At 72.4% G+C, this 461,373-nt stretch carries 366 protein-coding genes, 6 tRNA genes, 3 rRNA genes, 1 other RNA gene, 7 pseudogenes and 1 riboswitch (1 of these 384 only partly in view); of the genes and pseudogenes, 221 read left to right on the top strand and 162 right to left on the bottom strand.

All coding sequences use genetic code 11. From position 1 onward, the window contains the following. Positions 1–52: 52 nt before the first annotated feature. From AAC944_RS15485 to AAC944_RS15465, 5 genes are all read right to left on the bottom strand, one after another. Positions 53–1,405: a type III PLP-dependent enzyme domain-containing protein gene (locus AAC944_RS15485; RefSeq protein ID WP_030617537.1), complete on the bottom strand. Its 1,353-nt coding sequence runs from the start codon at positions 1,403–1,405 to the stop codon at positions 53–55. Between the two features lie 12 nt (positions 1,406–1,417). Then, positions 1,418–2,122 (bottom strand): 4'-phosphopantetheinyl transferase family protein, encoded by a 705-nt coding sequence (locus AAC944_RS15480; protein WP_051871922.1) that lies wholly within the window; start codon positions 2,120–2,122, stop codon positions 1,418–1,420. A gap of 14 nt (positions 2,123–2,136) precedes the next feature. After that, positions 2,137–2,910, bottom strand: coding sequence for an SDR family oxidoreductase (locus AAC944_RS15475; RefSeq protein WP_030617541.1), 774 nt, complete (start codon positions 2,908–2,910; stop codon positions 2,137–2,139). Next, positions 2,910–3,902 carry a DMT family transporter gene (locus AAC944_RS15470; protein ID WP_051871923.1) on the bottom strand — a complete coding sequence of 331 codons (993 nt, stop codon included), beginning with the start codon at positions 3,900–3,902 and terminating at the stop codon, positions 2,910–2,912. The genes AAC944_RS15475 and AAC944_RS15470 overlap by 1 nt, the downstream gene beginning before the upstream one ends. Before the next feature lie 78 nt (positions 3,903–3,980). Continuing rightward, the gene (locus tag AAC944_RS15465; RefSeq protein WP_051871924.1) at positions 3,981–5,453 is read right to left on the bottom strand and encodes a hypothetical protein; all 1,473 of its coding nucleotides are present in this window, start codon (positions 5,451–5,453) and stop codon (positions 3,981–3,983) included. 449 nt (positions 5,454–5,902) lie between these two features. On the opposite strand from AAC944_RS15465, the gene AAC944_RS15460 reads away from it, so the two are divergent. From AAC944_RS15460 to AAC944_RS15435, 6 genes are all read left to right on the top strand, one after another. Continuing rightward, positions 5,903–6,916, top strand: a complete 1,014-nt coding sequence (locus AAC944_RS15460; protein ID WP_030617550.1) for a hydroxymethylglutaryl-CoA lyase-like TIM-barrel protein — start codon at positions 5,903–5,905, stop codon at positions 6,914–6,916. A gap of 51 nt (positions 6,917–6,967) precedes the next feature. Next, positions 6,968–7,804 carry a fumarylacetoacetate hydrolase family protein gene (locus AAC944_RS15455; protein WP_030617553.1) on the top strand — a complete coding sequence of 279 codons (837 nt, stop codon included), beginning with the start codon at positions 6,968–6,970 and terminating at the stop codon, positions 7,802–7,804. 31 nt (positions 7,805–7,835) lie between these two features. Next, complete coding sequence (locus AAC944_RS15450; protein WP_030617557.1) at positions 7,836–9,566, top strand: non-ribosomal peptide synthetase; 1,731 nt, start codon at positions 7,836–7,838, stop codon at positions 9,564–9,566. Between the two features lie 3 nt (positions 9,567–9,569). Next, on the top strand, positions 9,570–11,348 hold the full coding sequence (gene asnB / locus AAC944_RS15445; RefSeq protein ID WP_030617561.1) for an asparagine synthase (glutamine-hydrolyzing): 1,779 nt from the start codon (positions 9,570–9,572) through the stop codon (positions 11,346–11,348). Further along, the gene (locus AAC944_RS15440; protein WP_030617564.1) at positions 11,345–12,043 is read left to right on the top strand and encodes a thioesterase II family protein; all 699 of its coding nucleotides are present in this window, start codon (positions 11,345–11,347) and stop codon (positions 12,041–12,043) included. The genes asnB and AAC944_RS15440 overlap by 4 nt, the downstream gene beginning before the upstream one ends. 198 nt (positions 12,044–12,241) lie before the next feature. Then, complete coding sequence (locus tag AAC944_RS15435; RefSeq protein WP_051871925.1) at positions 12,242–13,435, top strand: IS701 family transposase; 1,194 nt, start codon at positions 12,242–12,244, stop codon at positions 13,433–13,435. An 11-nt stretch (positions 13,436–13,446) separates the two neighbouring features. Here the strand turns inward: AAC944_RS15435 and AAC944_RS15430 are convergent, their stop codons facing one another. Next, positions 13,447–15,414 (bottom strand): helix-turn-helix domain-containing protein, encoded by a 1,968-nt coding sequence (locus AAC944_RS15430; RefSeq protein WP_196943075.1) that lies wholly within the window; start codon positions 15,412–15,414, stop codon positions 13,447–13,449. A 273-nt stretch (positions 15,415–15,687) separates the two neighbouring features. Between AAC944_RS15430 and AAC944_RS15425 the strand changes: the two genes are divergently transcribed. Beyond that, on the top strand, positions 15,688–16,479 hold the full coding sequence (locus tag AAC944_RS15425; protein ID WP_368397200.1) for a methyltransferase domain-containing protein: 792 nt from the start codon (positions 15,688–15,690) through the stop codon (positions 16,477–16,479). Positions 16,480–16,614: 135 nt separating this feature from the next. Beyond that, on the top strand, positions 16,615–18,216 hold the full coding sequence (locus AAC944_RS15420; RefSeq protein ID WP_051871927.1) for an aminodeoxychorismate/anthranilate synthase component II: 1,602 nt from the start codon (positions 16,615–16,617) through the stop codon (positions 18,214–18,216). Here the strand turns inward: AAC944_RS15420 and AAC944_RS15415 are convergent. The 4 genes from AAC944_RS15415 to AAC944_RS15400 form a co-directional block, all read right to left on the bottom strand. After that, on the bottom strand, positions 18,140–19,429 hold the full coding sequence (locus AAC944_RS15415) for an aminotransferase class I/II-fold pyridoxal phosphate-dependent enzyme (protein WP_196943077.1): 1,290 nt from the start codon (positions 19,427–19,429) through the stop codon (positions 18,140–18,142). The genes AAC944_RS15420 and AAC944_RS15415 overlap by 77 nt on opposite strands. A gap of 74 nt (positions 19,430–19,503) precedes the next feature. Beyond that, positions 19,504–21,318, bottom strand: a complete 1,815-nt coding sequence (locus AAC944_RS15410; RefSeq protein WP_078888671.1) for a 2-isopropylmalate synthase — start codon at positions 21,316–21,318, stop codon at positions 19,504–19,506. A 42-nt stretch (positions 21,319–21,360) separates the two neighbouring features. Beyond that, a complete protein-coding gene (locus tag AAC944_RS15405) occupies positions 21,361–22,152 on the bottom strand; it encodes a thioesterase II family protein (protein WP_030617586.1) in 792 nt (263 codons plus the stop codon). Continuing rightward, a complete protein-coding gene (locus tag AAC944_RS15400) occupies positions 22,136–22,477 on the bottom strand; it encodes a helix-turn-helix domain-containing protein (protein ID WP_051871929.1) in 342 nt (113 codons plus the stop codon). Before AAC944_RS15400 ends, AAC944_RS15405 begins: the two co-directional genes overlap by 17 nt. A 280-nt stretch (positions 22,478–22,757) precedes the next feature. On the opposite strand from AAC944_RS15400, the gene AAC944_RS15395 reads away from it, so the two are divergent. From AAC944_RS15395 to AAC944_RS15365, 7 genes are read left to right on the top strand one after another with little or no spacing between them, the layout of a single operon-like run. Beyond that, the gene (locus AAC944_RS15395) at positions 22,758–23,126 is read left to right on the top strand and encodes a cupin domain-containing protein (protein WP_030617592.1); all 369 of its coding nucleotides are present in this window, start codon (positions 22,758–22,760) and stop codon (positions 23,124–23,126) included. 32 nt (positions 23,127–23,158) lie between these two features. After that, on the top strand, positions 23,159–24,697 hold the full coding sequence (locus AAC944_RS15390) for an amino acid adenylation domain-containing protein (RefSeq protein WP_051871930.1): 1,539 nt from the start codon (positions 23,159–23,161) through the stop codon (positions 24,695–24,697). Further along, on the top strand, positions 24,681–25,091 hold the full coding sequence (locus AAC944_RS15385) for a hypothetical protein (RefSeq protein ID WP_196943079.1): 411 nt from the start codon (positions 24,681–24,683) through the stop codon (positions 25,089–25,091). The genes AAC944_RS15390 and AAC944_RS15385 overlap by 17 nt, the downstream gene beginning before the upstream one ends. Then, positions 25,082–26,239 (top strand): cytochrome P450, encoded by a 1,158-nt coding sequence (locus tag AAC944_RS15380; RefSeq protein ID WP_030617599.1) that lies wholly within the window; start codon positions 25,082–25,084, stop codon positions 26,237–26,239. Before AAC944_RS15385 ends, AAC944_RS15380 begins: the two co-directional genes overlap by 10 nt. 19 nt (positions 26,240–26,258) lie before the next feature. Beyond that, entirely contained in the window at positions 26,259–26,522 is a 264-nt protein-coding gene (locus tag AAC944_RS15375; RefSeq protein ID WP_051871931.1) for a hypothetical protein, read from the top strand. Continuing rightward, entirely contained in the window at positions 26,515–27,273 is a 759-nt protein-coding gene (locus AAC944_RS15370; protein WP_051871932.1) for an SDR family NAD(P)-dependent oxidoreductase, read from the top strand. The genes AAC944_RS15375 and AAC944_RS15370 overlap by 8 nt, the downstream gene beginning before the upstream one ends. Before the next feature lie 47 nt (positions 27,274–27,320). Beyond that, positions 27,321–28,151: a PAS domain-containing protein gene (locus tag AAC944_RS15365; protein ID WP_030617607.1), complete on the top strand. Its 831-nt coding sequence runs from the start codon at positions 27,321–27,323 to the stop codon at positions 28,149–28,151. Between the two features lie 549 nt (positions 28,152–28,700). Here AAC944_RS15365 and AAC944_RS15360 read toward each other — a convergent pair. Continuing rightward, positions 28,701–29,939 carry an MFS transporter gene (locus AAC944_RS15360; protein WP_030617610.1) on the bottom strand — a complete coding sequence of 413 codons (1,239 nt, stop codon included), beginning with the start codon at positions 29,937–29,939 and terminating at the stop codon, positions 28,701–28,703. Between the two features lie 426 nt (positions 29,940–30,365). On the opposite strand from AAC944_RS15360, the gene leuA reads away from it, so the two are divergent. The 5 genes from leuA to hutI all read left to right on the top strand — a co-directional run bounded on the left by leuA (position 30,366) and on the right by hutI (position 37,798). Further along, the gene (leuA, locus tag AAC944_RS15355) at positions 30,366–32,144 is read left to right on the top strand and encodes a 2-isopropylmalate synthase (RefSeq protein WP_030617613.1); all 1,779 of its coding nucleotides are present in this window, start codon (positions 30,366–30,368) and stop codon (positions 32,142–32,144) included. A gap of 167 nt (positions 32,145–32,311) precedes the next feature. Continuing rightward, complete coding sequence (hutU, locus tag AAC944_RS15350) at positions 32,312–33,982, top strand: urocanate hydratase (RefSeq protein WP_368397199.1); 1,671 nt, start codon at positions 32,312–32,314, stop codon at positions 33,980–33,982. Between the two features lie 17 nt (positions 33,983–33,999). Then, the gene (locus AAC944_RS15345) at positions 34,000–35,187 is read left to right on the top strand and encodes an allantoate amidohydrolase (protein ID WP_030624005.1); all 1,188 of its coding nucleotides are present in this window, start codon (positions 34,000–34,002) and stop codon (positions 35,185–35,187) included. Continuing rightward, entirely contained in the window at positions 35,184–36,524 is a 1,341-nt protein-coding gene (locus AAC944_RS15340; protein ID WP_196943350.1) for a formimidoylglutamate deiminase, read from the top strand. The genes AAC944_RS15345 and AAC944_RS15340 overlap by 4 nt, the downstream gene beginning before the upstream one ends. A 104-nt stretch (positions 36,525–36,628) precedes the next feature. Continuing rightward, entirely contained in the window at positions 36,629–37,798 is a 1,170-nt protein-coding gene (gene hutI / locus AAC944_RS15335; protein ID WP_030624000.1) for an imidazolonepropionase, read from the top strand. 145 nt (positions 37,799–37,943) lie between these two features. Here hutI and AAC944_RS15330 read toward each other — a convergent pair whose 3' ends face one another. Continuing rightward, positions 37,944–38,876 (bottom strand): RNA polymerase sigma factor SigF, encoded by a 933-nt coding sequence (locus AAC944_RS15330; RefSeq protein WP_030623998.1) that lies wholly within the window; start codon positions 38,874–38,876, stop codon positions 37,944–37,946. 263 nt (positions 38,877–39,139) lie between these two features. Between AAC944_RS15330 and AAC944_RS15325 the strand changes: the two genes are divergently transcribed. The 3 genes and pseudogenes from AAC944_RS15325 to AAC944_RS15315 form a co-directional block, all read left to right on the top strand. After that, positions 39,140–39,511, top strand: a complete 372-nt coding sequence (locus AAC944_RS15325; protein WP_030623996.1) for an STAS domain-containing protein — start codon at positions 39,140–39,142, stop codon at positions 39,509–39,511. Positions 39,512–39,706: 195 nt separating this feature from the next. Further along, the gene (locus AAC944_RS15320; protein ID WP_030623994.1) at positions 39,707–40,207 is read left to right on the top strand and encodes an ATP-binding protein; all 501 of its coding nucleotides are present in this window, start codon (positions 39,707–39,709) and stop codon (positions 40,205–40,207) included. Between the two features lie 312 nt (positions 40,208–40,519). Then, positions 40,520–40,966: pseudogene (locus tag AAC944_RS15315) on the top strand (peptidase); the annotation flags it as partial. 9 nt (positions 40,967–40,975) lie between these two features. Here AAC944_RS15315 and AAC944_RS15310 read toward each other — a convergent pair. Beyond that, on the bottom strand, positions 40,976–41,944 hold the full coding sequence (locus AAC944_RS15310; protein WP_078888965.1) for an alpha/beta fold hydrolase: 969 nt from the start codon (positions 41,942–41,944) through the stop codon (positions 40,976–40,978). A gap of 137 nt (positions 41,945–42,081) precedes the next feature. Further along, complete coding sequence (locus AAC944_RS15305; protein ID WP_030623989.1) at positions 42,082–43,608, bottom strand: peptide MFS transporter; 1,527 nt, start codon at positions 43,606–43,608, stop codon at positions 42,082–42,084. A gap of 438 nt (positions 43,609–44,046) precedes the next feature. Between AAC944_RS15305 and AAC944_RS15300 the strand changes: the two genes are divergently transcribed. Then, positions 44,047–44,727, top strand: coding sequence for a response regulator transcription factor (locus AAC944_RS15300; RefSeq protein ID WP_030265943.1), 681 nt, complete (start codon positions 44,047–44,049; stop codon positions 44,725–44,727). Between the two features lie 40 nt (positions 44,728–44,767). After that, positions 44,768–46,066: an ATP-binding protein gene (locus AAC944_RS15295; protein WP_037773497.1), complete on the top strand. Its 1,299-nt coding sequence runs from the start codon at positions 44,768–44,770 to the stop codon at positions 46,064–46,066. Positions 46,067–46,079: 13 nt separating this feature from the next. Here AAC944_RS15295 and AAC944_RS15290 read toward each other — a convergent pair whose 3' ends face one another. Together AAC944_RS15290 and AAC944_RS15285 are read right to left on the bottom strand one after the other, a co-directional pair. After that, complete coding sequence (locus AAC944_RS15290; protein WP_030623985.1) at positions 46,080–46,604, bottom strand: GtrA family protein; 525 nt, start codon at positions 46,602–46,604, stop codon at positions 46,080–46,082. 144 nt (positions 46,605–46,748) lie between these two features. Next, positions 46,749–47,192 carry a protease inhibitor I42 family protein gene (locus AAC944_RS15285; protein ID WP_051872394.1) on the bottom strand — a complete coding sequence of 148 codons (444 nt, stop codon included), beginning with the start codon at positions 47,190–47,192 and terminating at the stop codon, positions 46,749–46,751. Between the two features lie 137 nt (positions 47,193–47,329). Here AAC944_RS15285 and AAC944_RS15280 point away from each other — a divergent pair, with 137 nt between their 5' ends. From AAC944_RS15280 to AAC944_RS15265, 4 genes are all read left to right on the top strand, one after another. After that, positions 47,330–48,469, top strand: coding sequence for a 5-(carboxyamino)imidazole ribonucleotide synthase (locus AAC944_RS15280; protein ID WP_078888964.1), 1,140 nt, complete (start codon positions 47,330–47,332; stop codon positions 48,467–48,469). Then, a complete protein-coding gene (gene purE / locus AAC944_RS15275) occupies positions 48,466–49,011 on the top strand; it encodes a 5-(carboxyamino)imidazole ribonucleotide mutase (RefSeq protein ID WP_030623979.1) in 546 nt (181 codons plus the stop codon). Before AAC944_RS15280 ends, purE begins: the two co-directional genes overlap by 4 nt. Then, positions 49,008–50,186, top strand: coding sequence for a dipeptidase (locus AAC944_RS15270; RefSeq protein WP_030623978.1), 1,179 nt, complete (start codon positions 49,008–49,010; stop codon positions 50,184–50,186). The genes purE and AAC944_RS15270 overlap by 4 nt, the downstream gene beginning before the upstream one ends. Positions 50,187–50,377: 191 nt before the next feature. After that, entirely contained in the window at positions 50,378–51,631 is a 1,254-nt protein-coding gene (locus AAC944_RS15265) for a dipeptidase (RefSeq protein WP_051872393.1), read from the top strand. Positions 51,632–51,692: 61 nt separating this feature from the next. On the opposite strand, the gene AAC944_RS15260 is transcribed toward AAC944_RS15265, so the two are convergent. Further along, positions 51,693–52,067 (bottom strand): VOC family protein, encoded by a 375-nt coding sequence (locus AAC944_RS15260; RefSeq protein ID WP_030623972.1) that lies wholly within the window; start codon positions 52,065–52,067, stop codon positions 51,693–51,695. A gap of 74 nt (positions 52,068–52,141) precedes the next feature. On the opposite strand from AAC944_RS15260, the gene AAC944_RS15255 reads away from it, so the two are divergent. Continuing rightward, on the top strand, positions 52,142–52,690 hold the full coding sequence (locus AAC944_RS15255) for a CGNR zinc finger domain-containing protein (RefSeq protein WP_030623969.1): 549 nt from the start codon (positions 52,142–52,144) through the stop codon (positions 52,688–52,690). Positions 52,691–52,701: 11 nt separating this feature from the next. On the opposite strand, the gene AAC944_RS15250 is transcribed toward AAC944_RS15255, so the two are convergent. Beyond that, entirely contained in the window at positions 52,702–54,042 is a 1,341-nt protein-coding gene (locus AAC944_RS15250) for a UDP-glucose dehydrogenase family protein (protein WP_030623966.1), read from the bottom strand. Positions 54,043–54,221: 179 nt separating this feature from the next. On the opposite strand from AAC944_RS15250, the gene AAC944_RS15245 reads away from it, so the two are divergent. Continuing rightward, positions 54,222–55,394, top strand: a complete 1,173-nt coding sequence (locus AAC944_RS15245; protein ID WP_030623963.1) for an acyl-CoA dehydrogenase family protein — start codon at positions 54,222–54,224, stop codon at positions 55,392–55,394. Between the two features lie 73 nt (positions 55,395–55,467). Here the strand turns inward: AAC944_RS15245 and AAC944_RS15240 are convergent, their stop codons facing one another. After that, entirely contained in the window at positions 55,468–56,760 is a 1,293-nt protein-coding gene (locus AAC944_RS15240; protein ID WP_030623960.1) for an LCP family protein, read from the bottom strand. A 256-nt stretch (positions 56,761–57,016) separates the two neighbouring features. Here AAC944_RS15240 and AAC944_RS15235 point away from each other — a divergent pair, with 256 nt between their 5' ends. Further along, entirely contained in the window at positions 57,017–57,571 is a 555-nt protein-coding gene (locus AAC944_RS15235; RefSeq protein WP_030623957.1) for an acyl-CoA thioesterase, read from the top strand. A gap of 44 nt (positions 57,572–57,615) precedes the next feature. Here the strand turns inward: AAC944_RS15235 and AAC944_RS15230 are convergent, their stop codons facing one another. Beyond that, positions 57,616–59,058, bottom strand: a complete 1,443-nt coding sequence (locus AAC944_RS15230; protein ID WP_030623954.1) for an LCP family protein — start codon at positions 59,056–59,058, stop codon at positions 57,616–57,618. A 145-nt stretch (positions 59,059–59,203) separates the two neighbouring features. Here AAC944_RS15230 and AAC944_RS15225 point away from each other — a divergent pair, with 145 nt between their 5' ends. Next, positions 59,204–60,247 (top strand): glycosyltransferase family 2 protein, encoded by a 1,044-nt coding sequence (locus AAC944_RS15225; protein WP_368397198.1) that lies wholly within the window; start codon positions 59,204–59,206, stop codon positions 60,245–60,247. 75 nt (positions 60,248–60,322) lie between these two features. Here AAC944_RS15225 and AAC944_RS15220 read toward each other — a convergent pair whose 3' ends face one another. The 4 genes from AAC944_RS15220 to AAC944_RS15205 form a co-directional block, all read right to left on the bottom strand. Next, entirely contained in the window at positions 60,323–61,972 is a 1,650-nt protein-coding gene (locus tag AAC944_RS15220; RefSeq protein WP_030623948.1) for an LCP family protein, read from the bottom strand. A gap of 118 nt (positions 61,973–62,090) precedes the next feature. Next, complete coding sequence (locus tag AAC944_RS15215; RefSeq protein WP_030623945.1) at positions 62,091–63,854, bottom strand: LCP family protein; 1,764 nt, start codon at positions 63,852–63,854, stop codon at positions 62,091–62,093. A 218-nt stretch (positions 63,855–64,072) separates the two neighbouring features. Further along, positions 64,073–65,338, bottom strand: a complete 1,266-nt coding sequence (locus AAC944_RS15210; protein WP_196943348.1) for an LCP family protein — start codon at positions 65,336–65,338, stop codon at positions 64,073–64,075. Between the two features lie 219 nt (positions 65,339–65,557). Next, positions 65,558–66,310, bottom strand: coding sequence for a TIGR03089 family protein (locus tag AAC944_RS15205; RefSeq protein ID WP_030623940.1), 753 nt, complete (start codon positions 66,308–66,310; stop codon positions 65,558–65,560). Between the two features lie 128 nt (positions 66,311–66,438). Here AAC944_RS15205 and AAC944_RS15200 point away from each other — a divergent pair, with 128 nt between their 5' ends. The 3 genes from AAC944_RS15200 (at position 66,439) to AAC944_RS15190 (ending at position 70,074) form a co-directional block, all read left to right on the top strand. Continuing rightward, positions 66,439–67,791, top strand: coding sequence for a peptidoglycan recognition protein family protein (locus tag AAC944_RS15200; protein ID WP_030623938.1), 1,353 nt, complete (start codon positions 66,439–66,441; stop codon positions 67,789–67,791). Between the two features lie 160 nt (positions 67,792–67,951). Next, positions 67,952–69,034 (top strand): mannose-1-phosphate guanylyltransferase, encoded by a 1,083-nt coding sequence (gene manB, locus AAC944_RS15195; protein WP_030623935.1) that lies wholly within the window; start codon positions 67,952–67,954, stop codon positions 69,032–69,034. A 131-nt stretch (positions 69,035–69,165) separates the two neighbouring features. After that, positions 69,166–70,074, top strand: a complete 909-nt coding sequence (locus tag AAC944_RS15190) for a DNA-3-methyladenine glycosylase family protein (protein WP_030623932.1) — start codon at positions 69,166–69,168, stop codon at positions 70,072–70,074. Between the two features lie 38 nt (positions 70,075–70,112). Here AAC944_RS15190 and AAC944_RS15185 read toward each other — a convergent pair whose 3' ends face one another. The 3 genes from AAC944_RS15185 to AAC944_RS15175 are packed head-to-tail and all read right to left on the bottom strand — an operon-like array spanning position 70,113 to position 73,029. Beyond that, on the bottom strand, positions 70,113–71,534 hold the full coding sequence (locus tag AAC944_RS15185) for a coenzyme F420-0:L-glutamate ligase (protein WP_078888962.1): 1,422 nt from the start codon (positions 71,532–71,534) through the stop codon (positions 70,113–70,115). Continuing rightward, positions 71,531–72,487, bottom strand: coding sequence for a 2-phospho-L-lactate transferase (gene cofD / locus AAC944_RS15180; protein ID WP_030623927.1), 957 nt, complete (start codon positions 72,485–72,487; stop codon positions 71,531–71,533). The genes AAC944_RS15185 and cofD overlap by 4 nt, the downstream gene beginning before the upstream one ends. 41 nt (positions 72,488–72,528) lie before the next feature. Further along, positions 72,529–73,029 (bottom strand): cysteine dioxygenase, encoded by a 501-nt coding sequence (locus AAC944_RS15175; RefSeq protein WP_030623924.1) that lies wholly within the window; start codon positions 73,027–73,029, stop codon positions 72,529–72,531. A gap of 699 nt (positions 73,030–73,728) precedes the next feature. On the opposite strand from AAC944_RS15175, the gene AAC944_RS15170 reads away from it, so the two are divergent. From AAC944_RS15170 to AAC944_RS15160, 3 genes are all read left to right on the top strand, one after another. After that, on the top strand, positions 73,729–73,992 hold the full coding sequence (locus AAC944_RS15170) for a WhiB family transcriptional regulator (RefSeq protein WP_030266018.1): 264 nt from the start codon (positions 73,729–73,731) through the stop codon (positions 73,990–73,992). Between the two features lie 352 nt (positions 73,993–74,344). After that, entirely contained in the window at positions 74,345–78,145 is a 3,801-nt protein-coding gene (locus tag AAC944_RS15165) for a glycosyltransferase (RefSeq protein ID WP_030623921.1), read from the top strand. Next, positions 78,142–79,668: a DUF5719 family protein gene (locus AAC944_RS15160; protein WP_030623918.1), complete on the top strand. Its 1,527-nt coding sequence runs from the start codon at positions 78,142–78,144 to the stop codon at positions 79,666–79,668. Before AAC944_RS15165 ends, AAC944_RS15160 begins: the two co-directional genes overlap by 4 nt. A gap of 100 nt (positions 79,669–79,768) precedes the next feature. Here AAC944_RS15160 and AAC944_RS15155 read toward each other — a convergent pair whose 3' ends face one another. Then, positions 79,769–80,251 (bottom strand): metallopeptidase family protein, encoded by a 483-nt coding sequence (locus AAC944_RS15155; protein WP_078888961.1) that lies wholly within the window; start codon positions 80,249–80,251, stop codon positions 79,769–79,771. 282 nt (positions 80,252–80,533) lie between these two features. On the opposite strand from AAC944_RS15155, the gene AAC944_RS15150 reads away from it, so the two are divergent. The 7 genes from AAC944_RS15150 (at position 80,534) to AAC944_RS15120 (ending at position 88,423) form a co-directional block, all read left to right on the top strand. After that, entirely contained in the window at positions 80,534–80,962 is a 429-nt protein-coding gene (locus AAC944_RS15150; RefSeq protein ID WP_078888960.1) for a DUF3499 domain-containing protein, read from the top strand. Positions 80,963–81,355: 393 nt separating this feature from the next. After that, positions 81,356–82,972 carry an L-lactate permease gene (locus tag AAC944_RS15145; RefSeq protein WP_030623911.1) on the top strand — a complete coding sequence of 539 codons (1,617 nt, stop codon included), beginning with the start codon at positions 81,356–81,358 and terminating at the stop codon, positions 82,970–82,972. A 165-nt stretch (positions 82,973–83,137) separates the two neighbouring features. Beyond that, positions 83,138–84,496 (top strand): phosphomannomutase/phosphoglucomutase, encoded by a 1,359-nt coding sequence (locus AAC944_RS15140; protein WP_030623908.1) that lies wholly within the window; start codon positions 83,138–83,140, stop codon positions 84,494–84,496. Positions 84,497–84,677: 181 nt separating this feature from the next. Beyond that, positions 84,678–84,860, top strand: coding sequence for a Trm112 family protein (locus tag AAC944_RS15135; protein ID WP_030623905.1), 183 nt, complete (start codon positions 84,678–84,680; stop codon positions 84,858–84,860). 59 nt (positions 84,861–84,919) lie between these two features. After that, positions 84,920–86,065: an SIS domain-containing protein gene (locus AAC944_RS15130; RefSeq protein WP_030623902.1), complete on the top strand. Its 1,146-nt coding sequence runs from the start codon at positions 84,920–84,922 to the stop codon at positions 86,063–86,065. A 105-nt stretch (positions 86,066–86,170) separates the two neighbouring features. After that, positions 86,171–87,385, top strand: coding sequence for a mannose-6-phosphate isomerase, class I (gene manA / locus AAC944_RS15125; protein ID WP_030623899.1), 1,215 nt, complete (start codon positions 86,171–86,173; stop codon positions 87,383–87,385). 90 nt (positions 87,386–87,475) lie between these two features. After that, entirely contained in the window at positions 87,476–88,423 is a 948-nt protein-coding gene (locus AAC944_RS15120) for a cation diffusion facilitator family transporter (protein ID WP_030623896.1), read from the top strand. Between the two features lie 119 nt (positions 88,424–88,542). Here AAC944_RS15120 and AAC944_RS15115 read toward each other — a convergent pair whose 3' ends face one another. Continuing rightward, positions 88,543–90,690: a fructose-specific PTS transporter subunit EIIC gene (locus tag AAC944_RS15115; RefSeq protein ID WP_030623893.1), complete on the bottom strand. Its 2,148-nt coding sequence runs from the start codon at positions 90,688–90,690 to the stop codon at positions 88,543–88,545. A 955-nt stretch (positions 90,691–91,645) separates the two neighbouring features. On the opposite strand from AAC944_RS15115, the gene ahcY reads away from it, so the two are divergent. Both ahcY and AAC944_RS15105 read left to right on the top strand, forming a co-directional pair. After that, positions 91,646–93,103 carry an adenosylhomocysteinase gene (ahcY, locus tag AAC944_RS15110; protein WP_368397197.1) on the top strand — a complete coding sequence of 486 codons (1,458 nt, stop codon included), beginning with the start codon at positions 91,646–91,648 and terminating at the stop codon, positions 93,101–93,103. Between the two features lie 177 nt (positions 93,104–93,280). Further along, a complete protein-coding gene (locus AAC944_RS15105) occupies positions 93,281–93,916 on the top strand; it encodes a hypothetical protein (protein WP_030625490.1) in 636 nt (211 codons plus the stop codon). 37 nt (positions 93,917–93,953) lie between these two features. Here AAC944_RS15105 and AAC944_RS15100 read toward each other — a convergent pair whose 3' ends face one another. Beyond that, on the bottom strand, positions 93,954–94,943 hold the full coding sequence (locus AAC944_RS15100) for an RDD family protein (protein WP_030625493.1): 990 nt from the start codon (positions 94,941–94,943) through the stop codon (positions 93,954–93,956). Between the two features lie 138 nt (positions 94,944–95,081). Here AAC944_RS15100 and AAC944_RS15095 point away from each other — a divergent pair, with 138 nt between their 5' ends. From AAC944_RS15095 to rrf, 4 genes are all read left to right on the top strand, one after another. Continuing rightward, positions 95,082–96,089 (top strand): stage II sporulation protein M, encoded by a 1,008-nt coding sequence (locus AAC944_RS15095; RefSeq protein WP_030625496.1) that lies wholly within the window; start codon positions 95,082–95,084, stop codon positions 96,087–96,089. 706 nt (positions 96,090–96,795) lie between these two features. After that, positions 96,796–98,324: ribosomal RNA gene (locus tag AAC944_RS15090) — 16S ribosomal RNA — on the top strand. A 311-nt stretch (positions 98,325–98,635) separates the two neighbouring features. After that, positions 98,636–101,757 (top strand): 23S ribosomal RNA (locus AAC944_RS15085). Between the two features lie 76 nt (positions 101,758–101,833). After that, positions 101,834–101,950 (top strand): 5S ribosomal RNA (gene rrf / locus AAC944_RS15080). Together the 16S, 23S and 5S rRNA genes form the textbook arrangement of a ribosomal RNA operon. 247 nt (positions 101,951–102,197) lie before the next feature. Here rrf and AAC944_RS15075 read toward each other — a convergent pair. From AAC944_RS15075 to AAC944_RS15055, 5 genes are read right to left on the bottom strand one after another with little or no spacing between them, the layout of a single operon-like run. Further along, the gene (locus tag AAC944_RS15075) at positions 102,198–103,508 is read right to left on the bottom strand and encodes a DUF58 domain-containing protein (protein WP_030625206.1); all 1,311 of its coding nucleotides are present in this window, start codon (positions 103,506–103,508) and stop codon (positions 102,198–102,200) included. Between the two features lie 8 nt (positions 103,509–103,516). Then, positions 103,517–104,482 carry an AAA family ATPase gene (locus tag AAC944_RS15070; protein ID WP_030625204.1) on the bottom strand — a complete coding sequence of 322 codons (966 nt, stop codon included), beginning with the start codon at positions 104,480–104,482 and terminating at the stop codon, positions 103,517–103,519. After that, complete coding sequence (locus tag AAC944_RS15065) at positions 104,463–105,728, bottom strand: DUF4350 domain-containing protein (protein ID WP_030625201.1); 1,266 nt, start codon at positions 105,726–105,728, stop codon at positions 104,463–104,465. Before AAC944_RS15065 ends, AAC944_RS15070 begins: the two co-directional genes overlap by 20 nt. Then, positions 105,725–106,393: a DUF4129 domain-containing protein gene (locus AAC944_RS15060; protein WP_368397196.1), complete on the bottom strand. Its 669-nt coding sequence runs from the start codon at positions 106,391–106,393 to the stop codon at positions 105,725–105,727. Before AAC944_RS15060 ends, AAC944_RS15065 begins: the two co-directional genes overlap by 4 nt. Before the next feature lie 28 nt (positions 106,394–106,421). Next, a complete protein-coding gene (locus tag AAC944_RS15055; RefSeq protein WP_030625195.1) occupies positions 106,422–107,969 on the bottom strand; it encodes a DUF7847 domain-containing protein in 1,548 nt (515 codons plus the stop codon). 215 nt (positions 107,970–108,184) lie between these two features. On the opposite strand from AAC944_RS15055, the gene mtnA reads away from it, so the two are divergent. The 7 genes from mtnA to AAC944_RS15020 all read left to right on the top strand — a co-directional run bounded on the left by mtnA (position 108,185) and on the right by AAC944_RS15020 (position 117,349). Further along, positions 108,185–109,360 (top strand): S-methyl-5-thioribose-1-phosphate isomerase, encoded by a 1,176-nt coding sequence (mtnA, locus tag AAC944_RS15050; protein ID WP_030625191.1) that lies wholly within the window; start codon positions 108,185–108,187, stop codon positions 109,358–109,360. Beyond that, positions 109,357–110,034 (top strand): two-component system response regulator MtrA, encoded by a 678-nt coding sequence (gene mtrA / locus AAC944_RS15045; RefSeq protein ID WP_030250475.1) that lies wholly within the window; start codon positions 109,357–109,359, stop codon positions 110,032–110,034. The genes mtnA and mtrA overlap by 4 nt, the downstream gene beginning before the upstream one ends. A gap of 64 nt (positions 110,035–110,098) precedes the next feature. Next, complete coding sequence (gene mtrB / locus AAC944_RS15040; protein ID WP_368397195.1) at positions 110,099–112,369, top strand: MtrAB system histidine kinase MtrB; 2,271 nt, start codon at positions 110,099–110,101, stop codon at positions 112,367–112,369. Then, positions 112,356–114,224: an LpqB family beta-propeller domain-containing protein gene (locus tag AAC944_RS15035; protein ID WP_030625176.1), complete on the top strand. Its 1,869-nt coding sequence runs from the start codon at positions 112,356–112,358 to the stop codon at positions 114,222–114,224. The genes mtrB and AAC944_RS15035 overlap by 14 nt, the downstream gene beginning before the upstream one ends. A 405-nt stretch (positions 114,225–114,629) precedes the next feature. After that, positions 114,630–115,349: a ComF family protein gene (locus AAC944_RS15030; protein ID WP_030625174.1), complete on the top strand. Its 720-nt coding sequence runs from the start codon at positions 114,630–114,632 to the stop codon at positions 115,347–115,349. 318 nt (positions 115,350–115,667) lie between these two features. After that, positions 115,668–116,363: a ribosome hibernation-promoting factor, HPF/YfiA family gene (gene hpf / locus AAC944_RS15025; protein WP_030625171.1), complete on the top strand. Its 696-nt coding sequence runs from the start codon at positions 115,668–115,670 to the stop codon at positions 116,361–116,363. Positions 116,364–116,593: 230 nt separating this feature from the next. Beyond that, positions 116,594–117,349, top strand: a complete 756-nt coding sequence (locus AAC944_RS15020; protein ID WP_030625168.1) for a response regulator — start codon at positions 116,594–116,596, stop codon at positions 117,347–117,349. Positions 117,350–117,387: 38 nt separating this feature from the next. On the opposite strand, the gene AAC944_RS15015 is transcribed toward AAC944_RS15020, so the two are convergent. Both AAC944_RS15015 and AAC944_RS15010 read right to left on the bottom strand, forming a co-directional pair. After that, complete coding sequence (locus tag AAC944_RS15015; RefSeq protein ID WP_030625166.1) at positions 117,388–118,611, bottom strand: winged helix-turn-helix domain-containing protein; 1,224 nt, start codon at positions 118,609–118,611, stop codon at positions 117,388–117,390. Between the two features lie 46 nt (positions 118,612–118,657). Beyond that, entirely contained in the window at positions 118,658–119,305 is a 648-nt protein-coding gene (locus AAC944_RS15010; RefSeq protein ID WP_037773665.1) for a GNAT family N-acetyltransferase, read from the bottom strand. A gap of 398 nt (positions 119,306–119,703) precedes the next feature. Here AAC944_RS15010 and secA point away from each other — a divergent pair, with 398 nt between their 5' ends. Further along, positions 119,704–122,538 (top strand): preprotein translocase subunit SecA, encoded by a 2,835-nt coding sequence (gene secA, locus AAC944_RS15005; RefSeq protein ID WP_030625160.1) that lies wholly within the window; start codon positions 119,704–119,706, stop codon positions 122,536–122,538. Between the two features lie 89 nt (positions 122,539–122,627). Here the strand turns inward: secA and AAC944_RS15000 are convergent, their stop codons facing one another. After that, the gene (locus tag AAC944_RS15000; protein ID WP_030625156.1) at positions 122,628–123,287 is read right to left on the bottom strand and encodes an Rv3235 family protein; all 660 of its coding nucleotides are present in this window, start codon (positions 123,285–123,287) and stop codon (positions 122,628–122,630) included. Between the two features lie 310 nt (positions 123,288–123,597). Between AAC944_RS15000 and AAC944_RS14995 the strand changes: the two genes are divergently transcribed. Together AAC944_RS14995 and AAC944_RS14990 are read left to right on the top strand one after the other, a co-directional pair. Further along, a complete protein-coding gene (locus AAC944_RS14995) occupies positions 123,598–124,104 on the top strand; it encodes a DUF6912 family protein (protein WP_030625153.1) in 507 nt (168 codons plus the stop codon). A 111-nt stretch (positions 124,105–124,215) separates the two neighbouring features. After that, entirely contained in the window at positions 124,216–124,884 is a 669-nt protein-coding gene (locus AAC944_RS14990; protein WP_030625150.1) for an HAD family hydrolase, read from the top strand. Between the two features lie 72 nt (positions 124,885–124,956). On the opposite strand, the gene AAC944_RS14985 is transcribed toward AAC944_RS14990, so the two are convergent. Further along, positions 124,957–125,523 carry a DJ-1/PfpI family protein gene (locus tag AAC944_RS14985; RefSeq protein WP_030625147.1) on the bottom strand — a complete coding sequence of 189 codons (567 nt, stop codon included), beginning with the start codon at positions 125,521–125,523 and terminating at the stop codon, positions 124,957–124,959. Between the two features lie 482 nt (positions 125,524–126,005). Between AAC944_RS14985 and AAC944_RS14980 the strand changes: the two genes are divergently transcribed. Further along, positions 126,006–130,970, top strand: a complete 4,965-nt coding sequence (locus AAC944_RS14980; protein ID WP_030625144.1) for an NAD-glutamate dehydrogenase — start codon at positions 126,006–126,008, stop codon at positions 130,968–130,970. 59 nt (positions 130,971–131,029) lie between these two features. Here AAC944_RS14980 and AAC944_RS14975 read toward each other — a convergent pair whose 3' ends face one another. Continuing rightward, positions 131,030–131,827: an ABC transporter ATP-binding protein gene (locus AAC944_RS14975; RefSeq protein WP_438272828.1), complete on the bottom strand. Its 798-nt coding sequence runs from the start codon at positions 131,825–131,827 to the stop codon at positions 131,030–131,032. Positions 131,828–131,843: 16 nt separating this feature from the next. Then, positions 131,844–132,755 carry an ABC transporter permease gene (locus tag AAC944_RS14970; protein WP_368397194.1) on the bottom strand — a complete coding sequence of 304 codons (912 nt, stop codon included), beginning with the start codon at positions 132,753–132,755 and terminating at the stop codon, positions 131,844–131,846. A 156-nt stretch (positions 132,756–132,911) separates the two neighbouring features. Here AAC944_RS14970 and AAC944_RS14965 point away from each other — a divergent pair, with 156 nt between their 5' ends. Next, on the top strand, positions 132,912–133,589 hold the full coding sequence (locus AAC944_RS14965; protein WP_078888557.1) for a TetR/AcrR family transcriptional regulator: 678 nt from the start codon (positions 132,912–132,914) through the stop codon (positions 133,587–133,589). Between the two features lie 93 nt (positions 133,590–133,682). Here AAC944_RS14965 and AAC944_RS14960 read toward each other — a convergent pair whose 3' ends face one another. The 4 genes from AAC944_RS14960 to AAC944_RS14945 form a co-directional block, all read right to left on the bottom strand. Further along, complete coding sequence (locus tag AAC944_RS14960) at positions 133,683–136,037, bottom strand: bifunctional glycosyltransferase/CDP-glycerol:glycerophosphate glycerophosphotransferase (protein WP_051871735.1); 2,355 nt, start codon at positions 136,035–136,037, stop codon at positions 133,683–133,685. Between the two features lie 135 nt (positions 136,038–136,172). Continuing rightward, complete coding sequence (gene galE / locus AAC944_RS14955; protein WP_030614560.1) at positions 136,173–137,159, bottom strand: UDP-glucose 4-epimerase GalE; 987 nt, start codon at positions 137,157–137,159, stop codon at positions 136,173–136,175. 22 nt (positions 137,160–137,181) lie between these two features. Next, entirely contained in the window at positions 137,182–140,001 is a 2,820-nt protein-coding gene (locus AAC944_RS14950) for a stealth conserved region 3 domain-containing protein (protein WP_030614557.1), read from the bottom strand. After that, positions 139,998–141,035 (bottom strand): hypothetical protein, encoded by a 1,038-nt coding sequence (locus AAC944_RS14945; protein WP_051871733.1) that lies wholly within the window; start codon positions 141,033–141,035, stop codon positions 139,998–140,000. Before AAC944_RS14945 ends, AAC944_RS14950 begins: the two co-directional genes overlap by 4 nt. 200 nt (positions 141,036–141,235) lie before the next feature. Here AAC944_RS14945 and AAC944_RS14940 point away from each other — a divergent pair, with 200 nt between their 5' ends. The 3 genes from AAC944_RS14940 to AAC944_RS14930 all read left to right on the top strand — a co-directional run bounded on the left by AAC944_RS14940 (position 141,236) and on the right by AAC944_RS14930 (position 145,804). Then, positions 141,236–143,059 (top strand): stealth family protein, encoded by a 1,824-nt coding sequence (locus AAC944_RS14940; protein ID WP_078888556.1) that lies wholly within the window; start codon positions 141,236–141,238, stop codon positions 143,057–143,059. Positions 143,060–143,126: 67 nt separating this feature from the next. Next, positions 143,127–144,773: a glycosyltransferase family 39 protein gene (locus AAC944_RS14935; protein ID WP_051871731.1), complete on the top strand. Its 1,647-nt coding sequence runs from the start codon at positions 143,127–143,129 to the stop codon at positions 144,771–144,773. Positions 144,774–144,808: 35 nt separating this feature from the next. After that, complete coding sequence (locus tag AAC944_RS14930; RefSeq protein WP_030614544.1) at positions 144,809–145,804, top strand: class I SAM-dependent methyltransferase; 996 nt, start codon at positions 144,809–144,811, stop codon at positions 145,802–145,804. Positions 145,805–145,826: 22 nt separating this feature from the next. Here the strand turns inward: AAC944_RS14930 and AAC944_RS14925 are convergent, their stop codons facing one another. After that, positions 145,827–149,372 carry a bifunctional glycosyltransferase/CDP-glycerol:glycerophosphate glycerophosphotransferase gene (locus AAC944_RS14925; protein ID WP_030614540.1) on the bottom strand — a complete coding sequence of 1,182 codons (3,546 nt, stop codon included), beginning with the start codon at positions 149,370–149,372 and terminating at the stop codon, positions 145,827–145,829. Between the two features lie 152 nt (positions 149,373–149,524). Here AAC944_RS14925 and AAC944_RS14920 point away from each other — a divergent pair, with 152 nt between their 5' ends. Next, positions 149,525–151,783 carry a bifunctional glycosyltransferase/CDP-glycerol:glycerophosphate glycerophosphotransferase gene (locus AAC944_RS14920; RefSeq protein WP_368397192.1) on the top strand — a complete coding sequence of 753 codons (2,259 nt, stop codon included), beginning with the start codon at positions 149,525–149,527 and terminating at the stop codon, positions 151,781–151,783. Between the two features lie 96 nt (positions 151,784–151,879). Here AAC944_RS14920 and AAC944_RS14915 read toward each other — a convergent pair whose 3' ends face one another. The 7 genes from AAC944_RS14915 to AAC944_RS36515 form a co-directional block, all read right to left on the bottom strand. After that, the gene (locus AAC944_RS14915; RefSeq protein ID WP_030614536.1) at positions 151,880–152,800 is read right to left on the bottom strand and encodes a class I SAM-dependent methyltransferase; all 921 of its coding nucleotides are present in this window, start codon (positions 152,798–152,800) and stop codon (positions 151,880–151,882) included. Next, positions 152,797–155,133: a bifunctional glycosyltransferase/CDP-glycerol:glycerophosphate glycerophosphotransferase gene (locus AAC944_RS14910; RefSeq protein WP_051871729.1), complete on the bottom strand. Its 2,337-nt coding sequence runs from the start codon at positions 155,131–155,133 to the stop codon at positions 152,797–152,799. The genes AAC944_RS14915 and AAC944_RS14910 overlap by 4 nt, the downstream gene beginning before the upstream one ends. 153 nt (positions 155,134–155,286) lie before the next feature. Continuing rightward, complete coding sequence (locus AAC944_RS14905) at positions 155,287–156,171, bottom strand: carbohydrate ABC transporter permease (RefSeq protein WP_030614530.1); 885 nt, start codon at positions 156,169–156,171, stop codon at positions 155,287–155,289. Next, on the bottom strand, positions 156,168–157,517 hold the full coding sequence (locus AAC944_RS14900; protein ID WP_037772155.1) for a carbohydrate ABC transporter permease: 1,350 nt from the start codon (positions 157,515–157,517) through the stop codon (positions 156,168–156,170). The genes AAC944_RS14905 and AAC944_RS14900 overlap by 4 nt, the downstream gene beginning before the upstream one ends. Before the next feature lie 4 nt (positions 157,518–157,521). Next, positions 157,522–158,862: an ABC transporter substrate-binding protein gene (locus AAC944_RS14895; RefSeq protein ID WP_030614525.1), complete on the bottom strand. Its 1,341-nt coding sequence runs from the start codon at positions 158,860–158,862 to the stop codon at positions 157,522–157,524. A gap of 31 nt (positions 158,863–158,893) precedes the next feature. Then, entirely contained in the window at positions 158,894–160,513 is a 1,620-nt protein-coding gene (locus AAC944_RS36520) for an FtsK/SpoIIIE domain-containing protein (RefSeq protein WP_438272804.1), read from the bottom strand. A gap of 16 nt (positions 160,514–160,529) precedes the next feature. After that, positions 160,530–163,157 carry an FHA domain-containing protein gene (locus tag AAC944_RS36515; protein WP_438272803.1) on the bottom strand — a complete coding sequence of 876 codons (2,628 nt, stop codon included), beginning with the start codon at positions 163,155–163,157 and terminating at the stop codon, positions 160,530–160,532. Positions 163,158–163,697: 540 nt separating this feature from the next. On the opposite strand from AAC944_RS36515, the gene AAC944_RS14885 reads away from it, so the two are divergent. The 4 genes from AAC944_RS14885 to AAC944_RS14870 all read left to right on the top strand — a co-directional run bounded on the left by AAC944_RS14885 (position 163,698) and on the right by AAC944_RS14870 (position 169,310). Beyond that, positions 163,698–165,416, top strand: coding sequence for a serine/threonine-protein kinase (locus AAC944_RS14885; protein WP_030614520.1), 1,719 nt, complete (start codon positions 163,698–163,700; stop codon positions 165,414–165,416). A gap of 252 nt (positions 165,417–165,668) precedes the next feature. Continuing rightward, positions 165,669–166,925 (top strand): serine/threonine-protein kinase, encoded by a 1,257-nt coding sequence (locus AAC944_RS14880; protein ID WP_030614518.1) that lies wholly within the window; start codon positions 165,669–165,671, stop codon positions 166,923–166,925. A 136-nt stretch (positions 166,926–167,061) separates the two neighbouring features. Continuing rightward, positions 167,062–168,174 (top strand): peptide chain release factor 2, encoded by a 1,113-nt coding sequence (gene prfB / locus AAC944_RS14875; RefSeq protein ID WP_030614515.1) that lies wholly within the window; start codon positions 167,062–167,064, stop codon positions 168,172–168,174. Positions 168,175–168,497: 323 nt separating this feature from the next. Then, positions 168,498–169,310, top strand: a complete 813-nt coding sequence (locus AAC944_RS14870) for a hypothetical protein (protein ID WP_030614512.1) — start codon at positions 168,498–168,500, stop codon at positions 169,308–169,310. Positions 169,311–169,451: 141 nt separating this feature from the next. On the opposite strand, the gene AAC944_RS14865 is transcribed toward AAC944_RS14870, so the two are convergent. After that, a complete protein-coding gene (locus AAC944_RS14865; RefSeq protein WP_030614509.1) occupies positions 169,452–169,652 on the bottom strand; it encodes a hypothetical protein in 201 nt (66 codons plus the stop codon). A 306-nt stretch (positions 169,653–169,958) separates the two neighbouring features. Here AAC944_RS14865 and ftsE point away from each other — a divergent pair, with 306 nt between their 5' ends. From ftsE to AAC944_RS14830, 7 genes are all read left to right on the top strand, one after another. Beyond that, positions 169,959–170,648: a cell division ATP-binding protein FtsE gene (gene ftsE / locus AAC944_RS14860; RefSeq protein WP_030614506.1), complete on the top strand. Its 690-nt coding sequence runs from the start codon at positions 169,959–169,961 to the stop codon at positions 170,646–170,648. 32 nt (positions 170,649–170,680) lie between these two features. Then, positions 170,681–171,592: a permease-like cell division protein FtsX gene (gene ftsX, locus AAC944_RS14855; protein ID WP_030614503.1), complete on the top strand. Its 912-nt coding sequence runs from the start codon at positions 170,681–170,683 to the stop codon at positions 171,590–171,592. Positions 171,593–171,798: 206 nt separating this feature from the next. Further along, a complete protein-coding gene (locus tag AAC944_RS14850; protein WP_030614500.1) occupies positions 171,799–172,419 on the top strand; it encodes a hypothetical protein in 621 nt (206 codons plus the stop codon). Positions 172,420–172,510: 91 nt separating this feature from the next. Then, positions 172,511–173,734 (top strand): S41 family peptidase, encoded by a 1,224-nt coding sequence (locus AAC944_RS14845; protein WP_030614498.1) that lies wholly within the window; start codon positions 172,511–172,513, stop codon positions 173,732–173,734. An 18-nt stretch (positions 173,735–173,752) separates the two neighbouring features. Then, complete coding sequence (gene smpB, locus AAC944_RS14840) at positions 173,753–174,268, top strand: SsrA-binding protein SmpB (protein ID WP_030614495.1); 516 nt, start codon at positions 173,753–173,755, stop codon at positions 174,266–174,268. 140 nt (positions 174,269–174,408) lie between these two features. Then, positions 174,409–174,779, top strand: a transfer-messenger RNA (tmRNA) gene (ssrA, locus tag AAC944_RS14835). 154 nt (positions 174,780–174,933) lie between these two features. Next, complete coding sequence (locus AAC944_RS14830) at positions 174,934–175,905, top strand: extracellular catalytic domain type 1 short-chain-length polyhydroxyalkanoate depolymerase (RefSeq protein ID WP_030614492.1); 972 nt, start codon at positions 174,934–174,936, stop codon at positions 175,903–175,905. A gap of 2 nt (positions 175,906–175,907) precedes the next feature. On the opposite strand, the gene AAC944_RS14825 is transcribed toward AAC944_RS14830, so the two are convergent. Beyond that, a complete protein-coding gene (locus AAC944_RS14825; RefSeq protein ID WP_037772152.1) occupies positions 175,908–177,212 on the bottom strand; it encodes an MFS transporter in 1,305 nt (434 codons plus the stop codon). A 129-nt stretch (positions 177,213–177,341) separates the two neighbouring features. Here AAC944_RS14825 and AAC944_RS14820 point away from each other — a divergent pair, with 129 nt between their 5' ends. The 7 genes from AAC944_RS14820 to AAC944_RS14790 all read left to right on the top strand — a co-directional run bounded on the left by AAC944_RS14820 (position 177,342) and on the right by AAC944_RS14790 (position 185,848). Then, a complete protein-coding gene (locus AAC944_RS14820; RefSeq protein WP_030614486.1) occupies positions 177,342–178,310 on the top strand; it encodes a LysR family transcriptional regulator in 969 nt (322 codons plus the stop codon). A 147-nt stretch (positions 178,311–178,457) separates the two neighbouring features. Further along, complete coding sequence (locus AAC944_RS14815) at positions 178,458–179,819, top strand: nitrate/nitrite transporter (RefSeq protein WP_030614484.1); 1,362 nt, start codon at positions 178,458–178,460, stop codon at positions 179,817–179,819. 213 nt (positions 179,820–180,032) lie between these two features. Beyond that, positions 180,033–181,229, top strand: a complete 1,197-nt coding sequence (locus tag AAC944_RS14810; RefSeq protein WP_078888555.1) for a uroporphyrinogen-III synthase — start codon at positions 180,033–180,035, stop codon at positions 181,227–181,229. 122 nt (positions 181,230–181,351) lie between these two features. Continuing rightward, positions 181,352–181,945 (top strand): CGNR zinc finger domain-containing protein, encoded by a 594-nt coding sequence (locus AAC944_RS14805; RefSeq protein ID WP_030614478.1) that lies wholly within the window; start codon positions 181,352–181,354, stop codon positions 181,943–181,945. Positions 181,946–182,037: 92 nt separating this feature from the next. Then, the gene (locus tag AAC944_RS14800; protein ID WP_078888554.1) at positions 182,038–182,577 is read left to right on the top strand and encodes a sigma-70 family RNA polymerase sigma factor; all 540 of its coding nucleotides are present in this window, start codon (positions 182,038–182,040) and stop codon (positions 182,575–182,577) included. Beyond that, positions 182,574–183,335, top strand: a complete 762-nt coding sequence (locus AAC944_RS14795) for a zf-HC2 domain-containing protein (RefSeq protein WP_030614472.1) — start codon at positions 182,574–182,576, stop codon at positions 183,333–183,335. The genes AAC944_RS14800 and AAC944_RS14795 overlap by 4 nt, the downstream gene beginning before the upstream one ends. An 89-nt stretch (positions 183,336–183,424) precedes the next feature. Then, positions 183,425–185,848: a HelD family protein gene (locus AAC944_RS14790; protein WP_030614470.1), complete on the top strand. Its 2,424-nt coding sequence runs from the start codon at positions 183,425–183,427 to the stop codon at positions 185,846–185,848. Between the two features lie 255 nt (positions 185,849–186,103). Here the strand turns inward: AAC944_RS14790 and AAC944_RS14785 are convergent, their stop codons facing one another. After that, complete coding sequence (locus AAC944_RS14785; RefSeq protein WP_030250355.1) at positions 186,104–186,310, bottom strand: cold-shock protein; 207 nt, start codon at positions 186,308–186,310, stop codon at positions 186,104–186,106. Between the two features lie 269 nt (positions 186,311–186,579). On the opposite strand from AAC944_RS14785, the gene AAC944_RS14780 reads away from it, so the two are divergent. Together AAC944_RS14780 and AAC944_RS14775 are read left to right on the top strand one after the other, a co-directional pair. Continuing rightward, positions 186,580–188,013 (top strand): NAD-dependent malic enzyme, encoded by a 1,434-nt coding sequence (locus AAC944_RS14780; protein WP_030614467.1) that lies wholly within the window; start codon positions 186,580–186,582, stop codon positions 188,011–188,013. 342 nt (positions 188,014–188,355) lie between these two features. Then, positions 188,356–188,637 (top strand): HU family DNA-binding protein, encoded by a 282-nt coding sequence (locus AAC944_RS14775; RefSeq protein ID WP_007382399.1) that lies wholly within the window; start codon positions 188,356–188,358, stop codon positions 188,635–188,637. 309 nt (positions 188,638–188,946) lie between these two features. Here the strand turns inward: AAC944_RS14775 and murA are convergent, their stop codons facing one another. Continuing rightward, a complete protein-coding gene (gene murA, locus AAC944_RS14770) occupies positions 188,947–190,284 on the bottom strand; it encodes a UDP-N-acetylglucosamine 1-carboxyvinyltransferase (protein WP_030614462.1) in 1,338 nt (445 codons plus the stop codon). 260 nt (positions 190,285–190,544) lie between these two features. Between murA and AAC944_RS14765 the strand changes: the two genes are divergently transcribed. Together AAC944_RS14765 and AAC944_RS14760 are read left to right on the top strand one after the other, a co-directional pair. After that, positions 190,545–191,195, top strand: a complete 651-nt coding sequence (locus AAC944_RS14765) for a YqgE/AlgH family protein (RefSeq protein ID WP_030614460.1) — start codon at positions 190,545–190,547, stop codon at positions 191,193–191,195. Positions 191,196–191,337: 142 nt separating this feature from the next. Further along, positions 191,338–191,634: a DUF3039 domain-containing protein gene (locus AAC944_RS14760; protein ID WP_078888553.1), complete on the top strand. Its 297-nt coding sequence runs from the start codon at positions 191,338–191,340 to the stop codon at positions 191,632–191,634. 140 nt (positions 191,635–191,774) lie between these two features. Here the strand turns inward: AAC944_RS14760 and AAC944_RS14755 are convergent, their stop codons facing one another. Further along, entirely contained in the window at positions 191,775–192,227 is a 453-nt protein-coding gene (locus AAC944_RS14755) for an SSI family serine proteinase inhibitor (protein ID WP_051871728.1), read from the bottom strand. Between the two features lie 754 nt (positions 192,228–192,981). On the opposite strand from AAC944_RS14755, the gene AAC944_RS14750 reads away from it, so the two are divergent. From AAC944_RS14750 to AAC944_RS14740, 3 genes and pseudogenes are all read left to right on the top strand, one after another. After that, a complete protein-coding gene (locus AAC944_RS14750) occupies positions 192,982–193,878 on the top strand; it encodes an FAD binding domain-containing protein (RefSeq protein ID WP_030614451.1) in 897 nt (298 codons plus the stop codon). A 1,870-nt stretch (positions 193,879–195,748) separates the two neighbouring features. After that, positions 195,749–196,819, top strand: a pseudogene (locus AAC944_RS36510) ((2Fe-2S)-binding protein); the annotation flags it as partial. A 710-nt stretch (positions 196,820–197,529) separates the two neighbouring features. Further along, positions 197,530–199,863 (top strand): xanthine dehydrogenase family protein molybdopterin-binding subunit, encoded by a 2,334-nt coding sequence (locus tag AAC944_RS14740; protein ID WP_030614446.1) that lies wholly within the window; start codon positions 197,530–197,532, stop codon positions 199,861–199,863. Positions 199,864–199,903: 40 nt separating this feature from the next. Here the strand turns inward: AAC944_RS14740 and AAC944_RS14735 are convergent, their stop codons facing one another. The 3 genes and pseudogenes from AAC944_RS14735 to AAC944_RS14725 all read right to left on the bottom strand — a co-directional run bounded on the left by AAC944_RS14735 (position 199,904) and on the right by AAC944_RS14725 (position 201,298). Beyond that, positions 199,904–200,086 (bottom strand): hypothetical protein, encoded by a 183-nt coding sequence (locus AAC944_RS14735; protein WP_196942987.1) that lies wholly within the window; start codon positions 200,084–200,086, stop codon positions 199,904–199,906. Between the two features lie 82 nt (positions 200,087–200,168). Further along, positions 200,169–200,577, bottom strand: a pseudogene (locus AAC944_RS14730) (NUDIX hydrolase). A 7-nt stretch (positions 200,578–200,584) separates the two neighbouring features. After that, complete coding sequence (locus AAC944_RS14725; RefSeq protein WP_030614443.1) at positions 200,585–201,298, bottom strand: phospholipase D-like domain-containing protein; 714 nt, start codon at positions 201,296–201,298, stop codon at positions 200,585–200,587. Positions 201,299–201,446: 148 nt separating this feature from the next. On the opposite strand from AAC944_RS14725, the gene AAC944_RS14720 reads away from it, so the two are divergent. Continuing rightward, a complete protein-coding gene (locus AAC944_RS14720) occupies positions 201,447–201,650 on the top strand; it encodes a hypothetical protein (RefSeq protein WP_030614440.1) in 204 nt (67 codons plus the stop codon). Positions 201,651–201,696: 46 nt separating this feature from the next. On the opposite strand, the gene AAC944_RS14715 is transcribed toward AAC944_RS14720, so the two are convergent. The 3 genes from AAC944_RS14715 to AAC944_RS14705 all read right to left on the bottom strand — a co-directional run bounded on the left by AAC944_RS14715 (position 201,697) and on the right by AAC944_RS14705 (position 203,692). Then, a tRNA-Cys gene (locus AAC944_RS14715) sits at positions 201,697–201,768 on the bottom strand. A gap of 273 nt (positions 201,769–202,041) precedes the next feature. Further along, positions 202,042–202,335 carry a hypothetical protein gene (locus AAC944_RS14710; RefSeq protein ID WP_051871726.1) on the bottom strand — a complete coding sequence of 98 codons (294 nt, stop codon included), beginning with the start codon at positions 202,333–202,335 and terminating at the stop codon, positions 202,042–202,044. A gap of 490 nt (positions 202,336–202,825) precedes the next feature. Further along, the gene (locus AAC944_RS14705) at positions 202,826–203,692 is read right to left on the bottom strand and encodes an alpha/beta fold hydrolase (protein WP_030614434.1); all 867 of its coding nucleotides are present in this window, start codon (positions 203,690–203,692) and stop codon (positions 202,826–202,828) included. A gap of 126 nt (positions 203,693–203,818) precedes the next feature. Between AAC944_RS14705 and AAC944_RS14700 the strand changes: the two genes are divergently transcribed. From AAC944_RS14700 to AAC944_RS14685, 4 genes are all read left to right on the top strand, one after another. Beyond that, a complete protein-coding gene (locus AAC944_RS14700) occupies positions 203,819–205,402 on the top strand; it encodes an MFS transporter (protein WP_051871725.1) in 1,584 nt (527 codons plus the stop codon). Positions 205,403–205,527: 125 nt separating this feature from the next. Then, positions 205,528–207,303, top strand: coding sequence for a DEAD/DEAH box helicase (locus AAC944_RS14695; RefSeq protein WP_030614428.1), 1,776 nt, complete (start codon positions 205,528–205,530; stop codon positions 207,301–207,303). 319 nt (positions 207,304–207,622) lie between these two features. Further along, positions 207,623–208,264, top strand: coding sequence for an IclR family transcriptional regulator (locus AAC944_RS14690; protein ID WP_030614424.1), 642 nt, complete (start codon positions 207,623–207,625; stop codon positions 208,262–208,264). 78 nt (positions 208,265–208,342) lie between these two features. Continuing rightward, positions 208,343–209,122 carry a YlbL family protein gene (locus AAC944_RS14685; RefSeq protein ID WP_030614421.1) on the top strand — a complete coding sequence of 260 codons (780 nt, stop codon included), beginning with the start codon at positions 208,343–208,345 and terminating at the stop codon, positions 209,120–209,122. A gap of 33 nt (positions 209,123–209,155) precedes the next feature. Here AAC944_RS14685 and AAC944_RS14680 read toward each other — a convergent pair whose 3' ends face one another. Genes AAC944_RS14680 through AAC944_RS14660 form a run of 5 tightly spaced genes read right to left on the bottom strand, consistent with a single transcriptional unit; the run spans position 209,156 to position 213,396 of the window. After that, a complete protein-coding gene (locus AAC944_RS14680) occupies positions 209,156–210,157 on the bottom strand; it encodes a glycine betaine ABC transporter substrate-binding protein (protein WP_030614418.1) in 1,002 nt (333 codons plus the stop codon). Next, complete coding sequence (locus AAC944_RS14675) at positions 210,157–211,032, bottom strand: ABC transporter permease (protein ID WP_030614415.1); 876 nt, start codon at positions 211,030–211,032, stop codon at positions 210,157–210,159. Before AAC944_RS14675 ends, AAC944_RS14680 begins: the two co-directional genes overlap by 1 nt. Continuing rightward, a complete protein-coding gene (locus tag AAC944_RS14670) occupies positions 211,029–212,273 on the bottom strand; it encodes an ABC transporter ATP-binding protein (protein WP_030614412.1) in 1,245 nt (414 codons plus the stop codon). The genes AAC944_RS14675 and AAC944_RS14670 overlap by 4 nt, the downstream gene beginning before the upstream one ends. Beyond that, the gene (locus AAC944_RS14665; RefSeq protein ID WP_030614410.1) at positions 212,266–212,913 is read right to left on the bottom strand and encodes an ABC transporter permease; all 648 of its coding nucleotides are present in this window, start codon (positions 212,911–212,913) and stop codon (positions 212,266–212,268) included. The genes AAC944_RS14670 and AAC944_RS14665 overlap by 8 nt, the downstream gene beginning before the upstream one ends. Positions 212,914–212,928: 15 nt before the next feature. Next, on the bottom strand, positions 212,929–213,396 hold the full coding sequence (locus AAC944_RS14660) for an Lrp/AsnC family transcriptional regulator (RefSeq protein WP_030614406.1): 468 nt from the start codon (positions 213,394–213,396) through the stop codon (positions 212,929–212,931). A 134-nt stretch (positions 213,397–213,530) separates the two neighbouring features. Between AAC944_RS14660 and hppD the strand changes: the two genes are divergently transcribed. The 4 genes from hppD (at position 213,531) to AAC944_RS14640 (ending at position 218,061) form a co-directional block, all read left to right on the top strand. Further along, positions 213,531–214,676 (top strand): 4-hydroxyphenylpyruvate dioxygenase, encoded by a 1,146-nt coding sequence (gene hppD / locus AAC944_RS14655; protein WP_030614405.1) that lies wholly within the window; start codon positions 213,531–213,533, stop codon positions 214,674–214,676. 110 nt (positions 214,677–214,786) lie between these two features. Then, positions 214,787–216,151: an FAD-binding oxidoreductase gene (locus AAC944_RS14650; RefSeq protein ID WP_030614403.1), complete on the top strand. Its 1,365-nt coding sequence runs from the start codon at positions 214,787–214,789 to the stop codon at positions 216,149–216,151. Between the two features lie 74 nt (positions 216,152–216,225). Then, complete coding sequence (locus AAC944_RS14645) at positions 216,226–216,513, top strand: ribosomal protein L7/L12 (protein ID WP_030614401.1); 288 nt, start codon at positions 216,226–216,228, stop codon at positions 216,511–216,513. A gap of 102 nt (positions 216,514–216,615) precedes the next feature. Continuing rightward, positions 216,616–218,061, top strand: a complete 1,446-nt coding sequence (locus tag AAC944_RS14640; RefSeq protein WP_030614399.1) for a dihydrolipoyl dehydrogenase family protein — start codon at positions 216,616–216,618, stop codon at positions 218,059–218,061. 51 nt (positions 218,062–218,112) lie between these two features. Here the strand turns inward: AAC944_RS14640 and AAC944_RS14635 are convergent, their stop codons facing one another. Both AAC944_RS14635 and AAC944_RS14630 read right to left on the bottom strand, forming a co-directional pair. Next, on the bottom strand, positions 218,113–218,460 hold the full coding sequence (locus AAC944_RS14635) for a tetratricopeptide repeat protein (protein ID WP_030614397.1): 348 nt from the start codon (positions 218,458–218,460) through the stop codon (positions 218,113–218,115). A 63-nt stretch (positions 218,461–218,523) separates the two neighbouring features. Next, positions 218,524–219,000, bottom strand: a complete 477-nt coding sequence (locus AAC944_RS14630; RefSeq protein WP_030614394.1) for an SsgA family sporulation/cell division regulator — start codon at positions 218,998–219,000, stop codon at positions 218,524–218,526. A 248-nt stretch (positions 219,001–219,248) separates the two neighbouring features. On the opposite strand from AAC944_RS14630, the gene AAC944_RS14625 reads away from it, so the two are divergent. Next, positions 219,249–220,892, top strand: a complete 1,644-nt coding sequence (locus tag AAC944_RS14625) for an RDD family protein (RefSeq protein WP_030614391.1) — start codon at positions 219,249–219,251, stop codon at positions 220,890–220,892. 135 nt (positions 220,893–221,027) lie between these two features. Continuing rightward, entirely contained in the window at positions 221,028–221,741 is a 714-nt protein-coding gene (locus AAC944_RS14620) for an RDD family protein (RefSeq protein ID WP_030614386.1), read from the top strand. A gap of 13 nt (positions 221,742–221,754) precedes the next feature. Here AAC944_RS14620 and AAC944_RS14615 read toward each other — a convergent pair whose 3' ends face one another. After that, the gene (locus AAC944_RS14615; protein ID WP_030614384.1) at positions 221,755–222,045 is read right to left on the bottom strand and encodes a hypothetical protein; all 291 of its coding nucleotides are present in this window, start codon (positions 222,043–222,045) and stop codon (positions 221,755–221,757) included. Positions 222,046–222,379: 334 nt separating this feature from the next. Between AAC944_RS14615 and AAC944_RS14610 the strand changes: the two genes are divergently transcribed. Then, positions 222,380–224,773: an immune inhibitor A domain-containing protein gene (locus tag AAC944_RS14610; protein WP_030614381.1), complete on the top strand. Its 2,394-nt coding sequence runs from the start codon at positions 222,380–222,382 to the stop codon at positions 224,771–224,773. Positions 224,774–224,965: 192 nt separating this feature from the next. Next, entirely contained in the window at positions 224,966–225,301 is a 336-nt protein-coding gene (locus AAC944_RS14605) for a hypothetical protein (protein WP_030614379.1), read from the top strand. 21 nt (positions 225,302–225,322) lie between these two features. Here the strand turns inward: AAC944_RS14605 and AAC944_RS14600 are convergent, their stop codons facing one another. Then, positions 225,323–225,919 carry an isochorismatase family protein gene (locus AAC944_RS14600; protein WP_030614376.1) on the bottom strand — a complete coding sequence of 199 codons (597 nt, stop codon included), beginning with the start codon at positions 225,917–225,919 and terminating at the stop codon, positions 225,323–225,325. A gap of 267 nt (positions 225,920–226,186) precedes the next feature. Further along, positions 226,187–227,515 carry a nicotinate phosphoribosyltransferase gene (locus AAC944_RS14595; RefSeq protein ID WP_030614371.1) on the bottom strand — a complete coding sequence of 443 codons (1,329 nt, stop codon included), beginning with the start codon at positions 227,513–227,515 and terminating at the stop codon, positions 226,187–226,189. An 81-nt stretch (positions 227,516–227,596) separates the two neighbouring features. Between AAC944_RS14595 and clpS the strand changes: the two genes are divergently transcribed. The 7 genes from clpS to AAC944_RS14560 all read left to right on the top strand — a co-directional run bounded on the left by clpS (position 227,597) and on the right by AAC944_RS14560 (position 232,495). Beyond that, entirely contained in the window at positions 227,597–227,908 is a 312-nt protein-coding gene (gene clpS / locus AAC944_RS14590) for an ATP-dependent Clp protease adapter ClpS (RefSeq protein ID WP_030614367.1), read from the top strand. Then, positions 227,908–228,507 (top strand): DUF2017 domain-containing protein, encoded by a 600-nt coding sequence (locus tag AAC944_RS14585; RefSeq protein ID WP_030614364.1) that lies wholly within the window; start codon positions 227,908–227,910, stop codon positions 228,505–228,507. The genes clpS and AAC944_RS14585 overlap by 1 nt, the downstream gene beginning before the upstream one ends. A 334-nt stretch (positions 228,508–228,841) precedes the next feature. Next, positions 228,842–230,293, top strand: coding sequence for an amino acid permease (locus AAC944_RS14580; RefSeq protein ID WP_030614361.1), 1,452 nt, complete (start codon positions 228,842–228,844; stop codon positions 230,291–230,293). Between the two features lie 92 nt (positions 230,294–230,385). Then, complete coding sequence (locus AAC944_RS14575; protein WP_030614358.1) at positions 230,386–230,820, top strand: M67 family metallopeptidase; 435 nt, start codon at positions 230,386–230,388, stop codon at positions 230,818–230,820. A gap of 156 nt (positions 230,821–230,976) precedes the next feature. Next, positions 230,977–231,090 (top strand): putative leader peptide, encoded by a 114-nt coding sequence (locus AAC944_RS14570; protein WP_368397191.1) that lies wholly within the window; start codon positions 230,977–230,979, stop codon positions 231,088–231,090. A gap of 176 nt (positions 231,091–231,266) precedes the next feature. Then, positions 231,267–231,545, top strand: a complete 279-nt coding sequence (locus AAC944_RS14565; protein ID WP_030614354.1) for a MoaD/ThiS family protein — start codon at positions 231,267–231,269, stop codon at positions 231,543–231,545. After that, positions 231,545–232,495 (top strand): PLP-dependent cysteine synthase family protein, encoded by a 951-nt coding sequence (locus tag AAC944_RS14560; protein ID WP_030614352.1) that lies wholly within the window; start codon positions 231,545–231,547, stop codon positions 232,493–232,495. The genes AAC944_RS14565 and AAC944_RS14560 overlap by 1 nt, the downstream gene beginning before the upstream one ends. Before the next feature lie 90 nt (positions 232,496–232,585). On the opposite strand, the gene AAC944_RS14555 is transcribed toward AAC944_RS14560, so the two are convergent. Next, the gene (locus tag AAC944_RS14555) at positions 232,586–233,107 is read right to left on the bottom strand and encodes a type II toxin-antitoxin system PemK/MazF family toxin (protein WP_030614348.1); all 522 of its coding nucleotides are present in this window, start codon (positions 233,105–233,107) and stop codon (positions 232,586–232,588) included. 252 nt (positions 233,108–233,359) lie between these two features. Between AAC944_RS14555 and AAC944_RS14550 the strand changes: the two genes are divergently transcribed. Then, complete coding sequence (locus tag AAC944_RS14550; protein ID WP_030614345.1) at positions 233,360–234,112, top strand: MBL fold metallo-hydrolase; 753 nt, start codon at positions 233,360–233,362, stop codon at positions 234,110–234,112. Between the two features lie 100 nt (positions 234,113–234,212). Here AAC944_RS14550 and AAC944_RS14545 read toward each other — a convergent pair whose 3' ends face one another. Together AAC944_RS14545 and AAC944_RS14540 are read right to left on the bottom strand one after the other, a co-directional pair. Beyond that, positions 234,213–235,466 (bottom strand): PTS transporter subunit EIIC, encoded by a 1,254-nt coding sequence (locus AAC944_RS14545; RefSeq protein ID WP_030614342.1) that lies wholly within the window; start codon positions 235,464–235,466, stop codon positions 234,213–234,215. A 198-nt stretch (positions 235,467–235,664) separates the two neighbouring features. Next, positions 235,665–236,975, bottom strand: coding sequence for a PTS transporter subunit EIIC (locus AAC944_RS14540; RefSeq protein WP_030614338.1), 1,311 nt, complete (start codon positions 236,973–236,975; stop codon positions 235,665–235,667). Positions 236,976–237,202: 227 nt separating this feature from the next. On the opposite strand from AAC944_RS14540, the gene AAC944_RS14535 reads away from it, so the two are divergent. The 5 genes from AAC944_RS14535 (at position 237,203) to AAC944_RS14515 (ending at position 240,005) form a co-directional block, all read left to right on the top strand. Further along, positions 237,203–237,436: a PTS sugar transporter subunit IIB gene (locus tag AAC944_RS14535; protein ID WP_030250235.1), complete on the top strand. Its 234-nt coding sequence runs from the start codon at positions 237,203–237,205 to the stop codon at positions 237,434–237,436. 121 nt (positions 237,437–237,557) lie between these two features. After that, positions 237,558–238,289: a ribonuclease PH gene (gene rph, locus AAC944_RS14530; protein WP_030614335.1), complete on the top strand. Its 732-nt coding sequence runs from the start codon at positions 237,558–237,560 to the stop codon at positions 238,287–238,289. A 251-nt stretch (positions 238,290–238,540) separates the two neighbouring features. Further along, positions 238,541–238,702 (top strand): SCO1431 family membrane protein, encoded by a 162-nt coding sequence (locus tag AAC944_RS14525; protein WP_107054140.1) that lies wholly within the window; start codon positions 238,541–238,543, stop codon positions 238,700–238,702. A gap of 92 nt (positions 238,703–238,794) precedes the next feature. After that, positions 238,795–239,244, top strand: coding sequence for a hypothetical protein (locus AAC944_RS14520; protein WP_368397190.1), 450 nt, complete (start codon positions 238,795–238,797; stop codon positions 239,242–239,244). A 152-nt stretch (positions 239,245–239,396) separates the two neighbouring features. Beyond that, positions 239,397–240,005 carry an XTP/dITP diphosphatase gene (locus AAC944_RS14515; RefSeq protein ID WP_030614329.1) on the top strand — a complete coding sequence of 203 codons (609 nt, stop codon included), beginning with the start codon at positions 239,397–239,399 and terminating at the stop codon, positions 240,003–240,005. A gap of 81 nt (positions 240,006–240,086) precedes the next feature. Here AAC944_RS14515 and AAC944_RS14510 read toward each other — a convergent pair. The 3 genes from AAC944_RS14510 to bcp form a co-directional block, all read right to left on the bottom strand. Beyond that, positions 240,087–240,169, bottom strand: a tRNA-Leu gene (locus tag AAC944_RS14510). A 465-nt stretch (positions 240,170–240,634) separates the two neighbouring features. Next, positions 240,635–242,173, bottom strand: a complete 1,539-nt coding sequence (locus AAC944_RS14500) for an MFS transporter (RefSeq protein ID WP_030614325.1) — start codon at positions 242,171–242,173, stop codon at positions 240,635–240,637. Between the two features lie 303 nt (positions 242,174–242,476). Then, a complete protein-coding gene (bcp, locus tag AAC944_RS14495) occupies positions 242,477–242,944 on the bottom strand; it encodes a thioredoxin-dependent thiol peroxidase (RefSeq protein ID WP_030614323.1) in 468 nt (155 codons plus the stop codon). Between the two features lie 261 nt (positions 242,945–243,205). Here bcp and AAC944_RS14490 point away from each other — a divergent pair, with 261 nt between their 5' ends. The 3 genes from AAC944_RS14490 to AAC944_RS14480 all read left to right on the top strand — a co-directional run bounded on the left by AAC944_RS14490 (position 243,206) and on the right by AAC944_RS14480 (position 244,458). Continuing rightward, positions 243,206–243,526, top strand: a complete 321-nt coding sequence (locus AAC944_RS14490; protein WP_030614320.1) for a DUF3618 domain-containing protein — start codon at positions 243,206–243,208, stop codon at positions 243,524–243,526. Positions 243,527–243,642: 116 nt separating this feature from the next. Next, entirely contained in the window at positions 243,643–243,945 is a 303-nt protein-coding gene (locus AAC944_RS14485) for a GroES family chaperonin (protein ID WP_051871743.1), read from the top strand. A gap of 74 nt (positions 243,946–244,019) precedes the next feature. Beyond that, positions 244,020–244,085: riboswitch (guanidine-III (ykkC-III) riboswitch) on the top strand. Positions 244,086–244,137: 52 nt separating this feature from the next. Beyond that, positions 244,138–244,458, top strand: coding sequence for a DMT family transporter (locus AAC944_RS14480; RefSeq protein ID WP_030614313.1), 321 nt, complete (start codon positions 244,138–244,140; stop codon positions 244,456–244,458). A 34-nt stretch (positions 244,459–244,492) separates the two neighbouring features. Here the strand turns inward: AAC944_RS14480 and AAC944_RS14475 are convergent, their stop codons facing one another. After that, positions 244,493–246,790, bottom strand: a complete 2,298-nt coding sequence (locus AAC944_RS14475; RefSeq protein ID WP_030614311.1) for a transglycosylase domain-containing protein — start codon at positions 246,788–246,790, stop codon at positions 244,493–244,495. A gap of 294 nt (positions 246,791–247,084) precedes the next feature. Here AAC944_RS14475 and AAC944_RS14470 point away from each other — a divergent pair, with 294 nt between their 5' ends. The 4 genes from AAC944_RS14470 to AAC944_RS14455 all read left to right on the top strand — a co-directional run bounded on the left by AAC944_RS14470 (position 247,085) and on the right by AAC944_RS14455 (position 250,511). Next, entirely contained in the window at positions 247,085–247,918 is an 834-nt protein-coding gene (locus AAC944_RS14470; RefSeq protein ID WP_368397189.1) for an ABC transporter permease, read from the top strand. A 61-nt stretch (positions 247,919–247,979) separates the two neighbouring features. Then, entirely contained in the window at positions 247,980–248,744 is a 765-nt protein-coding gene (locus AAC944_RS14465) for an ABC transporter permease (RefSeq protein WP_051871742.1), read from the top strand. Position 248,745: 1 nt separating this feature from the next. Then, positions 248,746–249,744: an ABC transporter ATP-binding protein gene (locus AAC944_RS14460; protein WP_030614301.1), complete on the top strand. Its 999-nt coding sequence runs from the start codon at positions 248,746–248,748 to the stop codon at positions 249,742–249,744. Between the two features lie 62 nt (positions 249,745–249,806). Next, positions 249,807–250,511: a DUF1707 SHOCT-like domain-containing protein gene (locus AAC944_RS14455; protein WP_030614299.1), complete on the top strand. Its 705-nt coding sequence runs from the start codon at positions 249,807–249,809 to the stop codon at positions 250,509–250,511. A 16-nt stretch (positions 250,512–250,527) separates the two neighbouring features. Here the strand turns inward: AAC944_RS14455 and AAC944_RS14450 are convergent, their stop codons facing one another. Beyond that, positions 250,528–251,838: an SGNH/GDSL hydrolase family protein gene (locus tag AAC944_RS14450; protein WP_030614297.1), complete on the bottom strand. Its 1,311-nt coding sequence runs from the start codon at positions 251,836–251,838 to the stop codon at positions 250,528–250,530. Positions 251,839–252,098: 260 nt separating this feature from the next. Here AAC944_RS14450 and AAC944_RS14445 point away from each other — a divergent pair, with 260 nt between their 5' ends. Genes AAC944_RS14445 through AAC944_RS14440 form a run of 3 tightly spaced genes read left to right on the top strand, consistent with a single transcriptional unit; the run spans position 252,099 to position 254,127 of the window. Further along, positions 252,099–253,448: a DUF445 domain-containing protein gene (locus AAC944_RS14445; RefSeq protein ID WP_030614295.1), complete on the top strand. Its 1,350-nt coding sequence runs from the start codon at positions 252,099–252,101 to the stop codon at positions 253,446–253,448. Positions 253,449–253,500: 52 nt separating this feature from the next. Beyond that, positions 253,501–253,773, top strand: a complete 273-nt coding sequence (locus AAC944_RS36505; RefSeq protein WP_438272802.1) for a hypothetical protein — start codon at positions 253,501–253,503, stop codon at positions 253,771–253,773. Continuing rightward, positions 253,774–254,127 (top strand): sortase domain-containing protein, encoded by a 354-nt coding sequence (locus AAC944_RS14440; protein ID WP_438272801.1) that lies wholly within the window; start codon positions 253,774–253,776, stop codon positions 254,125–254,127. Here AAC944_RS14440 and AAC944_RS14435 read toward each other — a convergent pair. The 3 genes from AAC944_RS14435 to AAC944_RS14425 all read right to left on the bottom strand — a co-directional run bounded on the left by AAC944_RS14435 (position 254,124) and on the right by AAC944_RS14425 (position 257,610). Further along, positions 254,124–255,173: an SCO0930 family lipoprotein gene (locus AAC944_RS14435; RefSeq protein ID WP_030614293.1), complete on the bottom strand. Its 1,050-nt coding sequence runs from the start codon at positions 255,171–255,173 to the stop codon at positions 254,124–254,126. The genes AAC944_RS14440 and AAC944_RS14435 overlap by 4 nt on opposite strands. Before the next feature lie 176 nt (positions 255,174–255,349). Beyond that, entirely contained in the window at positions 255,350–256,900 is a 1,551-nt protein-coding gene (locus AAC944_RS14430; RefSeq protein ID WP_078888548.1) for an NADH-ubiquinone oxidoreductase-F iron-sulfur binding region domain-containing protein, read from the bottom strand. A gap of 20 nt (positions 256,901–256,920) precedes the next feature. Next, positions 256,921–257,610, bottom strand: coding sequence for a hypothetical protein (locus AAC944_RS14425; RefSeq protein WP_368397187.1), 690 nt, complete (start codon positions 257,608–257,610; stop codon positions 256,921–256,923). Positions 257,611–258,055: 445 nt separating this feature from the next. On the opposite strand from AAC944_RS14425, the gene AAC944_RS14420 reads away from it, so the two are divergent. Further along, the gene (locus AAC944_RS14420) at positions 258,056–258,934 is read left to right on the top strand and encodes a PucR family transcriptional regulator (protein ID WP_368397186.1); all 879 of its coding nucleotides are present in this window, start codon (positions 258,056–258,058) and stop codon (positions 258,932–258,934) included. A gap of 84 nt (positions 258,935–259,018) precedes the next feature. Here AAC944_RS14420 and AAC944_RS14415 read toward each other — a convergent pair whose 3' ends face one another. From AAC944_RS14415 to AAC944_RS14405, 3 genes are all read right to left on the bottom strand, one after another. After that, entirely contained in the window at positions 259,019–260,476 is a 1,458-nt protein-coding gene (locus AAC944_RS14415; RefSeq protein ID WP_030614281.1) for a DUF1996 domain-containing protein, read from the bottom strand. Further along, a complete protein-coding gene (locus AAC944_RS14410; protein ID WP_078888547.1) occupies positions 260,473–261,231 on the bottom strand; it encodes a DUF4142 domain-containing protein in 759 nt (252 codons plus the stop codon). Before AAC944_RS14410 ends, AAC944_RS14415 begins: the two co-directional genes overlap by 4 nt. 172 nt (positions 261,232–261,403) lie before the next feature. Beyond that, positions 261,404–263,224: an AMP-dependent synthetase/ligase gene (locus AAC944_RS14405; RefSeq protein ID WP_030614278.1), complete on the bottom strand. Its 1,821-nt coding sequence runs from the start codon at positions 263,222–263,224 to the stop codon at positions 261,404–261,406. A 133-nt stretch (positions 263,225–263,357) separates the two neighbouring features. Between AAC944_RS14405 and AAC944_RS14400 the strand changes: the two genes are divergently transcribed. The 3 genes from AAC944_RS14400 (at position 263,358) to AAC944_RS14390 (ending at position 265,613) form a co-directional block, all read left to right on the top strand. After that, positions 263,358–263,675, top strand: coding sequence for a DUF6412 domain-containing protein (locus AAC944_RS14400; protein WP_030614274.1), 318 nt, complete (start codon positions 263,358–263,360; stop codon positions 263,673–263,675). Positions 263,676–263,808: 133 nt separating this feature from the next. Beyond that, complete coding sequence (locus AAC944_RS14395; protein ID WP_030614271.1) at positions 263,809–264,612, top strand: YidC/Oxa1 family membrane protein insertase; 804 nt, start codon at positions 263,809–263,811, stop codon at positions 264,610–264,612. Positions 264,613–264,755: 143 nt separating this feature from the next. Next, positions 264,756–265,613 (top strand): fumarylacetoacetate hydrolase family protein, encoded by an 858-nt coding sequence (locus tag AAC944_RS14390; protein ID WP_030614256.1) that lies wholly within the window; start codon positions 264,756–264,758, stop codon positions 265,611–265,613. Positions 265,614–265,646: 33 nt separating this feature from the next. Here AAC944_RS14390 and AAC944_RS14385 read toward each other — a convergent pair whose 3' ends face one another. The 3 genes from AAC944_RS14385 to AAC944_RS14375 form a co-directional block, all read right to left on the bottom strand. Next, positions 265,647–266,612, bottom strand: a complete 966-nt coding sequence (locus AAC944_RS14385) for a DUF3048 domain-containing protein (protein ID WP_030614252.1) — start codon at positions 266,610–266,612, stop codon at positions 265,647–265,649. 71 nt (positions 266,613–266,683) lie between these two features. After that, positions 266,684–267,154 (bottom strand): heme-degrading domain-containing protein, encoded by a 471-nt coding sequence (locus tag AAC944_RS14380; protein ID WP_030614249.1) that lies wholly within the window; start codon positions 267,152–267,154, stop codon positions 266,684–266,686. Next, entirely contained in the window at positions 267,151–268,269 is a 1,119-nt protein-coding gene (locus tag AAC944_RS14375; RefSeq protein ID WP_030614247.1) for a Gfo/Idh/MocA family oxidoreductase, read from the bottom strand. The genes AAC944_RS14380 and AAC944_RS14375 overlap by 4 nt, the downstream gene beginning before the upstream one ends. A gap of 86 nt (positions 268,270–268,355) precedes the next feature. Between AAC944_RS14375 and AAC944_RS14370 the strand changes: the two genes are divergently transcribed. From AAC944_RS14370 to AAC944_RS14310, 13 genes are all read left to right on the top strand, one after another. Continuing rightward, positions 268,356–269,495 carry an ROK family transcriptional regulator gene (locus AAC944_RS14370; protein ID WP_051871740.1) on the top strand — a complete coding sequence of 380 codons (1,140 nt, stop codon included), beginning with the start codon at positions 268,356–268,358 and terminating at the stop codon, positions 269,493–269,495. A 38-nt stretch (positions 269,496–269,533) separates the two neighbouring features. Next, positions 269,534–270,298: a GntR family transcriptional regulator gene (locus AAC944_RS14365; RefSeq protein ID WP_030614241.1), complete on the top strand. Its 765-nt coding sequence runs from the start codon at positions 269,534–269,536 to the stop codon at positions 270,296–270,298. Between the two features lie 186 nt (positions 270,299–270,484). Continuing rightward, positions 270,485–271,606, top strand: coding sequence for a TIGR03364 family FAD-dependent oxidoreductase (locus tag AAC944_RS14360; protein ID WP_030614237.1), 1,122 nt, complete (start codon positions 270,485–270,487; stop codon positions 271,604–271,606). Then, positions 271,600–272,334, top strand: a complete 735-nt coding sequence (locus AAC944_RS14355) for a phosphonatase-like hydrolase (protein WP_030614234.1) — start codon at positions 271,600–271,602, stop codon at positions 272,332–272,334. The genes AAC944_RS14360 and AAC944_RS14355 overlap by 7 nt, the downstream gene beginning before the upstream one ends. Next, positions 272,318–273,436, top strand: coding sequence for an ABC transporter ATP-binding protein (locus AAC944_RS14350; RefSeq protein ID WP_051871724.1), 1,119 nt, complete (start codon positions 272,318–272,320; stop codon positions 273,434–273,436). Before AAC944_RS14355 ends, AAC944_RS14350 begins: the two co-directional genes overlap by 17 nt. Beyond that, positions 273,429–274,331 (top strand): 2-aminoethylphosphonate ABC transporter permease subunit, encoded by a 903-nt coding sequence (locus AAC944_RS14345; RefSeq protein ID WP_030614228.1) that lies wholly within the window; start codon positions 273,429–273,431, stop codon positions 274,329–274,331. The genes AAC944_RS14350 and AAC944_RS14345 overlap by 8 nt, the downstream gene beginning before the upstream one ends. Next, complete coding sequence (locus tag AAC944_RS14340) at positions 274,318–275,115, top strand: ABC transporter permease (RefSeq protein ID WP_030614225.1); 798 nt, start codon at positions 274,318–274,320, stop codon at positions 275,113–275,115. The genes AAC944_RS14345 and AAC944_RS14340 overlap by 14 nt, the downstream gene beginning before the upstream one ends. Before the next feature lie 33 nt (positions 275,116–275,148). Continuing rightward, positions 275,149–276,216 (top strand): 2-aminoethylphosphonate ABC transporter substrate-binding protein, encoded by a 1,068-nt coding sequence (locus AAC944_RS14335; protein ID WP_030614223.1) that lies wholly within the window; start codon positions 275,149–275,151, stop codon positions 276,214–276,216. A 150-nt stretch (positions 276,217–276,366) separates the two neighbouring features. Then, positions 276,367–277,872: an alkaline phosphatase family protein gene (locus AAC944_RS14330; protein WP_030614219.1), complete on the top strand. Its 1,506-nt coding sequence runs from the start codon at positions 276,367–276,369 to the stop codon at positions 277,870–277,872. 107 nt (positions 277,873–277,979) lie between these two features. Then, positions 277,980–278,759, top strand: coding sequence for an HAD-IIA family hydrolase (locus tag AAC944_RS14325; RefSeq protein WP_030614215.1), 780 nt, complete (start codon positions 277,980–277,982; stop codon positions 278,757–278,759). A 122-nt stretch (positions 278,760–278,881) separates the two neighbouring features. Continuing rightward, positions 278,882–279,202, top strand: a complete 321-nt coding sequence (locus AAC944_RS14320; RefSeq protein WP_030614213.1) for a hypothetical protein — start codon at positions 278,882–278,884, stop codon at positions 279,200–279,202. Next, on the top strand, positions 279,192–279,827 hold the full coding sequence (locus AAC944_RS14315; RefSeq protein WP_030614210.1) for a class F sortase: 636 nt from the start codon (positions 279,192–279,194) through the stop codon (positions 279,825–279,827). The genes AAC944_RS14320 and AAC944_RS14315 overlap by 11 nt, the downstream gene beginning before the upstream one ends. Before the next feature lie 345 nt (positions 279,828–280,172). Beyond that, positions 280,173–281,237: a glycoside hydrolase family 6 protein gene (locus tag AAC944_RS14310; protein WP_030614207.1), complete on the top strand. Its 1,065-nt coding sequence runs from the start codon at positions 280,173–280,175 to the stop codon at positions 281,235–281,237. 66 nt (positions 281,238–281,303) lie between these two features. On the opposite strand, the gene glxA is transcribed toward AAC944_RS14310, so the two are convergent. The 4 genes from glxA to AAC944_RS14290 all read right to left on the bottom strand — a co-directional run bounded on the left by glxA (position 281,304) and on the right by AAC944_RS14290 (position 286,456). Next, positions 281,304–283,256: a radical copper oxidase GlxA gene (gene glxA, locus AAC944_RS14305; RefSeq protein WP_030614204.1), complete on the bottom strand. Its 1,953-nt coding sequence runs from the start codon at positions 283,254–283,256 to the stop codon at positions 281,304–281,306. Next, positions 283,253–285,193: a glycosyltransferase family 2 protein gene (locus AAC944_RS14300; protein WP_030614201.1), complete on the bottom strand. Its 1,941-nt coding sequence runs from the start codon at positions 285,191–285,193 to the stop codon at positions 283,253–283,255. Before AAC944_RS14300 ends, glxA begins: the two co-directional genes overlap by 4 nt. A 398-nt stretch (positions 285,194–285,591) precedes the next feature. Continuing rightward, positions 285,592–286,272, bottom strand: coding sequence for a FadR/GntR family transcriptional regulator (locus AAC944_RS14295; protein WP_030614198.1), 681 nt, complete (start codon positions 286,270–286,272; stop codon positions 285,592–285,594). Between the two features lie 110 nt (positions 286,273–286,382). Then, positions 286,383–286,456 (bottom strand) — tRNA-Lys (locus AAC944_RS14290). Positions 286,457–286,773: 317 nt separating this feature from the next. On the opposite strand from AAC944_RS14290, the gene AAC944_RS14285 reads away from it, so the two are divergent. The 4 genes from AAC944_RS14285 to AAC944_RS14270 all read left to right on the top strand — a co-directional run bounded on the left by AAC944_RS14285 (position 286,774) and on the right by AAC944_RS14270 (position 290,861). Further along, entirely contained in the window at positions 286,774–288,105 is a 1,332-nt protein-coding gene (locus tag AAC944_RS14285) for a peptidoglycan-binding protein (RefSeq protein WP_030614195.1), read from the top strand. A gap of 11 nt (positions 288,106–288,116) precedes the next feature. Then, positions 288,117–289,670 carry an SPFH domain-containing protein gene (locus AAC944_RS14280; RefSeq protein WP_063759933.1) on the top strand — a complete coding sequence of 518 codons (1,554 nt, stop codon included), beginning with the start codon at positions 288,117–288,119 and terminating at the stop codon, positions 289,668–289,670. 9 nt (positions 289,671–289,679) lie between these two features. Further along, positions 289,680–290,096: an SsgA family sporulation/cell division regulator gene (locus tag AAC944_RS14275; protein WP_490368265.1), complete on the top strand. Its 417-nt coding sequence runs from the start codon at positions 289,680–289,682 to the stop codon at positions 290,094–290,096. A gap of 171 nt (positions 290,097–290,267) precedes the next feature. Then, on the top strand, positions 290,268–290,861 hold the full coding sequence (locus tag AAC944_RS14270) for a lytic polysaccharide monooxygenase auxiliary activity family 9 protein (RefSeq protein WP_030614186.1): 594 nt from the start codon (positions 290,268–290,270) through the stop codon (positions 290,859–290,861). Between the two features lie 73 nt (positions 290,862–290,934). Here AAC944_RS14270 and AAC944_RS14265 read toward each other — a convergent pair. The 7 genes from AAC944_RS14265 to AAC944_RS14235 all read right to left on the bottom strand — a co-directional run bounded on the left by AAC944_RS14265 (position 290,935) and on the right by AAC944_RS14235 (position 297,450). Then, a tRNA-Lys gene (locus AAC944_RS14265) sits at positions 290,935–291,008 on the bottom strand. A gap of 77 nt (positions 291,009–291,085) precedes the next feature. Then, positions 291,086–291,682, bottom strand: coding sequence for a bifunctional DNA primase/polymerase (locus tag AAC944_RS14260; RefSeq protein ID WP_030614150.1), 597 nt, complete (start codon positions 291,680–291,682; stop codon positions 291,086–291,088). Positions 291,683–291,859: 177 nt separating this feature from the next. After that, a complete protein-coding gene (locus tag AAC944_RS14255; RefSeq protein WP_030614147.1) occupies positions 291,860–292,243 on the bottom strand; it encodes a DUF8844 domain-containing protein in 384 nt (127 codons plus the stop codon). A 90-nt stretch (positions 292,244–292,333) separates the two neighbouring features. Then, positions 292,334–293,692, bottom strand: coding sequence for an AAA domain-containing protein (locus AAC944_RS14250; RefSeq protein WP_196942985.1), 1,359 nt, complete (start codon positions 293,690–293,692; stop codon positions 292,334–292,336). After that, a complete protein-coding gene (locus tag AAC944_RS14245; protein WP_030614143.1) occupies positions 293,689–295,275 on the bottom strand; it encodes a hypothetical protein in 1,587 nt (528 codons plus the stop codon). The genes AAC944_RS14250 and AAC944_RS14245 overlap by 4 nt, the downstream gene beginning before the upstream one ends. Then, a complete protein-coding gene (locus AAC944_RS14240) occupies positions 295,266–296,603 on the bottom strand; it encodes a hypothetical protein (protein ID WP_078888539.1) in 1,338 nt (445 codons plus the stop codon). The genes AAC944_RS14245 and AAC944_RS14240 overlap by 10 nt, the downstream gene beginning before the upstream one ends. Beyond that, positions 296,512–297,450, bottom strand: coding sequence for a phosphatase PAP2 family protein (locus AAC944_RS14235; protein ID WP_037772140.1), 939 nt, complete (start codon positions 297,448–297,450; stop codon positions 296,512–296,514). Before AAC944_RS14235 ends, AAC944_RS14240 begins: the two co-directional genes overlap by 92 nt. Positions 297,451–297,655: 205 nt before the next feature. Between AAC944_RS14235 and AAC944_RS14230 the strand changes: the two genes are divergently transcribed. After that, the gene (locus AAC944_RS14230; protein WP_030614136.1) at positions 297,656–298,249 is read left to right on the top strand and encodes a histidine phosphatase family protein; all 594 of its coding nucleotides are present in this window, start codon (positions 297,656–297,658) and stop codon (positions 298,247–298,249) included. Between the two features lie 40 nt (positions 298,250–298,289). Here the strand turns inward: AAC944_RS14230 and AAC944_RS14225 are convergent, their stop codons facing one another. Next, the gene (locus AAC944_RS14225; RefSeq protein WP_037772139.1) at positions 298,290–299,714 is read right to left on the bottom strand and encodes an NsdA family TPR-like regulatory protein; all 1,425 of its coding nucleotides are present in this window, start codon (positions 299,712–299,714) and stop codon (positions 298,290–298,292) included. A 234-nt stretch (positions 299,715–299,948) separates the two neighbouring features. Here AAC944_RS14225 and AAC944_RS14220 point away from each other — a divergent pair, with 234 nt between their 5' ends. Both AAC944_RS14220 and AAC944_RS14215 read left to right on the top strand, forming a co-directional pair. Further along, positions 299,949–300,383 (top strand): hypothetical protein, encoded by a 435-nt coding sequence (locus tag AAC944_RS14220; RefSeq protein ID WP_438272800.1) that lies wholly within the window; start codon positions 299,949–299,951, stop codon positions 300,381–300,383. A 55-nt stretch (positions 300,384–300,438) separates the two neighbouring features. After that, on the top strand, positions 300,439–301,299 hold the full coding sequence (locus AAC944_RS14215; RefSeq protein ID WP_030614127.1) for a spermidine synthase: 861 nt from the start codon (positions 300,439–300,441) through the stop codon (positions 301,297–301,299). 251 nt (positions 301,300–301,550) lie between these two features. On the opposite strand, the gene AAC944_RS14210 is transcribed toward AAC944_RS14215, so the two are convergent. Further along, positions 301,551–302,126, bottom strand: coding sequence for a hypothetical protein (locus AAC944_RS14210; protein WP_196942983.1), 576 nt, complete (start codon positions 302,124–302,126; stop codon positions 301,551–301,553). A 155-nt stretch (positions 302,127–302,281) separates the two neighbouring features. Here AAC944_RS14210 and AAC944_RS14205 point away from each other — a divergent pair, with 155 nt between their 5' ends. The 4 genes and pseudogenes from AAC944_RS14205 (at position 302,282) to AAC944_RS14190 (ending at position 306,828) form a co-directional block, all read left to right on the top strand. Continuing rightward, positions 302,282–302,971, top strand: coding sequence for a response regulator transcription factor (locus AAC944_RS14205; protein WP_030614122.1), 690 nt, complete (start codon positions 302,282–302,284; stop codon positions 302,969–302,971). Positions 302,972–302,999: 28 nt separating this feature from the next. Beyond that, on the top strand, positions 303,000–304,400 hold the full coding sequence (locus tag AAC944_RS14200; protein ID WP_030614119.1) for an ATP-binding protein: 1,401 nt from the start codon (positions 303,000–303,002) through the stop codon (positions 304,398–304,400). Positions 304,401–304,711: 311 nt separating this feature from the next. Next, positions 304,712–305,605, top strand: a pseudogene (locus AAC944_RS14195) (chitinase); the annotation flags it as partial. A gap of 185 nt (positions 305,606–305,790) precedes the next feature. Continuing rightward, positions 305,791–306,828, top strand: a complete 1,038-nt coding sequence (locus tag AAC944_RS14190) for a LacI family DNA-binding transcriptional regulator (protein ID WP_030614111.1) — start codon at positions 305,791–305,793, stop codon at positions 306,826–306,828. Between the two features lie 16 nt (positions 306,829–306,844). On the opposite strand, the gene AAC944_RS14185 is transcribed toward AAC944_RS14190, so the two are convergent. Then, positions 306,845–307,738: a helix-turn-helix domain-containing protein gene (locus AAC944_RS14185; RefSeq protein WP_030614108.1), complete on the bottom strand. Its 894-nt coding sequence runs from the start codon at positions 307,736–307,738 to the stop codon at positions 306,845–306,847. A 154-nt stretch (positions 307,739–307,892) separates the two neighbouring features. Between AAC944_RS14185 and AAC944_RS14180 the strand changes: the two genes are divergently transcribed. Then, on the top strand, positions 307,893–308,543 hold the full coding sequence (locus AAC944_RS14180; protein WP_030614105.1) for an NAD(P)-dependent oxidoreductase: 651 nt from the start codon (positions 307,893–307,895) through the stop codon (positions 308,541–308,543). 67 nt (positions 308,544–308,610) lie between these two features. Here the strand turns inward: AAC944_RS14180 and AAC944_RS14175 are convergent. From AAC944_RS14175 to AAC944_RS14160, 4 genes are all read right to left on the bottom strand, one after another. Then, positions 308,611–308,686, bottom strand: a tRNA-His gene (locus AAC944_RS14175). Positions 308,687–308,794: 108 nt separating this feature from the next. Beyond that, positions 308,795–309,427, bottom strand: a complete 633-nt coding sequence (gene orn, locus AAC944_RS14170) for an oligoribonuclease (RefSeq protein ID WP_030614102.1) — start codon at positions 309,425–309,427, stop codon at positions 308,795–308,797. A gap of 5 nt (positions 309,428–309,432) precedes the next feature. Continuing rightward, positions 309,433–310,713, bottom strand: coding sequence for a GlxA family transcriptional regulator (locus tag AAC944_RS14165; RefSeq protein ID WP_030614099.1), 1,281 nt, complete (start codon positions 310,711–310,713; stop codon positions 309,433–309,435). A gap of 369 nt (positions 310,714–311,082) precedes the next feature. Continuing rightward, the gene (locus AAC944_RS14160) at positions 311,083–311,355 is read right to left on the bottom strand and encodes a hypothetical protein (protein ID WP_368397275.1); all 273 of its coding nucleotides are present in this window, start codon (positions 311,353–311,355) and stop codon (positions 311,083–311,085) included. 455 nt (positions 311,356–311,810) lie between these two features. Here AAC944_RS14160 and AAC944_RS14155 point away from each other — a divergent pair, with 455 nt between their 5' ends. Continuing rightward, positions 311,811–312,332, top strand: a complete 522-nt coding sequence (locus AAC944_RS14155) for a universal stress protein (RefSeq protein WP_030614096.1) — start codon at positions 311,811–311,813, stop codon at positions 312,330–312,332. A gap of 297 nt (positions 312,333–312,629) precedes the next feature. On the opposite strand, the gene glmS is transcribed toward AAC944_RS14155, so the two are convergent. Further along, positions 312,630–314,450: a glutamine--fructose-6-phosphate transaminase (isomerizing) gene (gene glmS / locus AAC944_RS14150; protein ID WP_030614093.1), complete on the bottom strand. Its 1,821-nt coding sequence runs from the start codon at positions 314,448–314,450 to the stop codon at positions 312,630–312,632. A 45-nt stretch (positions 314,451–314,495) separates the two neighbouring features. Further along, positions 314,496–314,771, bottom strand: coding sequence for a hypothetical protein (locus AAC944_RS14145; RefSeq protein ID WP_030614090.1), 276 nt, complete (start codon positions 314,769–314,771; stop codon positions 314,496–314,498). Positions 314,772–314,974: 203 nt separating this feature from the next. On the opposite strand from AAC944_RS14145, the gene AAC944_RS14140 reads away from it, so the two are divergent. Next, positions 314,975–316,561 (top strand): beta-N-acetylhexosaminidase, encoded by a 1,587-nt coding sequence (locus tag AAC944_RS14140; RefSeq protein ID WP_030614088.1) that lies wholly within the window; start codon positions 314,975–314,977, stop codon positions 316,559–316,561. Between the two features lie 3 nt (positions 316,562–316,564). Here AAC944_RS14140 and AAC944_RS14135 read toward each other — a convergent pair whose 3' ends face one another. From AAC944_RS14135 to AAC944_RS14120, 4 genes are read right to left on the bottom strand one after another with little or no spacing between them, the layout of a single operon-like run. Then, entirely contained in the window at positions 316,565–317,719 is a 1,155-nt protein-coding gene (locus AAC944_RS14135; RefSeq protein ID WP_037772161.1) for an acyl-CoA dehydrogenase family protein, read from the bottom strand. A 10-nt stretch (positions 317,720–317,729) separates the two neighbouring features. After that, positions 317,730–318,680 (bottom strand): hydroxymethylglutaryl-CoA lyase, encoded by a 951-nt coding sequence (locus AAC944_RS14130; protein ID WP_030614082.1) that lies wholly within the window; start codon positions 318,678–318,680, stop codon positions 317,730–317,732. Continuing rightward, the gene (locus AAC944_RS14125) at positions 318,677–320,632 is read right to left on the bottom strand and encodes an ATP-binding protein (RefSeq protein WP_030614079.1); all 1,956 of its coding nucleotides are present in this window, start codon (positions 320,630–320,632) and stop codon (positions 318,677–318,679) included. The genes AAC944_RS14130 and AAC944_RS14125 overlap by 4 nt, the downstream gene beginning before the upstream one ends. Before the next feature lie 11 nt (positions 320,633–320,643). Then, positions 320,644–322,260: a carboxyl transferase domain-containing protein gene (locus AAC944_RS14120; RefSeq protein ID WP_030614076.1), complete on the bottom strand. Its 1,617-nt coding sequence runs from the start codon at positions 322,258–322,260 to the stop codon at positions 320,644–320,646. 85 nt (positions 322,261–322,345) lie between these two features. On the opposite strand from AAC944_RS14120, the gene AAC944_RS14115 reads away from it, so the two are divergent. From AAC944_RS14115 to AAC944_RS14105, 3 genes are all read left to right on the top strand, one after another. Beyond that, on the top strand, positions 322,346–322,963 hold the full coding sequence (locus AAC944_RS14115; protein ID WP_030614074.1) for an SACE_7040 family transcriptional regulator: 618 nt from the start codon (positions 322,346–322,348) through the stop codon (positions 322,961–322,963). 107 nt (positions 322,964–323,070) lie between these two features. Next, positions 323,071–324,228 carry an acyl-CoA dehydrogenase family protein gene (locus AAC944_RS14110; protein ID WP_030614069.1) on the top strand — a complete coding sequence of 386 codons (1,158 nt, stop codon included), beginning with the start codon at positions 323,071–323,073 and terminating at the stop codon, positions 324,226–324,228. A gap of 19 nt (positions 324,229–324,247) precedes the next feature. Next, the gene (locus AAC944_RS14105) at positions 324,248–325,135 is read left to right on the top strand and encodes an acyl-CoA thioesterase (protein WP_030614066.1); all 888 of its coding nucleotides are present in this window, start codon (positions 324,248–324,250) and stop codon (positions 325,133–325,135) included. Positions 325,136–325,156: 21 nt separating this feature from the next. Here the strand turns inward: AAC944_RS14105 and AAC944_RS14100 are convergent, their stop codons facing one another. Continuing rightward, entirely contained in the window at positions 325,157–325,948 is a 792-nt protein-coding gene (locus AAC944_RS14100; protein ID WP_030614063.1) for a phosphatase, read from the bottom strand. A 193-nt stretch (positions 325,949–326,141) separates the two neighbouring features. On the opposite strand from AAC944_RS14100, the gene speB reads away from it, so the two are divergent. Beyond that, complete coding sequence (speB, locus tag AAC944_RS14095) at positions 326,142–327,122, top strand: agmatinase (RefSeq protein ID WP_030614061.1); 981 nt, start codon at positions 326,142–326,144, stop codon at positions 327,120–327,122. Between the two features lie 79 nt (positions 327,123–327,201). Here the strand turns inward: speB and AAC944_RS14090 are convergent, their stop codons facing one another. Continuing rightward, positions 327,202–327,408: a hypothetical protein gene (locus AAC944_RS14090; protein ID WP_030614058.1), complete on the bottom strand. Its 207-nt coding sequence runs from the start codon at positions 327,406–327,408 to the stop codon at positions 327,202–327,204. Positions 327,409–327,891: 483 nt separating this feature from the next. Between AAC944_RS14090 and AAC944_RS14085 the strand changes: the two genes are divergently transcribed. The 4 genes from AAC944_RS14085 to AAC944_RS14070 all read left to right on the top strand — a co-directional run bounded on the left by AAC944_RS14085 (position 327,892) and on the right by AAC944_RS14070 (position 337,325). Beyond that, positions 327,892–330,654, top strand: coding sequence for a discoidin domain-containing protein (locus AAC944_RS14085; RefSeq protein WP_030614055.1), 2,763 nt, complete (start codon positions 327,892–327,894; stop codon positions 330,652–330,654). Between the two features lie 119 nt (positions 330,655–330,773). Beyond that, positions 330,774–331,835, top strand: coding sequence for an esterase-like activity of phytase family protein (locus AAC944_RS14080; RefSeq protein ID WP_030614052.1), 1,062 nt, complete (start codon positions 330,774–330,776; stop codon positions 331,833–331,835). Positions 331,836–331,904: 69 nt separating this feature from the next. Further along, entirely contained in the window at positions 331,905–335,798 is a 3,894-nt protein-coding gene (locus AAC944_RS14075) for an ABC transporter ATP-binding protein (RefSeq protein WP_078888536.1), read from the top strand. A gap of 84 nt (positions 335,799–335,882) precedes the next feature. Next, complete coding sequence (locus AAC944_RS14070; protein ID WP_030614035.1) at positions 335,883–337,325, top strand: S28 family serine protease; 1,443 nt, start codon at positions 335,883–335,885, stop codon at positions 337,323–337,325. Between the two features lie 103 nt (positions 337,326–337,428). On the opposite strand, the gene AAC944_RS14065 is transcribed toward AAC944_RS14070, so the two are convergent. From AAC944_RS14065 to AAC944_RS14045, 5 genes are all read right to left on the bottom strand, one after another. Continuing rightward, positions 337,429–339,075, bottom strand: a complete 1,647-nt coding sequence (locus AAC944_RS14065; protein ID WP_368397185.1) for a phosphodiester glycosidase family protein — start codon at positions 339,073–339,075, stop codon at positions 337,429–337,431. Between the two features lie 52 nt (positions 339,076–339,127). Beyond that, a complete protein-coding gene (locus AAC944_RS14060; protein WP_368397273.1) occupies positions 339,128–339,796 on the bottom strand; it encodes a hypothetical protein in 669 nt (222 codons plus the stop codon). A gap of 208 nt (positions 339,797–340,004) precedes the next feature. Next, complete coding sequence (locus tag AAC944_RS14055) at positions 340,005–341,864, bottom strand: glycoside hydrolase family 3 protein (protein WP_051871774.1); 1,860 nt, start codon at positions 341,862–341,864, stop codon at positions 340,005–340,007. Positions 341,865–342,347: 483 nt separating this feature from the next. Next, on the bottom strand, positions 342,348–343,157 hold the full coding sequence (locus AAC944_RS14050; RefSeq protein ID WP_030615124.1) for a sugar phosphate isomerase/epimerase family protein: 810 nt from the start codon (positions 343,155–343,157) through the stop codon (positions 342,348–342,350). Positions 343,158–343,331: 174 nt separating this feature from the next. Next, positions 343,332–344,420, bottom strand: a complete 1,089-nt coding sequence (locus AAC944_RS14045) for a LacI family DNA-binding transcriptional regulator (RefSeq protein WP_030615120.1) — start codon at positions 344,418–344,420, stop codon at positions 343,332–343,334. Between the two features lie 303 nt (positions 344,421–344,723). On the opposite strand from AAC944_RS14045, the gene AAC944_RS14040 reads away from it, so the two are divergent. The 5 genes from AAC944_RS14040 to AAC944_RS14020 all read left to right on the top strand — a co-directional run bounded on the left by AAC944_RS14040 (position 344,724) and on the right by AAC944_RS14020 (position 352,009). Continuing rightward, complete coding sequence (locus AAC944_RS14040) at positions 344,724–345,875, top strand: Gfo/Idh/MocA family protein (RefSeq protein ID WP_030615116.1); 1,152 nt, start codon at positions 344,724–344,726, stop codon at positions 345,873–345,875. Then, positions 345,872–346,987 carry a dihydrodipicolinate synthase family protein gene (locus tag AAC944_RS14035; RefSeq protein WP_051871772.1) on the top strand — a complete coding sequence of 372 codons (1,116 nt, stop codon included), beginning with the start codon at positions 345,872–345,874 and terminating at the stop codon, positions 346,985–346,987. The genes AAC944_RS14040 and AAC944_RS14035 overlap by 4 nt, the downstream gene beginning before the upstream one ends. Beyond that, positions 346,984–347,841 (top strand): sugar phosphate isomerase/epimerase family protein, encoded by an 858-nt coding sequence (locus AAC944_RS14030; protein WP_030615111.1) that lies wholly within the window; start codon positions 346,984–346,986, stop codon positions 347,839–347,841. Before AAC944_RS14035 ends, AAC944_RS14030 begins: the two co-directional genes overlap by 4 nt. A gap of 500 nt (positions 347,842–348,341) precedes the next feature. Then, entirely contained in the window at positions 348,342–350,543 is a 2,202-nt protein-coding gene (gene recD2 / locus AAC944_RS14025; protein ID WP_196943011.1) for an SF1B family DNA helicase RecD2, read from the top strand. 176 nt (positions 350,544–350,719) lie between these two features. Then, positions 350,720–352,009, top strand: coding sequence for a citrate synthase (locus AAC944_RS14020; protein ID WP_030615105.1), 1,290 nt, complete (start codon positions 350,720–350,722; stop codon positions 352,007–352,009). 574 nt (positions 352,010–352,583) lie between these two features. Here the strand turns inward: AAC944_RS14020 and AAC944_RS14015 are convergent. The 3 genes from AAC944_RS14015 to AAC944_RS14005 all read right to left on the bottom strand — a co-directional run bounded on the left by AAC944_RS14015 (position 352,584) and on the right by AAC944_RS14005 (position 356,461). Next, the gene (locus AAC944_RS14015; protein ID WP_030615102.1) at positions 352,584–354,890 is read right to left on the bottom strand and encodes a heavy metal translocating P-type ATPase; all 2,307 of its coding nucleotides are present in this window, start codon (positions 354,888–354,890) and stop codon (positions 352,584–352,586) included. Between the two features lie 4 nt (positions 354,891–354,894). After that, a complete protein-coding gene (locus AAC944_RS14010; RefSeq protein ID WP_030615100.1) occupies positions 354,895–355,128 on the bottom strand; it encodes a heavy-metal-associated domain-containing protein in 234 nt (77 codons plus the stop codon). A gap of 331 nt (positions 355,129–355,459) precedes the next feature. Beyond that, complete coding sequence (locus AAC944_RS14005; protein WP_030615097.1) at positions 355,460–356,461, bottom strand: Gfo/Idh/MocA family protein; 1,002 nt, start codon at positions 356,459–356,461, stop codon at positions 355,460–355,462. Positions 356,462–356,689: 228 nt separating this feature from the next. On the opposite strand from AAC944_RS14005, the gene AAC944_RS14000 reads away from it, so the two are divergent. Continuing rightward, positions 356,690–357,799, top strand: coding sequence for a LacI family DNA-binding transcriptional regulator (locus AAC944_RS14000; protein WP_078888572.1), 1,110 nt, complete (start codon positions 356,690–356,692; stop codon positions 357,797–357,799). 136 nt (positions 357,800–357,935) lie between these two features. Here the strand turns inward: AAC944_RS14000 and AAC944_RS13995 are convergent, their stop codons facing one another. The 5 genes from AAC944_RS13995 to AAC944_RS13975 form a co-directional block, all read right to left on the bottom strand. Further along, positions 357,936–358,142 (bottom strand): helix-turn-helix transcriptional regulator, encoded by a 207-nt coding sequence (locus AAC944_RS13995; protein ID WP_030615094.1) that lies wholly within the window; start codon positions 358,140–358,142, stop codon positions 357,936–357,938. 284 nt (positions 358,143–358,426) lie between these two features. Continuing rightward, a complete protein-coding gene (locus tag AAC944_RS13990; RefSeq protein ID WP_037772223.1) occupies positions 358,427–359,842 on the bottom strand; it encodes a sugar porter family MFS transporter in 1,416 nt (471 codons plus the stop codon). 4 nt (positions 359,843–359,846) lie between these two features. Continuing rightward, positions 359,847–360,707 carry a sugar phosphate isomerase/epimerase family protein gene (locus AAC944_RS13985; RefSeq protein WP_030615090.1) on the bottom strand — a complete coding sequence of 287 codons (861 nt, stop codon included), beginning with the start codon at positions 360,705–360,707 and terminating at the stop codon, positions 359,847–359,849. 50 nt (positions 360,708–360,757) lie between these two features. After that, on the bottom strand, positions 360,758–361,777 hold the full coding sequence (locus AAC944_RS13980) for a Gfo/Idh/MocA family protein (protein WP_030615089.1): 1,020 nt from the start codon (positions 361,775–361,777) through the stop codon (positions 360,758–360,760). A gap of 39 nt (positions 361,778–361,816) precedes the next feature. Next, complete coding sequence (locus tag AAC944_RS13975) at positions 361,817–362,737, bottom strand: sugar phosphate isomerase/epimerase family protein (RefSeq protein WP_030615086.1); 921 nt, start codon at positions 362,735–362,737, stop codon at positions 361,817–361,819. 277 nt (positions 362,738–363,014) lie between these two features. Between AAC944_RS13975 and iolC the strand changes: the two genes are divergently transcribed. The 5 genes from iolC to AAC944_RS13950 all read left to right on the top strand — a co-directional run bounded on the left by iolC (position 363,015) and on the right by AAC944_RS13950 (position 369,358). Then, the gene (gene iolC, locus AAC944_RS13970; protein ID WP_030615083.1) at positions 363,015–364,022 is read left to right on the top strand and encodes a 5-dehydro-2-deoxygluconokinase; all 1,008 of its coding nucleotides are present in this window, start codon (positions 363,015–363,017) and stop codon (positions 364,020–364,022) included. 60 nt (positions 364,023–364,082) lie between these two features. Next, the gene (locus tag AAC944_RS13965; RefSeq protein ID WP_030615079.1) at positions 364,083–364,964 is read left to right on the top strand and encodes a Cgl0159 family (beta/alpha)8-fold protein; all 882 of its coding nucleotides are present in this window, start codon (positions 364,083–364,085) and stop codon (positions 364,962–364,964) included. A 68-nt stretch (positions 364,965–365,032) separates the two neighbouring features. Then, positions 365,033–365,947, top strand: a complete 915-nt coding sequence (gene iolB, locus AAC944_RS13960) for a 5-deoxy-glucuronate isomerase (protein ID WP_030615077.1) — start codon at positions 365,033–365,035, stop codon at positions 365,945–365,947. Beyond that, positions 365,944–367,827, top strand: a complete 1,884-nt coding sequence (iolD, locus tag AAC944_RS13955) for a 3D-(3,5/4)-trihydroxycyclohexane-1,2-dione acylhydrolase (decyclizing) (RefSeq protein ID WP_030615074.1) — start codon at positions 365,944–365,946, stop codon at positions 367,825–367,827. The genes iolB and iolD overlap by 4 nt, the downstream gene beginning before the upstream one ends. 37 nt (positions 367,828–367,864) lie before the next feature. Then, positions 367,865–369,358: a CoA-acylating methylmalonate-semialdehyde dehydrogenase gene (locus tag AAC944_RS13950; RefSeq protein WP_030615071.1), complete on the top strand. Its 1,494-nt coding sequence runs from the start codon at positions 367,865–367,867 to the stop codon at positions 369,356–369,358. An 82-nt stretch (positions 369,359–369,440) separates the two neighbouring features. On the opposite strand, the gene AAC944_RS13945 is transcribed toward AAC944_RS13950, so the two are convergent. Then, positions 369,441–370,673, bottom strand: a complete 1,233-nt coding sequence (locus AAC944_RS13945; RefSeq protein WP_030615068.1) for a styrene monooxygenase/indole monooxygenase family protein — start codon at positions 370,671–370,673, stop codon at positions 369,441–369,443. Positions 370,674–370,830: 157 nt separating this feature from the next. Here AAC944_RS13945 and AAC944_RS13940 point away from each other — a divergent pair, with 157 nt between their 5' ends. Genes AAC944_RS13940 through AAC944_RS13930 form a run of 3 tightly spaced genes read left to right on the top strand, consistent with a single transcriptional unit; the run spans position 370,831 to position 375,701 of the window. After that, on the top strand, positions 370,831–372,099 hold the full coding sequence (locus AAC944_RS13940) for a hypothetical protein (RefSeq protein WP_030615064.1): 1,269 nt from the start codon (positions 370,831–370,833) through the stop codon (positions 372,097–372,099). Between the two features lie 36 nt (positions 372,100–372,135). Further along, entirely contained in the window at positions 372,136–374,841 is a 2,706-nt protein-coding gene (locus AAC944_RS13935) for a CocE/NonD family hydrolase (RefSeq protein ID WP_030615061.1), read from the top strand. Next, a complete protein-coding gene (locus AAC944_RS13930) occupies positions 374,838–375,701 on the top strand; it encodes an ABC transporter permease (protein ID WP_030615059.1) in 864 nt (287 codons plus the stop codon). The genes AAC944_RS13935 and AAC944_RS13930 overlap by 4 nt, the downstream gene beginning before the upstream one ends. 13 nt (positions 375,702–375,714) lie before the next feature. Here AAC944_RS13930 and AAC944_RS13925 read toward each other — a convergent pair whose 3' ends face one another. Further along, positions 375,715–376,059, bottom strand: coding sequence for a CysS/YqeB C-terminal domain-containing protein (locus AAC944_RS13925; protein WP_030615057.1), 345 nt, complete (start codon positions 376,057–376,059; stop codon positions 375,715–375,717). A gap of 34 nt (positions 376,060–376,093) precedes the next feature. Between AAC944_RS13925 and AAC944_RS13920 the strand changes: the two genes are divergently transcribed. From AAC944_RS13920 to AAC944_RS13885, 8 genes are all read left to right on the top strand, one after another. Continuing rightward, on the top strand, positions 376,094–376,558 hold the full coding sequence (locus tag AAC944_RS13920; RefSeq protein WP_030615043.1) for a hypothetical protein: 465 nt from the start codon (positions 376,094–376,096) through the stop codon (positions 376,556–376,558). Positions 376,559–376,666: 108 nt separating this feature from the next. Beyond that, positions 376,667–378,736, top strand: coding sequence for an FUSC family protein (locus AAC944_RS13915; protein WP_030615040.1), 2,070 nt, complete (start codon positions 376,667–376,669; stop codon positions 378,734–378,736). 191 nt (positions 378,737–378,927) lie between these two features. Further along, positions 378,928–380,082: a rod shape-determining protein gene (locus AAC944_RS13910; RefSeq protein WP_030615037.1), complete on the top strand. Its 1,155-nt coding sequence runs from the start codon at positions 378,928–378,930 to the stop codon at positions 380,080–380,082. 313 nt (positions 380,083–380,395) lie between these two features. After that, positions 380,396–381,952 (top strand): sensor histidine kinase, encoded by a 1,557-nt coding sequence (locus AAC944_RS13905; protein WP_030615034.1) that lies wholly within the window; start codon positions 380,396–380,398, stop codon positions 381,950–381,952. Continuing rightward, positions 381,949–382,356, top strand: coding sequence for a roadblock/LC7 domain-containing protein (locus AAC944_RS13900; RefSeq protein ID WP_030615031.1), 408 nt, complete (start codon positions 381,949–381,951; stop codon positions 382,354–382,356). The genes AAC944_RS13905 and AAC944_RS13900 overlap by 4 nt, the downstream gene beginning before the upstream one ends. Next, entirely contained in the window at positions 382,353–382,712 is a 360-nt protein-coding gene (locus AAC944_RS13895; RefSeq protein ID WP_030615028.1) for a DUF742 domain-containing protein, read from the top strand. Before AAC944_RS13900 ends, AAC944_RS13895 begins: the two co-directional genes overlap by 4 nt. After that, positions 382,693–383,373: a GTP-binding protein gene (locus AAC944_RS13890; RefSeq protein ID WP_368397184.1), complete on the top strand. Its 681-nt coding sequence runs from the start codon at positions 382,693–382,695 to the stop codon at positions 383,371–383,373. The genes AAC944_RS13895 and AAC944_RS13890 overlap by 20 nt, the downstream gene beginning before the upstream one ends. Next, a complete protein-coding gene (locus AAC944_RS13885; protein WP_030615024.1) occupies positions 383,370–384,773 on the top strand; it encodes a cytochrome P450 in 1,404 nt (467 codons plus the stop codon). Before AAC944_RS13890 ends, AAC944_RS13885 begins: the two co-directional genes overlap by 4 nt. A gap of 99 nt (positions 384,774–384,872) precedes the next feature. Here AAC944_RS13885 and AAC944_RS13880 read toward each other — a convergent pair whose 3' ends face one another. Together AAC944_RS13880 and AAC944_RS13875 are read right to left on the bottom strand one after the other, a co-directional pair. Continuing rightward, complete coding sequence (locus tag AAC944_RS13880) at positions 384,873–385,982, bottom strand: terpene synthase family protein (protein ID WP_030615021.1); 1,110 nt, start codon at positions 385,980–385,982, stop codon at positions 384,873–384,875. A 1-nt stretch (position 385,983) separates the two neighbouring features. Continuing rightward, on the bottom strand, positions 385,984–386,889 hold the full coding sequence (locus AAC944_RS13875) for an SAM-dependent methyltransferase (protein ID WP_030615018.1): 906 nt from the start codon (positions 386,887–386,889) through the stop codon (positions 385,984–385,986). Between the two features lie 528 nt (positions 386,890–387,417). Here AAC944_RS13875 and AAC944_RS13870 point away from each other — a divergent pair. Continuing rightward, positions 387,418–387,933, top strand: a complete 516-nt coding sequence (locus AAC944_RS13870; protein ID WP_030615015.1) for a hypothetical protein — start codon at positions 387,418–387,420, stop codon at positions 387,931–387,933. 27 nt (positions 387,934–387,960) lie between these two features. Here AAC944_RS13870 and AAC944_RS13865 read toward each other — a convergent pair whose 3' ends face one another. Continuing rightward, positions 387,961–388,998, bottom strand: a complete 1,038-nt coding sequence (locus AAC944_RS13865; protein WP_063759944.1) for a hypothetical protein — start codon at positions 388,996–388,998, stop codon at positions 387,961–387,963. 228 nt (positions 388,999–389,226) lie between these two features. Next, positions 389,227–390,279 (bottom strand): glucose 1-dehydrogenase, encoded by a 1,053-nt coding sequence (locus AAC944_RS13860; RefSeq protein WP_030615009.1) that lies wholly within the window; start codon positions 390,277–390,279, stop codon positions 389,227–389,229. Between the two features lie 623 nt (positions 390,280–390,902). Here AAC944_RS13860 and AAC944_RS13855 point away from each other — a divergent pair. Both AAC944_RS13855 and AAC944_RS13850 read left to right on the top strand, forming a co-directional pair. Further along, positions 390,903–391,496 (top strand): hypothetical protein, encoded by a 594-nt coding sequence (locus tag AAC944_RS13855; protein ID WP_051871788.1) that lies wholly within the window; start codon positions 390,903–390,905, stop codon positions 391,494–391,496. A gap of 633 nt (positions 391,497–392,129) precedes the next feature. Beyond that, entirely contained in the window at positions 392,130–392,363 is a 234-nt protein-coding gene (locus AAC944_RS13850; RefSeq protein ID WP_030615003.1) for a hypothetical protein, read from the top strand. A 182-nt stretch (positions 392,364–392,545) separates the two neighbouring features. On the opposite strand, the gene AAC944_RS13845 is transcribed toward AAC944_RS13850, so the two are convergent. Next, positions 392,546–392,618 (bottom strand) — tRNA-Arg (locus AAC944_RS13845). A 311-nt stretch (positions 392,619–392,929) separates the two neighbouring features. On the opposite strand from AAC944_RS13845, the gene AAC944_RS13840 reads away from it, so the two are divergent. The 7 genes from AAC944_RS13840 (at position 392,930) to AAC944_RS13810 (ending at position 403,894) form a co-directional block, all read left to right on the top strand. Beyond that, on the top strand, positions 392,930–394,798 hold the full coding sequence (locus tag AAC944_RS13840; RefSeq protein WP_051871770.1) for a dynamin family protein: 1,869 nt from the start codon (positions 392,930–392,932) through the stop codon (positions 394,796–394,798). A gap of 610 nt (positions 394,799–395,408) precedes the next feature. Further along, positions 395,409–397,535: a GTPase gene (locus AAC944_RS13835; RefSeq protein WP_438272827.1), complete on the top strand. Its 2,127-nt coding sequence runs from the start codon at positions 395,409–395,411 to the stop codon at positions 397,533–397,535. Positions 397,536–397,837: 302 nt separating this feature from the next. After that, positions 397,838–398,596 (top strand): single-stranded DNA-binding protein, encoded by a 759-nt coding sequence (locus AAC944_RS13830; RefSeq protein ID WP_368397182.1) that lies wholly within the window; start codon positions 397,838–397,840, stop codon positions 398,594–398,596. 252 nt (positions 398,597–398,848) lie between these two features. Next, a complete protein-coding gene (locus tag AAC944_RS13825; RefSeq protein ID WP_030614990.1) occupies positions 398,849–400,258 on the top strand; it encodes a Cys-Gln thioester bond-forming surface protein in 1,410 nt (469 codons plus the stop codon). A gap of 801 nt (positions 400,259–401,059) precedes the next feature. Then, positions 401,060–402,724 (top strand): energy-dependent translational throttle protein EttA, encoded by a 1,665-nt coding sequence (ettA, locus tag AAC944_RS13820; RefSeq protein ID WP_078888570.1) that lies wholly within the window; start codon positions 401,060–401,062, stop codon positions 402,722–402,724. Between the two features lie 10 nt (positions 402,725–402,734). Beyond that, positions 402,735–403,187: an acyl-CoA thioesterase gene (locus AAC944_RS13815; protein ID WP_030614984.1), complete on the top strand. Its 453-nt coding sequence runs from the start codon at positions 402,735–402,737 to the stop codon at positions 403,185–403,187. After that, a complete protein-coding gene (locus AAC944_RS13810) occupies positions 403,184–403,894 on the top strand; it encodes a DUF8010 domain-containing protein (RefSeq protein ID WP_030614981.1) in 711 nt (236 codons plus the stop codon). The genes AAC944_RS13815 and AAC944_RS13810 overlap by 4 nt, the downstream gene beginning before the upstream one ends. A 128-nt stretch (positions 403,895–404,022) precedes the next feature. Here the strand turns inward: AAC944_RS13810 and AAC944_RS13805 are convergent, their stop codons facing one another. Then, entirely contained in the window at positions 404,023–404,427 is a 405-nt protein-coding gene (locus tag AAC944_RS13805; RefSeq protein WP_030614978.1) for a globin, read from the bottom strand. 65 nt (positions 404,428–404,492) lie between these two features. On the opposite strand from AAC944_RS13805, the gene AAC944_RS13800 reads away from it, so the two are divergent. Further along, positions 404,493–405,524, top strand: a complete 1,032-nt coding sequence (locus AAC944_RS13800; protein WP_030614975.1) for a methyltransferase domain-containing protein — start codon at positions 404,493–404,495, stop codon at positions 405,522–405,524. Positions 405,525–405,551: 27 nt separating this feature from the next. Here the strand turns inward: AAC944_RS13800 and AAC944_RS13795 are convergent. From AAC944_RS13795 to AAC944_RS13765, 7 genes and pseudogenes are all read right to left on the bottom strand, one after another. Continuing rightward, positions 405,552–406,936: pseudogene (locus tag AAC944_RS13795) on the bottom strand (FHA domain-containing protein). Positions 406,937–406,998: 62 nt separating this feature from the next. Then, the gene (locus tag AAC944_RS13790) at positions 406,999–408,360 is read right to left on the bottom strand and encodes a vWA domain-containing protein (protein WP_030614968.1); all 1,362 of its coding nucleotides are present in this window, start codon (positions 408,358–408,360) and stop codon (positions 406,999–407,001) included. Positions 408,361–408,500: 140 nt separating this feature from the next. Continuing rightward, a complete protein-coding gene (locus AAC944_RS13785) occupies positions 408,501–409,739 on the bottom strand; it encodes a PP2C family protein-serine/threonine phosphatase (RefSeq protein WP_030614965.1) in 1,239 nt (412 codons plus the stop codon). A 1-nt stretch (position 409,740) separates the two neighbouring features. Next, entirely contained in the window at positions 409,741–412,386 is a 2,646-nt protein-coding gene (locus tag AAC944_RS13780; RefSeq protein ID WP_030614962.1) for a serine/threonine-protein kinase, read from the bottom strand. Continuing rightward, positions 412,383–413,666 carry a hypothetical protein gene (locus AAC944_RS13775; protein ID WP_078888569.1) on the bottom strand — a complete coding sequence of 428 codons (1,284 nt, stop codon included), beginning with the start codon at positions 413,664–413,666 and terminating at the stop codon, positions 412,383–412,385. The genes AAC944_RS13780 and AAC944_RS13775 overlap by 4 nt, the downstream gene beginning before the upstream one ends. 67 nt (positions 413,667–413,733) lie before the next feature. Further along, on the bottom strand, positions 413,734–414,711 hold the full coding sequence (locus AAC944_RS13770) for a glutamate ABC transporter substrate-binding protein (protein WP_368397181.1): 978 nt from the start codon (positions 414,709–414,711) through the stop codon (positions 413,734–413,736). A gap of 29 nt (positions 414,712–414,740) precedes the next feature. Next, entirely contained in the window at positions 414,741–416,183 is a 1,443-nt protein-coding gene (locus AAC944_RS13765; protein ID WP_030614951.1) for a GlnX family signal transduction membrane protein, read from the bottom strand. Positions 416,184–416,527: 344 nt separating this feature from the next. On the opposite strand from AAC944_RS13765, the gene AAC944_RS13760 reads away from it, so the two are divergent. After that, entirely contained in the window at positions 416,528–417,214 is a 687-nt protein-coding gene (locus tag AAC944_RS13760; RefSeq protein WP_030614948.1) for a FadR/GntR family transcriptional regulator, read from the top strand. A 156-nt stretch (positions 417,215–417,370) separates the two neighbouring features. Here the strand turns inward: AAC944_RS13760 and AAC944_RS13755 are convergent, their stop codons facing one another. The 6 genes and pseudogenes from AAC944_RS13755 to AAC944_RS13730 form a co-directional block, all read right to left on the bottom strand. After that, positions 417,371–418,378 carry an N-acetylglucosamine kinase gene (locus AAC944_RS13755; protein WP_368397180.1) on the bottom strand — a complete coding sequence of 336 codons (1,008 nt, stop codon included), beginning with the start codon at positions 418,376–418,378 and terminating at the stop codon, positions 417,371–417,373. Further along, the gene (locus tag AAC944_RS13750; protein ID WP_037772243.1) at positions 418,369–419,622 is read right to left on the bottom strand and encodes a 6-phospho-beta-glucosidase; all 1,254 of its coding nucleotides are present in this window, start codon (positions 419,620–419,622) and stop codon (positions 418,369–418,371) included. The genes AAC944_RS13755 and AAC944_RS13750 overlap by 10 nt, the downstream gene beginning before the upstream one ends. Before the next feature lie 16 nt (positions 419,623–419,638). Beyond that, a complete protein-coding gene (locus AAC944_RS13745; RefSeq protein WP_030614942.1) occupies positions 419,639–420,541 on the bottom strand; it encodes a carbohydrate ABC transporter permease in 903 nt (300 codons plus the stop codon). A 3-nt stretch (positions 420,542–420,544) separates the two neighbouring features. Beyond that, complete coding sequence (locus tag AAC944_RS13740) at positions 420,545–421,498, bottom strand: carbohydrate ABC transporter permease (protein WP_030614940.1); 954 nt, start codon at positions 421,496–421,498, stop codon at positions 420,545–420,547. 11 nt (positions 421,499–421,509) lie between these two features. Further along, on the bottom strand, positions 421,510–422,847 hold the full coding sequence (locus tag AAC944_RS13735) for an ABC transporter substrate-binding protein (RefSeq protein WP_051871764.1): 1,338 nt from the start codon (positions 422,845–422,847) through the stop codon (positions 421,510–421,512). 76 nt (positions 422,848–422,923) lie between these two features. Further along, a pseudogene (locus AAC944_RS13730) lies at positions 422,924–424,122 on the bottom strand (ROK family transcriptional regulator). A 559-nt stretch (positions 424,123–424,681) separates the two neighbouring features. Between AAC944_RS13730 and AAC944_RS13725 the strand changes: the two are divergent. Beyond that, positions 424,682–424,921 carry a DUF397 domain-containing protein gene (locus tag AAC944_RS13725; protein WP_051871763.1) on the top strand — a complete coding sequence of 80 codons (240 nt, stop codon included), beginning with the start codon at positions 424,682–424,684 and terminating at the stop codon, positions 424,919–424,921. A 26-nt stretch (positions 424,922–424,947) separates the two neighbouring features. Here the strand turns inward: AAC944_RS13725 and AAC944_RS13720 are convergent, their stop codons facing one another. Continuing rightward, positions 424,948–426,012 carry a mechanosensitive ion channel family protein gene (locus AAC944_RS13720; protein WP_030614929.1) on the bottom strand — a complete coding sequence of 355 codons (1,065 nt, stop codon included), beginning with the start codon at positions 426,010–426,012 and terminating at the stop codon, positions 424,948–424,950. 265 nt (positions 426,013–426,277) lie between these two features. Here AAC944_RS13720 and AAC944_RS13715 point away from each other — a divergent pair, with 265 nt between their 5' ends. Next, on the top strand, positions 426,278–426,814 hold the full coding sequence (locus AAC944_RS13715; protein WP_030614925.1) for an HNH endonuclease: 537 nt from the start codon (positions 426,278–426,280) through the stop codon (positions 426,812–426,814). A 171-nt stretch (positions 426,815–426,985) separates the two neighbouring features. Here the strand turns inward: AAC944_RS13715 and AAC944_RS13710 are convergent, their stop codons facing one another. Further along, positions 426,986–430,159 carry a glycoside hydrolase family 84 protein gene (locus tag AAC944_RS13710; RefSeq protein ID WP_078888568.1) on the bottom strand — a complete coding sequence of 1,058 codons (3,174 nt, stop codon included), beginning with the start codon at positions 430,157–430,159 and terminating at the stop codon, positions 426,986–426,988. A gap of 431 nt (positions 430,160–430,590) precedes the next feature. Here AAC944_RS13710 and AAC944_RS13705 point away from each other — a divergent pair, with 431 nt between their 5' ends. From AAC944_RS13705 to alc, 7 genes are all read left to right on the top strand, one after another. Beyond that, positions 430,591–430,845: a hypothetical protein gene (locus tag AAC944_RS13705; protein WP_030614919.1), complete on the top strand. Its 255-nt coding sequence runs from the start codon at positions 430,591–430,593 to the stop codon at positions 430,843–430,845. Continuing rightward, positions 430,845–432,941, top strand: a complete 2,097-nt coding sequence (gene malQ / locus AAC944_RS13700) for a 4-alpha-glucanotransferase (protein WP_030614915.1) — start codon at positions 430,845–430,847, stop codon at positions 432,939–432,941. The genes AAC944_RS13705 and malQ overlap by 1 nt, the downstream gene beginning before the upstream one ends. A gap of 48 nt (positions 432,942–432,989) precedes the next feature. Next, positions 432,990–433,232: a hypothetical protein gene (locus AAC944_RS13695; RefSeq protein WP_030614913.1), complete on the top strand. Its 243-nt coding sequence runs from the start codon at positions 432,990–432,992 to the stop codon at positions 433,230–433,232. Between the two features lie 208 nt (positions 433,233–433,440). Continuing rightward, positions 433,441–434,418, top strand: a complete 978-nt coding sequence (locus AAC944_RS13690) for an acyl-ACP desaturase (protein ID WP_030614910.1) — start codon at positions 433,441–433,443, stop codon at positions 434,416–434,418. A gap of 121 nt (positions 434,419–434,539) precedes the next feature. Continuing rightward, positions 434,540–435,514 (top strand): DMT family transporter, encoded by a 975-nt coding sequence (locus AAC944_RS13685; RefSeq protein ID WP_030614907.1) that lies wholly within the window; start codon positions 434,540–434,542, stop codon positions 435,512–435,514. A 17-nt stretch (positions 435,515–435,531) separates the two neighbouring features. Further along, complete coding sequence (locus AAC944_RS13680) at positions 435,532–436,449, top strand: LysR family transcriptional regulator (RefSeq protein ID WP_030614904.1); 918 nt, start codon at positions 435,532–435,534, stop codon at positions 436,447–436,449. A 155-nt stretch (positions 436,450–436,604) separates the two neighbouring features. Continuing rightward, a complete protein-coding gene (gene alc, locus AAC944_RS13675) occupies positions 436,605–437,759 on the top strand; it encodes an allantoicase (RefSeq protein ID WP_030614900.1) in 1,155 nt (384 codons plus the stop codon). Positions 437,760–437,995: 236 nt separating this feature from the next. On the opposite strand, the pseudogene pepN (AAC944_RS13670) reads toward alc, so the two are convergent. Continuing rightward, positions 437,996–440,567 (bottom strand): annotated as a pseudogene (gene pepN, locus AAC944_RS13670) (aminopeptidase N). 113 nt (positions 440,568–440,680) lie between these two features. On the opposite strand from pepN (AAC944_RS13670), the gene AAC944_RS13665 reads away from it, so the two are divergent. The 3 genes from AAC944_RS13665 (at position 440,681) to AAC944_RS13655 (ending at position 441,834) form a co-directional block, all read left to right on the top strand. Then, positions 440,681–440,911 (top strand): ribbon-helix-helix domain-containing protein, encoded by a 231-nt coding sequence (locus tag AAC944_RS13665; protein WP_030614895.1) that lies wholly within the window; start codon positions 440,681–440,683, stop codon positions 440,909–440,911. Beyond that, positions 440,898–441,245 (top strand): type II toxin-antitoxin system PemK/MazF family toxin, encoded by a 348-nt coding sequence (locus AAC944_RS13660; protein ID WP_030614892.1) that lies wholly within the window; start codon positions 440,898–440,900, stop codon positions 441,243–441,245. Before AAC944_RS13665 ends, AAC944_RS13660 begins: the two co-directional genes overlap by 14 nt. A gap of 67 nt (positions 441,246–441,312) precedes the next feature. After that, positions 441,313–441,834 carry a DUF1203 domain-containing protein gene (locus tag AAC944_RS13655; RefSeq protein ID WP_030614889.1) on the top strand — a complete coding sequence of 174 codons (522 nt, stop codon included), beginning with the start codon at positions 441,313–441,315 and terminating at the stop codon, positions 441,832–441,834. 87 nt (positions 441,835–441,921) lie between these two features. On the opposite strand, the gene AAC944_RS13650 is transcribed toward AAC944_RS13655, so the two are convergent. Beyond that, positions 441,922–442,953, bottom strand: a complete 1,032-nt coding sequence (locus AAC944_RS13650; protein ID WP_030614886.1) for an aspartate-semialdehyde dehydrogenase — start codon at positions 442,951–442,953, stop codon at positions 441,922–441,924. Between the two features lie 276 nt (positions 442,954–443,229). On the opposite strand from AAC944_RS13650, the gene AAC944_RS13645 reads away from it, so the two are divergent. From AAC944_RS13645 to AAC944_RS13635, 3 genes are all read left to right on the top strand, one after another. Next, complete coding sequence (locus tag AAC944_RS13645; protein WP_368397179.1) at positions 443,230–443,790, top strand: HPP family protein; 561 nt, start codon at positions 443,230–443,232, stop codon at positions 443,788–443,790. Between the two features lie 291 nt (positions 443,791–444,081). After that, entirely contained in the window at positions 444,082–445,818 is a 1,737-nt protein-coding gene (locus tag AAC944_RS13640) for a TIGR03767 family metallophosphoesterase (RefSeq protein ID WP_030614881.1), read from the top strand. 111 nt (positions 445,819–445,929) lie between these two features. Beyond that, positions 445,930–447,078, top strand: a complete 1,149-nt coding sequence (locus AAC944_RS13635; RefSeq protein WP_051871760.1) for a serine hydrolase domain-containing protein — start codon at positions 445,930–445,932, stop codon at positions 447,076–447,078. A 67-nt stretch (positions 447,079–447,145) separates the two neighbouring features. Here AAC944_RS13635 and AAC944_RS13630 read toward each other — a convergent pair whose 3' ends face one another. Both AAC944_RS13630 and pepN (AAC944_RS13625) read right to left on the bottom strand, forming a co-directional pair. Further along, positions 447,146–448,261: a hypothetical protein gene (locus tag AAC944_RS13630; RefSeq protein ID WP_030614871.1), complete on the bottom strand. Its 1,116-nt coding sequence runs from the start codon at positions 448,259–448,261 to the stop codon at positions 447,146–447,148. A gap of 124 nt (positions 448,262–448,385) precedes the next feature. Then, positions 448,386–450,974: an aminopeptidase N gene (gene pepN, locus AAC944_RS13625; RefSeq protein WP_030614869.1), complete on the bottom strand. Its 2,589-nt coding sequence runs from the start codon at positions 450,972–450,974 to the stop codon at positions 448,386–448,388. A gap of 125 nt (positions 450,975–451,099) precedes the next feature. Here pepN (AAC944_RS13625) and AAC944_RS13620 point away from each other — a divergent pair, with 125 nt between their 5' ends. Then, complete coding sequence (locus AAC944_RS13620; protein ID WP_438272826.1) at positions 451,100–451,798, top strand: mycothiol-dependent nitroreductase Rv2466c family protein; 699 nt, start codon at positions 451,100–451,102, stop codon at positions 451,796–451,798. 186 nt (positions 451,799–451,984) lie between these two features. Here the strand turns inward: AAC944_RS13620 and AAC944_RS13615 are convergent, their stop codons facing one another. From AAC944_RS13615 to AAC944_RS13605, 3 genes are all read right to left on the bottom strand, one after another. Further along, a complete protein-coding gene (locus tag AAC944_RS13615; RefSeq protein ID WP_030614855.1) occupies positions 451,985–452,632 on the bottom strand; it encodes a superoxide dismutase in 648 nt (215 codons plus the stop codon). Positions 452,633–452,811: 179 nt separating this feature from the next. Beyond that, complete coding sequence (locus AAC944_RS13610; RefSeq protein ID WP_030614852.1) at positions 452,812–454,236, bottom strand: amino acid permease; 1,425 nt, start codon at positions 454,234–454,236, stop codon at positions 452,812–452,814. A gap of 195 nt (positions 454,237–454,431) precedes the next feature. After that, positions 454,432–455,859, bottom strand: a complete 1,428-nt coding sequence (locus tag AAC944_RS13605) for an amino acid permease (RefSeq protein ID WP_030614849.1) — start codon at positions 455,857–455,859, stop codon at positions 454,432–454,434. Between the two features lie 278 nt (positions 455,860–456,137). Between AAC944_RS13605 and AAC944_RS13600 the strand changes: the two genes are divergently transcribed. Continuing rightward, the gene (locus AAC944_RS13600) at positions 456,138–456,737 is read left to right on the top strand and encodes a biotin transporter BioY (protein WP_030614846.1); all 600 of its coding nucleotides are present in this window, start codon (positions 456,138–456,140) and stop codon (positions 456,735–456,737) included. 147 nt (positions 456,738–456,884) lie between these two features. Here AAC944_RS13600 and AAC944_RS13595 read toward each other — a convergent pair whose 3' ends face one another. Continuing rightward, the gene (locus tag AAC944_RS13595) at positions 456,885–457,670 is read right to left on the bottom strand and encodes a hypothetical protein (protein WP_030614843.1); all 786 of its coding nucleotides are present in this window, start codon (positions 457,668–457,670) and stop codon (positions 456,885–456,887) included. An 82-nt stretch (positions 457,671–457,752) separates the two neighbouring features. Here AAC944_RS13595 and AAC944_RS13590 point away from each other — a divergent pair, with 82 nt between their 5' ends. Together AAC944_RS13590 and AAC944_RS13585 are read left to right on the top strand one after the other, a co-directional pair. Further along, positions 457,753–459,717, top strand: coding sequence for a serine/threonine-protein kinase (locus AAC944_RS13590; RefSeq protein ID WP_368397178.1), 1,965 nt, complete (start codon positions 457,753–457,755; stop codon positions 459,715–459,717). 70 nt (positions 459,718–459,787) lie between these two features. Beyond that, positions 459,788–460,345 carry a serine/threonine kinase C-terminal domain-containing protein gene (locus AAC944_RS13585; protein WP_368397177.1) on the top strand — a complete coding sequence of 186 codons (558 nt, stop codon included), beginning with the start codon at positions 459,788–459,790 and terminating at the stop codon, positions 460,343–460,345. Here the strand turns inward: AAC944_RS13585 and AAC944_RS13580 are convergent. Continuing rightward, positions 460,309–461,373 carry the 3' portion of an amino acid permease gene (locus AAC944_RS13580; RefSeq protein ID WP_030614837.1) on the bottom strand. The gene runs 471 nt beyond the window's last position, so 1,065 of the gene's 1,536 nt are visible here — the last part of the coding sequence; the start codon falls outside the window, past its right edge; its stop codon occupies positions 460,309–460,311. The genes AAC944_RS13585 and AAC944_RS13580 overlap by 37 nt on opposite strands.

Genomic DNA, 461,373 nt, shown 5'->3' with positions numbered 1-461,373 from the left:
TGGGGGTGGTACTGCCCGCACCCGGGCGCGTGGATGCGCGCCTTGAGGAAGTTCAGAGCTGCGACAGCGCGTCCCGCTCCGGGCCGCCGGCCTCCCGCACGATGTCCTCCAGGGACTGGGCCTTCCGTACGGTGGCGAAGGCGACCGTGCCGTCCGGTCCGTCGCGGAAGCCGTACACGGCGGGCCTGGCCAGGCTGTTGTACCCGTAGTGGTGGGCGAAATAGTACGCACCGGTGTCCAGCACCGCCACGTGGTCGCCCTGCGCCAGCGGCGGCAGCGTGCGGTTCTCGGCCAGCAGGTCGCCCGCGAAGCAGGCCGGGCCCGCCACGTCCTGCGCGAGCTCCGCGCCGCTCTTGGGGAGCCCGTCGCCGTCGAACGCGGCGATCCGCAGCGGCCAGGCCTCGGGCGCGTAGACCGTACGCGTGGCGACCTGCACCCCCGCATGGGTGACGGCGATCGGCCGGCCGCCGGAGGTCTTGGCGTACTCCACCCGCGCCAGCACCGTGCCGTGCTTGGCCAGCAGCGACCGGCCGAACTCGGTGACCAGGCCGTACCGGCCGTCCAGCAGCCCCGGCACCCGCTCCTTCAGAACCCGCGCGTACTCCTCGTACGTGGGGTCGTCGGCCTCCGAGGCGAAGTTCACCGGGAGCCCGCCCCCGATGTCCACGGTGTCGACCTGCTGCTGGCCCACCGCGGCGTTGATCTCCTCGGCCAGCTCGTACGCCGCCCGCACCCCCTGCGCCATCAGCTCCAGCGGCACGCCCTGGGAGCCGGAGTGGGTGTGCAGCCGGGTCAGCCAGGGCCGCGCGCGGTAGGCGTCGACCACCCACCGCCGGGCGCCCTCGTCACGGAGCGCGACACCGAACTTCGAGGTCTCGGTGGCCGTGGACAGCGCCTCGATGCTGCCCGCGCCGACCTGCGCGTTCACCCGGAGGCCGAGCGGGGACCGGGTGGTGGCCGAGGAGACGAGCGCGTCGATGCGGGCCAGCTCCTGCGGGTTGTCGGCGTTGACCGCGATACCCAGTGCGAGCGCCTCGCGCAGCTCGGCCGGGGTCTTGGCGGGGGAGTCCAGCACCGTGTGCGTGGGATGCACCCCGGCCGCCCTGGCCAGCGCCAGCTCACCCGGGCTCGCGACCTCGGCGCCGATGCCCGCCTCGTGCAGCAGCCGCAGCACGGGGACCAGCGGGGCCGCCTTGACGGCGAAGGCGTGCAGCACCGGCGCGTCGGTGACCGCGGCGAACGCGGCCCGCAGCGCCGCGGCACCCGCCCGGATGCCGGCCACGTCCAGCAGCCCGATGATCGGCTCGTCGGGCCCGACGAGCCCCCGCGCCACCGCCGCCGCGACGGCCCGCTCCCGCCGCGCGGCCCGTTCCGGCCCACCGCCGGTCACGCCCGTGAAGGTCATGACGCCACTCCATCACGGGGCATGCGGACGTGCGACGGCAAGAGCGGCGCGGTGGCCGGCGGGCGCCGCCAGGTCCACGATCCGCCAGCCGTCCGGGTGACGGGCGCCGTCGCTGAGGTCGTCCAGGTGCAGCGGGCGGTGCAGCCCGGCGCCGGTGGCCTTGAGGTAGGCCTCCTTACGGGTCCACAGGCGGGCGAAGGCGCCCGGCCGTTCCTCGGCGCTCGTGCCCGCGAGGTGGTCCCGTTCGGCGGGGTGCAGCACCTGGGCGACGTCGTGCACCCGCTCCGGGGGCGGCACCCCCTCGATGTCGGCGCCCACGGGGCGCGGCGCGAGCGCGATCAGCACGTGCGGGCCGCTGTGGGAGAGCGAGAAGTGCACCGCCGGCCGGCCGGCGAGCACCGGCTTGCCGTGCGGCCCGCCGCACCCGGCGCAGGGCAGCCGGGCCAGCGGTACCGCGTCGGGAGGGCCGCCGAGCAATTGCGCGAGCAGGAGGCGGAGGGCGACGTGCGCGGTGAGGTAGGTGTCGCGGTCCCGGTCGAGGCGGAAGGCCGCGGCGCGCCGCCGCTCCTCCTCGTCGAGGAGCAGCGGCGCGTGGCGGGCGGCGTGCCGGTGTTCGTGCCGGGCGTCGGCGTGCCAGGTCTCCCAGGGCAGGGCGAGCGCGCGCGGCGGGCGTGGCAGGGCAAGCACGCCCGGGACCCGGAAGAGCCGCGTCGCCACCGCTCCGTCCCCGGTCACAGCCCGCGCACGAGACCGCCGTCGCAGCGCAGCGCGGTCCCGGTGATGTACGAGGCGGGGGCGCTGCACAGGAACGCGGCGGCCGCGGCGAACTCGTCGGGGCGGCCGTAGCGCCGGGCCGGGATCGACGCGGCCGATGCCCGTTCCACCTCGGTGACCGAACGGCCCGAGCGTTCGGCGTTCGCGGCGTCGACCGCCGCGGTGCGGTCGGTCCTGATCCGGCCGGGCAGCAGCAGGTTGACGGTCACGCCGTCCGCCGCGACCTCGGCGGCCAGCGTCTTGAGGTAGCCGGCCAGGGCCGCGCGGCCGAGGTTGGAGAGCGCGAGGTTCGGCAGCGGCGCGGTGATCCCGCTGGAGCCGACCGCCAGGATGCGGCCCCAGCCCCGCTCGCGCATGGCCGGCAGGGCCCGCGAGACCAGCCGGATGTGCTGGTGGAGCAGGGCGTTCAGCGCGTCCTCGGCGTCAGGGACGCCGAGCGCCGAGGCCGGCGCGGGCCGGGGGCCCGGCCCGTTCAGTACGAGGACGTCGGGTGCGCCGAACGCCTCGACCGTCGCGTCGTACAGCCGTGCCGGGCCGCCCTCGGCGAGCAGGTCGGCCGCCACGCCGACGGCGCTCGGCAGCTCCGCGGCGATCTCCGCCGCGCGTTCGCCCCGGCGGCCGCAGACCACCGTGTCGGCGCCCTCGGCGGCCAGCGCTCGGGCGATCGCCTCGCCGATCCCGCCCGTCGACGAACAGACCAGCGCGGTACGGCCGGTGAGTCCGAGATCCATCAGCCGACCTCCGCCTCGGTGCGGCCGCGCGCTGCGCTGCCGGAGGTCCGTTCCGGGACGGTACGCCGGCGGAGCAGCGTGTGCCCGGCGACCGCGAACAGCGCCCCGCCCAGCATGACCAGGGTGCCGACGAGCTGGATGCCGCTGAACGACTCGCCCAGGAACACGGTCGAGAAGAACGAGCCGAACACCGGGACCGAGAACATCATGACGGTCGCCGACGACGGGCTCACGCTGCGCAGCCCGCGGTAGTAGAAGAGGTAGGCGACGGCGGTCGGCCCGACGGCGAGGAAGACGACGTTGGCCCACGCGGTGCCGGGGACCGCCTGCCACGGCATGGAGGCCGCCCCCGGTATCGCGAGCACGATCAGGGCGAGGCCGCCGACGCCCGTGCCCCACGCGGTGGCGCGCAGCGGGTCGATGCCGGCGACGAACTGCTTGGAGACGATGCTGTAGGCCGCCCAGCAGCCCGCTCCCGCCACGAAGACGAGGTCGCCGGCCAGCCGCGTCGCCCCGGCCGCCTGCCCGCCGAGGCCCAGGAAGAAGAGCACGGCGCCCGCCGCGCCCACCGCGAGTCCGGTGACCCGCGTCCAGGACGCCGTCTCCCGGCGCAGCAGGATCAGGGCGGCCGTGGTCAGGACCGGGCTCAGGACGGGGACGATGACGCTGCCGTCGAGCGAGGGCGCGAGCGAGAGACCCCAGAAGAAGAAGAGGTTGTAGCCGGTCACGCCGAGCAGCCCGGCCAGGCCGGCGCGTACGGCGGCGGCGCGGCCGATCGGCCGCGAGCGGCGGCGGAGCAGTACGGCCAGGAGGATCAGCAGCAGTCCGCCGCCGCCGAAGCGGAGCGCGGCGGCGACCTCGTGCGGCATCTCCGCCACGACCACCTTGGAACTGGCGAAGGCGCTGCCGAACATCACCATGGTGACGAGCAGGTTCAGATACGGCACGACGGGGGGCCGCGCCGGACGGGCTTGTGACGATTCAACTTCCATGACGACGCACCTACTTGAGATCACGGGCGGGACTTGTGCCTGCCGGCCCCCTGGGCGGGCGGGGGCCGACAGCACGGCTCAGCGTCCGGCGACGCGGTCCAGGACCTCCTCGCCCTCGGGGTTGCGCTTCGCGCGGATGATCTTCTTGTGCGGGTCGCTGTCCATGACGAGCGGCAGGACGCCGGCCTGGGTGCCCAGTTCCGCGGAGGGGGACCACAGCGGGCCGTTGTAGAGGGCCTGCAGGTCGGTGACGCTCAGACCGCTGATGCGCTCCAGGCGCGCGGCGAGGCCCTCGTCCCGCCCGCCGGCGAGCAGGGCCCTGATCCGGTCCTCGTCCAGCAGCAGCTCGGGGTGCTCGTGGGTGAGGTAGTCGTGCAGGTTGGCGGCGCGGCCCGCGAAGGGCGAGTACACCATGCATACCAACTGCTCGGTGTTGAGGCCGAATCCGACCTCGGCGTACTCGGTCGCGGCCGCGCGCATCGCCTCGACGCCCTCGCCGGTGCGGTAGCGGCGCTCCATCTCCTCGACGAGGTGGTCGGGGAAGTGCTTCTTGCGCATCAGCTCGATCGCGAACTCGACGTACTGGCCGATGCCTTCGGCGTACGTGCGCCGGTACGCGTACTCGGTACGCAGGCCGCGCAGATGGGCCATGAGCGCGGGGTTGGCGCAGTCGGACTCGGTGAAGTTGAAGGCGATCTCGTCGAACTCGAACTTCAGGAAGTCCGTCAGGAGACGCCAGTGGGCGCCCGAGGCGTAGCTGGTGTAGTCGTAGATCGAGAAGAACTCCAGGGCGGTGGGGACCTCGGAGGTCACCCCGCGTTCCTTGACCCGCTCCACGTTCTGCGTGCCGTGGATGTCCTGGAAGTACGCCTGCGCCAGGCCGTCCAGGGTCTCCAGGGTGCCCTGGAAGCCCTTCCTGGCGTCGGCGGGCTTCTGGCCGGCGCCGCGGGCCAGGCGGCGGATCCACAGGGCGTAGTCCCGCTGTTCCTGCGGGGAGTCGCCGGTGATGATCAGGTCGACGCCGCCGTCGTGCCGGGCGGCCACGCCGAAGGAGTCGGCGACGTTCAGGTTGCAGGCGTTGCAGAAGGTGGCCCGGCCGTCGCCGTACGAGCGGTGTCCGCCCATCAGCATGTCGACCCGGTTGAAGGCGATGAGCTGGTGCGGCATGGCGCGGTCCCGGTCGAAGGGCACGACCTTGTCCCGCTCGATGAGGAACAGCTCGACGTCCGGGTCGTCGTAGAGCCCGAGCGCGGCGTAGCTGCGGTCGATGTTCTGCATGACCTGGTAGGGCATACCGCCGTGGCGCATGGACACCACGCGCATCCGGAAGGTCTCGCCGTGCCGCTCGTCGAGCGCCAGGTGGACCGCGCGTACGAAGGCGAGGGCGTAGGCGCTGTCCTTGCCCCCGCCGTACGCGACCATCACCGTGTTCTTGCGGAGGTCCTGCTTGTCCGGCAGGGCGTCGTAGAGCTCGGTGGCGCACTCCTGGACCGCCGGTACGTCCCGCTCGGGGAGCGCTTTTCGCAGGTCGTTCAGTATTGCCGTACGCATCGATATCCTTCCTGGCCCCTCGGTCCGGGGCGTGTGCGGTGAGAGACATCTGCTGACGAGCGACTCAAACAGCTGGCTTTCCCGTGCCCAAGCGGCCTCCGGGAAATCCGTCAGGTATGCCCAAAAGTAGGTCCCGAGCCGTCCCGGAGGCCGCTTTCCGGAAATCTGTCAGGTGTGTTTCCGGTGTCTGCGAGGACGGTCCTGAGCTGGGAATTCAGGCTCTCGGCGACCCCGATCCGGTGCCGGCCGGAAGGGGCGAACCGGACGTGCGGCGCGGGGACTGTTGACCGTGCGAGTGGCCGCATGCTTTGTTTCTGACCGCCGCAACGGCTACCGACAACTCCGGTTCATTCAGGAATTCCTGGACCGTTTCCCGTTGAGCAGCGCCATGCAGTTCCCGCGCATGTCGGATGAACTCTCCCTGACCCGCTGAGCTTCATAGGACGGATATGTCTGCCGCACACTCTTCGCTGCCCCGATCGCCGCAGGCCGAAATTCTCGACGCCACGCTGCGCGACGGTTCCTACGCCGTCGACTTCCAGCTCGACGAGAAGTTCGTGACCGAACTCCTCAGCCGCCTGGACGACACCCCGATCCAGAAGATCGAGATAGGCCACGGCATCGGCTTCGAGGCGGAACGCGCCGGTATCACGGCATGCAACATCGACCTGTCACGGTGGTGCGAGATCGCCCGCTCGGAGCTGACGAAGTCCAGCTGGGGCATGTTCGCACAGCCCGAGTTCAGCCGGCTGTCGACCCTGGAGGACCTGGTCGGACAGGGCATGTCGTTCGTCCGGATCGGCATGGAGGCCGAGCGCGTCCAGGAGCAGCTCGACTACATCAGGCGCGCCACCGAGATCTGCGGACAGGTGTACCTGAACCTGATGAAGACGAGCGCCACGCCGGTCGAGGAACTGCTGCCGCTGCTCGACGGAGTGACGCCGGACATCGCGGGCCTCTACGTGGTCGATTCCTACGGATCGATGCTGCCCGACGACGTACGCCGTTACGTGACCGCCGTCCGGGACCATTTCCCCGCCATCGGATTCCACGGTCATGACAACCTCGGCCTGGCGAACGTGAACAGCATCGCCGCCATCGAGGCGGGCGCCACGATCGTGGACGGCTGCCTCAACGGAATCGGCCGTGGCTCCGGCAACGCGGAGACCGAGTCGCTGGCCGGAATCCTCAGCCGGAGCGAGGGGGACCGGTTCGACTACCAGGAGCTCGCCCGGCTCGCCGAGTTCTGCCGCAGCAGCATGCAGGTCATTCCCGAGGACCGGAACATGCATGTGCTCGGCGGTGTGATCGGAATCCACTCCGGCTATTTCCCGCTCATCGAGGAACTGTCCGCCGGAATCGGCGTCGACCCGGCCCGGCTGATGCAGACGGCCTCGGACATCGCGGCGCAGAGCGTGGGCAAGGACGACATCCGCGCCGCGGCACAGCTGCTGGCGAGCTGAGCGCTCCCGTACGGAATTCACCGCATTCGACACGACACTTGGAGGAGAACGGTGCGACTGGCACGGTTCGAGCAGGACGGCGGCCACCGGATATTCGCGGCCGACAGCGACGGATGGGTACCGCTGAGCGGCATCGAGGGATTCGAGGACGTCCGGCGCGTCACCGATCTGCTCGACGGGGCCCGCAGGCGGGAGCTGGCCGAGCGGCTCGCCGCCCGGCCGGCCGGGGAGCGTACGGAGGTCCGGCTCACGGAGGCGGCGACCGTCGCCGACGGCGGTGACATCTGGGGGGCCGGACTGAACTACCGCGGACACGCGGGCGACCTGGAGACCCAGCAGCCCGCCTCCGGCCCCGGCTCGTACCTGCGTCCCGGCAACTGCCTCATCGGCAACGGCGGAACGATCGAGCTGCCGTCCCAGAGCAAACGGGTCACGGCGGAGGCGGAGCTGGGCCTCGTCATCGGCAAGGAGTGCAAGAACGTCCGGCGCGAGGACTGGCGGGACGTCGTCGCGGGCGTCACGGCCGTCCTCGACATGACCGCGGAGGATGTCATCCGCGAGAACCCCCGCTACATCCCGTGGGCCAAGGGCTTCGACACGTTCTGCAGCGTGGGCCCGCAGCTGGTCACGCTCGACGAGTTCGACGACGAACAACTCGCCGCGCTGCGCGTGTCGACCGTGCGCAACGGCGAGGTCGTCGCCTCCGCGCAGGTCTCCGCCATGAAGTACGACCTCGGCTACCTCGTCGAGTACTTCACGGCGGGCCGGACCTTCGCACCGGGCACCGTCATCTGCACGGGCACCCCGGGTGCCGCCGTGATCAGCCCGGGGGACGCCATCACCTCGGTGGTCGAGGGTGTGGGCGTGCTCGCCCACACCGTGAAGTGAACAGCGACGTGACGGGCGAGGCAGGGAACACATGACCGCGCAGCAGCAGACATCAGTCACCGAGGCCATCGGGAACGTCGTCCGGGACCACCCCGAGCGCCCGGCCCTGGAATCCGCGAACGGGGTGATCAGCTACCGGGAGTTCGGTGAACGGATCGACAAGTTCACCGCACAGCTCGACGTGCTCACCGCACCGGACGAGTTCATCGGCATCGAGGCCGTACGGACCGCCGGCTCGATCATCGCCATGGCCGGCGCCCTGAAGGCCGGCCGCCCCTTCGTCTTCCTCGACCCGCGGGACAGCGTCGCGTCGAACCGGACCAAGGTCTCCTCGCTCGGCGTCCGCATGGTCGCCACCACGCCCGCCGGCACCGACGCGCCCCAGCTGGAGGTGGCACGCGACGAGTGGCGTGCGGCGGACGTACCGAACCGTCTCGCGGCCGCCGGGGAGATCACCGGCGGCCGGGACCGGATCGGCTACGCCATCCACACCTCCGGCTCCACGGGCGAGCCGAAGTGCGTGCTGGTCCGCGTCGGTCCGCTGGCCCCGATGATCCGTGACCACGTGCGGGTGCTGGAGGTCGACACCCGTACCCGCACCCTGCAGTTCGCCCGCCTGACCTTCGACGGCTGCATCACCGAGATCCTGTGGACCCTGACCGGGGGCGGGTGCCTGGTGGTGCTCGACGAGGCACGGCTCGGCCCGGGCCCGGTTCTCCAGGGCACCCTGGAGCAGTACGGCATCACGCACCTGAAGACGACGCCGTTCGCGCTGACCGCCACGGAGCCGACCGACGCCATGCGCCTGCGGCACGTGATCAACGGCGGCGGCGCGTGCCGGCAGGCCGTGGTGCAGAAGTGGTCGTCCAGGACGGCGTTCCACAACGCGTACGGGACCACCGAGACCACCGTCTGCAACTTCCTCACCGGTGTCCTGGACCCCGCCGACTGCGCCGATTCGGTGCCGCTGGGCGATGTGGTGGGCGACTGCGGGTACGAGGTCGTCCCGCTGCCCGCCGAGGACGGTGCCGGGACCACCGTCCCGGCCGGGGCCCGTGGTGAGCTCGTCATCACCGGCGAGAGCGTCGCGATCGGCTACCTGACCGCCGAGGGGCTGCGGCGCTTCGCGGACGGTGACGGGAACCGCGTCTACCGCACCGGGGACATCGTCGAGCTCCGCGACGGACAGGTCCACTTCGTCGAGCGCCTCGACCGGCAGCTGAAGGTGCGGGGCTACCGCATCGACCCCGGTGAGGTCGAGATCGCGGCCTGCCGCGTGCCGTCCGTCGTCGAGGCGGTGGTGACCGCCGAGGCGCACGAGAGCACGGAGGGCGGCGCCGACGCGCTGGTCTGCTACTACCAGGGCGCCGCCTCCTCGCGAGAGGTGCGCGCGCATCTGGAGAAGACCCTCGACGCCTACAAGGTGCCGTCGGTGATCAAGCAGATCGACACGGTGCCCTACACGCGGAACGGGAAGGTCGACCGGGACGCCCTGCGGGCGAGCCGCGCCGCCACGTCCGCCGCGACGGCCGCCGCCGCGGGCCCCGACGAGCAGGTCCTGGCCCTGGTACGGCAGCTGACCGGCGTGGACGACGTGGCCCTCGACGACAACTTCTTCGAGGTCGGCGGCGATTCGGCCTCCGCGGTGATCCTGGTCAACAAGCTGAAGGAACTCGGCTGGATGGACGCCGGCGTCCGCGACATCCTGCGTGCGGACAGTCTGCGTACCCTCACCGACGAACTGCGCGATCGGAGCGTGTGACCGATGTGTGGAGTGTGCGGGACCTACGCACCGGACGGCCGGCTCGACCGCGGCGTCGCCGCCGCGATGCACGACCGGCTCGTCCACCGCGGACCCGACGAGACCTATTCGCTCAACACCGACGTACTGTCCGCCAAGCTCGGCCGGCTCGGCATGAACGGGCTCACGGACGGCTGGCAGCCGGCCGAGGACCGCGCCGGACGCTACGTCGCCATGACCAACGGCGAGGTCTACAACGCCCGTGAGCTGCACGAGGAGCTCGGTACGGCGGGCGGCGCCAACCGCGTCGACGTGGCCGTCATCCCCGAACTCGTCGCGCGGTACGGGATCCAGGGCCTGAGCCGGATCGACGGCCAGTTCGCCACCGTCGTCCTCGACCGCACGGACAACAGCCTGTTCCTGGCCAGGGACCGGTTCGGGGTCTGCCCCCTGCACTACACCGTGGCCGGCTCCCAGCTGCACTTCTGCTCGGAGCTCAAGCCGCTGGTGCAGTCGGTCACCGAGGCGTGGAAGGTGGACCTCGGGGCGGTGGACCAGTACTTCTCCCTGGGGAACATCGTCGCGCCGCGCACCCTGGTACGGGGCGTCGCGGCGGTGCCGCCGGGGTGCGCCGTACGGTTCGGGTCGGGCCTGGAGCCCCGGACGGAGCGGTACTGGCGTTACGGCGACTTCTCGGCCGCCGACGACACGGTGTCGGGGGAGGAGATCCGGGACACCCTGCGGCAGGCGGTCCGCGACCGGCTGCACGCCGACGTGGAGATCGGCGCCTACCTCAGCGGCGGTTTCGACTCCACGGCCATCGTCGCGGAGGTGTCCGGCCTCCTCTCCTCGCCCCTGCGCACCTTCTCCGCGGTCTTCGACGACCCGGCGCTCGACGAGGGCCGCTTCCAGCGCGAGGTGGCGGCGGCCGTCGGCAGCAAGCACGAGCAGGTGCTGTGCAGCCGGTCCGACATCGCCACGAAGTTCGAGCAGATGATCCGGCACTGCTGCTATCCGCAGCGGGAGACGTACAACGTGGCCGCCATGATGCTGGCGGACACCGTACGGGCCACCGGGATCAAGGGCGTCGTCTCGGGCGAGGGCGCCGACGAGCTGTTCTTCGGGTACGACTCGTACGCCTTCGACGGCGTCGCCCGGGCAGGGCGCGGCGCCCGCGCGGAGAACGAACAGGCCTGGGGACGGGCCGACTTCGGCTGGGAGGTCGACTGGCGCAAGCTGGCGGGGCGGCGGACGGACTATCTGACGCCGGAGGTACGCCAGGAGCTGGCCGGCCAGGAGTTCTGGCGGACCCGGCTGATCCCGTTCTCCGACGAGGAGGTCGCGTCGCTGTCGAGGATGCAGCTGCGCTCGGTGGCCGACGTGTACGTCCAGCTGTCCGGCCACCTCCTCGGCGACCACGGCGACCTGATGCTCATGGGCAGCTCGGTCGAGGGCCGCTACCCCTTCCTCGGCAACGGGGTCGTCGCCCTCGCGCAGCGCACCGGCGACGCGCGGAAGATGGTCGACTTCGAGGGCAAGGCGTGCCTCAAGACGGCGTACGAGGGCATCGTTCCCGAGTCCGTGCTGCGCCGGGGCAAGCACGGGTTCACCGCGTACGACCTGCGCGAGGTCACCGACCGGCGCACCTGGGACCGCTGGCGCGACCTCGTCGGGGCCGCCGGCCTCTTCCCCGCCGGCTGCCTGGACACCGACCCGCGCTCCCGGGGCGCCGACAAGTGGGACTTCCGGCTCAGCGCCATCAGCATCGCCGTGGTGATGGACGAACTGGGGCTGGGACTGTGACGGCCGGACCCGGCGGGGTGGCCGTCTTCCCGGGCGCGGGGTCGTTCGGCGGCGAGTTCAAGGAGCTGCTCGCCACGGTGGCGCAGCCGGCCTGGCTGGTGCGCTACCCGGGCCGGTTCGGCCGGGACTTCGGCACGCCGGCCGGCTCCTTCGACGAGGTGGTGACCGCCTGCGCCGCCCAGGTACGGCGCAGGGCGGTGACCGCACCCCTGCTCGTCGGCCACAGCTACGGCGCGTACCTGGCGTACGCCACCGCCGCGCGCCTCGTGGAGGAGGGGACGGCGGTGGCCGGGCTGGTGGTCATCGGCGCCGACGCCCCCCAGCTGGTCACGGTGGCCGAGGCGGCCGTCCGCGGTCTGCCGGAGACCGCCGCCTACCTGGAGGGTATCGACCCCGGCCTGCTGCCGGCCGACGGCTCCGACGGGTGGCGGGAGATCGTGGTGGAGACGGCACGGGCGGACCTCCTGCTGCTGCGGGAGTTCACCGCGTCGCCGTACCGGGAGCTGCACTGCCCGGTGGCCGTGGCACACGGCGCGTCGGACCCGCTGGTCACGCCCGCCGGTGTCGCGGGGTGGGCGGACGCCACCAGCGGTGGCTGCACCCGCAGGGTCTTCCCGGGAGGCCACTCCGACCTGCTGCGTTCGCCCGGACTCGGCGCCTGGCTGGAGGAGGTGACGCAGCGGACGGCGGTCTGAGCGCCAGCGGGGTGGTGTCCGTGGCACCTGTCCGGAATGTCCCGGCGGCCCGGGGCCCCGGGGCGTCCCGGCAGGCCGGGCGGTGCCACCAGCAGGGGCGCGCGCGATGTGGGCGGATCCCCTTGTCCGGGAATCGCGGTCACCGGGAATGTCGGATCACCGCATCCGACCGACCGCACGGCAGAGGACGACGTACCGATGATTCCGACCGTCACCCAAGACAACGAGGTTGTGATCGCCGAACTGGGCTCGGAGGTGTTCGCCTCGCTCCGCCGGGCCGATCAGCGCAGAACGGCCATGGAGTACCTGCGCGGCATGCTGAGCGTGAGCGGCCGCAAGAACGCCCGCAACCTCGCCACCTGCGCCGCCGACCCGGCGGCGGAACAGCGGTTCCACCACTTCGTCGCCGGCTCCTGCTGGGACTGGCAGCCCGTGCGGGAGGCGCTGACCGGCTTCCTCGGACGCGTCGCGCCGCCCAGAGCCTGGGTGGCGCGGCCGCTGGTCCTCACCAAGACCGGGGACTGCTCGGTCGGCGTCGAGCGCAGGTACGTGCCGGAGGCGGGGCAGAGCGTGAACGCCCAGTTCGGGTGGGGGCTCTGGCAGGTGTCCAACGGCTTCGAAGTACCCGTGAACTGGTACCTGCATCTGCCCGAGAGCTGGCTGAGCGATCCGGTCCGGCGGAAACGCGCCCGGATACCGACCGGCTACCTGCCCCCGGCGTCGGCCGAGGACGGAGCGGTGCGCACGGTCCTGGAGACGGTGGCGCGGCAGCCGGCCCGGCTGCGGCCGGTGATCTCCGACGCGCGGCACGCGGCCCTCCCCACCCTGCTCCGCGGACTCGGCGCGGCACGCGTCCCGGCGCTCCTGCGCATCAACGGCTCGGTCCCGGTGGTGCTCGCCGACCGCAAGCTGCAGGGCTTCAACTGCCGCCCGCTCCCGGCCCACCAGCTGCTCTCCACGGCGGGCAGCCGCGTCAGGACCGCGCTCCGGCCCGGCGGGCGCGGCTCGGTGGCCGCGCTGCGGGTGCTGCTGCCCGGCCTCACCGACTCCGCCGTCCCGGCCGCGACGCGGCAGGACGGCCGTGGCGCGCTGACCCTGGTCGGCGAGTGGTCCGGAGCCGGGCCCTGGCCGGACCAGGTGTGGCTGACCGACGTCACCGCCCCGGCCCACGTGCTGCACGAGGCGAGCGAGCTGCCCGAACCGCACGCCGACGCGCTGGCGCGGGCCGCCGGGGCGGGGCTCCGCGACTACGGCGGCCGCTCCTTCCAGGGGTGGCACCGGCACATGACGATGGTGTCGGTGGCCCTGGCCGCCCGGGCACTGACCGCCGGCACCGGTGACACGGCCCCCATGACCGCCGTCCCCGGGCCGAGCGGCTCCCTGGCCGCCTGATCCGCCGTGCGTCACACGGCGTCCAGGGCGTCCGGCGCTGCCGGGCCCTCCGGCCGCGCCGGCTCGTCCTTGGACTCCAGTGACTGGCGGATCCGGTGGATGCGCAGGGCCAGCTGTATCTCCAGGGACTTGGCCTGCTCCTGCCAGCCGGCACCGAGCAGTTCGCTCACCCGCTCAAGGCGCCGGGACACGGTGTTGGGGTGGATGAAGAGCTGCTCGGCGGCCCGGGTCGGGCTGCCGCCGGACAGGAAGTACGCGTCCAGCGTGACGACGAGGTCCGCCGAGCGCTGGGCGTCGAAGTCCAGGACCGGACCGATCGTGTGGCGGACAAAGGCGTCCACGTCCCGCTCCTCGGTGAGCAGCATGGTCAGCGAGCCCAGGTCCCCGGCGGACGCCACACAGCAGGTGGCGCCGAGGGTGGCGAGCGCGCCCAGGGCCCGTACCGCACGCCGGTACGCCGGGGCCACCGGCTCCGGCCCGGTCAGCGGGCCGTCGACGCCCACGGTCACCGGGCAGCCGGCGGTCGCGGCGCGGCCGGTGGTGGCGTGCCCCTCCGCCACGGCGTCCTCGCCGGGCAGCAGCAGGGCCACGTGGTCGTCGCGGCAGACCTGGAGACCGTGCCGGTCACGGGCGTACGCGCGGGCCCAGGCCCGCACCCGGTCGGTCATGCCGTCCGTGGGCCGGGCCGCGAGCACGACGTACGGTTCGCTGAGGTCGAGCCCCACGGCCCGGGCCTGGGTCCGCAGCCGGTTCGCCGAGCCGGGGCCGGGCGTGAGGAGCGCCTCCAGGAGCTCCTCACGGGCCGCCGGGTCCTCCGGCCCGCCGCGCCGCCGCATCACCAGCGCCACGACGCGCGCACAGGCATACACCAGCCGGGTCGTGTCCTCGTCCAGGGGCGTGGTCCGGTGCAGCACCAGCTGTCCCAGCTGGGTACGGTCCGAGAAGACCGGGGCCACCCAGTGGTCCGCACCGCACGGGACCACCCGCCGGTCGGCGTGCGCCTCCAGCGCCACCGCGCGCAGCGCCGCCGGGTCGGGCGGGGTCAGCGGCGGCACGCCGGCGCTGCCGCGGGCCTGCCCGTCGGCGTCCTCCAGCAGTACCCAGCCGTCGAGCAGCTCCGCGACCGTGGTCAGCAGCTGCCGCGGCCCCGCGCCGTCGGCCACCTCGTCGAGCAGCGCCGACTGGGCGCGGGCCAGGCGCTGGGCCATCCGCAGTTCCCGTTCCACCGCGAGCGCCTCGTCCGCGCTCTCCCGGGCGCCGGCCCGGACGCTCTCCACCCATTTCATGGTGTCGAGCGCGGCCGCCGCCATCTCCCCGAGCGTGCCCATCTGGGCCACCTCCTCGGGCGTGAAGTGCCGTACGGCGCGGTGACCCGCGTAGAGAGCGCCGAGATAGGTGCCGTTGCTGCGCAGCGGGACGGCGATCACGGCCCGCAGCCCTTCGGCCCGCACGGTGCTGTCGATCTCGGGGGAGTGGGTGATGGTCGTGTCGTTCAGGTAGTCCGAGGTCCAGTAAGGAGCGTTGGTCGCGGTCGCGGCGTTACCGAGGCCGGCCCCACGCGGCACGGTGAAACCGGGGGTGAGCGCCGAGCAGTGGCCGTCCATGGCCTGCACCGTGCCGACGCCGGTGACCGGGTCGTGCAGGCTGATGTAGGCCATGTCCAGGCTGAACAGCGTGCGGGCCCGGCGGCAGGTCAGCCGGAGCAGTTCGCCGAAGTCGTGCGGGTGGATGAATTCGCGTGCGGCGTCCAGCAGCGTGGCGTGCCGGGTGTCCCGCTCCTGCCGCCGCTGGAAGTTGGTCTGTATGTCCCGGGCCAGCCGGCGGACCCGGTCCAGTGCGGCCAGGGTGTCGTGGTCGGCGCCGGCCCGGCGGGCGGCGTCCACCGGTTCGTCGAAGCGGGCGGGATGGGCTTCGGCCGCCAGCAGTTCCAGATATTCGAGAGCGCCGTCGAACAGCTCTTGGACCTGTACCTCACCCACGGTCTCCCCCACCATCCGTACCATCGGTCGCTGGTCAAACGATCATCGTGAGGCAGATGCTAGTGCCGGAGCGGTGACCTCAACACGGTGTCTTAACTGGCGGAACGGAGACGGGAGACGACCCCGGCGCGGGTGTGCTCCGGCCACCGCCGGAGCGCTCGAAGAGGTGGTGCGACCGCCTCGACCGGGACCGCCGCACTCCACCAGTGTGTGGCAACGGCGCCACGGTGCCGATGTTCCGTTCTCCCGTTCCTTCTTCCCGCCGAGGTTCTTGTGCTTCAGGTTCAGCAGGCAGAGCAGATCAAGCAGGCAGACCAGATCCAGCAGACCGAGCAGGTACGAAGCTACGAGCGTTCCCTCGCCCGGTGTGCCGAGTCGCGCACCCGCGCCGACCGCCCCCGCGTCTTCCGGATGGAGGGGCGCGAATGGGACCTGGCCGACGGGGTGTTCGCGCCCGTCCACTCGCCCTCCACCCGCGTCGGCCTGGACTTCCTGGGCCTCTCGGCCGGGTCGGCGCCGGCCCCCGCCGGGCGGCGCGGCAGCTTCCTGGAGGTGGGCTGCGGCACCGGCCTCATCGCCGTGTGCGCCGCCCTGCACGGCCACGACCGGGTGGTGGCCACCGACATCAACGCCGACGCGGTCCGGAACACCGAGCTCAACATCGCCCGGCACGGCGTCGCGGACCGGGTGCGCGCCGTGCACAGCGACCTCTTCACCGCCCTCCCGGCCGGCGAGCGGTTCGACACCATCTTCTGGAGCTCCAACTACGTCCTCGCTCCGGCCGGTTACCACTACCGCCACGACCACGAGCGCGCCTACGTGGACCCCGGCTACACCACCCACCGCAGGTTCCTCCAGGAGGCACCGGGCTGGACCACCCCCGGCGGCCGGGCACTGCTGCACTTCAGCAGCCGTGGCGACCTGGACCGGTTGCGGTGCATCGCGGCGGAGACCGGCACGGACCTGGTGGAGCTCGGCGTGACGATCGTCATGGAGGGTGACGAGCCCGTCTCGCACCTCCTGTTCCAGATCACGCGACAGCCCCTCGCGCGTGGGGCTCGCTGACCGCGAACTTGACGCATGCAGCAGGGACTTGACGGTCTGTCGTGTCGTGCTTCGCCGTCCCCGCACCGCATGGGCATACTCGGTCCGATCACCTGGACATCCCGCCCAGGAGGAGCGGACCGAGAGGAGACGGGCGTGGCGGAGGACAGACTCCTGGAGCGGGTGCTCGGGCCGAGTCCCCCGCCGTTCGCCCTGCTGCACCGGCCCGGAGCCGGGGCCGCCGACGTGGTCGACGCGCTCGTGGGCGACGTCACCACGGCACCGTCCCTGGCCGCCCTCCCCCTGCCCCTGCCGGACGCCACGGACGACGGCGGCGAGGACACCGCCCGGCACGAGACGCTGGTCCTGGCGCCGTGCCGGGAGGCCGGCGGGGACGGCCGCGAGGGCGCCGGGCCGCTCGCGCTCACCGTCACCGCCCAGGCCGCGCTGCCGCCGGACGAGGTCGTCGCCGGCATCCGCGCCGCGGGTGACCGCTCCCTCCGCCCGTACCTGGACGCCTTCCGGCAGCTCCTGGAGGGCGGGCACGGCGCCTACTGGGCGTACCTCGTGCACACCGGCGACCGCACCGTGGTCGGCACCGGCCCGGCCGGGCACGTCACCCTGCGCGCCGGTACCGCTGTGCTGCACCCGGCCGGCGGCACCCACCACGCTCCCGCCGGCCGGCCGGTCCTTGCCGGGGTCCTCGACCTGCTCACCGACGACGCGGACGCCGACCGGGCGCGCCGGGCTCTCGACGAGGGGCTCATGGCGATGACCCGGATCTGCGCCGGCGAGGTGCGGATACGCGGCCCCTGGCTCAGGGAGACGGCGACGGCCGTCGGCACCGCGTACACCGTCGAGGGGCGCTGCCACCTCGACGCCCGTGCCGTGCTCCGCGAGACGGGGCCCGACGGGGGCTTCGCCGCGCTGATCGGACGTGACCGGTACGGCGCCGTGTGCCTGGACTCCGCCGTCCTCGACCCCCAGGACGGGCTGGGCGCGGCCACCGCCCAGGAGGCGGCGCCGACGGCGGGGCTCGCCACGCACCCCCAGGTCAGAGCGCTGCTGGAGGCCCGTAACGCCGGGCTCGCCGGATTCTGGTTCGGACACCGGAGCGGCCTGCCCGGCCGCGGTCTGACCGGCCGCCGGACACTGGTCATCGACGCCGGGGACGGCTTCAACCCGATGCTCGTCCACCAGCTCACCGCGCTCGGCCTCGACCCCACCGTGCGGCGCCTGGACGAGCCGTACCTCGCGAGCGGTTACGAGCTGGTGGTGCTGGCGGCCGGGCCCGGCGACCCGCGGCTCGTCCGCCGCCCCGAGATCGCCCGGCTGCGCGACACGGCCGGCCGGCGCCTCGCCGACCGCCGTCCCTTCCTCGCCGTCTGCCTGGGCCATCAGGTGACCGGCAGCCTGCTCGGCCTCGGCCTGGTCCGCCGGGACACCCCCCGCCGCGGGGTCCGGCGCACCATCGACCTCTTCGGGGACCGCGAGCAGGTCGGCTTCTACGACACCTACGCCGTACGCGGCAGCAGCGACCGGATCGCCGTACCCGGTCTCGACCGGCCGGTGGAGGCCAGCCGGGACCCGCTCACGGGTGAGGTGTACGCGCTGCGGGGGCAGTCCTTCGCCTCCGTCCAGTTCCGCCCCGAGTCCGTCCTCACCCGGCACGGCACCCGCTTCATCGGCTCGCTGGTACGCGATCTGCTCGACGGGACCGGTCCCGGAGCCGGCTCAGGAGCGCGCCGATCCGCGTGAAACCGCGCTCCAGCTCGGGCAGTTCGCCGCTGAGGCTGAGCCGGAAGCAGCGGGTGGCGTGGCCCGGCAGCCCGGGGGTCTCCGCGGTGCCGAAGAAGTGGCGCCCGGGGACGATGAAGACGCCCTCCTGCTTGAGCAGACGGTAGAACTCCAGGTCGTCGAACCACTCGTGGTCGATCCACAGCCAGCAGAACATCCCGCCGTCGCCCTCGTGCAGCCGCCAGCGCACGTCGTCCGGAAGCAGGCCGTGCAGCAGGGCCTCGGCGTCCCGGCGCTTGTTCCGGTAGTACGGGCTGATCACCTTCTGCGTGAGCACGTCGAGTTCACCGCCGGTCAGCGCCCGTTCCACGACCGCCTGCACGGTCTGCGGGGCGTGCAGCACCGTGTTGGCCATGAAGGACACCATGGCCGAGACCGCGTCGGCGGGACCGATCGCGAAGGCGATGCGCTCGCCCGGTATGCCGGCCTTGGAGAGCGTGAAGCAGTTGATCACCCGCGGGTGGTGGACCGGCTCCAGCGCGTCGCCCGTCACCATGGGGAAGGGCCGCCCGTAGGCGTGGTCCACGACGAGCAGGGCGTCGTGCCGCTCGGCCGTGCCGATGAGGGTGTCCAGCTCGGCCGCGGTCAGGCTGCGGCCCGTGGGGTTGCCCGGGCTCGACACCAGCATCATGCCCATGTCCGGGACCCGCTGGAGGGCGTCGGCGGCCAGGGCGTACCGGAAGGCCCGGTCACCCGTCGGCACGACGCGGGAGCCGACGCCGACGGTGGCCGAGCCGACCAGGTTCAGGCCCTGGTAGCCGGTGTAGTCGGGAACGCAGGGCAGCACCAGGGGCCGGTGGCCGTCGGCCGACGGGCCGGTGAACAGGGTCGTGGCGACGAAGCACAGCATCTGGCTGCCGGGGCCCACCACGACGTTCTCCGGCCCGATGGACCAGCCGTACGCGGCGTTGAAGTAGTCCACGACGGCGGCCACCAGGGAGTGCGTACCGCGCGAAGGACCGTAGTGCCCGCCGGACGCGGGGAAGTCCGTGGTGAGCGCGGCCGCCGACAGCCGCTGCCAGGTCTCCAGCACCTCGGGGAGGGGCGAGGGATTGCCCACGCTGAGGTTGGCGCCGGTGGAGCCGGAGGAGCCCGCCGTGGCGGCGATGTCCTCCATGAGACTGCGGATGCCGGAGGGGCGGGACATCTGTCGTCCCCAGGTGGACAGCTGCACGGGTGGCTACCTCTTTCTCGGATGGCTCGGGTGGCTCGGGTGGCTCGGGTCGCTCGGTGGCTCGTGCGGGCCGCTCAGGCGGAACGGCCGAAGGCCGTGAGGACGGCGCGCAGCGCGGCGGTGCCGGGGTCCGGGGCGAGGCCGGCGCCGTGGCACGCGCGCCCCGCCACGGCCAGTTCGGCGAAGGCCACGTACGCGCTGTCGCCGGCGCGGAGGACCGGCTGGGTGGTCACGGCACGGAGCTCCCCGCGGTGGCCGGTCCGGCCGAGCGCGTCCACCAGGGCGGCAGCGGGTCCGTCACCGGCGCCCTCCAGCTGGAGCAGGCTGCCGTCCGCCCGTTCCAGGTCCAGCACGGCACGGACTTCAGGACCGTGTTCGGACGGGGCGGTCTTCAGCCGGTGGTCGCGCAGCGTGAACAGCGGCCGCGCGGGCCGCAGGTACGCGGCGTCGAAGATCTCCCACACCCGGTCGGCCGTGAGCTCGGTGCCGTCCCGGTCGGCGGCCTCCTGCACCAGGCGGGCGAGCTCCGGGCGCAGGGCGACGGGCACCGTGATCCCGTGCAGCTGTTCCAGCACGTGGGCCACGCCGCCCTTGCCGGACTGGCTGTTGATGCGGACCACGGACTCGTAGGTACGGCCGATGTCCCGCGGGTCGACCGGCAGGTACGGCACGTCCCAGGGCAGGCTGCCGGGCTCCCGGCCGGTGTCGGCGGCGCGCCGGGCCAGGGCCGCGAAGCCCTTGGCGATGGCGTCCTGGTGGGTGCCGGAGAAGGCGGTGTGGACCAGGTCGCCGGCGTACGGGTGGCGCGGGTGCACCGGAAGCCGGTTGCAGTACTCCACCGTGGCGCGGATCTCGTCCAGCCGGGAGAGGTCGAGCTGCGGATCGGTCCCCTCCCGCAGCAGGTTCAGGCCGAGCGTGGCCAGGCACACGTTGCCGCAGCGCTCCCCGTTGCCGAACAGGGTGCCCTCCACCCGGTCGGCGCCGGCGCGCAGCGCGAGTTCGGCGGAGGCGACGGCGGTGCCGCGGTCGTTGTGCGGGTGGACGGACAGGATGACCGCGTCGCGCAGCCCCGCCGCCCGCAGCCGCCGGTCGAACCACTCGACCTGGTCGGCGAAGACGTTGGGGGAGGCGGCCTCGACGGTGGTGGGGAGGTTCAGGGTGACCGGGAGTCCGGGGCTCGCCTGCCAGACCCCGGCCACGCCTAGGGCGAGCCGCAGCGCGAAGTCCGGCTCGGTCACGTTGAAGGTCTCCAGGGTGTACTCGAACCGCACCCGGGACCCGGTCAGGCCGGCGGCCCGGCGGGCGATGTGCGCGGCCGAGTCGAGGGCGAGACGCTCCACCTCGTCCGCCGTCATCCCGAAGACGGTCTCCCGCCACCGGCAGGCGGTGGCGTGGCAGAGGTTCACCATCACCCGCGACGCGCCCTCGATCGCCTCGAAGGTGCGGTCGATCAGCTCGGGCTTGGCGGGCGTGAAGACGGAGATCGTCACGTCGTCCGGTACGCGCCGCTGCGTGATCAGGTCGCGTACGAAGTCGAACTCCACCGCGCTCGCCGAGGGATAGCCGACCTCGATCTCCTTGAAGCCCATCCGGACCAGGAGGTCGAACATGGTGCGCTTGCGGTGCAGGTCCATCGGCTCGGGCAGGGACTGGTTGCCGTCGCGCAGATCGACCGGGCACCACAGCGGAGCGCGCTCCACGGTGCGGGACGGCCAGTCGCGGTGCTCCGGCTCGGGCGGTGGCGGAGTGTCGCCGATGTAGCGGTGCACCGGCAGCGCGGAGCCGGCCTGCGGGTTCCACCAGGGCTGGCCGCAGGCGGGCGGCCCGGCGGGAGTACGGAGGAGGGAGTGTTCGGGCGGCGCGGGGAAGGTGTCGGCCAGGCGGTTCACAGCGGGTTTCTCCAGCTTCCGGCGGTTGAGGGGACGGTCGGGTCAGCGCGTGGCGCGGGCCGCCGCGGCGGCGATGCGGCCGAGCTCGGCCGCGGGTTCCTGACCCGAGAAGAGGAAGAAGTGCCCGCCGGGGAAGGCACGGACCTCGGCGCCGGCGCCCACGGAGGCGGCGGAGTCGGCGCTGCGGCTCAGTACGCCGGGTACGTGGGTGGGGTCCTCCAGGCCGTGCCAGAGGTGGTGCGGTACGGGGACGGCGGGCCCGCCGGGATAGGTGTCGGTGAGGTGCATGTCGAGCCCGAGCAGCCGTACGGCGTCGGCGAGCCGGGCCGGGTCGGCGAAGAGCGCGTCCGGGGAGCCGCCGAAGAGCCGCAGGTCCTCGGTGAGCTGTGCCTCGGTGCGGTGCGCGAAGGGGGCCGGGGGGCGCCGGTGCGGCGGGATGCCGTCCTGCGGGGCGAACGGGGAGGCGGAGAGGATCAGGGCGTGCACGAGCCGCTGCCGGTGTGCGGGCAGCGAGGCCGTGACGGAGTGCGCGAACAGCGCGCCCAGACTGTGGCCGAGCACCACGGTCGGCCGGTCCACCAGCGGATGGGCCTGAGCCGCCAGGCCGCGCAGGGCGTCCTCGAAGTCGTCGGGTGACAGTCCCGGCCTGGCCGCGCGGTTGGGCAGTTCGAGCAGGACGAGCTCGCACTCGGCGGGCAGGTGGGGCAGCAGCGGCAGGAACGCCGCGGCCGATCCGCCCGCGTGGTGCAGGGCGAGGACGCGTACGGCGGGGTCGGACGGTCCGATGCGCAGCGGGGCCGGGGCGCCGGCGCGGTGCTCAGGCGGCGCGGACACCGGCCGGCCTCCTCTCCGGGTGACGGGCCGCCGGACAGGTCTGCGCCCAGGCGCACGCGACCAGTCCCGCCTGCAGCCGGGATTCCACTCCGAGTTTCGCGAGTATCTGGCTCATATGTGATTTCACCGTGCGCTCGGAAATGTCGAGGCGACGCGAGATCGAGCGATTCGAATCACCGTTTCCGAGCAGTACGAGAATGGTCCTCTCGCGCGCCGACAGGGAGTCGACACGGTCGACCGCCGTACTCCAGCGGTACGGATCGGGGAGGTTCGGGAGGCTGTCGGTCCCCGGGTCCCGGGGGGCCTCCGCAAGGCGGACGATCATCTGTCTCTCCGGTACGTGCGGGCGTAGTGGCGGGGAGTCAGGGCCGGTCGGAGCGGTGCGTACCGCCGCGGTGCGACCCGGGCGGGATCGTGCCGGGTGCACGGCCCGGGCGCCAGCGGCGACCCGGCGGTCTGTCAGGTGTCCCGGTTCTCCATCAGGTCCGCACGGCCGCGCGGAACACCCGTACTTAGGTCCCATTGCCGGTCCGCCGAATTCACCACAGCCTGTTCCATGTCCGAGCCGGACAGAAATTCACGAGACGAAAGACGGTGACTTCGAGTTGAAGATCGAGTGGGAGAAGAGCGAGGTTCTTCCCGGTGAGGGAATCGCGCTGGAGCGCCGGCTGGCCTTCGGACAGGAGATGTCCTGCCTCCAGGTGATCGCCCCCGAGTCGGGCGAGCTGAACATGCAGCCGCACTGGCACGACAACGAGCAGTGGGTCGTGGTCACCGAGGGCACCCTGGTCTTCGAGGTCGAGGGCGTCGAGTACGAGCTCAACGCCGGTGACGTCGCCTTCATCCCGGCCCGCAAGCGCCACACGGCCACCCGGGTCGGCGAGGGCGGCGCGGTCCTCCTGGAGTTCTCCGCCCCCGCACGGCTGGACCTGGTCCCCGGGTCGATCGTGCCGTCGTCCATGCGGTTCGACTGACCGGCGGACCGGAGGTCCAGGAGGAACCGCAGATGAACTCCATCGCCCACGGCCCGGCCGTGCCCGACCGTACGATCCACGAGGAGGTGATCCGCACCGCCGGGCGGTACCCGGACCGGATCGCGGTGCGCGACCGGACGGAAGCGCTGACCTACGCGGAACTGGTCCGCGAGGCGCGCCACGTCGCGGCCGAGCTGTCGCGCCGCGGAGTGGGGCCCGGCAGGATCGTGCCGGTCCTCGCCCGGCGCAGCGCCCGGCTGCCGGCCCACCTGATCGGCGTGCTGCTGACCGGTGCCGCGTACGCCATGCTCGACGTGCGCTGGCCGCAGGCCCGGACGGCCGCCCTGGTCGAGGCCATGGGCGCGGACCTCGTCCTCACCGACGACGAGGGCGCGCAGCGGTCGGCCGGCCTGCCGGCGGAGAGCCGTACGTTCGCCGAACTGCGCGCGGCGCGGCAGGACGGCCCGGCCCCGGACCTCCCCCGGGTCCCCCCGCAGGACGCCGCCACCGTCTTCTGGACCTCGGGCAGCACCGGAGCGCCCAAGGGCGTGCTCTCCCCGCACCGGGCCACCACCCGCCTGTTCACCACCGATTCCGACCTGCCGTGGGGCCCGGCGCCCGTCCTGGTCAACGCCGCCGCGGTGGCCTGGGACGTGTACACGCTGGAGGTCTGGTCGATGCTGATCCGGGGCGGCACGCTCCTGGTCCACGACGACGACCTGCTGCTGCCGGCGGCCGTCCGCAGCTACATCGAGGACGGCGGCGCGACCCACCTCTTCCTCACCCCCGCGCTGTTCGACGCGCTCGTGGACCTCGACCCGGGCTCGCTGTCCGGCCTGGAGGTCCTCATGCTGGGCGGCGAGCGCCTCTCGCCGGACAGCTGCGGCAAGCTGATGGCGGCCGAACCCGGCATCGAGATCCACAACATCTACGGTCCGGTGGAGAGCTGCGCGTACGTCAGCACCCACCGGGTCACCGAGAAGGACCTCACCGCCGAGGGCGGCATCCCCGTCGGCAGGCCGGTGCCCGGCTCCGGCCTGATGGTGCTGCGCGACGGGGTCCCCGTGCCGTACGGGGAGGAGGGCGAGATCGCCCTCACGGGGTCCGGGCTCGCGCTCGGCTACCTCAACTCCCCCGAGCGCACGGCCGAGTCGTTCCGCGACCTCGACATCGCGGGGGAGCGGCGCCGGGTCTACCTCACCGGCGACCACGGGTGGCTGGACGAGACGGGCACGCTGCACTTCTCCGGGCGCAAGGACGGCCAGTTCAAGCTGGCCGGCCACCGCATCGAGCCCGGTGAGGTCGAGGCGGCGGCCCGCGCGGCCGGCTGCGGGCAGTCGGTCGCCGTGCCCGTGCGGGACCGCACCGGCACGCGGCGCCTGGTCCTCTTCGCGACGACGGCGCCGGCGGGGGAGGCGCTCACGCCGCAGACCGTGACCGACCGGCTCCGTGAACGGCTGCCCGCCTACATGGTCCCCAGCCGCGTCCACTTCGTCGAGGAGTTCCCGCTCCTGGACAACACCAAGATCGACAAGAAGGAGGTGTCGCGGGCACATGGCTACGAGCTCTGAGCAGGTGGCGCTCGCCCTCGACTACGTCCAGGGGAAACGCCGCACCGAGCGGGTCCTGCAGGCCGCCGACGCGCTCCTGGAACGCTACGCGGACGAGGGCGACCCGCAGCGCCGCGTCCACCTGGCCTACGAACTGATCCGGCGCAACTTCGCCGAGCACGTCACGGTGGAGTACGACGGCATCACGCACCGCTCCGGTCCCGGCGCGGCCACGGAGGGCGAACTCCGGTACACCGCGCGCCTGACGGGCCCGGACGGGGAGCGCGGAACGCTGAGCGCCGGGTACGTACCGCCCGGCAAGCTCGGACTCACCGGCCCCGAGTGGCTGGCCGCCATGCGCCTGTTCTCGCGGATCGCGGGGATCGGCACGGGAGGCAGCGCCACATGTCCGTGACCGCGTCCCCGTCCACCGAGCTCCTCGCCCGCCCCGGCTGGTACCGGCACCTCCCGGCCGGCCAGGACGTGCACTTCCTGGCCAGCGGAGTGGTCGCGGTGACCGGGAACGCCGTGGTCCAGGAGGCCATGAACCGGCCCGAGCTGGTCGCCGACCATCCGCTCAAGGCCAGTTCACGGGTGCTCGGCCCCAACGTGCTCGACAGCGACGGCCCCGGACACCGGGCGTTCCGCGCCCTGCTCGCGCCGATCCTCGCCGCCCGGCAGGTCGAGCGCTGGCGTGACGAGCTGATGCCGGGGCTGATCGACGACCTGGTGGACAGCGTCGTGGGGTGCCGCACCGACGACTTCTACGGCACCTACGCACACCGCCTCCCGTACGGCATCGTCTCGGCGATCATGGGCGTGGACCGGAGCCTGGAGGACGAGTTCCACACCCTCACCCGTCCGCTGGCGAAGCTCCTGGACCATCCGACCGTGGAGACCGAGGCGGCCCGGCAGAGCCTGCCCCGCTTCCTGAAGCTGATCGACGAGCAGCGCTCGGCCCGGGGCCTGGCCCCCGACTCCCTGCTCGCCACCATCGAACGGACCCGGGACCGCAAGGCGATCTCGCTCACCGACAGCGAAGTACGTGCCACGGCACTGCTGTTCTTCCTGGCCGGCACCGAGACCAGCAGCGCCTTCATCACCTCCCTCGTCTACTGCCTCGGGCAGCACCAGGACGACCTGGCCGGACTGCTGGACGACACCGCCCGGGAGCAGTTCATCGAAGAGGTGCTGCGCCTGTACCCGCCGGTGCAGACGATCGCCCGGTTCGTGCAGGAGGACCTGGAGCTCGGCGGCGTCACCGTGCCCCGCCACTCGGCCGTCCTGGTCTCCCTCGCGGCGGCCAACCGCGACCCGCGGATCTTCCCGGACCCCGAGGCCTTCCGCCCGGGCCGTCCGGTGCGGTCCTCGCTGCCCTTCTCGGCCGGGCCGCACGCCTGCCCCGGTGCCCTGCTGGCCAAGGCGGAGTTCATGCTCCTGCTCGAACGGCTGGTACGGCGCTGCGCCCGCATCACGATCACCGACGACCGGCAGGGCCTGGAGAGCCAGTCCTTCACCCGGCCCACCGGCTTCACCGCCACCTTCACTCCCCGTACCGCCTGAACACCCGGAGACAACAGCCATGAGCAACACCGACACCGCCGTCAGCGAGCAGACCAAGCGCGAGCAGCTGCGCCAGTGGATCCAGGGGCTGCACGACGAGCCCGTCGAGGTGCCCGACGACATCGACCTGATCGACTCGGCCCTGGTGACCAGCCTGCAGTTCGTCTCGATGGTGATCGAGATCGAGCGGCTGCACGGACAGCGCCTCGAGCCCGGCGCCATCCGGATCGACACCATGCGGTCCCTGAAGGCCATCGACGCGGCGGTCTTCCAGGGTGCCTGAGCCGGAGCAGACCCCCCGACCCACCGGCACGGCCGTCGTGTCCGGCACCTCCTCCGGCATCGGCGCCGCGGTCGCGGCCCGGCTCCTCGAACGCGGCTACCAGGTCGTGGGCCTGTCCCGGCGGGGCAATCCCCGCCTGGCGGCACACCCGGGCTACCTGGACCGCAAGGCCGACCTGACCGACGAGGAATCCGTACGTGACGCCGTGGCCTCGGCGGCCGAGGTCACCGCGGACGGAGTGTCGGCGGTCGTGCTGAACGCGGGTGCCTCACCGGGCCCGCGGCAGCTCGCCGACGTCCCCTGGTCGGTGCCGGCTGGCGCGTACGAGTCCAACGTCCGTACCGCGCTCAACCTGGTGCAGGCGACGCTGCCCATGCTGCGCGCGAACGGCAGCGGCTCGCTGACCTTCGTCGGCGCGAGCCTGGCCAACGGCTACACCCCGGAGCGCTGGGCGTACGCGGCCAGCAAGGCCGCCATGACCACCCTCATGCGCGCCTGCTCCGTGGACCTGGCCGAGCACCGGATCGTCGCCAACGAGGTGCGGCCCGGACCGGTCGCCACCCCCATGACGATGGGCGGCCCGCCCGACGCGGAGATCCGCGAGGAGATCCTCGACGCGATCAACGAGGGCTACCGCACCGACTGGCTGAAGTCGGCGCGCCGGGTCGCCGAATGGATCGTCTCCATCGCCGAGTTCCCGCCCAACGGCCCCACCGGCCAGATCTTCAACTACAGCCGCAAGCCGCTGTGACCGCGGCCTGCCCCGCCACGTCCCGTAACGAAGCGAAGGAAGAAACCATGTCCACGCAGCTCTCCTACCCCTCCGACGACCAGCTCCTCGACCTGTTCAACTGGTCCTCGCCCGGCATGGTCGTCACCGACGCCCAGGGCCGTGTCGTCATCGCCAACAAGGCGGCCAGGGAACTGATCGGCGCGCGTGCGGCGGCCGGCCAGGCACTGCCCGAGGCCCTCGGCATCGCCAACTACCCCGCCCTCGTCGAGGCCGGGCGCCCCGTCGAGAACCGCGCCGTGGTCTTCGCCGCCGAGGAGTTCCCGACCGGCTTCGCCAACGTCGGCTTCGGCGACGTGAACGGCGAGCGCCACGGTTTCTGGGCGCTGCGCCCCGAGACCACCCACCCCTCGCCGTCCCCGGAGCCCCGTGAGGGCGCGACCACCGCGGCCTCGTGGATCGGCAAGGTCGACGCGCGGGACGCGGCGTACCAGCCGGTGACCGCCGACTCGGTGGCCTTGATCCAGGCGTACTACGACCACTGCCCGGTCGCCATCCACCTGATCGAGGAGGACGGCACCGTCTCGCACGCCAACTGGAAGGACATCGACATCGTCGGCGCGACCGCGCAGCCCGACTCCTACGTCGGCCACCACATCCGCCACATCTACGCCGACCAGGAGGTCGTCGACGACTTCCTGGGCCGCTGGGGCGAGGACGCGCCGATCATCGACTTCCGTGCCGACTTCCTGAACAGCGGCGAGCGCGTCCCGGTGGTCATCTTCTCCACCGCCAACGTGACCGACGGCAAGCTCAAGAACACCCGCTGCTTCGTCTTCTCCGACAACGACCCGCGCCGGGTCCGCGACCGCGTCGCCGCGCTCGACCTCGCCTTCTGACCCGACCACAAGGCCGGGGGTGCACCGCACCCCCGGCCTTGTGCTGTCCGCCGCACGGAGAACCTCATGACCTCACCACGCGCCGAGCGTGACCGCCGGCCCGCGGCCGGGGACCGGCGCGCCGCGGTGCCCGGCTTCCGGGAGCCGGCAGGCGGACGTGACGGTACGGCCGCGCGGCGGCTCCCGCACCGACGAGCACTGCCGCACCGACGAGCACTGCCGTACCGCCGAGCACTGCCGTACCGCCGGCCCGCGGATCTGGGCGGCGGGCGACTGCGCGGCGGTACAGGGGCGGGCACACGGGCTCGTCGCCCCCCCGCCACCGGAGGGCGGACGCCGTGGCGCGGCAACTGCCCGGCCGCGTCATGGTCGGCGACACCCGTGCCTCCCGCACGCTGTCGCCGCTGGTGGGGCGGCCGCTCCCGGCACTCCGGCTGCCCAGGGCCGAGCCGCGGCTGATGACGCTCGGCGCGTATGGAGATCCGGTGCCGGAACGCGCGAAGGGGCTGCCGTACCGGGGAGACCGGTACGACAGCCCCTGCGCGTGCGTCAGGCGCGGGTCCCGGCCGGCTGCCCGCCGGCCGGTTCGGCGACGGCGTCCGTGCCGTCCGTGCCGTCCGTGCCTCCCGCGCCCTCCGCCGCCGGCCGCCGGTCCGGGAGCCGGAAGGCCAGCAGGGCGGCCACCGCGAAGACGGCGAGTGCGGTGGCGAACACCGCCCGCAGCCCCTGCGCGTCCGCGAGCACGCCGAACAGCGGCGACGTCAGCCCGCCCACCGACATGGCCAGGCCCAGCGTCAGACCGCTGGCGGTGCCCGGCCGGTTCGGCAGGTAGTCCTGGGCCAGCGTCACCTGGGGAGCGAACGGCAGGAACATGGTGACCCCGCAGAGCAGCGTGGACACCGCCAGGACTTCAAAGGAGGGTGACCACACCACGCCGGCCAGGGCGACGATGCCGAGCAGGTACCCGGTCCGTACGGCCCGCAGCCGGCCCCACCGGTCGGCCACCCAGCCGCCCAGCAGCGTGCCCACCGCACCTGCGGCGGTGAACGAGGTGAGGACGGCGGCCCCGGCCCCGGAGCCGGCGTGCAGCGTCCGCTGGGCGTACAGGGACACCAGCGCCGTGATGCTCACGTAGGGCACCGACCAGCCGACCACCACGGCCACCAGCCGTCCGAAGGACCGCCAGTCGTCCCGCAGCCCGGTCGCCGCGGCCGGCGCGCCGGCCGCACCGGTCTCCGCCTCCGTCCGCCGGGCCCGCAGGCTGCGCAGTCCCCAGAGCACGGCCATCACCACGGCCGGCACGACCAGCAGCGGACTGCCGGACAGACCCATCGACCCGACCACCACCGTGACCAGCGCGGGGGCGAGCGACGCGCCGAACGTGCCGCCCACGGAGAACACGCTCATGCCCTTCTGCGACCGGCCGCACGCCACCCGGGCCTGGCTGGTCGCCGGCGGGTGGAAGGCGGCGAGCCCCACCCCGGCGGCGGCCACGCACAGCCAGGTCAGCAGGTAGCCGTGGACGAGGCCCACGGCGGAGACCCCGGCCCCTGCCGTGAGGAAGCCCGCCGGCACCAGCCAGCTCCGGGCCTTGCGGTCCGAAAGCAGCCCGAACAACGGCTGGAAAGCGGTGGAAAGTCCGGTCACCGCGAGCGCGATACCGGATATGGCCGTGTAGCTGTATCCGCGTTGCGCCATGAGATACGGAAGAAGCGCGGGAACCGCGCCCTGATAGAGGTCGTTGACCGTATGCGTACTGGTGAGAAAGGCCAGTTGGGCCTTCTTCATGGAAATCCCTTCTGCCCGCTGCCCCCGCGCACGCAGCCAAGGCGGAGAACGGCGGATCCGGGCAAAGAACAACGGCCGCACACCAGCGGCCCGGACGAGGGAAGGCGCTGCATCCACCGGGTTTTCCGGGAGCGCCTGACAAGACCGGCACCATAACAGCGGCGCCTGCCGCCGCAAGGGCGCCCGGCGCCGAAATCCGAAGTCGCTGGCCGGACGTCGGTGCGAAATGCCGCATGCCACGGCGACTTGACGGATAACGGCTTTCCTTTTGTACGCGCCGCCGCTCCGTGCCTAATGTGCTGGACATGTTGAGGCGGGCATTCCCACTCCTTTGTTGCCGCGGCGGGTTCTGACGGACCGGCGTCCCGCCGCGGGTCCTGGTGCAGCTGGTCGTCCCACCGACTCCCGGAGAAGGAGCAGTTCCCCATGACTTCCGGCGACTTCGCCACGCTGCGCACCCCCGCGGGGCCCGTGCCCGCCGACGCCCCGCACTGGAACCGTCAGCGGCACAGCGCCATGCCCAGCCACCGCTACAGCTCGGCCCACGACCGCGTCGCCCTGCCGCTCACCGGCCGCCGGTGGCCCGAAGCGCGCCTGGAGCGCGCGCCGCTGTGGGTCCCGGTCGACCTGCGTGACGGCAACCAGTCCCTGGCCGAGCCCATGGACACGGTCCGCAAGCGGCGCATGTTCGACCTGCTGGTCGCCATGGGCTTCAAGGAGATCGAGGTCGCGTACCCGTCCGCCAGCCGGACCGACTTCGACTTCGTACGGCACCTCGCGACCAGCGGTGCGGTCCCCGACGACGTGACCGTCTCGGTCTTCACCCCGGCCAAGCGCGACCTGATCGACCGTACCTTCGAGGCCATCGAAGGCCTGCCGCACACCCTGGTGCACCTCTACACCCCGACCGCACCCACCTGGCGTGACGTCGTGCTGCACCGCAGCCGCGCCGAGGTGCTCGACCTCATCCACGACGCCGCCACCCACATGGACCGGCTGGCGGCGGCCCGGCCGGGTGCCGACATCCGGTTCGAGTTCTCCCCCGAGGTGTTCATCCTCACCGAGCCGGACTTCGTCCTGGAGATCTGCAACAGCGTCACCGAGCTCTGGGACGCCTCCCCCGACCGGCCGGTCGTCCACAACCTCCCGGCCACGGTGGAGATCGCCACCCCGAACGTCTACGCGGACCAGATCGAGTACGCCCACCGGAACCTGGACCGCAGGGACTCGGTCATCCTCTCCGTCCACCCGCACAACGACCGCGGCACCGGCGTCGCCTGCGCCGAGCTCGCCGTGCTGGCCGGCGCGCAGCGCGTGGAGGGCTGCCTCTTCGGCAACGGCGAGCGCACCGGCAACGTCGACCTGGTGACGCTGGCCCTGAACCTGCACGCCCAGGGCGTCGACCCGATGATCGACTTCTCGGACATCGACACCGTCCGCGACACCGTCTCCGAGTGCATCAAGCTGCCGGTCCACCCGCGTCACCCCTACGGCGGCGACCTGGTCTACACCGCCTTCTCCGGCACCCACCAGGACGCCATCAGCAAGGGGCTGGCGCACCACGCCGAGCAGGCCACGCAGCTCGGCGTCGACGAGGGCCAGGCGCCCTGGGCGGTGCCGTACCTGCCCATCGACCCCAAGGACGTCGGCCGCACCTACGAGGCGGTCATCCGGGTCAACAGCCAGTCCGGCAAGGGCGGCATCGCCCACCTCCTGCACGCCCACCACGGCCTGGACCTGCCACAGGCCATGCGTGCCGACTTCTCCGCCGTCGTACAGCAGGCGACCGACGCCGCCGGTACCGAGTTCTCCCCGCAGCAGCTGTTCGAGCAGTTCCGCACCACGTACCTGGAGCCCGGCATCCGCGGCAGGACCGTCCTCACCTCCCTGACCACGGAGGAGGTCGCGGTCGACAAGCACCGCGTGACCTGCGAGCTCGCCGTCGACGGCGGGGAGCCGGCCGAGTACGAGGGCCTGGGCAACGGACCGCTCTCGGCGTTCACCTCGGTCCTGGCCCAGGCCGGCATCCAGGTGGACATCCGCGGCTACACCGAGCACGCCACCGCCACCGGCCCGGACAGCCCGGCCGTGGCCTACGTGCAGTGCCGGGTGGGCGACGCGCTGTGGTGGGGAGCCGGCCAGGACACCTCGGTGCTCACCGCGTCGGTGAAGGCCGTACTCGCCGCGGTCAACCGCGCCCACTGAGGCCGGCACGCCGGACCGCCCCCGCGGTCCGGCGTGGCCCGCCTTTCTCCCCTGCCGTGTGGCCCCGCCAGGCGCCATTGACTAGGTGTATTCATTAGCGCCAAGATGTGAATACATTGATCCAGTACCGGCTGGGTGCTGGGCACCGCCGAGGCAGGAGGCAGGGCATGTCGGGACCGCGACCCGTGCGAGCACCGCGTGGTACGGAACTGAGCGCCCAGGGCTGGCAGCAGGAGGCCGCCCTGCGGATGCTGCAGAACAATCTGGATCCGGAGGTGGCCGAGCATCCGGACAAGCTGGTGGTCTACGGCGGGACCGGTAAGGCGGCGCGGGACTGGCGCTCGTTCGATGCGATGGTGCGCACGCTGCGGTCGCTGAAGCAGGACGAGACGATGCTGGTGCAGTCCGGCCGTCCGGTGGGTGTGATGCAGACCCATGAGTGGGCCCCGCGGGTGCTGATCGCCAACTCCAACCTGGTGGGGGACTGGGCGAACTGGGAGGAGTTCCGGCGGCTGGAGCAGCTGGGGCTGACGATGTACGGGCAGATGACGGCCGGTTCGTGGATCTACATCGGTACCCAGGGCATTCTGCAGGGCACGTACGAGACGTTCGCGGCGGTGGCGGCGAAGAAGTTCAACGGCACCCTGGCGGGCACGATCACGCTGACGGCGGGGCTGGGCGGGATGGGCGGTGCCCAGCCGCTGGCGGTGACGATGAACGACGGCGTGGCGATCTGTATCGACTGCGATCCGCGGGCGATCGAGCGGCGGATCGAGCACCGGTACCTGGATGTGAAGGCCGACGATCTGGCGCAGGCGCTGCAGCTGGCCACCGAGGCCCGCGATGCGCGCAAGCCGCTGTCGATCGGGCTGCTGGGCAATGCGGCGGAGCTGCTGCCGCGGATGCTGGCCGAGGGCGCGCCGATCGACATCGTCACCGACCAGACCTCCGCGCACGATCCGCTGTCCTACCTGCCGGTGGGCGTGGCGTTCGAGGACATGGCGGAGGCGGCGGCGAAGGATCCGGCCGGGTTCACCATCCGTGCCCGGGAGTCCATGGCCCGGCACGTGGAGGCGATGGTGGGCTTCATGGACGCGGGGGCGGAGGTCTTCGACTACGGCAACTCCATCCGGGGCGAGGCGCAGCTCGCCGGGTACGACCGCGCGTTTGCCTTCCCCGGTTTCGTGCCGGCCTATATCCGGCCGTTGTTCTGTGAGGGTAAGGGGCCCTTCCGGTGGGCGGCGCTGTCGGGTGATCCGAAGGACATCACCGCCACGGACAAGGCGATCCTGGAGTTGTTCCCGGAGAACGAGTCGCTGGCCCGGTGGATCAAGATGGCCGGGGAGCGGGTGCACTTCCAGGGGCTGCCGGCGCGGATCTGCTGGCTGGGGTACGGGGAGCGGGACAAGGCCGGTGAGCGGTTCAACGACATGGTGGCGTCCGGTGAGCTGCGGGCGCCGCTGGCCATCGGCCGGGACCATCTGGACTGCGGTTCGGTGGCCTCGCCCTACCGGGAGACCGAGGCCATGCTCGACGGCTCCGACGCCATCGCGGACTGGCCCCTCCTCAACGCCATGGTCAACGTCGCCTCCGGTGCGTCCTGGGTGTCGTTGCACCACGGTGGCGGGGTCGGCATGGGGCGGTCGATCCATGCGGGTCAGGTGTCCGTCGCCGACGGCACCAAGCTCGCGGGCGAGAAGATCCGCCGGGTGCTGACGAACGACCCCGGTATGGGGGTCATCCGGCATGTCGACGCCGGATACGACATCGCCGACTCCGTCGCGGCCGAGCGCGGTGTCCGCGTCCCCATGCGCGAGGGCGAGGGCGGCGAGAAGTGAGCACTTCGTTCCACGAGATGTGGCGGGACCTGCTCCCGATCGGCCGGGACGCCGACAGCCGGGGCTACCGCCGCTACGCCTGGACCGGTGCCGACGCCGACTGCCGGGCCTGGTTCCGGGCGCAGGCCGAGAGCCGCGGGCTGACGTACGAGGTGGACCGGAACGGCAACCAGTGGGCCTGGCTCGGCGACCCGGCCGCCGGGGACGCCGTCGTCACCGGGTCGCACCTGGACTCCGTACCGGACGGCGGGGCCTTCGACGGGCCGCTCGGCGTGGTGTCCTCCTTCGCGGCGCTGGACGAACTCCGGGACAGGGGAGAGGAGTTCACCCGCCCGCTGGCGATCGCCAACTTCGGTGACGAGGAGGGCGCCCGCTTCGGTCTGGCCTGCGTCGGGTCGCGGCTCGCGGCCGGGCAGCTGACCGTCGAGAAGGCGCACGAGCTGAAGGACGCCGACGGGGTCAGCCTCCCGCAGGCCATGGAGCGGGCCGGGTACGACCCGGAGGCCATCGGCGCCGACGACGAGCGGCTCGCCCGGATCGGCGCGTTCGTCGAGCTGCACGTGGAACAGGGCCGCGCGCTCGACCTGTCCGGCGACCCGGTGGGCGTCGCGTCCGCGATCTGGCCGCACGGCCGCTGGCGGTTCGACTTCCACGGCGAGGCCAACCACGCCGGTACGACCCGCCTCGAAGACCGCCGGGACCCGATGCTCACGTACGCGCAGACCGTGCTCGCGGCACGCGAGTACGCGGCCCGGCACGGCGCGCTGGCCACCTTCGGAAAGGTCGGCGTCGAGCCCAACGGGGTCAACGCCATCCCGTCCCTGGTCCGCGGCTGGCTGGACTCGCGCGCCGCCGACCAGGAGACGCTGGACGCGGTGGTCGGCGGGATCGAGCGGGCCGCGGCCGAGCGGGGCCGGGCCGACGGGGTGGACGTCCACGTCACCCGGGAGTCCTTCACACCGGTCGTGGAGTTCGCGCACGACCTGCGCGACCGGCTCGCGAAGACGCTCGGCGGCGTACCCGTGCTGCCGACCGGCGCGGGACACGACGCGGGTATTTTGTCCGCCACTGTCCCGACCGCCATGCTGTTCGTGCGCAACCCCACCGGCGTCTCGCACTCGCCCGCGGAGCACGCGGCGGAGGACGACTGCGTCACGGGGGTCCGCGCACTCGCCGACGTACTGGAGGGCCTGGCGTGCAGCTGACGCCGACGACGTACTGGCTGGAGCACGCCTGGCTCGGCACCCATGTCGAGCCGGGCGTGGTCGTGGAGACCGGGGAAGGACGGATCACCGCCGTCCGCACCGGCGTCGAGGCCCCGCCGCCCGGCGCGGAGATACTGCGCGGGCTGACCCTCCCCGGCCTGGCCAACGCGCACTCGCACGCCTTCCACCGCGCGCTGCGCGGCACCGTGCAGGTGGGCTCCGGCACGTTCTGGACCTGGCGCGAGGTGATGTACGGAACCGCCGCGCAGCTCACGCCGGACAGCTACCACGCGCTGGCCCGCGCCGCGTACGCCGAGATGGCACTGGCCGGGATCACCTGCGTCGGGGAGTTCCACTACCTCCACCACGCGCCCGGCGGCGGCCGCTACGACGACCCGAACGCGATGGGCGAAGCACTGATCGCCGCCGCCGACGAGGCGGGCATCCGCATCACGCTGCTGGACACCGCCTACCTGTCGTCCGGCTTCGGCGAGCCGCCCAACCGGCACCAGCTGCGGTTCAGCGACGGCGACGCGCAGAGCTGGGCCGAGCGCGCCGGGCAGCTGAAGGAGGGCCGCGCGCACGCCCGTATCGGCGCCGCCGTGCACTCCGTACGGGCCGTACCCGCGGATCAGCTCGGTACGGTCGCGCGGTGGGCACAGGACCGCGAGGCCCCGCTGCACGTCCACCTCTCCGAGCAGACCGCCGAGAACGACGCCTGCCAGGCCGCGCACGGGTGCACGCCGACCCGGCTGCTCGCCGACCACGGCGTGCTCGGGCCGCGTACGACGGCCGTGCACGCCACCCACCTCACGGACGAGGACATCCGGCTGCTCGGCGGCTCGGGCACCGGCGTGTGCATGTGCCCCACCACCGAGCGGGACCTCGCCGACGGGATCGGCCCGGCCGCCACCGTCCAGCAGGCCGGCTCGCCGCTCTCCCTGGGCAGCGACAGCCACGCCGTCATCGACCTGTTCGAGGAGGCGCGGGGGATGGAGCTGAACGAGCGGCTGCGCACCCGCACGCGGGGCCACTGGACCGCCGCGGCGCTGCTGCGTGCCGCGTCGGCCGACGGCCACCGGGCGCTCGGCTGGTCCGACGCGGGCGCGCTGCGCACCGGCGCGCTCGCCGACTTCACCACGATCGCCCTGGACAGCGTCCGTACGGCGGGTCCGCTGCCCCGGCTGGGTGCCGAGACGGCGGTCTTCGCGGCCACCGGCGCCGATGTCCGGCACACCGTCGTCGGCGGCCGGCAGGTCGTACGGGACGGCGGCCACACCCTCGTCCCCGACGTCCCCGCCGCGCTGGCCTCGGCGATCGACGCCCTGCGCGCCTGAGCACACGCCGGCCCCGCACTCCCGCCCGGGAGCGCGGGGCCCCGGCACGTACGGGAACCGCGTACGTACCGGAGCACCCACCCCGAGAGGAACCTCCCACGACCATGTCGTCCACCGCCATCACGCACATCGGCAGCCTGGTCACCAACGACCCCTCGCTCGGCGCGGGCCCGATCGGCCTGATCGAGGACGCCGCCGTCGTCATCGAGGGCGACCGCGTCGCCTGGGTGGGGCCCAGCGGCAGCGCGCCGGCCGCCGACGCCGTCCACGACGCGGGCGGCCGGGCCGTCCTCCCCGGCTTCGTCGACTCCCACTCCCACCTGGTCTTCGGCGGCGACCGTACGCAGGAGTTCAACGCCCGGATGTCGGGGCGCGCGTACTCCGCCGGCGGCATCCGTACGACGGTGGCCGCGACCCGGGCCGCCACCGACGAGGAACTCTCCGCGAACGTCGCGCACTACATGGCGGAGGCCCTGCGCCAGGGCACCACCACCTTCGAGACCAAGTCCGGGTACGGCCTCACCGTCGAGGACGAGGCCCGCGCCCTGCGCATCGCCGCCGCGCACACCGACGAGGTCACCTACCTCGGCGCGCACATCGTCCCGCCCGACTACGCGGAGGATCCGGCCGGCTACGTGGAGCTCGTCACCGGGCCGATGCTGGACGCCTGCGCCCCGCACGCCCGCTGGATCGACGTCTTCTGCGAGAAGGGGGCCTTCGACGGCGACCAGGCGCGCGCGATCCTCACCGCGGGCAAGGAGCGGGGCCTGCTGCCCCGTATCCACGCCAACCAGCTCTCCTACGGGCCCGGCGTGCAGCTGGGCGTCGAGCTGGGCGCGGCCTCCGCCGACCACTGCACGCACCTCACGGACGCGGACGTGGACGCGCTCGCCCAGGGTGACACCGTCGCCACGCTGCTGCCGGGCGCGGAGTTCTCCACCCGCGCCGAGTGGCCCGACGCGCGCCGCCTGCTCGACGCGGGGGCCACGGTCGCGCTCTCCACGGACTGCAACCCGGGCTCGTCCTTCACGTCCTCGATGCCCTTCTGCATCGCGCTCGCCGTCCGCGACATGAAGATGACCCCGGACGAGGCGATCTGGTCCGCCACGGCCGGCGGGGCCCAGGCCCTGCGCCGTACCGACGTGGGCCGGCTCACCCCCGGCGCCCGCGCCGACCTGGCCTTCCTGGACGCCCCCTCCCACGTCCACCTCGCCTACCGCCCGGGTGTGCCCCTGGTCACGGAGGTCTGGCGCGCGGGCGTACGGGCCGTCTGACAGGCTCCGGGCCCGGCGGGGGCGCGGACACGGCCGCGCCCCCGCCGAACGGCCCGGAAACGCGAAAGGGGGCCCGCCCCGAGGTGCTCGGGGCCGGCCCTCCTCCGCGCGGTCCGGCGTGCGGGACGCCGCGGACCGCGGTGGTTCACTCCTCGATCATCAGGCCCTTGCGGAGCCGGACCAAGGTGCGGGACAGCAGGCGGGAGACGTGCATCTGCGAGATGCCCAGCTCCTCGCCGATCTCCGACTGCGTCATGTTCGCGACGAAGCGGAGCGAGAGGATCTTGCGGTCGCGCGGCGGGAGCTCGGCGATCAGCGGTTTCAGGGACTCGACGTACTCGATGCCTTCGAGCCCGTGGTCCTCGTAGCCGATGCGGTCCGCCAGCGCGCCTTCGGTGTCGTCCTCCTCGGGCTGGGCGTCCAGCGAGCTCGCGGTGTACGCGTTGCTCGCGGCCATTCCCTCGACGACCTCGTCCTTGGTGATGGACAGGCGCGCGGCCAGCTCGCTCACGGTGGGTGCGCGGTCGAGCTTCTGCGCCAGCTCGTCACCGGCCTTGGCCAGGTCCAGGCGCAGCTCCTGAAGGCGCCGCGGAACCCGTACCGACCAGCTGGTGTCACGGAAGAAACGCTTGATCTCGCCGACGATCGTCGGCATGGCGAAAGTGGGGAACTCTACGCCGCGGTCCAGTTCGAAGCGGTCGATCGCCTTGATGAGGCCGATCGTGCCGACCTGGACGATGTCCTCCATCGGCTCGCTGCGGGAGCGGAACCGGGAGGCCGCGAACTTCACCAGGGCGAGGTTGAGCTCGACCAGGGTGTTGCGGACGTACGCGTACTCGTGCGTGCCCTCTTCCAGGGCCTCCAGACGCCCGAAGAGCGTCTTGGAGAGGGCCCGGGCGTCCACCGGACCGACCTCGTCGTACGGCGGGATCTCGGGCAGGCCCTCGATCTCCGGCATTCCGTCGAATCCGGTCGCATCGAACGGCAGGTGCTGGGCAGGGATGTGTTCGGACAGGGAAGTCGACGACGCGGTGTCCGTGGTCTGGTCGGTGCGCACTTCGTCGAGCCGGGGTGACATGGGTGTCCTCCATGGTTCTCGGCATATGGCTGCCGATGCCTGTACGTGAAGCTGCGGTCTGCGGCGCCTCCAAAGCCGGCCGTTTCGAATGTGTCCTCTCTACGCCTACCCGGCTTCACCTGAAGAAGGCAAGTGCGTGTTGTCCGTATTCGTGTAAGTACGCGTATTGTTCGGGTACCAGCCTGCGTATCTAAGGCGTAGGCTTCGACGTGCGCAGTCGTAAGCAGAACCAGACGCCGAGACAGCAAGAGGGGTGCGCGCGCATGGACCGTGGGACGGTCGGCAGTGCAAGCCGGGGACGGCTCCACGTCGGGGTCCGCCATCACGGCGCCAGTGCGGTCGTCACCGCGGCCGGTGAGCTGGATCACCACACCGCGGAGTTGTTGCGCGAGTCACTGGAGGGCTGTGTCGACGATGGCTTTGTGCGACTGGTCGTGGACTGTTCGCAGCTGGAGTTCATGGACTCCACGGGGCTGAACGTCCTGCTCGGTGCCCGCCTGAAAGTGGAGGCGGAAGGCGGCGGGGTGCATTTGGCGGCGATGCAGCCGGTGGTGGCCCGGGTCTTCGAGATCACCGGCGCCGACGCGGTCTTCACGGTGCACGACACGGTCGACGCGGCGCTGGCAGCCGGCTGAGCCGGATGCGCAGGGGGCAGCAGTTACGGATGGTCTGCGGAAGGGCCGGTTCCGATCGCGTTGACTCCCTCACAACTTCCGTTCCCAAGAAGTGGGTGTTCTCACGGTCCGGCCGGGCAGGAGACATCTGAATCTTTTTGAACCCGTCAGGTATCCGTAATCCGTGAAAAGGCGAATCGGTGAGGTGAAGCGCTGATGAGCACCACCCGGCCGTACCCGCCGGGCGATCTGGGCCCGGACCCGGGGAACGCCGGCGCTGCCGCTGCCTCCCCGGCCACCGTTCCGGTCGGCCAGGTCCGCAGGCTGCGTCTTGCAGGCGCCCGTGGCGCTGTCGCCCGTGCCCGTGACTTCGCCCGGCAGGCGCTGCACGACTGGGGCTGGCTGCCGGCCGCGGGCGCCGATCAGCGCGCCGCCGCCGAGGACGTCCTGCTGGTCGTGTCCGAGCTGGTCACCAACGCCTGCCTGCACGCCGAAGGCCCGGAGGAGCTGCGGCTGCGGTGCAGCGCCAAGGTGCTGCGGCTGGAGGTCACCGACCTCGGGGCCGGTTCGCCCGCGCCGCGTACCCCGCACCGCGCAGGGCGTCCCGGCGGCCACGGCATGTTCATCGTCCAGCGGCTCTGCCTGGACTGGGGTGTCGTACGCAACCCCGACGGCGCGGGCAAGACCGTATGGGCGGAGCTGGCCGCCCCGTCGTAGCGGAGCGGGCGGTGCTTCCGGGACCGGATCGCCGCCTCCGCCGCCTTTCCGTACCGCTCGCGCCGTCCCGGCGAGGGCGGTTTTCGTCGGTCTTCCCCGGGCTCGCCGCCCGTTCCCGCCGGCCGTTCCGGCTTCCCTTGTGCGTTCTCTCCTCCTTCCCCAGGGCCCCGGCGTACCTTGCCGCCCTGACCTGATGTGCCGTCAGTAACCGTCGGCGGTGCGGTAACCGGGAGAAGCGGAGACCGAGGTGGCCCGCTTCGACGCCCAGCGCGGCCGGCACCGCACGGGCCCGGCCGGAGCGGCAGCGGCCGTGCTGCTCACCGCGGCGCCCTCGGTGCTGCTCGCGGCCCCGCCGCGCACGCCGAGGCCGTGGACGTCAACTAGTCAACTACCAGTGCAGAACACCGATCGGGAACAAGGGCGCGGTCTCGCCCATCGACATCAAGGCCACGAAGTCCGGCGACGGCCACAAGCTCGTGATGTCCTTCCGGAAGGGCGTCCTCTCCAGCCCCATCGAGCTCGGCAAGGGAGCCATGCAGCCCAGCGCGCTCATCGAGCTGGGCGGCGCGGAGTCCGGTGACGTACCGGTGAGCGGGCCGGCCAACGACAAGCCTTTCCCTGGACGTCCAGGGCGCCGGTGGCGGCAGTGGTGGCGGCCCGGCCACGCCATCCGGCGGCGAGCTGCCGCAGACCGGGCCCGCCGACGACGCCGTGGCGCTGGGCACGCTCGGCGGCACGGTCATCCTGCTCGGCGGCGCCGTTTCACCTTCATGCCGCGCCGCTCCCCGCGGCGCTGACCGAGGGCTGCGTCCGCGCCGTCAGGAAGGCCAGCACCTGACGCTCGGTCGCGGGCCGGGTGAGCGCCTTCATACCGTGGCCAGGGCCGGGCACGACCGACACCGCCGCTTCCGGCTCGGCCTTCGCCAGGCCCCGCGAGTGCGCCACCGGTACGAAGTCGTCCGCGAAGTGCAGCAGCAGCATCGGCATCCCGGGCCCGCCGGGCCGGCGCGGCCCGCCGGGGGCCCAGGTCCGCGCGGCCATGTCGTCCCACACCGCCCGGCACGTCGCCGCCGCCACCGTGGGCACCCGCTTCGTCCCCGGGTCGCACCCCGCGAGCTTCTGTGCCTCGCGCCGCAGCCGGCGCTGCTCGGCCGAGGCACCGGAGCGGGCGCCGTCCCGCCAGGCCAGGTAGGGGTCGGCCACCGGCGACAGCGCGACCACCCCGGCGGGCCGGTACGCGGTGCCGGCGGCGTACTCCGCGGTGTTCGCGGCGAGCTGCCCGCCCGCCGACGAGCCGAGCAGCACGACCCGCCGGGGGTCGGCCCGGAAGCGGTCGGCCCGGGCGCGGATCCAGTGCAGCGCGGTGAGCGCGTCGGTGCGCTGCGCGGGCCAGCGCGCGTCGGTGTTGAGCCGGTAGTCCACGTCGAAGACGACGAAGCCGCGGGCGGCCAGCTTCCGGGCCCAGCCGCTCCAGTCGGAGTCCTGCGCCCAGTACCCGCCGTGCAGGATCATCACCGCCGGCCGGACGTCCTGCCCCGGCACACGGTAGACCCCGACGGTCCGCCGCTGCCCCGTCCCGTACGCGTACGTCCCCAGGTACGGGTCCTGCCCGCCCCGCGCGTCCTCCGCGACCTGCGCGCGCGGTGCCGCCGCGGCCCGTCCCGGCTGCGGCACCACCGTCAGACACGTGACGGCCAGCACCCCGCACACCCCGGCCCACACACTCCCTCGCCGCATACCGCGATCGTTACCGCATGCCGCGGCGGCTCTCCCGGGCCGGCACGCGGCTCACTCGAACGGCGGCGACGGCGGCGTACGCGAAGGGCCCCGGCGCGCTGCGCCGGGGCCCTTCGTCCACTCCTGCCGGAGGACCGTCAGTGGATCTCGCCCATGCGGGCGCGCACGTTCTTGCGGAACATGTAGATCGCGAGGCCGGCGAGGGCCGCGAGGATCGCCTCGACCAGGATCGCGCGCGAGCCGCTCATGTCGACGCCGCCGATGGACAGCAGGCTGGTGACGGAGTCGCCCGCGGTGTTCGCGAGGAACCAGATGCCCATCATCTGGCTGGCGTACTTCACCGGCGCCATCTTGGTGGTCAGCGACAGGCCGACGGGGGAGAGGCACAGCTCGCCGACGGTCTGGATGAAGTAGATGCCCAGCACCCACATCGGGCTGACCTTCGTACCGTCGGACGCCATGGCCAGCGGCATCAGGAAGAAGAAGAACGAGACGCCGATGAGGAAGAGACCGGCGGAGAACTTCAGGATCGTGCTGGGCTCCTTGCCCTTCCGGTTCAGCCACAGCCACAGCCAGGCGAAGACCGGGGCCAGCGCCATGACGAAGACCGGGTTCAGGGACTGGAACCAGGTGGACGGGAAGGAGATGCCGAGCAGCTCGCCGGAGGTCTTGGTGGTGCCGAACGCCTGGACGGTGGAGCCGCCCTGGTCGTAGATCATCCAGAAGGCCGCGGCAGCGACGAAGAACCAGATGTAGCCGGAGACCTTGGCCTGGTCACCCTGCGACAGGTCCTTGTCCCGCTTGATGCGGAAGAGGACGGCGGCCGGGATGAGGATGCCGAGCGCGCCCAGCGGGATCATCGCCCAGTTCAGGGTGAAGTGTCCGGTGAAGACCACCACGCCGTAGAAGACCGCGGCGATGATGAGCCAGGTCAGGCCCTTGCGCAGCCAGGAGTTGCGCTCCTCGGCGGTGAGCGGGGTGGGGACCTTGTTGCTCTCCGGGCTCAGGTGCTTGGTGCCCCACAGGAACTGCGCCAGGCCGATGCCCATGCCGATGGCGGCGAGGGCGAAGCCCAGGTGCCAGCTGTGCTTCTCACCGACGGTGCCGATGATGAGCGGCGCGAGGAAGGCACCGACGTTGATGCCGATGTAGAAGATCGTGAAGCCACCGTCACGGCGCGGGTCGTTCGGCCCGTCGTAGAGGTGGCCGACCATCGTGGAGATGTTGGCCTTCAGCAGGCCCGAACCGAGCGCGACCAGCAGCAGGCCGAGGAAGAAGAAGCCCTGTCCGGGCCCGGCCAGCGACAGGTGCCCCGCCATGATCACGATTGCCGCGATGGCGACGGTCTTGCGCGGGCCCCAGAGCCGGTCGGCGAGCCAGCCGCCGGGCATGGTCAGCAGGTAGACCAGCGCCATGTAGATGGAGTAGATGGCCGTGGTCGTGGCCAGATCGAAACCCAGACCGCCGTCACGGACGCCTTTCTCCGCATCCGGCCCGCCGGACAGCAGGTAGATCGTGAGCAGGGCCCGCATGCCGTAGAAGCTGAAGCGCTCCCACATCTCGGTCATGAAGAGGGTGGCCAGTCCGCGGGGGTGGCCGAAGAAGGTCTTGCCGCCGGCAGGGGTCCCCTGCCCGGGGGATTCCTTCGTCAGGCTGGACGCCATGGTCGATCCTTGAGTGATCGGGACGCACAGGTGGGGCTGCGCGCCCGGGTCGGCTGACCGGCACCGGCGCAGTGCCGTCCGCCCCCACGCCCGGTAGGGGGTGCGACACCACTGTGGAGAGAGGAATCGACAGGACGGCCGTACACCGGAATCCACGCCCCCGTTTTATGTGCGATGGACCCGGTCTAGGAGGTCATTTGCCCGCGGGCCCGGTCGTGCCGGCCCCGCACACAACAGGGACCGTGACGTCATATGAGCGCCAAGGTCCCGGGTTGTACGACGGACGTTCCAGCCACTGTACGACGCGCGTAGCTGAGGTTGGCACCAGTGAGACAACGGTCACACGCCGGCCAGGGAACCGAGCGGCGCGCGCCCGCCGCCGCCCGGGGACCCCCGGAGGGGCATCGGCGCCGTGACCTGTCGGACTACCATCGGGCCATGACCCGTGTACTGCTCGCCGAGGACGACGCGTCCATCTCGGAGCCGCTGGCCCGCGCACTCCGCCGTGAGGGTTACGAAGTCGAGGTGCGTGAGGACGGCCCCACGGCGCTCGACGCCGGTCTGCAGGGCAACATCGACCTGCTCGTGCTCGACCTGGGCCTGCCCGGCATGGACGGCCTGGAGGTGGCCCGCCGGCTGCGTAACGAAGGCCACTCCTTCCCGATCCTGGTCCTCACCGCCCGTGCGGACGAGGTGGACACCGTGGTCGGTCTGGACGCCGGCGCCGACGACTACGTCACCAAGCCCTTCCGGCTGGCGGAGCTGCTCGCGCGGGTGCGGGCCCTGCTCCGCCGCGGCACGACCGCCGAGCCCCAGCAGCCGCCGGCCACCCACGGGGTCCGGATCGACGTGGAGTCCCACCGCGCCTGGATGGGCGAGGAGGAACTGCAGCTGACCGCCAAGGAGTTCGACCTGCTGCGGGTGCTGGTGCGGGACGCCGGCCGGGTGGTGACCCGCGATCAGCTGATGCGCGAGGTCTGGGACACCACCTGGTGGTCCTCGACGAAGACCCTCGACATGCACATCTCCTGGCTGCGGAAGAAGCTGGGCGACGACGCGGCCAACCCGCGGTACATCGCCACCGTGCGCGGCGTGGGCTTCCGCTTCGAGAAGAGCTGAAGCGCCCGCAGGAACCACCCACCCCCGCCCGGAGGGCACCGTGCGCCGCCGACTGATCAATTCCACCCTCGCCGTGGTGCTCGTCGTGATCGCCGTCTTCGGCGTCTCGCTCGTCATCGTGGAGACCCGCACCATCCAGGCGGGCGCCCAGGAGAGCGTGGGGGCCGAGGCCGTACGGCTGGTGGGCATGGTGGAGAGCCGGCTGAGCGGCGGCGAGAAGATCACCGCCGAGGTGCTGTCGGAGCAGATCACCACCGACCGGTACGCCCTGATCGAGGTGCCGGGCCACGCCCCGGTGGAGATCGGCGAACGGCCCTCGGGCGACGTCATCGACTCCACCGTGCACGGCGAGCGGGGCGAGACCGTCACCGTCCAGGAGCCCCGCTCCGCGGTCAGCGCCGAGATCGGCCGGACGCTGCTGATCATCCTGGCGGTCGCCGCGCTGGCCGTCGTCGCCGCCGTGTTCCTCGCCGTACGCCAGGCCCGGCGGCTGACCGCGCCCCTCACCGACCTCGCCGAGACCGCCGAGCGGCTCGGTTCCGGCGATCCCCGGCCGCGCCACCGCCGCTACGGCGTGCACGAGCTGGACCGGGTCGCGGACGTGCTGGACGCCTCGGCCGAGCGGATCGCGCGGATGCTCACCGCCGAGCGGCGGCTCGCCGCGGACGCCTCCCACCAGCTCCGTACGCCGCTGACCGCGCTGTCCATGCGGCTGGAGGAGATCACGCTCACCGACGACCCGGAGACGGTGAAGGAGGAGGCGACGATCGCGCTCGGCCAGGTGGACCGGCTCAGCGACGTCGTCCAGCGGCTGCTGACGAACTCCCGCGACCCGCGGTCCGGCTCCGCCGTCGCCTTCGACCTGGACGAGGTCGTCAAGCAGCAGATCGAGGAGTGGCGGCCCGCCTACCGCAGCGCGGGCCGGGCCATCGTCCGCTCGGGGAAGAAGCACCTGCGGGCCGTGGGCACGCCCGGCGCGGTCGCCCAGGTGCTCGCCACGCTCATCGAGAACGCGCTGATGCACGGTGACGGCACGGTCGCGCTGCGCACCCGCGTCACCGGCAACCAGGCCGTCGTCGAGGTCACCGACGCGGGCCCCGGCGTACCGCCCGACCTGGGCTCCCGGGTCTTCGAGCGGACGGTGAGCGGCCGGAACTCCACGGGCCTGGGGCTCGCGGTGGCCCGGGACCTGGCGGAGGCGGACGGCGGCCGGCTGGAACTGCTCCAGCAGGAGCCGCCGGTCTTCGCGCTCTTCCTCAGCCGGGAGTCCGAGCAGTACCGGCCGGACGGCGACGGGGACGAGCCGGAGAACCCGGAGAACGCCGTCAGCCCGCGCTGAGCGCCGCCGGTTCCTACGCGCGGGGGCCGCGCCGGGAGGCGCCGGCGGCCCGGGGCTCCCCGGAGTCCGCGAGGAAGCCCTCGGCGGTCTCCACGGCCTCCTTGGCCGGCAGCGCCCGGAAGACCCAGGAGCGGTAGGACCAGAAGCGGAAGAGCGTGGCGATGCCGATGCCGAGGAACTTGAAGACGTTGTTCTGCAGCGGGGTGTTCCAGCCGCACCAGTACGTCGTGGCGTAGAGGATGCCGTTCTCGATCACCAGGCCGACCGCGCTGAAGAAGACGAAGAGCGTCAGCTCCTTGGTGCGGCCGCTCTTGTCCCGGTCACGGTAGGTGAAGTACCGGAACCCTACGTAGTTGAAGAGGATCGCGACCACCGTCGCCACGATCCCGGCGCGCACCACGGGCAGCTCGGTGGTGTGCCGTACGAGGTTGAAGACCACCAGGTTGACCAGCACGCCGGCCCCGCCCACCGCGCCGAACTTCACGATCTCGCGGGCCAGCAGCCGAAGCCGCGAGCGCAGCGCGCTCCGTCCAGACATTGTGGTGGCTCAGCTCCCCGTGACGGCGTCGTGTCCGGCGGGCCGTGGTCGGCGGCCGGCCGCTCACTCATGCTAACCAGCGCGCCTGCGGGGCGCCCGCGGCCCTTGCGCCACCTTGGACGGGCGGGCTCCAGCAGAAGCCCCCTAGTCCGTCACCGTGACGGAGAAGGCGAGCCGCTCGCCGCCGCGGCCCGGGTCGGCCCGGTCGGTGCCGCACTGGAAGCAGTGCCGCAGCGTCAGCTCGGCACGGCCCGCGCGTACGGCCTGGAACTCCAGGTAGCGGGTGCCGCCGGAGCCCGCCACCACCGGCTCCCGGGCCTCGTAGTGGCTGCCGGCCGGCTTGAGCACCCGCGGGTCGGGGGCCGGGGACTCGATGCTCCAGCGGAAGCCGGTGCCGGGGTTGTCGTCCAGCTCTATCGAGAAGCGCTCGCCGGACGAGACGGAGATGACGGTGTCCTGCGCTCCGTAGACCTCGGGGCGTGCGGTGAGCAGGGAGATCAGGGAGTACACGGCGGCCAGCAGGGCCGCCACCGCGACGGCTATGCCGATCTTGCGGGACGGCGTCGATATGCCGTCGGTGCCGTCCATACGTCCTCCCCCGGTCCGCGCGTCCGGACGAGCCTATCGCCCGATGGCGGCTCGTACAGAGGTACGGAAAGTCCGGTCTAGGAGGATCCTCCAAGGGGTGGCCGGGAACGGACGATCGGAGCGGATACCCTGGGGGCGTGACGTTTCCGGTAGTCGGCATGGTCGGCGGCGGACAGCTGGCTCGTATGACCCACGAGGCAGGCATCCCCCTCGGCATCAGGTTCAAGCTCCTCAGTGACACCCCGCAGGACTCCGCTGCGCAGGTCGTCGGCGATGTCGTCGTCGGCGACTACCGCGACCTGGACACCCTGCGCGAGTTCGCACGCGGCTGTGACGTGATCACTTTCGATCACGAGCACGTCCCCACCGAGCACCTACGGGCATTGGAGGCGGACGGCATTCCCGTACGCCCCGGTCCGGACGCGCTGGTGCACGCGCAGGACAAGGGGGTGATGCGCGCGAAGCTGACCGAGATCGGTGCCCCGTGCCCGCGCCACCGCATCGTCTCGGACCCGGCCGACGTCGAGGCTTTTGCCGCCGAGGGCGAGGGTTTCCCGGTCATCCTGAAGACCGTCCGCGGGGGCTACGACGGCAAGGGCGTCTGGTTCGTACGATCCGCCAAGGACGCCGAGGAGCCGTTCCGCGCCGGGGTGCCCGTCCTCGCCGAGGAGAAGGTCGACTTCACCCGCGAGCTGGCCGCCAACATCGTCCGTTCCCCGCACGGCCAGGCCGTCGCGTACCCGGTCGTGGAGTCCATCCAGGTCGACGGCGTCTGCGACACGGTGATCGCGCCCGCTCCCGGACTCTCCGAGGAGCTGTCGGCGCAGGCCCAGGAGCTGGCGCTGCGGATCGCCAAGGAGCTGGACGTGGTCGGCCACCTCGCGGTCGAGCTGTTCGAGACCGCCGACGGCCGCATCCTCGTCAACGAGCTGGCGATGCGCCCGCACAACAGCGGGCACTGGACCCAGGACGGCGCGATCACCTCGCAGTTCGCCAACCACGTCCGCGCGGTCCTGGACCTCCCGCTGGGCGACCCGCGCCCGCGCGCCGAGTGGACCGTGATGGCCAACGTGCTCGGCGGCGACTACCCGGACATGTACAGCGCGTACCTGCACTGCATGGCCCGGGACCCGCAGCTGAAGATCCACATGTACGGCAAGGACGTGAAGCCGGGCCGTAAGGTCGGGCACGTCAACACCTACGGCGACGACCTGGCCGACGTGCGCGAGCGCGCCGCGCACGCCGCCGGCTACCTGCGAGGAACGATCACCGAATGACCCACACCCCCGGCACCGCGCCCGTCATCGGCATCGTCATGGGCTCCGACTCCGACTGGCCCGTCATGGAGGCCGCGGCCCAGGCCCTCGACGAGTTCGAGATCCCCTACGAGGTCGACGTCGTCTCCGCGCACCGCATGCCGCGCGAGATGGTCGCGTACGGCGAGGAGGCCGCGGGCCGCGGCCTGAAGGCGATCATCGCGGGTGCCGGGGGAGCGGCCCACCTGCCGGGCATGCTGGCCTCGGTCACCCCGCTGCCGGTCATCGGCGTGCCCGTGCCGCTGAAGTACCTCGACGGCATGGACTCGCTGCTGTCCATCGTGCAGATGCCGGCCGGCGTGCCGGTCGCCACGGTCTCCGTCGGCGGCGCCCGCAACGCCGGCCTGCTCGCCGCCCGCATGCTCGCCGCGCACGACGAGGAGCTGCAGGCCCGGATGCGCGAGTTCCAGCAGGAGCTGAACGACCAGGCCACCGAGAAGGGCAAGCGGCTGCGCAACAAGGTCGCGGGCAACGAAGGGTTCGGCTTCGGGAGCGGCAAGTGAGCGAGGCGGCCCGCGACCTCCTCGCGCGCTGGCCCGTCGTCGACGGCCACAACGACCTGCCCTGGGCGCTGCGCGAGCAGGTCCGGTACGACCTGGACCGGCGGGACATCGCCGCCGACCAGTCCGCGCACCTGCACACCGACATCCCGCGGCTGCGCGCGGGCGGTGTCGGCGCGCAGTTCTGGTCGGTGTACGTCCGCTCCGACTACGACGGCGACCGGGCGGTCAGCGCCACCCTGGAGCAGATCGACTGCGTCCGGCAGCTGATCGACCGTCACCCCGGTGACCTGCGGCGCGCGCTCACCGCCGACGACATGGAGGCGGCCCGCGCCGAGGGCCGGATCGCGTCCCTCATGGGCGCCGAGGGCGGCCACTCCATCCACTGCTCGCTGGCCACCCTGCGCGCCCTGTACGCGCTCGGCGTCCGCTACATGACGCTGACCCACAACGACACCATCGCCTGGGCCGACTCGGCGACCGACGAGCCGCGCCACCACGGCCTCACCGCCTTCGGCGAGGAGGTCGTCCGGGAGATGAACCGGCTCGGCATGCTCGTCGACCTGAGCCACGTCTCGGCCGACACCATGCGGGACGCGCTGCGGGTCACCGAGGCGCCGGTGGTCTTCTCGCACTCCTCGGCGCGCGCGGTCTGCGACCACCCGCGCAACATCCCCGACGACGTGCTGGAGCGGCTGGCCGTCAACGGCGGCACCGCGATGGTCACCTTCGTACCGAAGTTCGTGCTGCCCGAGGCGGGAGAGTGGACGCGCCGCGCCGACGAGAACATGCGCGCGCACGGCCTGCACCACCTCGACACCACCGAGGCCGGCATGAAGGTGCAGCGCGCCTTCGAGGCGGAAAACCCCCGCCCGGTCGCCACCGCCGCCACCGTCGCCGACCACCTCGACCACATGCGCGAGGTCGCCGGCGTCGACCACATCGGCATCGGCGGGGACTACGACGGCACCGCCTTCACCCCGGACGGCCTCAACGATGTCGCGGGCTATCCGAATCTGATCGCGGAGCTGCTGGACCGCAAGTGGTCCGAGGCCGACCTCGCCAAGCTCACCTGGCAGAACGCGGTCCGTACGCTGCGCGAAGCGGAGGACGCGGCGCGCGGCATCCGGAAGCGGCGCGGCCCGTCGAACGCGACGATCGACCAGCTGGACGGCTGAGGACCGGTCAGGTCCGGGACGGTGCGCGGAAGACCGCGCGAACCGACCCGTTCGCCGGGGGTGTCGGCCGAACGGCTCACACCTCCGGGCGCGTGTCCGAGTGTTTGATGCCCCGTACGCCTCACTCACCGCGAACAAGCGGATCTCTCGTGTCACGGTGGTCCTACTGCCACCGATTCAGGAGTCCCGAAATGGCCGACCTCGCCCCCGATCTGGAAGCCGCAGACCTCGCCGGTGCCGCCGGGGATCTCGGCGCCGCCGAGGACGCCCACTTCCCGTACGGAACACTCGGACGTCCCGCCGATCCGCCGCTGCGCCGTGACCCGCTCTCCCGCGCGGGCGCGCTGCTCGCCGCACATCCCGTCTTCGACGGCCACAACGCCCTGCCCTGGGCGCTGCGGCTGCACCACGGTGACGACCTGACACCCGGTCACTACTACGACCTCGAATACGGCGAGCCCGCCGTCGACACCGACATCCCCCGGTTGCAGCAGGGCCGGGTCGGCGCGCAGTTCTGGTCGGTGCAGGTGCCGACCGCGCTCAGCGGCGACCACGCCATCAGCGCCACCCTCGAACAGATCGACTTCGTGTACCAGCTGGTGCGGACCTACCCCGAGGCGCTGCGCCTGGCGATGTCCGCCGACGACGTCACCGAGTGCCGCAACCGCGGCCGCATCGCCTGTCTGCTCGGCTCGGCCGGCGGCCAGATCATCGACAGCTCGCTCGGCGCGCTGCGTGCCCTGCACACCCTCGGCGTCCGCTCCATGCTGCTCACGCCGGACCGCAACACCCCCTGGGCGGACGCGGCGGCCGACACCCCGGCCGCGGGCGGGCTCACCGCCTTCGGCGAGGAGGTGGTCCGCGAGATGAACCGCCTCGGGATGCTCATCGACCTCTCGTACGCCTCGATCGACACGATGCGGCACGCGCTGGCCATCACCAAGGCGCCGGTCTTCCTGAACCGCTCGGCGGCCAGGAACCTGACGAACCACCGGCACAACGTGCCCGACGACATCCTCGCCCAGCTGCCCCGCAACGGCGGGATCTGCATGGTCACCTTCAGCCCGCAGCGGGTGGCCGGGCCGGTGGGCACCGCGGCCATCGAGGACGTCGCCGACCACCTCGACCACGTACGGAACGTGGCGGGGCCGCGGCACGTCGGCCTCGGCGGCGGGTTCGACACCGACCCGGCCGACGGGCGGCCGCAGGGCCTGGAGGACGTCTCCGGCTATCCGCGGCTGATCGCCGAGCTGATCCAGCGCGGCTGGACGTTCTCCGATCTGGCCGGGCTGACCTGGGGGAACGCGCTGCGTGCGATGCGCGGCGCGGAGTTCGCAGCGCGCGAGGCGCGGCACCGCCGCGGACCGTCGACGGCGACCATCGACCGGCTGGACCGGGCGGACCGCCGGGACCGGATGACCCGGCTGCACTGGGCCTGGACCTGACGGCCGCGGTACGGGTGCGGGGCGGGCGGGAGCACCCCGCCCGCCCCGCACGGAACGGTCCTCAGTGCAGGCAGAGACAGAACGGGTGGCCCGCCGGGTCGAGGTAGACCCGCCAGTCGCGCTTGCCCTCGTCGTGCTGGACCAGCCGCGCGCCGAGCTCCAGCGCCTCGCGCTCGGCCTCCTCGATCCGGTCCCGCGGCACCCGGAAGTCCAGGTGGAACTGCTGGGACCGCTCGCCGCTGGGCCAGTCCGGCGGGACCATGTCGGGCGCCTTCTGGAAGGCGAGCTCCCGCCCCTGCGGCCCCGTCACCTCGATCCAGTCGCCGCCCTCCTCCGGCTCCCCGACCTGCCAGCCGAGCAGGCGGGCGTAGAACTCGGCGAGCGCCTGCGGGTCGGGGGCGTCGAGCACGACGACGCCGTACTGAGCGATGGCCATGGTGTTACCTCCTGCGGCGTTCTAGCGGTAACTTCGTTACTGCATGATGGCCCTCAGTGGGTAACGTGGCAAGGGTGGCCGACCGTAGCGCGCCGCCTTCCCTGGCCCTCGTCCAGGACCTGGCGAACACCCTGGACATCGAGAGCGCGCAGGACGCGCTCGCCGCCCCCGGCGGGCTCGCGGCGTTCCTGCGGGACCACGGGTTGCCGCCGGGCCCCGCCGGGAAACGCGAGCTGGCCGCCGTCCAGCGGCTCCGCGAGGCGCTGCGCGCCGCCTGTCTCGCGCACACCGGCCAGGACGTGCCCGGCACGACCGGACGCACGCTGAACGCCCTGCTCGCCGACGCGCCGCTCACCCTCACCGTCGACGCCCGGGGCGAGGCCGCGCTGCGGCCGGCGGCAGGACTCACCGGCGTCGCCGCGCTGACCGCCCGGATCGCCGCGGGCATCGCGACCGCGGCGGCCGACGGCAGCTGGCGCCGGCTGAAGGCGTGCGAGGCGCACGACTGTCTGTGGGTGTACTACGACCGCAGCCCGGCGGGCCGCAGCCGCTGGTGCTCCATGGCGCTCTGCGGCAGCCGGGCCAAGATGCGCACGTACCGAGCCCGGAAGGCCCAGGCCTAGAGCCAGGGCGCTCAGGCGCGCGGGCGGCCCAGCGCGCGGTACGTCCAGCCGGCCTTGCGCCACAGCTCCGGGTCGAGCGCGTTGCGGCCGTCCAGGATGCGGCGGTGCGCCGCGACCTCGCCCAGCGTCGCCGGGTCCAGCTCGCGGAACTCCCGCCACTCGGTCAGGTGCAGTACGACGTCGGCGCCGCGCACGGCGTCCAGCGCGGTCGGCGCGTACCCCAGCGTCGGGAAGACCCGGCGGGCGTTCTCCATGCCCTTGGGGTCGTACACGGTGACCTGGCCGCCCTGGAGGTGGATCTGGCCCGCGACGTTCAGCGCGGGGGAGTCCCGCACGTCGTCGGAGTCCGGCTTGAAGGTGGCGCCCAGGACGGCGACCCGCTTGCCGAGGAAGCCGCCGCCGACCGCCTCGCGCGCCAGCTCCACCATGTGGCCGCGGCGCCGCATGTTGATCGAGTCGATCTCGCGGAGGAAGGTCAGCGCCTGGTCGGCGCCCAGCTCGCCGGCGCGCGCCATGAACGCGCGCAGGTCCTTCGGCAGGCAGCCGCCGCCGAAGCCGACCCCGGCGCGCAGGAACTTCTTCCCGATCCGCTCGTCGTGGCCGATGGCCTCGGCCAGCTTCACCACGTCGCCGTCGGCCGCCTCGCAGATCTCGGCCATCGCGTTGATGAAGGAGATCTTGGTGGCCAGGAAGGAGTTGGCCGCGGTCTTGACCAGCTCGGCGGTCGGGTAGTCCATGACGACGAACGGCGAGCCCTCGGCCAGCGGCGTGGCGTACACCTCGCGCAGCAGCGACTCGGCGCGGTCGCTCGCGATGCCCACCACGATGCGGTCCGGGTGCAGGGTGTCCTCGACCGCGAAGCCCTCGCGCAGGAACTCCGGGTTCCAGGCCAGCTCCGCCTCCTCGCCGGCCGGCGCCAGCTCGGCCAGCCGCTTCGCCAGCCGCGCCGCGCTGCCCACCGGCACGGTGGACTTGCCGACGACCAGCGTGGGCCGCGTCAGGTGCGGCGCCAGCGACTCGAAGGCGCTGTCGACGTAGGACATGTCACAGGCGTACTCGCCGTGCTTCTGCGGGGTGTTCACGCACACGAAGTGCACGTCACCGAAGGCGCCGGCCTCTTCCCACGAGGTGGTGAACCGCAGCCGTCCGCTGGACCCCGGCAGCCCCGCGACGTGCTTGCGCAGCAGCTCCTCCAGGCCGGGCTCGTACAGGGGCACCTCGCCGCGGCCGAGCATCTCGATCTTCTCGGGCACGATGTCGAGCCCCAGCACCTCGAAGCCGAGCTCGGCCATGGCGGCGGCGTGCGTGGCGCCGAGGTAGCCGGTGCCGATCACGGTGATCTTGAGGGGCATGGACGCTCCAAACGCGAACTGGGGTGACGCTGCGGGCCCGAGCATAGCCGTGACACAGGGCGGGCGATCCGGACGTTGTCGGCAACCTCACGTACCCCGGGCGGTGCCGCGGCTCTAGAATTCGGGGAAACGCGACAGGTTACTTAACGGTAGTTAGCACTCAGGGGAGATGAGAGACCTTGGCGGGAAACGCCGATTTCGATCTGTACCGGCCGGCTGAGGAGCACGACATGCTCCGCGAGTCGGTGCGCGCGCTCGCCGAGGCGAAGATCGCACCGGTCGCCACCGAGGTGGACGAGGAGGCCCGCTTCCCGCAGGAGGCGCTGGACGCCCTGGTCGCCAATGACCTGCACGCGGTGCACGTCCCCGAGGCCTACGGCGGCGCCGGCGCCGACGCGCTCGCCACCGTCATCGTCATCGAGGAGGTGGCCCGCGCCTGCGCCTCCTCCTCCCTGATCCCCGCCGTCAACAAGCTGGGCTCGCTGCCGGTCATCCTGTCCGGCTCCGAGGAGCTGAAGAAGAAGTACCTCGCGCCGCTCGCCAAGGGCGACGCGATGTTCTCGTACTGCCTGAGCGAGCCCGACGCCGGTTCGGACGCCGCGGGCATGAAGACCAAGGCCGTCCGCGACGGCGATTCCTGGGTGCTCAACGGCGTGAAGCGCTGGATCACCAACGCGGGCGTCTCCGAGTACTACACCGTGATGGCCGTCACCGACCCGGAGAAGCGCTCCAAGGGCATCTCCGCCTTCGTCGTGGAGAAGGGCGACGAGGGCGTCTCCTTCGGCGCCCCGGAGAAGAAGCTCGGCATCAAGGGCTCGCCGACCCGCGAGGTCTACCTCGACAACGTCCGCATCCCCGCCGACCGCATGATCGGCGCGGAGGGCACCGGCTTCGCCACCGCGATGAAGACCCTGGACCACACCCGCATCACCATCGCGGCCCAGGCGCTCGGCATCGCCCAGGGCGCGCTGGACTACGCCAAGGGCTACGTCCAGGAGCGCAAGCAGTTCGGCAAGCCCATCGGCGACTTCCAGGGCGTGCAGTTCATGCTCGCCGACATGGCCATGAAGCTGGAGGCGGCCCGCCAGCTCACCTACGCGGCCGCCGCCAAATCCGAGCGGATCTCCGCCGGCGGCAAGGACGAGGACCTCACCTTCTTCGGCGCCGCCGCCAAGTGCTACGCCTCCGACGCCGCCATGGAGATCACCACCGACGCGGTCCAGCTGCTCGGCGGCTACGGCTACACCCGTGACTACCCGCTGGAGCGCATGATGCGCGACGCGAAGATCACGCAGATCTACGAGGGCACCAACCAGGTCCAGCGCATCGTCATGGCGCGCAACCTGCCGTAACCGGCGGACCAGGACACACGGGAAGGCCCCGGCTCCCTCCGCGGAGCCGGGGCCTTCCCGTGTGCCGGGCGGGTCACTCGTCGGCGGTGACCGTGACCGGGTCGTCGTTCTTCAGCTCGTTCACCAGCTGCTTGACCTTCGGCATGTCCCACTGGAGGTTGCCGCCGACGCTGCCGGAGGTCGGCATGTTCATCGACTTGCCCTCGCCGCCCTTGCCGGTGACGTCCTTCAGCGCGAAGAACATCTTGGCCAGCGAGTAGGGGCCCATGTCCTTGTCGACGATCAGGGTGTCCAGGCCGGCGCCCATGGCGGGGTAGAGCTGGAAGGGGTTCAGCAGCGTGCCGGGCGAGGCCACCTGGTGGGCCAGCGTCGAGAGGAACTTCTGCTGGTTCTTGGTGCGGTCCAGGTCACTGCCGGAGAAGGCGTGCCGGGTACGGACGTACGCCAGGGCCTGCTGGCCGTTCAGGGTCTGCTCGCCGGCCTTGAAGTCGGCGCCGGACCACTTGTCCTTGAAGCCCTTCTCCAGCTTCATGTCCACGCCGCCGATGGCGTCCACGATGTTCGCGAAGCCCGCGAAGCCGATCTCGGCGTAGTGGTCGATGTGCAGACCGGTGTTGTACTCCACGGTGCGGACCAGCAGCTGGGGGCCGTCGATGGAGTACGCGGCGTTGAGCTTGTTGGCGCCCATCGCGGGCTGCATCTTGCCGGACTCGGAACCGCGGAACTCCGGGATCGTGATGTTGGAGTCGCGCGGCAGGGAGATCAGCGTCGGGCCGTTGGAGCCCACGTGCAGGATCATCATCGAGTCGGTCCGCTTGCCCTCGGCCGAGCCGGTGTGCAGGTCCTTCTTCTGCTGGTCGGACATGCCCTCGCGGCTGTCGGAGCCGACGATCAGGTAGTTGGTGCCGTCGCCCTCCTCGGGGCGGTCGATCACCTTGCTGAGGTCGACCTCCTTGCGCATCTTGGAGTCGGCCCAGAAGTACGTACCGATCGAGACGGCGAGCACGACGACGACCAGCGTGGTGAGGGTCACCTTGATGCGGCGGCCCCAGTTGGGGCGGGGGCGGTAGCCGTCGTCGCCGTGGCCCGCGCCGCCGCCGCGGCCGCCGCCGTAGACCTGGCCGGTGTTGTACCCGTCGTCGTACCGCCCGCCGCCGTGGCCACCGTCGTAGCCCGGCTGCGGCGGTACGGCCTGCCGGCGCGGCGACATGCCGGGCGGCAGCGGCGGCTCGGAGCCGTATCCGGGAGCGGCGTCGCGGCGCACCTGCCGCATGGCGCGCGCGCCCTCCGGCTGGACGCTGCCGCTGCCGCGTCCGTACCGGTTCCTGTCGTCGTCACGGGGCAACCCGTCGCGCCACTCGCTCATGGGGGAAAGTGTGCCTGCCCGTCGGCCCCGCCATACAGGGCGGGTACATGATCGGACCGCGGCTGTTGCAGAGCTGATGCAAAGCGGTACGGCATAAGGGGGAGGGCGTGAGCATTGCCCCGAGGCCGCGTGGATGAGGAGATACGGGACGGGTGGGGCGCGGGTTTCCGGCGGTCTGCGGACGAATCGTGACAGAGGCGGCCGCCCGGGACCGTCTCGGGCGGAAGGCGCGGTACGCGGTGCATAGGGTGGACGTATGACCGATCTCGTCACCGACGGCCCCGAGGGCAGCCTTCCGGGCAAGCCCACCTCCGTCTCGCGCACCACGCTCAGCCACATCATGGACGCGAGCCACACCAATCTCCTCGGCACGGTCCACGGCGGCGTGATCATGAAGCTGGTGGACGACGCGGCGGGCGCGGTGGCCGGCCGGCACTCCGGCGGCCCGGCCGTCACCGCCTCCATGGACGAGATGGCGTTCCTGGAGCCGGTCAGGGTCGGCGACCTGGTCCATGTGAAGGCCCAGGTCAACTGGACCGGCCGGTCCTCCATGGAGGTCGGCGTACGGGTACTGGCCGAGCGCTGGAACGAGTCCACCCCCGCCCAGCAGGTCGGCTCCGCCTACCTGGTCTTCGCCGCCGTCGACGAGAACGGCAAGCCGCGCCCGGTCCCGCCGGTGATCCCCGAGACCGAGCGCGACAAGCGCCGCTACCAGGAGGCGCAGATCCGCCGTACGCACCGGCTCGCCCGCCGCCGCGCCATCAAGGAGCTGCGCGAGCGCCGCGCCGCCGACGGCGTCGACGAGAGCTGACCCCGCTGCCCCGGGCGGGAGCGGTCAGCGGCGCCCGGGAGCGGTCACCGGCAATCCTCCTCGTCCCCCGTGACCGCCTCGACGTCCTCGGAGCCGGGGGAGGACGTCTCGGTGCGCACCTTGTGCACGTCCTTGTGGTCGGGGCCGAGCGTGACGCGCAGCACCGGCCCCTGCCCGGGCACCTCGCGCAGCTCCGCGCCGGGCAGCGCGGCGGCCAGCGTCCGCACCGAGCGGTTCCAGCGCGGGTCGTAGGCGATCTCGGTGTGCTCGGCCGGGGACGGGGCGTTGCGGGGCGTACCGGTGGTCGCGAAGCCGTTCTTCCGCAGCGCCTCGTCGGTCCGCGCGGCCTGGCCGCGGATGCGGGTGCCGTTGTCGACCTGGACCCGGACCTCCTCCGGCGCCACCTCGACCATGGTCGCGCGGTGCTTGCGCTTCTTGTGGACGGCCAGCGGGCGGTCCGCGCGGACGGCCTCGAAGAGCTGCTCCGCCCGCTCCTCGTCCCACTTCACCGTCGAGCCGAGGTTCGGCACGGTGTAGCTGATGTCGCCGACGGGGACGGAGGCGAACTCCGAGGACGAGGGCTTGAAGCCGCGCAGCGCCTGGCCGAGCGCGACCATCTCCCGCGGGCCGAAGCCGGCGTCGGCGCGCAGCGAGCCCAGCACGGTCGAGCTGATCCGCTTGAACGTCACGGGGTTCATCAGCGCGTCCGAGTCGGTGATCCGGTTCAGCAGGCCGACCAGGAAGCGCTGCTGCCGCTGCATACGGCCCAGGTCCGAGCCGCCGTCGAGATGCCGGGCGCGTACGTACTGCAGCGCCTCGCCGCCGTTCAGCTCACTGCGGCCCTTCGGCAGGTCGAGCCCGGTGTAGCGGTCCTTCAGCGGTGAGCTGGTGCACACCGGCACGCCGCCGACCGCGTCCACGGTCTTCATGAAGCTGGTGAAGTCGACCTCCAGGTAGTGGTCGATGTGCACGCCGGTCATGTGCTCGACGGTACGGACGGTGAGGTTCGGGCCGCCCTCCGCGTACGCCGCGTTCAGCCGGACGGGGTGGGCCGGGACCGTCCGCCCGGTCTTCTCGTCCTGGTACTCGGGCACCTCGGCGTAGGAGTCGCGGGGCAGGCTGATCACGCTGGCCCGGTCCCTGGCCGCCGACAGGTGGACGAGCATGACCGTGTCGGTGCAGTGACAGGGCTCACCGCCGAGGTGGTACCGGTCCTTCTCCGCCTTCGACAGCCGGTCCCGGCCGTCCGTGCCCGCGACCAGGAAGTTCATCCCGTTCCCGGTGACCGGCTTCGGCCGGTGGTCCATGCCCTTGAAGGCGTCCACCCGGGCGATCCCCTCGTCGACCCCGGTGACCATCGCGTGTCCGATGCCGCTCGCGGCCAGCAGGGTGACGGAGCCGACAGCGGCGATCCGCACGATCCACCGTGCGCGCCGGCGCCGCCTGCGTGGAGCGGGGAGAGGGAGGGTGCGGGGCGGTGGGGGCATGGACGGGGCACCTCCTCGTAGGAGCAGGGGACGGACGACAGTACGTCGATATGATCGGCTGACTGTCATCACACGCCGCTCCCGTCCACGGCGCCACTCGGCTGCCGTCAGGCCCGTACGCCCGTTCGCGGTAACGTGAACTCTGATGAACGACACCCACGCCACGCCGAGCCGGCACCCCGCGGTCTCCGTGATCATGCCGGTGCTCAATGAGGAACGTCATCTGCGCAACTCCGTGCGCCACATCCTGGAGCAGGAGTACGAGGGCGAGATGGAGGTGGTGATCGCGCTCGGGCCGTCCACGGACCGCACCGACGAGATCGCCGCCGAGCTGGTACGGGAGGACCCGCGGGTGCACACCGTGCCCAATCCGACCGGCCGTACGCCCGCCGCGCTGAACGCCGCGATCAAGGCGTCCCGGCACCCCGTCGTGGTGCGGGTCGACGGCCACGGCATGCTGTCGCGCAACTACATCGCGACCGCCGTGCGCCTCCTTGAGGAGACCGGCGCGCAGAACGTCGGCGGCATCATGCACGCCGAGGGCGAGAACGCCTGGGAGGAGGCGGTCGCGGCCGCCATGACCTCCAAGATCGGCGTGGGCAACGCGGCGTTCCACACCGGCGGCCAGGCGGGCCCGGCCGAGACCGTCTACCTGGGTGTCTTCCGGCGCGAGGCGCTGGAGCAGCAGGGCGGGTACAACGTGGAGTTCATCCGCGCCCAGGACTGGGAGCTGAACTTCCGCATCCGCGAGGCGGGCGGGCTGGTCTGGTTCTCGCCCGAGCTGAAGGTGCAGTACCGCCCGCGGCCCAGCATCAAGGCGCTGGCCAAGCAGTACAAGGACTACGGCAAATGGCGGCACGTCGTCGCCCGCTACCACTCCGGCTCGATCAACGCCCGCTACCTGGCCCCGCCGACGGCGGTCTGCGCGATCGCCGCGGGCGTCGTGGTCGGCGCCGCGGTGACGCCGTGGGGCTTCGTCGTTCCGGGGGCCTACCTCGCGGCGATCCTGGCGGGCTCCGTCCCGGCGGGCAAGGGCCTGTCGCTCAAGGCCCGCGCCCAGATCCCGGTCGCGCTGGCGACCATGCACATGTCGTGGGGATGGGGCTTCCTCACCAGCCCGCGGTCGCTGGCCAAGAAGGTCATCGCCAGCCGCCGCCCGGCGGTGACGGCACCGGCCGAGACCGCGTAGGCGGCCGCACACGCAACGGCGGCGGCCGGGTCCCCTCGGGGACCCGGCCGCCGCCGTCGTTCCACGGGCCGGGCGTCAGAAGGTGTAGTCCGGGTTCACCTTCATGCACGCCTTCTTGTCCTCGCCGTTGAGGGCGTCCGCGCTCTCCGGGGCCTTGTCCGCCTGCTGCTTGCCGCCGGCCGCCTTCGGGTACGAGGTCCCGGTACGCCAGTCGTTGCCGACGATCAGCCGGATGCCCTGGGCCGAACTGGACTCCTTCACCGCGCTCTTGGGCAGCCCGAGCGCCTTGGCGACGGCCAGCGCGTCCCCCTCGGCGTCCTTGCCCCCGTACGTGATCGTGGTGTCGGCCTGGGCGATGAGCGTGGCGTCGGTGCCGGCGGCCGTGTAGCCGAGCGCCGCGAGCCGCGCCTGGACCTGGCTCGCGCGGCCCACCACCGGGCCCTGGATCGCGCCGTTGGTGCCGTTCTGCACGGTGATCTGCAGCTGGTCCTCGGGCGTCGTGGCCTTCGGGTCGGCCGCGGGCTTCTTCGTCTTCTTGTCCTTGCCGTCCAGCGCGGTGTCGTTGCGCAGCATCGCGAACACCTGCTCGGCCTCGCCCGGCTTGGGGATGACGTAGGACTCGCCGGGGCCGTACGACCACGGCATGGTCGCCATGGTGATCCGCTTGACCGGTACCCGGTTGAGGTCGCCGCCGAGGTCGTAGAGCTTCTTGACGGAGCCGAGCCCCTCGTCCACGGTCAGTGCCTTGGTGGCGGCCTCCGCCAGCGCCTGGAGCTTGCCCGCGTCGGTGAGCTTGGCACTCGACTTGAGCTGACGGATCATCGAGTTCATGTACATGTGCTGGGCCTTGGCCCGGCCGATGTCGGTGTTGTCCTCGAAGCCGTAGCGGGTGCGCAGCCACTGGAGCGCCTGTACGCCCTTGATGTTGTGCTCGCCCTTGGTCAGCTTCAGCCCGCTGCCGTGGCCCTTGCTGTCGTGCGAGTAGATGTTGCCGTCGACGCAGACCGGGACCCCGCCCACCGCGTCGGCCATGTCCACCACACCAGCGAAGTCGATCATCATGAAGTGATCGATGTAGATGCCGGTCAGCTCTTTCCAGGTGGCGACCGTGCAGCCCGGACCGCCGTGCTGCAGCGACTGGTTGATGGGCCCGGTGGTCTGCGGGTACTTCTCGCCGCTCTTGGGGTCGGTGCACTCGGGGATGGTCACGCGGGTGTCGCGGGGTATCGAGAGCACCGACATGCTGGAGCGGTCGGCGGAGACGTGCAGCAGCATCTGCACGTCCGCCAGCGGCTTGCGGCCCACGTCGGCCTTCGCGCCGCCCAGCTCGAGGTTCTCCTTGCTGTTCCGGCTGTCCGAGCCGAGCAGGAGGATGTTCATCGGGGTCTGGCCGAAGGCGTTGGGCTCGGGCTTCTTCAGCCCGCCGGCGCCGAGGTCGAGCGCGCCCTTGCGCAGGTTTCCGTTGAGGTGCTCGTAGTAGAGGTAACCGGCGCCCGCCGTCCCGAGCACGAGGAGCGCGGCGATGCCGGCGGTCCAGCGCAGGACCCGGCGGCCTCTTCGGCGCTTGCGCCTGCCGCGGCCGGCGGGCTCGGCGGTGCCGGCCGCACCGCCCTCCCCGTGCTGCCCGTCGCTGCGGCCTTCGTAGAGGCTGTCGTCCCAGCCCAACTCCTGGGCGTCGGGCTGGTGTCGGCGTGGTCGGTCACCCCGCACACTGCTCTGCCGCATCGGCTGCCCCTCCCCGTTCTTTCCGTCCGGTGGTGCGCTCGGCGGCCTGGCAGGGCGGCCGGATTCGGTCTTCACTTGGTGGTACTGGTTCCGCTGTTGTTACTGGTCCTGCGTGCCCTTACTTGGCACAGACGTTCTTGTTGTCCGCGTTGACGTTCTGGACCCCGTCCGGAGTCTTCGTCGGCGCCTCGACCGGCTGGCCGGCGCCGGTGAAGTCCTTGCCGAGGATGAGCTTCATCGGCACCTTCGGACCGGCGTCGCCCGTCGTCTGCTTCATCGCGGACTTGGGCAGGCCCATCCACTCGGCCAGGGTGGCGGCCTGGCCGGCCTGGTTGGGCGCGTACTCCAGGCGGGTCGTGTCGAGCGTCGTGGGCGCGTTGCCGGCGTTGGTGGACAGCGGCGCGCCCTTGTCGTTCTGCAGCCAGTCGACGGTCTCCTGGGCGGCACCCAGCGGGCCGCCGCCGTTGGAGACGTCGACCCGGACCTCGGCCGCGGGAGCCTTGGTGACCGGCTCTGCCTTCTTCTTGCTCTTTTCCTTCTTCTTCGTCTTGGTGAGCGAGTGGTCGGCCTGGACCATCTTGAACAGCGGTTCGGCCTTGGCCTCATCCAATATGACGGTCGCGGGGTCCTCAGGGTTGTCCAGAACCGGCACGGTCGCGAAGGTGACGTTCTTGACGTCCACCCGGCTGAGGTCCTTGGCCAGGTCCATCAGCTTGCTCGCGGTGCCGATGCCGGTGTCGACGGTGAGCGCCTTGGTGGCGGCGTTGCTCAGCTTCCACAGCTTGCTCGGGTTGCTGAGCGTGTCGTCCGACTTCATCTTGCGGATCATCGAACTGAGGAACTGCTGCTGCAGTTCGATGCGGCTGAGGTCACTGCCGGTGCCGACGGTGTGCCGGGTCCGTACGAAGGCCAGCGCCTGCTCGCCCTGGACGACGTGCTTGCCGGCCTTGAGCTTCAGGTGCGACTTGGGGTCGTTTATGTCCTTGCCGGCGCAGACCTCGACGCCGCCCACCGCGGTGGACAGCTCCTTGACGGCGTTGAAGTCCGCCATCATGAAGTGATTGATCTTCAGGCCGGTCATCTTCTGGACGGTCCGCCAGGTGCAGCCCGGGTCGCGGCCCTCCTGGCCGAGGCTGGTGTTGAAGCGCACCCCCTGCTGACCGGGGATCACCTTCTTCGACCCGTCCTTCTGCGTGGTCGGGCAGTCCGGGATGTCGGTGATCATGTCGCGCGGGATGCTCAGCGCGGTGGCGTTCGTCCGGTCCGCGGAGACGTGCATCAGGATCGTGGTGTCGGCGTGGCCGACACTGCCCAGGTCTCCGTAGCCGTCGTTGCCCTTCCCCTCACGGGAGTCCGTTCCCATGATCAGGATGTTGACCGGGCCGTCGGTGACCGCCTCGTTGTTGATGCCGACGTCGACCTTGGAGATGTTGCCGTCGAGGTGCTGGTAGACGAAGTACGCGCCCGTGCAGCCGGCGACCAGCACGAATCCCATCGTGCCCGCGCCCCAGTACAGCGCCTTCTTCTTCTTCGACGCCTTCGGCTTGGGCTTGCGGCGGCCGGTGCTCGCCGCGGGCGCGGCGGCCGCCGCCGAGCGGTGTCCCGTGCGGCCGCCGGCCCGGCGGTTGCGCTGCGCGGGCAGTTCCCGGGTCGGTGTGTCACCGTCGGATCCGGCCGTTCGGCCGCGCTCCTGCGCGCGCCGCTGCTTCCGGCCACTTTCGGTGGGAGTCGCGGAGGGGGCTTCGGCTCTCCGGCCGCCCTGCCTGGGGGCTGACTTTGCGCCAGCATCCAGTCGCAGTTCGTAGTTGCCGGTGTTCGGGTCGAACACCCACTGATCGGCGGGATCGATGTCGCCCGCCTGCCCACGGCCTTGCGCGTCCACGGTGCCTTGAGTCCTCCGTCGGTGCCACGCGGCGCCTGCCCCCTCAAGGCGCTCGGTCGGTCGGATTGCAGTGCGCGGTCAGCCAGTCTTGCGGACCGGATCGCTCACACTATCCGCCCAGTTCAGCGTCAAGCGACGCCCGTGACAAATTCCACGTCCCTACAACTGGGCAATCCACCCAATACCTTCGTGTCCTTGATCCACCCTTTGCGTGGGTTTTAGCGGCAGATGCCCCGATCTGCTGTGGTTCCCCGGAAGGTGGTCACGGGCCCGGGCGTGGCCGATTCAGGATGGTCGGGCTTGTCAGCTTCGTCCCCGCTGTTCGAACGGCCGGCGCCGCGGGCATCCGTCCGCCCGGTCTGCAGGTCTTTGGCCGGGTCGTCGTATTCGGTGGTGTCCGCCGGTTCTGTCGGCGCCGGCCGTACCGGAACGGGTCGGTCGGCGCGCAGTCGCGCGAAGAGCTGCCCGGCGTCCGGCTGTACCAGTTCGTCGCGGTTCACGTTGTACGCGTACGCCTGCCGGGGAACCGTCAGGAAGCGGATCTTCTCCGTGGGAATGTCCCGGACGCTGCGCACCAGGTTGAACAGGCCCTTCAGCGACGCCAGCTCCTCGTCGGTGGTGAGGGAGCTCGTCGCGGCGTCCAGGAGCGGGTACAGGCGTGTGGGATTGAGCAGTACGCCGTTGCCCTGCACCTTCTTCACCAGTGCCGCCAGGAACTGCTGCTGGCGCGCCATCCGCTGGGTGTCGCTGCCGTTGCCCAGCGATTTGCGGGCCCGTACGTACCCCAGCGCCTGCTCGCCCCGGAGCACATGGCGCCCGGCCGCCAGGTTCAGGTGCGAGTCCTGGTCGGCCACGGCCTCCGGCAGGCAGACCTCCACCCCGTCCACCGCGTCCACCATGTGCGTGAAGCCGGTGAAGTCCAGGATCATGTGGTGGTCGACGCGGATGTCGGTCATCCGCTCGACCGTACGGATCGTGCAGGCCGGTCCCGCCGCCTCGAACGCGTAGTTGAACTGCGTGAAGACCGGCTGGGTGCGGCTGCCGTCCCGCTTGGTGCAGCGCGGCACCTGCACCATCAGGTCGCGCGGGATGCTGACCGCCGTCGCGCTCTTCCGGTCCGCCGCCAGGTGCAGCAGGATCGTGGTGTCCGAGCGCTGGGTGCCGTCGTCGGCGCCGTACTTCCGGTTCCCGCCGCCGCGGTTGTCCGAGCCGATGAGCAGGATGTTCTGCACGTTCTCCGCCGAGGCCGGCGGCCGCTCGGCCTCGTACTCGCGCAGCTTGGCCGCGGTGTCGGAGTCGGCCGTGATGTTGCCGTTGAGCTTGTCGTACGCCAGCCAGCCGAGCGCGCCCGCGCCCAGCACGGCGACGCCCGTGCCGACCGCGGTCCTGCGCAGCCACCGCCGCCGCGGCGGCCGGCCGTCGCCGGCTGCCGGCCGCTCGTTGCAGCGCTGCAGTTCTTCGGGGATCTCCGGCCTGTGCTCCACGGCAGCGTCCACCCCTCGTGCGTCGGCCGCACGGGGTACGGCCGGTCACTCGGTGCCGCGGCCCGGGCGGTGTACCCGGACCCCGGTACCCCGGCAGACGGCCGAGTCCCGCGCAGGGTTGTACCTCTCCACGATCATCGGCCGCGCGGGACGGATCGGCGCCCGCTGCGGGCGCCGACTGGGCCGGTCGGGCGACGTGCCGGACGCCTGGCCGGGGGCTCAGTCCCCGGCGGGCGCGACGACGGTGACCTGCTCGGCCTCCTTGCGCCTGGCCAGTCCGCCGTCGTCGAGCCGGTCCGCGTTGCGGCACAGGACGACCGAGCCGCCGGTCGCCAGTGGTGCGTAGAGCCCGTACGCCAGTCCGTCCCAGGTGCCGTACGGCAGCGTGGACAGCACCCGCTGCCGCTCGGGCAGCCGCGCCAGCTCCAGGGCCGCCGTGACGGTCTCCGCGCCGGTGAACTCGCGGCCGTCCACGGCGAGCGCGGGGGCCTGCGGATCGACCGGCGCGTACGGCGCGAAGCGGTCGCCCTGGCCCGGCACCTCCGCGGCGTAGTCGGCGAAGCCGGCCGGCGGCTCGGGGAACCGGCCGCCCAGCGGGCGCAGCGCGAGCGCCACCCGCTCCCCGGAGCAGGCCCGCGCCGCCTCCAGGGTGTCCGGGCCGCTGACGACGACGTCCGCGGCCGCCGGGTCGCCGCCCACGTCCGCGACCACGCCGACGGACGAGCAGGCCACCAGCCAGACGGCGGTCTGCCAGTGCGTGGGGAGCAGCAGCGCGAGCCGGTCGCCGGGCTCGGCCGACAGCTCGTCCTGGAGGTAGTTGGCGGTCTTGGCCACCCAATTGGCGAAGGTGGCGACGGACAGTTCGACACGCTCGCCCGTGGCGTCGTCGTAGAAGGTCACGAGCGGCCGCGCCGGGTCGGAGGCCAGCGCGGATCGCAGCAGGTCGGCGGGGGTTCGGTCGGTGGCGTTCATCGCCGTCAGCCTACGCGGGCCGGCTGCCGCCGTACGGCGTACCGGCGTTCCTCGTGGTGCCGCGACGCGCCGATGGGGCGTCAGTTCCCGAATGGCGGATTTGTCGTACTCCGCCCACGATCGCTTGCATGCGTGCCTTCGTTGCCACTTCGCTCGGCGCCGCGACCTTCGCGGCCCTCGTCGTACCGCTCGCGCTGCCGGCCGGGGCGAACCCCGCCCAGGCCCCGGCAGCCGCCGCTCCCGAGGCCGCCCCGGCGGACGTCCCCGGAAGCACCCAGTCCCTGCCGCTCGTCCCGCTCGGCGACCGCGACCGCGTCCTGCCCGGCCGCAGTTCGGGCCGCGCCGCCAAGGCCGCGCCCCTCGGCATGCCCGTCAAGGACGTACGGCCTTTCTCGCTCGTCGGCGTCGTCTGGAACGACGCGCGGGCCGAACTGCACGGCCAGCCGCAGGTCCGCACCCGCGCCACCGGCAGCCACAGATGGGGTGCCTGGCAGAACGTGCAGACCCACTACGACGACGCGCCCGACCCGGACTCCCCGGAGCGCGGCGCCAAGCCGCGCGGCGGCACGGCGCCGCTGTGGGTGGGCGACTCCGACGCGGTGCAGATGCGGATCGCCCCCGAGTCCGGCCGGCAGGCCGTGACCGAGCTGCCGGCCGGGATGCGTCTGGAGCTGGTCGACCCCGGCTCCCCGGCCAAGCCGCGCGACCCGGTCCCGGCCTCCGCCACGCAGCAGGCCGCCGACAGCTCGGCCGCCAACGCCGGGCTCGCGCCGCTGGGCGCGACCGAGATCCCGGCCGCGCCGGCGAACCGGCTGCAGGCCGACCTCGCCGCGGCCGGCCAGGGGGAGCGTGGCCAGGCGGCCGCGGGCGAGCCGCGCAACGGGCCGCGGCCGCAGATCGTCACCCGGGCCGGCTGGGGCGCCGACGAGAAGCTGCGGGAGCCGAAGTTCGGGTACACCAAGACCGTGAAGGCGGCCTTCGTGCACCACAGCGCCACCGGCAACACGTACTCCTGCAACCAGTCGGCGGCGATCATCCGCGGGATCTACCGCTACCACGTCAAGAGCAACCACTGGCGGGACCTCGGCTACAACTTCATGATCGACAAGTGCGGCATGATCTTCGAAGGCCGGGCCGGCGGTGTCGCCAAGCCCGTCATCGGCGCCCACACCTCAGGCTTCAACAACAACACCACCGGCATCGCGGTCATCGGCACCTTCGACAAGGCCAAGCCGCCGGCCCCCGCCGTCGACGCCCTCGGCAAGCTCACCGCCTGGAAGCTCGGGCTGTACGGACGCGACCCGAACGGCAAGGCCACACTGGTCTCAGCAGGCGGCAACCGTTTCAAGAAGGGAACCAAAGTCCGGCTGAATGTCATCTCCGGACACAAGGACGGCTTCGTGACCAGCTGCCCGGGTGCCGCGCTCTACGGCACACTCGGCTCGGCGCGTACCGCCTCCGCCCGCTTCCAGGGGCGCTGAGGGCCCGGGACCGGAGCCCGTGACGTGCGCGGGCTCCCAGGCCGGGCGGCGCCGGACAGCCCGCCTACCGGCGGGTAAGCCCGCTGGCAAAGCGGGCAAACCGTCTGCCTACACTGGTCCGCCGTCCGGCCGACCCCAGCAGGAAGCAGAGAAGACAAAGGTGACTGAAGCGATCCTTCTGGTCGGCGGCAAGGGCACCAGGCTGCGTCCGCTGACGGTGCACACGCCCAAGCCCATGGTCCCGGCCGCGGGTGTGCCGTTCCTGACGCATCAGCTGGCGAGGGCCCGCGCCGCGGGCGTGGAGCACATCGTGCTGGCCACTTCCTACCTCGCCGAGGTTTTCGAGCCGTATTTCGGCGATGGGGCGGAATGGGGGCTTCATCTCGAATACGTCACCGAGAAGGAGCCACTCGGTACCGGCGGCGCCATCCGCAACGTCGCCCACCGGCTGCACTCGGGCCCCGACGACCCGGTACTGATCTTCAACGGCGACATCCTCACCGGGCTCGACATCGAGGCCCTGGTGCGGACCCACCAGGAGACGTCCGCCGACGTCTCGCTGCACCTCACCCGGGTCGAGGACCCGCGCGCCTACGGCCTCGTCCCCACCGACGGCACCGGCCGGGTGACCGCCTTCCTGGAGAAGCCGCAGACCCCCGAGGAGATCGTCACCGACCAGATCAACGCGGGCGCCTACGTCTTCAACCGCTCGGTGATCGACTCGATACCGCAGGGCCGCCCGGTCTCCGTGGAGCGCGAGACCTTCCCCGGCCTGCTGGAGTCCGGCGCCCACCTCCAGGGCATGGTCGACTCCACCTACTGGCTCGACCTCGGCACCCCGCAGGCCTTCGTCCGCGGCTCCGCCGACCTGGTGCTGGGCCACGCGCCCTCCCCGGCCGTCCCCGGACGGCGCGGCGAGCACCTCGTCCTGGACGGTGCCGACGTCGCGGCCGACGCCAAGCTCAGCGGCGGCACGGTCGTCGGCAGCGGCGCCCGGGTGGGCGCGGGCGCGCGCATCGCGGGCAGCACGGTCCTGGCGGACGCGGTGGTCGAGCCCGGCGCCCAGATCCACGACTCGCTCATCGGCGCCGGGGCCCGCATCGGCGCCCGTACGGTCCTGTCCGGCGCGGTCATCGGCGACGGTGCCACCGTCGGCCCGGACAACGAGCTGCGGGACGGCATCCGCGTGTGGTGCGGCGCCGACCTGCCGGCCGCCGCGGTCCGCTTCTCGTCCGACCAGTGACGACCGCCGGCGGTCCCGTGCGGACCGTCCGCGGTCCCGTGACGAGGACCGGCGGGCCCGTGACGACCGCCACTCCGTGACCGCCGCTGCCGGGCGGCCGCCGGGCCGCCCGGCTCCCGTACGCTGAACGGATGTCCCGCACCCGCACCTGGGCCCCGCCCGGCCCGTACGACCTCCTGCGCACCCTCGGTGTGCTGGGGCGCGGCCCGGGCGACCCCGCGTACCGGGTGGCGGGCGGCACGGTCTGGCGGGCCTCCCGTACGCCCGACGGTCCCGCGACGATCCGGATCGCGGCGCGCGCCGCCGAGGCGTGTGTCGAGGCCGAGGCATGGGGTCCGGGCGCGGACTGGATGCTGGACCAACTCCCCGCCCTCCTCGGGGAGTTGGATGACCCGTCGGCCTTCACGGCCCGCCACCGGATCGTCCACGAGGCGCACCGCCGCAACCCCGGGCTGCGGCTGGCCCGCACCGGCCTCGTCCTCGAATCGCTCATCCCCTCGATCCTGGAGCAGAAGGTCACCAGCGACGAGGCGTACCGGGCCTGGCGGCTGCTCCTCCAGCGGTTCGGGGAGCCGGCGCCCGGCCCGCACGAGCGGTTGCGGGTGCTGCCCGACCCACGCGGCTGGGCCATGATCCCGTCCTGGGAGTGGCACCGCGCCGGCGTCGACGCCAAGCGCTCCGACACGGTCGTCCGCGCCGCCCGGGTCGCCCGCCGCCTGGAGGAGGCGGCGGACATGGACCTCGCGGACGCACTGCACCGCCTCCAGCTCGTCCAGGGCATCGGCCCGTGGACCGCCGCGGAGGTCCTGCAGCGGTCCAACGGCGCGCCCGACGCGCTGACCCTCGGCGACCTGCACCTGCCGCGCATCGCCGTCTACGCGCTCACCGGGCGGACGGGCGGCACCGACGAGGAGATGCTGGAGCTGCTCGCACCGTACGAGGGCCAGCGCCACCGCGCGGCCCGCTTCCTCCTCCTCTCGGGCCGCGTCCCACCCCGCCGCGCCCCCCGCTACTCGGTCCGCGACATCGCCCGGCTGTGAGAGCCCCGCGGCGGGAAGCCGTTCCCGCCGGAGGCGCCTCAGCGCACCGCGACGAACTCCTCCGGCTCCCGCGGAGCCCGCGGCTTCGGCGCACCCGCCGGCCGCCCGATGGCCACGGCTCCCATCGGATCCCAGGACGCCGGCAGGTCCAGTACCTCCCGTACGACATCCCGGCAGAACATCGTCGAGGACACCCACGCAGAGCCCAGCCGCTCACCGGCCAGCGCCACGAGGAAGTTCTGCACCCCGGCGCCCGCCGCGACCACGAACATCTCCCGCTCGGCGGCGTTCCGCCGCGCGTCGGCCGCCGGGTCAGGGCCCTCGTACGTGTGCGAGCCGTCCATGACCAGGCACGGCACCGCCAGGTACGGCGCGTTGCGCAGCACGTCACCGCGGCGCACCCGCTTGGCGACGGACTCCTCGGACTTGCCGTCACCGCGCAGGTCGGCGAGCCAGGCGTCCCGCATGGCGTCCAGCAGCCGGGTCCTGGACTCCTCGGACTCCAGCAGGACGAAGCGCCACGGAGTGGTGTGGTGCGGCGCGGGCGCGGTCACGGCCGCCGCGACGGCCCGCCGCACGGCGCCGCCGTCCACCGGGTCGTCGGTGAACTCCCGGACCGTACGGCGCAGCGACAGCGCCTCCCGTACGGCCTCGGAGGTGCCGAGCCGGAACATGTCGTCGGCGGCGGAGCGGATCAGTGCCCGGGCGCCGGTGTCCGCCTCGGCGCTCTCGCCGTTCCCGGTCTCCTGAGAGCCCGTCAGGGTGTGCGGCAGGCCGCGCACCACCGCGACCGGCAGTCCGCCCGCCTTGCCCTTGACCAGGTCGCCCGCGCTCGCCAGTTCGTCGGCGGTGGCGACGACCGTGGCGCTGAGCGGGTTGCCGTGGCCGTCGGTGCCGCCGCGCAGGTCCTCCAGGACCCGTACGCCGGCCGCGCCGATGGCGACGTCGGTCAGGCCGCTGCGCCAGGGCCGCCCGAAGGTGTCGGTGACGACCACGCCGACGTCCACGCCGAGCGTGGTGCGCAGCCCGTCGCGGATCGCCCGGGCCGAGGCGTCGGGGTCCTCGGGCAGCAGCAGGACGGTGCCCTGCGGGGTGTTCGAGGCGTCGACCCCGGCGGCGGCCATGACCAGGCCGTTGCGGTTCTCGACGATGCGCAGCGCGCCGCGGCGCGCCACGACCCGTACGGTCTCCCGGTCGATGGCGGCCTCGCGGTCGTCGGCCGCCACGATCCGGTCCTCGGCCTTGCTGACGATCTTCGAGGTGACCAGCAGCACGTCGCCGTCGGCCAGGCCCGGCAGGCCGGGCGCGGTGGCCGCGGTGGCGATCAGCTTGGCGAGGTCGTCGCCGGGGCGCACCTCGGGGATGCCGGGCAGCGCCCAGACGCGGTACGAGGGCACCTCGGCGTCCTCGCCGTACGGGGCGCGCGGGGCCGCGGGGCCGTCCTGCGCTCCGGCGGTCACGCCCGTACCTCTTCGGCCAGCGCCAGCGCCTCACGGGCCATCGCGGCGGTCGCCTCGACGTCGGTCATCATCAGCGGTACGGCGCGGCAGCGGATGCCGGCGTCCTCCACCGCGGCGACCTTGTCCGCGTCGACGGTGTCCACCAGCCAGCCGTCCAGCAGCCCCATGCCGTAGTGGGCGGCGACGGCCGAGGCGGTGGACTCGACGCCCACCGCGGCCAGCACCTTGTCGGCCATGCCGCGCACCGGCGCGTCGCCGACGATGGGGGAGAGGCCGACGACCGGCGCGCCGGCCTCGGCGATGGCCTCGCGGACGCCGGGCACGGCGAGGATCGTGCCGACGCTGACCACCGGGTTGGACGGCGGGAAGAGGATCACGTCGGCCCCGGCGATCGCCTCCAGCACGCCGGGCGCGGGCTTGGCCTGCTCGGCGCCGACCGGGACGACGGCCTCCGCGGGCACGGAGGCGCGCAGCCGGACCCAGTACTCCTGGAAGTGCACGGCCTTCTTCTCGCCGTCCTCGGTGACGGCGACGTGGGTCTCGACCCGGTCGTCGGTCATCGGCAGCAGCCGCACGCCGGGCTGCCAGCGGTCGCACAGCGCCTCGGTGACCGCGCTGAGCGGATAGCCCGCGCTCATCATCTGCGTACGGACGATGTGGGTGGCGAGGTCCCGGTCGCCCAGCCCGAACCACTCGGGGCCGACGCCGTAGGCCGCCAGCTCCTCCTTCACGCGGAAGGTCTCGTCCGAACGCCCCCAGCCCTGCTCCTCGTTGATGCCGCCGCCGAGCGTGTACATCACGGTGTCCAGGTCCGGGCAGACCTTCAGCCCGAACAGATGGATGTCGTCACCGGTGTTGCCGATGACCGTGATGTCCGCGTCCGGAGCCGCTGCCTTCAGTCCCCGCAGAAAGCGGGCGCCGCCGATGCCGCCGGCGAGAACCACAATGCGCATGGGGCCAGTCTCTCGCAGCGCGGGACCGTGTCCATCAGGGGTCAGGGCATGGCCGGCCGGCGCGCTGGGCTCGCGCACCGCGCGCTGTGCATCGGCATCTCGGTCAGGCCGGGGAAGTAGACGTGCAGGCTGACGGCGGGGGTGAGCGTGTCGTTGGTGACCTCGTGGACGTAGCCGGGCGCGAAGACGCGCTGCGCTCCGGGGGCCAGCCGGTGGCTGCCCTTCGCGCTGTTCTCGGTCAACTCGCCGTCCAGGACGGTCAGCACACCGGAGGACGGGCCGTGGTCGTGGCGGCCGCTGCCCTGGCCGGGCAGCCAGCTCAGCAGCCAGACCTCGTAACCGGGCCCCTTCTGCAGCCGGTGGTACCAGCGGGTGGTGGCGTCGTACTCGACGAGATGCGCCCACCGGCCGCGGTCGGCGGCGATCGAACGGGCCAGCCCGGCGAATTCGGCCACGGTGGCGGGGTGCTCGCGCGGGGGCTGGAGGAGGTGGATGACCTCGAAGATGTCGCCTGCGATCTGGAGGTCACTGTCGCTGTTCATGGACTTCTGGTTCCTCGGAGGAGAAGAGCTGGGAGAAGCGCTCGGAGAAAGCGGTGGAGCGGAGCGGCGGAACTGCTCGGGAGGAGCGGCGCGGCGCAGTTGCCCGGCGGCGTTCAGCGGTGGTGCGGCGGAGAAGGGCTGGAGCTCAGTGGCTTCAACAGCTCGAACAGCGACAGCGAGCCTGGGCAGCGCAGCGGGACCCGTAGGCACGGGTCAGGCGGAGCGCGGGCGTCACTGGCATGGAGTCAAGGAGAGCGGGTACTTGCCGCGCGTGTCAACCGGATGTCTGGTTTGGGGTAAATGTTTCACCTCATCCGGTTACTGTACCCGGCGAAAGGTTTGTGCACCCGATGGTCAGGAGAGGTGGCCCACCAGTCACGACATCAAACGCCGTTGTGGTTCCGTGATCTGAATGTGATCAAGCCCGCTTCTGGTGATGGAGTGCAACGTGTGTGCCGTCCGTTGAGTCCTTCAGAGGCGGAAGGGGGCTGCGGGATGCGTGAGGCGAATGTTTGTCCTGGTTTTAGCCGATATGAACACTTACCGCGCGCCCTTGGTTCCGCAGAGTGAATAAGGGGCCCAATAGCAGATCTCGGCTTGACTGGCCCGGATCCACGCACTTGTAATTTCACTCGTGTCGTTCAGCCGTCATCGGTAACGGCAACATCACGGGGACGCAATGACAGACGAGGGGCGCACATGACCGAGCTGTTCGAAGAATTGCTGGTCGAGGAGGCGGACGAGGAGCTCGGCTGGCAGGAGCGCGCGCTGTGCGCCCAGACCGATCCCGAGTCCTTCTTCCCGGAGAAGGGCGGCTCCACCCGCGAGGCCAAGAAGGTCTGCCTCGCCTGTGAGGTCCGTTCCGAATGTCTTGAATACGCTCTTGCCAATGACGAACGCTTCGGTATCTGGGGCGGACTGTCCGAGCGCGAGCGGCGCCGTCTGAAGAAGGCCGCGGTCTGAAGCCCGACGACGGCGGCCCGGGCGACAGCCGCCCGGCACCGGTCAGCACAGCGAACGGGCACCGGCCGACGGGCCGGCCCCGCCACCGAGGAACATCACGGGCATCCGTTCCGCCCCCGGCGCACAGCCGGGGGCGGAGTGCTGTTTCCGCAGCCGGGAGGACACCGCGTACGGACCCGGCCGACGCGCCCGCGTGAACCATTAGTGTGGGGCTCCGTCCGAGACGCACCAACACCCGCATGGTGAGCGCGCGTCCATCGCAGTCCATCGCAGTGTCTTCCGGGGGCCACACCCGCAGCGGCCCGCCCGCCGCGGGAGACGGCAGCCCCGGGTCCGGAGGGCCCGTACCTCGATGTCCGTGCACAGCCAGTCGGCGGCCCAGGCCGCCTCATACGAAGCCGCCGCGCCACAGTTCCCGCGGCATGTCGTCACCGCCGTGATCGTCTCGCACGACGGCGCGCGCTGGCTGCCCGACGCGCTCTCCGGCCTGCAAGGCCAGGAGCGCCCGGTGCAGAACGTCGTCGGCGCCGACACCGGCAGCGCCGACGACTCCGCCCGGCTGCTGACCGAAGCCCTCGGCGACGAGCGGGTGCTGCACCTCGCCCGCCGCTCCGGCTTCGGCACCGCCGTCGACGAGGCCGTCCGCACCGCGCCGGTGCTCACCCCCGACGACCTGCCGTACCTCAAGCGCCCCAGCGGCTGGGACCCGGTCACCCGGACCTGGCACGACGAGGCGTACGACATGCCCGAGCTGCCGCACGGCGAGCCCGTGCAGTGGCTCTGGCTGCTGCACGACGACTGCGCGCCCGCGCCCGACGCGCTCACCGAACTGCTGCGCGTCGCCGACGCCAGCCCCTCCACCGCGATCATCGGCCCCAAGCTGCGCAGCTGGTACGACCGCAGGCAGCTCCTCGAAGCCGGCGTCAGCATCGCCCGCTCCGGCCGCCGTTGGACCGGCCTGGACCGCCGCGAGCAGGACCAGGGCCAGCACGACCAGGTACGCGCGGTCCTCTCCGTCTCCACCGCCGGCATGCTCATCCGCCGCGACGTCTACGAACAGCTCGGCGGCTTCGACCGCCGGCTGCCGCTGATGCGCGACGACGTGGACCTGTGCTGGCGCGCCCAGGCGGCGGGCCATCAGGTGCTCGTCGCGCCGGACGCGGTCCTGCGGCACGCCGAGGCGGCGTCCCGCGAGCGGCGCCCCATCGACTGCGTGGGCCGCTCGGTGGCCGGGCCGCACCGCGTCGACAAGGCAGGCGCCGTCTACACCCTGCTGGTCAACACCCGCGGCGCGGTCCTGCCGTACGTCCTGCTCCGGCTCCTCCTCGGCACCTTCCTGCGGGTCCTCGCCTACCTCGTCGGCAAGGTCCCCGGGCAGGCGCTCGACGAACTCGCCGGGCTCTTCGGCGTCCTGCTGCGGCCCGGCCGGATCATGGCGGCCCGGCGCAGACGCGGTAAGCCCTCGGTCGAGGCGAGCGAGCTGCGCGCGCTCTTCCCGCCGCCCGGCGCGACCGTACGCGCCACCGTCGAACAGGTCGCCAGCAACTTCGCCGGACGCGCTGCCCCCGACGCCTCCTCCGGCGGCCGGCACGGCGCCGTGGAGTCCGGGCCCGGCGACGACGAAGCGGACTTCCTGGAGGTCGAGCAGTTCGCGCGGCTGAAGCGGATGGCGCGGCGGCCCGCGCCCGTCCTCTTCGCCGTCCTGCTCCTCGTCTCCCTCGTCGCCTGCCGCGGCCTGCTCGGCGGCGGCGCGCTGACCGGCGGCGCCCTGCTGCCCGCGCCCGGTGAGGTCTCCGACCTGTGGGCGCGCTACTTCCACAGCTGGCACGACGTGGGCATCGGCTCCACCGCCTCCGCGCCGCCCTACCTCGCGGTCCTCGCCCTCGTGGCGACCGTCTGCCTCGGCAGCACCGGCTTCGCCGTCACCCTGCTGCTCGTCGCCTCCGTCCCGCTGGCCGGCCTGACCGCGTACTTCGCCTCCCGGCCGCTGGTCACCTCGCGCCTGCTGCGCGCCTGGGGCAGCGTCGCGTACGCCTTCCTGCCCGCCGCCACCGGCGCGCTGGCCGGCGGCCGCATCGGCACCGCGGTCCTCGCGATCCTGCTCCCGCTCATGGCCCGCGCCGCGATCGCCGCGAGCGGACTGCGGCTCGCGCCCGGCGTGCGGCCCAGCTTCCGCGCCGCCTGGGCGTACGCGCTGCTGCTGACCTTCACCACGGCCTTCACCCCGGTCGTCTGGCCGATCGCGGTGCTTCTCGGCATCGGGCTGCTGGCCCTGCGCTTCCTCGACGGCAACCGCGACAAGATCGTGGCGTACCTGCTGCGCTTCCTCGCCGTCGTCGTCTCCCCGATGGTCGTGCTCGCGCCCTGGTCGCTGTCGCTGCTGACCGAGCCGTCCCGCTTCTTCCTGGAGGCCGGGCTCGCCTCGAAGCCGGGCCAGGCCTCCTGGCTGGACCTCGTCGGGCTCAGCCCCGGCGGCCCCAAGGCGTACGGCAGCGTCCTGCTGCTCGGCGTGGTGCTCGCCGCCCTCGGCGCGCTGCTGCGCGGCGAGCGGCAGCACACGGTCCGCACCGCCTGGGCCGTCGGCCTGGTCGGCCTGCTCTTCGCGGGCCTGGCCAACGGCTCCGGCTGGGCCGGGCCGCCCGCACTGGTCTACGGCCTGGCGCTGCTGTGCGCCGCCGCGGTCGGCGCCGAGGGCATCCGCACCCGCATGATGAGCCTCGGCTTCGGCTGGAAGCAGCCGGTGGCCGTGCTGATCGCGCTGGCCGCCGCGCTCGCCCCGCTGTGGGCCGCGGTCAGCTGGATGATCAGCGGCGCCGCCGGGCCGGTGGAGCGCCGCAACCCCGAGCAGGTCCCGGCGTTCGTCGCCGAGGAGTCCGGCACCGCCGACCGCGCCCGCACCCTCGTCCTGGACGGCGACGCGGGGCCCGTCGCGTACTCCCTGGTCCGCGGCTCCGGCGCGCGCCTGGGCGACGCCGACATCGCGGCGGAGGCCGGCGAGGACAGCCGGCTGAACGACGTCGTCGCCAACCTCGTCGCCGGCTCCGGCGCCGACCAGACCGACCGGCTCGGCGGCTACGCCGTGCGCTACGTCCTGGTCAAGGACGGTGCCCCGCGCGAGATGGGCCGGATCCTGGATGCCACGCCGGGACTGACCCGGATGAGCCAGGAGGACGGCAGCGCCCTGTGGCGGGTGGACCGCCGGGTCTCCCGCGTCTCCATCGTCAGCGGTACCGGGGACGGCGCCCAGGCCGGTACGGCCGCCGAGCCGGTCGCGGTCGCCGCCGGCCCGGTCGACGCGCACACCAAGGTGCCCGCCGGTCCCGACGGGCGGGTGCTGCGCCTCGCCGACGCCGCCGACGCCGGCTGGCAGGCCACCCTGGACGGCAAGCCGCTGAAGCCGGTCACGGTCGACGGCTGGGCCCAGGGCTTCGAGCTGCCCGCCACCGGGGGCCGCCTGGACCTCACCCACGAGAGCCCGCTCACGCACACCCTCTGGATGACGGCGCAGGGACTGCTGGCCGTGGTCCTGGTGGTCATGGCCCTGCCGGGCCGCCGCCGGGACGTCGACGACGACCTGCCCGAGGAGGGCCTGGCGGCGGTGCCCGCACAGTCCGTGGAGGGCGAGGGCCGCCGCGCCCGGAGGCTGCGCGCCGCACAGGAGGCGGCGGCAGCGCAGAAGCCCGTCCAGGATGCGGCCGTGCCCGGCGTCCGGGAGGGCGAAGCGCCGGTGTCCGACCCGTACGCGGCGGCCGCCCGGCACGCCGACCCGTACGCCGCCCAGGCGGACCCGTACGCCACGGCCGCGCACGGTGACCCGTACGCCGCCGACCCCTACGCGGCCGCCCACGGCATCCCCCAGCAGGCCGTGCCCGAGATGCCGCAGCAGCCGCCGTACCAGGACTGGCAGGGCGGCCAGGCGGCCGACCCGTACCAGGCGGGGCAGTACGGGCAGCAGTACCCGCCCGCCTATCAGGGCGACCCGTACGCGCAGCAGGCCTACGGAGCCGGCGCCTACGACCCGTACGGATACGGACAGCAGCAGCCCTACGGGGACGGCACGGCGTACGGCATGCCGCACGACGGGGCCGCTGACGGCACCACGCACGACGGCTCGTACCGCGAGCCCCGCCGCGACGGGAGCGACCAGCAGTGAACCGCACCACCATGTCCCTGATCGGCGCGGTCGCCGCGCTCGCCGCCGTCACCGGTGTGGCCGCGCTCGCGGCCCCCGGTGACGACGCGGGCACCACCGCCTCGAAGGCCGCCACGCTGCCCGTGCAGCGCTCCTCCCTGATGTGCCCGGCCCCGACCTCCTCCGAGGTCGGCGAGACGACGTACACCGCCTTCACCCCCAAGGGCGCGAAGGCCGGCAAGGGCAGTGCGGACCTGCGGGCCGCCGCTGACGGCCGGACGGACGGCACGGGCAAGAAGGGCGAGGACGCGAAGAGCCCGAAGGAGAGCAAGCCCGTCGCGCCCCTGAAGGCACCCGGCACGCCGGTCACCGCGACGACCGACGACTCCGAGGCGCCGGCCCTGATCGGCACCGCCGACGGCAGCCTCGCACCGGGCTGGACCGTCCAGCAGACCACCGAGGTCAGCGCGGGCACCGGCCGCGGCGTCCTCGGCACCTCGTGCACGGCCCCGGACACCGACTTCTGGTTCCCCGGCGCCAGTACGTCGCCCGACCGTCAGGACTACGTCCACCTCACCAACCCCGACGACACCGCGGCCGTCGTCGACCTGAAGCTGTACGGCAAGGACGGCGCCCTGAAGGGGACCTCCGGCGAGGACATCCAGGTGCCGCCGCACGCCAGCCTCCCGGTGCTGCTCTCCACGCTCTCCGACACCCGGGCCGCCGACGTCACGCTGCACGTCACCGCCCGGGAGGGCCGGGTCGGCGCGGCAGTGCAGGCGGGCGACGACAAGCTCGGCGGCGACTGGCTGCCGCCCTCCGCCGACCCGGCCTCCGCGGCCGCCTCGGGGCTGGTGCTCCCGGGCATCCCGAAGGACGCCGCCTCCGTACGGCTGGTGGCCATCGCCCCCGGTTCCGCCGACGCCGACCTGAAGGTGCAGCTGGCCACGCCCAGCGGTTCGATCGTGCCGGCCGGGCTGGAGACGCTGCACCTGAAGAGCGGGACGACCACCGCGGTCGACCTCAAGGACCTCACCAAGGGCGAGGCGGGGTCGCTGGTCCTCACGCCGGCCGACGGCTCCGAGGCGCCGGTCGCCGCAGCGCTTCAGGTCGTCCGCGGCAAGGGCTCGGGCAAGGAGATGGCGTTCATCCCGGCGACCGGGCCGGTCGGCACCCGTGCCACCGCGGCCGACAACCGCGCCAAGGGCAGCACGCTCTCCCTCGTCGCCCCGCAGAAGGGCAAGGACGCGCGCGTGAAGGTCACCGCGTCGGCGGGCAGCGGGGGCGGCAGCACGGTCTCGAAGACCTACACGGTCAAGGGCGGCAGCACGCTCGCCGTCGAGCCGCCCCGCCCGGACGGCCTCAAGGGCGCCTATGCGCTCACGGTGGAGCCGGAGAAGGGCACCGGGCCGGTCCACGCGGCACGCACGCTCGCACTGCCGCACGGCGGCGTACAGGGCTTCACCGTCCAGACGCTGCCGGACGACCGCGGACTGGTCGAGGTGCCGACGGCGGGCTGGAACATGAGGGTGCTGAACGACTGACGGGCGACGGCCCCGCACGGGCCCCTCGGGAGTCACCTCCCGAGGGGCCCGTCCCGTGTCGCGCGTCCTGGCAGGCCCGGTCCTGCTCGTGCCCGGGAGCTCAGTCCTGCCCGTACCGGGGGTCGACCGACTCCGGGGCCAGGCCCAGCAGTTCCGCGACCTGTTCGACGACGACCTCGTGCACGAGGAGCGCGCGCTCCTCACGGTTCTTCGTGCGGATCTCCACGGGCCGGCGGTAGATGACGATCCGGTCCCGGCGGCCGGCCTCGGAGGGCAGCAGACTCCCCAGCGGCACCGTGTCCTCGCCCGCCGCGAACGCGTCACCGCCGGCGGGCTCCGGCCGCGGCACCTCACGCACCGAGAACTCCACCTCCGACAGCTGCGGCCAGCGCCGCTCCAGGCGCTCCACGGAGTCGTGCACGAGGTCCACGAAGGCGTCGGCACGGCTCACCGAGAGCGGCACCTGAGGCGGGGCGATCGGACCGCGCATCCCGCGGCCGTGACGGTCGCGGCGGCGCGGACGCGGCTCCGTGGGGCTGGGGTTCTCCCCGGCACCGGCCGGGGGAGGTACGGGGCTGTCCATCAATCACGAGCGTAGCCGCCGCGGGCCGGATACGGCCGAACTCTTGCCCCGTACGCCCCATGTCGCTCACTGATCGGTACGGGTTCTGTTCCGTTCGTTCCTCCAGGGCGATGTGACCGCTGAACGCTCGCGTAACGCCCGCGAAATGACACGAATTGACTGGAGTGGGAGGGGGAATCATCGCCTCCACTCGGGCGGCAACGGGATCTCGACGCAGGTCAGGCCGAGCGTGCGCAGGTCAGACAGGTCGGGCGAACCGGGACGACACGGCCGGGTGAGGTCGTGGAGAGTCGTCGCGGCCCGCTCAAGAGTGCGGTACCGTCCAACGTCGTGAGCCCTGTACGTCGCTGTTCGCGAACTGCGTGCGGCCGTCCCGCCGTCGCAACGCTGACGTACGTCTATGCGGATTCGACCGCTGTGCTCGGCCCGCTCGCCACCTACGCGGAACCCCACTGTTACGACCTGTGTGCCGAGCACTCCGAGCGCCTGACCGCGCCACGCGGGTGGGAGGTCGTCCGGCTGGCCGCCGATCCCGGCACGGTCCAGCCGAGCGGTGACGACCTCGAAGCGCTCGCCAACGCGGTGCGCGAGGCGGCGCGTCCGCAAGAACGTGCGGCCGGCGGTCCCGAGGCGGCCGGCCCCCGTGAGGCCGACCCGATGGAGGTGGCCCGGCGTGGTCACCTCCGTGTGCTGCGCTCGCCGGACTCCTGAGAGCCGGTGCCGCGCGGCCCTGAGGGGTGCCGGCACTCGCGCCCCGTAAGCGCCGTCGCGCGCTTCTGTGCGGACCGGCGTCTCTCGTGTGCGGACCGGCGCCTGTACGCGGCGCGGCGCCGGTATGCGGTCCGGTGCCTGTATGCATGCGGCCCGGGGTCTGTTGTCCGCGGCTCGGCGTCTGTATACGAACCGGCGTCGCTTTCCGGCCGTTTCCCGGCGCGTCCGCGCCTGATGCCCGATCGCCTCTGAACGCCCGTCATTTCGTGACGGCCCATTGACTCCGGCTTGGCGCGGACACGACCATTCCTCCACTCCTGCGAGATCGCCTTCCGCATGCCGGAAGCAGCGGGGGAGCCGCCACGCCGCCGGGGAGGCAGCCGCATGTCCGGAGTGTTCGTCCAGCAGCTTCAGCCGATCGCCGATTCGCTCGCCCTGTCCGCGCTCGTCGCGGCGCTGCCCCTGATCACCGTCCTGGTCCTGCTCGGCGCCGTCCGCATGCGCGCCCACCACGCGGGCCTCATCGGCCTCGCCGTCGCCCTGCTCACCGCCTGGTTCGGCTCCGGCATGCCCGTGGCACAGGGGCTCTCCAGCGCGGTGCAGGGCGCCGTCTTCGGGCTCTTCCCCATCATGTGGATCGTGGTCAACGCCCTCTGGGTCTACCGGATGACGGTCCGTACGCACCACTTCGACGTCCTGCGCCGCTCCTTCTCCCGGCTCTCCGACGACCCCCGCATCCAGGCCCTGGTCATCGCCTTCTGCTTCGGCGCCCTGCTGGAGGCGCTCGCGGGCTTCGGCGCCCCGGTCGCCATCAGCGCCGTGATGCTGGTCGCGCTGGGCTTCGACCCCGTCAAGGCGGCGGTCGTCGCGCTCGTCGCCAACACCGCCCCCGTCGCGTTCGGCGCCATGGGCACCCCCGTCGTCACCCTCGCCCAGGTCACCGGGCTCCCGCTGGACTCCGTCGCCTCCGTCGTGGGCCGCCAGACCCCGCTCCTCGCCCTCGTCGTCCCGCTCCTGCTCGTCGTCCTCGTGGACGGCCGGCGCGGCCTGCGCGAGACCTGGCTGCCCGCCCTCGCCTGCGGTGTGGCCTTCGCCGCCGCCCAGTTCGCCGCCGCCAACTTCGTCTCCGCGCAGCTCGCCGACATCGGCGCCGCGCTGATCGGCGCCGCCGCGCTGGTCGCGGTGCCGGCCGCGCGCCGCCCCGCCTCCGCCGACGTACGCGCCGCCGTCCTCACCGGCGCCCGCAGCGAGGACCTGGACGTACGGGACAGCCGCCGCGAGACCGTCCGCGCGTACGCCCCGTACGGCCTGATCATCGTGGTCTTCTCGCTCGCGCAGATACCGCCCTTCAAGGACTGGGCGGCGGCCGCCACACAGTCCTTCGACTGGCCGCTGCTGAACGTCGCGGGCCCCGACGGCGAGCCGGTCGGCGGCAACGTCCTCACGCTCCCGCTGGTCGCCACCGGCGGTACCCTCGTCCTCCTCGCCGGCCTGGTCACCGCGGCCGTCCTCGGCGTCCGGGCCCGCGCCGCCGCGAAGGAATGGCTGGCCACCGTCCACGAGCTGCGGTTCGCCCTCCTGACCGTGACGTCCGTGCTCGCCCTGGCCTACGTCATGAACCTCTCCGGCCAGGCCGCCACCATCGGCCACTTCGTGGCAGCGGCCGGTGCCGGTCTCGCCTTCCTCTCGCCGGTTCTGGGCTGGTTCGGCGTCGCGGTCACCGGCTCCGACACCTCGGCCAACGCCCTCTTCGGCGCCCTCCAGGTCACCGCAGCGCAGCAGTCCGGGCTCTCCCCGGAGCTCCTCGCGGCGGCCAACAGCTCCGGCGGCGTCCTCGGCAAGATGATCTCCCCGCAGAACCTCACCATCGCCTGCGCCGCCGTCGGCCTCGCGGGGCGCGAGGGCGACCTGCTCCGCAAGGTCCTGCCCTGGAGCCTCGCGCTGCTCCTCGTCATGTGCCTGATCGTGCTGGCGCAGAGCACGGCGGTACTGGGCTGGATGCTGCCCTGAGCCACCGCCGGGAGCCGCCTCCGCCCGGCGAACGAAGCGTTCCCGGACGGTCGAATTCGGGCCGGAAGCAGTCGTACAGGACCATCGTTCACCGATGGTTCACGGCAAGCTCACAGATCTTCCCGGTAGCTTGGGGTTTCCCGAAGAGACCTCAGGAGGGTGGCTGTGGCTGATCTGTCCCAGATCGTGAAGGCGTACGACGTGCGCGGTGTGGTCCCCGACCAGTGGGACGAGGCACTGGCCGAGCTGTTCGGTGCGGCCTTCGCCCAGGTCACCGAGGCGAACGCGATCGTCATCGGGTACGATATGCGGCCCTCCTCGCCGGGCCTGGCCCGGGCGTTCGCCCGCGGTGCCGCCGCGCGCGGGGCCGACGTCACCGAGATCGGGCTGTGTTCGACCGACGAGATGTACTACGCGAGCGGGGCACTGGGCCTGCCGGGTGCGATGTTCACCGCCTCGCACAACCCGGCCCAGTACAACGGCATCAAGATGTGCCGGGCAGGTGCCGCGCCGATCGGCCAGGACACCGGTCTCGCCGACATCCGCGCCCTGGTGGAGGAGTGGCTGGAGGGCGGCGCGCCCGAGCCCGTCGCGGAAACCGGCTCGATCACCCAGCGCGACGTCCTGGCCGACTACGCGGCCCGCCTGCGCTCCCTGGTGGACCTCGTCCACATCCGTCCCCTGAAGGTCGTGGTGGACGCGGGCAACGGCATGGGCGGCCACACCGTCCCCACGGTCTTCGAAGGCCTGCCGGTAGAGCTGGACCCGATGTACTTCGAGCTGGACGGCACCTTCCCGAACCACGAGGCCAACCCGCTGGACCCGAAGAACATCGTCGACCTCCAGGCCCGCGTCCGGGAGACCGGCGCCGACATCGGCCTGGCCTTCGACGGGGACGCCGACCGCTGCTTCGTCGTCGACGAGAACGGCGACCCGGTCTCGCCCTCGGCCATCACCGCCCTGGTCGCCTCCCGCGAACTGGCCAAGGAGCCCGGTTCCACGGTGATTCACAACTGCATCACCTCCTGGTCCGTGCCCGAGGTCGTCAAGGAGAGCGGCGGCACGCCCGTGCGCACCCGTGTCGGCCACTCCTTCATCAAGGCCGAGATGGCCAGGACCGGCGCGATCTTCGGCGGTGAGCACTCCGCGCACTACTACTTCCGCGACTTCTGGAACGCCGACACCGGCATGCTCGCCGCCCTGCACGTCCTGGCGGCCCTGGGCGGCCAGGACGGCCCGCTGTCGGGCCTGGTCGCGCAGTACGACCGGTACGCGGCCTCCGGCGAGATCAACAGCACCGTCGACGACCAGGCCGGCCGGCTCGCCGCGATCAAGGCGGCCTACGAGGGCCGCGAGGGCGTGGAGCTGGACGAGCTGGACGGCCTGACCGTCACCGCCGCCGACTGGTGGTTCAACCTCCGCCCCTCCAACACCGAGCCCCTGCTGCGCCTGAACGCCGAGGCGCGCGACGAGGCCACCGTGGAGCGGGTACGCGACGAGGTCCTCGCCATCGTCCGCGGCTGACCCGCGGCGCGCGTACGGAGCCGGGCCGGCGACGGGCGCGGGAGCACCCGCGCCGGCCCCGCCGTACGGTGGTCGTGGTGGGCCCGTGCACCGCGGCCACCGGCCGAAAGGCGCCCCTCACCGCCACCCGGCGGTACGCTGACGAGGCGAAACACATCATCACCCGGAAGGGGCCGCCACCGTGCCGGTCGAAGCCAGCCTCCTCGAGATCCTCGCCTGCCCGGCGTGCCACGCCCCCCTGGCAGACAAGTCCGCGGACGACCCCGCCGAACTCGTGTGCACCGGCACCGGCTGCGGCCTCGCCTACCCCGTGCGCGACGGCATCCCCGTCCTCCTCGTGGACGAGGCCCGCAAGCAGGCCTGAGAGCCCGGGGCAGCGGCCGCTCCGCCCAGCCCGCCCGGCGACCGGAAGGCAGCATCATCATGCTCGACGAGTCACTCCTCGACGCCCCCGAAGCCCTGGCCGAGGCGGACCGGTACGGCCTGCTGCGCGCCGTGGCCGAGTCCGGCGCCCGCGTGCGCACCGCCGCGCGGAACGCCGCCGAGGCCGGCATACCGGCCCTCGCACCCGACGGCCGCCCCCGCACCGTCCTCGTCGCGGGCCCCAGCCCCGCCGCCCCCTGCGTCGCCGACCTCTTCGGCGCCCTCGGCGGCGGCAGCTGCCCCGTGTCGCTGATCCGGCCCACCGGCGTGGCCCCCGTCCCGGGCGCGCTGCGCTGGTCCCTGCCGGGCTGGACGGGCTCGCTGGACCTGCTGCTCGTCGCGGGCCCCGACGGCGCCGACGCCGGCCTGGCCGAGCTGGTCGAGAACGCCTACCGCCGGGGCTGCTCCGTCGTGGGCGTCACCCCGGCCGGCAGCCCGCTCGCCGACGCCATCGCCCAGGCCCGCGGACTGGTCGTACCGCTCGCCACCACGCCGTACGACGGCGAGTTCGACGTCGAGGGCGCGCCGCCGGCGGCGCCCGGCACCCTCTGGTCGCTGCTCACCCCGCTGCTCGCGCTCGCCGACCGCATCGGGCTGCTCGCGGCACCGGCCGACGAACTGGCCCGGCTCGCCGACAAGCTCGACCAGGTCGCCGCCGAGTGCGGCCCGGCCACCGCCACGTACGGCAACCCGGCCAAGACCCTCGCCGCCGAGCTCGCCGGCAGCCTCCCGCTGATCTGGACCGAGGGCACGGTCGCGGGCGCCGTCGGCCGGCACTTCGCGGCCGTACTCACCGGCCTCGCGGGCCGTCCCGCGCTCGCCGCCGAACTCCCCGAAGCGCTCACCGCCCACCGCATGCTGCTGGCCGGAGCGCTCGCGGCCGGCGCCGACCCGGACGACTTCTTCCGCGACCGGGTCGAGCAGCCCGAGCCCCTGCACGCCCGTGCCCTGCTGCTCCGCGAGGGCCCGCCCGGACCGCTGTCGCCCGCACCCGCCGCCCGCGACCTCGCCCTGGAACGGGACACCCCGGTCAGCGAGCTGGAGGCGGAACACGAGGGCAGCCCCCTGGAGAACGCCGCACAACTCCTGGCCACCACGGATTTCGCCGCCGTTTACCTGGCGCTCGCCGGAGCCGAGGGATCATGAGGCGGGGCGGTGCGCGGGTGGCCCTGCCGACCGCCGCCGCTCCGCTCCACCACCCGCCCGGCCGTCACCCCGACCCCTACCGACCACTGCAGGAGCCCGCCCGCAATGGACCGCCTCACCAACACCGTGCGCCCCTACGCCTGGGGTTCCACCACCGCGATCCCTTACCTCCTCGGCGTCGAGCCGACCGGTGAGCCGCAGGCGGAGATGTGGATGGGCGCCCACCCCGGCGCGCCGTCCCGCGTCGACCGGGGCATCGGTCCGCAGTCCCTCGCCGAGATCATCGACGAGGACCCCGAGGACGAGCTCGGCCCCGACGCCGTCCGCGCCTTCGGCCCCCGGCTGCCCTTCCTGCTGAAGCTGCTCGCGGCCGGTTCGCCGCTCTCCCTCCAGGTCCACCCCGACCTCGCGCAGGCCAAGGAGGGCTTCGCCGACGAGGAGCGGCGCGGCGTCCCGATCGACGCACCGCACCGCAACTACAAGGACGCCAACCACAAGCCCGAGCTGATCTGCGCGCTCACGCCCTTCGACGGCCTGTGCGGCTTCCGGCAGCCGGCCGAGGCCGCCGACCTGCTCGCCGGCCTGGGTGTCGACAGCCTCAAGCCGTACGTCGACATCCTGCGCGCGGGCCCCGACGAGGACGCGCTCCGCGAGGTCCTCACCGCCGTCCTCACCGCCGACAAGCACGCCATGGCCGAGACGGTCGGCGAAGCCACCGCGGCCGCCGAACGCCTGGGCAAGGCCGGCGGACCGCACGCCGAGTCCTACGCCGCGTACGCCGCGATCGCCCACCACTACCCGGGCGACCCCGGCGTGATCGCCGCGATGCTGCTCAACTACGTGACGCTCCAGCCCGGCGAGGCCCTCTTCCTCGGCGCCGGCATCCCGCACGCGTACCTCAACGGCCTCGGCGTCGAACTGATGGCCAACTCCGACAACGTGCTCCGCTGCGGCCTCACCCCGAAGCACGTCGACGTCCCCGAACTGCTGCGCATCGTCCGCTTCGAGGCGGGCGACGCGGGCGTGCTGCGCCCGGAGGCCGGGCCGTCGGGCGAGGAGGTCTACGAGACGCCCATCGACGAGTTCCGGCTCTCGCGGTACGTCCTCGCGCCCGGCGCCGCGCCGGTGCCGCTGGCCATCCGTACGCCGCAGATCCTGCTCTGCACGGCGGGCTCGGTCACCCTGCGCGGCGCCGACGGCGCGGGGGACCCGGGGCGGCAACTGACGCTCGCGCCCGGTGAGTCCGCCTTCGTCCCGGCGGGGGAGGAAATCGCCGCGGCCGGCGAGGGCACGCTCTTCCGCGCCACAGTGGTGGCCTGATGCAGGCCTCCGGCACGGGTGCAACAATGACCTTCCCAATGGGTTAAAGGGGCGGTAAAGCCCGGTCGACGGAAGGGACATTCGGCACTCATGAGTGCATCAGGTGGCACCAAGGCCATCGTCGCGGCGCTGGGCGCCAATCTGGCCATCGCCGTAGCGAAGTTCGTGGCGTTCGCCTTCAGCGGTTCGTCCTCCATGTTGGCCGAGGGCGTGCACTCGATCGCCGACTCCGGCAACCAGGGCCTGCTGTTGCTCGGTGGCAAGAAGGCCAAGCGCGCCGCCACCGAGGAACACCCCTTCGGGTACGGCCGCGAGCGCTACATCTACGGCTTCCTCGTCTCCATCGTGCTCTTCACCATCGGCGGCGTCTTCGCGCTGTACGAGGGCTGGGAGAAGATCCAGCACCCGCACGAGCTGGAGCACTGGTACTGGCCGGTGGGCGTCCTGGTCTTCGCGATCGTCGCCGAGGGCTTCTCCTTCACCACGGCCATCAAGGAGTCCAACTCGCTGCGCGGCCGGCAGTCCTGGGCCCAGTTCGTCCGCCGCGCCAAGGCCCCCGAGCTGCCGGTCGTCCTCCTGGAGGACCTCGGCGCCCTGGTCGGCCTGATCCTCGCGCTGCTCGGCGTCTGCCTCACCCTCATCACCGGCGAGGCGGTCTGGGACGGCATCGGCACGATGTGCATCGGCGTGCTGCTCGTACTGATCGCCCTGGTCCTGGCGGCCGAGACCAAGTCGCTGCTGCTGGGCGAGTCCGCCGGCGCCGAGGAGGTCGTCAAGATCCGCGAGGCCATCGTCGACGGCGACACCGTCACCCGCGTCATCCACATGCGCACCCTCCACCTCGGCCCGGAGGAGCTGCTGGTCGCCGCGAAGGTCGCGGTCCGGCACGACGACACGGCCACGGAGGTCGCCGACGCGATCAACGCTGCGGAGGACCGCATCCGCGCCGCCGTGCCGATCGCCCGCGTCATCTACCTGGAGCCGGACATCTACAGCGCGGAGGCCGCGGCCTCGGGCACGCCGGTGCCGGGCGCCTGACGTCCGCTCGCGCCTCGCGCACGGCTCGCGCCTCGCGCACGAAGGGCCCCGCACCCACCTCGGTGGGAGCGGGGCCCTTCGCCGTACGGCACGCCTGCCGGCTGCCGGTCAGCTGCCGGTCACCGGATCTCGGCGAGTACGGCCATGATCCCGTCGACGTCCGGCGCCGCCTGCAGCCGCGCCCGGAAGTCCGTGTCCATCAGTTTCCGCGACAGCAGCGCGAGAATCCGCAGGTGCTCGTCGCCCGCCGCGGCCTCCGGCACGGAGATCATGAAGACCAGCTTCGCGAGCGTGCCGTCCAGCGATTCCCAGTCGATGCCCTCCGGGGACCGCGCGAACCCGACGACCGGCGCGGTCACCGCGTCCGTCTTGGCGTGCGGAATCGCGATCTCCTCGCCCAGTCCCGTGGTGCCCTGCGCCTCCCGCGCGAGCGCCACCCGCACCAGCTCGTCCACGTCCGCGACCTTCTCGGTCCCGGCCGTCAGCTCCGCCATCTCCCGGATCGCCGCCTCCTTCTCCGTGGCGTCCAGCCGCACCTTCACGGTGGCGGGGGAGAGGTAGCCGGAGAGCACGGCGGTGCCGGCGCCGGGCTCGGGCCCGGTCTCGGGCTCGTTCCGGTCACCGGTGGTGGCCGCGTCCGGGATCGGGGCCGCGGCCGTCGTAGCCGCGCCTTCCACGGCCGGGCGGGCGGTACCCGTAGTACTCGCCGTGCCCGCTGCGCTCGCCGTGCCCGCGCCTGCGGCGTCCACCGCACCCGCGCCCGCCAGGGCATGCTCCGGAGCGGACGCCCCGGCGGCCCCGGCACCTGCACCCCCGGCCTCATCGGCTTCCCCGGTGCCCCCGGCACCGCTCCGCTCCGCCGGCGACAGCAACGTCACCGTGCACAGCGCGGTGACGACCGTGCCGGCCACGACGGCCACGAAGAACATCGCGACGCCGCCCACCGCGCCCAGCACGGCCACGATCGGCCCGCCGTGCGGCACGTTGTCCGTGACCCCGGCCAGGCCCGCGATCGCACCGGCCACCGCGCCGCCGAGCATGTTGGACGGAATGACCCGGGCGGGCCGTCCGGCCGCGAACGGGATCGCGCCCTCCGTGATGCCGAAGCACCCCATGAACAGCGCCGCGAGGCCCGTCTCCCGCTCCTGCTCGTTGTACAGCCGGCGGCGCAGCAGCGTCGCCAGCCCCTGCCCGAGCGGCGGCACCGGAATCGCGGCCGCGCACATACCCATGATCTCGGGGTTCTTGGACACCAGACCCGCGCCGAAGAGGAATGCCGTCTTGTTGACCGGCCCGCCCATGTCGAACGCGATCATCAGTCCGAGGATCACGCCGAGCAGCGCCGCGCTGGACCCCGTCAGACCGCCCAGCCAGCTCGTCAGATGCTCGAACACCCAGGAGATCGGCTGCCCGATGACGTAGATGAAGAACAGTCCCAGCGCCGTCGTCGCCACGATCGGGATCACGATGATCGGCATGATCGGCTGGACGAACTTCGGTACCCGGACCTTCTTGATCCACAGGACCAGATAGCCGGCGAGGAATCCGGTGACGATCGCCCCGATGAAGCCCGCACCCGACTTGGAGTCGTACAGCGCACCCGTATTGGCGATCCAGCCGCCGATCATGCCCGGTACCAGCGCGGGCCGGTCCCCGATCGCGTACGCGATGTACCCGGACAGGATCGGCACCATCAGCGTGAAGCCGATCGTCCCGATGTCGTTGACGTGCTTCCAGAACGAGCCGTCGGGGATGACCAGCCCGCCGTCGGCCTGCGGGTGGCCGCCCAGCGCCAGCGAGACGGCGATGAGCAGACCGCCCACCACCACGAACGGGATCATGTAGCTGACACCGTTCATCAACGCCTTGTACGCGACGCTGCGCTCCCTGCCGCCGCCTGCCGTCCTGCTGGACGCCGCATCGGTACCGGGCGCGCCGCCGCTCCCGGCACCTGCGCCGGTACCCGCGTCCGCGCCGTACACGGGCGCGCTCCGCACCCGCTCGATCAGCTGCTCGGGATGGTGGATCCCCTCCGCCACGCCGACCACGATGACGCGCTTACCGACGAACCGGGCGCGGTCGACGTCCTTGTCAGCCGCGATGATGATCCCGTCCGCGCGTCTGACATCGTTGTCAGTCAGGACGTTCTCGGCCCCGATCGACCCTTGCGTCTCCACCTTCATCTCGTGTCCGAGCGTCTCGGCGGCCTGCGCCAGCTTCTCGGCGGCCATGTACGTGTGGGCGATGCCCGTCGGGCAGGCGGTCACCGCGAGCAGCTTCAGCCCCGACCCACCTTTCCCGGCACCCTCGGACGCCTCGGCCCCCGCGGGTCTCGAACCACCGGGCGCCGCGCTCCCGGGCCCCGCCCCGCCGGGCCCCGCACCCTCAGGGGGCTCTGCTGAACTGCTGGTCACGCCACTCTCCTCACAAAGTCCCGCGCGGAAATCGTGCAAGTGCTCCCGCGCACTCCGCATCCTGCAACAAGAACCCCACCCCTCCAACCCATCCCCACACACCCCACCCGCAACAGTCACCACGCCCCCGACAGCACTGATGGCCCCAACTGACAGCTCCACCGGGCAGCGGGCAGCCCCACCCGCGTGGGCCGCCACCCGGTGGGGCGCCCCCAGGGCACCGGCGCATGGGCCTCCAGGGGCCCCGGCCGCGTGGATCGCCCTCCCAGGCACCGCCACCCTCACCCGGGACTTTCCAGCGCTCAGCCGGTGCCCGGCCGACGCTCAGCCAGTGCCCGGCCGACGCTCAGCCAGTGCTCGGCCGGCGCGCACCGGCGACCCCCACGGCCCAACGGGCCCACGGTGTGTGACGCGCCGCACCCGTCCGGAGGGGCTGGGGTTCACTGGGCCGATCGGTGTAGATTCGTGACCAGTGCCAGACGTCGCTGCTGATGGCGGTCGGTCGGCCCGCACCGCGGACCGGCCGAGGGAGAGAGGGCCTCCGACGGACTGCGTGCTGCGGCCAGGGGACAGGTATGTCCAACGGCAGGTACCTCCCGGTTCACGCATGTCCGGCGAGGAACACGCCCGGGTGACGGCCCATGTCCAGGTGATCGGGCCGGACGAGCCATGTCCGGTCCGGGGATGTCCGTATCGCGTCGCATCGCTTTCGACGCGCGCTCGGACGGACCCGCTCACCGCACCCCGCCTGCCCGCGCCGCAGACTGCCGACCGCAACCACCCTCCGACCACCGGGGAGCAGCCCGACATGACGACAGCAGCCACCGGTCAGGACTTCAAGGTCGCCGACCTGTCCCTGGCCGCCTTCGGCCGCAAGGAGATCACCCTCGCCGAGCACGAGATGCCCGGTCTGATGGCGATCCGCAAGGAGTACGCCGAGGCGCAGCCGCTGGCCGGCGCGCGGATCACCGGTTCGCTGCACATGACCGTGCAGACCGCCGTGCTGATCGAGACCCTGGTCGCGCTGGGCGCCGAGGTCCGCTGGGCCTCCTGCAACATCTTCTCCACCCAGGACCACGCCGCGGCCGCCATCGCCGTCGGCCCGAACGGCACCCCGGACGATCCCCAGGGCGTTCCGGTCTTCGCCTGGAAGGGCGAGACGCTGGACGAGTACTGGTGGTGCACCGAGCAGGCTCTGACCTGGCCCAACTCGCCCACCGGCGGCCCGAACATGATCCTGGACGACGGTGGCGACGCCACCCTCCTGGTCCACAAGGGCGTCGAGTACGAGAAGGCCGGCAAGGCACCCTCGGTCGACACCGCCGAGAGCGACGAGCACCGCTCGATCCTGCAGCTGCTCAACCGCACCCTCGCCGAGACCCCGCAGAAGTGGACCCGCCTCGCCTCGGAGATCCGTGGTGTGACGGAGGAGACCACGACCGGTGTGCACCGGCTGTACGAGATGCACCGTGACGGCACCCTGCTCTTCCCGGCGATCAACGTGAACGACGCCGTGACCAAGTCGAAGTTCGACAACAAGTACGGCTGCCGTCACTCCCTCGTCGATGGCATCAACCGGGCCACCGACGTCCTGATCGGTGGCAAGACCGCCGTGGTGTGCGGTTACGGCGATGTGGGCAAGGGCTGTGCGGAGTCGCTGCGCGGCCAGGGCGCCCGGGTGATCGTCACGGAGGTCGACCCGATCTGCGCGCTGCAGGCGGCGATGGACGGCTACCAGGTCACCACCCTGGAGGAGGTGGTGGAGACGGCGGACATCTTCATCACCACCACCGGCAACAAGGACATCATCATGGCCTCGGACATGGCCAAGATGAAGCACCAGGCGATCGTGGGCAACATCGGCCACTTCGACAACGAGATCGACATGGCCGGTCTGGCGCAGATCGAGGGCATCGTCAAGGACGAGGTCAAGCCGCAGGTGCACACCTGGACCTTCCCCGACGGCAAGGTCCTCATCGTGCTCTCCGAGGGCCGGCTGCTGAACCTGGGCAACGCCACCGGGCACCCCTCGTTCGTGATGTCCAACTCCTTCGCGGACCAGACGCTGGCGCAGATCGAGCTGTTCACCAAGCCGGAGCAGTACCCGACGGACGTGTACGTGCTGCCCAAGCACCTGGACGAGAAGGTGGCCCGGCTCCACCTGGACGCGCTGGGCGTCAAGCTCACCACGCTCCGCCCGGAGCAGGCCGCCTACATCGGCGTCGAGGTCGAGGGTCCCTACAAGCCCGACCACTACCGCTACTGAGCCCGGCACTGCCGCACGGCACCTGGCGACTCAGCGCGGCCCGAACGCGTCGAGCAGTCAGCCGCTGAACCAGGCCCCCGTCCTCCCGGGCGGGGGCCTGGCCCGCGCAAGGCCTTGCGTAGCCTCGACGGCAGCCCCCTTGGCGGGAACGACTGCCGGAACCATCGAAGGACCCCCATGCCCCGCGGCCGCTACTCGCTGCACGATCCGCACGATCACACCCCCCTCGGTGAAGAGCACTTCCACTGCGCCACCGGCCCCTCCGGCTGGCGTTACGTCTCGCAGATCACCACCCCCTCCGGCGACCACGCCGGCTCCGTCGACCTCACCCTCGACGACCTCGGCCGCCCCATCCGGCTCGAGCTCCACGCCTCTTCCTGGCAGGTACGCGGTGCCGCGCTCGAAGGCGTCACCTGGGTCCGTACCGACCCGTCCGGCACGCACGCCACCGAAGGCAACGTCCGCGCCCACGCCTTCACCGGCGCGTCCCCCGCCTTCCTCGTCGCCACCGCCCGGCTGCTGCGCCCCGCCCCCGGCTCCGGAGCCGTCCGCGCCCGTCTCGTGGCCTTCACACCCCCCGTCCTCGCCCCCCGCACCCTCGACCAGTCCTGGGCCCTGGCGAACAGGACAGCACACACCACTGACAACGGCCCGCTGACCGTGGACGAGTACCAGGTCAACGACCTGGAGACCGGCGAGCAGCACGCGATCCACATCGCCGGCGACGTCGTCCTCTCCGCCCCCGGCATCGAGCTGGAAGACCTCGAATCCCCGCCCTCCACCTTCCCCACCGACACCGCCACGGACTTCTGACGGCCCCGGCACCCGCGCGATCACCTCACGCGGCGACTCACGCGGGCGGCACGAACCCCGTCGTACGCCCCGCCCCCGCCGCGGGTGCCGCGTCCGCCGCTCCTGCCGCGCGTTCCGCCTCCGCCGAGCCATCAGCGGCGCGAGCAGCACTCGTAGTACCTGCTGCCTCCGTCCCGGCCGCAGGCACGGGCACCGCCGATCCCCCCGCCGCCGCGGCCCTGGCCGCCCCTTCCACAGCTCCAGGAACCCCAGTCCCCCCGACTCCGGAAGTCCGCTCGGCTCCGAAGGCCCGCCGCGCTTCCCGCCCCTGCCGCTCGGACACCACCGCCGACAGATAGGCGGCGGGATGCATCCCCTGCGGCAGCCCCGCTCCCGTCCACCCTGCGAAGTCCTCGGCCAGCTGCCCCGCCATCCGCCACCCGACCTGCGGATCCAGCTGACCCGTCCGCGCCAGGAACTGCCGCACGGCCAGCCACCAGCTGTCCGGCACCCGCGACAGGTCCAGCGCGCCGAGCTGTCCCGCGAGCCAGGGGGGCGGAGGCGGCAGCGCCGCACCGCCCCGCGGCACCGGTATCCGCTCGCGCACGACAACCGTGCCGGCGAACACGTCCCCGAGCCGCCGCCCGCGCGCCGACACCAGCGAGGCGATGCATGCCACGACCCCCATCGTCAGCACGATCTCGATGGCCCCCATCGCCCCGCGCACCAGCGCGTGCCGGAAGCGGATCGGACCGCCGTCCTCGCGTACCACGCGCAGCCCGCACGCCAGCTTCCCGAGCGAGCGGCCATGGCTCAGCGTCTCGACCACGATCGGGATCCCGATCAGTACGAGGACGAAGGCCGCCACCGAAACCGCCGCCACCGCGGCCGGGTCCAGCGACGCCGTAGCGGCGAGCAGCGTCATGGAGACGGCGATGTAGCCGGCCCAGGCCACGGCAAGGTCGATGAGGACCGCCAGCGCCCGGCTCGGCAGCCTGGCCGGCCGCAGCCCGAGGACGACCGCCTCACCCGTCACCAGCTCGTTCATCCGTGCCGTCCTCCCTCGCCTTGGACCCCGCCCGCCCCGCTGCCGGCACCGCCAGTCTGCCAAGCGGATACGACAATCGGCCCAGTACGTTCATCATGAGGACCAGGACCGTCACCGTGGGACGAGGAGCGCTACCGAATGGACCTCGATGTCTTCGTCACCGCGCACAGAGCCGAGTGGGCACGCCTCGAAGAGCTGCTGCGCCGCAAGCGCCGCCTCTCCGGCGCCGAGGCCGATGAACTGATCACCCTCTACCAGCGCGCCACCACCCACCTCTCGCTGCTCCAGTCCACCGCACCGGACCCCGCCGTGACCGCCCGGCTGACCTCCCTGGTCGCCCGGGCACGCAGCGCCGTGACGGGAGCGCGCAAGGCCTCCTGGCGGGACGCCGCCCGCTTCTTCACGACCTCGTTCCCCGCCGCGCTCTACCGTCTCCGCCACTGGTGGATCCCCACCGCGATCCTGTCCACGGTGGTCGCCGCCGTCATCGGCTGGTGGATCGCCGCGCACCCGGAGGTGCAGGCCTCCATCGGAGCGCCCGACGCCCTACGGGAGATGACCAAGCCGGGCGGCCAGTACGAGACGTACTACTCCAGCCACCCCGCCGCCTCCTTCGCCGCCCAGGTGTGGACGAACAACGCCCAGGCCGCGGCCCTCTGCCTGGTCCTCGGCGCATTCCTCTGCGTACCGGCCCTCTGGGTCCTCTTCCAGAACATGCTCAACGTGGGAGTCGGCATCGGCCTGATGGCCTCCGCGGGCCGTCTCGACACGTTCCTCGGGCTGATCCTGCCCCACGGCCTCCTCGAGCTGACTGCCGTGTTCGCCGCCGGCGGCGTGGGCCTGAAGCTGGGCTGGACGGTCATCGACCCGGGGCCCCGCACCCGACGGGACGCCCTGGCACAGGAAGGGCGCGCGGCGCTCGGCGTGGCTCTGGGACTGGCCGCCGTACTGTTCGTCTCCGGAGCCATCGAAGGCTTCGTCACGCCTTCCGGCCTGCCCACCTGGGCCCGCATCGGCATTGGCGTCGTCGCCGAACTGGCCTTCCTCGCGTACGTCTACGGGCCCGGCCGGCGCGCGGCGCGGGCAGGAGAGACCGGCGACATCGAAAGTTCCGACCGGCAGGCAACGGTCCCGACCGCTGCCTGACCTGCGGCCTCAGCCGCAGCAGAAAGCCGGATGTGCATCGGGCACCCCTGAGCTGCTAATCTCCTCATCACCCCAGGAAACCCGTTGACACGGACGACTGGGGGAGGTAGATTCAAACGGTTGCCAGGAGTTGGACAAGCTCCTCCGCGACAGTTAGCATCTACTGCGCTCCGGTCGGGATTCGATTCGACGGAGTCCTTCCGAACTCTCATCGGGAACGCCAGGCCGATCAAATCGGCGAAAACGCTTCTGATAAAGTCGGAAACGTCGAAAGACGAAAGGCCAATCCAAAGGCCACCGGAAACAAATCCGAACCGGAAACGGCACGGGCGAGGATCTGGTAAAGTCGGAACCGCCGAAAGGGAAAGCCCGAAAGGGCCGGACCGGAAAGCGAACCCCGCTCCAGCAGGGGGCCGGATCACCGAAAAGGATCTGGTAAGGTTGGAAACACCGAAGGGAAGCGCCCGGAGGAAAGCCCGAGAGGGTGAGTACAAAGGAAGCGTCCGTTCCTTGAGAACTCAACAGCGTGCCAAAAGTCAACGCCAGATATGTTGATACCCCGTCTCCAGCAGCTCTGCTGGGACGAGGTTCCTTTGAAAGTCCTCCCAAGTTTGGGAGGCAACACAGCGAGGACGCTGTGAACGGATCGGACTATTCCTCCGATCTGTTCCGCTCTCGTGGTGTTCGCCCCGATCACGGGGAAGCATTCACGGAGAGTTTGATCCTGGCTCAGGACGAACGCTGGCGGCGTGCTTAACACATGCAAGTCGAACGATGAAGCCGCTTCGGTGGTGGATTAGTGGCGAACGGGTGAGTAACACGTGGGCAATCTGCCCTGCACTCTGGGACAAGCCCTGGAAACGGGGTCTAATACCGGATACGACACGGGATCGCATGGTCTCCGTGTGGAAAGCTCCGGCGGTGCAGGATGAGCCCGCGGCCTATCAGCTTGTTGGTGGGGTAATGGCCTACCAAGGCGACGACGGGTAGCCGGCCTGAGAGGGCGACCGGCCACACTGGGACTGAGACACGGCCCAGACTCCTACGGGAGGCAGCAGTGGGGAATATTGCACAATGGGCGCAAGCCTGATGCAGCGACGCCGCGTGAGGGATGACGGCCTTCGGGTTGTAAACCTCTTTCAGCAGGGAAGAAGCGCAAGTGACGGTACCTGCAGAAGAAGCGCCGGCTAACTACGTGCCAGCAGCCGCGGTAATACGTAGGGCGCAAGCGTTGTCCGGAATTATTGGGCGTAAAGAGCTCGTAGGCGGCTTGTCGCGTCGGATGTGAAAGCCCGGGGCTTAACCCCGGGTCTGCATTCGATACGGGCAGGCTAGAGTTCGGTAGGGGAGATCGGAATTCCTGGTGTAGCGGTGAAATGCGCAGATATCAGGAGGAACACCGGTGGCGAAGGCGGATCTCTGGGCCGATACTGACGCTGAGGAGCGAAAGCGTGGGGAGCGAACAGGATTAGATACCCTGGTAGTCCACGCCGTAAACGTTGGGAACTAGGTGTGGGCGACATTCCACGTCGTCCGTGCCGCAGCTAACGCATTAAGTTCCCCGCCTGGGGAGTACGGCCGCAAGGCTAAAACTCAAAGGAATTGACGGGGGCCCGCACAAGCGGCGGAGCATGTGGCTTAATTCGACGCAACGCGAAGAACCTTACCAAGGCTTGACATACACCGGAAACGTCTGGAGACAGGCGCCCCCTTGTGGTCGGTGTACAGGTGGTGCATGGCTGTCGTCAGCTCGTGTCGTGAGATGTTGGGTTAAGTCCCGCAACGAGCGCAACCCTTGTTCTGTGTTGCCAGCATGCCCTTCGGGGTGATGGGGACTCACAGGAGACTGCCGGGGTCAACTCGGAGGAAGGTGGGGACGACGTCAAGTCATCATGCCCCTTATGTCTTGGGCTGCACACGTGCTACAATGGCCGGTACAATGAGCTGCGATACCGCGAGGTGGAGCGAATCTCAAAAAGCCGGTCTCAGTTCGGATTGGGGTCTGCAACTCGACCCCATGAAGTCGGAGTCGCTAGTAATCGCAGATCAGCATTGCTGCGGTGAATACGTTCCCGGGCCTTGTACACACCGCCCGTCACGTCACGAAAGTCGGTAACACCCGAAGCCGGTGGCCCAACCCCTTGTGGGAGGGAATCGTCGAAGGTGGGACTGGCGATTGGGACGAAGTCGTAACAAGGTAGCCGTACCGGAAGGTGCGGCTGGATCACCTCCTTTCTAAGGAGCACTTCTAAGCCGGTCCTTCGGGGCTGGTTCAGAGGCCAGAACATCAGCGAACGTCTGATGCTGGTTGCTCATGGGTGGAACGTTGACTACTCGGCACACTCGGTTTCGAGACCACTAGTACTGCTTCGGCGTGGAACGTGAGGATCGGCTGGATGTGTCGGGCACGCTGTTGGGTGTCTGAGGGCACGGACGAGAGTTCGTTCCTTCACAGACGCCGGCCCCAGTGAACTCGACCGGTAGCGGTTGGGGTGGTGGGTGGCTGGTCGTTGCTTGAGAACTGCACAGTGGACGCGAGCATCTGTGGCCAAGTTTTTAAGGGCGCACGGTGGATGCCTTGGCACCAGGAACCGATGAAGGACGTGGGAGGCCGCGATAGTCCCCGGGGAGTCGTCAACCAGGCTTTGATCCGGGGGTTTCCGAATGGGGAAACCCGGCAGTCGTCATGGGCTGTCACCCGCTGCTGAACACATAGGCAGTGTGGAGGGAACGCGGGGAAGTGAAACATCTCAGTACCCGCAGGAAGAGAAAACAACCGTGATTCCGGGAGTAGTGGCGAGCGAAACCGGATGAGGCCAAACCGTATTGGTGTGATACCCGGCAGGGGTTGCCAGTGCGGGGTTGTGGGATCTCTTGTCTGCAGTCTGCCGGCTGTGGGACGAGTCAGAAACCGTTGATGTAGGCGAAGGACATGCGAAAGGTCCGGCGTAGAGGGTAAGACCCCCGTAGCCGAAACATCAGCGGCTCGTTGGAGAGACACCCAAGTAGCACGGGGCCCGAGAAATCCCGTGTGAATCTGGCGGGACCACCCGTTAAGCCTAAATATTCCCTGGTGACCGATAGCGGATAGTACCGTGAGGGAATGGTGAAAAGTACCGCGGGAGCGGAGTGAAATAGTACCTGAAACCGTGTGCCTACAAGCCGTGGGAGCGTCGCATACAGCTTGCTGTATGTCGTGACTGCGTGCCTTTTGAAGAATGAGCCTGCGAGTTTGCGGTATGTTGCGAGGTTAACCCGTGTGGGGAAGCCGTAGCGAAAGCGAGTCCGAAGAGGGCGACTTCAGTAGCATGCTCAAGACCCGAAGCGGAGTGATCTAGCCATGGGCAGGTTGAAGCGGAGGTAAGACTTCGTGGAGGACCGAACCCACCAGGGTTGAAAACCTGGGGGATGACCTGTGGTTAGGGGTGAAAGGCCAATCAAACTCCGTGATAGCTGGTTCTCCCCGAAATGCATTTAGGTGCAGCGTCGTGTGTTTCTTGCCGGAGGTAGAGCACTGGATAGGCGATGGGCCCTACCGGGTTACTGACCTTAGCCAAACTCCGAATGCCGGTAAGTGAGAGCGCGGCAGTGAGACTGTGGGGGATAAGCTCCATGGTCGAGAGGGAAACAGCCCAGAGCATCGACTAAGGCCCCTAAGCGTGTGCTAAGTGGGAAAGGATGTGGAGTCGCAGAGACAACCAGGAGGTTGGCTTAGAAGCAGCCACCCTTGAAAGAGTGCGTAATAGCTCACTGGTCAAGTGATTCCGCGCCGACAATGTAGCGGGGCTCAAGCACACCGCCGAAGTCGTGTCATTGCGATATGACCCCCAACGGGGATCGTGATGGGTAGGGGAGCGTCGTGTGCCGGGTGAAGCAGCCGTGGAAACGAGTTGTGGACGGTTCACGAGTGAGAATGCAGGCATGAGTAGCGATTCACACGTGAGAAACGTGTGCGCCGATTGACTAAGGGTTCCTGGGTCAAGCTGATCTGCCCAGGGTAAGTCGGGACCTAAGGCGAGGCCGACAGGCGTAGTCGATGGACAACCGGTTGATATTCCGGTACCCGCTTTGAAGCGCCAAACATCGAATCAGGCGATGCTAAGTCCGTGAAGCCGCCCTGAGCTCTTCGGAGCGTAGGGGAGTGGTGGAGCCGACGAACCAGACTTGTAGTAGGTGAGTGATGGGGTGACGCAGGAAGGTAGTCCAGCCCGGGCGGTGGTTGTCCCGGGGTAAGGGTGTAGCCCGTGCGGTAGGCAAATCCGTCGCACGTTGAAGGGTGAGACCTGATGCCGAGCCGATTGTGGTGAAGTGGATGATCCTATGCTGTCGAGAAAAGCCTCTAGCGAGTTTCATGGCGGCCCGTACCCTAAACCGACTCAGGTGGTCAGGTAGAGAATACCGAGGCGTTCGGGTGAACTATGGTTAAGGAACTCGGCAAAATGCCCCCGTAACTTCGGGAGAAGGGGGGCCATTGCTGGTGATGAGGTTTTCCCTCTGAGCTGGTGGTGGCCGCAGAGACCAGCGAGAAGCGACTGTTTACTAAAAACACAGGTCCGTGCGAAGCCGTAAGGCGATGTATACGGACTGACGCCTGCCCGGTGCTGGAACGTTAAGGGGACCGGTTAGCTTGGTTTCGACCAGGCGAAGCTGAGAACTTAAGCGCCAGTAAACGGCGGTGGTAACTATAACCATCCTAAGGTAGCGAAATTCCTTGTCGGGTAAGTTCCGACCTGCACGAATGGCGTAACGACTTCTCGACTGTCTCAACCATAGGCCCGGTGAAATTGCACTACGAGTAAAGATGCTCGTTTCGCGCAGCAGGACGGAAAGACCCCGGGACCTTTACTATAGCTTGATATTGGTGTTCGGTTCGGCTTGTGTAGGATAGGTGGGAGACTGTGAAGCCGTGACGCCAGTCATGGTGGAGTCATTGTTGAAATACCACTCTGGTCGTGCTGGATGTCTAACCTGGGTCCGTGATCCGGATCAGGGACAGTGTCTGGTGGGTAGTTTAACTGGGGCGGTTGCCTCCCAAAGGGTAACGGAGGCGCCCAAAGGTTCCCTCAGCCTGGTTGGCAATCAGGTGTTGAGTGTAAGTGCACAAGGGAGCTTGACTGTGAGACTGACGGGTCGAGCAGGGACGAAAGTCGGGACTAGTGATCCGGCGGTGGCTTGTGGAAGCGCCGTCGCTCAACGGATAAAAGGTACCCCGGGGATAACAGGCTGATCTTCCCCAAGAGTCCATATCGACGGGATGGTTTGGCACCTCGATGTCGGCTCGTCGCATCCTGGGGCTGGAGTCGGTCCCAAGGGTTGGGCTGTTCGCCCATTAAAGCGGTACGCGAGCTGGGTTTAGAACGTCGTGAGACAGTTCGGTCCCTATCCGCTGTGCGCGTAGGAGTATTGAGAAGGGCTGTCCCTAGTACGAGAGGACCGGGACGGACGAACCTCTGGTGTGCCAGTTGTCCTGCCAAGGGCATGGCTGGTTGGCTACGTTCGGGAGGGATAACCGCTGAAAGCATCTAAGCGGGAAGCCTGCTTCGAGATGAGTGCTCCCACCTCCTTGAGAGGGTAAGGCTCCCAGTAGACGACTGGGTTGATAGGCCAGATATGGAAGCCCGGTAACGGGTGGAGTTGACTGGTACTAATAGGCCGAGGGCTTGTCCTCAGTTGCTCGCGTCCACTGTGTTTGTTCTGAAGTAACGAACTCGCCTTGTCGGCTGGAGTTGTTATCTTCATAGTGTTTCGGTGGTCATAGCGTTAGGGAAACGCCCGGTTACATTTCGAACCCGGAAGCTAAGCCTTTCAGCGCCGATGGTACTGCAGGGGGGACCCTGTGGGAGAGTAGGACGCCGCCGAACAATTTTTGTGGGAAAGCCCCGCACCGTATGGTGCGGGGCTTTTCTGCGTTTACGGCCCGGACCCGTCGAACCTCGAAGCGAGACGGCAGGTTTCGACTGGCCGCCTCGCCTGGCCTCGCTTGGCCGGCCCCTTCTGGAGCCGGTGAGGGAGGCGAGGAAAGGCGAAGCGGGAAAGCTTCCGCCCACCCCCGAGGTAGTTTCGGACGAGGCAGTCCGGAGGGACCTCACGCCCTCCTCTGCGGCTTTCTCAGAGACGTCCGGAAGCCTTGAGGGCGAGGTACGCGTCGGCCAGTTCAGGGGCGAGACGGGCCGGCGTGGCGTCGACGACGGTGACGCCATTGCGGCGGAGTCGATCCGCGGTGCGGAGGCGCTCCGCACGCGTGCGTTCCGCGGCGGCCGCGGCGTACACGTCGGTGGGGGTGTGGCGGGACCGGGCCATGGACTCGATACGCGGGTCTGCCACCGCGGCCACGATGACCTCGTTGTTCCGCGTGAGGCCGGGGAGTACGGGCAGCAGGCCCTCCTCGACCGGCGCCGCGTCGAGGCCGGTGAACAGCACGATGAGGGAGCGGCGCGGGGCGCTGCGGCGGATCGCCGCCGCCAGGCCGCGAGCGTCGGCCTCGACGAGCTCGGCCTCCAGCGGAGTCAGCGCGTCGGTCAGCGCGGGCAGCAGGTCGCGTGCCGTGCGGCCGTGGACGGCGGCGCGTACGCGGCGGTCGTAGGCGAGCAGGTCGACGCGGTCGCCGGCGCGGGAGGCAAGGGCCGCGAGGAGCAGCGCGGCGTCCATGGAGGCGTCGAGGCGGGGGATGTCACCGACTCGGCCGGCCGAGGTACGGCCGGTTTCCAGGGCCAGGAGGATGTGACGGTCGCGTTCGGGCCGCCAGGTGCGTACGGCGACGGTCTGCTGCCGTGCGGTGGCGCGCCAGTCGATGGACCGGGTGTCGTCGCCGGGGGTGTAGTCACGCAGGCTGTCGAACTCCGTGCCCTCGCCGCGCGTGAGGATGCTGGTGCGGCCGTCGAGTTCGCGCAGGCGGGCGAGCTTCGCGGGCAGGTGCTTGCGGCTGGTGAACGGCGGCAGGGCACGGACGGCCCAGGGGACGTGATGGCTGCCTTGGCGGGCGGCCAGGCCGAGCGGCCCGTACGACCGGACGGTGATGCGTACGGCGCGGTGCTCGCCGCGGCGGGTGGGGTGCAGGGACGTGGTGACGCGGCGGCGCTCGGACGCGGGGATGCGGAGGCGGTGCCGTGATGCGGCGAATTCGGTGCCGGGGTGGAAGGCACTGGGGGGCCAGGCGTCGCGGAGGTCGGCACGCAAGGGGCGCCCGGTGGGATTGGTGATGGTGAGGTGCGTGGGGACAGCGTCACCGAGTCGAACTGATGTGTCGCCGGTACGGGTGAACTGCAGCTTTCGCACTGGCGCGGCGAGTGAGAGGTCGCACAAAATTGCTGCAAGCAAGAAGAGCTGGACGGTGAGGATGCCGGTCCAGCCAGGGAGCAGCAGACCGACGACGAGTGCGCCGAGAGCCGCGAGAAGTGCGGTACGTCCGGTGAGGGCCATGACGTGGCTCAGCGGGGGACGGGGAGGTGGGCGAGGATCGCGGAGATGACGGAGTCGGTCGTGACTCCTTCCATCTCCGCTTCGGGGCGGAGCTGGACGCGGTGGCGCAGTGTGGGGAGGGCCAGGGCCTTGACGTCGTCGGGGGTGACGTAGTCACGGCCGGTCAGCCAGGCCCAGGCGCGGGCCGTGGAAAGCAGTGCGGTGGCACCTCGGGGGGAGACACCGAGGGAGAACGAGGGGGATTCACGCGTGGCACGGCAGATATCGACGATGTAGGCGGCGATGTCGGGGGACACGGCGGTCTTGGCGACGGCTGCCCGGGCGGCTTCGAGGTCGGCGGCGCCGGCGACGGGGCGTAGCCCGGCGGATTCGAGATCGCGTGGGCTGAAGCCCTCGGCGTGCCGGGTGAGGATGCCGATCTCGTCCTGGCGGGCGGGCAGCGGGACCGTGAGCTTGAGCAGGAAGCGGTCGAGCTGGGCCTCGGGCAGGGGATAGGTGCCCTCGTACTCCACAGGGTTCTGCGTCGCGGCGACCAGGAACGGTTCGGGCAGGGGCCGAGGCGTGCCGTCCACGGTCACCTGGCGCTCTTCCATGGCTTCGAGGAGGGACGCCTGCGTCTTGGGCGGGGTCCGGTTGATCTCGTCCGCGAGCAGGATGTTCGTGAAGACAGGGCCCGGCTGGAACGAGAACTCCGCGGTGCGCGCGTCGTAGACGAGTGAGCCGGTGACATCGCTCGGCATGAGGTCGGGGGTGAACTGGACGCGCTTCGTACCCAGGTCGAGCGCTGCCGCGAGGGAGCGTACGAGCAGGGTCTTGGCGACGCCGGGCACGCCTTCGAGCAGGACGTGGCCTCGGCAGAGCAACGCGACGACCAGGCCGGTGACGGCGGGGTCCTGGCCGACGACGGCCTTGGCGATCTCGGTGCGCAGAGCCTCCAGGGAAGCTCGGGCGCTGTCAGCTGTCGGGGTGCTCACGAGGTGCGTGCCTCTCTTGGAGAAGGATCGAGCGTTCGAGGTCGTCGAGTCGGTCGGCCAGCTGGACCAGGGCCTTGTCGTCCTCGGGCGCGGGGCCGAAGAGCAGGGCGTGCAGTGCTGTGGCGGAACCGCCGTCCGCGGTGAGGCGGGTGGCGACGGCCGGGACGAGGACGTCCGCGGTGTCGACGTGGAGGGGAGGCACACCGACGAGGGGGGCCAGCCGGGTGCGGGTGGCCGAGCGCAGGACGGCGGCGGCCTGGTCGCGGGCGCCGGCCTGCTGGTAGAGGCGGGCGCGGCCCTCGGTCGTCTCGGCGGCGGGCACGGTGACCGGCAGCCGCTCGGGGACGAGGGGGCCGAGCCGGCGGGCGCGCCAGAGGGCGGTCAGTACGGCGGCGACGGCCAGCTGCAGCAGTCCCCAGCGCCAGCCGGAAGGGATGAGGTCGAGAAAAGAGCGCTCGCCGTTCTGAGCGGTCGAGGGATCACTGACGGAGGGGAGGTACCAGACCAGATGACGGTGCGAACCGAGGAGTTGCAGGGCGAGCGAGGCGTTGCCCCGCTCGGCGAGGCGGTGGTTCTGGAGCAGGTCGGAGGAGCCGAGCAGCACGGTGTCGGGGGCGGCGGCTCCGGAGCCGCTCGCTGGTCCCGTGTCTTCCGCCGTGTTGCCCGGCACGCGCAGCAGGGTGGGCAGGCCGTCGACGGAGTAGCAGCGGCCGGCGTCGGGGCCGGAGCCGGTGTAGCGGAATCCGCCGAGGTCGGCGTCGCCGGCGCGGCGGGCGGCGGGCAGAGCGCAGTCCGGTGCGCGCACGGTGACGTCGGCGGGCTCCGCGGCTCGTACTCCGGGGGCCAGGGCGTCGAGCGCTGCCTGGTCGGGGCCGAGGAGGACGGTGCGGCCCGTGGCGCGCCCGGTGGCGGTACGCAAGGTGTCGAGCTGCCGGTCGGCCAGCAGGTTCGGGTTGGTGACCAGCAGGGTGGTGTCGGGGCCCATGGCGTCGGCCGCCTCGCGGGTGCTGGTGACGACGCGGGTGCTGACGCCTCGTTCGGACAGCAGGGTGGCGAGTGCGCGGCTGCCGGTGGGGTCCGCGGAGCGCGGGTCGAGGCGGCCGTGCTGTTCGCCGGATTTCAGGGCCGCGATGACGATGCCGCCCAGGGCGAGGACGAGGAGCGCGATCAGCAGGCCGCGGGAGCGCGACCAGATCCTCGCGGCGGTGGGCGAGACGGACGTGGAGTACGCGGGGGAGGCGGTCATCCGGCGGCCCCGGGGGCGGCGGTGGTGAGGTGCGGCCTGGCCTGGCTCAGGTCGGTGTCCAGGGCGCTGAGCAGAGCGTATTCCTCTGCGGTGCCGGCGCGGTGCCCGTACGTGATGGCGTCGAAGGTGCGGGCGGCGGCGCGGAGCCGGTCGGCGTGCGCGGGGAAGGCGCGGCCGGACTCGGTGGCCGCCTCGTCGGCGGTGCGTCCCGGAGCCGGTGTGAGCAGCGCGCGTTCCTCCAGGGCGAGGACGATGGCCCGCATCCGTTCCTGGACGGCGGGGGCCCAGTCACTGAGGGCGGCGTGTGCTTCGGCGGCCGAGCGGTGTTCGGCGGCGGTGCGGGGCCGGTCGGTGAAGAGTGCGGGGCCGGTGGTGGGCGTGCGGCGCAGGGCGCCGAGCCGCAGCCGGAGGGCGATGATCAGGAGCAGAGCGGCCAGGGCGATGACGAGCAGTCCGACCCAGCCGCCGGGGGTGGCCCCGGCGGCTGCGCCGAGGAGGTCGTCGACGCGCTGCCAGAGCCAGTTCAGGGCACGCTGGAGCGGGTTGGGGGCGTACTCGTGGTACCGCGGCTTGGACAGTTCGCGTTCCGCCGCCTCGCGGGCGGGTATGCGTGGCGTCTTGACGGGCACGTCGTCGCCGGTGCCCGCGAGTTGCTGCGCGAGCACGGCGACTCTCCCCCCGGCCGTCACCGCATCAGCTCCCGGGCGTGGGGCCGGGGGCGGGGGCCGCGTCGGCGCCGTAGCCGGGGAGGCCGGCCGCGCGTGCGAGCTCCAGGTCGAGCGCCTCCCGGCGGATCCGCTGGTCCATGTAGAGCAGCGCGGTGACGCCGGCGCTGATCGGGAAGGTGACGGTCGAGCTGATCACGGCCCCGATGCCGGACACGATCAGGAACGTCCAGCCCGTCGTGGCGGTGCCGGCCATCCAGTCCGCCATGCTGTCGCCGCCGATGAGGAAGGCGACGACGGTGGCCGGGATCTGGACGATGAACTCCACGAGCACCACGATCAGCACGGTGAGCAGCTGGATGCCCAGCACCCGCCACCAGGAGCCGCGTACGAGCTTGGCGGAGCGGCGCATGGACGTGATGACGCCCTGCTTCTCCAGCATCAGGGCCGGCGCGGCGAGACAGTAGCGGATCCACAGCCAGACCCCGGCGACCGTGGCGGCGAGCGCGCCCAGCAGCGCGAGAGCCACACCGGCCGGTACGGCCCCGGCCACGGCGACCAGGATGCCGGGTACCAGAGCGACCGCCATGGCGGCCAGGATGAGCAGCGGCACGAGGATCAGCAGCCCGAAGAGGCGGGGCAGTTGCCGGCGCGAGTCGCGCCAGGCCTCACCGAGGGAGACCGAGCGGCCCAGGACGGCACGGCTGACGACGATGGTGATCAGCGCGGTGGCGACCACCGTGCCGAGCATGGCGATGAACCAGGTGATCCCGCCGGCGGCGAACTGGCCGCCGGCCTCGCGCATGACCTTGTCGAGATCGGCGCTCGGGTCGGTCCCCAGGGCCAGGCTGTCGCTGCCGCGGAACCACACGCCCGAGACGACGGTGGCGAGGGCCTGCGTGATCACGGCGACGACGAGCGAGATGCCCATCATGGTGCGCCAGTGCGCCCGCATCGTGGCCACCGCGCCGTCCAGGATCTCGCTGACGCCGAGCGGGCGCAGTGGGATGACGCCGGGCTTGGCAGCCGGAGGCGGCGGGGACCATGCGCCGCCCCAGCCGGCCGGGCCGCCGCCCCAGTTGGGGCCGCCGGGGCCGGGCTGTCCGTTCCAGCCTTGCTGTCCGCCCCAGCCGGGCTGTGCACCCCAGCCCGGTTGGCCGCCGGGGCCGCCCTGCGGGCCGGGGCCGCCCGGCGGATTCCAGCCGGAACCGCCGCCGTCGGCGCCGTCTCCGCCGATACCGCCTCCGCCGGCTCCTGGCGCGCCTCCGGCCGGTGCGCCGCCGCTGGGCGCGGACCACTGTCCGGCCGGCGGCTGTTCCTTGGCCCACTGGGCGGAGGGCTGCTGACCGGCCGTGTGCGGCGCTCCGGACGCGGGCCGCTGGTCCGCTGCCTGCGGAGCCGCGGGCGTCGGCTGCTGAGCCTGCTGCTGGTCCGCTGGGCCCTGTTCGGGCGTAGGCGCGTCGGCGGGCTGCCGGCCGGTGGTGTTCTCGGACGGTGCGGGCTGCTCCTGAGGGCCGCGGTCCGGCTCGTCGGAGGGGGAGGATCCGGGCGAGGCCCAGCCCGGAGAGTTGTTCATCGTCGCTCCTTCACACTGCCCGTCCGCAGCGGCGGTCGGGTTCCGGGGTCCGCGGTGTCAGTCATCGTGCCATGGCAAGTCCGGTTTCGTACCGGCCCCCTTGCCAGGAGCGGTTGTTCCGGTGCCGGGCTGAGATGTTCCGGTTGCCCCGATGGTTGTCCGGGACATGCGGGCAGACCTTCTGCTTCCCGTGCCGCCGACGGCAGACTGGGCGGATGGCCGATCCGTACGGAGTACCCCTGGCGGGTGCCGAGGCACCCGCGATTCCTGCGCTGCGCTGGGAGGAGCCGCCCGAGGGACCGGTGGTGGTCCTGCTGGATCAGACACGATTGCCCGCTGAAGAGACGGAGTTGGTCTGCACGGACGTGCCGGCTCTGGTCCACGCGATCCGGACACTGGCCGTGCGGGGCGCTCCGTTGCTCGGCATCGCCGGGGCGTACGGCGTCGCGCTGGCGGCCGCCCGTGGGTTCGACGTGGCCGATGCCGCCGCGTCCCTGGCGTACGCCCGGCCGACCGCCGTCAACCTCGCGTACGGCGTGCGGCGAGCGGTGGCCGCGTACGACGAGGCGCTGGCCGCCGGCAGGCCGCCCGAGAAGGCCGCGGCGGCCGCTCTGGCCGAGGCCAAGGCCGTGCACGCCGAGGACGCGCGGGCCAGCGCGCGGATGGCGGAGAACGGGCTGCGGCTGCTCAGTGAGCTGCTGCCGGGTGGCGGTCACCGCATCCTCACGCACTGCAACACCGGAGCGCTTGTCTCCGGGGGCGAGGGCACCGCCTTCGCGGTGGCGCTGGCGGCGCACCGGGCGGGAGAGCTGCGGCGCCTGTGGGTGGACGAGACCAGGCCGCTGCTGCAAGGCGGGCGACTGACCGCGTACGAAGCGGCGCGGGCGGGAATGGCCTACACAGTGCTGCCCGACGGGGCGGCGGGGTCGCTCTTCGCGGCGGGTGAGGTGGACGCCGTACTGATCGGCGCGGACCGGATCGCGGCGGACGGCGCGGTCGCCAACAAGGTGGGCAGTTACCCGCTGGCCGTGCTGGCGCGCTACCACCACGTGCCGTTCGTGGTGGTCGCCCCGACCACGACACTGGATCCGGAGACCGAGGAGGGTGCGTTGATCGAGGTGGAGCAGCGGGCCGGGCACGAAGTGACCGAAATCTCCCTGCCGCACATGTTCGCCCCCGGTGCGGAGGCGGGCGGTGTCGGGGTTCCGGTGACGCCACCGGGCGCGCAGGCCTACAACCCGGCCTTCGACGTCACTCCGGCCGAGCTGGTGACGGCGATCGTGACCGAGGCGGGCGTGGTCTCGCCGGTCACCCGTGACGGCCTCGCCGGGGTGTGTTCCACGTCACGATTCGGTAAGTCACGATCAGGTAATGGGATGATGGCCGAATGAAGGGACGCGTCCTGGTCGTCGACGACGACACCGCACTGGCAGAGATGCTCGGCATCGTGCTGCGCGGCGAAGGCTTTGAACCGTCGTTCGTGTCGGACGGCGACAAGGCGCTCGCCGCGTTCCGCGAGGCCAAGCCGGACCTCGTACTGCTCGACCTCATGCTGCCCGGACGGGACGGCATCGAGGTGTGCCGGCTGATCCGGGCCGAGTCCGGCGTGCCGATCGTGATGCTCACCGCGAAGAGCGACACCGTCGATGTCGTGGTCGGCCTCGAGTCCGGTGCGGACGATTACATCGTCAAGCCGTTCAAGCCCAAGGAGCTGGTGGCCCGGATCCGGGCCAGGCTGCGGCGGTCCGAGGAGCCCGCGCCGGAGCAGCTGGCCATCGGTGACCTGGTCATCGACGTGGCGGGGCACTCCGTGAAGCGGGACGGGCAGTCGATCGCACTGACGCCGCTGGAGTTCGACCTGCTGGTGGCGCTGGCGCGGAAGCCGTGGCAGGTCTTCACCCGTGAGGTGCTGCTGGAGCAGGTCTGGGGGTACCGCCACGCCGCGGACACCCGGCTGGTGAACGTCCACGTCCAGCGACTCCGCTCGAAGGTCGAGAAGGACCCTGAGCGCCCGGAGATCGTGGTGACGGTGCGCGGCGTCGGCTACAAGGCCGGGCCCAGCTGACATGCCCCGGGACGGTTCGGCTCCGGAGGGGACGCGGGGGCGGGCCGCTGACACGGCGGACGACATGTCCTTCTTCGAGCGCTTCGTGCGAGGCGGGCAGCAGCTGCTGCCGGACGGGGCCGGCACCGGGCCGGTCCACCCCATGCTGCGCCTCATCGGCCGCTGGGTGCGCCGGCCGCTGCTGCCCGCCATGCGTCTCTGGCGGCGCAACATCCAGCTACGGGTCGTCGCGACGACCCTGCTGATGTCGCTGGGCGTGGTGCTGCTGCTCGGCCTCGTGGTGATCGGCCAGGTACGGAACGGCCTGCTGGACGCCAAGCGGCAGGCCGCGCAGAGCCAGGCCGCCGGCGGGTTCGCCGTGGCGCAGCAGATGGCCGACGACGCCGGAGACACCCGCGGTGACGAGCCCCAGCGGCCCGGGAACCGCGGCGCGCAGGACTCCGCGACCTGGCTCACCAGCCTCGTCGAGCAGCTCGCGAGCGGCGGGCAGGGCGTATTCTCGGTGGTCGCGCTGAGCTCGGACTCCGCCGTCGAGCAGCCCTTCGTGGACGACAGCCCCGGCATCCGCGGCCCGCGTGCGTCGGGTGACGTGGACCCCGAGCGGAGCGTGCCGGCGGAGATGCGCCGGAAGCTGGACGAGAAGGGGGGCACGTACCGCGAGTACACCCGGATCAAGCGGGTCGGGTCCGACGAGGGCGAGCCGGCGCTGGTCATCGGCAAGCGCCTGGACGATGTCAACAGCAACCCGTACCAGCTCTACTACCTGTTCTCCTTCAGCCAGGAGGAGAAGTCGCTGAGCCTGGTGAAGGGCACGCTCGCCACGGCCGGGGTCTTCGTCGTGGTGCTGCTCGGCGCGATCGCCTGGCTGGTGGTGCGGCAGGTCGTCACCCCGGTACGGATGGCCGCGGGGATCTCCGAGCGGCTGGCCGCCGGGCTGCTGCAGGAGCGCATGAAGGTCACCGGTGAGGACGACATCGCGCGGCTGGGGGAATCGTTCAACAAGATGGCGCAGAACCTCCAGAGCAAGATCCAGCAGCTGGAGGCGCTCTCCCGGATGCAGCGCCGCTTCGTGTCCGACGTGTCGCACGAGCTGCGGACGCCGCTGACGACCGTACGGATGGCCGCGGACCTCATCCATGACGCGCGCGACGACTTCGACCCGGCGACCGCGCGCTCGGCGGAGCTGCTGCGCGGCCAGCTGGACCGGTTCGAGTCGCTGCTGGCGGACCTGCTGGAGATCAGCCGGTTCGACGCGGGAGCGGCCGCCCTGGAGGCCGAGCCGATAGACCTGCGGGACGTCGTCCACCGGGTCATCGAGGGCGCCGAACCGCTGGCCGAGGCCAAGGGCAGCCGCATCGTCGTACGCGGCGCCGAGTACCCCGTGGTCGCGGAGGCGGACGCCCGCCGTGTGGAGCGGGTGCTGCGCAATCTGGTGGTCAACGCGGTCGAGCACGGTGAGGGCCACGACATCGTCGTACGCCTGGCCTCCGCGGGCGGCCGCAGCGGCGGCGTGGTGGCCGTCGCGGTGCGCGACTACGGTGTCGGGCTCCGGCCCGGCGAGGCGACGCGGGTCTTCAACCGGTTCTGGCGCGCGGACCCGGCCAGGGCCCGTACGACCGGCGGTACGGGCCTCGGCCTGTCGATCGCGGTCGAGGACGCCCGGCTGCACGGTGGCTGGCTCCAGGCCTGGGGCGAGCCCGGTGGCGGCTCGCAGTTCCGGCTGACCCTGCCGCGGACGGCGGGCGAGGCGCTGCGCGGTTCGCCGATCCCGCTGGAGCCGGAGGACTCGCGGCGCAACCGCGCACGGAGCCGTGCGGCGGGCCACCGCGCCATCGAGGCACGCAAACCCACTGCCACGGTTCCGGCGCAGACCCAGGGCGGCAACGGTGCCGTGGGTGCCGGGCCGCACCCGAGCGGGAACGGTTCGACGGGAAACGGCGCGATGGGCAGTGGTGCGACGGGTAACGGGGGCACGCCGCACGACGGCGCTGCACCGTCCGCGGCTGCGTCTGAGCCCGCGCCCGAGTCGGTGCGGGTGTCCGAGGCCGTGCCTGCGTCCGCGGCAGCGCCTGACCGGAGCGCTGCGCACAACGGGGCAGGGCACGGCGGAGCGCCGCACCACGGGGCCGCCTCCGAGGGAGCGGAGCCTCGGGGGACGGAGACGGGCGAGGCGGCCGACGCCGGCATGCGGACCGACGCGCGTACTCCTACGGACACCGACACGCGGACCCGTACGGACGCGGACACGCGGACCCGTACGGACGCCCGTCCCCGTACGGGTGAGAACCGGGACGGCGAGGGACGACAGGAGGGCGAGCTTCGTGACCGGCGCTGAACGGAAGCGCGGCGGAGCACCGCGTGGCGGACGGCTGCGCGGGAGCGGACCCCGTACCGTCGCGGTGCTCGCCGCCGGGGCGATGCTGCTGGCCGGGTGCGCGTCGATGCCGGACAGTGGTGAGTCGCTGCCGGTCGACCAGGCCTCCCGTGCGGACGCCGACTCGCAGGTGCGGGTCTACGGCGTGCCGCCGCAGGACGGTGCGCAGCCGACCGACATCGTGCGCGGCTTCCTCGACGCGCTGACCAGCGACGAGGCCAACCTCCGTACGGCGAAGCAGTATCTGGCCGCGCCGGCCCGTAAGGCCTGGCAGCCGTTCGCGACCACCAAGGTGCTCCAGGAGCGCCCCAAGGCGACCCCGGAGGGCAGCCCGGCCAACCGTGAGGACGCCAAGGGCTTCACGGTCACCCTCGTGGGCACGCAGGTCGCCACCGTGGACCGTAAGCACGCCTACACGCCCGAGGAGAAGGCGTACCAGGAGACGATGCACCTGACCCGTGAGGACGGGCAGTGGCGCATCGACCGGCTGCCGAACGGCCTGGTGCTCGGCCTGCCGGACTTCCAGCGCATCTATCAGCCCGTCAACAAGTACTACTTCGCGGCCTACAAGTCCGAGGCGGGCGAGCCGAGGGCGGGCAAGAACGTGCTCGTCGCCGACCCCGTGTACCTCCGGCAGCGCATAGACCCCGTCACGGCCAGCGTGGACGCGCTGCTGCAGGGGCCGACCAACTGGCTGAACAAGGTGGCGACGTCCGCGTTCCCTAAGGACACGCACGTCACGCGGCCCACACTGACGCTGGACGACTCCAACGCGCTCCGGGTACGGCTGAGCAAGCAGGCGACCGGCGTCGACACCAACCAGTGCCGCAGGATGGCCGCTCAGGTGCTCTTCACGGTGCAGGGCATGGCGCGTGCCTCGAAGGTCAGCGAGGTGGAGCTGCAGACCGACGACGGCGACTCGCTGTGCGGGCTGGACCAGCAGGAGGCGGCGGACCGGTTCGGCCAGCAGGCCCGGATCCGGCGCACGGCCCTGGAGTACTACATCGACGGTGACCACCGGGTGGTCAGCATGACGGACTCCGTGACCGACGCGACGCCGGTGCCGGGGCCGCTGGGTACGGGGAAGATCGCGTTGCGTTCGGTGGGCGTCGCGCACGGGGAGTCGACCGCAGCGGGCGTCTCGCTCAACGGGCGTGCGTTGTACGTCGCCGATCTGGACGAGAAGGCCGACCGGGCCGAGGTGCGGCTGCGGAGCAAGGCGAAGAACGAGACGGACGGGCTGACCGCGCCGAGCTGGGACGGTCTGGGCGACCTGTGGGTCGCGAACCGGGACGGCGACGGGTCGCGGCTGCTGCGGCTCCGCTCGGGCAAGGGCGAGCCGCAGGAGGTCGCGGTGCCCGGGCTCGGGAAGCGGCGTATCAAGGCGATCAGGGTGGCGTCCGACGGCATCCGGATCGCGATGCTCATCGAGGACAAGGGGCGGACGACCCTGCAGCTGGGCCGGGTGGAACGCGGCGGTACGGCGATGAACCCCAAGCTGTCCGTCGAGGCGCTGCGCCCGATAGCGCCGCAGCTGGAGGACGTGGTGGCCGCTTCCTGGGCGGGCGACAGCCGGCTGGTCGTGGTGGGCCGGGAGTCCGGTGGGGTGCAGCAGATGCAGTTCATGGAGACGGACGGTTCGGCGTCCAACACGCAGACGCTGCCCGGCGTGAACGGCGTGCAGGCGGTCGCGGCGTCGGAGGACGAGAGCCGGCCGCTGATCGCGGACGCGGACGAGGGCATCGTCCGGCTGCCGCTGGACGCGAACTGGAAGACGGTGGCGACACGCGGGACGGCCCCGGTCTATCCGGGCTGAACCCAGTCCGTGCCGGGGCCCGGCTTGGGGACGGGACGGTGCCGGAGCGGTGCCGGGGCGGTTTCGAGGCCGGTGACGAGGCCGAGGACCGCCCCTGGCTACGGCTTCCGGCCACCTTGCCGGCCGGCACAGGCATCTCGCCATCCCGAGCTCGCAGGAGCCCGCCTGAGCTCGCCCGAGCCCGGCGCCGGCTGCGGGCTCAGATCTCAGCCGTCCGGACCGGAGCGGACCGGAGCGGACCGGCGCGGATGGGAGCTGCGCCGCAGCGGAACGTGACCGGCCCCCGCGTCTCCGTAACCGCCCGTTTCCGCAGGTGAAGCGCCTGTGCAGGCGCCTCGGCCCGCCTGCCCGCCGAAGTTGTCCACAGGGGTGGTGGGCGGGCGGCGAGGGCGGGACAGTGGAGACATGCGGGGGTTGTGGCGGGAATTCGCCGGGCTGGTTCTGCCGGTCGGCTGCGCGGGATGCGGCAGGCCGCGGACGGAGCTGTGCGAGGAATGCAGGCGGTCGCTGTACGCCGGGGGCGGGCAGGCGGCCGGGAGGCGGCGTGGGCCGCGGCGGGTGCGGCCGAGCCCGGCGCCGCCGGGGCTGCCGAGGGTGTACGCCGCTGCCGCGTACGCCGACGCGGTACGGGCGGTGCTCCTCGCGCACAAGGAGCGGGGCGCGCTGGCCCTGGCGGCGCCGCTGGGCGGGGCGCTGGCGGGGGCCGTGCGCGGCCTGCGGCCCGGGCCGGGGCCGCTGCTGCTGATACCCGTCCCGTCCGCCCCGAGGGCGGTGGCCGGGCGGGGCCACGACCCGGTGCGGAGGATCGCGCTGGCGGCGGCGCGGGAGCTGCGGCGCGGCGGGACCGGGGCGCGGGTGCTGGCGGCCCTGCGGCAGCGGCGGAGGGTGATCGATCAGGCGGGGCTCGGCGCGCGGCAGCGGCAGCTGAACCTCGCCGGAGCCCTGGAGGTCGCCGGTGGCGGGCGGCTGCTGCGGGGCGGATCGGTGGTGCTGGTGGACGACCTGATGACCACCGGAGCGTCGCTGGCCGAGGCGTCGCGGGCGGTCGGAGCGGCAGGAGGGAGGGTGGCCGGAGCGGCGGTCGTGGCGGCCTCGCCCGGCGCTTTCGAAATCAACTGGAACTGACCGAGAAAATTCATCGTTGCAGGTACTGAGGGCAAAAAATCACTCAAACGGAGCTAGCCCTCGTTAGGGGGTGCCGACAACCCACCGGGCGAGCTATGTTCGGTTGTGAGGACTTGGCAGACGCTTTGCCTCATATGCCGGATAGGTGCGGTTCCTGGTGCCGGCAGAGATGCTGAAAACGGCTGGAGTGGAGTCCTGGTACGTGGGGGAGAAGGAGGTGAAAGTCGCCAAGTCCGAGGCTTCGGCAACCACCGGAGCCTGGTGCAAGAAGGAATCACCCCGCTCATCGGGTGGAGTGATCCGGGAACGGAGTTCTGCGTGGACATCGTCGTCAAGGGCCGCAAGACCGAGGTGCCCGAGCGGTTCCGCAAGCACGTGGCCGAGAAGCTCAAGCTGGACAAGGTCCAGAAGCTCGACGGCAAGGTGATCAGCCTGGACGTCGAGGTGTCCAAGGAGCCCAACCCGCGGCAGGCCGACCGTTCCGACCGGGTGGAGATCACTCTCCGCTCCCGTGGCCCGGTGGTCCGGGCCGAGGCGGCCGCAGCCGACCCGTACGCCGCGCTCGATCTGGCCACGGCCAAGCTCGAGGCGCGACTCCGTAAGCAGCACGACAAGCGACACTCGCGGCGCGGCAGCGGACGCATCCCGGCCAGCGACGTGGCCGTGAGCGTTCCGGACGCGGCGCGGCTCAACACCAACGGCGAACTCGCCGCCCATGAGGCAGCCGCCGAGGAGAAGGTGCCCACCACCCGGATGGGATCGCTGGAGGTCCAGGGCGAAGGTCCCCTGGTCGTCCGCGAGAAGACCCACTCCGCAGCGCCCATGGCTCTCGACCAGGCGCTTTACGAGATGGAGTTGGTCGGACACGACTTCTACCTGTTCGTCGACGCCGACACCAAGCAGCCCAGCGTGGTCTACCGGAGGCACGCGTACGACTACGGCGTCATCCGTCTGAATTCCGATCCGTTCGCGGACGGAGCGCCCACCGATGCCGGAGGGGCGCTCGGCGGCTGATGCCACCGACGAGGTGCCCCCGGCGTGCGCCGGGGGCGCCATTGTGGCCGCTGTGAGCAGGAGTTGAGACCGTATAGTGTCTGTGCGGCCAGGGTGTTGGGACACGAGGCGACATGCCGGAGAGACGGTTTGTGTATGGCGCTGATCGGGCTGGCCGTAGCGGGCTGTTGTCAACCAGCCTTATGAGCAAGCTCAGGCCTTCCGGGCCGAGTAGTTGACGGGGAGGAACGATGGGGGACAGCTTCGGGCCCGTGCGCGACGAAGCGGACGATGACGGCGTCGGTACGGCCGACGGTGTCGGCTCGGACGCGGCAGCGTCCCGCAAGGAGCCGATCAGAGTCCTGGTGGTGGACGACCACGCACTCTTCCGGCGCGGCCTGGAGATCGTGCTGGCCCAGGAGGAGGACATCCAGGTCGTCGGCGAGGCAGGGGACGGTGCCGAGGCCGTGGACCAGGCCGCCGACCTGCTGCCGGACATCGTGCTGATGGACGTCAGGATGCCGCGGCGGGGCGGTATCGAGGCGTGTACCTCCATCAAGGAAGTGGCCCCCAGCGCGAAGATCATCATGTTGACGATCAGCGACGAGGAGGCCGACCTCTACGACGCGATCAAGGCGGGGGCCACGGGTTACCTCCTCAAGGAGATCTCCACCGACGAGGTGGCCACCGCGATCCGCGCGGTCGCGGACGGCCAGTCGCAGATCAGCCCCTCCATGGCGTCCAAACTCCTCACCGAGTTCAAGTCGATGATCCAGCGGACGGACGAGCGCCGGCTCGTTCCGGCGCCGCGGCTGACCGACCGCGAGCTGGAAGTGCTGAAGCTCGTCGCCACGGGCATGAACAACCGCGACATCGCCAAGGAACTCTTCATCTCCGAGAACACCGTGAAGAACCACGTCCGCAACATCCTGGAGAAGCTGCAGCTGCACTCCCGGATGGAAGCGGTGGTCTACGCGATGCGCGAGAAGATCCTGGAGATTCGCTAGCGGGCGAGCCGGGGTCACCGGCCTGCCCGCGGGGCGGGTCAGGCGGACAGCTCGGCGGTCAGGGCGGCGCGCAGGGCCGGGTCGTCGCAGCGGTCGACGCGGACACTGTCGCAGTCGACCCAGGCGGCGGCTTCCCGCAGGGCCTGGGCCATGGGGCGGACGGCCTTGGGCCCCTGCATCGAGACCTGGCGGGCCACGAGCGTCGTGCCCTCGCGGGCCGGGTCGACCCGGCCCATCAGCTTGCCGCCTGCCAGCAGGGGCATGGCGAAGTAACCGTGTATCCGCTTGGGCTTGGGGACGTACGCCTCCAGCCGGTGCGTGAAGGCGAACATCCGCTCGGTGCGCGGGCGGTCCCAGATCAGTGAGTCGAAGGGCGAGAGCAGGGTGGTGCGGTGCCGGCCGCGCGGCGGCTCGGCCAGCGCCGCCGGGTCGGCCCAGGCGGGCTTCCCCCATCCCTCGACCTCGACCGGTACCAGGCCCGTGTCCGCGATGACCGCGCTTACCTGCTCACTCTTGAGGCGGTGGTAGTCGGCCAGGTCGGCGCGGGTGGCCACGCCCAGCGCGGTCCCGGCCTGCGCGACCAGGCGGCGGACGCACTCGGTGTCGTCCAGGTCGTCGTGCAGCAGGTCGTCGGGGACGGCGCGCTCGGCGAGGTCGTACACCCGCTTCCAGCCACGGCGCTCCGTGCAGACGACCTCGCCCGTGTCGAGCAGCCACTCCACGGCGATCTTCGTCTCGGACCAGTCCCACCACTCCCCGCCGTTCCGCCCGCCGCCCAGCTGGGTGGTGGTCAGCGGGCCGTCGGCCTTCAGCCGGTCCAGGACGGCGGCGCACGAGCGCTCGGAGTCCTTCATGACATGCCAGCGGTGGCCGCGCGCCCGCATGGCCCGGCGCCGGAACGCGAAGTGCGGCCACTCCTCGACGGGCAGGATGCAGGCGGCGTGCGACCAGTACTCGAAGCTGTGCGGCGCGTACGCGGCGCCCGACGCGGCGGCGGAGTCCCCGTCCGGGCGCGGTGTCCAGTACGCGGATTCCACGGCCGTGCGGCCGACCGCGCCGAGGCGGGCGTACGGGATCAGCTCATGGGAGCGGGCGAGCACGGAGATCGTGTCGAGCTGCACGGCGCCGAGGCGGCGGAGGACCCCGCGCACGCCCGCGCGCCGGTCGGGAGCGCCCAGGAATCCCTGGGCGCGGAGCGCGAGGCGGCGCGCTTCGTCGGCGGACAGACTGGTCACGGGCTGCGCTGCAGGCACGGCTGTCATGCCGATCAGAGTAGGACCGGCCACTGACAACGGTACGGAGAATCGATCATTCGTTCCCGTGGTCGGCCGGGCGGGCGGCGGCCGAGGCGCGGCCCTCGTAGGGCAGGTACGGCGTCTCCGAGGTGAGCCCCAGGTCGGAGGGGAGGAGGGAGCCGGCCCAGGCGTCGCGGCGGGTGCCCCGGTGGAGGATCTTCGCGCGGAGCGTGCCCTCCATGCGGAAACCGGCCTTCAGGGCGACGGCCCGGGAGGCTTCGTTGCCGGCCTCCGCGTACCACTCCATGCGTTCCACCCCGAGGTCGGTGAACGCCCAGCGCACGATCGCGCGGGCGGCTTCGGCGGTGTACCCGCGGCCGCGCTGCTCCTTGACCGACCAGTACCCGAGCTCGGCCTGCAGCTCGGGCGGCGCCAGTTCGCGCAGCCGTACCAGGCCCGCCGAGCCGACCAGCGTCCCGTCGCCCGCCGCGCGGCCGTCCTCCTTGAGCGTCACGGCGAACGTGTACGTGGTGTCCTCGCGCCAGCCCCTGGCGGTGAACGGGCCCACGAAGTCCTCCGCGTGCGCGTGCGTGTACGGGGAGGGGACGGTCGTCCAGCGAGGGATGTCGGGGTCCTGGCAGGCGGCGTGCACGGCCGCGGCGTCGGCGGGCCGGAAGGGGCGCAGGACGAGCCGTTGGGTGGTGAGGGTGACGGGTTCCATGCCAGGCAGTGTGCTTATTGGCCGCGGCGGGGGCGAAGGAATTACGCTGCGCTCCGGGCGCGCCCGGACCCGCGGTACTCAGGCAGGACGTGGCATGCGTGGCGCGCCGGACCCGCCGTCGTCGAGCGCGTGCGCAGGAACATGTTCCGGCCGCGCACCGGCACCTTCTGCGGACCTCGCGCGTTGTCGTAGCGAGAGGACGAGGAGAAGGGACCGGAAGTGTCGTAGCGAGTCGTGGAAAGTTGTGGAGAAGGGACAGGGGCCTTCGGGCGACGGACCTCCCTGCGTAGCGGGGTCCTCCCTTACGATGGCCGTTGCGGCGGGGCCTGCCCCTTGGAAAAATGCCGCGCCCGCGCACCGACCGTGCACAGGCCCGACCGGCGAGGAGACCAGCCCAAGTGTCCGTCTTGACGAAGATCATGCGTGCAGGCGAAGGCAAGATCCTGCGCAAACTGCACCGCATCGCGGGCCAGGTCAACTCCATCGAAGAAGACTTCGTCAAACTCTCCGACGCCGAGCTGCGGGCCCTCACCGACGAGTACAAGGAGCGGTACGCCGACGGCGAGAGCCTGGACGACCTGCTCCCCGAGGCGTTCGCGACCGTCCGTGAGGCGGCCAAGCGCGTGCTCGGCCAGCGTCACTACGACGTCCAGCTGATGGGCGGCGCCGCGCTGCACCTCGGGTACGTCGCCGAGATGAAGACCGGTGAGGGCAAGACCCTGGTCGGCACCCTGCCCGCGTATCTGAACGCGCTGTCCGGCAAGGGCGTCCACCTCATCACGGTCAACGACTACCTGGCCGAGCGCGACTCCGAGATGATGGGCCGGGTCCACAAGTTCCTGGGCCTGAGCGTCGGTTGCATCCTGGCGAACATGACGCCGGCGCAGCGCCGTGAGCAGTACAACTGCGACATCACCTACGGCACGAACAACGAGTTCGGCTTCGACTACCTCCGCGACAACATGGCGTGGTCGAAGGACGAGCTGGTCCAGCGCGGGCACAACTTCGCGATCGTCGACGAGGTCGACTCCATCCTGGTCGACGAGGCCCGTACGCCGCTGATCATCTCCGGTCCGGCGGACTCCGCGACGAAGTGGTACGGCGACTTCGCCAAGCTGGTCAAGCGCCTGAAGAAGGGCGAGGCGGCCAACCCGCAGCGCGGCATCGAGGAGACCGGCGACTACGACGTCGACGAGAAGAAGCGCACGGTCGGCATCCACGAGTCCGGTGTCAGCAAGGTCGAGGACTGGCTGGGCATCGACAACCTCTACGAGTCGGTCAACACCCCGCTCGTCGGTTATCTGAACAACGCCATCAAGGCGAAGGAACTGTTCAAGAAGGACAAGGACTACGTCGTCATCGACGGCGAGGTCATGATCGTCGACGAGCACACCGGCCGTATCCTCGCCGGCCGCCGCTACAACGAGGGCATGCACCAGGCGATCGAGGCGAAGGAAGGGGTGGAGATCAAGGACGAGAACCAGACGCTCGCCACGATCACCCTCCAGAACTTCTTCCGCCTCTACGACAAGCTCTCCGGCATGACCGGTACGGCCATGACCGAGGCGGCCGAGTTCCACCAGATCTACAAGCTCGGCGTCGTCCCGATCCCGACGAACAAGCCGATGATCCGCAAGGACCAGGCGGACCTGATCTACCGCACCGAGGTCGCCAAGTTCAACGCGGTCGTCGAGGACATCGTCGAGAAGCACGAGAAGGGCCAGCCGATCCTGGTCGGCACGACCTCGGTCGAGAAGTCCGAGTACCTCTCGCAGCAGCTCAACAAGCGCGGCGTGGCCCATGAGGTGCTCAACGCCAAGCAGCACGACCGGGAGGCGTCGATCGTCGCCCAGGCCGGCCGTAAGGGCTCCGTCACGGTCGCGACGAACATGGCAGGCCGCGGTACGGACATCAAGCTCGGCGGCAACCCCGACGACATGGCCGAGACCGAGCTGCGCCGGATGGGCCTGGACCCGGTGGAGAACGCCGAGGAGTGGGCGGCCGCGCTGCCTGCGGCCCTGGAGAAGGCCGAGGCCGCGGTCAAGGCGGAGTTCGAGGAGGTCAAGGAGCTCGGCGGGCTCTACGTCCTCGGTACGGAGCGGCACGAGTCGCGTCGTATCGACAACCAGCTGCGTGGCCGTTCCGGCCGTCAGGGCGACCCCGGCGAGTCCCGCTTCTACCTCTCCCTCGGCGACGACCTGATGCGCCTCTTCAAGGCCCAGATGGTCGAGCGCGTGATGGCCATGGCCAACGTGCCCGACGACGTGCCGATCGAGAACAAGATGGTCACGCGGGCCATCGCCTCCGCGCAGTCCCAGGTCGAGCAGCAGAACTTCGAGACGCGGAAGAACGTCCTGAAGTACGACGAGGTGCTCAACCGCCAGCGCGAGGTCATCTACGGCGAGCGTCGCCGCGTCCTGGAGGGCGAGGACCTCCAGGAGCAGGTCAAGCACTTCATGGACGACACCATCGACGCCTACATCCAGGCGGAGACGGTCGAGGGCTTCGCCGAGGAGTGGGACCTGGACCGGCTGTGGGGCGCGTTCAAGCAGCTGTACCCGGTCAAGGTGACCGTGGAGGAGCTGGAGGACGAGGCCGGGGACCGGGCCGGGATCACCGCCGAGTTCATCGCCGAGGCGATCAAGGACGACATCCACGAGCAGTACGCCAAGCGCGAGGAGCAGCTCGGCTCGGACATCATGCGCGAGCTGGAGCGCCGCGTGGTGCTGTCCGTCCTGGACCGCAAGTGGCGCGAGCACCTCTACGAGATGGACTACCTCCAGGAGGGCATCGGCCTGCGGGCGATGGCCCAGAAGGACCCGCTGGTCGAGTACCAGCGTGAGGGCTTCGACATGTTCACCGCCATGATGGAGGGCATCAAGGAGGAGTCCGTCGGCTACCTGTTCAACCTGGAGGTCCAGGTCGAGCAGCAGGTCGAGGAGGTCCCGGTGGCGGACGCCGAGGAGCGGACCTCGCTGGACAAGGACGTGCAGGACGCGGTGCCGGCGCAGGCCGGGGCCCGGCCGGAGATCCACGCCAAGGGGCTGGACGCGCCGCAGCGCCCGGACCGGCTGCACTTCTCCGCGCCGACGGTGGACGGCGAGGGCGGGGTCGTCGAGGGTGACTTCGCCACCGACGCCGTGCCCTCGGGCCAGACCCGCTCGGAGTCGGACGGCATGACGCGTGCCGAGCGCCGCAAGGCGCAGAAGGGCGGCCGGCGCCGCAAGAAGTGACCTGGCCGGTTCGACCGGCGGGGTACGGGAGGCCGGGGTGCCGCAGCGACGGCTGCGGTGCCCCGGCCTCCCGCATGGGCGCCGTGTGGTCAGGTGGTCCGGTCCCAGACCGTGAGGGACGGGCCGATGTCCAGGGCGGCGCACCGCCAGCGGGCGTCGCGGCCGCGTTCGAGGCGGAAGGCGAGGGCCCGTACGCGTTCTCCGGCGGAGATCCGGGCGAAGGCCTCGATGACCCCGCGCCGCGGGCAGTACACGCCGCATTCGCGGACCTGGGGCTCGGGGGCGCGGTGGTACGGCCCGGCGGGACGCAGCGGGGTCTGCGGGGCGAGTTCCACGAGCCGGTCGTACGCGGCGGGCAGCGCGTGGCCCAGCAGCGCGTGTACGGGGCGCCGGCCGCTCAGGGTGAGCACCAGCTGATCGGCGAACCAGCGGTGCGGCAGCCGCTCGGCGGCGCGGCGGCGGGCCGCGCCCTGCGGGAGACGGTGCGCGGTCTGCGGGGTGCGGGGTCCGCCGGGGCGGCGGCTGTCGCGGCGGGTGCCGGGGCGGCTCGGTACGCCGGGCCGGGGCGGTGGCGGCGTACGCCTGGCCGCCCTGCCGCCCGCGGCCGCCGTGGCCGCGGCCGACGCGGCAGCTGCGGTCCTGGGCGCGGGCAAGGCGGCCGCGCCGCCGTCCCCGGCGGCCGGCGCCGTGTTCGCCGATGTGGCTGTGGCTGTGGCTGTCGTCGAGTGCGTGGACGCGATCGTGGTCATGGCGGACCTCCCCCGTTCCGCCCGGCCCCGCGGGATACCGGGCAGTAGCTTTTTCGGTGGGGCTCTTCTACCGAGGCGGGCGGAGGGGCGGCAAGGAGCCCGGAGGCGCGGCGGCGGGGGTCGGCGAATTCACCTATCCGGGTGACGGGCGGGGTGCGAGGAGGACGGGAGCCGGTCGGGCAGAGGTGTCCGCAGGGCGGCCTCCGGGGCGTACCGGCAGCACGAAGGGGGACCCGCGCCCGTATGCTGGCTGCCTGCGCCCGATCGGAGCAGCCACCAGTCCCAGCAGTCCGAAACGAAAGCGGCGGCCATGCGTGTCTACGTCCCCCTGACCCTCTCCGGTCTCGCAGAGGCGTACAAGGCGGGTGAGCTGGGCTCCGGTCCGCTGGAGGCCTTCGCCGTCACGCCCGCGCTGCGCGAGTGGTACGTCTCGGACGACATCGAGGAGCTGGAGTACGCCGCGCTGAACCGCGCCGCCCAGGCCTCGCTGCGGCTGCTGGCCACCGACCCGCAGGCCGCGCGGCGGCGCGTCGTGGTGGCCGTCGACGTCGCCGACGGTGCCGCGTCCGTGGACCCCGACCGGGGGCTGGACAAGTCGGCGCTGGGCGTGGTGCGGGTGGCCGGGCCGGTGCCGATGAAGAAGGCGGCCGCCGTGCACGTCGATTCCGACGACGCGGAGCCGGACGTCACCGCGGCCGCGGCGGCGCTGGGCGCGGCGGACCAGGGTGACGACGACGCGCAGTTCACGGTGGACGGTGCCGAGGACCACGAGCTGATGTGGTTCGGCGTGCAGGAGATCCCGAACCTGATCGGCTGACGGCGGGCCGTCGGCGTCGGGGCGTCGGTGCCGGCCGTCCGCCTGAGGGCGTGAGCTGCGGCTTCGCCGCCTGGCGGCAAGATTGTCAGTGGCCGTGGGTACCTTTCTCGCATGGGGAAGCACGCGACGCACATCGTCTGGGACTGGAACGGCACGCTCTTCCACGACATCGACGCCGTGATCGCGGCGACCAATGCCGCGTTCGGTGAGATCGGTCTGCCCCCGATCACCCTCGAGCGCTACCGCGAGCTGTACTGCGTGCCGATCCCGCGGTTCTACGAGCGGCTGATGGGCCGGCTGCCGACGGACGCCGAGTGGGTGGTCATGGACGAGGCGTTCCACCGGCACTACACCCTCCAGCGGGCGGCGTGCGCGCTCGCGGAGGGCGTGGAGACGCTGCTGGAGAGCTGGGCGACGGCGGGGCGCAGCCAGTCGATCCTCAGCATGTACGGCCATGACGAGCTGCTGCCGCTGGTCCGGGGCTTCGGCATCGAGTCGCATTTCATACGCGTGGACGGCCGGACCGGGCCGTCCGGAGGCAGCAAGAGCACGCACATGGTGCGGCATCTCGCGGCGCTGGAGAGCGAGCGCGTCGACCCCGGCCGTACGGTCGTCATCGGTGATGCCGTGGACGACGCGCTGGCGGCCCGGCACGCGGGGGCGCACGCGGTGCTCTACACGGGCGGTTCGCACAGCCGCGCCAGCCTTCTGGAGGCCGGGGTGCCGGTCGTCGACAGCCTGGCGGAGGCCGTCCTGACGGCGGAGCGCCTGGCCCTCTGAGCGGTCGGACCGCGCTTCCCGCTCTGCCGGGGGGGCCGGGCGCTCAGCGGCCCGGCTCCCCGGCAGCGGCCGTCAGCCCGCCGGTGCCTTGGCGCGGAGCACCTTCAGGAATTCGCGCATCCAGCCGGAGTGGTCCGGCCAGGCGCGGGAGGAGACCAGGGTGCCGTCGACGACGACCTCGGAGTCGCGGAAGCCGGCGCCCGCGGCCTGCATGTCCATCTCCAGCGCGGGATAGCAGGTGACCCGGCGGCCGTTCAGGAGGCCCAGCGCGGCGGTCAGCAGGGGGCCGTGGCAGATCTGGGCGACCGGCTTGTCGGCGTCGAAGAAGGCCTTGACGACCTTGCGCAGCTCGGCGTCGTTGCGCAGGTACTCGGGGGCCCGGCCGCCGGGGATCACCAGGGCGGCGTAACTCCCCGGGTCGACTTCGGAGAACGCCAGGTCGGCCGGCCAGGTGTAGCCGGGCTTCTCGGTGTAGGTGTCGAAACCCGGTTCGAAGTCATGGACGACGAAGCGCAGGGTCTTGCGTGCCGGGGCGGCGATGTGGACGTCGTACCCCTCTTCGCGCAGTCGCTGATACGGGTACAGGACCTCCAGCCCCTCCGCCGCGTCCCCGGTGACGATCAGGATTTTGGCTGCCATGGCGTACCTCCGCGCGGCTCGCTTCCGACTCCGTACCGCTCAAGGTCCTCCGGTCGGCAGCGCTTGCCAAGACCCCCTGCGACCGTACGAGAGGGACCGGACCGGGCGCGTCTCTGTCCATACCGGCAAAGAACCGGGTGTGGTTTTGTACACACAAGGCCCATGACGACCACCCGGGCAGGAGCGATAGCCTGGCAGTGTGATCAGCGCGATAACCCGCGGGGGCGTCGAGGCCTCTGCTCCGCGCCCGGGATGCGACCGTGCCCGGGCGGCCGTTGATCATTCTCGTTACGGCCAGGTGCCAGGAATGCCAAATCTGGCCAATTCCGCCCCGGTCGCCCCTCATCGCGGCATAGCGTCGAAGACGACCGGACACGCCCCCGGGCCCCTCCCGGGGTTCCCTTACGCGTCGGTCCGGCGTTGTGCCGTGCCCACTCATTTCCACAACGTCACGCAACGGCGCGCGACAGGAGCCAGAGGACATGCAGACCAAGCTGGACGAAGCCAAGACCGAGCTGCTCACGAAGGCGGCCAGGGTCGCTGAGAGCGGACCGGCGGGAGGGCAGTCACCGGTACCGGGCCTGGACCCGGACACCCTCAGCGGATACCTCCAGCGCTACTACCTGCACACCGCCCCGGAGGACCTGACCGGGCGGGACCCGGTCGACGTCTTCGGCGCGGCGCTGTCGCACTACCGCCTCGCGGGCACCCGGCCGCAGGGCACGGCGAACGTCAGAGTGCACACCCCGACCGTCGAGGAGAACGGCTGGACGTGCAGCCACTCCGTCGTCGAGGTCGTGACCGACGACATGCCCTTCCTCGTGGACTCGGTCACCAACGAGCTGTCGCGGCAGAACCGCGGCATCCACGTCGTGATCCACCCGCAGGTCGTCGTCCGGCGTGACGTCACCGGCAAGCTGATCGAGATCCTGGACGCCGAGGACGAGGCGCACGGCACCCCCGGCAAGGGCAAGGACTCCGAGCTGCCGCACGACGCGCTCGTGGAGTCCTGGATCCATGTGGAGATCGACCGGGAGACCGACCGCGAGGACCTCAAGCAGATCACCGCCGATCTGCTCCGGGTCCTCAACGACGTGCGCGAGGCCGTCGAGGACTGGGAGAAGATGCGCGACGCCGCGCTGCGCATCTCCGACGAGCTGCCCGTCGAGCCCACCGCCGACGACCTGCGGGACCAGGAGATCGAGGAGGCGCGGGAGCTGCTGCGGTGGCTGGCCGCCGACCACTTCACGTTCCTCGGGTACCGCGAGTACGAGCTGACCTCGGCGCCCGGTGAGGCCGACGGCGAGGAGGACGTGCTCACCGCCGTGCCCGGCACCGGCCTGGGCATCCTGCGCTCGGACCCCCAGCACCACGAGGACGACGAGGGCCACCCCGTCTCCCCGTCCTTCAACCGGCTCCCGAAGGACGCCCGCAAGAAGGCCCGCGAGCACAAGCTGCTGATCCTCACCAAGGCGAACAGCCGCGCGACCGTGCACCGGCCGAGCTACCTCGACTACGTCGGCGTGAAGAAGTTCGACGCGCAGGGCAACGTCGTCGGTGAGCGGCGCTTCCTGGGCCTGTTCTCGTCCGCCGCGTACACCGAGTCCGTGCGCCGGGTGCCGGTCATCCGCCGCAAGGTGACCGAGGTGCTGGAGGGCGCCGGCTTCTCGCCCAACAGCCACGACGGCCGCGACCTGCTCCAGATCCTGGAGACCTACCCGCGCGACGAACTGTTCCAGACCCCGGTCGACCAGCTGCGCGCCATCGCCACCAGCGTGCTCTACCTCCAGGAGCGCCGCCGGCTGCGGCTGTACCTGCGCCAGGACGAGTACGGGCGCTACTACTCCGCGCTGGTCTACCTCCCGCGGGACCGCTACACCACCGGCGTCCGGCTGCGCCTGATCGAGATCCTCAAGGAGGAGCTCGGCGGCACCAGCGTCGACTTCACGGCCTGGAACACCGAGTCGATCCTCTCCCGGCTGCACTTCGTCATCCGTGTCACGCCGGGCGCCGCGCTGTCCGACCTCACCGACGCCGACGTGGACCGCATCGAGGCGCGGCTGGTGGAGGCGGCCCGCTCCTGGGCGGACGGCTTCGCCGAGGCGCTGAACGCCGAGTGCGGCGAGGAGCGCGCGTCCGAGCTGCTGCGCCGGTACGCGCAGGCCTTCCCCGAGGGCTACAAGGCCGACAACTCCCCGCGCGCCGCGGTCGCCGACCTCCAGCACCTGGAGAAGCTGCGCACCGCCGAGGACGGCCGGGACTTCGAGGTCAGCCTGTACGAGCCGGTCGGCGCCGGCCCCGGCGAGCGCCGCTTCAAGATCTACCGCACCGGCGACCCCGTCTCGCTGTCGAAGGTGCTGCCGCTGCTGAACCGTCTCGGCGTCGAGGTCGTCGACGAGCGGCCGTACGAGCTGCGCTGCCCGGACCGGTCCAGCTCCTGGATCTACGACTTCGGCCTGCGGATGCCGGAGCGGCCGAACGGCGACGACTACCGCGAGCGCTTCCAGGACGCCTTCACGGCGGTGTGGACGGGCCGCGCGGAGAGCGACAACTTCAACAAGCTGGTGCTGGGCGCGGGCCTGGACTGGCGGCAGGCGATGGTGCTGCGCGCGTACGCGAAGTACCTGCGGCAGGCCGGCTCGACCTTCAGCCAGACGTACATGGAGGACACCCTCTCCCACAACGTCCACACCACCCGGCTGCTGGTCCACCTCTTCGAGGCGCGGATGGCCCCGGCCCGGCAGCGGGCCGGCACGGAACTGATCGACGGGCTGCTGGAGGAGCTGGACGGCGCGCTGGACCAGGTGGCCTCGCTGGACGAGGACCGCATCCTGCGGTCGTTCCTCACCGTCATCAAGGCGACGCTGCGCACCAACCACTTCCAGAAGGACAGCAACGGTGAGCCGCATGCCTACCTGTCGCTGAAGCTGGACCCGCAGGCCATCCCGGACCTGCCGGCGCCCCGCCCGGCGTACGAGATCTGGGTGTACTCGCCGCGCGTGGAGGGCGTCCACCTGCGGTTCGGCAAGGTGGCGCGCGGTGGTCTGCGCTGGTCGGACCGGCGCGAGGACTTCCGTACGGAGATCCTCGGCCTGGTCAAGGCGCAGATGGTCAAGAACACCGTCATCGTGCCGGTCGGCGCGAAGGGCGGCTTCGTCGGCAAGCAGCTGCCGGACCCGGCGGTGGACCGGGACGCGTGGCTGGCCGAGGGCATCGCCTCGTACAAGACCTTCATCTCCGGTCTGCTGGACATCACCGACAACCTCGTCGGCGGCGAGGTCGTGCACCCGGAGGACGTCGTCCGGCACGACGGGGACGACACCTACCTCGTCGTCGCGGCCGACAAGGGCACCGCGAAGTTCTCCGACATCGCCAACGAGGTCGCCGAGGACTACGGCTTCTGGCTGGGCGACGCCTTCGCCTCCGGCGGTTCGGCGGGCTACGACCACAAGGGCATGGGCATCACCGCGCGCGGTGCCTGGGAGTCGGTCAAGCGGCACTTCCGGGAGCTGGGCACGGACACCCAGTCCGAGGACTTCACGGTCGTCGGCGTCGGTGACATGTCCGGTGACGTGTTCGGCAACGGCATGCTGCTCTCCGAGCACATCCGGCTGGTGGCCGCCTTCGACCACCGGCACATCTTCCTCGACCCGAACCCGGACGCGGCGACCTCGTACGCCGAGCGCCGCCGCCTCTTCGAGCTGCCCCGCTCCTCCTGGGCGGACTACAACAAGGAGCTGCTGTCGCAGGGCGGCGGCATCCACCCGCGTACCGCCAAGTCCATCCCGGTCAACCAGCACGTCCGTGCCGCGCTGGGCATCGACGCGGGCGTCACGAAGATGACCCCGAACGACCTGATGAAGGCCATCCTCCAGGCGCCGGTGGACCTGCTGTGGAACGGCGGCATCGGGACGTACGTGAAGTCCTCGGCCGAGTCGAACGCGGACGTCGGCGACAAGTCCAACGACGCCATCCGGGTCGACGGCCAGGACCTGCGGGTCAAGGTCGTCGGTGAGGGCGGCAACCTGGGCCTGACCCAGCTGGGCCGTATCGAGTTCGCCGTGAACGGCGGCCGGATCAACACCGACGCGATCGACAACAGCGCCGGCGTGGACACCTCCGACCACGAGGTGAACATCAAGATCCTGCTGAACTCCGTGGTGTCCAACGGGGACATGACGGTCAAGCAGCGCAACAAGCTGCTCGCCGAGATGACCGACGAGGTCGGCGAGCTGGTGCTGCGCAACAACTACGCGCAGAACGTCGCCCTTTCGCTGGCCCTCGCGCAGTCCTCCAGCATGCTGCACGCGCAGCAGCGGTTCATGCGGCGGCTGGTGCGCGACGGGCACCTGGACCGGGCGCTGGAGTTCCTGCCCACCGACCGGCAGATCCGGGAGCGGCTGACCAACGGCCGGGGCCTGACCCAGCCGGAGACCGCGGTCCTGCTGGCGTACACCAAGATCACGGTGGCGGACGCGCTGATCAAGACCGGGCTGCCGGACGACCCGTACTTCGCGCACCTGCTGCACGCGTACTTCCCGTCGGCGCTGCGCGAGCGCTTCCCCGAGCAGGTCGACCAGCACGCCCTGCGCCGCGAGATCACCACGACGGTGCTGGTCAACGACACCGTCAACTCCGGTGGTACGAGCTTCCTGCACCGCATGCAGGAGGAGACCGGCGCTTCCCTGGAAGAGGTCGTCCGGGCGCACACCGCCGCCCGCGCGATCTTCAACCTGGGCCAGGTCTGGGACGACGTCGAGGCGCTGGACAACGAGGTGCCCGCCGAGGTGCAGACCCGCATCCGGCTGCACTCCCGGCGGCTGGTCGAGCGCGGCACCCGCTGGCTGCTCAACAACCGCCCGCAGCCGCTGGAGCTGTCCAACACCATCGATTTCTTCCGCGACCGGGTCGGCACGGTCTGGGCCGAGCTGCCCAAGCTGCTGCAGGGCAGCGACATCGAGTGGTACGAGTCGATCCTCGGCGAGATGACCGAGGCGGGCGTGCCGGAGGAGGTGGCGCACCGGGTGGCGGGCTTCTCGTCGGTCTTCCCGGCGCTGGACATCGTGGCCATCGCCGACCGCACCGGCAAGGAGCCGCTGGACGTCGCCGAGGTCTACTACGACCTGGGTGACCGGCTGCGCATCAACCAGCTCCTGGACCGCATCCTGGAGCTGCCGCGCAGCGACCGCTGGCAGTCGATGGCCCGGGCGGCCATCCGCGAGGACCTCTTCGCCGCGCACGCCGCGCTGACCGCCGACGTCCTCTCGGCGGGCAACGGCAACGCCACGCCCGAGCAGCGGTTCAAGGCGTGGGAGGAGAAGAACGCCGCGATCCTGGGCCGGGCGCGGGCCACCCTGGAGGAGATCGAGGGTTCGGACTCCTTCGACCTGGCCAACCTCTCGGTCGCGATGCGCACCATGCGGACGCTGCTGCGGCAGCACAGCTGACGGCCTGGGAAAGGCCCCGGAGCTCCTGCTCCGGGGCCTTTCCAAAGCCTGCCGAACGCCTACTTCTTGGTGAAGGCCTCGTACTCCTTGAGGACGTCCGCGGTGGGGCCGTCCATGACCAGCTCGCCCTTCTCCAGCCACAGCACCCGGTCGCAGGTGTCCCGGATGGACTTGTTGTTGTGGCTGACCAGGAAGACCGTGCCGGCCTCCTTGCGCAGCTCGCGGATGCGGGCCTCGGAGCGCTTCTGGAACTTCCGGTCGCCGGTGGCCAGCGCCTCGTCGATCATCAGCACGTCGTGGTCCTTGGCCGCGGCGATGGAGAACCGCAGCCGGGCCGCCATGCCCGAGGAGTAGGTGCGCATCGGCAGGCTGATGAAGTCGCCCTTCTCGTTGATCCCGGAGAAGTCGACGATGTCCTGGTAGCGCTCGCGGACCTGGTCCCGGGACATGCCCATGGCCAGCCCGCCCAGGATGACGTTGCGCTCGCCGGTCAGATCGTTCATCAGGGCCGCGTTCACGCCCAGCAGGGAGGGCTGGCCGTGGGTGTAGACATGGCCCCGCTCGGCCGGCAGCAGCCCGGCCACCGCCTTGAGCAGGGTGGACTTGCCCGACCCGTTGGTGCCGATCAGGCCGATCGACTCGCCCCGGTAGGCGGTGAAGGACACGCCCTTGACCGCGTGCACCTCCCGCACCCCGGTCGACGGCTTGCGGCGGATGATCCGGTTCAGTGCCGCGGTGGCGCTGCCCCGGCCCGCGCCCGAGCCGTAGACCCGGTACACGATGTGCAGATCATCGGCGATGACGGTGGGAATGCGCTCCTCGGCGGCCGCTGCCGCCTCCACCGCCGGCTGCTCCAGTTCGGTGCTCTGCTGCTCAGCCACGGCCGTACCGCTCCTCCGCCTTCCAGAAGTACACGAAGCCCACCAGGCCCATCACGACCGCCCAGCCCAGCGCCAGCGCCCACACGTGCGGCGGCAGGTCGTGGTGGGTGAAGGAGTCGATGAGCGCGAAGCGCATCAGGTCGATGTAGACCGCGGCCGGGTTCACGTCCAGCAGGAAGTGCACGAAGCCCGGGATGTTCTTGCCCTGGGTCACATGGCTGATGCTGTACATGACGCCGGAGGCGTACATCCAGGTGCGCAGGATGAACGGCATCAGCTGCGCGAGGTCCGGGGTCTTGCTGCCCAGCCGCGCCATGATCATGGCGAGCCCGGTGTTGAAGACGAACTGCAGGCACAGCGCGGGGATCGCGAGCAGCCAGGACCAGCCGGGGACCTGCCGGAAGGCGAGCAGGATGACGACCAGCACGCCCATGGAGAACATGAGCTGCTTGAGCTGCATCAGGCAGAACGAGATCGGCAGGCAGGCGCGCGGGAAGTGCAGCGCGCGGACCAGGCCGAGGTTGCCCGAGATGGACCGTGTCCCCGCCAGCACCGAGCTCTGCGTGAAGGTGAAGATGAAGACGCCGGTGACCAGGAACGGGATGTAGTCGTCCACGCCCCGGTTCGTTCCCAGCAGCAGGCCGAAGATCAGGAAGTAGACCAGCGCGTTCAGCAGGGGCGTCACGACCTGCCACAGCTGGCCCAGCTTGGCCTGGCTGTACTGGGCGGTCAGCTTTGCGCTGGAGAACGCGGAGATGAAGTGGCGCCGCTGCCACAGCTGCCGGACGTACGAGGGGAGCGACGGGCGGCGGCCGCTGACGGAGAGGCCGTACCGCTCGGCGAGGGCGCGCGGATCGGGGTCCGGCGGGGCGGCGGGGACCGGACGCGTGAGGGTCTGAGACATCAGTCCGCTTTCGTGCGTGGACGCGGGCGCTGCGGGGGTGGTGGCACCGCGAGGCTGAGGAACTCACGACGAGACGGCTCCGTATCGTCGCAACCCGAGAGTAGGGCGCCGGTACGTCGAAACGCAACCGTCCCGTCGCGACGCTATGCTCCCTGCATGGCAAAGGACCCAGCACCGTCGGAAGCGGCATCCCCGACGACGGCGGAACGGCTCGCGCCGCCGGGCCGACCCGCGCCGTCGCCGCGCCGGGCGCCGGCCGGCGCCGCCGTGCTGCGCGAGGAGAAGACCGCCGCCATCCGGGCCGCGGTCTTCGCTGAGCTGGCGGCCGTCGGGTTCGGCAGGATGTCGATCGAGGGCATCGCGCGGCGGGCGGGGGTCGGCAAGACCGCCGTGTACCGCCGCTGGCGCTCCAAACTGCACCTGGTACTGGACGTGGTCACCGCGCTGGCCGCCGAGGGCATGCCGGTGCCCGACACCGGCACGCTGCGCGGCGACGTACGGATGCTGCTGGAGGTGGCGTCCCGGGCGCTGCGCCATCCGATGGCCGCGCAGATCATCCCGGACCTGCTGGCGGAGGCGGCGCGCAGCCCGGAGATCGCCGAGGCGCTGCGGAGTGCGTTGCACGACAGCCAGGAGTCCATGACGCGGGCGATGGTCGGGCGCGCGGTGTCGCGTGGCGAACTCCCGGAGGGCATCGACGTACGTCTGGCCCTCGATCTGATCACCGGGCCGCTGTACTGGCGGGTGGTGGTCCTTCGGGGGGACCTGCCCAAGGGGTACCTGGACGAGCTGGCCGCCGCCGTGGCGACGGCGCTCGGTGCGCGGGGCGCGTAGCGCCGTTTCGGCAGGGGGCGCGGTTTCGACTGCGGGCCGTCTGTGGCTGAGCGCGCAGTTCCCCGCGCCCCTGGCGGGGCGCGGGGCTGCCCGTCAGCCGGCCAGGTCCATGTCGGACGGGGTGGCCTCGGCGCCCGGCTTCTCGGCCGTGAGCGGGCCGGGCTGCACCGGCAGCGTGGCCACGCCCGAGCCGGTCGCCGCCGCCTCACGCGGGCTGGGCGCCACCGTCCGCTCGTCGAGCGGGATGACCTCCGGAGTCGCCTCCTGGCCGAGGAAGACCCGGCGGACGACGCGCTCGGCGGCGTGTCCGTCGTCCCACTGGCAGAAGCGGGCGCGGAAGGCGGCGCGGCGGGCCGCGGCCTCCTCGCCGTCCCAGCTGCCGTCCTGGAACGCGGCGATCAGCTCGCCCTCGCTCGTGGCGACGATGCCCGGGGTGTCGCCCGGCTCGCCGGAGAGCAGGTCGAAGGTGACGCCGCGGGACTTCACGTAGACGTCCCAGTCGTCCGCGTACGTGATGATCGGGCGGTCCAGGTTGGCGTAGTCGAACATGATCGACGAGTAGTCCGTGATCAGCGCGTCGGCGGCCAGGCACAGTTCCTCGACCGACGGGTGGCGCGAGACGTCGATCAGCGCGCCCTGCTCCTGGAGCTCGGCCAGCCGGTCGTTCGCGCCGTAGAAGTAGTGGGTGCGGACCAGCAGCACCACGTCGGGGCCCAGTTCGCGGGTGACGCGCTCCAGGTCCATCCGCGGCACGTACCCGTTCTGGTAGTCGCGGACGGTGGGCGCGTACAGGACGGCGGTACGGCCGGGGGCGATGCCGAGGCGGGCGCGGATGTCCAGGACGTCCTGGGCGGTCGCCCGGTAGTACACGTCGTTGCGCGGGTAGCCGGTGTCCAGCGACCGGAAGGAGCAGGGGTAGACCCGCTCCCACTGCTCGGTGGTGTGCTGGTTGGAGGAGACGCTGAAGTCCCAGCGGTCGGCGCGCTGCAGCAGCTTGCGCATGGACATGCCCTTGGCGGCGGCCGGGTACTGCTGCTGGTCGATGCCCATCCGCTTGAGCGGGGTGCCGTGGTGGGTCTGCAGGTGGATCTGGCCCGGCCGCTTCACGATCGCATCGGCGAAGTTGACGTTGTTGACGAGGTACGTGGCGCGGGCCATCACCTCCCAGTAGCGCGGGGAGTTGACCACCACGTGGTCGATGCCCTCGGGGAGGGCGTCCACCATGTCCTGCTTGACCACCCATACGCCGTGGATGTGCGGCGCCAGCTCCTTGGCCTTCTCGTAGATCGCGAGCGGGTTGCAGGCGGGGGTGCGGTTCCAGTACGCGGCGTAGACCGCGAGGTGCGGGTCCAGCGGGCGGTGCAGCTGGAGCTGGTAGAAGCGCGCGTACGCCTGCTTGCCGAGGGTGTGCTTGGCCTTCTTCAGGCGGCCCGCGGCCTTCTTGCGGCCCCTGGCGGCCAGCTTCAGCGCGGCGTATGCGGTGTAGGAGCCGCGGGCGAGCGCGTCGTACTGGACGCCCATCACGCCCTTGGGGCGGACGAAGCCGGCGGGCCGGTAGCGGCGGTAGTGCTGGGCCGCCAGCCGGAAGAACTCCGGGCGGGCGGCGGTGGGCACCCGGTCCGGGCGGGCCAGGATGAAGAGGTAGTGGTCGATCATGTGCTCGAAGAGGAAGGCGCGCCAGCGGTGCAGCGCCGGCCGCTCCTCGACGAACGCGAACAGCCGCTCGTACTGCGCGAACGCGGCGAAGTGCGCCCGGCTGGGGGTGCGCAGCGCGTTGCCCTGGCGGCGCTGCCGGTAGTGCACGCAGACCTGGTCCAGAAGGGCGATGCGCTCGGCGCTGAACAGCGACTCGTAGACGACGACCGCGTCCTCGTAGAAGCCGTCGGGGAAGCTGAAGCCGCCGGCGAGGTAGAAGTCGCGGCGGTAGGCCTTGTTCCACACGACGGTGAACAGGCGCAGCAGGTCGGGGCGGTCGTCGATGGAGCCGACCTCGGGGCCGGGCGCGGACAGCACCTCGGCGTCGCGGTTGCGCTTGGCCTCGCCCCACCAGAAGGTGCGCGCGTAGTCGTAGACCAGGATGTCCGGGTCCTCGGTCTCCTTGAGCCGGGCGGCTATGGACTCCAGCGCGTCCGGCAGCAGCGTGTCGTCGCTGTCGAGGAAGAGGAGGTAGTCGCCGCGGGCGTGCGCCACGCCCTCGTTGCGGGCGTTGCCGATGCCCTTGTTCTCGGGGAGGTGCAGCGGGACGACGCGCGGGTCGCGGGCCGCGTACTCGTCCAGGATCGCCCCCGAGCCGTCGGGCGAGCGGTCGTCGACCGCGACGACCTCGAAGTCGCCGTACGTCTGGGCCAGCACCGAGTCCAGGCAGGCGCGGAGGTAGCCCTGCACCTTGAAGACCGGCACGACGATGCTGAAGCGAGGCGATGCGGCGGAGCCACCTGGTGCGGGCATTGCGGAAACTACTCCTCGTATCGGACCGGGCACAGTAAGCGGAATCGCCCGAAATGCGGTTCCTTTTCGCTACCTGTGAGACGGAGGGGACGAGGAGTTGGTTGTGTGCTTGTTCGTTAAAAATACGACCAAGGTTCAGTCGTGCTTCGCCTCCGGGTGCCGCAGCAGCCAGCCCGCCCACGCCGAGCTGACCATGTCGCGCACGTCGTGCCGGGCCTTCCAGCCCAGCTCGGCCGCGACCCGGTCGGCGGCCGCCACCACCCGCGCCGGGTCGCCGGGGCGCCGCGGGGTGACCCGCGCCGGGCGGTCCCGGTAGCCGGTGACCTCCGCGATCAGGTCGACCATCTCGCGTACGGACACGCCCTCGCCGCGGCCGATGTTGACCGTCAGGTCGCGGACCGGGCCCGGCTCGCCGAGCTTGCGCGCGGCCGCGAGGTGCGCGTCGGCCAGGTCCTCGACGTGGATGTAGTCGCGGATGCAGGTGCCGTCGGGGGTGTCGTAGTCGTCGCCGAAGATCAGCGGGGCCGCGCCGTCGGTGAGCTTCTCGAAGACCATCGGGACGATGTTGAAGACGCCGGTGTCGGCCAGCTCCGGGGCCGCCGCGCCCGCCACGTTGAAGTAGCGCAGGCAGGCCGTGGAGATGCCGTGCGCCCGGCCCGCCGCCCGGGTCAGCCACTCGCCCGCGAGCTTGGTCTCGCCGTACGGGCTCATCGGTACGCACGGGGTGTCCTCGGTGACCAGGTCCACGCCGGGCATGCCGTAGACCGCGGCGGAGGAGGAGAAGACGAAGCGGCCGACGCCGCCCGCCGCGACCGCCTCCAGCAGTGTCTGCAGCCCGTGCACGTTCTCCCGGTAGTACAGCAGCGGCAGCTCCACCGACTCGCCGACCTGCTTCTTCGCCGCCAGGTGCACCACCCCGGACACCTCGTGCTCCGCGATCGTGCGGTCCAGCAGCGCCCGGTCCAGGGTCGACCCGACGACGAGCGGCACGCCCTCGGACACCCGCTCCGCCACGCCGGTGGACAGGTCGTCCAGCACCACCGCGCGCTCGCCCGCGCCGGTCATGGCGCGCACCACGTGCGCGCCGATGTATCCCGCACCACCGGTGATCAGCCAGGTCATGGCTTGCTCCTTCGCCTTCGGGTCAGCCGTGCTCGTACGGCGACGGTACGGGGAAGTACGCGCCCAGGAAGGCACGCACCACCCGGTCCTGCTCCGCGGCCGGCACCTCGGCGTCGGCCGAGTCCCCGATGCAGAAGACGGAGTGGCTGCGGGTGGCGAGCAGGCGGCTGAGGACAGTGTGGTGGTCGTAACGGCCGGCGTTCACGAAGGAGCAGGAAATGGTCGCGGGCGTCGACTTGCCGGTCAGATATCCGTAGTAGTGGTGCAGGGACGAGGCGATGGAGAGATCGGTACGGGCCCGGAAGCGGCTCCCGGCGGTCGTCGCCACCTTTTCGGGGAAGCGGTCGGCGATCTCCGCCAGGACGCTGCGCCGCAGGGGGTGCGGGGCGTGCAGGAAGCTGTGCGTGGCGACCCGGCCGAACTCCCGCTTGAGCAGGGCCCGGTTGTTCTTGGCGGCGGCGAAGTAGCCCTCGTCGTCCTCGGTGACCTTGCCGGGCGGCACGGCCGTGGGCGACCGGAAGAAGTGCGCGGTGCCGTTGCTGTGGAAGAACGCCGAGGGCGGCAGCGGGCGGCCGAGGAACACGTCGTCGTTGAAGTACAGGAACTGCTCGGACAGGCCCTCGATGCGGTGCAGCTGGCTCTCGATGGCGTGCGAGTTGAAGGTCGGCAGCTGGGCGGTGTCGGCGAACAGCTCCCGGTGGTCGACCACCTTCAGGCCGGGGTGCGCGGTGTCCAGCCAGTCGGGAACCTGGTCGTCGGTGACGAGGTGGACGGTGCGGACCCAGGGGGCGTACATCGCCAGCGAGCGGAGCGAGTGCCGCAGTTCGTCGCGACTGCGGAAGCGGGCGTCGCCGCTGTCCACGTGGTCGGTGGGCAGGCCGGCGGCTCTCCGGGCCGCGTCCCGCCGCTCCCGCCAGGCCGGGTCGGCGTCGTCCACCCAGGTGTAGACGACGTCGACGGGGAAGTCGACGTCCCACATGAGGGTGTCGGCGAAGGGGGCGAGCGTGGGGTGGTCCCGGTCCGCGACCCGCCAGGTGGCCGTGGGAGTGAGGTCGGGCAGCCGCGGCCCGAGGAGGGTGGTGCCGCGCGGCGCCTCCCGCCAGCCGTCCTCGTCCCGGGCCCAGAACTCCACCGTGCAGCCGAACGCCGGACCGTACCGCAGCGTGCGGCTCTCGCTGGTCACCGGCTTGAAGACGCGCACGCCCGCGATCTCGCCGGCCTCCCGCAGCCGCTCGGCGAGCAGCGCGCCGGGCGCGTGGCCGCGCGGTGAGACCAGTTCGCCGTAGACCGGCTCGCCGCGCAGCTCCTCGGCGAGCGCGGCCAGCGCCCGTTCCCGGTCCTCGACCGCCACCGCGACCCGGTGGGCGAGCGCGTCGTCCCGCAGCAGGACGTAGCCGATGCCGTGGGCCCGCAGCGCGTCCGTGGCCAGCTCCAGGTTGCGGTCGGCGACCTGCGGCGCGGTGAGGTCGTCGCGCAGCTCCGCCAGCCGTCCCGCCGAGCGGACCAGCCGGCCCGACCGGTCCTGGGCCTTCAGCAGCACCTCGCGGGCCTTCTGCGCGTCGGCGGAGGGGGCGAGCGGGCCGCCGTGCGGGGCCGCCACGCTGAACGCCCGGCCGCCGCCCGCCGCGATGCGCAGCGCGGTGCGGTCGGCGCGGGCCGCGAGCCGGTCCGGTGCGTCGCGGCGGGTCACCAGCTTCTCGAAGAGCCGCTCCCACTCGCCGGTGACCAGCTCGCCGGAGAAGCGCTCGTACACGCCGGCGCGCGCGGCCTTTCCGTACGCCCGCAGCCGCTCCTGATCACCCATCAGTTCACCGAGCGCGGCGGCCAGCGCGTCCACGTCACCGGGCGGTACGAGCAGGCCGTCCACGCCGTGCCGGACGATCTCGGCGGGCCCGGTGACGATGTCGTACGCGACCACCGGCACCCCGGCGGCGAACACCTCCAGCAGCACCAACGGGAAGGCCTCGTTGCGGGACGGCAGCAGGCACAGGCTCGCCTTCGCCCACTCCTCCGTCATCTCTCGCGTCCGGCCGAGGAGTTCGACCCGGTCGTGCAGTGCCAGGCCCTCTGCCAGGTGGCGCAGCCGGACCTCCTGCGGCCCGTCGCCGAAGATCCGCAGCCGCCAGTCCGGGTGGTCCTCCGCGACCTGCGCGAAGGCCCGTACGGCGTGGTCGAGCTGTTTCTCCGGGGTCATCCGCGCCGCCACCACGATCGTGCGGCCCGCGAGGTCGGAGCGGGGGCGGTAGCCGTCGGGCACCGCGTTCGGGATCACCGGGAGCTCGGGCGCCGCCGGGCCCAGGGACTCCCGGAACCACTCGGCGGTCCGCTCGGTGAGCGACACCAGCGCGTCGATCCGCGGCGCGTACCGGAGCAGCGGCTCGCCGCTGACGCCGCGCAGCTGGGAGGCGCGGTGCTCCTGATGCACGGTGATCACCGGGCCCTGCACCAGCTCGGCGGCCGCGGCCATCAGCGCGGGCGTGGTGGTGATCAGCACGTCGGTGTCCAGGGCCGCGAGCGCGGCGCCCATCTCGATGTCGGAGAGCCGGTCGAAGGTGTGCTCCCAGGCGGGCTCGATGAGCTCGCTGGGGAGCGCGGCCAGGGTGCGGCAGGCCGCCTCGTCCAGGCCGCTGCGGCGCACCGGGCGCTCGTACGGGCCGGTGCGGTCGACCAGGTAGCGGCGGCGGATGTCCCGGCCGGCCGGGAAGAACGGCTCGTCGCGGGTCCGGAAGACGCTCAGTACCTCGACGTCGTGGCGCGGCGCGAGATGGGCCGCCTGGGTGTACGCGGCCATCTCCGTGCCGCCCATCTCGTCACCGAGGGTGAGCAGGAACGTGATCCTCATGGCCGGTCCTCCGAGGGCTCGTGGGCGCGGGCGGGCACCGCGTACGCGGCGCAGCTGACGGTGAGGGTCCCGGCCGCCGAGAGCTGGGCGTGCACCCGCAGCAGCCGGCCGTCCGCCAGCGCTATGGAGCGGTAGGGCGTACGGAAGACCCGCTTCGGGTGGCGTACGTCGGTCAGCCGGCGGCCGACCTTCAGCCGGGTCCGGCCGGACCGCAGCCGCACCTCCCAGGTGTGCTGGACGTGCCCGTCGGCGGCCATCGCGGCCAGCGGCAGGTCGGCGGTGAGGTGCCCAGCACCCTGTTCCAGCGGCATGGGCAGCACGGTGCTCCCCGGGCCCTGCCGCACGGCCTCGGCCGTCCAGGCGGCGTGCCGGGGCAGCGGGCCGACCAGTCTGATCTGCACGGTGACGCGGTCCCAGCGCAGGCCGAGCGCGACCAGCTCGGCCTGCGGGGCCGGGCCCGAGACCTTGAGCAGGGCGTGGCCGTCGGCCGATCGCACGGGGCGGAAGAGGGCCCCGCTGCCGGGGTCGGGGGAGTACGGGAGGGTCGGTCCCGCCACGGCGCGGGGCGGGGCGGCGCGGAGGTCGGCGAGGGTCTCCCGGCCGGCCGTGTCGGTCACGGCGAGGGAGAGCCGCCAGACGCCGGGGCCCAGGGCGAGGACGCCGGGCTCCGGGGGCGGGCCGTGGGACGCGGGGTCGTGGGGCGCGAAGTGGAGCGGGGCCGTCGCGGTGAGCAGCAGGGTGCCGTCGGGCTGCGGCTCGGGCGTCAGCGGCGCGGTCCGGCGGTGGCCGCGGTGGTCCAGACGGAGCAGTGCGGCGCCGACGCCTTCGGCGCGGCGGGGGTAACGCACCGCCACGTTCAGGGTGCGGCCGCCCAGGACGGAGAGGTGGACGGGGCGCAGGACGGGCCGCGGGCGCAGGCGCGCGGCGAGCACGGGGACGGTGTCGACACGGGCGAAGCGACGTCGTACGCCGCCCGCCGCGCGGCGGGCGCGGCGGCCGGCCTTCACCGCTCGGGACAGCAGGACCTGGTGCATGGCGGGCATCCTTCTCGTCCGCTGACGAGTCATCTCTTGTGGAGGGTCCTCCCCTATGAGGACGCGGGCATCCCCAGGGGCCGGACGCACAGGGGATGTGTACCGGTACGTACGGCGTCATAGTGGCATCAAGAGCCCATAGGGGTAAATGACCGGACACGGGGAGCGACGCAGAGGGGGAGACCGGAGTGAGTGCACAGATGGGACAGCGGACCGCCGGACCGCGCCGCCGGCCCGTACGGCATCCGGGTGCGGGCCGCGCCAGGGGGACGGTGCGGCGGATCAACCCGGAGGCGTCGACCCTGGTGTCGGTCTACCGCAAGGCCGTACCGGAGCAGCTGCGGCGGGCCATCGCGACCCGCAGCACCCCCGAGCTGCGCCGCCGCATCAAACAGCAGGTCAGCTGGCTGGCGACGGCCCGGCATCTGGACGGGCTGCGCACCCGGGGCGTGGCGCTGTGCCACCGCGCCCTCGCCTCCGGACCCGGCCGGGCCGTCACCATGGCCGACGGGCACCCGCGCATCGCCCTCGTGCAGCACGACCTCTCGCCCGCCCGGGCCCGCCGCGACAACCTCGTCACCGTCACCGAGACCCTGGAGCGGGCCGGCGTCGGCCACTTCTGCGTGCGCGGCAAGGAGCGCGGCCGGGGCGTGGTCGCGGTGGCCGCCGAGGACGGGTCGCGCGCGCTCACCGCGCTGGCCGCCCGCTGCCGCGAGCTGCCCGGCTACGTCTCGCTGCTGACCCCGGGGCGCGAGGTCCGGCACACCGCGCCCGGTTACGACTCAGGAGGCTGGCACCGGGCCGCGCGTGCCGGGCTGTTCCGGGTCACCTGGTTCCGTACGGACCCGGCCCGCTCGCTCGTGCTGGACGAGGCGTACGGCTGCGACGTGGAGTTCTGGCCGCGCGAGGAGGACCGGCTCATCGCGCCGCGGCGGAACGCCGTCACCGAGTGGGTGCCGGCCCGGGGCCGCCGCATCGACGTCCCCGCCGCGCTCTTCACCTGCCCGAACGGCTCGGGCGACGACCGGACCCCGCAGGTCACCACCTACCGCGACTTCACCGTGCCGCTGCCCGGCGACATCACCTTCCCCGTCGACGTCGTCTACACCTGGGTGGACGGCGCCGACCCGGCGTGGCTGGAGCGCCGCGCCAAGTACACCGGGCAGGCGTACCACGACGAGGCGGCCAACGCCGCGCGCTACGCCAACCGCGACGAGCTGCGCTATTCCCTGCGCTCGCTGGACATGTACGCGCCCTGGGTGCGCGACGTCTACCTCGTCACCGACGACCAGGTACCGGCCTGGCTCAACACGGCGCACCCACGCGTGACAATCGTCAGCCACCGCGAGATATTCACCGAAACGGGGGATCTACCGACCTTCAACTCACACGCCATCGAGAGCCAGCTGCACCACATAGACGGCCTCTCGGAGCACTTCCTCTACTTCAACGACGACGTCTTCCTCGGCCGGGAGGCCTCGCCGCACGACTTCTTCCTGGCCAACGGGCTGACGAAGTACTTCCCCTCGCCCGCGCTGGTGCCGCTCGGCCCGCCCGGCGACGACGACGTCCCGGTGTCCGTCGCGGGCAAGAACAACCGCAGGCTCATCGAGGCCCGCTTCGGCACCACTCCCGTGCAGAAGATGAAGCACGTACCGCACGCCCTGCGGCGCAGCGTGCTCGCCGAGATAGAACGGGAGTTCGGCGCGGAGCACCGGGCGACCGCCTCGCACCGCTTCCGCAGCGTCGACGACATCTCCATCCCGTCCTCGCTGCACCACTACTACGCCTTCCACACCGGCCGGGCGCTGCCCGCCGACATCGCGTACTCCTACCTCGACCTCTCCCGGCCGAACGCCGCCGACCGGCTGGACCGGCTGCTCGCCCACCGCGACCGGGACGTCTTCTGCCTGAACGACACCCGGTCGGAGGAGACCGACCTGGCGGACCAGCTGGCGCTGCTGCGGCCGTTCCTGGAGGCGTACTTCCCGCTGCCGGGCCCGTTCGAGGTGCCCGTGCCGTAGGGCCGCCGCCGCTCCGGCCGGCCGGCCCGGCGGGCGGATCCGCCGGGCGCCGGACAGGATTTCCGGTATGAGCGGACCGAGCGTGGCGGACCCCGAGGAGCAGCGGCCGCCGGCCGCGGTGCCGGGCCGGGCCCCGCGGCCCGCGCGCACCGGCCCGCGCGTGCGGTGCCGCGCCACCGCCCTCGCCGTCCTCGTCCCGTGCGCGGTCATGCTCGTACTCGGGCTGTGGGGCCTGGACCGCGGCACGCTGTGGCGGGACGAGGCGGCCACCGCGCAGCTCGCCGGCCGCCCGCTGCCGCAGCTGTGGGACCTGCTCGGGAACGCCGACGCGGTGCACGGCCTGTACTACGCCCTGATGCACGGTTACGGGGCGCTCGCCGAGGGGTTCTCCGGGCTGTCGCTCCGCGACGGGCCGGTGCTGCGGCTGCCGTCCGTGCTCGGCGCGACGGCCGCGGCCGGACTGGTGGCGCTCCTCGGGAGCCGGCTGGCCGCGCCGCGCGTGGGCCTGTGGGCCGGGCTGCTCTTCGCCACCCTGCCCACGACGAGCCACTACGCGCAGGAGGGCCGCTCCTACGCGCTGGTCACGGCGGGCGCCACGCTCGCCACCCTGCTGCTGGTCACCGCCGTGCGCCGCGGCCGGGCCCGGGACTGGGCCGGGTACGCCGCCGTCGCTGCGGTCACCGCCGTCCTGCACGAGTGCGCCGTACTGCTGCTCGCCGCGCACGCGCTGACCCTGCTGGTCTCCCGGGTCCCGCGCACGGTGTGGTGGCGCTGGGCGGCGGCGGCCTGCGCGGCGGCGCTCGCGCTGCTGCCGCTGGTGGCGCTGTCCCGTGGCCAGAGCCACCAGCTGAGCTGGCTGTACCCGCCGGGGCTGCGCGCCGCCCGGCTGCTGCTGCAGTCGTTCGCCGGACCGTCCGTGCCGGCGGTCGTGGCGGTGTGCGCCCTGGTGGCGGTGGCGGCGGTGCGCCCGCTGCCCCGGCGCGGCCCGCTCGGCCTGTCCGCCGTCGCGCTGCCGCTCGCGCTGCTGCCGCCCGTACTGCTCTTCCTGGCCTCCCAGCGGTACCCGGCCTTCCTCGACCGCTATCTGCTCTTCTGCCTGCCGGGCGTCGCGCTGGCCGCGGCGGCGGGGGCCGAGCGCCTGGTGGACGCGGTGGCCGTACGGCGGCACCGGCGGCTGCCGCCGCGCCTGGTGGCGGTGGCGGGCGCGGCCGTGGTCGCCGTGGCCTTCCTGGGGCAGCTCCCCGCTCAGCGGCGCGAACGGGAGCCCGCGAGCCGTCCGGACGACCTCGCGGCCGTGGCGGCGGCCGTCGCGCGCCGCGCGGCGCCGGGTGACGGCGTCTTCTACGTGCCCACGTACGCGCGGCGGGTGGGGCTCGCCCATCCGGAGCGGTTCGCCGGGCTGACGGACCTCACGCTCGGCGTCTCCGGCGCGGCGTCCGGCACCCTCTACGGGCGGGACGCGCCGCTGCGGGAGATCCGCGCCCGGCTGGCCCGTACCGGCCGGGTCTGGCTGGTCGCCGCCGACGGGGTGGACCGCACCCGGTGGTTCCGGCACGACGCGGCGGAGTCCGCCAAGTGGCGGCTGCTGCACGAGAGGTGCGTACAGCGGTACTGGCTGGACGGACCCGGCGCGAATGTGGCGCTGTTCGTGACGCGCCCCTCTTACGCGCCGAGCCGGCCGCCCATTCCGGATTCCGCCGTCTCCGGCGGCTAATGTCCGGCACCGCGTTTCCCGTCGAGAGGCCGGACATGACACCACTGAACACCGAGACCCTCATCGCGCCCGCCGGAGCCGCGCTGCCGCGGCCGGGCACGCTGGCGGACGTCAAAGGCTGGTTCTTCGACCAGGACCAGCTGCTCTTCGACTGGCTGCTGGCGCACCAGGCCCGCACCGGCGTGCGCGGCGACCTGCTGGAAATGGGCGCGTACCTGGGAAAGAGCGCCATTTATCTGGCCCGCTACCTGAATCCGGGGGAGGAATTCACGGTCTGTGACCTCTTCGATTCCCCGGCCGGCGACGAGGCCAACGGCGCCGAGATGCGGGGCTCGTACGCGACGCTCACCCGCCGCGCCTTCGAGGCGAATTACCTCGCTTTCCATGACGAGCTGCCCACCGTTCTCCAGGGGCCCACCACGCTCGTCCCCGAGGAGGTGGCGCCGGGCAGCTGCCGTTTCGTGCACGTCGACGCCTCGCACCTGTACGACCACGTACGCGGCGACATCACGGCGGCCCGCCGCGCACTGTCACCCGAAGGAGTGGTCGTGCTGGACGACTACCGCTCCGAGCACACGCCGGGCGTCTCCGCCGCCGTCTGGGAGGCCCTCTTCACCCAGGGGCTGCGGCCCATCTGCCTGAGCCGCACCAAGTTCTACGGCACCTGGGGCGACCCGGCGCCGTGGCAGGAGGCGCTGATCCTGGAGATCGTCGGCCGCGGCGACTGCCACGCCGACCTCCAGACCGTCGCGGGCCACCGGGTGCTGCGCCTGATCAGCGGGCGCGACCTCGTGCTCCCCGCCCTCCCGCGGTCCCGGCACTACGAGGCGCTGCGGAGCGAGGAACGCGCCGCCGAGGAGATCCGGCGCCGCCGCGCCGACACCGACGCGCGTGCCACGTCCGCCGCCAGGGAGGCCGAGGCCGCGCAGCGCCGGTCAGCGGCGCGCCGCCCGAAGGCCCGCGCCCGGCGGGCCGCGCTGCTGTTCCTGCCGCCGCTCGCCGCCAAGGGCCTCCGGCGGCTGCGCCGCTGACAGCCGGGCCCGCGGCCCGGTCTCACCCCAGCAGCAGTTCCGCGGCGCGGGCCGCGGCGCCGCCGTCGTCCCGCGCGCAGTACGCCGCACGGAACCGCGCGTACGCCTGCGCGCTGCGCCGTGCCACCCCGTCCAGGTCGCGCAGCGCGTCCACCAGCTCCCCGGTGTCCGACAGCAGCGGGCCGGGGGCCTGCGCCTCGAAGTCGAACGTGAAGCCGCGCACGGTGTCCCGGAAGTGCGCCAGGTCCGGCGTCAGGAACAGCATCGGGCGCCCGGTGTTGGCGAAGTCCACCGCCAGCGAGGAGTAGTCCGTCACCAGCACGTCGGCGGCCAGCAGCAGCTCCGTCGCGTCGGGGAAGTCGCTGACGTCCCGGACGAAACCGCGGGGCGGGGCCGCTACCCGGTCGGCCACCAGCGGATGGCTGCGCAGCAGCAGCACGTGGTCGGCGCCGAGCGCGGCCTCGGCGTGCGCCAGGTCCAGCGGCAGGTGCAGCTGGTAGTGGTCAGCGTCGTACGCCTTGTCGTCGCGCTGCGTCGGCGCGTACAGCACCAGCTTCTTGTCCGCGGGGACGCCGAGGTGCTCCCGCACCCGCCGGGCCGGCTCCGCGCGGTCGCCGGTGACCAGGGCGTCGGTACGCGGCAGGCCGGTCTCGCAGATGTCGCCCTCGTAGCCCAGGGCGCGGCCCAGCAGGGCCGTGCTGTGCGCGTTGGGGGAGAGCAGCACGCTCCACTGGTGGCCGCGGCGCGGCTGCGGCCAGAGATGGACCAGGTCGGCGCAGAGCGTGCCGGCCAGGTCGGCGCCGATGCGCTTGACGGGGGTGCCGTGCCAGGTCTGGAGGACCTGCTGCCCCGCACGGCGGACGAACCACTCCGGGAGGTGGGTGTTGGTGACGACGCGCCGGCTGCGGGCCAGCGCCTCGTGCCACTCCGCGCTGCCCAGCAGCACCGGGCGGGTGCCGGCCGGGGCCTGCGCGCGGGCGTCGCGGACCACCCACAGATGCTCGACGGCCGGTTCGCGACGGGCCAGGGCCTCGTGCACCGCACGCGGAGAGTCGCCGCCGCAGCGCCCGTCGAAGCTGCTGAAGAGGACGGTGTCGCGCAGCGGGCGTGAGCGGCGGCGCGGGTAGTGCTCCTCGCGCAGCAGCCGCTGCCGGTACGGGCCGCGGTCCGCGTCCGGCACGGCGGGGCCCGCCTCGATGAACATCCGGTCGTGGAAGCGGCGGTCGACGGTGAGCGGTTTGGGCGCCGCCGGGCAGGGCGAGGGCAGCGCCGCGAAGAGCGTGGGGCACAGCCGTACGGGCAGGTCGCCGCCGTCGTGCCGGTCCGCTCCGGGCTCCGCCGTGCGCAGGAAGAGGTACCAGCGTCCCTCACGGAGCGGGAGCGCGCCGCCGTAGGAGGGCACGGCGGCGGGCCGCAGTTCGGCCGTGAACCGTTCGCCGTCCCGGGACGCGGCGAAGGCCACCTCGGCGGCGAACCGGCTGTGCCGCAGCACGGCGGTGATCCGCGCCGTGCCCGCCGCCGCGCCCGGCAGCATCCCGGCCACCTCCAGCGTCCCGTCCGGCCGCCACGCCAGCCGGTCGGCGAACGGCTCGGGGAGACGCGTGTGCAGGACGAGGTTGCCCGCCGCCGTGGCGGTGACCACCAGCTCCCGGCCGCTGCTGTCGACCTGCCGGCCGGCCGGCACGGTGGGGTCGGCCGCGATCCGGGCGGTCTTGGCGTCCGCGTAGACCAGTACGGGATCCCAGGTCGCGCCGGTCTCCTGCCCCGGCCCTCCGGGGAGCCCGTCGGCCGGCGGGGCGGGAGCGGCCAGCTCTGCGGGGTCGATGCGGAGGGTGAGACGGTGGCCGGTGCCCTCGGGCGTCACGTCCTCGCCCGTGAGCGGCCGTTCGATCCGCTCGCCTGTGCCGCGGCGGGTCAGCCGCAGCGCCACCGGCGCGTCGGCCGAGGCGTCCCGCACGGTCAGTTCGGCCGCGCCGTCACCCACCGTCCGCTGCCCCGCCAGCCGCCGTACGGTCCGCTCCACGGAGAGGTGCAGCCGCCCGTCCTTGTACCAGGGCACGACCCGCATCCCGTCGGCCACTTCGTGCGGCAGCGGTGCGGCGCCGGAGCCGGTGTCCAGGGCGCGCAGCGCGGCCGGGCGGACCACCCCGGCCCCGGCCACCACGATGCCCGCCTTCCACTGGCCGGGCGTGAACCTGCCGCCCTTGGCCAGCCGCTTGGGGTCCACCGTGATCTCGAAGCCGGACCAGTCGTAGCAGTGCTGCTCCTGGCGCGAGTTGTGGGTGGCGTCGGGAGCGGGCACGGACCGCACCGGCAGGACGATCCGGCGCTTGCCGGACATCAGCACCGCCGCCTTCAGACAGCTGAGCCGGCCGGGCGCCGCGATGTTGCGGATGTAGGCGTAGCCGCGCAGCACCAGCTTCCCGTCCCGCCACACCGCCTCCCGCAGCCGCGCCCGTACCGGCAGGTCCCTGGCGGTGAGCCGGGTGACGGCGGGCGGCAGCGGGATGGGCCGGCCGCCGCCCACCGCGAGCACCGCGCGCTTGTGCAGCGGCGGGCCCGCCACGTGGAAACCGGAGTTGTTGCGCTGCTGGTACTCCAGCAGCCGCAGCAGGTCGTCGAGGCGGCCCTCCCGGATCAGCGCCCACTTCATGCGCTGCTCGACGGGGAGTTCGGCGTAGAGCGAGGGGTCGATCCGGCTGAGGAAGTCCCGGGCGCCGGTCATGAAGACCCGGTGGTACTCCGCGCCCGCCATGGGCAGCGCGTCGATGAAGTACTGGAGGTCGTCGAGGAGGACGGAGCGGTCGTAGTCGCGCTTGTACCGGGTCCAGCGGGTGCGCTCCGGGTCGGCGAGGAACCGGCTGACGCCGTCGACGGCGGCGAGCCGGTCGCGTACGCCCTTGACGTCGGTGCGGCGGCGGGTGATCGAGCCCTCGCGGATGCGCCAGTAGTAGACGTGCTCGTGGAGGACGTCGACGGCCTCGGCCAGGAAGTGCGCGGGAATGGTGAGCGGGGTGTCCTCGTAGAGCACGCCCTCGGGGAAGGCCAGCCCGTGCCGGTCCCAGAAGGTGCGGCGGAAGACCTTGTTCCAGGCCACCCGGTCGGCCAGCAGCGTGAGGTCCTTGCTGATGTGGGTGCCCTTGACCGTGCGGGTCATGGTCTTGTGCTGCCAGGCCTGGCTGGGGCCCTCGGCGGTGAGCCGCCAGACGTTGCCGGTCGCGAAGTCCGAGCCGGACTCCTCCAGCAGCGACACCAGGCCCTCGTACGCACGCGGCGGCAGCACGTCGTCGCTGTCCATGAACGTGAGGTAGGCGGTACGCGGATCGGCGTGCCGGGCACCGGTGTTGCGGGCGTGCCCCAGGCCCCCGTTCTCCTGCGTCACCAGCCGGAAGCGCGGGTCGCCGGCGGCGAACCCGCGGGCCAGTCCGGGCCCCGCGTCGGTGGAGCCGTCGTCGACCATCACCACGTCCAGCTCCCGCAGGGTCTGGCCGGCCACGGACCGCAGGCACTCGGGGAGGTACTCCTCGACGTTGTAGATCGGGATGACGACGGTCAGCCGGGGATCCATGGAGCAGACCACACCTTTTCCAGGGGACGCACGGGACACCAGTCCAACCCGCCGGCGGCCCCACCCGTCACATTTCCTGCGCTGTTCGAGTGACCGGGCCCGGCACAGGAACCGAGCGGAGGGTAATCATCTGACTACGCTGGCGGCGCACCGTGCGTACCGACCCCTGGATGGCCATGCCCCGCTTCAGCGTCATCGTCCCGGCCCGCGGCGTGCAGGGTTACCTGCGCCACTGCCTGGACTCCGTGCTCACGCAGTCCTTCGAGGAGGTGGAGCTGATCGCCGTCGACGACTGCTCGGACGGCGACGGGGCGATCATCGACGCCTGTGCGCGCACCGACCAGCGGGTGGTACCGGTGCACCTGGAGCGCCCCGGCGGCGTCGGCCCGGCCCGGAACGCCGGCGTCCGCCACGCCACCGGCGAGTACCTGCTCTTCCTCGACGGCGACGACTTCCTCACCCCCGGCGCGCTGGCCGCGGTCGACGCCCGGCTCCGGGCCGCGGGCGAGCCCGACGTGCTGCTCTTCGACCACGACCGGCTCAACATCTGGGAGCAGCTGCACGGCAGCGTCGACCGGGAGTTCCTCGAAGCGCACGCCGACACCGTCTTCACCGCCGAGGACGTGCCGGAGTGCCTGACCGTGCTGCCCGCCGCCTGGAACCGCGCGGTCCGCCGCGACCTGTGGGAGACGCACGGCTTCGCGTTCGCCGACGGCCCGTACGACGAGGTGCCCGTGGTCTTCCAGGCGCTGCTGGCGGCCTCCCGGATCGCCTGCCTGGACCGGGTGTGCGTGACCTGGCGCAAGCGCCGCAGGGGCAGCGCCTCCACCGTCCCCGGACGCCACCACTTCGCCGTCATCGACCGGTACGACGCGCTGTTCCGCGCGCTGACCGGGACGGGGCTGGGCGGCGGTGTCGAGACGGCGCGCGGCGTCCTGTTCGCGCACGCCACCGGGCGGCTGCTGCGGATCATGGAGGACGACGGCCGGGTGCACCTCAGGGACCGGCCCGACTTCTTCCGCGAGCTCTCCCGCGTCCTGCGCCGGCACCGCCCGGCCGACGCCGAGCTCCCGCCGCACCTGAACTCCTACGCCGTCTACCGCTCCCGGCAGCGCGCCGGGACGCTGCGGCACCGCACCCTCAAGACGCTGCGCGCCCGCCGGCACCGCACGGCACGCAGCGTCTACCGCCGCTACTACGCCCTCCAGCTGCGCCGCCCCGTCGACGAGAACCTCGTGGTCTACGCCGCCTACTGGAACCGCGGCGTGCTCTGCAACCCCGCCGCGATCCACGCCAAGGCCCGTGAGCTGGCCCCGCACCTGCGCGGCGTGTGGCTGGTGGACCGCAGGCACCGCGACGACGTGCCGCCGGGCGTGACGGCCGTGACGGTCAACTCGCGCCGGTACTGGGAGGTGATGGCCCGCGCCAAGTACCTCGTCAACAACGCCAACTTCCCCGGCACCGTCCACAAGCGCCCCGAGCAGATCTACCTCCAGACCCACCACGGCACCCCGCTGAAGAAGATGGGCATGGACCTGCGCCGGCACCCGGCCGCCGCCGGCGGCGTCAGCTTCCTGCGCCTGCTCGACCACGCCGACCAGTGGGACTACTGCCTCTCCGGCAACCCGCACTCCACGGAGGTCTGGCAGCGCGTCTACCCCAGCGACTACGAGACGCTGCCGACCGGATACCCGCGCAACGACGCCTACTTCACCGCCGGCGCCGAGGACGTCCGCCGCATCCGGGCCGGGCTGGGCATCACACCGGGCGCCACCGCGATCCTCTACGCACCCACCCACCGCGACTACGAGCGCGGCTTCCACCCGCCGCTGGACCTGGAGCGGCTCGCCGACGCGCTCGGCGAGGGCCACCAGCTCCTGGTCCGTACGCACTACTTCTACGGCGCCGACTCACGGCTCGCCGCGCTGGAGGAGGCCGGCCGCATCCTGGACGTCTCCCGGCACCCGTCGGTGGAAGAGCTGGCCCTGGCGTCCGACGCGCTGCTCTGCGACTTCTCCTCGCTGATGTTCGACTACGCCAACCTCGACCGGCCGATCGTCGTGCACTCCGCCGACTGGGAGGCCTACCGGCACGCCCGCGGCGTCTACTTCGACCTGCTCTCCGGCGCGCCCGGCGACACCCCGGGCCACGTGGCCGCCGACGAGCAGGAGATCGCCGACGTCTTCCGCTCCGGGCGCTGGGCGGACGAGCACGCCGCGGACCTGCGGGCCGCGTTCCGGGAGCGGTTCTGCCCGTACGACGACGGGCTGGCGGCCGAGCGCGTCGTACGCCGGATCTTCCTCGGCGAGGACGAGCTGCTGCCACTGGTGCCCCCGGACGAGCGCACCGTCGCGCCCACCCCACGCGAGGCGGAACTCGGCGGGGAGGACGAGCCCTGCGCACAGGTGTGAGGTGGCGCGCCCCGTGGGGCGCGGGGAACTGCGCGACCAGCCACATACGGCCCGCAGCCGAGGAATCGCCCGTTTCCGCCTCCCCCGCTGAGCGGCTCAGCGCCCCCGGTTCCGGGCGTCCACGATCGCCTTGGTGACGATCGGCGGCAGCACGTTCACCGCCACGCGCCGCAGCGCGCTCCGGCCGGGCCGGCCCCCGGGGCCCGCGGCATGCGGGCCCCCGGCAAGCGGCGAATGCCGCACCTGGTGCCGCGACACCGGGTGCGCCGGCTCCTTCGCGCCCTTCGTGGAGAGCCGGATCAGCGGCTGCCCGGCCACCGACTGCACCTCGTGCCAGAGATCCGTGCGCGAGCGCAGCCACTCCAGCAGCTCCGTGCGCACCGGCTCCGGGTCACCCCAGGTGCCGTAGAACTTGGTGCCGGTGATGCACAGCGGCTTCAGGCCGCCGGTGGTCACCGCCTGCCAGGTGGCCGCCGCCACGCCCGGACAGTGCTCGGCGCGGTAGTCGTCCAGCACCACCACGCCGTGCGGGCGCAGCAGCTCCCGTACGGCCAGGATGTCGCCGTGCACGTGCTCGTACAGGTGCGAGGCGTCGATGTGCGCGAAGCGGCAGCTGTCGTCCGCGACGTGCCCGCGGATCACCGAGGACAGGCCCTGGACGATGTGCGGCAGCTCGTCGTGGAAGGAGAGGTAGTTGGCCTCGAAGGCGCGGCGGGTGAGCGTGGCGTAGGACTTCGCCATCTCCTTGGAGTTGGAGGCGTCCTCGGCGGGGGAGTCGAAGAGGTCACAGACCGTGAAGCGGTCACCGGCGCGCAGCCGGGCGCCCATGAAGATGGCGCTCTTCCCCATGTACGCGCCGAGCTCCAGCAGGTCGCCCGGTTCCTTGCGGCGTTCCTGGCGGGCCAGGAACCAGTCGAACATGAGCTGGTCGGCGGTGAAGAACCAGCCCTTGACGTCGGACAGCCGGGTGGGTCGCGGGAGCTGTTCGGCACTCTGGTCTGCGGTGAGGGCAGTCATGTGCGGTCCGTCTCCAGACGGTCGGGGGATTCGATGGCGACATGCGACGCGTGTGCTGTTGTGGGACCGGGCGCCGGCTGCGGTACCGCGATACGTCGGGCCCGCTCGGGCGGGGGCGCGGGCCGGCGCTCGTCGAGGGGAACGGCGGGGGGCGCTCCCTCGTCCCCGAGGAACACGCGGCGTACCACGCGTTCCGCGGCGTGGCCGTCATCGTAGGGGCAGAAAAGTGAACGGAAGGTGGCTCGCAGAGCGGCCGAACGGGGACCGCGCCATGCGGGACTCGCGAAGATCTCGATGAGCTCGTCCTCGCTGCGCGCCACCGGTCCCGGAGGGTTCGCGAGCAGGTCGAGATAGGTGCCGCGGGCCGCCCGGTAGGCCTCCCAGTCGTCGGTGAGCAGCACCACGGGCCGGTCCAGGTTCAGGTAGTCGAACATCAGCGAGGAGTAGTCGGTGACCAGCGCGTCCGACGCCAGGCAGAGGTCCTCGACGCAGGGGTGCCCGCTCACGTCGATCACCCCGTCACCGGGCGGTTCCTGCGGGACGTCCGCGGCGTAAGCAGGGCCCTCCAGGGTGGCGAAGTGCGGTCGCACCAGCACCACGAAGCCGGGGCCGAGCTCCCGCAGCAGCCGCCGCGGGTCCAGCGCGGGCCGCCGCGACCGCCGGTAGTCGCGGTGGGTCGGTGCGTACAGGATCGCGGTGGCGGACGGCGGGATGCCCAGCTCGGCCCGGATGCGCAGCACGTCCTGGGCGGTGGCGTGCTGGAAGCGGTCGTTGCGCGGCCTGCCGTACTCCAGCGTGGTGTAGCCGGCGGGGTAGACGCGCTCCCAGGTGAGCGTGGCGTGACGGTTGGCGGACAGGCTGTAGTCCCAGCTGTCCACGCCGCGCAGCAGCCGCGCGAAGTCGGTGCCGCGGGCCGCGGCGGGCCGCTCCTGGAGATCCAGGCCCATGTGCTTCAGCGGGGTGCCGCGGTGCGTCTGGAGCAGGACCTGGTCGGGCCGCTTGACCAGCCGCGCGTCGAAGTTGACGTTGTTGACCAGGTACTTCGAGCGGGCCAGCGCGGTCCAGTACGCGGCGGACCCGGGCCGCAGCCACCGCACACCCGGCGGCACGGTGTCCTCGTACCCGGGCGCCGCCACCCACGCCGTGCGCATCTGCGGCCGCAGCTCGCGCAGCTTGGCCTCGATGGCGGCGGGGTCGCCGGCGTAGCCGCGGTGCCAGTGCGCGGTGAAGACCGCATGGTCGGGCCGGACCGGCAGCCGCCGCTGGAGCCGGTAGTGGAGGCCGAGCGCGGCGCGCCGCGTCCGCCGCAGCAGCCACCGGGCGTGCCGCGCGACGGCCCGGCGCAGCCGCTGCGCGCCCGCCAGCAGCCGGAAGGGACGGTGCCAGCCCAGCCGTACCAGGCCGTGCCGGACCCGGACGCCGAGCCGTGGCGGGGCGCCCTCCGCCGCGGCGGGAGCGGCACAGCGGTACCGGCGGCAGTGCGCGGCGGCCCGCCGGAAGAACTCGGCGCGGCTGTCCCGCGGCAGCCGTCCCCGCGCCGTGTAGACGGCCGTGAGGTGGTCGGTCATCCGGCGGACCATGAGCGGCCGCCAACGGGCCAGCTCCGGGCGGGAGTCGAGCAGGGCGAACACCCGGTCGTACTGGTCGAAGATGTCGAAGTGGCCGCGGCCCGTGGTGCGCAGGATGCTGCCCCGGCGGCGCTGCCGGTAGTGCACGCAGACCCGGTCCAGGACCGCGAGCGACTCCGCGGTCGCCAGCGCCGGGAACGTCCAGGGCAGGTCCTCGTAGTACCCCGGCGGGAAGGTCAGCCGCTGCCGCTGGACGAAGTCGCGGCGGTACGCCTTGTTCCACACCACCATCAGCAGCCGCAGCAGTCCGGGCCGGTCGGTGAGGCGGAAGACGTCCGGGCCGTGCTGGGCGAGCAGGTGGGCGTACTGGTTGCGGGCCGCGGTGCCGGACCAGGTGGTGCGCGCGTAGTCGTAGACCAGCACGTCCGGGTCGCCGGTCGCGGCCAGCCGCTCGGCGACGGCGCGGAGGGCGCCGGGCGTGAGGGTGTCGTCACCGTCCAGGAAGAGGAGGTAGTCGCCGCGGGCACGGGCGATACCGGCGTTGCGGGCCGGACCGAGCCCGGTGTTGGCCGGCAGGTGCACGGGGCGTACCCGCTCGTCGCGGCGGGCGGCCTCGCGGATGAGATCCCCGCAGCCGTCCGGCGAACCGTCGTCCACCGCGATCAGCTCGAAGTCCTCCCAGTCCTGGCCGAGGACGGACTCCAGGCATTCGGGCAGATACGCCTGGACCTGGTAAGCGGGAACGATGACGCTGAACCGTGGCAAGGGAGGGCACATCCATGAGATCGGCGACCTGCTGCGCTGTCGGTCAGCGATCGTTCCCGGCCGTGCCGCACCGGCATGCGGCGCGGCGCCCGGTTGCCCCCGGGTGGCTGACGAGACGCACCCGTACGAGTGAGCGCGGCTCCGGGAGCCGGCCTACTTCACCGCGCCCGCCATCACACCGGACACGAACTGGCGCTGGAAGGCGAAGAAGACCACCAGCGGGATGATCATCGAGATGAAGGCGCCCGGCGCCAGCACGTCGATGTTGTTGCCGAACTGGCGGACCTCCTGCTGGAGCGCCACGGTGATCGGCGGGTTGCCGCTGTCCGCGAAGATCAGCGCGATCAGCAGGTCGTTCCACACCCACAGGAACTGGAAGATGCCCAGCGACGCGATGGCCGGGCCGCCCAGCGGCAGGACCACCCGGGTGAACAGCCGCAGTTCGTTCGCGCCGTCCAGCCGGGCGGCCTCCAGCAGCTCGCGCGGGATCTCGGCGAAGAAGTTCCGCAGCAGGAAGACCGCGAACGGCAGGCCGAAGGCGGTATGGAAGAGCACCACGCCGGGCGTCGTCTCGAAGAGCCCGACGGCGCCGAAGAGCTTCGCCACCGGGATGAGGGCGACCTGTACCGGGACCACCAGCAGCCCCACCACGACCATGAACCAGACGTCCCGGCCCGGGAAGTCCATCCAGGCGAACGCGTAGCCCGCCAGCGCCCCGATGATCACCACCAGCACCGTCGCCGGCACCGTGATCAGCGCGGTGGTCCACAGCGAGTCCATGATCTTGGCGTTGCCCAGCAGGTTGCCGTACCCCGACCAGGTCAGCTGCGCCGGCTTCGCGAACACCTCCCACCAGCCGCTCTCCGCGACGTCCGCCGGGTCGCGCAGCGAGGAGATCAGCAGCCCGACCGTCGGCATCAGCCAGAACAGCCCGACCAGGACCAGGAAGACCCGCAGCGCGCCGCCGCCGGTACGGGCCGCGATCCGCGCGGCCAGGGACTGCCGGGCGCGTACCGCCCCGTCGGCGACCGCCGTCATCGCTGCCGCTCCTTCCGCAGACGCCGGATATTGACGATCAGCACCGGTGAGACGAGGAGCAGCAGGAACACCGCGATCGCGGAGCCGATGCCCTGGTTCACGTCCGTGCCGAAGGACGACTGGTACAGCTGGAGGGCGAGCACGTTCGCCTCGTCCTGGCTGGCGCCCGGCGCGATGATGTAGACAAGGTCGAAGATCTTCAGCACGTTGATCATCAGCGTGACGAGGACGACGACCAGGACCGGCGCCAGCAGCGGCACCGTCACCCGGCGGAAGACCTGCCACTCGTTCGCGCCGTCCACCCGGGCCGCCTCCAGCAGCTCCCGCGGCACGCTCGCCAGGCCCGCCGCGATCAGCACCATGGCGAAGCCCGCCCACATCCACACGTAACTGCCGATGATCGCGGGCGTCACCAGCGTCGGGCCGAGCCAGTCCACGCCGTTGTACGCCTCGGCGAAGTTGGCCGCCGGCAGCCGCAGCTTCGCCCCCTCGGCACGGGCGGGCAGCGCGTACGTCCCGTCCGCAGCCGTGGTGGCCGTGGCGACGACCCTGCCGTCCCTGACCGCCTCGATCTCCAGGCCGGCCAGCGCCTTCTCCTGCGGGTCGATCCTGTCCGGGGTACCGCCGCCCCCGCGCGTGAAGTCCAGCCACGCGGTGCCGGTGATCTGCCCGGGGCGCGGCTTCGCCGGTACGGCCCGCTGCGCGCCCTTGACGTCGTCCGGCTGCACCGCCACCAGCGGCAGGCCCACCGCGGTCCCGGCCCGCACCGCCGTCTTCGTGGTGAACGCGCCGCCGCCGGACGCCTTGAGGTCGGCGTTCGGCCGCGGGTTGGCCCCCGGGTACGGCGCGGGCTCGGCGAAGGTGTCGTGCACGCCCACCCACACCGCGTTGGCCACGCCGCGCTCCGGGTCCTGCTCGTACACCAGCCGGAAGATGATGCCGGCCGCCAGCATGGAGATCGCCATCGGCATGAAGACGACCAGCTTGAACGCGGTGCCCCAGCGCACCCGCTCGGTCAGCACTGCGAAGATCAGGCCCAGCGCGGTGGCCACGGTCGGCGCGACCACCACCCAGACCACGTTGTTCCGCAGTGCGGTACGGATCCGGTCGTCGGAGAAGAGCTCCCCGTAGTTGCCCAGCCCCACGAAGCCGCTGCCCGACGCGTCGAAGAGGCTGCGCCAGACCGAGTACCCGATGGGGTAGACCACCAGCGCGCCGAGCAGCAGCAGCGCCGGGAGGAGGAACGCGCCCGCGATCCACGGGCGCGTCCCCGTCACGCTCTTGCCGGACGCCTTGGCGCCCTTGCCGGACACCGGTGCGGCGGCCGGGGTGCCTCCGGAGGTCATGGCGTCAGTTCCCGAACGACTTGGCGGCGTCCTTCTCCAGCTGGGCCTGGGTTCCCGCGACGTCCTCGGGGTTCTTCAGGAAGTCCTGGAGGGCCTTCCACTCGCCCTGCCCCGGCTTGCCGCCGAAGGACGCCGGGGCCTGGTCGGACATGTCGAAGCGGAAGTCGTCACCGGCGGCGACCAGCGCCTTGCCGATCTCCCGGAACACGGCGTTCGGGTAGACCTCCGGGTCCAGCTTCTTGTTGGCGGAGACGAACCCGCCCTCCGCCGCCCAGATCCGGGCCGCGTCCGTGGAGGCCAGGAACGTCAGCAGCGCCTGCGAGGCCTTGTTGTCCTTCAGCGCCACGGCCACGTCCCCGCCGGTCACCACCGGGGACTCCTTGCCCACCGCCGGGAACGGGAAGACCTTGGCGTCCGTGCCGATCTCCGCCTTGGTCTGGCCGATGTTGGCCGCGGCGAAGTCGGCCGAGGAGACCATCGCGGCCTTCGGCTCGTCCTTGAACGTCTGCGTCACCGACTGCGGGAACGCCGTCTGCAGCGCGCCCCCGTTGCCGCCCGCGAGCAGCCCCTTGGCGCCGAAGAGCGAGCCGAGCGTGGTGAGCGCCTGCTTCACCGACGGGTCGGTCCACTTGATCTCGTGCTTGGCCAGCTGGTCGTACTTCTCGGGCCCGGCCTGCGAGAGGTAGACGTTCTCGAACCAGTCCGTGAGCGTCCAGCCGTCGGCGCCGCCCACCGAGACCGGCTCGACACCGGAGTCCGCGAGCGTGCGCGCGGTCTTCAGGAAGCCCTTCCAGTCCTTGGGCTCGGACACCCCCGCGTTCTCGAACGCCTGGGTGTTGTACCAGACCAGCGACTTGTTGCTGGCCTTGAAGTACACGCCGTAGCTCTTGCCGCCGTGACTCCCCAGGTCCTGCCAGCCCTTGGAGAAGTTCTTCGACAGCTCCTTCTTCGCGGCCGGGCCGAGCGGCTTCACCCAGCCCTTCTTCGCGAACTCCTGGAGCACGCCGACCTGCTGGAGCATCGCCACGTCCGGCGCGCCGCCGCCGGCGACCTTGGAGCCGATGAAGCCGGCCATGTCGTCACCGCTCGGCACGAACTCCACCTCGGCGCCGGTGCGCTTCTCGAACTCGGCCAGGACCTTGGTGAAGTTCTCCCGCTCAGGACCGGTCCACACGGCCGTCACCTGGAGCGTCTGCCCGTCCAGCTTCGGCAGCCGGACGGTGGGGGCGCTGTCGGTGCCGCCCTTGCCCTCGTCCTTGCCGCCGCCGTCGCCCCCGCAGCCGGTCAGTGCCAGGGCACCCACCGCGACAAGTGCCGTTGCCGTACGAAGCGTTGCGTGACGCATCCGTCGCCCTCCCGTTCGCCGTGCGACAGTCCTACCGGCGCCGGGAGGTCCGAGCAATAGTGCGTTCGACTGCAACTCCCCGTCGTGACCGGGCCGTTACCACGGCGGGTAACCCGGCTTTTCCGTACGGCGACCGATTCGTTGCACGGTTGCACATGAAGTCACGCACGGGGTCACGGCACGGACTTGGCCGCCTTCTGCAGCGCACTGGCCAACAGGGCCAGGTCGGTCGGCCGCCGTTGCCCAGCTCGCGCAGCGGACGGCGGGCCGGCGGATCACCCATGCGGTGCCATTCGAGCGGCACGACCGTCGGCCGCAGCGTGGACGTCCGGGGTATCCGGCCCGTCACCCGGCCCGCCTGGAAGGGCGTGGCTGAGCCGTCGGCGGCGCGGTACAGCCGGCCGCGCCCGACGGGCAGCGGCTCGGCCGGATCGCTCTCCGCGCCCAGCTCCACGCGGAGCCCGGCCCGCTCGGCGGTCGCCGTGGCCGCCGTACGGTCCGGATGGCCGGTCGAGGCGATCAGATGCACACCGAGCGCGGCGCCGTCCCGTGCGACCGCCTCCAGCGCCCGCACGACCGACCCCGCAGCGGGCCGTCCCGTACTGCCCAGCGCCGGGGCGACCAGCGCGTCGAAGTCGTCGACGAGCACGAAGAGCCGGGTCATCGGCGGCACGGCGGCGAGACCGGCGGCCACCGGACGTCCCTCTTCCGCCGCGCCCTGCGGACGGGGGCGCAGCCGCAGCGTGCTCGTGGCCGGCGCGTCGAGCAGCCCCGACGGGTCGGCGGCGGAGTCCGGCCCGCCGGGCGCGGCGGACGGGGCGGGCGCCGGGGAACCGCCACCGCCCGGGGCCGTCGCCGCGCGGCCCTCGGCGGACCGGCGCGGGCCGACCACCCGGGGCGCCGCGACGTACTTGGCACGCCACTCCGCGAAGCCCGTGCCGCCCAGTATCTCCGCGCGCCGTTTCAGCTCCGAGGTCAGCGCCTGCGCGAACTCCCGCATCAGCACCGGGTCCGAGGCCGCGAGATGCGCCGTGACGTGCGGCAGGTCCGTACAGAGCCGCAGGCCGTCACCGCGCTCCGTCCCGGCGCCGTCGACCAGCACCAACGAGAGCCGGTCCGGCCGGTCGGCGGCCGCGAGCGAGGCGGCGACCGAGCGGAGCAGCTCGGTCTTGCCCGTGCCGGGGCCGCCCTCCAGCAGGAAGTGGCAGCCGTCGGCCGCCGGGTCGGCGTGCACGGGGCCGTGCGGGCCCGCGCCCAGCACCGCGGCGGCCGAGGGCTCCTCGCTGTCCGCGGCGGCCGCCCAGCGGGCCATCAGGGACGCGGGCGTGGCACGGGCGAGCCCCAGCTCGTCCAGCAGCCGGGCCGTCTCGGGCAGCGGCACCGCCGCGCTGCGGGTGCTGCGGTCCGCCCGGACCGTCTCGGCCTCGCGCAGCGGCGCCAGGGCACGCGCGAACCGCTCGGCCCAGGGCAGGGAGACCGCGTCCACGGTCGCTACCGTGCCGTTCGTCCCCGAGCCGTGCGGTCCGGAAACGCTCTGCGGGACGCCGTTCACCGCGATGCCGCCGGTCACCGCGGCACCCGAGGGGGCGGGGGCCAGCGGGGCACCGGGCTGGACGACACGCAGCGCCGTGGCCACGTCGCCGCTGAGCACCGCGACGGCCCCGCACTCACCGAAGGCCGGGGGACGCGGCGCGGGCCGCTTCGTACGTCGCGGCCAGCGGATACACGGGCGAGGCCGAGGGCGTCTCGGCCAGCGCGAGCACATGGACACCGGCCGACGGGCCGCCCGCGGCCAGCCGCGCCACGGTCTCCCGCAGCCCGGACGTACCGGGATCACCGTCGGCGATCACGAGGGTGTACGGGCCCCGGTGCCGGGCCGCGGCGGCGGCCACGGCGGACCGCTCGGCGCTCGCCCAGCCGGGCCCGAGCGGACCGTCGTCCAGCCGCCGCACCAGCTCGGCGGTGCGCGCCGCCGCCTGCTCCCTGTCGTAGGCCAGCAGCAGCCGGCAGTCCTGGGCGTGCGCCGGACGGACGTGCGGCAGCCAGCCGAGCCAGGACCACTCCTCCAGGCGCTGCGCCGTGGTGCGCGCCCGGTCGGCGGCGAGCAGCACGATCTCCAGCGTGCCCGGCGCGTGCAGCGTGGCGAGCTGGGCGACGGCGGCACGGGCCAGCCCGGCGAGCCGGGGTCGCGGCCCGGCCAGGCCCAGCGAACCGGCCGAGCGCAGCGCCACCGTGACCGGCGCGGCGCTGCGGCCGCCGTCCCGGTCGGCGGTGCCGAGCCGTACGGTCAGCGCGTCCGGATGCCCGGCGTCGCGCTCCCACAGGCGGGGGCCGGGGCCGAGGGCGGTCAGCAGGACCGTGGCGGCGTCCGGCCAGCGCTCGTACCCGGCCGGTCCTCGGCCGTCCTCGGGGAGCGCACCGGGACCGTCCACGGCAGGGGACTGCGCCTCGGTGCCGTACGCGGCGGCCTGCTGGGCGGCTTCCTCGTCGGTCGCGGCCTCCGCGCCTCCGCGCCCGCCGGCCAGCCTGCGCGCCCAGGCGCCCCAGCCGCCCCGGCGGGTCGGCCTGCGGGACGGGGACGCGTCGGCGTCGGCCGGCGGCTCGGCGTCGGCGGGCTGTTCGCCACCGGGCTGCGCGTACGGATCCACCAGCTGCCGGCGGCCGCCGTGAGTGGCGGCGGAACGCGGATCGGGGGCGGTACCCGGGGCCCCGCCCTCGCGGTCGTCCTCCTCCGCCACGCCGTGGCCGCCCTGCCCCGCGCCGAACCCGAGGGCGGCGGCGCTCGTCCCCCGGACGGGAGTGCCGCGCCGACCTGACCCGGCGACCCCCGGAGGAGCCGCCCCGGAGCCGGGGGAGGACACCGCGTCACCGCTGTCGGCGGGGTGGCCGTGCGCGCTGCCCGCCCCGGCGCCGTACGGGCGGCCGTGCTGCGCGCCGTAGGACTGCCCGCGCTGCGGCTCCTGCTCGTGCGGTACCGCCGCGCCGTACCGGTCCGCCGCGGGCCGGACCGCGGCGCGCGCGTCGGTGGCGTACGCCTCCGCCGACCGTGCCCCGGCGGCGTACGCCTCGGCACCCGGCGTCCCCGCCGCGTACGGACCCGCCGCGGGAGAACCGCCGTACGTGTCGTGCCGGTCGCCCGCCGCGTACGGCCCGGCGGCCGGCTGCGCTCCGTACGGCGCCGCGGCAGCGCCGGCTCCGCGGGCGTCCGCCGCGCGGGACCCGGCCCCGTACGCCGTCGGCCGCACGGTCTCCGCTCTGTGCGGTCCCGGCGCGCCGTACGGCCCCTGGGTGGGACCGGGGCCCGGGCCAGCGGCGCGCCCCGGGCCGGAGTCGATCCGGCCCGAGCCGACCCCGTCCTCGCGCGCGGCACCGCTCCGGGCGGCCGGGCCGGGATGCCCGGCCGCCCCCGCGGTGTCCGCCGCCGGGCCCGCCTCGTGGTTGTACCGGCCGCCGCCGTACGGAGCACCGGCCGGGGCCGCGCCCCGGGCGCCGTACGAAGGGACCGCCCCGCCGCCGTACGGGGAAGCGGTGCCGCCGTAGGGGGAGGGGGTGCTTTGCGTGCCGTACGCGGGAGCCGCGCCGCCGGGGGCCGGGCGGTGCTCCTCGGCGGACGGCGCGCCGCCGCCCGCGGGGTGGACGCGCAGGTGGCCCTCGCCGTCCGGCGTGGCCGGCAGGGCCGGATCGGGGGTGGCGGGGGAGGGCTGGAGGCGGAGCGCCGACTCGCCGATGCGGAGCAGCGCGCCCGCGGGCAGCGGCGCCGGGCGGTCGTCCAGCTCGGTGCCGTCGACCGCCGTGCCGTTCGTGGAGCGGAGGTCGGCCACGGTCACCGCGCCGTCCGGCGCCACCGTGACCGCGCAGTGCATCCGGGAGACGTCGGGGTCGTCCAGCGGCACGTCGGCGTCCGTGGAGCGGCCGATACGGATCTGGCCGCCGTGCAGCAGATGGACACCGCCCGCGTCCGGGCCCGAGACGACCCGCAGCCGGGCAGGTCCGGCGGGCAGGCCGTGGGCCGGCGCGGGCCCCGGCCCCTGGAGGGAGAGGACCGCACCGTCTATGAGCGGCGGCTCGCCGAGCGCGGCACGCTGGAGGTCGAGCCGCTCCTGTCCGGCGTAGAGCACGACGGGGCCGCTGCCGGCGCCGGCCCCGCCGACGTCCGCACCCGCGCCCGCGACGGCCGCCGCGAGGCTGCTGGCCACCGCCGAGAGCGCCGTACCGGCAGGGGCCGTCACGAGCACGTCGCAGGCACGGGTGGAGTGGCCGCTGCGCGGCCCGAGGACGGTCAGCCGGATCTGCATCGCCGTCAACGGTCCCTTCCGCCCGGCAATGCGGCGGGGACCGACACCTCCCCCCACCGCGCCCGGACACGTCGGCACGTACAAGTCCAAGTGCGCGTGCATGTGCACGCCGCACGCCGCGGCGCGACGCCCCCGTTCCCCACCGCTGCCGTGCTGGAGAGCATCCTCGCACCTGCCACCGACAAGTCGCGTGGCGACTGTCGTTCAGTGATCTTGTTCGGTCACTCATGTTCGCAAAAGTGGCTGCTTGCGACCCATGATCGGCCAAAGATCGTCCACTGAGTGGTCAGCGATCGGGGTAGGGAGCAACCATCCGCCCGGAACTGGCGTCTTTCCCCGGAGCCCCGCCGGGTGCCTTACCGGACGACCCGGACGGAACCGCCCCGGACCACGGGATCCGCCCGGCCGCGGCCGCGGAACACGGCACTATGGTGGGGCGGACGGGACCGTCCGGACCACCGGAGTGGCCCGGCATCCCCCACAGCCCGACAGACAGCGCAGATCAGGCAGCTGCTCAGTGACGACCAGGGAGCGCATGACGTGCGGCCGGTAGGCAGCAAGTACCTGCTCGAGGAGCCGCTCGGACGCGGCGCCACGGGCACCGTCTGGCGTGCCCGCCAGCGGGAGACGGCGGGCGAGGAGGCCGCCGTCGCCGGACAGCCCGGCGAGACGGTCGCGATCAAGGTCCTCAAGGAGGAGCTGGCGCACGACCCGGACGTGGTGATGCGCTTCCTGCGCGAGCGCTCCGTCCTGCTGCGGCTCACCCACCCGAACATCGTCCGGACCCGCGACCTGGTCGTGGAGGGCGATCTGCTCGCCCTGGTCATGGACCTGGTCGACGGCCCGGACCTGCACCAGTACCTCCGCCGGAACGGCCCCTTCAGCCCGGTCGCGGCCGCGCTGCTCACGGCGCAGATCGCCGACGCGCTGGCCGCCAGCCACGCCGACGGCGTCGTGCACCGCGACCTCAAGCCCGCGAACGTCCTGCTCGCCGGGGCCGACGGCGCCGCCGAGATGCACCCGATGCTGACCGACTTCGGCATCGCCCGGCTCGCGGACTCCCCGGGCCTGACCCGGACCCAGGAGTTCGTCGGCACCCCCGCCTATGTCGCGCCGGAGTCCGCCGAGGGCCGCCCGCAGACCTCAGCGGTGGACATCTACGGCGCGGGCATCCTGCTGTACGAGCTGGTCACGGGCCGTCCGCCGTTCGCCGGCGCGACCGCTCTCGAAGTGCTGCACCGGCACCTCAGCGAGGACCCGCAGCGCCCCGGCAGCGTGCCCGAGCCGCTGTGGACCGTCATAGAGCGCTGCCTGCGCAAGCGCCCGGAGGAGCGGCCCAGCGCCGAGAACCTCGCCCGGGCCCTGCGCGTGGTCGCGGCCGGCATCGGCGTGCACGCTTCGCCCGCCGAGGCCGAGGCCGCGCTCGGTGTCGGCGCGCTGCTCGCGCCCGACCCGGCGCCCGCGCCGGTCCCCGACACCGGTGCCGGCGGCGGTGACGCGGACCCCACGCAGGTGCTGCCCTCCACCGGCGCCGGCGGCGGGTACGACCCGGCCGCCGCGACCGACGTCCTGCCGACCACCGGCGCCGGTGCGGCCGGCGCAGCGGGTGCCGCGGCGGGCGCCACCGCCGCCGGTTTCGGTGCCGACTCCGGGCGTCCCCCGGGCAGCGGCGACCCGACGCGCGCCATGCCGCCCGTACCGCCAGGTGGCGACCCGCAGCAGCCCGAGGGGCCGCATCCGTGGGAGAACCAGCTGCGCGCCGCCCGCGACCGGAACGAGCAGACCCAGGTCCAGTACCTGAACCCGGACGAGGACCCGCTGCGCCGCCGCCCCCAGCGCCGGCCGGCCCAGCCGCCGCCCCCGCAGTACCAGCAGCCGCAGCAGCCCCCGCAGCAGTACGGACAGCGGCAGGCGCCGTACCAGCAGCCGCCCCAGCCGCAGCCCCGGCAGCGCCGGCAGGAGCCGCCGCCGCAGCGGTACGAGCCCCGGCCACCGGCGCCGGAGCCGCGCCGCCGCGAGCGCGAGCCGCGCCGGCGCAGCGCCAACCCGGTGCACATCCCGGGTCTGGGCTGCCTCAAGGGCTGTCTGATCATGATCGTGCTGATCGTGGTCGGCTGCTGGCTCATCTGGGAGCTGACCCCCCTCCAGGAGTGGATCGGCCAGGGCCGCAGCTTCTGGAACCAGATCAGCCAGTGGTGGACCGACATCTCGGGCTGGGTGTCCACGATCGGTGAGGCCTCGAAGTCGGTGGGCCAGTAGCCGCCCGTTGCCCGCGCCGCCCTGTCGGCCGCCACCGCTCCCCGGAAGGGCCACGTCGTGGATTTATCGACATCCCAGGAGATTTTCCGGCGGAGAAGTGGCGGTTGACGGCGTCCGGGGCGCCGAAAGCGCCGCGGCCCGCGTAGTTTTGACGCCAGCATCGGCCCCGCGCACCCCCGCGTCCCGGGCCGCGGCCCCCGCGCATCCGCGCCGCGGGCCGTCACCTGTCGGACAAGACCCGTCGGAGCAGTCTTGGCACGGAAGATCGGCAGCCGGTACACCGCCCACCAGATCCTCGGTCGCGGCAGCGCCGGCACGGTGTGGCTGGGCGAGGGTCCCGAAGGGGCCGTGGCGATCAAGCTGCTGCGCGAGGACCTCGCCTCCGACCAGGAGCTGGTCGGCCGCTTCGTGCAGGAGCGCGCCGCCCTGCTCAGCCTGGACCACCCGCACGTCGTCGGCGTCCGCGACCTGGTCGTGGACGGCAACGACCTCGCCCTGGTCATGGACCTCGTCCGGGGCACGGACCTGCGGACCCGGCTGGACGCCCAGCGCCGGCTGGCCCCGGAGGCCGCGGTCGCCATCGTGGCCGACGTCGCCGAAGGCCTGGCCGCCGCGCACGCCGCGCGCATCGTGCACCGCGACGTGAAGCCCGAGAACATCCTCCTGGACATGGAGGCCCCGCTCGGCCCCGGCGGCGCCCACCCCGCGCTCCTCACCGACTTCGGCATCGCCCGCCTCGTCGACTCGCCGCGCCGCACCCGCTCCACCCGGGTCATCGGCACCCCCGACTACCTCGCCCCCGAGATCATCGAGGGCCTCCCGCCCCGCGCGTCCGTGGACGTGTACGCGCTGGCCACGGTCCTGTACGAGCTGCTCGCCGGGTTCACCCCCTTCGGCGGCGGCCACCCCGGCGCGGTGCTCCGCCGGCACGTCACCGAGCGGGTGGCGCCGCTGCCCGGCATCCCGGACGAGCTCTGGCAGCTGCTGATCCAGTGCCTGGCCAAGGCCCCCGCCTCCCGCCTCCGCGCCCCCGAGCTGGCGGCCCGGCTGCGCGAGATCCTGCCCTCGCTGGCCGGCATCCCGCCGCTGGACATCGACGAGCCGGAGGACGAGGAGGAGGCGGAGGAGGCGGCCGCCGGACCGGAGGCCCCGCGTGAGGACGGCCCGTACCAGCCGCTCCCCGAGGAGGGCGGCCGGGTCCGCGGTGCGGTGCCGCTGGTGCACGGCGCGGCCCCGGACTCCACCCGCGAGACGCACACGAGCATGCGCGTGCCGGGCCCCGACGAGCTGGCCGGCGGCGCGCACGGGACGGCCCGCGCCCCGCGGGCCGCGGGCGAACGCCGGGCGGGGTCGGCCCGGCACCGGGTACGCAAGCGGCGGGTACGGCTGGGCGTCGCGGCGGGCGCCCTCGTGGTCGCCGCCGGCCTGGGCACCTGGCTCGTCTCGGGGGACGACGCGCCTGACGACGCCCGCCCGGGCACGGAGCAGACAGCTCCGGACGTGCCGTAGAGCGCCCCGTGAGGGGCGCGGTGAACCGCGCGAGCAACGCCGACGGCGCCGGGGGTGGCCACCGGCCCGGGGTCCGCCGGAACGTCCGGAGACGGCCACGGCTCAGGGCGGCCCACCCAGCCGTTAGGCTGGAGTCGTGGCAGTCGTCGATGTATCCGAAGAGCTGAAGTCCCTCGCCTCGACCATGGGGTCGATCGAGGCCGTCCTGGACCTCGACAAGATGAGGGCCGATATCGCTGCGCTCGAGGAGCAGGCAGCGGCCCCCGACCTCTGGGACGACGTGGAGAACGCCCAGAAGGTCACCAGCCGGCTCTCCTACCTCCAGGGGCAGCTGCGCAAGGCCGAGGAGCTGCGCGGCCGGGTCGACGACCTCGAAGTGCTGTTCGAGCTGGCCGCGGACGAGGGTGACGAGGACACCCGCGCCGAGGCGGAGGCCGAGCTGGCCGCGGTCCGCAAGGCCGTGGACGAGCTGGAGGTGCGCACCCTCCTGTCCGGTGAGTACGACTCCCGTGAGGCGGTCGTGAACATCCGCGCCGAGGCGGGTGGCGTGGACGCCGCCGACTTCGCGGAGAAGCTGCAGCGCATGTACCTGCGCTGGGCCGAGCGGCACGGCTACAAGACGGAGCTGTACGAGACCTCGTACGCCGAAGAGGCCGGCATCAAGTCGACCACCTTCGCCGTCAACGTCCCGTACGCCTACGGCACGCTCTCCGTGGAGCAGGGCACGCACCGGCTGGTCCGGATCTCCCCGTTCGACAACCAGGGCCGCCGCCAGACGTCGTTCGCCGGCGTCGAGGTCCTCCCCGTCGTCGAGCAGACCGACCACATCGAGATCGACGAGTCGGACCTGCGGGTCGACGTCTACCGCTCCTCGGGCCCCGGCGGCCAGGGCGTCAACACCACGGACTCCGCCGTCCGCCTGACGCACATCCCGACCGGCATCGTGGTCTCCTGCCAGAACGAGCGTTCGCAGATCCAGAACAAGGCCACCGCCATGAACGTCCTCCAGGCGAAGCTGCTGGAGCGGCGCCGCCAGGAGGAGCAGGCCAAGATGGACGCCCTCAAGGGCGACGGCGGCAACTCCTGGGGCAACCAGATGCGCTCGTACGTCCTGCACCCGTACCAGATGGTCAAGGACCTGCGGACGGAGTTCGAGGTCGGCAACCCGCAGGCGGTGCTGGACGGCGACATCGACGGCTTCCTGGAGGCCGGCATCCGCTGGCGCAAGCAGCAGGAGCAGGAGAAGTAAGCCGGTCGCGGCCCTTCGCAGCAGCACGAAGCAACTGTCGCCCCACAGGCGGCGGTTGCTTTTTGTTGTGCTGATTTGGTTACAGTCGTACGTCATCACACGCCGCAAACCGCCCCAAAGCGGCCATCCTCCCTTTATTTGACCTTGACGGTCCGTTGGGATCTGGGAAGGGTAGAGCGCGGCATGCGTATGTCTGGGGCGCGTGTGAACGGGGATATGAGGAAACCGCCCGCGATGGACGGAGCGGACTCGCGTCCCGCATCGGCCGTTGCCCCGCACAGCGATGCCCCAATGACACATGTAGCTACTGGGGGTAGCACTAGATGACCAAGAAGACGCGGGTGCGCGTGGCGCGCGTTGCGGCCAGTGCGGTGATCGCGGTGGGCGCTTCGCTCACTGCGGCGGGCGCGGCCTCGGCGACCGACGCGAACCAGCCGAGCACGATGGGTCAGGAAGACAACGGCGGCTTCCTCGGCGGCCTCTTCGGCGGCGGCGAAGGTGACGACGACGGCACCGACGGTGGCGAAACCGCTGGCACCGACGGTGGTGACACCGAGGGTGGCGTCAGCATCGGTGGCCTGGTCGCCGGCCAGGACGGCGGCAACGGTGGCGAGAACGGCATCGGCGGCGGCGACGGCGGCAACGGTGGCGAGAACGGCATCGGCGGCGGCAACGGCGGCAACGGCGGCGAGAACGGCATCGGCGGCGGCAACGGTGGCGAAGACCCCACCGACCCCCCGACCGAGGACCCGACCACCCCGCCCACCGAGGACCCGACGACTCCGCCCACCGAGGACCCCACCACGCCTCCCGGCGGTAACGGCGGCAACGGTGGCGACAACGGTGGCCAGAACGGCGGCGGCAACGGCGGCCCCGACGACGGCACCGGCACCGACAACGAGGGCACCAAGCCGATCGAGCAGCCTGGCGACTCCAAGGAGGACATCGCCAACACGCCCGGTCAGGCCCAGGACACCCCTCAGGGTGGCCAGCAGCAGGCCGACGGTGAGCTGGCCGAAACCGGTTCCTCCGGTACGACCTTCCTGCTGATCGGCGCCGCGACGATGATCGCCGGTGGTATCGGCTTCCGCCTGATGCCCCGCCTGATCAACAAGGGCGGTGCCGCCGCGGCCTGAGGCCGGCGGTAGCCCCGTAGCGCAGCACGCTGCACAGCAGAGGGCCCGGCGCGGATTCCGCGCCGGGCCCTGGTGCGTCGTGGTGCGTCATCGACAAGATCAGTCAGGGCCTCGGCCCGTCCGGTCCCGCGTCGGCGGAGCTCAGCCCACCCGCTCCAGCAGCAGGCCCACTGCCACGAGCGCCACCAGCAGCGCCACCAGCGCCGCCGGGGTGACCTGCGCGAGGAGCCCGGTCAGGCCGCTCTGCTGCTGCATCCGCTCCCTGCTGGCCCGGCACACCGGGCAGCGGCCCTCGCTGACGGGGGCCGCGCAGTTGGCGCACACCAGCCGGTCGTACGTCATGCGACCTCCTTCTCACCAGCTCCAACGCGCGGGCCGGCGCGTTGGTTCCCTCTTCTACTGTGCCAGCTCGCCGGAGCATCGGCGCGCCTACCGGAATCCTCGCAGCGCACGGCGTATTCAGGCCGTGTGCGGGCCCTCGGCGGGAGCCGGAATGTGCTCGTTTTGTCCCCGTAGGTGCCGTGAATAAACGCACCAAGACCGGACGCCGACTGCGCCGCGCCATGTGGTTCGCGTATGGTCACGCTCACCGACGGGAGCCGCAAGTCGGCAACCCGTGCCCCTACCCAGGTCGACCGTGGTGCATCAGTGATCCGATTCGACAACGTCTCCAAGACCTACCCGAAGCAGAACCGCCCCGCGCTCAGGGACGTCTCGCTCGAGATCGAACGAGGCGAGTTCGTCTTCCTGGTGGGCTCCTCCGGCTCCGGCAAGTCCACCTTCCTGCGGCTGCTCCTGCGTGAGGAGCGGGCGAGCCACGGTGCGGTGCACGTACTGGGCAAGGACCTCGGGAAGCTGTCCAACTGGAAGGTCCCGCAGATGCGGCGCCAGATCGGCACCGTCTTCCAGGACTTCCGGCTGCTGCCGAACAAGACCGTCGGGCAGAACGTCGCGTTCGCCCTGGAGGTCATCGGCAAGCCGCGCGGCCAGATCCGCAAGACCGTGCCCGAGGTGCTCGACCTCGTCGGGCTCGGCGGCAAGGAGGACCGGATGCCGGGCGAGCTGTCCGGCGGTGAGCAGCAGCGCGTCGCGATCGCCCGGGCGTTCGTCAACCGCCCGATGCTGCTGATCGCCGACGAGCCGACCGGCAACCTCGACCCGCAGACCTCCGTCGGCATCATGAAGCTGCTGGACCGGATCAACCGCACCGGCACGACGGTGGTCATGGCCACCCACGACCAGCAGATCGTCGACCAGATGCGCAAGCGGGTCATGGAACTAGAAAAGGGCCGGCTCGTACGCGACCAGTCGCGCGGCGTGTACGGCTACCAGCACTAAGCGTGTACGGCCCCCAGTACTGAAAGGACGCCATGCGCGCCCAGTTCGTCCTGTCGGAGATCGGCGTCGGTCTCCGCCGAAACCTCACGATGACCTTCGCCGTCATCGTCTCCGTGGCTCTCTCGCTCGGCCTCTTCGGCGCCTCGCTGCTGATGCGCGACCAGGTCAGCACGATGAAGGATTACTGGTACGACAAGGTCAACGTCTCGATCTTCTTCTGCAACAAGAACGATGCGGAGAGCGACGCCGGCTGCGCCAAGGGAGCGGCCACTGCGAAGCAGAAGAACGAGATCCGGACCGAGCTCGACCGGCTGCCCAACGTGGAGAGCGTCCAGTACGAGTCGAGCGACCAGGCGTACAAGCACTACAAGGAGCAGTTCGGCCAGTCCCCCGTCGCGGGCCTGGTGACCCCCGATCAGCTCCCTGAATCCTTTCGGGTCAAGCTGAAGGACCCGACCAAGTACGAAGTGATCAAGACGGCGTTCTCGGGGCGGCCCGGGGTCCAGCAGGTGCTGGACCAACGGGACACGGTGGAACCGCTCTTCAACCTGCTCAACGGTATGAACATCGCGGCGCTGAGCGTGATGGGGCTGATGCTGATCGTTGCGCTGCTGCTGATCGTCAACACCGTACGGGTGTCGGCGTTCAGCCGAAGGCGGGAAACCGGGATCATGCGGCTGGTGGGTGCGTCCAGCTTCTACATCCAGATGCCGTTCATCCTGGAGGCCGCCATCGCCGGTCTGATCGGTGCCGTGTTCTCCTGCGTCCTGATCGTCACCGGGAAGTACATGCTGGTGAACAACTGGCTGGCGCAGAAGATCCAGGTGATCAACTTCATCGGCTGGGACTCGGTGATAGCGGTTCTCCCGCTGGTGTTGCTGATCGGTCTGCTGATGCCTGCGCTTGCGGCCTTCTTCGCGCTGCGCAAGTACCTCAAGGTGTGACGCGACGCTTTCCGGTGGTTCGCGACAAGGGGCGGGTCGTCATGCGGCCCGCCCCTTCGTCATGCTGCGGACGAAGACCTCCGGCCCGTCGCCGGGCGACACGGCTCGGCTTCAAGATCATTGCGGGCGGTGGCGGCCGTGCTCCATGATGTTCGTACTCCCTGACCAGGAGTGAACACCACCAGACGTATCGGGGGATCTACCTCATGCATATCCAGAACGGCTCCGCCGGCCGCACCACCGAGCAGCGGGTCAAGGGGGCCCGCGGCGCAGCCGTGGCCGCGGTGATGTGCTCCGCGGTGCTGGGCGCTGCGGTGCCCGCCCAGGCCGCCGGCCCAGTGGCGAAGCCGGCCGCGGCCGTGCGGACGACCGCCGCCGTAGCCGCCAAGAGCAGCCAGTACTCGTACCACTACACGTACGACCTCTTCCGGCAGGCCGAGAGCGCCAAGAGCTCGTTCCACAAGATGAACAAGATCATGAAGGGGGTCTTCCCACTCAAGGGGATGCCGAAGACCGTCAAGAAGGGGCAGAAGATCTGTCTTGAGGGCGGTAAGAAGTGCAACCCGGTGCTGGTCACCAAGGTGGGGCAGACCTACTTCACTCTGAAGTCGCTGCCCGGTCACCTGGAAGGTGCGGGCAAGTACATCACCTTCAGCCTGAAGAAGAAGAGCGACGACACGCTGTACTTGGACGTGCGGGCCAAGGGGCCGAAGACGGTGTGGCAGAAGCATCCGCTGGGCGGCAGCGCGAACTACCTCTTCGCGAAGGCCTCGTGGGGCCTCTTCGCCCACCAGCTTCGTGAAGTGGGTCAGTACAACCTGATCTGAGACATACGGCACCTCTTGGTGTGAGGTAAGTCAACGGCGCCGTGCGGGCAACTGCCCGTACGGCGCTTCTTTCTGGCCTAGACTCACCGGCATGTCGGGCCGATTGCACTTTGTCCGGCCCCGCCGCATCCGCCGCGGGGCGGCCCTGACGTTGGTCTTCGCGAGCGTGCTCGGCACCGGCGCCGCAGCCGGTTCCTGGGAGGATGAAGGCCGAGAAGGGGCGGAGCACCGCATACCGGTACGTACCGTCGCCGACGGCCGGGCCGCCGCGGACGGCACGGCGGACCGCGAGGCCGTCGAGGAGGCCGCGGCCGAGGCGCTCAAGTCCGGCAAGTCCGGCAGCCAGGCCGCCGCCGACGTGGTCAGCCGCAGCGGCGACCGCTGGTCCACGGTCTACACCGCGGGCGAGTACGAGGACTTCCGGCGGCAGCTCGACGGCGAGTACGTCGGCGTCGGCCTGTGGCTGCGCGAGGGCGAGGACGGCCGCGTCCAGGTCTCCCGGGTACGCGCGGACGGCCCCGCCGCCCGGGCCGGCATCGCGCCCGGTGACGACCTGCTCGCCGTCGACGGCAGCGCCACCCGGCACCGCCCGGTCACCGAGGTCGTGGCCCGGCTGCGCGGCGACGCCGGCAGCACCTCGAAGCGCGCGGGGGGCGCCGCTGCCCCCGGTACCCCCGTCGACCTGAAGCTCCGGCGCGCCGACCGGGACTGGACCGCGACGCTGCACCGCGCCCGGCTGCGCACGGCGAACGTCACCGTCGACCGGCCCGCGGCGTCCGGGGGCATGACCCGGATCAAGGTCGACGCGTTCGCCAAGGGCACCGGCGAGGAGGTGCGCGAGGCGGTCCGCTCGGCCGCGCCCGGCGGCATCGTGCTGGACCTGCGCGGCAACACCGGCGGCCTGGTCGGGGAGGCGGTCACGGCGGCCGCCGCGTTCCTCGACGGCGGCCTGGTCGCCACGTACGACGTACGCGGCAGCCAGCGCGCGCTGTACGCGGACCGCGGCCGGGCCACGAAGTCGCCGGTGGCCGTGCTGGTCGACGGCGGCACGATGAGCGCGGGGGAGCTGCTGGCGGGGGCGCTGCAGGACCGCGGCCGTGCGGTGGTGATCGGCTCGCCGACCTTCGGCAAGGGCTCGGTCCAGATGCCCAGCGAGCTGCCGGACGGCTCGGTCGCCGAGCTGACCGTCGGCCATTACCGCACACCGTCGGGGCGCGGCGTCGACGGCCGGGGCATCACCCCCGACATCCCCGCCGACGACCGCGCGGAGAGCCGGGCCAGAGCGGTAATGAGTGGCCTGGGAGGCGGGTCCTAGTGCGAAAATGGCCGCACTATGGCTAAGGCGAACGCGAAGACGAAGGCGAAGCGGCAGGCCGCGGAGGCCGGGCGCAAGCTCATCGCGCAGAACAAGAAGGCGCGGCACGACTACCTCATCATCGACACCTACGAGTGCGGCCTCGTGCTCACGGGCACCGAGGTGAAGTCGCTGCGGCAGGGGCGGGCTTCGCTCGTGGACGGCTTCGTCCAGATCGACGGCGGCGAGGCGTGGCTGCACAACGTGCACATCCCCGAGTACGCGCAGGGCACCTGGACCAACCATGCCGCGCGCCGCAAGCGGAAGCTCCTGCTGCACCGGGTGGAGATCGACAAGCTGGCGTCGAAGTCGCAGGAGACGGGCCACACGATCGTCCCGCTCCAGCTGTACTTCCTGAAGGGCCGCGCGAAGGTGGAGATCGCGCTGGCCAAGGGCAAGAAGGAGTACGACAAGCGGCAGACGCTGCGTGAGCAGCAGGACCGCCGCGAGGCGGAGCGCGCGATCTCCGCGGTGCGCCGGCGGCAGCGGGCCTGACCTGGAGGAAGGCCCGGCCCTGTGCCGCTGGGAATATGCTGGCACGGTGCCGCGTTGTTCCCGTACGATGGCACACGTACCCCGCTGGACGGGGTGCACGGACTCCGCGGAAGCGGGGTCCACCGTTGAAAACACAACATGGGGATGATCGGTTTCGACAGCGGATGTCGAAGCAGGGGAAGCGTGTCGAGGAAGCGGCAATGATCTCGTTAACCACGTGTCGCAACCAATAATCGCCAACACCAAGCGCGATTCCTTCGCCCTCGCTGCCTAAGTAGCGACCTGCGAAGTGTCAGCCCGGGGATGATCCCGACCCGGATCCTGGCATCAGCTAGGGGTCTTATCCACCGAGCCCGGTCACGGGGCCCGGTGGAGACATCAAACAGTGACTGAGCCCGTCGGAGACTTGTCCGCGTGATCTCCGGGGCCGAGAAAATCGCAGCGGACTGCACACGGAGAAGCCCTGGTTCCGCACCGTTGGACGCGGGTTCGATTCCCGCCATCTCCACCGAACGGAGGCTCCGGCCTCCGGACATCCCATGTGGGCAGGAGCCCCGCCGCCGTCAGGCAGCGGGGCTCCTGTCATGCCCGGCCATGGCGAGGGCCCGGGATGTGGGCTCCCGCGCCATATCGGGGCGCGTCGTCCGCTCCTACCGTCCCCGGGCATGTACAGAACACTCAGACGCACGCTGAGCATGCTGGTCGCGGCCGTCCTGGCCGCCCTGTTCCTGCCCGCGGGCACGGCACACGCCGCCGGCACCATCGAGGAAGTCACCGGCTTCGGCAGCAACCCCGGGGCGCTGCGGATGTACCGCTACGTCCCCGAGGGCCTGCCCGCCGGCCGCCCCGTGGTCGTCGCGCTGCACGGCTGCACACAGAACGCCACCACGTACGGCAGGCAGAGCGGCTGGACCGAGCTCGCCGACCGCTGGGGCTTCTCCGTGGTGCTGCCCGGCCAGACCAGCGCCAACAACCTCAACAACTGCTTCAACTGGTTCCAGGCGGGCGACATCGAGCGCGGCCGCGGCGAGGCCGCCTCCGTCCAGCAGATGACCGCCCGCCAGCTCGCCGACGCGGGCGGCTCCCGGGCGTACGTCACCGGCCTGTCGGCCGGCGGCGGCATGACGGCGGTCATGATGGCCGCGTACCCGGAGACCTACACGGCGGGCGGCGTGGTCGCGGGCCTCCCGTACGGCTGTGCGCAGGCGGCGGGCTCGCCGTACGTGTGCATGTACGTGGGCGCCACGCAGACGCCCGCGCAGTGGGGTGACCGGGTACGGGCCGCCAATCCGGGCCACACCGGCCCCTGGCCCCGGCTGACGGTCCTCCAGGGGACGTCCGACACGACCGTGAAGCCGGTGAACATGGCCGACCTCGTCGAGCAGTGGACGAACGTGCACGGCACCGACCAGACGCCGGAGGTGACGGACACGGTGGGCGGATATCCGCACGCGGTGTACCGGGACGCTTCGGGCGCCGTGGCCGCCGAGACCTACCGGATCACCGGCATGGGGCACGGTCAGCCGCTGGACCCCGGCACCGGCGCCGCCCAGTGCGGCACGGCCGGCGCGTACATGCTCGACGTGAACCTCTGCGCCGCGTACGCGATGGGGAAGGGCTGGGGCCTGGACGGCTGAGGTCACGCGTGCCGGGCCGCACGGAGGCGGCCCAGCAGGGTCACGGTCAGTGCCAGGGCCGCCGCGGCGGCCGGTGCGCCGTACGCCGCCCCGCCGCTCCCCAGGTGGTCCGTGGCCCAGCCGCCTGCCGCCGAGCCGGCCGCGATGCCGGTCAGCAGGGCGGTGACGGCCAGCGTCATGCCCTCGGTGACCTGGCCGGCGGGCGTCAGCGCCTGGACCCGGCCCATGCCGGTGACCATGGTCGGCGCGGTCGCCATCCCGGCCACCAGCAGGGTGCCCGCCAGCACCGCGAGGCTGCCGCTCGCCGCCCCGAGGAGCGGCAGCAGCATCAGGACCGTCATGGCCGCCACGCACCCGGTGAAGCGCGCGGCGGGCCGCCCGGCGGGCGGCAGCAGCCCGTACAGCAGTCCGGCGGCGCACGAACCGGCGGCCTGCAGCGCCAGGATGCCGCCCGCCACGGCCCGGACGCCGTGCCCGTCGGCGAAGCCGATCGTGACGACCTCCAGGGAGCCGAAGACCGCGCCCGTGCACACGAAGGTCAGCAGGAGCGGCGGCAGTCCGGGACGGCGCAGCGGCGAGCGGACCCGCTCCGTACGGGGCGCGGCGGGCGGCTCCGTACGGCGCTGCGCGGCGAACAGCAGCACTCCGGTCAGCAGCAGCACGGCTCCGGTGAGCGTGCCCGCCTCCGGGAACAGCGTCGTGCACAGGAAGGCGGCGAGCACCGGGCCGAGCATGAAGCACACCTCGTCCGCCGCCTGCTCGAAGGAGTTGGCGGTGTGCAGGGCGCGCGGGTCGGCACGGAAGAGGTGCGCCCAGCGGGCCCGGGACATGCCGCCCGTGTTGGGCGTGGTGGCGGTGCACACGTAGGAGGCGAAGAGCGTCCAGGCAGGCGCGTCGAGCCGCACGCACAGCACGAGGGCCAGCGAGCCCAGTACGGCGAGCAGCGCGGCGGGCGGCGCGACCCTGGCCTGCCCGTAGCGGTCGGTCAGCCGCGCGGTCCACGGCCCCACGACGGCGGTCGCCGCGAGTCCGGCGGCGGTCACGGCCCCGGCCAGCGCGTACGAGCCGCGCGACCCGGCGATCATGAGGACCGCGCTGACACTGAACATGCCCATCGGGAGGCGGGCCAGGAGGTTGGCCGCGGTGAAGGCACGGGTGCCCGGCACGGCGAACATCCGGGCGTACGGACGGAGGAACCGCAGGCGCGGGCCGCTGCCCGGCGAGCGGCCCCGGCGGCGCGCGGCACGGCGCGGACGGGCGGGAACGGGCGGGGCGGTCACGGGGCGGGCGGCGAGGAAGAGGATCACCCCTTCACGATCGGGCCGGCGTCCCCACGGCGTCCAACACCTTCCTTCCACCGATTGACCGCCCGCAGTTGTCAATCAGTTGGCCACCAGGCCTCCGCTTCGTCATCTCGCCTTTGTCACCATGGGTGTGTGCCCCACGACATAGAGCCGCGCCTGCTGCGTGCCTTCACGGCCGTCGCCGACGAGCTCCACTTCACCCGTGCCGCCGCCCGCCTGTACGTCGCCCAGCAGGCCCTCAGCCGGGACATCCGCCGCCTGGAGCGCGACCTCGGTGCGACGCTGTTCCTGCGCACCACCCGTCAGGTGCGGCTCACCCCCGAGGGCGAGCGGCTGCTCCCGTATGCGCAGCGCGTGCTCGCCGCGCACGACGAGCTGGCCGCGGCCTTCCACGGCGGCGCCGACCGCGAGCGCCCGCTGCTGGTCGACGTGGGCGCCCCGGTCGGCACCGCGTACCGGGTGCTGGAGCGGGCCCGGGCCGCGGCGCCCGACCTGGAGTTCGCCGCGCGCTTCCACAGCGGCCTGACCGGTGCCGCCGAAGGGCTGCTGACGGGCGGCCTGGACGTGTCCTTCGGGCGGGTCGCCGGGCTGCCGCGCGGGGTGCGCAACCGGCTGGCCCACCACCCGGTGCGGTACGAGCCGATGGCCGTCCTGCTGCCGGCGGAGCATCCGCTGGCGGCTCGTGCCGCGGTGCCCGTGGACGCGCTCGCCGGGGAGACGCTCTACACGGGGGCGGGCAACGCGCACACCGCGGAGTGGACCGCCCTGGCCGCGCGCCTCTTCGAAGGGCGCGGCATCCGGGCGGCGGCGCCGTACCCGGAGATCGACGGCCCGGCCGAGTTCCTCCGCGTCGTACGGAAGCGCGGCTGGTCCGTACTGGCCAGTGTGGAGTTCATCGAGGTGCCCGGGATGGTGCTGCGGCCCCTCGTGGACCCCGTGCCGCTGTCCCCGGTGTCGGTGGTCTGGCGCCGCGGGCTGCGCCACCCGGGCCTGGACGCGCTGCGGGACGCGGCGCGCGAACTGGGCGCGGCGGGCGGCTGGCTGTCCCGCGGCGGGGACACCTGGCTGCCGCCCGAGGACGCCCGGCTGATGGCGGCGTGAGCCCGGTGGAGCGCGGCGCCGACGGTACTCACCGTGCCCGGCAGCGCCGGGTGAGAGCGATATTGCGTCGGTGACACCTGGCGGCACCGCCGTGAAACGCGCCGTCCCTAGCTTCGGAGCGGGAGACTTCGAGAGCCGGGAGGCACGATGGCGGCGGCACGTAAGGGCAAGCGGTGGATCGAGGAGTGGGACCCCGAGGACGAGGCGTTCTGGGAGGCGAAGGGCGAACGGATCGCGCGCCGGAACCTGTGGTTCTCGGTGCTCTCCGAGCACATCGGGTTCTCGGTCTGGAGCCTGTGGTCGGTGATGGTGCTCTTCATGGGGCCCGAGTACGGCATCGACCCGGCCGGGAAATTCTTCCTCGTCGCCATGCCGACGGTGGTCGGCGGCATCCTGCGGGTGCCCTACACCTTCGCCGTCGCCAGGTTCGGCGGGCGTAACTGGACGGTGCTGAGCGCGGCGCTGCTCCTCGTACCGACCGTCTTCGCGGCCTTCGTGATGACGCCGGGCACCTCGTACACCACCTTCATGGTGGCCGCGGCGCTCACCGGAGTGGGCGGCGGCAACTTCGCCTCCTCCATGACCAACATCAACTCCTTCTACCCGCTGCGCAAGAAGGGCTGGGCGCTGGGCCTGAACGCGGGCGGCGGGAACATCGGCGTGCCCGTCATCCAGCTGCTGGGCCTGCTGGTCATCGGTACCGCCGGTGCCGCGCACCCGCGCATCGTGCTGGGCGTCTACATCCCGCTGGTCGTGGTCGCCGCGGTGTGCGCGGCGCTCTTCATGGACAACCTGGCGCCGGTCACCAACGACACCGGCGCGGCCCGGGAGGCGGCGCGCGACCCGCACACCTGGATCATGGCGCTGCTCTACGTCGGCACCTTCGGGTCGTTCATCGGCTACAGCTTCGCCTTCGGGCTCGTGCTCCAGAACCAGTTCGCGCAGACCCCGCTCCAGGCGGCCTCGCTCACCTTCATCGGCCCGCTGCTCGGCTCGCTGATCCGGCCCGTCGGCGGCAAGCTCGCCGACCGCTTCGGGGGCGCGCGGATCACCCTGGGGAACTACGCCGCGATGGGCGTGGCGACGGGCATCGTGATCGTCGCCTCGGTCCAGAAGTCGCTGCCGGTCTTCCTCGTCGGCTTCATCGCGCTCTTCGTGCTGACCGGCCTCGGCAACGGCTCCACGTACAAGATGATCCCGGCGATCTTCCAGGCCAAGGCGGTCTCGCGCGGCCTGACGGGCGAGGCGGCAGCGGCGTACGGACGGCGCCTCTCGGGCGCGGCCATGGGACTGATCGGCGCGGTCGGCGCGCTCGGCGGGCTGGGCATCAACCTCGCCTTCCGGCAGGCCTTCATGACCGCGGGCTCCGGCACGCCCGCCTTCGTGTCCTTCCTCGTCTTCTACGCGCTGTGCCTGGCCGTGACCTGGGCCGTATACCTCCGGCGCACGGCACCGGAGCCGGACGTACGGGCCGAGGAAGTGCCGCGCCCGGCGTACGCGGAGGTGTGATCGTCCGCGTCCCGGCAGGGGCCCCGGCGGGAACGTCCGGGGCCTCCCGGGCGTAACACTGGAGAAATAACGGTGAACCCGGACCGTCACGGACCCTTGGCAGCATCAAGGGCATCCGGTCTGCCGGACCGCCCCGGGACGGACGCCCAGGGGACGGCAGGACCCGGCCGCCGTTGAGCCGGCGCACACCACTGCGGAGCGGGACGAGAGCCAATGCACGACGGACAGCGAAACGACCTACAGGACGACAGCGCACCGCCTCGGCGGAGCGGCGAGCGGACCGGCGGACTGCCGCTGGCCGGATTCACCGTCGGGGTGACCGCGGCCCGCCGCGCCGCCGAGCTGGGCACGCTGCTGGAGCGCCGCGGCGCCGAGGTCGTGCACGCGCCCGCGCTGCGCATCGTGCCGCTGACCGACGACGCCGAGCTGCTGGCCGCGACCAAGCAGCTCATCGACGACGCGCCGGACATCGTGGTGGCCACCACCGCCATCGGCTTCCGCGGCTGGGTGGAGGCCGCCGAGGGCTGGGGCCTGGGCACGCCGCTGCTGGAGCGGCTGGGCCGGGTACGGCTGCTGGCGCGCGGCCCGAAGGTGCGCGGCGCGATCCGCGCGGCCGGGCTCACCGAGGAGTGGTCGCCCGCCTCGGAGTCCATGGCCGAGGTCCTGGACCGGCTGCTGGAGGAGGGCGTGGCCGGCCGGCGGATCGCGGTCCAGCTGCACGGCGAGCCGCTGCCCGGCTTCGTGGAGTCGCTGCGCGCCGCGGGCGCCGAGGTGGTCGGCGTGCCGGTCTACCGCTGGATGCCGCCGGAGGACATCGGCCCGGTCGACCGGCTGCTGGACGCGGTGGCGGCCCGCACCGTCGACGCGGTGACCTTCACCAGCGCTCCGGCCGCCGCCTCGCTGCTGCGCCGCGCCGAGGAGCGGGGCCTCCTGGAAGAGGTGCTGGCCGCGCTGCGGCACGACGTGGTGCCCGCGTGCGTCGGCCCGGTCACCGCGCTGCCCCTGCAGAACCACGGGATCGCGACCGTGCAGCCGGAGCGCTTCCGGCTGGGCCCGCTGGTCCAGCTGCTCTGCCACGAACTGCCCGGCCGGGTACGGCCGTTGCCGGTCGCCGGGCGGCGCCTGGAGATCCGCGGCCACGCGGTCCTCATCGACGGCGAGCTGCGCCCCGTGCCGCCCGCCGGGATGTCGCTGCTGCGCGCGCTGGCCAGGCGGCCCGGCTGGGTCGTCTCCCGCGGCGACCTGCTGCGCGCGCTGCCGGGCGCGGGCCGCGACGAGCACGCGGTGGAGACGGCGATGGCCCGGCTGCGGGTGGCGCTGGGCGTGCCGAAGCTGATCCAGACGGTGGTCAAGCGCGGGTACCGGCTGTCCCTGGACCCGCATGCGGAGACCAAGTACGCCGACGCGTAAGGGCGTTGAAGTCGCACCCGGCGGGGCCGGCCGGCGCCGCGAGGACGGTACCGAGGGTTCCGGCGAGGCGCCTGGCCGGGCACTCTGGAGGGAGACGTTGTCCCCTAAGGAGTGACAGGCACATGGCGGCCCCTTACGACCTGCGGTTCGACTGCGGGCGGATCTGCCTGGACCTGGTGGCCACGGCCGGCGAGGCGCCGGCCGAACGGCTCCTCGGCCCCGACCACTTGAGGGCCTGGCTCATCGGCGCGGGTGTCGTACCGCGCAGCGCCCCGCTCGACGCCGTCGACGGCAGCTGGGTCGCCCGCTTCCGGGCGCTGCGCGAACTGCTGCGGCGCATCGTGCACGACGAGATCCGCGGCCGGGCCGCCGACCGGGACCTGGCACTGCTCAACGCCACGGCGGAGGCCCCGCCACCGCCCGAACGCGCCGCACGGAGCGTGGACGGCGTACTGGAGCGCCGCTGCGCACGCGCGCCGGACTGCGCCGGGCTGATGGCCGCGGTGGCCCGGGACGCGGTCGGCATGCTGACGGACGCGGTGGCCCGCGGCCAGCTGCGCCAGTGCGAGGGCGAGACGTGCTCGCGGATCTACCTGGACACCTCGCGCGGCCGCCGGCGGCGCTGGTGCTCCAGCGAGGTGTGCGGCAACCGCGAGCGGGTGGCCCGGCACCGCCGCCGCGCCACCCTCGGCCCCGCCTCCCGCGTCACCGGCTGAACACCCGCACGCGCCCGTACGTACTCCCCGGCGAGCTTTCGGAGACCGGCTCCGAACGGAGTTCGCTCCGTACTGTCGACCGGGGAGTGGCGTTGCGCGAGGATGCCGTCGTGGCCGACCGGACGACGCCCGGCGAAGAACTCATGCGGGCCTTGTACGAGGAGCACGCGGGACCGCTCCTCGCGTTCGTCCTGCGGCTGGTGGCAGGCGACCGCCACCGCGCCGAGGACGTGGTCCAGGAGACCCTGCTGCGCGCCTGGCGCAACGCCGACCAGCTGCAACGCGCCACCGGGTCCGTACGCCCCTGGCTGGTGACCGTGGCCCGCCGGATCGTCATCGACGGGCACCGCAGCCGCCAGGCCCGCCCCCAGGAGGTGGACGCGGCGCCCCTGGAGACGCTGCCCGCCGCCGACGAGATAGACCGCGCGCTGCGCCTGATGACCCTCTCCGAGGCGCTGGCCGACCTGAGCCCCGCCCACCGGGAGGCCCTGATCGAGACGTACTTCAAGGGACGTACGGTCAACGAGGCGGCGGAGGTGCTGCGGGTACCGCCCGGCACCGTGCGGTCCCGGGTCTTCTACGCACTGCGCTCCCTGAAGCTCTCCCTGGAAGAACGAGGAGTGACGGCGTGAACCGGCCCCATCCGCCCGCCCGGCCGGCGGACCACACCGACGTCGGCGCCTACGCGCTCGGCGTGCTGGACGCCGACCACGCCGCCCGCTTCGAGGAACACCTCGCCGGCTGCGACCGCTGCGCCACCGAGCTGGACGGCCTGCTCGGCCTGCCCCCGCTGCTGGCCGAGCTCGCCGGCGACGGCACGGGCGCCCCGCCCTCCGAGGCCACGCTCGTCCCGAAACCCTCCCGGCGCGTCCTGGGCGGCCTGCTGGCCGAGGCCGCCGCCGCCCGGCGGCGCGGGCGCCGGCGGCGGCTCGCCCTCGTCGCGGCCGCCGTCGCGCTGGTCGTCGGCGGACCGCTCGCCACCCTGGCCGTCACCGGGGACACGGCGCCGCCGCCTCGGCAGGCAGCGAGCCCGGCCGAGCTGATGTACGCCGGCGGCCGGGAGAAACACACCGCCGTCGACCCGGTCACCGGGGTCGCCGCCGGCGTCGCCATGGCCGACCGCCCCTGGGGCACCTCCGTCGCGCTCCGCCTCGGCAACGTCAAAGGGCCGCTGACCTGCTCCCTCATCGCGATCGGCAAGGACGGCGAGAAGCAGACCGTCACCACCTGGGCGGTGCCGTACGGCGGGTACGGCGTCAAGGGCGGCGCCACGAAGTGGAGCCGGCAGCCGCTCTACACGAACGGCGGCGCCGCCATGAGCCGCGCCGAGATCGACCGCTTCGAAATCCGCACGCTGGACGGCGAACGGCTGGCCGCCGTCGACGTGTGACCGGACGCCCGCACCGCTTCACAGGTGCGCCCGCGACCTGCTTCGCGTACGGTTGACGGCTGCCCTACGCACAGCAGAAGGGGGCCTGGGTGGCCGCGCAGAACGCCACGCACGCGCCGGAGAACTCCACGCACGCGCCGGATTCCGTACCCGACAGCGACTCCGTCCGCGACCGCGAGATCGCGGGCGAGCAGACGCACCTGGACCGGGTCTACCGGCGTCTGGAAGAGAAGATCCACGAGGCACAGTTCCTGATGGCCGACGCCGCCAAGCGCGGCCAGGTCGGCACGCCCGGCGCGCTCGCCGAGCGCGACGCGCAGGTCTTCCAGGCCGGCGTCCACCTGCACCGCCTCAACTCCGAGTACGAGGACTTCCTCTTCGGCCGCATCGACCTGCTCCTGGGCAAGGACGGCAAACGGGGCCCGGACGGCGCGTACACCTCCGTCGAGCCCGCCGACGGCGCGATCACCGAGGACAACCGCGCCGAGATCGCCGAGACGCTGCACATCGGGCGCCTGGGCGTCCTGGACGCCGACTACAGCCCGCTGGTCATCGACTGGCGGGCCCCGGCCGCCGCGCCCTTCTACCGGGCCACGCCGGTCGCCCCCGGCCGCGTCGTACGCCGCCGCGTCATCCGTTCCAAGGGCCGCAAGGTCCTCGGCGTCGAGGACGACCTGATGCGCCCGGAGGTCACCGCGACCCTGGCCGGCGAGGAACTGCCGGCGGTCGGCGACGGCGCGCTGATGGCGGCACTCGGCCGGGCCCGCAGCCACTCCATGCGCGACATCGTCGCCTCCATCCAGGCCGAGCAGGACATGGTGATCCGGGCGCCCGCCGCCTCCGTCACCGAGGTCGAGGGCGGGCCCGGTACGGGCAAGACCGCGGTCGCCCTGCACCGCGCCGCCTACCTGCTCTACCAGGACCGGCGCCGCTACGCGGGCGGCATCCTCATCGTCTCGCCCACCCCGCTGCTGGTCGCCTACACCGAGGGCGTGCTGCCCTCGCTCGGCGAGGAGGGCCAGGTCGCCATCCGGGCGCTCGGCTCGCTGGTGGAGGGCGCGGAGGCCACTGCTCACGACGCGCCGGACGTGGCCCGCATCAAGGGCTCCTCCCGCATGGTGAAGGTGCTCCGCAAGGCCGCCAGGGGCGCCCTGGAGCTCGCCGCCGACACCGCCCCCGCCGTGGAGCCGGACGGCCAGCTGACCTTCGGCGACCCGGACGAGGACGCGGCGGCCCCTGCCGTGCCCACCGACCGGCTCCGGGTGGTCGCCTTCGGACAGCGCATCGAGCTGGACGCCGCCGAGCTGCGCCGCGTCCGGCAGGCCGCCCTCGGCGGCACCGCGCCGGTCAACCTGCTGCGTCCGCGTGCCCGCCGGCTCATCCTGGACGCGCTGTGGGCGAAGACCGGCGGGGACCGCCGCTACAGCGACCCGGAGCTGGCCGCCGAGGCCCGCAGCGGGTTCGACGAGGACATCACCACGGAGCAGGACTTCATCGACTTCCTGGACGCCTGGTGGCCCGAGCTGACGCCGCGCCGGGTGCTGGCCGCGATGGCCGACGAGAAGCTGCTCGGCCGCTGGTCGCGCCGGGTGCTCCAGCACCGCGAGGTACGGAAGCTGGCCCGCTCGCTGGGGCGCCTGGACGCGCGGGGCCAGGGCCCGCTGTCCGTCCACGACGTCGCGCTCCTGGACGAGCTCCAGCTGGTCCTGGGCGCCCCGGCCCGCCCGGCCCGGCCGCGCGAGGCCGACCCGCTGGACCAGCTCACCGGTCTGGAGGAGCTGACCACGTTTGCGGACCGTAACTCCTCGGGGCGCAGCCGCCGGGAGCGGCTCGCGGAGGAGCGTACGGACTACGCGCACGTCATCGTCGACGAGGCGCAGGACCTCACGCCCATGCAGTGGCGGATGGTCGGCCGCCGCGGCCGGCACGCCACGTGGACCGTGGTGGGCGACCCGGCGCAGTCCTCGTGGTCGGACCCGGACGAGGCCGCCGAGGCACGGGACGAGGCGCTGGGCACCCGCCCGCGCCGCCGTTTCACCCTCACGGTGAACTACCGCAACCCGGCCGAGGTCGCCGAGCTCGCCGCCCGGGTGCTGGCGCTGGCCATGCCGGGCATGGCCGCGCCGGAGGCGGTGCGTTCCACGGGGCTGCGGCCGCGGTTCGCCGTCGCCGGGGACCGGCTGGGCGATTCCGTACGGGAGGAGGCGCGCCGGCTGCTGGAGGAGGTGGACGGCACGGTCGGTGTGGTCGTGGCCATGGACCGCCGGGAGGAGGCCCGCGGCTGGCTCGCGGGCCTGGGCGACCGCGTGGTGGCACTGGGTTCGCTGGAGGCCAAGGGGCTGGAGTACGACGCGACGCTGGTGGTCTCGCCCGCCGAGATCGCGGACGAGTCGCCGGCCGGGCTGCGGGTGCTGTACGTGGCGCTGACCCGGGCCACGCAGCGGCTGACGGTGATCTCCGGGGACCGCGACGAGCCGGACGCCGACGGGGTGCCGGACCTGCTGCGGGACTGAGCGGTCCGCGGGGGCCGGGCCGCCCCTCGACAGGGCGACTCCAGACATCTCTCGCGACGGGATTCGCTTACGGGGAGGGTTTGTTAGCCTGTAGATGGCACCGGCCCGATCCAAGCCCCCGGGCCCAACCATAGTCGCTGCGAGCGACCACTTGCCGCGAGGCGAGCATGGCGGGTCGGTGCCACCTCAACTCCTTCGAAGCCTCTTCTTCGAGACGTCACGGACAGGTCCGTGTCACCGGTTCGGCCGACAGGGTCAGCCGATGACGCGGACCTGTTCCGCTTGCGGCCCCTTGCGGCCCTGGGCGATCTCGAATTCCACCCGCTGGGTGTCCTCCAGATTGCGGAAGCCGTCGCCGCTGATAGAGCTGTAGTGGACGAAGACGTCCGGCCCGCCGTCCTCCTGTGCGATGAATCCGTAACCCTTCTCGGAGTTGAACCACTTCACGGTGCCCTGAGCCATATCGCCCGTCCTTGCGTGTCTTTGGGGTGCTGCGGGCCAGATCCTAAGGGCGGTACGCCAGATTTCCTCCCTATTAAGGCTGTTTTTCGCGCGAAGGAGTGGGGGGTTCCGCCGAGCTGACTAGCTCTCGTATCGTGGAAGAGTCTTTCCGAAACTTGTGGCTGGTTACCGTGTACCGGCTGGTAGGTGGGACGATCGGACAATGCGCAGGAGATTCAGGCTCCTGGGGCAGCGCATAGGGAAACAAGGGAAAGCAGAGGAAGTCGGCCATGGCAACGGCGCCTAGCGTCTCGTATTCGATGACGGTGCGACTGGAAGTTCCCGCGAGCGGCACCGCCGTCAGCCAGCTCACCACGGCCGTGGAGTCCTCCGGCGGGTCGGTCACCGGCCTCGACGTGACCGCTTCCGGCCACGAGAAACTCCGGATCGACGTCACCATCGCCGCGACGTCCACCTCGCACGCGGACGAGATCGTCCAGAAGCTGCGCGAGATCGAGGGCGTGTCGCTCGGCAAGGTCTCCGACCGTACGTTCCTGATGCACCTCGGCGGCAAGATCGAGATGTCGTCGAAGCACCCGATCCGCAACCGTGACGACCTGTCGATGGTCTACACGCCCGGTGTCGCCCGGGTCTGCCAGGCCATCGCCGACAACCCCGAGGACGCCCGCCGCCTGACCATCAAGCGCAACAGCGTCGCGGTGGTCACCGACGGCTCCGCCGTGCTCGGCCTGGGCAACATCGGCCCCAAGGCCGCGCTGCCCGTCATGGAGGGCAAGGCGGCCCTCTTCAAGCGCTTCGCGGGCATCGACGCCTGGCCGATCTGCCTGGACACCCAGGACTCCGACGCCATCGTGGAGATCGTCAAGGCCATCGCCCCAGGCTTCGCGGGCATCAACCTGGAGGACATCTCCGCGCCCCGCTGCTTCGAGATCGAGGCCCGGCTGCGCGAGGCCCTGGACATCCCGGTCTTCCACGACGACCAGCACGGCACCGCCATCGTGGTGCTCGCGGCCCTGACCAACGCGCTGCGCGTGGTCGGCAAGGCCATCGGCGACGTGCGCGTGGTGATGTCCGGCGCGGGCGCCGCCGGTACGGCCATCCTCAAGCTGCTGCTCGCCGCCGGCGTCAAGCACGCCGTCGTCGCCGACATCCACGGCGTGGTGCACGCGGGCCGCGACGACCTGGTCTCCGCCGACCCCGACTCGGCGCTGCGCTGGATCGCCGACAACACCAACCCCGAAGGCGTCACCGGCACGCTCAAGCAGGCCGTGGTCGGCGCTGACGTGTTCATCGGCGTCTCCGCCCCGAACGTACTGGCCGCCGAGGACGTGTCCCGGATGGCCGACGGCGCGATCGTCTTCGCACTCGCCAACCCCGACCCGGAGGTCGACCCGGCCGAGGCCCGGCAGACCGCCGCCGTCGTGGCCACGGGCCGCTCGGACTTCCCGAACCAGATCAACAACGTGCTGGTCTTCCCGGGTGTCTTCCGCGGCCTGCTGGACGCGCAGTCGCGTACGGTCAACGAGGAGATGATGCTGGCCGCGGCCGGTGCGCTCGCGGACGTCGTCCTGGAGGACGAGCTGAACGCGAACTACATCATCCCCAGCGTCTTCAACGACAAGGTGGCCGGCGCGGTCGCCGGAGCCGTCCGGGACGCCGCTCAGGCCGCCGGTGCGGCTGTGACGGCGACCACCACCGCCTGAGTACGGCGCGTCGCGCGTCACCGTGCCACCGGGGCCCCCATAGGGTGTCGGGCAGCGCAGGACCGGCCGCCACCCGGTGAGCGAGCCCCGGAACGTGGTGCGGAGTGTCACCGGAGCGTCACCTTTTCGAGGCGATGGCGCTCTTCGTGTGACCCTCCAGGGCGCCGGATTGGCTTTACCGCCGCAGGTGGGGGCAGGATGCGTTACCGGGCGCGAGGGTCTGAACAGCAGACCCGGGTCCGGGGACTGTCCGAGGGCCCTGGCAGCATCGGCTTCGCTGTGCTTGATATGCGGCTCCGCCGCGTGGCACGCCCATTGGCAAGAAGAACACGGGAGTAATACATGAACCGCAGTGAGCTGGTGGCCGCTCTGGCCGACCGTGCCGAGGTGACCCGCAAGGACGCCGACGCCGTTCTGGCCGCTTTCGCCGAGACCGTCGGCGAGATCGTTGCCAAGGGCGACGAGAAGGTCACCATCCCCGGCTTCCTCACCTTCGAGCGCACCCACCGTGCCGCTCGCACCGCGCGCAACCCGCAGACCGGCGACCCGATCCAGATCCCGGCCGGCTACAGCGTGAAGGTCTCCGCGGGCTCCAAGCTCAAGGAAGCCGCCAAGGGCAAGTGATCCGGCACCGTGCCTTCGGGACGACGGGGCACGGACCAGGTATCGCAGAAAAGGCAGCCACCCGCGCAGGGTGGCTGCCTTTCTCGTACGCGAACGGTCCCGGGCCACGGGACACGGCGCCGGAGCCGTTCGTACGACTCGTACGACGTACGGACGTGCGGTCCGAACACCGCCGTCAGCCCGGCTGTACGGCCACGTGAACGCCGAGGGGCGGCCACCCGGACCGGGTGGCCGCCCCTCGGCGTTCACGGCCCCACAGTCGGCGCTGCGGCCGTCGGGCGTTCAGGCCTGCTCGAGGCCGTCAGGTGCTCAGCTCTGCTTCGGGCCGTTCGGAAGCTCCACGTTGGCGCCGAGCGACACCAGCTTGTCCATGAAGTTCTCGTAGCCGCGGTTGATCAGGTCGATGCCGTGGACGCGGGACGTGCCCTGTGCCGCCAGCGCCGCGATCAGGTACGAGAAGCCGCCGCGCAGGTCGGGGATGACCAGGTCGGCGCCCTGGAGCTTGGTGGGGCCGCTGACGACGGCGGAGTGCAGGAAGTTGCGCTGGCCGAAGCGGCAGGCGGAGCCGCCCAGGCACTCGCGGTAGAGCTGGATGTGCGCGCCCATCTGGTTCAGCGCGGAGGTGAAGCCGAGCCGGGACTCGTACACCGTCTCGTGGACGATCGACAGGCCGGACGCCTGGGTCAGCGCGACCACCAGGGGCTGCTGCCAGTCGGTCTGGAAACCGGGGTGCACGTCGGTCTCCAGCGCGATGGCGCTCAGCGGGCCGCCCGGGTGCCAGAAGCGGATGCCGTCGTCGTCGACCTCGAAGGCGCCACCGACCCGGCGGTAGGTGTTCAGGAAGGTCATCATCTCGCGCTGCGAGGCACCGCGTACGTAGACCTGGCCCTCGGTGGCCAGCGCGGCGGACGCCCAGGAGGCGGCCTCCAGGCGGTCCGGGAGCGCCCGGTGGTTGTAGCCGCCGAGCTTGTCGACGCCGGTGATCCGGATGGTCCGGTCGGTGTCCATGGAGATGATCGCGCCCATTTTCTGCAGGACGCAGATCAGGTCCTCGATCTCCGGCTCCACCGCGGCGTTGGACAGCTCGGTGACGCCCTCCGCCAGCACGGCGGTCAGCAGTACCTGCTCCGTCGAGCCGACGGACGGGTACGGCAGCCGGATCTTGCAGCCTCGCAGCCGCTGCGGGGCCTCCAGGTACTGGCCGTCCGCGCGCTTCTCGATGACCGCGCCGAACTGGCGCAGCACGTCGAAGTGGAAGTCGACCGGCCGGCCGCCGATGTCGCAGCCGCCCAGGCCCGGGATGAAGGCGTGCCCGAGGCGGTGCAGCAGCGGGCCGCAGAAGAGGATCGGGATGCGCGAGGACCCGGCGTGCGCGTCGATGTCCGCGACGTTGGCGCTCTCCACGTGCGACGGGTCGAGGATCAGCTCTCCGGACTCGTCGCCCGGTCGTACGGTCACGCCGTGCAGCTGCAGCAGGCCGCGCACCACGCGCACGTCGCGGATGTCGGGCACGTTGCGCAGCCGGCTCGGCTCGCTGCCGAGCAGCGCGGCGACCATGGCCTTGGGCACGAGGTTCTTCGCGCCGCGGACCTTGATCTCGCCCTCCAGCGGGGTGCCGCCGTGGACAAGCAAAACGTCGTCGGTCATGGATCTCGCGTTCCTGGAGACGGACAGGGGCAAGCTGAAATGGTAAGGGCGGGACGGGGGTAGTCCGTAGGGTCGAGCAGGCCCCGCGCGTGTAATAGCTTTGTCACAACACGTACCGTTTATCTGCCGGAACGGACCGTGATGTGAGAGAGGGGCCGGATGCCGGGTCGGTCGCCGTACGTCCCGTCCGGCCGGAGTGCGCACATACAGGTGCGGCCAATGCCTCCCCGTACCGGCCCGAAGTGCGGGATCATGTCGCCATGACCGAGGTGTCCTCGCTCACAGGCCGGCTGCTCGTCGCGACCCCGGCGCTCGCCGACCCCAACTTCGACCGGGCCGTCGTGCTGCTCCTCGACCACGACGAGGAGGGCTCGCTCGGCGTGGTCCTGAACCGTCCCACACCCGTCGGTGTGGCGGACATCCTCCAGCCCTGGGCCGCCCTGGCCGGCGAGCCGGGCGTGGTCTTCCAGGGCGGACCGGTCTCGCTGGACTCCGCGCTCGGCGTCGCGGTGGTGCCGGGCGAGGCGGGCGAGCACGAGGGCGCCGCGGTCGCGGACGGCGCCGGGACCGACGGCGACGGCCCTTCCCCGAGTTCCCGGCTGCGCTCGAACAGGGGAGACCCCATCGGCTGGCGCCGCGTCCACGGCGCGATCGGCCTGGTCGACCTGGAGGCCCCGCCCGAGCTGCTCTCCGCCGAGCTCGGCTCCCTGCGGATCTTCGCAGGCTACGCGGGCTGGGGCCCGGGCCAGCTGGAGGAGGAGCTGGCGGAAGGCGCCTGGTACGTCGTCGAGTCCGAACCGGGCGACGTGTCGTCCCCGTCCCCTGAGCACCTCTGGCGCGCCGTCCTCCGCCGGCAGCGCAACGAACTCGCGATGGTGGCGACGTACCCGGACGACCCTTCGCTGAACTGAGACGGCCCTTCGGCGGCGGGGCGGTCCTTCGGCAGCGGGCGGGGCCCGGCCGGGGCGGGTGCCCGGGGGCCGCGCCCGGTTGTTCGACTTGGTACCGGCCGGGGCACCCGGTACGGCGCGCGCGTGAGTACCCTTGGCAGTTATGAGCACTCCCCTTGAGCCCGAGCGCGGGGCAGGTACCGGCACCCTCGTGGAGCCGACGCCACAGGTGTCGAACGGCGACGGTGACCACGAGCGCTTCGCCCATTACGTCCAGAAGGACAAGATCATGGCGAGCGCGCTGGACGGTACGCCCGTCGTCGCGCTCTGCGGCAAGGTCTGGGTTCCGGGCCGCGACCCGAAGAAGTACCCGGTCTGCCCCATGTGCAAGGAGATCTACGAGTCCATGGGCGCCGGTGGCGACAAGGACAAGGGCGGCAAGGACGGCGGCAAGAAGTAAGCCGCTGCCCGCCCCCTCGGTACGGTGACGCCCGGCCCGCTCCCCCGGAGGAGAGCGGGCCGGGCGTCCTGCGTGCGGGCGGTTCCCGTACAGGTGCTCCGTACGGGCAGCGGGCCGGGCGTACCGCGGCCCGCTGCGGCTCAGCCGTGGGCGCGCCGGCCGAGGTCGAAGATGCCGGCGCTGTCCGCGGCGGCGGTGCACAGGTTGGGGTAGCCGCGGACGATGAACGTGGCGTTGCCCTGCCAGATGCTCTTCGCGACGACCGTCACCGGCCGGTGGATCTTCGGACAGTTGCGGTTCAACGGCGGCAGCTTCTGAAAGTCGCCGTTCACCCGCGCCAGCGACCGGCAGGCCGAGTGCGGGCGGGGGTGGCTGCCGCCGACGGGGAAGCAGCGGAGGGTCGCCCGGGCGATCACCGGGCCGCCGGTGCCCTGGCCCGCATGGATGGCGATGCTCGCCTCGCGGGACGCCGCCTGCGTGGGGCCGGCGGCGGCCGGCGCCGCGGCCGCCGTGAGGGGCAGCAGGCCGACGGCGGCGACGGAGAGCAGGGCGGCGCGGATGCGTCTCTTGCGCAGGGACGGGTTCTTCGGCATGAGCGGATTCCTTACGATCGGCTGAAAGTTGGGTGAGACGGACATCTCGCCTCATGGATAGCCGCGCAGGGGCGCCGGGCGGCTGATTGTGGTCCGCCGGTGGCGTGTCGGGTGGCCGTCGCCGCGCTGCCGGCGCCGGTAACCGTCGCCGGGCCGCCGGGAGTTGCCGGCCGACGGGGGGCGCCGCTCCGGAGTGTTTCCAGGGCCGCCACCTGGACTTCTCTCCTGGTTTCCCGGAGGTGCGGTCCGGTGTGGCAGCCAAGTGCAAGGCGGGGCCTGTGTATGACGGTCCGTTACGCCCGCGGCGGACGGCGCGGCGGCGACGGCCCGCTCGGACGCCCGATCGACGGACCGCCCCCAAACGTGTGAGCCCCCCGAAAGGCGGGCGCGGTGCGGCCGGGGCCCTGGCACCGTGTACCCACGTCACGGCCCGTGCGGGCCGGTCCGGTAACGCCGAACACCAGGGCGGAACGCCCGTACGGACGGCCGCGCGGCGTCAAGTGGCGTCAAGCGCACGGTACGTGCCGTAACGCACAGTGCTTGAGAAAGGTGGCAATACGCTCTCTTCGGAGGTCCAGGACGGGGCGGGGCGAACCAGGAACTTCGCGCCGGTCGGTGACGGAACCTGCCTTCATGGACCCTCGCGTCGCGGGCCTGCGAAGATGTGCCAGAGTTGCCACGTCCGGGCCGTGAGCACGTACCGTACGGCGAGGCGGAACAGCACAGCCGGGACACCGGGGAAGGGGCAGCTGGGTTGACCACGCACGCACCGCAGGCGTCGCATTCCGTGACGTTGCCGGCCTCGCTCGACGAGGCCGTGGCGGCGCTGGCCGCCATGCCCGCCGCCGTGCCGGTGGCCGGTGGCACCGATCTGATGGCCGCCGTCAACTCCGGGCTGCTGCGCCCGGCGGCACTGGTCGGCCTGAACCGGATCAGTGAGATCCGCGGCTGGCAGTACCAGGACGGCCATGCGCTGCTCGGTGCGGGGCTCACCCTCGCCCGTATGGGGCGCCCCGACTTCGCGGCCCTGATCCCCGGCCTCGCCGCGGCGGCCCGGGCCGCCGGACCGCCGCAGATCCGCAACGCCGGGACGCTCGGCGGCAACATCGTCACGGCCGCGCCGACCGGCGACACCCTCCCGGTCCTCGCCGCCCTCGAAGCCACCGTGATCATCGCGGGCCCCGGCGGTGCCCGCCGTGAGGTCCCGGTCAGCCATCTGCTCGCCGGCATGGAGATGCTGCGCCCCGGTGAGATCGTCGGCTTCGTGCGCGTACCGCTGCTGCACGCGCCCCAGACCTTCCTCAAGGCCACCGGGCGGACGGGCCCGGGGCGCGCGGCCGCATCCGTCGCGCTGGTCCTCGATCCCGCACGCCGGGGCGTGCGCTGTGCGGTCGGCGCGGTCGCGATGATGCCGCTGCGCCCGCTGGAGGCCGAGCAGTGGGTGGCCTCCCTCATCGACTGGGACAACGACCGCGGCCTGGCCCCCGAAGCGCTGACCGCCTTCGGTGACTACGTGGCCGCCGCGTGCATCCCGGACCCCGCACCCCCGGAGGACGGTACGGAAGCGGCCCCCCTGCCACCCGCCGCCCTGCACCTGCGCCGTACGGTGGCAGCACTGGCGCGCCGAGCACTTGGGAGGGCGCTCTCGTGAGTGAGCGCAGCGAGCGAACCGACTACGGGCAGCGAACCGACGTGAACCGGCAGCGATCCATCCAGAGGCGCGCGCATCGCGCATGCGTGCCCGCCGAGCGAGCCGAGCGAAGCGAGGCCGGCGCATGAGTGACGGGGACACCCCGCGGCAGCCCCAGCACGGACAGGGCTGGGAGCCGCTGCCGCAGGGCGAGTACGACCAGGAGGCCACGGCCTTCGTCCAGCTGCCCGACGACCTGGAGGCGTACGGGCTGAACGGGGCGTACGGCTCGGGCGCCTACGGCGCGGGCGGTTACGCCCCCGGCGCGTACGGCGCGGCCATCTACGGGACGCAGGGCGCCGCCGGTACCGGTGAGGCGCACGGCGGGTACGGCGTACCGGGCGCGGGCCCGGAGGACGGCACGGGCGCCGCCGGCGTGTCCGGTTACGGCTACGGCGCGTCCGGCGCCGACCCGCTCGCGGCCCCCGGACACGGGTACATCCCGCCGGACCACTTCCCGGCAGCGGGCGACGGCGCGGCGGGCGCCGGTGACGCGGCGGGCGCCGGGGGCGCCGGTGCGGCGGCCTCGCCGTACGCGGCTCCGGCGGGCGGCGCGAGCACGGACCCCGCGGCGACCGGACAGTGGACGATGCCGTTCGTGGACCCGGCGGGGGACGCCCGGGCGGCCATGCAGTACGGCGGCGGGGCCCGGAACGGCGCCTCCGGAGACAGCGACGGACCGGACACGGTGGAGTGGCCGGTCGCGGGCGCGGCGGGCGCGACCGGGCAGCCGGGCGCGGACAGCGGCTTCGACGGCGGCGCGGGCTACGGCGCGGACGGGACGTTCGGCGCTGACGCCGGCCGGTGGGCGGTCCCCACGGCCGGTGACGAGGTGCTGGAGGAGTCCGGTGAGTACCTCGTCGGCGACGAGCGCCGGGGCCCGCACGGCGGCTACCCGGTCCACGGGGCCGACCAGGCCCGCCAGGCCCCCGCCGGTGCCCCTGACGCCACCGGCCACTGGAACTTCGCGGCGGGCCTCGGCGCGACGGCGGACGCGGCGCCTACAGACACGGCTGCGGACACGGCCCGGGATGCGGATGCTGCACCCGGTACGGGTGCTGCACCCGGTACGGATGCGGTGCCCGGCAGCGAGGACCAGGACGGCGGCGAGGGCCGGAGCGGTGGCGACGGCCAGGACGGCGGCGGCGCCGGGCCCGCGGGCGGGGCGGGGCTTCCGCAGCCCGCCGGGCCGCAGCACGTCGGCCCGTACCACGTAGGGCCGCACCCTGCCGCGCAGAGTGCGATGCAGCAGGGCGCGTACGGGGTGAGCGACGCACCGGGGGCGCCCGCTCCCGCCGTGCAGTGGCCGATGCCCGGTGACGTGCCTGCTCCGGTACCGGGCCTCGCGGGCCAGGCCCCGGCGGCGCACGGCGTGCCGCCGGTAGCGGGTGAGCAGTGGCCGAGCCCCGGTCGGAGCAGCCAACCGCCCTCCTACCAGAGCCTGTTCAGCACGCCGGGTGGCGGCGGCATCGCGGACGGTATCGCCCTCGCCGACGCCCTGGTCTCCGGCGGCCGCACCACCCCGAAGCCGCTGGCCGAGTCGGCCCCCGCGGAGCCGGGAACCGCCCCGGAGGACGAGCGGGCGGCGGCCCCGGTGGACAGCGAGCCGGAGACCCCGGAGGCGAGCGCCGAGACACGCCCCGAGGAGGAACCTGCCGGAGGGCCTGAGGGCGCTCAGGCGGAGGCCGCTTCGGGTGCGGTGACGGCTGCGTCTGAGGAGACGGCTGCGCCTGAGGAGACGGCTGCGCCTGAGGAGACGGTTCAGGCCGAGGAACCGGCCGCCGCCGAGGAACCGGCTGCCTCTGATGAGCCGGAGCCGGGCGTGTCCGAGGGGGTTGCCCCCGAGGCGGCTGCTCCGGGGGGCGCTGAGGCGCCTGAGGCGGCCCCCCAGGCGGCCCCCGAGGTGTCGGAGGCCGCCGAGGCCGACGCGCCGGAGAAGCCCGCCGGGAGCGACTCCCCGGCAGAGCCTGCCGGGACCGGGGCCGAGGCCGAGGGCGCGGCCGAGGCCGGGACCGAGGCGGAGAGCCAGGCCGAGGCCGGGGGCGATGCGGACACCGACGCCGGTGCTGACACCGACGCCGGTACCGGTACCGGCACCGACATCATTCCCGAGGACAGCCAGGAGTCCCAGGCCCCCCAGGAGGCCGAGAACGCGCCCCCGGAGGCCGCGGAGCCCACCGCCCCCGAGGCAGCCACCGCTGCCCCCGAAGAGGCCCCCACCGCCCCCGAGGAGGCGCTCGCCGCCGCTCCCCAGGAGGCGGCACCCGAGGCGCCTCCCGTGGACCCGGCCCCGCACGCCGACCTGGAGCACCCCCGCGCCTCCTACGTCCTGGCCGTGAACGGCATCGACCGCCCGGTCACGGACGCCTGGATCGGCGAGTCGCTGCTCTACGTCCTGCGGGAGCGGCTCGGCCTCGCGGGTGCCAAGGACGGCTGCTCCCAGGGCGAGTGCGGCGCCTGTTCCGTACAGGTCGACGGCCGTCTCGTGGCGTCCTGCCTGGTGCCCGCCGCGACCACGGCGGGCAGTGAGGTCCGTACGGTCGAGGGGCTGGCCAAGGACGGCGTGCCTTCCGACGTGCAGTGCGCGCTCGCCAAGTCCGGCGCGGTGCAGTGCGGCTTCTGCGTACCGGGCATGGCCATGACCGTGCACGACCTGCTGGAGGGCAACCACGCGCCCACCGAGCTGCAGGCCCGCCAGGCGCTGTGCGGCAACCTCTGCCGGTGCTCGGGCTATCGGGGCGTCCTGGACGCCGTGCAGGAGGTCGCCCGGGCCCGTGCCGAGGCGGCCCAGGCGGCGGCCGAGGCGCACGACCAGGAGCACGCCCGGCCGCAGGAGCCGGAGCAGGAACAGGAGCCGGAACAGCAGGAGCCGACCGCCCGGATCCCGCACCAGGCGGGCCCGGCCGACCCGGTCACGTACACCGAGGAGCGGTACACCGAGGGCCGGTACGCGGAAGGGCAGTACGCCGGGGAGCCGCACCCGGAGCCGCACCCCGAGAACGCGTACCCCGAGCAGCAGTCGTACGGTGACGGCCTCTCGTACGGCGACGAGCACCCGCACGGCGAAGACCGGTCGTACGGTGACGGTCAGTCGTACGCCGCCCCGGCCGACACGTATGCCGACGGGACGTACCCCGAAGGCACGTATCCCGAGGGCACGTACTCAGAGGGGACGTACCCCGACGGCACCTACGGTGACGGCGGCTATCCCGAAGGCGGGTACGCCGACAGCGCCCCGTACCCCGAAGGCGCCCCGTACCCCGAAGGCGTGCCCACGGCAGACCAGTACGCCACTCCGGGGTTCACCGGCGACCCGTACGGCACCACCGACCCGTACGCCGGGCAGGGGCCCGCGTACAACGGCGACCCGTACGCCACGCACGACTCCTACGGCCGTGACGCCCTGGCCGGTCACGACTCCTACGGTCACGACGCCCTCGGCGGTCATGACTCGTACGGCCGTGACGCCCTCGGGGGCCAGGACGCGCTGATCGAGGACCTGGACCCGGACCTCGGCCCGCACCCGGACCCCCACGCGCACCACCGTCCCCACCACCCCCACGACCCGAACACCCAGGGCCCGGGGGCCGACCCGCAATCGGGAGGCCTCGCATGACCGGTACGAACGAGGGCGCCGGCTCCGTCACCGTCACGGCCGCCCCCGGCAGCGCCCCGGCCGCCGAGGCCGAGCCGCTGCCGCACGGCCTGGGCGTCTCGCTGCCGTCCGCCGACGCCCCCGCCAAGACCCAGGGCACCTTCCCGTACGCGGCCGACCTGTGGGCCGAGGGACTGCTCTGGGCCGCCATCCTGCGCTCCCCGCACCCCCGCGCCCGCATCCTGTCGATCGACACCGGACAGGCCGCCGAGATGCCGGGCGTACGGGCCGTCGTGACGCACGAGGACGTGCCCGGGGACGCCGGGCACGGCCGCGGCACGCCCGACCGGCCGGTCTTCGCCAAGGACGAGGTGCGCCACCACGGCGAGCCGATCGCCGCGATCGCCGCCGACCACCCCGACACCGCCCGGCTCGCGGCCGCCGCGATCGCCGTCGAGTACGAGGTGCTGGAGCCGGTCACCGACCCGCAACTCGCCTTCGAGGCGGAGCCGTTGCACCCGGACGGCAACCTCGTGCGGCACATCCCGCTGCGCTTCGGGGACGCGGAGGCGACCGGTGAGGTCGTCGTCGAGGGGCTGTACCGCATCGGCCGCCAGGACCCGGCGCCCATCGGTGCCGAGGCCGGGCTCGCCGTGCCCCGCCCCGACGGCGGCGTGGAGATCTACACCGCCGCCACCGACCCGCACACCGACCGTGACCTCGCCGCCGCCTGCTTCGGGCTGCCGCAGGACAAGGTCAAGGTCGTGGTGACCGGGGTACCCGGTGCGACGGCCGACCGCGAGGATCCGGGCATTCAGCTCCCGCTGGGCCTGCTGGCCCTCCGTACCGGCTGCCCGGTCAAGCTGGCCGCGACCCGCGAGGAGTCCTTCCTCTCGCACGCCCACCGGCACCCGACCATCCTCCGGTACCGCCACCACGCCGACGCCGACGGCAAGTTGGTGAAGGTCGAGGCGCAGATCCTGATGGACGCGGGCGCGTACGCCGACACCTCGGCCGACGCGCTGGCTGCGGCCGTCTCCTTCGCGTGCGGCCCCTACGTCGTCCCGCACGCCTTCGTGGAGGGCTGGGCCGTACGGACGAACAACCCGCCCGCCGGGCACCTGCGCGGCGAGGGCGCGATGCAGGTCTGCGCCGCGTACGAGGGCCAGATGGACAAGCTGGCGGCGAAGCTGGGCCTGGACCCGGCCGAGCTCCGGCTGCGCAACGTCATGGCCACCGGCGACATCCTGCCCACGTCCCAGACCGTGACCTGCCCCGCGCCGGTCGCCGAACTGCTCCAGGCGGTGAAGGACGCCCCCCTGCCCGACCTGCCGAAGGACGCGCCGCAGGAGGAGTGGTTGCTGCCCGGCGGGCCGGAGGGCGCGGGCGAGCCGTCCGCCGTCCGCCGCGGAGTCGGGTACGGCATCGGCATGGTCCACATGCTCGGCGCGGAGGGCGCGGACGAGGTCTCCACGGCCACGGTCAAGGTCAACGGCTCGGTGGCGACGGTCATCTGCGCGGCGGTGGAGACCGGTTCGGGTTTCTCCACCCTCGCCCGGCAGATCGTCCAGGAGACCCTGGGCGTCGAAGAGGTGCACGTCGCGGCGGTCGACACCGACCAGCCGTCGGCCGGCGCCGCCTGCCACAGCCGCCACACCTGGGTCTCGGGCGGCGCGGTCGAGCGCGCCGCCAAGATGGTCCGCACCCAGCTGCTCCAGCCGCTGGCGCACAAGTTCGGCATGTCCACCGAACTGCTCCAGATCTCCGACGGGAAGATCACCTCGTACGACGGCGTGCTCAGCACCACCGTCGCCGAGGCCCTGGACGGCAAGGAGCTGTGGGCCACGGCGCAGTGCCGCCCGCACCCCACCGAACCGCTCGACGAGACGGGCCAGGGCGACGCCTTCGTGGGCCTCGCCTTCTGCGCGATCCGCTGCGTGGCGGACGTCGACATCGAGCTCGGCACGATCCGCGTCGTCGAGATGTCCGTCGCCCAGGACGTCGGCCGGGTACTGAACCCCGCCCAGCTCCGCGCGCGCATCGAGGCGGGCGTCACGCAGGGCCTGGGGGCCGCCCTGATGGAGAACCTCCGCACCACCCGCGGCCTGGTCCGCCACCCCGACCTGACCGGCTACCCGCTCCCCACGTCCCTCGACGCCCCTGACATCCGCATCGTCAAGCTCATCGAGGAACGCGACGTGGTGGCCCCCTTCGGTGCCAAGCCGGTATCGGCGGCCCCCGTCGTCGCGGCCCCGGCCGCGGTGGCCTCCGCCGTCCGCGCGGCCACCGGCCGGCCCATAGGCCGCCTCCCCATCCGCCCCCAGGCCGCGGCCCTCACCCCGCTCAGCTGAAGGCCCGCGGACCCGTCACGCCCGGGGCGGCGCGGAACGGTCAACCACCCTCCGCGCCGCCCTCGGCGTGCGGACCGGCCGTCGGGTGATGCGGGTCCTCCCCGGCCATCTCCTGGGCGACCTCCGTCTCACGCCGGTCCTTGTCCGGCTTCTCCAGCTCGTCCTCGTCGACACCCTCCACGGCGTCGCTACTGGACCCACCAGGCCCGTACGTCTCACCCACCGGTCACTCCTCCCGGCCGACAACAGATCGTCCAGCCGACGGGTACCGCGATCGGCCGCCGGTCATGTCCGGTCACCGGAGGTCACCCCAGATAGGGTGACCTCCGCTCTTCCAGGCAGTGGAGCAGCCGAAGGCGCTGCGTACGGTGCATGGGCAACTGCGCGATCTCCTCACGGCCGGCCCAGCGCAGCTCGGTGGACTCGTCCGACATCGCGAGCTCTCCACCCACCACACGAGCCGTGAACACGGCAGCAAACTGCCGCCGCGCCTTTCCATCGCTGTACGCGATCACATGCCGCGGATCGGTGTACGTACCGACGAGCCCAGTGATCTCCACATCCAGCCCCACCGGGCAGGGCCCACAATCCACTGTCGGCCCGCTTCTGCAGCAGAATCCGGCCCGCGTCATCGGTCACCACGGCTGAGGCGGCCACCACCAGGCGGTTCGGTTTCGGAGCGTCGGGATCGTCGTAGTACTCGGTACGAGCCATGCGTCTCTCACTCCCTGACCGGCCGCGCGGTCTCCCACACAGCCTCGAAGCTCTCGGCGTACGTCCGGAACATCCGGCCGCCGTCGGACCGACGCGGATGCCAGACAGGAGCCGCGTAAGCATTGACTCCCCGCACATGCGCATTGACGAGCACCTCGTCGTCCGCCCGATAGATGCTGTTGTGGAGAGTCGTCCGATGGGTGCGGACCTCGATTCCGGCCTCTGCGGCCAGCGGGCGGTAGTGCATGAGAGCCAGCCGGCACCGCGACTCGATGCCGTGCCCGAACTTCTCTTCCTCACCCCGTTGCCGGATGTGCTCACTGTCTGCGTCACCCAGCGCGATGCGCACCGCACACCCTTCGCCGGCCCGTTCTTTGAGGAGGTCACTGAGGCGCGGATGCGTTTCGTGCAGGAAGATCGCCGCATACACCAGGATGTCGATGCGTTCCCGTGCCTGCATGAGGAGATCGATGAACGCCGACACCGGTACGTCGGCCCGCTGCTCATAAAGGGCCACCAGCTCAGGGCTGACGGCCCGCGCAGACCGCGCTTGCCGCAGGGCAGGCCGGAGTGCGTGCACATCTTCCCCTAGCGTCTCGGCGGCGCGCAGAGCTGTCACGCGCCGGGGTGTCCGGCCGAGATCGACCCAGCGCTCAACCGGCTTGGGATCTCTTCCGACTTCCCCAGCAAGGCCGGCGTGCGTCCAGCCACCGGCCGACATGGCGGCCCGTAACCTCTCGTTGGCAGTCACCGCAGTCCCTCCCCACATGCCGGGACGTAGCCAGGGACGTTCCGCACCCGCTCGGACGTCCCGAAGTGGGGAATGTACGAGGTTCCTTCGTCCCGGTGAGCGGGTCCACGATCGCGCCATGACCGAAGAGCCGGAGGACGCGGCTGAGGTGACGTGGGCGGTCGTCGGGAGGGACGTCATGTGCGGGGTGTGCGTCGCCTTGCGGCGGCAGAGAGGCCTCGCGATCCAGGAGTACGACCGGTCCAGGGAAGTGGACCTCCGGGTGCTGACCCGCAGGCACATGCGCGAGCAGCACGGACAGGAGCTGCCGTTCCCCTGGTAGGGGCTGAGCGGGGCTGGTACGCGTATGCGTACCAGCCCCAGGGGGGAGGCCGTGGCGGGAATCGAACCCGCGTAACTCGCTTTGCAGGCGAGTCCCTGAACCACTCGGGCACACGGCCGGGGTGAAGCGGTGTCCTGACCTTAGGCCGCGGGGCGGGGGAGGGGGCAAGGGGCAGGCGGGGGTGGACACAAGGTTGCAATACGGGCTTCATGTATCCGGAGACATCCGGTCGATGGGTCCGGTCGATGGGACCGCTCGATGGGTCCGGTCGATGGGACCGCTCGATGGGTCCGCTCGATGGGTCCGGTCGGTGCGTGTTCGGTGGAGGGCGGTGTGCTGTCGTGCAGGGGCGGGGCGGACAGCCGTTCCGCCCCGCCCCGGTGCGCTGCGCTCAGCCGGCGGTGTTCGTGTGCCAGATGGCCTTGCCCTGGTGGTAGATGACCACGTTGCCGTCGTCCTGGACGACGAGTTCGGCTCCGGGGTTGCCGTTGGTGTCGGAAGCCCAGACCGGTGACTGGTCGTCGGCGTAGACGACGAGGTTGCCGTCGCCCTGCATGATGGCGTACTCGCCGCGGGGGTGGGCCCCCTCGCCCTGCCAGGCGGCCTTGCCGTTGCGGTAGACGCAGAAGTTGCCGTCCTCCTGAAGCCGCAGGAGGGTGCTGCCGTCTCCGGACGTCCATGCCATGTTCCGGGAAATCCTGGACTCCGGGGGGAAGGTCGCGTTCGCCAAAACCCTGCCTCTTTCAGGTCGTGACCGGGGACGCTCCCCGGTGCTCCGCCACGCTAGGCCCGACGAGTCGGGACGGTTCATAGGAAAAAACGTCATCTCGATCAAGTGGTGGAGAGAGGGAGAAGAAGGGGGAAATGGCGCCATTCGTACAGGGAGTGAGGAGGGCGCTCCGCCTGTCGGGGGTCTGGGCTCACCTGCGGGTTCGCCGTGGAGCGGCCGGGGCCTTGGCTTGCTCGTGGCAGGTGGGGGAGTGCGTGCCCTGACGGGATCATGTGCCTACGGAGCTGCTGTACGGGCTCTGTTCGAGACTCTGGCGGTGCGGACCGGCCCCCTCGGGCCGGCTGCGGGCGGTGATTCTGGCGTGTGTGCGGCCTTGTGGCGGCCGTCGATTCCGTGTCCGGGCCCCCCGGACCCGTACCGCGTCGGTACGGCTGTCCCGGCCGCCTCAGTCGCCCGTCCGCAGGAACTCCTCCACCAGGGGACGGAACTGATCCGGCTCGTCGACCCAGGGGTAGTGGCCGACCAGGTGGAGGGGGCGGAGCCGGGCGTTGGGGAAGGAGGCGGCGACCAGCTCGCCGGCGCGCATGCCGGAGAGGGCGTCGCGGTCGCCGGTGACGACCAGGACCGGGCAGGTGACGTTCCGGAGCGCGGCCAGGAGCGCTTCACGGGTGCGGTCCTCGACGGCCTGCCAGAAGCCGGCGCGGGGAACGGGGTTGAGCTGGCCGCCCTCGGCCGCGGCGTGGGCGCGCTGGGGCTCGTCCCAGCGGCCGTACGCCAGGGGCGCCGCACGGAGGAGCAGGCCGCGTACCTCGTCCATGTCGCCGGTCTCGGCGAGGCGCTGGACGGCGACGGAGGCGTCCGGCCACCAGTCCTCGTGGGCGCGGGACTCGAAGATCTCGCGGGCGTCGTCGGGGAGTTCGCCCTGGAGGCGGGAGCCGGGGCAGACCAGGACCAGGCGGCTCAGCCGGTCCGGGTAGGCGGCCGCGTACGCCTGGGCGGTGGCTGCGGCGGCACTGTGTGCGAGGAGAGCGAAGCGTTCCAGGCCGAGGTGGGTGCGGAGCGCCTCCAGGTCCTCGGCGAGGCGGGGGAAGGCGTACGCGGCGGGGTCCTCGGCGGGCGGGGAGCCGCCGGTGCCGCGGCTGTCCGGGACGATCAGCCGGCGGTCCGCGTCGAGGCCGCCCAGGTCGCCCAGGTACGTGGCGTCCCGGGCGGGGCCGCCGGCCAGGCAGACCAGGGGCGGGAGCCCGGAGTCCGGCGGGCCGAGGAGGCGGTAGTGCAGTTCGGTGCCGTCGTACGAGCGGTAGTGGGGCATGGGGGAAGTGTGCCGGATCGGACGGCCGGACCGGCGTGGCGACCGGCGCGTCGTAGGACCAGCGGCGGACGGGAATTCGGGCGAACGACAGGGGCGTACCTGTCGCGTGGCACTTACTGTGGCGGGATGACCACCGCCGAACCGCGCGACAGTGACGTCGCCGCCCCCGAGACCACCACACCCGCACCCGCACCCGCCACCGGCGGCCCCGCAGACGGACGGGGGGACGGTCCGGCGGAAGGCAGTGGAGGCGGACGGGGGGACGGTCCGGCGGAACGCGGCGAAGGCGGCGTGCTGGGCCGTACGTACCGTGCCCTCACACTCGGCATCATCTCCGTCGTCTCGCTGATCGCCTTCGAGGCGAGCGCGGTGAACACGGCGATGCCGGTGGCCGCGCGGGCGCTGGACGGGATCGAGCTGTACGCGTTCGCGTTCTCCGCCTACTTCACGGCGAGTCTGTTCGCGATGGCGCTGTCGGGCGCGTGGTGCGACCGGAACGGGCCGCTCGTGCCGCTGTTCAGCGGGATCTTCGTCTTCGGCGGCGGGCTCGTCCTGGCGGGGGCCGCGCCCACGATGTGGCTGTTCGTGGCGGGGCGCGCGGTGCAGGGGCTGGGCGGCGGGCTGGTGATCGTCGCGTTGTACGTGGTGGTGGGGCGTGCGTATCCGGAGCGGTTGCGGCCCGCGGTGCTGGCGTCGTTCTCGGCGGCCTGGGTGCTGCCGGTGATCGTCGGCCCGGTCGTGTCGGGCACGGTCACCGAGCACGTGGGATGGCGCTGGGTCTTCCTCTCGATACCGGTGCTGGTGCTGCTGCCGCTCGCCGTGATGCTGCCGGCGCTGCGCAAGCTGCCCCGTACCGAGGAGGGCGCGGCGCCGCTGGACCGCCGCCGCATCCTGCTCGCGCTCGCCGTGGCCGCCGGTGCCGGGCTGCTCCAGTACGCGGGACAGGACCTGCGCCCGCTCGCGCTGCTGCCCGCCGCCGCGGGGCTGGCGCTGCTCGTGCCCGCGGTACTGCGGCTGCTGCCGAAGGGGACCTTCAGGGCGGCGCGCGGGCTGCCCTCCGTCGTCCTCATCCGCGGGCTCGCGGCCGGCGCGCTGCTCGCCGCGGAGAGCTTCGTGCCGCTGATGCTGGTGACCCAGCGGGGGCTGAGCCCGACGCTGGCGGGGCTCTCGCTCACCGGCGGCGGGCTCACGTGGGCGCTCGGCTCGTACACGCAGAGCCGTCCGCGGCTGGAGCGGTACCGCGAGCGGCTGATGTGCGTCGGGATGCTGCTGATGGCCCTGGCCGTCGCCCTGGTGCCGCTGGCGCTCGTCGAGGCCGTGCCGGCGGCCGTCGTGGCGGGTGCCTGGATCATCGCCGGGTTCGGGATGGGGCTGACGATCTCCAGTGGGAGTGTGCTGCTGCTCAAGCTCTCGCGGCCGGAGGACGCGGGGCGGAACTCCGCCTCGCTCCAGGTGTCCGACGCGCTGGGCAACATCGTCTTCGTCGGCCTGAGCGGCATCCTCTTCGTCGCCTTCGGCGGCGGCGCGGTCACCACGGCCCACCCCGGCGCGCACGCCGGTGCTTCCACCGCCGCGCACCCGGCCGCCTTCGCCGTCGTCTTCGCCGCGATGTCCCTGGTCGCACTGGCGGGCGCGTACGTGGCGACCCGGCTGCGGCCCGCGCCGGAGGCCGGACCGGCGACCGGACCGGCACCCGGCCCCGCGGTGTGAGCTGAGTCGCACCCGCTCCGCCGCCCGGCCGGAAATCCGCGACGCGCGAGACGGCACGGGTACCCTGACGCGGTTGCCGATCGCCGAGCCAGCCGACGGAGACCGTGAGTACTACCACCAGCGCCATGAACAACCAGCACCTGTCCCCGGCCTTCCCGGGACGGGCCCCCTGGGGTACCGCGAACAAGCTGCGCGCCTGGCAGCAGGGCGCGATGGACAAGTACATCGAGACCCAGCCGCGGGACTTCCTCGCGGTCGCGACCCCGGGCGCGGGCAAGACCACCTTCGCGCTCACCCTCGCCTCGTGGCTGCTGCACCACCACGTCGTGCAGCAGGTGACCGTGGTGGCGCCCACCGAGCACCTGAAGAAGCAGTGGGCGGAGGCGGCCGCCCGGCTGGGCATCAAGCTGGACCCGGAGTACAGCGCCGGGCCGCTGGGCCGCGAGTACCACGGTGTCGCCGTGACGTACGCGGGCGTCGGCGTCCGGCCGATGCTGCACCGCAACCGCGTCGAGCAGCGCAAGACCCTCGTGATTCTCGATGAGATCCACCATGCCGGTGACTCCCGGTCGTGGGGCGAGGCGTGCCAGGAGGCGTTCGAGCCGGCGACGCGGCGGCTCGCGCTGACCGGTACGCCCTTCCGGTCGGACACCAATCCGATCCCCTTCGTGACGTACGAGGAGGGGAACGACGGCATCCGGCGCAGCTCGGCGGATTACACGTACGGCTACGGGAACGCGCTGGCCGACGGCGTCGTCCGCCCCGTCATCTTCATGTCCTACAGCGGCAACATGCGCTGGCGGACCAAGGCCGGTGACGAGATCGCGGCGCGGCTGGGCGAGCCGATGACCAAGGACGCGGTCTCGCAGGCCTGGCGCACCGCGCTGGACCCGCGCGGCGAGTGGATGCCGAACGTGCTGCGCGCCGCCGACCAGCGGCTGACGGAGGTCCGGAAGTCGATCCCGGACGCGGGCGCGCTGGTGATCGCGTCCGATCAGGAGCAGGCGCGGGCGTACGCGAAGCTGATCCGGGAGATAACGGGGCACAAGGCGACGCTGGTCCTCTCCGACGACACCGGCGCCTCGCAGCGCATCGACGACTTCTCGAAGTCCGACGACCGGTGGATGGTCGCGGTCCGGATGGTGTCGGAGGGCGTCGACGTGCCGCGCCTCGCGGTCGGCGTGTACGCCACGACGATCTCCACGCCGCTGTTCTTCGCGCAGGCGGTCGGCCGTTTCGTGCGGTCGCGGCGGCGCGGCGAGACGGCCTCGGTCTTCCTGCCGACCGTGCCCATGCTGCTCGGCTTCGCGAACGAGATGGAGGTCGAGCGCGACCACGTGCTCGACAAGCCGAAGAAGGACAGCGAGGAAGACCCGTACGCCGAGTCCGAGAAGGAGATGGACGAGGCGAACAAGCAGCAGGACGAGGACACCGGCGAGCAGGAGCAGTTCTCGTTCGAGGCGCTGGAGTCCGACGCGGTCTTCGACCGGGTGCTGTACAACAGCGCCGAGTTCGGCATGCAGGCGCACGCGGGGAGCGAGGAGGAGCAGGACTACCTCGGTATCCCCGGGCTGCTGGAGCCGGACCAGGTGCAGATGCTGCTGCAGAAGCGGCAGGCGCGGCAGATCGCGCACAGCAAGAAGCGGCCCGCCGAGGAGGCGGACCTGCTGGAGCTGCCTGCCGAGCGCCGCCCCGTGGTCACGCACAAGGAGCTGCTGGAGCTGCGCAAGCAGCTGAACACGCTGGTCAGCGCGTACGTCCACCAGAGCGGCAAGCCGCACGGCGTGATCCACAACGAGCTGCGCCGGGTGTGCGGCGGCCCGCCGAGCGCGGAGGCCACCGCAGGGCAGATCCGGGAGCGGATCAAGAAGGTCCAGGAGTGGGCCACACGGATGCGCTGAGCGTCGGAGGCGTGGCGGCGAAAGGGCGGTCCCCGGGCGGGGGCCGCCCTTTCGCCGGTACGGTACCCCTCACCGGTGTGGCATCAAGTGCCGTCAGCACAGGATCAATGGGGATAGAACGGTCAGTCACGACCGGATTCTGGACGGACTCTTCCGCTGACCGGACTGGCTCGCTACTGTCCCCGTCACGAACACGCCCCGTGGCAGCGCCGCCGCGGAGCGCAGCCGGTTCCACCGACCGGCGGCCTCGTCAGCGCTGCCGCGGGACCGGCAGCGCGACCTCCCCCTAGAGCCGCCACTCACCCGAGGAGGGGGCGTCGTGACCGCGGAGACCTCCCAGACGCTCGACCGAGGACTGCGCGTCCTCAAGCTGCTCGCCGACACCGACCACGGCCTCACCGTCACCGAGCTCTCCCACAAGCTCGGCGTCAACCGGACCGTCGTCTACCGTCTGCTGGCCACCCTGGAACAGCACGCGCTGGTCCGCCGCGACATCGGCGGCCGCGCCAGGGTGGGCCTGGGCGTCCTGCGCCTGGGCCGCCAGGTGCACCCCCTCGTCCGCGAGGCCGCGCTGCCCGCGCTGCGCTCGCTGGCCGAGGACCTCGGCGCCACCGCCCACCTCACGCTCGTCGACGGCACGGAGGCGCTGGCCGTCGCCGTCGTCGAACCGACCTGGACCGACTACCACGTCGCCTACCGGGCCGGGTTCCGGCACCCGCTGGACCGCGGTGCAGCGGGCCGCGCCATCCTCCAGGCCCGGCAGGGCCGTACGGAAGGGGACGGGCTCGCGCTGACCCACGGTGAGCTGGAGGCCGGGGCGAGCGGGGCGGCGGCGCCGCTGCTCGGGGTGAGCGGCATCGAGGGCAGCGTGGGCGTGGTGCTGCTCGCCGACACCGTGCCGGAGCGGGTCGGCGCCCGTGTGGTCGCGGCGGCCAAGGAAGTGGCGGAGGCGCTGCGGTAGACGGCCGGGAGGGTCCCCCGCGGCCGCGAGCCGCGCCGCGGTGGGATCTTCGGTACGGAGGTCATCTAGGGTGGCGGGGTGTCTTCTCGCGCCCGCGCCCTGGCGGTCTGCTCCGCCCTCGTCATCGCGCTCCTCGCCGTCGCCGCCTTCGTGCCGCTGCCGTTCTCGATCGCCTATCCGGGCCCGGCCGCGAACGTCCTGGGCGAGCACAAGGGCGAACCGGTCATCACCGTGCACGGCGCCAAGGCCCGCAAGACCACCGGTGAGCTGCGGATGACGGCCATCGTCGCCACCGGCCCCCAGGTCTCGGCGCGCCTGCCGGAGCTGCTCAGGGGCTGGTTCCGGCGGGACGAGGCGGTGATGCCGCGCGACGCGGTGTACCCGGTCGGCGACAACACCGAAGAGGTGGCGAAGCACAACGCTGCCCAGATGAAGCAGTCGCAGGACGCCGCGGTGGGCGCGGCCCTGCACTACCTGCACCGCTCCCCGAAGGACGTGAAGGTCGACCTGAAGCTGGCGGACGTCGGCGGCCCGAGCGCCGGGCTGCTGTTCACGCTCGGCATCATCGACACCATCGACGGGGACGGCGCGGGCCACGACCTGACCGGCGGCCGGTCCATCGCCGGCACCGGCACGATCACCACCGATGGCAAGATCGGCCCGGTCGGCGGCGTGGCGCTCAAGACCCAGGCCGCGCACCGGGAGGGCGCGAAGTACTTCCTCGTGCCGCGCGACGAGTGCTCCGACGCCCGCGCCAACCTCCCCGAGGACATGCGGCTGATCCCCGTCACCACGCTCTCCGGCGCGGTGGACGCGCTCAAGGCCCTGAACGACGGCGGCAAGGTGCCCAGCTGCTGAGCCCGCTGGGCACCCCGTACCGCCGCAGAGGGCTCAGCCCGCTGCCGTGATGAACCCCTCCGACACCAGCCAGTCCTTGGCGACCTGGTGCGGGTCCTCGCCGTCCACGTCGACCTTGCCGTTGAGCCGCTGCGCCACCTTGTTGTTCAGCGCCTTGGTGATCGGTGCGAGCACGTCGGCGATGGCCGGGTACTTCTTCATCGTCGGCGCGTACATCTGCGGCGCCGCGTTGTAGTTCGGGAAGAAGCGCTTGTCGTCGGTGAGCGTCTTCAGGCCCATCGCCTGGATCCGCCCGTCGGTCGTGTAGACCTCGCCGAAGGTGCAGGTGCCGCCCTTCTTGACCTGGGTGTAGATGACCCCGGCCGACATCCGCTTGACGTTCCCCGGCGGGATCTTCATGCCGTACTTCTTGACCATGCCGGGCAGGCCGTCGTTGCGGGTGGCGAACTCGTTCTCCACGCACAGCGTGACCGCGTCCGGGTCCTCCTTCACCAGCCGGGCCAGGTCCGAGAGGGTCGAGACGCCGTACTTCTTCTGGTCGGAGGGGAGCAGCGCCAGCGCGTAGGTGTTGTTCAACTCCGAGTACGGGAGCCAGACCAGGTCCTTCTTCTTGTCGGCGGCCCGCACCGCCTCCCACTGCTTGCGCTCGTCGGGGATGGGCTCGGTGTGGCCGAGGTAGGTGATCCAGCTGGTGCCGGTGTACTCATAGCTGCCGTCGGCCGTGCCGGAGGTCACCGCCTCGCGGGCGCCGATCGAGCCCTGGATGTTGGTCTTGTCCACGACCGTGGCACCGGCCGCTTTCAGGGCCAGGCCCATGATCTGGCCGAGCACGATCTGCTCGGTGAACTCCTTCGAGGTCACGGTCAGCTCCGCGCCCTTGAGCGGCTGCCCCTGGTAGCCCGCGTCCTCGCCGGGCCTGACCTCGTCGGTCATCGGGCTGCCGCTGACCAGGCCGCAGCCGCCGAGCGCCAGCGCCGCGAGCAGCGTGCCGGCCGCCGCGAGCGCGGTGCCCCGGTACGTACGCCGGTTCCCCATCAGGACGTCCCCTCCAGGCCGCGCGGCCGCAGCAGCAGTTCGGCGAGCGATGCCAGCCAGTCGACCAGCAAGGCGAGCGCCACGGTCAGTACGGAACCCAGGATCAGGACCGGCATGCGCTGGGTGACGATCCCGGCCGAGATCAGGTCGCCCAGGCCACCGCCGCCGCCGAAGGTGGCGAGGGTGGCGGTGCCGACGTTCAGGACCAGCGCGTTGCGGACGCCGGCCAGGATCAGCGGTACCGCCAGCGGCAGTTCGACCTTGGTGAGCACGCCCAGCGGCGACATGCCGACGCCGCGGGCCGCTTCGGTGAGGGTGGGGTCGATGGCCTGGAGCCCGGCGATGGTGTTGGCGAGTACGGGCAGCACGGCGTAGATGACCATGCCGATGATCGCGGCCTGGACACCGACGCCGAGCCAGATGACCAGCAGGACGAGCAGGCCGAGGGCCGGGACGGCCTGGCCGAGGTTGGCCACGGCGATCGCCGCCGGGGTCGCCTTGCGCAGCTTCGCGCGGGTCAGCGCGATGCCCAGCGGGATCGCGATGATCAGTACGAAGAAGGTGGAGACCGCGGTGAGGTAGATGTGCCGGCGCAGCGCCAGCCACACCTTGCCGTCGTCGACGGCCTGGTGGGCGATGGAGTCCAGGTGCGCGCCGCGGAACCACAGCCAGGTGGCGAGCAGCGCGGCGAGCAGGACGAACGGCAGGAAGGTGGCCTTCTGCCAGGTGATCCGGCGCTGCTGCCGCGCGGGCGGCGCGGGCGGCTCCTCCTCGCGTTCGCCGGCGCGTACCTCGTCCCGGAAGGCCAGCCCCATGACCTCGTGCTCGCCCGGCGGCCGGTCCTCGCGCCGGGTCCGCTCCTCGCGCGGGCTCATGCGGAGGCCCCGTGGGCGCTGTCGGTGCCTTCCTGCTCCCGGCGGGTCTGCTGGAGGCGCTGCTCCTCCAGCTCGTGCCGGTGTTCGATGGCGTCCATCCGGTCCGCGTCCAGCAGTTCGTGCACGTTGTTCATCAGCGTCTCCATGTCGACGACGCCGGTGTACTCGCCGCGCCGCCCGGTGACGGCGACCCGGCCCGCGTTGTCGGTGAGGACGGCCTCCAGCGCGTCCCGCAGGGTGGCGTCCCGGGTGACCGTGTCGTGCACGAGCGTGCCGGCCCGGGCGAGCGAGCCCTTGGCGAGCGTGAGGTCGCCGCGGCGCAGCCACTTGTACGGCCGGTTGTGCCGGTCCAGCAGCAGCAGTTCGTTGCTGGCGCCGTCGCGCAGCTTGTCGAAGATGGACTGCAGCGGGTCCTCGATGGTGGCGGTGGGGAAGTCGACGATCTCCACGTCCCGCACGCGGGTGAGGTTCAGCCGCTTCAGGGCCGCGCCCGCGCCGACGAAGCCGGAGACGAAGTCGTCGGTGGGGTTGGTGAGGATCGCCTCGGGGGTGTCGAACTGGGCGATGTGCGAGCGTTCGCGCAGGACGGCGATGCGGTCGCCGAGCTTGATGGCCTCGTCGAAGTCGTGGGTGACGAAGACGATCGTCTTGTGCAGCTCGTGCTGGAGCCGGATCAGCTCGTCCTGGAGGTGGTCGCGGGTGATCGGGTCGACCGCGCCGAACGGTTCGTCCATCAGGAGTACGGGCGGGTCGGCGGCGAGCGCGCGGGCCACGCCGACGCGCTGCTGCTGGCCGCCGGAGAGCTGGCGGGGGTAGCGCCCGTGGAACTCGCGCGGGTCCAGGCCGACCAGGTCCAGCATCTCCTCGACCCGGCTCCTGATCTTCGCCCGGGACCAGCCCACCATCTTCGGCACCAGCGCGATGTTCTGGGCCACCGTCATGTGCGGGAAGAGCCCGGAGGACTGGATGGCGTACCCGACCTTGCGGCGCAGCCGTACGGGGTCGATGCCGGTGACGTCCTCGTCGCCGATGGTGATGCGGCCCGAGGTGGGCTCGATCAACCGGTTGATCATCCGCAGGGTGGTGGACTTGCCGCACCCGGAGGGGCCGACGAGGATCACGATCTCGCCGGCCTTGATGTCCATGGTGACGTCGTCCACCGCCGGCACCGCACTGCCCGGATAGCGCTTGGTGAGGCTTTCCAGCTGGATGGCGGCGCCCGTCGTGGTCTGCTCAGGCACGGATCCCCCTGGGGATGGTCAGGCGTCCGATGAGTACGTACGCGGCGTCGAAGAGGAGCGCGAGGACCACGATGCCGAGGGTCCCCGCGAGGACCTGGTTCAGCGCGTTGGCGCTGCCCAGGGAGGCGATACCGCGGAAGATCTCGTTGCCGAGGCCGGGGCCCGAGGCGAACGCGGCGATCGCGGCGATGCCCATGAGCATCTGGGTGGCGACCCGGATGCCGGTGAGGATGGGCGGCCAGGCGAGCGGCAGTTCGACCTTGAACAGCCGGGCGGCCCGGGACATGCCGATGCCCTTCGCCGCGTCGACCAGCGTGGGGTCCACCCCGCGCAGGCCGACGACGGCGTTCCGGACGATCGGCAGCAGTCCGTAGAGGGTGAGGGCGACGACCGTGGGCGCGACGCCCAGGCCGACGATGGGGATGAGCAGGCCGATCATGGCCAGCGAGGGGACGGTCAGGATCGTGGCCGTCGTGGTGGTGGCGAGATTGCCCACCCACTCGCTGCGGTACGTGAGGACCCCGACGAGCACCCCGATGACGGTGGCGAGGACCATGCACTGGAACACCGCGCTGGCGTGCTGATACGTATCGATCAGCAGCTGGGTGTGCCGACCTGAGACGTATTCCCAGAAGCTCACTCGGGGTCTCCTCGGTCAGTCCCCCGACGCCTGTTGCACCAGGGGGATGATGCGCAGGCGGACCGGATTCTCCATGACAATCGCAGTCGAAGCCCGCATGATGCCATCAAAGCCGACAACCCGGTCGATGACACGTTGCAGATCGGCGTTGGAACGTGCAACCAATCTGCAGAGCATGTCCCCATGTCCCGTCGTTGTATGCAGCTCAAGGACCTCAGGGACGGTTGCCAAATGATTACGAACGTCGGCGCCCTGACCCTGTTTGATCTCCAGTGTGGCGAAAGCGGTCACCGGATAGCCCAACGCCGCCGGGTCCACGTCGGGGCCGAATCCCCGGATCACTCCATTCGACTGAAGGCGGTCCAGCCGGGCCTGCACCGTGCCGCGCGCCACCCCCAGCCGACGGGACGCCTCCAGTACGCCGATCCGCGGCTCCGCCGCGAGCAGTTCGATGAGCCGCCCGTCCAGTCGGTCGATCGCCATATGCCGCCTCTCCATGGGTCTGACGGTGGTCATGATGTACAGATCGCCCGACGATACCCGCGAGTCGGTGGCCATGTTGTCCAGTCGAAACGCAAACTATTGCGCACCTTGTGGATCAGAGAGAGCCTGCCGCCATGACTGAGACCATCGATCATTCACCTGGTACGGCAGCGCAGGCGGACCCCTTCCCGGTGAAGGGGATGGACGCCGTCGTCTTCGCCGTCGGCAACGCCAAGCAGGCCGCGCACTACTACGCCACCGCCTTCGGCATGAAGCGGGTCGCCTATTCGGGTCCGGAGAACGGCAGCCGCGAGACCGCCTCCTACGTCCTGGAGTCCGGCGGCGCCCGCTTCGTCTTCACCTCCGTCATCAAGCCCTCGACGGACTGGGGACGCTTCCTCGCCGATCACGTCGCCGCGCACGGTGACGGCGTGATCGACCTGGCCATCGAGGTGCCGGACGCCCGCGCCGCGTACGCCTACGCCGTCGAGCACGGTGCGCGCGGCATCGAGGAGCCGTACGAGACCAAGGACGAGCACGGTACGGTCGTGCGCGCGGTCATCGCGACGTACGGCAAGACCCGGCACACCCTGGTCGAGCGGTCCGGTTACGACGGCCCGTACCTGCCGGGCTTCGTCGCGGCCGACCCGATCGTCGAGCCCCCGGCGAAACGGTTCTTCCAGGCCATCGACCACTGCGTCGGCAACGTCGAACTCGGGAAGATGAACGAGTGGGTGGCCTTCTACAACAAGGTCATGGGCTTCACGAACATGAAGGAGTTCGTCGGTGACGACATCGCCACCGAGTACTCCGCGCTGATGTCCAAGGTCGTCGCGGACGGCACCCGCAAGGTCAAGTTCCCGATCAACGAGCCCGCGATCGCGAAGAAGAAGTCGCAGATCGACGAGTACCTGGAGTTCTACGGCGGCGCCGGCGTCCAGCACATCGCGCTCGCCACCAACGACATCGTCGCCACGGTGCGCTCGATGCGCGCGGCCGGCGTGGAGTTCCTGGACACCCCCGACTCGTACTACGACACCCTCGGCGAGTGGGCGGGCGAGACCCGGGTCCCCGTCGAGACGCTGCGCGAGCTGAAGATCCTCGTCGACCGGGACGAGGACGGCTACCTGCTGCAGATCTTCACCAAGCCGGTCCAGGACCGCCCGACCGTCTTCTTCGAGATGATCGAGCGGCACGGCTCGATGGGCTTCGGCAAGGGCAACTTCAAGGCCCTCTTCGAGGCGATCGAGCGCGAGCAGGCCAAGCGCGGGAATCTGTGACCGCGCGGCCGGGTCCGGGTGTTCCGCCCGGGCCCGGCGGAACGCAACGCACGGCGGAAAGTCACTTCCACGATCTTCCGTGTATGCAACATAGATGCAAGGCTGACGCCATGGACCTCATCGCACAGCTGCGCGCCGGACTCCCCCAAGAGGCGGTCCTCACCGACCCCGACGTCACCGGCTCCTACGCCAACGACATGGCCAGCTTCTGCGAAGCCGGCACCCCCGCCGTCGTCGTCCTGCCGCGCACCGTCGAGCAGGTCCAGCACGTCATGCGCACCGCCACCGCGCTGCGCGTACCCGTCGTCCCCCAGGGCTCCCGCACCGGCCTGTCCGGCGCGGCCAACGCCTCCGACGGCTGCATCGTGCTCTCGCTCACCAAGATGGACCGCATCCTGGAGATCAACCCCGTCGACCGGATCGCGGTCGTCGAGCCCGGCGTCATCAACGCCACCCTCTCCCGGGCCGTGAGCGAGCACGGCCTGTACTACCCGCCGGACCCCTCCAGCTGGGAGATGTGCTCCATCGGCGGCAACATCGGCACCGCGTCCGGCGGCCTGTGCTGCGTGAAGTACGGCGTCACCGCCGAGTACGTGCTCGGCCTGGACGTCGTGCTCGCCGACGGCCGGCTGCTGCAGACCGGCCGCCGCACCGCCAAGGGCGTGGCCGGCTACGACCTCACCCGGCTCTTCGTCGGCTCCGAGGGCAGCCTCGGCGTCGTCGTGCGCGCCGTGCTCGCGCTCAAGCCCGAGCCGCCGCAACAGCTCGCGCTGGCGGCGGAGTTCCCCTCCACGGACGCCGCCTGCGCCGCCGTCTGCGAGATCATGGCCCGCGGCCACGCCCCCTCGCTGCTGGAGCTGATGGACCGTACGAGCATCCGCGCGGTCAACGCGATGGCCAAGATGGGGCTCCCGGACTCCACCGAGGCGCTCCTCCTCGCCGCCTTCGACACCCCGGACCCGACCGCCGACCTGGCCGCCGTCGGCGCGCTCTGCGAGGCGGCGGGCGCCACCCAGGTCGTCCCCGCCGAGACCGCGGCCGAGTCCGACATGCTGCTCCAGGCCCGCCGGCTCACCCTCACCGCCCTCGAAGCGGTGAAGACGGCCACCATGATCGACGACGTCTGCGTACCCCGCTCCAAGCTCGCCGACCTGCTCAACGGCTGCGCCGCCATCGCCGAGAAGTACGACCTCACCATCGGCGTCTGCGCGCACGCGGGCGACGGCAACACCCACCCCACCGTCTGCTTCGACGCCGCCGACCCCGACGAGTCCCGGCGGGCCCGCGAGTCCTTCGACGAGATCATGGGGCTCGGCCTGGAGCTGGGCGGCACGATCACCGGCGAACACGGCGTCGGCATACTCAAGAAGGAGTGGCTGGCCCGCGAACTGGGGCCGGTTTCCCTGGAATTGCACCGCGGCATCAAGCAGGTCTTCGACCCGCACGGCCTGCTGAACCCCGGCAAGGTCTTCTGAATTCCGGCGAGTTCCGCTGAGGCCCCGGCCGCCGGGGAGCGGGCGTTGTCAGTGGCGCGCCGTACAGTCATGCCATGGACGACGCACTGACCTGGGTGGCGCTGATCCTCGCGATCGTGCTGCTGCTCAACTCCCTCTCCGACACCCGCACAAGGCGGCTGGAGCGCCGGCTGCGCGAGACGGAGCGCCGCCTGGACCTCCTCCTGGCGCACCACGGCATCGCCGACGACCGCCCCGAGCTGGCCGAGGTCGACGACCTCCTCCGCCGGGACCGCAAGATCGAGGCGATCAAGCGGTACCGGCAGCTGACGGGCGCCGGTCTCGCCGAGGCCAAGGAGGCCGTCGAGGCGCGAATACGCTGACCCGCTCCCCGGCCCTGTGGCCGGGGCGTGCCCGCGGGCGGAGGATGGGCACGACGACCGTCCACCGCCGGGAACAGCCGGACGCAGGGAGCGAGAGCGCTGATGGCACAGACCGCAGAACCCGCAGGGAAGAGCAGGGAGTACGACGTCGTGGTGCTGGGCGCGGGCCCGGTCGGTGAGAACGTCGCCGACCGTGCGCACGCACTCGGCCTGAGCGCCGTCATCGTCGAGAGCGAGCTGGTCGGCGGCGAGTGCTCGTACTGGGCGTGCATGCCGTCCAAGGCACTGCTGCGTCCGGTCACCGCGCGCGCCGACGCCCGCCGCGTCCCGGGACTTCCCGAGGCCGCGGGCGGGCCGCTCGACGCCCGCGCCGTCTTCGCCCACCGGGACGCCTTCACCTCGCACTGGAAGGACGACGGCCAGGTCGAGTGGCTGGACTCGGCCGGCATCGACCTCGTACGTGGCAAGGGCCGGCTGGCCGGACCCAAACGGGTGATCGTCGACGGCGGCGTGGAGCTCACCGCCCGGCACGCCGTCGCGGTCTGCACGGGCAGCAGCGCGGCGCTCCCCGACCTGCCGGGCCTGGCCACGGCCGAGCCCTGGACCAGCCGCGAGGCGACCAGCGCGCAGAAGGTGCCGGACCGGCTCGCGGTCGTGGGCGGCGGCGTGGTCGCCGTGGAGATGGCGACCGCCTTCCAGGCACTCGGCTCCCGGGTCACGATGCTCGTACGGGGCTCCGGCCTGCTGGCCCGTATGGAGCCGTTCGCCGGTGAGCTGGTCGCCGAGGCCCTGAAGGAGGCCGGTGCCGACATCCGCTGGGACACCTCGGTCGAGGAGGTGCACCGCCCCGACCCGGCGGGACCGGTCACCCTCACCCTGGGCGGCGGCGACCGGATCGAGGCCGACGAGGTGCTCTTCGCCACCGGACGCGCGCCGCGCACCGACGACCTCGGCCTGGAGAGCGTGGGCCTTACGCCGGGCAGCTGGCTGGAGGTGGACGACAGCTGCCGGGTCACGGGGGTCGACGGGGGCTGGCTGTACGCGGTCGGCGACGTCAACCACCGGGCCCTCCTCACCCACCAGGGCAAGTACCAGGCCCGGATCGCGGGCGCGGCCATCGCGGCCCGCGCCCAGGGCACACCGGAGCTGGAGACCGGCCGCTGGGGCGCGCACGCCGCGACGGCCGACACCGCCGCCGTCCCGCAGGTCGTCTTCACCGACCCGGAGGCGGCCTCGGTCGGGCTGACCGCCGAGGAGGCCGGGCGCGCGGGGCACCGCGTCCGCAGCGTCGACGTCGACCTGGGCGGCGTGGCGGGCGCGAGCCTGTACGCGGACGGGTACCGCGGCCGTGCCCGGATGGTCGTCGACCTGGACCGGGAGGTGCTGCTCGGCGTCACGTTCGTCGGCCCGGGCGTCGGTGAGCTGCTGCACTCCGCGACCGTCGCCGTGGCCGGTGAGGTGCCGCTCTCCCGCCTCTGGCACGCCGTGCCCGCGTACCCGACGATCAGCGAGGTGTGGCTGCGGCTGCTGGAGACCTACCGGGGCTGAGGCCCGGGGCGGACGACGGCGTGCCGGGGCCGGAGCCCCGGCGGACGGCCGTCAGAGGAGGTCCGGGTCGCCGGTCATGGCACCGGCGATCCGGAGGTGGCGGGCCGCCTCGTCGGGACGGCCCTGCCGCTGGAGGGTGCGGCCCAGCATCAGCTGGGCGTAGCTCTCGACCGGGTCCCGCTCCAGGACCGCGCGCAGCTCCGTCTCCGCACGCCACAGCTGCGCGGAGTGGTAGTAGGCGCGGGCCAGCAGCAGCCGCGGCGCGACCAGCTCGGGGACCTCGTCGACGAGGCCTTCGAGGATGTGCGCCGCGGTCGTGTAGTCCTTGGCGTCGAAGAAGAGCCCCGCACGGTCCCAGCGCTCGGCGGGGGTCCCGTGCGTGTAGTACGTCTCGGTCATGGTCTCGGCAACGCCCGGATTCGGTTGAACATTCCACCAACTCTCGGGGTGGCGCCGTACGCCCTACGCGCCGCCCTCGGGCGACTCGTCCGACGGCCACGGGTCGCGCAGCCACAGGTCGTCGCGCGCGGCCGGCGCCAGCAGTTCGCTCAGGCCTTTGTCGATCCCGAGGTGCTCCTCCTCGGTGCCCGGCGGCACCACCCGCAGCGTGCGCTCCAGCCACGCCGACACCGCGGTGGCCGGGGCCTCCAGCAGCGCGTCGCCGTCCGGCGAACTCAGCGCCATGCAGACCAGGCTGCGGCCCTCGACCTTGGTCGGCCACACCCGCACGTCACCGTGGCCGCACGGCCGGAACACCCCCTCCACCAGCAACTCGCGGGCGAACGTCCAGTTGACGGGGGAGTCGGAGCCGATGTGGAAGGCGACGTGTACGGCGTAGGGGTCGTCGGTCCGGTAGGTGAGCCGGGCGGGCACCGCGACGCTGCGCTCGGGCGACAGCACCAGACCCAGTTCCAGCTCTCGTTCCACCACGGTGTGCATGTGTCACGCCTCTCTACGTTCCTGTGCGGACGCCCCGTGAACAACCGCCCGCACAGGGATAGAGGCCGTAGCCCCCGGACCATTACGCGACTTCGTACAACTTTTTTCGCACCCCTCTTCCGAGGGGCAGGAGCCGGGACATACCCGGCGACCACCCCCCGTCTGATAGATGTGGACGCTGCGTTGCGGCAGACTGCACTAGCCCCACCCGCCCCCAGCAGGCCGAGCACAGATACGGGATTTTGGACATGAGCGCGCCTTCGTCAGGATCCGCCGGCGGCAGCCCCACGCCTGGCTACTACCCGGATCCGTCCATCCCCGGCTACATCCGGTACTGGAACGGCGCCGCCTGGGTGCCCGGTACCAGCCGCCCGGCGCCCGCCGACGGCGAGCCGATGCCGGCCCCGCCGCCGGGTGCCGCCGCCCCGCCCCCGGCGGCGCCCGCTGCCGATCAGCCGTCCACCGCCGAGGAGACCGGCCCGGTCTTCTTCGACGAGGAGGAGGACTCCGGACAGGTCGACGGGCAGGCCCCCGAGGCGGACGCGCTCGCGGTGCGTGAGCGCGGCGAGGTGGACGCGGCGTCCGCCGCCGACTGGGACGACCCGCGCCGGCTGCACGGCAACAGCCCCGAGTCGGCCGCCTCGTGGCAGGCCGACACCGCCCACCAGGCCGGCTTCGGCGGCGAGCAGGACCGCCGGGTGTCCTGGGGCGCGGTCCCGCCGCAGCGTGAGGGCGCGCCCGCCGGGGCCCAGCCGTGGGGCGACGCCGCACCGGAGGGTGCGGCGGGCGCCGCGCAGGAAGGTTCCGGTGCCGCCGCCGCGCCCGCAGCGCGGAGCGGCGAGCGTACGGACGGCGGGCGGACCGGCGGCGAGCGGCCGGCCGAGGGCGCCGCGCAGGCCCCGGCCGGCGTCCGGAGCGAGGGCACCATGGCGATCCGTGCGGTCGGTCCCGGCGCGCCCGTCGCCGACGGCACGATGGCGATCCGCCTCGACCGGCCGGGCCAGGACCCGTCGGCCCCGCCCGCCGCCTCGCCCGCCCCGCAGCCCCCCGTTCAGCAGACACCGGCCCAGCAGTCGCCGGCCGCCCAGGCGCAGCCGTCGGCGTCCGGCTACGGCTATCCCCAGCAGGGCGCCCCGTCGTTGCCCGGCCAGGGCGGTTACGGCTACCCGCAGCCCAGCCCGTCGGCGCCCCAGCAGGCCGGTCCCGCCGCACCGCAGCAGGGCGGGTACGGCTATCCGCAGCCGGGCCCCGCGGCCCCCCAGCAGAGCGGCTACGGCTACCCGCAGCCGGGCCCGTCGGCGCCCCAGCAGTCCGGCCCGCAGGCCGCGCAGCAGGGCGGCGCCCCCGAGGGCGTCATCCCCTGGAAGCCGCCGGCCGACAACCCCTTCCTCCAGGCCGCACAGGCCCAGGGGCGGCCCGCCTCCCTCGGCCGCCGGGTCGCCGCCCGGCTGATCGACACGCTCGTGCTGTGCGCGCTGCTCGCGGGGGTCGCCGTACCGCTGTGGAGCGCGGCGGCCGACCACATCGACGCCAAGGTCGAGGCGGCGAAGCAGTCCGGCGTGCAGACCACGGTCTACCTCCTCGACGGCACGACCGGCGGCTATCTGGCCATCGTGGTCGCGGTGCTGCTGGTCGTCGGCCTGCTCGTCGAGGCGTTGCCCACCGCCAAGTGGGGGCACACGCTCGGCAAGAAGCTCTGCGGCGTGCGGGTGCTGGACATCGAGGGCCACGACATCCCGGAAACGGGCGCCGCGGTCAAGCGCTGGCTCGTGTACGGCGTATTGGGCGTGCTGGCCGTCGGCGTGGTGAACGCCCTGTGGTGCCTGTTCGACCGCCCCTGGCGGCAGTGCTGGCACGACAAGGCGGCCCGGACGTTCGTGGCCGAGGGCTGAGCCCGCACGCAGCCGTGCGCGCCGGAGTGCCGGGGCGCTCCGGCGCGCGGGACGCGCAACTCTCCGGGCCGCCGCACTTCCCCCGAACGGCGCACGCCGGATGCGGCGACCGGTGGTACGCGGTCGACTCGGGCCATGAGTACCGACCAGCCGAGGCCCGGATCCGGTGAACCGCCGGAAGACGACCCGTTCCTCAAGAAGCCGCAGCGCCCGCGGGAGCCAGGCGGCGACCCGTACGGCGGCGCGCCCCAGGGCCCCTACGGAGGCGGCCCTTACGGCGGGGGCCCGCCGCCCGGCGGAGGCCCGTACGGTGGCCCGCCCGGCGGTGGGCCCTACGGCGGCCCGCCCGGCGGTGGCCCGTACGGCGGCGGTGATCCCTACGGTGCTCCCGATCCGCTCGCCGGGATGCCGCCGCTCGCGGGCCGCGGCCGGCGGCTGGTCGCGCGGATCATCGACGGCATCCTCATCGGCGTGCCGGTCGGTCTGATCATGTGGTTCATCGTGGGCGGTGTGGACTACACCGCGGCGAACGAGAGCGGCAAGCAGAGCGTGGTCTCGGGCGTCACGATGCTGGCCTATCTGATCTACGAGGGCGTCATGCTCACCAGCCGCGGCCAGACCGTCGGCAAGATGGCCATGAAGATCAGGGTGGCGATGCTGGAGAACGGGTCGATCCCCACGGCCCAGGCGGGCTGGGTGCGTGCCGCCGTCTACACCCTGCCCGAGGTCATCCCCTGCTGCGGCACGATCTTCTGGCTGCTCAACGTCCTGTGGTGCACCTGGGACAAGCCGTACCAGCAGTGCCTGCACGACAAGGCGGCCCGCACGGTGGTGGTCTCCACCGCCTGACCGCCCTCGCGTCCTACCGGGAGTGTTCGCCGACCCGGGCCTCGGCAGGCCGGGTCGGCGACGTACGCCGCCCCGCGAAGCCTTCGGGCCGCACCTGCGGGGCGGCGACGCGCATCCGGCGGGCCCGCGCGGCGCGCGGCAGCGGCGCCGTGACCGCGACGAGGAGACCGAGCCCCAGCCCGGCGATGGCGATCACCGCGACACCGATGCCCGTCCTGGTCTGCGAGAGCAGCAGCATGGCGAGGGTGGAGAGTACGACGGTGGCCGAACCGTAGGCGAGCTGTGCGGCAGTCGGTCGAGGCATGGCGGGTCCGTCCTCGGAAGCAGCGGGGTGTGAGTCGACATGGCGCGCCGTCAAAAGACTCTACGGTCCTTACTGCCCGAGCGGAACGTCCGGTAAGCGTGACTTGACCCACGGGCCGGGTCACGGGGGGCGCACCGATTCATGTGTCCGGGCAACAGGCCCGAACGGCGCGCCTGTCGGGGCGCACCCGAAGGCTGCCCGCCGTCCGATACCCGTACGCGACGAGCCGAGTAACGTACTGGGCTGACGTGCCCAAATCAAGGTCTGTCTTTTCCCCTGGCGTTCCGGTCAAATCTCTCCAACGACCGTTCGTTTCAGGGGAGGACAGCGCACCGTGAGATCCCAGAGATTGCTGTTCAGATCGGCCGCCCTGGCCACGGCAACCGCCGCGATCGGGGCGGCCGTTCTTGCGTCCGGGGCCGCGCAGGCCGACGGCCGTACCACGGCCGCGAGCGCGCCGAACGACCCGGCACCCGCCGAGCGGACGGTGGACCACGACCTCAAGGGCCCGTTCAGCGACCGCCAGGAGGCCCAGCGCGAAGAGGCGCTCCGCCAGGTCATATCCGGCGACGCCAAGGCGACGGAGCGCGGCGGCTCGAAGGTCGTGAAGCTGGGCAAGGAGAAGTACGTCGAGCTGGCCCGGGAGAAGACCGACAAGATCTTCACGATCCTGGTGGAGTTCGGCGACAAGGTCGACGACACCACCATGTACGACCCGGACGGCGACGGCCCCAAGCCGCCGGTGAAGAAGTACGGCGGCGACGCCGGTCCCGCGCACAACCAGATAGCCGAGCCGGACCGTGCGACGGACAACAGCACGGACTGGCAGCCCGACTTCAACCAGCAGCACTACCAGGACCTCTACTTCTCGCACGACAAGAAGAAGGAGTCCCTGGCGAAGTACTACGAGAAGCAGTCCTCGGGCCGCTACTCGGTCGAGGGAGAGGTCTCCGACTGGGTCAAGGTCGACTGGAACGAGGCCCGTTACGGCTCCAACTACTGCGGCCAGACCAACTGCTCCAACGCCTGGGACCTGATCCGGGACGGCGTGAACCGCTGGGCCGCTGACCAGAAGGCCAAGGGCCGTACCGACGCGCAGATCAAGGCGGGCCTCGCCCAGTACGACCAGTGGGACCGCTACGACTTCGACGGCGACGGCAACTTCAACGAGCCGGACGGCTACATCGACCACTTCCAGATCGTGCACGCCGGTGAGGACGAGTCCGCCGGCGGCGGCGTGCAGGGCACCGACGCGATCTGGGCGCACCGCTGGTACGCGTACGGCACCGACGCGGGCCGCACCGGCCCCGGCGAGAACAAGGCCGGCGGCGCGCAGATCGGCTCCACCGGCATCTGGGTCGGCGACTACACGATGCAGCCGGAGAACGGCGGCCTCGGCGTCTTCGCCCACGAGTACGGCCACGACCTGGGCCTGCCGGACGAGTACGACACCGGCGGCACCGGCGAGTCCTCCGTCGACTTCTGGTCGCTGATGTCCTCCGGCTCCTGGCTCGGCGAGGGCAAGGACTCCATCGGCGACCTGCCCGGCGACATGAGCGCCTGGGACAAGCTCCAGCTGGGCTGGCTCAACTACGACACCGCGCGCGCCGCGACGGAGTCCTGGCACAAGCTGGGCGTCGCCGAGTACAACACCAAGCACAAGCAGGCGCTCGTCGTCGAGCTGCCGAAGAAGGCCGTCACCACCTCGGTCGTGAAGCCCGCCGAAGGCTCCAAGCAGTGGTGGAGCGGCATGGGCGACGACCTGAAGAACACCCTCACCCGGTCCGTCGACCTCACCGGAGCGGCCAAGGCGTCCCTGAACCTCAAGGGCTGGTGGGACATCGAGGCGGAGTACGACTACCTGTACGCCGAGGTCTCCACGGACGGCGGCGCCAACTGGACCCCGCTGGACGGCACCGCGAACGGCCGGGCCATCCCGCGCGACGCCGGTGACAAGCCCGCGCTGACCGGCACGGTCGAGGCGTACCAGGACCTCGTCTACCCGCTGGACGCGTACGCGGGCAAGAAGGTCGACCTGCGGTTCCGCTACCAGACCGACGGCGGCGTGGCCCAGAAGGGCTTCGCGGCCGACGGCCTGAGCATCGTGGCCGACGGCAAGCCGCTCTTCACCGACGGCGCCGAGGGCGACGACGCGGGCTGGACCGCCAAGGGCTTCTCGCGCATCGGCGAGTCCTTCACCAAGGACTACGCGCAGTACTACCTCGTCGAGAACCGCCAGTACGTGTCGTACGACAAGACCCTGAAGACCGGCCCGTACAACTTCGGCTGGCCCTCCACCCGGCCGAACTGGGTCGAGCACTTCCCGTTCCAGAACGGCGTGCTGGTCTGGCTCTGGGACACCTCGCAGCCGGACAACAACGTCGGCGAGCACCCGGGTACCGGTCAGATCCTCCCCGTCGACGCGCACCCGAAGGCCACGAAGTGGGCGGACGGCAAGCTCATGCGGAACCGCTTCCAGACCTTCGACTCGACCTTCACCCGGGCCCGTACCGACGCGATCACCCTGCACAAGGACGGCAAGGCGGTGCGCATCCCGTCGCAGAAGGGCGTGACCGTCTTCGACGACCGGTACGGCACCTACTACGACAAGGCGAACCCGACCGGTGGCGTGATCGTTCCTGACACCAACACCCGGATCGAGGTCTCCAAGGAGACCAAGGACGGCTCCACGGTGATCATCGAGGTCGGCCGCGCGGCGAAGAAGTAAGGAAACCCGCAGGTCACAGACGTATCGGCCGCCACCCCCTAGCGGGCGGCGGCCGATCGCGTTTAGATGCCTCCTGCGGCCTCCTTGCTGACACGTAGTCTCACGAGGGGATTCCGACGCGTGCCCTGACCCGGTCCGCGCCGGCCGCACGACCATGCACCGACCGATGCACCGACCATGCACGGGGGAGACATGACCTTGACCGGCTCCGGCTTCATCAGGCTTCCCGGCGGAAGCGTGGTGGTGGCCCTCTCGCTGCCCAGACCGGGCCGCAGCGGCCACCGCGTACGCGTCCTCGTCCACGCCGCGAACCGCCCGCGCGCCCTGACCAGGCTGCGCAACCTCGGGCTGCGCGCCGTCTACCTGCGCGGCAACACCGAGCCGCCCACCCCCGACGAGGTCACGGCCGTGCTCCACCACCCCGACGGGCTGGTCTGGCGCGGCGCACCGGACGACGACACGGAGTCCTGGCACCCGATACGGGCGCTGCTCCGCCCGGCCGTCCCGGAGACGATCGGCCCCCGCTGACGTGCCCCCGAGGGCGGCGCCTCAGCCCCCGCTGACCACCGGCTTGCCGGTCAGCTCGGCCCCCGCCTCCCGCAGCTCGGCGACCGCCGCCTCCGTCGTGTGCGGGGCCACGCCCGCGGTCAGGTCCAGCAGGACCCGGGTGCGGAACCCCTCGCGCACGGCGTCCAGCGCCGTGGCCCGTACGCAGTGGTCCGTGGCGATGCCGACGACGTCGACCTCGGTCACGTCGTGCGCCCGCAGCCACTCCGCCGTCGAGGCGCCGTTCTCGTCCACCCCCTCGAAGCCGCTGTACGCCGCGGTGTACTCGCCCTTGGAGAAGACCGCGTCGATCGCGCCGGAGACGATGGCGGGCGCGAAATTGGGGTGGAAGCCGCTGCCCTCCGTCCCGGCGACGCAGTGCACCGGCCAGCTGTGCTCGTAGTCCGGCCGGCTGGAGAAGTGGTCCCCGGGGTCGATGTGGTGATCACGGGTGGCCACCACGTACTGGTACCCGCCGCCCGCGGCCTCGCCCACCAGGTCGGTGATGGCGGCGGCGATGTCCGAGCCGCCCGCCACGGCGAGGCTGCCGCCCTCACAGAAGTCGTTCTGTACGTCCACGACGATCAATGCCCGGTGCATGGTGCGGCCTTCCGGATGGGAAATGGGGGGAGACGGGTGGCGGCTGGGAAAAATGTGGCGGCTGTGAAACCTGTGGGGGCTACGGCATGCGCTGATGTGACCGAGGGTAGCCACTCACTCGGCATTGCGGGAGTGGGCGCTGCACGGCGGTCGGCGACACACCGGCAGGCCAGAGGCGCAGAGCGGGGCATCGATGCGCCCCGCCGCGCCCCAACCGGCCGAGGGGGGTGCCGGACGCCTGCGTACCGAGGTACCTGGAAAGCCGCCTCAGACGGTCTCCGTCGGCAGCACGGCCTCACCGCGCGACAGCTGCATCGCCGACATCGGCAGGCCGGCCCGCGCCGCGATGTGCCGGTCGCGCGCGGCGTCCAGCGGCTCGCGGGCGACCACCTCGCCGCCGCGCACCAGCGGCACCTGGAGCTGCTGGTCCGCCAGCTCCGCCGGGACCGGCCCCGTGCCGACGACCTCGGCCTCCGCCACGCCGTGCGCGTCCCGGCGCCGCGCTGACCACTTGCGGCCCCCGTGGGACGCCTTGCCGCCCATGGACTTCTTCGCGACCGGCCGCAGCGGCGCGTCGGCGCCGTCGCTGTCGGCGCGCGCGACCAGCTTGTAGACCATCGAGCAGGTGGGGTGCCCGCTGCCGGTGACCAGCTGGGTGCCGACGCCGTACGCGTCCACGGGCGCCGCGGCCAGCGAGGCGATGGCGTACTCGTCCAGGTCGCTGGTGACCACGATCTTCGTGTCCGTCGCGCCCAGCTCGTCCAGCTGCTCGCGCACCCGGTGGGCGAGCAGCAGCAGGTCGCCGGAGTCGATCCGGACGGCGCCCAGGCCGGGCCCGGCCACCTCGACGGCGGTGCGGACGGCCTCGGCGACGTCGTAGGTGTCCACCAGCAGAGTCGTTCCTGCACCCAGGCTGTCGACCTGCGCGGTGAACGCGTCCCGCTCGCTGTCGTGCAGCAGGGTGAAGGCGTGCGCGCTGGTCCCGGCCGTCGGGATGTTGTACCGGAAGCCGGCCGCGAGGTCGGAGGTGGTGTGGAAGCCGCCCACGTACGCGGCCCGGGAGGCGGCCACGGCGGCCAGCTCGTGGGTGCGCCGGGCGCCCATCTCGATCAGCGGGCGCTCACCGGCCGCGACCGACATCCGGGAAGCGGCGGCGGCCACCGCCGAGTCGTGGTTGAGGATCGAGAGGATCACCGTCTCCAGCAGCACCGCCTCGGCGAAGGTGCCCTCGACGCGCAGGATCGGCGAGCCGGGGAAGTAGACCTCGCCCTCGGGGTAGCCCCAGATGTCACCGCTGAAGCGGTAGTCGGCGAGCCACTGGCGGGTCTCCTCGTCGAGGATGCCCCGGTCGGCGAGGAAGCCCAGGATGGTGGAGTCGAAGCGGAAGTTCTCCACCGCGTCCAGCACCCGCCCGGTGCCCGCCACGACGCCGTACCGGCGGCCCTCGGGAAGCCGCCGGGTGAAGACCTCGAAGACCGAGCGGCGGTCGGCGGTCCCGGACCGCAGCGCGGCCTGCAGCATGGTGAGTTCGTACTGGTCGGTGAAGAGCGCAGTCGACGGCACGGCCACCGGCAGCCCCAGGTCTGCTGTGTTCATAGGAAGGATGCTACCTCCCTTACTCGTCACATTGACGATTTCCCTGGGTCGTTTGTGCGCGCGCCCCTCCCGGGTGGCAGCATGGGACCCGTGAGTGTCGCACCGACGGAGATCGAACGTCCTGAAACGACGGAAGCGCCCTTCGAGGCGCCCGAGCCCGATGTCCCCTGGGTGACCGTCGTTCACAATGACCCCGTCAACCTCATGAGTTACGTGACCTACGTGTTCCAGGCGTACTTCGGGTACTCCAAGGAGAAGGCACGCAAGCTCATGCTCGACGTCCACCGGAAGGGCCGCGCGATCGTGTCCAGCGGTACCCGCGAAGAAATGGAGCGCGACGTGCAGGCGATGCACGGTTACGGCCTCTGGGCGACCCTCACGCAGGACCGCTGATGGCCGGCCACTTCGAAGCCCTGCCCGGCGGGGGAGCGGCGGCCGCCTTCGACGAGGTCGAGATCTCCATCCTGCGCAGCCTGGCCGTCCAGCTGATGGAGCTGGTGGGCCCCGGTGACGAGCCCGCCGAGGGCGGGGACCCGCTGGACGCGCTGTTCGCCGAGGGGCCCAGTGAGCCGCCGTCCGACCCGGCGCTGGCCCGGCTCTTCCCCGACGCGTACGGCGGCCCGGACCACGTGCCGGACGACGACGTGCGCGCCGCGTCGGCGGAGTTCCGCCGCTACACCGAGAACGACCTGCGGGCGCGCAAGCGTGAGGACGCGCTCGCCGTGGTCCGCTCCTTGGACGCGTTGTCCGTGGAGGGAGACGGGAAGTCCGAGGGCGCCGTGCTGCGGCTCAAGCCGGACGAGTCCCAGCAGTGGCTGGGGGCGCTGAACGACCTCCGGCTGGCGATCGGCACCCGCCTGGAGGTCACGGACGAGGACGACGGCAGCGGGCTGCTCGGCCTGCCGGACGACGACCCGCGCAAGCCGATGGCGATGGCGTACCTCTGGCTGGGCGGGCTGCAGGAGACCCTGATCGAGACGCTGATGCCCTGACCGGCGGTTTCGTCACCGGTGCGGCACGTCCGACTACGCACGGAGAGGCGTTCGCTCAGCGGATGCTCAAATCCGGATAACGATCGCATGACGGAGCCACTCCGTCTTCCTGCGCCTTTTGAATTTCGTCCTATTTTCCCCGTTGTGCCCCATGGCGCCCCGGTAGTACATCCCAAGTGGTCGTGGTAGAAATCCTCGACCTGCCGTCGGTGACGCCACCCCTGTCGCCGCGGGAGCGCTTCGCCGGCCGACCGTCGGCGTGCAGGACTCCATCCGGGGGGATCGGGACCCGATCCGGACAGACCGGGTCGGAATGGAGAAAGGCGCACCACTCATGACCTCAGCGCAGGTCGACAATCAGCACGGCGTCACCGACGCCGCGGGATCTGCCCCGGAAGAGGGCTATCAGCGCGGTCTGGGAAACCGGCAGATCCAGATGATCGCCATTGGTGGCGCCATCGGAACGGGCCTGTTCCTCGGGGCGGGCAAGGCGATCTCGAAGGCCGGGCCGAGCATCATCCTCGCCTACGCCATCGTCGGGCTCGTCATCTTCTTCATCATGCGGGCCCTGGGCGAGCTGCTCATGTACCGCCCCGTCTCGGGGTCCTTCTCGGAGTACGCCCGCGAGTTCCTCGGCCCCTTCATGGGCTTCGTGACCGGCTGGACGTACTGGCTCTTCTGGGTCGTCACCGGCATCACCGAGGTCACCGCGGCGGCCACCTATGTGCAGTACTGGAACGACGGCATCCCGCAATGGGTGTCGGCACTGGTCTTCACCGTCGCCCTCTTCGGCATCAACCTGATCTCCGTGAAGATCTTCGGTGAGCTGGAGTTCTGGTTCTCCATGGTCAAGGTCACCGCCATCATCGGCATGATCCTGATCGGCCTCGGCGTGATCATCCTCGGTTTCTCCGACGCCGGCGACACCGCCTCCTTCACCCTCCTCTGGGCCGACGGCGGCTTCTTCCCCAAGGGCATCGGCGGCACGCTGATGACCCTGCAGATCGTGATGTTCGCCTTCCTCGCCGTCGAGCTGGTCGGCGTCACCGCCGGTGAGGCCACCGACCCGAAGAAGGTCCTGCCGAAGGCCATCAACACGGTCCCGTGGCGGATCGGCCTCTTCTACATCGGCTCGCTGATCATCATCCTGTCGGTCGTCAGCTGGACCGTCTTCGAGCCGGGCGTCAGCCCCTTCGTCGCGGCCTTCGCCAAGATCGGCCTGCCGGCCGGCGCCGGCATCGTGAACTTCGTCGTGCTCACCGCCGCGCTGTCCTCCTGCAACTCCGGCATGTACTCCACCGGCCGGATGCTGCGCGACCTCTCGCTCAACGGGCAGGGCCCGAAGATCTTCACCTACCTCAGCAAGAACGGCCTGCCCACCCGCGGTACCGCCGTCTCGGTGATGATGATGATGGTCGGCGTCTGGATCAACTACCAGTGGCCGGGTGAGGCCTTCAACTACGTCGTCTCCTTCGCCACCATCTCCGGCATGTGGGCCTGGATCGTCATCCTGCTCTCGCAGCTGCGCTACCGGGCCAAGGCCAACCGCGGCGAGCTGCCGATGTCGGAGTTCAAGGCGATCGGCGCGCCGTACACCTCGGTCTTCGCGCTGGCCTTCATCGCCATGGTCATCGTGATGATGGGCATCGACCCGGACACCCGGATCTCGCTCTACGCGGCGCCCATCTGGGCCCTGATCATGGGCATCGGCTACCTCGTCATCAAGCGCCGGAACCCCGATGTGTTCGCGGCCAAGGGCCCCGGCGGCCTGACGAAGAAGGACTGACCCGCCGGAGCGGCGCATTCCTGCGGTCCAGCATCCGGGCCCGTACGTATCACCTGATGGTACGTACGGGCCCGCTGCTTATTCTGGTCACCATGCTGACCATCACCCGGGCCCTCCACGACCAGATCGTCGAGCACGCCCGCAAGGACCACCCCGATGAGGCGTGCGGCGTCCTGGCGGGCCCGACGCCGGCGCCCGCCGACGGCCGCCCCGAGCGGTTCATCCCGATGCTGAACGCGGCACGGTCGCCCACGTTCTACGAGTTCGACTCCACCGACCTGCTCAAGCTCTACCGCGAGCTGGACGACCGGGACGAGGAGCCCGTCGTGATCTACCACTCGCACACCGCGACCGAGGCCTACCCCTCCCGTACGGACGTCTCGTACGCGAACGAGCCGAACGCGCACTACGTCCTGGTCTCCACCGCCGACACCGACGACGCCGGACCGTTCCAGTTCCGCTCGTTCCGGATCGTCGACGGGGAGATCACCGAGGAGGAGGTCGAGGTCGTCGACGCGTACGCGTGAGGCGTGACGCCCGTCACCTCCCGCACCCGGAAGGCCCCGGCGGCGCACGGCCCGCCGGGGCGCCCCGAATGGGTGCATCCCACATGGTGTGCACCGTCCGTCCGCATCCCGAGACCGGGTTCCAATCCCCGGACCGGGAATCGATACGATGACCGCATGGTTGACCACGACGTGAGCGAGAAGACGCCGGGCTTGCTGCTCGTTGCGCGGCTGCACGTCGACCTGTGCCGCCTCGCCAGCGCGATCTGTCCGCGCTGCGCAGCCGGCTGACCGGTACCGCCTGCCCTGTCGACAGGCGCCCGGCCGAGACGGCCGGCGGGCCCTGAACGTACGCCCCGCCCGCGTCCCAGGACGCCCTCGCCCGACGCGCCGCAGCGGCGCACTCCAGACTCGCTCTCCGGCCCCTTCCGGGAAGCGCCCAGCCAGCCGAAACCAGGAGCATCCTCATGGCCATCGAGGTCCGAATCCCGACCATCCTGCGCACCCACACCGACGGTCAGAAGGCCGTGGAGGGCAGCGGCGACACCCTCGGCGAGCTCTTCGACGACCTGGAGACCCGGCACGCCGGCATCAAGGAGCGCCTGGTCGAGAACGGGCAGCTGCGCCGCTTCGTCAACGTCTACCTGAACGACGAGGACGTCCGCTTCCTCGAAGGCATCACCACGAAGGTCGCCGACGGCGACAGCGTGACGATCCTTCCCGCCGTCGCCGGCGGCTCCCGCTGATGCGGTACGACAGCCCGCTCGCCGCGGTAGGCAACACCCCCCTGGTGCGCCTGCCGCGGCTGTCGCCCTCCGACGACGTACGGATCTGGGCCAAGCTGGAGGACCGCAACCCCACCGGCTCCGTCAAGGACCGTCCCGCGCTGCACATGATCGAGCAGGCGGAGAAGGACGGCCGGCTCACCCCCGGCTGCACGATCCTGGAGCCCACCAGCGGCAACACCGGCATCTCGCTCGCCATGGCGGCCAAGCTCAAGGGCTACCGCATCGTGTGCGTCATGCCGGAGAACACCTCCCAGGAGCGCCGCGAGCTGCTCGCCATGTGGGGCGCGGAGATCATCTCCAGCCCCGCGGCAGGCGGCTCCAACACCGCCGTCCGGGTCGCCAAGGAGCTCTCCGCCGAGCACCCCGACTGGGTGATGCTGTACCAGTACGGCAACCCGGACAACGCGGGCGCCCACTACGCCACCACCGGCCCCGAGATCCTCGCCGACCTGCCCTCCGTCACCCACTTCGTGGCGGGCCTGGGCACCACCGGCACCCTCATGGGCGTCGGCCGCTACCTGCGCGAGCAGGTCCCCGGCGTACAGATCGTGGCCGCCGAGCCGCGCTACGACGACGTGGTCTACGGCCTGCGCAACCTCGACGAGGGCTTCATCCCGGAGCTCTACGACGAGTCCGTGCTGACCACCCGCTTCTCCGTCGGCTCGGCGGACGCGGTGCGCCGCACCCGCGAACTCCTCGCCGAGGAAGGCATCTTCGCGGGCGTCTCCACCGGCGCGGCCCTGCACGCCGCGATCGGCGTCGCGAAGAAGGCCGTCAAGGCGGGCGAGAACGCCGACGTGGTGTTCGTCGTGGCCGACGGCGGCTGGAAGTACCTCTCCACCGGCGTCTACACCGCGGAGAGCACCGAAGCGGCCATCGAGACGCTGCACGGCCAGCTGTGGGCGTGAGTCCGTCCGCACGCTGACGAACCGCTTCCGCGAGGCGCCCGGCCCGTACCGCCGGGCGCCTTCGCGCTGTCCGGGGCGCTGCTGGGGCGGCTAGCGGGCCAGATGCCGGACCTGGTCCCACAGCAGCGGATCCACCGTGCCCGCGCGGCGCCGGAAGTCGGCCACCGCGACCTCCCGCAGCTCGTCCGTCTCCAGGAAGCTCGGCCGGCCCTGCGCATCTCCCACGGTCCCGGGCCGCAGCGGGATCACCCCGGGCCGCTCGTCGTGGTACCGGCTGGTGATCTTCGCGACCAGCGCGGACCCGCCCCGTACGGCCAGTACCAGGCACGGCCGGTCCTTGGCGGCCGCCATGTCCTCGAACGGCACCTTCGCCCACCAGATCTCGCCCGGCTCCGGAGCGCCGCCCCTGCCGGACCGCGTACGGACCGGCAGATCACCGGGGCGCCGCGAGGTACGCCCGGTACCGCGGCCACCGTCCCGGCGCGGCCCGCGCCCGGGCCGCCGGCCGCCGCGCCGCGGGCCCCGGTCCGAGCGGGCCCGCCCGTCGACGACCGCCACCACCAGCGCCAGTACGACCACGGCCAGCACCGCCGGCCACCATGAGGTGTCCACGACCGCCTCCTCGCTCGCCGCCCGGAAGATCTCCCCGCCAGGCGACCGTATATACCGGCCCCCGCCCCTCCCGGCACAAAGGCCCACCCGGACTGGTGATTCCGCCCACAGCTCGCCCCGCTGGAGGAGCCACCGGCCCTTTCGCGCCTTACCCTCGTGGGCACTGCAACGACTGGTACGGACCGGCCGAGCACGGCCCAAGCCCCGCATGGACCCGCCGCACCGCCCCCGCCCACGGAGGTTCACGCCCCTATGAAGCTCACTGTCGTCGGATGCTCGGGGTCGTTCCCTTCGACGGAATCGGCCTGTTCGAGCTACCTCCTGGAGGCCGACGGCTTCAGGCTGCTCATCGACATGGGCAACGGTGCCCTCGGCGAGCTGCAGCGCCACTGCGGTCTCTACGACCTCGACGCGGTACTCCTCTCGCACCTGCACGCCGATCACTGCATCGACCTCTGCGGCTACTTCGTGGTGCGCTACTACCGCCCCGACGGCGGCCGCTGCGCCCCGATGCCGGTGTACGGCCCGGCCGGAACGGAACGGCGGCTCACCGCGGCCCACGCCGACCTCCCCACCGACCACGCCATGAGCGAGGTCTTCGACTTCCGCACGCTGGCCCCCGGCACCTTCACCGTCGGCCCGTTCACGATCCGTACGGCAGAGGTCAGCCACCCCGTGGAGGCGTACGGCTTCCGCATCGAGCACGACGGCCGGTCGCTCACGTACTCCGGCGACACCGGCGTCTGCGAGTCACTGCACACGCTCGCCGAGGACACCGATTTCTTCCTGTGCGAGGCGTCCTTCACGCACGGCAAGGAGGACATCCCCGACCTGCACCTCAACGGCCGGGAGGCGGGCGAACACGCGGCGCGGGCCCGCGTCGGCCGCCTGGTCCTCACCCACATCCCCCCGTGGACCGACCCCGGCATCAGCCTCCGCGACGCCCAGGAGGTCTTCGACGGTCCCGTGGAGGTCGCCAAGGCGGGCGCCGTCTACAAGATCTGACGTGCCATGGGGAAGGCCCCGGGACCGACGTACGGTTCCGGGGCCTTCTTCATGAGACCGGGGCCTCCTCCATGAGAGGTGCGGGCTCACGCCCTGCGGCTCACGCCTTCGTGAGGTCCTCGACCTCCTCCTCGGGCTCGCGGCCCGGGGTGGCGAGGTTGAACTTCTGGATGACGAACCGGAACACGACGTAGTAGATCGCCGCGAAGACCAGGCCGATCGGGATGATCAGCCAGGGCTTGGTGGCGAGGTGCCAGTTCAGCGCGTAGTCGATGAAGCCGGCCGAGAAGGTGAAGCCGGCGTGCACGCCGAACGCCCAGGTGATGGCCATCGAAATGGCGGTCAGCACGGCGTGCACCGCGTACAGCACCGGTGCGATGAACATGAACGCGAACTCGATCGGCTCGGTGATGCCGGTGACGAACGAGGTCAGACCGAGCGAGACCATCATGCCCAGGACCACCTTGCGGCGCTCCGGACGGGCGGCGTGCGCCATGGCCAGCGCGGCGGCCGGCAGGCCGAACATCATGATGGGGAAGAAGCCGGAGGTGAACTGGCCGGCGGTCGGGTCGCCCGCGAAGAAGCGGTTGATGTCGCCGTGCACGACCTTACCGGCCGCGTCGGTGAAGTCGCCGAGCTGGAACCACGACACGGTGTTCACGAACTGGTGCATGCCGATCGGGATCAGCGCACGGTTGATCAGTCCGAAGAGGCCGGCGCCGACGGCGCCGAGGCCGGTCATCCACTCGCCGAAGGCCGAGATCGCGTTGCCGACCGGCTCCCAGACCAGCAGGAAGAGCACGCCGACCGCGGTGCCGACGAAGGCCATGATGATCGGTACCAGCCGGCGGCCGTTGAAGAAGCCGAGCCAGTCCACCAGCTTCGTACGGTGGAAGCGCTGCCACAGGACCGCGGCGAGCAGGCCCATGACGATGCCGCCGAGCACGCCGGGGTTGTTGACGACCGGCTCGACCCACTTGCCCTTCTCGATGTGGCCCTCCTCGACGGGGAAGGCCTTGAGGACGTTGCTGTAGACCAGGAAGCCGACCAGGGCGGCCAGTGCCGTGGAGCCGTCGGCCTTCTTCGCGAAGCCGATGGCCACGCCTATGCAGAACAGCAGCGGCAGGTTGTCGAAGACCGCGCCGCCGGCCGCGGCGAAGACCTTCGACACGGCCATCCAGTTCAGGCCCTTGTCACCGAAGACGTCGGGCTGGCCGAGCCGGTTGAGGATGCCCGCTGCGGGCAGGACGGCGATCGGCAGCTGGAGGCTGCGGCCGATCTTCTGCAGGCCCTGGAACAGGCCGGAGCCCCGCTTCTTCGCGGGAGCCGCCTTGTCGGCGGTGGCCGTACTCATCGGATTCCTCCTGGTGAGGCGGGCCCGGGGGAAAGGGGCGGCCCGCTAGTATGGTCTACACCACTGAGTGGTTTAGACCATACTTAGCATGTCGTCACCAGATAAAGGAATCCGTTCTTCCTGATCGTTACGGCGCCACGCGGAACGGCTCCGGAATCCATTGTTCCGGAGCCGGACACCGACCACGCAGGGCAGTCCCTACTTCACGTTCTGCTGCTCCATCGACTCGCCCACGTCCTCCGGTTCACGGCCCGGCGTCGCCAGATCGAACTTGGTGATCACGAAGCGGAAGACCGCGTAATAGACCACAGCGAAACACAGGCCGATCGGAATGATCAGCCACGGCTTGGTCGCCAGCCCCCAGTTGATGACGTAGTCGATCAGGCCCGCCGAGAAACTGAACCCGTCGTGCACCCCCAGCGCCCAGGTCACCGCCATCGACACACCCGTCAGCACCGCGTGCAGCGCGTACAGCACCGGGGCCACGAACAGGAACGAGTACTCGATCGGTTCCGTGATCCCCGTGACGAACGACGTCAGGCCGACCGACAGCATCATTCCCGCGATCTCCTTGCGCCGGTGCCGCTTCGCGCAATGCGTGATCGCCAGCGCCGCCGCCGGCAGCGCGAACATCATGATCGGGAAAAACCCGGACGTGAACTGGCCCGCACTCGGATCACCCGCCAGGAACCGGTTGATGTCACCGTGCACCACCGTCCCGTCCGGCTTGGTGAAGTCACCGAACTGGAACCACATGAACGTATTCAGGAACTGGTGCATGCCGATGACCAGCAGCGCACGGTTGGCCACACCGAAGATCCCGGAACCCGTCGCGCCCAGGTCCACCATCCACCTGCTGAAACTCGTCAGCGCGTCACCGATCGGCGGCCACACGAACAGGCAGACCACCGCGAAGGCCAGCGCCACGAACGACATGATGATCGGCACCAGCCGGCGGCCGTTGAAGAAGCCCAGCCAGTCCACCAGCTTCGTACGGTGGTACCGCTGCCAGAACCACGCCGACAGCAGCCCGATCACGATGCCGCCGAACACCCCCGGATTCTGGTACGTCGCCGGCGCCCCCGTACCGTCCTTCGCCACGCACGCGCCGCCCAGCGGCCCGCCGCTCACGAACGTCGTGCCGCCCGCGCAGTCCTCCGGGAACTGGTGCAGCACGAAGTAGTACACGAGGAAGCCCGCCACCGCCGCCAGCGCCGTCGATCCGTCCGCCTTCTTCGCCATGCCGATCGCGACGCCGACACAGAACAGCATCGGCAGCCCGAGCGAGGAGTCCAGCAGCGCGCTGCCCGCGCCCATGAACACCTTCGCCACGTCCTCCCAGCCCAGCCCGTCCGCGCCGAAGACGTCCGGCTGCCCCAGCCGGTTCAGGATGCCCGCCGCCGGCAGCACCGCGATCGGCAGCTGCAGGCTGCGCCCCATCTTCTGCAGGCCCTGGAACAGCCCGCCGCCCCACTTCCGCTTCGGCACCGCCGCCGCGTCCGAACTCATCCGCAACCTCCCGGCCGCCGGCCCCGCGACGGCCGGCTACTGCTTGCCGCATACTGGTGGTGTAGACCATTCGTAGTGGCGCTACGGGACCTCTCCTGACGCGCCACCGGGTGGTCGCCATCATTCGCCAGGCAGCGGACGAACGCCCGTCCAACAGGGCTGAACGTGCGTTACCGTGTGAAATCCTTCGGCACAACCGCCGACGGCCGAGACAAGCAGGAGTGGACATGGCCAGCAAGGCTGAGAAGATCGTCGCCGGGCTCGGTGGCCTCGACAACATCGAAGAGGTCGAAGGCTGCATCACCCGCCTCCGCACCGAGGTCGTCGACCCCTCCCTCGTCGACGAGGCCGCCCTCAAGGCCGCCGGCGCCCACGGCGTCGTGAAGATGGGCACCGCGATCCAGGTCGTCATCGGCACCGACGCCGACCCCATCGCCGCCGACATCGAAGACATGATGTGAGCCGAGCCCACGGCTCCCGCCGCTGAGCCTTACGGCTCGCGCCGCGCTCCCGCCGAGGCCCCTTCCGCACGTGCCCACGCACCGGAACGGGGCCTCCGGCATTCCCGATAGGGTCGACCTCATGTCTCGTATCGACGGCCGCACCCCCCAACAGCTCCGCCCCGTCACCATCGAACGCGGATGGAGCAAGCACGCCGAGGGCTCCGTCCTCATCTCCTTCGGCGACACCAAGGTCTTCTGCACCGCCTCCGTCACCGAAGGCGTACCCCGCTGGCGCAAGGGCAGCGGCGAAGGCTGGGTCACCGCCGAGTACTCCATGCTCCCGCGCTCCACCAACACCCGCGGCGACCGCGAGTCCGTCCGCGGCAAGATCGGCGGCCGCACCCACGAGATCTCCCGCCTCATCGGCCGCTCGCTGCGCGCCGTCATCGACTACAAGGCCCTCGGCGAGAACACCATCGTCCTGGACTGCGACGTCCTCCAGGCCGACGGCGGCACCCGTACCGCCGCCATCACCGGCGCGTACGTGGCGCTCGCCGACGCCGTCACCTGGGCCCAGGGCAAGAAGCTCATCAAGGCCGGCCGCAAGCCGCTGACCGGCACGGTCTCCGCCGTCTCCGTCGGCATCGTCGACGGCACCCCGCTCCTCGACCTCTGCTACGAGGAGGACGTCCGCGCCGAGACCGACATGAACGTCGTCTGCACCGGCGACGGCCGCTTCGTCGAGGTCCAGGGCACCGCCGAGGCCGAGCCCTTCGCCCGCGACGAGCTCAACGCCCTCCTCGACCTCGCCGTCGCCGGCTGCACGGACCTGGACAAGGCCCAGCGCGAGGCACTGGCCCAGACGCTCTGAGGCGTACCGGGTCACCGGGGCGGCGGACCACCGGGGCGGCGGACCACCGGGGCGGTGGGCCGCCGGGGCCGGGCGCGGGGCGGCACCTCCTCGTCCCCGCCCCTCCCGGTGATCTGTGACGTTCCCCTCGTGGGATCTGCATCTCTAGGAATGGCTGCAGCGCAGGCGCAAGGTGGGACATGCGCCCCGTATCTCCCCGTACCGCTGCGGGGTGCCCGTCCCCAGCTCCCCACGACGAGGAACGCCACGTCATGTCTGCTGAAGCCGCTGCCGCCGCCCTCGACGCGCCTGCCGCCCGCACCGGCGGCCCCAAGGACGACAAGCCCTGGATGGAACACCTCGTCGGCTGGACCCTCGTGGTGGTCCTGGCCATGTTCCTGACCCAGACCGGCCTCATCACCGGACTTACCTGACCTTTCGTCTCGATCCGGCGGCGTCGGCAACCAAAACCGGGCCCCGAGCGTTCCTTCCTTTACCTGTTCATTGCCAAGGGAGGGCCCCGTCCATGTCCGCGTACCGCTTCGCCCGCCGCCGCCGAACCCCCGGTTCCGGCCCCGCCGTGCGGCCCGCCCGCCGTACGGCCGTGACCGCCGCCTCGGCCGTGGCGGCCATCACCCTGGCCGTTCCCGTGCTCTCCGGCTGCGGGGCCGTGGAGACGGCCCTGGACTGCGCCCAGACCGCCGCCACCGTCGGAAAGAACGTCGACGAGCTCCAGCAGGCCTTCTCCGGCGGCGCCGAGAACCCCGCGGAGGCCCAGCAGGCCCTCGACAAGATCGACAAGAACCTCGACGAGCTCGGCGACACGAGCGACAACGCCGATATCGGCAAGGCCGTCGACGACCTCTCCCGCGGCGTCAAGGACGCCCAGCAGGCCCTGGACCAGGGCAAGACCCCCGACACCGCGCCCATCGAAGCCGCCGCCTCGGAGCTGACCAAGATCTGCACCCCGGGCTGAGCCGTGGGCTGCCCGCCCGGGTGAGTGAGGCGCGTACGAGGTGCGTCCGGGAACCCACACCCACCTCGTACGCGCGGCCGCCCGAGCGGGCCCCGGGTGTCGCCCGCCCCGCCGGGCGTCCCGGCCACGGGTGGCCGGGATAATCGCTCACCATGAAGCACCAGCGCCTGATCCTCGCCACCCGCAACGCCGGCAAAATCACCGAACTCCGCGCCATCCTCACCGCGGCCGACCTCGACATCGATCTGGTCGGCGCCGACGCGTACCCCGAGGTCCCCGACGTCAAGGAGACCGGTGTCACGTTCGCCGAGAACGCCCTCCTCAAGGCCCACGCGCTCGCGCAGGCCACCGGCCACCCCGCCGTCGCCGACGACTCCGGCCTCTGCGTGGACGTACTGGGCGGCGCGCCCGGCATCTTCTCCGCCCGCTGGGCCGGCCGGCACGGCGACGACCAGGCCAACCTGGACCTGCTCCTCGCCCAGCTCTCCGACATCGCCGACGAGCACCGCGCGGCCCACTTCGCCTGCGCCGCGGCCCTCGCCCTCCCGGACGGCACGGAGCGCGTCGTCGAGGGCAAGCTCGAAGGCACCCTCCGCCGCGCCCCCGCCGGCTCCGGCGGCTTCGGCTACGACCCGATCCTCCAGGTCGAGGGCGACACCCGCACCTGCGCCGAACTGACGGCAGACGAGAAGAACGCCATCTCCCACCGGGGCAAGGCCTTCCGCGCCCTCGCCCCGGTGGTCCGGGAACTGCTGGGCTGAGCCCGTCTCCACTCAACGACGAAGGCCCCCGGCCTCCGCTGATACGGAGGTCGGGGGCCTGGCTTAGGTAAGTAAAACCAGTGCGGCGGAAGGGATTCGAACCCTCAAGCCCTTCACGGGCCACAGATCCTAAGTCTGCTGCGTCGCCGTTGCGCCACCGCCGCCAGCCGCCAGCCATGGTACCGGCTGGCGGCTGACGGTGATGTCACCACCTAGGTCACTGTCCGGTCCGGCGCCGAGCACCTCCCCTGCACCAGGTATGGGTGACCGCATGGCAGTTGGGCAGAGGAGGCGCAGATTCTCCAGGCGGTTGTCCCGCCCTCCAGCCGGTCGGGAGGTGTACGGCGGGCGTTGGCCGGGACCTGTTCCGCGAGGAGGTCTTCGAGGGGGCGCCGTCGACGCGGGCCGCGCTCCGTACGTCCGGTCGCGCTGAAGTGCGACGTGTCGTGGGTGTAGGGGCCGGCAGGCATGGTTCCTCCCCCCGTGCGGCCGTCAGACGTGGCGGCCGATTGTTCTGGTGTCGAACGGAACAACGGGATGCACCGCGGCGCAGTCACGCAGGGCGGTCGGCAGAAATGAAGAATCCCCCGATCGGGTGATCGGGGGATTCGGGGAGCGGGGAAGAGGCGTCAGAACCGCGGGTCCGGGCTCTGGGCCGTGACGATTTCCACGGCCTCTTCGTGGGTGGCTACCGAGGGCGGGGAGCCTTCGAGGGGCTGCTGGGCGGTTTCCTTCATGCAGAGGACGGCGATGACGCCGATCAGCGCGGCACCCATGGCGTAGTACGCCGGGATCATCTGGTTGCCGTGGAAGCCGGCCATCAGGGCCTCGATGACCAGGGGGGTGGTGCCGCCGAAGAGGGACGTGGAGAGGTTGTAGCCGATGGAGAGGGAGCCGTACCGGACGTTGGTCGGGAAGAGGGCCGGGAGGGCTGCCGACATCGTGCCGAGGAGGCAGACCAGGGAGAGGCCCATCAGCAGCATGCCGGCGCAGATGAGCAGCAGGTCGCCGGTCCCCACCAGCAGGAAGGAGGGGATGGAGAGGACGAAGAAGCCGAGCATGCCGGCCATGAGCAGCGGCTTGCGGCCGAAGCGGTCGTTGAGGCGGCCGACGGAGGTGATGATCAGCATCAGGACGACCATGGTGCCGAGGAGTACCAGCAGGCCGTGCGACTCCTTGTAGTGGAGCGTGTCGGTCAGGTACGTCGGCATGTACGACAGCAGCATGTAGTCGGTGATGTTGTACGCGCCGACCAGGCCGATGCAGAGGATGAGGGCGGGCCACTGCTGGGAGAAGATCTCGCCGAGCTTCTTCTTGGGCTGGTTCTCGGAGAGGTGGGAGAACTCGGTCTCCTCCTCGGCGGGCGAGCCCGTCGCGGAGTGCGTCTGGCTGGCTTCCAGCTTCTGGAAGGCGGGGGTCTCGTCGAGCTTCATCCGCAGGTAGAGACCGACGAGGCCGAGGGGCCCGGCGACCAGGAAGGGGAGGCGCCAGCCCCAGCTCTCCATGGTGTCGGAGCCGAGCCAGGTGTTGAGGATCAGGACGAGGCCGGCGGCGCCGGTGTAGCCGGCGAGGGTGCCCATCTCCAGGAAGCTGCCGAAGAAGCCGCGCTTCTTGTCGGGGGCGTACTCGGCGATGAAGGTGGAGGCGCCGCCGTACTCACCGCCGGTGGAGAAGCCCTGGACCAGGCGGAAGAGGATGAGCAGGACCGGTGCCCAGAAGCCGATGGTGGCGTACGAGGGGATCAGGCCGATGCAGAAGGTGCCCACGGCCATCATGATCATGGTGAGGGCGAGGACCTTCTTGCGGCCGATGCGGTCGCCGAGGGGGCCGAAGTAGGCGCCGCCGATGGGCCGTACGAGGAAGGCCACCGCGAACGTCGCGAACGAGGACAGCAGGCTCGCGGTGTCGCTGCCGCTGGGGAAGAAGACGTGGCCGATCGTGACGGCGAGGTAGCTGTAGATGCCGAAGTCGAACCACTCCATCGCATTACCGACGGCGGCGGCCTTCACGGCGCGCTTGACGACCCGTTCGTCGGTGATCGTGATGTCGGTGCGGCGGAGCTTGGGGTTCTTGCGACGGTTGATGGCGCGGAAGAGCGTGCGGTGGCGCCGGACCGCCTCGGGGTCCAGTTCGGTCCCGGACGTGGCATCGGTACTGCCGGTCGTCACGAGTGCGGTCCTCTCGCTCGGTCGGTCCGCGCACTGCGCGGTGGGCTCGTTTCGAAAGGGGCGTCTGCGCGGTTACGGAGCCGGTCAAACCACTTTGGCGGCAGAAGGCGATATTCGTCACTCGGTGTGGGCCGTTTAGGGCGGGTGTGACGTGGTTGTGCCCGTGGTGCGGGAGTGGGTGTGCAAGGCGCGTGGAGGGGAACCCGGGGGTGCTGCCGAGCGGCCTCCGCCGGGACGACTGCCCGGGCGGGAGGCCGCTCGGTGCCGGTTCGGGGCCTCGCGGGCCTGGCCGGCGGTCAGCGGTTACAGGCCCAGGTCCTTGATGATCTTGGCGACGTGGCCGGTGGCCTTGACGTTGTAGAGGGCACGCTCGACCTTGCCCTCCTCGTCGACGATGACGGTGGAGCGGATGACGCCCGTGACGACCTTGCCGTAGAGCTTCTTCTCGCCGAAGGCGCCGTAGGCTTCCAGGACGGACTTGTCGGGGTCGCCGAGGAGGGTGACCTTCAGCTCCTCCTTCTCGCGGAACTTCGCGAGCTTCTCCGGCTTGTCGGGGGAGATGCCGATGACGTCGTAGCCGTGGCCGGCCAGGAAGTCGAGGTTGTCGGTGAAGTCGCAGGCCTGCTTCGTGCAGCCGGGGGTGAGGGCCGCGGGGTAGAAGTAGACGATGACCTTGCGGCCCTTGTGGTCGGCGAGCGAGACCTGCTTGCCGTCCGCGTCGGGGAGGGTGAAGGCGGGGGCGGTGTCGCCGGGCTGCAATCGCTCGCTCATGGCTCTCCTCAGGGGTGGGTCGGTGACCGTGCCGGCCATGGGCCGGTGACCGTGCCGACCTCGGTGGTCGTGTGTTCCGCCCCGAGGTTACTGACGTCCGCCGACAGCCCCGCGCGCCGTCGGCCGGTTCGCCTCTTTGTACGCCGCGTGGGCCCGCTGAACGGGGGTGCCGTGGAGCGGTACGGAGAGCAAGCTGACAGACTGTCCGTCAGGAACCATCGAGAACGTGTACTCACCGGCCGAAACGACGGAGGCAGCGCGGTGTCGGATGCCAGGACCCCTGCGCAGATCGAGGCGGACATCGTCCGCCGGCGGCAGGAGCTCGCCGTGACGCTCGACGAGATCGGCGTGCGGCTGCACCCCAGGACGATCGTCGGCGACGCGAAGGCGAAGGCGGCGGCGGCCGTGGACCGTACGGCCGGGCGGGCGTACGTGGTCGCCAACCGGGCGGTCTCCGACGTCCGCTCGCAGCTGGTGTCGGAGGACGGCGCGCCGCGGATGGAGCGGATCGTGCCGGTGGCGCTGGTCGCGGTCGGCCTGGTGGGGCTGCTGGCGATGAGCGCGCGCAAGCGGCGGTCGTAGGGGGATTGCCGGGTCCGTACTGCCGGGCCGGGGTCCGGTCCGGGGGCGGATACAGGTACGGTCTTGCCGTGAGCCCGAACAACACTCAGGACACCCACGACAAGCTGCCGATCCGGATGCTGCACGACCGGGTGCTCGTCCGTACCGATACGACCGAGGGCGAGCGGCGCTCGACCGGTGGCATCGTCATCCCCGCGACGGCCGCGGTGGGCCGCCGGCTGGCGTGGGCGGAGGTCGTGGCGGTGGGGCAGAACGTCCGTACCGTCGAGCCGGGGGACCGGGTGCTGTACGACCCGGAGGACCGCGCCGAGGTGGAGGTGCGCGGTGTCGCCTACGTGCTGATGCGCGAGCGCGACCTGCACGCGGTGGCGGCGGAGCGCCTGGAAGGCGCCGAGGACTCCACCGGGCTGTACCTGTGAGTCCCTCTCTCCGGTAAGGCCCTGACCAGTACGCGCGAACGGGCGGTGACCGGTGTCACCGCCCGTTTCGGCATGGCTTGCTAAGGTCGGGGGCATCCCGACGAGACGCGCCGTACCGGGTCATGACAAGACGACGCACCCCTGTAGATGCACACGCGCGGGCGTGTGCGTGCTTGTCACGGAGGTGCCGTCATGGCATGGATCCTGCTGCTCGTCGCCGGTCTGCTGGAGGTCGGCTGGTCGATCGGGATGAAGTTCACCGAGGGGTTCACCCGGCTGTGGCCGAGCCTGTTCACGGGCGCGGGCATCGTCGCGAGCATGGCCCTGCTGTCGTACGCCGCGAAGACCCTGCCGATCGGTACGGCGTACGGCGTGTGGGTGGGCATAGGCGCCGCCGGTGCGGCGGTCGTGGGCATGGTGGTGCTGGGTGAGCCGGCGACCGCGGCCCGGATCTTCTTCATCTGTCTGCTGCTGGTGGCCGTCGTGGGCCTGAAGGCGACCTCCGGGCACTGATGCCCGCTGCCCGGAGGCCGCCTCGCGGTGTCGGCTAGTACTGCTGTCCCGGCGGGGTTCCCGGTGCTCCGCCGGGGCCGCCGCCGCCCGGCTCGACCGTGGGGAAGTCCTCGGTGGGGGCCGTGGTGGGCGGCGGCCCGGTCGGGAAGGTGGGCTCCGGCGGTTCGACGGTGGTCGGCGGCGCCGTGGTGGCCGGGGGCGTGACGGGCGGCGCGGTCTGCGACGGGGTGCTGGGCGCCCCGGTCTCGCCGCCCGGAGTGGTGGGCGGTGCGGTGGCCGTGGGCGCCGGCTGGTCGGCGCCGCTCTCCAGCTCCAGGTCGAAGTCCTCGGCGGGCTTGCCGTCGAGCGCGGCCGCTGTGTAGTCGGCCCAGATCTGGGCGGGCCAGCCGCCGCCGTTGATGCGGGCCAGGCCGCCGGCGCCGTAGAGCGGTTCCTGGGTCGCGGTCTTGGGGTCCTGGCCGAAGACGGCGATGACGGTGGCGAGGTCGGGGGTGTACCCGGCGAACCAGGCGGCCTTGTCCTCCTCGGCGGTGCCGGTCTTGCCGGCGGCGGGGCGGCCCGCGGCCTGTGCCGCGGCGCCGGTGCCGCCGGGGCTCTCGACGACGCTGCGCAGGATGGAGGTGGTGGTGTCGGCGGCCTCGCGGGGCATCGCGGTCCGCTCGGCCCGGTCGGGCAGGGTGACGTTCTCGCCGTTCTTGGTGATCTTCTGGAGGAAGGTGTACGGGACGCGCTTGCCGTGGTTGGCGAGGGTGCCGTAGGCGCTGGTCATCTCCAGGACGCTGGGGGTGGCGGTGCCGAGCGAGATGGCGCCCTGGGACTCGGCGAGCCCGGGGGTGGTGCGCGGGATGCCGAGGTCGACGGCGGTCTCCCGGACCTTGTCGGGGCCGACGTCGATGCCCATCTGGGCGTAGACGGCGTTGACGGACTTGTCGGTGGCCTCGGAGACGGTGATCTGGCCGTAGGAGCGGTCGTCCTCGTTGGCGGGGGCGAAGCCGGTGGGCTGTCCGTCGCTGACGGTCATCCGCTTGTTGGTGCCGTCGTAGACGGTCTGCGGGGTGATCGTCTGCCCGTCCTGGGTGGTCGCGTGGTTGGCGACGGCGGAGGCGAAGACGAAGGGCTTGAAGGTGGAGCCGACCTGGTAGTCGGCGCGGGTGGCGCCGTTGACGAACTGCTGGGCGTAGTCGATGCCGCCGTACATGGCGACGACCTTGCCGGTGGCGGGGTCGATGGAGGCGCCGCCGGCCCGGACGTTCTTGTCGGCGTCGCGGTTCTTCTTGTCGAGCTGGTCCATCACCTGGTCGTCGACGGCCTTTTCGAGGGCCAGCTGCTTCTTCTTGTCGATGGTGGTGGTGATGCGGTAGCCGCCGCCCTTGAGGTCGTCCTCGTCGAGGATGTCGTTGTCGCGGAGGTAGTCCTTGATGGCGTTGACGAAGTAGCCGCGGCGGCCGGAGAGGCCGCTGGGGGTCTTGGCCTCGCCGGGCGGGTCGAACTTGGTGGCGGCGCGCTGGGAGCCGCTGAGCCAGCCCTTCTTGACCATGCCGTCCATGACGTAGTTCCAGCGGGCCTCGGCGCGCTGCCGGTTCTCGGGGTGGACGACGATGTCGTACTGGCTGGGGGCGTTGAGGAGGGTGGCGAGGTAGGCGCCCTGGGCGGCGTTGAGGTCCTTGACGTCCTTGTTGTAGTACGCCTGGGCCGCGGCCTGGATGCCGTAGGCGTTGCGGCCGTAGTAGCTGGTGTTGAGGTAGCCCTCCAGGATCTCGTCCTTGCTCACCTCGCGGTCCAGCTTGATGGCGATGAAGAACTCCTTGGCCTTGCGGGTGATCGTCTGTTCCTGGCCGAGGTAGTAGTTCTTGACGTACTGCTGGGTGATGGTGGAGCCGGACTGCTTGCCCTTGCCGATGACGGTGTTCCAGGCGGCGCGCAGCATGGCGACGGGGTTGACCGCGGACTCGCTGTAGAAGTTGCGGTCCTCGGCGGCGAGTACGGCGTGCTGGACGTCCTTGGGGACCTGGCTGAGCTTGACGTTCTCGCGGTTGACCTCGCCGTCGCGGGCGAGCTGGGTGCCGTCGGAGAAGAGGAAGACGTTGCTCTGGGCCTTGGCCGCCTTGTTGGCGGGCGGGATGCCGACGAGGAGGTAACCGGCGAGGAAGCCGCCGACGATGATCAGCAGGATCACCAGGATGCCGCCGAGGGTCATGCGCCAGGTGGGCAGGAAGCGGCGCCAGCCCGTGCGGCGGGGGCGGCCCTTCTTGCCGGGGCTCGGGGCGGCGCCCGGTGCGGCCTCGGCGGAACCGTTACTTCCCTGGCCGTCCTGCTGCGAATCGTCGTTCATGTCTGTAGTGACTCCTCGGCCGCCGCCGATGGTTGTGCCGCGGCGGATCGGTGTCGTAGCGGGCGAAATGCGCCCTATGCCGGAAAAAGGTCGTGTCTTCCGAAAAGTGTCGCCCGACAAGAAACTCTCGCATCATGCGGGACGACCCAAGAGGGTGGCACGCACATGTGACCGGTCTGTGACCGGCCGAACGGGTTCCCTCCCTCACCGGAACGAGTGATAAACGCGTGGCGCCTCCTTCATCGGCGGGGCTAAGGTCCGTTGCTTTGGCGTCACGACACGGGGGGCGGGAGCGTGAGCGGGGTACTTCTCCGGTGCGGCGGTGGCGTCGCGCTGTACGCTGCCGTGGCCCGGGGCGGCTTCCGGCGGTACGTCACCTACCGCACCGCCACCGCCGCCGGGGTGTTCACCAACACCGTCTTCGGCTTCATCCTCACCTACGCCTACCTGGCCCTGTGGGACGAGCGCCCGCATCTGGGCGGGTACGACCAGGCGCAGGCGCTGACCTTCGTATGGCTCGGCCAGGCGCTGCTGGCGACGGTACCGCTGGGTGTCAACGGCGGCATCGACGAGCTGCAGGAACGCATCCGCAACGGCGACATCGCGGTGGACCTGTACCGCCCCGCCGACCTCCAACTGTGGTGGCTGGCGAGCGACCTGGGCCGGGCCGCCTGCCAGCTGCTCGGCCGCGGGGTGCTGCCCATGGCGGTCGGCGCGCTGGCCTTCGACCTCGCGCTGCCCGCCGCGCCGCTGCCGTGGGCCGCCTTCCTGGTGTCCGCCGTGCTCGCGGTGACGGTCGGCTTCGCGCTGCGCTACCTCGTCGCGCTCACCGCGTTCTGGCTGCTGGACAGCTCCGGGACGGCGGTGCTCGGCGGCCTGGCCGCGACGTTCTTCTCCGGGATGCTGCTGCCGCTGCGCGCCTTCCCGGAGGGCTTCGGCGAGGTCGTACGGCTGCTGCCGTGGGCCTCGATGCTCCAGGTGCCGGCCGATGTCCTGCTGGGGCGGTACGAAGGCGCCGCCGTGCTGGGGGCGCTGGGCTTCCAGGCGGGCTGGGCGGCGGTGCTGCTGGCGGTGGGCCGGCTGGTGCAGTCGGCGGCCACCCGGAAGGTGGTGGTGCAGGGTGGCTGAGTCCTTCGGGCGGGCCGCGCCGGTGCGGCACGGCGTACGGGCGTACCTGCTGATCGTAGCGATGTGGGTCCGGTCCACGCTCACCTACCGGGCGTCGTTCGTGATCATGGCCCTCGGCAATGCCGCGGGCAGCGGCCTGGAGTTCGTGACGATCCTTCTGATGTTCTCGCACATCGACGAGCTCGGCGGATTCGGGCTGCCCGAAGTCGCCCTGCTCTACGGAGCGTCGGCCACGGCCCTGGGGCTGGCGGACCTGCTGCTGGGCAACGTCGAACGGCTCGGCGCGCGGGTGCGCGACGGCACGCTGGACGTCCTGCTGGTACGTCCGGCGCCGGTGTACGTCCAGGTCGCCGCCGACCGGTTCGCGCTGCGCCGGATAGGGCGGCTCACGCAGGCCCTGGTGGTGCTGGGCTGGGCACTGGCGGCGCTACCGGGTGACTGGGCGCCGGGCCGGGTGGTGACGGTCGCGGTGATGCTGGTGAGCGGCGCGGCGATCTACGGCGCGGTCTTCACGCTCGGCGCCGCTTTCCAGTTCTGGGCGCAGGACGCCGCCCAGGTGCAGAACGCCTTCACATATGGCGGAAACGCGATGCTGCAGTACCCGCCCACCGTCTTCGCCAAGGACCTGGTGCGCGGGGTCACGTACATCATTCCGCTCGCCTTCGTGAACTGGCTGCCCGCGCTCCGCCTCCTCGGCCGGGACGACCCGCTGGGGCTGCCGGGCTGGGTGGACTTCCTGGGGCCCGTGGTGGCCGCGGTGATGTGCGGGGGCGCGGCGCTGGCGTGGCGGGCGGGGCTGCGCGGATACCGGAGCACGGGGAGCTGACATGACGACGGACGAGCCGGCGACGGACGGGCAGGGGCCGGAATTCATCGTTCTGGAGGGGGTGGAGAAGGTCTTCCGGGTACGCCGCAAGGCCGGGTGGCTGCGGCGGGTGCGGCAGGAGGTGCGGGCGGTGGACGGGATCGGCTTCCGCATCGGGCGCGGCGAGATGGTGGGCTACATCGGGCCGAACGGCGCGGGCAAGTCGACCACGATCAAGATGCTGACCGGCATCCTCGTGCCCAGCGGCGGCCGCATACGGGTCGCGGGCATCGACCCCTCGCGGGAGCGCACCCGGCTGGCCCGCCGGATGGGCGTGGTCTTCGGGCAGCGCACGACCCTGTGGTGGGACCTGCCGCTGAAGGACTCCTACGAGCTGGTGCGGCGGATGTACCGGGTGCCGTACGACACGTACCGCAAGAACCTCGACCGGTGCGTGGAACTGCTGGACCTGGGGCCGCTGCTGGACGCGCCGGTGCGGCAGCTCTCGCTGGGGCAGCGGATGCGCGGGGACATCGCGGCGGCGCTGCTGCACGACCCGGAGGTGCTGTACCTGGACGAGCCGACGATCGGGCTCGACGTGATCAGCAAGGCGCGGGTGCGGGAGTTCCTGCGCGAGGTGAACGCCACGCTCGGCACGACCGTCCTGCTGACCACGCACGACCTGACCGACATCGAGCAGCTGTGCCGCCGGGTGATGGTCATCGACCACGGACGGCTGGTGTACGACGGCGGCCTGGACGGGCTGTACGGCATCGGGGAGAGCGAGCGGACGCTGGTGGTGGACCTGGAGCGGGAGCTGCCGCCGATCGAGGGCGTGCCGGGCGCGCGGACCGTACGGGTGGAAGGGCCGCGGCAGTGGCTGGCGTTCCCGGCGTCGCAGAGCGCGGCGCCGGTCGTGGCGGCGGTCGCCGAGCGGTGGCCGCTGGTGGACCTCTCGGTACGGGAGCCGGACATCGAGGACGTGATCGCACGGATGTACACGAGAAGCGCCGTGAACTGATGTACCCCCGAAGCGCCGTGAACTAGGACCGCAATCCCCGTTCGCTGCTTACTCTTTGTGCCATGAATGAGGAACTCCCCGAATTGCGCGCCTCCGACGCCGACCGGGACCGGGTCGCGGAGATCCTGCGGGACGCGCTGGCCGAGGGGCGGCTGCGGATGGAGGAATTCGACGAGCGGCTGGACGCGGCGTACAAGGCGCGTACGTACGGCGAGTTGGTGCCGCTGACGGCGGACCTCCCGGCGGGCGGCCGGGCCGCGCCGGTGGCACCGGCGGCCGCGCCCCTGGGCGCCGGCGAGCCGGCCTGGGCGGAGCGGATCGTGGGCGGCGAGGGCGGCTCGTCGGCCGGGGTCGGGATCCTGGGAGGGTTCCGGCGGACCGGGCGGTGGACGGTCGGGCGGCGCTTCACCGCGGTCGCCTTCTGGGGCGGCGGCGAGATCGACCTGCGCGAGGCCCGGTTCACGGACCGCGAGGTGGTCATCAACTGCTTCGCGATCATGGGCGGGATCAACATCGTCGTGCCGCCGGGCGTCGAGGTCGACGTGCGCGGCGTGGAGATCATGGGCGGCTTCGACCACCGGGAGGCCGGTGTGGCGGGCGACCCCGACGCGCCCCGGGTGATCGTGACGGGTCTGGCGTTCTGGGGCGGCGTCGGTGTCGAGCGGAAGCCGACCAGGGCGGAGAAGCAGCGCCTGAAGGCCGAGCGGCGGGAGCGCAGGGCGCTGGAGAAGGAGGAGCAGGAGCGGCGGCGCAAGGAGCTGGGCTGACCGCCGCCCGCCGTCCCTACAGTGCCGCCGGGGTCGAGCCCTTGAGGTGCTTGAGGTTCACCGCGCGGGCCATCGCCTTGTAGCCCTCGTCGCTGGGGTGCAGGTGGTCGCCGGAGTCGTACTCGGGGAGCAGCCGGTTCGGCTGGGCGGGGTCGCGCAGCGCCTTGTCGAAGTCGACCACGTTGTCGTACACGTTCCCGGCCCGGATCTGCGCGTTCACCGCCTGGCGCACCCGGTCCATGCGGACCGAGTAGCCGCGGTGGCCGTAGAACGGGGTGAGCGTGCCGCCGGTGACCCGCAGGCCGCGCGCGTGTGCCTGCTCGACGACCTTCCGCATGCCGGCGACCAGCTTCTTGGGGTCCCACTGGCGCGGGGTCTTGAACAGGTCGTTCAGGCCGATCTCGACGATGACGGCCTTGACGCCGGTGCGGGACAGCGCGTCGCGGTCCAGGCGGGTGAGCACGCTGGGGCCGTTGTTGGGGGAGTAGCGGCTGCCGTCGATCAGCAGGCGGTTGCCGCTGATGCCCTGGTTGAGGACGCCCAGGCGGGGCGCGCCGGGCTCCTTGCGGAGCCGCTCGGCCAGGAAGTCGGTCCAGCGGTGGTTGGCGCCCATGGTGGAGGTGATGCCGTCGGTGATGGAGTCGCCGATGACGACGACCGAGCCCTGGGCCTCGCGGCTCCACACGTCGACGCCGGTGAGGTAACGCCAGTACGGGCTCTGCTCGGTGTACGCCGTGCCCGCGTCGTCCGCGGCCCGGTCGCCGCGCGCCAGGTAGGAGGTCTGGCGGGCGTACGGGTGGTAGGTGACGGGGCCGGAGGGTGCCGGGGAGTACGTGGTGACCAGCAGGTCCGCGTCGTGCGGCACGTCCAGCCGGGCGGGGTCGCTCGTTATCGCGCCGCCGGCCGGGATGACGACGGAGGTGCGCTCGCCGAAGGTGAGGCGGCGCATCGTGCCGGCCACCGCGGTGGGGGTGTTGGGGGCCGCGGCCAGGGCGACGGTGGCGTGGGTGATCGCCAGCGGCCGGGTGCCGTAGAGGTTGGAGAGCTGGATGCGGGTGCTGCTGCCGCCGACGCTGGTGTGGATCACGTTCCGTATCGACATGCCCGCGTACCCGTCGAGGGTGCCCGGCTCGGCGGCGGCGGCCGATGCCGACCAGGTGCCGACCCACTGGCCGGAGACGGCGGGGTCGGCGGAGTTACGGGGGTTGTGCGGGTCGCTGCCGGTGCCGCCGCCGTTGCCGCCGACCCCGACGAAGATCGCCGTCGATACGAGGACCACCACTGCCGCCAGGCCGGCGAGCAGGGCGTAACCCACACTTTTGGTCATGCGGGGGCGTTCTCCTGAAGAAGTCGGAGCCGCTGGCTCCGGATGGGCAAGGGCAGCGTCTGATCAGCGGCGCCGTCGCAGTCCGATCGATCCGCCATGATCCCATGTCGGCCGGTACGGATGCCCGGCGGCTCCCTCCCCGCCAGGACGGCGGTAAGGCGTTGCGCTCGACCTGTGGGACGACGGGAACTCGTGGTTCGTTCCAGACAGGGAACCAGCACTAGGTCACAGTTGGAAAAACGGCGGGGGCGGTCGAACGGATGGAGCGGATGGAACGCACGAAGACGGACGTGACTCCCGGTGCGGTGGGCGGTCCCACGGCCGGGACCGCGGCGAGCCCTGTGGCCGGTTTCACATTCAACGAGGCCGACGAGGAGAAGCGGCGCGGGGTCCGCCGGATGAAGACCCTCGCCACCTGTCTGCTGCTGGCCGTCGCCCTGGTGTACGCGCTGGCGAAGTGGGCCGGCGCCGCCGGGGCCGGCGGCTGGACGGGCTACGTGGCGGCGGCCGCCGAGGCGGGCATGGTCGGCGCGCTCGCGGACTGGTTCGCGGTGACCGCGCTGTTCCGGCGGCCGCTCGGCCTGCCCATCCCGCACACCGCGATCATCCCGACGAAGAAGGACCAGCTCGGGCAGAGCCTCGGCGACTTCGTGGGCGAGAACTTCCTCTCCGGCGAGGTGGTACGGCAGCGGCTGCGCAAGGTCGGCATCGGCAGCCGGCTCGGCCACTGGCTCGCCGAGCCCGAGCACGCCGACCGGGTCACCGCCGAGCTGGCCACGGCCCTGCGCGGCGCGCTGACCGTGCTCCGCGACTCCGACGTGCAGGCCGTGGTCGGCGAGGCGATCACCCGCCGGGCCGACGCCCAGGAGATCGCCCCGGGGCTCGGCACGATGCTGGAGAAGGTCGTCGCGGACGGCGGCCACACCCGGCTGGTGGACCTGGTGTGCGCCCGGGCGCACGACTGGCTGGTCGTCCACTCCGACTCCGTCATGGCGGCGGTGGCGGGCGGCGCGCCCGGCTGGACCCCGCGCTTCGTGGACCGCAAGGTCGGCGACCGGGTCTACAAGGAGCTGCTGCGCTTCGTGACGGAGATGCGGGACATGCCCGAGCATCCGGCGCGCGGCGCGCTGGACCGCTTCCTCACCGACTTCGCCGGGGACCTGCAGTCCGACACGGACACCCGGGCGCGGGTGGAGCGGCTGAAGTCGGAGGTGCTCGGCCGCGGCGAGGTGCAGGACCTGATCGCCTCGGCGTGGGGTTCGGTCCGCGCGATGATGGTCGCGGCCGCCGAGGACGAACACAGCGAGCTGCGGCAACGGGTGCGCGGGGCGCTGCTGTCGCTGGGCAAGCGGCTGGCGGCGGACGACCGGCTCCAGGGCAAGGTCGACGGCTGGCTGGAGGGCGCCGCGGTGTACGTCGTCACGACGTACCGCGACGAGATCACGCTGCTGATCACGGACACCGTCGCGAGCTGGGACGCCGAGCAGACCTCGAAGAAGATCGAGGCGCACATCGGCCGCGACCTGCAGTTCATCCGGATCAACGGCACGGTCGTGGGCGCGCTCGCGGGCCTGTGCATCTACGCCGTGTCCCATGCGCTGGGCGGCTGAAGCCGGGCCGTCGCTGCGGTGATCGCCGGCCGCACGCCGTACGGTGCCCCGCGTGCGGAAGCGGATACCGGTGACGGTGCGGCTGATGTGGACGGCGGTGGAGCCGGAGCGGGAGTGGCGCGGCACGCCGCCGGCCTTCGCGCCGCTGCCGTCGCCGGGCATGCGCGGCGAACACACGACGGTGATCGAGGAATCGCCGTCCGAGTCGTTGCCGCCGGGCCCGCGCCGGGACCTGGCCTACGCCGTGCTGCGCATCCCGCGTCTCGGCGTCACCGTGCCCGTCGCGGAGGGCGTCGGCAAGGCCGGCGTGCGGGACAAGGGGTAGGTGGGGCACCACCCGCGGACGGCGCAGCCCGGCCGGGCCGGGAACGTCGCCCTGGCCGGGCACCGCAACACCCACGGCGAGCCGTTCCGCCGCCGGGTCCTGCTGCGGCCCGGCGACACCGTACGCATCGACACCGACGACGCGCACTGCACCTACGTCGTGGACCGGACGCTGCCGCGGACCACGGCCGGCGACGGCACGGTGCTCGCCGAGGTCCCGTACAGCTCCGGCCACCCCGGCCACCGCCACACCGAGCCCGGCTACCACCTGACCCTGACGACCTGCACGCCGGAGTACACCTCGGAGTACCGGCTGGTGGTGTGGGGGCGGCTGACGGAGATGGCGCCGCGCTAGTACGAGCTGCCGGGCGCCGCGGCCGACTTGGTGATCTTCTTGCCGTCGGGGCCGACCACGAACCAGGTGCCCTTCACACCCTGCCCGTTGACGTCCCCGGGGGCCTTGTCCCCTTTGAACAGGTACATCGGCCAGCAGTCCACGGCCAGTTGCTCGGTGCCGTCGGGGCGCTTCACGGTGGTGATCAGCTTGGCCGGTACCCCTTCGATCTTGTCCTTGTCGGCGGGCTCCGCGGGTTTCCAGGTGTCCAGGCAGGCACCGGTACAGGCGAACTTCATCGGCCAGGCGCTGTCCTTGGTGAAGCGGTAGAGGGTGCGGCCCTTGCCGTCCACGATGATCTTTCCGAGCTGTCCGTTCTCCGCGACCGAGACGTCCGCCCCGGGCGCCGCGGCCTCCGACGCCTCCTCGGCGGGGGCCTCGTCCGCCTCCGGCTGCTTCTCCGCGGCCGCCTCGCCGGCCTTGCCGCCGTCGGCGGCGAGCGCGAACCAGGTGCCGCCCACGCCTTGGCCCTTGGTGTCGCCGGGCGCGGTGTCCTTGGCGTACCGGTACACCGGCCAGCCGCCGAGGGTGAGCTGCTTGCTGCCGTCCGAGCGGGTCACCGAGCCGAGGTCGGCGGCGTTGATGCCGGTGGTGGCCTTGGCGTCGTCGGCGGGGACCGGCGGCCAGGTCGAGGCGCAGTCGCCGTCGCAGGCGGACTTCGGCGGCTTCGGGGTGTCCTTGTCGAAGCGGTACAGCGTCAGGCCCTGGCCGTCGGTGACGACCTTGCCCAGCCCCGGCGCCTCTTTGAGGGCGAGGGTCTTGGCGGCCGCACCCGGCCCGCCGGCCGCGGCGCCGCCCGCCGCGCCGTACCCGCCGTCCTTGCCGGCTTCCGCGCCCGCCCCGTAACCGGAGCCGTTGTCGGAGGCGCCCTGGCCGGCGGGCTGGACCTGGTCACCGGACGCGGCGTAGTCCTTGTCGCCGCAGGCCGAGGTCAGGGCGAGCACGGTGAGTGCGATGACGGCGATGCCCGCCTGCCGGCGGTTGACGTGGGTGGCTCGGTTGCTCATGGGGTTCTCCTTCGGTGGGGGCGGCGGAGGTGCCGTCGGGACGGGGCTACGGGCTGGGATACGGGGGGCGGCGCGGCCCCCGTTCAACGCCCGCGAAAGTTGTCACTTGACGTCACAAAGCGGTGTGCTGCGGGCAGTACGGGGCCGGAGGCGGATCGGCGTACGTCCGTTCGGGGTCATTCGGCGCCGGAGAGGACCCGTAGGGCCAGGGCCGGGCAGCGGCGGACGGCGAGGCGGGCGCGGCGGCGCATCCGGGCGGGCAGTGCCATGGCCGCCTGCCGCGGATAGCCGTCCGGGCCGAGGCGGACGACGCCGGGCACGAGATCGGCACAGAGGCCGTGGCCCCGGCAGCGCGTCCAGTCCACGACCAGCTGACCGGCGGGCGCGGCCGGTGCAGCGGGGGACACCGTTGCGGGTGGTACGGCGGCCCTCCCGGGCAGTGGCAGGGCGCCCAGTACCGGACGTCCGCAGCCGCCGCCGTGCGCGTGCGCGGCGAACTCCTCGGGGAACGCCGCCAGCGCGGAGGCGACGAAGCGGGCGGTGCCGTCGGGGTGGCCGCACGCGCCGCGCCGCTCCACGGCCCGCGTCCGCGCCCGTACGGCGGCCAGGGCGCGGGCGCCGCCGCCCCGCACCACGGCCGCCAGCGCATCGGCGAGCGCGGGCAGGCCCAGCACGCACGGACCGCACTGGCCGGCCGACTCCCCGGCCAGCCAGCGCGCCACCGCCGCGCACTCCCCGGCCGGGCAGGTGCCCTCGGGCAGCGGGAGGAGGGCGCCCGCGCCCAGGACGGCGCCGTGCGCGGCGAGCGCGGCGCGGTCGAGGGTGACGGTGCGGGCAGTGGCCGGGGAGAGGAACGTGCCGTGGTAGCCGCCGATCAGGACGCCCTGGCCGGGACCGGTGCCGCAGTGCGCCAGTACGCGGACGAGGGGGACGCCGGTGGGGGCCTCCAGGACGCGGGTGCCGGCGACGGTCAGCAGGAGGGTGCCCGGCTCGTCGGGGACGCCGGTGGTGCGGTGGCCGAGCGCGCCCCGCCGCGCTGCGACCGCGAGCTGGGCGAAGGTCTCGGTGTTGGACAGCAGGGTGGGCAGCCCGCCGAGGCCGCGCTCGCTGGCGCGGACCGTGCGCCCGGGCGGCAGCCCGTGACCGCCGTCGAGTCCGTCGATCAGGGCCGGGCCCGCACCGCTGACGAACCGTTCCGGCAGGCGGGACACGCGTAACCGGACGGACAGCGGGCCGCGTTCGGCGACCGCGAGGCCCACCGAGTCCGCCACGTCGGCCCTGGTCACCCCGATGGCAACCGCCCGGGCGCCGAGCGCGTGGGCCGCCAGCAGCGCGCCGTCCAGCACGAGATGGGGCGCGTACAGCAGCAGCGCGGTGTCCTTCAGACAGCCCGGTTCGCCCTCGGTGCCGTTGACGACCACGGCGGCGTGGCCGTCCGAGCGGCGCAGCGCGTCCTGTACGGCGGCCAGCTTGCGGGCGAAGGGGAAGCCGGCGCCGCCCCGGCCGCGCAGCGCGATGTCCTCGGCGAGTGCCGCGAGTTCCGCGGCGGAGAGTACGGGCGCGGTGCCGTGCACGGTCAGGTGCGCCACGCGGTCGAGCCGGGCGGCGCCGCCGTGCGGGGTGGTCACCCCTGCGAGCAGCCGGGGCGGCCACGGGGGCGGGGCTTCGGTGCCGATGCCGGGCGCACCACCGTCGTGGCCGGCCGCGCCCGCGAGGCGGAGCCGCATGTCGGCTCCTCCCGCGCCCCTCACCGGCGCCCCTCCGGGGCGCGGCGGGCCGGTCGGCGGCCGGACCGCAGCCGGTACGCCAGGGCCGTGGCCGCGGCCGCCACGCACAGGGCGTAGGCGGCGGTCACCCAGCCCGCCGCCGGGCGGCCCGCGCGCAGGCCGTGGACCAGGGCGGCGCCCCAGGCGAGGTACGCGGCCATGTGCAGCGCGCGCCACCACCCGGCGGCGGTCCGGCCGGTGAACGCGGTGCGCGCCGCGCCGGTCACCGCGACCGCCAGGAACCCGTAACCGGCCAGCGTGCCCAGGCCGATCAGTACCGGCCGGACACCGTCGGCGAACGGCAGCGCGGCGGCCCGGCCCGTGGTCTGCCCGCGTGCGACCTTCACCACGATGTGCAGGGCGAGGAAGCCGAGGCCCGCCACGCCCGTACCGCGGTGCACGGCCTGCGCCAGCAGCCGGTGCCCGGAGGACAGCACCCGCCGGTCGGTGGCGGCCAGGCCCCACAGCACGGTGCCGGTCAGCGCGACCAGGGCGAGCACCCCGGCCCCGAAGTCCAGGAAGTCCGCCGTCCGTTCCGCGGCGCCGGAGCGGGCGAGGACGGCCAGGAAGAGCAGCAGCGCGGCGGGCAGGGCGGGGCGCAGCGGCAGCCGCCTCCCGGCGCGGGGCGCGGAATTCGGGCGGTGGCGGGCGCGTGGACCTGGCGCGGACATCGGGCCTCCACGGAAATCGAGGGCGGAAATCGAGCGGAAGGATGCGTAACGCCCCGGAAAGGGCGGGGAATTGCCGTACGTTCCGGCGGCGATGTGTGCGGCAGCATCTCGGACGTGTCCGGGGGCTTCCGGGCCTTTATCGCGCTGTGACAAATTCCTGCACCGGCATCGCCGTCGCCCGGCCCGGTGCGGATGATGCCGACTCAGGCACTGGCCCTCAGGCACAACGGCCGTATCCCAGCCGCCCCCCGACGGCAGGAACGAGGTAGCGATGTGTGATCTCCTGAACCGCATATGGTCACGGCCCCGAGGCGAGTGGACCCGGGTTCTGCGAAAGGAACTCCCGTCGCTCGCCGAGAAGATGGTGGCAGAGCTGCGTATCGCTTTTCCCGCCTTTTCGGCGCTGCTCGCGGAATCACCGAGGGCAGCGGAAGCGCAATGGGCCGTGGAACAGGCCCTGCTGACGTCGCTCGGTTATCAGGAGCGGACGGAAAACGAACGCCGCCCCGCCGGACTGGTCGTCACGCCGATGCCGGTGTCCCGCGCCCGCAAGGTCCTCTTCGGCGCGCTCTCCGGGCAGCATCCGCTGCCGGCCGCCGCGCTGGCCGAACCGGCCCGGTGCGCCGGCTGGCCCGTGCCCGCCACCCTGCGGGCCGTCGTCCTCGGGTCCCCCGCCGAGGCGCCGCAGCTGGCAGCGGCGCTGGGTGACGCGCTCGTCGGCACCGTCGACGGCACCACCTGCCTCTTCGTGCCGGACCCCGGCACACAGACCCGGCCCCGGCTGGAGGCCGCGCTCAAGGGCCGCCCGGCGGCCGTCGGCCACACCGTGCCCGCGGACGACGCGGCGTCCTCACTGCGCTGGGCCCGCGCGCTGCTGGCGCTCGGACCGGGGCGCGGCGGCCCCGACGTACGCCCGGTCTTCGTCGACGACCATCTCTCGACGCTGCTGCTCCTCCAGGACGAGTCGCTGGTCACGGCGCTGGCCGCGCGCCGGCTCGGCCCGCTGGAGGAGCTGACGCCCCGGCAGAGCGAGCGCCTCGAAGTGACGCTGCTGGCCTGGCTGGAGGGCGGCGGCGCGCCGGAGGCGGCCAAGGTGCTGCAGGTGCATCCGCAGACCGTGCGTTACCGGCTGCGGCAGATCGAGAAGCTCTTCGGCCCCGCGCTGCGGGATCCGCTTACCCGCTTCGAGCTGGAGATGGCGCTGCGCAGCCGGCGGCTGCTGGCGCGCGTACGGCGGCACCGCTCGCGGGCCGGGCGCCGGGCCGGGGCCTCCGGCGTCCGTCCTCTGGGGGTCACCAGGGAGGCCCGCGTGAACGGGCTCTGAGGCCGCCGCGCGGCGGGCCGCGGACGGACGGACGGTGGTCCCGGACCGGGCCGGGCCGGGCCGGTCCGGGACCACCGCGCCGGCTCAGCCGCAGTCGCGGCCGCTGTTGATGCAGTCGACCGCCTCGTCCATCAGCTGGTCCGGCATGACGTTGATGAAGTCGCCGTGGTCGGTGACCGGCTTGTGCAGCTGTTCGGGGAAGCTGTCCACCGCGAACTGCTGCCCCTCCGGCACGTCGTAGGTGATCTTCTCCTGGAGCTGCGGGATGGCGCGGAAACCGGCCGGGCAGGAGCCGTCCTCCTGGGCGAACGCCACGTGCGTACGGTGGTTGGCGCTGTCGGTGTTCTGTCCGTCCCAGCAGCTCTGGAAGTTGAACGTGCGGACGACGTCGGCGCCGTCCGGGCAGATCGGGTACTTGTCCTTGAGCTGCCGGTCCTCGAAGCCGACGCAGCTCCACGAGGCGTTGGCGTTGGCCGGGCCGTTGGTGAAGGCCTTGGCGTCACCGGTGATGATGCGCAGGAAGCGCGGCATCGCGGTCACCTCGCCGTCCTGGCTGCCGCTGAAGGTCAGCTGCACCGAGGACGGGGTGAGGACCGAGCCCACGTTGCCGTCGTGGGCCGCGCCCGGCTTGTGCTCGGAGGTGCCGTCGAGGGCGCGCAGCACGGGCCAGTAGTACGTGGACAGGTCGCCGTTGTCGCAGGTGGTGCCGGAGGCGGCCAGGCTCTCGTCGGTGGAGAAGGCGTCGGTGGACTCGTTGCCGACGTAGTCGTGGGTGTGGTGCGCGCCGTTGCTGACGCCCGGCGTGACGATGACGTTGTCGGAGTTGAAGTGGCCCTCCTCGTTGGTGCCGCACTCGGAGACGAAGGTGCCGGTGGAGGCGCCGTCGCCCTGGGGCGGCTGCTGGGCGTCGGGCTGCACGGAGCGGATGTCGGCGAAGTCGTCGGGCGAGGGACCGCCGACGGGCGGCAGCTGACCGTCGCCCGCCTGGCCGTCGGCGTCCTGGCCGCCGTTGTTCTGCTCGTCGCCGCCTTGGCCGTCGCCGTCCGCCTGGTCCCCGCCCGGTGCCGGGTCGCCGACCGATACCGACTGACCCGTCGGCTTCGTCTTGCAGGCGCTCATGTTCAGCAGCGCGTCCGGGCGGGGCGCCGACCGGCCGATGGCGTCGGCCATCGCCCCGATCGTCTTCGCGCGCTGCTGCCGCAGCTGCTCCAGCACCGCTCCCTGACCGCCGCCGGCCTGCCCGCCGGACGTCATCTTCTCGTACGCCGCCGCCACCTGGCGGTCCAGTGCGGCGAGCCCGCGGGAGACCGGGAGCTGCGCGCCGCGCGGCACCTGGCGCAGCCGGTCGCCGACGTCCGGGCACGACACGGTGGCCGCCGCGGCCGCCGGGCCGCCGCGCTGCCCCGGGCCGTCCTCGCCCGTCGGGTCCGCCGAGGCACCGGCGGCGATCAGCGCGGTCCCGCCGCCGCCCAGCAGCAGAGCGGCGGCCGCGGCCACCAGGCGAGTGGTCAGACGCGAGCGTTTATGGGCCTGTGGAGTCATGCGATCACTTCGCTTCGTGGGGAGTGGTGGGAAGTGCTGGGGAGAGTGGGGTGGGGGTACGGCCGCGTGTTCGGGGAAACGTACGGCTGCCGGGGGCGGGCCGCCGCCAGGTTGCCGAAGTCGACCAGGCCGGTACCTTCCAGGACCGTGATGTGGTCCAGGACGACCGCATTCGTACGAGTGGCCAGCCGCCGCACCATCGCGTTGCGGCTCTGCGCCCGGACGAGCGCGACGAGCCCGAAGACCTTGCCGTGGGCGCGGCGCAGCAGCTGGGCGAAGCGCCGGTCGAAGTCCTGGCCGCGGGCGGTGTCCAGCTGCCCGAGCCACCCCTGCTGCTGTGCGGTGGGTTCGTCCGGCAGCGGCATGCCCAGGTCACGGGCGGCCCGTACGGAGAGCCGGTCCAGTTCGGTGTGGCCGGCCACGAGGTGGTCGCCCGCGGTCCGTACGGCCTTGCGAGTACCGCGTTCCCGGGCCTGGCGGCCCGCGGGCAGCTCCCACAGCCCGGCGAGCCGGACCTTGCGCACGAAGTCCCGGTCCATGGGCGTCAGCGGGCCGTACGGGGTGCGGACGGTGCCGCCGCCGTCGTCCTCCCAGCCGGCCGCTGCGGCGGCGACCGAGGTGTTCTGGCCGAAGAGCTGGACGGGCAGCAGCAGGGCGACGAGCGTGACCGCGAGGGCGGCGACGATCAGCCCGGTGGCGGGCGTACGCGCGTCGGCGGGGGAAGCGGGGGACGACTGGCCTGCGACGAGGCGCACACGGAACCTCCCGGTCGGTCCGGCGGGGACGACTGGGACGCTAGGCCGGTACGGACGGGGCGGACGGCGGGTCCGCACACCCGGACAAGAATCGCGCCGCGCCTACCGGACGGTGCTACGGTGCGGGCGCCGCCCGGCCGGTGCGGCCCGGCGTGCGGTGGCCCGCGGCCGCTCAGCGCTCGTACAGCGCGTCGATCTCCTTCGCGTACGCCACCTCGATCGCCTTCCGGCGCAGCTTCAGGGACGGTGTCAGCAGCCCGTCGGCGACGCTGAACTCGCCGGGCAGGATGCGGAACGCGCGGATCGACTCGGCACGTGAGACCGAGGCGTTGGCGACCGCCACCGCCCGCTGCACCGCCGTCCGTACGGCTTCCTCGGGCGGGTCGCCGGGCCGGGCGTGCTGGAATCCGCCGCGGTAGCGCCGCCAGTGCTCCAGCGCATCGGGGTCCAGGGTGATCAAGGCCGCGACGTACGGCCGGTTGTCGCCGACCACCAGGCACTGCGAGACCAGCGGGTGGGACCGGATCCGCTCCTCCAGTCCCAGCGGCACCACGCTCTTGCCGCCGCTGGTGATGATGATGTCCTTCTTGCGGCCGGTGATCACGAGGTAGCCGTCCTCGTCCAGGACCCCGAGGTCGCCGGTGGCCAGCCAGCCGTCGTGCGGCACGCTGCCCCGTTCGTCCACGTACCCGGCGAAGACCACGTCGCCGCGCACCCACACCTCGCCGTCCTCGGCGATCCGTACCGCGCAGCCGGGCAGCGGCCGCCCGACCGTGCCGAACCGTACCTGGCCCGGCGGGTGCGCCGTCACCGCGCCGCTGGTCTCGGTGAGCCCGTACCCGTCGTAGATGGTGAGCCCGGCCCCGGCGAAGATCCGCCCGAGGTCCGCGCGGAGCGGTGAGCCGCCCGAGACGGCGGTGCGCACCCGGCCGCCCAGCACCCCGCGGATCCGCCCGTACACCAGCCGTTCGTACAGCGCGTGCCGGGCGCGCAGGGCGGGGCCCGGACCGTGGCCGCGGCCCCGCTCGTGGCGTTCGACGGCCTGTACGTACGCGAGCGCGGTGGCCGCAGCGGCGTCGAACATCCGCAGCCGGCCGGTCTCCTCGGCGGCCCGGCGCGCGGTGTCGTAGATCTTCTCGAAGACGTACGGCACCCCGAGGAGAAAGGTGGGCCGGAAGGAGGCGAGCGCGGGCAGCAGCGCCTGCGGGGTGAGCTCCGGCTCGTGGCCGAGCAGGATGCCGCCGCGCAGGCAGGCGACCTGGATCATCAGCCCGTAGCTGTGGGCGAGCGGCAGGAACGCCAGGATCGACGGCTGTTCGCCGGGCGGCCCGAGGAGCCGGCCCCAGCCCGCCAGCAGCGTGTCGGCCTCGGCGGCGAGGTTGGCGTGGGTGAGCACGCAGCCGCGGGGGCGGCCGGTGGTGCCGGAGGTCTGGATGACCGCCGCGGTGTCCCGGGGCGTCACGGTCCGGCGGAGCCGGTGCACCTCCTCGTCGGGCACCTGCCCGCCGAGCCCGCAGAGGTGCCCGACGCAGTCCTGGTCCAGCTGCCAGACGTGGCGCAGCCGGACCTGCGCGTCACTGGCCGCCGCCACGGTCATGGCGTGCTGCTCGTGCTCGATGACGATGGTGTCGGCCTTGCTCGCGGCCAGCAGGACGTGCAGCTGCTCGGTGGAGGCGGTGGGGTAGACGGGGACGAGGTGGGCGCCGAGCGACCACACCGCATAGCTGAAGAGCGTCCACTCGTAGCGGGTGCGGGACATCACCGCGACCCGGTGGCCGGGCCGTACGCCGGCCGCGAGCAGGCCCTTGGCCAGGGCCAGCACCTCGGCCCGGAAGGCGGCGGCGGTGACGTGCTGCCAGCGGCCGGGCTCCGCGGGGTCCCGGCGGGCGAGCTGGGGGAGCGCCGGCACCCGGTCGGCCAGCTCGTGGACGGAGTCGGCGAGGCCGCCCGTGAGGGGGGCCGTCACCAGGGCGGGCGTGCTGGTTTCGCGCACCCACACCTCCCTCGTTCACCCCGGCCGAATGGCCGGTGCAGCGGGCAAGTTACCCGCTGGTGACCCGGACTGCACAGATCTCTGGTTAGTCTTGAGCGGAAGAGGACAAAGCCGAGCGGGAAGGAGAGCACGCATGCGGCGCATCGCCGATGCCTGGCGACTGTACGTCGGCGCGCTCCTGTTCCTGCTGGCCGGTGTGCTGCTCGCGGAGAGCGGGCTGGCCACGGCACTGACCGCGGCCGCGACCACCGCCGCCGTCCTCCTGCTCAGCCGCGCCGTGCTCACCGCGACGCTGGCCCGCCCCGATCCGCCGGGCCGGGTACGCACCGCCATCCGGGACCGGGAACGCCGTACGGCCTTCCTGCCGCAGCGCGATCCCGACGCCGCCGGCCGTCCGCGGCCGAGGGCACCGGGCCGTCGTCTCCTGACGGCCGCGCAGGCGCCCTCGTAGGCGCTGCTCCTTCTTCGCCCCCGCACGGGGCCCGTCCGCGCGCACGCGCCCGGACGGGCATGCCCGCGTGGCTCGTCACGCCGTGATCCGTTCGCTTCTTCCGGTACTGACGAGACCCACGGAGGGCTCACCCATGTCCGTCTTCGCCACGCTCGGCGCCGCGCTCGGCCGCCTCGCCGACCTGCTCGCCCCGGTGTTCGGCGGCTCGGCGACCGCCGCCGCCATCGTCGTCTGCACGCTCGCCGTGCGGGCCGCCCTGCACCCCCTCGCGCGGGCCGCCGTCCGCGGCGAGAAGTCCCGCACCGCGCTCGCCCCGCAGATGGCCGAAATACGCCGTAAGCACGCCAAGAATCCCGAGCGTATGCAGCGCGAGCTGACCGGGCTCTACCGCGAAGCGGGCTCCTCGCCGCTGGCCGGCTGCCTGCCGATGCTGCTCCAGATGCCGGTCTTCTTCCTCATGTACCACCTCTTCACCTCCTCCCGGTCCGGGCTGTTGGGGGAGCGGCTGCTGGACGCGCCGCTCGGCGGCCGCTGGGCCGACGCGCTCGCCGACGGCGGCCCCTTCGGCGCGCACGGGCTGGTGTACCTGGCGCTGTTCGTGCTGGTCGCGGCCGTGGCGACCTGGAACTACCGGCGGGCCCGCAGGACCGCGGCGGCGGCGCGGGCCGTGGCCCCCGGGTCCGCCGCGTCCTCCGGCGAGGAGGTGCCGGGCATGGCCGCCATGACGAAGCTGGCGCCGCTGCTGTCCTTCGGCACCCTGATCACCGTGGCCGTCGTACCGCTGGCCGCAGGCCTGTACGTGGTGACGACCACGGCGTGGTCGGCGTGCGAGCGGGCGCTGCTGCTCCGCGACCGCGGACAGCCGGCCGAGGCGCCGGGCGCGGCACGGCCGGCCACGCGGACCGGGGGCAAGTCCCGTACGGCTACTGCCAAGTAAAGGTCCAGTACGTGAACGGGGTCTTGCGGGCGGGACCCCGTTCTTGGACGATCGTCCGAATCGCTCGATGGCCGCACCCCATCGGCCGGTCCGGGAGGCCCTTCCGGACCGACCCTTCGCATACGACCACGGGAGTTGAACCGATGAAGCTGCTGCGTGTCGGACCGGTGGGGGCGGAACGCCCGGCGCTGCTCGACGAGACAGGAACCCTGCGTGACCTGTCCGAACTGGTGCCGGACATCGACGGAACGCTGCTCGCGGACGCGACGGCGCTGACCCGGATACGGGAGGCGGCCGCGGCCGGCGGGCTGCCCGCACTGGACCCCGCCGGGCTCCGTACGGGTGCGCCGCTCGCGCACATCGGCAAGGTCGTGTGCATCGGGCTGAACTATCACGACCACGCCCGGGAGACCGGCGCGCCCATCCCGGACGAGCCGATCGTCTTCATGAAGGCCCCGGACACCGTCGTCGGCCCCGACGACACCGTGCTCGTCCCCCGCGGCAGCGAGAAGACCGACTGGGAGGTCGAACTGGCCGTCGTCATCGGCCGTACGGCCCGCTACCTGGAGACCGACGAGCAGGCGCGCGCGGCCGTCGCGGGCTACACCATCGCCCACGACGTCTCCGAACGCGCCTTCCAGATCGAGCGCGGCGGCCAGTGGGACAAGGGCAAGAACTGCGAGACGTTCAACCCGCTGGGCCCCTGGCTGGTCACCGCCGACGAGGTCGCCGACCCGCAGGCCCTCGGCGTACGCCTCTGGGTCAACGGTGAGCTGAAGCAGGACGGCACCACCGCCGAGCAGATCTTCCCGGTCGCCGAAGTCGTCCGCTACCTCAGCCACTTCATGACCCTCTACCCCGGCGACGTCATCAACACCGGCACCCCGGCCGGCGTCGCCATGGGCCACCCCGAGCCCAAGCCGTACCTCCGCGCCGGCGACGTCGTCGAGCTGGAGATCGACGGCCTGGGCCGGCAGCGGCAGGAGCTGAAGGACGCCTGACGCGGCGGCGGGTGGCCCGCAGCACCCCGTGCCTCACTTCTTCGGGGTCAGGGCCACCCAGACCGGTCCCTTGGCGAAGTCGAGGCGATTGCCGTCGGAGGTGGTGAAGGTGGTGCCGCCGTCCGCTGCCGGGCGGGACCACCGGGCCTCGTACTTCTTGCCGTCGCGGAGGACGAGGGCGTCGCCCGAGCCCACGGTTTCCGTGTACGGGGTGACGCTGCCCCACTTGTCGTGCAGGCGGGAGGAGCGGACGGTGACGTACTGGACGATCACCGTGGCGACGTCCAGCCGGCCGGCGCCCGTGGTGCGGAAGGGCGTGCCGTCCATCGAGACCAGCCAGCGGTTCCGGGGTTCGGACCAGGTGAAGGCGAAGCGGGCAGCGGGGTAGCGGACGTCCTGGCGGGAGGTCCGGGTGCCGCCCGAGGGCGCTGAGCCGAAGCGGAAGCCGATGTCTGCGGGGGCCGAGGCGTCGGGCGCGGCCTCCAGGGCGCGGGCCGGGCGCAGGTACAGGTTGTGCGGCGCGGCGCGGTCCTGGCTGCGGACGTACGCGTCGGGTGCCTTGCCCGGCGGCAGCGGGACGATCGGGGCCGAGTCCAGGGTGGGGCGGAGCTTGGCCTGGGCGCCGGAGTAGGCCAGCGCCGGGTGGCCGAACTGGCGGAGCAGTTCGAGGTCGGACTCGCGGGCGCTGCGGACCGGCCCGACGCGGTCGGGGAGGTGGGCGGCGAAGACGGCCAGTATCCGGCTGAGGCCCGCCTCCACCTGCTCGGTGTAGAGGATGTCGGCGTGCTCCAGGCCGGTCTGCGGCCGCGCTGCGGAGACGTTGTCGATCTTCACGGCCAGTACCTTGTCGCCCGCGCCGTCCTCGCCGGTGAACGGCGACCGCCCGGCGCCCCCCGCCTCGCAGCCGGCCACCAGCGGCGTCAGCCCCGCGGCGAGGCCCGCCGCCAGCACGGTGCGCCGTGATGATCCGGTCCAGCCCGCCCCGCCCGTACGCGCCATGGGGTACCGCCTCTCTGTCGCCGGTTCCCCCACAGCTTTCCCGTAATTCCGGGCGGGGCGCACGCTTTCCGTCAGGCGGGCCGCAGGAATCGCTCCAACGCCTCGACGACGAGGGCGTGGTCGTCGGCCTGCGCGAGGCCGGAGACGGCCACGGCGCCGACGACGCCGGTGCCGCGGAGGCGGACGGGGAAGGCCCCGCCGTGGGCCGCGTAGCGGTCGGGGTCCAGCCGGGAGGACTCCTCGAAGGTCCGGCCCTTGGCCCGGAAGCGGGCACCGACCAGGAAGGACGCCTCGCCGTACCGCTCCACGACCCGGCACTTGCGGTCCAGCCAGGCGTCGTTGTCGGCGCTGGTGCCGGGCAGTGCGCAGTGGAAGAGGCGCTGGGCGCCGCGGCGGATGCTGATGGTGACGGCGGCGTTCCGCTCGCGGGCCAGGTCGACGAGGAGGGTGCCGAGGGCCCAGGCGTCGTCGTTGCCGAAGCGGTCGAACACCAGGCGGCGTTCGTGCTCCTCCAGGGTGGCGATGTCGTCGGCGGCGGTCATCGGGCGGCCTCGATCCGGACGGTGCGGCCCTCGGCGGCCGAGCGCTTGGCGGCCTCCAGGACGCGCAGGGCCGCGGCGGCCTCCAGAGCGGTGACCGGGGGCTCGCCGCCGGTACGCAGCGCCTCGGCGACCGCGGCGTAGTACGCGGGGTAGTCGCCCGGCAGGGTGGGGACGGGCTCGCCGCCACCGGTCTGCGGGGACTCCCCGGCACCGAGCCGGCCCCAGGAGGACTCCGGCTCCACGCCCCACGCGGTCTCGCCGCCGGGCCGCTGGCCCTCGCGCAGCGCCGCCTCCTGCGGGTCCAGGCCGTACTTCACATAACCGGCCTCGCTGCCGAGCACCCGGAAGCGCGGGCCGAGCTGGGCCGTGGTCGCGCTCACCCACAGGTGGGAGCGGACGCCGCTCCGGTGCGTGATCGCGAGGAAGGTGTCGTCGTCGGCCTCGGCGCCCGCCCGGCGCACGTCGGACTCCGCGTACACCGAGACGGCCGGGCCGAAGAGGGTGAGGGCCTGGTCGGCGACGTGGCTGCCCAGGTCGTACAGCAGCCCGCCGATCTCGGCCGGGTCGCCGGACTCGCGCCAGCCGCCCTTGGGCTTCGGCCGCCAGCGCTCGAACCGCGACTCGAAGCGCCACACTTCGCCGAGCGCGCCGTCCTCGACCAGCTTGCGCAGGGTCAGGAAGTCGTTGTCCCAGCGGCGGTTCTGGAAGACGGAGAGGAGCAGGCCGCGCTCCTCCGCCAGGGCGGCGAGCTGCTCGGCCTCGGCCGCGGTCGCGGCGAGCGGCTTGTCGACGACGACCGGGAGGCCCGCCTCCAGCGCTGCGGTGGCGAGCGGGACGTGGGTCTTGTTCGGCGAGGCGAGGACGATCAGGTCCAGCTCGCCGGCGCGGGCCAGCACCTCGTCCGGGGTGCCGACCGTACGCACCTGCGGGTGCTCGGCGCGGGCCTGCGCCTGCCGGTCGGGGCTGGAGGTGGAGACCGTGTCGAGGACCAGGCCCTCGGTCGCGGCGATCATCGGGGCGTGGAAGACGGAGCCGGCCAGGCCGTAACCGATCAGGCCGACGCGCAGGGGGCTGCCGGGGAGTGCGGTACCGGTGGAGACGCTCGGGCTGCTCATGGCTCCCACTTAAGCAACGCTGTTGCCAAAGTGCAAGCGATCCCCACAATGGAGGGGTGAGCAGCGACCGTCCTCCCCTTCCCGACCTGCCCGTTTCCGGCCCGGCCCGGCCGGCGCCCGGCGGCGCCAACCTGCCCCTGCTCCGCGGGCACAACGCGGCCGTGCTGCTCGGACTGCTGCGCGCGGCGGGTGAGGGCGGCGTCAGCCGGCTGGAGCTGGCCGAGCGCAGCGGGCTCACCCCGCAGGCGGTCAGCAAGATCACCGCACGGCTGCGCGAGGAAGGGCTCGTCACCGAAGCCGGCCGGCGCGCCTCCACCGGCGGCAAGCCCCGTACGGTCCTGCGGCTGGTGCCCGGCGCCCGGCACGCGATCGGGCTGCACCTGGACCGGGACGAGAGCGTCGCGGTCCTCGCCGACCTGACGGGCGAGCCGGTCGCGGTACGGCGCGCACCGCTCGACCTGGGCGCCGGAGCCCCCGAGGTGCTGGCGGCGGCCGCGGCCCAGGTCGCCGAGGTGCGCGCCGCCGCGCCCGAGGCGCAGGTGATCGGCGCCGGCGTGGCCTGCCCCGGGCCACTGGACCACCGTACGGGCGTCCTGCACCGGGTCACCGGCCTCCCGCAGTGGGACGGCTACCCGCTGCGCGACGCGCTCGCCGAACGGCTCGGGCTGCCGGTCGTACTGGACAAGGACACCAACGCGGCGGCGCACGGCCTGGCGCAGCACGCCCGCGGCGCCGGGTCGTTCGGCTATCTGCACCTGGGCACGGGGCTGGGCGCCGGACTGGTGCTCGGCGGCGCGGTGCACCGCGGGGCCAGGACCGGAGCGGGCGAGTTCGGGCACCAGGTGGTGCAGCTGGACGGGCCGCCGTGCGGCTGCGGCAAGCGCGGGTGCATCGAGGCGCTGTGCCTGGCCGCGGTGGCCGCCGGGGACTCGCCCACGGCGGCCCGGGTGCTCGGCGTGGGTGCCGCCAACCTCGTCGAGCTGCTGGACGTCGACCGGGTCCTGCTGGGCGGCCGTACGGTGCTGGCCGACCCCGGTACGTACGTGAGCGGGGTCGCCGCCTCGCTCGACGGCCAGCTGCGCGCGCACGGTGCCGGCGGGGCCCGTACGGTGCCGGTCGAGGCCGCGCCCGGCGGCCCGGACGCGGTCGCGCTCGGCGCGGCCCATCTGGTGCTGGCCACGCTCTTCGCTTCTCCCCGCGGGACGTTGGGGAGCGCGCGGGCCTGACCCGCAACCGCAGGAGCCGCCCGTGCGAGGATCGGCCGGTGGACTACCCGAACGAGCAGGCGCCCGGAGCGCCGATCAGGGCCGGCATCCCCGAGCACGGCCGCATCCCCAAGTACTACGCGGCGAAGGTGCGGATCGCCGAGCTGCTGGACGAGCTGGGCGAGGGGGAGACGCTGCCGACCGAGCGCGATCTCGCGCTGCGGTTCGAGGTCTCACGGGAGACGCTGCGGCAGGCGCTGCGCGAGCTGGTCCTCGAAGGCCGCATCCGCCGTCTCGGCCGCGGCACGGTCGTGGCCGGGCCCAAGCTCGAACAGCCGCTGGCGCTGGCGAGTTACACGGAGGGCGTACGCAAGCAGGGCCGCCGGCCGGGGCGGAACCTGATCGGTCTCGACCGCTTCCCGTGCAATGCGGCGCTCGCCGCGGACCTCGGGCTGCCGGTCGGCGAGCCGGTGTGGCACATGGAGCGCGTGCTGCTCGCGGACGACGAGCGGGTCGGGCTGGAGAGTACGTACGTCGCCGTGGAGCGGGTGCCGCGGCTGGATGCCGACTTCGAGCCGGACTCCTCCTTCTACGCCTACCTGCACGACCGGCTCGGCATCGGTTTCGGTGACGCGGACGAGCGGCTGGAGACGGTGCTGGCGACGCCGCGCGAGGCGCTGCTGATCGGGACGCCGGGGGCGTTGCCGATGCTGCTGATCCATCGGATCAGCCGCGATGTGGGCGGGCGCCCTCTGGAGCGGGTGCGGACGCTGTTCCGCGGCGACCGGTTCTCGTTCACGACGCGGCTCGGCGGCGCCCCGTAAGGGGCGCGGGGAACTGCGCGAGCAACATGGGGCGGCCGGCCACCGGCCGGCACCTCTACGGCGAGGGCCGTCGCTCCTCTAAGGTAACGAGAAAATAACGGGTCTAGGCCAACTTTGATGGCCCGTTAACCGGCTGGTTGCCGCGCGGACCGCAGTCGGCCACCCGGCGCGACGAGCGTCACCGGCATGCGAGTCATAGTTGTCGGAGCCGGCGTGCTGGGGACCATGCACGCCTGGCATGCAGTCGAACGCGGCCACGAGGTCGTCCACATCGAGCGGGAGGCCGAGGCCCGCGGCGCCTCGGTACGGAACTTCGGGCAGATCTGGGTCAGCGGCCGCGCGGGCGGCGAGGAGCTGGACACCGCGCTGCGCGCCCGCGAGCTGTGGGAGGGGATCGGCGCCCGGGTGCCGGGCCTCGGCTTCCGCGCCATCGGCTCGCTGACCGTCGTGAAGAACGAGGCTGAACGGGCCGTCGCCGAGGCCGCCACCCGCCGCCCGGACGCTGCCGCACGCGGCTACGAGCTGCTGGGCGCCGAGGAGGCCCGTGCGCTCAACCCCGCGCTGCGCGGCGACTTCCTCGGCGCCCTGTGGTGCGAGCGCGACGCCGCCGTCGAACCCCGCGTCGCCCAGCGCGAGCTGAAGCAGGCGCTGCTCGCCTCCGGCCGCTACACCTACCTCGGCGGGCGCGAGGTCCGCGACGTGGTGGGCGAGGCCGCCGTACGGGACGACCACGGCGACGTCCACCGCGGCGACGCCGTCGTGCTGTGCACCGGCGCCTGGCTGAGCGGCCTGGTCCGCGAGCTCGTACCGGACCTGCCCGTCCGCCGCGTACGGCTGCAGATGATGCAGACCGACCCGCTCGGCGAGCCGCTGACCACCTCCGTCGCCGACGCGGACAGCTTCCGCTACTACCCGGCGTACGGCAGCGAGGCGCTGGACGCGCTGAACGCCGGCCAGGCGCAGGCGCCCACCGCCGCCGCGCACAAGATGCAGCTCCTGACGGTGCAGCGCGCGGACGGCGGGCTGACCATCGGCGACACGCACGAGTACGAGACGCCGTTCGCCTTCGACACGGTCGAGGAGCCCTACGAGCACCTCACCGGCGTCGTCGAATCGATCCTCGGCCGGCCGCTGCCGCGCATCCGGCACCGCTGGGCCGGGGTGTACGCGCAGTGCACGGACACCGGCCGGGTCGTGCACCGGGAGCAGGCGAGCGACGGCGTGTGGCTGGTCACCGGGCCCGGCGGGCGCGGCATGACCTGCTCCCCGGCGATCGCCGAGAAGACCGCGAACGAACTGGGATGGTGAGCCACTTGACCACGAACGCAGCAGACGACCAGGCCATCGAGCTGGTCGTGCTCGACATGGCCGGTACGACCGTCGCCGACGGCGGACTGGTCGAGCAGGCATTCGACGCGGCCGCGCGGCACCTCGGCGTCGAGCCGGGCACCCCCGACCACGCCGAGAAGCTCGCCTACGTGCGCGCCACCATGGGCGAGTCGAAGATCTCCGTCTTCCGGCACCTCTTCGGCGACGAGGACAAGGCGCAGGCCGCCAACGCCCGCTTCGAGGAGGCGTACGGCGAGCTGGTCGACGGCGGGCTGATCGCGCCCGTGCCCGGCGCCCGCGAGGCCGTCGAGGCGCTGCAGGCCGCGGGGATCACCGTCGTCCTGAGCACCGGCTTCGCCCGGGTCACCCAGGACGCGATCCTCGCCGCGCTCGGCTGGCAGGACCTCGTGCCGCTCACCCTCTGCCCGGCCGACGCCGGCGGGCGCGGCCGCCCGTACCCCGACATGGTGCTCGCCGCGCTGCTGCGCACCGGCGCCACCGACGCCGTGCAGAAGATCGCGGTGGCGGGTGACACCTCGTACGACATGCTGTCCGGCCGCCGGGCCGGGGCGTCCGTCGTCGCCGGGGTGCTCACCGGCGCCCACGACGAGGACCAGCTGACGGCCGCGGGCGCCACCCACGTCCTCGGCTCGGTCGCCGAACTGCCCGCCCTGCTGGGAGTGGTACGCGATGACCGCCCCGCCTGACACGGCAGCCGCGACCGCAGCCCCGGTGACCGCGAGGGCCGCCTCCGGCATCCGCTTCGAGAACGTCTCCGTCGCGTACGGCTCGCACACCGTCCTGGACGGCCTCGACCTGACCGTCGAGCCGGGCGAGGTGATGGCCCTGCTCGGCCCGTCCGGGTCCGGCAAGACCACCGCGCTCCGGGCCGTCGCCGGGTTCGTGACACCGGCCTCGGGGCGGGTGTTGATCGGCGGCCGGGACGTCACCGGACTCCCGCCCTACAAGCGCGGCATCGGCATGGTCGTCCAGAGCTACGCGCTCTTCCCGCACCTGCGCGTCGCCGACAATGTCGCCTTCGGGCTGAAGGCGCAGAAGGTGCCGCGCGGCGAGATCGCCGACCGGGTCACCGAGGCATTGGAGCTGACCGGCATGGCCGGGTACGCCCGGCGCTACCCGCGCGAGCTCTCCGGCGGCCAGCAGCAGCGCGTCGCCATCGCCCGCGCGCTGGCCATCCGGCCCGGCGTGCTCCTCCTGGACGAGCCGCTCTCCGCGCTGGACGCGCAGCTGCGCTCCGGGATGCTGGCCGAACTGGCGCGGCTCCACCGCGAACTGCCCGACGTGTCGATCCTGTACGTCACCCACGACCAGGTCGAAGCGCTCACCCTCGCCGACCGGATCGCGGTCATGGACCGGGCGCGGCTGCGGGACTGCGGTACGCCGCGGGAGCTGTACCGGGCGCCGCGCACCGAGTTCACCGCCTCCTTCGTGGGCAACGCCAACCTGCTGCCGGTGACGGCCGGTCCCGGTGACTCCACCGTGTCCTTCGGGGACACCGAGCTGGCGGTGCGCGGCACGGAGGGCGTGGCGCGGTGCGCCGCGGCCACCCTGTGCGTACGGCCCCACCTGGTCGGGCTGGGGGAGGGACCGAACGCGCTGCGCGGCCGGCTCGCCGAACTCCAGTGGCGCGGCGCCACCCACCGGCTGTCCGTGGAGGTCGCGGGCCACCGGGTCATGGCCGACGTGCGTGAGCTGCGGGACGCGCCCGCGGTGGGCGACGAGGTGACGCTGCACTTCGCGCCCGAGGACGCGGTGCTGATACCGGTGGGGGCGGGTACCGATGGCTAGCCTCACCCAGCGGGCGCGCCTCGGCGCCCCGGCCCGGACGCGGGTCCGCGCGCTGCCGCGCGGCCTGTGGGCCCTCCCGCCCGTCGCCGCCCTCGCGCTGGTCTTCCTCTACCCGCTCGCCCTGCTGGTGCGGCAGTCGTTCACGCCGGACGAGGGCGGGCCGATGACCGCCGCGTACAGCGAGGTGCTGGCCGCGGCGTCCTTCCAGGACGCGCTGGTCAACACCGTGCTGATCGCGGCCGGGGCGACCGCCGGCTGTCTGCTGCTCGGCTTCGTCCTGGCGCTGGTCGTGGCCTTCGTGCCGTTCCCCGGCGCCCGCGCGCTCGGCCGGTTCATCGACATCTTCCTGGCCTTCCCGTCCTTCCTGATCACCCTCGCGCTGCTCTTCGTCTACGGCTCGACGGGCGTGGCCAACGGGCTGTGGACCTCGGCGACCGGCGCGGGGAGCGGCCCGTTCGACTTCCTGCACACGCCCTGGGGCGTACTGCTCGCGGAGATCACCTACTTCACGCCGTTCGTGATGCGCCCACTGCTGGCCGCGTTCTCGCAGGTGGAGACCGGGCAGCTGGAGGCCGCCGCGTCGCTCGGCGCCCGGCCGTGGCGGATCGTCCGCACGGTGATCCTGCCGGAGGCACTGCCCTCGCTCGCGGCGGGCGGCGCGCTCGTCCTGGTGATGTGCCTGAACGAGTTCGGGATCGTGCTCTTCACCGGCGCCAAGGACGTGGTCACGCTGCCGGTCCTCGTCTACACCAAGGCCATCCTCGACGGCGACTACACCGGCGCGTGCGTCGTCGCGGTCGTCAACATCGCACTGTCCGTCGCGCTGTACGCCGGCTACCGCGCGCTCGTGGCGCGCACCGGCCGCGAAGGAGGCCCCCGCCGTGCTCGTGCATAGCAAGAAAGCCAAGGCAGCCGTGTGGGCGGGCTTCCTGCTGCTCTTCCTGCCGCTGTTCGCGCTGCCGTTCGCCGTCATCCTGGCTGCGTCCTTCGCCTCCACCTGGAGCGGCGCGCTGCCCTCCGGGCCGACGCCGGCGCACTACCAGGACATGACCAAGGGCGACTCGCTGGACGCGCTGGTCACCAGCCTGCTGACCGCGCTCGCCGCGAGCCTGCTGGCGCTGGCCGCCGGGACCTGGGCGGCGCTGGCCGCGCAGCGCCTGGGCGGCCGGGGCAAGAAGGTCATCGACACCCTCTTCATGCTGCCGGTGGCGGTGCCCTCCGTCGCCGTCGGCCTCTCCCTGCTGGTCGCCTTCTCGCAGCCGCCGCTGCTGCTCAACGGCACCCGGCAGATCGTGATCATCGCCCATACGGTGCTGGTCACCGCGTTCGCCCACCAGTCGGTGAGCGCGGCGCTGGACCGGCTGGACCCCGCGTACGAGCAGAGCGCCGCGGCCCTCGGGGCCCGCCCGGCGTACGTGCTGTGGCGGGTCAAGCTGCCGCTGCTGCTGCCCTCGCTGACGGCCGCCACCGGGCTCTGCTTCGCGCTGTCCATGGGCGAGCTGAGCGCCACGATGATGATCTATCCGCCCGACTGGCTGCCGCTGCCGGTCCAGATCTTCGCCACCACCGACCGGGGCGCCCTCTTCAGCGGCGCCGCCCTCGCGGTGGCCCTGATGGCCGCGACGCTGATCGTGCTCTTCGGCGTCTCCCGCATCCGTACCAGAGCCTCCTACCGCTGACGCGCACCCTTCCCCGAGGAGTCACGACCCGCCATGCGCTGCCACCCGTACCTCAAGCCGGTCGCCGCGACCGTCTCCGTCCTGGCGCTCGGTGCCGGACTGACGGCCTGCGGCTCCACCGCCGCCGACCCGAACGCCAAGGAAGTCACCGTCTACAGCGCCGACGGCCTGAAGGGCGAGAAGGGCGACGGGTTCTACGACAAGGTCTTCAAGGACTTCGAGAAGAAGACCGGCATCAAGGTCAACTACGTGGAGGCCGGCTCCGGCGCGGCCGTCCAGCGGCTCGCCCGCGAGAAGATGAACACCCAGGCCGACGTGGTCGTCACCCTCCCGCCGTTCATCCAGCAGGCGGACGGCAAGGGCCTGCTGCAGAAGTACGAGCCCAAGGGGTACGACAAGGTGGCCGCCGCCGACCGGGACCCGGGCGGCAAGTGGACCTCCGTCGTCAACAACTACTTCTGCTTCATCTACAACAAGAAGCAGCTCAAGACGCCGCCGGAGAGCTGGCAGGACCTGCTGGACCCCAAGTACAGGAACAAGCTCCAGTACTCCACGCCGGGCGTCGCCGGGGACGGCACCGCCGTCGTCATCAAGGCCATGCACGACCTGGGTGGCACCGATCAGGCCATGGACTACTTCAAGAAGCTCCAGGCCAACAACGTCGGCCCGTCCTCCTCCACCGGACAGCTCGCGCCCAAGACCGCCAAGGGCGAGCTGCTCATCGCCAACGGCGACGTGCAGATGAACTTCGCCACCATGAAGTCCATGCCCGACCAGGGCATCTTCTTCCCGGCCGCCAAGAAGGGGGGCAAGCCCTCCACGTTCGCGCTGCCGTACGCGGCCGGGCTGGTGAAGAACGCCCCGCACACCGAGAACGGCAAGAAGTTCCTGGACTACCTGCTGAGCCCGGAGGTCCAGCAGGAGGTCTCCTCGGTCGGCGGCGGCTTCGCGGCCCGCCAGGACGTCAAGGCCACCGACGAGAACGCCCGGAAGCTCGCGGAGATCATGAAGGGCGTCGAGATCTTCGAGCCGGACTGGCAGGACATCGACAAGAACCTCGACACCTACATCGACGCCTGGAAGTCGGCCACCGGCAGCTGACGGGCCGTCTCCTGGTCCCGTCCTTCTCACCGCACGGCCCTGGCGCTCCGCACAGTATCGCGGAATGGTAACGGGTCCAGACCCGATGCCCCTGTCCCCACAGGGGCGTCGGGTCGTGCCGGGCACCCTCACACCCCACGGAGGACCACCTTGTCCGAGCTCAGCAGACGATCCCTGCTCATCGGCGCCACCGCAGGGCTGGCCGGCGCCGCGCTGGCCGCCGGGCCGCTCGCCGCCGTCGCCGGTGCCGCGGCCCGCACCCCCAAGGTCCTGGTCATCGGCCTGGACGGGGCCGGCCGGCTGGACCGCGTACGGGACGCCGACACCCCTGTCCTCGACTCCCTCATGGCCGCCGGGATCACCGCACCCACCAGCCTCTACGCGAGCCCGATGGCCCGCACCGAGTCGGCGCCCGGCTGGTCGACGCTGCTCACCGGCGTCTGGCCCGACAAGCACGGCGTCCAGGACAACAGCTTCACCGGCGCGGACTACGGCAGTTACCCCGACTTCCTCACCCGCGCCGAACGCGCACGCGCCGCCCTGCGCACGTACGCCGTCGCCTCCTGGGCACCGATCACCGAGCGGATCCTCTCCGCCGAGGTCGACACCCGCGTCGCGACCCCGTCGGCGGAGTACGACAAGGGCACCACGGCCCGGGCCGTCGCCCAGCTGAAGGACGGAAACCCGGACGCGGTCTTCGTCCAGCTCGACAACGTCGACCACGCCGGCCACGCGTCCGGCGCCGCGAGCCAGGCGTACCTGGACGCGCTCCGCACCGCGGACGCCCAGGTCGGCGAGATGCTCACGGCCGTGAAGTCCCGTGCCGCGTACGCCACCGAGGACTGGCTGGTCCTGATCAGCGCCGACCACGGCCACACCGACGCCGGCGGCCACGGTGGGAACAGCTGGGGCGAGCGGCAGACCTTCGTCCTGGCCTCCGGCGGCGGGCTGCCGGCCCGCACGGTCCGCGAGGACGTACGGCTCGTCGACGTGGCCGCCACCGCCCTGCGCCACCTCGGCGTCACCCCCGCCCCCGCCTGGCAGCTGGACGGCCGCCCCCTGCAGGCCTCCGTCGCCGACGACTTCGACGTGCTGCGGCCGAAGCTGACCGGACCCGTCGACGAGACCGGCGTCGGCGCCGGTGTACTCGGCTTCACCCGCACCCCGCCGCCCGGCTGGTCCGTCGACAACTCCGCGATGGGCGGCGGCGGGATCACCGAGTGGCGTGGCTGGTCCTTCACCACCGACGAGTTCTGGACCAAGGCCGCCCCCGGCCAGCAGCGCGAGTCCAACGTCCGGGCGCGCGGCGTCTTCGCGGTCGCCGACGGCGACGAGTGGTCCGACGCGGCCACCACCGGCACCTTCGACTCCACGCTGGTCAGCCCGGCCTGGCCGGTCAGCGGCGGCGCGCGGGCCACCCTCGCCTTCTCCTCCCACTACCTCCAGGAGGGCTCGCAGCGGGCCGAGGTGCTGGTCTCGTACGACGACGGCGCCCCGGCCGTCGTCCGCACCTGCACCGCGGACGCCGTCGCCCGGGCCGAGGCCATCGCCCTGGACGTGCCCTCCGGCGCGCGGACCGTACGGGTCCGCTTCCGCTACACCGGAGGCAACAACTGGTACTGGGCGGTCGACGGGGTCAAGGTCACGTCCGGCTGACTTAGGCTGTGGGCGTCGGTCGTACGTACGTTTCGCGTGAGACGTGCGACAACGGCCGGCGCCCTCGGCAGTCAGGCAGCAGTTCCCCGTACGGCAGGAGTCCGGCAGTGGCAGAGCGCAAGCCGATCGAGTCATGGCTCACCGACATGGACGGTGTGCTGATGCACGAAGGTGTGCCGGTCCCCGGCGCCGACGCCTTCATCAAACGGCTGCGGGAGTCGGGCAAACCCTTCCTCGTGCTCACCAACAACTCCATCTACACCCCCCGCGACCTGCAGGCCCGGCTCTCCCGCATCGGCCTCGAAGTGCCGTACGAGTCGATCTGGACCTCGGCGCTGGCCACCGCGAAGTTCATGGACAGCCAGCGGCCGAACGGCACCGCGTACGTGATCGGCGAGGCCGGGCTCACCACAGCCCTGCACGACATCGGCTACATCCTCACCGACCACTCGCCGGACTACGTCGTCCTCGGCGAGACCCGCACCTACAGCTTCGAGGCGATCACCAAGGCCATCCGGCTCATCAACAACGGCGCCGCCTTCATCGCCACCAACCCCGACGAGACCGGCCCCTCCAACGAGGGCCCGCTGCCCGCGACCGGCTCGGTGGCCGCGCTCATCACGAAGGCCACCGGCCGGGCGCCGTACTTCGTCGGCAAGCCCAACCCGCTGATGATGCGGCACGGCCTGAACGCCATCGGCGCGCACTCCGAGACCTCCGCCATGATCGGCGACCGGATGGACACCGACGTGCTGGCCGGCCTGGAGGCCGGGATGGAGACCTTCCTCGTGCTCACCGGCCTGACCGGGCCCGGCGACATCGACAAGCACCCCTTCAAGCCGTCGCACGTCGTGGACTCCATCGCCGACCTCGTCCAGCTCGTGTAGCCGCCGGCCCCGGCCACCCGTACGGAAGACCGGGCTCACCCCGACGGCGCAGGACCCGGGCCGCTCCGGATGCGGGCCGGGCCCGCCGGGCGGACCTTCGGAGATATCCGGAGGAGGTGCACATGAGTCCACCACGGTTCACCGTCTGTACGTGCACGGCCTTCACCGCCTGCGTGGTCCTCGCCGGCACCGCGCAACCGGCGGGCCGCCCGGACGGCGCGCCCGGCCCGGCCGCCGCCACCGCGGAGGTGGCGGCACGCGCCGCGGCGCCCACGGCGCCGGTGACCGCCGTGCACGCTCAGCCGACGGCCGGCCGGAAGTCCGAGGGCGGAATGAACTCGGGCCGCTCGGCCGGGCTCGTCGTGGCCGGCGGCGTGGCCCTCGTCGTGATCGGCCGCGTCGTGCACGTGCTGCGGAAGCGGGGTGGCGGTGATGCCGAATGAGCACCTCGCCGCCGCCGGCGGATACAGCCGGCTGCTGACCGGCGTGATCTGGGCGGTGCTGCTGCTCGGGCTGTGGGTCTGGGGACGCGGCCCGGCCGACGGACAGCTGCCGTCCGCCACCACCGGCGACGTCGCCGCGGTGGGCCGCCCGCTGCTCCAGGAACTTCCCCGCGCGCTCGCCCCGCTGCCCGCCGCCCGGCCCACCGCCGTCGGCATCGGCGCGCTGGGCATGGCACACGCGGACGTGGTCCCGAGCGGCCCGGGCACCCGGCGCGTGGTGCCGCCGGACCGTGAGCAGGGCGACGTGGTCTGGGACGCGTCGGGACCGCAGCCGGGACGGCCGGGCGTGGCGGTGCTGACCGGGCGCGGCGGCACCGGGCCCGCGCGTGGCGCCTTCGCCGGGCTGGCCGAGGTCCATGCGGGAGAGACCGTACGGGTCGCCCGGTCGGACGGCAGCATCGCGGAGTTCACCGTCGAGGACGTGACGGTTCACCCGGCCGGCCCCTCCGGAGCGCGGCGGATCGAGGCCCCGCACGAACGCGGCCGCGCCGAACTCCGGCTCGTCACCGACGACCGGCCGCGCACCGTGGTCGCCGCCTACCTGACCGCCGTCAGCGGTCCCTGAGGAGATGTCCCTGAGGAGATGTGGACGTTGCGCGAGAAGGAGAGCGGAAGCGGATCGCCCGGCCCGGCCGGCGGTTCGCTCCCCCTGAACCACCGGCCGACCGGTCCTCGACCGTCGCGATTCAGGACTGCGGGAGTTGCCCTGCCGCCGACGGGAGGCGCCATCAAGCGCGCGTTCCAGGCCGGGGGCCGGGGCCAGAACCACACTCTAGAACTCCCGCACGGCCCCCGTACAGGGGGCGTAGGAAGCGGACCGTAACAGGTTGCCCACTCGCCGTCGCCGGTGCACACAGGTGTGCCAGGATTGCTGCGACCGGCCAAGTTCCGTGCTCCGAGGGGGGAGTGGATGTACGGCGTTGTACCCGGGTCCGGGGGAACTTCGAGCGGACGCCGCGGTGACCACCGCGGGCCAGGCGTTTCGGTACCGGCGCTGGCAGCACTGCTGCTGACGGCCGGGGCCCTGGCCGGATGTTCCTCGTCCGACGGGCCCGACGAAGGTGCGGGACCGCCGGGCCAGCGGCCCAAGGCCACGGTGCCGTACTGGGTCAACCCGGACGGCAAGGCCGCCCGGCAGGCCGCCGCGTACCGCAAGGACGGCAAGCAGGACGACGCCGAGCTGATCAGCCGCATCGCGGCGCAGCCCGTCGCCGAGTGGATCGGCGTCGACGACCCGCAGGGCGAGGCCCGCGGCTTCACCGAGGCGGCCGCCAAGGCGGACCGCGACGCGCTGCTGGTGCTCTACAACATCCCGCACCGCGACTGCGGCAGCTACTCCAAGGGCGGTGCCGCCGACGGCAACGCCTACCGTGCCTGGCTGGACGGGGTGGTCAAGGGCATCGGTGACCGTGCGACGACGGTGATCCTGGAGCCGGACGCGCTGCCGCACATCGAGGACAAGTGCACGCCGGAGGAGTTCCACGAGGAGCGGTACGCGCTGCTGACCGAGGCCGTCGGCAAGCTCAAGGCGCTGCCGCGCACCAAGGTCTACCTCGACGCGGGCAACCCGCACTGGATCAAGGACCCGGGGCGGATGGTGGAGCCCCTGAAGCGGGCCGGCATCGAGCGGGCCGACGGCTTCGCGCTGAACATCTCCAACTACCAGACCACGGCGGAGAACGAGAAGTACGGCCGGCAGCTCTCCGCGATGGTGGGCGGCAAGCACTTCGTCATCGACACCAGCCGGAACGGCAACGGCCCGGCACCGGGCGGCGACGACCCGGAGAACTGGTGCAACCCGCAGGGCCGGGCGCTGGGCGAGCCGCCGACCACGAAGACCGGTGACGGGCTGGTGGACGCCTACCTCTGGATCAAGCGTCCCGGGGAGTCGGACGGTACGTGCAAGGGCGGTCCGCAGGCGGGCAAGTGGTGGACCACCTACGCACTGGAGCTGGCCCGCAACAGCAAGCAGTGACCGGCGGGCAGTGACGCGAGGAGGGGGCGCCCCAGGCGGGGCGCCCCCTCCTCGCGTACGCGTCGGTCAGCCGCGCTCCTCGGCGGCGGGCACCTTCAGCCACACCGCCTTCGAGGGCGTGCCCTCGTCGTCGACGGCCATGACCATGTACCAGCCGGGCGGGACCAGCGACGGGTCCTTGGGCAGGGTCGCGGTCACCGTGTCGCCCTTCGTGGTGAAGTCCAGCGCGATGGAGCGCTGTTCGACGTTGGTGACGTGGGTGAACGAACCGGGCCTGATCAGCCGCAGCTTCTTCACGGACCCGCTGTGCGCCGACGTGAACGTCGCCTTGCCGCCCAGCCGCACGGTCGTGGCGCCCGCGGCCTTCAGGCCGGGGCGGGAGCCGCGGAAGAGATACGGCGGGGTGTAGAGGTCGATCTGCTGCTGGAAGACGCCCGGCCTGGTGTTGTCCTTGTCGGCGAAGAGCGAGTCGGAGCCGAAGGTCATCACCCGGCCGTCGGGGAGCAGCAGCGCGCCGGAGTGGTAGTTCCGGCCGACCAGGGGGTCGGCGACGCGGCGAGAGGTGTTCTTCGCCGGGTCGTACAGCTCGGCCTTGAGGATGTTGGAGTCGCTGCGGCCGCGGTAGTCGCCGGAGCCGTTGGTGGTCAGCACGGTGTCGTCCGGCATGATCACGCTGCTCGGATAGCGGGCCTTCGCGTACAGGTCGGGACCGTCACGGAAGCGGGGCTTCGGGTCGGTGAGGTCCACGATCCGGGTCCTGTCCGTGGCGCGCGGGTCCTCGCCGACCCCGCCGCCGCCCAGGACCATGTACCGCTGGTCCTGCGCCGGCGGCAGCAGCACGGACATCGACGTCTCCAGGATGTCCGGATCACTCATCCCGGGGACCTTCCGGAACGTGTTGCTCCTGAGGTCCCAGATCCCGGGCGTGCGGCCCTTGTTGTCCGGGCCGTACCCGGCGTTCGAGCCGGTGTAGAAGACCTGGCCCTTGCCGGAGAGGAAGAGCGCCGGGTAGGTGGGGAAGAAGCGTTGCTTCGGCAGGTACGTCCACTTCTTGGTCTTCGGGTCGTACAGCTCGTTCTTGCCCGGGACGACCTGGCCGATCTCGTCCAGCCCGGAGACCGAGAGGACCTTGCCGTCCTCCATGGAGGTCAGCGTCGGATACCAGCGGGCCTCGTTCATCGGGTCGACGCGGAGGTAGCGCTCGGCGACCGGGTCGAACTCGAAGGTGTCCTTGATCCCCTGGAAGTCCTTCTTGTCGAACGACAGCTTCTGTGCGATGCCGTAGAAGTTCCGGGCGTCCGCGCCGGTCAGGCCGTGGATGCGGTAGTTGTCCTGGGCGCCGGTGGCATGCGCGCGGCCCTCCTCGCGCGCCTCGACGTAGACCCGGCCCTCGCTGTGCTCGACGCGGACCTTCCCGGTGACCTTGTCCTTGATCTTCTTCGCCCGCGGCACCACGACCGGGTCCTTGGAGACGAAGGTCTTGCCGTTCTTCTTGCCGGTGAAGAGCGTGCCGGCGGGGAAGGTCTTCGGGCCGTCCGGGTCCTCGTTGTAGACGATCATCAGGCCGCCGGCCTTCTTCACATCGCCCTTGAGGGTCTCGTAGCGCTGGGTGCCGCCCGCGACCAGCAGCTTGCCGTCCGGGAGCTGGGTGTGGCCGGAGCAGAACAGGTCGGTGGGCGTGTCGATGTTCTTGAAGGTGTTCTTCGCCGGGTCCCACAGGACCGTGCGGAAGGACTTGGCCTTGAAGTTCGCCGCGTTGTTGCCGGAGCCGGCGACCAGCAGGACCTTGCCGGTGTGCAGCAGGGCCGCGTGGATGGTGTTGATCCGGTACCGGTCGGGGACGTCCACCACGTCCCAGTGGCCGTTCTGCTGCTTGTACTCCGGCTGGTTGATCTTGTACGAGTGGTACTGCTCGGAGGCGAAGCCGTACACCGCCGGGCCGTTCATCGCGGCCAGGGCGATCACCACCACCGCACCTATGCCCAATCGGCGGGTGCGGCGGCTCGGTCGGTATCTCATCGGTTGGTTCCCCCCACGGGAATCTGCACGGTCTGCGCGATCTGGTCTTCGGCGGTCCCGGCCTCGGCGGCTCCGGCCTCGGCGGCTCCGGTCCCGGCCGCTTCGGGAGCCCCGGCCGCTTCAGGAGCCTTGGCGTCGTCCCCGGCGGGCCGCGCGTCCCGGCGCATGGTCCAGCGCCAGACGGCGATCGGCGTGCAGCAGACCAGCAGCGCCAGTACGGCCCAGACGATCATCGCCGGATGGGCGTGGCCGAAGAAGAAGGAGGCGATCAGCGAACCGCCGAAGACCAGGAGGAAGAAGAGGTGCACCCGGAAGGTCCCGAAGAGGGTGTCGGGGCTGGAGGAGTCGCCCTTCGGGGTCACCACGAACTTGCTCTTGCGGCGCAGCGCCGCGTCGAAGAGGGAGCGCGCGTAGATCGGCGCGGAGAGCGCGGACATCAGCATGCCGGCCACCCCGCCGGAGCCCTCCGGCTCGTGGGGGGAGACGTTGTGCCGGCGGTTCCACACGTACAGGCCGATCTGGAGCGCCGAGGCGTTGCCGTAGAGCATCATCCACACGGCCGGGTCGATCTGGACGCCGGAGGCGCCGAGCCCGAGGAAGAGCGCGCAGCTGAGGGCGGCGAGGATCCAGTTCAGCGCGGACATCGGGTAGAAGATGACCATCATGGTGTAGTTGAAGAGGCGGCCGGGGGACAGCGTGAACGGCGCCTTCCAGAACTGCTTGAGCAGCGTCTCGTACGTACCGCGCGACCAGCGCAGCTGCTGGGTGAAGAAGTCGGTCCAGGCGGTCGGGCCCTCGCCGACGGCGAGCACGTCGGGGGTGTAGACCGAGCGCCACTTCCTGCCCGTGGCCGGGTTGCGGTGGCGGTGCATCTCGAAGCCGGTGGCCATGTCCTCGGTGATCGAGTCGTACAGCCCGCCGATCTGCTTCAGGGCCTTGATGCGCACGGCGTTGGAGGTGCCGACGAACATGGGGGCGCCGTAGCGGTTGCCGGCCCGCTGGATCAGCGCGTGGAAGAGGAACTGCTGCGACTCGGCGGCCTTGGTGACGAAGGTGTCGTAGTTCCCGTAGACCTGGGGGCCGATGACGAAGCCGACGTCGGGGTCGCGGAAGTAGCCGAGCATCCGCTCCAGGTAGTTCGGCAGGGGCACGTGGTCGGTGTCGACGGAGGCGAAGAAGTCGTAGTCGTCGCCGTGGGCCTGGAGCCAGGCGTTGTAGTTGCCGTGCTTGGTTCTTGCGCGGTGCGGGCCTTTCGCGCGGTTCCACTCCGGTATGCCGTGCCGGGTGAAGTGGTGCACCCCGAGTCTCGCGCAGACCTCTCTGACGGCCGGGTCGTCGCCCTCGTCCAGCAGCCAGACGTGCAGCAGGCCCCGGTGGCGCACGCGGACCGCGGCCTCCAGCGTCTTCGTGACCATCTCCAGCGGTTCCTTGCCGGGCACGAAGGAGGTGAGGAAGGCGACGCGGGTACCGCTCTCGGGTATGACCGGTATCGGATCACGGGCGACGAGCGTGGCGTGGGCGTTGGAGAGGACGTTCATGCAGCGGAAGAACTCGATCAGGCCGATCGAGACGAGCATGACGACGTCGAGGACGGGAAGGAAGGCGAACTGGGGATAGTCCCGCTCGGTCCAGTGGGCGGGCTGTAACAGCCAGGCGAGGAGCCCGAGGGAGACCAGCGGCGCCGCGCCGAGTAAGAGGGCCGCGCGTAAGCGGTGCGGCTCGTCGGCGAGGAGGCTGCGGTACCGGACCTTGTACGGTTTGCCGGGCTCGGGCCTGGTCAGCGGTCCGGCGAGCCGGCTGTAGTGCTCGTAGTCGTAGCGCGGCAGCGGCGCTTCCTGCTGCGGGCGCCTGCGGTACTGGCGCGGCAGGCGTAAGCGCGTCGTCGCGGACGGGTCGTACGGGTGTTCCTGCCGGGCGCCGCTAGGCGTCGACGTCATGACTCCATCCCCCCGCACGCAGAACTCGCTGCGTGTCCGTCTGTTCTCAGCCGGGCCTGCGGTCCCCCTGACCGGCCCGTGCCCTGTGGTCTCGGCCGCCCACGTACTCAGACGTGTGCCGTCCGCCTTCCGGTTGCCCGGTCGTACCCCGTCATGATGGCAGCGCCCGGAGTTCCCCAACCCCTCGTTCGGCGCAGCCGGCGGTCCTTCCCCCACGTGCGCGTCAAGGCCATCTTCGACCCATCCGCCACGTCAGGGTCCCTAACCGGCCTTCATGATCGCAAGGGCGGAATGCGGTGGTTACGGAAGGTGTGGGCGTATGGGTGGACTCGGAGTGGTGTGCGGCGGTCCGTGCGCCCTCCCCGCCGGGCGGGTCTCCCTTCCGCCTGCCGCAGGTGTCACCGCTCGCCCGAACTGCGCAGCCTGTGGCGGATGTTGTCGAAGTGGTGGCGGACGGCCCGCTCGGCGCGCGGTCCGTCGCCCTCCCGCACCGCCGCCACGATCTCCTCGTGCTGGCGCACCGTGGTCTCCGGGTCGGCGTGCGCCGGGACGAGATCCGTACGCACCCGGTGGAAGGCGTCCCAGAACGCTTCCAGCACCTCGCTGAGCAGAAGATTGTCCAGGCCGCGATGGAGAGTGGCGTGGAAAGCGCGGTCGGTCTCCGCCCGTACCCCGCCGGCCGCCGCCTCCGCCCGCATCCGTGCCACGATCGCGTCCAGCTCGGCCAGGTCCCCGTCCGGCACCCGCCCCGCCAGCCGCGCGATCAGTCCGGTCTCCACCGCCTCGCGCAGCTCCAGCAGCTGGAGCAGGCTGTCCTCGCCGCGGTAGTGCCCGGCCACCGTGCGGAAGGTCAGGCCCTCGATCATCGGGGCCATCGACATCGGCCCGACGTAGGTGCCGAAGCCGTGGCGGATCTCCACGATGCCCATCGCCTGGAGTGCCTTCAGTGCCTCGCGCACGGAGTTCCGGCTGACCCCGAGCAGCTCCATCAGCTCCGGCTCGGTCGGCAGGGGCGCGCCGGACGGCAGCCGCTGGTCGATGATCAGCCTCTTGATGCGCTCCTGGATGTCCCTCGCCATCCCGTGACTCTGCACCCCGGCACACCCTTTTGACCAGCGATCCCGCTGAAGGTCACCGTCAAGAAACGACCAAGGCCCCCTCGTCGTGACGAGGGGGCCTTGACCCTACGTGCGCCGCCAGGGACTCGAACCCCGGACCCGCTGATTAAGAGTCAGCTGCTCTAACCAACTGAGCTAGCGGCGCGCGCTGACCTGAAAAACTCTACACGAACTCCAGGGGTGCTCCGGACCACGGAAGGCCGTCCGGCGTCCCGCCGAATGTGTGAGTCGTGACACTCCTGCCGGTATCCGGCCGGAAGGGCTTTTCTTCCGCGTGTCGCCCTCCCCGCGCCGGCGTCCTGACGCAATTCCGCCGGGCGGTTCGCCGGATTTGGGCGAGGGGAGAGTAGTTCCGTATGCAAGGTCATCAGTTGCCCCGTCAGCATGCGGTATGCGCCGGTAGTTGAGAAGCTGTGCCGGTGTGAGGCCTATGAGAAAGAAACGGCCGGAAGGGGAACGGGAATGACGGTGCCGGTGTTCGTCGAATTCGAGCCCGCCGACGACTGCCCCTGCGCGGGCTGCGCCCAGCAGCGGCGCACCCTCGCGCACGCGGCGCGGCGCCGGGACGGCGGCCACCCCGCCGCGCACGGTGCCCGCCGCGCGCTGGTGCTGGCCGCCGCGGCCGGCACGGTCCTCGCCACCCCGGCCGCCGAGGAACTGCCCGCCGCCGGCCCGGTGGGCAGCCCGGCCGCCGACGCCGGGCCGGAGCACGCCCCGCAGGGCCAGGTCAGCGGGTTGTACGGCGGGGCGGGCAACGGGCGGGGCCGGCCCGCCGCCGAGCCGCGCCCCACCACCCGTGCGGAGATCATCGCGCGGGCGAGGAGCTGGATCGCGGCCCGGGTGCCGTACAGCCAGAACGGCTTCTGGTCCGACGGCTACCGCGAGGACTGCTCGGGCTTCGTCTCGATGGCCTGGGGCCTGGGCAGCAACCAGTGGACCGGATCGCTCAGCCGGTACGCGGTACGGATAACGAAGGACGGCCTGCGGCCGGGCGACATCCTGCTGTACCACAACGAGGCGAACCCCTCCGCCGGTTCGCACGTGACCATTTTCGGCGGCTGGGCGGAGGGTTCCCGGACGAAGTACCTCGCGTACGAACTGGCTCCGAAGCACGCCCGCAAACAGGTCACGCCGTACGCCTACTGGAGCAACGCGGGCAAGTACGTGCCCTACCGCTACCGGGGCCTGATCGGCGGCGGCCTCCCTGACACCGGCCTTCCTGACACCGGCCTTCCCGAGACCGGGCTGCCCGAGACCGGGCTCCCGGACGGCTTCCCGCACTCCTTCCCCGGTCTGTCGCACTTCGGCCCGGGGGCCGACAACTCATGGGTGACCCGGCTCGGGAAGCTGCTCGTCGCCCGCGGCGGCGGCGCGTTCTACCGCACGGGGCCCGGCCCGCGCTGGTCCACGGCGGACCGGGACGCCACCCGGGCCTTCCAGCGGGCCCAGGGCTGGCGGGGCGCGGAGGCCGACGGCATTCCCGGCCCCGGCACCTGGGCGTACCTGGTCGGCGGGAAGGGCCGGGACATCGGGGGCCCGGCCGCCACCGACAGGCGGAGCGGCTTCCCCGGCGTCCGGCACTTCCGGCCCGGCGAGTCGAGCGGGCATGTCACCCAGCTCGGCCGGCAGCTCGTGAAGAAGGGCTACGGCAAGTACTACCTCTCGGGCCCCGGACCGCGCTGGACGGAGGCGGACCGGCGGAACGTCGAGACGTTCCAGCGTGCCCAGGGCTGGCGCGGCCGGGAAGCCGACGGCTATCCGGGCCCCGAGACCTGGCGGCGACTCTTCCGATGACGGAGCACTTCATGGCAGGCAGAACGGACAGCGGACAACCGGAGCCGGCGTTCCCGGCGGAGCCGGCGGACGTGGCGGCACGGGGGTTCGGGGCGGCACCGCGGATGATCCCCCTGATGGACCCCGACACGGGGTTGCCCTTCGTGGACGAATTCGGGGACGGGGCGGGCACCGGCCCCGTGGCACCGGAACCGTCCGGTGCGCGGGCGGCGGACGCGGCCGGTGCCGAGGCCCGGCACCCGGCCCCGGAGGACGCCCGGCACCCGGCCCCCGGCTGGGCGGCGAGCGCGGGGGAGCCGATGCCGGACCCGGCGCCCGTCCCGCGGCCCGAGCCCGGGCCCGGTCCGGAACCCGCACCGGACCCGGGCCCCGAGGACCTGCCGCCCACGGCCGGCATCGAGGCGGCGGACGAGCTGCTCGACACCGCCGAGCGTGCGGTCCTCAACGACGCCCTCGGCGTGGTCGACGCGGGCAGCCGGGTGTCCTCGCCGGCCGCTCCGGCCGACACCGGGATCTGGCCCGGCGCGGCGGCCGGTCCCGCAGGGCCGGCGGCCGACCATTCTGGGGCCGACCATTCCGCGGCCGACCACTCCGCGGCCGAAGCGCCCGGCCGCCGCGCCCCCGCCGAGGACCCGCACCTCACCGAGCGGCGCGGCCCCTCGCTCCCCGGCGGGTTCGCCCTGGCGGCCGGGCTGGTCGCCGCCGTCTGCTGCGGGGCGCTGCTGTGGTGGCACGGGATGCTGCCCGAGCAGGCGGGGCGCCTGCTGCGGCTGCCCGTGCGGGACCGTACGCCGCTGCCGCCCCGCGACATGGCGCTGCTCGCGCTGGGCTGCGCCGCCGTGCTGTCCGCCCTCGGCGGGCTGGCCCGCGGCCGGGTCGGCAGCGCCTGGGTGATCAGCCTCTTCGGGCGCTACCGCGGCACCGTCCGGCGGACCGGGCTGGTGTGGATCAGTCCGGTGCTGCGCCGCCGCCGGATCGACGTGCGGCTGCGCCACTGGCGGAGCGAGCCGATGCCCGTGGTGGACGTGACCGGAGTGGGGCTGCGGGCAGTGGTGCTGGTGGTGTGGCGGGTCGTGGACGCCGCTCGGGCCCGGTACGAGGTCGACGACCACGTCACCTACCTGCGGGAACAGGTGGAGGCGGCGACCGCGCGGGTGCTCGGCGGGCTGCCCGCCGACGTGCCGGCCGCCTCGCCGGGCGGGCCCGTGCTCCGCAAGGACGCCACCCCGAGCATCTGGGACGCGGCGGCGGTGGGCGACGCGCTGACCGCGCAGCTGGCGGCGGACTGCCGTCCGGTGGGCATCGAGGTGTTCGCCGCGCAGCCCACCCGCATCGAGTACGCGCCGGAGGTGGCGGCCGCCATGCACCGCCGGCAGGTCGCCGCGCTGGACGCCCGGCACCGCGACGCGGTGCTGACCTCGGTGGTGGACGCGGTGGACGACACCGTACGGCGGCTCACCAGCCGGGGGCTGGTGGAGCTGGACGACTACGAACGCAAGGCCCTGGTCAAGGACCTGACCGTGGCGTTCTGCACCGCCCGCGGCAGCGCGGCGGCGCAGGAGTGAGGCGCCGTGGTGGCCGCCACGACCCGCACCCTCGAACTGCAGCTGCTGCTCGGCCCGGACACCGTCGTCCCGGTGGCGGGCCGGTTCGGCTACCGCAGTGACCGTCCGTACGAGGTCCGGGTCGCCTTCGTCAGCCAGGGCCGTACGGTCACGACCTGGGTGTTCTCCCGGGAGCTGCTGATCGCCGGGCTGCGCGGCCCGGCGGGGGAGGGAGACGTGCGGATGCGGCCCTTCCGGGACTCGGTCGGGCTCCGCCGGGTCCATATCGAGCTGCGGTCCGCCGGGAGCGAGTGCGCGCTGACGGCCGAGGCCACGGACCTGGCGGCGTGGGTGCGGGCGACGTCGGAGGTGGTGCCGCCCGGGCACGAGAGCCGGTACCTGGATCTGGACGCCCACCTGGCGCGACTGTTCGCGGAGCGGAACTGAGGGACTGAGCTCACCGGCGGGAAGTCCGGATGAACGGGGGGCGGAGGGCGGGTGGCGAGGGGTCGGCAATTGGTCTGGACAACTGCAACCCCCGTCATTACTCTGCGACTTGGTCTAGACCGCAGTGCACGGCTCATGGAACCCCCCCCGCCCCACGTTCAGGAGCGAAGCATGCGTAAGAAGATCAGCGTCGCCGTCGTCACCCTCGGCATAGCCGGCGCCTCCCTGCTCGCCACCGGCAGCGCCTCCAGCCACGGGTACGGCACCCAGCCCCCGAGCCGGCAGGCGCTGTGTGCCGCCGGCACCGTCAAGAACTGCGGCGCCATCCAGTGGGAGCCGCAGAGCGTCGAGGGCCCGAAGGGCTTCCCGGCGGCGGGCCCCGCCGACGGCAAGATCTGCGCCGGCGGCAACTCCGGGTTCGCCGCGCTCGACGACCCCCGTGGCGGCCAGTGGCCCGCCACGAACCTCAAGGCGGGGCAGGGCTTCACCTTCACCTGGAAGATGACCGCCCGGCACGCCACGACGGACTTCCGGTACTACATCACCAAGCAGGGCTGGGACCCGAGCAAGCCGCTCACCCGCGCGGCCCTGGAATCCGAGCCCTTCATGACGGTGCCCATGGGCGGCAAGCAGCCGCCGGAGGTCTGGAGCCAGCAGGGCACCGTCCCGACCCAGCACACGGGCCGGCACATGATCCTCGGCGTCTGGAACATCGCCGACACCGGCAACGCCTTCTACTCCTGCGCCGACGTCAACCTGTCGTAGCGTCCGGTCGCACCGGTCATGTAGGCGCACACGGCGAAGGCCCTCACCGGAGTGAGGGCCTTCGCCGTGTCTGTGCGCCGCCAGGGACTCGAACCCCGGACCCGCTGATTAAGAGTCAGCTGCTCTAACCAACTGAGCTAGCGGCGCCTGCTGACGTGGAAAACCTTAGCACCCTGATCGGGGAGGGCAAAAATCGATTCGCCTGCGCTGCCCTCCCCGCTCTCTCAGGTGCGGGCGGGCGCGCCGGCCGGGGCGGGGCGGACGGCGTCCGGGGCCGCCGGGCTCTCCGTGGGCGCCGAGCGGGCCGCCCGTACGCAGGACCACAGCAGCACGTCCGGGCCGGGCAGCCAGGGCCGGCGTACGTCCGGGGCGACCAGCCAGCGGGAGGACGGCGGCGGCGCGTCGGGCACGGCCGTGCGGGGGTGCAGCGGCGGGATGGTCACCGCGTCACCGGCGCCGTGGCACAGCAGCGGCGGCACGGAGCGCGCCCACTCCTCCCAGGCGAGCAGGGCCGGCAGCCGCTGGGCGGTGCCGCGCGCCGCGAACAGCAGCAGCCGGCCGCGGTGCATCGCGACCGGGCCCGAGCCGGGCCCCGCGGCCCATAAGCAGTCGGCCATCCGGCGGCCGAAGAGGGCGGGGGCGTTGATCACGTCGAACACGGTGCCGCAGGGCAGCACGCTCGGCGCCGTGGGGTGGGTGGCCCACAGATGGTGGACCCGGCGCGGGTGCGGACTCGCGGAGGCGAGCCAGTCGGCGCCGGCGAGCGTGACGTACGACGCGAGGTGGCGGTCGGGGGCCGGGGGCTGGGGCCAGTCACTCATGCCGACAGGTTTACCGGCGGAAGGGGTTCCGTTTCTGCGGTTCGGCGGAAATCGGGACACGGGAGAGTGAGCCGGAGTATCTTCCGACTCCGCATATGCCAACGGCTCATGATCAACACGCGAGTGATCATGAGCCGCGGTGCCGTACGAGCCGTGCGGCGGCCTGGCACCGGGGGACTAGGGCGTCTCGTCCGGGCGGGTGCCGCCCTCCCGCATCAGGGACCGGCCGAACTCCACCATCTTGCGGGCGTAGTCCTCGGTCCAGTCGGCCCGCTCGGCGAGCACCGCCAGCGGCAGCCGGTCGAACCGGCGCGGGTCGGCCAGCTGCGCCGCCGCCATCGCCTGGAACTCCGTCGCCCGGTCGGCCGCCGCGCGGAAGGCGAGCGCCAGCTCCGTGGAGCGGGACAGCAGCTCGCGGGGGTCCTCGATCGACTCCAGGTCGAAGAAGTGCTCGGGGTCGGCCGTGGCCTCGGGCGGTTCGAACAGCAGCGGCGCCGGTTTCAGGCGCCGGGGCGCGGAGGCCGCACCGCGCGGGTCGGGAGCCGGCTGCGGCTCGGACATGTACCTACCTCCAGAATCGTGTGCCGCGTCCCATTGTCCCGCGCTCCGCAAGTACGCCCTGGCAGCGGGCGTACGCCCGGGAAGCCCGGGCTACGGCCGCCACGGCACCCGGTGCTCCGCCAGATGGGCCAGCACCGCGTGGTTCGCCTCCCAGCCGTCCGGGAACTTCACCGTGACGCCGAGCTGCACCGGCTCCGTGGACGGATGCTCGTCCAGCAGCTGCGCCACGCCCTCCCGGCAGACCACGATGCACGCGTGGCGGTGCCGCGAGGCCAGTACGCACAGGCGGCCCGTCTCCAGGTGGAAGGCCGTCGCGTCCGGGCGGCCCGACAGCGGGTGCAGCACGACCGTGACGTCGAACTCCCGGCCCTGGAGGCGGTTCGCCGTGTCCACCGCGACGCCCGTGACCCCCAGGCCGGACAGCGCGGCCCGCACCGCCGCCGCCTGGTCCCGGTGGGCCGTGCCGACCGCGATCCGGTCGGCCGTCAGCGGCGCCGGGCCGGGCCCGCGCTCGCTGACCGTCGCGCCGCCGCGGTCCAGCAGCCGCCGCACCACCAGGGCCACCGCCTGCACGGCCTCCGGGTCCGTACGCGGCGTCCGGCGCGCGGGCAGTTCGAGCAGGCCCCAGCCGGTCTCCGCCGCCTCGTCCACCACCCGGTCCACCGCCGAGCCGTCCGACGGTACGCCCAGCGTCAGCCGCCGGTCGCCGTAGTCGGTCCCGCTGCGGAACGGCGTGTACGGGTAGAAGGCGTGCGACACCAGGGGCGCGGCCGAGGCGGGCAGCCGCCAGGACACCGGGAGGCGGTGCTGCGGCAGGTCCGGATTGTGCGCGAGGAGGGTCGAGACCGCGCTCGCCGACGGGTCGTACGACAGACCCGCCCACTGGTCGGCGCCGACCACGCTGAACGGGTCCAGCTGGCCCGGATCGCCGACGAAGAGGGCCCGCTCGAACAGCCCCGCCACGGTCAGCAGCGCGTCGGACCGCATCTGGTACGCCTCGTCCACGATCGCGTGCGGCCAGCCCTCGTCCACCTTGGTGTAGGCCCACTTGGCGGCGGTCGCGACGACGATCGGGAGGCCCTTGAGGTCGGCGACCTTCGCGGCCGTACGGACCGAGGGGACGTCCTCCAGGGCCGGGTCGTACGCGCCCGGCTCGCTGCTGTGCAGCCGGCCGACGGGCAGCTCGGGGTCCTTCTCGGCCAGCCGCAGCACCAGGTCGTCGACCTGCGCGTTGGTCTGCGCGACGATCATCAGCGGGCGGCCCGCGGCGGCCAGCTCGCGGGCCGCGCGCACCACCAGCGTCGACTTGCCTGCGCCCGGCGGCGAGTCGACGACGACGCCGCGCCGGTCGCCGTGCAGCGTGTCGCGGAGGATCGCGTCGGTCGCGGCGGCGGCCGCCGCGCCGGGGTCGAAGTCCGTACGGTCCGGCGCGGGAATTCCGCGGCTCACAGGAAGTCCTCCGCGGTCACGGGGTCGGGGTCGGGAAGCGGTGCGGCGGCGGGAGCGGGCGCGGAGAGCCGGTCGGTGCCGTCGCCGCTGCCGGGCGGCGGCCCGCCGTGCGTCCACGGCGTGTCCTCCGGGTCGGGCAGCTCCGGGCCGCCGCGCGGCGCGTGCTCGAAGAGCGTCCAGCACACCCGGTCGCCCTTCTCCGGCACCGAGCCGGGCTCCGGCGTCCTCCCGCGCCCCATGCCGCCGGTCAGCCGGACCACCAGCGTGCCCGGCTGCTCCGGTACGTACGCCACGAACTCGGCGGTCTGCGTCTTCCCGCCGTCCAGCGGGCGGTACAGCTTCGCCCGCTCCTCCAGCTGTGGCCGGTCGGCCGTGCGCAGCGTGACCAGCGGCCGGGGCATCGGCCGCTTGCCCTCCGACATCGCCATCTCGACCTCGGTGACCTCGCCCTCCAGGGCCTCGCCGGTCAGCCGCCGGCCGGCCATCACCAGCGGGTCGTCCAGCGCCTCCTGCGCGTCGAGCTGGGCCTGCGCGGTCTCCCGCGAGGCGAGCTTCTGCGCGGCCGTGACGGCGTCGTCCAGCCGGGGCTGCGGCGGCTCGCCGGCCCGCACCCGGTCCCGGTGCGCGGTGTAGGACCAGCGGTCCCGCTTCCAGCGGTCGGGCACCCTGGCCCCCTCGGGCAGCGCGCGCAGCAGGTCGACACCGCGCCAGACCGCCTCCCACGTCGGCCGCAGCACGCCCGCCACCAGGGCGTCGAACTCCTCGCGCGCGCCCGGCAGCCCGGCGTCGTACCGCGCGATGGCGGGCGCCAGCAGGCCGTTGTCGAACGCCGGGTCCGTCGCGGGCCCGGCCGGCGGGCACAGCAGCTGCCCGTCCGCGTCCCTGGCCGTCTCGGCGCGGAGCGCGGCGTCCTGCCCCGACTCACCCTCGGGCGGGTCGATCCAGGCGAGCAGCGCGCCCAGATGCTGGTCCTCCGCCAGGCTCTGGCCGGTCGCCCAGTGGCGGGCGAGCAGCCCCGTCATCGGCAGCAGCAGGCTCGACCCGGGCACCCGGGCCCGCTCGCCGAGGTGGGTGAGCCAGCGGCCGAGCAGCGGGATGTGCGGCGGCGCGGGATGCGGGGTGTCCGGGTCCTGCTCGGCGGTCCGACGGAAGCGCATGGAGCGGCCCAGCAGCCGTACGAACTCCACGCCCGCCGCGCTCGGCACGAGCATCTGCGGGGCGTCCGCGCACAGCTCCGTCTCGACCGTGACCCGCTTGCCGGTCTCCGGGTCGGTCTCCTTGCGCTCGGCGGGCTCGACGTCGTCGGCGAAGGAGTCCAGGTACGGCAGGACCGCGTCGGCCAGCTCGGCGAAGAACGCGAATCGCAGGTCGCGGTCGCGCGGCTGCGGCACCGTCAGCAGCAGCGGCCGCTCGCGGTCCGTCCCGACCAGCGCGCCGAGCGGCGCACCGGTCTCACCGGCGGTCGTCAGGGGGACGAACACCAGGGGGCGGGCGGCGAGATGGCGGTGCCGTACGGTCGCCAGCGGCGTGGCGTGTCCGGCCGCCACGGCCTCCATCCTGGCCAGTACGTCGATCAGCGACATCCCGCCTCCTCCTGCCGCGCCGCGGGCCCGCCGTCCGCCCCGTGCCCGGCGCGCTCCGGCAGCGGCGGCGTGGCGGGAGCGGGCACCGAGGGCGCTCGCCGGGCCGCGGCCAGCGCTTCGGAGCGCAGCGCAGCGGCGCGCCGCAGCGACTCGGCGGCGGGGTCCGCCGGACCGGCCGGCTCCGGCCCGTCGTCCGTCGGCTCAGCGGCCGCCGCCAGCACCTCACCGACCGTACGCAGCCCGCCCAGCTCCCCGCGGACGCCGCGGCCCAGCGATTCCACGAGCCCCGCTTCGCGGGCCCGGCCACGGCAGTGGAACGCCAGCTCGCACGCGGCCAGACACTCCGGTGCGTACGCCGCGTCGACCGCCTCCACCGCCTCGGCCAGCTCCTCGGCGGGCCGGGTGGCGGTCTTCCCGTCGTCCGCGAGCCGCAGGTCGAAGGTGGTGCCCTCGGGAAGCGCCGCGGCCAGCTCGTCGACCCGGGTGAGCCGGGCCAGCTGACGGCGGGTCGTGGCCAGCTGCTTGCGGAGGTCGACGGGGGCCGCTGCCGGGAGGTTGGAGAAGTCCTTGGGGCAGACCAGCAGCGCGCGGTCGCCGACCTCGGGCCCGTGCCCCGCGTCCTCGGGGATGTGGCGCGTGACCTGCTCGGCGATCTGCTCCAGGGCGAGCGCGTACACCGCGGACTGGCGGGCGGCCGCGCCCACCTTCGCCGTGTCGGCCGACCCGTCGATCATCGGGAACGACTTGATCTCGACGACGCTCCAGACCCCGTCGGGGCGGACCACCACGGCGTCCGGCTCCAGATACGCGGGCGAACCGGCCACGTCCAGGGCGAGCATCGGGTGGTCCAGAAAGGTCCAGCCGCCGCGCGACGCGGCCTCGCGCAGGGCCAGCGCGGTCCGCGCGGCACGGCCCTGCGGACCGGCCGCCGACAGGTCGGGCGTCGCCACCGCGCCGGGCTCCGGGTCCTCCGTACCGCCGCCGAGCTGCTCCCGGGTCAGCCGGACCAGCTCGGCGCCGCCGTCGGCCTTCACCCGCGCCTCGAAGGAGTGGCCGCGTGCGATCGCGAACCGGGACTGGCCGAAGGGGGCGGGCGAGCCCAGCGCCCGGGCGAGCGCGGCCTTGTCCACACCCGCACCGTCCAGCAGCGCGCGGCGCCGGCAGCCGGGGTTGGCGGCCAGCGCGGCGAGCGCCCTGGCGTCGAGCGGTCGCGGGGTCACGCCGGGGCCGCGCAGCTCAGCCAGGCGTGCGCGCAGCCCCGTCGCCGGCCGCGGCCGCGCTGTGCGTGCCGCTGCCGGCTCGGGCCGACTGTCGCGGAAAACGTTCACCTGCGGAAGTCTCGCATCCACCACCGACATTCGCGGCAGGATCAGCCGCACCACCGCTCGCACAGGCAGTGATCACGCCACGTGCGGCGGCGGCGAGACGGAGCGCCGGACGGGCCAGGAGCAGCCCCGCGACCATGACGGCGCAGCCCGCGACCGTGTCGAGGAAGTAGTGGTTGGCGGTGCCCAGCACCACGACCGTGATGAGCAGCGGGTAGGCCAGGCCCGCCGCCTTGGTGAGCCGCGAGCCGCCGTACAGCCAGAGCGCGACACCGCACCACAGTGCCCAGCCGACGTGCAGGCTGGGCATCGCGGCGTACTGGTTCGTCAGCCCGCCCAGGCCCCGTGGCGCGCTCGCCTCGCCGCCCCACCAGCCGTACGGGGCGTACTCCGCCATCGTGTCGGTGAAGCCGTGCACGGCGGTCAGCAGCCGGGGCGGGCAGGTGGGCAGCAGGGTGAAGCCGACCAGGCCGATCATCGTGGAGAGCAGCAGCCAGGTCCGCATGGTGCGGTACCGGCCGGCGTGCCGGCGCCACAGCCATACGAGGATCGCGGGCGTGACGAGGTAGTGCAGTGAGGCGTACACGAAGGCGGCGGGTATGCCGACCGCGGGCGTGCCCGAGAAGAGGCGGTTCAGCGGGTGCTCGAAGTCGATGTGCAGGAGCTGCTCCGTGTCCAGCAGCCGCACCCCGTGGCCGTCGGCCGCTGACACGTCGCCCCTGGCGAGCAGCCGTCCCGCGGTGTAGGCGGCGTAGACGAGGGCGAGGAGCGGCAGCTCGGCCCACCAGTGCGGCCGGGTGCCGCGCCTCGTGGGGGTGTGCGGTGCGGCGTGCACCCGGAACGTACGCACTGTTTCCAGCCTTTGAGTCAGTCGCTGTCAGCAGCGACCAACCATACGCCGTATGTCCTGTTCGTTCCCTATGGGGGGTGCGTGGTCGTGGGAACGCATGCGCGATGATGGAACGGACGGAACGAGAGGTACCGCCGCCGGCCGTCCGGCGGCCGGACGAGCAAGGCCGGCGGCGAGCGGGCTCGCCCCGGTGAGAGGTAATCCCATGGCACCGCGCATCCTCCTGGCCCGGCACGGGCAGACGGAGTGGTCCCTGTCCGGCAAGCACACCGGCCGTACGGACATCCCGCTCCTCGACGAGGGGCGGCGCGGCGCCAAACTGCTGGGTGAACGGCTGCACCGCGCACCCTGGAACGGGCTCCCGGACGTCGAGGTGCGCACCAGCCCGCTGGTCCGCGCCAAGGAGACCTGCGAGCTGGCCGGCTTCGGAGACCGCGCGACGGACTGGGACGCGCTGATGGAGGTCGACTACGGCGCGTACGAGGGAATGACGCCCGCCGAGATCAAGGCGGACCGGCCCGACTGGCTCATCTGGCGGGACGGCGTGCCCGAGGGCGAGACGCTCACCGAGGTGTCCCGCCGGGTGGACGGCGTCATCGGGTGGGCCCGCTCGGCCGACCGCGACGTGCTGCTCTTCGCGCACGGCCACATCCTGCGGTCGCTCTGCGCCCGCTGGCTCGGCGAGGACATCTCCTTCGCCGCCCGGGTCCGTCTGGAGCCGACCTCCCTGTCGGTGCTCGGCTGGGCGTACGGGGCCCCGGCCATCGAGCGCTGGAACGACACCGGCCACCTGGGCTGAGCGCTCGCGGCCGGGCCGCCCGTCGGGCGGCCCTTCCGGGTCAGGCCGGGCGGGCGGCCACCGTGGCGTGCCGGTCCAGGAAGTCGGCGACGCCCGGGGTGCGGCGCCGGGAGCGCAGCGTCCGCGCCGTACCGGCCAGCATCGAGCGGATGCGCGCCGAGCCGACCTCGTCCAGAAGGCCCAGCACCCGCAGTCCGGCGGCGGCCGCCTCGTCGGGCGCGCCGCTGTCCGCCAGATCGCCCGCGAGCTCCGCGGTGTACAGCGCGGTGTTGCGCGTGAAGTGCGGTTCCTGGAGCGCCACCGCGCGGCGCGCGTGCTCCGTGGCGCGGCCGTGCTCACCCAGTGCCGACCAGCACTGCGCCTCCAGGCCCGCCAGCTCCGCCTCCCCGTAGAAGGACATCCACTCCGGGTCGGCGTCCGAGGGGCCGCGGGCGAAGAGCCGGTGCGCCCGCAGCAGTGCCTCCTCGCAGCCCGCCCGGTCACCGAGACCGGCCCAGCCGCCCGCCTCGCGCAGCGCCAGCAGGGACTGCAGCCGGCGGGAGGAGAGGTGCTTGGCGGCGTGCTGGGCCGCCTGTGCCGCGCGGACCGCCTCGCGGGGCCGGCCCGCGTCCCGGGCGAGGAACGCGGTGTTGCAGAAGGCGTGCGCCTCCAGGGCCGGGTCGCCCGCCACCCGGGCGGTGGCCAGCGCTTCCGCGTAGTGCGAGCGGGCGTCCCCGAAGCGGCCCGAGTCGTGGGCCAGCCAGCCCACGGAGATGGCCAGTTCGCCGGCGCCCGCGTGCAGCCGGTCGGTCACCGACTGGCGGTGGGCGCCGGCGTCAAGGAGCGCGTAGGCGGCGCGCAGCGGCTGGGCCGCCCTCCGGTAGATGCCCTCGGCGCCGTGCCGGTCGTCCAGCAGCCGGATGCGGCGGACCGCGTCCTCCACGGCGGCGGCCTCGGCTCTGCCCACCTGCCGCGCGCCCTTGGAGGGAGCGGCGCCTGACAGGCGGCCGGCGGTGGAACGCGGGTCGGGTGCGGTCCCGAGGGGCGCCAGGCCGGCGATCCCCAGGGCGGCGGCCGGGCCGCCGGTCATGAACGCGCGACGCAGCACGTCGCTCTCCTCGCAGCTCTGGATGGATGGGTCGCGGTGGTCGTCCGGCGCCGGAGGCGCGGTGCCCGCTTGCGCTCTCGCGCCCCGCCCGCGTACCCGTTCGCGGGGTGCGAACCCCATGTCGGCCGGTGTCAGGCCCGGAAACATGTGCCGGAACACCCGCTCGTAGGCGTAGTTGGGACACCGGATCTCGCCGGCCTCGACGCGCCCCACGTAGCGCGCGTCGCACGAGACCTGCTCGCCGATCTCACGGGCGGCCCGGCGTACGGCGGCCGCGAACTCACCGGGCGACAGCCGGCCGCGCAACTGCCTGAAGGCGGTGTTCGGGCGGGGCAGGACGTCGGTCACCGACGCTGACGGATCTGCTGGCGACGTCATGGCGGGCCCTCTCCAAGCCATCCGTGCGACGACGCCGCGCGCGGGCGGCGCGGCGGGCAACGACCGTACCGTCTGTGACGCCCGCGATACGGAGAGTTTGTTTACAAAAGGGATATCCCATGCGGCATCCGCCATGAAGTGCCATCCTTTACAGCGTTCTGACACCGTTGCTGTTGACGCCCTTCCGCGTTGCTCCAGGTGTAGGGAGCGGTGCGTCAGGAGGAGGGGTTTCCCGTGCTGGAAGCCGGCGTGGACAAAGGTGCCGTCGAGACCGCTTCGGGGCCGGTGGGCGCTTCCGCGGCCGGTGCGCCGCCCGGCGACCTGGACCTCGTCACGGTGCCGGCCCGGCAGGGCCTGGAGGCGGTGGACATCCTCCGGCTGCGGGACGGCGTCGGCCCGGTCCTGCACGACGGCGACTGCGACACCCTCGGTTTCCTGGTGCCGCCGGGCACGGCCGACGGCTGGGACCTGCCCGGCAGCGCCTGTACGCAGACGTACGGCGGCGGGCGCGCCAGCAGCCGGCGGGGCGCGGACGAGCCGCCGGTCGCGGGCACGGGCTGGCTGGTCCCCCCGGACGGCGCCTTCGTCGCGGCGACCGACCCCGTGGTGCTGCGCGCCGCGCTCGGCGAGGCGGCCCGCACGATCGAAGCCGTCGACCGCTGCCGCTGAGCGGCCCCCTACGGGGCCCGCGCCGGGCCTGACGCGTACGGGGGATACTGGCCCGATGGCGAGAAACAGGCGGGCGCGTGCGGCGCGGGAGCCGGTGACGGCGGAGGTCGCGGGGGGCCGGGCCGAGCTGCGGCCCGACCGGGACCGGCCGCGCGGCTGGACGCTGCTGATCGACGGCGCCCCGCAGTCCTTCGTGGACCTCGACGACCCGGCGTACCTGGACTTCGCCTACCAGCGGCGGCTCGGCCACATCGCCGACCTCGCGGCCCCGCCCGGCAAGCCGCTGCGCGTCCTGCACCTCGGCGGCGGCGCGCTCACCCTGGCGCGGTACGTCGCGGCGACCCGCGCCCGCTCCACGCAGCAGGTCGTGGAGATCGACGCGCCCCTCGTCCAGTTCGTGCGGGAGCAGCTGCCGCTGGACTCCGGGGCACGGGTCAAGGTGCGCGGCGGGGACGCCCGTGCCGGGCTCGCCAAGGTCCCGGACGGCTGGGCCGACCTGATCATCGCCGACGTGTTCGGTGGCGCCCGTACGCCCGCTCACCTGACCAGCACGGAGTTCGTCACGGAGGCGGCGCGGGCGCTGGCGCCCGGCGGCTGGTACGCGGCCAACCTCGCGGACGGCCCGCCGCTGGCCTTCGTACGCTCCCAGATCGCCACCGTGGGCGCGGTCTTCGGCGAGCTGTGCCTGACCGCGGCCCCGCCCGTACTGCGGGGCAAGCGCTTCGGCAACGCCGTACTGCTCGCGGCGGACGGCGCGCTGCCGGTCGCCGAGCTGACCCGGCGGGCCGCGACCGACCCGGAGTCCGGGCGGGTGGAACACGGCCGGGCGCTGCGGGACTTCGCCGGGGGCGCGGTGCCGGTCACGGACGCCACCGCGGTCGCCTCGCCCGCGCCGCCACCGGGCACCTTCGACTGAGAGCCGGTGTCCTCACCCCGGCCGGGCGCCCGCCGCCTGGCACTTCCCCCAGCTCTCGGCTTCGCTCGAGCAGGGGAGCCCCCATTCTCGCGGCGTTGGGGAGGCCCTGGTAGTTCCTCCCCCAAGGCCTTGAGGGCCAGGGAGGTGCTCCCTCGAGGGCTTCCAGCCGCCTTGCGATCGCACGCACCGGACGACGTGCGCTGATCCGACCAGGGTGATGACACGGGCTCTGAGCGCGCGGGCGGCTCCCGCTACCGCGCGTGGTTGTCCGTGGTGACGACCGGCGGATGGCCGTTCCAGGCGCAGATCACCGAGGTGCGGTCGTTGCCGCGGGCGAAGTCGACCCGGAGCCAGCCGTCCTGTTTCCACACCTGCATCTGCCAGCCGGGCTCCGGTGTCGCCGACACCAGTTCCGCCCGTGCCGCCTTCAGGTCCAGGACGACTCGGCCGCCGTCGGTGCGGTAGCCCTTGACCGTGCCCGCGTCCCCGTCCGTGGCCGGGGTGCTCGGGACGGCGGCGGAGCGGCTCGGCGCCGGGCTGCGCGGGGGAGCGGCCGGTTCCGCCGGCCGGCCGGTCTGCCGGGTGGAGGAGGGGGACGGCGTGCCGGAGGGCTTGGGGCGGTGGGTGGACGACGCGCGGGGTGTGGCGTCGCTCGGGGAGCCGGACTGTGCGCCGGGTGCGTTGTCGGAGAGGGGAAGCGCGCGCGGCGGGTCGTACGCCGTACCGGAGACCACGGTGTGCACGCCGAACCACGACAGCGTGACCGCGGCCCCGGTCGCCATCGTCCAGGCCGCCGCGTGAACCAGTCCTCGTCGCACGCGGGCCATACTGCACCACCCCGGCGCAGCGGACGAGGCGGTATCGGCGCCCGCACGGGAGCGGCCGCAGCCGGTACGGGACCGGGCCGCACGCCGTACGGAACGGACAGCGGGCGTCAATGGGCGGTCAGGAAGCGCACCCGAATGGCGTACGGTGCCGTCCCATGGCACGTGTGCTCGTGGTCGAGGACGACCAGTTCGTCCGCTCGGCCCTCATCCGGCATCTGTCCGACGCCGCCCACACCGTGCGCAGCGTCGGCACCGCCCTGGAGGCGCTGCGCGAAGTGGCCCAGGTCGGCTTCGACGTGGTCGTCCTCGACCTCGGGCTGCCCGACCTGGACGGCCGCGAGGCGCTGAAGATGCTGCGCGGCATCACCGACGTCCCGGTGATCGTCGCCACCGCGCGGGACGACGAGGCGGAGATCGTCCGGCTGCTCAACGACGGCGCCGACGACTACCTCACCAAGCCGTTCTCCGTGGAGCACCTGTCGGCGCGGATGGCCGCCGTACTGCGCCGCGCCCACGGGCCCGGCGGCGGGCCGCCGCCCTCCCGGGTGCTCCAGGTCGGCGGCCTGACCGTCGACCCGCTGCGCCGCCAGGCCGAACTGGACGGCACGCCGCTGGACCTGACCCGCCGCGAGTTCGACCTGCTGGCCTTCCTGGCCGGGCGGCCCGGCGTGGTCGTGGCCCGCAAGGAACTGCTCGCCGAGGTGTGGCAGCAGTCCTACGGCGACGACCAGACCATCGACGTCCATCTGTCCTGGCTGCGCCGCAAGCTCGGCGAGACCGCCGCCAGCCCCCGCTACCTGCACACCCTGCGCGGCGTCGGCGTGAAGCTGGAGCCCCCGCAGTGAGACCGGTGGCGGGCCGCGGGGCGGCGTCGTGAGATGGGCCCTGGTCAAGGTCGCCCTCGCCGTCACCGCCATGGTGGTGATCGCCTTCGCCGTCCCCCTCGGACTCGTCGTCAAGGAGCTGGCCCGGGACCGTGCCTTCGCCAACGCCGAGCGGCAGGCCGCCGCGATCGGCCCGGTGCTCGCCATCACCACCGACCGTGCCGCGCTGACCCGCGCCGTCGCCAGCGCCGAGACCGGGCCCGGCGGCCAGCTCGGCGTGCACGTACCGGCCACGGACCGGGGCGGCGCGCCCGCGGTGATCGGCGCGGGCCGGGCGAAGGCGGCCGAGGTGGCGCGCGCCGCCCGGTACGGCCGGGCCTCCGTCGCCACCGTCCGCGGCGGCTCCTCGCTGCTCCAGCCCACCGCCGTCGCCTCCGGCACCGCCGTGGTCGAGGTCTTCGTCCCCGAGGACGCGGTCACCAACGGCGTGACGACCTCCTGGGCGCTGCTCGCCGGGGTCGGCCTCGCCCTGATCGTCGGCTCGGTCGCGGTCGCCGACCGGCTCGGTACGCGGCTGGTGCGGCCCGCCGAGCGGCTCGCGGGCGCCGCGCTCGACCTCGGCGACGGCAAGCTGGGCGTACGGGTCCTGGAGGACGGCCCGAAGGAGCTCCGGTCGGCGGCCGTGGCCTTCAACTCCATGGCCGACCAGGTCGTCCAGCTGCTGGCCAACGAACGCGAGCTGGCCGCCGACCTCAGCCACCGGCTCCGCACCCCGCTGACCGTGCTGCGGCTGAACGCGGCCTCGCTCGGCGAAGGACCGGCCGCCGAGCACACCCGGGCCGCCGTCGCCCAGCTGGAGCGCGAGGTCGACCAGATCATCCGGACCGCGCGCGAGCAGCAGACGCCGAACCGGCAGGCGGCAGCGGCGGCCGGGTGCGACGCGGCCGAGGTGATCCGGGAGCGGATGGGCTTCTGGTCGGCGCTCGCCGAGGACGAGGGGCGCACCGTACGGGTGGCGGGCGCCGACCGTCCCGTACGCGTCCCCGTCGCACGCCCCGACCTGGCCGCCGCGCTGGACGGGCTGCTCGGCAACGTCTTCCGGCACACGCCCGAAGGCACCGCGTTCGCCGTGGACGTGCACAACGCCGAGGACGCGGTGATCGTGCTGGTCTCGGACGCGGGGCCCGGCATCGCCGACCCGGCCGCGGCGCTGCGCCGCGGCCACGGTGACGGCGGCGACGGCTCGACCGGGCTCGGCCTGGACATCGTCCGGCGCCTCGCGGAGTCCACCGGCGGCGACGTCCGCATCGGCCGGTCGGTCCTGGGCGGTACCGAGGTACGCGTCTGGCTCGCCCTGGACGGCCGCCGCGGCCCGCGGACGGGCCGCCGCCACCGGGCCCGCCGCCGCCTGGGCCGGCTCCACCGCCGCATCCCCGTGGCCCGGCGCTGAGCCCCGCCCGACCCGACGGCCGGGTTCCGCTTAACCCCTCCCTTTCGGTTCCTTAAGCGGGCCATAAGTTCGCCGACGGGCGTGCGGAACCTGCCGATTGTCCGTTTCCCGGTCGCTAGCGTGCGGGACGCCACCCCCCACGACATGACAGGCAGGACCAGATGAATTCTCCGGCACACCGCCGCCGTACGAGCCGCACGCTGAAGCTGATCGGCGCCGGGGCCGCAGCGGCGCTGGCGGTCGGCGGCGGGTTCGCCGTCGCCGGCTCGGCCCAGGCGAGCAAGGCCGGCCCGGCCGGACAGGCCGCCGCGGGCGGCGCGTTCGCCCCGTACGTCGACACCTCGCTCAGCCCCGCGTACGACCTCGTGGACACGGCGGAGAAGACCGGTGTGAAGACCTTCCACCTCGCCTTCGTCACCTCCGGCGGCGGCTGCGACCCCAAGTGGGGCGGCAGCGGCCCCCTGGACGGTGACCCGGTCGCCGAGCAGATACCGGAGCTGCGCGCCCAAGGCGGCGACGTACGCGTCTCGTTCGGCGGCGCGGCCGGGTCGGAGCTGGGGCTCGCCTGCAAGTCCGCGGACGAACTGGCCGCCGCCTACGGCAAGGTCGTCGACGCGTACGACCTGAAGAAGGCCGACTTCGACATCGAGGGCGGCGCGCTGCCGGACGCCGCGGCCAACACCCGCCGCGCGCAGGCCATCGCCAAGCTCCAGAAGGACCACCCGGACCTGGACGTCTCCTTCACCCTCCCCGTCATGCCCGAGGGCCTGACCCAGGACGGCGTGCGCCTCCTCGCGGACGCGGAGAAGAACGGCGTCGAGATCTCCGCCGTCAACATCATGGCGATGGACTACGGCGCCTCCTACGACGGCGACATGGGGAAGTACGCGATCCAGGCCGCCACCGCCACCCAGAAGCAGGTCAAGGACGCACTCGGGCTGAGCGACGACGAGGCCTGGAAGACGGTCGCGGTGACCCCGATGATCGGCGTCAACGACGTCGCGACCGAGACCTTCACGCTCGACGACGCGAAGGAGCTGGCGGACTTCGCCGCCGCCCGGCACCTCGCCTGGCTGTCCATGTGGTCCAGCACCCGCGACAAGGCCTGCGAGGGCGGCGCGTCCGGCACCGCCCAGCCGACCTGCAGCGGCGTCGGGCAGCAGCCGCTGGACTTCACCAAGGCCCTGGGCGCGTACCAGGGCTGACCACGGCCCCCCCACGGAACCACCTCCACCAGCGGGGCGCAGCGGCCTCCCACCCCCCCCACAACCGCTGCGCCCCGCTTCCGTCCCGTCCGCCCCACACCGAACCGGTGGCGCTTTCCGCCGTTGCGTCGTGTTCCGCTGTGTAATGGCGGGAAACATTCGCGGCCGGGAGTCCGGAGGCAGCCATGGCAGCGGCAGGGCGCGGTGGTCGGCGCGGCGGACGCCCCACGCTCGAAGAGGTGGCGGCGCGTGCGGGCGTCGGCCGGGGCACGGTGTCCAGGGTGGTCAACGGCTCGCCCCGGGTGAGCCCCCGCACCCGCGCCGTGGTCGAGCGGGCCATCGCCGAGCTGGGGTACGTGCCGCACGGCGCGGCCCGCGCGCTGGCCGCCGACCGGACCGACGCCGTCGCGCTGGTCATCCCCGAGCCGGAGACCCGGCTCTTCGCCGAGCCGTACTTCTCCGGGATCATCCGCGGGGTCGGCGCCGGGCTCGCCGACACCGACCTCCAGCTGCTGCTGATCCTCGTCCGTACTCCGAAGGAGCGGGAGCGGCTGGGCCAGTACCTCGCCGCGCACCGCGTGGACGGCGTGCTGCTGGTCTCCGTGCACCAGGACGACCCGCTGCCCGACCTGCTCTCCCGGCTGGAGCTGCCCGCGGTGCTCAGCGGCCGCCGCTCGGCCCGCGAGACCGTGCCGTACGTCGACTCCGACAACGCCGGCGGGGCCCGGGCCGCCGTCCGGCACCTCCTGGAGCGCGGCCGGCGGGTGATCGCCACGATCACCGGCCCGCCGGACATGTACGCCGCGCAGTGCCGGCTGGCCGGCTACCGGGAGGCGCTCGCCGACGCCGGGCACGACCCGGACGAGGCGCTGATCGTCCCGGCGGACTTCACCGAGGACGGCGGGCGGCGCGCCACGGCCGCGCTGCTGGACCGCCGCCCGGACGTGGACGCGGTCTTCGCGGCCTCGGACGTGATGGCGGCCGGGGCGCTGACGGCGCTGCGGGAGCGCGGGCGGCGGGTGCCGGCGGACGTGGCGCTGGTCGGGTTCGACGACTCGGCCGTGGCCCGCCATCTGGATCCGCCGCTGACCAGCGTGCGGCAGCCGATCGAGGAGATGGGCCGGGCCATGGCGCGAGTGCTGGTCGAGGAGCTGGGCGAACGCTCCCGGGAACGTCCGCAGCACGTCCTGCCGACGGAGCTGGTGGTACGGGAGTCCTCGTGACCGCCGGCTCGTACGGTCACGTCGTGCCGCCGCGCACGCCCTCCCGGAAGGCGATCGGCGTGCTCCCCGTCCGGTGCAGGAAGTACTTGCTGAAGTTCGTCGCGTCCTCGAAACCGAGGCGGCGGGCGATCCGGGCCGCCGGCAGATCTCCGTGCGCGAGCAGCCGCTTGGCCTCCAGCACCACCCTGCGGTCGATGAACTCCTTCGCCCCGACCCCGGCGGCGGCCTCCGTCGCACGGGAGAGGGTACGCGGCGAATAGCCCAGCGTACGGGCGTAGTCGGCGACCCGGCGGCTGGCCGCGAAGTCCCGCTCGACGGCGTCCCGGAAGCGCAGGAACGTCGCCGTCGCCGCGCAGTCCCCGGCGTCGTCCGCCGGGTCCCGCACCAAGTGCGCCGCGCGCAGCACCAGTACCGACAGCAGGTGCCGCAGCACGTCCAGATGGGCCTCCAGCGGCAGGCCGCACAGCGCGCCGAACTCGCGGTGCAGATGGTCCAGCGCGGTCCGCGCGGCCGTCCCGGCGGCCTCGTCCGGACGGCGCACGGCCGGGCCGTACCAGTCCTCCAGCCGGGCGGCGGTGGCCGTCGCCGGGTCCAGGAAGCCGGCCTCGAAGAGCACGAGGACGCCCTCGGCGGCCGTCAGGTCGCCGAAGTGCTGGACCTGGCCGGGCCGTACCCACAGCCAGTCACCCGGCCGCAGGCCGTACTCGCGGAAGTCGACGGTGTGGGACAGCCGGCCCGCGTCCAGCGCGAGGAGGTGGTGGAAGCCGGGGCGGTGCGGCACGGTCAGCGCGCAGGCGTCGGCCCGCGCGCGCAGCTCGGCGAGTGTCAGGACCTCCACGCCCGCGGGCCGCCCGGCCGGCGCCGAGAACGGCACCGCCGGGATGTCCTCCGGATGCTCACTCGCCCGCATGTCGCATTTTCACCATCGCTCGTCCCGCGCCTACCCCGGAATGACCTTCTTCCGTGCCTAGCGTAGAAGACATCGCCCCGCGCGATGACGGAAAACGGAAACCCCAACCCTGTCCGGACCGGCACGACCGTACGGTCCGTCGGAGGAGCACCCCATGTCCAAGATCGCCCTCTTCGGTGCCAACGGCACCATCGGCAGCCGCGTCCTCGACGAGGCGCTGGACCGCGGCCACGAGGTCACCGCGGTCGTCCGGGACCCCGCGAAGCTCACCCGGTCGCACCCGAAGCTCACCGTGACCGCCGGCGACGTCCTCGACCCGGACGCCGTGACCGCGGCCGCCCAGGGCCAGGACGTAGTGATCAGCGCGGTCGGCGGCGGTGACGGCCCGGGCCACCTCGCCACCATCCAGCCCTCCGCCGAGTCCCTGGTGGCCGGGCTGCGGAAGCTGGGCGCCGACGCGCCGCGGCTGATCGCGGTCGGCGGCGCCGGCTCGCTGCGCACGCCCGACGGCAAGCAGGTCTGGGACGCCGAGGGGCTGCCGGAGTTCCTGCTGCAGATCATGCACGCGCACGGCGACGCGCTGGACTTCTACCGCACCGTCACCGATGTGCGCTGGACCAACCTCAGCCCCGCTGCCCTGATCGAGCCCGGCACCCGCACGGGTGACTACCGCACCGCCCTCGACGACCTGGTCACCGCGGCGGACGGCAGCAGCAGGATCTCCGCCGAGGACTACGCGGTCGCCCTCCTCGACGAGGTGGAGCAGCCCCGCCACATCGGCGAGCGCTTCACCGTCGGCTACTGAGCCGGACGCGAAGAAGGCCCGGACGCGAAGAAGGCCCGGTCCGCTTTCGCGGACCGGGCCTTCCCGTTGGGGTGAGTAACGGGACTTGAACCCGCGACATCCTGGACCACAACCAGGTGCTCTACCAGCTGAGCTATACCCACCATGACCGGTGCTGTGTGGTGTCTTGTTCCCCACCGGCTGAAGAAAAGTGTACAGGGTCCGAAGGGGTGCTCGCTCCCGGCTTTCCCCCTGCCCGGGAGCGAGCTACGTCACTGTTCGCCCGCGCGCTGCGCCGCGGGGGTCTCCGCGGGCAGTACGTGCTTGGCCGCGATCGCCTTCGCGGTGTCGGAGTCGGGCCCCGGCTGCGGCACGAAGACCGCCTCCCGGTAGTACCGCAGCTCCGCGATCGACTCACGGATGTCGGCGAGCGCCCGGTGGTTGCCGTTCTTCTCCGGGCTGTTGAAGTACGCCCTCGGGTACCAGCGCCGCGCCAGCTCCTTCACCGACGAGACATCGACGATCCGGTAGTGGAGGTAGTCCTCCAGCTCCGGCATGTCACGCAGCAGGAAGCCGCGGTCGGTGCCGACGGAGTTGCCGCACAGCGGGGCCTTGCCCGGCTCCGGTACGTGGCTCCTGACGTAGTCCATGACCTGCCGCTCGGCGTCGGCGAGGGTCGTCCCGCCGGCCAGCTCCGCGAGCAGTCCCGAGGCGGTGTGCATCTCGCGCACCACCTCGGGCATGGTCTCCAGGGCCTCGGCGGGGGGACGGATGACGATGTCCACCCCCTCGCCGAGGATGTTCAGCTCCGAGTCGGTGACCAGTGCGGCCACCTCGATGAGCGCGTCGTTCGCCAGCGAGAGCCCCGTCATCTCGCAGTCGATCCACACCATGCGATCGTTCATGGCTCTCACCCTACGGGGCGCTCCCGCTGGCCGGGCAGCACCGGGCGTCCGGTGGCACGGCCCACGGGATGCTCCCCGAGCCGGGACGCGTACGCGTCCGACTCCGGCTTGCCCGCTTCATGGGCGCCCAGTGGACCCCCCTGACCCGGTACCGGGGCGTGGGCCCCGAAGCGCTCGGCCGCCGGGGTCCCCGTGCGGTCCAGGCGCTCCGGCCGGTCGGCCGAGCGGACCGCGGATCCTGGTGGCTCCGCGGTGCCGTTCTGTGGCCGCCGGGCGCGGTAGGCCGCCCGGTAGGCCGCGGGGGAGGACCCCAGCTGCCGCCGGAAGTGACCACGCAGAGCGACGGGGGAGCGGAAGCCGCAGCGGCCCGCCACCTCGTCCACCGAGTAGTCCGACGTCTCCAGCAGCCGCTGCGCCTGCAGTACGCGCTGAGTGATCAGCCACTGCAGGGGAGCGCTCCCAGTGAGTGAGCGGAACCGGCGGTCGAACGTCCGGCGGCTCATGTAAGCGCGCGCGGCGAGCGTCTCCACGTCGAACTGCTCGTGGAGGTGCTCCAGCGCCCAGGCGACGACCTCGGCGAGCGGGTCGGCGCCGATCTCCTCCGGTAATGACCTGTCGAGGTATCGCTGGTGCCCCAGCTCCGACGCGGTGCGCCGGGGCGGCACGACCAGCCGGCGGGCGAGCGCGTTGGCCGCGTCGGCGCCGTGGTCGGTCCGCACGATGTGGAGGCACAGGTCGATACCGGCTGCCGTGCCCGCCGACGTCAGGACGTCACCGTCGTCGACGAACAGTTCGCGTGGATCGACATGGACGGACGGGTAACGCTTCGCGAGCGTCGGTGCGTACATCCAGTGGGTGGTCGCCGGACGGCCGTCCAGCAGCCCTGCGGCCGCCAGTACGAACGCGCCCGTGCACAGCCCGACGATGCGGGCCCCTTCTTCGTGCGCGCGCCGGAGTGCGTCCAGCGCGGCAGGTGGTGGCGCCTGGGTGATCGAACGCCAGGCGGGTACCACGACGGTACCTGCCCGGGAGATCGCTTCCAGGCCGTATGGAGCGGAAAGCTCCAGTCCGCCGGTCGTGCGCAAAGGCGCATCTTCGCCCGCGCACACAAGCAACCGGTACCGCGGCACGCCCGCGTCCTGGCGGTCGATGCCAAATACCGAGAGCGGAATGGAGCTCTCGAAAATGGGGCCGCCACTGAAGAGGAGCACCGCGACTACTTCGCGGCGTCGTCGGGCGGCGAGCTTGCGTGCGGCATCTGGTACGGCAGCGGAGTCCTGGCTCATGGCACTAAGCCCCCCTCGGTCGTCTCGCCCTCTCGGTCCTGCACTGTTCCCCCGCCGTGATTGCCAAGATCGAATCTACTGTGTCCCGTGAGGATGGAGTGCCAAGTTCACCACCTGCTGGTAAGTCGATATGGCAACTTGGCGCGAAGCATTCGATCACGAAGCGTTCCACTCGTGGGCCTCGGTGGGAAGTACGCCTCCCGCCCCTGCCCGTCCGTCGTAGGGCACAACCACGCCGTGCGGTCCTTTCCGTCCTGTTCAAAGGCCGGTTGGGGGTCGCTTTTGCCAAGGGATGTAACCGGGGTCGAAGTTGGCTGAAAAGGGTCGCGGGCACCTGTGCGGGCACCCCCGGACTCGCGCGGGAGCGCCTCAATCCCCCGGCGTGCGCCCCCCTCCGTGGCGTCCGCCCCGGTGCGCCCCCAGACCCGTCCTGCCGTGCCGTCCGCGGTGCACTGAGACCCGTTCGACGGCCAGCCGGGCTGCGGTCCGCTCGGACTGCCGCAGCAGCGCCCGGCAGGCGCACGTGACCGCCGCGAGACCGGCGGCGGTGCCGGCCGCCCCGGCGAGGGACGAACCGCACACGAGGAGGACAAGTGGAACCAGTGCGCAGCTGAACGCGCCCCAGCGGACCACGTCGCTCACGGGGTCCCCGGGCGGGTGAGGCGTACCGGGCAAGGGGGGCTCCTTCCGAGTGATCCGCACCGACCGCGCGGACCACTGGAACAACGCGGGCGGCCACGGGGAGTCACCACGAGAGGTACGGACGGAGCAGGGGTGTCCGTACCGGAGTGCCGGCATCCGTATGCAGGCGCTGCGGGCCATTGCCAACGGCGCGACGCTCCGGCATGCTCCGGGGAACGTTCGGGGGCGCTGTCCGGTCAAAAGGGACAAGCGCCGTTTACGGAGACTCTGGGCAGGGGAGGAGTGGCGCCGTACTCTTGGGGTAAGGGGTTGGGAAGATGATTCCCGGCCGTATTGTTCGGCATTGAACCATCGCCGTCGCCCCGCTCTCCGCCCAGCTCAGTCAACTGCCCGAACAAGTCAATCGCCGTTCCCCTCCGCCTCTGGGTACGAGGGCTCCCTTCGCCGAGACACTCATGGCCGGTCACGAATTCCCCGAACCCGCGGACCGCAAGCAGGTCGCCGATCCGATGGCGGACCTCCAAGCGGCGGAACAGTCACGCCACTCCTGCGACCCCGCCTTCCAGCACGGTGTGGTGGTGGGCTTCGACGGCTCGGTCTCCAGCGAGCGCGCCCTGGCCTACGCCATCGGCATGGCCCGGCGCTCCGGCTCCGGCCTGATCATCGTCCATGTCGCCAACCGGCTCCCGACGACCGTCTGGGCGGGCTGCGAACCGCCCGTCTTCGTCGACGTCCCCGACCACCGTACGGAGGTCCTGGGGCTGGAGCTGGCCTGCGCCGACCACCTCTCCGAGCTCTCCTGGATCCTCGTCGAGCGGGGCGGTGACATCTGCCACGAACTGGAGGAGGTCGGCCGGGAGTACGCGGCCGACGCCATCGTGGTCGGCTCCACGCACGGCATCGTCGGGCGGATCTTCGGATCGGTCGCCGGACGGCTCGCCCGTCGCGCGCAGCGTCCGGTGATCGTCGTTCCGTGACGGCGGGCGACCGTCATCGCCGTACGTATTCGGCCTCATCCCCGCGTCCACACCGTGCGGTCACCTCGACGTGACGAACTGTCATACCTCGTTCGTAGTCGACAAATCTACTGACTCGTAGAGGTGGGTTGTGCGCTTGTGAGGGGTACAAACCCTTCACACAGCGTGCTGCCGCCCGGGTGTGACGGTTCCCGGGAAGGCGGCATCACTGCCGGCGTTAGGGCGACGCCGGCACCGGTGAGGTGGACCCCCGTTCGTATGGTGGCGCGACCAGGGGTCCACCTCACACACGTCGCCCTACTCCACCGTCACCGACTTGGCCAGGTTGCGGGGCTTGTCGATGTCGCGGCCCAGCGTCAGGGCCGTGTGATACGCGAGGAGTTGGAGGGGGATGCCCATGAGGATGGGGTCGAGCTCGGGCTCGTTCTTCGGTACCACGATCGTGTGGTCCGCCTTCTCCTGCTCCGCGTGCGCGACGGCGAGGATGCGGCCGCTGCGGGCCTTGATCTCCTCCATCGCCGCGCGGTTCTTCTCCAGCAGGTCGTCGTCGGGGACGATCGCGACGGTCGGCATGGCCGGCTCGATGAGCGCCAGCGGGCCGTGCTTGAGCTCGGAGGCCGGGTACGCCTCGGCGTGGATGTAGGAGACCTCCTTGAGCTTCAGCGAGGCCTCACGCGCCACCGGGTAGCCGCGGACCCGGCCGATGAACATCATCGACTTCGCATCCGCATACAGTTCGGCGAGCTTCTTGATCTCCGCCTCGTTCTCCAGGATCTCGGTGATCTGCTCGGGCAGCCGGCGCAGTCCGTCGATGATCCGCTTGCCGTCCGCCACGGACAGGTCGCGGATGCGGCCCAGGTGCAGCGCGAGCAGCGCGAAGGAGACCACCATGTTGGTGAAGCACTTGGTGGAGACGACGCAGACCTCCGGACCCGCGTGCACGTAGATGCCGCCGTCGGTCTCCCGCGCGATCGCCGAGCCGACCACGTTCACCAGGCCCAGCACCCGCGCACCCTTGCGCTTGAGCTCCTGGACGGCGGCGAGCACGTCATAGGTCTCACCGGACTGCGAGACCGCGACGTAGAGCGTGTCGGGGTCCACGACCGGGTTGCGGTACCGGAACTCGGAGGCCGGCTCGGCGTCCGAGGGGATGCGCGCCAGCTCCTCGATCATCTGCGCGCCGATCTGGCCCGCGTGGTACGAGGTGCCGCAGCCCAGGATCTTGACCCGGCGGACACCCCGCGCCTCGCGCGCGTCCAGGTTGAGGCCGCCCAGGTGCACGGTGGAGAAGCGGTCGTCGATCCGGCCGCGCAGCGCGCGGTCCACCGCGTCCGCCTGCTCGGAGATCTCCTTGTGCATGTACGTGTCGTGCGCGCCCATGTCGTAGGACTCGGCGGCGTACTCGACGGTCTCCGGGGAGGACGTCGTGCGCGAGCCCTCGGTGGTGTACGTGCGGTAGTCGTCGGCCTTGAGCGTGGCCATCTCGCCGTCGTCGAGGGTGACGACCTGGCGGGTGTGCGAGACGAGGGCCGCCACGTCGGAGGAGACGAACATCTCCTTCTCGCCGATGCCCAGGACGACCGGGGAGCCGTTGCGCGCGACCACGATGCGGTCGGCGAAGTCGGCGTGCAGCACGGCGATGCCGTACGTGCCCTCGATGTGCCGCAGCGCCTCGCGGACCTTCTCCTCCAGCGTGCCGGCCTCGGAGCGGCCGATCAGGTGGGCGAGGACCTCGGTGTCGGTCTCGGAGGCGAACTCCACGCCCTCGGCGGTGAGGCGGGCGCGCAGGTCGGCGGCGTTGTCGATGATGCCGTTGTGGACGAGCGCGACCTTGCCCTCGGCGTCGGTGTGCGGGTGGGCGTTCTCGTCGTTGGGCGCGCCGTGGGTGGCCCAGCGGGTGTGCGCGATGCCGGTGGTACCGGCGAAGCGCTTCGGCAGGCGCGACTCCAGCTCCCGCACCCGGCCCTTGGCCTTGGCGGTCTTCAGCCCGCCGGTCTTGCCGGAGGCGTGGAGGGCGATGCCGGCGGAGTCGTAACCGCGGTACTCCAGACGCTGCAGCCCTTCCAGGAGCAGCGGAGCGACATCACGCTTCCCGATATATCCGACGATTCCGCACATGAATGGACCCTCCCTGATCGTTGGTTCGTGGTGCCCTTGGCTGCTTCAGCCGTAGACGAGGCGGCGCAGCTGACGTATCGAGAGCTCGGGCGGTGCCACGGCGCGGTGCGGCAGCTCGTGGGCGATCCGCTCGAAGATCGCGTCGTTGCGCAGGCCCTGTCCCTGCAGTTCGCGGTGTCTGCGGCGGACGAACGCCTCGGTCGTCTCGTCGAAGAACGCGAGCACGTCCTGGATCACCCGGACGGCCTCGCCGCGCTGCAGCGGCGTACTGCGTACCAGGTGTTCCACAAGGTCCTCGTGGGACGGACGACGATCGAGCACGCGTCGATACTGCGGTGCCGGACGCACTTTCGCAAGAAATCTGCCCGCTTTCGGGCAAGCGGCGGTTCAGGTGGCTGAGTATTGGTCTACACCTTGACCCTTCGTGTGGCGCACGGTACGCAAGGTGAGCGTTCGGTTGCTCCATGCCATGCACGACGTCATGTCATGCACGAAGCTCGCCGAAGGGATCATCCGTGTCACTCGTGAGACCGCACAGGCTGTTCTGTTCCCTCCTCCTGGTGGCCGCGGCCGGCCTGGGCACGGCGGGCGCCGCGCCCGCCGCCGCGCGGCCCGTCGACCCCGTGCCCCTGGACCGCGTGGTCCCCGCCCCGGTCTCGGTACGGCCGGCCCCGGGCGCACACCGCCTCACGGACCGGACCGCCATCCGGGTCCCCGGGGCCACCGGTGAGACGAAGCGGGTCGCCGGCTACCTGGCGGACCTGCTGCGGCCGTCGACCGGTTACAAGCTGCCCGTCACGGCCAAGGGGGGCGGCGACGGCATCGTGCTCGAGCTCGGCGCCAAGGGGGTGGGCCCGGAGGGCTACCGGCTCACCGTCACCGGCCGTGCCGTCACCCTCAGCGCGGCCCGCCCGGCCGGCCTCTTCCACGGCGTCCAGACGCTGCGCCAGCTGCTGCCCGCGGCGGCGGAGCGGCGTACGGCGCAGCCCGGCCCCTGGGTCATCGCCGCCGGAACGATCACCGACACCCCGCGCTACGCGTACCGCAGCGCGATGCTGGACGTCTCCCGCCACTTCTTCTCCGTGGAGAAGGTCAAGCGCTACATCGACCAGCTCGCCCTCTACAAGATCAACAAGCTGCACCTGCATCTCTCCGACGACCAGGGCTGGCGCATCGCCGTCGACTCCTGGCCCCGGCTCACCACCTACGGCGGCTCCACGCAGGTCGGCGGCGGACCCGGCGGCTTCTACACCAAGGCCGACTACAAGGAGATCGTCCGGTACGCGCAGAGCCGCTACCTCACCGTCGTCCCCGAGATCGACATGCCGGGCCACACCAACGCGGCCCTCGCCTCGTACGCCGAGCTGAACTGCGACGGCGTGGCGCCGCCTCTCTACACCGGCACCGAGGTCGGCTTCAGCTCCCTCTGCGTGCCGAAGCCGGTGACGTACGACTTCGTGGACGACGTCATCCGCGAGCTGGCGGCCATGACCCCCGGCCCGTACCTCCACATCGGCGGCGACGAGGCCCACTCCACCAGTCACGAGGACTACGTCACCTTCATGGACAAGGTGCAGCCGGTCGTCGCGAAGTACGGCAAGACGGTGATCGGCTGGCACCAGCTGACCGGCGCGACGCCGGCCGAGGGCGCGGTGGCGCAGTACTGGGGCTATGACGCGACCGGTGCCGCCGAGCGGGCGCAGGTGGCGGACGCCGCGAAGAAGGGCACGAAGCTGGTGCTGTCGCCCGCCGACCGGTCCTACCTCGACATGAAGTACACCAAGGACACCGAACTCGGTCTGAGCTGGGCCGGGTACGTGGAGACGCGGCGCTCCTACGACTGGGACCCCGGCAGCTACCTCGCGGGCGCGCCGGCCGACTCCGTCCTCGGCGTGGAGGCCCCCCTGTGGTCCGAGACGCTCTCCGAGAGCGACCAGGTCGAGTACATGGCGTTCCCGCGGCTGCCGGGGATCGCGGAGCTGGGGTGGTCGCCCGCGCGTACGCACGACTGGGACCGGTACAAGGTGCGGCTCGCGTCCCAGGGCCCGCGCTGGGACGCGATGGGCATCACCTACTACCGGTCGCCGCAGGTGCCGTGGCCCGCGGGGTGACGGTCACATCCCCAGTTCCCGCGCGATCAGCATGCGCTGGACCTCGCTCGTCCCCTCGCCGATCTCCAGAATCTTGGAGTCGCGCCACATGCGGGCGACCGGGTACTCGTTCATGAAGCCGTAGCCGCCGTGGATCTGGGTGGCCTCGCGGGCGTTGGTGACCGCGATCTCCGAGGAGTACAGCTTCGCCAGCGCGGCCTCCTTCTTGAAGCGCTCGCCGTGGACCAGGCGGGAGGCCGCGTCACGCCAGGCCAGCCGGGAGGTGTGGGCGCGCATCTCCATGTCGGCGATCTTGAACTGTATGGCCTGGTTCTCCCCGATCGGGCGCCCGAAGGACTTCCGTTCCTTCGCGTACGCCAGCGACTCGTCCACACAGCCCTGCGCGAGCCCGGTGGCCAGCGCGGCGATCGCGATCCGGCCCTCGTCCAGGATGCGCAGGAACTGGGCGTAGCCGCGGCCCTCCTCACCCAGCAGGTTGGCGGCCGGGACGCGGACGTCGGAGAAGGACAGCTCGCGGGTGTCGGAGGCGTTCCAGCCGACCTTGGAGTACGGGGCCGCGACCGTGAAGCCGGGGGTGCCGGCCGGCACGATGATCGCGGAGATCAGCGGCCTGCCGTCCTCTCTGCGGCCGGTGACGGCCGTGACGGTGACCAGCCCCGTGATGTCCGTGCCCGAGTTGGTGATGAAGCACTTGCTGCCGTTGATCACCCATTCGTCGGTCGCCGCGTCGAGCCGGGCGGTGGTCTTCGTGCCGCCCGCGTCGGACCCGGCCTCCGGCTCGGTCAGCCCGAACGCGCCCAGCATCTCGCCCGAGCAGAGCTTCGGCAGCCAGGTCCGCTTCTGCTCCTCCGTGCCGAAGTGGTACAGCGGCATGGCGCCGAGCGAGACGCCTGCCTCCAGGGTGATCGCCACGGAGGAGTCGACCCGGGCCAGCTCCTCCAGGGCGATGCCGAGCGCGAGGTAGTCGCCGCCCATGCCGCCGTACTCCTCGGGGAACGGCAGCCCGAAGAGGCCCATCCGGCCCATCTCGCGCACGATCTCGTAAGGGAACTGGTGGTTCTCGTAGAACTCGCCGATCTTCGGCGCGACGACGTCGTGGGCGAACGCCTCGACCGTCGTGCGCAGTTCCGTAAGTTCCGAGGGGAGGCGGTGGTCCAGGGACATGGGGTCACTCCTTGTGGGAGTCGAGGGAGGAGGAGAGGGCGCGTACCGTGCGGGACGGGCTCGGCCGGCCCAGCCGCTCCGCCATCCACACGCTGGTGGCGGTCAGCCGGTCCAGGTCGACCCCGGTCTCGATGCCGAGGCCCTGGAGCATCCACACCAGGTCTTCCGTGGCGAGGTTGCCGGTGGCGCTCTTCGCGTACGGGCAGCCGCCCAGGCCGCCCGCCGAGGCGTCGACGGTGGTGACGCCGTGCTGCAGCGCGGCCAGGGTGTTGGCCAGCGCCTGTCCGTAGGTGTCGTGGAAGTGGACACCGAGCACGTCCGTGCCGACGCCCGCTTCGTTCAGCGCGGTGAGCAGGGCGGTGACGTGTCCGGGCGTGGCGACGCCGATGGTGTCGCCCAGGCTCAGTTCGTCGCAGCCCTGGTCCAGCAGCGCCCGGCAGACCCGTACGACCTGGGGGACCGGCACCGGGCCCTCCCAGGGGTCGCCGAAGCACATGGAGAGGTAGCCGCGTACATGCGCGCCCGCCTCCTTGGCGCGGGCGACGACCGGTGCGAACATCGCCAGCGCCGCGTCCACCGTGCGGTTGAGGTTGGCCTTGGCGAAGGACTCGGTGGCGCTGCCGAAGACCGCGATCCGGTCCGCGCCCAGGGCCAGCGCCCGGTCCAGGCCGCGTTCGTTCGGCACGAGGACCGGGAGCCGCGCGTCGAGCTCGCTCACCATCGGGAACAGCCGCTCCGCGTCGGCCAGTTGGGGCACCCACTCGGGGTGCACGAAGCTGGTCGCCTCGATGGTGTCCAGGCCCGCGTCCGCGAGGCGGCGGATGAACTCCGCCTTGACCTCGGTCGGGACCACGGCCTGCTCGTTCTGCAGCCCGTCCCGCGCGCCGACCTCGTGGATGCGGACCCGGGCGGGCAGCCCGTGGACCGGTACGGACATGGGCAGTCCCGGTGTCATCGCTGGTCGTCCTCCGGCTCGTCGGGGGTGATCACGGCCAGCACCTGGTCCATGGCGACCGTGCTGCCCGGCGTCACGTCGAGTTCGGCGACGGTGCCGGCGTGCGGCGCGGAGATGACGTGCTCCATCTTCATCGCCTCCACCACCAGCAGGCCCTGCCCCGCGGTGACGTGGTCGCCGACCGCGGCCTTGACCACCGTGACCGTGCCGGGCATCGGGGCGGTGAGGGAGTCGGCGCCGTACGCCCCGGCCGCGCCGCCGAGCGTGGCCGCCACCGGGTCGTGGTCCTGGACGTGCCAGGCGTCGCCGTCCCGGCCGAGCCAGTCCCCGGCCCGTACGAAGGTGTGGCGTACGCCGTCGACGGTGACGGTCACCCGGTCAGCGGTGACCTGGCCGCTGCCCGAGACGCGTACCGGCTCCTGGCCCGGCACCCGCAGCCAGAAGGCGGGCGGGGCCGGCTCGCCGCCCAGCCGCCAGCCGCTCGGCACGGAGAACGGGTCGGTCCAGCCCTCGCCCGACGGCTCCAGCGCCGCCGCGCGCACCGCGGCGCCGGCCGCGTACACCTCCTCCGGCACGTCCTGGCTCACCAGGCCGTCCGCCTCGCGCTCCACCAGCCCGGTGTCCAGCTCCCCGGCCGCGACGGCCGGGTGGGCCAGCAGCCTGCGCAGGAAGCCGGTGTTGGTGGGCACGCCGAGGATGACCGTGCCGGCGAGCGCGGCCCGCAGCTTGCGGAGCGCGGTCGCGCGGTCCGGGCCGTACGCGATGACCTTGGACAGCATCGGGTCGTACAGCGAGCCGACCTCCGCGCCCTCCGAGAGCCCGGAGTCGGTCCGTACCCCGTCGCCCTGCGGCTCGTGCAGCGCCAGGACCGTGCCGCCGGAGGGCAGGAAGCCGCGCGCCCCCTCTTTGATGGATACGGTCTCGGCGCAGATCCGGGCCTCGATCGCGTGTCCGGTGAGGGCGATGTCGTCCTGGGCGTAGGGCAGTTCCGCGCCCGCGGCGACCCGCAGCTGCCACTCGACCAGGTCCAGGCCGGTGACCAGCTCGGTGACCGGGTGCTCGACCTGGAGGCGGGTGTTCATCTCCATGAAGTAGTACGAGGACGGATCGTCGCCGGGGACGATGAACTCGACGGTGCCCGCGCCCACGTAGCCGCACGAGCGGGCCGCCTCGACGGCCGCGGCGCCCATCGACGCCCGGGTCGCCTCGTCCAGCAGGACGCTCGGCGCCTCCTCGATGATCTTCTGGTGGCGGCGCTGGAGGGAGCACTCGCGCTCCCCGAGGTGGACGACGTTGCCGTGGCCGTCGGCGAGCACCTGGATCTCGATGTGCCGGGGGCGGTCCACCCAGCGCTCCACCAGCAGGGTGTCGTCCCCGAAGGAGCCGCGGGCCTCGCGCCGGGCCGCCGCGATCTCATCCGCGAGCAGCGCCTCGTCGCGGACCAGACGCATGCCCTTGCCGCCGCCGCCCGCCGACGGCTTCAGCAGCACCGGCATGCCGATCTCCCGGGCGGCGGCGGACAGTTCGTCGTCGCTCAGGCCGCTGCCCGAGGAGCCCGGTACGACGGGCACGCCCGCGGTCCGCACCGTCTCCTTCGCGCGGATCTTGTCGCCCATCAGCTCGATGGCGTCGGCGGACGGGCCGATGAAGACCAGGCCCGCTGCCGTGACCGCGCGGGCGAACCCGGCGTTCTCGGCGAGGAAGCCGTAGCCGGGGTGGATCGCCTCGGCGCCGCTGCGGGCCGCCGCTTCGAGGAGGCGCTCCACGGAGAGGTAGCTCTCGGTCGCGGGCGGGGGACCGATGCGTACGGCAGTGTCCGCCTCGCGGACGTGCCGGGCCTCGGCGTCCGCGTCGCTGAAGACGGCGACCGAGCGGATGCCCAGGGAGCGGAGGGTGCGGATGACGCGGACCGCGATCTCGCCGCGGTTGGCGACCAGGACTGTGCTGAACATGGTGGAGGTCCTCACATCCGGAAGACGCCGAAGGCGGGGTCGGTCAGCGGGGCGTTGGCGCAGGCGGTGAGGGCCAGGCCGAGCACCTGCCGGGTGTCCATCGGGTCGATCACGCCGTCGTCCCACAGCCGCGCCGTCGCGTAGTAGGCGTTGCCCTGGGTCTCGTACTGCTCGCGGATCGGGGCCTTGAAGGCGTCCTCCGCCTCGGCGGGCCACTCCTCGCCGCGCGCCTCCAGCTGGTCGCGCTTGACGGTCGCCAGGACCGAGGCGGCCTGCTCGCCGCCCATGACGGAGATCTTGGCGTTCGGCCACATCCACAGGAAGCGGGGGGAGTACGCCCGGCCGCACATGGAGTAGTTCCCCGCGCCGTACGAACCGCCGATGACGACCGTCAGCTTCGGCACCCGCGTGCAGGCCACCGCCGTGACCATCTTGGCGCCGTGCTTGGCGATGCCGCCCGCTTCGTAGTCCTTGCCGACCATGAAGCCGGAGATGTTCTGGAGGAAGACCAGCGGGATGCCGCGCTGGTCGCACAGCTCGATGAAGTGCGCGCCCTTCTGGGCCGACTCGGAGAAGAGGATGCCGTTGTTGGCGACGATGCCGACCGGGTGGCCGTGCAGGTGCGCGAAGCCGGTGACCAGCGTCTGGCCGTACTCGGACTTGAACTCCGCGAAGCGGGAGCCGTCGACGATGCGGGCGATGACCTCGCGGACGTCGTAGGGGGTGCGGGAGTCGGTGGGGACCATGCCGTAGAGCCCGGCCGGGTCCGCCTTGGGCTCCTCCACCCTCCGTACGGTCCAGGGGAGCGGCGCGCGCTCGCCGAGCGTTCCGACGATCGTGCGGACGATCCGCAGGGCGTGCGCGTCGTCCTCGGCGAGGTGGTCGGTCACGCCCGAGGTACGGCTGTGCACCTCGCCGCCGCCCAGCTCCTCGGCCGTGACGACCTCGCCGGTCGCGGCCTTCACCAGCGGCGGGCCGCCGAGGAAGATCGTGCCCTGGTTGCGGACGATCACCGCTTCGTCGCTCATGGCCGGTACGTAGGCACCACCGGCCGTGCAGGAGCCGAGGACGGCCGCGATCTGCGGGATGCCGGCCCCCGACATCCGGGCCTGGTTGTAGAAGATCCGCCCGAAGTGCTCGCGGTCGGGGAAGACCTCGTCCTGCATCGGGAGGAAGGCGCCGCCGGAGTCCACCAGGTAGACGCAGGGGAGGCGGTTCTCCAGGGCGACCTCCTGGGCGCGGAGGTGCTTCTTCACGGTCATCGGGTAGTACGTGCCGCCCTTGACCGTGGCGTCGTTCGCGACGATCACCACCTCGCGGCCCGATACCCGGCCGATCCCGGCGATCACGCCGGCCGCCGGGGCGGCCCCGTCGTACATCCCGTCCGCCGCCAGCGGGGCCAGCTCCAGGAAGGGCGAGCCCGGGTCCAGCAGGGTGTCCACCCGGTCCCGGGGGAGCAGCTTGCCGCGCGCGGTGTGCCGCGCCCTGGCCTTCTCGCCGCCGCCCAGCCGGGCCGCGGCGAGCTTCGCGCGCAGCTGCTCCACGAGCGCGCGGTGTGCGGCCTCGTTGGCCCGCCAGGAGCCGGCCGCGGGATCAGCGGCCGTCCCCAGTACCGGAGCCTGCTCCATCGTCGTACCCGCCCCTTGTTAGTGGTCGTTAACACGATTCCCTTCAGGTTAACGACCACTAACCCGCCTGTCTACAATTGGAGCCATGAGCAGCACGAAGGCCCCCGCCCCCGTCAGCCGTCGCGAGCAGATCCTCAAAGAGGCCGCCCGGCTCTTCGCCGAGCGCGGCTTCCACGGCGTCGGCGTCGACGAGATAGGAGCCGCGGTCGGGATCTCCGGTCCCGGCCTCTACCGCCACTTCGCGGGCAAGGACGCGATGCTCGCCGAGCTGCTGGTCGGCATCAGTGAGCGGCTGCTGGACGGTGGGCGGCTGCGGGTCGCCGACGGCGGCGAGAGCGCCGAGGAGGTGCTGCACGCCCTGATCGAGGGGCACATCGACTTCGCGCTGGACGACCGCCCGCTGATCACCGTCCACGACCGGGAGCTGGACCGGCTGCGCGAGGCGGACCGCAAACGGGTGCGCCAGCTCCAGCGGCAGTACGTCGAGCTGTGGGTGGAGGTCGTCCGCGAGGTCTACCCGGCCTGCACGGAGGCCGAGGCGCGGGCCGCGGTGCACGCCGTCTTCGGCCTGCTGAACTCCACGCCGCATCTGAGCCCGCGGGCCAGTCTGCCGCCCCGTACGGCCACCGAGACGCTGCTCAAGCGGCTGGCGCTGGGCGCGTTCGCGGCGGCCGCCGATCCGGACCGCAGTGCGGTGGGGTGATCGGGCTCGCTTCCTTGAACCCTGGACAGTCGAGGTGACCGCCCGGTAGCTTTCGCTGAGCAAGCGCTTAGCCAGCGTAGTGAGTCGGGATTGTCCAGGAGGCAGCTGTGAAGCGGACGGTATTCAACGAGGACCACGAGGCGTTCCGGGACACCATCCGCGCCTTCATCGAGGCCGAGGTCGTCCCCGTCTACGACGAGTGGTTCCAGGCCGGCCAGGTGCCGCGCGAGTTCTATTACAAGCTCGCCGAGCTGGGCCTCTTCGGCATCAACGTGCCCGAGGAGTTCGGCGGCGCCGGCATCGACTCGCACAAGTTCGAGGCCGTCCAGTACGAGGAGACCGCCCGCGCCGGCGTCACCTTCGGCGGCTCCGGCGTGCACGTGCTGCTCGCCCTGCCGTACATCAAGATGCTCGCCACCGACGAGCAGAAGAAGCGCTACCTCCCGAAGTTCGTCTCCGCCGAGGAGATGTGGGCCCTCGCCATGACCGAGCCGGGCACCGGCTCCGACCTCGCGGGCATGAAGACCACCGCCAAGCTCTCCGAGGACGGCACGCATTACGTCCTCAACGGCGCCAAGACCTTCATCACCGGCGGCGTGCACGCCGACCGCGTGATCGTCTGCGCCCGTACCTCCCCGCCGAAGGAGGACGACCGCCGCTTCGGCATCTCCCTCTTCGCCGTCGACACCACGTCCGAGGGCTACTCCGTCGGCCGCAAGCTGGACAAGCTGGGCCTGCGCACCTCCGACACCGCCGAGCTGGCGTTCGTCGACGTGAAGGTGCCGGCCGAGGACCTGCTCGGCGAGGAGAACAAGGGCTTCTCCTACCTCGGCCAGAACCTGCCGTCCGAGCGCTGGGGCATCGCCTACGGCGCGTACGCGCAGGCCAAGGCCGCGGTCCGGTTCGCCCAGCAGTACGTGCAGGACCGCACCGTCTTCGGCAAGACCGTCGCGTCCTTCCAGAACACCAAGTTCGAGCTGGCCGCCTGCCAGGCCGAGGTGGACGCCGCCGAGGCCGTCGCCGACCGCGCCCTGGAGGCCCTGGACGCCGGCGAGCTGACCGCCGCCGAGGCCGCCTCCGCCAAGCTCTTCTGCACCGAGGTCGCGCACCGCGTCATCGACCGCTGCCTCCAGCTGCACGGCGGCTACGGCTACATGAACGAGTACCCGATCGCCCGCCTGTACGCCGACAACCGCGTCAACCGCATCTACGGCGGCACCAACGAGGTCATGAAGTCGATCATCGCCAAGTCGATGGGCCTCTGATCCTTCTAGGCTGACGTCCGTGAACGACGCACTGGCAGCCCTCCTCGACCTGCTCACCCTGGAGCAGATCGAGGAGGACATCTACCGCGGGCAGTCCCGTCCCGCCGTCGTCCCCCGGGTCTTCGGCGGGCAGGTCGCCGCGCAGGCCCTGGTAGCGGCGGGCCGTACGGTCCCCGCCCAGCGCCCGCCGCACTCCCTGCACGCGTACTTCCTGCGCCCCGGGGACCCCGGCGCGCCCATCGTCTACACCGTCGACCGCATCCGCGACGGCCGGTCCTTCACCACCCGCCGGGTCGTCGCCGTCCAGCACGGCCAGCAGATCTTCCACCTCACCGCGTCCTTCCACGGGCACGAGGAGGGGCTGGAGCACCAGGAGCCGATGCCGGCCGTGCCGGACCCGCTCACCCTGCCCACCGCAGCCGAGATGCTGCCGGGGTACGCCGACCGGTTCGTCGACGAGGGCGTGGTCCAGCGGCTGCTGGAGGCCAGGGCCGCGGTGGACCTGCGGTACGTGGACGCGCCGCCGTTCGCCACCGCCGGCGAGGTCCGCGAGCCCCGGTCGCAGGTCTGGTTCCGTACCCAGGGCAAGCTCGACGGCGACACCGGCATCCCCCGGCCGCTGCTCGACATCTGCCTGGTCACCTACGTGTCCGACATGACGCTGCTGGACTCCGTGCTGCTCGCCCACGGGCGCGGCGGCTGGGCGGTCGGCGACGTGGTGGGCGCGAGCCTGGACCACGCGATGTGGTTCCACCGGCCGGTGCGGGCCGACGAGTGGCTGCTGTACGACCAGGAGTCACCGACCGCGCAGGGCGGCCGGGGCCTGGGCAAGGGGCGGATCTTCACCGCCGAGGGGCAGCTCGCGGTCTCGGTGATCCAGGAGGGCGTGATCCGCACGCCCCGGTGACGAACCGGGCGTACTGCGGGGTCAGTCCGCCAGCCCCGCAGCGTGCAGCAGGTACGCCGTCAGCGGGTCGTAGTAGCGCGGGCTGCGGACGTGGTCGTCGAGGGGGACGGTGACCTGGAGCGTGCCCTCCGACTCGGCCAGGAAGAGCGCCGGGTCGTTGGAGTCCGCGTAACCGACCGCGTCGATGCCGCGCTGGCCCGCGCAGCCCGCCCAGCCGTGGTCGGCGACCACCAGGTCCGGCAGCGGCTGCCCCGCCCGCTCCAGACCGTCCAGGATCGCCGCCATCGGCGCCGGCGAGTGCGTGTGCCACAGCGTCGCGCCCCGCTCCAACATCGCGACCTGGCCGAACTGGAAGACCACGCCCTCGTCGGCGGTCAGCCCGTCCGGGACGACCACGATGTCGCAGCCGCGCGCCCGCAGCGCGGCGGCCGTGGCGATGTGCACGTCCAGCAGCCCGCCCGGGTGGCCGGTCGCGAGCAGCACCCGCCGCCGCCCGGCGGCCGCCTTGCGCAGTACCGCCGCCATCCGCTCCAGCGCCGACACGGTCAGCTCGGGGTCGATGGTGTCCTGGCCGTGGCGGTGGTCCGGGTCGTCGCTGACGCCGCAGCGCTCGGCCATCACGGCGAGCACGTCCTGCTCGTCTCTCCACCGGTCGCCCAGTTCCAGGCCGAACCAGTAGTGGCGGTCACCGTTGGCGAGCTTGCGGTAGTGGTCGAGGTTGTTCTCGCGGGGCGTGGCGACGTCGCCGGCGATCCGGGTGCGGACGAGGTGGTCGACCAGTTCGGCGCGGCTGGGGGCGGTGGTTATCGGCATGAAGCCCATTGTGCCGGGGCCGATCAGTCCGGGGCGGAGGAGTTCCGCTGCCTGGACGCCCGGCCCGGGCGCCGGGAGGCAACACGGCAAGCCTCACGGGCCCGCCCGGCATGGACGCCGTGTCGAACGGCGCCATCGCCACTCGCAGAAATGTCCATGGGGCGATCGCCGTACCGACCCTACGCTCGGCGCCATGACCACCGCATCTGCCGCTTCCTCAGAGCCCGTCGGCCCCGTCGACTCCTCCCGCGTCCCGCGCTACGCCGGCCCGGCCACCTTCGCCCGGCTGCCGCGCGTCGACGAGGTCGGCGGCCGCGCCGATGTGGCCGTCGTCGGCGTGCCCTTCGACACCGGTGTCTCCTACCGCCCCGGCGCCCGCTTCGGCGGCAACGCCATCCGCGAGGCCTCCCGCCTGCTGCGCCCGTACAACCCGGCGCAGGACGCCTCGCCGTTCGCGCTGGCCCAGGTCGCCGATGCGGGCGACATCGCCGCCAACCCGTTCAACATCAACGAGGCGGTCGAGACGGTCGAGGCCGCGGCCGACGACCTCCTCGGCACCGGCGCCCGCCTGATGACCCTCGGCGGCGACCACACCATCGCGCTGCCGCTGCTCCGCTCGGTCGCCAAGAAGCACGGCCCGGTGGCGCTGCTGCACTTCGACGCGCACCTGGACACCTGGGACACGTACTTCGGCGCCGAGTACACGCACGGCACGCCGTTCCGCCGCGCGGTGGAGGAGGGCATCCTCGACACCTCCGCGCTCTCGCACGTCGGCACCCGCGGTCCGCTGTACGGCAAGAAGGACCTCACCGACGACGAGAAGATGGGCTTCGGCATCGTCACCTCGGCGGACGTCATGCGCCGCGGCGTGGACGAGGTCGCCGACCAGCTCCGCCAGCGCATCGGCGACCGCCCGCTCTACATCTCCATCGACATCGACGTGCTGGACCCGGCGCACGCGCCCGGCACCGGCACCCCGGAGGCCGGCGGCCTCACCTCGCGCGAGCTGCTGGAGATCCTGCGCGGCCTGGCCTCCTGCAACCTGGTCTCCGCCGACCTGGTCGAGGTGGCCCCGGCGTACGACCACGCCGAGATGACCTCGGTCGCCGCCTCGCACACCGCGTACGAGCTCACCACGATCATGAGCCGTCAGATCGCGGCCGCGCGCGGCTGACCCGCCGCGCGGAACGCGCCAGGGCCCCGGAACGGAGAACGTTCCGGGGCCCTGGCCGTGCTGCTGTGAAGCGGCTCGCTCAGAGGCCGACGGGCAGCGTGGAGGCCAGGCCGTCGGCCTTGGCCAGCGTGCCCTGGGCGAGGCCCTCGACGGCCTGGACGGCGGTGCCGTCGACGGTCACGGTGGCGTCGTAACCGGCGACGCCGGCGCCGGCGGCGACCGCACCGGCGGCGATGCCGTCCAGCTCGGTGTCGGAGAGCTCGGCGGTCTCGATGAAGTCACGCATGACTTTCTTCCTTTCAAAACGGGGGACGCGGAAGAACGGGGGGTGACGCGGGGAATGCTGCCGGGGCGGGGCCCGTAAGGCAAATTCCCTTCGGGGCCTGGTGCATTACGTCGGGAATGGCCCGCCACATGCTTGGTGAAGTGCGGTTTTGGCTGCCGATACCGCCGATGTCGGACGTGGATCGGCGGAATGGGGCAAGGCTTGGTGAATTTCCCGGGAGTCCGGCGAAAAGGGGCATGTCCGCAAATCCGCGCGGTAATTCAGTCATGGCGGCGTCGAGCGGCGCCGGCGGCTCCGGGGTCCTCCGTGGTGGTGCTCCCGGCCCGGCTACGGATGGGCGCGCCGACCCATCTGGGGGATTTCTCGAGTTCGGAAAGTTAACAAAACGCGTGGACCGTTGACGTGATCTGTTCATAACTTTAGGTTCGCTGCGGGCAGCGACAGGTCTGCCTCCCGTGCCCGACGACTCGTCGACGGAGAACAATGACGTACTCCCCACGTCCGCTGCCGCGTGCCGGCCGGCGGCTGCTCGTCCCCCTGCTCGCGGGCGCGCTCATTGCGGCCGTACCCCCTGTGTCCTCCGCCGCGGCACCGGACGGCGCCCGCGCCACGGGACCGGCGGCGGGCGCCACCCCGGCCGCCGACGGTTCGTGTGCCACCGACGGCCCGGGCTGGCGGTCCACGTCCACCCGCATCGACCCCGAGGACAGCCACCACCCGTACGTCGGCAACGGCTACCTCGGACAGCGCGTGCCGGCCAACGGGACCGGGTACGCGGCGACCGGCGAGAAGACCGGCTTCCCGCTCTACACCCCGCGCTACGACGGTGCGTTCGTGGCGGGCCTGTACGCCGAAGGGCCCAATTCGGTGAAGAAGCGGCAGGCCATCGCCGCGCTGCCCACCTGGTCCACGCTGGACGTGGCCACCGGCGGCCCCGGCGCCGAGACCTTCAGCTCCGCCACGAAGCCCGGCCGGATCTCGCACTACCGGCAGTCCCTCCTGCTGCGCTGCGGCCTGGTCCGTACGTCGCTGACCTGGACCGCCGCCGACGGCCGCGCCACCGACCTGGTCTTCGACGTGCTCGCGGACCGCACCCGCGCGCACACCGGCGCCGTCCGGCTGCGGATGACGCCGCACTGGAGCGGCCCGGCGACCGTCACCGACACCCTCGACGGGCGGGGCGCCCGCCGGATCTCGCAGACCGGCGGCGGTGCGCGCGCCGGCGACCGCACGCAGGACGTCACCTTCCGCACCGACGGGACGAAGACGGCGGGAGCGGTGGCCTCCACGCTCCGCACGGGCCCGGGCATTCGTTCGGAAAGTGAACAGAAGGCCAAGGCGCCGGAGAAGCTGACGGCTCATCAAGGCGTCAGCTTCTCCGTGCAGAAGGGCCGGACGTACGAGGTCTCCAAGTACGTCGGCGTGGACACCGCGCTCACCTCCGACGACCCCAGAGCCGCCGCCACCCGTGCCTCCCAGCAGGCCGCCCGCCTCGGCTGGGACCACCTCTACCGCGCGCACGCCACCGCCTGGCAGCAGCTGTGGCGCTCCGACGTCGAGGTGCGCGGCCGCGAGCAGCGCGACCTTCAGGCATGGGTGCGCTCGGCACAGTACGGGCTGCTCGCCAACTCCCGTGAAGGCTCCTCGGACAGCATCGCCCCGGCCGGTCTGACCAGCGACAACTACGCGGGCGAGATCTTCTGGGACGCCGAGACCTGGATGTATCCGGGGCTGCTGGCCGCCCATCCGGAGCTCGCCAGGTCGATCGTCGAGTACCGCTACAAGACCCGGGCCGGTGCCCGCGCCAACGCCGAGAAGCTGGGCTACGACGGCCTGTTCTACCCGTGGACCAGCGGCGGCAAGGGCGACCTGTGGAAGGAGTGCCACAGCTGGGACCCGCCGCACTGCAGGACCCAGAACCACCTGATGGGCGACGTCTCGCTGGCCGCCTGGCAGTACTACCTGGCCACCGGCGACAAGCAGTGGCTGCGTGAGCGGGGCTGGCCCGTCATGCAGGGCATCGCGAAGTTCTGGACCTCCCGCGTCACCGAGAACGGCGACGGCAGCTACTCGGTCAAGAACGTCGCGGGCCCGGACGAGTACAGCAACGGCGTCGACGACGGCGTCTTCACCAACGCGGGCGCCGCCACCGCGCTCCGCCACGCCACCCGCGCCGCCGCCGTCCTCGGCAAGGACGCGCCCGCCTCCTGGAAGACCGTCGCCGGCAAGCTGCGCATCCCATACGACAAGAAGAAGCAGGTCTTCCAGCAGTACGACGGCTACAAGGGCACGACCATCAAGCAGGCGGACACCGTCCTGCTCCAGTACCCGCTGCAGTGGCCGATGTCCGAAGCGGCGAAGACGAAGACGCTGGACTACTACGCCGCGCACACCGACCCCGACGGCCCGGCGATGACCGACTCGGTGCACGCCGTCGACGCCGCCGAGATCGGCGAGCCCGGCTGCGCGACGTACACCTACCTCCAGCGGTCCGTGCGGCCGTTCATGCGCGGCCCGTTCCACCTCTTCTCCGAGGCGCGCGGCGAGAAGGCCGGTGCCCATGACCCGCTCGCCGGCTCGCCGACGCAGGACTTCGTGACCGGCAAGGGCGGCTTCCTCCAGGTCTTCACCCACGGCCTGACCGGCCTGCGGCTGGGCGAGGACCGGATCACCCTGGACCCGATGCTGCCGCCGCAGCTCGCCGACGGCGTCACCCTGCGCGGCCTGCGCTGGCAGGGCCGTACGTACGACGTGGCGCTGGGCGCGCACCACACCGAGGTCCGGCTGACCAGCGGTGCGCCGATGACCGTCGCCACCCCTGAGGGCGAGCGGGTCGTGAGCGAGGAGTCGCCGCTCACGCTGAAGACCCGCCGGCCCGACCAGGAGCCGACGGACAACGCGGCCCGCTGCCGGCCGGCGAAGGCCTCGTCGGAGGAGCCCGGGATGTACGCGGGCGCCGCGGTGGACGGCAACACCACCACCGCCTGGGTGCCCGACGCCGCCACCGGCACCCTCACCGCCGACCTGGGGAGCGTCCGCCGCATCGGCACGGTCACCCCGCACTGGACCGGCACGAAGCCCGAGTCGTACCGGATCCAGGTCTCCCGCGACGGGCGCCACTGGACCGGCACCGGCTACGCCGGGAAGTCGCCGGCCCGGTACGTCAAGGTCACCGTGCGCGGCAAGGAGGACGCGAAGACCCGTCCGGGCATCACGGAGCTGACGGTGGCCGAGGCGAAGGACTGACGCCGGGCACCGACGCCGGGCGTTCCACGGGACGGAACGCATGATGCGGGCGGGGCACCCGGGGGAAGGAACCCCGGGTGCCCCGCCCGTTGCCGCCCTGCCGACCGGAAGGACCACCCGTGCGTCTCCCTGCCGCCGTACCCGCCGCCCTCGCCGCCGCGCTGCTCGTCACCGGCACGCTCCCGGCCGCCGCCGCCCCGTCCGGTGACCGCACGGCCGCGGCCCCGCCCGGCCCGCGCGCCACCGGCCACGCCTGCTCGCCCCGCGTCTCCGTCGACCGCTGGTCCGACGCGCTGGACAAGCGGTCCGTCGACGGCACCTACGTGGGGAACTTCTCCGCGCTCGCCCGCGACACCGACGGCACTCTGCTCGCCCTCTCCGACCGGTCGGCGCTGGTCACCCTCGACGGCCGGACCCGGGAGCCGCTGCGGGCCGTACCGCTCGCCGGCGAGGACGGCGCCCCGCTGGACTCCGAGGGACTGGTCGTCGAGGCGAACGGCGACCGGCTCCTGGCCTCCGAGACCGAACCGTCGGTCCGGCGCTACGACCGGTCCGGCCACCCGCGCGGCCGCCTCCCGGTCCCCGACGCGCTGCGGGTCGCCCCGGCCGGCCGGTCCACCGGCAACCAGACCTTCGAGGGCCTGACCGCGGGCCCCGGCGGCCGTACGCTCACCGCGTCCATGGAGGGCGCGCTCAGCGGCGACGGGACCGACGCGCGGGGCCGTGCCCTGCACCGTTTCCAGACCTGGGAGCGGCGGCCGCACGGCGGCCACGCGCTCGGCCGCCAGTACGCGTACCCGGTCGACGAGGGCATGACCGTCCCCGAGATCACCGCGCTCGGCGACGGCCGCCTGCTCGTCCTGGAGCGCACCTTCACCCCGCAGGGCAACATCGTCCGCCTCTACCTCGCCGATCCGCGCCGCGCGAGCGACACCAGCCGCGTCGAGCGCCTCTCGGAGGCCGTACGCCCCGCGCGCAAGACCTTGCTCGCCGACCTCACGCGCTGCCCCTCCCTCGGCGCCCCGGCCAAGCAGCCGCAGCTCAATCCCCTCCTGGACAACATCGAGGGCATGACGGTGCTGGAGCGGCGCGCCGGCCGGCTGCACGTCCTGCTGGTCAGCGACGACAACCAGAACCCGAAGCAGATCACCCGGCTGTACGACATGACCGTCCGTATCTGACGTAACTGTCCGTGCGTGCCGCCCACGGCCACGGGAATTGTTGCGGTGGGATGAAATCACCGGCCGGCGATGTTGGTGCCTTGCGGCAGGGAGTCGACCGGCGGGAGGCGTCGCGTGGCGGGCACGGACACGGCACAAGAGGGCTGGGCGCGGCGGCTGACGCGCACATGCTGGCAGTACAGGAAGGACGTACTGCTCGCGCTCGGCTCCTCGCTCGCCGGGATGGCCGTCATGGCACTGGTCCCGCTCGTACCGAAGCTGATCATCGATGACGTCATCGTCCGGCACGAACGGTCCCTCGCCCCCTGGGCCACCCTGCTGATCGTCGCCGCGCTCGCCGTCTACGTCCTCACCTACATCCGCCGGTTCTACGGCGGCCGGCTCGCCCTGGACGTCCAGCACGACCTGCGTACCCGGATGTACCGCGCGATCACCCGGCTGGACGGGCGGCGCCAGGACGACCTGTCCACCGGCCAGGTGGTCGGCCGCGGCACCAGCGACCTGCAGCTCGTGCAGTCACTGCTGTTCATGGTGCCGATGATGCTGGGCAACGTCCTGCTGTTCGCCATCTCGCTGGTGATCATGGTGATGCTGTCCCCGCTGCTCACCGTCGTCGCCCTCGCCGTCGCCCCCGCCCTGTGGTGGATCGCCAAGCGCAGCCGCACCCGGCTCTTCCCGGCGACCTGGTACGCGCAGAGCCAGGCGGCGGCCGTGGCGGGCGTGGTGGACGGCTCGGTCTCCGGCGTCCGCGTCGTGAAGGGCTTCGGCCAGGAGGAGCAGGAGACCGGCAAGCTCCGCGAGGTCAGCCGGCGGCTGTTCGCCGGGCGGCTGCGCACCGTACGCCTCAACGCCCGCTACACCCCCGCGCTCCAGGCCGTCCCCTCCCTCGGCCAGGTCGCGATGCTCGCGCTCGGCGGCTGGATGGCCACCCGCGGCCAGGTCTCGCTGGGCACCTTCGTCGCCTTCTCCACCTACCTCGCGCAGCTCGTCGGCCCGGTCCGGATGCTCGCCATGATGCTGACCGTGGGCCAGCAGGCCCGTGCCGGCGTCGAGCGGGTCTTCGAGCTGATCGACACCGAGCCCGTCATCGAGGAACGCCCGGACGCGGTGCCGCTGCCCGCCGATGCGCCCGCCACGGTCGAGTTCGAGCACGTCACCTTCGGCTACGGCGACGACCCGGCCGGCCGGCCCGTCCTGGACGACTTCTCGCTGCGCATCGAACCCGGCGAGACCGTCGCCGTCGTCGGCACCTCCGGCAGCGGCAAGTCCACCGTCTCCCTGCTGCTGCCGCGCTTCTACGACGTGAGCGCCGGGCGGGTGCTCGTCGGCGGCCGGGACGTGCGCGATCTGACCGCCGACTCGCTGCGCGGCGCCATCGGCCTGGTCCCCGAGACCAGCTTCCTCTTCTCCGACTCGATCCGGGACAACATCGCCTACGGCGCCCCGGACGCCACCGACGAGCAGATCCGCGCGGCCGCCCGGGCCGCCCAGGCCGACGGCTTCATCTCGGCCCTGCCCGACGGGTACGACACCGAGGTCGGTGAGCAGGGCCTGAGCCTGTCCGGCGGCCAGCGGCAGCGCGTGGCCCTGGCCCGCGCCATCCTCACCGACCCCCGCGTCCTGGTCCTGGACGACGCGACCTCCGCCGTCGACGCCCGGGTCGAGCACGAGATCCACGAGGCGCTGCGCAGTGTCATGGCGGGCCGTACGACCCTGCTCATCGCGCACCGCGCCTCCACCCTGGCGCTCGCCGACCGGGTAGCGGTCCTCGACGGCGGCCGGCTGCTGGACATCGGTACCCGTGAGGAGCTGGAGGAGCGCTGCGCGCTGTACCGCAGGCTGCTCACCGACCCGGACGAGCTGGGCGGCGTGGAACGGGACCCGGCCGGACAGACCGCGACGGCCGGGGCCTTCTCCGGTGAGGCGGCGGCCACCGGGCTGCTGGACCCGGCGACCACGGTCACCACGGACGCCACGGACTCCCGCCGCGACGGCATCACCCCCGAGCTCTGGATCCGCACCGGCCAGGAGGCGGACGGCGCAGGGCCGGGCGAGGGCGCCGGCGCCTCCGCCGCCGCGCTCGCCGGCCGCCCCGGCGGCATGGCCGGTGCCCTCGCCGGCACGCCCGCCACCCCGGAACTCCTCGACAAGGTCGCGGCCCTGCCCCCGGCCACCGACACCCCTGACATCGACGAGGAGCAGGCCGCGCGGCCGGAGAGCTCCTACGGCCTGCGCCGCCTGCTGCGCGGCTTCGGCCGTCCGCTGCTGCTCGCGCTGCTGCTGGTCGCCGTGGACGCGGTCGCCGGGCTGCTGCTGCCCGTACTGATCCGGCACGGCATCGACGACGGCGTACAGCGCGCCGCGGTCAACGGCGTCTGGGCCGCGTCCGCCGCCGCCCTGCTCGTCGTGCTCGCCCAGTGGGCCGCCCAGATCGGCTCCAACCGGATGACGGGCCGTACCGGCGAACGCGTCCTGTACGCGCTCCGCGTCAAGATCTTCGCCCAGCTCCAGCGCCTCGGCCTGGACTACTACGAGCGCGAGCTGACCGGCCGGATCATGACCCGGATGACCACGGACGTCGACGCGCTCTCCACCTTCCTCCAGACCGGCCTGGTCACCGCCGTCGTCTCCGTCCTCACCTTCTTCGGCATCCTGGTCGCGCTGCTGGTCATCGACGTCCAGCTGGCCCTGGTCGTCTTCGCCACGCTGCCGCCGTTGATCATCGGTACGTACTTCTTCCGCAAGCAGAGCGTGAAGGCGTACGAGCTGGCGCGCGAACGGATCAGCGCCGTCAACGGCGACCTCCAGGAGAGCGTCGCCGGACTCCGCATCGTCCAGGCCTTCCGCCGCGAGCGCAGCGGCATCGACCGTTTCACCGAGCGCAGCGCCGCCTACCGGCAGGCCCGCACCCGCGGCCAGTTCCTGATCTCCGTCTACTTCCCGTTCGTGCAGCTGCTGTCCTCGGTCGCCGCGGCGCTCGTCCTGATCGTGGGCGCCGGCCGGGTCTCCGCCGGCACCCTCACCGCGGGCGCGCTGGTCGCCTACCTGCTCTACATCGACCTCTTCTTCGCCCCCGTGCAGCAGCTCTCCCAGGTCTTCGACGGCTACCAGCAGGCGTCCGTGTCCCTGGGCCGCATCCAGGAACTGCTGCGTGAGCCGACCACCACCCCGCAGGCCGCTGAGCCGCGCCCGGTCCGGGAGCTGACGGGCGAGATCACCTTCGACGACGTCCACTTCCGGTACGCGGGCGCCGACGGCGAGCCGACCGAGGCGCTGTCCGGCATCGACCTGACCATCCCGGCGGGCCAGACCGTCGCGTTCGTCGGCGAGACCGGCGCCGGCAAGTCCACGCTCGTCAAGCTGGTCGCCCGCTTCTACGACCCGACGTCCGGAGCGGTCCGGGTGGACGGCACCGACCTGCGCGACCTGGACCTGACCGGCTACCGCCACCGCCTCGGCGTCGTTCCCCAGGAGTCGTACCTCTTCCCCGGCACGGTCCGCGACGCCATCGCCTACGGACGTCCCGACGCGACCGACGCCGAAGTGGAGGCCGCGGCCCGGGCGGTGGGCGCGCACGACATGATCGCCACGCTCGACGGCGGCTACCTCCACGAGGTCGCCGAGCGCGGCCGCAACCTCTCCGCGGGCCAGCGCCAGCTGCTCGCCCTGGCCCGTGCCGAACTGGTCGACCCCGACGTGCTGTTGCTCGACGAGGCGACCGCGGCCCTCGACCTCGCCACCGAGTCCGTCGTCAACCACGCCACGGACCGGCTCGCCGGCCGCCGCACCACCCTGGTGGTGGCCCACCGCCTCACCACGGCGGCCCGCGCCGACCGGGTCGTGGTCCTCGACCGCGGCCGCGTCGCCGAGGACGGACCGCACGCCGAACTCCTCGCCCGCGGCGGCCGCTACGCCGAACTGTGGCGGTCCTTCACCGGAGAGGAGGAGCGCGTACGGGTGTGACCGGAACCGCCGGCCGGGGGGTGGCCGGTGGCAGGTCGTACCGATAGGTTCAGCGCGACCTTTGCGAACCCCAGGGGAGGGCGCATGCGCAGAACGCTCAGATGGCTGTTGTCGCTCGTGGTGCTCATAGGCACGCTCGGCGCGGGAACCGCCACGGCAGGGGCGGCCACCGCCGCCGGGCCGGCCGGTACGACCGCGGACAGCCGCGCGGGGGCGGACATCAAGGACCGCCTCCTCGCGATACCGGGAATGAGCCTCGTCGAGGAGAAGCCGGTCGACGGCTACCGCTTCTTCGTCCTGAAGTACACCCAGCCGGTCGACCACCGGCATCCGGGCAAGGGCACCTTCCAGCAGCGCATCACCGTGCTGCACAAGGCGACCGACCGCCCCACCGTCTTCTTCACCTCCGGCTACAACGTCTCCACGTCGCCGACGCGCAGCGAGCCCACGAAGATCATCGACGGCAACCAGGTCTCGATGGAGTACCGCTACTTCACCCCGTCCCGGCCCGAGCCCGCCGACTGGAAGAAGCTCGACATCCAGCAGGCCGCCGCCGACCAGCACCGCATCTTCAAGGCGCTGAACCGGATCTACAGCAAGAACTGGATCGCCACCGGCGGCAGCAAGGGCGGCATGACCGCGACCTACTACCGCCGCTTCTACCCGCACGACATGGACGGCACCGTCGCCTACGTCGCGCCCAACGACGTACGGAACGACGAGGACTCGGCGTACGACCGCTTCTTCGCCACCGTCGGCACCGCCGAGTGCCGCAAGGACCTCGCCGCCGTCGAGCGGGAGGCGCTCAAGCGCCGCGGCGAGATGGTCGACCGCTTCCAGAAGAAGGCCGCCGCCGAGGGCTGGACCTTCGAGCTCGCCGGCAACACCGACCGTGCGTACGAAATCATGGTCACCGACCTGGTCTTCGGCTTCTGGCAGTACCAGCCCGCCGACACCGCCTGCGCCAAGGTCCCCGAGCCCACCGCCACCACCGACGCGCTGTGGAACTGGATGGACGAGGTCGGCGGCTTCGCCAGCTACACCGACCAGGGCATGGAGCCCTACCTGCCGTACTACTACCAGGCCGGCACCCAGCTCGGTGAGCCCGGTTACTCCTACCCGAACGTCGCGGACCTGCTCCGCTACCCGGGTATCAACAACTCCCGCACCTTCGTCCCCCGTGACATCCCCATGTCCTTCGACAAGAAGGCCATGCCGGACGTGGACCGCTGGGTGCGCCACCACGCCGAGCGCATGATGTTCGTCAACGGCCAGTACGACCCCTGGAGTTCCGAGCACTTCCGGGTCGGCAAGGGCGCGAAGGACTCCTACGTCTTCTCCGTCCCCGGCGGCAACCACGGCTCCAACATCGCCAAGCTCAAGGAAGCCGACCGCACCAAGGCCACCGCGCGCCTCCTGAAGTGGGCCGGCGTGGCCCCGGCGGCGGGCGAACCGGCGCCGTCCGCGCCGTACGACAAGAAGCTGGACAAGCAGCAGGTCCAGCGGATGCCGCTGCTGCGTCCGTGAGGACGGGCGGTTCCGCGACAGCGTGATCCCCGGCGTGGGCCCGGGCGGCACGACCGCCCGGGCCCACTGCCGTCTCAGCGCCCACGCCCCGACCGGCAGCCTCTCAGCGCCGCAGCAACAGGGCGTCACCGACGGCACGTTCGCCGGTGGCGTCGGACGGGGTGGTGATCAGCCGGCCGTCGACGGCCATGCCCACCGAGCCGCCGCCGTCGAGGTTCATGGCCTGGGTGGCGCCCAGGGACCTGATGAGCGCACCGGCCTCGGCCAGGCCGAGGCCGTCGCTGTGGCCGGGCCGGCGGCCCTCGGCGGCCAGCAGGATCACGCGCCCGGCCCGGTCGGTGCCGAGCACCATGCGCGGGTTGCGCTTGATGCCCCAGGCGTACGCGAACGAACGGTCACCGGGGTGCTCGACGCCGTCCCCGGCGAGGTCCACGGCCACCTTGCCGTCGCGGACCAGCTGCGGGCCGCCGTTGACGATGTCGTCGTGGCGGCCGAGACGGACGGTGCGGCCGTCGGCGTCGGTGATCCGCTCGTGCAGCCGCACCGCCGAGCCGGGCCCGGCGTGCTCCCGCAGCCACCGCTCGCCCGCCCCGACACCCGCCAGCACGGTGCCGCCCGCCGGCACCGGACCGCCGCGCGGGCGCAGCTCCCGGACCCGGTCCGTGCCGTCCAGCACCGCCTCCACGCCCGGCCCCGCGGGAGTGCCGGCCCCCAGCTCCGGGGTGAAGCGGACGATCTCGTCCGGGTCGGTGCAGGTGACGTCGTGCAGCGGCCGCTCCGTAGGCGAGTCACCGCCGACGCCGCCGCAGTTGCGCACCTTCCCCGGCACCCGGTTGACGCCGTCCACCAGTTCGGTGGCGCCGCCCGCCGTGACCTTCAGCTCCGTCCGCAGCCGGCGGAATTCGGGGTGCAGGCCGTCGCCCCGGAGGACCGCGGCGACCCGGCCGTTCGTGGCGGCGCTCTGCAGCTTCCCGTCGTACGCGGCGATGCCGGCCGCGGCACCCGGTACGCCGTCCTTCTCCTCCATCACGAAGAACCCGGCGTTCACCGCGAGCAGCGCGCCCGACCGGGCGGCGAGGTCGGTGACCTTCTCCCGCCCGGCGACCGCCGTACCGTGACCGGCGTCCAGCCGCCCGTGGTACGCCCGGGGGTCGACGACCGCGACCTTGACCCGGGCCAGTCCCGTACCGGGCGTGCCGTCGGCGCCGGTCCACTCGCTCACCGCGTCGAAGCCGGCAGCCACCAGCGCTTTGCGCGTGGTGTCGGCCCGGCCCTGGTCGCCGTACGTACCGACGCGTACCCGGACGCCGACCGTGCCCCGCCGTGCCGACCCGGCCGGCCAGGACACCTCCTCGGCCCGCGGTGTGAAGCCGGCGGCACGCAGCGCGCGGGCCAGTCCGTCGGCCGTCTCCCGGCCGTGCAGCACCGCGCCGTCCTTCCGCACGGTGGCCGTCCAGCGGTCGGCGCCGGGCCGCCCGGAAAGCACGCCCTGGTACAGGTCGACACCGGCGGCGAGCCGGTCGTGCCGCCAGTCGGTGAGCGTTTCAGGCAGGGCGAACCCGCCCGGCTGCGCTGCCCGCACCGGCTGCGTGAAGGCGGCGGGTGCCGCGGCGGAGGCCTGCCGGTGGGCGGCGGACCCGGGGATCGCGAAGGTGGCGGCGAGGGCGGTGGCCAGGACCGCGGCGAGGGCGGGGGAGAGCGCGGGGGACGGGGGGAGGGAGGCGCGCAGGGCGGGGCGGGGGTGCGGCACCGGGGCTCCTTCGGGGCGGGGCGGGAGGGGGTGGCGGGGCACCCGGATGGCATCACGGATCGCCGTCGCGGGGAAGGAACGCGGGCGGAGGAGAGGTGACCGGAGGGTGAAGAGGCGGCCGGGGCACCGCGCCGAGACGGCGGGCACAGCCCGTGGTGCGGTCGGGGAGACGGAGGTACAGGGCCGTGCCGGAGGGACACGAGGAGCGGTTCCGGACCGTCGCCGTCACCCCGTACTCGGGCTGGTGCCGCGCCCCCGGCCGCGTCCCACCGCAGGGGGTCTCGCGGGCCTGCAGCCCGTCGGCGAGGTAGACGCAGTCGCCGGGCACGGTGCGCGGGCCGCCGCCCTGTCCCGGGTCGCCGGGGTGCGGCGCGCGCAGGTTGCGCATGCAGGCGTACCCCTGCGGCACCGCGCCGTCGCCGTCCTCGTCGGCGTCCGGCCGGTGCGCGCTGATGTGCAGGACGAAGTCGGTGCGGGCCGGACAGGGCACGCCCCGGGACTGCCGCCCGGAGTGCCGCGCCAGCACCCGCGCAGCGGCCCTCCCGTCCGCGCAGCCCACCTCGTGGAAGGCCGCGCCGCGCCCCCGGGTGCTGCACTCGCCGCGGTCCAGGTAGACCGCGCCGTACCCCGTCGGGCGGGCGCTGCCGGCGGCGCCCGGCCCGGTGCCGGACGCCTCCTGGCACCCGGTCAGGAAAAGGACGAGCGCGAGCACGGCGCCCAGCAGCGGTGCGACGGCCGTCGGCGGCCGGCGTTCAAGGACACACCGGCCCAGCGTGGCCCGCCGTGACGGGCACACGCCAGGCGGAGGCGGCGTATTGCGCATGCGGTACGTGTGCTGCGGTACGGGCCGTGCGGTACGCGCCGTACGGAGGGACCGGCAAGGGTGCCGATCCGCTCGGTACGACGGACCGTTCAGTACGGCAGACCGCTCAGTACGACAGACCGTGGCCGATCGGGAAGAGCTCGCTGCCCGGCGCGTCGGCGCGCATGACCGGGACCGGCAGCCTGCCCTTCGGCTCCCGGCGGCCCGCGATCACCCGGGCCGCGGCCCGCAGCTCCACATCGGTCCACGAACAGCTCGCCAGTGCCGCCTGCACGCCGTCGAGCTGGGCGATGTCGTACGGGTTGCGGATCGCCAGCTGGACCACCGGCTTGCCGGAGTCCAGCAGCGCCCGCACCAGCTTCCGCTGCGGGGACGCGGCGGTGACGTTGTACGTCGCGACGACCACCGCGTCGTGCTCCGCCAGCGCGGCCACCGCCGCGTCCGTCTGCGCCTGGGTGGGCGCGGAGCCCGTGGACAGCGCGGTGGTGGTGAAGCCCAGCTCGCCCAGGGTGCGGGCAAGGACGCCGGTGGGCGGGCCGCCGGTGCCCGAGGGGGCTGCCGGGTCCGCGCCGACCACCAGGACGCGGCGGGTGCGGCGCCGGGAGAGCGGCAGCAGTCCGCCCTCGTTGACCAGCAGCGTGGTGGTGCGGTCGGCGATCCGGTCGGCGGTCTTCAGGTGCCGGCGGGTGCCGACCGTACGGTCCACCGCGCGGTGCGAGGTGTACGGGTTCGCGAACAGCCCGCGGCGCTCCTTCAGCGCCAGGATGCGCAGCAGCTTCTCGTCGAGCTCCGGCTCGCGGATCTCGCCCCTGTCCACCGCGGTGAGCACGCCGTCGTACGCGGCCTTCAGATTCGGCGGGTTCAGGAGCTGGTCCACGCCGGCCTTCAGGGCGAGCACCGCCACCCGGTCGTCGCCGTACTTCTTCCGCACGCCCTCCATGCCGAGCGAGTCGGTGACCACCACGCCCTTGTAGCCCAGGCGTTCGCGGAGGATGCCGGTGAGGATCGGGCGGGAGAGCGTCGCGGGGTCCTCGCTCTTGTCGAACGCGGGCACGACGATGTGCGCCGTCATGATCGAGTCGATGCCCGCCGCGATGGCCGCCCTGAAGGGCGGTGCGTCCAGCCGCTCCCACTCCTCGGCGGTGTGGTGGATGTACGGCAGGCCGACGTGGCTGTCGGTGTCGGTGTCACCGTGGCCGGGGAAGTGCTTGGCGGTCGCGGCCACGCCGGCCGCCTGATAGCCCCTCACCTGAGCGGCGACGTACCGCGCCACGGCCCGCGGGTCGGCACCGAAGGACCGTACGCCGATGACCGGGTTCGCGGGGTTGACGTTGACGTCGGCGTCGGGCGCGTAGTCCTGGCGGATGCCCATGGCGTACAGCTCGGCACCGGAGAGCCGGCCCACCGTCTCCACGTCCTCGCGCGAACCGCCCGCCGCCAGGGCCATCGCCCCGGGGAAGAGCGTGGCGGGCGCGCCGATCCGGGCCACTATCCCGTGTTCCTGGTCCGTGGCGATCAGCAGCGGTACGGGGACGCGCTGGGCGGCGCCCGCCTTCTGGATGCCGTTCGAGAGGTCGGCGATCTGGTGCGGGTCGCGGGTGTTGTGCGCCCAGGCGAAGTAGATGATGCCGCCGACGTGGTACTTGGCGATCAGCTCGGCGGCGTTCGAGACGCCGATCTCCTTGCGGTTGGACTCGGCGTCGGCGGGGTCCGGCGCGGTGGCGGAGTGCCCGTAGACCCGCATCACGAAGAGCTGGCCGACCTTCTCCTCCAGGCTCATCCGTGCGATGAGCGCACGCAGGCGGTCGTGGGAGCCGCGGGGAGCGGCGGGGGCGGCGTACGCGGTGCCGGCGGGACCGGCGGGACCGGCGGTGGCGGCCGCGGCGGCCGCGGCGGCGGCAGCGGTCAGGACGGTACGTCTGGAGTGCGAGTGAGGTCTGGAGTGCGGCTGGCGTCTGGAGTGCACGTGCGCTCCTTCCGGAGGGCTTCCTCGGAGGACTTCCTCGGTGCCGGCGGCCCCGAGGGACCCGGGCGCGGCACGGGCCGCTCCGGCCCGTCCAGGACCAGGCATATGGGCGTATTGAAGGAAAGTGCCAAGGAGACACGGATATCCGGAAAACAATTGCCGGTCAATGCCCGCACGCCAACCGGGTGAGGGATCCGCCACCGGCGCGTGAGGAGGGGGGTGCGCCGGTGGCGGTGTGCTGCCGGCCGCAGGCGGTGGAGAGGGTGGTCAGCGACGCAGCCAGCAGCGAGGCCGACACCGCTTTGCGGAGACTCACCGGCAGTACGTCGGTGTGACGGAGCGACGACGCACCGGGTTCCCCGGAACGGCCGCCACGGCGCGAGATTGGTACGGAGGGAAACCACTGACGCACGGTGGGCCGGATGCGCTGCCCGGCGGGGACGGACACGCGGGCGCGCGGGGGAAGGCGCCCCCGCCGCCGCGTCACCTCCCGGCGGCGCGCAGCAGGTGCTCCAGGTGTTCCCGGCCGGCGCCGAGCAGGTCGGGGAGCGGTGCGGCAGCCGGGTACCAGCGCTTCTCGTACTCCCAGCACAGCCACCCGTCCCAGCCGTCCGCGACGAGCGCGCCCAGGCAGCCGGCCAGCGGCAGCACCCCGGCGCCGAGCGGCAGCGGCGTTCTGTCCTCGGCCGAGGCGACGTCCTTGACCTGGACGTAGCCCAGGTGCGGCGCGAGCACGGCCTGCGTGGCGGCCGGGTCCTCACCGCCCAGCCAGGTGTGCATGACGTCCCACAACGCCCCGACCGACCCGTGGCCCACCGGCCCGACCACCCGCGCCGCAGCGGCGCCCGTGCGGTGCGAGTCGTGCGTCTCCAGCAGGACGGTCACCCCGCGGTCCGCCGCGAGCGGGGCGACGGCGCCGAGCCGGCGGGCGGCGTCCGCGTCGGCCTCGGCGGCAGGCCGGTCGCCGCCACCGGGGAACACCCGGACGTACGAGGCGCCCAGGTCCGCCGCCAGGCCGACCAGTCCCGCCAGCTCGTCCGCGAGCGCCGCCTCGCCCGTTCCGTCCTGGGCCTCGGCGACCTTGGCGTACCCGGCGACGGTCAGGATCTCCACCCCGGCGTCCGCGAACTCCCGGACCACCTCGGCCCGGTCCCGGGCGCTGAGCCCGGGGTGCACCGGTTCCTCCGGATGGGCGCGCAGCTCCACCCCGTGGTACCCGGCTCCGGCGGCGAGCCGGGCCACGTCGTGTACCGGCATCCCGGGCACGCCCAGCGTCGAGAAGGCGAATCGCATAGCCCTACAGCCCTACCTTTCGCAGCACTTCGAGAAAGCTCCGGCCCCCCTGGCTCCGGTACCTCACCGGGTACCCCCTCACGCACCTTTCCCGTCCCGCCGTCCAGGATGCCGCCGCAGCCGTCCGGGAGACGGCGGCGCGGCCGTCCGCCGCGCCGCGGGAGCGGAGCCGGGTCAGACCGGTGCCGTCGAATGGCGTACCACCAGTTCGGACGGGAGCAGCGTCACGCCGCCTCGCGGCGCCGGCTCCCGGCCCATGGCCAGCCGTCCGGCCAGCGCCCCGGCCTCGCCCAGCGGCAGCCGTACGGTCGTCAGCGCCGGTACCGCATCCGCGCTGAACGGCAGGTCGTCGAAGCCGGCGACCGAGACGTCGGCGGGGACGCGCAGCCCGCGCTCGCGCAGCGCCGCGCAGACGCCGAGCGCGACCGTGTCGTTGGCCGCGACGACGGCCGTCAGGCGGTCGTCGCGGCGGAGCAGTTCGTGGGCCGCCGCGTAACCGGAGGCCCGGTCGTAGGCGCCGTGCACCGTGCGCCCGTGCACGTCCTCGACGCCGTGCGCGGCGAGCGCGGCGCGGTGGCCCTCCAAGCGGTGCCGGGTGGTGGTGAGGCGTTCGGGGCCCGCGACGCATCCGATGCGGCGGTGGCCCAGCTCGATCAGATGTTCCGTCAGCGCCCGGGCGCCGCCCCGGTTGTCGAACGCGACGGTCAGCGGCGCGGGCCCCGCGTCGGCGGCCCGCGCCCCCGCCGGGCGGCTGCCCGCCGGTACCTCCGCCGGCAGCGGCGGGCGGCCGCACAGCACCACCTGGGTGCCCGCGGCGGCCAGCCGTACGACCCGGGCCGTCAGTGCCGCCGTGTGCGCGGGGTCCTCGACCGAGCCGCCGGTCAGCACCACGGCGCCGGCCCGCTGCCGGTGCAGCAGCGTGAGGTAGGTCAGCTCGCGCTCCGGGGAGCCGCCGGTGTTGCAGACCACGGCGAGCTTCTCCCCGCCGGGGCCGCCGCCGTCGCTCATCTCGGACTGCACCGCGCTCGCGAGCACGCCGAAGAACGGGTCGGCGACGTCGTTCACCAGGATGCCGACCAGGTCGGAGGTGGCCGCGGCGAGCGCGCTGGCCGGCCCGTTCGCGACGTACTCCAGGTCCGCGACCGCGCGCAGCACTCGGTCACGGGTGGCCTCGGCCACCGGGTAGTTGCTGTTCAGCACGCGCGAGACGGTCGCCGCGGAGACCCCCGCCCGCGCCGCGACGTCCGCCAGTGTCACGGTCATGATCACTCCCCGTCCGGGTCCCGCGGCGCCACGCACGGCGTCGCCCCTCTTGTGGCGTCTCGCGTCGCAGGCTAGCTTCTCTCGCGATGGAAAGCGCTTTCTACGCACAGCGGATGAGCAACTCCGTCCGGACGAGCAACTCCGAACGCCGGACGTCCATGTGTGCGCGCACGTGTCCGGCCGCGCTGACCGGAACGCCACGGAGCGCCGCACACACGTCCGCCCGCGCTTTCCCGCGCGCTGTCCGTTCGCGGACCACCCGGGCCGCGACAGGTACCACCGGTTGAAGTGAGGGGTCGGGTTGTGACACGCAGGACCGTACGGATCGCCATGAACGGCGTGACCGGGCGCATGGGATACCGCCAGCACCTCCTCCGCTCGATCCTCGCCCTGCGCGAGCAGGGCGGCCTGGACGCGGGCGGCGGCACGGTGATCTGGCCGGAACCGGTACTGGTGGGGCGCGCGGAGCACAAGCTCGCGGCCCTCGCCGGCCGGCACGGCCTCACGGAGTGGACCACCGACCTGGACGCCGTGCTGGCCGACGACAGCATCGACATCTACTTCGACGCGCAGGTCACCGCCGCACGTGAGGAGGCGGTCAAGAAGGCGATCGCCGCCGGCAAGCACCTCTACGTGGAGAAGCCCACCGCCACCGGGCTGGCCGGCGCCCTCGAACTGGCGCGCCTGGCCCGCGAGGCCGGCATCAAGCACGGCGTCGTCCAGGACAAGATCTTCCTGCCCGGCCTGCTGAAGCTGAAGCGGCTGGTCGAGGGCGGCTTCTTCGGCCGCGTCCTCTCCGTCCGCGGGGAGTTCGGCTACTGGGTCTTCGAGGGCGACTGGCAGGAGGCGCAGCGCCCCTCGTGGAACTACCGGGCCGAGGACGGCGGCGGCATCGCGACGGACATGTTCCCGCACTGGGAGTACGTGCTCCACGAGCTGTTCGGGCCGGTGCGTACCGTCCAGGCCCACCTCGCCACCCACATCCCGCGCCGCTGGGACGAGGACGGGAAGCCGTACGAGGCGACCGCCGACGACGCCGCGTACGGGATCTTCCAGCTGGAGAGTGGCGCCGTCGCCCAGATCAACTCCTCCTGGGCCGTGCGCGTCAACCGGGACGAGCTGGTGGAGTTCCAGGTGGACGGCACGGAGGGGTCGGCCGTCGCCGGCCTGCGCCGCTGCCGGGTCCAGCACCGCTCGGCGACCCCGAAGCCGGTCTGGAACCCGGACCTGCCGGCCACGGAGGACTTCAGGGCGCAGTGGCAGGAGGTGCCCGACAACGCGGAGTTCGACAACGGCTTCAAGGAGCAGTGGTCGCTCTTCCTGCGCCATGTGGTGCTCGACGAGCCGTGGCGCTGGGACCTCCTGGCCGGTGCGCGCGGCGTACAGCTGGCCGAGCTGGGCATCCGCTCGGCCGAACAGGGCCGCCGCCTGGACGTACCGGAGCTGAGCCTGTGAGCGCCGCGCCCGGAGGGACCGCGTCCGGAGGCGCCGCCCCCTTCACCTCCCGTACCGTCTTCGCCGCCGCGCACGTGGTCGCCGACCCGCACGCCGACACCACCCCCGACGGCCCGGCCGTCCTCGACTGGGACGCCACCCTCGCCTTCCGGCGCCACCTGTGGTCGCACGGCCTGGGCGTCGCCGAGGCCATGGACACCGCACAGCGCGGCATGGGCCTGGACTGGGCGACCGCCGCCGAGCTGATCCGGCGGTCGGCGGCGGAGGCCCGGTCCGTCGGTGGCCGGATCGCCTGCGGCGTCGGCACCGACCAGCTCCCGTCCACCGGAGCGGACCTGACGGACGTGCGCGGCGCCTACGAGGAGCAGCTCGCCCTCGTGGAGGAGGCCGGCGGACAGCCGATCCTGATGGCGTCCCGGCAGCTGGCGGCGGCCGCGACCGGCCCCGAGACGTACGCGGAGCTGTACGGCCACCTGCTCCGGCAGAGCAGCGAGCCGGTCATCCTGCACTGGCTCGGGCCCATGTTCGACCCGGCCCTGGAGGGCTACTGGGGCAGCGACGACCTCGACGCGGCCACCGATACGTTCCTGCAGATCATCGCCGAACACCCGGACAAGGTGGACGGCGTGAAGGTCTCGCTGCTCGACGCGGACCGTGAGGTCGCGCTCCGCCGCCGCCTTCCGGACGGGGTGCGGTGCTACACGGGGGACGACTTCCACTACCCCGAACTGATCGCCGGCGACCAGCGCGGCTTCAGCCACGCCCTGCTGGGCATCTTCGACCCGCTCGCCCCGCTGGCCGCCGAGGCGGTGCGGCTGCTCGACACCGGGAACACCGCCGCGTTCCACAAGGTGCTGGACCCCACTGTGGAGCTGTCCCGGCACCTCTTCGAAGCGCCGACCCGCTACTACAAGACCGGCGTCGTCCTGCTCGCCTGGCTCTCGGGGCACCAGTCGCACTTCACGATGGCCGGCGGCCTGCAGTCGGCGCGCTCGCTGCCGCACCTGCGCCGGGCGTACGAACTGGCCGACGGGCTCGGCCTGTTCCCGGACCCCGAGCTGGCCCGGCACCGGATGGCGAAGCTGACCGCCGTACTGGGAGGAGACGCATGACGGGGCCCGCTGCCCAGGACGACCTCGCGCGCCTGAGCCTCAACCAGGAGACCGTCAAGCAGTGGTCGCTCCCGGAGCTCGCGGACGGCTGCGCGGCGGCCGGGCTGCGCCACGTGGGCCTGTGGCGCGAGCCCGTGCAGAAGTACGGCGTCGAGGCGGCCGCCAAGCTCGTACGGGACGCCGGGCTGACCGTCACCAGCCTGTGCCGCGGCGGCTTCTTCACCGCCGCCGACCCCGTGGCGCGCGCCGCCGCGCTGGACGACAACCGGGCCGCGGTCGACGAGGCCGCGGCCCTCGGGACGGACACGCTCGTCCTGGTGTCCGGCGGGCTCCCGCCCGGCAGCCGGGACCTGCACGGGGCCCGGGAGCGGGTCGCCGAGGCGCTGGCCGAGCTGGGGCCGTACGCCGCGGAGCGGGGCGTACGGCTGGCCATCGAGCCGCTGCATCCCATGTACGCGTCGGACCGCTGTGTCGTCTCCACGCTCGCCCAGGCGCTGGACCTCGCCGAACGCTTCCCCGCCGAGCAGGTCGGGGTGGTCGTGGACACGTACCACCTGTGGTGGGACGACACGGTCGGCGCGGGCATCGACCGGGCGGGGCGCGGCGGGCGGCTCGCGGCGTTCCAGCTCGCGGACTGGGTGACCCCGCTGCCCGAAGGGGTGCTGCTGGGGCGCGGGCAGCTCGGGGACGGCGCGGTGGACCTGCGGTGGTTCCGCGAGCGGACCGAGGCGGCGGGGCACACCGGGCCCGTCGAGGTCGAGATCTTCCATCCGGGGCTGTGGGCCCGGGACGGGGCCGAGGTGCTGGCCGAGGTGATCGCCCGCTACCGGGAGCACGTACTGGATCCGGAATGACATGGGGCGCGTGGGGATTCCGCAGCCCCGGTGAACGCGCCGTGTGCGCCGTGCGTACGGGCGCGGGCCGTGCGGAGAACTGCGCCGAAAGAGGAACGGAGCGACGCAACCGTTCCGGCCCCTGAAGGGTCGTACAGGGCATCGGTGCCTGAGGGGGAGATCCGGGGGAATGGTCAGGCGGCGATGAGGAGGGGGAACCCGAGGGGGAATCGAGGGGCCCGGCAGCGCGCCGGGCCCCTCGAAGTGCCCTGGCCCCGCTCAGGCCCCGCTCAGGCCCCGCTCAGGCTCCGCGGAGCCTGAGCGGGGTTTTCCACAGGCCTCCGGCGGTGTCAGGGCCCGGCGGTACCGTCGGACCATGCAGCGATCGCATGGGGGAGGACCCGGACAGCCCGGAGGCCTGGCCGTCGTCGAAGGCGTCCTGGAGCGGATCCCACATCACCAAACAAAAGTGACCTGCGTCGCTAGGGGGTGGTGACGTGGAGCAGTCAAACCGTCCGGCGTTGGTTGAATTGCATGGCGTCCTGGAGCGGATCACGTACGCCAACGAGGACAACGGCTACACCGTCGCGCGCGTCGACACGGGACGCGGGGGCAACGACCTGCTCACGGTCGTCGGGGCGCTGCTCGGCGCCCAGCCGGGCGAATCGCTGCGCATGGAGGGCCGCTGGGGCTCCCACCCCCAGTACGGCCGCCAGTTCACCGTCGAGAACTACCGCACGGTCCTGCCCGCCACCGTCCAGGGCATCCGCCGCTATCTCGGCTCCGGCCTGATCAAGGGCATCGGCCCCCGGATCGCCGACCGCATCACCGAGCACTTCGGCACGGACACCCTCGACGTCATCGAGCAGGACCCGAAGCGGCTCATCGAGGTGCCGGGCCTCGGGCCCAAGCGGACGAAGATGATCGGCGCGGCCTGGGAGGAGCAGAAGGCCATCAAGGAGGTCATGGTCTTCCTCCAGGGCGTCGGCGTGTCCACGTCCATCGCCGTGCGCATCTACAAGAAGTACGGCGACGCCTCCATCTCCGTCGTACGCAACCAGCCCTACCGCCTCGCGGCCGACGTCTGGGGCATCGGCTTCCTGACCGCCGACCGCATCGCCCAGTCGGTCGGCATCCCGCACGACAGTCCGGACCGGGTCAAGGCCGGCCTGCAGTACGCGCTGTCCCAGTCCACCGATCAGGGCCACTGCTTCCTGCCCCAGGAGCAGCTGATCGCCGATTCCGTGAAGCTGCTCCAGGTGGACACCGGGCTGGTCATCGACTGCCTGGCCGAGCTGGCCGAGGACCCGGAGGGCGTCGTGCGGGAGACGGTGCCCGCAGCCGACGGCGGCGACCCGGTCACCGCCGTGTACCTGGTCCCCTTCCACCGCGCCGAGCTGTCCCTGGCCGGGCGGCTGCGGAGGCTGCTGCGCACCGAGGAGGACCGGATGCCGGCCTTCCGCGACGTCGCCTGGGACAAGGCCCTGGCCTGGCTCGCGGACCGGACGGGCGCGCAGCTGGCGCCCGAGCAGGAGGCGGCCGTGAAGCTGGCGCTGACCGAGAAGGCCGCGGTGCTCACCGGCGGCCCCGGCTGCGGCAAGTCCTTCACGGTCCGCTCGGTGGTGGAGCTGGCCCGCGCCAAGAAGGCCAAGGTGGTGCTGGCGGCGCCGACCGGGCGGGCCGCCAAGCGGCTGGCAGAGCTGACCGGCGCGGAGGCCGCCACGGTGCACCGGCTGCTGGAGCTGAAGCCCGGCGGGGACGCCGCGTACGACCAGGACCGCCCGCTGGACGCCGACCTCGTGGTGGTCGACGAGGCGTCGATGCTGGACCTGCTGCTCGCCAACAAGCTGGTCAAGGCCGTGCCGCCGGGCGCGCACCTGCTCCTCGTGGGCGATGTGGACCAGCTGCCGTCCGTGGGAGCGGGGGAGGTGCTGCGGGACCTGCTCGCGGAGGGCGGCCCGGTGCCGGCCGTACGGCTGACCCGGATCTTCCGGCAGGCGCAGCACTCGGGTGTGGTGACCAACGCGCACCGCATCAACGCCGGGACGCCGCCGGTGACGACCGGGCTGACGGACTTCTTCCTCTTCCCGGAGGAGGACACCGAGGAGGCCGGACGGCTGACGGTCGACGTGGCGGCCCGCCGGATCCCGGCGAAGTTCGGCCTCGACCCCCGGCGGGACGTGCAGGTGCTGGCCCCGATGCACCGCGGCCCGGCCGGCGCCGGGGCGCTGAACGGCCTGTTGCAGCAGGCGGTCACCCCCGCCCGCCCCGACCTCCCCGAGCGCCGCTTCGGCGGCCGGGTTTTCCGCGTGGGCGACAAGGTCACCCAGATACGGAACAACTACGAGAAGGGCCGCAACGGCGTCTTCAACGGCACGGTCGGCGTGGTCACGTCCCTGAGCGCCGAGGAGCAGCGGCTGACCGTCCGCACCGACGAGGACGAGGAGGTGCCGTACGACTTCGACGAACTGGACGAGCTGGCGCACGCGTACGCCGTGACGATCCACCGTTCGCAGGGAAGTGAGTACCCGGCAGTGGTGATTCCCGTCACGACGGGCGCGTGGATGATGCTACAGCGCAACCTTCTCTATACGGCAGTAACCCGGGCAAAGAGATTGGTGGTGCTGGTGGGGTCCCGCAAGGCATTGGGCCAAGCGGTGCGGACGATATCGGCGGGTCGCAGGCACACCGCGCTGGATCACCGGCTCGGCGGCACGATGTGAGGTGTCACCCCTTTCCTCTTTGGGGCGAAGGGGCGCAAGATGGGCAGCTGGGCGGCACTGAGTGCCGCCTAAAGGCCCTATGGCCGACCCCGAGTGCACACGCAAGGTCCAAATGGGGGAAGGTATAGGCAGTCAGGGCACCTCGAAGAAGAGGCACAACGTCGGTGAGGGATGACGTGAGCGACAACTCTGTAGTACTGCGTTACGGGGACGGCGAATACTCCTACCCGGTCGTCGACAGCAGCGTCGGCGACAAGGGCTTCGACATCTCGAAGCTGCGCGCACAGACCGGTCTGGTGACCCTGGATTCCGGTTACGGCAACACTGCCGCGTATAAATCCGCGATCACCTATCTCGACGGTGAGGCGGGCATTCTCCGGTACCGCGGTTACCCGATCGAGCAGCTCGCAGAGGGCAGCACGTTCATCGAGACCGCGTACCTGCTCATCAACGGCGAGCTGCCGACCGTCGACGAGCTGTCCTCGTTCAAGCAGGACATCACGTACCACACGCTGCTCCACGAGGACGTCAAGCGCTTCTACGACGGCTTCCCGCGGGACGCCCACCCGATGGCGATGCTGTCCTCGGTCGTCAGCGCGCTGTCCACCTTCTACCAGGACAGCCACAACCCGTTCGACGAGCAGCAGCGCTACCTCTCCAGCATCCGCCTGCTGGCCAAGCTTCCGACGATCGCGGCGTACGCGTACAAGAAGTCGGTCGGCCACCCCGTGGTCTACCCGCGCAACGACCTCGGCTACGTCGAGAACTTCCTGCGCATGACCTTCTCGGTGCCCGCCGCCGAGTACGAGCTGGACCCGGTCGTGGTCAGCGCGCTGGACAAGCTGCTGATCCTGCACGCCGACCACGAGCAGAACTGCTCGACCTCCACCGTGCGCCTGGTCGGCTCCTCGCAGGCCAACCTCTTCGCCTCGATCTCCGCCGGCATCAACGCCCTGTGGGGCCCCCTGCACGGCGGTGCGAACCAGTCCGTGCTGGAGATGCTGGAGGGCATCCAGCGCGACGGCGGCAACGTCGACGAGTTCATCCGCAAGGTGAAGAACAAGGAAGACGGCGTGAAGCTCATGGGCTTCGGGCACCGCGTCTACAAGAACTTCGACCCCCGGGCGAAGATCATCAAGGCGGCGGCGCACGACGTCCTCTCCGCGCTCGGCAAGTCCGACGAGCTGCTGGACATCGCGCTGAAGCTGGAGGAGCACGCGCTGGCCGACGACTACTTCGTCGAGCGCAAGCTCTACCCGAACGTGGACTTCTACACCGGTCTGATCTACCGGGCCATGGGCTTCCCGACCGAGATGTTCACCGTGCTCTTCGCGCTCGGCCGGCTCCCCGGCTGGATCGCCCAGTGGCACGAGATGATCAAGGAGCCGGGCTCCCGCATCGGCCGTCCGCGCCAGATCTACACCGGCGTGGTCGAGCGCGACTTCGTCCCGGTCGAGCAGCGCTGACACCGGTCGCTCAGGCACCGGCCCGCCCGGCGGGCCGGTCCAGGGCCGGCGGCGGCCGGCCGTACACAGCGGAAAGCGCCCCTCGCTCCAGATCCCCCCACGGGTCCGGAGCGGGGGGCGCTTCCCTTTTCCCGGGTCGGATTCCCCCCACGGGATCCGTCCGGGCGTCCATTGAGGGCACCCTGCTCTACTGCCTTACGCGATCTGCCGGGACGCGCACGTACGGGAGGGCCGCTCAAAGCTCCCCGGGCACGTCGCCCCGGCTACGCGTAACCGGACGAAGTCCCCCAAGACCGGTCCGGTTGTCGAGTACAAGCCCCGCCGGGGTGCTTGTACTGCACGGTTAGACTCACGACCCCCTCGAATGGTTACGTCCGAACCTCTGTGATCTGGGTCTCTTGCCATATCGGGCGAATACGGTCAAGGGTCCCGGTCAGGAGATCGGGGCCCCAGTGTATGGGTGCGGTGCGGGTTGTGAGAACTGTGTGAAGGTCCCTAATCAGGTGAAGAACCCCACGTAATTGCCAGGCGGTGGAGGGAACTCCGCCCGACCGTGGGGCGTAAAGGGACGGACCTACCGAAAGGACCGCAGCCGCAGGCTGTTCGTCACCACGAAGACCGACGAGAACGCCATCGCCGCGCCCGCGATCATCGGGTCGAGCAGCCCGGCCACCGCGAGCGGGATCGCCGCGACGTTGTAGCCGAACGCCCAGAACAGATTGCCCTTGATGGTCCCGAGGGTACGCCGGGCGAGCCGGATGGCGTCGGAGGCCACCCGCAGATCCCCCCGTACGAGGGTGAGGTCACCGGCCTCGATGGCCGCGTCCGTACCGGTGCCGATCGCGAGCCCCAGATCGGCCTGGGCGAGTGCGGCGGCGTCGTTCACGCCGTCCCCGACCATCGCGACCGACCGGCCCCGCTCCTGCAGCCGCCGCACGACCGCGACCTTGTCCTCCGGCATGACCTCGGCGAAGACCTGGTCCGCCGCGATGCCCACCGCGCGGGCGACGCCCGTCGCGACGGCCTCGTTGTCACCGGTGAGCAGTACGGGCGTCAGGCCGAGCGCCCGTAGCCGTGTGACCGCCTCCGCGCTGCCGTCCTTCACGGTGTCGGCGACGGACAGCACGCCGCGCGCCCGCCCGTCCCAGGCGACCAGCACGGCCGTGCTCCCCGCGGCTTCGGCGCGGTCCCGGGCGGCGCCCAGCTCGGCGGGCAGCCCGCCGGAGCTGCCGTCGGACGCTCCCTCGGACAGGCTCCGGTCCAGCAGCCGCTCGCGCCCCACGACGACCTCATGGCCGTCCACCGTGCCGCGGACGCCCAGGCCCGCCACGTTCTCGAAGCGCTCGACCGCGGGAAGCTCCCCCACCCGCTCCTGTGCGCCCTCCGCGATCGCGCGGGCCACCGGATGCTCCGACGCGTGCTCCAGAGCGCCGGCGAGCCGCAGCAGGGTCTTCTCGTCGGTGTCCGCCGCCGGGACCGCCTCGTGAAGGCTCATCCGCCCGGTGGTGACCGTGCCGGTCTTGTCCAGCACGACCGTGTCGACCTTGCGGGTGGACTCCAGTACCTCGGGCCCCTTGATCAGGATGCCGAGCTGGGCACCCCGCCCCGTACCGACCATCAGCGCGGTCGGCGTGGCCAGCCCCAGCGCACACGGGCAGGCGATGATCAGCACCGCGACCGCCGCCGTGAACGAGGCCGTGGCGTCCCCCGTCACCAGCAGCCGCACGACGAGCGTCGCGAGGGCGATGATCAGCACCACCGGCACGAAGACGGCGGAGATCCGGTCCGCGAGCCGCTGCGCCTCGGCCTTGCCGCTCTGCGCGTCCTCCACCAGCTGCGCCATCCGCGCGAGCCGGGTGTCGGCCCCGATGCGGGTGGCCTCGACGACGAGCCGCCCGGCGGTGTTCACGGTCGCGCCGGTCACGGAGTCACCCGGCGCCACGTCGACCGGTACCGACTCGCCGGTGAGCATCGAGGCGTCCACCGCCGACGCGCCCTCCACCACCGTCCCGTCGGTGGCGACCTTCTCCCCTGGCCGTACGACGAACCGGTCGCCGACGGCCAGCCGGTCCACCGGCTCCCGTACCTCCCGGCCGTCCCGCAGGACGGTCACGTCCTTGGCGCCCAGGTCCATCAGTGCCCGCAGCGCCGCCCCGGCCTTCCGCTTCGACCGGGCCTCCAGGTAGCGCCCGAGCAGGATGAACGCGGTGACGCCCGCGGCGGCCTCCAGGTAGAGCGCCGACGAGCCGTCCCCCTGGCGGGCCGTCAGGTCGAAGCCGTGCCGCATCCCCGGCATTCCGGCGTGCCCGAAGAACAGCGCCCACAGCGACCAGCCGAACGCGGCCAGGGTACCGAGGGAGACCAGGGTGTCCATGGTGGCGGCGCCGTGCCGCAGGTTCGTCCAGGCCGCCCGGTGGAAGGGGTACGCGCCCCAGACGACGACTGGCGCGGCCAGCGTCAGGCAGAGCCACTGCCAGTTGTCGAACTGCAGTACCGGAATCATCGACAGCGCGATCACGGGCACGGCGAGCACCGCCGACCCGACCAGCCGCTGCCGCAGCGCCGCCAGGGCCTGGTCCGGCCCCTCCTGCGGCCCGGCCGGCGACTCCTCGGACGCGCCCGGAGCGGTGGCAGGGGCAGGGGCGGGCGGCTCGGGCTCCGGCTCGCGCGCGGTGTACCCGGTCCGCTCCACCGTGGCGATCAGATCGGCGACCTCGACACCCGGGTCGTAGGCGACCTTCGCCTTCTCCGTCGCGTAGTTGACGGTGGCGGTCACGCCTTCCATCCGGTTGAGCTTCTTCTCCACGCGCGCGGCGCACGAGGCGCAGGTCATGCCGCCGATGGCCAGCTCGACCCGCGCCTGCGACGTGGTGTCCGGCATGGGATCAGGCCTGGCCCACGAGCTCGTACCCCGCCTCGTCGACGGCGGCGCGCACGGCTTCCTCGTCGAGCGGTGCCTGCGAGACGACGGTCACGATCCCGGTGGTGGCCGCGGCCTCGACGGAGACGACGCCGGGGATCGCCGAGACCTCCTCCTTCACCGCCCCCTCGCAGTGGCCGCAGGTCATCCCGGTGACCTTGTAGGTAGTGGTGACAGGCTGGCCGGCCGGTGCGGTCATGGGACTCTCCTTGTACCGAGTGGCATGAGGTGTTCCGGATTTCCGTAACCCACTGTATACCCCTAGGGGGTATTAACGGCAAAACCCCTCACACCGCTCCGGAAATACTGCCCCCGGCAGCACCGGGGCCGCCCGGAAAAGGCGAGGAAAGACGAGGAAAGGCGGAAAGACGGGAAAACGGGGAGAACTGGCCGGAACGGATGCGGACAGGAAACCTGGAACGCACGGGGGCAGCCTTCCCCTGGCCGCCCGCCGCTTCGGCACCCCGGCCCGCGCCCGGCGGCCCGGTCAGCGGAGCAGGTTGATGCCGGAGAGGGTGTGACGGCGTGGCTCAGGCGCGGACGTCGGCGACCGCGACCGGTTCGCCGGTGCGGCGTGAGCGCTCGCAGGCCTCGGCGATGTAGAGCGCCTCCAGGGCGTCGGCGGCGGTGCAGGGGTTCTCCGCGCGGCCCGCCGCGACCTCGGTGAAGGCGGTCAGCTCGGTGACGTACGCGTCGTGGAAGCGCTCCATGAAGGTCGCGTACGGGGTGTCCTGCTGCCAGGAGAGCCGGGCCTCGGCGGTGGGCAGCGGTGCACGGTCGTCCAGGCCGACGACGCGGGCGCCCTGGGAGCCGCAGACCTCCAGGCGTACGTCGTGGCCCGCGCCGTTGTAACGGGTGGCGGTGACGGTGGCCAGGGTGTCGTCGTCGAAGCGGAGCAGCGCGGCGCAGGTGTCGACGTCGTCGCCGTCGGCGAAGAAGGGCTCGCCCTTGTTCGCGCCCTGGGCGAAGACGGAGACGACCTCGCGCCCGGTCAGCCAGCGCAGGATGTCGAAGTCGTGGATGGAGCAGTCACGGAAGAGGCCGCCGGAGGTGGGGATGTACGCGGCGGGCGGCGGCGTCTGATCGGAGGTGCAGGCGCGCAGGGTGTGCAGCCAGCCCAGTTCGCCGGAGCGGAGCGCCTCGCGGGCGGCGCGGTAGCCCGCGTCGAAGCGGCGCTGGAAGCCGATCTGTACGGGGACGGGGCTGTGGGCGGCGCGCTCGACGACGCTGACGGTGCCGGGGACGTCCAGGGCCACCGGCTTCTCGCAGAAGACCGGGACGCCGTGGTCCAGGGCCTGGTGGAGGAGGGCGGCGTGGGCGCTGGTGGCCGCGGTGATCACCACGCCGTCGGCGCCGTCCGCGTACAGGTCCTCGATGGTGGGCGCCGCCTGGAGGCCGAGCTTGTCCGCGAGGTCCCGGGCGCGTGCGGTGTCCGCGTCCGCGACGACGATCCCGTGCACGCCGGGGACGCGCTTCAGGGTCTCGGCGTGGAACGCGCCGATGCGGCCGGTGCCGATGAGGCCGAGCTTCATTGCTGCCACTCCTTTGTGGTGGGCACGGCCGCCGGTGAGGCGGGACGGCCGCGGTTTGGAACGGTCCAACGCACGTCCAGGAACCCTGCATGTCCTTACATAGTCGTGTCAACCCCTGCGGGACGACGCGGCTTGTTCGCACGTCGACGGATGCGCCGACGGATGCGTCGACGGGTGCGCCGACGGATGCGTTGACGGGTTCGCGGGTGGGTGGAAGGATTTCCGGACATGGAACGGTCCAACAAGCGGCCTGGTGCGCCTGCGCCCGCCGAAGAGCCGGCAGGGCGTGCCAGGCGTGCGGGGCGCACGGCGCGGGCCGCGGACGTGGCCGGCAGGCCGCCGACGATCCGCAGCGTCGCCGAGCGCGCGGGTGTCTCCAAGTCACTGGTCTCCCTCGTGCTCCGGGGCGCGCCGCAGGTGAGCGACGCCAAGCGGGCCGCCGTCCTGGACGCGGTCCGGGAGCTGGACTACCGGCCCAACGCCGCCGCGCGCAGCCTCGTGGCGCGTCGTACGCACACCGTCGGCGTGCTGCTCAACGACATGCGCAACCCGTGGTTCGTGGAGCTGCTGGACGGCCTGAACGCGGTGCTGCACGCGCACGGCCTGCGGATGCTGATGGCCGACGGCAGGCTCGACCGGCATACGGGGGAGGACTTCACCCGTACGTTCGCCGAGCTGCGGGTGGACGGCCTGGTCGCGGTGGGCACGCTGCCGGACAGCGGCGCACTCGCCGAGGCCGCCGGCCGGCTGCCGACCGTCGTCGCGGGCACTCACGACCCGGAACTGCCCCGGGTGGACACCGTCGCCAACGACGACGAGCGGGGTGCCCGGCTCGCCACCGAGCACCTCATCGGCCTCGGCCACCGCCGGATCGCCCACATCATGGGCCCGGGCAGCGTCGGAGCGCTGCGGCGGCGCGGTTACGAGGCGGCGATGCGCGAGCACGGCCTCGAAGGCGGGGTGGTGATGGCGCCCGGCGACGCGACGGAGGAGGGCGGTTACCGCGCGGCCGTACGGCTGCTCGGCGGCCGGCGTGGCGGCGAACGCCCCACCGCCGTCTTCGCGTTCAACGACATCGCGGCCGTCGGCGTGCTCTCCGCGGCGCAGGAGCTGGGCCTCGACGTACCGCGCGACCTCTCCCTCGTCGGCTGCGACAACACCTACCTCGCCCGGATCCGGCACCTGTGGCTGACGACGGTGAACAACGCCGGCTACGAGGTGGGGCGGCGGGCTGCGCGCTGTCTCCTGGACCGGATGGACCGCCCGTCCCGCCCGGCCGAACGGCAGCTCGTGGAGCCCTCGCTGGAGATCCGGGGCACAGCGACGGCCCCGTACTGAGGCACAGCGGAAGTCCCGCACTGAGACGCAGGCCCGTACTGAGGCGCGCACCCGTACCGAAGCGCGCACCCGTACCGAGGTACTGAAACGGCCCCGCACCCGATGATGCGGGGCCGGAGGCAAGGCCGGCGGCTGCTCAGGCCTCGCGGTCGCGCCGGCCGCGGTGGCCCGGCCGCCGGGCCACCCATTCCCGTACGGTGTCGGCGTACCAGTACGGCTTGCCGCCCTCCACGAGGTCGGGTGGTGGCAGCAGCCCGTGCTTCCGGTAGGAGCGCACGGTGTCCGGCTGGACCCGGATGTGTGCGGCGATCTCCTTGTACGACCAGAGTCTTCGGTCGGTCATGTTCTGCGCACCTCCCTGGAGCCGTACGCAGGCGGCCCGGAGGAGCCCGCGGGGGAACTGCGCACGGCTTGGTGATCACTCACCCTGTGCCTGGTGCAACGAGGTCCTTGAGTGACGGGGACAGTCTGTAGAAGCCCTGTGACGGAAGACCCGCGTAACGGTGACGCCCGTGACACGGCCCGGACGGCCGTTGCCGTACGCGGACGGGCCGGGCTGCCGTACGCGGACGGGGCCGGGCGATCGCCTCGCCCGGCCCCGTCCCGTCCCGCTCCGCGTCCGCCCGGTCAGCCGCCGGCCGCGGCCTTGCGCAGTTCGTGTTCCAGGTCCTCCAGGGCCATGCCCTTGGTCTCCGGCGCGTACCGCTTGCAGAAGACCAGCGACAGTACGCACATCACGCCGAAGGTCCAGAACGTGAGCGCGGCGCCGGCCGCATCCAGCAGGACCGGGAAGAGCAGCGCCACCGCGAAGTTGACGAGCCACATCACGAACACCGCCGCGCCCATGGCCAGTCCGCGCACCTTCAGCGGGAACATCTCGGCGAGCAGCAGCCACACCCCGGTGTTCAGCGTGGCCTGCATGAAGGCCATGTAGAGCACCATCAGGGCGAGTACGAGGTAGCTGACGCCGGTGGACTGCGGGAGGTGGAAGGACGCGCCGAGCAGCACCAGGGAGGCGGTCATCCCGGTCAGGCCCCAGATCAACATCGGGCGGCGGCCGACCTTGTCGATCAGTGACATGCCGACCGCGGTGGCGAGCACGGAGACCGCGCCGACCGCGATGGTGGCGGTGATCGCGGCGTTGGTGCCGAGGCCGGTGGTCAGCAGGATCTTCGGGGCGAAGTAGATGACCGCGTTGACGCCGGTGATCTGCTGGACGACCGACAGGCCGATGCCGACCAGGAGGATGCGGCGCACCCAGGGGGTGCGCAGCTCCTGCCAGGCGCCGCGCTGGGCGTTCTCCTCCAGGGTGCGGGCCTGCTCGATGCGTGCCAGCTCGTCGTCCACTTCACCGGCCGGCAGGGTGCGCCGCAGCACGGCGCCCGCCTCCTCCGTACGCCCCTTGCTCATGTACCAGCGCGGGGTGTCCGGCAGGAAGAACAGGCCGATGAAGAGGGCGACGGCGGGCAGCGCGGCGAGGCCGAGCATCCAGCGCCACGCCTCCCAGTGCGCGAGCACCGCGTTGATGAGGTACGCCAGCAGCTGACCGCTGACGATCATCAGGGAGTTGAAGGAGACCAGCCGGCCGCGGATGTGCGGCGGGGCGATCTCCGACAGGTACAGCGGGGTGATGACGGACGCGCTGCCCACGGCGAGGCCGAGGACGAAGCGCGCCACCACCATGAAGGGGACCGAGGGCGCGACCGCGACGGCGACCGCGCCCGCGATGAACACCGCGCCGGCCCACAGCAGGGAGTTGCGGCGGCCGAGCCGGTCGGACATGCGCCCGCCGGCCAGCGAGCCGAAGGCCGCGCCGATCAGCAGGGCGCTGGTGATGATGCCTTCCCCGAGGGAGGTGAGTCCGAAGTGCTCCTCCATGAAGGGGAGCGCTCCGGAGACCACTCCGGTGTCGTAGCCGAACAGGGCACCGCCGATGGCGGCGATGGCGGCGATGCCCGTGATGAAGCGCTTGGCGCGGCGCGCGGACGCGAGGGATTCGCCCTCGCGTGCCGACGCGCCCGGTCTGGTCGGTGCGGCGGCCACGGGCTCAGCTCCAGTGCCGGGTGACGTACTCGTCGATCTTGGCCCGCATGAAGCGGGACGACTCCTTGGCGCGCTCCTCCCAGGCGAAGACGGAGGAGACCAGGGTGCCGTCGAAGCCGTTGGCGGCCAGCTCGCGGAAGAGCTCGTCGAAGTCGACCTCGCCCTGGCCGATGTCCAGGTGCTGGTGGATGCGTACGGCCGAGCCGGGCGGGTTGACGATGTAGCGCAGCCCGGAGGAGCCGGTGTGGTCGAAGGAGTCGGCCAGGTGGACGGCGGTGGTCAGACCGCCCGCGTGCTTCAGGATGCCCGGCGCGTCGTTGCCCTGGTGGAAGGTGTGCGGCGCGCAGTACAGGAAGGACACCAGCGGGTTGTTGATGCCGCGGATCATGTCGACGGCGGCGTGCCCGTCCTCGATGAAGTCGTCCGGGTGCGGTTCCAGGGCGAGCGTGATGCCCTCCCGTTCGAAGACCGGCAGCAGCTCCTCCAGGGAGCGCCAGAACTGGCCCTCACTGGTGTCGGCCTTCTCGGGGCGGCCGTTGAACTCCGAGTTCATCGCGGAGACGCCGAGGTCGGAGGTGATCTGGATGGCCCGCTTCCAGTAGCGGACGGCGGCCTGCCGCTCGTCCTCGTCCGGGGAGGACCACTTGTAGAGGGGGAGGACGGAGGAGATGCCGACGCCCGCCGCGCTCAGTTCCTTGCGGAACTTCTGCACGGTGCCGTCGTCCACGCGCGGGTGGAGGAAGAAGGGGTTGAAGTCCTCGCGCGGCGACAGCTCGATCCATTCGAAGCCCAGCTCGGCGACGACACCGGGGAGTTCGAGCAGCGGAACGTTCCGGAACATGTACGGATCAAGAGCGATCTTCACGGGAGGGGCAGCCTTTCGGTGTACGGGAAGGGGTCCGGAGGGAGTGGTTCTCAGCGGTACAGGGCCGGGCGCTCGGCCAGCTCGACCGTGACGCGCTCGCCGGTCTCCTGGGCGCGTACGCCGGCCTCGCAGACCGCGGCGGCGGCGTAACCGTCCCAGGCGCCGGGGCCCTCGACCTCGCCGCGGCGGGTGGCGTCGACCCAGCGCTGGACCTGGAGGTCGTAGGCGTCGGCGAAACGGTCCTCGAAGCCGGGGGCGATGGTGCCGCCCCAGCCGTTGGCCGTGTTGGCGAAGACGCCGCGGTCGTCACCGATGCGGGCGGTACCGTCGGTGCAGACCGCCTCGCACCTCACCTGGTAGCCGAAGCCGCAGTTGACGAACAGTTCGGTGTCCACGACCCGGCCCGACGCGGTCTCGAAGAGGATGAGCTGCGGGTCGCGCAGGCCCTCGGGCGCCTTGTCGGTGGCGTTCGGGAAGAGCACGCGGACGGCGGTGATCTCCTCGTCCAGCAGCCAGCGGGTGACGTCGATCTCGTGCACGGCCGAGTCGTTGATCATCATCGCGTCGGTGAAGCCGGGCGGGCAATCGGGGTTGCGGTGCTGGTGGTGCAGCATCAGCGGCCGGCCGTAGGCGCCCTGGTCCAGCTGCGCCTTGAGCTTCCTGTACTCGGCGTCGTAGCGGCGCATGAAGCCGACCTGGACGCGGCGGTGGCCGAGCCGCTGCTCGGCCTCCAGGACGCGCAGCGCGGAGGCGGCGTCCGGGGTGAGCGGCTTCTCGCAGAGCACCGGCAGGTCCCGTTCGAACGCGGCGAGCAGGGTGGCCTCGTGGGCCGGCCCCGGCGAGGCGATCAGTACGGCGTCGACGGCCGGGTCGTCCATCGCGGCGGCCGGGTCGGTGCAGGGCGTACAGCCCTCGATGCCGTCGGCGATGGTCTTCGCGCGGTCGGCGTCGATGTCCACCACGGCGGCGACCCGCGCGCCGCTGATGACGTCGTTGATGCGGCGTACGTGGTCCGCGCCCATCCGGCCGGTGCCGATGACCGCCACCCCGAGCGTTCCGTGCTGCGTCATGGTCGTGCTCCTCGTGTTCGGTGCGGGAGGGGGACGGGGCTACGCGCCGCAGGAGCGCAGGAAGCGGCGGGTGCGCTCGGCGATCGGGTACGGCTGGGTGGGCGGGCAGGGGTACATGTCCTGCTCGACGATGGCGAACAGGTCCACGTCCAGGGCCTGCGCGGCCTCCAGGACGGGCGGCAGGGCCGGTACGCCGAGCGGCGGCTCGCACATCACGCCCTGCTTCACGGCGGGCCCGAAGGGGGTGCCGTTGGCCTGGACGTCGGCGAGGATGTCGGGGTCGACCTGCTTGAGGTGGAGGTAGCCGATCCGCTCGCCGTAGGTCTTGATCAGCTTGACGCTGTCGCCGCCGCAGTACGCGTAGTGGCCGGTGTCCAGGCAGAGGTTGACCAGGTCGGAGTCGGTGCCGTCGAGGAAGCGTTCGACGTGCTCCTCGGTGTCGATGTGGGTGTCGGCGTGCGGGTGCACGACGATGTCCAGGCCGAACTCGTCGCGTACCTGCTTCGCCAGCCGCTCCATACCGCCGGTGAGGTGCTTCCACTGCTCGGTGGTCAGCTCGCTCGGCTCGATCAGCTCGGCGGTCTTGTCGTCGCGCCAGAAGGACGGGATCACGACGAGGTGCTTGGCGTCCATCGCCTTGGTCAGCGTGGCGACCTCGCTCACGTGCTGCCAGGTCGCGTCCCAGTTCTCGGGGCCGCGGTGCATCGAGGTGAAGATCGTGCCGGCCGACACCTTCAGGTCACGCTTGGCGATCTCGCCGTGGAGTACGGCAGGGTCGGTGGGCAGGTAGCCGTACGGCCCCAGCTCGATCCACTCGTAACCGGCCTCGCTGACCTCGTCCAGGAAGCGTTCCCAGGGGACCTGCTGGTCGTCGTCGGGGAACCAGACGCCCCAGGAATCGGGTGCCGATCCGACCCGGAGCCGGTCCAGACGGGGGACGTTCGCGCTGGGTACGGGCATGGTGCGGCTCTCCTCTCACCGGTCGGCGATGACCGGGAAGGGACGGGGTGGGGTTGTGGTGCGCTCAGCCTTCATCGGCGCACCGAGCCTGTCAAGACTTCGTCCTGACATAAGGACTTAAGGACTTTGTAACCCGCGGTGACTCGGCCATCATCGCATCGTCGACGTCAGAATGTAAGGACAAACTGTTGACAGGGTGAGAGTCGCCCCGTTAGACCTGTGGTCGGAGCCGACCTGGCCGGCGCTTCCCGAGACCGGCCGTAGCGAAGGGGCGCACATGACCGAGCCGACCGACACCGGCCGCTTTGACCTGATCACCATGGGCCGCATCGGGGTGGACATCTACCCGCTGCAGACCGGCGTCTCGCTGGCCGACGTGGAGACGTTCGGGAAGTTCCTGGGCGGCTCGGCCACCAACGTCGCGGTCGCCGCGGCGCGTCAGGGCCGCCGCACCGCCGTGATCAGCCGTACCGGTGACGACCCCTTCGGCGCGTACCTCCACAAGGCGCTGCGCGAGTTCGGCGTGGACGACCGCTGGGTGACCCCCGTCGCGCAGTACCCGACCCCGGTCACCTTCTGCGAGATCTTCCCGCCGGACGACTTCCCGCTGTACTTCTACCGCCGCCCCAAGGCCCCTGACCTGGTCATCCGCCCCGAAGAGCTGGACCAGGACGCGATCCGGGCCGCGCGGGTCTTCTGGATCACCGGCACCGGCCTGTGCGAGGAGCCCAGCCGCTCCGCGACGCTCGCCGCCCTGGAAGCGCGCGGCAAGTCCGGCACCACCGTCTTCGACCTGGACTGGCGGCCGATGTTCTGGGGCGGCCGGGGCGGCGCCTCCGGCGACGGCGGCGAGACCGGCCCGCAGGCCATGGCCAACGCCCGTCCGTACTACGAGGCGGCGCTGGCGCACGCCACCGTGGCGGTCGGCAACGTCGACGAGGCCGAGGTCGCCACCGGGCTGCGCGACCCCAAGGCCTGCGCCCAGGCGTTGCTGGACATGGGCGTCGAGCTGGCCGTCATCAAGCAGGGCCCCAAGGGCGTGCTCGCCGTGCACCGCGACGGCCGCACCGCCGAGGTACCGCCCACTCCGGTCGAGGTCGTCAACGGCCTCGGCGCGGGCGACTCCTTCGGCGGCGCCCTCGTGCACGGCCTGCTCTCCGGCTGGGAACTGGAGCCCATGATGCGCTACGCCAACGCCGCCGGGGCCATCGTCGCAGCGCGCCTGGCCTGCTCGTCGGCCATGCCCACCACCTCCGAGGTCGAAGCGTTCCTCGCGGAGCGCTGACCACACCGCCGCACTCCGCCCGCGGCCGTCCCGCGGGCGCTCAAGAAGGTGAGTTACGCCTTGACCACACCGCTCTCCGACCTCGCGCGGCTGCGGGCCCGGCACCCCGAAGCCGTCGCGGAAGCCGCTGCCCGCCGCACCCGCCGCCCCCTCATCGGCGACAGCGGCCGGCTGATGATCGTCGCCGCCGACCACCCCGCGCGCGGCGCCCTGGCCGTCGGGGACCGCAAGCTGGCCATGGCGGACCGCTTCGACCTGCTCGAACGCCTCTCGCTCGCGCTGTCCCGGCCCGGTGTCGACGGCGTCCTCGCCACCGCCGACATCCTGGAGGACCTGCTCCTCATGGGTGCGCTGGAGGGCAAGGTCGTGATGGGTTCGATGAACCGCGGCGGTATCGCCGGGGCCTCCTTCGAGATGGACGACCGGTTCACCGGCCACCGCCCGCAGGACATCGCCCGGCTCCGCTTCGACTGCGGGAAGCTGCTGATGCGCATCGACTACAGCGACGCCGGGTCCCTGGACACCATGGAGTCCACAGCGCGCGCCATCGACGCCATGGCCGAGCGGGAACTGCCCACCTTCGTCGAGCCGTTCATCTCGCGCCGGATCGACGGCAAGGTCAGGAACGACCTGAGCGCCGAGGCCGTGACCACGTCCGTCGCCATCGCCTCCGGGCTCGGCGGGACCTCCGCGTACACCTGGCTCAAACTGCCGGTCACCGAGGACCCCGAGGACATGGCGCAGGTCTGCGAGACCTCCACACTGCCGACCGTCCTGCTCGGCGGCGACATCTCGGCCGCCGACCAGGACACGACGTACGAGAAGTGGCGCAAGGCCCTGCACCTGCCGACCGTCCAGGGGCTGGTCGCCGGGCGCTCGCTGCTCTACCCCGTGGACGGGGACGTGGCGGGGGCTGTGGATACCGCCGTCAGCCTCCTGTAGCCGCGGATGACGCGGAAGTTGTCCACAGGGTCCTGTCACCGTCAGTGTTCAGTAGGAGACTTGACGTCATGAACGCCGAATCCACCTTCCACCGCCCGGCGGGCACCGCCGCCGACGGCCCGTACGCCCTCGACATCCACCCCAAGAACGCGGGCTGGGGTTACTCCTCCCTCCGCGTGCTGGAGCTCCCGCCCGGCGGTCACCACTCCTTCGCGACCGGCGAGAGCGAGTGGATCGTGCTGCCGCTCTCCGGCGGCTGCACGGTGGCGGTCGACTCGGGCGAGGAGTTCGCGCTGACCGGCCGGGACAGCGTGTTCAGCGGTGTCACGGACTTCGCGTACGTCCCGCGCGACGCGCACGTGGGCATCGCCAGCGAGTCCGGCGGCCGCTTCGCGCTCACCGGCGCGCGCTGCTCGCAGCGCCTTCCCGCCCGGTATGGCCCCGCCTCGTCCGTCCCCGTCGAGCTGCGGGGCACGGGCAACTGCTCGCGCCAGGTCAACAACTTCGGCGCGGCAGGCGTCTTCGCATGCGACAAGCTCATCGCGGTCGAGGTGATCACGCCGGGCGGCAACTGGTCCTCGTATCCGCCGCACAAGCACGACGAGTGCCGCCCGGGCGAGGAGTCCGAGCTCGAAGAGATCTACTACTTCGAGATCGCGTCGGCGACGGACGAGAACGGCGATGCCAAGCCCGGCCTCGGCTACCAGCGCGTGACCCCCTCCGGCCACGGCCGGGACACCGACGTGCTCGCCGAGGTCCGCAGCGGTGACGTCGTCCTCATCCCCGACGGCTGGCACGGCCCGTCCATCGCCGCGCCCGGCCACGACATGTACTACCTCAACGTCATGGCGGGCCCCGGCGAGAAGCGCGAGTGGCTCATCTGCGACCACCCGGACCACGGCTGGATCCGGGGCACCTGGCCCGAGCAGCCCGTCGACCCCCGCCTCCCCCTCTACAGCGCACCCGCAGGAGAAGCCCGATGACCGCCCCGACGACGCGCCGCCTCACGGTCGCCCAGGCCCTGGTCGAGTTCCTCGCCCATCAGTACACCGAGCGGGACGGCGTACGGCACCGCCTCATCAGCGCCACCTGGGGGATCTTCGGGCACGGCAACGTCGCGGGCCTGGGCCAGGCGCTGCTGGAGTCCCAGGGCTCGATGCCCTATCTCCAGGGCCGTAACGAGCAGGCCATGGTGCACGCCGCCGTCGGGTACGCCCGCCAGTCCGACCGGCTCTCCGCGCAGGCCGTCACCACCTCCATCGGCCCCGGCGCCACCAACCTCGTCACCGGCGCGGCGCTGGCCACGGTCAACCGCCTCCCGGTCCTGCTGCTGCCCGGCGACACCTTCGCCACCCGCCCGGCCGAGCCCGTGCTCCAGCAGCTGGAGGTGCCGTACGCGGGCGACGTCTCCGTCAACGACGCGCTGCGCCCGGTGTCCCGCTACTTCGACCGGGTGGCGCGCCCCGAGGCGCTGATCCCGGCGGCCCTCCAGGCCATGCGGGTGCTCGCCGACCCCGTCGAGACCGGCGCGGTCACCCTGGCCCTCCCGCAGGACGTCCAGGCCGAGGCGTTCGACTGGCCCGAGGACTTCTTCGCCGACCGGGTCTGGCACGTCACCCGGCCGCAGCCCGACGCCGGGCAGCTCGCCGAGGCCGTGCACGCGATCCGCTCCGCCGAGCGGCCGCTGCTCGTCGCGGGCGGCGGCATCCACCACTCCGAGGCCGAGGACGCCTTGCGCGCGTTCGCCGACGCCACCGGCATCCCGGTCGCCTCCACCCAGGCCGGCAAGGGCTCGCTGCGGTACGACCACCCCGCCGACGTGGGCGGCATCGGCCACACCGGCACCGCGACCGCGGACGCCCTGGCCCGCGAGGCGGACCTGATCATAGGAGTCGGCACCCGCTACACCGACTTCACCACCGCCTCCGCGACCCTCTTCGCCCGCCCCGGCGTGCGCTTCGTGAACCTCAACATCGCTTCGTTCGACTCCCACAAGCTCGGCGCGCTCTCCCTGATCTCCGACGCCCGCGCGGGCCTGGAGGCGCTGACCCGGGAGCTCGGCGGACACCGGGTGGAGGCGGCGTACGAGGAGGCGTACGGCGCGGCCAAGGCCGAGTGGGAACGGCTGGTCGACACCGCGTACGGGACCGGTGCCGAGGACGCGCGGCCCAGCCAGACGCAGGTGCTCGGCCTGCTGGACGCGACCGTCGGCGATGACGACGTGGTCATCAACGCGGCCGGCTCACTCCCCGGTGACCTGCACAAACTGTGGCGCGCCCGGTCCCGCCGCCAGTACCACCTGGAGTACGGCTACTCCTGCATGGGGTACGAGATCCCGGCCGCGATCGGCGTCCGGATGGCCGCCCCGGACCGCCCGGTGTGGGCCCTGGTCGGCGACGGCACGTACCTGATGATGCCCACCGAGATCGTCACCGCGGTCCAGGAGGGCGTCAACATCAACCTCGTCCTCCTCCAGAACCACGGCTACGCCTCCATCGGCGGCCTCTCGGAGGAGACCGGCGCCGAGCGTTTCGGCACCGCCTACCGCTTCCGCGCCAAGGACGGCACGTACACCGGTGAGCCGCTGCCGGTGGACCTGGCGGCGAACGCCGCCTCGCTGGGCATGGACGTGATCCGCGCGGGGACCGTCGCCGAGGTGCGTTCCGCACTGGCCGCTGCGCGCGCCTCGGACCGCCCCACATGTGTCTATGTCGAGACCGAAACGGCTGACACTGTGCCGGGCGCGCCGCCGGCCCAGGCCTGGTGGGATGTTCCCGTTGCCGAGACCGCGACGCGCGAGGCGGCGCAGCTCGCCCGCGAGGAGTACGACCGCCAGGCGGCCGGACGCCGCCGCCATCTCTGACCTCCGCTGAAGCTTTCGTCCCCAGAAAGGCCCGCACATGAAGACCCTCAGCCACTGGATCGGCGGCAAGCCCGTCGAGGGCACCTCCGGCAACTTCGGTCCGGTCTACAACCCCGCCACCGGCGCTCAGGAGAAGCAGGTCCCGTTCGCCTCCGTCGACGAGGTCGACACCGCGGTCGCCGCGGCCAAGGAGGCCTTCCGGACCTGGGGCACCAGCTCGCTCGCCAAGCGCACCGCGGTCCTCTTCAAGTACCGCGAGCTGGTCGACGCGCACCGCGAGGAGATCGCGCGGCTGATCACCGCCGAGCACGGCAAGGTGCACTCCGACGCCCTCGGCGAGGTGGCCCGCGGCCTGGAGATCGTCGAGCTGGCCTGCGGCATCTCCGAGAAGCTCAAGGGCGAGCTGTCCACCCAGGTCTCCACCCGCGTGGACGTCTCCTCCATCCGCCAGTCGCTGGGCGTGGTCGCCGGCATCACGCCGTTCAACTTCCCCGCGATGGTGCCGATGTGGATGTTCCCCCTCGCCATCGCCTGCGGCAACACCTTCGTCCTCAAGCCCAGCGAGAAGGTGCCCTCGGCCGCGTTCAAGCTGGCCGAGCTGGCCGCCGAGGCGGGCCTGCCGGACGGCGTGCTGAACGTCGTCAACGGCGACAAGACCGCCGTGGACCGCATCCTGGAGCACCCGGACATCGCCGCGGTCTCCTTCGTCGGCTCCACCCCGATCGCCAAGTACATCCACACCACCGGCACCGCCAACGGCAAGCGTGTGCAGGCGCTGGGCGGCGCGAAGAACCACATGCTGGTGCTGCCGGACGCCGACCTGGACCTGGCGGCCGACTCCGCGATCAACGCGGCGTACGGCTCGGCGGGCGAGCGCTGCATGGCGATCTCCGTCGTGGTCGCGGTCGGTGACACGGCCGACCCGCTGATCGAGAAGGTCAAGGAGCGGGCCGCCGCGCTGCGCATCGGCCCCGGTGACGACCCGGCCTCCGAGATGGGCCCGCTGATCACCAAGGTGCACCGCGACAAGGTCGCCTCGTACGTGACCGGTGCCGCGGCGCAGGGTGCGACCGTCGCGCTCGACGGCACCGGCTTCACGGTCGAGGGCCACGAGGACGGCCACTGGATCGGCGTCTCGCTGCTGGACCACGTCACGCCCGAGATGGACTGCTACCGCGACGAGATCTTCGGCCCGGTGCTCTCCGTCGTCCGCGTCGAGACGTACGACGAGGCCATCGCCCTGATGAACAACTCGCCGTGGGGCAACGGCACCGCCATCTTCACCCGGGACGGCGGTGCGGCCCGCCGCTTCCAGCTGGAGGTCGAGGCCGGCATGGTCGGCGTGAACGTGCCGATCCCGGTGCCGGTGGGCTACCACTCCTTCGGCGGCTGGAAGGACTCGCTCTTCGGCGACCACCACATCTACGGCAACGACGGCGTGCACTTCTACACCCGCGGCAAGGTCGTCACCACCCGCTGGCCGGACCCCTCCGACGGCGGCATCAACCTGGGCTTCCCCAGCAACAGCTGACGCCCGGGGGCCGGGAGGAAGCGGGGGATCGCTGACGGCCCCTGCCGGTGCGGACCGGCAGGGGCGTGTCACACACCGTCCGTCACGGTGCCCGGATCTCCGCCAGGTAGGCGGCCGCCGCCTCCGGGTCGGTGAGCCAGTGGCGGAAGTCGGCGGGGTCGGCGTAGCCGTTGATGAAGCGGTGCGCGACGGCCGGGCAGCGGGCGGCGGCCGCCAGCAGCCGCTGCACATGCTCCGGGGGCGGCTGGAGCATGGCGTTGGTGAACTCCGTCGCGTACTGCGCGTGGTCCCAGAAGGTCTCGAAGGTCCACTCCATCCAGGCCCGGTCGAAGGGCGCGCTGCCGCGCTCCCTGATCGCGCGGAGGTAACGGGCGGCGCAGCGGGCCGCGTTGTTCGAACCCTGTCCGGTGACCGGGTCGTTGACGACGACCGTGTCCGCCATCCCCAGGACGTGGCGGCCCGTCGCCACCTCGGCGACCGGGCGCCGCACCGTCGGCGTGACCGCGCCGTAGAGCGTGCAGCGCGCGTCGGTCGGCTCGGCGTTCCGGCACAGCTCGTACTCCACCGGCGCGTACCGCCGCAGCAGGTCCAGCGTGCGCGTGAGGCAGCCGGCCGGGCCGGGGCGGTCCTGCCAGCAGTCGAAGGGGCCGCCCGGCACCCCCTCGAAGAACACGATGTCGCACAGGCCGCCCGTGGTGAGCGCGGGGATCACGAACACCTCACCGGTGCCGGGCGCGAGGTGGGAGCGGGCGTACGGCGCGGGGTACTCCGGCGGGTGCCCGACGCCGTGCAGGTAGATGCAGGCCAGGGTGCGCTGCGGCCGGTCGTACGGGGAGCGCGCGCCGTCCCGCGGGAAGAGCCGGGCGAGGTCGCCGCGGCCCGCGGCCACCAGGGTCAGGTCGTGCGAGCCGGCCAGCGCGGCCAGCCGCCGGACGTCGGCCGCGCCGTACTCCACCCGTCCGCCGCGTGCCTCGTACAGGTCGAGCCAGTCGGCCATCTTCACCCGCTGGTCGACGGACTGGGCCTCCTCGTCCAGGCGTCCGGTGAACCGCAGCGCGACCGTGCCCGGCGGGTCCCAGACGGTGGCCTGCAGCGCCGTGATGCCGGGGGCCTTGCCGTCCCAGGCGTTCAGTCCCGCCGCCCGTTCGAGGCCCAGTGCCGGACCGAACATGAGCTGTGTCGACATCACCCGGCCGGAGCGGATCTGCTCCGGCGTGCGGTCCGCGACGACGGTCACGTCGTACCCCTCGGCGAGCAGACCGTGCGCGAGCTGCAGCCCTGCCTGCCCGGCTCCGACGATCGCGATGGATCGCATGCCGCCTCCCCCCGCGGCCCGGTGCGGCGCCGGACCCTTCCTTCAGTTGTACTGGCGGTGCGCGCGCGGTGTACAGATCCGCTACGGTGCGTGCGCGGTACAGCGATGATCGCGGTACGGCACGCACGGCACGACAAGAAGGAAAGACGGGGGCGAGATGCCGCACAGTACGGTCCTCAGCACGGGGGCGCGCATCACCGCGGGGGTGTTCTGCACACTCTTCCTGCTGAACAGCGCCACATGGATGGCGATCGACATCGCGGAGCACGGCGTCGGAGGGCTCTGGGACGCCTGGACGGGCATCGGATCGCGGGGCACGGTCATGGCGACCGACCTCTACACCCTTATGCTCGCGATCGTGCAGACCGCCGCGGTCTGGGCGGCGTTCACCGCGGCCCGGGCGGCCGGCGGCCTCCTGGCCACGGCGACGACGCTGACGTTCACCTCCTCACTTCAGGTCTTCATCAGCACCGGCCAGCACACCAGTGACAACCGCTGGTTCCTCGGCGAAGTGGACAACAGCAGCAGCCTCTTCGAGGCCGTCCTCATCGTCAGCGCCTTCGTCATCCTGCTCTCCGCCGCGTGCGGCGTGGTGCTCCTCTCCGGGATGCGGAGCTGGCCCACCCGCCGGCCCAGCGACCCGCCGATGCGTCCGGCGAGGACGGCGGCGGTGACCGGCGCGGTGGTGCTCGGCGTCCTCGCGCTGTGCAGCGCCGTCTGGAACGTCTACACGCTCACGCAGTACGAGCCCTTCATGCTGGAGGTGTTCTACCTCGGTCATGGCAGCCTGCCCGCGCTGATGAGCGTCTCCTCCGGCTGGAACTCCGTCGTCCTCCTCGTGCTGGCTACGGTCGCCGCGGTGCTCTGCCTCATGCGCGCGGTGTCCGCACGCGGCCTCGCGCTGGGGGTGGCGTCCGCACTGCTGCCCCTCACGCTGTTCACCGCCGTGTCCCTGCTGCGGTTCGGCATCTTCTTCAAGGTCGAGCAGGGCCCGGCCTTTCCCGTGCTGCTGAGCCACAGCCAGGTCGTACTCGAACTCGCCGGCTCGGTCGTGCTCCTGGTCATGATGGGCCGCCGGGGCGAGCCCGTCGCCGAGGAGTGGTTCCCGCCGGCGCAGCCGGGCATGCACGGAATGCCCGGTGCGGCGCCGTACGGTGCCCCCGGCATGCCGCCGTTCGGCGCGCCCGGTCACCCGCAGCCCGGTTACGGACCGCCGCAGCCGCAGCCCGGTTACGCGCCGCCGGTGCAGCCGCAGCCCGGCTATGGTCCGCCCGCCATGCCCCCGCAGGCCCCGCCGATGCCTCCGCAGGCCCCTCCGGTACCCCCGCAGGCTCCGGCCATGCCGTACGGCGCACCGCCGGCTCCGCCCGCCGGGCCCGTTCCGCCCGTTCCGCCGGGTGGCGGTTTCGGGCCGCCGCAGAGCTGACCGGGACTTCACCTACGGTCCCCGTAGGGTGACCGCATGGCTGTAAAGGTTCCCCGGCCGCGCGGCCGGCGACTGGTCGCGCTCGTGGCCGTGCTGGGCGTCCTGCTCGGCGGCGGCTCATGGGCGGCCGTCGCCGCGTCCGACGACGCGGCCCCCGCGGTGCACCGCGAGGACCACGTCCTGACGCTGCCCGAGAAGCCCGGCAGCAAGTCCACCGTCCGGATCGACACGTCCTACTTCACCAGTACGGCGGTGCGGGGCCGTCGCCCCGCCGTGCTGGTCGGCCACGGCTTCGGCGCGAGCAAGGCCGCGGCCAAGGGCCAGGCGCAGCAGCTCGCGCGGGACGGGTACGCCGTCCTCACCTGGTCGGCGCGCGGCTTCGGACACTCCACCGGCAAGATCGGGCTGAACGACCCGGAGGGTGAGGTCGCCGACGTCAGCGGGCTCATCGACTGGCTGGCGAAACGTCCCGACGTGCAGCTGGACAAGCCCGGCGACCCACGCGTCGGGATGACCGGCGCCTCGTACGGCGGCGCCGTCGCGTTGCTCACGGCAGGCCACGACCGCCGCGTGGACGCCATCGCCCCGCAGATCACGTACTGGAACCTCGCCGACGCGCTCTTCCCCGACGGCGTGTTCAAGAAGCTGTGGGCCGGTTACTTCTTCACCACCGGCTCGGCCCCCGTCACCACCTCCGTGCCCAACCCCGCGCGCGGCGTCGCCTGCAACCGCTTCGAGGCGCAGCTGTGCGAGATGTACGAGCGGGTGGCGGTCTCCGGCCGCCCGGACGCCGCGGCCCGGAAGATGCTGGAGCGGCGCAGCCCGCAGGCCGTCGCGGACCGCATCAAGGTCCCCACCCTGATCGCCCAGGGCCAGTCCGACTCGCTGTTCCCGCTCGACCAGTCCGACGAGATGGCCAGGGCGCTGAAGAAGAACGGCGCGCCGGTCGCGGTGGACTGGATCGAGGGCGGCCACGACGGCGGCGACCGCGAGGAGGCCCGCGTCCTGGCCCGTACGGAAGCGTGGTTCGCGCGCTACCTGAAGGGTGAGCGCGGCACCGACACCGGACCGGCGTTCCGGATCAGCCGTACCGGGGGCATGGACACCGCCGACGGCACCTCGCGGCTGCGCGGCGCGAGCGGCGACAGCTACCCGGGCCTGCGCGGCGACCCGCGGTCCGTGCCGCTGGCCGGCCGCGAGCAGGTGCTCGCCAATCCCGCGGGCGGCGACCCGCCCGCCATCTCCTCCGTCCCCGGCATCGGCGCCGCGCTGGGCGGCCTGAGCGCGCTGGGCAACGGCCCGTCGCTGGACTTCCCCGGCCAGTACGCCCGGTTCGAGTCCGCGCCGCTGAAGAGCCCGGTGCGGGTCACCGGCTCGCCGACGGCGAAGCTGCGGGTGACCAGCGACCACGACGAGGCCGTGCTGTTCGCCAAGGTCTACGACGTCGGGCCGGACGGGCGCAGCCAGCTGCTGCCGCACCAGCTCGTCACGCCGCTGCGGGTGACGGACGCGAAGGACGGCCGTACGGTCTCCGTCCGGCTCCCGGCCATCGACCACGAGTTCGCGGCCGGGCACCAGATGCGGCTGGTGGTCTCCGCCACCGACATGGCGTACGCGTCGCCCGCCGAGCCCGCCGTCCACAAGGTCGCGCTCGCCGGGAAGAACGCGCTGAGCGTGCCGACCGCGCCCGGCGTGCACACCGCGGCCACCTCGCTGCCCTGGTGGGTGTGGGGCCTGCCGCTCGCGGCCCTACTGGTCGCAGCCCTGCTGCTGCTGACCGGGCGGCGCCGCACGACGCCGCCCGCGCCCGACCACGGCCTGGCGGACGTGCCGCTGCGGATCACCGGCCTGACGAAGAAGTACGCGGGCGCCGTGGACCGGTACGCCGTACGGGACCTGTCCTTCGGCGTCGAGCGCGGCCAGGTGCTCGGACTGCTCGGGCCGAACGGCGCGGGCAAGACCACCACGCTGCGGATGCTGATGGGACTGATCACGCCGGACGAGGGCGAGATCCGGGTCTTCGGCCACGCGGTACGGCCGGGCGCCCCGGTGCTCTCCCGGGTGGGCGCGTTCGTCGAGGGCGCGGGCTTCCTGCCGCATCTGACGGGCCGGGAGAATTTGGACCTGTACTGGCGGGCCACCGGCCGCCCCGCCGAGGACGCGCACATCGACGAGGCGCTGGAGATCGCGGGCCTCGGGGAGGCGCTGCAGCGCGCCGTCCGTACCTACTCCCAGGGCATGCGGCAGCGGCTGGCCATCGCACAGGCCATGCTCGGCCTGCCGGACCTGCTCATCCTGGACGAGCCCACCAACGGTCTGGACCCGCCGCAGATCCGCGAGATGCGGGACGTGATGACCCGTTACGCGGCCGCGGGGCGGACCGTGATCGTCTCCAGCCATCTGCTGGCCGAGGTCGAGCAGACCTGTACGCATCTGGTCGTCATGGACCGCGGCCGGCTGGTGCAGGCCGGGCCGGTCGCCGAGATCGTCGGGACCGGCGACACGCTGCTGGTCGGCACGGCCGGACCGGTACCGGACGGGGTGGTGGAGAAGGTGGCCGCGCTGCCGTTCGTCGCCTCGGCCGCGGGCGGTGACGACGGGCTGCTCGTCCGCCTCGACGGCACCGCCGGCACCCCGGAGCTGCTCGCCGAGCTCCTCCGGCTGGACGTGCCGGTGGAGCGCGTCGGGCCGCACCGCCGCCTGGAGGACGCCTTCCTCACCCTGATCGGAGGGGACCGATGAGTACCGCCGCACACCCGGCCGGGCCCGCGGCCGGCTACCGCGCGGGCCGCACCCTGCCGCTGCGCGTCGAGGCGCTGCGCCAGCTGAAGCGGCGCCGCACGCTGGTGGTCGGTGTGGTGCTGGCCGCGCTGCCGTTCGTGCTGGCCGTGGCCTTCGCCATCGGCGGCGACCCGGCCGGGCGGAACAGCCGGGTCAACCTGATGGACACCGCGACCGCCTCGGCCGCCAACTTCGCGGCCACCGCGCTGTTCGTCTCGGCCGGCTTCCTGCTGGTGGTGCCGGTCGCGCTGTTCTTCGGCGACACGGTCGCCTCGGAGGCGAGCTGGTCCTCGCTGCGGTACCTGCTGGCCGCGCCCGTGCCGCGGACCCGGCTGCTGCTGAGCAAGCTGACCGTGGCGTTGCTGTTCAGCGCGGCGGCGATGGTGCTGCTGCCGCTGGTCGCGCTGGCCGTGGGCACGTACGCGTACGGCTGGGACGGGCTGCGGCTGCCGGGCGGCGGGGTGCTGCCGGCCGGCGACGCGGTGCCGCGGCTGGCGCTGGTCGTCGCGTACCTCTTCGTCTCCCAGCTGGTGACCGCCGCGCTGGCGTTCTGGCTGTCGACGGTGACGGACGCGCCGCTGGGCGCGGTCGGCGGCGCGGTCGGCCTCACCATCGTCGGCAACGTCCTGGACCAGGTCACCGCGCTCGGCAACTGGCGCGACGTGCTGCCGGCCCACTGGCAGTTCGCCTGGGTGGACGCGCTCCAGCCGCAGCTGGAGTGGACCGGCATGGCACAGGGCGCGGCCGTCTCGGTCTCCTACGCGCTGGTCCTCTTCGCGCTGGCGTTCCGCGGCTTCCGGACCAAGGACGTGGTGTCGTGACGGACCCGGACGCTCAGGCTTCCGGCTCCGGGACACCCTGAGCGCGTCGGACGTACTGCTGCTTCTTCTCCTCGCGGACGACGATGCCCAGCGCGGCCAGTTCCTCGCGCAGCTGGGCGGCGTGCTCCGCGGCATCGAAGCCGTCCTCGCCCGCGCTCAGGTAGGCGGCGTCGACCAGCCGGGCGAACTCCTCGCCCCGGTCGGTCTGGAGGACGGCCGCCGCCGGCAGGCGGGCCCCCTCCGGCGGTCCGCCTCCGGTGGTGGCGTACGGGAGCCCGGTTGGGCCGGGCGGGTGCTTGCGCCGCCGGTCGTGCAACCCTCGCGCGGCGCGGCGGGTCTGCTCGGGTGAGGTCCGCATAATGCGGATGAATTCCGGAAGAAGAGGACATCCGATGATCCGTAAGAGTTCGCGTGCCATCTCCGTCTCCGCGCTCTGCGCCGCCCTGCTCGGCGGCGGCCTGACCCTCGCCGCGTCGGCGCCCGCCGCGTCCACGCCCGCGGCCGGCGAGCAGAAGGCGCCGGCTCGCTACAACGCCGAGCAGGTCCACCACTTCCTGCAGGGGTTCTACGGCAACCACGGCCCCCGCCAGTGGGAGCGGGTGCACATGGTCGGCGACGACCTCAAGAAGCGCGCCCAGAAGAACAAGAAGTACGACGTCCTGCTCTGCGCCCAGAACAACCCGCGCGACATCGCCATCGGCCGGGTGACCACGGCGCAGTCCGCCGGCGTCGGCTGGGCGACGGTGACCACGAAGTGGAACCGCGGCCCGGATCAGCACTTCACCGCGTACGTCGGCCTGGACGCGAGGAAGCCGATCAAGCTCATCCAGATCGACTGCAGCCCGGGCCGCGGCTGACGGCCGCGCCTTCCTCCGTACCGGCCCGCATTCGGGGGCGGCCGGTACGGAGGTGCCGCACGCGGTCAGCCGCCCGTTTTCCGGTTATCCGCCACGTATTCTCTCGTTATGACCTGGACGAGCGCGCTCAAGCAGACCGCCCGCTCCGGACTGAGTGTCGAACGGGCCGAACTGACCCCGCTCATCGCGGTCCGCGGCGCGGCGGGCGTCGCACTCGTCATCGGGGGCTGCCTGTGGCTGGGCTCCCCGATGCTCGCCGTCTCCGCCGCCTTCGGGGCCTTCTCCGCCGCGCTCGCCACCTTCCAGCGCAGCTGGCGGCCGCGCCCGCTGCTGGCCCTGGCCGTCGCGGGCGGCCTGTCGGTCTCCACCTTCCTCGGCTACCTCGCCGCGGCGCACACCGTGCTCTTCGTCCTGCTGCTCGGCGCCTGGACCCTGCTCGCCGGGCTGTGCTGGGCGGTGGGCCCGGTCTCCGGACTGATCGGCACCCAGACGGTCGCCGTGATGCTGGTGACCGTCACCCTGCCCACCTCCGTACTGGGCGCGCTGGAACACGCCGCGCTGATCGCGGTCGGCGGCTGCGTGCAGGCCGCGCTCATCGTGCTCTTCCCGGTCCGCCGCTGGGGGCGGCAGCGGGACACGCTGGCCGACGCGCTCGCCGCCGAGGCCGACTACGCGCGCCGGCTGCGCCACGACCCGGTGGCGCCCTTCGACCCGCAGCCCCTGATGGACGCCCGGCTCGCCTCCCGGGTCACGCCCCGTCAGGCCCGGCGCCGGCCGGCGCAGCTGCACGGCCCGCGCACCCTCGCCGAACAGGTACGCCCCGTCCTCGCCTCGCTCGCCGACCCGGTCGTCGGCGCCCCCATGGAAGGCCCCGAGCGGGACCGCGTACGCGAACTGCTCGGCGCCGCCGCCACCGTGCTGGACGCGGTGGCCTCCGCCATCCGGCACGCCCGGCCGGTCCGGCTTCCCTCCGAGGTGATGGACGCCCTGGAGGTGCTGGCCACCGGCGACCTGCTGACCGGTCCGGCGCGCCGCTCGGCGACCCGGCTGCTGAGCCTGCTGGCCGACGCGGTCGAGGCCGCCGACGAACCGGTCGAGCCGACCGGGCCCGTCACCGACGGCGACCGCCCCCACCTGCTGCGCCCCGCCGTCCACCGTCAGGTCCCGGTCGTCCTGCGGGCCGTACGGCGGGAGCTGCGCTGGTCCTCGTTCGTCCTGCGGCACGCGCTGCGGGTCGCGGCGGTCGCCGCGGTCGGCTACCTCATCGGCACGGCACTGCCGTTCGGGCACGGCTACTGGGCGGCGCTCGCCTCCGTGATGATCATGCGGCCGGACTTCGCGCAGACCTACCAGCGCGGCATCGCCCGTTTCATCGGCACCCTCTTCGGCGTCGCCGTCGGCGGCGGCGTGCTCGCGCTGTTCCATCCCGGCCCGTACGTCGACGCGGGCCTGGCCGTCGTCTGCATCTTCCTGATGTACCTGCTGCTGCGCACCGGCGTCGCGGTCACCTCCGCCTGCGTCGCCGCCTACGTCGTCTTCCTGCTCGGCATCGCGGGCGCCGGCTGGGAGCAGACCGTCCAGGAGCGGGTGGTCCTCACCCTGCTCGGCGGGGTGCTGGCGACCCTCTCGTACGCGCTCTTCCCGGCCTGGGAGACCTCGCGGCTGCGCGCACGGCTGGCGGACTGGCTGCAGGCCGGCGGCCGGTACGCCACCGCCGTCCTGGAGATCTACGCGCGGCCCGCCGACCGCCGGCCGCGCCGGGTGCGTGAGGCCCTGCTCGACCTGCGGGCCGCGCGCGTGGCCTGGGTGAAGAGCGGGGAGCGGGCCGGCAAGGAGCCCGTCCGGCACCGCGGGCTCTCGGAGGCCGCCGAGCAGGACGCCGAGACGGCCCTGAACACGATGGGCCGGGTCACCATGCTGATGGAGGCCCATCTGCCCGGGCCCGACGCCGAACCGTCCCCCGGTGCCGGGGCGTTCGCCGCCGAGCTGGGGCCCGCCGTGGAACGCGCGTCCGAGGCCGTCAGGGAGGGCGGCGACATGGACTGGGGCGAGCTGCGGGCACGGCTGGCGCAGTGGGAGGCGGAGAGCGGGGGACAGGGGGTGGCGCTGCGCGCGGCGGGCCTGCTGGTGGACTCGCTGGACGATCTCGCGCAGGCGCTGAACCGGACCCGGCGCTGAACCGGAGCCGGCGTCGAACGCGGGTCCGTCACCGGGCCGCGCGCTGCGCAATTATGCGTCGCCGGTAGGGTAGGTAATCGCCCGTTATTGACGTCATTGCTGCCGTCTGGGGCGCGATGTCGGGGGGAATCCGTGCGCCGCGCCACGGGCGTACCCGCAGTCCGAGCCGAAAGCGAGCGAGCGAACTCCTCATGGCCAGCACTTCCTCCGGCGGTACGTACGACATAGGCATCGACCTGGGCACCGCCAACACCCTGGTGTACGCCCGCGGCAAGGGCGTGGTGCTCGACGAGCCGTCCGTGGTCGCCGTCAACGCGGCGGGCGACGTCATCGCGGTCGGCGCGGAGGCCAAGCGCACCATCGGCCGCACCCCCTCCGGCATCACGGCGATGCGGCCGCTCCAGGAAGGCGTGATCGCCGACTTCGAAGCCGCCGAACGGATGCTGCGGGGCCTGATGAAGAAGGCGCTGCCGGGGCGCCGGCTGTCCCGGCCGCGGGTGGTGATCTGCGTACCGTCGGGCATCACCGGCGTCGAGCGGCGCGCGGTCGTCGACTCCGCCAGGCGCGCGGGCGCCCGCGAGGTGCAGCTGATCGAGGAGCCGATGGCGGCGGCCATCGGGGCGGGGCTGCCGGTCGCGGAGCCGGTGGGCTGCATGGTGGTGGACATCGGCGGCGGCACGACCGAGGTCGCGGTGGTCTCGCTGGGCGGCCTGGTCACCGCCCGGTCCGTACGGGTCGCGGGCGACGCGATGGACGCGGCGATCACGGCGTACGTCAAGAAGAAGCATGCGCTGGACATCGGGGAGCGCACCGCCGAGGACATCAAGATCGCGATCGGCTCGGCGCTGTGGACGCCGGTGGAGGACCGCGTGCCGGGGCCGCCCGCCGACGGCGCCGGCGAGGGCGCGGACGAGGAGGGCGCGGACGAGGGAGGCGCGGACGCGGAGGCTACGGTGCCCGTGCGCCTCGACGTCTGCACCGTCCGCGGCCGGGACCACGTCAACGGCCTGCCGCGGGTCCAGGAGATCACCGCGGAGGAGATCCGGCAGGCGCTCGCCGAGCCCGTCGACGCGATCGTCCAGGCCGTCCGCCAGACCCTGGACGCCTGCCCGCCCGAGCTGTCCGGTGACGTCATCGAGCACGGCATCGCGCTCACCGGCGGCGGTGCGCTGCTGCGGGGCCTGGACCGGCTGCTCGCGCGGGAGACCGGCGTGCCCGTCGTCGTCGCCGACGACCCGCTGAACTGCGTCGTGGCGGGCACGGGCCGGTGCGTGGACGAGTTCGCCGCCATGAGCGGCCTGCTGGCGGACGCCAGGACGCAGCCGCGGCGGACCGTACGCCTTTGAAATCCGGCCCGTTGAGGTGCCGCGCGGTCAACTCCCTTGCCCGCGCGGCAAGATGACGCGCCGCGCGCCGTACAGGGGGTGTCGTCCGGGCTGCCGTGAGGTGTGCGGAACTCGGACGGAGATGTCCGCTCACCGACCCGAAACACCCCTCACCTGCGGCGACATGACCTGGCGTCAAGGAGTGATCAAGTCCGGTTATGCTGAGACCGGCTCAGCGTACTGGGCAGTTATCACGGGTGATGTGCGTGCCGACGCTGCCCTCACCGCTGCGCCCGAGGATTCCCCGTCTTTTTTCGATTGGTTGAGGGTGCTGATGGTTCGAGAAGGATCGTCGCCCGGAGGCCTGCGACCTGCTTCGGCGCTCGTGTGGATACTGCCGGCGGCGCTCACCGTGATCGCCGCCGTGGTGGCCGCCGTGCTGGTCCCCTCCGACGCGCTGACGCCGGTCCTGTGGACCGGAGGCGTCGCCACCGTCGCGGTGGCGCTCCTCTCCGCCGAGGTCGCCCGCCGCGGCCGGGCCCTGGCGGAACTCCGCCGGAACTCCCGGACGCAGGCCGAGGTGCTCGTCCGGCAGGAGGCCGCGACCGTACGGCTCGCCGCCGAGCTGCTGCCCGAGGTCGTCACCCGGCTCGGTCAGGAGGAGTTCCCCGAGGACGTACTCGCCTCGATGACGGAGCGGCTGGAGCAGGAGGCCGGCGAGGCCCGGCTGACCCCCGAGTTCGCCGCGGCCCACCAGGCGGTGCTGCGTTCGGTCCTGGAGGCGGTCGTCGCCGAGGAGGACCTGCGCGAGTCCGCCCAGCGCGCGTTCGTGAACATCGCCCGCCGCGTGCAGGCCATCGTCCACCAGCAGGCGCAGGAGCTGCGCGGCATGGAGGACCGGCACGGCCAGAACCACGAGGTCTTCGGCGACCTGCTGCGGCTGGACCACGGCACCGCACTGATCGGCCGCCTCGCCGACTCCATCGCCGTACTGGGCGGCGCCCGCCCCGGCCGCCAGTGGAGCCGCGCCGTCCCGCTGTTCAGCGTGCTCCGCGGCGCGATGTCCCGGATCATCGACTACCAGCGCGTCGAGCTGCACTCCGTCTCGGAGGTCGCGGTCGTCGGCACGGCCGTCGAACCGCTCATCCACGCGCTCGCCGAGCTGCTGGACAACGCCACCCGCTACTCCCCGCCGCAGACCCGCGTCCACCTGACCGCGGTCGAGGTGCAGTCCGGCATCGCCGTCGAGATCGAGGACGGCGGCGTCAGCATGAGCGAGGAGGCCCGCAAGCGCGCCGAGCGGATGCTCCAGCAGGCCCAGGAGGGCATCGACGTCAACGACCTGGGGGAGACCCCGCGGCTCGGCCTCGCGGTCGTCGGCCGGCTGGCCCAGGCGTACGACTTCCAGGTGTCCCTGCGCCCCTCGGCGTACGGCGGCGTCCGCGCCGTCCTGATCGTGCCGCAGGATCTGATCACCACCGCGCCCGCCACCGGCCGGGCGCACGGCATCGGCGCCTCCTCCGGGCCGGTGAGCGAGCGCACCGAGCACCCGACGCTCCCGCGGCAGCCCACCGGCCCCGTGCCCTCGGTGCCCGCGGTGCTGCCCCGGGCCGAGGAGACCCAGGAGGACGTACCGGTGGTGACCGAGCGGACCGCCAACGGGCTGCCGCAGCGGCGCCGCAAGTCCCGCGCCACCGCGCCGGCCCAGCCCGCGCCGCAGGCGCCCACCGCCCCCGACACCGCAGACCACCGGTCCTCCGCGTCGGAGCCCGCCCCCGAGGTGCAGCCCGGCATGTGGCTGGCCGCCTTCCAGAGCGGCCTCTCCGGAGAACCGGGCGGGGCCGCCGGGCCGAAGAGTGACGAGTCGTCGGAAAAGAGTGAGTTGCCATGATTCAGCACCGGGCCAACATGGACTGGATGCTCAAGGACCTGGCGGAGAGCGTCCCGCAGACCCGCAACGTCGTCGTGCTGTCCTCGGACGGCCTGCGGATGGCCCAGTACGGCACGGACACCGACACCGCCGACCGGCTGGCCGCCGCCTGTGCCGGACTGCAGTCGCTGGCCGGCGCGGTCTCCGCCGAATTCCCGCGCAGTGACGGCAAGATGCGCATGGTCGTCATCGAACTGGACGGTGGCTTCTTCTACTTGATGGCGGCCGGTTCGGGCGCCTACCTCGCGGTGCTGGCCGACGAAGGGGTGGACGCCGGGCTGATCGGGATGAAGATGCGCGACCTCGTGGCACGGATCGGCGAGCACCTCAGCAGCCCGCCGCGCGGCGAGGGACCGGCCGCATGAGCGGAGCGGGCCAGGATTGGGAGGACCAGAGCCCCGAGCGGCTCTACGTGATCACCGGCGGGCGCACCGGCGCCGCGCACACCTTCTCCCTCGACCTGGTCACGCTGATCGTGGCCAAGGCTGCGCCGAGACCAGGCATGCAGCCCGAGCACGCCGCGATCATGCGGCTGTGCCACTCCCCGCTGTCGGTGGCGGAACTCTCCGCCTACCTGAAGCTTCCGGTCAGCGTGGTCACCGTGCTCCTGGGTGACCTGCTGGCCGACGGGCGGGTGGTGGCACGTGCCCCCGTACCGCCCGCAGAACTTCCGGACCGTTCCCTTATCGAGGCGGTGATCCATGGACTTCAACAGCTCTGAGCCGACTGCCGGCCAGCTGCTCGCCGGGCAGCCCGTGGCCGGGCGGACGCTCGCCGCGGAGCCGGTCGCCGGGCCGCGGAGCGAGGACGAGCTGCCGGACTCGGCCACGGCCGCGGTCAAGGTGGTGATCGTGGGCGGCTTCGGGGTCGGCAAGACGACCCTGGTGGGCGCGGTCAGCGAGATCCGCCCGCTGACCACAGAAGAAACGATGACTCAGGCCGGTGTCGGCGTCGACGACACCCTGGGCGTGGAACGCAAGACCTCCACGACCGTCGCGATGGACTTCGGGCGCATCAGCCTCAACGAGGAACTGGTGCTGTACCTCTTCGGCACCCCGGGCCAGCAGCGCTTCTGGTTCCTGTGGAACGGCCTGTTCGACGGCGCACTGGGCGCCGTCGTGCTGGTCGACACCCGCCGCCTGGAGGTCAGCTTCGACGTCATCGGCCGCCTTGAGGAGCGCGGCGTGCCCTTCGTCGTCGCGGTCAACTCCTTCCCGGAGGCACCGAAGTACCCCGTCGAGGAACTGCGCGGCGCCCTGGACCTCCCCCCGGAGGTCCCGATCGTCGACTGCGACGCCCGGCTCCGCACCTCCAGCCGCGACGTCCTGATGACGCTCATGCACTACTTGCACCAGCTCGCCGTCAGTTCGGAGGCAACGTGACCACGCCCCCCACCCCGCCCCCGGGCTGCCCCGCGCACGGTCTGGGACCCGACGGCGTCCGCCGGCTGTACGGGCCCGAGGCAGAGGCCGACCCGATGGGCCTGTACGAGAAGCTGCGCGCGGAGCACGGCACTGTGGCCCCGGTGCTGTTGCAGGGGGACCTGCCGGCCTGGCTGGTGCTCGGCCACCGCGAGAACCTCGACGTGGCCCGCACCCCGTCCCGCTTCTCGCGCGACTCCCGCCGCTGGCGCGCCCTGCGCGAGGGCAAGGTGCCGGCCGACCACCCGCTGACCCCGGTCACCGCCTGGCAGCCGGTGTGCAACTTCGTCGACGGTTCGGACCACGAGCGGCTGCGCACGGCGGTCACGGAGTCGCTGGCCCGCTTCGACCGGCGCGGTATCCGCCGGTACGTGACCCGCTTCGCGCGCCAGCTGATCGACGAGTTCGCCGGCGCGGGCCAGGCCGACCTGGTCTCCCGGTTCGCCGAGCACCTGCCGATGCTGGTGATGACGCAGCTGGTGGGCATGCCCGAGTCGTACGGGCCGCGGCTCGTGGAAGCGGCCCGCGACATGATCAAGGGCACCGAGACCGCGGTGGCCAGCAACGAGTACGTCATGTCGGGGTTGCGCGACCTGGTGGCGCGGCGCCGCGGGCAGTCCGGGCACGATCTCGCCACCTGGCTGATCGAGCATCCCTCGCAGCTGTCCGACGAGGAGATCGTCCAGCATCTGCGGCTGGTTCTGATCGCCGCGTTCGAAAGCACCTCGAACCTGATCGCGAACACCCTGAAGGTGGTCCTCACCGACAGCCGGTTCCGTGCCAGCCTGTCCGGCGGTCACATGACGCTGCCGGACGCGCTGGAGCAGGTGCTGTGGGACGAACCGCCGTTCACCACGATCCTGGGCCGCTGGGCCACCGGTGACACCACCCTGGGCGGACGTGAGATCAAGGCGGGTGACCTGCTTCTGCTGGGCCTTGCAGCCGGCAACGTCGACCCGGAGATCCGACCCGACCTCACCACCCCCGTGCACGGCAATCGCTCGCACCTCGCGTTCAGTGGCGGCCCGCACGAGTGCCCGGGTCAGGACGTCGGCCGTGCCATCGCCGACACCGGCATCGACACGCTGCTCAACCGCTTGCCGGACATCCGGCTGGCGATCCCGGGCGAGGAGCTGCAGTACGTCTCCTCGCTGATGTCCCGGCACCTGGTCGAGCTGCCGGTGGTCTTCACGCCGCGTCCGGTGGGCGGGGCGAAGGCGGCGGGCACCGGGGAAGCGCTGCCCGCGCAGCGCCACTCCGAGCCGCTGCCGGCCGCCGCGCCCGCGCGGCAGGCCGCCCCGGCACCGGCCGGGAACCGTCCGCAGCGCGGTTTCCTCGCCCGGCTGTTCGGCGGTCACTGAAGGCCCGGCGCGCGAGCCGGCCGTACGGAGCAGACCGTACGGCCGGCTCGGGCCGTTCCGGTGTACGGCCGAGGCACACCGGTCGGTGGCATGCGCGGTTCAGTCGCGCAGCTGGTCCCACCACCACGTGATCGACGGGATGGCAGGCGGAGCCGTCGCCAGGTCGCTGGGGGTGTCCCGGTAGGTGACGTGGTACGAAGCGCCGGGCACCGGCAGCGGGTTGCGGTTGCGCGGGCTGGCGTAGCGCGGCGCGTCGTTCTGCCAGATGATGCAGCCGGACACGTAGTCCCCGAGCGATTCGAGGTAGCGCGCCAGCATCGGGTCCGCGTCCCGGCCCAGCTGCTCCCGCAGCCGCAGGAACAGTGTCATCGCCCGGTCCCGGATGCCTACCGCGTACGGCACGGCTTCCAGAGGGGTGATGCCCTTCTCGTGGGCGATGACGTTGATCAGGTTCTGCTCGGGCTGGTCGAGGTGGTCCTCCTTGGCGTATGAGAAGAGGTCGTTGTCGCTGCTGACGACGAACCCGGCCGCGTCGGTGAGGGCCTGCACGGGTGCGGAGTACAGCACGTCCGGGGGTACATCGATGGCGTTGGCCGCGTCGCACCAGGCGAGCGTGAAGCGCGTCCCGTTGGTCGAGACGGTCATGGCCGCGAAGTCGTTGAGGGAGGGCATGATGCCGCGCTCGGCGTTGGAGGTCTGCCAGCCCGCTCCGAAGAGCCAGTCCCGGGTGCCGTCCATGAACCGCATGAGCTGGTACGGGGTGAGCAGCGCCCGGGTCCGGGTGACCAGGTCCTCCAGGGCCCGTGTCAGGGGGTTGGAGGGCAGCATGGCGGAGCCGGGGTACTCCAGGGCGCGGATCAGCCTGGCGCTGTGGTCGACGATCTTCGCGGTGCCCGTGGCGTCGGAGCCGGAGTCGTGCCAGTCGTCCACCGCGTTCGCCCAGTAGTTCCACTGGATGAACAGCAGCATGGCGTCCTCGGCGCCGCGCGGGATGATCCGGCAGGTGAACTCCGCGCTGTGGGTGGCGAGTCCCCAGGCCCGTTCGGTGTGGTCGGGGTACAGGCCGTAGGCGTCGATCCACTCGACGGCCCGCTTCTCCAGCAGGTCCGCCTGCGCGTGCAGGTCCGTGCGGCGCTCGACCGGGCAGTAGAACGGCGGTAGCCGCCAGCCTATGGCCGAGGGGCGGCCGCGGTCGGTTATCGTGGCCATGTCAGCGGTCCCCGAGACGGAAGAGCAGCAGGCGGGTCTCGACAGCGTGATCCCGCCATATGCGGAAGAGCTTGCCGTGGGTGCGCTCGGACTCCATCAGGCGCTCACGGCGGATGGGAGAGGGGACCCCGGTGCGGTCGGCGTTCTCCAGTTCGGCGGTGGTCCAGGCCATGGACTGCACCCAGAACTCCGCGACCCGGTCGGTGATGTCCTCGTCCTGCTCCAGCTCGAAGCCGGCGGCGTGCGCCGCGTTGATGTACTCGGTGAGGGTGCCCAGCCGGGTCTTGTAGTAGCCGTCGATGAAGTCGGTCCACTCCGGCCGGCAGAGGAAGTGCTCCTGGATGCCGAACCAGCCGCCGGGTCGCAGCGCCTTGGCGACGACGGAGAACAGCCGCTCGCGGTCCATGTAGCCGGAGGACTCGATGGCGACGGCCGCGTCGTACGCGTGCTGTTCGCGCAAATCGTGGATGTCGCCGAGCGCGGCGGTGACGCGGTTCTGCATGCCGGCCCGGCGGACGAGGTCCCGCATGATCGGGACGTGTTCGCCGGTGACCGTCAGCCCTTTGACCAGGGTGCCGTACTCCTGGGCCCAGTAGATCGCTCCGCCGCCGACGCCGCAGCCGATGTCGAGGAGGTCGCGGGGCGGCGCGGCAGGGACACCCCAGGACGCGGCGGCGTGGTGCAGCACGGCCTCCTGGGACTCCAGGAGGCGGCGGCGTATGACGCGTTGGGAGACGGTGGTGTTCGGCGTGGCACCCGCCTCGAACATGCCCATGTGGAAGTGGATGCGTGGACCGGGGCCGTACTTATGCAGGATGTCCGCGGTCTTCCGTGAGTAATACAGGGGAACTTGTGCCTCGTCGAAGCCGGCGGTCGCGGCGTCTTCGATGACGAGGTTGTTGTCCATGAATCATCTCCGGTCGTGAAACCGGCCGGTGCCGAGATGCTGAGGCCGGCCAGGGGGTGTGGGGACCTGCACGCAAGTGCGCACAGGATCTGCCCCTAGTTGATCAGGTACAAGCCAAAATCCCCCTTCGCGTGATGAGCGTCATAAACGAACCGGAATTCTCGCCTCAACTGGGGCAGGCGGACTGGGAAGTAACCCTCGAAGGGGGCATTGACGTGCACTCTTGTGTCGCGCTAAGTGTCGGCGGGCGGAGGTAATGACGCGGCAATCCGCCGCTCCGCTCTTTCTGTGAGCGTCTACTTGTCGCCCCGTCAGGTTCCGTAGATCGTTTGGCTGTGGTACAAGCCTCCACTCCGGCATCGCACTGGTGAGCGAATCGGCCGGACTGCGGACACTGAGGGACGCCGTCCCGGGGAACCCAGGAAGACACACCGGGTCGAATACAACCCTTCCCAGGCATATGAGTGTCTTATCTCGTGGACCCACGGACTCAGGGACCAAACGTTCATCCTGGGGGAAGGAAACACCATGCGTACCTCCCGTCCCGCGCGTCGCCGTACTGCCGTCATCGGTACGGCCGTCGCCGCGCTCCTCACCGCCTCCGCCGCCATCCCGGCCTTCGGCGCCCCCATCGCACCGCCGCCCGTCCGGCCGGCGGCGCAGACGGCGGTCCAGCCGGTACGCGACGGCAGCCCCCAATCGACCGTGGACCGGGTCGCGAACTTCTACGGCGCGTACATCGACGCGGTCTTCGACGAGGACGGCCGGCTCGCCGGTGAGCTGCGGAACCACTACCTCCGCGCCGACCTGCGCAAGCGCCTCGCCACCTGGGAGGAGAAGAACCACGCCGACGGCGTCCTGCGCGCGCAGAACGTCCCCGTCAAGTGGTCCGTCCGCTACGACGGTTCCGGCACCGGCAGCTCGTACACGATCGTCACCCTGACCTGGGACTCGGGCAGCAACCCGAGCACCTCCCGGCTGGCGGTCCGCAGCTCGCTGGAGACCCGCCAGATCACGGACATCAAGGCGGCACCCGGGAAGTGACGCGCGCGCCGGGGGCAGCCCGGCCGCTCACGGGGCGTGCGGGGGCTCACCGGGGGGTGGGCCCCCGTTCCTCCCGCGGCGGTCCGCGTTCTTCCTGTGGCGGTCCCCGTTCTTCCCGCGGCGGTCCGCGGGCTCCTCGCCCCGCGCGGGCCGCGGCGCCGGCCGCAGATGGTGGACGTGGCGGACGTCTCCGATGGTGCGCATGCGGGGGAACACATGGCGCTCCGGGTGGTCGTGGAAGTGCCGCCCCAGCAGCGCCCCGCCGAAGACCACGAAGCCGACCCCGACCAGCCAGCACTCCACGATCAGTACGGTTCCCACGGCCCCGTAGCTGACCGCGTTGCTCACGATGAGCGGCGCGAAGACCAGGTACGAGAAGGCACGCAGCCCGGCCAGGCCCGCCATGGTCGCGACGGCGCCCGGCAGCAGCGCCCGCCACGCGACCTGCTCGCCGAGCAGGAAGTGCTGGCCCCACCAGAAGAAGAGCACGCCGGCGAGGAGGTTCAACACGATCCGCAGCGGCTCCGGCACCGTGCCGCGGGACTGCACCTCCGCGTAGAGATAGGCCAGGAGGACGGCCAGCCAGACGGTCTGCCGCCAGGCGCGGTGCCACGGGCCCACCGACAGGCTCCAGGTCTTCTCGTACCCGGTCTGCACGCTGCCCGCGAAGCTCAGCCCGAAGACGGCGAGCGCGACCAGGCTCAGCGCGCTCGTCGTGACGACCGCCTGGCGCGGCGCGGTGAAGACGCTCTCCACCGCGTGGGCCGAGCGGCCCGACAACGCCATGCCGTCGACCAGCCAGAGGGCGAAGCCACGGTGCCGGAACGGGGCGGCAGCGGCCACCACGATCAGCAGCGGCACGAGCGTGACCAGCCCCAGCGCGCCGAAGCCCATGGAGCGGTGGAGCAGCTCCAGCTCGCTGCCACGCTCACGGAACCGCCCGACCTGCAGCCGGTGCCGTACGCGACGCACCAGCCGACGACGGTGCCGTACGCGACGCACCAGCCGGCGGCCGTGCCGCTCGTCGGCGTCATGCGGTCCGGCGGACTCAGACGCCGGCGTCATAGGCCACCACAGCCCCTCCGCTCACTTCTTCGCCCCACTGCGCCGATCCGCTTCTCCGGCTCGGGTCTGCCGCCGCCCTCCTTTGGCTCGGTCCGCCGGCCCTGCTCCTCCAAGTCGTCCTCCGACCCGCTCCCTTGGCCCGGCCCGCCGACCCGCTCCTCCAAGTCTCCTCCGGTCCGTATCTCCGGCCGGCTCCTCCGGCTCGTTCGTCCGGCCCGTTCCTCCGGCTCACTCCTCCAACGAGACGACGACCTTGATGTCGTCGTCCCGCGCCGTGAACGCCTCCTCCGCGCGGGCCAGCGGCACCCGTCGGGTGATCATGCGCTCCAGCCAGTCGCGGTCGGCGGCGGCCAGCGCGTCGGCCGCCTGCCGGTAGTGCCGCAGGTTGGCGTTGACCGAGCCCACCACCGCGTCGTTCGCCAGTACGAGGTCGCGGTTGACGGTGCCCGCGTCGACGGTGAGCTGCCGCCCGGTCGGGGAGACGCCCGTCAGGCACACGATCCCGTACGCGGCGGTGCCGGCCATCGCGTCGAAGACCAGCCGGCCCACCCCGGTGGCCTCGATGACGATGTCCGGGCGAAGCGCCTCGGTGGCCTGCTCCATGTCCTCGCTGTGGTACGTCGCCCCCAGGTCACGGACCAGTCCGGGCTTCGGCCCCGCGGTCACCCGGTCCAGTACGTGCACGTCGAGTCCCCGCTGCACCCCGAGGAGCGCGGCCAGCAGCCCGATCGGGCCCGCGCCGGTCACCAGGACCCGCCGCGGCTCGAACCACGCCCGGCCCCCGACCCGCTCCACCTGCTCCCACGCCTTGGCCACCACGGTGGTGGGCTCCATGAGCACCCCGACCCGGCGCAGCCCGGGATCGAGCCGCACGGCGTACTCGGACTCCACCGTCCACGCCTGGCTCGCGTAGCCGTCCCGCTCCTTGATGCCCCGCTCGGTGTACCGCCCGTTCCGGCACATGTCGAACTCGCCCCGCGCACACGCCCCGCACGGCTCGGGATCGGGCCGGCGGACCACGCCCACCACCAGGTCACCGCGCGCGAAGCCGCTCCCGGACGGTGCCTCGCGCACGCGCCCCAGGGACTCGTGCCCGAGGACGAGCCGGTCCTGCCCCGGCGGCGCCGCCCCGTACTCCCCGGACGCGATCTCCTTGTCCGTACCGCACACCCCGACGTCCAGCCCGTCCACCAGCAGCTCGCCCGCTCCGGCCACCGGGTCGGGCACCTCCCGCACCTCCAGCGAACCTGGCTGCAACGGCCGGATGGTCAGCGCACGCATGCTCACAAGCCCTCTCGTCGCTCCGTAACGTCCCGGCCGGCCACCACTCCACGGCCACCGACCGGACCCGGCGAGTACCCACCGCGCCCCACGCCCAGACCGGCATGGCGCACCCGGCACCTCATTCACCTCCGAACCGCCCGCGCCGTCATCCCCCCACGCCGCCCCCACCGCCGAACCACCCGGAGAGCCCCGCCCCTACCCGTCCACCACCCGTCGACCATCCGTCGACCACCCGCCCCCGCACAGCAGAAAGACCCACCCGATGAGAAGGCCTCGCGGCGCCCCGCCGGTGCCGTCGCGCATGTCGCACTGCCAGGAGCTGTTCGCCACCTACCGCAAGGCCAAGGAGCCGGCCGCCGCCGAGCCGGCCGCCGCCGAGCCGGCCGCCGCCGAGCCGGCCGCGGCCGCCCGGTAGCCGAGCGGGCGCCTGGTCCGGCTGTTCCGCCCGTACCCGGCGAACGTGGTACCGAGGGGGAGGAAAGCGTCCCTCGCAGTCGAATGCCGCGCTCCGGCCGATATGACAAAGCGCAGGTCACCGCGGTTACCCGCCATGATCACCGAGCCGTGATTCTGGTTATGATCATGCCAACTGGATGTCATCAACGGGGAGATCGAACATGCTGAACCGGAAGACGCTGTGGCTGCGTGCGGCCGCGCCCGTAGCCGTCCTGGCGCTGTCGCTGACCGCGTGCGGCGGCGGGGACAGCACGGGCAAGGCCAAGTCCAGCACCGGCAAGCTCCAGGAGGACAAGGCCGAGAGCAGCCGGGAGCTGGCGACCGGCGAGAGCGCCACCAGCCCCTTCAAGGAGGACGACGGCAAGGTCACGTACTCCGTCGTCGCGCAGAAGATCGACGTGGGCACCGAAGCGGACACCAAGAAGATGGTCGACGATCCGGCAAGGGCCAAGGGGTTCGTCCCCGCGGTGGCCCACGTGAAGTACACGCACAAGGGCGGCAGCGTCGTCAGCTCGTACCCGAGCGTCGGCGAAAACGTTGAGATCTATGCCGACGGCCGGCGTGGAACCATCCTGATCGGCGCCGCGGACGACGCGCCCGGCTGCGAGTCGGACACCGACATCGAGAACTGGAAGAAGGGGCAGAGCCACGTGCTCTGCGAGACCTACATGGTCCCGAAGGGCGCGAAGGAACTGGCCGTCCACTGGGCGGCCGAGGACGACGGCGAGCCGTACGTCTGGACGTTCCAGAACTCCTGATGTGAGGTCAGCAGTCCCGGCGCCCCCGGTGGGGGCGCCGGGATCGGTCGAGTGCCGGCACCGCGACGCCTTCCCTGAGCTGGGCGTGCGGAGGACTGCGGCCACGGCCGTGTCGCAGCGGCGCAGCACGCTGACGACGCGTTCCTGTCCCGAGACCGGGGCGGCGCCGTTCCCTCCGTACACCGCGGACTCCTCGCCCGCTGCCGACCGCTCGACGGCTGCCAGGGCACCCCGACGGCTCCCGCCCAGCGCACAGCCCGCCGCGAGTACGAGAACCGCGTCAACGCCATGGAGACCGACGCCCCAGCACTGAAGGCCCGTCAACGCCGCAACCTGGCTGTCACCCACGGCTACACGCCACCTGGCCGTAGCTGTACGAGAAGAACAGCGCCTACCTGCGGGCCGGCCACCAGCGGTGCCCCAGGGGATGCGCAGGTGGTGCCATCAGCGAGAGGCCACATCGGGCCGGGCCTGCTCAGGGCGAACTCACGGAGCGCTCCAGGAGCTCGGCATTGCTGGTGATGGCGGGCGGTCCGGCGGTCCGCCGTCGCGCCATCGGGTGAGTCTCTTCATCCGCAGGGAGCACTCGGTGGCGGGCGCCACGCGGTCGAGCACCTCAAGGCCGATGCCCCCGTGATCGTGCATCCGCCGAGCCCGACGGGTGGGCGGCGCGTCAGTGCCGGCGGCAAGATTCTCGGTCTCGCCCACAGCCCGGGAGACCTCGTCGAGTTCCTGCGCCGTGCCGGCCTCGACGAGGATGTGATCAACATCGCTGACCCTCGGTTGATCGAGTGGCGCGGCGGCGGCGCCGACACCTGGGGCAGCGAGCCCGCCTGGACGCGCCCGCTCGTAGTCCGCAGGGGTTGACCGCTCCGGCCGTTCCGCGGTGACGTCACCGCGTATTCTCCGTGGCCCCCGCAGAAACCCGGTCGCAGCCGGACTGCGCCGCGCCCTCTCGCCGATCGCTGTGGGGATGGCCGGTGCCTCTGTGCGGGTGGTCGCAGGTGCTCCGACCAGCAAAAGACCCTCCCAGAGGGAGGGCCTCGGAGCGCCCCCGGCAGGACTCGAACCTGCGGCCAAGTGCTTAGAAGGCACCTGCTCTATCCACTGAGCTACGGGGGCCGGGTGTGGACGTGGATCACGGACCGCGGACCAGGATAGGGGGCCGCGTGCCTCGTCCCGGTTGCTTCACCTCCGTGGCACGTTGTGGAGGTTCAGTGAAGCGGTCCCGATAATCGCAGGCAGGTACGAATTCTGCATCGCTTTTGGCGCCTCACGGGACGGGTGTTGTGCACTCGTTATGCCTGAGCCCCTCCTGTCGCGGCTGCCTCACGCGCCACACGTACCGTTTTGAGCTGGTTCGTACGGCGCGCACATAGGGCTATACGCTTCAAAAAGCCGTCGAAATTGGGCATTCTTCACATGTGGCGACCTTGGACGTAGGACCCCGGATCATCGACGCGCTCTCCGTGCTGCGTGACCGCGTCGCCGCCGCGCGCTTCCCGCTGCCCCTTCCAGGGGCGGCGCGGGCCCGCCGCGACCGTGCCGAACTCCTCGCTCACCTCGACGACTATGTGATGCCCCGTTTGCGCGCCCCTCAGGCACCGCTGCTGGCGGTCGTCGGGGGCTCTACCGGAGCCGGCAAGTCCACACTGGTCAATTCCCTCGTCGGGCGGCACGTCACCGAAGCGGGCGTGCTGCGGCCCACGACCCGCACGCCCGTCCTGGTGTGCCACCCCGACGACCGGCAGTGGTTCACCGGGCCCCGCGTCCTGCCCGACCTCGCCCGCGTCTGGATGCCGGAACAGGGCATCGGTGGGAACCACTCGTATGGGGAAGGTTCGTACGGAAGCGATTTCTACCGGGGTGAAGGGGGCGGGGGAGCCGGCGCGTACGAGGACGACGAGGAGGACGGCGACGCCGCGTCAGAAGGCGACGGTCCCGCACCGCTGCGTATCGAGGCGGACCGGGGCGTCCCCCGGGGGCTGGCCCTCCTGGACGCGCCGGACATCGACTCCCTCGTGGCGCGCAACCGGGAGCTCGCCGCGGAGCTGATCTGCGCGGCGGACGTGTGGGTGCTGGTCACCACGGCCGCGCGGTACGCCGACGCCGTCCCGTGGCATCTGCTGCGCACCGCCAAGGAGTACGACGTCACGCTCGTCACCGTGCTCGACCGGGTGCCGCACCAGATCGCGCCGGACATCGCGGACCGGTACGCGGCCCTGCTGAACCGCGCGGGCCTCGGTGACGTGCCGCGTTTCACCATCCCCGAACTGCCCGAGTCGGCGGGCGGCGGCAGCGGCCTGCTGCCGGCCACCGCGGTCGCCGCGCTCCGCGCCTGGCTGGAGCGGCACGCCGAGGAACCGGCGGCGCGGGAGGCGGCCGCCACCCGCTCCGTGGCCGGGGCCATCGCCTCCCTGCGCAGCCGGCTGCCCGCCCTCGCCGGTGCGTCCGCCGCCCAGCACGCCGCGGCGGTCCGGCTCGCCGACCGGGTCGACGAGGCGTACGAGGACGCGGCCGCACGGGTACGGAGCGCGGTGGCCGGCGGCGACGTCCTCTCGGGCGACGCGCGCGCCCACTGGCGCGACCACGCCCTCGGCGGCCGCCCCGACGAACTGCTGGACTCCCTCACCCGCGGCCTCACCTCCCTCCTGTGCTGCGCGGTGGAGGAGGCGGACGAGCGGACGGCGGAGGTATGGCACCGCGACCCGGCAGCGGCCGGGCTGGGAGTACCGGGACACGGGGACACGGCGGCGGGCGCCGTCCCGAGGGACGCGGGCACAGCCGGGCGGCTCGGCATCCTTGCGCGGCGCTGGCGGCGCTGTCTGGAGGAGCTCGCGGAGGAAGAGGCGCGTGAGACACGGGCGGCGAGAGAGGCGGCCGCGGACGCATGGGGGCTGCTCGGCGGCGTAGGCGTACGAGGGCGGGCGCGCGAGGCGCGCGGCGTCTCCGGAGAGCCGCGCGGCCCGGAGCGGACGGGCGCCGCGGTACCCGAGGAGGCCGCGGCGCTGCTGGCCACGATGCTGCTGGGCGGCCGCCGGGCCCGTACGGCGGGCGAGAACCTCGCCGAGCTGCTCGGCGCCCATGGGGCGCTGCGGCTGCGCGACCGGGGTGGAGAGCTCCTGGACACCTGTCTGGAGCGGGCACTGGCGGGGGAGCGGGAGCGCAGGCTGGCCCCCTTGGAGGAGCTGACCGTGCCGCCGGAACAGCAGGTCGGACTGATCGCCGCGCTGTCGGTCCTGCGCACGGCGATGTCCGGCGAACGAGGGGGGCCGGTGCCGGAGGGCGCGATGGCGGGGTGAGGGGCATGGCCCGGGGGCCCGGAGGGCCGGAGGCACGGCTGTCAGAAGGCGTGGCTGTGCGGCGGCGCGGCTGTCCGGTGGTGCGGCTGCACGGAGGCATGCTCCGGGGCGGGGTGCCCTGGCGGGGCCGGTCCGGGCGCGTGGGTGTCGATGACTCTGGTGGTACGTACGGAAAGGGCTTCTGGTGAGCGGTGAGCACGAGGGTGCGGACGGCGGCGCTGTACGAGGGAGCGGCTGGGACGACGGGCTGATCGCGCGCCGGGCCGTGGAGGGGGAGGGCGACGGCCGTGCGGCGAGGGATGCCTACGAGAGGCCGCGAGTGCTCGCGGAGGCCGCCTCGGCCGGGACGAAGCGGGGGACGGAGGACGATGGGGTGCGGACCACGGCCGCCGACCGACCCGCTGACCGACCCGCTGACCGATCCGCCTACGGAGTGGCCGAACGGTCCGCCTACGGAGTGGCCGAACGGCCCGGCTACGGAGTGGCCGAACGATCCGGCTACGGAGGCGGTGGCGGAAGTGCTGACGGCGCTGGCGACGGAGCCGCTCATGGGTACGTGCCGCAGGGGCGGCGCACCGTGGAGGACGAACTGCAGCCCCGGATCGACGCGCTGCGGGAGCTGATCGGACTGTCCCGGACACGGCTGGACGGGCGGACGCTGGACGAGGCCGGGCAGGTGCTGGAAGCGGCGGACGAGCGGTACCGGCTGTCGGGCGAGCACACGGTGGTGGCGGTCGCCGGGGCGACCGGCAGCGGCAAGTCGTCGCTCTTCAACGCGCTCATCGGCGCCCCGTGTTCGAAGGTCGCCGCGCGCCGGCCGACCACCTCGCAGCCCGTGGCGTGCGTCTGGCCGGGCGGCCGGGCGGGCGCCGAGGGCCTGCTGCACCGGCTGGAGATCCCCGTACACCAGCGGTTCCTGCGTGGCGGAACCACCGGACCGGACCGCGGCTCGCTCACCCGGTGGGACGGCGGCTCGCTCACCGGCGCGGACGGTGGGGTGGGTACCGGTACGGACGGCGGGGCGGGCACCGGTACGGACGGTGGCGGGGATGGTGGTGGCCCGGGTGACGGTCCGGACGGTTGCCGGGCTGCCGGCCCGGACAGTGGGTCGGGGGCCGGGTGCGTGGACGGCGAGGACCTGCGGGGACTCGTGCTGCTCGACCTGCCGGACCACGATTCGGCGGCTGTCGGCCACCGGGCCCAGGTGGACCGGCTGCTGAAGATGGTCGACGCCGTCATCTGGGTCGTGGACCCGGAGAAGTACGCGGACGCGGTGCTGCACGAGAGGTACCTGCGGCCCCTTGCGGGCTACGCCGAGGTGACGTTCGTGGTGCTCAACCAGGTGGACCGGCTGCCCGGCGACGCCGCCGACCAGGTGGTCGACGATCTGCGGCGGCTGCTCGACGAGGACGGGCTGGCGCTCAGCGAACACGGCGAGCCGGGCGCCACCGTACTCGCGCTGTCCGCGGCGACCGGCGAGGGCGTGGACGAACTGCGGGACGCACTGCGGCAGTTCGTCGCGGAGCGGGGCGCACCGGGGCGCCGCCTGGCCGCTGACGTGGATGCCGCGGCGGAACGGCTGCAGCCCGTGTACGTGGCGGAGGGCCAGATCGGCCTGACCGAACAGGCGCGGGAGGACTTCGAGGAACGGCTCGCCGAGGCCGTGGGCGCCACGGCAACCGGGCGCGCGGCGGAACGTGACTGGCTGCGCCACGCGGAGCGCGCCTGCGCCACCCCGTGGGTGCGCCTCCGGAACTGGCGCGCGGACGCGGCGAGGCGAAGGGGGGCCGGTGACGGTGGGCTGCGTGGGCAGCCGGGTACCGGTGCGGTGCCGGGGGTGGCACCGGGAGCGGGACACGGTACGAGGACGGGTGCGGGGCGGGGCGCGGCGTACGGCCGAGGAGCGACGCACGACCACGTGACGCACGACCACATGACGCACGGTCGTGTCACGTATGACGGGGTGACGCGCGACGGGTTGACGCGCGAGGGTGTGAAGCATGGCGGTGTGAGGCTGGGCGGGGCGACGCACGAGAAGGTCACCGTGTACGGGAAGGTGACCACGCGCGAACAGGGACAAGCGGCCGTGCACGGGAAGGCGACCGCGCACGGGAAGCCGGCCACGATCGGTCGGCGGGTCGTCGCGCCGACCGCCCGGTCCGGACCGGCCGCGCCGTCCGCCACTCCTGCCGCGCAGGCCTCGCGGACCGTCACCGAGCAGGCCGTGCGGGCCGTGGCCGGTGAGGCGGCGCGCGGGCTGCCCGTGCCGTGGGCGCAGGCCGTGCGCGAGGCGGCGGACAAGGGGGCGCAGGGGCTGCCGGAGGCGCTGGACCGCGCGGCGGAGGCGGCCGACGGAGCGCTGCGGGCCGGGCCGCCGGCGAAACCCCGCTGGTGGACCGTGGCCGCGGCGGGGCAGGGGCTGCTCGTCGGGCTCCAGGCGCTGGGCGTGCTGTGGATGGTCGGCCTGCTGTGCGGGGTGGACCGCTCGTCCGGCGGAGCCGGCTGGCTGCCGGCGCTGGTGCTGCTGACGGTCGGTACGGTCGGCGGGCCCGCGCTGTCGTGGCTGTGCGGGGTGGCGGCGCGCGGCCCGGCACGGCGGTACGGGCAGGACGCCGAGCGGGAGCTGCGGTACGCGGCGGCCGGCTGCGGCAGGGCCCGGGTACTGGAGCCGGTCGCGGCCGAGCTGCTGCGGTACCGGGAGGTACGCGAGCAGTACGCGGTGGCGGCGGGCGTGTGAGCGGACGCCGGTGCGCGTGTGGCGAAGCGTCGGCCGACGTGTGAGTCGGTGACCGGCGAGCGGCCAGCTGTTTTGCCCCGCAGGGCCGTCGCCTCACACATCAGGGCGGGTGCCTCACTCGTACGAGTGGCCGTCTTTTCCCCGGTTCACGGCCCGGCGCCCGGCCGGCCCGCGCACCGTCGACGGTTGTCCACAGCCCCCGCCGCGAAGTCGCGAATCCGGGCAGCATGGATTGCACGACACGGCTGATGGCGAGGCCAAGGACTTCGCCGAGAACCGGACGGCCGGACGGAACGGGGGGAATGACGATGACCGACACGATGGTGACGCTGACGGGGAACGCGGCGACGGCGGTGGAGCACCGTTATACAAAGGACGGCGCGGCTGCGGCGAGGTTCCGCATGGCCTGCACCCCGCGCCGCTTCGACCGGGAGCAGGGCCGCTGGGCGGACGGCCCCACGAGCTTCTACACCGTGCGGGCGTGGCGCGCGCTCGCCGACAACCTCGCCGCCTCGGTGGCGGTCGGCGAACCACTCGTCGTACGAGGCAGGTTGACGGTGCGCGAGGGGGAGCACCCGCCGGAGCGCGGCGGCGGCAAGTGGTTCGCGGCGGAGATCGATGCCGTGGCGATCGGGCACGACCTCACCCGGGGCACCGCCGCTTTCCGGCGCGCGGCGCGGATGACGACCCTGCCCGGCACGAGTGCCCTGCCCGGTACAGGCGCCCTGCCCGACCAGGGTGCCATGCCCGGTACGTGTGCTGACGCCAACGCCAACGCCAATACTGACGCCAACGTCAACGCCAACGTCAACGCCGCTACCGACGCCGACGCCGCCACGAGCCTGGGCGGTGCCCCTCTGGCGGTAGACGCAAGCCCCGCCGCCGAGTCCGGAACCGCAGCAGCCGGTGTCCGATGCGCCACAACTGGCGGAGAGCGCGGGCGGACTGACGGCTTCACAAGCGGAACTGCGCGGTCCGAGGCGGGAGATGGCGTTCCGGGGCCCGGAATGGGTGCTTCCGAGGCAGAAAGCGATTCGCCGGAGAAGGTGTCAGTGTCCTGAATTATCCCCGGGGATTTGTCGATAATCCCAGGTCAGCGGTGCTTCCTTCGGTAACGATTGCGATTCGGATCGCTTGTCGAACGGCATCACTGGGGACGCTGTTGCGCTCGCTCCTTAGGATCCACGAGTACTCACGGGGGCTGATCATCACGAGTACTCACGGGGGCTGATCGTTCCGTTCGGCTGTTGAGTTCTCGGTCTTTCCGGCGGGGCCACTTCCCAATCGACCTGCCCCGCCCAGAGGGGAAATTCATGATTTCTGTGAAGAGGCGCGGTGCGGCCCGCCTTGCCGCCGCGGTCCTGGCCTCGGGCCTGGCCGCGGCGGGTGCGATAGTCACCGCCGGGCCTGCTGCCGCGGATGACGCGCCCCCGGCGCACAGTGGCGTCACCGCCACGCTCGGCGGCCTGAAGGTGTACGACCAGGCCGTCATCCACGACAACGGCCGGGATCAGAAGATCGGTGCCGGGCTCTTCGAGATGGCCGTCGACAAGGGCGGTGCCCTCCAGACGTACTGCATCGACATCCACAACCCGACGCAGAACCAGGCCAAGTACCAGGAAGTGCCCTGGAGCCAGTCGTCGCTGCACAACAACAACGACGCCGGCAAGATCCGCTGGATCCTGCAGAACTCCTACCCGCAGGTGAACGACCTGGCCGCGCTCGCGCAGAAGGCCGGTGCCGGGACGCTCACCGAGAAGACCGCGGCGGCCGGTACGCAGGTCGCGATCTGGCGCTTCTCCGACCACGCCGACGTCGACGCGGTCGACCCCGCGGCGGAGAAGCTGGCGGACTACCTCGAGAAGAGCGCGCAGAACCTCCAGGAGCCGACGGCGTCCCTGACGCTCGACCCACCCGCCGTCTCCGGCAAGTCCGGCAGCCGGATCGGTCCGGTCACGGTCCACACCAACGCGCAGAGCGCGACGGTCACCCCGGCGGCGGACGCCCCGTCCGGCGTCAAGGTCGTCGACAAGGCCGGCAAGCCGGTCACCAGCGCGCCCAACGGCTCGCAGCTGTTCTTCGACGTGCCGGCCGGTGCCGAGGACGGCTCCACCTCGCTGACCGTCCAGGCCGCCACGAAGGTGCCGGTCGGCCGGGCCTTCACCGGCGTCGGCGAGCACGCCAAGAGCCAGACGCAGATCCTGGCGGGCTCCAGCGAGTCCACCGTGTCCGCTGTGGCCACCGCCTCGTGGGCGAAGCAGGGGGCGGTTCCGGCGGTGACCGCCGAGAAGAACTGCGCGAAGGGTGGCGTCGACGTCACCGTGGGCAACAAGGGTGACGAGGCGTTCCAGTTCGAGCTGGCCGGCAAGGAGCACGAGATCGCGCCCGGCAAGTCCGAGACGGTGACCGTGCCGGTCGCCGAGGACGAGTCGTACGAGATCACGGTGAAGGGTGACAACGGCTTCTCGAAGACGTTCACCGGTGTCCTGGACTGCAAGACCGCCGGCAGTGGCGGCAGCACCCCGGCCCCGTCCGCGCACCCGAGCCCGGCGTCGGCCGGTGGTACGGGCGGCGACTCGGCCGGTGACACCGGCGGTGACCTGGCTGAGACCGGTTCCAGCAGCGCCACGCCGATGATTGCGGGCGTCGCGGTCGTGCTGGTCGTGGTCGGCGGTGCGGCGGTGTTCTTCCTCCGCAAGAAGAAGACCGGCGCCGCGCAGTAGCAGTAACAGCGCCATGACGCAGTAACAGCGTCATGGCACAGGGTGAGCGGTAGGACGTCGCGAGTGACGACCGACGACCGACAACCGAAGATCGACGGGTGACAACCGGTGACCGATGACCGGTGACCGGCGACCATCGATCGACGAGTGACGACCGACGGCCGGTGACCGGCGGCCGTCGATCGACGAGTGACGACCGTCGATCGACGGCCGAGGAGTGACAACCGACGAGTACCGTGAGCCGCACGCTCACTGCGCGCAGTGAGTACGACATGCGCAGCCGCGAGCCGCGAGCCGCGAGCCGCGAGCCGCGAGCCGCGATCGCGAACCGCGCGCGGCGAGCCCCGTGCCCGCTAGCCTCATGCCGCGCGCAGTGAGTACCGCCAGCTGACTACCGTCAGCTGAGTACCGCAAGCACCAAGCCCCGGCCCCGGAGCGCCCACAGCGCCCGGGGCCGTCGGCTACTCGCACCCCGGAGGTCCGTCGGGGTCCGCCCTGGCGCCCGCAGGCTGCCCGCTGCTCGGCTCGTCGGCACCCGCACCCCGGAGGCCCGTCGGGGTCCGCCCCCGGCACCGCAGGCTGCCGCTGCTCGGCCATCGGCACCCGCACCCCGGAGGTCCCTCGGTGCCTTCCGTGCGGCATGCCCACCCCGTGGGCACTGTGGGCTCCGCGGTCCCCGCACCCCCGAAGGCATCGCCACGAGAAGCCGGTGGCAGGTCACCCGTTTCCATCGGAGGACCGGCGTACGGCAAGATGGGTAGTACTGCCCACTTCCAGATCCAGACTGCCGGACGGTTTCTCTTGGCTGAGTTCATTTACACCATGCGCAAGGCGCGCAAGGCGCACGGCGACAAGGTGATCCTCGACGACGTCACCCTGAGCATGTACCCCGGTGCGAAGATCGGTGTCGTGGGCCCGAACGGTGCCGGTAAGTCCACGGTTCTGAAGATCATGGCGGGGCTGGAGCAGCCGTCCAACGGTGACGCGTTCCTGTCGCCCGGTTACACCGTCGGGATGCTCCAGCAGGAGCCGCCGCTGGACGAGTCCAAGACGGTCCTGGAGAACGTCCAGGACGGCGCCCGCGAGATCATGGACAAGCTCAAGCGCTTCAACGAGGTCGCCGAGCTCATGGCGACCGACTACAGCGACGCGCTGATGGAGGAGATGGGCAAGCTCCAGGAGGACCTGGACCACGCCAACGCGTGGGACCTGGACACGCAGCTGGAGCAGGCCATGGACGCGCTGGGCTGCCCGCCCGGTGACTGGCCGGTCACCAACCTCTCCGGTGGTGAGCGCCGCCGCGTCGCGCTCTGCAAGCTCCTCCTTGAGGCCCCTGACCTGCTGCTCCTCGACGAGCCCACCAACCACCTGGACGCCGAGTCCGTGCAGTGGCTGGAGCAGCACCTCGCGCAGTACGCCGGCACCGTCGTCGCCGTCACCCACGACCGGTACTTCCTCGACAACGTGGCCGAGTGGATCCTGGAGCTGGACCGCGGCCGTGCCCACCCGTACGAGGGCAACTACTCCACGTACCTGGACAAGAAGGCCGCGCGCCTGAAGGTCGAGGGCCAGAAGGACGCCAAGCGTGCGAAGCGTCTGAAGGAGGAGCTGGACTGGGTGCGCTCCAACGCCAAGGGGCGGCAGGCCAAGTCCAAGGCGCGTCTGACCCGGTACGAGGAGATGGCGGCCGAGGCCGAGAAGACCCGGAAGCTGGACTTCGAGGAGATCCAGATCCCGCCGGGCCCGCGTCTGGGCAATGTCGTCGTCGAGGTCGAGAACCTCTCGAAGGCGTTCGGGGACAAGGTCCTCATCGACGACCTGTCGTTCAGCCTGCCCCGTAACGGCATCGTGGGCGTCATCGGGCCGAACGGTGCCGGTAAGACGACGCTGTTCAAGATGATCCAGGGCCTGGAGACCGCCGACTCCGGGTCGATCAAGGTCGGCGACACGGTCAAGATCTCGTACGTCGACCAGGGCCGCGCCAACATCGACCCCAAGAAGACCCTGTGGGCCGTCGTCTCGGACGAGCTGGACTACATCAACGTGGGCCAGGTCGAGATGCCGTCCCGCGCGTACGTCTCCGCGTTCGGCTTCAAGGGCCCGGACCAGCAGAAGCCGGCCGGCGTGCTGTCGGGTGGTGAGCGCAACCGCCTCAACCTGGCGCTCACGCTCAAGCAGGGCGGCAACCTGCTCCTCCTCGACGAGCCGACCAACGACCTCGACGTCGAGACCCTGTCCTCGCTGGAGAACGCGCTGCTGGAGTTCCCCGGCTGCGCCGTGGTCGTCTCCCACGACCGCTGGTTCCTCGACCGCGTCGCCACGCACATCCTGGCGTACGAGGGCGAGTCCAAGTGGTTCTGGTTCGAGGGCAACTTCGAGTCCTACGAGAAGAACAAGGTCGAGCGGCTCGGCCCGGACGCCGCGCGTCCGCACCGCGCCACCTACAAGAAGCTGACCCGAGGCTGAGGTCGATCGCGTGCGACACGTCTACTCCTGCCCGCTGCGCTGGGCGGACATGGATGCGTTCGGCCACGTCAACAACGTGGTCTTCCTGCGCTACCTCGAAGAGGCGCGGATCGACTTCATGTTCCGGCTGGCGCCGGGGGACGGCAGTCCGTCGTTCTCCGGCGGGTCCGTCGTGGCCCGGCACGAGATCGACTACGTACGCCCGCTGGTCCACCGGCACGAGCCGGTGACCATCGAGTCCTGGGTGACCCGGATCACCGCGGCGTCCCTGACGATCGCGTACGAGATCAAGGACGCGGACACCCTGTACGTGCGGGCCTCGACCGTCGTGGTGCCGTACGACCTCGAAGCGGGCCGCCCGCGCCGCATCACCGCCGAGGAGAAGGCGTTCCTGCAGGAGTACCTGGACGACGCCGACGCCGGCGAAGGCGGTAACGAGCGCTCGGAGGCCGTCGCCGCATGACGGTCCTGCGCCTGGCCGACGACGGGGAGGCGGCGGACCTCGCCGCCTTCCTGTCCCGGCTGCTGCACTACGACCGCGCCGCCGCGGTACGCCTGCAGGCGGCACCGGCCGGTGGTGCCGGTGACGGCGGCGTGCTCGCCGTCTTCGGCCGGCCGCCGTCCTTCGAGGTGCTGGCCATCCGTACGGCGCGCCTCGCGGAGCCGGTACGGCTGGACGCGACCGTCTCGGCGGGCGAACTGCTCGACGGCATCGAGGAGCCGGCCGGCGAACTCGCCGTCCCCGCCGCTGTCACCGGGCCGCCGTGGGCCGGGGTGCTGCCGCCGCAGGGCGGCTGGCGCCGGGTGCCGGGGCTGCCCGAGCCCGACGCGCTCGGCCGCGTGCTCGCGGCCTCGGTCGCCGAGTTCCGGGCCCGGGACGGGGAGCTGCCGCCCGAGCGGCGGACCCGTACGGAACGGGACCGGATCGGCCGGGAGATCTGGTCGCGTGCGGTCGGCGACACACACCTGCCGCTGCGCGCCGTGCACGCCGCGCAGTCGCTGGGCTTCCTGCGCCCGGTGCGCGCTCCCGTAGGCGCGACGGGTGCCGGATCCCTGCCGGAGCCGTACACGCTGCTGGCCGCGGGCGGCTGGCTGCGGTTCCGTACGCCGCACGGCTCCATCGCCGTCCGTACGGGCGGACTCCAGGGACTGTCGGTCACCCCGGCCTGACGGCGGCGGACAGCAACGCACGCACACGGCGGAGGCCGGGCCACCCCTCAGGGGCGGCCCGGCCTCTCGCGTGGTCGGTCTCTCGCGTGGCCGGCCTGTCACCTGGCCCAAGGCCCGGAAGCGCCGGCTCAGCCCTCGCTGTTGATCATCGAGGCGGCCGCGTACGTCAGGTAGTTCCACAGCTGGGTCTCGTGCTCGGGCGCCAGCTCCAGGGAGTCCACCGCGTCCCGCATGTGCCGCAGCCAGGCGTCGTGCGCCGCGCGGTCGACGGTGAAGGGCATGTGCCGCATCCGCAGCCGGGGGTGGCCGCGGCTGTCGCTGTACGTCCGGGGACCGCCCCAGTACTGCATGAGGAACAGCGCGAGGCGTTCCTCGGCCGGGCCGAGGTCCTCCTCCGGGTACATGGGCCGCAGCAGGGGGTCCTCCGCGACGCCCTGGTAGAAGCGGTGCACCAGACGCCGGAAGGTCTCCTCGCCACCGACCTGCTCGTAGAAGGTCTGCTCCTGAAGCGTGCCGCGCGGAATCTCGTTCACGCTTCCATGGTCTCAGACGTACCGGCCGAGTACGGGAGACGTAGGACTTGGCGCACAGTGGAGGTATGAGCGGTAACGGCATGGAACCAGAAAGCGATCCGTACGCCGCCGACGCCGCGCAGGCCCGTGCCGGGCTGGTGCGGCTGATCACGCTGGGCGGCGGGGCGGCCGACGCGCGCTGGCGGGCGGCGTTCGCCGAGGTGCCCCGGCACCTGTTCGTGCCGGTGTACTACGTGGGCGTGGCCGGCGGGTACGAGCGGCGGGCCGCCGATCATCCTGATCCGAAGCGCCGGGAGGAGTGGCTGCGGGGCGCGTACGCCGACAGCGCGCTGGCCACCCACGTGCGCGACGGGGAGCTGGTCTCCTCCAGCAGCCAGCCGTCCCTGATGGCCACGATGCTGGACGAGCTGCGGGTCGAGGACGGGCACGAGGTGCTGGAGATCGGCACGGGCACGGGCTACAACGCGGCGCTGCTCTCGCACCGGCTCGGCGACGCGCGGGTGACCACCGTCGACCTCGACGAGGAGATCACCGGACCGGCCCGGGAGCATCTGGCGGCGGCCGGGTGCCGGCCGCTGGTGATCACCGGGGACGGTGCGCTCGGCTGCCCGGAGCGGGCACCGTTCGACCGGATCATGGCGACCTGCCGGCTGCCGTCCGTGCCGGCGGCGTGGGTGGCGCAGTGCAGGACCGGCGGGCTGATCCTCACGCCGCTGGCCACCGGGCTGGTACTGCTGCGGGTGACGGGGCCGGGGCACGCGGAGGGACGGTTCCTGTCCACCCCGGCGTACTTCGTACGGCTGCGCAGCGCGGTGCCCGTGGACCGGCCCGGTGGCGCATCGCCGGACGGGGAGCGGACCGGGGCGCCGGCCGGGACCGCGAAGGTGCCGACGGAGGCGCTGCGGGACGAGCGTTTCCACTTCCTGCACGCGCTGAGCGCCGGGACGCTGGACCCGGGCGCCGCGTACGCGCTGTGGCGCGCCGAGCGCCGGCCGGACCGGGAGCGGTTCGGGGTGACGGTGGCGGGGGAGCGGCAGTGGGCGTGGCTGGACGCCCCCGACGGTCCGCACCGGTGGCCGCTGCCGAGCCGGGGCTGAGCCCGGCCCGGCAGCGGCCGGTGACGTTCAGCCCCGGCGGACCGTGATGGTCGTCCAGGCGCCGACGTGCACCCGGTCGCCCTCCCGGAGCGGGACGGGGACGTACGGCTGGATCGGCTCCTCGCCGCCGTTGACGGTCGTGCCGTTGGTGGAGTTCTGGTCCACGACGGCCCAGCCGCCGTCCGGCTGCTGCACCAGCATGGCGTGCTGGTGCGAGACGCCCGGGTCCTCCGGCGGGCGTGCCAGGTCGATGTCCGGCGACTCGCCCGTGCTGTGCCGGCGGCGGCCGATGGTGACCTGCCGGCCGGAGAGCGGCAGCTGCTGCTCGGGGGAGTAGGCGGGCAGGTTCAGCCCGGCGGCCTCCGGGCCGCTGCGGCCCATCATCGCCATGAAGTACTCACGGTCCGGCGCGATCACCGCGACCCAGCCGGCGCCGGTCGCCGCCTGGCCGGGAGCGCCGCCCGCGGACCACGGCTGCTCACCGGTGCCGCCTTGCGGGGCGTGCTGGTCGTACTGCTGCGGCGGGGGCGGCGGCTGCTGCTGCGGGAACGGCTGCTGCGGCGGCGGCTGCTGCCCCCACGGGGCGCCCTGGGAGTCGTACGGGCCGGGCGGCGCCGGGGGCGCGGACTGCTCGTACGGCGGGGGCGGCGGGCCGGGCTGCTCGAACCCCTGCGGACCGGCACCCGGCGCGCCGGGCCCCGGAGAACCAGGACCGTGCGGACCGGGCTGCCCGTACGGACCGGGCCGGCCGGGCGGCGCCGGGGGTGCCTGCGGGGCCGCGCCCTGCGGGGCGCCGGGAGGCTGGGGGCCGCCGGGCGGCGGCAGCAGCCAGTCGTCGCCGCCCTGGGACGGGGACGGGGCCTGCGGGGCCTGCGGCTGCGGCGGAGGCGTCGATCCCGCGTCACCGTACGGCGGGGGCGGCGGGCCGGGCTCGCCGAAGGGCGGGCCGGCGGGGCCCGGCTGCTGTCCGGGGCCCAGCGGCTCGGCGGGCCGGTTCATCTGCGAGGGGCGCGAACCCTGGTACTCGTACTGGTCCGGCGGGCCGGGCTGGGCCGGGAAGCCGGGCGGCGGCGCGGACTGCTGCTGCGGCGGCGCCGGGTACGAGGCGGAGGTCGGGGAGTGCGTCAGGAAGTTGTACCGGCACTCCTCGCAGAACGGCGCCATGGCCTCACGCGGCGTACCGCACTGCGGGCACAGCTCGGCCTGGCCGGTGCCGGGCCCGGGGGCCTGGCCCGCGCCGGGCGGGGGGCGGGGGGCGGCGGGTAGCCGTAGCTGCCCTGCTGGGGTGCCGGGGCGCCGGGGAAGCCGGGGGGCGGGGGAGTGGCTTGCGCGACAGTGCCCGCCATGCGGTGGCCGCACACCTCGCACCAGTCTTCGGCCACTGACTGGTGGCCGTTCGGGCAGGTCGGCATGTCGGTATGTCCCCCTCCGTACCGTCTTCCGACGGCGTTACGTCTAACTTGTCACTCGTTTGTCACTTTTTGACGCGAACTGTCTTGGTGGAGCGTGTTTCGAGTGTCATCTCGTCCGCTTCCGCAACCTTCGCCTTCAGCCGCACAGTACCGGTCGCGGCGTCCACGACGTCCACCACCTTCGCAAGCAGTTTCGCAGTGTCCTCGTTCCCCGAAGCGCTCGCCAGCTGTACGGCGCGGCCGAGCCGGGCGGTCGCTCCGTCCATATCTCCGGACTTACGCGCATCGAGCCCCTGCTGGATGACACGGGCCAGTTCCGCCTGCCCCGTGTAGTGCGCCACCTGCGGGTTGATCTGCGTCGATACGGCCATGTCGGTCGTCCACACCGCCCGTACCAGGCCCTGCGCCAGCGTCCGCTGCGCCTCGCCGCCGGGCACAGGGAGCACCAGTGCCACCCGCGCGGCCAGCATCTCCCGGCCGACGCCGGCGTCCGGTACCCGTACGCACACGTGGTAGTCGCGGGACTCGTCACCCCACGAGCCGGTCGGGTAGACGCCGGCCCGCGGCCCGGCGTCGGTGCGCCGCCCGGTCAGGTCCTCGACCGTCGGCGCGACCTGCTTCACGTACTGGATCTCGGCGCCCTGCGGCGTCCACACCCGCAGGCCGACGTCCGCGACCTCCTTGCCCATCGCGGTCTCCATCATCCGCGTGAAGTCCGCCGCGAGCCCGGCCGGGTCGGCGACGATGTCGGCGCTGCCCAGCAGGGCCGAGGAGATGCCGGTGACCTCGGCGACCTTCCAGTCCGTGCCCACCCCGCGCGCGTCGCAGGTGAACCGGCCGGCGCAGGCGTCCAGCGTGGCCCGCAGGTCCTCGGGCGACTCGTGTTCGTTGCGGCCGTCGGTGAGCAGGATGCCGTGCCGGATGGCCGCTTCGGTGGAGTCCAGCAGCCGCCCGGCCAGCCGCAGCCAGGTGCCGATGGCGGTGCCGCCGCCCGCCCGCAGCCGCCGCAGCGCCTCTTTGGCCTGGCCGCGGGTGGCGGGCGAGGCCTGCGCGAGGCGGCCGCCGCCCGGGTACACCTCGGCGGCCTGGTGGGTGCCGGCGACCACCGCGAACGCCACCCCGTCGCGCAGCGTGTCGATCGCCGCGGCGGTCGCCTCGCGGGCGTTGCGCATCTTGGTCGGCGGGTACTCCATCGAGCCGGAGCAGTCGACCATGATGACGACGGCGGCGTCCGGGGCCCGGCCCTGCGCCGGGACGGACGGCTGCCCCGTCGCGTCGGCGAGCGGCCGGCCCCCCGAGGTACCGCCGCCGGTGGCGGTGACGGTGACGATGGCGTTCACCTCGCGGCCGCCCTCGGGGAGGTACTCGTTCTGGTACACCTCCACGGAGAACTGCGGCACCGTGGACTTCGAGAAGTTGGCCATCCGTTCCGCTCCTTGACGCTCCGTCGTGCTCGTCGGCGTGCGGGCGGGCGGAAGTACCCCAGGCCGTCCCCCCGTCGGCACCTCCCCCGGTGCCGGACCGTTCACTGCGCTCTACTGTGCTGCGGCGTTGCCGTGGTGACTCAGGCCGATCCTGCCCCGGTGGCGGGGACCGGGAACGGCACCACGGCCACTGTTACGTTGTCGTGGCCCCCGCTGTCCAGAGCGTGGCGCACCAGTGTTCGGGCGCCGTGCAGCGGGCGTTCACCCGCGTCGGGGGGCAGCACGGCCGCCAGCTCCGCCGCGGCCTCGGAGTAGTTCCACAGGCCGTCGGTGCAGACCACGACGACACCCGGGTGGTCCGGCCGGAAAGCGGCGGTGTGCGGCTGGAGTTCGTACGCGTCGGCGCCCAGCCAGCCGGTGATGGCGTGCGCCCGTTCGTCGGCGTACGCCTCCGCCTCCGTCATCAGGTTGTTCGCCACCATCTGCGCGGCCCAGGAGTCGTCCTCGGTGAGCCGGGCGCCGGGCGCCGTGCGGTCGTCGGGGATCCAGTACGCGCGGCTGTCACCGACCCAGCCGACGGTCAGCACCCCGCCCGCCGCGACGGCCGCGACGAGCGTGCAGGCCGGGGCGTTCTGCCGGCGGTACGGGTCGTGCTGCTGCGGCTGGTCGGGCGCGGCCGCGAGGGCGTCGACGGACTTGGCGGCGGCCAGGATCGCGTCGTGCATGGCCTGCTGGGGATGTGCTTCCCGGGGCAGTGCCGCCAGCAGCGACTCGGCCGCCGTCTCGGCCGCGGCCTGCGACGCCTCGTCGGGCCGGGTCGCGGAGGAGACGCCGTCACAGACCACCGCGACCACGGCCGGGGAGCCGTCGGGCAGCGCGGTGCCGGCGACGGCGAAGAAGTCCTCGTTGCGGTGGTGGCGGTGGCCGCGGTCGCTGACCGCCGCGACCCGCTCCAGCTCCCGTTCGAAGTGGTCGCGCTCGCGGGGCTGGGCGTGGCCGCAGTGCGCGCAGTAGCCGTCCTCGTCGACGGTGCCGGTGCGGCAGGCCACGCAGGTCCGGGCGGCGAAGGTCGCACGGGGGTCGGCGGGCGCCGCGGTACCGGCCGGGGCGGGCACCGCCGGTGCCGGGCCCGCGCCCGGCAGCCGGGTCTCCGGCGCGGGCGGCGGCGCCGCCCGGTACGCCGCTTCGGGGCCCGCGGGCGCCCTGCCCTGAGAGCCCTGAGAGCTCTGAGGGGAGAGCGCGAGCGTCGGGTGTTCCCCGGCCGCGGCGTTCTCACCCGCCGCGGCGGAGAGGTCGGCTCCGCACACGCCGCAGAAGTTGTCCCCCGGCTCCAGCGGCTCGGCGCAGCCCGGGCACCGGGTAGGACCTGTCACTGCCATCTCACACCCACGTCCTGGGGCGGAAGCGGTTGGCCCGCTCCACCAGTTCGATCCTCTCATCACCGCGCTGGGCCAGCCTGGCGAGCAGTCGGCAGGACCGCTCCAGGCCGAAGCGCAGCCCGCGCTCGTCCAGCGCGCAGCCGAGCAGTGCGGGGCGGCCGTCGGCCGGCTGCCCCTTCGTGCCCGGTCCGTCCGGCGCGGGTTCCCCGGCGCGCCCGGACAGTACCCAGTCCAGGGCGCAGCCCAGTACTTCCGTCGTCAGCGTCTCGCGGCGCTGCGCGTCCAGGCCGAAGTCCGCGAGCCGCTCGATCTGCCGGGCCGCGGCCTGGAGGTCGGCCAGCAGCGGTTCGCCGGCCGGGCGCTGCCGGAGCCGGGCCCGTACCGCGGCGATACGGGCCGCGGTGAAGTGGATCGAGGACTCCGGCACGGCCTCCAGCGCCCGCACGGCGCCCGCCCGGTCACCGGCCGCGAGCCGCACCCGGGCCAGCCCGAACGCCGCGCTCACATAGCTGTGGTCGGTCGACCACACCAGGCCGTAGTACTCCGCTGCGTTGTCCAGCTGGCCCAGCACCTCGGCGCAGACGCCCAGCGCGAGCTTGGGCGCGGGCTCGCCCGGGAACGCGTCGTACACCGCGTCGAAGGACAGCGCCGCGGTCTCCTTGTCCCCCTCCGCGAGGGCCACCAGGCCGCGGTTCCAGACCACCCGCCAGTCCGACGCCCAGTCGGCCAGCGGGTCCGTCTCGATCTCCCGCAGCACCCGCCGGGCCTCGGGCCCGTCGCCCATCTCCAGCCGCGCCCGCAGGTCGCGCAGCCGGACCTCCAGGGAGTCGGCGGGCGCGGAGCGGAGCGCGGCGACCAGTTCGGCGGGGGCCGCTGCCAGCAGGCCGGCCAGGAAGCCGGCGTTCGGGTCGCCGGGGTCCACCCGCGGCGCGGGGAGGGCGAGCACGGTGGCCGCCGTGTCCAGGGGGCGCAGCACGGGAGGCGGGCTCCCGTATCCGGGCAGCGGGGAGATCTCGTACGACATCTGCGCCGGGATCGACGGCGTGTCCGGTGCGGCGCCCACGAGCCCCGCCGTCGGACCCCGGCCCGGCAGGGCCGCGGCCGGCTGCTTCCGCCGGCCGCGGCGGCGGAACGGGAGGGTACGCCCGCCCAGCAGCGAGGTGTCCCCGGCCACCGCCGGCATCAGCTCGGTGTCGACCACCCGCAGTTCGGGCCCGAACAGCTGGGACAGCGCGGGCCGCTGCTCACCGGTCTGCAGCGCCACGACCTCGCGCAGTACGCCGGTCAGCTGCTCGGCCATCTCCTCGGCGGAGGCGAACCGGCGCGCCGGGTCGGGGTCGGTGGCCCGGACGAGCAGCCGGTAGAAGGACTCGTACCGGCGGAAGACCTCGATGTGCTCCGGGTCCGGCAGCGAGTCCGCGAAAACGTTCGTGTAGCCCTGGAAGTCGAAGGTGAGGACGGCGAGGGTGCGCGCGACGGTGTAGAGGTCGGAGGCGACGGACGGGCCGACCTCGGCGACCTCGGGCGCCTGGTAGCCGACCGTGCCGTAGATCGCGCTCTCGTGGTCGTCCATCCGCCGGACCGCGCCCATGTCGATCAGCTTGAGCTGGTCGTTCTGCTGGATGGCGTTGTCGACCTTGAAGTCGCAGTAGAGCAGGTTGCGGCTGTGCAGGTGGCCCAGGGCCTCCAGTGCCTCGATGCCGTACGCGCAGGCCTGCTCGACCGGGAGCGGGTCGCGCCGGCCCTGGGGAGTGCGCCGCTCGTTGGCGATCTCCTTGAGGGACTTGCCGCCGACGTACTCCATGACGATGTAGCCGTCGAGGCTGCCGGTCGTCGGGTCGAGGTGCTCGACGAAGTTGTAGATGCGGACGATGTTGGAGTGCTCGATCTCGGCGAGGAAACGGCGCTCGGACACCGCGACGGCGAGCGCCTCCTCGTCGCCGGTGTCCAGCAGGCCCTTGAGCACCACCCACCGGTCGGAGACGGCGCGGTCCACCGCCAGGTAGATCCAGCCCAGCCCGCCGTGCGCGAGGCAGCCGGCGACCTCGTACTGGCCGTGCACCACGTCACCGGCCCGCAGCTTCGGCACGAAGCTGTAGGGGTGGCCGCACTTGGTGCAGAACCCTTCCGTACGGCCGGGCCGCCCGCTGCGGGCCCGGCCCACCGGCGCCCCGCAGTCGCTGCGGCTGCAGAACCGCTTGCGCTCGGGGACCTCGGGGTTCTCCAGCACCACCGTGCGCGGGTCGGGGCGCGGTACGTCCGGCACCGCCACCAGCCCCGCGCCCAGCCGCCCGCGCCCCGCGCCGGAGCCGGAGGCGGAGCCCTGCCCCGAGCTTCCGCTGCGCACGGACACCAGCTGCGTCGACGGCCCGGACAGCGAGCGCGAGAGGCGCCCGGAGACCGAACGCCGGGAGCCGGAGGAGCGCGAGGAGGACGACGTGGAGGCGCTGCCGGAGTTCTGCGCGGAGCCGGAGCCGGCCGAGGAGCGGGCGGCGCCCGCGACGCCGGTGGGCGGCGAGGACACCATGCCGGTCGGCGAGACGACCGGCGCCATGCCGCAGGTGTCGCAGTACAGTTCGCCCTCGCCGACGTCCTCGTAACAGCCGCCGCACTCCGGCCGCTGGCACGCGGCGTTCTCGCTGGTCATGACTCCCCCTCGCGGTCCGTCCGGCCGGCTGCCAGCGCCTCGGCCGCCGCCTGCTGGTAGCGCAGTACGGCCTGTTCGGCGGCGCGCAGGTCGCAGGGCGCGCTCCACAGCATCCGGCGGGCGATGTCGTACCGCTCGATCAGCAGCAGGTCCTCGGCCAGGCCGTGCCGTGCCACCTTCGCCTTGTACGCGTCGAGCCGGCCGCGCAGTTCGGCGCGGACCGCCAGCGGCGCGGTCACCGCGGTCAGCGACTCGCGGGCGCGCAGCAGCTCCTCCTCGGCGCGCTCCTCCAGGCTCTCCAGGAGCGGTGACAGCAGGTGCCACTGGGCGCGTCTGCGGTACTCGGCGGCGGTGGCGAGCTGTTCGTGCAGCGCGGCCGACGGGCCGGAGACGGCCGGCACCTCGGACGCGGCGATCTTCGCCAGCACCTCGCCGCGCGCCTGCCGCGCCTCGGTGAGCGTACGGTCGGCGCGCGAGAGCAGGTCGCGCACCTGCATCAGCCGCCGTTCGGCGTCCTGCCGCACGGCGAGGACCGCCTCTATCTCGCGCCGTACGTCCTCCAGGGCGCGTGCCGCGCGGTCGTACCGGCCGGTGTCGGGATGCCCGCCGCCGGGCGCGGCGCTGGCGTCGGTGGCGGGCACCCAGAAGGCGAGCGGGTCGGTGAGCACCTCGGCGCGCAGCCGGCCGAGTTCGTCGGTGATGTCCTCCAGGTCGTCGCCGGAGGGGTGCTCGCCGGGGCGTACGCCGACGGAGTGCGCGAGGGAGCGGGTGCGCCGCAGTTCGGCGGCGAGCAGGTCGATGCGGGCGGGCAGTGCGGTCCATACGGAGTCCGCGCTGACGATGACGTCCAGGGCGCGGGCGTACAGCCCGTTCATCCGGTCGACCAGCGCTTCGAGGCTGAGCCGTTCGCTGAGTCTGCCGGGGGTGCCGGCGGCCGAGCCGCCGGAGACGGTGACACCGGCGCCGCGCAGCATCTCGGTGAGGGTGGTCAGGTCGTCGGGGGACAGCCAGCGGCGGCGGGCGCGCAGCTCGCGGGCGGCTTCCAGCGCGGCGGTGTACGCCTCGAAGTGCGCCCACAGCACGGTGATCTGCCGCTCGGCCGTCGCCCAGCGGTCCTTGGTGACGCCGGTCAGTTCGGCGCCCTCCAGGAGGCGGCGGCCCGCGTGGTCCTGCAGCGCGAGCAGCGAGCTCTCGATCGCTTCGTGCTCGGCGCCGAGCCTGCCGAGGGCGCGGTCCACCTCGTCGCGGCTCATGGCCGGGGCGGGCCCTGGGACCCCCATCGATCACCTCTCCAGAGTGCGTGCGGTGCGCTGCGGACGGCCGGGAGCGGGCGCCCGGCCGGGCCGGTCAGTCGCTGTACTGCGGGGTCGGCGGGCCGGGGACGCCCGGCAGGTCGGCCTTGAGCCACTTCTTGTACGCGGTCGTCCAGGGGCTGTCGGCGCCGCCTTCGCGGTACTCCTCCAGCACCTTGTTCACCCGCCGCACCAGGTCCTCGTCCTCCTTGTTCATCGCCACGCCGTACAGGTCGGTGCTGAACGGCTCGCCCTTGAGCTCGACGGTCGGGTCCTGCGCGGCCTGCCCGGCGGCCAGCGCGCTGTCCGTCACGACGGCGTCGGCCTCGCCCAGCTGGAGCCGTACCAGGCAGTCGAGCTGGTTCGGCACGGTCATGACCGTCGCGCCGTGGTCCTCACCGTCCAGTTCCTGCTCGCCCGTTGATCCCTTCGCCGTGCAGATCTTCTTTCCCCGCAGCGAGTCGTCGAACGCGTCGATCGACGACCTCTTGGGCGCGAGCACCTGCTGGCCCGCCGTGAAGTAGGCGGTGGAGAAGGCGACCTGCCGCTTGCGCTCGCAGTTGATCGTCATGGTGCGGACGACCATGTCCACCTTGCGCTGCCGTACGGCAGCGATGCGCTGGTTGGTGGGGATGGCGCGGTACACGATGTGCGGGTCCGGCCCGAGGATGTCCTCGGCGATGGCCTTCACCAGGTCGATGTCGAAGCCGACGAGGTTCCTGGGGTTGTCCCGGTCGCGGTAGCCCCAGCGGTAGCTGTTCTGGTCGACGCCGACGACCAGGACGCCCGCCTTCTTGATCCGCTTCACCGCGTCGCCGTCCTTCGAGGAGGGGCGCAGGCTCTCCGCCTCGTTCTCCTTCGTGCAGCCCGTGGCGGCGGGCTCGGCCGCCGCGGTACGGGGCGGCGCCGGCACGTGCGGCGCGGACGGCACGGCGGGCCCGCCGCTGAGCACCGGCACCAGCACCGCGGCGGCCGCCGCCATCACGCCCATGCCGGCGGCCACCGGAGCCAGCGCCGACCGGAGATCCGCCATTCGCGCGCGCATGAGCGCCCCCGCCCTCGTCACCGGTACTCCGACAGCCTGCGGCCGATGCCCAGCACGGCGCCGGCGGCGGCCAGCACGGCCAGTACGGCGGCGCCCCCGGCCAGTCCGGCCAGCGCGCGCCGGCCGTCGCGCGCCGCGTCCCGGAACTCGGTCTGCTCGTGCCGCAGTGCCTTCTTCAGCGCCGCGTCCACCTTGTCGAAGGACTCCTTCGTGGGCCGGTCCGTGCCGATCACCTTCGACAGCGCGCCCTCGTAGTCGCCGCGGTCGTCGTCCGCGCGGGCCGCGCCGTGCCGGGACTGCCACTCCCGTACGTTCTTCAGCGCCTCCCGCACCGGCGCGCGGCCCGCCTCGTCGTCCGCCAGGGCCAGCGCCTCCCGCAGCTTGCCGCCGGCCGGCGCGTCGGCGCCCTTCCCGGCGCCCGCCAGGGTCCGCATGCCCGCTGCGTACTCGACCTCGTAGTAGTCCCGCTGGCCGGTGGTGGTCCTGCCGCCGCGCGCCACCAGCGTCAGGTTCTCGTCGCCGCGCGCCTGGAGCGTCGCGATGCGCGCCTCGTTCAGCACCTGAATCGACCTGGCGCCGTGCTCGATGGAGTCGTCGAGGCCCGCGCGGGCCAGGGCGTGCCCGGCCAGCGTCCACAGCAGCATGACCGTGGAAGCGGCCGTGGCGATCAGCAGGCCGTGGTTGAACACCCGGTTCGTCCGCAGGTAGTTGCGGCGCTGCGCCCAGCCGAGCGCGCCGATGGCCAGCACCCCGGAGGCCAGGGCGGCCCAGGGCCAGGCGGTGGCGTCGGCGTGGTCGGCGTCGAGCCGGCCGGTCTCGGTGGCGTAGAGCCGGTGGGCCGCCGGCAGCAGCGTGCCGCGCATCTGGCTGTTGGCGTACTGGAGGTAGGCGCCGCCCACCGGCAGGCCCTGGCGGTTGTACATCCGCGCCGTCTCCACCAGGCCCGTGTACCGCGGCAGGGCGTCGTTCAGCCGCTCGATCTCCGCGCGGGCCGTCGCCGAGCCCTGGGAGTTGGCGGAGGCCCGGACCAGCAGCTTCGCGGCGGTGGCGATGTCGTCGGCGTAGCGCTTGCGGGACGCCGCGCTCTCCCGGTCGCCCGCCAGGAAGCCGCCGGCCGCCGTGGTGTCGGCGTCCGCCAGCGAACCGTAGATGCCGGCCGCGTCCCGGCTCAGCGGCTGGCTGCTCTCCATGACGTCGCGGGCCGCGGCCGAACGATCCGTCACCTGCCACGCGGTGAGCGCGCCGAACAGGACGACCAGCGCGGCCAGTACGGCACCGATGATGCGGAGCCGGCCCGGCTCGGTGGTCGCGGCGGCGCGCAGCCGGCGCAGCCCTTCGACCCATACGGCGCGCTCGCCGGACGGCGTCGGGGGCGCCGCGGGCGGCGTGGCGGCGGTGTCCGGCTCCGGGGCCGGCGGGGGCGCGGGCGGTGCCGCGCTGCCGGTCGGCGGGTATGACACGGAACCTCCCCCTCGGTCGCTTGCCGTGCTCCCGCGGCCCGCGTCACGGACAGGGGTGCACGGCCAGCAGTATGGCCGCAGGGGCCGGTCACCACACCGGTATTGCCTGGATCTTGTTCGGATCGCGATCTCGTCCGGGCCCGGCGGCCCGGCCCCGTACCTCCGGCCCCCGTTGCCTCTTCCGGTGCACCTCTTGACGCGTGCGCACGGCGTTCGGTTCCCGCCATGGGCAGCCGCCGGCGCCGGTCCTGACTAGAGTTGCCTGACGTCAGGTGACCTGTGGAACGGCGGGCGGCCGGCGGCGGACGGCGCCGGGGCACGAGGCCGGCGGAGGGAGGGACGGCGTGCGGACGGTGCGCAGGGTGTCGCTGGTGGAGACCGCGACCGACGAGATCCGGGAGCAGATCCTTACGGGGATCTGGCCGGTGGGCAGCCGCATTCCGCCCGAAAGTGCGCTGTCCGAAACGCTCCAGGTGAGCCGGGCCTCCGTACGGGAGGCGATCCGCGCCCTGGTGCACGCGGGGCTGCTGGAGACGCGGCAGGGCGACGGCACGTTCGTCGTCTCCGACGACGACAGCGCGGTGGCGCTCCGCCGCCGTCTGGAGCGCGCCGAGCTGACGCACGTCACGCAGGTCCGCCAGGGGCTGGACGTGATCGCGGCGCGGCAGGCGGCGCGACACCGCACGGACGCCCAGCTCGCCGCGATCGAGGCCGCGCTGGCCCGGCGCCGGGCGGCGCTCGCGGCCCACGAGGACGAGGCGTTCACCGCCGCCGACGCCGACTTCCACGTCCTGGTCGCCGAGGCGAGCGCCAATCCCGTGCTGGCCGACATCTACCGCTCGCTGAGCACGGCCCTGCGTGCGGAGCTGCGCCGCGCCGCCTGCCTGGACACCGCGACGGCGGCCCCCACCGACCCGCACCACCTCCTCGTGGAGGCGATCCGGGAGCGGGACCAGGCAGCCGCGGTGGACGCCGCCGTGAAGCTCCTCGCCGGGCACGTACGGGACCTGGCACTGCCGCTGGACGACTAGGGCCTCTTTCGGATCATGCCGGGCTCGCGGGCCCTGGCACCGCACCTCGCCGCGTTGTCGCCGGTTGCCATGGCTCCGCCATGACGCCCGCCGCCGCCTTGCGATGCACGGCCCCGGACCCCGCTCCCTGATCCGGCCTGGTCCGAACGAACGACCCTAGGGCCCGGCCGTCGCGTAGTGCGCGCGGAGCCGGGCGTACGCGGATGCCGGTGCGCCCGTGGTGTCCAGTGCCAGCAGGGCGGCGCCCAGGACCGGGGGAGCGGTGACCACCTCCGGCACGGCCTTCGGGGCGCGTTCGGCGAGCAGCGCGACCACCGCCTCGTGCAGGACCGGGTGGCGGGCCGCCAGCACCCCGCCGCCGAGCACCACCGGCACCGGCTCGGCGAGCAGGTCCAGGCGGCGCAGCGCGACCGTGGCCATGAGGACGATCTCCTCGGCCTGCCGCGCGACGACCGCGCGGGCCACCTCGTCCCCCTCGGCGGCCACCGCGAACAGCACCGGCACCAGCTCATGGCGGCGCACGGCAGGCACGTCCCCCAGATGCAGCGCCTCGATGAGCTGCGGCATCGCCGGCAGCCCGAAGTGGGCGGGCAGCCGCTCCGCGAGGGCGCTCGGCGCGCCCCGTCCGTCGTCGGCCCGCGCCGCCCACCACAGCGCCTCCTCGGCGAGGTGCCCGCCGCCGCCCCAGTCGCCGGAGATGCGCCCGATGGCGGGGAAGCGCGCGGTACGGCCGTCAGGGCCGAGACCCGAGCAGTTGATCCCGGCCCCGCAGACCACCGCGACGCCGGTGTGCGGGCCGCCGTCCGGGAGCCCGGCCCGCAGCAGCGCGAAGGTGTCGTTGGCGACGGTCACCGTGTCCGACCGGCCGCGCGCCGTCAGCAGCTCGGTCAGCCGCTCCTCCTCGACCGGCAGGTCGGCGTTGGCCAGACAGGCGGACAGGTGCCCGACCCGGCCGGTGCCCGCGCGCCGCAGCGCCTCGTCGACGAGCGCGGCGAGCCCCGCCACGGCCCGCGCTGCGCCCACCGCGGGCGGCTGGAACCCGCCGCCGCGTACGGCGCTCAGCACGCCGCCGTCGGCGCCGACCACCGCCACGTCGGTCTTGCTGTTCCCGGCGTCGACCGCCAGCACGGCGGGCCGCCCGGCCCCGTTCCCGCTCAGGCCCACGCCAGGTGCTCCCGGTTGTGGGCGAGCAGCTCGTCGGTGAGCCGCTCCGCGTACTCGATCTGGCCGATGAGCGGGTGCGCGAGCAGCGCGTCGAAGACCCGGTCCCGGCCGCCCTTCAGGGCCGCTTCCAGTGCCAGGTGCTCGTACGCCGTGACGTGCGCGACCAGTCCTGCGTACAGCGGCTCCAGCGGGCGTACCGGTACCGGCACCGCGCCCCGGGCGCCCACCGTGGCCGGCACCTCGATCACCGCGTCGTCCGGCAGGAACGGCAGCGTCCCGTTGTTCAGCGCGTTCACCACCTGTACGTCGCCGGTGTCACGGAGCAACGAGGAGGTGAGCGCGACGGCCGCCTCCGAGTAGTAGGCGCCGCCCCGCTTGCCCAGCAGCTCCGGCTTCTCGTCCAGCGCCGGGTCGCCGTACATCCGCAGCAGTTCCTTCTCCATGGCCGCGACCTCGGCGGCCCGCGACGGCTTCGTGCGCAGCTCCCGTACGACCTCGTCGTGCTGGTAGTAGTAGCGCAGGTAGTACGAGGGGACCGTGCCCAGCCGCTCGACCAGCGCGCGCGGCATGTGCAGATCGGCGGCGATCGCGTCGCCGTGCTCGGCGATCAGCTTCGGCAGTACGTCCTCGCCGCCGACGCGGACAGCGCGCTCCCAGGTGAGGTGGTTCAGCCCGACGTGTTCGAGCTGGACGTCCTCCGGCGCCACGTCCAGCAGCCGGGCGAACTTCCGCTGGAAGCCGATCGCCACGTTGCACAGCCCGACGGCCTTGTGCCCGGCGGTGAGCAGCGCCCGCGTCACGATGCCGACCGGGTTGGTGAAGTCCACGATCCAGGCGTCCGGGTTCCGCCGCCGTACCCGCTCCGCGATGTCCAGCACCACCGGCACCGTACGCAGCGCCTTGGCGAGCCCGCCCGCTCCGGTGGTCTCCTGGCCCACGCAGCCGCACTCCAGCGGCCACGTCTCGTCCTGGTTGCGGGCCGCCTGCCCGCCGATGCGCAGCTGGAGCAGGACCGCGTCGGCACCGTCCACCCCGGCGTCCAGATCGTCCGTCCAGCTGATCCGGCCCGGGTGGCCCTGCCGGGCGAAGATCCGCCGGGCCAGCCCGCCCACCAGCTCCAGCCGGTCAGCGGCCGGATCGATCAGGACCAGCTCGGCCACCGGCAGCACGTCCCGCAACCGCGCGAAACCGTCGATGAGTTCGGGGGTGTAGGTCGACCCGCCGCCGACCACCGCAAGCTTGATACCTGTCATGAGTGCTTCAGCCCTTGACCCCTGTGAGAGTGACGCCTTCGACGAAGGCCTTCTGTGCGAAGAGGAAAACGACGATCACCGGAGCCATGACCAGCAGCGTCGCCGCCATGGTGAGGTTCCAGTCGACCATGTGCGCGCTCTTGAACGTCTCCAGTCCGTAGGACAGCGTCCAGGCGCCCGGGTTCTGCGCGGCGTAGATCTGTGGCCCGAAGTAGTCGTTCCAGCAGTAGAAGAACTGGAAGAGGGCGACCGCGGCGATCCCCGGCTTCGCCATCGGCACGACGATCCGCAGCAGCGTCCGCAGTTCGCCGCAGCCGTCCACCCGCGCCGACTCCAGGTACTCCTTCGGGATCGTCAGCAGGAACTGCCGCAGCAGGAAGATGGAGTACGCGTCCCCGAACGCCATCGGGATGATCAGCGGCCACAGTGAGCCGGACAGCTGGAACTGCTGGGCCCACACCAGGTACATCGGGACCACGACGACCTGCGGCGGCAGCATCATCGTCGAGATCACCAGCAGCATCGCGGTACGCCGCCCCCGGAAGCGGAACTTGGCCAGCGCGTACGCGACCGGCACGGACGAGCACACCGTGAGGACCGTGCCCAGCACCGCGTACGTCAGCGAGTTGCGCCACCAGTCCAGGAAGCCGGGGGTGCGGAAGACCTGCGCGTAGTTCTCCCAGTGCCAGGCGCGCGGCCACAGCTCCCCGCTCATCGCCTGCCCGTCGCTCATCACCGAGGTCAGGAAGACGAAGACGAAAGGCAGGACGAAGAAGAGTGCCGCGGCGACCGCGAGGGAGTGCATCGCTATCCAGTGCAGCACCCGTTTGCGCCGTACCGCCCGGACGGCCGGGCCGCCGCCGCTCCCGGTACGGACGTCCGCCGCCGCTCTCAGGGTCGTGGTGGTCATCGGTCAGTCCTCCGCCGAGAGCAGGCCGGTGCGCTTACGCATCAGCAACGTGGTGACGGCCATCGCGATCGCGAAGAGCACGAGCGAGAGCACGCACGCGGCACCGGTGTTGAAGTTCTGGAAGCCGAGCGAGTAGACGAGCTGCGGCACCGTGAGCGTGGAATGGTCCGGATAGCCGGGCTGGATGACGGTCCCGGGACCGACGGAGACACCCGAGGCGAGCTTCCCCGCGACCAGCGCCTGCGTGTAGTACTGCATCGTCTGCACGACCCCGGTCACCACCGCGAACATCACGATCGGGGTGATCGACGGCCAGGTGACGTACCGGAACCGCGCCCACGCACCGGCCCCGTCCAGCTCCGCCGCCTCGTACTGCTCCTTCGGCACGTCCAGCAGCGCGGCCATGAAGATGACCATCAGGTCGCCGATGCCCCACAGGGACAGCATCACCAGCGACGGCTTGGCCCACGCCGGATCGTTGAACCAGGTCGGCGGCGAGTCGATGCCGACCGCCGACAGGATCTCGTTGACGGGCCCGCTGCCGGGGCTGAGCAGGAAGACGAAGGCGACGGTCGCGGCGACCGGCGGGGCCAGGTACGGCACGTAGAACGCCGTACGGAACAGCCCGGCACCGGTCTTGACCTTCGTGACCAGCAGGCCGATGCCCAGCCCGAAGACCACCCGCAGCGCGACCATGACGACGACGAGCCACAGCGTGTTCCACAGCGCGGGCCCGAAGAGCGGCATCTGCGTCAGCACGTACGTCCAGTTCCGCAGCCCGACGAAAGTCGGCTCCTTGATCTGGTTGTAGTGCATGAAGGAGAAATAGCCGGTCGCGATCAGCGGATACGCGAAGAAGACCGAGAAGCCGACCAGCCACGGCGAGAGGAATCCGAGCGTACGGAGCCGGGCACGGCGGTGCTTGCGCCGGAGTGCGGGCGCGTGGGAGAGAGCCATGGGATACGTCCTCAGCTCCTGGACTGGAGGGTGTCGGCGTCTATCTGGGCATCGAGTTCGCGCAGTCCGGCATGCAGGTCGGGCACTTTCCCCGCCTCCACCTTGTAGGCGAAGTCCCGCAGCGAGACCACGTACTGCCCGCCGTTCGTGGACGGCGGCAGCGCCGTGCTGTACGGATGACGCGCGATGTCGAGGAACGTACGGAACGACCTGTCGGCGTCCAGCGCGGGCGATTCCAGCGCGGCCTTCGTCGACGGCACGTTGTGAATGGCATTGGCGAACCGCACCACCTGCTTCGTGTCCGCGGTCAGGAATCTCACCAGCTCCCACGCCGCGTTCTGGTGCCGGCTGCTGTGCGCGATCCCCGCGACCGTCCCGGTCAGAAAGCCGCGGCCGTACGTCTCGGGCCGGTCGTCCGGCACCGGCAGCGGCGCGGTGCCCCACCGGAACTCCGCCTTGGCCTCGTCCAGCATCAGCCCCCGCCACTCACCGTCCAGGTGCATCGCGACCTTCCCGGTGAGAAAGGCGTTCTGGGACGACATCTCGTCGCCGAACGTCGTACGGAACTTCTCCAGCGCGGCGTAACCACCCTGCGCCTTCATCAGTTCACCGGTCGTCCGGAAGAATTCCGGTACCGTCTTCTCCTTCGCCAGCCGGGAATTGCCCTCGCCGTCGAAGTACGTCGGCCCCCACTGCGCGAGGAGCCGGTCCGGACTGTTCTGGTACATCCGGAAGTTGGGCATGAACCCGACCCGTTCGAGCCCGCCGCGCCCGTTCTTCTCCGTCAGCTTCTTCGCGTCCCGTACCAGCTCCGACATGGTCCGCGGCGGCCGCGAAATACCGGCCTCCGCGAACGCGTCCTTGTTGTAGTACATCCCGTACGCGTCGGCGAGCAGCGGCAGCGCACACTGCTTCCCCTCGTAACTGCTGTATTCGAGGAGCGTCTCGGGAAAGACCTTGTGCTTGTCCAGCCCGCTCTTCTCCATGAACGGATCGAGGTCCGCCCACATCCCCGAATCGCAGTACTGCCCCACATTGTTGGTCGTGAAGGACGACACCACGTCCGGGGCGCCCTCACCCCCGGCCCGCAGCGCCTGATTGGTGGTCTCGTCGGAGACGTTCCCGGTCGCCACGACATGGATGTTGGGGTGCAGCTCCTCGAAGCGGCGGATCGACTCGTCGATCGCCTTCACCTCGCCCGGCGCCGACCAGCCGTGCCAGAACTTCAGCGTGACCGGCTTCGTCGGGTCGTCCCGGTTGCTGCCGGTACCGGGGTTGGCGCAGCCGGCGGCCAGCAGCAGCGCGAGGGCCGCCGCGGTGCCGCGCACGGCGCGGCTTGGTGTGATCATGACAGGCCCTTCTCTGGGTGGGGGTGGGGGACGGTACTCAGGCCGTGTGGGCGGAGCCGCCGCGTACGACGTCCGCTCAGGCCGTGTCGAAAACGGCGTCCCGCGCCTGCACGAGGGCCGTCCGCAGCGCGCCCGTCAGGATCGGGTCGCCCTCGATGTCGCTGATCCGCAGCTGCGGACGGGGGAGCGCCAGCCCGGTCAGCTCCTCCTCGACCCGTACCCGCAGCCGCTCACCGCCCGCCTGCGCGACGACGCCGGACAGCACCACCAGCTCGGGATCGACCACCGCGACGACCGCCGCGAGCCCGGTCGCCAGCCGGCGCGCCACCTCGTCCACGACGCCCTGGTCCGCGAGCGCCTCGGTGACACCGGCCGGGTCCAGCCCCCGGTCACGGGCGATCCCGAGGACCGCGGGCTGCCCCACCAGACTCTGGAAACCGCCGCCCGCGTCCGGCGCGGCCGCCGCGTCCGGGCCGCCACGCGCCAGGGGAGCGCCGGGCAGCGGCATGTACCCGATCTCCCCGGCCCCGCCGGTCGCCCCGCGCAGCAGCGTGCCCCCGAGGACGATCGCGGCGCCGACCCCCTCGTCGACCCACACCAGCACGAAGTCGTCGTGGTCCTGCGCCGACCCGTCGTGCTGCTCGGCCAGCGCCGCGAGATTCACATCGTTCTCGATCACGACCGGGGCGCCCAGCGCGTCCCCCAACTCGCCGAGCAGCGCCCGCGAGTGCCAGCCGGGCAGATGCGGCGCGTACCGCAGCTCACCGGTACGCGGGTCGAGCGCGCCCGGCGTCCCGATGACGACCCGGTGCAGCGCGCCCCGGTCCAGCCCCCCTTCTCCAGCGCCCCGTCCACGGCGGCCGTGACCAGTCGGGCGGTGGCGCCGTCGCCCCCGTGGCCCTCGTCGCCACCGTCGTCCACCGCGCCCGCGGCGACCCGCTGTTCCCCCACGGTGCGCCCGGCGATGTCCGCGACGACGGCGGTCACCCCGGCCGGATCGACCGACAGCGCGGCGACGTACGCCGCCGCCGGATTCACCTCGTACAGCTGCGCGCTGGGTCCCGGCCGACCGGTCACGTTCCCCGTCGTCCGCACCAGCCCGGCCGCCGCCAGCCGCCCCAGCAGCTGCGAGGCGGTGGGCTTGGACAGCCCGGTCAGCTCGCCGATCTGCGTACGCGTCAACGGCCCGTGCGACACGAGCAGTTCCAGCGCGGCCCGGTCGTTCATCGCCCGCAACACCCGGGGAGTCCCCGGCGTCCCGCCCGTTGCGCTCATCCCGCTCACCACCGCCGATCCGCCCGCAAGCTGATCTGTTAGGAAACTTTCCAATCAACTCCCAGGAAGGTAAGTCCCCCTCCTTGAACCGTCAATGGTTCGCACCTGACTCGGACCCGACGCGTACCTGACGCGCACCTGACTCACCTGAGAAGTTCCGCCCACACAGCCTTGCCGGGCCCGCGGCGCGGGGCGGAACCCCGCGCGGTGCGCGCGCATGGCGGACGGCGTTGGTCAGCAGCTCGGTGAGGACGAGAGCCGCCCGATCCTCCAGCGCGTACAGGCCCCACCCGGCCGGCGCCCTGCGGAGTTCGGCCCGCACCCGGGGCACGGAGCGAGCACTCCGGGGCCGGCGCCCCACGACGGCGTCCCGGCCGTACTGCGGCGCACCGGTCACCGGATGCGCTCCTGTGCGTACGGCGGAAGGGCGATCCGCAGGAGCGGCGCGAGGGCGCCACGGTGCGCGAATACGGCCTGGCATTCGCACAGTTTCAGGCTCATGCGTTGCCGCCCGATGTATCGGCAGACCCCATCCGCACCGTCCTGGAGGACGCCTACCATGACGCACGCCTACCGGCCCGACGTCAGCGCCGCCGCCTGGCGCAGGTCCAGTTACAGCAACACGCAGGGCGGTGAGTGCGTCGAGGTCGCTGACGGGTTCCCGGGCGTTGTTCCGGTACGGGACAGCAAGCGGCCGGACGGTCCGGTGCTGGTGTGCGGCGCGGAAGCGTGGCGGGCGTTCGTCGCGCGGTCGGCCGACCAGGGCATGTGCGTCGGCCCGCCCTCCCGGCAAGGGTAGGGCGGGCCGAGGCGCGTCAGAGCTGGTTACTTGTTCAGGTTCGGCGGGGGCGTGACCGGGTTGCTGGCCATCGACTGGGGGGAGAGGGGGTTCGCGAAAGCGGACGGGGCGGCGACGGAGGCTGTCGGGTCGGCGGCTTCGCCGTCCTCCGCCGGCAGCGGTTCGTTGCCGACGATGCGGATGCCGGCCGCGTCCAGGGCCTTCTTGATGCGCCAGCGCAGCTCGCGTTCGACGGCGAAGGACTTGCCGGGCATCGTCTTGGCGGAGACGGTGATCGTCATGGTGTCGAGGAGCACCTCGCTCAAGCCGAGGACCTCGACAGGCTCCCACAGGCGCTCGTTCCAGGGCTCGGACTTGGCCATCTCCTCGCCCGCCTCGGTGAGGATCTCCCGCACCCGGTCCAGGTCCTCGGTCGCGCGCACCTGCACGTCGACGGTGGCCGTCGCCCAGCCCTGGCTGAGGTTGCCGATCCGCTTGACCTCGCCGTTGCGGACGTACCAGATCTCGCCGTCGGCGCCGCGCAGCTTCGTGACCCGCAGGCCGACCTCGATGACCTCACCGGAGGCGACGCCCGCGTCGATGGTGTCGCCGACGCCGTACTGGTCCTCAAGGATCATGAAGACGCCGGAGAGGAAGTCCGTGACGAGGTTGCGCGCGCCGAAGCCGATCGCGACGCCCGCGACACCGGCGCTGGCCAGCAGCGGGGCGAGGTTGATCCGGAGCACGGAGAGGACCGTGAGGGCGGCCGTGCCCAGGATCACGAAGGACGCGACGCTGCGGAGCACCGAACCGATGGCCTCGGAGCGCTGACGGCGGCGCTCGGCGTTCACGAGCAGGCCGCCGAGCGGGTTGTTGCGGGCGCCCGTCGTCGAGCGGTTCATCCGCTCGACGAACTTGGTGATCGTACGGCGCACCAGCGACCGCAGGACCACTGCGATGACGACGATGAGGATGATGCGCAGTCCGGCGTCGAGCCAGCTCTGCCAGTTCTCCTGCACCCAGCCGGCCGCGTCGGTGGCCTTCTCCGTGGCCTCGGATATGGAGGACGGGTCCGGCGCCGGGGCGGCGACCGGAGTAGCGGACCAGTACACAGCAAGGACCTTCCGTATGGGACAGCAGACCCGGGCGGCGCGCGCCGCACATCGGGCAGACCAACCACACTAACGGGGCAACGCGGGCAGTCAGCGCCGCTGTTCGAGTAGCGCGGCCCGATTTGCTGGGCAGAAAAGGGGTGTGGTCGAAAACACCTCCGACCCGTTACCTGGTCATGGTGGCGCTCCGACCAGGCACCGGGGGACACTGTGGGGAGATCGTCCCGGCGCGAGCCACGCGCCGCCGGCGTACAAGGAGGCACCCGTGCCGCATGTCCTGGTCCTCAATGCGTCGTACGAGCCGCTCGGCGTCGTACCGCTCCGCCGCGCGCTCATCCTCGTCCTCAATGAGAAGGCCGTCAGCCTTGAGGATTCCGGCGCCCTGATGCACAGCGCGACCCGCGCGATGCCCGCGCCCAGCGTGGTCCGTCTCAAGCGGTTCGTGCGGGTGCCTTTTCGCGGTCCCGTTCCCCTGACCCGCCGTGCGCTGTTCGCGCGTGACGGCGGCCGGTGCATGTACTGCGGTGGCGTCGCAACCAGCGTCGACCACGTGATCCCGCGCAGCCGCGGGGGGCAGCACACCTGGGAGAACGTGGTGGCCGCCTGCCGCCGCTGCAACCACGTCAAGGCCGACCGGCACGTCGCCGAGATCGGGTGGCGGCTGCGGCATCAGCCCGCGCCGCCGTCCGGGCTCGCCTGGCGGATCATCGGCACCGGGCATAGGGACCCGCGCTGGCTGCCATATCTGCAGCCGTACGGCGCGGATGATGCGATGGCCCGGATCGACGCGGTTTCCGCGTAGATACGGGCCATTCGCGTTCCCGGGGCGCGGGCCGGCGTCCCGCCGTGGGGCTTCCGGCCGTCGGCCGGGTGCCCCGCCGCGCTGGTTGCTCGCGCAGTTCCCCGCGCCCCTCCAAGGGCGCGGGGAACTGCGCGACCAGCCATGATGTGGCGGCAGCCGGCCGCCGAGCGGTCAGTCCTGCGGCGGCTGGCCGTGGCCTTGGCCGGTCCTGCGGCCGTGATCGTCCTCGCGCCCGGGGGCGTCCGGGCGACGGCCGTCGTCCCGGCGGCCCGGATCGTCCCGGTGGCGGCCGTCGCCCCGGCGGGCCTGGTCGTCGGGGCGCCCGCCGTCCTCGACGGCGTACGCCGCCACGCTCCACAGCGAGTACCCGAAGCGCGTGGCGCGCTTGTCGCCCTGGATGCGGACGTGGCGGACGTCCTTCGCGTCCATGCGGACGGACTCCCGGCCGCCCTTGCCGTCGCGGACGGTGGCCGCCGTGCGCCAGGTGCGGCCGTCCGGCGAGACCTGGATGCGGTAGCGGGCGGCGTGGGCGTCCTGCCAGTGCAGGACCACCCGCCCGAGGCGGACCGGCCGGTCCAGGGTGAACTGGAGCCAGGCGTTGTCCTCCGCCGGGGACGACCAGCGGGTCTTCGGGTCGCCGTCGGTGGCCGCCGAGGCCGGGAAGTCGGCGGTCTCGTCGCCCGAGGAGACCGCCGCCGCGCCGCGGGCCAGGTCCTTGCCGCCGGCGGGCGGGAACGTACGTACGGTCAGGGTCCGTTCCTCGGCACCGAAGGTGACGGGAATCTCGTACGTGCCGGAGCGGGCGTCCTCCGGTACCCCGATCCGGATACGGGCGGTCGCGGTACCGCCGCGCGGCGCGGTGAGGCGGTCGGGAGCGTGCACGGTGAAGCCCTTGGGCGCCTTGACGTGCAGCCGGCCCGGGACGTCGGAGGGGCGGCGGGAGAAGACGTGCGCGTCGACGGCGACCGTGCCGCCGGTGTCGGCGTCCGCCTCCGTGCGGGAGAGCTCCAGGCCGGCCGGTGCCGTGTCGTCGAACCAGGGGGTGAGGGACTTCACCGAGGGGGCCGGGCCGTCCTCGCCCCAGTGCAGGCGGATCGCGTCCGCGCGCAGGCCGCGGGCCGCGGTCTGGGTCCAGCCGGAGGCGGAGAGCCGGCCGAGGCGCTGCCAGCCCTTGCCCGGGACGCGGGCCTCCACCGAGGCGCGCGCGGCGTCCGCCGACGGGTCGGTGAGCGCGGTGACCGCGGAGAGCTTGCGGGCGCGCGCGAACGGCACGGTCAGGGAAGTGGCGTGCGCGGCCTCGTGCGGGGCCGGGGCGTCGGAGGCGGCGCCGGTCCAGGCGTCGGACTCGCGCAGGGCACGGTCCAGGAACGGGCCGAGCACGCCCTTGCCGACCGTCGCCTTCCGCTCGCCGATGTCCTTGCGCAGCCGCTCGGCGGCGCGCTGGGCCCGCCATGCCGCCGCGCCGTCACCACGGGCCTGGGCGCGCAGCATGTCGACGGCCTGCACGCCGGCCCGCCCGTAGCGCGCCAGCTGCTCGGACCAGGGGCGTACCTCGGTGGCGAGGCCGCCGGTCAGATGGTCGGGGGCCTCGCTCATGGTGGTGAACGCGGAGCGGAGCGCGGCGGCGGCCTTGGCGTGACTCTCGTCGTCGGCCGCGTCGCCGCCGTTGATCGCGGCGGCGCGGGTCGCCCAGAAGCGGTCGATGAGCGGGCGGAGGTAGCCCGACTCGCCGGTGTGCAGGACGGAGGAGGAGTCGTTGCCCGCGAGGGCGTGCAGCGCGGCGCGGGTGCGGGCCCTGCGGTCGTCGGCGGCGGTGCCGTGCGCCGCGGCGGCCGGGCCGCCGGCGGGGGTGCCGGCACCGCCCGCCAGGTCGTCGGCGAGGTCGTCGACGGCCGCCTGCCAGGACTCCTGGGGGCGGTAGTCGCGGGGGTTCCAGGCGTAGTCGGCGGCGGTGAAGAGCGGGATGCGGGAGGCCGTGGGCTGGGCCATGGCGTTGGCCAGGAGGGCGGCGGAGCCGGTGGCGACGGCGGGCTCGCGCCCGGTGTACGGGCCGAGGAAGATCCGGTCCTGGGCGTAGTCGTTGACCGGGTAGTTGTCCATGGTGATCAGGCGGTGCCCGAACACCTCGCGGGTCCTGGCCAGTTCCGCGCCGGTGATGGTGCGGGGCACGACGCCGACGCCGGTCCAGGCCACCTCCACCCGGTCCGCGAGCGCGTCCGCCAGCGCCTCGCGGTAATCCGTCGAGCCGTCCTGGTAGTACTCCGTGGGCATCAGCGACAGGGGCGCGGATCCCGGGTGCCGCTCGGCGAGGTGGGCGGCGAGCGCGTTCGCCACCTCCGCCTGGGCGCGGGCCGCCGCCTCGGGGCCCGAGCCGAAGGCGTCCTGGTCGGCGTCGCAGTGCCACTCGCTGTAGCTGACGTCCTGGAACTGGAGCTGGAAGCTGCGGACGCCCAGCGCCCACATCGCGTCGACCTTGCGCTTCAGGGCCCGTACGTCCTCGGCGGAGGACATGCACAGGGACTGGCCGGGGGAGACGGCCCAGCCCAGCGTGACGTGGTTGGCGCGGGCCCGCTCGGCCAGCTCACGGAAGGCGGCGCGCTGCGCGGCGGGGTACGGGTCGCGCCAGCGGACCTGGCGGTAGGGGTCGTCGCCGGCCGCGTAGAGGTAGCGGTTCTGCTTCGTACGGCCCATGAAGTCGAGCTGGGCCAGGCGCTCGGACCGGGACCAGGGCTCGCCGAAGAAGCCCTCGGTCGTGCCGCGCACCGCGGTGCCCGGCCAGTCACGTACGGCGACGGAGGCCAGCCGGTGTCCGCCGGCCGCGTCCCGCGTGACGAGCTGCCGCAGGGTCTGCACGGCGTGGAAGAGCCCGTCCGGGCCCGTGCCCTCCATGGCGACGGTGGCGCGGCCCGCGACCTCGCCGACGGCCAGGCGGTAGCCGCCGGACGGCAGGTCCGTGCCGCGGGCCGGGGCGTGCAGGGCGCGCAGCGCGTCGGCCGCCCGCTGTCCGCCGACGAGGATCAGCGGCCCGTCGGAAGGCGGCGGCGCATCGGGGCGCGCCTCGTGGACCGTGCGCACCCCGGCGCCCCGCAGCAGCTTCAGGAGCGCCTCGACGGCGTACGGGTCGGTGCCCTCGGGACCGGCGACGGTGACCGCGGTGCCGAGCGGCACGGCCGTGCCGAGGGACCGCAGTGACTGGGGGCGGGGCCAGACGGCGGGCGGCTCACCGGCGTCCGCCGCCTGGTCGGGAGCGTCGACGGCGGGCTCCTCGGGGGCCGCCTGCGCGGCCGGTACGCCGCCGAGGAGTCCCCCTATGACGGCGGCGGCCAGTGCTGTCGTGCCTGCCACCCTGGCGCCGGACCCGGCGCCGTTCCGTTTCCTGGCGCCGACGCCACGGAATCGCACGGCTTCTCCTCGTCCCCGTCGTGTGCGGCCTTGCGGCGGACCGGCTCCGTGTGGTCGGTCGGCGGAGCGGCCGCTATTGGCTGTGAGCCCACCACTCGGGGGTCGAGGTGTCAACGATGGTAACCGAAGTGCCCTCGTTTGCCCTGAGTGACCGGCGGGACACGCGAGGAATGGCGGTTCGAGGGAAATACCGCAGAAGTTTCGCTATGATGTCCGTTTAGTCGGTATCTCCTGCGTGAGGGACCGGCCGCGCCGCTAAATCGTTCACCGGGGCGGGGGTGTGAGGTGGAGCACGTTTAGTGACCGGACACGTCTGCGGCGGCATGGATTGGGTAGGGCCCGGATGTCCTACTCTCGACGAACGGGAGGCCCTCGTGGCTCCGTCCGCTCAGCTTCTTCTCGACGCCCTCTCCAAACCGACCGAGCCGGATCTGCTGGCAGGGGTCTCCGACCCGGACTGCGGCTTGGACGGATGCGGCTCGTTCACCTTCTCCGAGCCTCCTTTGACCAGCGAGCCCCCGCTCGCCGACAGCACCCCCCTCACCAGCGAGACCCCGATCGCCGCCGAGCTGCCGCTCACCAGTGAGCCCGCCGCCGCCGGCTACGGCACGGAGTCCATGGAGGTCTGATGGGCCGAGCGCGGCTCGCCCGGCTGCACGGCGTCACCACGTCCTACGAGCCCGCGCCGGGCCGCACCGTCCATGTTCCCGAGGACACGGTCGTCGCCGTGCTCGCCGCACTGGGTGTCGACGCCTCCACGCCGCAAGCCGTGCGCACCGCGCTGGACGCGTACGAATACGGCCACGCCCGTGCCCTTCTCCCGCCCACCCTCGTCAGCCGCGAGGGCCGCCCGCCGGACCTGGCCGGGCTGCCCGGCGGCACCACGCTGCGCGTGGACACCGAGGACGGGCGGACGCTGGACTGGGGCCTGGTGCCCGGAGGGCAGGCGGCCCCGCTGCCGCCCGGCGTGCACGTCCTGCGTGCCTACGCCCCCGACGGCCAAGCCGCGCACTCCCACCTCGTCGTCGCGCCCGACCGGATGCCCGCCGTGTCCGGTCGCGGCCACGGCTTCATGGTCCAGCTCTACTCCCTGCTCTCCCGGCGCTCCTGGGGCATGGGCGACCTCGGCGACCTGGCCCGGCTGGCCGACTGGTCGGGACGGACGCTCGGCATGGACTTCGTGCAGCTCAACCCCTTGCACGCGGCCGTACCGGGACCGCCCACCGACCCCTCCCCGTACCGCCCCTCCTCGCGCCGCTTCCCCGACCCCGTACACCTGCGGATCGCGGACGTCCCCGAGTTCGCGCAGCTGTCCGGGCCGGCCCGGCGGCGCGTCGACGAACTGACCGGACGGGCCGCCGCCCTCCGCGACGCGGTGCTGGAGAACGGCGCGCTGATCGACCGGGACGCGGTCTGGGAGCTCAAGAAGGAGGCACTGGAACTGCTGCGGACGGTGCCGCTGAGCACCGCACGGCAGGCCGCCTACGCCGCCTTCCGCACCGCCCAGGGGCAGGACCTGGAGGACCACGCCACCTGGTACGCGCTGGCCGAGGCGCACGGCCCGGACTGGCGCGCCTGGCCCGACGGCCTGCGCGACCCCCGCTCCGCCCGTACGGAGCGGATGCGGCGCGCCCTGGCCGACCGCATCGACTTCCACCGCAGGGCCGCCTGGCTCACCGACGAACAGCTCGCGGCCGCGCAGCGCGCCGCGCGCGAGGCGGGCATGCGCACCGGCCTCGTCCACGACCTGGCCGTCGGCGTGCACCCCACGGGGGCCGACACCTGGGCCCGCCAGGACGCCTTCGCGGCCGGCATGTCCGTCGGCGCGCCGCCCGACGCCTTCAACTCCCGGGGCCAGGACTGGGGACTGCCGCCCTGGCGCCCCGACACGCTCGCGGAGACCGGGTACGCACCCTTCCGCGCGCTGCTGCGCGGCCTGCTGCGGCATGCGGGCGCGCTCCGCATCGACCATGTGATGGGCCTCTTCCGGCTGTGGTGGATCCCGGAGGGCCGGCCGCCCACGGAGGGCTGTTACGTCCGGTACGACGCCGAGGCGATGCTCTCCGTCCTGGCGCTGGAGGCCGCGCGGGCCGGCACCGCCGTCATCGGTGAGGACCTGGGAACGGTCGAGGACGGGGTGCGTGAGGCGCTGAGGGAGCGCGGCGTCCTCGGTACGTCCGTCCTGTGGTTCGAGCGCGACTGGACCGCCGAGGGGCAGCCGCCGCTGCCGCCGGAGAACTGGCGCGCCGACTGCCTGGCCACCGTCACCACGCACGACCTGCCGAGTACGGCGGGGCGGCTGACGGGCGAGCACACCGCGCTGCGGCACCGCATCGGCCTGCTGGACGGCTCCCTGGAGGCGGCGCAGGCGGCGGACGCTGCGGAGGTCGCCACCTGGCTGGAGTGGCTCGTCCGGCTGGGGCTGCTGCCGGAGGGCACGGCGACCGGTGACGCCGGGGCCGACGAGGCGGCCGCGGTCGCGGGGCTGCACCGCTTCCTGCTGCGGACCCCGGCGAAGATGGTCGGGGTGTGGCTGCCGGACGCGGTGGGTGACCGCCGGCCGCAGAATCTCCCCGGTACCTGGGACGAGTACCCGAACTGGCGGCTGCCGGTCGCCGCGCCGGACGGCCGGCCGATGACGCTCGAGGAGATCGTGGCGTCGCCGCGGCTGCGCGCGCTGATGTGCGAGTTCGAGGCCGTGCCGGAGCCGGAGGTCAGCCGTTAGGGCACCCCGAGCGCGCAGGGCGTTCGGGCGTCCGATACGTTGAGGTACGTGAGCAACAAGGTCAAGAACCACGCCCTGCGCGCCGGAACGATCACCGCCGGTACCGCGCTGCTGCTGCTGATGTCGTCCCCTGCTTTCGCGCTCACCCGCGACGACGGCGACGACCCGGGTCCGGGCCTGAGTGTCGTCGAGACGCTCGGCCTCTACGTCGCGCTGCCCATCGTCCTCTTCCTGGTCATCGCCGGCCTGGTCATGGTGGGCGACAAGTCCCGCAAGGCCGAGAAGAGCTGACCCCGGCCCTTCAAGCTCACCGGGCACCACAGACTGCAAGGCGCCGAACGGTTCGTACGGAACCGTTCGGCGCTTTTTTGCATGCTGCGGGGTCGTTTTGTGGACATTCACCCGATTGCGGTGGCGGGACGTCTTGACGGAGACCTAACCTACGATGCCGTAACCTACGGTTCCGTAAGGCTTTCTCCATGTCCCCAGGAGACCCCGTATGACCATCGCCCCCGCCCACCAAGACGGAGAGCGCGGCCAGACCGCCTGGAGTGACGCTCAACTCCTGTATGCGCTCGAAGAGGTCGTCGAGAAAGAGCTGAACCGGCATCTGAAGATCGCCAAGGAGTGGATGCCGCACGAGTACGTGCCCTGGAGCGACGGCCGGAACTTCGACGGTGTGATGGACGGTGAGCCGTGGGCGCCCGAGCAGTCCAAGGTCACCGACATAGGCCGTACGGCCCTGGTCGTGAACCTGCTCACCGAGGACAACCTGCCCAGCTACCACCACGAGATCGCCACCCTCTTCGGACGGGACGGCGCGTGGGGCACCTGGGTGCACCGCTGGACGGCCGAGGAGGGCCGGCACGGCATCGTGATGCGTGACTACCTGCTGACCAGCCGGGCCGTCGACCCGGTGCAGCTGGAACGCTTCCGCATGGCGCACATGTCGGAGGGCTTCGAGTCCGACAACAACCACAGCATGCTGCACTCCGTGGCGTACGTGGCCTTCCAGGAGCTGGCCACCCGCATCTCGCACCGGAACACCGGGCGGCACTCCGGCGACCCGGTCTGCGACCGGATGCTCGCCCGGATCGCCACGGACGAGAACCTCCACATGGTCTTCTACCGCAACCTCCTCGCCTCGGCCTTCGAGCTGGCCCCCGACCAGACCATGTGCGCCGTGCGCGACGTGGTGACCGGCTTCCGGATGCCGGGCCACGGCATGCCCGGCTTCGAGCGGGCCGCGGCCCGGATGGCGCTCGGCGGCATCTACAACCTGCGCATCCACCACGACGACGTGCTCCAGCCCGTACTGCGCTTCCTCAAGGTCATGGAGATCGGCGGGCTCGGCCCGGCGGGTCTGCGGGCGCAGGAGGAGCTGGGGCTCTTCATGGGCGGCCTGGACGACCAGGCGCGCAAGTTCGACGAGCGGCTCGCCGCCCGGGAGGCCCGCAAGGCGGCCCGGCAGGGCTGACCCCGCTTCCTTCGGACGCTTCCTTTCAGCTCAGCTGAAAGGAAGCGTCAAAAACATTCGATGGACCTGAGGAGTCCAGGACTGTCACGGTAGGTGCATTCCGCACCGACGAAGGGAAGCCGTGACAGTCCTGGACCAGGAGACAGCCGTACGGACCGGCAGCGAACCCCGCTCCGTACGCTCCGCCACCGCCCGCCGCGCCACCCTCACCGGCCTCGGCCTCGCGCTGACCGCGACCGTCGTCTGGGCCGGCAGCTTCGTCGCGACCCGGGCGCTGCACGACAGCGTGCCGCCCGTGCAGGCCGTCTTCTGGCGCTGGGTCATCGCGCTGCTCGCCGTGGCGCCCATGACGCTCCCGCAGGTGTGGCGGCAGCGCGCGGTCCTCCGCCGCCATCTGCGCTTCCTGGTGCCGGCCTCGCTGCTCGGCGTCGCCCTCTACAACACCCTGGTCCACCAGGCGGGACTGACCACCACGGCCGGTTCCATGGGGATGTTCATGGCGGCGTCGCCGACACTGATGGCGCTGTTCGGACGCTTCGGCCGGAGCGGCGAACGCATCGGCGCACGGCGCGCTACTGGCATGCTGATCGCGACGGCGGGCGTGCTCACCCTGATCGGCAAGGGCGACCCGACGGCCCTGTTCCGGCTGGAACTCAACGCCGGAAGCCTGTGGATGCTCGCGGCCATGGCCTGCTTCGCCGGATACAGCGTGCTGGTGCGCCACAAGCCGGCGGAGATCCCCGGCCCGGTCTTCCTGTGCGTGACCTTCCTCCTCGGCACGCTGATGCTGGCTCCCGCGTACGCCGTCAGCCTCGCCGTGCAGGGCGGCTTCACGCCCGGCACCGACACGGTCGGCCCGCTGCTGTACGTCGGGATCTTCTCCTCCGCGGTGGCCTTCTTCACCTGGAACAAGGCCATCGACCTGGTCGGCGCGGCCCGCGCGGGCGCCGTCTACTACCTCCAGCCCGTCTGCGTCGCCCTCTTCGCCCACCTCCTGCTCGGCGAGCGCACCGGACCGGTCCAGGTCCTCTGCATGGCGCTGATCCTCGGCGGCGTGGTGCTGGCCGCCGGCGTGCGCCGGAGAGCCGCGGGGTGACCGCATACGCTGCCCGCATGGCCGACTGGGACATCAAGAAGCTGCGGATCCTGCGCACCCTCGGTGAGCTGGGCACGGTGACCGCGACCGCCGAGGCGCTGCACATGACGCCCTCGGCGGTCTCGCAGCAGCTGACCGGGCTCGCCAAGCAGCTCGGGGTGACCCTGCTCCAGGCCCACGGCCGCCGGGTCCGCCTGACCGACGCGGCCCACCTGGTGCTCCGCCACGCCGACGCGGTCTTCGCGCAGCTGGAGCGGGCGGACGCGGAGCTGCTCGGCTACCTCCGGGGCGAGGCCGGTGAGGTGCAGGTCGGCGCGTTCTCCACGGCGATCCCGGCACTGGTGGTGCCCGCCGTCGAGCGGCTGCGCCGGACCCATGCGGGCCTGGTGGTCCGGGTACGGGAGGCCGAGGCGGCGGAGGCGTACGAGCTGCTGTCGGAGGGCAGCGTGGACCTCGCGCTCTCCCTGGCGGCCCACGCGCCCACGCCGCGCGACCCCAAGTTCGCCCGGTTCTCGCTGCTCGCCGATCCGCTGGACGTGGCGCTGCCGGCCGGCCATCCGCTCGCCGCCGAGCCGGGGCTCCGGCTGGCCGACCTGGCGGGCGAGCCATGGATCTTCGGGCGGAGCGGGCCCTGGTCCCAGATCACCACGACGGTCTGCGAGAACGCCGGATTCGTCCCGGAGCAGGCCCATGCGGCGGCCGACTGGGCGGCGATCCTGGCCATGGTCGCGGCCGGCATGGGCGTGGCGCTCGTACCGCGTATGGCGATGCGGCCGGAACGCGGCGGCGCGGGCGTCGCCGTCCGGGTCCTCCACGCCGACCAGCCCCGCCGCCACGTCGTCGCGGCGGTCCGCCGGGGGGCCGAGGACGCGCCGGGCATGGCCCGCGTACTGGCCGCCCTGCGACAGGTGGCGGCCGAACTGTCGGAGCAGTAGGCGGCCGTGCCGGCCCGGTGCACCTTTCATGTTTGCTTCACGTCTACTGCAGAAACTTTCGATAGACCTGCCCGAACGCCTCTGCGAAAGTCGATGGTGTGCGCACTCACCACGTGCAGTGAGCACACGTCACCCCCGGACGACGAAGGGCAGAGATGACCACCACCCCGGCCGCCTCCTCCACTGATCCGCACGCCAACGACGCCGCCCCGTACGGCGGCGGCGACCCCTACGCCGACTACCGCGGCGGGGACTTCGCCTTCACCTCGCTCGTCGACCTCGCCGACCGCCGGTTCGGCGCCGGTGTGATCGCCGCGAACGACGAGTTCTTCGCCGAGCGCGAGAACCTGCTGAAGCCGGAGCCCGCGGTCTTCGACCCGCACCACTTCGGCCACAAGGGCAAGATCATGGACGGCTGGGAGACCCGGCGCCGCCGCGGCGCCGACGGTGACCACCCCTTCCCGACCGACGACGAGCACGACTGGGCGCTGATCCGCCTCGCCGTACCCGGCGTGATCCGCGGCATCATCGTCGACACCGCCCACTTCCGCGGCAACTACCCGCAGCAGGTCACCGTCGAGGCCACCTCCGTACCGGGCAGCCCGAGCCCGGAGGAACTGCTCGCCGACGACGTGAAGTGGGAGGAGATCGTCCCCCGTACGCCGGTACGCGGCCACGCCGCCAACGGCTTCGAGGTCACCGCCGAGCGCCGCTTCACCCACCTCCGCCTCAAGCAGCACCCCGACGGCGGCATCGCCCGCCTCCGGGTGCACGGCGAGGTCGTGGCCGACCCCGAGTGGCTGGAGCTGCTCGGCACCGTCGACCTGGCCTCCGTCCTGAACGGCGGCGCGGTCGAGGACGCCTCGGACCGCTTCTACTCCTCGCCCACCCAGATCATCCAGCCCGACCTCTCCCGCAAGATGGACGACGGCTGGGAGAACCGCCGCCGCCGGGTCAAGGGCACCAACGACTGGGTCCGCTTCCGCCTCGCCGCGCAGGGCGAGATCCGCGCGGTCGAGATCGACACGGCGTACCTCAAGGGCAACTCGGCCGGCTGGGCGGCGCTGTACGGCTGCGATGCCGCTGCCGCGGACCCGGCTGACGAGTCCTCGTGGTTCGAGGTTCTGCCGAAGACCAAGCTGCAGCCGGACACGCCGCACCGCTTCGTCCTGCCGCAGACGGTCACCGCGACCCACCTCCGCCTGGACGTCTTCCCCGACGGCGGACTTGCCCGCATGCGCGTGCACGGTGAGCTGACCGAAGCCGGCCGCGCCGAACTGCGCCGCCGCTTCGACGAGGTGAACGGCTGACGCCGTTCCGCATGACTCGTCCGGCGGACGGCAGCGCACGATCGCGCCGACGCCGGACGGCACCACGAAGGGGCCCCTCCGCACCCGGCCGCCCCGCCGCGTGGCTTGCTCGCGCCCACGCGGCGGAGCCGCATGTCGACACTTCCCCGCGCCCCTGAGGGGGCGCGGGGAACTGCGCGCTCAGCGCCGACGGTGCCGCAGCCGGGCACGGCGGGGACGGGCCCCGCTATGCCGGCTCAGGCCGCGGCCGCGGCATCGGCCGCCTGGGCCTTCAGGGCGCGCTCCACGCCGGCCCGGTTCTCCGTGACCAGGCGGCGCAGGGCCGCGCTCGGCTCCGCCGAGGCCAGCCAGGCGTCCGTCGCGTCCAGCGTCTCCTGCGAGATCTGGAGCGAGGGGTAGAGCCCGACGGCGATCTGCTGCGCCATCTCGTGGCTGCGCCCTTCCCAGACGCTCTTCAGCGCGTCGAAGTACTGCGCGGTGTACGGGGCCAGCAGCTCGCGCTGGTCGGTCTGGACGAAGCCGCCGATGACGGCCTCCTGCACGGCGTTCGGCAGCTTGTCCGACGCCACCACCGACGCCCAGGCCTCGGCCTTGGCCTCCGCCGTCGGGCGGGCCGCGCGGGCGGTCGCGGCGTACCGCTCACCCGCCGACGTCCGGTCCCGGTCCAGCTCCGCCGCGATGGCCTTCTCGTCCGCGCGGCCGGTGGCGGCCAGCCGCTGCAGCAGCGCCCAGCGCAGCTCGGTGTCGACGGCGAGGCCGGTGATCTCCTCGGTGCCGTCCAGGAGGTTCTGCAGGAGGTCCAGCTGCGCGTCCGTACGGGCCGCGGCGGCGAACGCGCGGGCCCACGCGAGCTGGTGGTCGCTGCCGGACTCGGCGGCCCGCAGCTGCTTGAGGCAGGCGTCGGTCCACTTCGCGAGGCCGGTCTCGCGCCAGTCCGGCGCGGCGTACAGCTCCAGTGCCAGCTTGACCTGCCGCTGCAGCGACTGGACCACGCCGATGTCGGACTCCTTGCCGATGTTGGCGAGCACCAGCTCCAGGTAGTCGCGGGTCGCCAGCTCGCCGTCGCGGGTCATGTCCCAGGCCGAGGCCCAGCACAGTGCGCGCGGCAGCGACTCGGAGAAGTCGCCGAGGTGCGCGGTGACGGTCTTCAGGGACTCCTCGTCCAGGCGCACCTTGGCGTAGGAGAGGTCGTCCTCGTTGAGCAGGATGACCGCCGGGCGCGGGGTGCCCGCCGGGAACGGCACCTCGGTGCGCTCGCCGTCCACGTCCAGCTCGATGCGGTCGGAGCGGACCAGCTTGCCGTCCTTGAGGTCGTAGCAGCCGACCGCGATGCGGTGCGGGCGCAGCACCGGCTCGCCGGTGGCGCCCTCGGGCAGCGCCGGGGCCTCCTGGCGGATGGCGAGAGGAGGTGACGTTGCCCGCCGCGTCCGTCTCGATCTCCGGGCGGAGGACGTTGATGCCGGCCGTCTGCAGCCACTTCTTCGACCAGGTCTTCAGGTCCCGGCCCGAGGTCTCCTCCAGCGCGCCCAGCAGGTCGGAGAGCCGGGTGTTGCCGTACGCGTGGCGCTTGAAGTACGCCTGCACGCCGCGGAAGAACTCGTCCATGCCGACGTACGCGACGAGCTGCTTCAGCACGCTCGCGCCCTTGGCGTACGTGATGCCGTCGAAGTTGACGAGGACGTCGTCCAGGTCACGGATCTCCGCCATGATCGGGTGCGTCGACGGCAGCTGGTCCTGCCGGTACGCCCACGTCTTCATGGAGTTCGCGAACGTGGTCCACGAGTGCGGCCACTTGCTGCCCGGCGCGTACGCCTGGCAGGCGATGGACGTGTACGTCGCGAACGACTCGTTCAGCCACAGGTCGTTCCACCACTCCATGGTCACGAGGTCGCCGAACCACATGTGGGCCAGCTCGTGCAGGATGGTCTCGGCCCGCACCTCGTACGCCGCGTCGGTCACCTTGGAGCGGAAGACGTACTGGTCGCGGATGGTCACCGCGCCGGCGTTCTCCATCGCGCCGGCGTTGAACTCCGGCACGAAGAGCTGGTCGTACTTGGCGAACGGGTACGCGTAGTCGAACTTCTCCTGGAACCAGTCGAAGCCCTGCCGGGTGACCGCGAAGATCTCCTCGGCGTCCAGGTACTCGGCGAGCGACGGCCGGCAGTAGATGCCCAGCGGCACCCGCCGCCCGTCCTTCTCGTAACTGCTGTGCACGGAGTGGTACGGGCCCACGATCAGCGCGGTGATGTAGCTGGAGATCCGCGGCGTGGGCTCGAAGGACCAGACGTTGTCCTTGGGCTCCGGCGTCGGGGAGTTGGACACCACGGTCCAGCCCTCGGGCGCCTTCACGGTGAACTGGAAGGTGGCCTTGAGGTCCGGCTGCTCGAACGACGCGAACACCCGCCGCGCGTCCGGCACCTCGAACTGGGTGTAGAGGTAGGCCTGCTGGTCCACCGGGTCGACGAAGCGGTGCAGGCCCTCGCCCGTGTTGGTGTACGCGCAGTCCGCCACGACCTTCAGCTCGTTGCGCCCGGCCGGCAGGCCCGCCAGCGCGATCCGCGAGTCCTGGAACACCGCGGCGGCGTCGAGCGCCGCGCCGTTCAGCACCACCTCGTGCACGGCCGGCGCCACCAGATCGATGAACGAATCCGCCCCGTCCTCGGCCACGTCGAAACGCACCGTGGTCACGGACCGGAAAACGCCCCCCTCCTGCGCGCCGCTCAGATCCAGATCGATCTCGTACGCGTCGACGGTCAGCAGGCGCGCCCGCTCCTGCGCCTCTTCGCGGGTCAGATTCGTGCCAGGCACGCGGTCATCTCCTTCGCATCGGACGTTTCGCCCATCCTTCCACGCCGCACCCCTTCGGCGGCGAGTGGTATTCCGGGTAGTAAGGATCTTCCTACCCGGGTAGGATCGAGGGCATGAAGATCAGTGTGAGCCTTCCGCAGGAAGACGTGGCCTTCGTCGACGAGTACGTCTCCCGGACGGAGGCGGAATCGCGGTCCGCGGTGATACACGCTGCCATCGAATGTCTCCGGGCGGCCGATCTGGAGGCCGAGTACACAGAGGCGTTCGAGGAGTGGGACGCGAGCGAGGACGCCGCGCTGTGGGACCGGACTGCCGCGGACGGACTCTCCGATGCGTCGCGGTGACATCTACCTGGTCGATTTCGAACCGGTCAGAGGCAGCGAGGTCAACAAGGCCCGCCCGGCGGTGATCGTGTCCAACAACGCGGCCAACGCGTCGGTGGAGCGCAACGGCCGGGGCGTGGTCACGGTGGTGCCCCTGACGTCGAACACCGCCCGAGTGCTCGCCTTCCAGGTGTTCCTGCCGGCCGGTGACTCCCGGCTCGCGAAGGACTCCAAGGCGCAGTGCGAGCAGGTGCGCGCCGTCGCACCGGAACGGCTGCGGCAGCGGATCGGCTCTGTGCCGCAACCGAGGATGGCCGAGGTCGACGCGGCCCTGCGGCGGCATCTGGCGCTCTGACGGGGGCCGCGAGCGTCGTGTCCGATTGCCGCCGGAAGTCCGGTCGGCGGCCGGTCAGGCTGGAGCCATGACCAGATACACACCGCGTCCCATCGACGCCACCGCGCTGAAGGAACTGCGTACCGCCGACGACGCCGGGCGGCCCGTGCGGCCGTTCACCGCGGGCGACGACAGCGCCCCCGTCGACTGCGTCGGCAGCCCGCTGCGCTGCTGTCTGCGGCCGGCCCGGGCCGGTGAGCGGGTCGCGCTCGTCTCCTACGCGCCGCTGCGGCGGTGGGCCGCCGCGACGGGGGCCGAACCGGAGGCCTATGACGAGGTGGGGCCGGTGTTCGTGCACGCCGAGGAGTGCGGCGGGCCGGACCCGCACGCCCCGGGCTACCCGTTCACCCGTACCGGGGCACTGCGCGTCCTGCGGCGGTACACGGCGGCCGGGCACATCGCCGGCGGGCGCCTGCTGGAGCTGCCCGAGGACGCCGACGCCGCGCTCGACGCCGCGCTGGACGAGGCGTTCGCCGATCCCGGGACCGCGCTGGTGCACGTACGCGCGGTGGAGTACGGCTGCCTCCACTTCGAGGTGCGCAGGCCGTGAGGCCGTGAGGAAAGGGGCGGGGCCCGTACGGATCATGTCCGTACGGGCCCCGCGGGTGTCTTTCGGTGGCGTCACCCCCAGGAGGCGTCAGCCCTTGAGCTCGGCCGCGACCAGCTCCGCGATCTGGACGGCGTTGAGGGCCGCGCCCTTGCGGAGGTTGTCGTTGGAGACGAACAGCGCCAGGCCGTTGTCGACCGTCTCGTCCTTGCGGATGCGGCCCACGTAGGAGGGGTCCTGGCCGGCGGCCTGGAGGGGGGTCGGCACGTCGGACAGCTCCACGCCCGGGGCCTCGGCCAGCAGCTCGGCCGCCCGCTCGGGGCTGATCGGGCGCTCGAAGCGCGCGTTGACCTGGAGGGAGTGGCCGGAGAAGACCGGGACGCGCACGCAGGTGCCGGAGACCTTCAGCTCGGGGATCCCCAGGATCTTGCGGCTCTCGTTGCGGAGCTTCTGCTCCTCGTCGGTCTCGTTGAGGCCGTCGTCGACGACGGAGCCGGCCATCGGGAGGACGTTGAAGGCGATGGGGCGGACGTACTTGTTCGGCTCGGGGAAGTCGACCGACGCGCCGTCGTGCGTCAGCTTGGTCGCGTCCTGCTCGATGGCCTTGCGGGTCTGCTCGTCCAGCTCCTCGACGCCGGCCAGACCGGAGCCCGACACCGCCTGGTACGTGGCGACGATCAGCGCGGTCAGCCCCGCCTCGGCGTGCAGCGGGCGCAGCACCGGCATCGCGGCCATCGTCGTGCAGTTCGGGTTGGCGATGATGCCCTTGGGGCGCTCGGCGATCGCGTGCGGGTTCACCTCGGACACCACGAGGGGGACCTCGGGGTCGCGGCGGAACGCGGAGGAGTTGTCGATCACGACCGGACCGGCCGCCGCGACCTTGGGCGCCAGCTCCTTGGCGGTCGCGCCGCCCGCGGAGAAGAGGACGATGTCCAGGCCCGAGTAGTCGGCCGTCGCCGCGTCCTCGACCGTGATCTCGGTGTCCTGCCACGGGAGCGTACGACCGGCGGAACGGGCCGAGGCGAACAGCCGCAGCTGCTCCACGGGGAAGTTCCGCTCGGCGAGAATCCCTCGCATCACACCGCCGACCTGGCCGGTGGCTCCGACGATTCCGATCCTCATGGCACTCCTTCTAGGGAACTGGCGACGATTTCCGAAAGGAAACCCTGCTCAGAAGTCCCTCCATCATGCGTGTGACCCCCGTCGCCTTGTCCAATCCGTTTCATGGAGTGGAGCGAGGCACGAAGTTTGCCCCACGGGCAAGTGACTACTGAGTCGCGGCTGACCTCCCATAATCTCTCAGTCGAAGGACAGTGCGAAGGTCACGACGAGGTGCCGGCACGAAAGACCGTAGATACCGGTACCGAACGGGGCGTACATGCCCCCTGAAAGGCTCCTGTGACCGCCCCTGCTCCCACCGTCGAAGCCCCGGAGGCCGCCGCCCCCGACGCCGTCCGCACCGTCCGCGCCGGGCGCGCCCTGCGCTCCGCCGCCCCGCCGCGCCCCCGGCCGCTCGTCCTGCTGGCCGCGACGGCCGCGATCGCCCTGGCGCTGCTCCTGCTGGCCGGGACCGGCGCCGTCATCGAGCACCCCGTGCTCATCCCGCCGCTCGCGGCCAGTGCGGCCCTGATCGCGGGTGCCCCGGCGCTGCCGCTCGCGCAGCCGCGCAGCGTCATCGGCGGCCACCTGCTGGCGGCCTGCGCCGGCTTCCTCGTGGTGGCCGTCGCGGGGCCCGGTGTCTGGAGTGCGGTGGCGGCCGGCGCGCTGGCCTTCGGGGCGACGTCCCTGGCCCGTACGCCGCACTCGCCCGGCGTCGCCACGGCGGTGATCGTCGGCTTCCAGGGGCCCGATCCGTTGCCCTTCCTCGGCCTGCTGGCCGCGGCCACCATGATCCTGACCACCGTGGGCTGCTGCCTGCACCGCCTGGGGGCCCGGAAGTACCCGGCGTACTGGTGGTGACGCGCACGCCGCCGGTACCCGCGTACGGGCGGTGCAGCGACACCTCGCGTCCGCCCGTGCGCGGGGCGTTACCCCGTGAGGTGAACACCACATGACGTGCGGCCGCCCGGTCCGCGAGCGCTCCGTGGCGGGCGGGCCACGCGCGGACCCGGGCGAGATCCCTGTGCAGAGATCGGCGGCCGACGTTGTGGTCATGTTCACGCACAGTCCACCCCCGGTGCGAAACATCCCCGGTGAGGGGGCGGCCGGCCCGCCCCGACACCACCGCGTCCGCACTCGGGGAGTTCGCGCATGTCCCGCATCCGGTCCGCCGCCGCCACCCTCGACCGCCGTACCTTCCTCGCCGCCACCGGAGTGGCCGGCGCCGCCGCCGGGGCCGGACTCACCCTCGGACTGAGCGGCAGGCAGGCCACCGCCGTGCCGGCCCAGGCCGGGCCACCGCCGTTCGCGCCGGAGCCGGTCGCCGCGCCCGCCGTGCCGCCCGTACCCTTCCGCCGCGGCACCACCCTCGACTCCGTCGCCACCCCGCGCGGCACCACCGGCTACCGGCGCCTCGGCGACGGCCCCGCCTGGTCCCGCGTCGTCCGTACCGAGCTGGCGGCGGCCCGCTCCGGGCGGGACGAGCGGCGCACCACGCTCGCCTCCTTCGTCCAGTTCACCGATCTGCACCTGGTCGACGTGCAGAGCCCGCTGCGGTACGAGTACCTGCGCGCGCAGACCGCGAGCGCCTGGCGGCCCCAGGAGGCGCTGTCGGTGGCCGGTCTCGTCTCGCTCATCGAGCGGGTCAACGCGCTCAAGGGCGGTCCCGCCACCGGCTCGCCGCTCGCCTTCGCGATGACCACCGGCGACAACACCGACAACAACTCCAAGATCGAACTGGAGTGGTTCCTCGGCGCGATGAGCGGCGGCCGCATCGTCCCCAACACCGGCGACCCCGGGCACTACGAAGGCGTCCAGGACAGCGGCCTGAAGCTGTACTGGCAGCCGGGCAGCGACCTGCGCGACGCCGACAAGCAGCTCGGCTTCCCGCGGCTGCCCGGCTTCCTGGACGCCGCGATCCGCACCGTGCACAGCCCCGGGCTGGACATCCCCTGGTACACCACGGTCGGCAACCACGACCAGCTGCCCGGCGGCTGCTACGCACCGGGCGACTCGTACTGGACGGAGATCGCGACCGGCGGCCGGAAGCTGGAGACGCTGCCGCCGGACGAGGCCGCGCGGGTCTGGAAGGCCGTGAAGAAGGGCCTGGACCCCAAGGGCGCCGACTTCAAGGCGCTGCTGAAGGAGAACCGCCGGCACACCCGGCAGGTGACGCCGGACCCCCGGCGGGCGCCCTTCACCCGCGCCGAGTACGTCCGCGCCCACCTCGACCCCGCCTACACCGGCAAGGGCCCGCACGGCCACGGCTTCACCGAGGCCAACGTCCACGACGACCAGCTGTACTACAGCTTCCCGGTGTCCGACGACGTGATCGGCATCAGCCTGGACACCACCGACCCCGGCGGCCACTACACCGGCTCGGTCGGCACCGGTCAGCTGCGCTGGCTGGAGCGGCAGCTGAAGGAGCACAAGGACTCCTACGTCCTGATCTTCAGCCACCACACCAGCAAGACCATGGACAACACCCGCCCGGACCCGGCCCGTCCGGACGAGGGGCGGCACGGCGGCGACGAACTCGTCCGGCTGCTCTCCGGGCACCGCAACGTTCTGGCCTGGATCAACGGCCACAGCCACAAGAACGACATCACCGCGCACGACGGCTTCTGGGAGGTCTCCACCGCCTCCCACATCGACTTTCCGCAGCTCGCGCGGGTGATCGAGGTGGTGGACAACCACGACGGCACGGTCTCGCTCTTCACCACTCTCGTGGAGTCGGCGGCGCCGCACCGCACGGACTTCGAGGACCTCTCGCAGACCGGCCTGGCCTCGCTCTACCGCGAGCTGTCCGCCAATCAGCCGCAGGGCCGTACGGACCTGGCGGGCGAGCCGGGCGACCGCAACACCGAACTCCTGCTGAAACGTGGCTGATTGACGCTCAACCCCGGCCCGCCCGGCAACTCCGGGCCGGGCCGCGCGGTCCCTTCCCCCGACCGCAGTCAGCAGCAGGCGCCACGCGCGCCGCAGCGAGGGGGAACGACGATGAGAGCACGGAGCACACTGGCGGGGGCCCTGGCCGCCGCGCTCGCAGGAACGGTACTGCTCACCGCGCCCGCGGCCACCGCCGCCGGTCCGGCGAACGACGGCCACGCGCGCACCAGGGCCGCCATGGAGGCCCAGGTCGCCAAGGGCGTGCCCGGCATGATCGGCCAGGTCACCGAGGGGCGCCGGGTCTGGAAGGCCACCGTCGGCGTCGGCAATCTCGACACCGGCGCACCGCGCGGCACCGGCGACGCCTTCCGCGTCGGCAGCATCACCAAGACCTTCGTGGCCACGGTCCTGCTCCAGCTGGAGGCGGAGGGCCGGCTCGACCTGGACGACACGGTCGAGGAGTGGCTGCCGGGCGTCGTCCGGGGGCACGGCCACGACGGCCGCCGCGTCACCCTGCGGCAGCTGCTCAACCACACCAGCGGCATCCGCGAGATCTTCGAGGAGAAGGAGTTCCGCGACAAGGTGACCGGGCCGGGCTTCCTGAAGCACCGTTACGACACCTGGACGCCCCGGCAGCTCGTACGCCTGGCCATGAACGGCAAACCCACCTTCGAGCCGGGTACGTCCTGGAGCTACTCCAACACCAACTACGTGCTCGCCGGAATGGTCATCGAGAAGGCCACCGGCCGGCCGTACGGAAAGGAGGTCGAGCGCCGCATCCTGAAGCCGCTCCGGCTGAACCGCACCGTCGTGCCCGGCACGGCCCCCGGGATGCCCGGGCCGCACGGCATCGCGTACTCCAAGCTGCTGGTGGAGAAGCCGGGGCCGGAGGTGTACGACGCGACGGAGCTCAATCCGTCGCTCGCCGGTGCGGCCGGCGAGATGATCTCCACGGCCGGGGACCTCAACCGCTTCTACGCGGCGGTACTGCGCGGCAAGCTCTTCCCGCAGCGGCAGTTGAAGGAGATGCTCACCACGGTCCCGGTCGGCAAGGAAGCGCCGCAGATCCGGTACGGGCTGGGCCTGATGACCCAGGAACTGTCCTGCGGGGTCCGGCTGTACGGCCACGGCGGCGGCATCCACGGCTCGTCCTCCGAGGCGGTCAGCACCCGCGACGGCCGGCACACCGCGGCGTTCAACTCCAACGCGGACTGGACCGGCGACAGCGGTTCCGTGGTCGAGGCGGAGTTCTGCGACTGACCTCGCGCCCGCGGGGGCGGGCCCCGGTGGCCCGCCCCTTTCGCGTCGCGCCGAGAGACACAGGCGCTTACTTCGGCAGCACCGCCACGTACGCGCTCGGCTCCCGGTCGGCCGCCGCCATCAGCGCCGTCCGCACCACCGTCGCCTGCTGCTCGGGTGCCTCCCGCAGCTTCTTCGGCGTCACCTGCACGACCGTGATGCCCAGCCGCTCCAGCCGCTCACGGGTGCGGGTGTGCTCCGGCCACAGCGTCTGGTCCGCGTACTTCGGGGACCGCGCGTCGATCGTCAGTGCCACCGCCTGCACCGGCCAGAAGGCGTCCACCCCGCCGAGGTACGGGCCGCCCGGCAGCCGCAGGTCCACGTTCCACACCGGGTCCGGCAACCGGTGGTCCTTGACCAGCGCGTACAGCATTCCCTCGGCGAGCGCCCGGCCCTCCGCCAGCAGCCCGTCCACCGCGTCCATCACCTGCGGCTTGCCCAGCAGCCGGGCCCGGCTCAGCTCCCGCACCACCACGGTCGGGTCACAGTGCCCGCCGCGCACCGCTTCACTCAGCAGCCGCCGGATGGCCGTCGGCCCGCCGACCGCCTCCAGCGCGGTCATCTCGCTCTCCCCGAACCCGGACCGGGTGGACTGCGGGCCGGTCAGCCGGGCCACCGCGTCGGCCAGCGCTCTGGGCACCGGGGCGACCGGCAGGCCGGTGACCTCCACCGCGGGCGGCGGCGTCTGGGCCCGTACGACCTGCGCGAAGCCCGTCGAGCGCAGCCGCCGGGAGCGTGGCACCAGCACCTCGATGCGGTCCAGGGAGAGCAGTGGGGGCGCGGAGGAGAAGCGGTGCAGGGCGAGCGCCGCCAGCCCGGTGATCATCGCCTCCGGCTCATGGCGGTCGGCGCCGCCCTGAGGGGGGACGGCGGGCTCCCCGTCCGGGTCCGTGGACGCGGCGGGGGTGCGCCGGGCCGCGTAGAGCAGGACGGCGTGCAGCCGCTCCTCACTGGTGGGCGGGCCCGGGTGCAGCAGGTGGACCCCCGGCAGGATCTGCTGCCAGGGGCCCCCGGGCCGGCACCGCTCGGCGAGGTCGGACGGCGCGATGCCGTGCTCGCGCAGCTGCCGGGCGGTCAGGACGCGGTGCCGTACGTCGGAGAGGTGGTGGAGCGGGCGGGGAGAGAGCGGGGTGTTGTGGTTCATGCCCCCGCCATTCCCTCGCCCGAGCCGCCGCCTAACCGCTGTTACCGATCCGTCGACGTTTACGCACAACCGCGTCCTAAAGTACGAGCGTTCGACGGCCGATAAGTGCTGGTCCTACCCAGGGTTACGGCCTGTCGCCGACCTTTGCGTCACAAGCCTGTGCCCGCAGCGCCCGCGCGAGGTCGTCCCGCGACTCCGACACCAGGCGGCGCAGCGCGGGCGGCGCGTCCGGGTGCGCGATGAGCCAGGCGTCGGCCGCGTCCAGCGTCTCCGGGCTGCTCTGCAGCGAGGGGAAGAGGCCCCGGACGACGGCCATCCCGATCTCGATGGACCGCTCCTGCCAGACCTTCTGCAGGGCGTCGAAGTACTTCGGCGCGTACGGCGCGAGCAGCTCGCGCTGGCCCGGCTGGTCGAAGCCCGAGATCGTGGCCTCCACCAGGGCGTTGGAGAGCGTGTCGGACTCCACGACGTCCGCCCAGGCACGTGCCTTGACTCCGGCGGAGGGCCGGGCGGCCAGGCAGCGGACGTGGTGCCGCTTGCCGGACGCGGTGTCGTCCCGGGCCAGTTCGGCGTCGATCACCCGCTCGTCGGCGACGCCGTGCGCGGCCAGCGGCTCCAGGAACGCCCAGCGCACCTCCTGGTCGACGTCCAGTCCGTCGACCTTCGCGGTGCCTTCCAGCAACCCGTTCAGCAGCTGAAAGTCGGCCTCGGTGGAGGCGACGGAGGCGAAGAACCGGGCCCAGGTGAGCTGGTGGCCGCTGCCGGGCTCGGCGAGCCGCAGCTCACGCAGGGCGCCCTGGGCCAGCTGCTGCGCACCGGTCTTCCGCCAGTCGGGTGCGGCGTAGTGGTGCAGCGCGGTGCGGGCCTGGGCGTGCAGGGTCTGCAGCACCCCGATGTCGGACTCCCGCCCGGCGAACCGCAGCACGATGTCGAGGTAGTCGCGGGCCGGCATCAGCCCGTCCCGGGTCAGGCCCCACAGCGCGGACCAGCACAGGGCGCGCGCCATCGGGTCGGTGATCTCGCCGAGGTGGCCGCGCAGGGTGGCCAGCGACCGCTCGTCGAAGCGGATCTTGCAGTACGTCAGGTCGTCGTCGTTGACCAGGATCAGATCGGGGCGCTCGGCCCCGGCCAGCTCCTCGACCACCGTGCGCTGCCCGGAGACGTCCAGCTCGGCACGGGCGTACCGGACCAGCGCGCCGTCCGCGTCGGCGCGGCGGTACAGGCCGACCGCGACCCGGTGCGGCCGCAGCTCGGGCCGGGCGGGGGAGGCCTCCTGGAGGACGGACAGCTCGGTGATGCGGTCCTGCGCGTCGTAGGTGACCTGCGGGGTGAGCGCGTTGACGCCGGCCGTCTGCAGCCAGGAGCGGGACCAGGCCGCCAGGTCGCGGCCCGAGGTCTCCTCCAGCGCGGTCAGCAGGTCGGCCAGGGTGGTGTTGCCGTACGCGTGGCGCTTGAAGTAGCGCCGCGCCCCGTCCAGGAAGGCGTCCCGGCCCACGTACGCCACCAGCTGCTTGAGCACCGAAGCGCCCTTGGCGTAGGTGATCCCGTCGAAGTTGAGCTTGGCGTCCTCCAGGTCGTGGATGTCCGCGGTGATGGGGTGCGTGGAGGGCAGCTGGTCGGCGCGGTACGCCCAGGCCTTGCGGCCGTTGGCGAAGGTGATCCAGCCGTCCTTGAAGCGGGTGGCCTCGGCCAGCGACAGCGCGCCCATGAAGTCCGCGAAGGACTCCTTGAGCCACAGGTCGTCCCACCACTCCATGGTGACCAGGTCGCCGAACCACATGTGGGCCATCTCGTGCAGGATGACGTTGGCCCGCCGCTCGTACGACGCCTGCGTGACCTTGCCGCGGAAGATGAACTCCTCGCGGAAGGTGACGCAGCCCGGGTTCTCCATGGCGCCGATGTTGTACTCGGGCACGAACGCCTGGTCGTACTTGCCGAAGGGGTACGGGTAGTCGAAGTGGTCGTGGAAGAAGTCCAGGCCCTGCTTGGTGACGGTGAAGACGTCGTCCGCGTCGAAGTGCCGGGCCAGCCCCTTGCGGCAGAGCGCGCCGAGCGGGACCTCCAGCTCGGTGCCGTCCTCGAACGTACGGCGGTAGGTGTCGGAGACGTAGTGGTACGGGCCCGCGACCACGGCGGTGATGTACGTGGAGAGGGGCTGCGTACGGGCGAAGCGGTGCACGGCTCCTTCGGCGGGGCCTTCCTCGACGCCGTTGCTGAGCACGACCCAGCCCTCGGGCGCGGTCACCTCGAAGGTGAAGGGGGCCTTGAGGTCGGGCTGTTCGAAGTTCGCGAAGACCCGGCGGGCGTCGGCCGGCTCGTACTGCGTGTAGAGGTAGACCTCGCCGTCCTCGGGGTCGACGAAGCGGTGCAGGCCCTCGCCGGTCCGGCTGTAGGCGCACTGCGCGTCCACGACGAGGACGTTCTCCGCCGCCAGGTCGGGCAGGGCGATCCGGGTGCCGTCGAAGACGGCCGCGGGGTCCAGCTCGCGGCCGTTCAGGGTCACCCGGGTGACCTCGGGCGCGATCAGGTCGGCGAAGGTGTCGGCGCCCGGCTGGGAGGAGCGGAAGCGGATGGTGGTGACGGAGCGGAAGGTGCGGGCCGCCTCACCCTCGGCCACGGCTGACCGCAGGTCCAGCGCCACCTCGTACCCGTCGACGGCCAGCAGCCGGGCCCGCTCGCGGGCCTCGTCTCGGGACAGATTCTCACCGGGCACGGCGTGACTCCTTCGTCTTCGCGTTCTGCTTCGTGGCGATCTCTTCGTCTCGCATATCGAACACTGGGAATCATGGCACGGTGCGCGGGGGTTGAACCGGCCGGTGACCCTGCCTTCCGAATGCCATAGGAGAGACCGTGTCCGACACCGGCAAGACCCCGGCAGACTTCTGGTTCGACCCGCTGTGCCCCTGGGCATGGCTGACCTCCCGCTGGATGCTCGAAGTGGAGAAGGTCCGGCCGGTGGAGGTCCGCTGGCACGTGATGAGCCTGGCCGTGCTGAACGAGGACAAGCTCGACGAGCTGCCCGAGGCGTACCAGGAGATGATGCGGACCGAGGCGTGGGCGCCGGTACGGGTCTGCATCGCGGCCGAGGAGAAGTACGGCAGCGAGGTCCTCGCCCCGCTCTACACCGCGCTCGGCACCCGTTTCCACAACCAGGGCGCGCCGCGCACCCGCGAGACGATCCTCGCGGCGCTGGCGGACGCGGGCCTGCCCGCCGAGCTGGCGGACGCGGCCGACACCGACGCGTACGACGAGCGGCTGCGCGCCTCGCACAAGGAGGGCATCGACCTGGTCGGCCAGGAGGTCGGCACGCCGGTCATCGCGGTGCCCGGCCCCGGGAGCAGCGTGAGCGAAGCGAACTCTTCCGGGGGCGGAGGCCGGGCGACGGGTGGGCAGATCGCCTTCTTCGGCCCCGTGGTCACCCCGTCCCCCAAGGGCGAGGAGGCCGCCAAGCTCTGGGACGGCACCCTGATGGTCGCGTCCATCCCGGGCTTCTACGAGATCAAGCGCACCCGCACGGCGGCCCCCAGCTTCGACTGAGCGCCTAGGGGCGCGGGGAACTGCGCGAACAACCACGACGGTGCCGCACCCGGCGGCGCAGGGACCCGCCCCGTACGGGAGCCGCCCCCGCGAGTCACGTCCTCGCGGGGGCGGTTCCTTTATCCGCCTGCCGGGTGAAAGGTGAGAAGACGATCACGAGGCAGGACGTGCGGGGGAGCTACCGCCTCACGGGGCGAGCAGCAGGTTGTGCGCGCGCTCCTTAGCGGCCGCGTAGCGCTTGGCGACGTCCTGCCAGTTGACGACCTGCCACATGGCCTCGATGAAGTCGACCTTCTGGTTCTTGTACTGGAGGTAGAAGGCGTGCTCCCAGGCGTCGAAGACCAGGATCGGGACCGAGCCCTGGCCGACGTTGCCCTGGTGGTCGTAGACCTGCTCGACGATGAGCCGGCCGGTGACCGGCTCGTAGGCGAGCACGCCCCAGCCGGAGCCCTGTGTCGTCGCCGACGCCTTGGTCAGCTGGGCCTTGAACTTGGCGAAGTTGCCGAAGCTCTCCGCGATCGCGTCGGCCAGCTCGCCCACGCCGTCCACGGCCAGCGGCTCGCCGCCGCCGTCCTTCGGGCCGGTCATGTTCTGCCAGTAGATGCTGTGCAGGATGTGGCCGGAGAGGTGGAAGGCCAGGTTCTTCTCCAGGCCGTTGATCGAGCCCCACTGGTCCTTGTCGCGGGCCTCGGCCAGCTGCTCCAGGGTGTCGTTGGCGCCCTTCACGTAGGCGGCGTGGTGCTTGTCGTGGTGCAGCTCGATGATCTCGGGGCTGATGACGGGCGCCAGCGCCGAGTAGTCGTAGGGGAGTTCCGGAAGTGTGTACGTCGCCATGTGCGCCGAGCCTCCAAGCTGCTCAAAAGCAGTAGTTGCAAGTTAGTTGCAAGAGCAGGCTAACAGCAGGTGAGTGCGCTTACCGGGTAAGGGGGCGGGGCCTGGGCCGAAAGACGGAGGCGGGGCGGGACTCCCGTAGGAGTCCCGCCCCGCCTCAGAGGACAGTCGCGGCCGCGCGCTCAGTCGCGGGCGCGCATCTGCTGCCGTACGAGCCCGATCGCGGCCAGCACCAGCCCGAAGCCGCCCGTGAAGTACAGCTGGATGCGCTGCGCCTCGTCGCGCAGCATCAGCAGCAGCACCGCCGCGATGCCGGCCAGCGCCACCCAGGTCAGGAACGGGAACGCCCACATCCGCACGACCAGCCGCTCCGGCGCCTCCCGCTCCAGCGTGCGGCGCATCTTCAGCTGGGCCGCCGCGATGAAGCCCCAGACCACGAGGATCGCCGCGCCGACCATGTTCAGCAGCCACTGGAAGACGGTGTCCGGCCACACGATGCTGAGCACCACGGTGAAGAAGCCGAAGGCCGAGCAGAGCAGCACCGCCAGGCGCGGCACGCCGCCGCTCACCTTGCTCAGGAACCGCGGGCCCTGGCCGCGCGCCGTGAGCGAGTACGCCATCCGGGACGAGCCGTAGATGTTGGCGTTCATCGCCGAGAGCAGGGCGACCAGGATGACCACGTTCATGATCTGGCCGGCCGCGGGGATCTTCAGGTAGTCGAGGACCGCGACGTACGGGCCGGCCTTGGCGATCTCCGGCGCGCTCCACGGGATGACCGTGACGATGATCGCCATCGAGCCGACGTAGAAGAGGGCGATGCGCCACATCGCGGTGCGCACCGCGCGGGCGACGCCGCGCACCGGGTCCTTGGACTCGGCGGCCGCGATGGTCACCGTCTCCAGACCGCCGTACGCGAAGACCGAGGCGAGCAGGCCGACCATCAGGCCGTCCACGCCCTTGGGCAGGAAGCCGCCGTCGCCGGTGAGGTGCGAGGCGCCGGGCGCGTCCGTGCCGGGCAGCAGGCCGAAGATGGCGAGCAGGCCGAGGACCAGGAAGATGCCGATCGCGGCGACCTTGAGGGCGGCGAACCAGAACTCGAACTCACCGAAGTTGCCGACCGCTGCGAGGTTGGTGCCGCAGAAGATCACCATGAAGAGCAGGACCCACATCCACGGCTCCGTGCCGGGGAACCAGCTCACCATGATGTCGGCCGCGCCCAGCGCCTCGGCGGCGACGGCCACGCACAGCAGGGCGGTGAACATCCAGCCGGCGGTGAAGCCGGCCCAGGGGCCGATCGACCGCTCGGCGTGCACGGAGAAGGAGCCGGAGGCCGGGTTGGCCGCGGACATCTCGCCCAGCATGCGCATGATCAGCATGACCAGGCAGCCGGATATGGCGTATGCGATGACGATGGAGGGGCCGGCGGCCGCGATGCCGGCGCCGGAACCGACGAAGAGCCCGGCGCCGATCACGCCGCCCAGGGCGATCATCGAGAGATGGCGCTGCTTGAGCCCGTTGGACAGCGAGGTGCCGCCGTCCGGTCCGGCGCCCGCGGCCTGGTCGGCCGGCTCGCGCTCGGGCGCGGTGGACGAAGGTGTCCGATTCATGGTCGTACCTGTCCCAATATGTGAGAGCGGAGCTGAGGCGGATCCATATGAGCCCGCTCAGTTTGGGTGGGGCGTCCGCTCAGGACAACAGTCGTGCACTGGATGTTCGATATTCAGACTTAATCGTGACCCACCGCACCCAAGGCGTGATCGACAGCGACAGAGGGTGACCGGCGTCTCACCCGCGGGCGCCGGTCACGACACCTTCCGGCGCCGGTCCCGTACCTCCCGCGCACCCGCGATCAGCAGGACCAGCACGGTCGCCCCGGCCGACCACAGCAGCTGCGGACGGGCCGTCGCATCGGTCAGCATCAGCACGATCACGGCCGCCATACCGGCCAGCGCCACCCAGGTCAGCCACGGGAAGCCCAACATACGGAGCGTGAGCTTCTCCGGCGCCTCACGTTCGAGCCGGCGGCGCAGCCGCAGCTGGGAGACGGCGATCAGGCCCCAGACGAAGAGCAGTACCGCGCCGACGGCGTTGAGCAGATACAGGAAGACCGAATCCGGCCACTTGAGATTCAGCAGGACCGAGACGAAGCCGAAGGCGACCGAGGCCAGTACGGCCCGCCGCGGCACCCCGCCGCCCGAGACCTTCAGCAGCCCGCGCGGCGCCTCACCCCGCTCGGCCAGCGAGAACACCATCCGCGACGATCCGTAGAGATTGGCGTTCAGCGCGGACAGCAGCGCCACGAAGACCACCACGTTCATGATCTGGCCGGCGCCCGGCACCCCCAGCCGGTCCAGCACCGCCACGTACGGGCTCTTGCCCGGCTCGATCGAGGACCAGGGCAGCAGGGCGACGATGACCAGCATCGACCCGACGTAGAAGAAGAGGATCCGCCAGACCGCGCTGCGCACCGCCCGGCCCACCGCACGCGCCGGGTCGTCGGACTCGGCCGCCGCGATCGTCACGACCTCCAGGCCGCCGAACGCGAACACCACGGCCAGGACTCCCGAGACCACCCCGGACCAGCCGTTGGGCAGGAAGCCGCCGTCGCCGGTGAGGTGCGCCAGGCCCACCGGATTCCCGTCGTACCCGCCGGAGGCCGGCAGCACCCCGAAGATCGCCAGCAGCCCCAGGACGAGGAAGAGCACGATGGCGCCGACCTTGAGCGTGGCGAACCAGAACTCGAACTCACCGAAGTTGCGGACGGCGGCGAGGTTGGCGCCCGTGAAGAAGAGCATGAAGATCAGCACCCAGCCCCACTGCGGGACCGCCGGCACCCAGCCGTTGGCGATCTGCGCCGCGCCGGTCGCCTCGACGGCCAGCACGACCACGAGCATGAACCAGTACAGCCAGCCCACGCTGAACCCCGCCCAGCGGCCCAGCGCCCGCTCCGCGTGCACCGAGAACGCGCCCGAGGCGGGCATCGCCGAGGACATCTCGCCCAGCATCCGCATGATCAGCATCGCCAGCGCGCCCGCGATGAGATACGACAGTGCGATGCCGGGACCCGCCACCTTGATGCCGGCCCCGGACCCCACGAACAGGCCGGCGCCGATCACGCCCCCCAGGCCCAGCATCGTCAGGTGGCGCTGCTTCAGTCCGCCGGACAGGGGTTCGCCGCTGTCCGCGCCACCGGTCGGGCCGGTGCCGGAAGCGGTCGGTGCGTCGTGCATGCGCTTGTACTTCTCACGGGAGACATTGGGGAGACTCCACAGTGTCTCCGGCCGGGCCGCACTAGCACAAAATGCCCGCCCGATCGGCCGAGTAACCGTGATGAGCATCACGTGACCTGGAGAAACGGCCAATCCGCCGGTCGTGGGCCGGACGTGGAAGAAGTGCGGAAGCCACCAAGTGCGTTGTGACGCGTTTGTCGCTGCCGCACGATGATCAGCTGACCGCCACTGGACTAAGTTCAATGCGTCCCTGTCGTATCCCACCCAGCGGAGTACCGATGAGCATTGCCGCCGCCTCCATCCGCCCGGGCGCCGTCCTCGCCGACCTGCTGCCCGCCGTCACCGCCCCGCGCGCCCGCGTCCGCGACGCCGCGCTGGTCCTCGGCGGCGCCGCGCTCACCGGCGTCGCCGCCCAGATCGCCGTCCCGGTCCCCGGCTCCCCGGTGCCCGTGACCGGCCAGACCTTCGCCGCGCTGCTCGTCGGCGCCTCGCTCGGGGCCGGCCGCGGCTTCCTCTCGATCGCGCTGTACGCCGTGGCCGGCGTGCTCGGCGTGCCGTGGTTCGCGGGCGCGCAGTCCGGTGCGGGCGGCGCCTCCTTCGGCTACGTGCTCGGCATGCTGCTGGCCGTGGCCGCCGTCGGCGCGCTGGCCCGGCGCGGCGGCGACCGCGGGGTGCTGCGCACCGCCGGCACGATGCTGGCCGGCGAGGCCCTGATCTACGCGGTCGGCGTGCCGTTCCTGGCGCTGTCCACCGGCATGTCGCTGGGCGAGGCCGTCGCGGCCGGCCTGGTGCCGTTCCTGATCGGCGACGCCCTCAAGGCCGTACTGGCCATGGGCGCGCTGCCGGCGGCCTGGAAGCTGGCGGGCCGGCGCGGCTGACGCCGTTCGCCGGTACGCGGCGGGCCCCGCATCCCCATCGGGGGTGCGGGGCCGTGTCGTTCCCGGGGTGCTGCGCGCAGCTCGCAGCGCCCCGGGGGCAGCGTTCGGTGGTCAGTGGTCAGTGGTCAGTGGTTCGGCGGTCGGTGGTCAGCGGCCGGCCCGGCGGGAGGTGAGCCACATCCCGGCGCCGCCTGCCGTCAGCAGCGCCGCGGCGATGCCGGCCAGCGGCAGCACCGGAGCGCCGGTCTCGGGCAGCTGCTTCTCCGGAGGCTCGGCCGGCTCCTTCTCCCGGCCCTGCTCCGGCTCCTTCTCCGGTGGCTTCGCGGGCGGTGACGGGCTGGCGGGTGAGTCGGTGGGCACGTTCGCGGTGCCGAGGAGCAACGGGGTGTCGGGTGCGTCCGGAGTCGGCTTCGTGGTGCCGAAATCGACCGGGCCCTGCTGCCACAGCAGCGTCTTGGTGTTCCCCAGCAGCACCGGCAGACAGATTTTCCCTCGCTTCTTCAGATCAAATGTCGCACTGACGTCATAAGTGCGGCTCTTACCCGCGTCCAATCGGTCGATGGCACACGAGAAAGCGCTGTTCGACCCTTCCGGGCGTTTGTCCGCCGCTACGGGTGAACATCCTTTGACGCCCGTGATCTCCATGCCGCCGAATCCGACGACCAGCAGGTTCATGGCCCCCGTGGCCTTGCCGGCCTTGTTGGTGACGCCGGCGGTCAACGAGGTCTTGCCGGACTCGTTGTCCACCATGATCCGTTGCGGGAGCTCGGTGGTCACCTGATACCCGGCCGGCGCGCTGGGCCCTGGCGAGCCGCCCCGGCCGCTGCCCGGCGCCGGCTCGTCGGCGAAGGCCGAGGCGCCGAACGGCACCAGCAGTGTCCCCGAGAGCACGGCGATCGCGGCCGCTCTCCTTCCCCGGCGAATGCTGCGCATTTCCTGTCCCCCCTATCTACAGCGCCTTTCGAAGGTATTTGATGGGTACCACAAGATTCCGCAGGCCCTGTGGGGGGCGGGCATGGTGGGGAATTCGGACAGCGTGCGTCGGGAGCGGTTCGCGGCCGGCCGTTACCGGCTTTTGGAATTGATCGGTCGTGGTGGAATGGGGCGGGTCTGGCGCGCTCGTGATGAAATGCTGGACCGGTGGGTCGCGGTCAAGGAGATCCGGATCGACGAGCTCGCGGGGGAGAGCGGCCGCATCCAGCGCGAGCGCAGCCTCCGGGAGGCCCGCGCCACGGCCCGCATCGACCACCCCCACGTCGTCCGCGTCTACGACGTGGCCGAGGAGGACGACCGGCTGTGGATCGTGATGCAGCTCGTCCAGGCCCCCTCCCTGGAACACGTGCTCTCCGAAGGGCGGCTGCTCGACCCCACGGAGACGGCACGCGTCGGCCGCAGCCTGGCCGCCGCGCTCCGCGAGGTGCACGCGGTGGGCGTCCTGCACCGCGACATCAAACCGGGCAACGTACTGATCGACGCGCGGGGCGGGGTGGTGCTCACCGACTTCGGCATCGCCGCGATCGAGGACGCCACCGCGCTCACCGTGGCCGGGGTGCTCGTCGGCTCGCCCGACTACATGGCCCCCGAACGCGTCGAGGGGCAGGAACAGGGGCCGCCGTCCGACCTCTGGTCGCTCGGCGCCACGCTGTGTGCCGCGCTCGCCGGGCAGTCACCGTTCAGCCGCGCCTCGACCCTGGCCACGCTGCACGCGGTCCTGTACGAGGAGCCGGAGATCCCCGCGGCCGCCGGCCCGCTCACCGGCATCCTGACGGCGCTCCTGCGCAAGGACCCGCAGGAGCGCCCCACGATCGAGGAGGTGGACGCGGCGCTCACCCCGTACGCCGCCCCGACACCGGACCACCCGTCGGCGCGCACGCCGGTGGACCGCACCCCGACGGTGGCGGACCCGGGCCCGGAACCGCCCGCCCCCACGGACCGACAGCCCCCGAAGGACACACCGACCGCCACGGTGCGCCCCCGCCCGCCCGCCGCCCCGAAGCCCCCACCCGAGGCCCCTGCGCGGGACACACCGGGTGCGCCCCTACCGGACGCGCCACTGCCGGGGGCCGTCGTTCCGGTCGGCCCCGCGCCGGACGCGTCACTGCCGGAGGCCGTCGCACCGGAGCCGTTCGTGCCGGGGGCCGTCGCTCCGGTCGGGCCCGCGCCGGACGCGCCGCTGCCGTGGGCCGTCGTACCGGAGCCGTCCGTCTCGGACGCGCCGCTGCCGGAGGGCGTCGCACCGGGGGCGTCCGTGCCGGATGCGTCGCCGCCGGGGGCCGTCGCTCCGGTCGGGCCTGCCCCGGACGGGCCGGTCTCGGAGGCGCCGCTGCCGGAGGCCGCCGTACCGGTCGGGCCCGCTCCTGACGGGCCGGTCCCGGACGCGCCGCTGCCGGAGGGCGTCGCACCGGAGCCGTCCGTGCCGGATGCGTCGCCGCCGGGGGCCGTCGCTCCGGTCGGGCCTGCCCCGGTCGGGCCGGTCTCGGAGGCGCCGCTGCCGGAGGCCGCCGTACCGGTCGCGCCCGCTCCGGACGGGCCGACCCCGGACGGGCCGACCCCGGACGCGCCGGTCCGGGACGCTCCCGTGCCGGACGGGCCTCTGCCGGAGACCACGGCCCCGGTCGGGCCCGCCCCGGACGCACCGGTGCCGGGCGCCCCCGCACCGGGCGCCCCCGCACCGGGCGCCCCCCGTACCGGACGCACCGGGCCCGCACGCGCCTGCCGCGAGCACCCGGGGCCCCGACATGCCGGAACTGGACGCGGCGGTCGCAGAAGCCTCGGGCCCGTACGCGGTGCCCGTCGACGCATCAAGCACAGACGTGTCCGCACCCGCCGTCTCCGGGCCGGAGGCCCCCGCACCCGCCGTGCCGGCCTCCGCGCCGGGCGAGGGGACCGTGTCGCCCGGGAACGCCGCGGCGCGCGGAGTTCCCGGGCCCGACGGTGCCGCGTCGTCCCGGGGGCTCGGTGCCGGTGTCGCCGTTCTTGACGGCGGGGGTGGCGGGGCGGGTGTGCGAGGGGGGCGGCGGAAGCGGTCCGCGCTGGTTGCCGGGGGAGCGGTGATCGCGTCGGCGGTGGCCGTCGTGGTGGTGCTCGTCACGGCGCAGGGGCCCGAGCACGGCGCGCCCGCCGGGGTGCCGAGCGCGCGGGTGAGCGAGAGCCCGTCGGCGGAGCACGGCCGGGACACGCCGTCGTCCGCGCCGCGCCGCGCCGAGGACGGCTTCAGCTGGGTGCCCCCGGTGGGCTGGAACCGTACCGAGGAGTCCCCGCGGGAGATCACGTACAGCACCCGGAACGGCGCCGTGCAGCTCGGCGCCCGGCAGTCCCGCTCCCAGGGCGGTGACCTCCTGGCACGCTGGCGGGCGTACGCCGCAGAACAGCGCGGCCGGGTACCCGGCTACCGCACGATCCGACTGGAGCGCACGGCCTTCCGCGGGGACCCGGCCGTCGTCTGGGAGTATGCCTACACGCAGGCGGGCCGCCCGCACCACGGCCGGCAGCTCGGCTTCCGGCACCAGGGCAGGCTGTACCAGCTCAGCCTCTGGTACCGGGACTCGGCCGCGGCCATGGCGGTGGGCACCTACGAGCGGGTGACCTCGTCCTTCCGCATGACCTGAGCGCCTGCGTCACCGGTGTCGCCCGAGCTGCCGGAGCTGCCGGAGTCGCCCGAGCCGCCCGAGCCGCCCGCGCCGCTCGCGGCCACGGCGCCACGGCGCCTGCGGTCCCGCACCAGGCCGACGACGAGCACCACCGCGCCCACGGCCACCGACATGATCATCTGCTGCCGGCCGTCGGGGTTGTAGAACATGTAGCCCACGACGAAGAGGATCAGCGCGATCGTGGCGTACGTCAGGTACGGGTACAGCCACATCCGGACGGTCAGCCGCTCCGGCGTGTCCCGCTCGATGGTGCGGCGCATCCGCAGCTGCGAGAAGCAGATGACCAGCCACACGAAGAGCGCGACCGCGCCCGAGGAGTTCAGCAGGAACTGGAAGATCGTGTCCTTCGAGGTGTAGCTGAAGATCACCGCGACGAAGCCGAAGGCGACCGAGGCCCAGATGGAGACCGCGGGGACGCCGCCCTTGTTGACGCGGGTGAAGGACTTCGGCGCGTCGCCCCGCTCGCCGAGCGAGAAGGCCATGCGCGAGGCGGTGTAGAGGCCGGAGTTGAGGCAGGACAGGACGGCCGTGAGGACGACGACGTCCATCACCGTGTCCGCGTACGGGATCTCCAGCGAGCGCAGCACGGCCACGTACGGGCTGGCCTCGACGCCCTTGTCGTTCCACGGCAGCAGCGTGACGATCACCGCGATGGAGCCGAGGTAGAAGATCGCGATACGCCAGATGACGCTGTTGGTGGCCTTGCGGACGGCCTGCACCGGGTTGGGCGACTCGCTGGCCGCGAGGGTGACGATCTCGCTGCCCATGAAGGAGAAGACGACCAGCAGCATGCCGGAGAGGATCGCGCCGGGCCCATTCGGCAGGAATCCGCCGTCGCCGGTGAGGTGGGACAGGCCCACGGCCTCGTCGCCCGGCGGCAGCCCGAACACGGCCAGCGCGCCCGCCACGATGAAGACGACGATCGCGGCGACCTTGATGCCGGCGAACCAGAACTCGAACTCGCCGAAGGAGCCGACGGAGATCAG

Origin of the sequence: Streptomyces sclerotialus, from assembly GCF_040907265.1 — a bacterium.
GTDB lineage: Bacteria > Actinomycetota > Actinomycetes > Streptomycetales > Streptomycetaceae > Streptomyces > Streptomyces sclerotialus.
The sequence above is the reverse complement of the archived record's forward strand: the minus strand, read 5'-3'. Positions and strand labels throughout refer to the sequence as shown.

What these genes read in the sequence shown, in the direction of transcription:
- AAC944_RS15485 (WP_030617537.1), bottom strand. Translation starts at nt 1,405, where the DNA reads ATGACCTTCACGGGCGTGACCGGCGGTGGGCCGGAACGGGCCGCGCGG.
- AAC944_RS15475 (WP_030617541.1), bottom strand. Translation starts at nt 2,910, where the DNA reads ATGGATCTCGGACTCACCGGCCGTACCGCGCTGGTCTGTTCGTCGACG.
- AAC944_RS15470 (WP_051871923.1), bottom strand. Translation starts at nt 3,902, where the DNA reads ATGGAAGTTGAATCGTCACAAGCCCGTCCGGCGCGGCCCCCCGTCGTG.
- AAC944_RS15465 (WP_051871924.1), bottom strand. Translation starts at nt 5,453, where the DNA reads ATGCGTACGGCAATACTGAACGACCTGCGAAAAGCGCTCCCCGAGCGG.
- AAC944_RS15460 (WP_030617550.1), top strand. Translation starts at nt 5,903, where the DNA reads ATGTCTGCCGCACACTCTTCGCTGCCCCGATCGCCGCAGGCCGAAATT.
- AAC944_RS15450 (WP_030617557.1), top strand. Translation starts at nt 7,836, where the DNA reads ATGACCGCGCAGCAGCAGACATCAGTCACCGAGGCCATCGGGAACGTC.
- asnB (WP_030617561.1), top strand. Translation starts at nt 9,570, where the DNA reads ATGTGTGGAGTGTGCGGGACCTACGCACCGGACGGCCGGCTCGACCGC.
- AAC944_RS15435 (WP_051871925.1), top strand. Translation starts at nt 12,242, where the DNA reads ATGATTCCGACCGTCACCCAAGACAACGAGGTTGTGATCGCCGAACTG.
- AAC944_RS15400 (WP_051871929.1), bottom strand. Translation starts at nt 22,477, where the DNA reads ATGATCGTCCGCCTTGCGGAGGCCCCCCGGGACCCGGGGACCGACAGC.
- AAC944_RS15390 (WP_051871930.1), top strand. Translation starts at nt 23,159, where the DNA reads ATGAACTCCATCGCCCACGGCCCGGCCGTGCCCGACCGTACGATCCAC.
- AAC944_RS15385 (WP_196943079.1), top strand. Translation starts at nt 24,681, where the DNA reads ATGGCTACGAGCTCTGAGCAGGTGGCGCTCGCCCTCGACTACGTCCAG.
- AAC944_RS15380 (WP_030617599.1), top strand. Translation starts at nt 25,082, where the DNA reads ATGTCCGTGACCGCGTCCCCGTCCACCGAGCTCCTCGCCCGCCCCGGC.
- AAC944_RS15375 (WP_051871931.1), top strand. Translation starts at nt 26,259, where the DNA reads ATGAGCAACACCGACACCGCCGTCAGCGAGCAGACCAAGCGCGAGCAG.
- AAC944_RS15365 (WP_030617607.1), top strand. Translation starts at nt 27,321, where the DNA reads ATGTCCACGCAGCTCTCCTACCCCTCCGACGACCAGCTCCTCGACCTG.
- AAC944_RS15360 (WP_030617610.1), bottom strand. Translation starts at nt 29,939, where the DNA reads ATGAAGAAGGCCCAACTGGCCTTTCTCACCAGTACGCATACGGTCAAC.
- leuA (WP_030617613.1), top strand. Translation starts at nt 30,366, where the DNA reads ATGACTTCCGGCGACTTCGCCACGCTGCGCACCCCCGCGGGGCCCGTG.
- hutU (WP_368397199.1), top strand. Translation starts at nt 32,312, where the DNA reads ATGTCGGGACCGCGACCCGTGCGAGCACCGCGTGGTACGGAACTGAGC.
- AAC944_RS15345 (WP_030624005.1), top strand. Translation starts at nt 34,000, where the DNA reads ATGTGGCGGGACCTGCTCCCGATCGGCCGGGACGCCGACAGCCGGGGC.
- hutI (WP_030624000.1), top strand. Translation starts at nt 36,629, where the DNA reads ATGTCGTCCACCGCCATCACGCACATCGGCAGCCTGGTCACCAACGAC.
- AAC944_RS15330 (WP_030623998.1), bottom strand. Translation starts at nt 38,876, where the DNA reads ATGTCACCCCGGCTCGACGAAGTGCGCACCGACCAGACCACGGACACC.
- AAC944_RS15325 (WP_030623996.1), top strand. Translation starts at nt 39,140, where the DNA reads ATGGACCGTGGGACGGTCGGCAGTGCAAGCCGGGGACGGCTCCACGTC.
- AAC944_RS15320 (WP_030623994.1), top strand. Translation starts at nt 39,707, where the DNA reads ATGAGCACCACCCGGCCGTACCCGCCGGGCGATCTGGGCCCGGACCCG.
- AAC944_RS15310 (WP_078888965.1), bottom strand. Translation starts at nt 41,944, where the DNA reads ATGCGGCGAGGGAGTGTGTGGGCCGGGGTGTGCGGGGTGCTGGCCGTC.
- AAC944_RS15305 (WP_030623989.1), bottom strand. Translation starts at nt 43,608, where the DNA reads ATGGCGTCCAGCCTGACGAAGGAATCCCCCGGGCAGGGGACCCCTGCC.
- AAC944_RS15300 (WP_030265943.1), top strand. Translation starts at nt 44,047, where the DNA reads ATGACCCGTGTACTGCTCGCCGAGGACGACGCGTCCATCTCGGAGCCG.
- AAC944_RS15290 (WP_030623985.1), bottom strand. Translation starts at nt 46,604, where the DNA reads ATGTCTGGACGGAGCGCGCTGCGCTCGCGGCTTCGGCTGCTGGCCCGC.
- AAC944_RS15285 (WP_051872394.1), bottom strand. Translation starts at nt 47,192, where the DNA reads ATGGACGGCACCGACGGCATATCGACGCCGTCCCGCAAGATCGGCATA.
- purE (WP_030623979.1), top strand. Translation starts at nt 48,466, where the DNA reads ATGACCCACACCCCCGGCACCGCGCCCGTCATCGGCATCGTCATGGGC.
- AAC944_RS15265 (WP_051872393.1), top strand. Translation starts at nt 50,378, where the DNA reads ATGGCCGACCTCGCCCCCGATCTGGAAGCCGCAGACCTCGCCGGTGCC.
- AAC944_RS15260 (WP_030623972.1), bottom strand. Translation starts at nt 52,067, where the DNA reads ATGGCCATCGCTCAGTACGGCGTCGTCGTGCTCGACGCCCCCGACCCG.
- AAC944_RS15250 (WP_030623966.1), bottom strand. Translation starts at nt 54,042, where the DNA reads ATGCCCCTCAAGATCACCGTGATCGGCACCGGCTACCTCGGCGCCACG.
- AAC944_RS15240 (WP_030623960.1), bottom strand. Translation starts at nt 56,760, where the DNA reads ATGAGCGAGTGGCGCGACGGGTTGCCCCGTGACGACGACAGGAACCGG.
- AAC944_RS15235 (WP_030623957.1), top strand. Translation starts at nt 57,017, where the DNA reads ATGACCGATCTCGTCACCGACGGCCCCGAGGGCAGCCTTCCGGGCAAG.
- AAC944_RS15230 (WP_030623954.1), bottom strand. Translation starts at nt 59,058, where the DNA reads ATGCCCCCACCGCCCCGCACCCTCCCTCTCCCCGCTCCACGCAGGCGG.
- AAC944_RS15225 (WP_368397198.1), top strand. Translation starts at nt 59,204, where the DNA reads ATGAACGACACCCACGCCACGCCGAGCCGGCACCCCGCGGTCTCCGTG.
- AAC944_RS15220 (WP_030623948.1), bottom strand. Translation starts at nt 61,972, where the DNA reads ATGCGGCAGAGCAGTGTGCGGGGTGACCGACCACGCCGACACCAGCCC.
- AAC944_RS15205 (WP_030623940.1), bottom strand. Translation starts at nt 66,310, where the DNA reads ATGAACGCCACCGACCGAACCCCCGCCGACCTGCTGCGATCCGCGCTG.
- AAC944_RS15200 (WP_030623938.1), top strand. Translation starts at nt 66,439, where the DNA reads ATGCGTGCCTTCGTTGCCACTTCGCTCGGCGCCGCGACCTTCGCGGCC.
- AAC944_RS15190 (WP_030623932.1), top strand. Translation starts at nt 69,166, where the DNA reads ATGTCCCGCACCCGCACCTGGGCCCCGCCCGGCCCGTACGACCTCCTG.
- cofD (WP_030623927.1), bottom strand. Translation starts at nt 72,487, where the DNA reads ATGCGCATTGTGGTTCTCGCCGGCGGCATCGGCGGCGCCCGCTTTCTG.
- AAC944_RS15175 (WP_030623924.1), bottom strand. Translation starts at nt 73,029, where the DNA reads ATGAACAGCGACAGTGACCTCCAGATCGCAGGCGACATCTTCGAGGTC.
- AAC944_RS15170 (WP_030266018.1), top strand. Translation starts at nt 73,729, where the DNA reads ATGACCGAGCTGTTCGAAGAATTGCTGGTCGAGGAGGCGGACGAGGAG.
- AAC944_RS15165 (WP_030623921.1), top strand. Translation starts at nt 74,345, where the DNA reads ATGTCCGTGCACAGCCAGTCGGCGGCCCAGGCCGCCTCATACGAAGCC.
- AAC944_RS15155 (WP_078888961.1), bottom strand. Translation starts at nt 80,251, where the DNA reads ATGGACAGCCCCGTACCTCCCCCGGCCGGTGCCGGGGAGAACCCCAGC.
- AAC944_RS15130 (WP_030623902.1), top strand. Translation starts at nt 84,920, where the DNA reads ATGCTCGACGAGTCACTCCTCGACGCCCCCGAAGCCCTGGCCGAGGCG.
- manA (WP_030623899.1), top strand. Translation starts at nt 86,171, where the DNA reads ATGGACCGCCTCACCAACACCGTGCGCCCCTACGCCTGGGGTTCCACC.
- AAC944_RS15120 (WP_030623896.1), top strand. Translation starts at nt 87,476, where the DNA reads ATGAGTGCATCAGGTGGCACCAAGGCCATCGTCGCGGCGCTGGGCGCC.
- ahcY (WP_368397197.1), top strand. Translation starts at nt 91,646, where the DNA reads ATGACGACAGCAGCCACCGGTCAGGACTTCAAGGTCGCCGACCTGTCC.
- AAC944_RS15105 (WP_030625490.1), top strand. Translation starts at nt 93,281, where the DNA reads ATGCCCCGCGGCCGCTACTCGCTGCACGATCCGCACGATCACACCCCC.
- AAC944_RS15100 (WP_030625493.1), bottom strand. Translation starts at nt 94,943, where the DNA reads ATGAACGAGCTGGTGACGGGTGAGGCGGTCGTCCTCGGGCTGCGGCCG.
- AAC944_RS15095 (WP_030625496.1), top strand. Translation starts at nt 95,082, where the DNA reads ATGGACCTCGATGTCTTCGTCACCGCGCACAGAGCCGAGTGGGCACGC.
- AAC944_RS15075 (WP_030625206.1), bottom strand. Translation starts at nt 103,508, where the DNA reads ATGGCCCTCACCGGACGTACCGCACTTCTCGCGGCTCTCGGCGCACTC.
- AAC944_RS15065 (WP_030625201.1), bottom strand. Translation starts at nt 105,728, where the DNA reads ATGACCGCCTCCCCCGCGTACTCCACGTCCGTCTCGCCCACCGCCGCG.
- AAC944_RS15055 (WP_030625195.1), bottom strand. Translation starts at nt 107,969, where the DNA reads ATGAACAACTCTCCGGGCTGGGCCTCGCCCGGATCCTCCCCCTCCGAC.
- mtnA (WP_030625191.1), top strand. Translation starts at nt 108,185, where the DNA reads ATGGCCGATCCGTACGGAGTACCCCTGGCGGGTGCCGAGGCACCCGCG.
- mtrA (WP_030250475.1), top strand. Translation starts at nt 109,357, where the DNA reads ATGAAGGGACGCGTCCTGGTCGTCGACGACGACACCGCACTGGCAGAG.
- mtrB (WP_368397195.1), top strand. Translation starts at nt 110,099, where the DNA reads ATGTCCTTCTTCGAGCGCTTCGTGCGAGGCGGGCAGCAGCTGCTGCCG.
- AAC944_RS15030 (WP_030625174.1), top strand. Translation starts at nt 114,630, where the DNA reads ATGCGGGGGTTGTGGCGGGAATTCGCCGGGCTGGTTCTGCCGGTCGGC.
- AAC944_RS15020 (WP_030625168.1), top strand. Translation starts at nt 116,594, where the DNA reads ATGGGGGACAGCTTCGGGCCCGTGCGCGACGAAGCGGACGATGACGGC.
- AAC944_RS15015 (WP_030625166.1), bottom strand. Translation starts at nt 118,611, where the DNA reads ATGACAGCCGTGCCTGCAGCGCAGCCCGTGACCAGTCTGTCCGCCGAC.
- AAC944_RS15010 (WP_037773665.1), bottom strand. Translation starts at nt 119,305, where the DNA reads ATGGAACCCGTCACCCTCACCACCCAACGGCTCGTCCTGCGCCCCTTC.
- AAC944_RS15000 (WP_030625156.1), bottom strand. Translation starts at nt 123,287, where the DNA reads ATGACCACGATCGCGTCCACGCACTCGACGACAGCCACAGCCACAGCC.
- AAC944_RS14995 (WP_030625153.1), top strand. Translation starts at nt 123,598, where the DNA reads ATGCGTGTCTACGTCCCCCTGACCCTCTCCGGTCTCGCAGAGGCGTAC.
- AAC944_RS14990 (WP_030625150.1), top strand. Translation starts at nt 124,216, where the DNA reads ATGGGGAAGCACGCGACGCACATCGTCTGGGACTGGAACGGCACGCTC.
- AAC944_RS14985 (WP_030625147.1), bottom strand. Translation starts at nt 125,523, where the DNA reads ATGGCAGCCAAAATCCTGATCGTCACCGGGGACGCGGCGGAGGGGCTG.
- AAC944_RS14980 (WP_030625144.1), top strand. Translation starts at nt 126,006, where the DNA reads ATGCAGACCAAGCTGGACGAAGCCAAGACCGAGCTGCTCACGAAGGCG.
- AAC944_RS14970 (WP_368397194.1), bottom strand. Translation starts at nt 132,755, where the DNA reads ATGTCTCAGACCCTCACGCGTCCGGTCCCCGCCGCCCCGCCGGACCCC.
- AAC944_RS14965 (WP_078888557.1), top strand. Translation starts at nt 132,912, where the DNA reads ATGGCAAAGGACCCAGCACCGTCGGAAGCGGCATCCCCGACGACGGCG.
- AAC944_RS14960 (WP_051871735.1), bottom strand. Translation starts at nt 136,037, where the DNA reads ATGCCCGCACCAGGTGGCTCCGCCGCATCGCCTCGCTTCAGCATCGTC.
- galE (WP_030614560.1), bottom strand. Translation starts at nt 137,159, where the DNA reads ATGACCTGGCTGATCACCGGTGGTGCGGGATACATCGGCGCGCACGTG.
- AAC944_RS14950 (WP_030614557.1), bottom strand. Translation starts at nt 140,001, where the DNA reads ATGAGGATCACGTTCCTGCTCACCCTCGGTGACGAGATGGGCGGCACG.
- AAC944_RS14945 (WP_051871733.1), bottom strand. Translation starts at nt 141,035, where the DNA reads ATGCACCAGGTCCTGCTGTCCCGAGCGGTGAAGGCCGGCCGCCGCGCC.
- AAC944_RS14940 (WP_078888556.1), top strand. Translation starts at nt 141,236, where the DNA reads ATGGGACAGCGGACCGCCGGACCGCGCCGCCGGCCCGTACGGCATCCG.
- AAC944_RS14935 (WP_051871731.1), top strand. Translation starts at nt 143,127, where the DNA reads ATGAGCGGACCGAGCGTGGCGGACCCCGAGGAGCAGCGGCCGCCGGCC.
- AAC944_RS14930 (WP_030614544.1), top strand. Translation starts at nt 144,809, where the DNA reads ATGACACCACTGAACACCGAGACCCTCATCGCGCCCGCCGGAGCCGCG.
- AAC944_RS14925 (WP_030614540.1), bottom strand. Translation starts at nt 149,372, where the DNA reads ATGGATCCCCGGCTGACCGTCGTCATCCCGATCTACAACGTCGAGGAG.
- AAC944_RS14915 (WP_030614536.1), bottom strand. Translation starts at nt 152,800, where the DNA reads ATGACTGCCCTCACCGCAGACCAGAGTGCCGAACAGCTCCCGCGACCC.
- AAC944_RS14905 (WP_030614530.1), bottom strand. Translation starts at nt 156,171, where the DNA reads ATGACGGCGGTCGCCGACGGGGCGGTACGCGCCCGGCAGTCCCTGGCC.
- AAC944_RS14900 (WP_037772155.1), bottom strand. Translation starts at nt 157,517, where the DNA reads ATGACCTCCGGAGGCACCCCGGCCGCCGCACCGGTGTCCGGCAAGGGC.
- AAC944_RS14895 (WP_030614525.1), bottom strand. Translation starts at nt 158,862, where the DNA reads ATGCGTCACGCAACGCTTCGTACGGCAACGGCACTTGTCGCGGTGGGT.
- AAC944_RS36515 (WP_438272803.1), bottom strand. Translation starts at nt 163,157, where the DNA reads ATGCAGATCCGGCTGACCGTCCTCGGGCCGCGCAGCGGCCACTCCACC.
- AAC944_RS14870 (WP_030614512.1), top strand. Translation starts at nt 168,498, where the DNA reads ATGACCAAGAAGACGCGGGTGCGCGTGGCGCGCGTTGCGGCCAGTGCG.
- AAC944_RS14865 (WP_030614509.1), bottom strand. Translation starts at nt 169,652, where the DNA reads ATGACGTACGACCGGCTGGTGTGCGCCAACTGCGCGGCCCCCGTCAGC.
- ftsX (WP_030614503.1), top strand. Translation starts at nt 170,681, where the DNA reads ATGCGCGCCCAGTTCGTCCTGTCGGAGATCGGCGTCGGTCTCCGCCGA.
- AAC944_RS14850 (WP_030614500.1), top strand. Translation starts at nt 171,799, where the DNA reads ATGCATATCCAGAACGGCTCCGCCGGCCGCACCACCGAGCAGCGGGTC.
- AAC944_RS14845 (WP_030614498.1), top strand. Translation starts at nt 172,511, where the DNA reads ATGTCGGGCCGATTGCACTTTGTCCGGCCCCGCCGCATCCGCCGCGGG.
- smpB (WP_030614495.1), top strand. Translation starts at nt 173,753, where the DNA reads ATGGCTAAGGCGAACGCGAAGACGAAGGCGAAGCGGCAGGCCGCGGAG.
- AAC944_RS14830 (WP_030614492.1), top strand. Translation starts at nt 174,934, where the DNA reads ATGTACAGAACACTCAGACGCACGCTGAGCATGCTGGTCGCGGCCGTC.
- AAC944_RS14815 (WP_030614484.1), top strand. Translation starts at nt 178,458, where the DNA reads ATGGCGGCGGCACGTAAGGGCAAGCGGTGGATCGAGGAGTGGGACCCC.
- AAC944_RS14810 (WP_078888555.1), top strand. Translation starts at nt 180,033, where the DNA reads ATGCACGACGGACAGCGAAACGACCTACAGGACGACAGCGCACCGCCT.
- AAC944_RS14805 (WP_030614478.1), top strand. Translation starts at nt 181,352, where the DNA reads ATGGCGGCCCCTTACGACCTGCGGTTCGACTGCGGGCGGATCTGCCTG.
- AAC944_RS14785 (WP_030250355.1), bottom strand. Translation starts at nt 186,310, where the DNA reads ATGGCTCAGGGCACCGTGAAGTGGTTCAACTCCGAGAAGGGTTACGGA.
- AAC944_RS14780 (WP_030614467.1), top strand. Translation starts at nt 186,580, where the DNA reads ATGGCAACGGCGCCTAGCGTCTCGTATTCGATGACGGTGCGACTGGAA.
- AAC944_RS14775 (WP_007382399.1), top strand. Translation starts at nt 188,356, where the DNA reads ATGAACCGCAGTGAGCTGGTGGCCGCTCTGGCCGACCGTGCCGAGGTG.
- murA (WP_030614462.1), bottom strand. Translation starts at nt 190,284, where the DNA reads ATGACCGACGACGTTTTGCTTGTCCACGGCGGCACCCCGCTGGAGGGC.
- AAC944_RS14765 (WP_030614460.1), top strand. Translation starts at nt 190,545, where the DNA reads ATGACCGAGGTGTCCTCGCTCACAGGCCGGCTGCTCGTCGCGACCCCG.
- AAC944_RS14760 (WP_078888553.1), top strand. Translation starts at nt 191,338, where the DNA reads ATGAGCACTCCCCTTGAGCCCGAGCGCGGGGCAGGTACCGGCACCCTC.
- AAC944_RS14755 (WP_051871728.1), bottom strand. Translation starts at nt 192,227, where the DNA reads ATGCCGAAGAACCCGTCCCTGCGCAAGAGACGCATCCGCGCCGCCCTG.
- AAC944_RS14740 (WP_030614446.1), top strand. Translation starts at nt 197,530, where the DNA reads ATGACCGGTACGAACGAGGGCGCCGGCTCCGTCACCGTCACGGCCGCC.
- AAC944_RS14725 (WP_030614443.1), bottom strand. Translation starts at nt 201,298, where the DNA reads ATGTCGGCCGGTGGCTGGACGCACGCCGGCCTTGCTGGGGAAGTCGGA.
- AAC944_RS14720 (WP_030614440.1), top strand. Translation starts at nt 201,447, where the DNA reads ATGACCGAAGAGCCGGAGGACGCGGCTGAGGTGACGTGGGCGGTCGTC.
- AAC944_RS14710 (WP_051871726.1), bottom strand. Translation starts at nt 202,335, where the DNA reads ATGGCATGGACGTCCGGAGACGGCAGCACCCTCCTGCGGCTTCAGGAG.
- AAC944_RS14705 (WP_030614434.1), bottom strand. Translation starts at nt 203,692, where the DNA reads ATGCCCCACTACCGCTCGTACGACGGCACCGAACTGCACTACCGCCTC.
- AAC944_RS14700 (WP_051871725.1), top strand. Translation starts at nt 203,819, where the DNA reads ATGACCACCGCCGAACCGCGCGACAGTGACGTCGCCGCCCCCGAGACC.
- AAC944_RS14695 (WP_030614428.1), top strand. Translation starts at nt 205,528, where the DNA reads ATGAACAACCAGCACCTGTCCCCGGCCTTCCCGGGACGGGCCCCCTGG.
- AAC944_RS14680 (WP_030614418.1), bottom strand. Translation starts at nt 210,157, where the DNA reads ATGGGGAACCGGCGTACGTACCGGGGCACCGCGCTCGCGGCGGCCGGC.
- AAC944_RS14675 (WP_030614415.1), bottom strand. Translation starts at nt 211,032, where the DNA reads ATGAGCCCGCGCGAGGAGCGGACCCGGCGCGAGGACCGGCCGCCGGGC.
- AAC944_RS14660 (WP_030614406.1), bottom strand. Translation starts at nt 213,396, where the DNA reads ATGGCGATCGACCGACTGGACGGGCGGCTCATCGAACTGCTCGCGGCG.
- hppD (WP_030614405.1), top strand. Translation starts at nt 213,531, where the DNA reads ATGACTGAGACCATCGATCATTCACCTGGTACGGCAGCGCAGGCGGAC.
- AAC944_RS14650 (WP_030614403.1), top strand. Translation starts at nt 214,787, where the DNA reads ATGGACCTCATCGCACAGCTGCGCGCCGGACTCCCCCAAGAGGCGGTC.
- AAC944_RS14645 (WP_030614401.1), top strand. Translation starts at nt 216,226, where the DNA reads ATGGACGACGCACTGACCTGGGTGGCGCTGATCCTCGCGATCGTGCTG.
- AAC944_RS14640 (WP_030614399.1), top strand. Translation starts at nt 216,616, where the DNA reads ATGGCACAGACCGCAGAACCCGCAGGGAAGAGCAGGGAGTACGACGTC.
- AAC944_RS14635 (WP_030614397.1), bottom strand. Translation starts at nt 218,460, where the DNA reads ATGACCGAGACGTACTACACGCACGGGACCCCCGCCGAGCGCTGGGAC.
- AAC944_RS14630 (WP_030614394.1), bottom strand. Translation starts at nt 219,000, where the DNA reads ATGCACACCGTGGTGGAACGAGAGCTGGAACTGGGTCTGGTGCTGTCG.
- AAC944_RS14625 (WP_030614391.1), top strand. Translation starts at nt 219,249, where the DNA reads ATGAGCGCGCCTTCGTCAGGATCCGCCGGCGGCAGCCCCACGCCTGGC.
- AAC944_RS14620 (WP_030614386.1), top strand. Translation starts at nt 221,028, where the DNA reads ATGAGTACCGACCAGCCGAGGCCCGGATCCGGTGAACCGCCGGAAGAC.
- AAC944_RS14615 (WP_030614384.1), bottom strand. Translation starts at nt 222,045, where the DNA reads ATGCCTCGACCGACTGCCGCACAGCTCGCCTACGGTTCGGCCACCGTC.
- AAC944_RS14605 (WP_030614379.1), top strand. Translation starts at nt 224,966, where the DNA reads ATGACCTTGACCGGCTCCGGCTTCATCAGGCTTCCCGGCGGAAGCGTG.
- AAC944_RS14600 (WP_030614376.1), bottom strand. Translation starts at nt 225,919, where the DNA reads ATGCACCGGGCATTGATCGTCGTGGACGTACAGAACGACTTCTGTGAG.
- AAC944_RS14595 (WP_030614371.1), bottom strand. Translation starts at nt 227,515, where the DNA reads ATGAACACAGCAGACCTGGGGCTGCCGGTGGCCGTGCCGTCGACTGCG.
- clpS (WP_030614367.1), top strand. Translation starts at nt 227,597, where the DNA reads ATGGGACCCGTGAGTGTCGCACCGACGGAGATCGAACGTCCTGAAACG.
- AAC944_RS14585 (WP_030614364.1), top strand. Translation starts at nt 227,908, where the DNA reads ATGGCCGGCCACTTCGAAGCCCTGCCCGGCGGGGGAGCGGCGGCCGCC.
- AAC944_RS14580 (WP_030614361.1), top strand. Translation starts at nt 228,842, where the DNA reads ATGACCTCAGCGCAGGTCGACAATCAGCACGGCGTCACCGACGCCGCG.
- AAC944_RS14575 (WP_030614358.1), top strand. Translation starts at nt 230,386, where the DNA reads ATGCTGACCATCACCCGGGCCCTCCACGACCAGATCGTCGAGCACGCC.
- AAC944_RS14570 (WP_368397191.1), top strand. Translation starts at nt 230,977, where the DNA reads ATGGTTGACCACGACGTGAGCGAGAAGACGCCGGGCTTGCTGCTCGTT.
- AAC944_RS14565 (WP_030614354.1), top strand. Translation starts at nt 231,267, where the DNA reads ATGGCCATCGAGGTCCGAATCCCGACCATCCTGCGCACCCACACCGAC.
- AAC944_RS14560 (WP_030614352.1), top strand. Translation starts at nt 231,545, where the DNA reads ATGCGGTACGACAGCCCGCTCGCCGCGGTAGGCAACACCCCCCTGGTG.
- AAC944_RS14550 (WP_030614345.1), top strand. Translation starts at nt 233,360, where the DNA reads ATGAAGCTCACTGTCGTCGGATGCTCGGGGTCGTTCCCTTCGACGGAA.
- AAC944_RS14545 (WP_030614342.1), bottom strand. Translation starts at nt 235,466, where the DNA reads ATGAGTACGGCCACCGCCGACAAGGCGGCTCCCGCGAAGAAGCGGGGC.
- AAC944_RS14540 (WP_030614338.1), bottom strand. Translation starts at nt 236,975, where the DNA reads ATGAGTTCGGACGCGGCGGCGGTGCCGAAGCGGAAGTGGGGCGGCGGG.
- AAC944_RS14535 (WP_030250235.1), top strand. Translation starts at nt 237,203, where the DNA reads ATGGCCAGCAAGGCTGAGAAGATCGTCGCCGGGCTCGGTGGCCTCGAC.
- rph (WP_030614335.1), top strand. Translation starts at nt 237,558, where the DNA reads ATGTCTCGTATCGACGGCCGCACCCCCCAACAGCTCCGCCCCGTCACC.
- AAC944_RS14525 (WP_107054140.1), top strand. Translation starts at nt 238,541, where the DNA reads ATGTCTGCTGAAGCCGCTGCCGCCGCCCTCGACGCGCCTGCCGCCCGC.
- AAC944_RS14520 (WP_368397190.1), top strand. Translation starts at nt 238,795, where the DNA reads ATGTCCGCGTACCGCTTCGCCCGCCGCCGCCGAACCCCCGGTTCCGGC.
- AAC944_RS14515 (WP_030614329.1), top strand. Translation starts at nt 239,397, where the DNA reads ATGAAGCACCAGCGCCTGATCCTCGCCACCCGCAACGCCGGCAAAATC.
- bcp (WP_030614323.1), bottom strand. Translation starts at nt 242,944, where the DNA reads ATGAGCGAGCGATTGCAGCCCGGCGACACCGCCCCCGCCTTCACCCTC.
- AAC944_RS14485 (WP_051871743.1), top strand. Translation starts at nt 243,643, where the DNA reads ATGCTGCACGACCGGGTGCTCGTCCGTACCGATACGACCGAGGGCGAG.
- AAC944_RS14480 (WP_030614313.1), top strand. Translation starts at nt 244,138, where the DNA reads ATGGCATGGATCCTGCTGCTCGTCGCCGGTCTGCTGGAGGTCGGCTGG.
- AAC944_RS14475 (WP_030614311.1), bottom strand. Translation starts at nt 246,790, where the DNA reads ATGAACGACGATTCGCAGCAGGACGGCCAGGGAAGTAACGGTTCCGCC.
- AAC944_RS14465 (WP_051871742.1), top strand. Translation starts at nt 247,980, where the DNA reads ATGTGGGTCCGGTCCACGCTCACCTACCGGGCGTCGTTCGTGATCATG.
- AAC944_RS14460 (WP_030614301.1), top strand. Translation starts at nt 248,746, where the DNA reads ATGACGACGGACGAGCCGGCGACGGACGGGCAGGGGCCGGAATTCATC.
- AAC944_RS14455 (WP_030614299.1), top strand. Translation starts at nt 249,807, where the DNA reads ATGAATGAGGAACTCCCCGAATTGCGCGCCTCCGACGCCGACCGGGAC.
- AAC944_RS14450 (WP_030614297.1), bottom strand. Translation starts at nt 251,838, where the DNA reads ATGACCAAAAGTGTGGGTTACGCCCTGCTCGCCGGCCTGGCGGCAGTG.
- AAC944_RS14445 (WP_030614295.1), top strand. Translation starts at nt 252,099, where the DNA reads ATGGAGCGGATGGAACGCACGAAGACGGACGTGACTCCCGGTGCGGTG.
- AAC944_RS14435 (WP_030614293.1), bottom strand. Translation starts at nt 255,173, where the DNA reads ATGAGCAACCGAGCCACCCACGTCAACCGCCGGCAGGCGGGCATCGCC.
- AAC944_RS14430 (WP_078888548.1), bottom strand. Translation starts at nt 256,900, where the DNA reads ATGCGGCTCCGCCTCGCGGGCGCGGCCGGCCACGACGGTGGTGCGCCC.
- AAC944_RS14425 (WP_368397187.1), bottom strand. Translation starts at nt 257,610, where the DNA reads ATGTCCGCGCCAGGTCCACGCGCCCGCCACCGCCCGAATTCCGCGCCC.
- AAC944_RS14415 (WP_030614281.1), bottom strand. Translation starts at nt 260,476, where the DNA reads ATGACTCCACAGGCCCATAAACGCTCGCGTCTGACCACTCGCCTGGTG.
- AAC944_RS14400 (WP_030614274.1), top strand. Translation starts at nt 263,358, where the DNA reads ATGCGGCGCATCGCCGATGCCTGGCGACTGTACGTCGGCGCGCTCCTG.
- AAC944_RS14395 (WP_030614271.1), top strand. Translation starts at nt 263,809, where the DNA reads ATGTCCGTCTTCGCCACGCTCGGCGCCGCGCTCGGCCGCCTCGCCGAC.
- AAC944_RS14390 (WP_030614256.1), top strand. Translation starts at nt 264,756, where the DNA reads ATGAAGCTGCTGCGTGTCGGACCGGTGGGGGCGGAACGCCCGGCGCTG.
- AAC944_RS14385 (WP_030614252.1), bottom strand. Translation starts at nt 266,612, where the DNA reads ATGGCGCGTACGGGCGGGGCGGGCTGGACCGGATCATCACGGCGCACC.
- AAC944_RS14380 (WP_030614249.1), bottom strand. Translation starts at nt 267,154, where the DNA reads ATGACCGCCGCCGACGACATCGCCACCCTGGAGGAGCACGAACGCCGC.
- AAC944_RS14375 (WP_030614247.1), bottom strand. Translation starts at nt 268,269, where the DNA reads ATGAGCAGCCCGAGCGTCTCCACCGGTACCGCACTCCCCGGCAGCCCC.
- AAC944_RS14360 (WP_030614237.1), top strand. Translation starts at nt 270,485, where the DNA reads ATGCGAGTCATAGTTGTCGGAGCCGGCGTGCTGGGGACCATGCACGCC.
- AAC944_RS14355 (WP_030614234.1), top strand. Translation starts at nt 271,600, where the DNA reads ATGGTGAGCCACTTGACCACGAACGCAGCAGACGACCAGGCCATCGAG.
- AAC944_RS14350 (WP_051871724.1), top strand. Translation starts at nt 272,318, where the DNA reads ATGACCGCCCCGCCTGACACGGCAGCCGCGACCGCAGCCCCGGTGACC.
- AAC944_RS14345 (WP_030614228.1), top strand. Translation starts at nt 273,429, where the DNA reads ATGGCTAGCCTCACCCAGCGGGCGCGCCTCGGCGCCCCGGCCCGGACG.
- AAC944_RS14335 (WP_030614223.1), top strand. Translation starts at nt 275,149, where the DNA reads ATGCGCTGCCACCCGTACCTCAAGCCGGTCGCCGCGACCGTCTCCGTC.
- AAC944_RS14320 (WP_030614213.1), top strand. Translation starts at nt 278,882, where the DNA reads ATGAGTCCACCACGGTTCACCGTCTGTACGTGCACGGCCTTCACCGCC.
- AAC944_RS14315 (WP_030614210.1), top strand. Translation starts at nt 279,192, where the DNA reads ATGCCGAATGAGCACCTCGCCGCCGCCGGCGGATACAGCCGGCTGCTG.
- AAC944_RS14310 (WP_030614207.1), top strand. Translation starts at nt 280,173, where the DNA reads ATGTACGGCGTTGTACCCGGGTCCGGGGGAACTTCGAGCGGACGCCGC.
- glxA (WP_030614204.1), bottom strand. Translation starts at nt 283,256, where the DNA reads ATGAGATACCGACCGAGCCGCCGCACCCGCCGATTGGGCATAGGTGCG.
- AAC944_RS14300 (WP_030614201.1), bottom strand. Translation starts at nt 285,193, where the DNA reads ATGACGTCGACGCCTAGCGGCGCCCGGCAGGAACACCCGTACGACCCG.
- AAC944_RS14295 (WP_030614198.1), bottom strand. Translation starts at nt 286,272, where the DNA reads ATGGCGAGGGACATCCAGGAGCGCATCAAGAGGCTGATCATCGACCAG.
- AAC944_RS14285 (WP_030614195.1), top strand. Translation starts at nt 286,774, where the DNA reads ATGACGGTGCCGGTGTTCGTCGAATTCGAGCCCGCCGACGACTGCCCC.
- AAC944_RS14280 (WP_063759933.1), top strand. Translation starts at nt 288,117, where the DNA reads ATGGCAGGCAGAACGGACAGCGGACAACCGGAGCCGGCGTTCCCGGCG.
- AAC944_RS14270 (WP_030614186.1), top strand. Translation starts at nt 290,268, where the DNA reads ATGCGTAAGAAGATCAGCGTCGCCGTCGTCACCCTCGGCATAGCCGGC.
- AAC944_RS14260 (WP_030614150.1), bottom strand. Translation starts at nt 291,682, where the DNA reads ATGAGTGACTGGCCCCAGCCCCCGGCCCCCGACCGCCACCTCGCGTCG.
- AAC944_RS14255 (WP_030614147.1), bottom strand. Translation starts at nt 292,243, where the DNA reads ATGTCCGAGCCGCAGCCGGCTCCCGACCCGCGCGGTGCGGCCTCCGCG.
- AAC944_RS14245 (WP_030614143.1), bottom strand. Translation starts at nt 295,275, where the DNA reads ATGTCGCTGATCGACGTACTGGCCAGGATGGAGGCCGTGGCGGCCGGA.
- AAC944_RS14230 (WP_030614136.1), top strand. Translation starts at nt 297,656, where the DNA reads ATGGCACCGCGCATCCTCCTGGCCCGGCACGGGCAGACGGAGTGGTCC.
- AAC944_RS14225 (WP_037772139.1), bottom strand. Translation starts at nt 299,714, where the DNA reads ATGACGTCGCCAGCAGATCCGTCAGCGTCGGTGACCGACGTCCTGCCC.
- AAC944_RS14215 (WP_030614127.1), top strand. Translation starts at nt 300,439, where the DNA reads ATGGCGAGAAACAGGCGGGCGCGTGCGGCGCGGGAGCCGGTGACGGCG.
- AAC944_RS14210 (WP_196942983.1), bottom strand. Translation starts at nt 302,126, where the DNA reads ATGGCCCGCGTGCGACGAGGACTGGTTCACGCGGCGGCCTGGACGATG.
- AAC944_RS14205 (WP_030614122.1), top strand. Translation starts at nt 302,282, where the DNA reads ATGGCACGTGTGCTCGTGGTCGAGGACGACCAGTTCGTCCGCTCGGCC.
- AAC944_RS14190 (WP_030614111.1), top strand. Translation starts at nt 305,791, where the DNA reads ATGGCAGCGGCAGGGCGCGGTGGTCGGCGCGGCGGACGCCCCACGCTC.
- AAC944_RS14185 (WP_030614108.1), bottom strand. Translation starts at nt 307,738, where the DNA reads ATGCGGGCGAGTGAGCATCCGGAGGACATCCCGGCGGTGCCGTTCTCG.
- AAC944_RS14180 (WP_030614105.1), top strand. Translation starts at nt 307,893, where the DNA reads ATGTCCAAGATCGCCCTCTTCGGTGCCAACGGCACCATCGGCAGCCGC.
- orn (WP_030614102.1), bottom strand. Translation starts at nt 309,427, where the DNA reads ATGAACGATCGCATGGTGTGGATCGACTGCGAGATGACGGGGCTCTCG.
- AAC944_RS14165 (WP_030614099.1), bottom strand. Translation starts at nt 310,713, where the DNA reads ATGAGCCAGGACTCCGCTGCCGTACCAGATGCCGCACGCAAGCTCGCC.
- AAC944_RS14155 (WP_030614096.1), top strand. Translation starts at nt 311,811, where the DNA reads ATGGCCGGTCACGAATTCCCCGAACCCGCGGACCGCAAGCAGGTCGCC.
- glmS (WP_030614093.1), bottom strand. Translation starts at nt 314,450, where the DNA reads ATGTGCGGAATCGTCGGATATATCGGGAAGCGTGATGTCGCTCCGCTG.
- AAC944_RS14130 (WP_030614082.1), bottom strand. Translation starts at nt 318,680, where the DNA reads ATGACACCGGGACTGCCCATGTCCGTACCGGTCCACGGGCTGCCCGCC.
- AAC944_RS14125 (WP_030614079.1), bottom strand. Translation starts at nt 320,632, where the DNA reads ATGTTCAGCACAGTCCTGGTCGCCAACCGCGGCGAGATCGCGGTCCGC.
- AAC944_RS14120 (WP_030614076.1), bottom strand. Translation starts at nt 322,260, where the DNA reads ATGGAGCAGGCTCCGGTACTGGGGACGGCCGCTGATCCCGCGGCCGGC.
- AAC944_RS14115 (WP_030614074.1), top strand. Translation starts at nt 322,346, where the DNA reads ATGAGCAGCACGAAGGCCCCCGCCCCCGTCAGCCGTCGCGAGCAGATC.
- AAC944_RS14100 (WP_030614063.1), bottom strand. Translation starts at nt 325,948, where the DNA reads ATGCCGATAACCACCGCCCCCAGCCGCGCCGAACTGGTCGACCACCTC.
- speB (WP_030614061.1), top strand. Translation starts at nt 326,142, where the DNA reads ATGACCACCGCATCTGCCGCTTCCTCAGAGCCCGTCGGCCCCGTCGAC.
- AAC944_RS14090 (WP_030614058.1), bottom strand. Translation starts at nt 327,408, where the DNA reads ATGCGTGACTTCATCGAGACCGCCGAGCTCTCCGACACCGAGCTGGAC.
- AAC944_RS14085 (WP_030614055.1), top strand. Translation starts at nt 327,892, where the DNA reads ATGACGTACTCCCCACGTCCGCTGCCGCGTGCCGGCCGGCGGCTGCTC.
- AAC944_RS14075 (WP_078888536.1), top strand. Translation starts at nt 331,905, where the DNA reads ATGTTGGTGCCTTGCGGCAGGGAGTCGACCGGCGGGAGGCGTCGCGTG.
- AAC944_RS14070 (WP_030614035.1), top strand. Translation starts at nt 335,883, where the DNA reads ATGCGCAGAACGCTCAGATGGCTGTTGTCGCTCGTGGTGCTCATAGGC.
- AAC944_RS14050 (WP_030615124.1), bottom strand. Translation starts at nt 343,157, where the DNA reads ATGCGATTCGCCTTCTCGACGCTGGGCGTGCCCGGGATGCCGGTACAC.
- AAC944_RS14045 (WP_030615120.1), bottom strand. Translation starts at nt 344,420, where the DNA reads ATGACCGTGACACTGGCGGACGTCGCGGCGCGGGCGGGGGTCTCCGCG.
- AAC944_RS14030 (WP_030615111.1), top strand. Translation starts at nt 346,984, where the DNA reads ATGACGGGGCCCGCTGCCCAGGACGACCTCGCGCGCCTGAGCCTCAAC.
- AAC944_RS14015 (WP_030615102.1), bottom strand. Translation starts at nt 354,890, where the DNA reads ATGCCGGACACCACGTCGCAGGCGCGGGTCGAGCTGGCCATCGGCGGC.
- AAC944_RS14010 (WP_030615100.1), bottom strand. Translation starts at nt 355,128, where the DNA reads ATGACCGCACCGGCCGGCCAGCCTGTCACCACTACCTACAAGGTCACC.
- AAC944_RS14005 (WP_030615097.1), bottom strand. Translation starts at nt 356,461, where the DNA reads ATGAAGCTCGGCCTCATCGGCACCGGCCGCATCGGCGCGTTCCACGCC.
- AAC944_RS14000 (WP_078888572.1), top strand. Translation starts at nt 356,690, where the DNA reads ATGGAACGGTCCAACAAGCGGCCTGGTGCGCCTGCGCCCGCCGAAGAG.
- AAC944_RS13995 (WP_030615094.1), bottom strand. Translation starts at nt 358,142, where the DNA reads ATGACCGACCGAAGACTCTGGTCGTACAAGGAGATCGCCGCACACATC.
- AAC944_RS13980 (WP_030615089.1), bottom strand. Translation starts at nt 361,777, where the DNA reads ATGACGCAGCACGGAACGCTCGGGGTGGCGGTCATCGGCACCGGCCGG.
- AAC944_RS13975 (WP_030615086.1), bottom strand. Translation starts at nt 362,737, where the DNA reads ATGCCCGTACCCAGCGCGAACGTCCCCCGTCTGGACCGGCTCCGGGTC.
- iolC (WP_030615083.1), top strand. Translation starts at nt 363,015, where the DNA reads ATGACCGAGCCGACCGACACCGGCCGCTTTGACCTGATCACCATGGGC.
- iolB (WP_030615077.1), top strand. Translation starts at nt 365,033, where the DNA reads ATGAACGCCGAATCCACCTTCCACCGCCCGGCGGGCACCGCCGCCGAC.
- iolD (WP_030615074.1), top strand. Translation starts at nt 365,944, where the DNA reads ATGACCGCCCCGACGACGCGCCGCCTCACGGTCGCCCAGGCCCTGGTC.
- AAC944_RS13950 (WP_030615071.1), top strand. Translation starts at nt 367,865, where the DNA reads ATGAAGACCCTCAGCCACTGGATCGGCGGCAAGCCCGTCGAGGGCACC.
- AAC944_RS13945 (WP_030615068.1), bottom strand. Translation starts at nt 370,673, where the DNA reads ATGCGATCCATCGCGATCGTCGGAGCCGGGCAGGCAGGGCTGCAGCTC.
- AAC944_RS13940 (WP_030615064.1), top strand. Translation starts at nt 370,831, where the DNA reads ATGCCGCACAGTACGGTCCTCAGCACGGGGGCGCGCATCACCGCGGGG.
- AAC944_RS13935 (WP_030615061.1), top strand. Translation starts at nt 372,136, where the DNA reads ATGGCTGTAAAGGTTCCCCGGCCGCGCGGCCGGCGACTGGTCGCGCTC.
- AAC944_RS13930 (WP_030615059.1), top strand. Translation starts at nt 374,838, where the DNA reads ATGAGTACCGCCGCACACCCGGCCGGGCCCGCGGCCGGCTACCGCGCG.
- AAC944_RS13925 (WP_030615057.1), bottom strand. Translation starts at nt 376,059, where the DNA reads ATGCGGACCTCACCCGAGCAGACCCGCCGCGCCGCGCGAGGGTTGCAC.
- AAC944_RS13920 (WP_030615043.1), top strand. Translation starts at nt 376,094, where the DNA reads ATGATCCGTAAGAGTTCGCGTGCCATCTCCGTCTCCGCGCTCTGCGCC.
- AAC944_RS13915 (WP_030615040.1), top strand. Translation starts at nt 376,667, where the DNA reads ATGACCTGGACGAGCGCGCTCAAGCAGACCGCCCGCTCCGGACTGAGT.
- AAC944_RS13910 (WP_030615037.1), top strand. Translation starts at nt 378,928, where the DNA reads ATGGCCAGCACTTCCTCCGGCGGTACGTACGACATAGGCATCGACCTG.
- AAC944_RS13905 (WP_030615034.1), top strand. Translation starts at nt 380,396, where the DNA reads ATGGTTCGAGAAGGATCGTCGCCCGGAGGCCTGCGACCTGCTTCGGCG.
- AAC944_RS13900 (WP_030615031.1), top strand. Translation starts at nt 381,949, where the DNA reads ATGATTCAGCACCGGGCCAACATGGACTGGATGCTCAAGGACCTGGCG.
- AAC944_RS13895 (WP_030615028.1), top strand. Translation starts at nt 382,353, where the DNA reads ATGAGCGGAGCGGGCCAGGATTGGGAGGACCAGAGCCCCGAGCGGCTC.
- AAC944_RS13890 (WP_368397184.1), top strand. Translation starts at nt 382,693, where the DNA reads ATGGACTTCAACAGCTCTGAGCCGACTGCCGGCCAGCTGCTCGCCGGG.
- AAC944_RS13880 (WP_030615021.1), bottom strand. Translation starts at nt 385,982, where the DNA reads ATGGCCACGATAACCGACCGCGGCCGCCCCTCGGCCATAGGCTGGCGG.
- AAC944_RS13875 (WP_030615018.1), bottom strand. Translation starts at nt 386,889, where the DNA reads ATGGACAACAACCTCGTCATCGAAGACGCCGCGACCGCCGGCTTCGAC.
- AAC944_RS13870 (WP_030615015.1), top strand. Translation starts at nt 387,418, where the DNA reads ATGCGTACCTCCCGTCCCGCGCGTCGCCGTACTGCCGTCATCGGTACG.
- AAC944_RS13865 (WP_063759944.1), bottom strand. Translation starts at nt 388,998, where the DNA reads ATGACGCCGGCGTCTGAGTCCGCCGGACCGCATGACGCCGACGAGCGG.
- AAC944_RS13860 (WP_030615009.1), bottom strand. Translation starts at nt 390,279, where the DNA reads ATGCGTGCGCTGACCATCCGGCCGTTGCAGCCAGGTTCGCTGGAGGTG.
- AAC944_RS13830 (WP_368397182.1), top strand. Translation starts at nt 397,838, where the DNA reads ATGACGATGACCGACACGATGGTGACGCTGACGGGGAACGCGGCGACG.
- AAC944_RS13825 (WP_030614990.1), top strand. Translation starts at nt 398,849, where the DNA reads ATGATTTCTGTGAAGAGGCGCGGTGCGGCCCGCCTTGCCGCCGCGGTC.
- AAC944_RS13810 (WP_030614981.1), top strand. Translation starts at nt 403,184, where the DNA reads ATGACGGTCCTGCGCCTGGCCGACGACGGGGAGGCGGCGGACCTCGCC.
- AAC944_RS13800 (WP_030614975.1), top strand. Translation starts at nt 404,493, where the DNA reads ATGAGCGGTAACGGCATGGAACCAGAAAGCGATCCGTACGCCGCCGAC.
- AAC944_RS13790 (WP_030614968.1), bottom strand. Translation starts at nt 408,360, where the DNA reads ATGGCCAACTTCTCGAAGTCCACGGTGCCGCAGTTCTCCGTGGAGGTG.
- AAC944_RS13785 (WP_030614965.1), bottom strand. Translation starts at nt 409,739, where the DNA reads ATGGCAGTGACAGGTCCTACCCGGTGCCCGGGCTGCGCCGAGCCGCTG.
- AAC944_RS13780 (WP_030614962.1), bottom strand. Translation starts at nt 412,386, where the DNA reads ATGACCAGCGAGAACGCCGCGTGCCAGCGGCCGGAGTGCGGCGGCTGT.
- AAC944_RS13775 (WP_078888569.1), bottom strand. Translation starts at nt 413,666, where the DNA reads ATGGGGGTCCCAGGGCCCGCCCCGGCCATGAGCCGCGACGAGGTGGAC.
- AAC944_RS13770 (WP_368397181.1), bottom strand. Translation starts at nt 414,711, where the DNA reads ATGGCGGATCTCCGGTCGGCGCTGGCTCCGGTGGCCGCCGGCATGGGC.
- AAC944_RS13745 (WP_030614942.1), bottom strand. Translation starts at nt 420,541, where the DNA reads ATGACCACCACGACCCTGAGAGCGGCGGCGGACGTCCGTACCGGGAGC.
- AAC944_RS13740 (WP_030614940.1), bottom strand. Translation starts at nt 421,498, where the DNA reads ATGGCTCTCTCCCACGCGCCCGCACTCCGGCGCAAGCACCGCCGTGCC.
- AAC944_RS13735 (WP_051871764.1), bottom strand. Translation starts at nt 422,847, where the DNA reads ATGATCACACCAAGCCGCGCCGTGCGCGGCACCGCGGCGGCCCTCGCG.
- AAC944_RS13725 (WP_051871763.1), top strand. Translation starts at nt 424,682, where the DNA reads ATGACGCACGCCTACCGGCCCGACGTCAGCGCCGCCGCCTGGCGCAGG.
- malQ (WP_030614915.1), top strand. Translation starts at nt 430,845, where the DNA reads ATGGGCCGAGCGCGGCTCGCCCGGCTGCACGGCGTCACCACGTCCTAC.
- AAC944_RS13690 (WP_030614910.1), top strand. Translation starts at nt 433,441, where the DNA reads ATGACCATCGCCCCCGCCCACCAAGACGGAGAGCGCGGCCAGACCGCC.
- AAC944_RS13680 (WP_030614904.1), top strand. Translation starts at nt 435,532, where the DNA reads ATGGCCGACTGGGACATCAAGAAGCTGCGGATCCTGCGCACCCTCGGT.
- alc (WP_030614900.1), top strand. Translation starts at nt 436,605, where the DNA reads ATGACCACCACCCCGGCCGCCTCCTCCACTGATCCGCACGCCAACGAC.
- AAC944_RS13665 (WP_030614895.1), top strand. Translation starts at nt 440,681, where the DNA reads ATGAAGATCAGTGTGAGCCTTCCGCAGGAAGACGTGGCCTTCGTCGAC.
- AAC944_RS13660 (WP_030614892.1), top strand. Translation starts at nt 440,898, where the DNA reads ATGCGTCGCGGTGACATCTACCTGGTCGATTTCGAACCGGTCAGAGGC.
- AAC944_RS13655 (WP_030614889.1), top strand. Translation starts at nt 441,313, where the DNA reads ATGACCAGATACACACCGCGTCCCATCGACGCCACCGCGCTGAAGGAA.
- AAC944_RS13650 (WP_030614886.1), bottom strand. Translation starts at nt 442,953, where the DNA reads ATGAGGATCGGAATCGTCGGAGCCACCGGCCAGGTCGGCGGTGTGATG.
- AAC944_RS13640 (WP_030614881.1), top strand. Translation starts at nt 444,082, where the DNA reads ATGTCCCGCATCCGGTCCGCCGCCGCCACCCTCGACCGCCGTACCTTC.
- AAC944_RS13635 (WP_051871760.1), top strand. Translation starts at nt 445,930, where the DNA reads ATGAGAGCACGGAGCACACTGGCGGGGGCCCTGGCCGCCGCGCTCGCA.
- AAC944_RS13630 (WP_030614871.1), bottom strand. Translation starts at nt 448,261, where the DNA reads ATGAACCACAACACCCCGCTCTCTCCCCGCCCGCTCCACCACCTCTCC.
- AAC944_RS13615 (WP_030614855.1), bottom strand. Translation starts at nt 452,632, where the DNA reads ATGGCGACGTACACACTTCCGGAACTCCCCTACGACTACTCGGCGCTG.
- AAC944_RS13610 (WP_030614852.1), bottom strand. Translation starts at nt 454,236, where the DNA reads ATGAATCGGACACCTTCGTCCACCGCGCCCGAGCGCGAGCCGGCCGAC.
- AAC944_RS13605 (WP_030614849.1), bottom strand. Translation starts at nt 455,859, where the DNA reads ATGCACGACGCACCGACCGCTTCCGGCACCGGCCCGACCGGTGGCGCG.
- AAC944_RS13600 (WP_030614846.1), top strand. Translation starts at nt 456,138, where the DNA reads ATGAGCATTGCCGCCGCCTCCATCCGCCCGGGCGCCGTCCTCGCCGAC.
- AAC944_RS13595 (WP_030614843.1), bottom strand. Translation starts at nt 457,670, where the DNA reads ATGCGCAGCATTCGCCGGGGAAGGAGAGCGGCCGCGATCGCCGTGCTC.
- AAC944_RS13590 (WP_368397178.1), top strand. Translation starts at nt 457,753, where the DNA reads ATGGTGGGGAATTCGGACAGCGTGCGTCGGGAGCGGTTCGCGGCCGGC.